Here is a 454,154-nt window from a genome sequence, read left to right as displayed (position 1 = left end):
CAAGGGCGCGTCCGAGACCCAGGTCACGGACGCCAAGCCGGTCGAGACCAAATCTTTCGAGACGAAGACCGCCAGCGCTGACGGCGCGCTTGAGCTGCGCTCCACCGTCGGACATGCCGTGATGTCGGATGTGACCACGGGCAATGCGGCGGTCCGCGGGGAAGCAGCCAAGAGCAATGACACAGCGACCACTGAGGTGAAGCCCGCAGACGTCGCGGAAGCTCCCGGGGCAGCCTCAAACGACAAGCCAGCTGACATGGTCAAGGCAGCGAAGCCGGAATCGACCGATGCTCCGAAAGCCGACGCACCGAAGACGGCCGCCGCTTCAGCGCCAGCCAAATCCGAACCGGTCAAGACTGACACGACGACCTCGACAAAACCCGACGCGGGTGTGACCGCAACTGCGCCGGCGCAAGCTGATTGGCCTGAGGCGAAGGAAGACCCGACCCGCGTCGCCGATCCCGCACCATCCGTGAAGCCGGACCTGCCGAAGCGGTCCGGCCAGATTGCGGTGTTCATCAGCCGCAAGGATTCCAAGCTCTATGTGCGGCAGAATTTTGCACCGCTGTTCGATGTGCCCGTGACGATCGCGGCGAGTGATCGGCCGCTCGGCACGCACGTTTTCACCGCCGAAGTCGACAAAACCGATTCCAATGCGCTGCACTGGTCGGTGGTGTCCCTGCCCGTTGCCGTCCGCGCCGCGGCCCGCGACGATGATGGCCATGTGGTGCGCCGCCTTCGCGGTGCCGCCGTAATCCCCGTTGCCGCAAAGCCGGTGATCACGCCGGACAGCCCCGCCGAGGCACTGGACCGCATTACGATCCCTGCCGATGCCATGGCGAAGATCAACGAAATGCTCACCACGGGCGGTTCGGTCATCGTCTCCGATCAAGGCATCAACCAGGGCGAGACGGGCGAAGGCACCGATTTCATCGTCCGCCTGTACTGAGCAACCGCCGCATCCGATAACGTGGTGTTGAGCGGGCCGCTCCGATCAGCGGAGTAAGCTCGCCCCCGGATCACATCCGGGGGACACCGCCATGCTGAACCGCAGAATCCTGCTCACTACAGCGCTCTTCGCAGCAGCCACATCGGCAACGCGCGCACGGGCCGATGGCGGGATGAGCCGGGTTTCCGCTTACGCCTTCTCCTTCCCTGCCTTGTCCGGCGACGACATTCGCCTCGCCGCGTTTACCGGCAAGCCGCTGCTGGTCGTGAACACGGCCTCGCTGTGCGGCTACACTCCCCAGTATGCCGGCCTGCAGGAACTCTGGAGCGAGTTTCGCGAACGCGGCCTCACCGTGATCGGCGTGCCCTCCAACGATTTCGGCGGCCAGGAACCGGGAGGCGCAAACGAGATCTCGGAGACCGCCCACCACCAATATGGTGTTACCTTCCCTGTTGCCGCCAAAGCCGTCGTGGTCGGAGCGAAGGCACATCCGTTCTACAAATGGGCCGCCGAGGCACGGCCAAAGGAGGTTCCGCGCTGGAACTTCCACAAATACCTGATCGGTCGCGATGGCTACATCGCCGACGTGTTTCCCTCCGCCGTCGAGCCGGCGGACACCCGGATCAAGACGGCAATTGCGAGAGCCTTGGCTGACGGCTGATGCGCCGCACGCGTACGACCGCATCAAATAGGCTTGGGCACAATTGAGGCGAAGCGTCAAACAGCCGTTGCAATAGCGATGGGCCACCATCTAGGCTAGGATGATCTGGGGCAGGATGGGTTTGGCCGCAGGCAAAAAGCCGCGGCGGAACAACGGGATCAATCTCGAGGATAACACCATGCGTGTGGCGGCAAGACTGATTTTGGCAAGCGCGGTATCTGTTGCGCTCACAGGCGCGGCATGGTCGCAGACCCCGGCCGCGAAACCCGTAGCCGCGACGCCAGCGGCAGCGACGGCCGCAGTTCCGGCTCCAGTAGCTGCAGCGCCCGCCGCTGCACAATCCGCGGCCTTCCCACCACCGCCACAACAGGCGCCGCAGCCGGCGCGCGCCGCCTGCACCAATCCGAACGCGCTGGGCGTTGCCCGCACCGTCGAGATCGACACCACGGGCGGTCCCGGCTTCGGCTTCGAGCATTTCAAGGAGCTCGACTTTCTGCGCGACCACGAAGTGGTGCTGACCTTCGACGACGGCCCCTGGTTGGGCAATACACCTGCGGTGCTCAAGGCACTCGCCGATGAATGCACCACTGGCATCTTCTTCTCGATCGGCAAGCACGCGACCTATTATCCGGAAATCCTCAAGGACGTGTACAAGGCCGGCCACACGATCGGTGCCCACACCTGGTCGCACGCCAATCTCAACAACAAGAAACTCACCGAGCAGCAGAAGAAGGATGAGATCGAGAAGGGATTCAGTGCGGTCAAATGGGCGCTCGGCGGCATCTCGCCGTCGCCGTTCTTCCGCTTCCCGGCGCTGCAGCACCCGCCGGAGATGGTCACCTATCTCGGCCAGCGCAACATCGCGATCTTCTCCTGCGATCTCGACTCCTTCGACTTCAAGGCGAAGAATGCCAAGCAAGTCATCGACGTCACCTTCAAGAAGCTCGACAAGCAGGGCAAGGGCATCATCCTGATGCATGACTTCCACAAGCATACTGCGGAAGCGCTGCCCGAGCTGCTGCATCGCCTGAAGACGGAGGGCTACAAGGTCGTCGCGATGCGCGCCAAGACTCCCGTGGCGACCCTGCCGGAATACGACCGGGAGATCCTCAAGGACGATATCAAGCTGCCGACGGTCAGCCAACGCCCGGTCAACAGCGTCGTGACAACGGTCTCCGAATAGCCGCCGCATTGTCTTTCCGGTTCGAAGGCTACGTCATCGTCTCGGCGGACGGCATGCTTGCCGACGCCGGTCACGTCATGCCCGACAGTCTGAAGTTCGAAGGCGACAAGCTGTTCTTCGAGCAGGCGCTTGATGGCGCCGCGCTGGTCGTGCACGGCCGCCACTCGCACGAGCAGCAGCCGAACTCGCCCAAACGCAAGCGGCTGATCCTGACCCGCAAGATCAAGGCCCTCACCGTCGATCCCGAGATGCCGAACGCGACCTTGTGGAATCCGGCGCATGCGAGCTTCGAGGAGGCCTGCGCCTTTGCCGATGTCGCCGCGGGGCGGATCGCGATCATCGGCGGCCCCGACGTGTTCGAGATGTTCATGGACCGCTACGACACGTTCTGGCTGTCGGAAGCCCCGCATGTCGCGTTGCCCGGCGGCGAAGGCTGCTTCGTCGAGGTACCCAAGCGGACGCCGCAGGAGGTGCTCAGATCGCATGGGATGAATCCGGGCACGCCTTACATGCTCGACGCGGCGAATGACGTGACCGTCACGCCGTGGCGGCGAGACTAGCGCTTACACGTCGCCATAGGCGGCCTCGGCCGGACGGGTGACGCGGCCATAGCCCATGATCATGAACAGCGCGCCGATGATCGAGAGATTCTTCAGCGCGTCGACCACGATCGCCGCGTTCTCAGGCGCCGTCTGATTCCAGAAATCGGAGAACAGGACGGTCGAGACCGCGATGTAGATAATCATCAGCATCGCGAAGAAGCGCGCGCCGAAATTCAGCGCGATCATCAGCCCCGCCAGAATCTGGAGCCCGCCGAGCGCGATCGCGAGCAACTGCGGCGTGGTCATCGCAGTCGCGGTCTCCACCTGCTTCGCATAGGGCGCGATCACCTCGGGTACCACGATCTTGCCGGCGATGAAGTCGGCCGTCGCCTGGAGCGGGAAGAACTTGGTCGCGCCCGTGTAGATGAACAGCACCGCGAACAGGATTCTCCCGAAAGTCACGAACGCTGGCATGGTCGGCCTCTTGGCAAAACGCTGAGCACGGGACGCCTGCGGATTATGAAGAGTCCGATTGCGGTTTTCAAACGGCGAAATGGAAAACTGAAAGTTATTTCAAAAGTGGTGCGGTTGATGCACCTTCTCCCCTTCTTGTGGGAGAAGGTGGCGCGAAGCGGCGGATGAGGAGTTGCATCCTCGCACACCAATCGGGAGATGGAATCGCAGAGAGAGACACCCCGCACCCATCTCGCCGCTGGCGCGGCGAGCCACCGTCTCCTACAGGGGGAGAGGGTGAGACGGCCCCTTATGTGAACAACGTCGGCTGCTGCCGCGCTGCACGCTCCTGCGCTTCGACGACGGCGACAGCCGTCATGTTGAGGATGCCGCGCGCGGTCACCGAGGGCGTCAAGATATGCGCGGGCAGCGCCGGGCCGATCAGGATCGGGCCGACGGGCAGCGCATCCGCCAGCGACTTGATCATCTGATAGGCGACGTTGGCGGTATCCAGGCTCGGCATGATCATGATGTTGGCCTCGCCCTCCAGCTTGGAGTGCGGCAGCACCATCTTTCGCGCCGCAGCGGAGAGCGCGGTGTCGCCCTGCATCTCGCCGTCAGCCTCGATCTCTGGATGCTTCTCCTTCAAGAGCTGGGTCGCTCGCCGCATCTTGCGCGAGGACTCGGTATCGTAGCTGCCGAAGTCCGAATGCGAGACGAAGGCGATCTTCGGCTTGATATTGAAGCGCTGCACGTGGACCGCCGCGAGCGAGGCGATCTCGGCAAGCTCTTCCGCGCTCGGATTGGGCCTCACCTGCGTGTCGGCGATGAAGAAGGCGCCTTTGCTGGTGATCAGCAAGGCCAGTGCGGCGTAGTCGCTGATGCCGGGCGAGAAGCCGACGATCTCGCGAACGTGGCGCAGATGACTCATGTAGCGGCCCTCGACGCCGCAGAGCATCGCATCCGCCTCCCCGCGCGTCACCGCGAGCGCGGCGATCACCGTGTTGTTGGTGCGCACCACCGTGCGCGCCGCATCCGGCGTCACACCGCGACGGCCGGCGACCTCGACGTACGACTGCACATAGGAGCGGTAGCGCGGATCGTCCTCGGGATTGACGAGGTCGAAATCCTTGCCCGCCTTGATCGACAGGCCGAAGCGCTTGATGCGCGCCTCGACCACCGAAGGACGGCCGACCAGGATCGGCCGCGCCAGATTCTCTTCCAGCACCACTTGGGTGGCGCGCAGCACGCGCTCGTCTTCGCCTTCGGCGTAGATCACGCGCACCGGCTGGGTCTTGGCCTTGGCGAACATCGGCTTCATGACGAGGCCGGAGCGGAAGGCGAAGCGCTCGAGCAGCGCGGTGTATTCGTCGAAATTGGTGATGGGGCGCGTCGCCACGCCTGATTCCATCGCGGCCTTGGCGACGGCCGGCGCGATGCGCAGGATCAGCCGGGGATCAAACGGGCTCGGGATCAGCGAGCCCGGACCGAAACCTTGCGTTTCGCCGGTGTCAAAGCCCTGCGCCACCGCATCCGACGGAGCTTCGCGCGCGAGCTGCGCGATGGCCTCGACGGCAGCGTGCTTCATCTCCTCGTTGATGGCGCTGGCACCGACATCGAGCGCACCGCGGAAGATGAAGGGGAAGCAGAGGACGTTGTTGACCTGGTTCGGGTAGTCGGAGCGGCCGGTGCAGATCATTGCATCGGGACGCACCTTGCGCGCCTCCTCCGGCATGATCTCCGGGGTCGGGTTGGCGAGCGCCATGATGAGCGGCTTGTCGCCCATCGCCTTTGCCATCTCGGGCTTGAGCACGCCCGGCGCCGAAAGCCCGATGAAGATGTCGGCGCCGCCGATGACGTCGCCGAGCGTGCGCTTGTCGGTCTTCTGTGCATAGACCGCCTTCCAGCGGTCCATCGAGGTGTTGCGGCCCTCATGCACGAGGCCATCGATGTCGCAGACCCAGATGTTCTTGCGCTGGGCGCCCATCGACACCAGCAGGTTCAATGTCGCCAGCGCGGCCGCCCCTGCCCCCGATGCCACAATCTTGACGTCGGACAGCTTCTTGCCGTTCAGCCTGAGACCATTGGTGATCGCGGCGGCCACGATGATCGCGGTGCCGTGCTGGTCGTCATGGAAGACCGGGATCTTCATGCGCTCCTTCAGCCGCAACTCGATCTCGAAGCACTCAGGTCCGCGGATATCTTCCAGATTGATGCCGCCGAAGGTCGGCTCCAGCGCCGCCACGGTCTCGACCACGCGATCGATGGTGTCGGCGGCGATCTCGATGTCGAACACGTCGATACCGGCGAATTTCTTGAACAGGACGGCCTTGCCTTCCATGACGGGCTTGGACGCGAGCGGGCCGATATTGCCAAGGCCCAAGACCGCGGTGCCGTTCGAGACCACCGCGACCAGATTGGCGCGGGTCGTCAGGGTCGCGGCTTCCGCCGGGTTCTTGGCGATCTCGGTGCAGGCGGCCGCGACACCCGGGGAATAGGCAAGCGCGAGGTCGCGCTGGTTGGCGAGCGGCTTGCTCGCCTGGATCTCGAGCTTTCCGGGGCGCGGCAGACGGTGATAGGCCAGCGCCGCCTGGTGGAGATCATCAGAATAGGACGACATGCGGTCTCTTGCCTCGCGTTACCGGCCTCAAAATGCATCATCCGGAACGGCCGCCCACGAGGCGGTATTTCCCGGGCCGTGGAAACGGGATGAAGCACGGCCGAAGGCCCGGTGGCAACATCCGATTGCGCCCCCATCAACAGGGCATGCCGTCAAATATCTGATAGCGCTAGCTTTCCCTGGACGAAGCGATGTTTCCCGAATATGGCAGGTTGCGCAGCGCGCAACGAACAACTGGAGCTTGGAATGAAGCGGATCCTGATTGGCCTGATCATGGCAGCCGTGCTCGCCGCAGGCGGATGGTTCGGCTCTAACCTCTACGCCAAGCATCGCGCCACTACCCAGATAGAGGCGGCCTTCGAGCAGATCCGTAAGCAGGGCGGCAAGGCGAGCCACGGCAAGATCGGGTTCGACCTTTCGAGCCGCACGCTGACGATCGAGGACATCGTCATCGATCCCGGCAAGGAGCCACAGGCGCAGATCAAGATCGCCGGCATCAGGGGCACGGGCGTTCGCCTGGCCGACGATGCCAGCTTTTCGGCCGACAGCATCGACATCACCGGCTTCGAGGTCGCGCTGGACCAGGTCGGCCCGGCAAAACTGAAGGCGTCCTACAAGATCCCGCAGCTCACGATGCGCGACTATGCTGGCCCTGTTCACGTTTGGACCGCGCCGGCGGACAATTCCCTGATCGAGATGTACCGCTACGCGCTCGATCGGTACGTCGCCATCAACGCGTCATCCCTCACGGCCCCGACACTGACAATCACCTTCGATTCCAACGGCACGGCCGGCGGGAGTGGTGAGGTCACCTATTCGGGACTTGCGATGCAGAACCTGACGCACGGCAAGATCGACGTGATGAAATTCGATCGCGCGATCCTTTCGATCGACGTGAAGCAGCCTGGCAAGCCTGACAAGCTGACGGGCGAGCTGTCGAACATCGTCGTCAATGATTTCGATGCGACCGCGCTCCGCGCCACGCTTGATCCGCAGTCGACCAGTGATGAGAGCTACCATCGCGTCTACCGCCAGGTCTCGGCAGGTCCCTATGTGCTCAAGTCGGCGAAAGGGGTGCGCGTCGATATCGACAGCTTCAGCATGAGCGACATCGCCGTGCAGCCGTCGAAATTCCGGCTGGCCGACCTGTTTGCGGCGCTGCCCCACGACAAATCAGCCCCTCCAACGCCGGCACAAGCGCATGAGATGATGGAGAAGGTTGCCGGCTTCTATGAAGGCCTCCGCATCGGCAAGATCGAGATCGGCAAGACCTCGATGGCAGCGCCGCAAGGCACAGGCAGCATCAATCTGGTCAGATACCAGGACGGCGAATTCGCCGTGGAAGGCGTCGACACGCCGTCCTCGCAGGGTCGGTTCAAGATGGAGCGGTTCGCGCTGAAGTCCTTCAGCGTCGCGAACCTGGTGCGCTGGGCAGCCGGTCTCACCACCCCCGGGCGGGCACCCGCGCCGGATCAGATGCTCGGGCTGTTCGGTGTGCTGGCAGGCGCGGAGATCAAGGGCGTGACGGCGCCTTTCAAGAACACGAAAAAGCTCGTCACGGTCGACACGCTGAGCCTGGACTGGGGTCAGCTGATCGGCTCGATCCCGAGCAAGGCGCATGTGGTGGCCAGATTTGTCACGCCTACCGATCCGTCCGATCCGAAGCAGCTTCCGTTGCTGGCGGCCGGCATCGACAAGCTCGCGATCGACCTCGATCTCGGCGCGGTCTGGACCGAGTCCTCCAACAGCTTTGCCCTGACGCCGGCGACCCTCGACATCGGCGGGATCGCGAGGGCACAATTGCACGTTGCACTCGACAACGTGCCGCGGGAGGTGTTTTCGTCAGATCCCGCCCAGCTCATGGGGCAGGCTGTCAGGATTGAGGCAGGCTCGCTCGAGTTCTCGCTGCGCGACAATGGCGCCGTCGAGGTCGCAGCGACACAATACGCACGCAGCAAAAATGTCAGCCGCGACGCCGCACGTCAGGCGCTCGCCGACGAGGTCAGAATGCATCGGGAGGAGATCGCCTCCGCTAACGCGGATGCAGGCGCTGCCGTGGATGCCATCGCAAGCTTCGTCGAGACGCCGGGCCAGACGCTCGTCCTCAAGCTCACGCCGCGCGCCAAGGTGCCGCTGATGCAGATGATGCAGCTGCTGCAAACCGATCCGCAAACCGCGCTGGCCCAATTCAAAATCGAGGCGTCGACGGGGCTGTAGGTCTCGTGTCCCGGACGCGCTGCAGCGTGAAACGCTGCTGCGCAGAGCCGGCACCCAGAATGCGACGCGGTACTCTGCGAGATATTGGCCCCTGCAGCTCACCGCTGAAGTAGCGCTGCGCTGCGTCCGAGGCACGAACCTCACTTCTGCGGCAGGTTGACCCGCACATGCAGCTCGCGGAGCTGCTTGGTGGTGGCTTCCGACGGCGCGCCCATCAGCAGGTCCATGGCCTGCTGATTCATCGGGAACAGCGAGATCTCGCGCAAATTCGTGGTGCCACAGAGCAGCATCACGATGCGGTCGACACCCGCGGCCATGCCGCCATGCGGCGGGGCACCGTACTGGAAGGCGCGGTACATGCCGCCGAAGCGATCGACCACTTCCTGTTCGCCGTATCCCGCGATCTCGAACGCCTTCACCATGGCTTCCGGCACGTGGTTGCGGATACCGCCCGAAGCGATCTCATAGCCGTTACAGGTGATATCGTACTGGAACGCCTTGATGGTCAGCGGGTCCTGCGACTTCAGCGCCTCCAGGCCGCCCTGAGGCATCGAGAACGGGTTGTGCGAGAAGTCGACCTTCTTGTCGTCCTCGTTGTACTCGTACATCGGGAAGTCGACGATCCAGGCGAGCTCGAACCGCTCCTTGTCGGTGAGGTTCAACTCCTCGCCGACCTTGTTGCGGGCGAGGCCCGAGAATTTCCAGAACTTGTCGGGATCGCCGGCGACGAAGAAGGCGGCATCGCCTTCCTTGACACCGAGCTGGGCGCGGATCGCAGCGGTGCGCTCGGGTCCGATGTTGTTCGCAAGCGGACCCGCACCCTCGCCGCCCTCGCGCCACATGATGTAGCCGAGGCCGGGCTGTCCCTCGCCCTGCGCCCACGAGTTCATGCGGTCACAGAAAGCGCGGCTGCCGCCGCCCGGCGCCGGAATCGCCCAGACCTGGTTCTTGGGATCCTCGAGCATGCGCGCGAACACCTTGAAGCCGGAGCCGCGGAAGTGCTCGGAGACGTCCTGCATCTCGATGGGGTTGCGCAGATCCGGCTTGTCGCTGCCGTATTTGCGCAGCGCTTCGGCGAACGGAATCCGCCGCCAGCCCTTCGTCACGGGCTTGCCCTTCGCGAATTCCTCGAACACGCCTGTTATCACCGGCTCCATCGCCGCGAACACGTCTTCCTGCGTGACAAAGCTCATCTCGACGTCGAGCTGGTAGAACTCGCCCGGCAGACGGTCGGCGCGCGGATCCTCGTCGCGGAAGCAGGGCGCGATCTGGAAATAACGGTCGAAGCCCGACATCATCAGCAGCTGCTTGTACTGCTGCGGGGCCTGCGGCAACGCGTAGAACTTGCCGGGATGGATGCGCGAAGGCACCAGGAAGTCGCGCGCGCCTTCCGGCGAGGACGCGGTCAGGATCGGCGTGTTGAACTCGAAGAAGCCCTGCCCCTCCATGCGCCGGCGCATCGACTTGATGATCTCGATGCGCGTCATGATGTTCTGGTGCAGCTTCTCGCGACGGAGGTCGAGGAAGCGGTACTTCAGGCGAATGTCTTCGGGATATTCCTGGTCACCGAACACCGGCAGCGGCAGATCGCCGGCCGGGCCCAGCACCTCGATGTCACTGACATAGACCTCGACCTTGCCGGTCGGCAGGTCATCATTGTCGGTGCCCTCGGGGCGGCGACGGACCTTGCCGTCCATCTTGACCACGAATTCCGAGCGCAGCTTTTCGGCGAGCGAGAAGGCCGGCGAGTCCGGATCGACCACGCACTGGGTCAGGCCGTAATGGTCGCGCAGATCGATGAACAGCACGCCGCCATGGTCGCGGACACGATGGACCCAGCCCGAGAGGCGGATGGTCTCGCCGATGTTGCTCTCGCGGAGCGCGCCGCATGTATGTGACCGGTAGCGATGCATGGTCGTCCCAAAATCAATGTCGGAGGATACGAATCGGACGGCCTGAAACGACCGGTCCGAAGTTGCGGCAGGGTTTACCCGACGAGGCCGGAGGCGGCAACCAAGGGAACGGCCTGATTTGCGGGTGGGGGCCGCCATTTTTGCCCAATCCGGGTCCTTCCCTTTGCCATCGGGCGTTCCCCGCCTATCTTGACGGTATGACAGTCCATTTCCCCTTCCAGAACTCCTATTCGGCCCTGCCGGACAGCTTCTTTGCCCGTGTCGCGCCGACCCCGGTGGCCGCGCCCCGGCTGATCAAGCTGAACCGGCCGCTGGCGGTCCTGCTCGGGCTCGATCCGGACCTGCTGGAGACCCCGGAAGGGGCCGAGATCCTGGCCGGCAAGACAGTTCCCGCCGGCGCCGATCCGATCGCGATGGCCTATGCCGGCCACCAGTTCGGGCATTTCGTGCCCCAGCTCGGCGACGGCCGCGCCATCCTGCTTGGCGAGGTCATCGACATCGATGGCGTCCGCCGCGATATCCAGCTCAAGGGAAGCGGCCCCACCCCGTTCTCCCGCCGCGGCGATGGCCGCGCGGCGCTCGGGCCGGTGCTGCGCGAATACATCGTCAGCGAAGCCATGTACGCGCTGGGGATTCCGACCACGCGCTCGCTCGCCGCGGTCGTCACCGGCGAGCACGTCATCCGCGAGGCCGCGCTGCCCGGCGCGGTGCTGACGCGCATCGCCTCGAGCCATATCCGGGTCGGCACCTTCCAGTTCTTCGCCGTCCGCCGCGATACCGATGCGATCCGCCGGCTCGCCGACCATGTGATCACCAGGCACTATCCGGACCTGCTCCACGCCGAAAGACCCTATCACGCGCTGCTCGCTGCCGTCGTCGCGCGCCAGGCGGAGCTCATCGCGCGCTGGCTGCTGGTCGGCTTCATCCACGGCGTGATGAACACCGACAATACGTCCATCTCCGGCGAGACCATCGACTACGGCCCCTGCGCCTTCATGGACGCCTACAACCCCGCGCAAGTGTTCTCCTCGATCGACGAGATGGGCCGCTACGCCTATGCCAACCAGCCGCGCATCGGCTTGTGGAATTTGACGCGGCTCGCCGAATGCCTGCTGCCGCTGTTCTCCGATGAGCAAGAGAAGGCGGTCGCGGAGGCGCAGGACATTCTCGGCGCCTTCTCAGACACGTTCAGCGCCGCCTATCAGGCCGGCCTGCGCAGGAAGATCGGCCTGTTCACCGAGCGCGATGGCGACGAGGCCCTGATCCAGGACCTGCTCGACGCCATGGCCAAGAACCAGGCCGACTTCACCCTCACCTTCCGCAAGCTCGGCGACGCCGCCGCTGATGAGGCAGCCGACGTGCGCGCACAGTTCATGGATCCCGCAGCCTTCGACGAGTGGGCCGGACGCTGGCGCGCGCGCATCGCGCTGGAGCCGCAGAACGCGACTGAACGGCAAGCCGCGATGCACGCCGTCAACCCGGTCTTCATCCCGCGCAACCACCGCGTCGAGGCCGTGATCCAGGCCGCGGTGAATGACGACAATTACGCGCCGTTCGAGGAGTTGGTGAAGGTGCTGGCCAAGCCCTACGAGGACCAGCCGGAGTACGCCGCCTACGCCGATCCGCCGCTGCCGGACCAGCGCGTGTTGCAGACGTTCTGCGGGACGTGATCAAAAATCGAGATCGGCACTCAGGACTGACCCGCTCGACGATTCCGTGATCATCAGCGTCTCGCCCGTCCGGCCCAGCGCGAGGTTCGTGCAGGTCGATCCGGCGCAGGACTTGATCCGCGCGATGCACTCACCATTCGGCGCCATGACAAACACGTGGCCGAGCGATGCGTGTGCGACGAACAATCGTTCCTGGCGGTCCATCGTCAACCCGTCCGGTCCGCTGGTGCCGAAGAACGAGCAGAACCGCCCGACCTTAGCGACGCCGCCGTCATGCATTAGCGGCACACGCCAGACGCTGTTGTCGCGCGTCATCGCCACGAACAGCACCGTCTCGTCCGGATTCAGTACCAGACCATTCGGGCTCGGCCCATTGGCGATCAGGCAGTCGAGACGTCCGTCGGCGCGCAGGCGGAACACCCGACCGCTCGGATCATGCAGTCCAGTCTGGCCCTGATCGGTGAAATAGACATCGCCGTTCGACGCGATGTGCAGGTCGTTGCAGCCTTTGAAGGACTCCGAGTTGCGATGCGCCAGGATTGGCCTGATCGTGCCGCGCCCGGGATCGAGCTCCATGATGCCGTTCATGTAATCGGCCACGAGAATGCGGCCGTCCGGCGCCATCTTCAGGCCGTTCGGCCATCCCCGATATTCCATGATCAGAGACCATGTCCCCTCAGGCGCGATCCGGAAGATGCGGCCGAACGGAATGTCGACGACGTACAGATTGCCATTCGCATCGTAGGCCGGCCCCTCGATGAAACTGTCGACGGGACGGCCGCCGCGGTTGGCATCGGCCCAGTCCGAGCGAACGCCGGTGCGACGAAATTCCGGCGGCATCGCCGAGAACACGCTGGTCTCAAGCCGCCGCGGCGGCGTGTCGAGATACATCATGGCCGTTCGCCGAGCGCGCGGTGCGGCTGGCCCTCATATTTGTAGGCGAACTGCTTCGGCATCGGCCCCTTGTTGCGGTCCTTACGCCCGGTCTGCTCCCAGGCATGCGCGAGAATGCCGACTGCGCGCGACAGGCAGAAGACGCCTCGCGCCAGCGGCGGCGCAAAGCCGAGCTCGCCATAGATGACCGCGGAGGCGCCGTCGATGTTCATCGGGATCAGCTTGCCCTTGCGCGCCTGCATCACGCGCTCGATCGCGCGCGCGGCTGCAGCATAGCGACCACCAATGCTGCCCTCATTCGCTGCCGCATCCACCAGTGCGAGCAACGGCGCGGCACGCGGGTCGACCGAGTGAAAGCGGTGGCCGAAGCCCGGCAGGTACTTGCTACGGGTCGCGGTGAAATGGTCAATGGCCGCGCCAGCCGCTGCATCGATCTCCTCAGTTTCGCTTCGCCGCAACACGTCGTCATAAAGCTCGACCGCCTGCTCGCCGGCGCCGCCATGGACGTCGTCGAGCGTGTTGATGGCGGAGGCCATCGCGCCATTGAGCGGCAGGCCGCAGCTCACCGCCATCTGGGCGATCGCAATCGACGGGGCATGCGGGCCATGGTCGACGGAGGCGACCAGCGCAGCTTGCAGCAGCCGCTCCTGCACCGCCGTTGGCAGCTCCCCGCGCAGCAGCAGCCAGATCATCGCCGGAAACGAAATCCGGCCGATCAGGTCCTGGATCGGATAGCCCCGATAGGCAATGCGCCCGGGGCCAATATCGCAGATCGACGTTCGCCACCATTGCGCGGCCGCATCCCGCAGTGCGGTTTCATCGCTCATGGTGCCCCCCAGTGGCTTGCTCTACCTTCTTTCCAGCAACCGCTCCGCTCGCCACGAGCTGGGCGATGGCCGCCGCGGAGTAGCCGAGTTGCGCCAGCCAGCGTTTGGTGTCGGCGCCGAGCTCGGGCGGCAACGTCGGCACCGGAAAGTCCTCGTCGAGCCGGAAGCCCGGCCGCGTGATCCGCAGCGGTTTTCCGTCGTCCCGCTCTGCCGGCAATGCTTCGACAAATCGACGCTCGAGCAACTGCGGCTGAGTAAGGATTTGCGGCACCGTCAGCACGCAGCCTGCCGGCACGCCGACCGCGTTAAGCTCGCGCTCCCAATCCTCCGCCGCCTTCGCGCCCAGCGCATCGTTCAGCGCTACGTTCAGGGCTGCGCGGTTGGCCTTACGCGTCTCGCGTCTGGCGAAGCGTGGATCGGTCGCGAGCTCGGGCCGGCCGACCAGATCGCACAAAGTCTGAAACTGCTTCTGCTCGTTGGCTGCGATGTTGAGCGGCCCCGTCGCGGTCCTGAACGTGCCGGAGGGCGCGGCGGTGAAATTCTCGTTGCCCATCGGCTCCGGTTCGACGTCGGCGTTGAGGTGGTTGGAAACAACCCAGCCCATCGCGGCAACGGTGGCCTCCAGCAGTGACACGTCGATGAAGTGGCCGCGGCCGGTTTGCCGCTGATCGACCAGCGCGGAACTGATGGCAAAGGCCGCGGTCAGTCCGGCGATGGTATCGGAGATCGGAAATCCCGTGCGCAGCGGGGCGGACTGCGCATCGCCCGTCAAGCTCATCGCACCCGACAGACCCTGCACGATCTGGTCATAGGCCGGCCGCTTCGCCCATGGCCCGGTCTGGCCGAAGCCCGAGATCGCGCAATAGACCAGCCGTGGATTGTGCCGGCTCAGCACTTCGTAACCGAGGCCGAGCCGCTCCATCACCTTGGGTCGAAAATTCTCCAGAACGACGTCTGCCTTGGCGACGAAGCGCAGGAACACCTCCCTCCCCGCCTCCGACTTCAGATCGAGCGCAACCGACTGCTTGCCGGCGTTGACGGCGACGAAGGACAGGCCCTGGAGCCGCTCCGCCTGCGTCGGATCGGCGCCGAGGCGTCGCGCCAGGTCGCCGCCATCAGGTTTCTCGATCTTGATCACCTCGGCGCCGAGGCGCGAGAGGTGGTAGCCGCAGAACGGACCCGCCAGCACGTTGGACAGGTCGAGGACGCGGATGCCGGTGAGCGGCAAGGACATTCCGTTGGCCCCTTACTTCAGTTGCTCGGCAGCGCGCTCGGCGAAGCGGTTGGTGAAGGTCTTGGTGAGGTCGATCTTGGCGGCCGCGATCTTGGGATCGTAGTCGCTCAGGACTGCGAGCGGGACCTTGGCGGCTTCGACGTCCATCTGGCCGGTCTGCGAGAACAGCGCCTTCGAGGCCTTCAGGATTTCGATGTTCACGTCGCGATTGTCGGTCTTGTAGCCGGCGGGGATCGCATCGACGAGCTGCTCGGTCGGGACCGAGTTGATCCAGCGGTGCGTCTTCAGAAGCGCGTTGACGAGACGCTGCACGGTCTCCGGATTCTTGTCGATGAACGACTGCTGGAGATAGAGGCAGGCTGTCGGATAGATGCCGCCGAAGGCCTGCTTTGAGCCCTCGATCGTGCGCGCGTCGAACAGCGGCGTCGCGGAGCCGTTGCGTGCCAAGAGCGTCGCGACCGGATCGAAATAGACGAGCGCGTCGATGTTCTTGGCTTCGAGCGCAACCATGCCCGGCGCGCCGCTGCCGACCGCGATAATGTTGACATCGCGCGGCCCGAGCCCGGCCTTCTTGATGTAGTAGCGCGCCATGGTGTCTGTCGACGAGCCGGGCGCGGTAATGCCGAGCTTGAGCCCCTTCAGGTCAGCTCCGGTCTTGACCTTGTCGGCGAGATCGTTGCGTACGCCAAGCAGGACGCCTGGAATGTCGTTGAGCAGGAATACGCAGGAGATCTCCTTGCCTTGCGCCCGCATCTGGATCGTGTGGTCGTAGAAGCCGACGGTGCCGTCGACGGAACCGCCAATCAGCGCCTGGAGTGCCTTCGAGCCGCCGGCCTGGAAATTCTCGACGGTGACATCGAGCCCCTCCTCCTTGAACATGCCGAGCTTCACGCCGAGTTCGAGTGGCATGTAGTTGAGGATCTGGGAGCCGACGGCGACCTTGAGCCTCGTCTTTTCGGGTTCGCCGGCCTGCGCAGACAGGACGGAAAGACAGATCGCCGATATGGCCAGGATCAGCCGGGTGAAGACGCGCATGCGAACCTCCATGATTATCTTGTTGTTCAATCAGACTTCGTGGGCCGGGGCCGGACGCCACACTAGCAGCCGTTTCTCGGCGCGATCGACCAGCGCATCGAGGGCGACGACGAAAGCGGACAGCACGATGATGCCCGCGAATACACCGGCGGCATCGAGCACGCCCTCGGCCTGGGCGATCAGGTGACCGAGCCCGGCGGACGAGCCGAGATACTCGGCGACCACCGCGCCCATCACGGCCATGCCCACGGAGACCCGCAAGCTCGACAAGATCCAGGTCGTGGCCGACGGCAGGTAGACATGGCGCAGCAAAGACCATTTGGATGCGCGCAGCAGGCGGGCATTGGCGAGCACCACCGGGTTAACCTCGCGCACGCCCTGGAACGTGTTGAAGAAGGCGACGAACAGCACCAGCGTGACGCCCAGCGCCACCTTCGAGGTCAGGCCGAGGCCGAACCAGATCACGAAGATTGGTCCAAGCAGAATGCGCGGGATGGCGTTGAACATCTTGATGAAGGGCTGCACGACCTCGGCCGCAAACGGGCTCAGGCCGAGCCATATCCCAAGCGTGGTGCCGATCGCGATCCCCGCCACGAAGGACAGGATCGTCTCCAGCAACGTGACGCCTACGTCGGACCAGAAATCTGCGGTCGACATCCATTCGCCGATCCGCGCCACCAGCGCCGATGGCGCCGGAAAGAAGAACGGGTCGATCAGTCCTGTCCGCACGCCGGCTTCCCAGGCCAGGAGCAAGCTCAGCACGATGGCGACCTGAACGAGAACGACCTTACCCTTGCGCGGCATAGCTCTTCTCCACTTCGGCGCCGAGCAGCGACCAGATTTGACGATAGAGTGCGACGAATTCATCGGTGGTCTGGAGCGCCGATACGTCGCGCGGGCGTGGCAGCGTAATCGGGACGTCGCCGACCATGCGGCTGCCCGGCCCAGCCGACATCACCACGACACGGTCAGCGAGCGTGATCGCCTCGTCGAGATCGTGGGTGATGAAGATCAGGGAGCGCCGCTCTGCCTGCCAGAGATCGAGCAGAATGCGGTGCATCAGCCGGCGGGTGTGCACGTCGAGCGCCGAGAACGGCTCGTCCATCAAAACGATCCTCGGCTCCATGATCAGGGTCTGGGCCATCGCCACACGCTTGCGCTGGCCGCCCGACAGCTGATGCGGATAGCGCTCCTCAAAACCCTTCAGGCCAACCTTGGCGAGCCAGGGCCGAGCCTGCGCCCGCGCCTCTTCGACTGGTTTGCCCTGAAACACGAGGCCGAGCCCGACATTGTCCTGCGCGGTCTTCCACGGCAGCAGGCCCTCCTGCTGGAGCATGTAGCCGGACTGGTCGTTCAGGCCTGTGAGCGGCTTGCCGAAGACGCTGACATCCCCGGCGGCTGGCTTCAGCAATCCTGTGACGGTGTTGAGAATGGTCGACTTGCCACAGCCGGTCGGCCCGACCACTGCGACGAACTCGGCCTCGCCGACCTGGAGGTTCATGCTTTTGACGGCGGTGAAATCGCCGAAGCGGATCATGACGTCGCGCAAATCGACGGCCAAGGCCGGCTGCCCTTCCATTGTTTCGCTCCGTAGAACCAGTTCTATTATTCAAAACTCGTAAACCGGACGCGCCATCCGAGTCAAATTAATTTCGTCAAACAGAACCTGCATATCAGCTATTTTATCGACCCATTGATACGCTCGTGATATTTGTTCTATCTGACAGAACAGGAGCTGAAAATGACCAAGACAGGCGTCGATGCGGTGGCGCGGGCGCTGGCGATCCTCAAGGCGTTTGGGCCGGAGCGCGGCGCCATGACGCTGACCGAGATTGCCGAGGCGACCGATCTCTATAAGAGCACGGTGCTTCGCCTCGCCGCGTCGCTGGAGAGCGACGGCTTTCTTGTCCGCGGCGCAGACCGGCTGTTCCGCCCCGGACCAGAACTCTGGCGCCTCGGTGCGCTCTATCAGCGCGGCCTTGATCTCGGCGACCTCGTGAGGCCGGCGCTGCATCGCCTGGTCGAAGCGACCGGCGAGACGGCCTCGTTCTACATTGCCGACGGCGAAGAGCGCATCTGCCTCTACCGGGTCAACTCCCCGCGCTCCGTACGGCATCATCTCGACGAGGGCCAGCGATTGCCGATCGATCGTGGCGCCGCCGGTCGGGTGCTCTCTGCCTATCGCGGTCCCGCTTCGACAGAAACCAGGAAAATCCGCGAGCGCGGCTTCTACGTGTCGATCGGCGAGCGCGATCCCGAGGTCGCCGCTGCCGCAGTCCCCGTGATCGATGCCCAGGGCAAGTTGCGCGGCGCTTTGTCAGTGTCCGCGATCCGGACCCGCTTCGACGCAGAGGCGCGCAAGGCCGCCATCGACGTTCTGACTTGCGAGGCCAAAGCCTTGAGCGGTCTGCTGCCTGCCGACGAGCGCTGACGCCGGAACGGTCAGTCTGCGCCGCCGGCGCCGCCTCCCTACGGATTTTCCGATGCTGGCAATATGCCCCTGTTTTGCCCGACGGGTCAACTCGCGTCGAGCGACCTGTAAGCCATTGTCGCGACAACGATTGGCTACTGTGCATGGGGTTGTTTTCAAGATTTTTTTTGCGGCGCATGCGGCCGCGCAGTCGCCCGCGCCCCCTCTGGAATTCGGAGCACGCGGAACCGTTGTCATCAAACTGAAACATACCCGCTCTAACGGCCTGTCAGCGCCGTCTTGCCGGAGGCGCCCATCCTCCAACCGTCCCGACACAGCGCGCCATGCCCTTCAAATTCATTCACATCACCGACACGCATCTGGCGAATCCCGGCTTGACGCTCTATGGGCTCGACCCGCGCGCCCGCCTCGATGCCGCCATCGCCGACATCAACCAGCACCAGGCGGATGCCGCCTTCGCGGTCGTGACGGGCGACCTCACTCATTGGGGCGAGCCGGAATCCTATGGCAATTTCGCCGAGGCGATGTCCGCGCTGAAAATGCCTTACATCGCCATGGTCGGCAATCACGACCGCCGCGTCGCCTGTCTTGACCGCCTGAAGGCCGCGCCGCGCGATCCCAACGGCTTCGTGCAGGGCACCCGCACCACCGAGCATGGCCTGTTCGTCTTCCTCGACACGCTGGACGAGACCAGCCATGCCGGCGAGATGTGCACCAGGCGCTTCGATTGGCTGGCCAAGACGCTTTCCGCCGCGCCAGCTGACATGCCCTTCGTCGTCTTTATGCACCATCCCCCTTTCCCGGTCGGCGTGCACGCGATGGACGAGATCGCGCTGAAGCAAAGCGGCGAATTCGCCGAGGTGATCGCACCCTACCGTTCGCGCATTCGCCATCTCTTCTTCGGCCATGTGCACCGGCCGATCTTCGGCAGCTACGGCAAGATCCCGTTCTCGACCTTACGCGGCACCAACCACCAGGTCTGGTTCGAGCTCAATCCCGCTGCCACCGATCATCTGGCGAGCCATGAGCCGCCGGCCTATGCCGTGGTGCTGATCGACGATCAGAACCTCGTCGTGCACAGCCACGACTTCCTCGACACCAGTCTGCGCTTCCCCTTCGATCCGCCTGAGGGAATGGACGGCCGCGACTATGCGCTCAACTTCGCGGCGCGGTGAGATGAGCCTCGCAGAACCCGCGGCTCTGCCGGTCGCGGCCTCAGCGCCGCGGCGCCTTCACATCGCGGGGCGGTTCACCGCCCGCTTCAAGGCGTCGCTGCCGGCCTATCTGCTGCTCCTGCCCTCGCTCGTCTTCCTCGCGCTGTTCACCTATGGCGCGATGGGACGCGTGATCATCGATGCGCTTTACCAGCGCGCCACGCCGAAGGCGCCGCTTCGCTTCGTCGGCCTGGACAACATCGCGGCGGTGCTGGCGGACTCCGCCTTCACCGGCGCTGTGATCAACAACCTCATCTACGCTGTCGGTACGGCGATCCCGAGCATCGGCCTCGCGCTGCTGTTCGCACTGGCGCTGGCCCGCACCAACGTCGTCACCAGTGCGCTACGCGCCGCGCTGTTCCTGCCGGTGCTGATTCCGATGGTCGCGGCCTCCGCGCTGTTCCTGTTCATCTTCCTGCCCAATGTCGGCCTGCTCGACTACTACATCGGCCGCCTGCTTCCGGTGCTGCCGAACTGGCTCGGCGACCCCGACATCGCGCTTTACGCGATCATGATCATCACGATCTGGAAGAACGCCGGCTATTACATGCTGTTCTTCCTTGCCGGCCTGCAGGCCGTGCCGGAGGACGTCATGGAAGCGGCGCATCTCGACGGCGCGGGCCCCTTCATGCGGCTGCGCTACATCATCCTGCCGGAGCTCAAGCCAACCTTCCTGTTCGTCATCGTGATCGCCACGCTGAATGCGGTGACGCAAGTCGACCACGTCTTTGTCCTGACCCAGGGCGGCCCGTCCAACGCGACCAATCTCGTGCTGTTCTACATCTATCAGCAGGCGGTCGAGCATTTCGACGTCGGCAAGGCTTCCGCGGCAACGCTGCTGACTCTCGCCGCCCTGATGGGCCTCACGGCGCTGTCGTTCCGGACCATGGCGAACCGAGAGGGCGGGCCATGAAGCTGATCGACAAGCTCCACCGGGATGCCCCGCTCGCCACCCGCAACGAGATCACGCCGAAGCTCGGCTTCCTGCTGACGATCCTGCTCGCGCTCGCCTGGCTCATTCCGTTTCTTTGGATGGGCGTCGCAACCCTGCGTCCCGCCTCCGACGGCATCAACCTGATGGCCGAGTTGATGCCGAGCCTGAAACCCACGCTCGACAACATCAGGGATGCCTGGGAGATCGGTGATTTTCCCCGCTACTTGCTCAACACCACCATTATCTGCACCGGCATTCTCCTGGTGCAGTTCGTGACGATCACGCTCGCGGGTTTTGCCTTCGCCCGTCTCGACTTCGCCGGCAAGACGCCGATTTTCTATCTGTTCCTGATGCAGCTGATGCTGGTGCCGGTGCTGCTGATCGTGCCGAACCTGAGCCTGGTGGTCCAGCTCGGCCTCTACGATACGCTCGCCGGCGTCATGATGCCGTTCTTTGCGTCGGCCTTCGGCACCTTCCTGATGCGCCAGGCCTTCGAGGCGATTCCGACCGAGCTCGAGGATGCCGCTCTGATTGACGGCGCCAGCCTGATCCAGCGCATCCGCCACATCTACGTGCCGCTGTCGCTGCCGAGCTTCTCGGCTTTCGCGATCATCTCGGTCACCAGTCACTGGAACGACTTCCTGTGGCCGCTGATGGTGATCAATTCACCGGACAAGCGGCCGCTCACGGTCGGGCTCTCGGTCTTCACCAAGACCGCCGAAGGCACGCAGGACTGGGGCGTCATCGCCGCCGGCACGCTGATGGTGATCGCACCACTGCTCATCACCTTCCTGATCTTTCAGAAGCGTTTCATCAGCTCTTTCGTCACCTCAGGCATCAAATAGGAGATTTTCCGATGCTGTTCTCCCGCAGGCTCATGCTGGGCCTTGCTATGGCAGGCTCTCTGGCAAGCGCCCTCACCTTCCCGGCTGTTGCCGGCGAGGGTCCGACCGAGATCGACCTGTTCTTCCCCGTCCCCGTCGACGGCAAGCTCGCCCGCGACATGGGCACCTTGATCAAGGAGTTCAACGACGGTCACCCCGACATCAAGGCGACCGCCGTCTACACCGGCTCCTATGACGACACGCTGATCAAGACGCGCGCCGCGATCAAGGCCGGCAAACCGCCGGCCGCCGTGATCATGTCGGCGAACTTCCTGCTCGACATGCAGATCGAGAACGAGCTCACCAACCTTGATCCGTTGATCAAGGCGGACGGTTCCACCAAAGAGCAATTTCTTGGCCAGTTTTTCCCGGCGCTTAGCGGCAATGCGGTGATCAATCGCTCGGTCTATGGCATCCCCTTCCAGAATTCGACGCCGCTGCTCTACATCAACGCGGACAAGGCCAAGGAAGCAGGTCTTGATCCGAGCAAGCCGCCGCAGACCTGGGCCGAGCTCACCGACTGGGCCAAGAAGCTCACCAAGCGCGACGGCGACAAGGTGACCCAATGGGGCATCGCCATCCCCTGCGCCTACGACTATTGCGGCTGGATGATGGAAACGCTCACCATGAGCAATGGCGGGCGCTACTACAACGAGGAGTTCGGCGGCGAGGTCTATTACGACACGCCCTCGATGCTCGGCGCGCTGACCTGGTGGAACGACCTCGTGAGCAAGCACAAGGTCCACCCGCCCGGCGCGACGCCTGGCCCTGCCGTCAGCACCTCCTTCATCTCAGGCAACGCCGCGATGATGATGTTGTCGACGGGCTCGCTGACTTACGTGCGCGAGAACGCCAAGTTCAACTACAAGGTCGCCTTCATCCCGCGCAACGTCCGCAACGCCGTGCCGATCGGCGGCGCCTCGCTGATCATTCCGGCGGGCGTTGAAGCCGACAAGCAGAAGGCTGCCTGGACGCTGATCAAGTGGATGACCTCGCCCGAGAAGAGCGCCTGGTGGAGCCGCGCCACCGGCTATTTCGCGCCCAACATGGCCGCCTACAAGACGCCTGACATGGTCGACTTCCTCAACAAGAACCCGGATGCGAAGATCGCCGTCGAGCAGCTCGACGTCGCAAAACCCTGGTTCGCGACCTACAAGACCGTCCCGGTGCGCAAGAATCTCGAGGACGAGGTGATGCTGGTCCTGAACGGCAAGAAGCAGCCGAAGGAGGCCCTCGTCGCCGCCCAGAAGGCTGCCGACGAGACCCTCAAGCCGTACAACGCGGAGACGTCGCTGAAGCTGCCGTAGGGCCAAGGACACCGGCCAACGAAAATCGGCGCTCCGCCCGCGGGGCGCCGAATTTTGTTCTAGTTTAGACGATCGCCCCCATTAACTCCTCGTCCACCATCCGGCCCGCCTCGCCGGCGGTAACCATCAGAATTAACAGACCCTCAACGCACGGCCGACAAATCTACCGATGTTTCTGGAGATTTCCGCCGTGGATCTGCTGGTTTTCGAGTTCCTGGGATTGGCCCTGGTTGGCATGTGCCTGGTGGTGGTGGCGCTACCCTGCGCCCGCAAATCCTCCCACCGGATCCGCTACGAATAGGAATTTTGACCGCTTCAAGCGATTCTGGCCCCAATGCAAGGCTCGAATTCGCGCCAAGCCCCTTGACATCACAGCGCTTTCGGCAGAACGGCTGATACCAAGTGTCATGGGCCGTTCATGGATTTGATTACCACCACCGCTGACCTCGCGGCTGCCTGCAGCCGGCTGGCCAAGCATCCCGTCATTACCGTCGATACCGAGTTCCTGCGCGAGACCACCTATTACCCGCTGCTGTGCGTGGTGCAGATGGCCAGCCCCGAGGAAGCGGTCGTCATCGACACCCTCGCCGACGGCATCGACCTCAAGCCGTTCTTCGAGCTGATGGCCAACGAGAGCGTGCTGAAGGTGTTTCACGCCGCCCGCCAGGACATCGAGATCATCTGGCACCAGGCCAACATCATCCCGCATCCGGTGTTCGACACCCAGGTTGCCGCCATGGTGCTCGGCTACGGCGACAGCATCGCCTATGACGCACTGGTCGAGAAGGTCACCGGTCACCGCCCGGACAAGACCCACCGCTTCACCGACTGGTCGCGCCGACCGCTGACCAAGGAGCAAATGCATTACGCGGTCTCCGACGTCACGCATCTGCGCGACGTGTTCGCCGCACTCGACGCCGACCTCAAGAAGCGCCGTCGCAACGAATGGGTCTCCATCGAGATGGAGATCCTGACCTCGCCCAAGACCTACGATTTCCACCCCGAGCGCGCTTGGGAGCGGCTGAAGACGCGGGTGCGCAAGCCGAAGGACCTCGCGGTGCTGATGGAGGTCGCCGCCTGGCGTGAGCAGGAGGCGCAGAGCCGCGACGTGCCGCGCGGCCGTGTGCTGCGCGACGAAGCCGTCACCGACATCGCCACCCATGCGCCGAATACGCTGGAGAAGCTCGCCCACCTGCGCTCGGTGCCGAAGGGTTTCGAGAAGTCCAAATGGGGCGCCGACATCGTCGCCGCGGTCGAGCGCGGCCTGGCGCGGGATTTCTCGATGCTGCCGAAGCTGGAGAAGCCGCGCAACAACTCCAACGGCGCGGCGACCGTCGAGTTGTTGAAGGTTCTGCTGCGCATGACCGCCGAGCGTCATGCGGTGGCAAGCAAGGTGATCGCGACCGTCGATGATCTCGAAGAAATTGCAGCCAGCGATGATGCCGACGTGCCGGCGCTGCGCGGCTGGCGTCGTGAGTTGTTCGGCGAAGCCGCACTGAAACTGAAGCGCGGCGAGCTGGCACTGGCGATCGAGAAGGGTCGTGTGATCGGGGTGCAGCGGGCGTAGGCAGCCCCGCTCTCTCCATCGTCATTGCGAGGAGCTCTTGCGACGAAGCAATCCAGACAGTTTCCGAGGAGGATTCTGGATTGCTTCGCTGCGCTCGCAATGACGGAATTTGACGCAGCAGCGTGCCTTACGCCTGCGGCAGCTTCGCCACTTCGCTCTTCATGTCATCGAGCACGCCCGTGATCGCCGCGACCAGCTCGTCGATCTGGGCCTTGGTGGTGATCAGCGGCGGGCAGATGGCGATCGCATCGAGCATGTTGCGCAAGATCACGCCGCGCTCCTGCAGCATGCGGCTGGCCATGCCGCCGACCGCGCCGGGCGTTGCAGCCGCGGTCTTGCGGCCCTTGTCGAGCACGAGCTCGAGCGCTGCGATCATGCCGACGCCGCGAACCTCGCCGACCAGCGGATGGCTAGTGAGCTCGCGCAAGCGGCCCTGCATATAGCCGCCGAGCTCGGCAGCATGCGCGACCAGGCCCCGCTCCTCGATGATCTTGAGGTTTTCGAGCGCCACCGCCGAACCGACCGGATGACCGCCGGCGGTGAAGCCGTGGCCGAGCACGCCGATCTTATTGCTCTCGTCGGCGATCGGCTCGAACATGCGGTCGTTCATGATGATCGCCGACAGCGGGAAATAGCTCGAGGTGATCTGCTTGGAAACCACCATCGCATCGGGCTTGATGCCATAGGTCTCGCTACCGAACATCTTGCCGGTGCGGCCGAAGCCGCAGATCACCTCGTCGGCAATCAGGAGGATGTCGTACTTTTTCAGGACTGCCTGGATCTTGTCCCAATAAGTTGCCGGCGGCACCACGACGCCGCCCGCTCCCATCACCGGCTCGCCGAAGAAGGCGGCAATCGTGTCGGGTCCTTCCTTCTGGATCAGCGCGTCGAGCTCCTCGGCCCGGCGCGTCGCAAACGCCTCCTCGCTCTCGCCGGGCGCGCCGTCCTTGTAGAAATGCGGCGAGCCCGTGTGCAGGATATTCGGCAGCGGCAGGTCGAACGAGCGGTGGTTGTTGGGAAGGCCCGTGAGGCTTGCCGACGCGACGGTGACGCCGTGATAAGCGCGCATGCGGCTGATGATTTTCTTTTTCTGCGGCTGGCCGAGCGAATTCGAACGATAGGCAATCAGCTTCAGGACGGTATCGTTCGCCTCCGAGCCGGAATTGGTGAAGAACACCTTGCTCATGGGCACAGGCGCGAGCGCCACCAGCTTCTCGGCGAGATCGATCGAGGGCCCGTGCGATTTGGCCGAGAAGGTGTGGTAGAACGGCAGCGCCTGCATTTGCTTGTAGGCGGCCTCGACCAGCCGCTCCTCATTGAAGCCGAGCCCGACGCTCCACAGGCCCGCCATCGCCTCGAAATAGCGCTTGCCTGACGCGTCGAACACGTAAGGCCCCTCGCCGCGTTCGATCACCAGGGGACCCGCCTGCTGATGGGCGCGCGCATTGGTGTAGGCATGGAGCTGGTAGGCCACATCCCGGGCTTCTTGCGAATTGGGCAGCATCGTCATCACGGGATTCCTTAACTGGTGCGTCATCCGACGTTGTGGCGCAGCCTCCATCCAGGAACGAGGCTTGTCCAAACAAAACGTCCATTCCTTGGCTATTGCGGCGCGCCACAACTTGCAACGCCATTTCGTTGCCGACGCCTGCACATGAGCGTTGCAGGAAGGCAGCGCTGCCGTTTTGGGCGTTTCGCCGCCTCGGCTAGTCCCGCCTGGCGAGGATGAAGGCGGCCATTGCGGCCACCAGCGCCGGAACCGCCGCCGCGGCAAACAGCGGCTGCGCCCCCATGTCGCGGGCCAGCATCGCCCCACCGACCAGCGGTCCCACGATCGAGCCGATGCGGCCGATGCCCAGCGCCCATCCGACGCCGGTCGATCTGATCGCTGTGGGATAGAACGTGGCCGTCAACGCGTTCGAGGCAATCTGTCCGCCGACGATGCAGAAGCCCGAAGCGAAGATCGCGATCGTCACCAGAACGATCGAATGGCTCACCATGCCGATGGCCGCAACGGCAGCTGCGGCGAAGAGATAGGTCAGCGACAGCGCGCGAAACGAGAAGCGGTCGATGAACCGGCCGAGTGTAAAGGTGCCGACAACGCCTCCGACCTGGAGCGTGGCGCCGATCGCGGCCGCAGCCGACACCGAGACACCGAGATCGTTCAGCACGGTGGGGAGCCAGTTCGACAGCAGATAGAGGTCGAGCAGGCTCATGAAGAACACGATCCAGAGCAGCAGCGTCACCGATCCGCGTCTTTCCGCAAACAGATGCGCGACTGGCAGACCCGGCAATTTCGGCTCCTGGACGACGAATTTCGCCCTGGCGGCGAAAGACACGCCCGGCGAGATCTTTTTCAGGATCTCAGCGACCTCATGGTCGCGCCGGCCGAGCATTGCCAGAAACCTGATCGATTCCGGCAGGGCGTTGAGCAGGAACGGCAGCAGCAGCAAGGGCACGAGGCCGCCGACCAGAAAGACCGAACGCCAACCGAAGGCAGGAATGAGCGCGGCTGCAACCAGCCCGCCCAGGGCGGCCCCGATCGAAAAGCCTGCGAACATCATCATGACAAGAGTGGCGCGACGGCGATGCGGACTGAATTCGGACGTCAGCGCGACGGCATTGGGCATGGCGCCGCCGAGACCGAGACCTGTCAGCACGCGCAATGCGATCAGCCAGGTCGTATCAGGCGCAAACATCGTGAGCAGCGTTCCGATGCCGAACACCAGCGTGCTCGCGAGGATGATACGGCGACGGCCAATCCTGTCCGCCATCGGGCCGAAGATCAGCGCGCCGATCATGAGGCCAAGGAGCCCGGCACTGAACACCGGCCCGAGGCTGCCGCGCGCGAGCTTCCACTCCTGCGCCACGGCGGGCGCGACATAGCCGATGGCCTGGGTGTCGAAGCCGTCGATGAACAGCACGGCGGCGCAGACCAGCAGCACCCGGATCTGGAAGGCGCCCACTGGCTGCCGGTCGACATAGGCGGGGACGTCGATCGTGTCCGATACGGCCTCGCCCGTTGCTGTGACAGCCATGCTCGCCTCCTCCCCCGGGTAGCCCCTGCACTATTTTTCCTTTATTAATCTCTTATAATGAGATTATTTTCTGCGCAAGCCGCCTGTATCCGACGTATAGCAGCCTCGGCACAGCCGGCTCACACGACTGAACGCGAAGCTGAATCAAACCGATATGGTCAAGGCAAACAGTCAGGATCGAGTCCTTGCCGTGCTCGATCTCTTCACCGAGGCGCGTCCGCAATGGTCGCCCGAGGAACTCATGAACGAGCTCGGCTATACCAGGCCGACCCTCTACCGCTACCTGAAGAGCCTGAAGGACAGCGGCTTCGTGATGTCGACGCGCGGCGGCCGGTTCGCACTCGGCCCGCGCGTGGTCGAGATGGATTATCTCAGTCGCCGCTCCGATCCGTTGATCGCAATCGCTACGCCGCACCTGGAACGCCTCACAGCCGCGTACCCCTGCACGGCGCTGATCGTGCGCTGGTATGGCGATAAAATACTGTGCGTAGCCTCGATCGCATCCACCGTGAATCCAGTCAGCAGCTATCCGCGCGGCAGACCGATGCCGATGGGGCGCGGCGCGATCGCGCGCTCGATCATGGCCTTTCTGCCCAAGCAGCGCCTCATGCCGCTGGTGACGCGTTATGCTGCCGATCTGCGCAGCGTCGGCGTCGGCGACGCTCCCGACGACATCCTTGCTGCGTTGAAGCGAGTGCGGCGCGTCGGCGTTGCCGTCGCCTTCGGCGAAGTGACGCCGGGCGCGGTCGGGATCGCCGCCCCGATCCTCGACGCTGGCTATCCGAGCGCAAGCCTCTGCATCACGATCGCCGGCCAGCATGCCAATGGCGAGTTGATTGATCGCATCAGTGCGGAGGTCCGCGAAGCGGCCAGGCAGATCTCCGCGGCCGCCGAAAGAGAGACAGCATAATCTCATACTACGAGATTTAGCTTGACCAGATGCGCACGACGCCCCATGAGGACCGACGATCGCGCCAGGCGCGGAACAGGCACGGGGAAACGATGTGAGGCAGGCTGAGGCGAACAACCACGCGCCGGTCGTCGTCGTTGGCGGCGGACCGGTCGGAATGGGCCTTGCGATCGGCCTGGGCCTGCGCGGCATCAAGACCATCGTGGTCGAACGCTACGAGCAGCCGCAGCCGATCCCGAAGGGACAGAACCTCACCCAACGGACAATGGAGCATTTCCATTTCTGGGGCTCGGAGGCGGCGCTGCGGGCGGCCCGCACCATTCCACCCGACTACGGCATCGGCGGAATGACGAGCTACGGCACGCTGCTCAGCGGCTATAACTACAACTGGCTGCAGCGCGAACTGGTTCGACCATTTTACTTCACCGACAATGAGCGCCTGCCGCAATATGCGACCGAAGCTGTGTTGCGGCAACGGGCAGCGCAGCTTCCCGCCATTGATCTGCGCTACGGATGGACCTGCCGGGACGTGCGGCCTGAAGCCGATGGCGTCGTCATCGAGATCGTCAACCGTGAGGGGACGAAACAGAGCCTGCACGCCGACTACGTCGTCGGGTGTGACGGCAGCCGGTCGGTCGTGCGCGAGCGCGCCGGCATAACGCAGACCCGTTCCGACCATGATCGACTGATGGTCTTGCTGGTGTTTCGCTCCACCGAATTGCACCGCTTGCTCAGCAAGTTTCCGGGTAAGTCCTTCTACAGCGTGCTGCATCCGGATCTCGACGGTTACTGGAAGTTCTTCGGCCGGGTCGATCTCGGCACCACATGGTTCTTCCACGCCCCTGTCCCCGCCGAGACCACGGCCGACAATTTCGATTTCAGGCGCCTGCTGCACGAAGCGGCGGGGGCGGAGTTCGATGTCGAATTCGAGCACATCGGCTTCTGGGATCTGCGTTTCACGCTCGCCGACAGCTATCGTGCCGGCCGCGTCTTCATTGCCGGCGATGCCGCGCACAGCCACCCGCCCTATGGCGGCTATGGCATCAACAGCGGCTTCGAGGATGCCGTCAATCTAACGTGGAAGCTCGCTGGGGCCCTGCAGGGCTGGGCGCCGGCGAGCCTGCTCGACAGCTACGACGCAGAACGTCGCCCCGTCTTCGCATCGACAGCACGCGACTTCATCGAAACATCGATCTTCCGCGACCGGGATTTTCTCTGGCAGCATGATCCGGCGCGGGATCGGGCCGATTTCGAGGCAGCCTGGCAATCGCGGCAGTCTGGCGCACGCGCGGAAGTCAACGCCTTCGAGCCGAACTACGAGGGATCGCCGATCGTTTTCGGACCCATTGGCGGCGTCAGCACCGCAATCGGCTCGCACGCCTATGCAGCGCGCGCTGGCCATCATCTGGCGCCGCAACCTCTGTCGTCAGGCAAGAACGTCTTCGAGGAGCTCGGCGACGGCTTCACGCTGATTGATCTGACGGATGGCGCCGCGGCAGCCGCTTTCGGGCAAGCCGCCGCACGGCTTGGCATTCCGCTGAAGGTGATTGAGGACACAGCGTCAGGCGGCCGCGAAAAATACGAGGCGGGGCTGATCCTGGTGCGGCCCGATCAGTTTGTTGCCTATGCGGCCAACAATGCTGATGACCCATCCGAGATCCTGAGACGTGCCGTCGGCCGCTTCTGACCGGATCGCTCCGCCCGGGCCTAGGCCACGCCGTCGTCACTCCCGTCGCCGTCCGCTGCGGCTTCCCTCACCTCGACCAGCGCCATCGAGAGCAAATAGACGGTCGTAGGCAGACCGACCCGGCGCGCCGCCTCGACGGCACGCGACAGATCGCTCATCAGCTGCTTGAGCTCGTCCTCCCGAGACAATGTCCTACCCCATCCATCCGCCGATCGCGGCAGCCTGGACCGCGACGGCGCCGCTGGCTCTGATCAGTTCGGCGCTGGGCTGGATTGTAGCAAAGTTGGCAATGACATTCACCACCGACCGTTTGTAGCCGGCCGCCCCACCGGTGCCCGACTGGCGGCAGGCAACAGCATCGGTGATCACCTGATAGCGGTGGCAGCGATGAAGGCTGAGGGCAACGGATGCTCAAACGTCATCTCGCCCGGGCGCAGCCCCGCCTCCGCCGTCCGATCGGTCAGCCTGGATGACGGATTGAACCATGTGTTTCAAATCCACACTGGCCATCGCATGATGGTGGCGCCGCCATCGAGAATGGCGTGGCGACGCCCGATCAGGAGCGGATCATCATGGAGACCAGCATTCTCTTGCGCAGAGCTGCACTCGTTTCAACGGCCGGCGAGCGCAAGGTCCCGCAGCGGCGAGGTCACCGCCCGCCCCGCCGAGGCATCGAGCACGCCGGGGCGGTCCCAGTCGCCCTCGGGGCGGATGATCACGTAGGGATCGCTATCCAGCGTGATGGCATCCGGCCCCGGCTCGATCTCCAGCAGCATCTCCGTGTAGGAGAAATCCGAGAAGGTGATCTTCCTGTTGTTGCCGAGCGGCTTGGCGCCGAAATGGGCCCAGAAATCGACCAGTCGATCCTGGGCCTGACCATAGATCTTGCGGAACCCCTTGCGCTTCACGAAGTCGATGCTCGCCTGCACCAACTTGAACGAGAGGCGCGAGCGCCGATATTGATGACGCACCGCGAGCCGCTCGACCTTGGCAAAATCACCGAAGAAGCGCACGCGCAGGCAGCCCGCAGGCTCGCTGCCGACATAGCCGATGAAATGCGCGGCCACCATGTCGTTACCGTCGAACTCCTCATCAAACGGGCAATCCTGCTCGGCGAGGTAGACCGCAGAGCGAATGGCGGTGACCAGCATGAGGTCGCTCGGATTGCGCGCCAGGCGGATCGTGATGGCGCGGGAGTCGGGCTTGGCGAGAGGAATCCTAGTGCCGTGCATCTGCAAAACTCCTTGCTTGAACGATTGCGCCCGGCGCCCGCATCGGATGCCGATGCCACGGGCGCTCGTAACACCAGAGGTCGGGCTGGAAGCTCGAAACGGGCTCGAAGCCGGTCGCCCTCATGATCTCGCGTCCGGCCACGGTTGACGGCTGGGCATAGCAATTCGCGCCGCGAAATCTTAACTGCCGCAGATGAGCCGCAGCCTTGCCAAGACCGGCGATACCACGGCCGGTCGCCGCGATCGCCCAGATGTAGATGGCTGCGACGTCATCATTCGCGGAAGCGAGATAGCGCGTCTGCGGCGCAGTCAGACAGATATCCTCGAGCAGCAATGCATCGTGCCCATGATCGTTGAGAAACAGGAAGGCCATGCCGCCGAGCAAACTGCCTTTCCGCGTGAACGTCAGGATGCTCTGGGGATCAAAGGCGAAATACTTCGCAAGCTCCACTGCCCCGATCTGCACGCCCGGAACCAGCCGTCGCGCCATCTCCGAGAGTGCCGCGATTTCGGAAAACTGCGCGCAACGGACATCAACCTCGGGGCTCAACGGCAAAGCATCGAAATCATGCCTTGCGGCACACGCGCCCCTTTCCATACTCATGTCGTCCCTCTATCGTTCGGCGGTTTTGTACGTCGCTATGGGGACGAGCTTAGCGGCTGGAGATCAGGAGTATGCAGCAAGTATTGCACCGGGGCGCTGCAATGATGCAGCACCATGAAGAACCGCTAAATGCGTCCTGGGACGATTTGAAGCTTTTTTTAGCCTGCGCAAAGTTTAAAAGTTTCCGAAATGCCGCCGAAGAGCTCGGGCTCACCTCTACCACGTTGATGCGCAGGGTCGACCGGCTCGAAGAGAGCATCGGCTGCAAGCTTTTCCTGCGCGACCAGAGCGGCCTCACGCTCAGCGACGAAGGCGCCGCGATGATCGCCGACGTCGCACATATGGAGCGTCACGCCTTCAACGTCTTCCGTCGCGCCTCGCGCTCATCCAACGACACGTCGGGCACGGTGCGCGTCGCGGTGACAGAAGGTCCCGGCAATTTCTGGATCCTGCCGCGGCTGATCGATTTCCAGAAGACCTATCGCAAGATCACCGTCGACCTGCGTTGTGCGATGGAGCAGGCCGATGTCGCGCGACTGGAGTCGGACATCGCGATCCAGCTCGAGCCGCCGACCAATTCCGACCTCATTGTCACCAAGCTCGGCCGGCTGCACATTTATCCGTTCGTCTCGGAGGATTATGCGAACCTCTACGGCGTGCCGTCAACGCTCGCCGAATTACCGAGCCACCGCATCATCAAGCAGAGCGCGCCGCAGGTCGACGACAGCGCCTATGCCCGCGTGCTCGGGTTGAAATCGCTGGAAGGCATCGTCGGGATCAAGACCAACTCCTCTGTTGGCGTGCTCTATGCGGTCGAGCGCGGCGCCGGAATCGGCTTCCTGCCGACGGTGGCGATCGCGCTCGGGGCGCCGCTCGTCGCGGTCGACCTCGGCGTCAGCCACCACGCCGATCTCTGGCTCACTTATCACAAAGAGTTCCGCGCCTCCGAGCGGCACAAGGTCGTAGTCGACTGGCTGAAGCAGATCTTCGATCCCAAGACCTATCCCTGCTTCCGCGACGAGTTCATCCATCCGAACGCGCTGGTGCCGATGATGACGTCCGTGCGCGAAGCCTTTGGATTGACGGGCTACGTCGCGCCGACTCCTGCTTAAGCACCGGCGAACGCTACGTCACCACCGATATTCGAAGCCGACCGTGCCCTGGTGCGACGTCAGCTCGTTGCGGAATTTGCCGTCGTAATTGACGTAGAGCCGCGCGGTGTTGGTCAGGCTGAGCGAGGCCGAGGCGCCGGCGTCCAGGCCATAACGGCTCTCGCCAATGCCGGGAACGATGATGTTCTGGGTCCCGAGGCTGACCTGCACCGATCCCAGGTCCTGATAGAAATTATCGACGAACTTGCCGTAGGCCGAGAGGTCCAGAACCTTCTTGTCGACGATGAAGTAGCGCCCGATCTCCGCCCCGATCATGGCGCGTGCGCGAGAGATCGCGCTCGAGCCGACGTTAAGAGGGTCAAGTCCGCCCGCCTCGTGGAACGCCGCGCCGGTCGCCCGCACATATTCAAGCGCGCCCTTGGGCACGATGCGCATCTGATCCTTGGTCCAGTAATAACTGATCTCGGTCAGCGCGCCGTCGACCGAAGCGCGATAGCCCGCCGTCGCGAGGCCGAAACCAGTGTCGCGGCTGGAATGAACCTTGCCGAATCCGTGCACCACTGCGAAGGCCCAGGTCCAGGGGCCCTTGTCGACCGAGCCGTTGAAGCCGACCTGCGTCAGATCGAGCGTCGCCGACTGGAGCGCGACCGGCACGTCGATGTCGGTATGGCTTTGGTCAACGGAAAAGCCGAGGTTGACGCCGGGCGCGATCCGCGCACCGAAGCCGGCAACACCGCCGATCGTCTTGCGCTTGTCGCCGACGAAATCGCCCTGGGCATCGGTCCGGACTGAGATCCCGTAACCCTCGAACCAGGTACGGTAGCGCGGGTCCTGCGCGCTCTCCGACGCGCCACCCCCCTCCGGATTGGTGCGCGAGGCGCGATTGATGCCGCCGGAGGCCTGGTTGCCGAGCCGCTCCAGGAAGTTTGAGCCGACATTGAGCGTGCTGTTGGCCGCCGACTGGTTGTAATTGGTCGATATCGATGTCGGGGTCGGCGTCGGGCTCGGTGTCGGTGTCGGTGTCGGCGACGGTGTAGGCGACGGTGTAGGCGTCGGAGATGCAGCCGGCGTCGGGGTCTGAGCCAAACCTGATGTCGCGGACGTCATCACGACGACCGAAAGGGCGACGGCAACCGCCCGCACGATTCCACGGAGACGATCCAATCCGATCGTCTGCCTTGTTCTGTTGGGCTGCCGATTGCAGCACATGACGAGTAATCCCGAAGCAAAATGGCGGCCGCAAAAAAACAACATGAACGGCGAGCAGGTGCGGCGATTTGTGCTGAACTGCCGCAAGGGGTCAACAGTTTGGCGAGCGATCGCTGGGGGGATTGCTCCGGATTGTGGTTCCGCAGCCACAGGTCCCAAATTGCTGCGGGAGATCTTCGGTGCGGTCTTGAAATTCGCGCGCGGCTTGCTAGCGCGCGGTTTTCGTGTTGGAATACCGCACACAATCGGAATTGGCCGCTCGGCTGTGCGTTTCGCGACAGACTCAAGACTCGAACAGACTTCCGGAAGCCCGTTTGTGACGTGGCACGCGAAAAGCGGCCGCGTCTTTTTAGTATCTAGCGGAGGAGACTAACGATGCCACAAAAGGGCACCGTCAAATGGTTCAACCCGACCAAGGGCTATGGGTTCATCAAGCCGAACGGCGGCGATAAGGACGTGTTCGTCCACATCTCCGCGGTCGAGCGCGCTGGCCTCTCGACCCTGAACGAGAACCAGGTGGTTGAATACGACCTCGTGGAGAACCGCGGCAAATCGTCCGCGGAGAACCTCAAGGTCTCCTGATTCCTCTCAAAGCCCAGCGCGAGAGATCATGACGTTGCCCCCGGCTCTGCCGGGGGATTTTGTTTGAGACGACGAAACGCAGGACGCGCCTCAATTCACCACAGGCGCAATCAGAAAATTCTCGGACGCCTCGCTTCCCGTCGTCTTGCAGACGTCGCCCTCGATCTTGACTTTGCCGCTCGCGAGCAGGCTCAGCGCCGCAGGATAGATGCGGTGCTCGACTTCGATGATGCGCTCCGACAGCGTCTCCGCGGTGTCGTGGTCGCTGACGGGCACGGCGCCCTGCATCACAATCGGGCCGGCATCAGTCTCAGGAATCACGAAGTGCACTGTCGCGCCAGACAACTTGACCCCGGCGCGCAAGGCTTGGCCATGCGGGTCGAGGCCGGGGAATGACGGCAGCAGCGAGGGATGGATGTTGAGCATCCGTCCGTACCAGGCCTTGGTGAATTCGGCGGTGAACAGGCGCATGAAGCCGCCGAGGCAAATCAGCTCGATGCCGTGCTGGTCCAGCGCTGCCTGCAGCACGGCCTCGAAACCAGCGCGGTCCTTGCCGAACGGCTTGCTCTCGATGACCTCGGTCTTCACGCCGGCCGCCTTGGCCCGTTCGAGCCCGAGCGCGTCGGCCTTGTTGGAGACCACCAGCGAAATCTCTGCCGGAAAATCCGGCGCACTTGCTGCCTTGATCAGCGCGGCCATGTTGGAACCGCGACCGGAGATCAGAATGGCGACGCGGCGCTTCATCACAGGGCCAGGTCGAGATGGCCGTTATAGACGACGCGTTCGCCCTCGGCCGGGATCACGGTGCCGAGCAGTGCCACGGTTTCGCCAGCATCGCTGAAGACCTGCGTGACCTGGTCGACCTTGTCGGGCTCGACGATGGCGATCATGCCGATGCCGCAGTTAAAGGTGCGCAGCATCTCCAGTTCGGCGATGCCGGCCTGCGCCGACAGCCATTTGAACACCGGCAGCACCGGCAGGCGCGCGAGGTCGATGCCGACGCCGAGGTGGCTCGGGAGCACGCGCGGGATGTTGTCGGTGAAACCGCCGCCGGTGATGTGGGCAAGCCCCTTCACCGCGCCGGTCTCGCGGATCGCACGCAGGCAGGATTTGACGTAGAGCCGGGTCGGCGTCAGCAGCGCACCGCCAAGGGTCATCACGGGCGCGAACGGCGCCGGCGCCTCGAAGCCGAGGCCGGACTGTTCCACGATCTTGCGCACCAGCGAGAAGCCATTGGAATGCACGCCCGAGGAAGCAAGGCCGATCACTGCATCGCCGGCGGCGATGTCCTTGCGGGGCAACAGCGTGCCACGTTCGGCGGCGCCCACGGCAAAGCCGCCGAGATCATAGTCGCCATCCCTGTAGAGGCCGGGCATTTCGGCAGTCTCGCCACCGATCAGGGCGCAGCCGGATTCGCGGCAGCCTTCGGCGACGCCGGCGACGATTGCGGCCGTGGCCTCGGGGTCGAGCTTGCCGCAGGCAAAATAGTCCAGGAAGAACAGCGGCTCGGCGCCCTGCACCACGAGGTCGTTGACGCTCATGGCGACGAGATCGATGCCGATTCCGCCGTGCAGGCCGGTCTCGATTGCGATCTTGACCTTGGTGCCGACGCCGTCCGTGGCCGCCACCAGGACGGGATCCCTAAAACCGGCCGCCTTGAGGTCGAACAGACCGCCGAATCCGCCGATCTCGGCGTCGGCGCCGGGCCGTGCGGTGGCGCGCACCATCGGCTTGATCAGATCGACCAGGCGGTTGCCCGCGTCGATATCGACGCCTGAATCGGCGTAAGTGAGGCCGTTTTTGCGGTCGGTCATGCCCGATTTCCAGTGGGTTTGCGGCTGGTTACGTCGAATTCCGGGGACGCGCAATGGCAAGCGTGGCGCCCCGCCCTATACTATGTAGAGATATCAACCGGTTCAGCCTCTTTAGAGGCGGGATTCAAAGTCAGGTCGGGTGCCGGGAAGCGCCGTGTGAGTATTCCGAACATCATTACCCTGGGCCGCATCATGCTGGTCCCCATCATCGTCTGGGCCATCGTATCGAGCCAAATGGAGGTGGCGTTCGCCGTCTTCCTCATCGCGGGTGTCAGCGACGCTGTGGACGGTTTCCTCGCCAAGCGATTCAATATGTCCAGTGAACTCGGTGCCCTGCTCGATCCGCTGGCTGACAAGGCCTTGCTGGTCTCAATCTACCTGTCGCTCGGGATCTGGGGAGATATTCCGCGCTGGATCGTGATTCTGGTGGTGTCGCGCGACATCATGATTGTCGCTGCGGTGATCGTATCCTGGCTGTTCGACAAGCCGGTCGAGATGAAGCCGTCGAAAGTGTCGAAGCTCAATACAGTAGCCCAGGTGGCCTATGCGGCATTGGTGCTGGCTGCCCTCGCTTTCGGCTTCAAAGCGGGCCCATATGATATAGTTCTGATGGGTCTGGTCACGGTGTTCACGCTGTCCTCCGTGTCGCTCTATCTCGTCGAGTGGCTGCGGCACATGAGCACGATCGAAGCCCGATGAACCGGGATGCGGCCCCGCAAAAGGCCAACTCCCCGTCGATCAAGTCGAACCTTATCAGGCAAGGCCGGTGCGCCGGCACGGAGCAAGAAGCGTGGCAGGCCGCGTTCACCCCCGACAATTGGCGTTTTCGCTTCCGCATGCGGAAAGCCTCAGCCGGGACAATTTTCTCGAGGGCCCCGCCAATGCTGCCGGTCTCGCTCTGATCGACAGCTGGCCGGAATGGCCGAGCCGGATCATGTGGCTCGCCGGCCCCGAAGGCTCTGGCAAGAGCCATCTGGCTGCGATCTGGGCCGAGGTATCAGGCGCCCGCTCGACCATGGCCAATGCGCTGACCCCAGCCAGCGTCCCCGGCGCGCTCGCGACCGGCGCGCTGGTGGTTGAGGATCTCAAGGCCAAAGACTTCGACGAGCGCGCCCTCTTCCATTTGATGAACCTTGCCCGTGAGGACGGCGCCTTTGTGCTTTTCACCGGGCGCGAGGCACCGGCGGCACTGGAGGTGGATCTCCGTGACCTGCGCTCCCGCCTGCGGACCATTCCGATGGTTTCGCTGGCGCCACCCGACGACCAGCTGTTCCGCGGTCTGATCGTCAAATTCTGCGCCGACCGCCAGCTCAGCGTGGACGAAACCGTGGTGAGCTATCTCGCGACCCGGCTGGAGCGCTCCTCGGCCGCCGCCCGGCGGGCCGTGGAACTGCTCGACAGCGAGGCGCTGCGCCTCAGCCGCCCTGTCACCCGGGCGCTCGCCGCCGAGCTGCTACGGGACGTCTGAATACCACGCTCCCTCAGGCCCGCTTGACGCAATGCCGCGGCGGAACATCAATGTCATCGAAACGTCATCGCACTAACACATGCTCCGGCCGGTTTTGCGCTTAAGTCGCAAAGAGGGGCAATTTTGATGGACCGACTTCTCATGGACTCCGCGCAAGCTATTGAAACAAAAGAGAAAGCCACGGAGACCGAGGGCCTGCCGGCGATCGCCTCGAGCCCGGAGCGCTTCATCAATCGCGAGCTGTCCTGGTTGCATTTCAACCGGCGCGTTTTGGAGGAATCGGTCAACCCCAGCCACCCCATGCTGGAGCGGGTGCGATTCCTGTCGATTTCGGCAAATAACCTCGACGAGTTCTTCATGGTTCGCGTGGCCGGCATCAAGGCCCAGGTGCGCGAGGGCATTGCCGAGCGGGCACCCGATGGCCTGACCCCGTCCGAGCAGCTCGCATTGATCAACCGCACTGTCTCCCAGCTCGCCTCCGATCAGCAGGCCATCTGGCGCGACCTGCGTGGCACGCTGGCCGAAGTCGGCATCGTGCTGGTCGACGGCAAGGACGTCAGCAAGGCGGAACGGACCTGGCTCGAGGACTATTTCCTCAACAACGTGTTCCCGCTGCTGACACCGCTGGCGATTGATCCGGCTCACCCCTTCCCGTTCATCCCGAGCCTCGGCTTCACCATCGCGCTCCAGCTCACGCGCGAGGCCGACGGCAAGCCGATGAACGCACTGATCCGCATGCCCGGCAAGATCGACCGCTTCATCCGCCTGCCGGCCGAAGGCAAGGTCCGCTTGATCTCGCTTGAGCAGGCCACCAGCCTGTTCATCAACCGCCTGTTCCCCGGCTACAGTCTCCACGGTCAGGGCGCCTTCCGCATCATCCGCGACTCCGAGCTCGAAATCGAAGAAGAGGCCGAAGACCTCGTCCGCCTGTTCGAGACCGCACTGAAGCGCCGCCGCCGCGGATCGGTGATCCGGCTCGAGATCGACGCCAAGATGCCGGAGGAGCTGCGCAGCTTCGTGCAGCACGCGCTGTCCGCGGCCGACGACGAGGCGTTTCTCGTCGACGGCGTGCTCGCCATGAACGAACTGTCACAGCTGACCCGGCTTGATCGGCCAGACCTCGAATTCACCCCTTACGTGCCGCGCCACCCGGAGCGCGTGCGCGAACATGGCGGCGACATTTTCGCCGCTATCAGGCAGAAGGACCTGATTGTCCATCATCCCTACGAATCCTTCGACGTCGTGGTGCAGTTCCTGCAACAGGCCGCGCGCGATCCCGACGTCGTCGCGATCAAGCAGACGCTCTACCGGACCTCGAACAACTCGCCGATCGTCCGCGCGCTGGCGGAAGCGGCAGAAGCCGGCAAGTCCGTCACCGCGCTGATCGAATTGAAGGCGCGCTTCGACGAAGAGGCCAACATCCGCTGGGCGCGCGATCTCGAACGCGCCGGCGTGCAGGTCGTCTACGGTTTCCTGGAATTGAAGACGCACGCGAAGCTCTCGATGGTGGTGCGCCGCGAGGGCGGCAGCCTCGCCACTTACGTCCATACCGGCACCGGCAATTACCACCCGGTGACCGCGCGCATTTACACCGACCTCTCCTACTTCACCTCGGAACCGACCATCGGCCGCGACGCCGCGCGCGTGTTCAACTTCATCACCGGCTACGCCGCGCCCAGCGATCTGGAAAAGATGGCCGTGTCGCCGCTGACCTTGCGCAAGCGCATCATCGAGCACATCCAGGGCGAGACCGAGCACGCGCGTCACGGCAAGCCCGGCGCGGTCTGGATGAAGATGAATGCGCTCGTTGACCCCGACATCATCGACGCGCTCTATGAGGCCTCGCAGGCCGGCGTTCAGGTCGAGCTCGTGGTGCGCGGTATCTGCTGCCTCAGGCCTGGTATTCCCGGCCTGTCGGAGAACATCCGCGTCAAGTCGATCATCGGGCGTTTCCTCGAACACGGCCGAATCTACTGCTTCGGCATGGGCCAGGGCCTGCCGAGCGCCAAAGCGGCTGTGTATATCTCGTCGGCCGATATGATGCCGCGCAACCTCGACCGCCGCGTCGAGGTGCTGTGTCCGTTGCAAAATCCCACGGTGCATCAGCAGGTTCTCGAACAAATCATGGTCGCGAATTTGAAGGATAATGAGCAGAGCTGGCAATTGTTGCCGGACGGGTCTTCAACGCGTATGAAAGCCGCGAAGGGCGAGGAGCCCTTCAACGTGCACAACTACTTCATGACAAATCCGAGTCTGTCTGGCCGTGGAAAGTCGCTCAAGGAATCCTCGCCGCGGCGCCTCACCCGCCGGAACGAACGCCATCAGTCCTGACCGGAGATTCTTGCCGTGAAACGGCCGCGCAAGCGTGGCGCTAGCGTCGCGGTCATCGACATCGGCTCCAACTCGGTTCGTCTCGTCGTCTACGAGGCGCTGGCGCGGAGCCTGATTCCGATCTTCAACGAGAAGACGCTGTGCGGCCTCGGGCGAGAGGTGCAGAGCACGGGCCTGCTTGCGCCCGACGCCGTCGACAAGGCGCTGACGTCGCTGAAGCGTTTCCGCGCCCTGTGCCGAGTGATGCAGGTCGGACGCGTGTTCGCGATCGCAACTGCCGCCTGCCGTGACGCCACCAATGGTCCCGACTTCATCGCGAAAGCCGAGCGCATCTGCGCCGTGAAAATCGAGATTCTGTCGGGGCCGCGCGAAGCAAGACTGTCGGCGCTCGGCGTCATCTCGGGCGTTCACAATCCCGACGGCGTCGTCGGCGATCTCGGCGGCGGCTCGCTCGAATTGATCGACGTGCGCAGGAACAGCGTGCGTAGCGGCGTGACGCTGCCGCTCGGCGGTCTCGCGCTTCAGGACCTCGCCCACAAGTCGCTCAAGCGCGCCGACCGCATCGTACGCGAGGCGCTCGACGAAGTGCCGCAGCTCACGGCCGGCCGCGGCCGCACCTTCTACGCCGTCGGCGGCACCTGGCGCGCGCTGGCGCGCATCCACATCATCCAGAGCGGATATCCACTCCAGGTGATGCACGGCTATTCGATTCCGGCAGCAGAGGCGCTGGATTTTGCCCGCCGGCTGCGGCGCCTCGCCGCCGCCGACATGCTCGCCGACATCGAGGTCGTCGCCGATGCGCGGCGCCCTCTCCTCACCTATGCAGCGCTCGTGCTCGAGCACATTATCCGCGTCGCCAAACCCAAGACCATCGTGTTCTCGACCTTCGGCGTGCGCGAGGGCCTGCTGCACGAGAAGCTGCCGGAGTCCGAGCGCAGCAAGGACGGCCTGATTTGCGCTGCCGAGGAGCTGAACCAGCTTCTGTCACGCTCGGCGCAGCACGCGCGCGAGCTGATCGCCTGGACCGATCGGCTGGCGCGCGTCGTGAAGCTGCGCGAGACCGACGAGGATCGGCGGCTGCGCCACACCGCCTGTCTGCTGTCCGATATCGGCTGGCGCGTCCACCCCGATCATCGCGGCGAGCAGACGCTGAGCCTCGTGGTCAACGCCAATTTCGGCGCGATCGATCACCGCGAACGCGCGTTCGTCGGACTGTCGGTGTTCTATCGCTATGCGGGCCTCAGCGAAGAGAACCAGCCGCCGCTGACCATGCAGGAATTGCTGACGCCGGCGCAACTCGAACGCACCCGCCTGTTAGGCGCGGCATTCCGCGTCGCGCACCTGATCTCGGCCGCGCGCCCGGGCGTGCTGCCGGCCACGCATTTCCGCAGCCAGAGCCGCAATCTGATGCTGGTGTTCGAGCACAGGCTCGGCGATCTCGTCGCCGACCGCGTCGGCAGCCGCTTCAAGCAGCTCGCCCGCCTGATCGGACGGTCGGGCTCGATCGTCAGACGCTGAGCAGCTGCATTCTGTCGCAGAACCGACGCCGGTTGATGCAGATCAACTCGACCGCGTCGTGCCGGACTAACGTGCCGCCACGTTGTTTCGGACCACTTCTGCCATGCAATTCCAACCTGGGCTTCGCTTCCCGATCCGCGGTCGGAAAATGGCTGCCTGCGTCCTGTTCGCGCTCGCCTTTGGCTTTTCGCCCGCGGCGTTTGGAGCGCAGGACGAGATCAAGCTGAGCCAGCCGCAGGCGCATAATCTTGGCGTACGCGTCGCTCATCCGATCCCGAGCAGGACCGACCTGACGCTGCCATACCCCGTCCAGGTCGTGATCCCCACGCCGCAATTGTGGGTCGTCAGCGCCCCTGTGGCCGGCATGGTCGCCAGCCTCCCGGTCGGCCGCGGCGATCGCGTCTCCGCGGGCCAGCCGCTGGTCATCCTCGAAAGCCCAAGCTTCGTCTCCCAGCAGCGCGACTACCTGCACGCGATTGCGCAGGAGCAGCTGGCAACACAGCAGCTCAAGCGCAACACGGACCTGTTCGACGGCAAGGCCGTGCCGCAACGCGTGCTCGAGGCGAGCCAGGCTGAGGCCCGCCAGGCCGCGCTGGTGGTCGCCGAACGCCGGCAGATGCTGCGCCTGAGCGGAATGTCCGACGAAGCAATTTCGCGGCTGGTCGAGGAAACCGCGATCAGCGCCACGCTGACGGTCAATGCGCCGCAGGCCGCATCCGTGGTCGACCTCGTGGTATCGCCGGGGCAGCGGCTCGAACAATCCGCACCGCTGGTCAAGCTGGCGCGGCTGTCACCGCTCTGGGCCGAAATCGCGGTTCCCGCGGCAAGCATTCGAGCGGTCCGCGTCGGCGCGAAAGTCGAGATCGAGGGCTATTCCAGACCCGGCAAGGTCGTGTTGGTCTCCGAGACGATCGATCCCGCCACCCAGACCGTCCTGGTCCGCGCGGAAGTCCCGAATGACGGCGAGCTGCATCCCGGGCAGACGGCCGCCGCTCGCATCGGCTTTCTCTCCGTCGGCGAAAGCGCCTGGGAGATTCCTTATGCCGGTCTCGTCCGTCGAGGTGAGCAGACGTCGGTCTTCGTTGCTTTCGACGGCGGCTTCCGGCTTGTTCCGGTCGCGCTCCTTGCCGAAGACCAGGATCATGTCGTGGTATCCGGCCCGATCACCGACCGCGACGAGATCGCGATCGGCGGCATCTCGGCGCTCCGCGGCATTCTCTCCGGGCTGGGGCAATAAATGCTCCGGCGCCTGGTCGCATTCGCGCTTTCGCAGCGGCTGTTCGTCGTGCTGAGCGTGCTGCTGTTGATCGGCGCCGGTGCCGTCCTGTTGCCCGGCCTGCCGATCGATGCGTTCCCCGACGTTTCGCCGGTGCAGGTCAAGATCATCATGAAGGCGCCGGGCCTCACCCCCGAAGAGGTCGAGCAGCGCATCACGGTGCCCGTCGAGCTCGAGTTGCTCGGACTGCCGAACAAGAAGATCCTGCGTTCGACCACGAAATACGCACTGGCCGATATCACCGTGGATTTCGAAGACGGCACCGACATCTATTGGGCGCGCAACCAGGTTTCGGAGCGGCTATCGAACATCTCGCGCGATTTCCCTGACGGGGTGAGCGGCGGTCTTGCCCCGATCACAAGCCCCCTCGGCGAAATGTTCATGTTCACGATCGACAGCGACGAGCTTTCGCTCGCGGAGCGTCGCACCCTGCTCGACTGGGTGATCCGACCGGCCCTGCGTACGGTCTCCGGCGTTGCGGACGTCAACGCGCTGGGCGGTTACGTGCGCGCCTTCGAGATCATTCCGCGCAACGACGCGCTGGCTGCCCGTGGCATATCCTCCGACCTGTTTCGCCGGGCGATCGAAGCCAACAGCCGCAACGACGGCGCCGGGCGGGTGAACCAGGGTGAAGACAGCGCCCTGGTGCGGATCGAAGGCAGCATCCGCTCGATCGACGATATCAAGGCCATCGTTGTGGACACGCGCGAGGGGGTGCCGATCCTCGTCAATGACGTGGCGAGCGTCAAAGTCGGGACGCTGACACGCTATGGCGCAGTCACGTCGAACGGGCGCGGCGAAACCGTCGAGGGGCTCGTGCTCGGTTTGCGCGGCGCCAATGCGGGGCAGCTGGTCCGCGATGTGCGGGCCCGCCTTGCGGAGCTGCAACCCTCGCTGCCGAAGAGCGTTTCGATCAACGTGTTCTACGACCGCAGCCGTCTGGTCGATCGCGCTGTTGGGACTGTCGTGCGAGCGCTCGGCGAGGCCACGGCGCTCGTCATCGTGCTCCTGCTGCTTTTCCTCGGCAACTGGCGGGCCTCGCTCGTAATCGCTCTCAGCCTGCCGCTCGCCATCGTCATTGCCCTGATCGTCATGCGGGTGGTGGGAATGTCGGCGAACCTGATGAGCCTGGGCGGACTTGCGATCGCGATCGGCATGTTGATCGACGCGCTGGTCGTCGTGGTCGAGAACATCGTCGGCAACCTCGGCAAGCACGAATCCGTCAAGTCGGCACCGCTGATCCACCTGATCTACCGCTCGGTTTGCGAAGTGCTGGAGCCGGTGGCCTCGGGCGTCCTCATCATCATCATCGTGTTCGTTCCCCTGCTGACCCTGCAGGGATTGGAGGGAAAGCTGTTCATCCCGGTTGCGCTGGCGATCATTTTCGCGCTCGCCGGCTCGCTGCTGCTGGCGCTCACGGTGATTCCGGTCGCGACGTCCTTCCTGCTCAAATCTGCCTCGCATCGCGATCCCCTGATCGTTCGTGTGGCCCAGCGCGTCTATGCGCCGGCGCTGAACTGGGCCTTGCGCAACGAGCGCAAGGTGATGGCTGCGGCGCTGATCGCTCTGCTCGCCGCAGGCTTTGCCTATGCAAAGCTCGGCAAAACCTTCATGCCGACGATGGACGAAGGCGACGTCATCGTCAGCGTGGAGACGCTTCCCTCGGTCAATCTCGACGAATCGCTTGCCATGAACAGGAGGCTGCAGGCCGCGCTGCTCGCAGTTCCTGACATTGCCGGGATCGTCGCACGGACCGGGTCCGACGAGCTGGGCCTCGATCCCATGGGGCCCAATCAGACTGACACGTTCCTCGTGCTGAAGCCGGCTGCCGAGAGACAGGCCGACGATCGAGAGGCCCTGCTGCAGAAACTACGCGAGGTTCTCTCCGGCTTTCCCGGCATCTCGCTCAGCTTCACCCAACCCATCGACATGCGCGTGCAGGAGATGATCAGCGGCGTGCGTGGCGATGTCGCAGTCAAGATCTTCGGTCCTGACATCGCCCGGCTGAACGAAGCCGCGGCAAAGCTGTCGGCCATCCTGTCCGGCATCGACGGTGCCGAGGACGTCTACACCACGCTCAACGAAGGCGCTCAATACTATACGGTTTCCGTCAATCGAATGGAGGCGGGCCGTCTCGGCCTGACGGTTGACGCCATCGCCAATTCGCTGCGCACTCAAATCGAGGGGCGAACGATCGGAACCGCACTCGAGGAAGGACGCCGCACTCCCATTCTCGTCCGGGGCGGCCAGACGACCAGAGAGGCGCCGTCGCTGCTCGCGAGCCTTCCGCTGACGCTCGCATCGGGGCAACATGTCGCGCTGTCGCAGGTTGCCCGAATTCAACGCGTGGACGGTCCGGTCAAGATTGATCGCGAAGATGGTGCTCGCATGAGCGTCGTCCGGGCCAACGTCCGCGGCCGTGACATGGTCGGCTTCGTCGAAGCGGCCCGCCAGAAGGTCACGGCGGAACTGCAGCTTCCGGACGGCTATCGGCTGACGTGGGGTGGACAGTTCGAGAACCAGCAACGTGCCTCTGCACGTCTTTCGGTCGTCGTCCCCGTCGCGATCGGCCTGATTTTCGTCCTGCTCTTCACCACGTTCGGCGCCATTCGCCAGGCCTTGCTCGTGCTCGTGAACATTCCCTTCGCCCTGATCGGCGGCGTCTTCGCCCTGGTCGTCACGGGCGAGTACCTGTCGGTGCCGGCCTCGGTCGGGTTCATCGCGCTGCTCGGGATTGCCGTCCTCAACGGCGTGGTCCTGGTCTCCTACTTCAATCAACTGCGTGCCCACGGCCTGAGCGAGCATCGTATCGTCGTCGAAGGCGCCATGCGCCGGCTGCGGCCGGTGCTGATGACCGCGAGCATCACGGCGCTTGGTCTGATCCCGCTGCTGTTTGCCTCGGGTCCGGGGTCCGAGGTGCAGCGTCCGCTTGCCGTCGTCGTGATCGGAGGGCTGTTGTCCTCCACGGTCTTGACCCTGATCCTCCTGCCGATCCTGTACCGCCGCTATGGCGGCACGTCGAAGGTGGCCAAATGACCGACCAGCAGGTCTGCCTCACGTTGATCGTGCCGCATCGGCTCCGTGAAGAGGTGTTCGACTATCTCGCCGAACAAAGCGACCTTGTCTCGGGCTTCACGGCGTCGCACGCCGCCGGCCACGGCGGCGAAGTCCGACTGCACACGGCCGCCGAGCGCGTCCAGGGCCACGCCGATCAAGCCATGGTCCAGGTCATACTGCTGCGGGATGATGCCACCCGCCTGCTCGGCCGGCTTCGGGTTTCGTTTGCTGGAACCAGGCTCGTCTATTGGGCGACGCCCGTGACGGAATTCGGCATCATCGACTGAACGATCAACCTTCAGCCGACGCCTTGGCGTGCTGTTCGGAGGCCTCGAGCGCAGCCGCGCTAAGGCTGCGTCGGCGCCAGATTGAGCCGACCAAGAGCACGATGACGACGCCGAGCGCGGCGCAGAGATATTCGCTCCCTGGTCCGCCATGGGCGAATTGCGCAGGGATGTGCAGGCTGCCGAGCATCTTGTCCAGCAAAGCGCCGAACGGTCCCTCGGCCAGCGAATGCAGTTTCGGCGCGATACCGGGATCGGTCGCGATCACCTCGCCCGCGATCCAGCCGAGCAGCGCCGCACCGGCCCAGACCAGGATCGGCAGCTTCGAGAGCAGCGCCATGATCAGCGCCGCGCCGGCGACGATCAGCGGCACGCTGATGGCAAGCCCGAGCACCAGAAGCGGCGCGCTGCCATTGGCGGCGGCTGCCACCGCAATGACGTTGTCCAGGCTCATGATGATGTCGGCGACGACGACGATCTGCACCGCCTGCCACAGTTGCGAGGCCGACTCGACGTCGTCCTCGTCCTCGTTTTCCGGCACCAGCAGCTTTGCCGCGATCACGATCAACGCAAGGCCGCCGACAAGCTTGAGGTACGGCAGCCCCATCAGACTCGCGACGATGCCTGTGAAGATGATCCGCAGCAGCACCGCGGCGCCGGCGCCGAACACCATACCCCACAGCCGGTGCCGCGGCTTCAGGCCGCGGCAGGCGAGCGCGATCACCAGCGCGTTGTCGCCGGACAGCAAGACGTTGATCCAGATGATCTTGCCGACCGCAATCCAGAAGGTCGGTTCGGCCATCTCACTGCGGAACTGGGCGAAGAATGCTCCGATCGTGGCGGGATCGAAGATCTGCCAGAGCCAGTTCACAATCAGTCCTTTCGCCCCGTCGATTCAATCTATCGGACTTTAGCCGACGATCTCGTTGCCCGAGAAGAACTGCGCGATCTCGATCGCGGCGGTCTCCGGAGCGTCAGAGCCATGCGCGGAGTTCTCGCCGATCGACTTGGCGTAGAGCTTGCGGATAGTGCCGTCAGCCGCCTTGGACGGATCGGTGGCACCCATGACGTCGCGATATTTGGCGACGGCGTTCTCGCCTTCCAGCACCTGGACCACGACCGGGCCGGAGGTCATGAACTCGACGAGCTCGCCGAAGAACGGACGCGCCTTGTGGACCGCGTAGAAGGTCTCGGCCTGCTCCTTGGTCATGCGGATGCGCTTCTGCGCCACGATGCGCAGGCCCGCCTTCTCAATCACGGCGTTCACGGCGCCGGTCAGGTTGCGCGCGGTCGCGTCGGGCTTGATGATCGAGAAAGTGCGTTCGATGGCCATGATCTTGTCCTTGAAGAGAAAAACAGGTGGTTCGGAGTTGCCGGGCTTATATCGGCGCCTTCGCGATCCGGCAAGCGAGCGCCGCAGCGGCCGCGCGGGCGCTTCGCCGCAGGCCAAGCCCCGACGAATTCCAACATGGATTACAACGATTTCACCCAGATGAACCCAATCTGAAGGCCGCGTCAGGGTTTGGTTCAGCCTCGCTGGCGTAACCTCAGGTCCATCGAAACCAAAGCCTCCCTCCCGAGGCGGATCGTTTCGGCGGCCTTTCCATCGACGCGACAACCCCGCGCCGGCAGTTTTGAGGAGATCACCATGTTGAGGAAACTTTCGCTCGCTGCAGTCGCCGCGGTCGCCCTGGGTGCCGCGCTGGCCCCCACCTCTGCCTCCGCTCACTGGCATGGTGGCTGGGGCTGGCACGGCGGTTGGGGCGGCTGGCATCATGGCTATGGCTACGGCTGGGGCGGTCCGCGCTTCTATGCTGCGCCCGTCGCTTACGGTTACGGCGGCTGCTATGTGCGCCGGCTGGTCCCGACCCCCTGGGGACCCCGCTGGCGCCTGATCAACCGCTGCTATTGAGTCGCCAAACATCTTCCTGAGGTGCTGTTCCCCCCTGCGGCACCTTCCAAGAGAGGCCCCGGCGATCCCCCCGCCGGGGCCTTGTATTTAGGCAAGAGCGACGAATTAATACAATTTTTACTAGAATGCCCGGCATTCCCCGCGGCGGCGAAACCATTTTGGGGGCCAATGACTTGGTACCGTGTCGTTACTCCTAGAGCACGGAACCCGCAAATGGCTGGCCATTTTGCCAATGACAGCGAACAGATTGACCGGCGCACCAGCCGCTCGATCTGCGATGCCGTAGGCGAGCGGCTGCAGCAGAGCCTCCGTCCCGAACCGCGCCTGCCGACGCATCTCGAGCAGCTCTTGAATGAATTGAAGAAGCGCGAGCGCGATACGCACTAGTTCAGTGCTCACGTAAAAACGGGTTGCGTTCGCCGCGCCTTGCGGTGACAAGGCCGCATGCTCACCATCACCGACCTCTCCGTACGCCTTGCCGGACGCCTTCTGATCGACAGCAGCTCCGTGCAGATCACGCCCGGCTCGCGCGTCGGCATGGTCGGGCGCAACGGCACCGGCAAATCGACGCTGTTCAAGGTGATCCGCGGCGAACTCGCGGCCGAGCACGGCTCGGTGACGCTGCCGCCGCGCTGGCGGATCGGCAGCCTGGCGCAGGAAGCCCCGAACGGGCCGGAAAGCCTGATCTCCGTCGTGCTCAAGGCCGATCTCGAGCGCGACGCGCTGCTTGCCGAATCCGAGAGCGCCACTGATCCGCACCGTATTGCCGAGATCCAGACCCGGCTCGTCGACATCGATGCGCATTCGGCCCCGAGCCGCGCCGCCGCGATCCTGTCCGGTCTCGGCTTTTCCGCCGCCGATCAGCTGCGTCCCTGCGCCGAATTCTCCGGCGGCTGGCGCATGCGCGTCGCGCTGGCCGCGACCCTGTTCGCAGCGCCCGACCTGCTATTGCTCGACGAGCCCACCAACTATCTCGACCTCGAAGGCACGCTGTGGCTCGAGGATCACCTCGCGCATTATCCGCGCACGGTGATCGTGATCAGCCACGACCGCGACCTGCTCGAGAGCTCGGTCGATCAGATCCTGCATCTGGAGCGCGGCAAGCTCACGCTCTACAAGGGAACCTACTCCTCCTTCGAGGAGCAGCGCGCCGCGCGCGAGCTGCTCGACGCCAAAGCCGTCAAGCGCCAGGAGGCCGAGCGTGCCCGTCTGCAGGCCTTCGTCGACCGCTTCAAGGCCAAGGCCTCGAAGGCGCGCCAGGCGCAGTCCCGCATCAAGATGCTGGAGCGGCTGAAGCCGATCACGGCGCTGGTGACGGAGGACGTGCGCGAGATCAGCTTTCCGGCGCCGGAAAAACTGTTGTCGCCGCCGATCATCGCGGTCGACAACGCCTCCGTAGGCTACGATCCGACTACGCCGGTGCTCAGCCGCGTGACGCTCCGCATCGACAACGACGATCGCATCGCGCTGCTCGGTGCCAACGGCAATGGCAAATCGACGCTGGTCAAGCTCCTCGCCGGACGCCTCGCGCCGTTCTCGGGCAAAGTGACGCGCGCCGACAAGCTGTCGATAGCCTATTTCGCGCAGCATCAGCTCGACGAGCTGAACGAGGATGCCTCGGCCTATGATCACGTCCGCAAGCTGATGGGCGATGCGCCTGAGGCCAAGGTGCGGGCGCGCGCCGGCGCGATCGGCTTCTCCGGCAAGGCGGCCGATACCAAGGCCGGCAAGCTCTCCGGCGGCGAGAAGGCACGGCTGCTGCTGGGGCTCGCCACCTTCTTCGGCCCCAACATGATCATCCTCGACGAGCCGACCAACCATCTCGACATCGACAGCCGCGCCACGCTGGCCGAAGCGATCAACGAGTTTCCCGGCGCTGTCATCATGGTCTCGCACGACCGCTACCTGATCGAGGCCTGCGCCGACCGGCTCTGGATCGTTGCCGACCGTACCGTGACCAGTTACGACGGCGATCTCGATGACTACCGCCGCATGGTGCTGTCCGCGCGCAACGAAGAAGCCCCTCCGCGCGAGCGCAGCGCGCCAGGCGAAAAGCCGCAGCGTCCGAAATCGGACAATCGCGGCTCGCTGAAGAAGCGCATCGCGGAAGCCGAGGCCGAGATCGCTCGCGTCACCGAGATCATCGCCAAGATCGACACGGCGCTTGCCCTGCCCGACATCTTCACGCGCGATCCCAAACAGGCCGCGCAATTGTCGAAGGCCCGCGCCAATGCGGCGGACGCGCTGGCGCGCGCGGAGGAACAGTGGCTGGAGGCGAGCGCGCAGTTCGACGAAGCGGCCGGTTGACCCTTCCGGGGCCGGGCGGTCACATCAAAAGCTCGAAAACAACCCCATGCACAGTACCGGTGTCATGACACCGCGCCCTTAGATGTTGTACCGAATGCCTTTTATGGAGCGCCGATACGCCGACGCCCCCGCAAATCACGTGAAAAAGGCGTCAAGCCTCTGCAGCAGAAGCTCCGGCGCTTCCTCCGGCAGGTAGTGTCCACAGGGCAGGCTTCCGCCTTGCACGCTGCTCGCTTTGGCGCGCCAGGTCTCGAGCACGTCATAAGTCGATCCGACCACGCCCTTTTCGCCCCAAAGCATCAGCAGCGGGCAACCGATCCTCTTCTCTGAATCCGCCGCGTCGTGGATCAGGTCGATGCCGGCGGCGGCGCGATAATCCTCGCACACGGCGTGCAAAGTTTCACGGGTGTAGCACCGGCGGTACTCTTCGAGCGCGACCGGGTCGATAGCTCCCGGCGTCTTGTTCTGCTTGTTGATATGGGTCTGAAGATAGAATTCGAGATTGTTGCCGATCAACGTTTCCGGGAGCGGCGCCGGCTGGATGAGGAAGAACCACCACATGTAGCGCGTGGCGAATTCCTTGTTGGTCGTGGCATACATCGTGGCGGTCGGCGCGATGTCGAGCATGACCGCCCTGGAGACGGCCTGCGGATGGTCGAGCAGCAGACGATGCAGAACGCGCCCGCCGCGATCATGGCCGACGGCCTGAAAATGGTCGAAGCCGAGCGCGCGCATCACCTCGACCTGATCCCGCGCCATCTCACGCTTGGAATAGGCAATGCTGTCCTTGCCGCCATCCGGCTTGCTCGAGTCGCCGTAGCCGCGCAGATCGGTCAGCACCACGGTGAAGCGTTCCGCCAGCTTCGGTGCGACCTTGTGCCAGCATGCGACTGTCTGCGGATGGCCGTGCAGCAGGAGCAGCGGCGGCCCCTCGCCTTTCACGAGTACGTTGATCTCGGCCCCACTGGTCTTGATGCGCCTCTGCTGAAATCCCGGCAGTAGATTCGGGAGCGCACTGGTATTCATCGCATGATTCTCCTCTGCGAAGGCGCCTTGCGCCGCGATCACCGAGCCGACGGCTCCCGTGGTCAGCACCAACGACACCAGATCACGGCGCGTCAGGCCCGGTGCCGATGGGCACGGCAGATCTTGTTCATTGTCGAGCATTGAAACCTCCCTGGAATATAATTCAATCAAGACAGCGACTTCATCAGCAGCGTCGCGATCACGATCATGATCGCGCCGCCGACGCGCGTTGCGATCTGGGCAAACGCCATCAGCCCCATGCGATCCGCCGCGCCGAGAATGGCGACATCGCCGGTGCCGCCGAGGCCCGAATGGCAGGCGGTCACCATCGCCGCCTCGACCGGATACATGTTCAGCCATTTGCCGACGTAGAACCCCGACGCGATCATCGCCAGAACGGCCGCCGTGCAGATCATGATGTAGCCGGGATTGAAGGAGGCAACGAGTTGCTGCCAGGAGACCAGCAACGTGCCCATCGCAACCAGGATGGCGAAGGTCAGGTTGGTCGACATGAACTTGTTGATCTGATAGGCGCCAAGCTCCATCTCGGCCGGCAGAATCTTCGTCAGCTTGAGAGCCACAGCCGCAATGATCATCATGATCGGACCCGGAATCCCCGTGAACGGCGCCAGGGTCATGCCGAGCACGAACAACACGCAGGACAGCACGATCCCTGCACCGAGCAATCCGAGATCGATCGGCTGGTCGGGTCGCGCTTCACCGAGAATGTCGTCGTCGCCGCTCTTGACCAGCATGCCCCGACCGTTGATGTCTCGGCGCGTATCGCCGAGGCGCGCGAGCAGGCCCGCGCAGACGATCGCGACGACATTGCCGAGCAGCGCCGCCGGCACCATCTGCGCGACGAGGTCGCCCTGCGGCCGCTGCAAGATCTCCGAATAGGCGATGGAGAGCGGCAGCACGCCCTCTGCAAGGCCGCCGCCGATGATGGGGATGATGATGAAGAAGAACGTGTCTTTGGGGCTGTGGCTGAACAGCAAACCGATGGCGATGCCGACCGACACGGCCGCGAGTGTCCCGACCAGAAGCGGAACGAACATGCGGATGAAGCCCTGAACCAGCACGCGATAGGGCATGCCGAGGATCGAGCCTGCAACGAGACAGGCGATGAAGAAATACTGGAAATTGGCGGTGCGGAACGTCGTGGTGATCGCTTTCAGGGCCGGCTCGGGCATCAAGCCGTGGCTCACGATTGCCGCCGGGACGAACAGGCAGAGAATCGCGGTTCCGCCGATCTGCTTCAGCACCGGAATGGTCTGCCCGAGCTTGCCGAGCAGGAGGCCGAGCAGCATCAGGAGCGAGAGACCGCCGATCACGTCATTGGGCAGCTTGCCTGAATAGACGGCGGCCGCACAGACTGCCGCAGCGGCGATGTAGACCCCGACGGGCAACGGACCGATCTTGATGGAAGCGAGCATTCCCGAAAGTCTGGTCGATGACGAGGCGACCGGCGGCGCGGCCGCGGTTCGGTATGTCGTGTCAGCCAAGGGTCCCTCCACTGTTTTGTTATGTTGATGACGCGATCCGGCGCGCGTCGACGCCTTCGACCCGGAGTTCAGAACATCCAGGGGCTCGCCGCGCGATGGCGCGCCTCGAATGCGCTGATGTCGTCGGCGTAAACCAGCGTGGAGGCGATGAAGTCGCGGCCCGTCAGAAATGCCTCCTTGCGCACCGGCTCGATCTCGAACGGCATCGTGCGGCGGCCGCGATCAAAGCGGATCGTCTGGGCCGCAAGGTCCACGGCGACGTCGTTGCGGGTGGGATCGGCGATCACCGAGGCAAGCTCGGCGACCCTCGCAGGAGCGAGCGAGATCGTGAGAAGGCCGTTATTGGCGCAATTGTCGTTGAAGATACCGGCGAAGCTGGTGCCGATCAGGGCGCGAATGCCGAGCTGCTGGAGCCCCCACACGGCATGCTCGCGGCTCGATCCGCAGCCGAAATTCGGGCCGACGACCAGAAAGCAGGCGTCGCGATAGCCATCCTGGTTCAGGATGAAATCCGGATTGGCCTTGCCGCCGCTGAAGCGCAGCAGGTTGAAAGCCCCCTCGCCGAGGCCACTGCGGTCGACGCCCCTGAGAAACATTTTCGGCATGATCACGTCGGTATCGACATTCGGCGCCATCATCGGTGCGGCGACCCCGGCGACTTGATGGAACGGCGTCATTGGCGTGATCCCCTGAGGAGTGCGCGTACGTCGGTGATGCGGCCCGTGACGGCCGCCGCCGCCACCATCGCCGGGCTCATCAGATGCGTCCGGGCACCCGGTCCCTGGCGCCCCTCGAAGTTGCGGTTGGTCGAGGACGCGCACCGCTCTTGCGGCCTCAGCATGTCGTCGTTCATCGCAAGACACATCGAGCAGCCGGACTGCCGCCATTCGACGCCGGCGTCGGTGAACACCTTGGCAAGGCCCTCAGCCTCCGCCTGGGCCCTGACCTGCGTCGAGCCCGGCACCACGATCGCCCGCACGCCCGCCGCGACGCGGCGGCCACGAAAGATCTCGGCCGCATCGCGCAAGTCTTCGATCCGCGCGTTGGTACAGGACCCGATGAAGGCGAAGTCGATCGGAACGGATTGAATGGACGTGCCGGGCCCCAAGCCCATATAGCTCAGCGCGCGCTGGGCCGCGGCCCTGCGATCGGGCCCGTCCTGTTGCGCGGGATCTGGCACATTGTCCGTCACCGCAATCGCCTGGTCGGGGCTGGTGCCCCATGTCACCAGCGGCGCGACCTCGGAGACGTCGAGCGTCACTTCGCGGTCGAATCTGGCCTCCGGATCGGAGGCCAGTGCCAGCCAGCTTGCCGCGGCGCGCTCCCACATCTCGCCCTTGGGCGAGCGGGGACGCCCCTTCAGATAGTCCAGCACCTTCTGATCCGGTGCGATCACCACGCCGCGCGCGCCCGCCTCGACGATCATGATCGACAGCACGATCCGGCCCTCGACGCTCATGTCGGAGACGGCGGGACCGCTGAACTCCACGGCATAGCCTGTCGCACCGTCGGCGCCGATCCGCCGGATCACCTCCATCACGATGTCCTTCGGCGTCACGCCGATCGGCGCGGATCCAGACAAGTGGATACGCATCGTCTTGAGCCGGCGGTAGCGCACCGTCGAGGTTGCGAGATAGTGCTCGATGTCGGACGTGCCGATGCCGTAGCCGAGGGCACCGAACGCCCCATAGGCCGTGCTGTGGCTGTCGCCGGCTGCGATGACCATGCCGGGCATGACGAGCCCCTGCTCGGGCGCGACGACATGCTCGATGCCCTGGCGAGGATCGAGAATGTCGAAATATTCGATGCCGAAATCCCTGGCGTTCTCGGCGAAATAGTCGACCTGCCGTGCCGCCGCATCATCGGGCATTGCACGCGTGCGCCGGGTCGTCGTGGGGTTGACGTGGTCCACCACCATCAGCGCCGCCCTGGGATTTCTGACCTTGCGTCCTGCCGCGCGCAGGCCGGCAAAGGCTTGCGGGCTGGTGTATTCGTTCAGAACGGTGCGATCGACGTAGAGTAGCACGAGGCCGGCATCGTCGAGATTGCGGACGACATGGTCGTCCACCAGCTTGTCGTACAGCGTGCGCGCGGCCATTGCGCTTTCCCCCGGAGAAAATCTCGCCGCACGGTGCCGCCCACGACACTGGAAATCCAATGTCGCGTTCTGATATCGTTATGCACATTGTGCATAAGCAATTCTTGTTCGTGTCGGGAGGGCCGTGAGATGGAGATCAACTGGCTGCACGATTTCATCGCGGTGGCGAGCACGCGCAGCTTTTCGCGGGCGGCCGAGCAACGCAACTGCTCGCAGCCCGCGCTGAGCCGCAGGATCCAGGCGCTCGAGGTCTGGACCGGCGCGCCGCTGCTGGATCGCACCACGCACAGCGTCAATCTGACGCCGGCCGGTGAAGGCTTTCGCGAGACGGCCGAAGACGTGCTGCGCCGGCTCGCGGCCGGCCGCCTGGATGCGCAGGAGCGGGCCCGCGGCGCATCCGACGTCTTGAAGTTCGCCTCGACCAATGCCTTGTCGCTAACCTTCTTTCCCGACTGGCTGCGCGGCATCGAGACCGAGCTGGCGTTCGTTCCCAACGTGCAACTCGTCGCCAATCATATGGAGGCCTGCGAACGCATCCTGCTGGCGGGGGACGCGCATTTCCTGCTGTGTCACTATCATCCGGCGGCGGCCACGGCGTTGGCGCCGTCGCATTTTCGCTCGCTGCGTGTCGGCGATGACAGACTCATTCCAGCTTCAGTGCCGGTTTCAAATCGGAGCCGCAGGCCTCGCTTCCGGCTTCCGGGAACGGACGATGCGCCGGTCCCGTTCCTGAGCTTCCGCCCGGAATCGGGCATGGGACGAATCCTCGAAGCGGTGCGCGCGACCTCGCCTTTGCACGCGAATTTACGCACGAGCTTTACATCTCACCTCGCAAAATTGCTGGTGACGATGGTCCAGGCCGGCCGCGGCATGGCGTGGCTGCCGGAAAGCCTGATCGCCGATCAGCTCGCCTCCGGCGAGATCGTCGCAGCGGGTGGCGAGGAATGGTATGTGCCGATCGAAATCCACGTCTTCCGGCCGAAGCTCCGCCTGGCGAAAGCCGCGGAGGCGTTCTGGCAGCATATTGCGAAAAGCGATCGTCAGGTCTGATGCCAGAGACTTGTTGTACTTTACGTACCCGCCTTCGGCAGCCACCATGAGTAGCGTCGGGGACAGATTTGCGCCGGCAGGGTTTGGAGCTCGTGCGCGGTACTGCTTAGCCTCATCCTGAGGAGACCGCTGAAATCGGTGATCTCGAAGACGAGACGAGACGCTCGCTCAGGCCTCGTCGAGCGGGGCTATCTCCGCGTGGGCTGCGAGACGTCGCTCATCACGCGACTTCGTGCTATAGTAAGTGCAGGCGATATTTTCACCGAAGCATATTGAGAACAGCCAAATTTGGGGGAGATCGAGCGATGTCGTCACCCGAACCGATCAAGTTCACCGACGGTGCGGCTTACGAGCGCTTCATGGCGCCGTGGAGCCGATCGGCCGGGACGCTGTTCCTCGACTGGCTGGCTATACGCCCTGGGCTGGCTTGGGCGGATATCGGTGCCGGGAACGGTGCGTTCACCGAGCTCGTTCTTGCGAAATCCGCCCCTTCGTCCGTCTGCGCGATCGATCCATCCGACGCGCAGATCGCAACGGCGCGGCAAAAGTTCGCCGCAAAGCAGGTCGAGCTATCTATTGGCGATGCGATGGCCGTTCCCTATGATGCCAATCGCTTTGACGTTGCGGTGATGGCACTGGTGCTGTTCTTCGTCCCCGACCCGCGCAAGGGCGCCGCGGAAATGGTTCGCGTCACCAAGCCCGGCGGCATGGTCGCGTCCTATACGTGGGATATTGTGCGGGGAGGCACACCGACGCAGCCGCTGTGGGAAGAGCTGGATGCCCTTGGCATCCCCGCAGCGCGTCCACCGAGTGCAGACATATCTCGTTTCGAGATGCTCAAGGCACTCTGGACGGAGCTTGGTCTGCGCGATGTTGAAACCCGCGAGCTGGTGGTCGAGCGGACATTCGCCGACTTCGACGATTACTGGCTGTCCATGGCCGTGAGCAGCCCGAGTGGAATCGTTGGCAAGCTATCGCAAGCCGACGGCGCGGAGCTCAAGCGCCGGCTCCAGGCGCGATTGCCGGCGAGCGCGAGTGGCGAGATCACCGTTCATGCCTCGGCGACTGCGATCAAGGGCCGCAAAGCTGTTTGACGCTCAAGCTGATCGCGCGCGGTTGATCGCGTCGACAGCCGAAGCTGGTCCTCGCAAAAGCGGAAAGCCGCCGACACGTTACGCCGCCTTCTTCTTCGCCTTCGCTTTCGGCTTCACCACCTTCGGCGCCGGCGGCGGCTCGGGATTGCCCTCAATGGCGGACAGGCGGCCCGACGTGAAGGTGTAGATGCCGGCGCGCGGGCCGGTGGTCCAGGTGACCACCGCCACACGGCGGCCTGCGGCATCGCTGGAAAGATTGACGTTCGAGGGCGCGCCAATGCCGCGCACCACGTCGCATTCGGTGTGACCGAGCGCGACCGTGCCGCCCACGGGCGCCGGCGCCGTGGTCGACGCATTAGCGTCGGCAGGTCCCGGCGGCGGTGCCATGCCCGGGCAAGCGCCGTCGGCGCTGACGAGATCCTCGGGGGCCACCGGCTTGTCGGGGGTCAGCGGCGGCGACTCGATCGAGATGTTCTTGATGAACAGGCGGCTCGGCTTGTTGAACCATTCGGCGTCCTTGGACAGCAGATCGGCGCCAGCCGAGCACCCCGCGATCAGCGGCGCAACAGCGGTCAGCGCAACTATGAGCGACTTTGGAAGCTTTTGATGTCGCACGATATACCAAATTCCCCGCATGAAGGAGCCGCCCTAAGCGATTGTCCCAACACCACTTTGCGGCACGAAGGTGGCCGAAACCAATCTGCCCGAGAAAGTCCAAATTATCATTAATTGCGAAAGGCGCTAATTCCGACGCTGCCACCGGCCCCGCTCGTCGGCCTGCCAATAGGTGACCTCAAATCCGCGCGTCCTGCAATCCGTCCAAGTGCTGCGGGCGGCCGCAAGCGCATCCGGATCGTCGCCGTTGAACAGCAGCACCATGCGCTCATAGGCCTCCGCGTCCTCCGGCAATGCAGCGTTGTCGACCAGGAAGCGGACATTGGCCCCGTTCGGATTGTTCGCCTCGATCGCCAGCACGATCGGCTGCTCGGCCACATCGTTCACGCGCCATGTGGCATGCGGCAAGAAGGAATCGTCACGGTAGGTCCACAGATGCGCGTCGAGCGCATCGGCGCGCTCCAGCGAGGTCGACTGCACCACGACGCGCCAGCCGCGCTCGAGCGATTTCTCGAGAAGCGGCGGCAAGACATTCTCTACCGTCATGTTTTGCAGATGGTAAAACAGCACTTCCGTCATTTGCGCTCGTAATGATCCGCCACCAGGCGATCCAGCAAACGAACGCCGTAGCCGGACCCCCAGCTCTGATTGATGTCGGTCTTGGGCGCGCCCATCGCGGTGCCGGCGATGTCGAGATGCGCCCAGGGCGTGCCATCGACGAAGCGCTGCAGGAACTGCGCGGCGGTGATCGAGCCGCCGTGCCGGCCACCCGTGTTTTTCATGTCGGCAAACTGGGAATCGATCAGCTTGTCGTATTCGGGGCCGAGCGGCATGCGCCAGACCTTCTCGCCGACCTCGATGCCGGCCGTCAGCAGGCGTTCGGCGAGTTCGTCATTGTTGGTGAACATGCCAGCATGTTCGGTGCCGAGCGCAACCATGATCGCGCCGGTCAGGGTCGCCAGATCCACCATGAATTTCGGCTTGATCTTCTTGGCGACGTACCAGAGCAGGTCGGCCAGCACCAGGCGGCCTTCCGCGTCGGTGTTGATGATTTCGATGGTCTGGCCCGACATCGAGGTGACGATGTCGCCCGGCCGCTGCGCGTTGCCGTCGGGCATGTTCTCGACCAGGCCGATGGCGCCGACCACGTTGGCCTTGGCCTTGCGGGCCGCGAGCGCGTGCATCAAGCCGACGACGCAGGCCGCACCGCCCATATCGCCCTTCATGTCCTCCATGCTGCCGGCCGGCTTGATCGAGATGCCGCCGGTGTCGAAGCACACGCCCTTGCCGACGAAGGCGACGGGCGCCTCGCCTTTCTTAGCGCCGTCCCAGCGCATGATCACGGTGCGGCTCGGCCGCGCCGAGCCCTGGCCGACGCCGAGCAGCGCGCCCATACCGAGCTTCTGCATCGCCTTGACGTCGAGCACCTCGATTCGAACGCCGAGCTTGCGCAGCAGGCCTGCGCGGCGGGCGAACTCCTCGGGGTACAGCACGTTCGGCGGCTCGTTGACGAGATTGCGGGCGATGATGACGCCATCGACGACCGCTGCTGCCGAAGAAAAGGCCTTCTTCGCCGCGGCCGCATCGCCGACCGCGAGCGAAACATCGGCGCGCAAGGCGCCCTCCTCGCCGTCCTTCTTCCTGGTCTTGTAGCGGTCGAACTTGTAGGCGCGCAGGCGCACACCCGAGGCAATCGCAACGGCCTGCTCGCTGCTCATGGCTCCGGTGGCGAGTTCGGCCACGATCGTCATGGTCGCGGCGCCGGCCTTGAGCTTGCTGGCCGCCAGGCCGCCGAATCTAAGGAAGTCGTTGCCCTTCAGGCTGGAGGACTTGCCGGTACCGATCACGATCAGGCGCTCGCTCTTCAGCCCCTCGGGGGCCAGAATATCCAGGACCGTGCCGCTCTTGCCTTTAAATGAGGCCGCAGCCGCCGCCCGCTTCACGAGTTCGCCTGCCCCGCCGAGCGCCTTGGCCGTCGCCGGGCCGACCTTCAGAGCCTCGTCACAGAACACGACCAGAATGCCACGGGCGGCAGAAGCCAACGGGACAAAGCCGACCTTGATGGCATCGGACATAGCTAACTCCTCAAAAACATGGGGCTTTTTGCCAAACAACGGATCCGGTCACAGACCGGAGCTGAACGGCGATTCAGTCTCTCTTCCCACTATGGGCCAGAGGTGCGGTCGATGCCAAGCACCGCCCGTGGCCGGGACGCCACATTGGGGGAAATATTAACCATATATTGAGGGTGCCATGGGTCAGCCATTTTGTTGATGGATCAAAGGGATGGTAGTTGGAAGGTAAGCCTCCGCAAGAGGTGATTGGCCGGCCTTGGGGATCCCTGTCAGGGATTGGCCGGCGAGTCCGAATTCCGGAGCGCATTGGGGTCTTGGTGGGATTCGTGCGGTAGTGCATGGGGTCGATCGACAGGTATATTTTCCGCACGACGCTGGCGTCGTTTGCGCTCGTCCTGGTCAGCCTCACCGGCGTGATCTGGATTACGCAGGCGTTGCGCGGCATCGACCTGATGACGAGCCAGGGTCAGACCATCATGACCTTCCTCGGCATCACCAGTCTCGTGATCCCGGCGCTGGTGCTGATCATCTCGCCGATCGCGCTGATGATCGCGATCTCGCACACGCTGAACAAGCTCGCGACCGATTCCGAGATCATCGTGATGAATGCGGCCGGCTTCTCGCCATTCCGGCTGTTCTATCCGTTCTTCTACGCCACCTGCGTCGTGGCGCTGCTGGTCGCCTTCATCGCGGCCTATCTCGCGCCCGACGGCATGCGGCGGATCAAGCAGTGGGACGCCGAAATCACCGCCGACGTGCTCACCAACATCCTGCAGCCGGGCCGCTTCGCCCAGCTCGACAAGAATCTCACGATCCGGATCCGCGAGCGGCTGCCCGGCGGCATTCTCGCCGGCATCTTCATCGACGACCGCCGCGACCCGAACGAGCGCGTCTCGATCGTCGCCGAGCACGGCGAGGTCGTGAAGAACGAGAACGGATCGTTCCTGGTACTCAAGGACGGCAATCTGCAGCGCTTCGAGGCCGGCAAGCGCGACCCTGCGCTGGTGGCGTTCGGCCGGTATGGCTTCGATATGTCGAAGTTCGGCAACCAGGGCCACGACGTCACCCTCGGCATTCGCGAGCGCTACCTCTGGGAGCTGTTGTCGCCATCCGAGGACGACCCGGTCTACAAGCAGATCCCCGGCCAGTTCCGCTCGGCGCTGCATGACAGCCTGCTGGCGCCGATTTATCCGTTTGCCTTTGCCGTGCTGACCTTCGCCTTCCTGGGCGCGCCGCGCACGACTCGCCAGAGCCGCAACTTCTCGATCGGCTCCTCGATCCTTGCGGTGTTCGGCCTGCGCATGGCCGGCTTCGCCTGCTCGGTCATGGCCGTGAAATCATCGGGCCCGGTGCTGGTCCAGTACGCGATGGTCTTCGGCGCCATCGCCGTTGGGCTATGGATGATCGTCGGCGGCATCGTGGTCGAGCCGCCGCCCGGTCTCATGGAGACCATCAATAGGTCGAACGCGCGTATCGCGCGGCTGTTCGGACGGCCGGCCACTGCATGAGCATGCTCACCAACACGCTCGGGCGCTATTTCGCCGGCCGCTTCGTGGTCGCCGCACTCGGCGTGTTCGCGAGCATTTTCCTCCTGCTGGTGCTGGTCGATTACATCGAGATGGTGCGCAAGACCTCAGGCCTCACATCCGCCTCCGCGATCATGGTGGCCGAGACCTCGCTATTCAGGGTACCGCAGCTTCTGGAGAAGCTGACGCCGTTCTGCATGCTGATCGGCGCCATGACCTGCTATCTCGCCCTCTCCCGTCGGCTCGAGCTGGTGGTCGCGCGCGCCGCCGGCATCTCGGCCTGGCAGTTCATCTCGCCGGCGCTCGGCAGCGCGCTCTTGATCGGGGTGATCGCCACCGTCGCCTACAATCCGATGTCGGCCAATTTGCGCGAGCTCTCCAAGCGCATGGAAGCCGAGCTGTTCGGCTCGGCGCCCGGCGGCGGCATCCAGGACGCCTCGGGCTTCTGGCTCAACCAGGTGACCAGCGATGGCCAGACCATCATCAACGCCGCGCGCAGCGAGCAGCAGGGCGTCCGGCTGACGGGGCTCACCCTGTTCCGCTTTGATACAGAGCAGCACTTCAAGGAGCGGATCGAGGCGCGCGAGGCGACGCTGGAGGCCGGCCATTGGCTGTTCAAGGGCGTCCGCCGCTTCACGCTCGACGCGCCCCCGGTCGACCAGGCGCGCCTGGAGATTCCGACGACGTTGACCGAGGCACAGGTTCGCAACAGCTTTTCCACACCCGAGACTGTGTCCTTTTGGCAACTACCGAGCTACATCCGCTCGTCCGAGAGCTCGGGGTTCGCGACAGCGGGATATCGACTCCAGTATCACAAGCTGCTGGCACAGCCGTTTTTGCTCGCCGCCATGGTGATGCTCGCGGCTTCCGTGTCGCTGCGCTTCTTCCGGATGGGCGGCGTACAGAAGATGGTTTTGAGTGGCGTGGGCGCAGGCTTTCTGCTCTACGTGCTGTCGAAAGTGACTGAAGACTTGAGCAAGGCTGAGTTGATGCATCCGATCGCTGCGGCGTGGTTGCCCGTAGTGGTGGGCGGCCTCACCGGCTTTTTGGCCTTGCTGTACCAGGAGGACGGTTAGTGACTGCCGTCCGTCGAGGACCCGTGTCTGGAGGGACGTCGCGCACTCGCGTGCGCGCGAACGGATGCGGTTTGTCTGTCCGCAAGATCCTGCTCGCGCTTGTCGCAACCGTATCGCTCGCCGGCATGATGGATCTTGCTGCGGTGGCGCCGGCCGCCGCCCAGAGCTTCACCTACAATCCGCGGCCGCCGCGTCCGGCGCCGCCGAGGGCCGCCAATGACGGGCAGATGCTCGTGCAGGCCACCGAAGTCGATTACGACTACAACAATTCGCGCGTGTCCGCGGTCGGCAACGTCCAGCTGTTCTACAACGGCACCAGCGTCGAGGCCGACCGGGTCATTTACGACCAGAAGACCAAGCGGCTGCATGCCGAAGGCAACATCCGCATGACGGATGCTGACGGCAAGATCACCTATGCCGAGATCCTGGATCTCTCCGACGACTACCGCGACGGCTTCGTCGATTCGCTGCGCGTGGACACTGCCGATCAAACCCGCATGGCCGCGACCCGCGCCGATCGCTCGAGCGGCAACTATACGGTGTTCGAAAATGGCGTCTACACGGCCTGCGCGCCGTGCAAAGACGATCCGAAGAAGCCGCCGCTCTGGCAGGTCAAGGGTGCCCGCATCATCCACGACCAGCAGGAGAAGATGCTGTATTTCGAGACGGCACAGCTCGAATTCTTCGGCGTGCCGATCGCCTACATGCCCTACTTCTCGACGCCCGATCCGACCGTGAAGCGCAAGACCGGCTTTCTGATGCCGGGCTTCACCTCGAACACGCCGTTCGGCTACGGCGTCGAAGTCCCGTTCTACTGGGCCATCGCGCCCGACATGGACGCGACCTTCAACCCGCGCATCACATCCAGGCAGGGCGTGCTGTTCCAGGCCGAATTCCGCCAACGCCTGATGGATGGCGCCTATCAGGTCCGCGTCTACGGCATCGACCAGCTCGACCCCGGCGCCCTCGCCGGCCAACCCGGCGACCGTCAGTTCCGCGGCGCCGTCGACACCAAGGGCCAGTTTGCGCTCAACGACAAGTGGGTCTGGGGTTGGGACGGCGTCCTGATGTCCGACTACTATTTCTTCTCGGACTACCGGTTGTCGCAGTACCGCGATCCCTTGGGCTCGTTCCTCTATCTGCCGACGGATGCGCTGTCGCAGCTCTATCTGACCGGCGTCGGCAATCGCAGCTTCTTCGACGCGCGCACGATGTACTGGACGAGCTTCTCGGGTAACCAGCAGCAGGTCCCGGTCGTCTATCCCGTGATCGACTACTCGAACGTGCTCAACTATCCGGTGTTCGGCGGCGAGTTCTCCTACAAGACGAATTTCGTCAACCTGACCCGCAACGACGCGGCATTCGACCCGATCACGACGACGGCCAATACCTCGGGCCTGTGTACGATCGCCTCGGCCGACCCGGCCGGACGCAGCATGCCAAATGGATGTCTGCTGCGCGGCTTCCCCGGCACCTACACCCGCCTGACAGCGGAGGCGCAGTGGCGCAAATCCTACACCGATCCGTTCGGCGAGATCTGGACGCCGTTCGCGATCCTGCGTGCTGATGCGATCAACTCCGACGTCTCCAACCAGCCGGGCGTCTCGAACTATTTGCCCGTCGGCGACACCCAGGCATTCCGCCTGATGCCGACCGTCGGCCTCGAATACCGCTATCCCTTCATCAACGTTCAGCCCTGGGGCTCGACCACGATCGAGCCGATTGCGCAGATCATCATCCGCCCGAACGAGACCTATGCCGGCAAGCTTCCGAACGAAGACGCGCAGAGCATGGTGTTCGACACCACGAACCTGTTCAGCGTCGACAAGTTCTCCGGCTACGACCGCGTCGAGGGCGGCGGCCGCGCCAATGTCGGCGTGCAGGCCACCACGCAGTTCGACAAGGGCGGCGCCGTCAAGGTACTGTTCGGGCAGTCCTACCAGCTGTTCGGCCTGAACTCCTACGCGGTGCAGGACACCATCAACACAGGCCTCGACTCCGGCCTTGACAAGCCCCGCTCCGACTACGTCGCGAGCGTCGCCTACTCGCCCAACAGCACCTACACGTTCAGCGTCCGCTCGCGCATGGACGAGCAGACCTGGAACGTCCAGCGCTTCGAGGCCGAAGGCCGTGCCAACTTCAATCGCTGGTCGATCAGCATGATGTATGGCAATTACGCGCCGCAGCCGGAGCTCGGTTATCTGACCCGCCGCGAGGGCATCCTGACCTCGGGCTCGATCAAGGTCGCGACCAACTGGGTGGTGACGGGCTCGGCGCGCTGGGACCTCGAGGCCAACAAGATCAACCAATATGTGCTCGGCGCCGGCTATGTCGACGATTGCTTCGTGCTGGCGGCGAACTACATAACTTCGTATAGCTATTCCGCGGGCACGACGCCGCCCGTGCTGAGCCACGCGTTCATGTTCCAGATCGGCCTGCGCACGCTGGCGACCTCGACCGGGGCCAGCAGTTCCGCCGGCCTCCAGTGAACCCGTTTGAAGTGCCGGCCGCCTGTACCCGATTGCAGGATCATCTCGGCTGACATGCGAGCGACAACAACCATGACGACCTCATTGCCTGTCTTCCGCCTCCTCCTTCTCCTCGGCACCGTGCTCATTCTGGCCGGCGCGCCGGCGCGGGCGCAGAACATCGTCGTCATGGTCAACGGCGAGCCCATCACCGATTTCGACATCGAGCAGCGCTCCAAGCTCGACCAGCTGACGACGCAGAAGACCCCGAGCCGGCAGGCGGTCATCAACGAGTTGATCGACGACAAGGTCAAGTTGAAGGAAGGCAAGAAATACGGCGTCGACCCAGGTGTCTCCGACATCAACCAGTCCTACGAGGGCATGGCGCAGCGCATGCGCATCTCGCCCGATCAGCTCACCAAATCGCTCGAAGTCAAGGGTGTGCGCCCCGAAACCCTCAAGAGCCGCATGAAGGCCGAGATGGTCTGGACCAGCCTCGTGCGCGGCCGCTACAAGGAAAAGCTGATGGTCGGCGAGAAGGACGTCGCCGATAAGGTGCGCGAAGGCGGCAACGAGAAGCTCCAGATCGAGGGCACCGAATACAAGATGCAGCCGATCGTGCTGATCGTGCCGCGCGGCTCGTCTTCGGCGTTCCAGGAGACGCGCATGAAGGAAGCCGAGAGCTATCGTCAGCGCGTCACGAGCTGCGAGGAAGCCAATTCGTTGTTTCGCTCGACGCCGAACGCCACCATCCGCGAGAGCGTCACCAAGACCACCGCGGACCTGCCAGAGCCGCTGCGCAAGGTGCTCGACGATACCCCGATCGGCCATCTCACCGCGCCGGAGGTGACCAAAGCAGGTATCGAGATGGTGGTGCTGTGCTCGCGCAAGCCGACCATGATCGACACGCCGAAAAAGCGCGAGATCCGCGAGAAGATGTATTCGGAGAAGTACGAGAAGACGCAGAAGGCCTATCTCGACGAGATCCGGAAGGCCGCGATGATCGAATATCGCAGCCACTGATGGCCACCGCTTCCGCAAAGCCCCTCGCGCTCACGCTCGGAGAGCCCGCCGGCATCGGACCCGACGTCACCATCGCAGCCTGGCTGAGGCGCCGCGAACTGGGCCTGCCGGCCTTCTATTTGCTCGGCGACGAAGCATTGATCGCACGGCGCGCCAGGCTGCTGGGCAAGGCGCTTGGCGCCGACGCCAGGGTCGCCGCGGTGAGTCCGGCTGAAGCTGAAGGCGCCTTTGCCGACGCCCTGCCCGTGGTTGCGACCGGCGAGCAGGCCACCGCCGCACCCGGCAAGCCGGACGCATCGAGCGCACCGGCCGCGCTCGCCTCGATCCGGCAGGCTGTCAGCGACGTGCGCGCTGGGCTCGCCAGCGCCGTCGTCACCAACCCGATCGCCAAGAGCGTACTCTACCGCGCCGGCTTCCGCCATCCGGGCCACACCGAATTCCTCGCCGAGCTCGCAAGCACGGACGGCCGTGTGCTGCAGCCGGTGATGATGTTGTGGTCGCCGCGGCTCGCCGTGGTGCCGGTGACGATCCACGTATCCCTGCGCGATGCTCTCGCCCAGCTGAGCAGCGATCTCATCGTCTCGACCGTGCGCATCGTTGCGAGCGAGCTCAATTCTCGCTTCGGCATTGCCCGGCCCCGCATCGCGATATCAGGGCTCAATCCGCACGCCGGCGAGGACGGCTCGCTCGGCCACGAGGAGCAGACCGTGATCGCGCCGGCGCTCAAGGTCCTGCGCAACGACGGCGTCGATGCCCGCGGTCCTCTGCCCGCCGACACCATGTTTCACGAAGCCGCGCGCAACACCTATGACTGCGCGGTCTGCATGTATCACGACCAGGCGCTGATCCCGATCAAGACGGTCGCGTTCGACGCCGCCGTCAACGTCACGCTCGGCCTGCCCTTTATCCGCACCTCGCCCGATCATGGCACTGCCTTCGATATCGCCGGCACTGGCAAGGCGAACCCTGCGAGCCTGATTGCCGCGCTCAAGCTTGCCAGCCGCATGGCGGCTTCGACAAGCTGATGAGCGCGATCGACGACCTCCCGCCGCTTCGCGAGGTCATCCGCCAACACGGCCTGTCGGCGCGCAAATCGCTCGGCCAAAATTTTCTCCTCGACCTCAACCTCACCGCCCGCATTGCGCGCGCGGCAGCGCCGCTCGAAGAGAGCACCATCGTCGAGATCGGCCCCGGTCCGGGCGGATTGACGCGCGCATTGCTCGCACTCGGTGCCAGACGCGTTATTGCGATCGAGCACGACGAGCGCGCGATTCCCGCCCTTCAAGACATTTCCGCGCGCTATCCTGGTCGGCTCGATATCGTGCATGGCGACGCCATGACCTTCGATCCGCGGCCACTGCTTGCGGGTGAGCGCGCCAAGATCGTTGCCAATCTGCCCTACAACATCGCGACCCAGCTCCTGATCAACTGGCTCACCATCGAGCCCTGGCCACCCTGGTACGACATGATGGTGCTGATGTTTCAGCGCGAGGTCGGCGAGCGCATCGTCGCGCACGAGGACGAGGAGGCTTATGGCCGGCTCGGCGTGCTCGCCAACTGGCGTTGCGAGACCAAGATCCTGTTCGACATCTCGCCGTCCGCCTTCGTGCCACCGCCGAAGGTCACCTCCTCCGTCGTACGCCTCAAGCCGCGCGCGGAGCCGCTGCCCTGCGATCGCAAGATGCTGGAGCAGGTCGCGGCCGCTGCCTTCGGCCAGCGCCGGAAAATGCTGCGCCAGAGCCTGAAATCACTGGGTGTCGATCCGGCACGACTTGCGGCCGCCGCAAGCGTCGATGCGACGCGGCGCGCCGAGACCATTTCCATCTCCAGCTTTGTTGCCATGGCGCGTGAATTGGCGGATATACGCAGCGAAGCCTGACAATTTATATTCCGGAGGAAAGAAAATGGCGTTGATGCGTCGGCAGTCTCTCGTCAAATTCGATGCGCCGCTGTGCGAGACCATCGTCGACACGCCGAAACCGCAGGGACGTGAGGTGCTGGTTCGCATCGAGCGCTGCGGCCTGTGTCATTCCGACCTGCACATCCAGGACGGCTATGCCGACCTCGGCGGCGGAAAGAAGCTCGACACCACGCGCGGCATGACGCTGCCCTTCACGCTCGGCCATGAGATTGCCGGCGTCGTCAACGAAGTCGGGCCCGACGTGCCGGCGGGCCTCGTCGGAGCCAAGAAGGCGGTGTTTCCCTGGATCGGCTGCGGCCAATGCCGCGATTGCAGGAACGGCGACGAGAATCTGTGCGCAAAGCAGCGCTTCCTCGGCGTCTCCATCGACGGCGGCTTCGCCACCCACGTGCTGGTGCCCGACGCAAAATATCTGCTCGACTACGATCCCCTGCCCGTCAACCAGGCCGCGACCTTGATGTGCTCGGGCGTCACCGCCTACGGCGCGCTCAAGCGCCTGGTCGACCGTCCGCGCCAGCGCAACCTGCTGCTGGTCGGCCTTGGCGGCGTCGGCATGATGGGTCTGTCGTTCGCGCAGGCGATGTTCAAGCAGCCGATCACTGTTGCCGATCTCAGCGGTGCCGCGCGGGAGACCGCGCTGAAGAACGGTGCGGCCAATGCTTACGATCCGTCCGAGCCCGACGTGATCAAGCGCATCCTGAAGGAGACCGACGGTGGCTTCGACGAGGTCGTCGATTTCGCCGGCAACGAAAAGTCGATGGCGTTTGCGGTCGCAGTTGCCGCGCGCGGCGGCAAGGTGGTGGTCTCCGGCCTGATGGGCGGCCAGTTCACGCTGCCGATGGTGCAATGGGTCTACAAGCGCCTCACCGTCGAAGGCTTCATGGTCGGCACACTCGCGGAGGCCCACGAGCTGATGGCGCTCGCCCGCGCCGGCAAGGTCAAGCCGACGCCGATGCGCGAGGAGCCAATGGGCGACGTCCAGAAATGGATCGACGAACTGCGTGCCGGCAAGGTCGTCGGCCGCATCGTGCTGAAGAACTGAACTTCGAGCGGCGGCGCGGTGTACGTCTCGCCGCCGCTCACGGAACGGCTGCCCCCGCACTGCGTTGGCAGCGCATGTCCATTCGTTGCACCGTCGAGAGCGCATTCTTCATTGCCTGGAGCTTCCTCGAGCGGGGCGGCGAGCTCGGTCCGCCCGACACGTCCGCGAACATCATTCTCGATGCGATCGAAGCGCAGCTCAAGCGCGGCGAACGTCGACCGCTGATGCTCGCCAACAAAGCGATCGACGCGCATCGGAACTTGAACAGGCAGTCGAGGACGCATGAAGCAAGCCTCGGGTAGCGGCGCCAGGCGATACCCTCGGACCCGCCGGCGCGGCGGCGTGACGTGGGGTTGAGGCCGACTTCCGTAGTTCTCCGGCCAGGAACGAAGTTCGGGGCGTGGCAAGGTGCAACGCGGGATCGTTTCCAGCCATACCCGCACCTGGATTGGCGATCGGCGCCAGAACCGCATCGCAGGAGTTCCGGAACGGCCCCCGCCTTCAGTGTCCAGACTTGCCGGATTCCGATAGCCGCCCCTCAAAACTTGCGTTCACCAAAAGCACAACTTGCATTGGCGCGCGAACGGCCGTTCAATGGCCACTTAAACGCAGCAGCACATTTCTTCACCTCTGGTTTTTCAATGCAGACCTTTCTCGTCATTCTCGGCATCTGGCTCCTGATCAACGTGCTTTTCGTCGTGATCATGATCCCGCCCCGCAAGCCGCGGAAGTCGAATGAGGCTCGCTCATCGAGCGGGCTCGCGCCCGTCCCGATCGGCCAGAACGCCTATGCCATGGATGAGGATGAGAAGGTCTCGCTGCGCCACACCATCATCGCCATTGCAATGGGGGCGCTGCTCTCCCTGGCGCCGCCTCTTTTGGAAGCCGTCGACGAGATCAAGGGGATGATTGCAAAGTACCGCAAGCCGCGGCCCGTCGCCGCTGGCGAAGGCGACGGACGATCTCGCAAGACTGATCTGCTCCGCGTCGGGGAGGGGGAGATGTCCTCAGCTGGATCACCATCCGGCCAGCAGGACGAATCGAAGCAATAGCGCTTCGCACCGTCACATTTACGTCAGACCCGAGCCTGGAACGCCCCGGGCGTTCAACGCGTTGGCTTTTCGTCCAGGCAACGACGGAGTCTGAATTGCATGACGAAGCCGCTGACAAAAACCGTGCGGCCGGTTCCCGACGAGAACCAGAGCCATAAGGGCGCGGGCAGCGTGCCGACAGTTCCGGTCGACACCACCAAAGGTCATCGCGACGACGAGAAGCAGAATATCCGTGAGCAGGCCGCGCACGGTAACCTCACCCAGAACACCAGCAACCGGCGCACGGGATAGGCGCAGAAACCAGGGGGATTAGGAGGAGATACGAACTTGGTTACTCCCGGCAAATGGTACGATCCGATCTCAGAACGCTGGATCGCGCCGCGCGAACATCTCTTCGAAGTCAGATCCTCCCACGCGACCGAAAACCACGTCGTCGAGCTTCAGAGGAATCTCGAAATCCAGCGCATCTGGCGCGCCCTGGTCGATTGCTGCGCAAGCAAGTGATGCATTTGTGCACGCGATGACGGTGAATCGCGCCGTCCGCCGCATGGCCCTCCCAGCATGACCGATCCCGCGTCCCCCAGGCCGGTCGCAATTGCGATCCACTATCTCGCGATCCTTGCCGGCTGCGCCTGCCTGCTGCTCGCCGCCATCTGCGTCATCATAGCGTGCGAGGTCTTCATCCAGACCGGTGTGTTCGCGCGATCCTACGCGATGGTGGGATTGATCAGCGGCGTGCTGGGGGGATTGGCGCTGAAGCTGGCGAGTGCATGGAAGTAATCCTTTGCCGTAGTCCGCGGTTGAGCTCCTGCGAAACTTGTCGCATCCTTACTAAGCTCTCCGACGAGCACGTCGATCGTGCACCGAGTTGCGGCGACGGCTACGGGTTAGGTGCGACCGAGCATCTTGCGCATCATCACGTGCAGTATGCCTGCATCATCGAATGGCGCCCCCTCCTCGACGTACCCAAGTCGCTGATAGAAGCCGCGCGCCGTAAGTTGCGCGCCGAGCACGATTTCGTCGGCACCATCGCGAAAGGCAATGGCCGCCGCGCGCTCCATCAATTCCCTTCCAACCCCTTGTTTCCGTGCTGAAGCCAAAATCGCCACTCTGCCGATCTTAGCCCTGCGTTCATGATGCACGATGCGCAGCGTCCCAATGACTTCGCCATCAGAAAGTGCAGCCAGATGGGTGGCGCCCCTGTCGTCCTCGTCGACTTCAAGATCTTCAGGGACCCCTTGTTCGACGACGAACACCCCGTTTCGCAAGGCATATACCGCAGACGTGAGTGGGTTTGAGGCGAGTATCTCCACGATCACACTCACTTCTGTCTTCTCTCGCTCGCCAAGCTTCTCACACAGTGTCGAACTTGCTCACCTTCAGCAAGGAGCGCTGGGGTCAGCTTCAGGCCCTGGGCGTGGGCGATTTGGCACGAGCGGTCGCCGCCTGTGCACGGCGGAACCGAGGCCATGACTCGTTCGGCAAAACACGAAACGCCCGTCCCCTCCCCCAAGAAGGAGAAGGGATGACCCCCACAGCTCACCGGCAACATGGAACCACGAACCGCCGTGGTGCCTTCGAAATGGCCCAATTCCCGATGGAACGAACGCCGCGCAGGCCCGATTCAGGCCACATCGTCTCCGGATTTGCGGCTCATTGCCACCTAAGTCTTTGGAGAGAAAGGGAAGGTAACGAGTTGCGTCATGCGTAACCGGGAGACCAGGATGGGCAACCGCACCGCAAAGTTCACGTCCGCGCTGATTGGCAGCATCATTGCCGGCGCACCCTTCGCCGCTGTGTCGCAGAACGCGCCGAGTGCGCCCAGCACGGCAAGCACGACGACGGCTGCCACGACCACGGCGGGCGCGACGAGTGCCGCAAGCGACTGCCTCACCTCGCCGAAGGGCGCCACACCGCAGGGGCAGCACTGGTTCTACCGGCTGGAGCGCGGGACCAAACGGCAGTGCTGGTATCTGCGCGCGGAAGGCAGCAAGGCCACGCAGAACACTCAGGCAACGGCCGACACCCCGAATGCGGCTCCGGGCGCGCCGCCGTCGGTGCAGAATGCGCGTGCCGAATATGTCGCGCCGCAGACCAACTCCGCAGCGAGCACACCAGTGCCGGCCACAACCTCGCCGCAGCAGGCGTTTGGCACGAGTACGGATGCCAACGCACCGCAGCCCGTAGTCGCCGCTCCCTGGCCTGATACCGCTCCGGCAACCGCTTCGCCTGGGCCGCAATCTGCACCCGCCTCCGCGCCTGCAACGGCCTCGCGCGCGCAACCGACCGCATCCCCTGCTCCGGTGACACTCGCTACGGCAGATAGCACGGCGGACAAGTCGACCGGGTCACTCCAGATGCTGCTGCTCGTCGTCGGCGGCGCATTGGCGCTCGCCGGCCTGCTCGCCAGCCTGATCTACCGCTTCGCCGGTGGACGCGCGCGCGTGCAGACCTCGGATCGCCGGGTGAACTGGGACCATCGGCAGGATCGCGACAACAGCCGTGCGCCGTGGCTCGATGCAGCACCGGCACCTGTGCCACCCGCGGCGCGGCCGCTTCCGGTGGACTTCGACGCCGTGCGTCCGCAAGCGTCGCAGATCGCCGCATTCAGTGATGCGATCGGCCGGATTGCAGCGCAAGGCCGCCCCATCGAGGCTGCGGCCGCAGAGCCTGACGAGACCGAGATCGACTATTTCGACGGCGAATTCGAGATCGAGACAGCGGCGCCACTGCTCGCGGCCGACAGCCATGACGAAGACAAGACCGACCTCGAGGCAATCGATCTCGATCTGGCTGATCATGACATGGCTGATCACGATTTGGCCGATCACGATCCGGATAAGCACCAAGAGGACGTACGCAACGCGGATAGGTACGAGGACCACGCGCGCGACGAAACTGCCGTCGACATCAACATCATCACGTCGATGCTGGAACGGCTGGCGGCGCAAGGGCCGCAGTTGTCGCAGCCTCGCCTCGAACCTAGCCTTGAAGCTGACCTTGCAGCGCTCGCACGAAGCTCACGAGGCCAGTCCGCCGCTCGCGCTTGAGGCGTTCGGCCTTGAGGATCGACTGCACCTCGGCGAAGGCGTCATCGACATTGTGGTTGATGACGATGTAGTCGTATTCGGCCCAGTGGCTCATCTCGTGGCTGGCGCGGCTCATGCGCTTGCGGATCACCTCGTCGGAATCCTGCGCACGCGACTGCAGCCGCTTCTCGAGGTCGGCCGCCGAGGGCGGCAGGATGAAGACGCGAACCACATCGACGCTTGCCTTCTGGTGCAGTTGCTGGGTGCCCTGCCAGTCGATGTCGAACAGCACGTCCTGTCCGGCCGACAGTGCTGCCTCCACCGGCTCACGCGGCGTCCCATAAAGATTATCAAACACGGTGGCCCATTCGAGCAGTTCGCCCTGCTCGACCATCGTCTCGAATCTGGGCTTGCAAACAAAGAAATAGTCACGCCCCTCGACTTCACCCGGCCGCATCTGGCGCGTGGTCGCCGACACTGACATCTTCAGGCCGGGCTCACGCTCGAGTAACATCCGCGACAGCGTCGTCTTGCCTGCGCCCGATGGCGAGGACAGCACGAACATCAAGCCGCGCCGTTCGACACCGTCAGTTCCGTGCCCCCCCGTTGTCATCGATCACTCCAGATTCTGGACCTGCTCGCGGAATTGCTCGACCACGTTCTTCATGGCGAGGCCGGTATTGGTCAGCTCGATATCGTTCGACTTCGAGCAGCAGGTGTTGACCTCGCGGTGAAACTCCTGCGCCAGGAAGTCGAGCTTGCGGCCGATCGGGCCGCCCTTGCCGATCAGTTCGCGCGCCTGCGCGATGTGAGAGGCTATGCGGTCGAGTTCCTCGCGGATGTCGGCCCTGGTCGCGATCAGGATCGCCTCCTGCATCAGGCGGTCTGAATCGAAACGGTCGGAGGTATCGAGCAGCGCAGCGATCTGTTCGGCGAGCTTCGCCTTGATCGCCTCCGGCTTGCGACTCGGCGCGGCCTCGGCCTTTTTCGCCAGTTGCTCGACCTCGTCGACCCGCTGGCTCAGTATCTGCCCGAGCGAAACTCCCTCCCGCTTGCGCATCGCGACGAGCTCGTCGAGCGCCTTGTCGAAGGCCTCGGCAGCGGCGACACGCGCCGCCTTGTCTTCCTCCTCGTCACCCTCGGGCTCGCCGACCTCGACCACGCCCTTGATGGCAAGCAGGCCGTCGATGCTCGGCGCCACCGCGTCAACCTTGCCGGAGATCAGCGCGGCCGCCTTCAGCACGGCGTTGAGCACGTCCTCGTTGATGCGGACGGAGGCGGCCGCGTTGGCGCGCTTGACGTTGAGATTGGCGTAGACGGTGCCGCGCGAGAGCAGCTCGCCCGCACGCTTCTTGGCGTGGGCCTCGAGCTCCTCGAACCCCTGCGGCAGCCGCACCCGCAAGTCAAAGCCCTTGGCGTTGACCGACTTCAATTCCCACTCGAACGTATACGGCCCGCTTGCGCCGTGGCTTCGGGCAAAGCCGGTCATGGACGACAGCGCCATCAGGTCAAATTCTCCGACATCATGGGATTCGCGAGGCCATCAGGCCACGCGAATCTTAAGACTATTTTGCAGGAAAGTGGAATCCGCAATGTTCGCAGGCCGGCCTGCGCGGATCAGGCCTAGCGCTGGATCACCTGCGGCGAAGGCTGCACCGCGCCCTGGCGGGCGGGCGCCGCCGGCCGGACCGGCGGCTTCCTCTGGGGCGGCTTGGGTGTGGTGGCGGTCGGCGCCGTATCTGCAGCCGCGGGTGCGGCAGCGGCCGGCGGCGGCTCCTCGGCCGGCTCGACCGTGTCGTTCTGGATCTGCTTCTCCATCGCGCGGAGTTTCGCGACGTTCTTCTGGTGCGCGTCGTAGGTCTCGGTGAAGGCATGCCCGCCCGAACCGTCGGCGACGAAATAGAGATCGCGGGTGCGGGCCGGGTTGGCGGCGGCCTCCAGCGAGGCGCGGCCGGGATTGGAGATGGGGCCCGGCGGCAGGCCCTCGATCACATAGGTATTGTAGGGCGAGGGCTGCGTGATCTCGCTGCGCTTGATCGGGCGTCCCAGCGTACCCTTGCCGCCGACGAGGCCGTAGATGATGGTCGGGTCGGACTGCAGCTTGATCTTCTGCTTGAGGCGGTTGACGAACACCGCGGCAACGCGGCTGCGCTCGTCGGGCTTGCCGGTCTCCTTCTCGACGATCGAGGCGAGCGTCACCAGTTGCTCCGGCGTCTTGACCGGAAGATCGGGGCTGCGGCGCTCCCAGATCTCGGCAAGCACGCGCTTGTGCGCCTGCTGCATGCGCTGGATCACCTGATCACGCGGGGTCCCGCGCGGGAACTTGTAGGTCTCGGGCAGCAGCGTGCCTTCGCGCGGCACTTCGCGCACGCTGCCGGTGAAGATGTCGTTATCGGAGAGCCGCGCCACGATCTGCTCGGAGGTCAGGCCCTCCGGAATCGTGACGGCGTGCTGCACCACCTTGCCCTCGACGATGGTGGCGATGACGTCGCGCAGCGACGCGTTCTTCTGGAACGAATATTCGCCCGGCTTGAGGTCCGAGCTCGCCTTCAGCGCGGCAACGGCGCCGATGAAGACCCAGGGATTGACGTCGGTCACGCCTTCCCGGTTCAGCGTCTCGGCAATGTCGCGCTTGCCCGCACGCTGGGGAATGTTGACGACCTTGTCTTCCTTCAATGGCCCGGGCGACTCGAGCACCTGCCGACCGTAGTAATAGGCCGCCCCCGCGCCGATCATGCCGATCAAAAGCAGGGTGATGATGGCGTTGCCGACCACGACCAGGGGACTGCGCGCCCGCTCCGAACGTTTCGGCGGCGGCGGGACCTGCTCGGGCTCGAGCGCTGCCCGCGGACTCCGGGGCGAAATGGGCGGCCTTTCACTCATCGAAGCAACCTGAATCCTGCCGGTTCAATCGCAGCCTGACAATCACTTGCCGAGCCAAATGCACGCGCCCACAGATATGACTATCGCCGAATACGGCAAAACGGTGGATTCGCCGCAAACACAAACTATTGGGCCAGACGCCGGACGATCACCGACGCATTGGTACCGCCGAAACCAAAAGAATTCGACAGCGCGACGTTGACCTCACGCTGCTTCGCCTTATGCGGCACGAGATCGATCGCAGTCTCCACCGACGGATTGTCCAAATTGATGGTCGGCGGGACGACATTATCGCGAATCGCGAGAACGGCGAAGATCGCCTCGATTGCGCCGGCCGCACCGAGGAGATGGCCGGTCGAGGACTTGGTCGAGGACATCGAAACCTTGGATGCTGCGTTGCCGAGCAGGCGCTCCACCGCGCCAAGCTCGATCTCGTCGCCGAGCGGCGTCGAGGTGCCGTGCGCGTTGATGTAATCGAGATCGGATGCCGTCAGACCGGCGCGCTTGAGCGCGGCCGACATGCTGCGGAAACCGCCATCGCCATCGGGCGACGGCGATGTAATATGATAGGCGTCACCCGACAGGCCGTAGCCGATCACCTCGGCATAGATCCTGGCGCCGCGGCGCTGGGCGTGCCCGAGCTCTTCCAGAACCAGGACACCGGCGCCCTCGCCCATCACGAAACCATCGCGGTCCTTGTCGTAAGGACGCGAGGCCTTCTCGGGAGTCTCGTTGAAGCCGGTCGACAGCGCGCGCGCGGCATTGAAGCCGGCAATGCCGATCCGGCTGATCGGCGACTCCGCACCGCCCGCGACCATCACGTCGGCATCGCCGAGCGCGATCAGACGGGCGGCATCGCCGACCGCATGGGCGCCGGTCGAGCAGGCCGTGACCACCGAATGGTTCGGTCCCTTCAGCCCATGGGCGATCGAGACGTAACCGGAAGCTAGATTGATCAGGCGGCCCGGAATGAAGAACGGCGACACCCGGCGCGGGCCGCGCTCCTTCAGGAGGATCGCGGTGTCGGCAATGCCGCTGAGGCCGCCGATGCCCGAGCCGATCATGGTGCCGGTCGCGCATTTGTCCTCTTCGGTCTCGGGATGCCAATTGGCATCGTCGAGCGCCTGGCCCGCGGCGGCCATGCCGAAAATGATGAAGTCGTCGACCTTGCGCTGGTCCTTCGGCTCCATCCACTTGTCGGGATTGAAGCTGCCGTTGCTGCCGTCGCCGCGCACGACGGTGCAGGCGATCTTGGTCTGCAGATCGGAGACATCGAAGCTCTCGATCCTGCGCGCACCGCTCTCGCCGTTGAGGATGCGTTTCCAGGTTGGCTCGACGCCGCAGCCGAGTGGCGACACCATGCCGAGACCAGTGACGACAACCCGCCTCATATCCGAAAACTCCGCATCGAAAGATTCACGGCCAATAACAAGAAACCGGCTGGCCGCTGGGAAGCGGCCCGTCCGGTTTCAATGTTGTCCCCGCGAAAATGAAGAGCCTTAGCTCTTCGCGTTCTTCTCGAGAAACTTGGTGGCGTCGCCGACGGTGAGAATCGTCTCAGCGGCATCGTCCGGAATCTCGCACCCGAATTCTTCTTCGAACGCCATCACCAGCTCGACGGTGTCCAGACTGTCGGCGCCGAGGTCGTCGATGAAGCTCGCAGCGTCGACAACCTTCTCGGGTTCAACACCAAGGTGTTCGACCACGATCTTCTTAACCCGCTCGCCAATGTCACTCATTGCATAACCTCGTGTTGTTCCCTGTAGACCCGACCCCCCGGGACGATACGAGCCGTCGTGGTCGTTGACTGCCTTCGCTTACGAACTTTGATTTGGTCCCATCTTAACCGATAGAGACCCCGCGAACGACGGCCAAGGCTCCGCATCGCCAATATACAGGGTTTCAAAAACCTGCAATGGCGTTCTTTGCCCATCCGTTGAGCGTCCGGTTATCATACTTCAAGTGCCTTGACTACACGCCTCATTTCGCTTCGGAAACGGCCGTTTGCCGCATCCCGCACCGCCCCTGTGGGCAGTGCGGGACGAGGCTGTCAGATCATGGCCATGCCGCCGTTGACGTGGATGGTTTGTCCGGTGACGTAGGATGCTTCGTTCGAGCTGAGATAGACGGCGGCCGCTGCAATGTCCTCGGGCGTTCCCAGACGGCCCGCCGGAACCTTGGTCAGAATCGCATCGCGCTGCTTGTCGTTGAGCACATCCGTCATCGGCGTCTTGATGAAACCGGGCGCGATGCAGTTCGCGGTGACGCCGCGCTTGGCGTATTCGGCGCCGAGCGTCTTGATCATGCCGATCAGGCCGGCCTTCGATGCGCTGTAATTGCCCTGCCCGGGATTGCCGGTGACGCCGACCACCGAGGTGATGGCGATGATGCGGCCGAAGCGCTTGCGCATCATCAATTTGGTGGCGGCGCGCGCCAGACGGAAAGTTGCGGTCAGGTTGACGTTGATGACCTCGTCCCAGTCCTCGTCGCGGAGTTGAACGAACAGGTTATCCCGCGTGATGCCGGCATTGGCGATGAGAATATCGACCTGCCCCATCGCAGCTTCAGCAGCCGGCACCAGCGCCTCGACCTCATCAGCCTTGGAGAGATTGCAGGTCAGCACATGGGTGCGCTCTCCGAGCTTGCCGGCAAGCTCGTCGAGCACGTCCTTGCGCGTCCCCGATATCGCGACGGTGGCGCCCTGCGCGTGCAGCGCCTGGGCGATCGCGCCGCCGATGCCGCCGGTCGCGCCGGTGACGAGCGCCTTCTTGCCTGTCAGATCGAACATCGCGTACTTACTCCTCTAGCCCTGCTTCGCAGCGGCCAATGCATCCCTGGCGGCAGCAATGTCGTTCGGACCACCGACCGCAACACCGACGGCGCCGTCAGCGATGCGCTTCACGAGTCCCGTCAGCACCTTGCCCGCGCCGATCTCGAAGAAACGGGTGACGCCCTGCCCCGCCATATAGGCAACCGACTCGCGCCAGCGCACCGTGCCGGTGACCTGCTCGACCAGCCGGCGGCGGATTTCGTCGGGATCGGTGATGGCGCTGGCCAGCACGTTCGACACCAGCGGCGCGGCTGGCGCCTTGATCGTGACCTTGGATAACGCCTCCGCCATCGCGTCGGCCGCAGGCTGCATCAGCTTGCAATGGAACGGCGCGGACACCGGCAGCAGCATCGCGCGCTTGGCGCCCTTGGTCTTGGCAATCTCGACAGCGCGATCGACCGCGGCCTTGTCGCCGGAGACGACCACCTGTCCGCCGCCATTGTCGTTGGCGGCCTGGCAGACCTGGCCCTGAGCCGCCTCCTTGGCGACCTCCATAGCCGCGTCATAATCAAGGCCAAGCAGCGCGGCCATCGCACCGGCGCCGACAGGCACGGCCTTTTGCATTGCGAGACCGCGAATGCGAAGCAGCCGCGCGGTGTCGGAAATGGTCAGGCTGCCGGCCGCCGCCAGCGCCGAATATTCGCCGAGCGAGTGGCCGGCCACGAAGGCCGCGTCCCGCCCCACGGAAAACCCTGCCTCGGCCTCGAGCACCCGCAGAGTGGCCACAGACACCGCCATCAGAGCCGGCTGGGCGTTTTCAGTGAGCTGAAGGGTTTCGGCCGGGCCATCCCAGATCGTCGCGGTCAGCTTCTCGCCGAGCGCGGCATCGACCTCGTCGAACACGGCGCGTGCTACCGGAAAGGCGTCGGCCAGGGCCTTGCCCATACCGACTGCCTGGGAACCCTGCCCAGGAAATGTGAATGCTGCCGTCATCGGCGCTCCCTGCTTGTCGGGCGTGATCCCTCTCGAGAACCGGCAGCCGATTACGCACGGCCTTAGGCCATGGTTCCGGATCATGCTCCAAAGGGGGCCGTAGACACTGTCCGGGGCCGGAATGTCAAGCCAAGATAGGAACTTCGACCAGCATTCATTTGGGATGCAGCCCTAGAACCCGCCACTGGTCTGGTTAGCGTCTACCACCGCCCCTGCCTGCGCACGGCGCGCGCTGTTCACGAGCTCGCCGGGGCGGTCATCCTGATCGGGCTTCGCGGTCGCAAGACGCAGCACTGCCGCATAGCCCGGCTGCACCTCCATCCGGCCGGCATGCCGGCTCTCGCTGAGCAGGCGATGCACCTTCGGGAGATTGTAGCAGGGCACGTAGAACAGAAGATGATGCTCGAGGTGATAGTTCACGTAATACGGCGCGATGAACAGACGCTCGAGGAAGTTTGCGTGCGTGGTCCGCGTGTTGCGCAAGGGATCGCTGCTATCGGGCACGACAGCATGCTCGGCGATGTTGCGGATGCGGGTGATGACCATCATCCAGGTGAGTAGCGGCACCAGCCACAACAAGGGATAGGCCCACCACACACCGGCCGCTGCGAGGCCGGCGAACATCGCGGCGTTGACGAGGCATTGCAGGCCGAGCTTCTCCCAGAAATGGGCGGCGCGCTGCCGCCACGGCCACTCCGTCGGCCCGAGCGCGTTGAGCAATTGCGCCTTGCGCTGCTGGTAGCCGGTCTGCCCGGTGATGTCGCGAATGAACTTGCGGCGATAGCTCAGCCTAGTGATCGGAAACGGCGCCGACAGCACCAGATCAGGATCGTCCTCCTGCTGGGTGCGAGCGTGGTGTTGAAGATGGTAGCGCCGGTAGCTGCGTGTCTCTGCAAAGAGCGGATAGGCGCAGAGCCATTGGCTCAGGGCCAGATTGATCTTCTCGTCGGCAGACAGGCAGCCATGGGCACCGTCATGCATGAGGATCGCAAGTCCAAGCTGGCGCGAGCCGATGATCGCGACCGCGAGGACATAGGTGATCGGATTGGGCCACCACGCGACCAGGGCGATTGCGCCAATGATCAGCGTCCAGGCGTGCGCGATCATCGCGACACCCTTCCAGGTCACGCGTTGTCGTACGTCAGCCAATTGATCGTCGGTAAGGAAATCGCGGGCCCGCATGCGAAGCGCCGTCATGACCTACCCCTCCTCGCTCTGATGGCTTGAGGCATCGTGCTCGTCGACGAGACGTAGCCGCGCAGTGTCGCCGGTGGATTTCGCCTGCTCCCCGAGCACGCGCAGCATCTCGGCGCAGAGCGCCTCTGGCGAACGACCCATGGCGCAGCCTTCGAGAATGATTCCGATGGCGACGGCCCAGAACCGCCGCGAGCTTTCGTCCGGCGCGCGCAGCGAGCGCCAGCCGTGTCGCGCCACCTGGCCCGCATAGGCGCGCGCGCCTTCAGAGTGCAGGCGCTCGATGGTGCGCTCGACCAGCGGGGCGAGATCCTGGCGTCGACGCGTCAGCGTCAGCGCCTCGGCGAAGAAGGCAATCGAATCGCTCGCCGTCACGGTCTCGGCCAACGCGCGGGTGTACTCGCGCGGCGTGCGCGCCTTCAGCGCCGCCTGCTCGGTGGCTTGCGCCAGATACAGCAGATCACGGCAGGCGCATTCGACGAACAGCGCCTCCTTGGTTCGGAAATAATAGGTGATCTGGCTCGGGAACGCGTTCGCAGCAGCTGCGATGTCGGTGATCGCGGTGCCCGAGAGCCCACGCTCCCGAAATAACGGGCTCGCTGCATCCAGCAGCAGGGAACGCATCTTGCGGCCAGCGGAGCGCGTCGCCCGCGCCGCATGCTTGGGGTCGCCAGCCGCCTCAAGCGCCTGTTGGGCCGACTTTTCTACCATCGGATCCTCTTGCTCGCTTATTTGTATGATATACAAACAAATAGATCAAGCCTGAAGTGGTATGGAGGGACCGGTTGCTAGCCCGCGGCGGGGTGATCCGGACCGAAAGCAAAGCGCTCAACCTTGCCAAGCCGGCCAAAATCCGTATAACGCGCGCATCCGCAGACCCCGGCCGGGAGCTGAACGGACGGTCTCAGCAAATCCTCCGTGATTTTGGTGTGGCAGGGCCAGTCGGCCCGTCGTCCCGTGTTTCCGCCTTCTGAGCTTAATCCCAGAGTCCTTTCCGAAGGTCTCTCAAGGGCTTGACGTCGGGCAATGCGCTAACATGAGGAAAGGACGACTATGGCTCTTTATGAGCATGTTTTTCTCGCGCGCCAGGACGCGAGCACGCAGCAGGTCGAAGAGCTGACTGCGCAGATGACCGGCATCGTCGAAGGTCTCGGCGGCAAGGTCACCAAGACCGAGAATTGGGGCGTGCGCTCCCTCACCTACCGCATGAACAAGAACCGCAAGGCGCACTTCGTGCTGCTCAACATCGACGCGCCGTCCGCGGCGATCGCCGAGATCGAGCGCCAGGAGCGCATCAGCGAAGACGTGATCCGCTATCTCAGCGTTCGCGTCGAGGAACTCGAGGAAGGTCCGTCTGCGATGATGCGCAAGGCCGACCGTGATCGCGAGCGTGACGACCGTGGCGGCGGTTTCCGCGGTGAGCGTGAAGGCGGCTTCCGTGGCGATCGCGACGGCGGCTTCCGCAGTGATCGTGGTCCGCGCCGCCCGCGCGACGAAGCTGAAACGGATGGGGAGTAAGAACAATGGCTGAAGCTGGTGCACGCCGCCCGTTTTTCCGTCGCCGCAAGAGCTGCCCGTTCACGGGAGCCAATGCGCCGAAGATCGACTACAAGGACTCCAAGCTGCTGATGCGCTACGTCTCGGAGCGTGGCAAGATCGTGCCGAGCCGCATCACCGCGGTGTCCGCCAAGAAGCAGCGTGAGCTCGCCCGCGCCATCAAGCGCGCGCGGTTCCTGGGCCTGTTGCCCTACGTCATTCGCTGACACGACCGCTTTCGACCGGCGACGATCACCGTCGCCGGTCATGATCTTCTGAACTCAACTTTCTGAACTCATAAGGCTTCCGGGTCGTCCGGTCGCCGATGGTTGGGGCAAAGCGCCTCTAACCGCTCGAGGGGAGCGGGACAGCTGATGATGGCATTTGGACTGATAGCCCTGATCGCCGGCGCTGCGTCGGCCCTGATGTTCGCCTCGATCGTGTCGGGTGCGCTGATCTCGCTCGTCCTGGTTTGCCTTGCTCCTTTGCCTTTGATGCTCGCCGCGATCGCCTGGGGGCCGCTCTGCGGCGCGCTTGGCGGTCTCGCCGCGACACTCGTGATCGGCGTCGCGCTCAGTCCGCCCCTCGCCCTCGGTTATGGTCTTGCGATCGCTTTGCCGGCCTGGTGGCTTGGCCATCTCGCCATGCTGGGACGGCCCTTGGCGGGCGGCCTGGCGGGCCCGGATGCAGCTTCGCTTCAGGTCGAATGGTATCCGCTCGGCCGTATCCTGCTCTGGATCGCGGTGCTGGCAACGCTTCTGACCGCGGGATCATTGTTTTCGCTGGGAAGCGATGCATCGACCATCAGCGACGCGATGCGCCGCGGCTTCGCCAGGGTACTCTCGCTGATGGGCGAGGCGAACGTCACCGAGAATGATCCCCGCGTCGGCCTGATGGTCGCGGTTACGCCGGTTCTGGTGGCAGCATCGCAAATGGCTACGCTGACCTTGAACCTCTGGCTCGCCGCCAAAGTCGCAGCTGTTTCGGGACGGTTGCATCGGCCCTGGCCCGACCTCAGCGGCACGAGCCTGCCCCCGATGACCCTCGTGGCCCTCTGCGTCGCGCTGGCCTTCAGCTTCTTCGGCGGAATGACCGGCATCCTCGCCGTCGTCGTCACGACCGTCCTGATAGTGGCCTATGCACTGATCGGCCTGGCCGTCCTGCACATCGTCACACGCGACCTCGCCAATCGCGCGTTCTGGCTCGCCGCCGCCTACGCCATCATCTTCATGTTCAGCGTGAGCCTTGTTCTGCTGACCGTCCTTGGGCTCGCTGACGCCGTCTTCGGCCTTCGCGAGCGCTTCCTGCGCAACCGGCAACCGCCGCCATTGCCGACATCTTGAGTTCAACCCGAAACTGAAAACCAGAGCACTTCAAAGGAGAACGAATATGGAAGTCATTTTGCTGGAACGCGTGAGCAAGCTCGGCCAGATGGGCGAAGTCGTGAAGGTTCGCGACGGCTACGCCCGCAATTTCCTGCTCAAGCGCGGCAAGGCACTGCGCGCCACCGCCGACAACCGCGCCAAGTACGACGGCATGAAGGCCGAGCTCGAAGCCCGCAACCTTGCCTCGAAGGGCGAGGCGGCCAAGGTCGCCGAGAAGATCGAGGGCAAGAACATCATCGTCATCCGCCAGGCTTCGGAAGCCGGCCAGCTGTTCGGCTCGGTCACCGTGCGCGACGTGGTTGCCGCCTTCGAGGCTGACGGCGTTACACTCGCGCGCCCGCAGGTGCAGCTCGACGCGCCGATCAAGACCATCGGCAAGCACTCGATCACTGTCGCCGTTCATCCGGAGGTCGAGGTCGAAGTCACCGTCACGGTTGCACGCAGCCAGGACGAGGCGGAGCGCATCAACCGTGGCGAGGACATCTCGACCCGCAACGAGGACCGCGACGCAGCCGCCGAGGCGATCGCCGCCGCCGGCGAGTTCTTCGATCCGGAAGCCCAGCACGACGAAGTGGCGCCGGCCCCGGCTGCGGAAGAGCAGTAAGCCTCGCGTTCATACGCGAAGCGAAGCCCGGCCGCCTCAGGCGGCCGGGCTTTTCGTTTTGGGCGCGACATCCTCACTCAGCATCGCGATCGAGGCGAGCGCCGTTGCCGTGTGCTTCTCGACGCCGTCGCTGACGCAGAACACGTCGGCCGCAACTACGGAGACCTGACGGCCCGGCTTGATCACCCGCGCCCGGCAGATCAGTTTTTCGCCGACCGCCGGGGACAGCAGATTGAGCTTGTATTCCGCCGTCAACGCCGGCTGACCGCGCGAGGTCGCCGCCGCAATGGTCGTGGCGTTGTCGACCAAAAAAGCAGTGACACCGCCATGGAAGAAGCCGTGCTGCTGCAACAGCTCCGGCCGGCGTTCCACCGCAATCGTGCAGGTGCCGCGCGACATCTCCGACAGTTCGGCGCCGACCAGGTTCATAAAACCCTGCCGGCCGACATTGGCGTGAATACGCTCGGCTACAGCTGCGAATTCAGGGTCGGATTGGGTTTGCATGAGATCTCCTCATTTCCTGTCAATGCGCTCGGGCGGCACCAGCGCCCGGATAGCGCAGGCGATCAGCGTGCCGGCTTCGGTGCGCGGATCCGCGCGATCGCGTCCCGAAAGAAAGGCGCGGCAAAAGATCTGTGCCGGCCCGATGAGCTGACTCACGAACATCACCGGCGCCATCGGCAGAAGCTCGCCGCTTGCGATCAACGGTGCGCGCCAGCGCTCGATGCCTTCAGCAAGCCGCGCATTCTGAGCGCGCTGGGCGTCGCGGACGTTCTCGCTCCATTGGTTGCGCGAGATCTCGAACAGATAACGCGCCTCGCGTCGACTCGACACGACCCAATCGAGGTGAGCGCGGATCAGACGATCGATCCCCTGCTTCGCATCGGGCGACGGATCGAGCGCGGCGAGCATCGCAGCATGATAGTGCCGCAACACCTCCAGCAGCAGTGCGCCGGCGAGCTCCTGCTTGGAGCCGAAGACATGAAAGAAGCTGCCGTTGGAAGCCCCGGCCTTGGCGCGGATCGCCGCCACCGTCGCACCTTCGAAGCCCGACCGGTCGAACACCGCGAGCCCTGCCGCCAAGAGATCCTCGCGCACACAGGATGACATCGGCGCCTCCTAGAGTATCACTCTAGAGTATTGCTCTAATCGCGGTCAAGACGACGCGAAGGCCGCGCTGGGCGCGGCCTCCGCAGATCTACGAGGCTCTTGGTTATCGCGAGATCGGCGGAGCCGGCGGACCGGAGGACTCAGCCGGCGCAGGCGACGCAGCCGCGGCGGGCGCAGACGGGGCCGGCTCCGCCGGCTTGGCTGCCGTCTCGGAGCTGGGCGCGGGCTCGGCAGGTTTGGACGCGGCAGCTTCCGCAGGCTTGGGAGCTGCCGGTTCAGGCGACTTGGCGACAGCGGCGGCCGGAGCCGGCGTGACCTGCGGGACCAGGTCGGGGCGCAGAACCGGCGCCTCGCTGCTGCTCGGCTCGGCCTTGGCGCTGTCCGGCTTGGACTCGGCGGGCTTCTCGGCACCATCGTTCTTCGGCTCGACCTTGGGGTCGACCTTGGGGTCGATTTTGGAACCGACCTGGGGCTCAGCCTTCGGTGCAGCGGCGTCTTCGCTCTCCGGCTTGCCGCGCTTGCTCATCCGCTTGCCCTTACGGCCCGCGGGCGGCTGTTCGGTGCTGGCCTCCGGCTTAACGCCCTCCTTGGCACCTTCCTCGCTGGGTCGCGCTGCGCGCTTCTGGCGCCCCTCGGACGCAGGGGGGGCACCCTCGCCCTCCGGCTTGCTGGCCTCTTGCGGCCGGTGGCGGCGACCCTGATGTTCGGGCGACTGCCCCGGATTTGTGTTGGCATCCTTCTCCTTGACGCCGTCCTTCTTGTCCCTGCCGTCCTTACCATCCTTGGCTTGGTAACGGGTGTCGGCGGCGCCATTGGAGACAAGGTAGGACGCCAGCACGCCGGCCATGTCCGGGCTGGTGGTGTAGTGCTGACGCAGGAAGCCCGGCAGCGAGTTCGGCGAGACCGTTTTCAAGAGCCCACGTGGGCTCTTGTGGCACGCGTTGCACGTTTGCGCGAAAAGCTGGGACGGCGCCTTGCCGGCCTCAAGGTTCGTCGCCTGCGCCAGAACGGCATCGGAAGCACCGAAGCCAACCAGAAACAGCACCGTGGCGAGGCTGAGCGCTCGGCTCGACATTCCCATCATCTCCATTGAAATCCGACAGACAAGACCGGCACCCGGTGCGGCGGCGGTCACCTTTTAGCCGATTGCGCTGCGAATGGAAGCGCACTGATCGAGCCTGTGAACACGCGATTTTCGAATATCGGCTTTGAACACAATGCAATAGCGGGGTGGGAATAGGCTGCTTAGATTTACATGCGAACGCATGGGAACCAATCAAACTTCCAAGCGTCGGTGTGACAGCCGGGTAGTCGCATCTTTTCGGGTTCGCTCGAGAGGGGTGATGTCTATGGACCGCTTGTTGCGTAGGTTCTTGTCTCAATTCATCCGCCGCGGGTCGCTGACGGTCACGACGGCGAGCGGATTGAAATTCAGTGTCGGGGACGGCTCCGGTGAGCCGGTCGAAGTGCGCTTCGTCACGGCCGACGCACAAAGGAGAGTCCTCATCAATCCCGAGCTCGGGCTTGGCGAGGCCTATATGGATGGCGAGTTCGTCGTCGAGCGCGGCAGCATAGCTGATGCCCTCGCGATCCTGCTCGATCAACCCGACCTGTTGCCGCACTGGGCAAAACCCTGGTGGCACCTTCGTTATCTCGTCAGGCACCTCAGGCAATTCAATCCGCGGGCACGCTCGCGTAGCAATGTCGCGCATCACTACGACCTCGATGCGAGGCTCTATTCACTTTTCCTCGACGCCGACAAGCAATACAGCTGCGCCTATTTCGAGACGCAAGACGCCACGCTCGACGACGCGCAGCTCGCCAAGAAGCGGCACGTCACCGCAAAGCTGCTGGTTCAGCGCGACCAGCGCGTGCTCGACATCGGCTCGGGTTGGGGCGGGCTCGGCCTCTATCTTGCGGAGACCGCCGGCGCCGACATTACCGGCGTGACGCTGTCGACGGAGCAGTTGCAGATTGCCAATGCGCGAGCCGCCGAAAAGGGGCTGACGCAACAGGCGCGCTTCTTGCTCCAGGACTATCGCGACATCAAGGGGACGTTCGACCGTATCGTCTCGGTCGGCATGTTCGAGCATGTCGGAGCGAGATTCTACGATACCTACTTCAAGCATTGCGCCGAACTTCTGAGCGAGGATGGGGTCATGCTGTTGCACTCGATCGGCCGCTCGCAAGGGCCGGATTCGACCAATCCCTGGATCGCCAAATACATCTTCCCGGGCGGCTACATCCCCTCGCTGTCGGAAGTGCTGCCCGCGATCGAAGACGCTGGCCTCCTGGTCTGCGACATCGAGATCCTGCGGCTGCATTATGCCGAGACGCTGAAGGCCTGGCGGGAACGGTTCATGGCGCGCCGTGAGGAAGCCGTACAACTCTATGACGAGCGCTTCGCGCTGATGTGGGAATTTTATCTCGCCGCCTGCGAGATGACGTTCCGCAAGCAGGGCATGATGAACTTCCAGATCCAGCTCACCAAACGCCAGGGCGTGGTGCCGATGACCCGCGACTATATCGCGCGTGAAGAAGCTCGGCTGCGGGCTCTTGAGGGTGGCGCCGAGCCGAAGTTGAAGCTCGCCGGCGAATGAGCCCTAGTGACGCAGGGCCGATATCCGGGAGGGGCGGTAAGACGCCGTTAAGATCAACTGCGCCCTCAGTTCCGCGATAACTTCGGGTGCGACCGGCTGACGCCGGATTTCGGGCCGCTCGGCATGCTGCATGGCGGCGATCAGCCCGGACAGCCAAAGCCGACTGCCTGTCTCGCTTCGCCAAATCTGGTGCTGCCGTTCTGGCCGCATCTCCTGCCTCGTTCCCATGCTGGCGGGTTGCGGGAGACAATCCTCAGCCCGCTCGCCCGTTCCCTTGTCCTACCCCCGAAAGAATCCGGGGAGATGTGATCTGGTTCACATTCCTCTCGGCGGCTCTGCCTTAGACCGACGCCATGAGCAAAGAGACCCAAACCCCGGTCGACGTGCAGGACGATCTCCGCACCGACTACGCCCTGATCGCCACCGGCGTCGGCGCGGCCCTGATTGCGCTGGTCTACCTCCTGCTGGTCTGAACCCGCGCGGGGCGCGCCAGCGCGCCCTTAAATGGGTCTGCATCTCAAATCATTAGGTTCACCGCATCCGGATTATTCCGTGACGGGATGGCGGCCACTTCCGGTCCGGCCAGAGTCCGCGAAAATCCGTCAAGCGCGGCGCATGCTGCGGCCGCTAATCATCCACCATTTTTAAGATCGGTTGATAGCGACCAGCTTTTGCTTCCGCTTTCGCCTTCGGCGGCGCTTTATCCCGGCCCCGCATCCGCCCAAGAAAATTGCTAAGCACGTCCGACCATGGCCCTGACTGATTCGAACGTTCTCAAACTCGCGCCCGACGCCGGAACTCCCGCGTACCGGAGCGCGCCGCATAATATCGAGGCAGAACAGAGCCTTCTGGGCGCGATCCTGGTCAACAACGATGCCTTCTACCGCGTCTCGGATTTCCTGGAGGCGAAGCACTTCTTCGAGCCGCTGCACCAGACCATCTTCGAGACCGCCGGCAGCCTGATCCGGATGGGCAAGATCGCAACGCCGGTCACGCTGAAGACCTTCCTGCCCGCCGACACCGATGTCGGCGGCATGACGATCGGGCAATATCTTGCGCGCCTCGCCGCCGAGGCGACCACCATCATCAACGCGCAGGACTACGGCCGCACCATCTACGACCTCTCGCTCAGGCGCGACCTGATCGGCATCGGCGAGGACATGGTGAACGTCGCCTATGACGCGCCGGTCGACTTCGCACCAAGAGCGCAGATCGAGGACGCCGAGCGCCGGCTCTACGAACTCGCCGAATCCGGCCGCTATGACGGCGGCTTCCAGAAGTTCTCGCAAGCGTTGACGGTCGCGGTCGATCTCGCGGCAAAGGCGTTCCAGCGCGACGGAAAGCTGTCCGGCATCTCGACCGGCCTGCGGGACCTCGACACCAAGATGGGCGGATTGCAGCACTCCGACCTCATCATCGTCGCCGGCCGTCCCGGCATGGGCAAAACGTCGCTGGCGACCAACATCGCCTACAACGTCGCGCAGGCCTATGTGCCGGAGCTTCAGGCCGACGGCACCATGAAGGCCGCCAATGGCGGCGTGATCGGCTTCTTCTCGTGCGAAATGTCGGCCGACCAGCTTGCCACGCGTATCGTGGCCGAGCGCACCGGCATCCCCTCCTCCCATATCCGTCGCGGCGGCATCTCCGAGGCCGATTTCGAGAAGATCCGGCAGGTCTCGATCGAGCTGCAATCTCTGCCGTTCTATGTCGACGCAACGGGCGGCCTGTCGATCGCCCAGCTGATGGCACGCGCGCGCCGGCTGAAGCGGCAGAAGGGCCTCGATCTGCTCGTGATCGACTATATCCAGCTGCTCTCCGGCTCGGGCAAGCGCGCCAGCGACAGCCGTGTGCAGGAAATCACCGAAATCACGACCAGCCTGAAGGCGCTGGCGAAGGAGCTCAACGTTCCCGTGATCGCGCTGTCGCAGCTGTCGCGTCAGGTGGAATCACGCGACGACAAGCGACCGCAGCTCTCGGACCTGCGTGAATCCGGCTCGATCGAGCAGGACGCCGACGTCGTGCTGTTCGTGTTCCGCGAGGAATACTATCTCGCCATGAAGGAGCCGCGTCCGGGCACCGAGGAACACGCGAAATGGCAGGCAGACATGGAACGCACCGTCGGCCGGGCCGAAGTCATCATCGGCAAGCAGCGCCATGGTCCGACCGGCACTGTCGAACTCCACTTCGACTCCTCGGTCACTCGCTTCGGCGACCTCGCCCATGACGGCCAGCTGCCGGATCGTGGTGGCGACTACTAGGTCATAGACCAGTTCCGTGGGTTGAACCCCGCGGGGCTCTTGCGTAAAACGGCGCCATGACAATGGCGTCCGCTCCGAACATGATCCAGCAATCCGGCCTTCTTTCCGCGGAGGCCAATCAGGCCGCCGCGCTCGCGCCGTACGGCGGCGTGCTGACCGTCGATCTCGACGCCATCATCGCCAACTGGCGCAAGCTCGAGAAGACGGCGGTGCCGGCCGAGTGCTCGGCGGTGATCAAGGCCGACGCCTATGGGTGCGGCACCGCGCAGGTCGCGCACGCGCTGAACAAGGCCGGCTGCAAGACCTTCTTCGTCGCCACCATCGAGGAGGCACGCACCGCCCGCGCGGCGGTGCCTGATGCCACGATCTATGTGCTTGGCGGCTATTTCCAGAACACCGGCCAGCACTACGCCAAGATCAACTGTCGTCCCGTGATCGGCGACCTCAACGAGCTCGCCGAATGGGACGTGTTCTGCCGCCGCACCGGCTGGTCGGGGGGGGCGGCGATCCATATCGACACCGGCATGAACCGGCTCGGCCTGACGCTCGCGGAGGCGCAGGCCATCATCCCCCGCATCAATGCCGGCGATCACGGCATCACGCTGGTGATGAGCCACCTGGTCTCGGCCGAGCAGCTCAACAGCCCCGTCAACGCCAGGCAGCTTGCAGCCTTCCGCGGCATTGCCAGCGAATTCTCCGGCGTGCCGGCGGCGCTTGCGAATTCCTCAGGCATTTTCCTTGGCGCGCCGTTCCAATTCGATCTGGTGCGACCGGGCGCCGCGCTCTACGGCGTCAATCCGACCCCGGAAGCCGACAACCCGATGCAGCCGGTCGTCGACTTGAAGGCACGCATCGTGCAGACCCGCAATGTCGAGCGCGGCGAGACGGTCGGCTATGGCGGCACCTGGACCGCGCGGCGGCAGACCAAGCTCGCGATCATCGCGGTGGGCTATGCCGACGGGTATTTCCGCGCCGCCAGCTCCAACGATGGCACCCGCGGCGCCGAGGTCATCGTCGCCGGCAAGCGCTGCCCGGTTGCGGGCCGCATCTCCATGGACCTGATCGCGATCGACATCACCGATCTGCCGCCGAACGCGGCACGGCGCGGCCATATGGTGACGCTGCTCGGTGAAGGCATCACCGTCGACGAACTCGCGCACCATTTTGGCACCATTGGCTACGAGGTGCTGACCAGTCTCGGCCACCGCTACGCCCGCGTCTACAAGGGCGGCAACGTGGTCGAGCCGCTGACGAAGCCGGAGCCCGAGCAGGCAGCCGACCAGCCGCCTTCCCCGCCGCCAATCGAGCAGCCGGCGGCCCCGCCGCCGCTGCCGGGCTGAGCGCCTCGCCCCTTACTTCTTCCGGCTGTCGAGCGCCGCCTTGCAGGTCGCGCTGAGCTGGTCACGCTTGGCGTTCAGGCAAGCGATAATCTTGCCGCCGCCGGGAGCGATGCCCGCGCAGAATTTGTCGTAGTCCGCCTTGCACGCACCGCGCGTATCGGACGATTGTGCCGAAGCGGCTCCGGAGAGCGCAACGACGAACGCAAGAACGGCAAAGCTCAACTTGGGCATTGTATCTCCGGTAAGGAAAGGCAGAGCCGGTAGCTCTACATGAAGATTGCGACATTCAACATCAACAACATCAACCGTCGCCTGCCCAATCTGCTCGCATGGATGCGCGCGGCGAAGCCCGATGTCGTCGCGCTTCAGGAATTGAAGGCAAGTGATGGCGAATTTCCGGCAGCTGCGATCGAAAAGGCCGGCTATGGCGCAGTCTGGCGTGGACAAAAGGCCTGGAACGGTGTCGCCATCCTCGCCCGTGGCACGGAGCCTATCCTCACGCGCGATCGGTTGCCCGGAAAGCCTGGGGATCTCGAAGCTCGTTACATCGAGGCCGCCGTGCGCGGGATCATCGTCACGAGCATCTACCTGCCCAACGGCAATCCGCAGCCGGGGCCGAAATTCGACTACAAGCTCGACTGGTTTGCGCGGCTGAAGCGTCACGCCGGGACCTTCATCAAGCAGGACCTGCCGGTGGTGCTCGCCGGCGATTACAACGTCGCCCCTGATGAGATCGACATCTATCCGACCCGCTCATGGGACAAGGACGCGCTCATTCAGCCGGCGAGCCGCGCGGCGTTCGCCTCGCTTGTCGAGCAAGGCTGGTGCGACGCGATCCGCAGGCTGAATCCCGAAAAGCGCATCTACACGTTCTGGGACTACAAGCGAAACCGCTGGCCGCGCGATGCGGGCTTGCGGCTCGATCATCTGCTGCTGAGCCCTGCCCTCGCCTCACGCCTGGCCAAAGCCGGTGTGGACCGGAAGGTGCGCGGCAAGGACGGCGCGAGCGATCACGCGCCGGCCTGGATCGCATTGCGGTGACGACCTCACCACAGGTTCTTGCCGTCGACCACGTTCACCGACACCGCATCGAGATCGAAATCGTCGAACAGCAGTGCGCCGTCCCAACAACATCATGAAAAACAACCCCATGCACAGTAGCCGATTCCTGCCAGATCAACGGATTACTGATATTCAGAAATACGGTTTGACTCGTCGGGCAAAACACTGGCAGGATGTCACCCATGGACGAACTCCCCGTCCGCTGCGAGCAGCGCCAAGCGGGAAACCGTCAATTCCCGGATGTCTGGAGCCCTTCCCCCTTGGCTTTCCTTTTCGTCCTTTCCGTCGGCCTTATCGCCGGCACCATTTCCGGCATCGTCGGCACGGGGTCGTCGATCATGCTGATGCCGGTGCTGGTCTACGCCTATGGCCCGAGGGAGGCCGTGCCGATCATGGCGGTCGCCTCCGTGATGGCGAATTTTTCGCGGATTCTCGCGTGGTGGCGCGAGGTCGACTGGCGAGCCTGCGCGGCCTATTCGGGCACGGGCATTCCAGCCGCGGCGCTGGGCGCACGGACGCTGCTCGCCCTGCCCCCGCATGCCGTCGATCTCGCCATCGGCATCTTCCTGATCGCGATGGTGCCGGTGCGGCATTGGCTGGCGCGGCACGACCTCAAGGCCAATCTCTGGCATCTGGCGATCGGCGGTGCGATCATCGGCTATCTCACCGGCATCGTGGTCTCGACCGGTCCGCTCAGCGTGCCGCTGTTCCTGTTCTATGGCTTGTCGAAGGGGGCTTTCCTCGCAACCGAGGCGGCCTCGTCGCTTGGGCTCTATTTCGCGAAGTCCGTGACCTTCGAACGCTTCGGCGCGCTCACCGGCGAGGTCTTCATCAAGGGCCTAATCGCGGGCTCCTCGCTGATGTCAGGCGCCTTCGTCGCCAAACGCTTCGTCCTGCACCTGAAACCGGAGAGGTTCCGCCTGGTGATGGATGCGATCATGCTCGCGGCCGGGCTCTCAATGTTCTGGAACGCGGCGCAGCCGTAGCGCTCAGGCGAATTCGGGCGCAATCGACGGGCTATCTGCCAGCACGCGATCATCGCCGCTCCCGCTTTCAGCAAGCCCGCGCAGCACCGCGTCGAGCGGTTGCGGCTTGTGGTACAGAAAACCCTGGCCGAGCCTCACGCCCATCTCGCGCATAGCCTGCGCCTGCTCGCCGCGTTCGATGCCTTCCGCGACCAGGGTGAGCCCGAGCGTGCCTGCGAGCGAGGCGATGACGCCGATGATCGCCTTGTCTTCGGCGCTCTCAGGAATTTCGCGGATGAACGCCTTGTCGATCTTGACCTTATCGAGCGGAAAGCGCCTGAGGTGGGCGAGCGAGCTGTAGCCCGTGCCGAAATCGTCGAGTGCAATGGTCGCGCCCAGGCGCCGCAGCCGGCGCAGCGTTTCGGACGCGCTGGCGATATTGTTGATCAGCGATCCCTCCGTGATCTCGAGCTCGATCAACGAGGCAGCGACACCGAAGCGCTCGCAGGTCTCGCGCAGCTCGGCCGCGAGCGAATGGTCGGCAAGCTCGGACGGCGGCAGATTGATCGCGATCCGGATGTACGGCTTGCCAGCAGCGGCCAGCTGCCGCAGCGCGCGGCAGGCGTCGGTCAGCACGTAGCGTGTCAGGCGCGCATTGTTGCCGCTGCGCTCAATCAGCGGCAGGAATTCACCGGGGCTGATCACGCCGTGCTCGGGATGGCGCCAACGAATGAGCGCCTCCAGGCCGATGACCTCCTGGGTCATCATGTCGACCTGGCTCTGATACCAGACTTCGAATTGCTGCTCGGCGAAGCCCGTGGGAATGGCGAGCTCCAGATCCCGGCGGCGCCGATAATGACGCTGGAGCGCTTCGTCCAGCACCGCCACGGTGCCTGGCGCCTTGCTCTTGGCGTGATAAAGCGCGATGTCGGCCAGCGCCGGCAAATGCGACAGCTCGGGGTCGCCGGCGCGGCGCACGGCAAGGCCGATGCTGGCGCGCGGCACGACCTGCTTGTCATGCAGCAGGACCGGCGCGGAAATCGCATCCAGCAATTGTCGCGCGAAGGCTTCTGCGGCCGCTTCATTGCTGACCTCAGGGCGAATGACCACGAACTCATCGCCGCCGAGCCGCGCGACCCAATCTTCCGGCTCGACCGTGCCGCGAAGCCGCTCGGAGATCTGGACCAGGAACTTGTCGCCGGCATCGTGACCGAAGGTGTCGTTGATGCCCTTGAAATCGTCGAGGTCGATGAAGCAGAAGGCGATCAGCGCGTCCGGCGAGCCGGCATCGCCGCTCAAGGTCACCAGCCGCTCGGACAGCGAGCGGCGGTTGGGCAGCCCCGTGAGCGGATCATGCTCGGCCATGTGGCCGAGCCGGTCGAGCGCGCCTGACGTCGTGTGCTGCATCGCGTTGAAGGCGTTCGCGAGCTGGCCGAATTCGTTCGACGATTTGACATCCGCCGGGTACGCACGGCCGTCCTGCTTGCTGCGCTGGATCGCCGACATCATCGCCGCCAGCGGCCTGCCAATGAAGATGTTGGCTGAGATGCGCATTGCGATCACGGTCGCAAGCGTCCCGAGCAGGCCGACCACGAGAAGCAGCCCCAGCCTGCTGCCGGCGTCCATGTAGAGCGTCGCATAGGAATAGGCGATCACGATGCGGCCGGCCTGAACCGCAATGTTGCCATTGCGATAGGCGATCGGACGCGAGACCTCAGAGAGAGCCTGCACCGTGGGCCGCGCCACCACCCGGGCGATCACCACACCGGTATCGTCGTAGATGGCGGCCGCTGCGATGGCCTCGTCGTGCATAATCTCGTTGAGCACACCCGTGACCTGGTCGTAGCGCATCTTCCAGAGCGGCTCGGCGATCAATTCAGCGCGGCTCTCGGCAACGCGGGCAATGCGGGCATCGAGCTGCTTGATCTGCGACCAGAAGCTCGAGACCTCGACGCCGGCAGACGCGAGCAGTTGCACCAGCAGCAGCACGGGCACGGTGGCCCAGATCATCGCGCGGACGACCGAGCGCGATGGCGCGGGCTTCACAGGGCCGTTCATCTCGTCAGCGTCCGGCATCATTCACCGGTGCTGCTGGGAGGCGACAGCGAAGAGATCAGCACGTCGACGGAGAAGTCATACTGGCCGCAGCGTCCCGGCTTTGCCCTGAATCGCGCAAAGTCGATCCGGTCGTAAGCCCGAGATTTGATCAGCGCAGCGACGGAGGCGAGATTGTCGCGCGTGATCGCCGAGGTCTTGACCTCGATATGCGGCGAGCTGGCTGCGAAGTCGCAGCCGTCGGCATAGTCGCGCAGCAGCACGATCGACCAGCCGCCGAGCAGGAAATGGCCGCCATCTGTCAGCAGCAAACGACCGGCCTTGATTTCACGCAGCGCATCCTCCGACCAGTTGAGGCCGACAATCTGGATATCCTGTCCCGGTGTGATGCCGGCGGCCACGACCGCCTTGAGCGCGCCCAGCGCCATCGGATCGTTGCCAGCCCAGATCCCTGCAGGGCGGATGCCCTTGCGTCGCGCCCAGCCCAGATAATTGGCCGCGACCTGCTCCGCTTCCGACTGCGTCCAGTTGGCGAACAGCATCCGGTCCACGACCACATCGGGCGCCGCCGCGACCGCGAGCTGGAGACCGGCATTGCGGGCGATCGAGGCCGGCGTAATCTCGTCACCGCCGATGCCGAGCAGATGGATCTTGCCGTCAGGGCTTTGCCATTTCTCGTTGCGCGCCGCGCCGATCAGCGCATTCGCCATCCGCGCGCCAGCGGTCGTCAGATCGGTCGTGATGTCGCCGAGCCAGTTCTTGAGCTTGGCTCGCGGCGGCCCGAGGCGCGCCGCGTCTTCGCCGATCAACGTGTTCGACAGCAGCAGCGTCTTGATGCCCGCCGCCTCGGCCGCCTCGAGGATCGGAACAGCGGCGGACTCCTCGTTCGATAGAATGAGGAAGTCGGGCTTGTCGGCACGTGCGACCACGCCGAGGCCAAGCTCCTGCATGATGCGGTAATTGCGCTCGCTGGTCAGCACCTCGACATGGGCGTCGAGCTTGCGGCCGGCGGCCTGCATGGTCTGCGAGACCATGTCCCAGTAGACCTCACCGGTCTTGCCGGGGTTCACGAAGACGATATTGAGCGGCTTTGCATCGGCCGCAACGACGCGGCCCGCCGGCACGAGAACGCCAAGCCCCATGCCCACCGCGAGCAGTATCCGAAAGAGGACCATCATTGGTTTTGCCACCCCACCCTGGTTCCGAAGCTGGACCCGCGTCCGCTAACATTTGGCAAAGTCCGGCGCGGCGGGACGGCGTAACGCTAACAAAGGGTGTATCGGCCGCACGAAATTGGGCTAATGGAAGCGCTCACGGACGCCCGCGCCGCCCACCGTTCCGTGCTATCAGCGCAATCGAAACCTCCGACTCACCATACCAATGGCCAAGAACACGCTTTCCTTCGTCTGTCAGAACTGCGGCGCGGCCTATAACCGCTGGCAGGGCAAGTGCGAGTCCTGCGGCGAGTGGAATACGCTGGCCGAGGAGGATACGAGCGGCAGCGTGCCGGTCTCGATCCGCTCCAAGCGCAAGGGGCGGACGTTTGCGCTGGAGAGTCTTGCCGGCAAGAGCCCGGATGCGCCGCGGATGTCGTCCGGGCTGACCGAGCTCGATCGTGTCACCGGGGGCGGCTTCGTCCGCGGCTCGGTGCTGCTGGTCGGCGGCGACCCCGGCATCGGCAAGTCGACGCTCTTGACGCAAGCGACCAGCATGATGGCGCGCGCCGGCCACCGCATCGTCTATATCTCGGGCGAAGAAGCCATTGCCCAGGTGCGGCTGCGCGCCGAGCGGCTCGGGCTGTCGGATGCGCCGGTGCAGCTCGCGGCCGAGACCTCGGTCGAGGACATCGTCTCGACGCTGTCGGAGGGCACCGTGCCCCGGCTGATCGTGATCGACTCGATCCAGACGATGTGGACCGACACGGTGGAATCGGCGCCAGGCACGGTCACGCAGGTGCGCGCCTCGGCACAGGCGCTCATTCGTTTCGCCAAGAAGACCGGCGCAGCCATCATCCTGGTCGGCCACGTCACCAAGGACGGCCAGATCGCCGGCCCCCGCGTCGTCGAGCACATGGTCGATGCCGTGATGTCGTTCGAGGGCGAAGGCTCGCAGCAATTCCGCATCCTCCGCGCGGTCAAGAACCGCTTCGGCCCGACCGACGAGATCGGCGTGTTCGAGATGACCGGGCTTGGCCTGCGCGAAGTCACCAACCCGTCCGAGCTATTCCTGTCCGAGCGCGATCTCGGCACGCCCGGCACCGCCGTCTTCGCGGGCATCGAAGGCACGCGGCCCGTTCTGGTCGAATTGCAGGCGCTGGTGGCGCCGACCTCGCTCGGTACCCCGCGACGGGCCGTGGTCGGTTGGGATCAGAGCCGGCTCTCGATGGTGCTGGCAGTGCTGGAGGCCCATTGCGGGGTCAAGCTGTCCGGCCACGACGTCTATCTGAACGTCGCAGGTGGCCTGCGCATTCACGAGCCGGCCGCCGACGTGGCCGCCGCGGCCGCTCTGGTTTCGTCCCTGGTTAACGCGCAGTTACCCACCGATGCGGTCTATTTTGGCGAGATTTCGCTCTCCGGCGTGATCCGCCCGGTGGCGCAGACCCCCGCGCGGCTCAAGGAAGCAGCAAAACTCGGCTTCAAGCGTGCCGTACTGCCCGAATCGGCCCGGGGTGGCGAGGCGAGCGGCGATGCCGGATTGTCCCTGAACGCGGTCAATAGTCTCACCACCCTGGTCGCTGAAATCGCCGCCCGTGGCTCGCGCCGGGGCGAGTCGAGCGCTCCAGCGGAGAAAAATGCCACACCGGCAAGATTCCGCCGTGGCGAGGGCTAGCTGGAGGTGACGCCAAGCGCCCGCGCCGCTATACAGCCGTCACAAAAGCAGCATGGGATTGCGTGGTTGCGGCCTTGCCGGAAGCGTCGTCTGGCCCTCTTTTAGGTCGGCGGCCAAACACCGATTCGCTGAGCACCCTTTGAGAGTACGAGCGGACCAGACCAGCCGATGCCAGTAACACTCCTCGACCTGATCCTGCTCGGTGTGATGCTGATCTCGGGCCTGCTCGCCATGGTTCGCGGCTTCATGCGCGAGATCCTCTCGATCGCGGCCTGGGGTACCGCGGCGATTGTGACGCTGTACTCATTCTCCAAGCTGCTGCCGACCGCCAAGACCTATTTCAACAACGACACGGTGGCGAGCGTGGTCGTGGTCGCAGGCGTGTTCGTCGGGACCCTGATCGTCGTCTCCGTGATCACGGTCCGAATCTCCGACATGATCCTGGATTCGCGCATTGGCGCGCTGGACCGCACCCTCGGGTTCCTGTTCGGGCTGGCTCGCGGGCTTTTGATCGTCGTGGTCGCCTTCCTGTTCTTCACCTGGCTGGTGCCGGACAAGCAGCGCCCGGACTGGGTCACCGGAGCCAAATCCCGCGTGGTGCTCCAGGGAACCGGGGATTGGCTGATGTCCCTCTTGCCGGATGACCCCGAGAACACCATCTTGAAGAGATTCAAGAAAAACAAACCAGATGATGATCAAGCTGACACCGAGCAGCAGCCTTCGGGCAGTGGCGACGGCTACAGCAAACCGGCTCGTGACAGCCTGAAGAAGCTGATCGAGAAACCTGCGGCGCGTTGATTTTAGCCCTAAAGAGAGGCGCGGACGAGATGCGACACCCTGATCAGGACGCCCACACTGAACTCGATCCCGGCTCCGCCGCGCTAGAGCTTCAGGACGACCTGGAGGGAGATACCGTCCGCGAGGAATGCGGCGTTTTCGGCATCTACGGTCATCCTGATGCCGCCGCCATCACGGCGCTCGGCCTCCACGCACTCCAGCATCGCGGCCAGGAAGCCGCCGGCATCGTCTCCTATGACGGCAGCCGCTTTCACTCCGAGCGCCGTCTCGGCCTCGTCGGCGACACCTTCTCGCGCCGCGAGGTGATCGACCGTCTGCCCGGCAACATGGCGGTCGGACATGTCCGCTACGCCACGACCGGCGCCACCATCCTGCGCAACGTGCAGCCGCTGTTCGCCGAGCTCAATGCCGGCGGCCTCGCAGTCGCCCACAACGGCAACCTCTCCAACGGCCTGACGCTGCGCCGCGAGCTCGTCAAGAGCGGCGCGATGATGCAGTCGACCTCGGACACCGAGGTGATCCTGCATCTGGTCGCGCGCTCCAGGCGCGCCCGCTTCATCGAGCGCTATATCGACGCGCTGCGCGAGATCGAAGGCGCCTATGCACTGGTCTCGCTCACCAACAAGAAGCTGGTGGGCGCGCGCGATCCGCGCGGCATCCGCCCGCTGGTGCTCGGCGAGCTCGACGGCTGCCCGATCCTGACGTCGGAGACCTGCGCGCTCGACATCATCGGCGCGCGCTTCGTCCGCGACATCGAGCCCGGCGAAGTCATCGTGTTCGACGAGAACGGCCAGGACATCCACAAGCCGTTCCCGCCGATGGCGCCGCGTCCCTGCATCTTCGAGTACATCTACTTCTCCCGTCCGGATTCCATCGTTCATGGCCGCTCGGTCTACGAGGTGCGCAAGGCCTTCGGTGCGCAGCTCGCGCGCGAGAGCCATGTGCCCGTTGATGTCGTGGTGCCGGTGCCGGATTCCGGCGTGCCCGCGGCGGTCGGCTACAGCCAGCATTCGGGCGTGCCGTTCGAGCTCGGCATCATCCGCAACCACTATGTCGGCCGCACCTTCATCCAGCCGACGCAGGCGATCCGCGAATCCGGCGTGCGCATGAAGCACTCGGCCAACCGCGCCGCGATCGAAGGCAAGCGCATCATCCTGATCGACGACTCGCTGGTGCGCGGCACCACCTCGAAGAAGATCGTACGCATGATGCGCGATGCCGGCGCCAAGGAAGTGCACTTCCGCCTCGCTTCGCCCCCGATCCTCTATCCCGACTATTATGGCATCGACCTGCCCGACCGCGGCGGTCTGTTGGCCGCGACGCATTCGCTGGAGGAGATGCGCGAGCTCATCGGCGCCGACTCGCTCGCCTTCCTGTCGATCGACGGCATGTACCGTGCGATGGGCGAGCCCGGCCGCGATCCCGCCAATCCGAAGTTTGCGGATCACTGCTTCACCGGCGATTATCCGACCCACCTCACCGACCAGACCCAGACCGAGCCGCAGCCGCGGCAGCTGTCGCTGCTGGCGGAGGCGAGCTGACGCCGAAGCGGCGCCGATGCAGACGATCATCGCCATTCTTTGCGGGGTGCTTTTGGTCGGCTTCATCGTCTTCGCGTTCGTCCAAGGCATGAAGGTTACGCCCAAAAGCTCGGAAAACGGCTCGAACGACGATAATAAGCAATTGACCCGCGACCGCTAAAGCGTGAAGGCAATAATTGCGCATACCGGGCTTGTCCCGGTAACCCATGTCTGTAAAACCCGTCGCGAAGACGTGGATACACGGACATGACAAAACCCCTCGCCGACCGCATCGCTCTCATCACCGGCGCCTCGCGCGGCATCGGCTTTGCTACGGCGCTCGCGCTGGCGAAGGCCGGCGCGCATATCGTTGCCACCGCGCGCACGCAAGGCGGGCTCGAGGAGCTCGACGACGAGATCCGGAAGATCGGCGGCAGCGCCACGCTGGTGCCGCTCAACCTCACCGATTCCGATGGCATCGCCCGGCTCGGTGCCGGCCTGCACGAGCGCTACGGCAAGCTCGACATCCTGATCGGCAATGCCGGCGTTCTCGGACCCTCCTCGCCGGTCGGCCATATCGAGCTGAAGACGTTCAACGATGTCATGGCCGTCAACGTCTCCGCGAACTTCCAGCTGATCCGTTGCATGGAGCCGCTGCTGAAACAGTCCGATGCGGGGCGCGCCGTGTTCATCACCTCGGGCGCTGCCAACAAGGCCACCGCCTATGTCAGCCCCTATGCCGCCTCCAAGGCCGCGCTGGAGACGCTCGCCCGCGCCTGGGCGCACGAGACCGCGAACACGAAGATCCGCGTCAACCTGTTCAATCCGGGCCCGGTCCGCACCCGCATGCGCGCGACCCTGATGCCGGGCGAAGATCCCGCGACGCTCGACACGCCCGAGCAGGTCGCCGAATTCATCGTGCCCATGTGCGCGCCCGGCTGGACCGAGACCGGCAAGTTCTACGATTACAAGACGCGCAGCCTGATGAGCTTTCGCGCGCCGGCATGACGGCCTCGGCTCAATAGTGCAGAAGCTCAAGCTGACTTCGGATGCGCTCAAATAGCGTCTCAACGCATCTTGCCCCAGAGTTAACCGACGGATGACGCGACGGCGCAGCGTCGTCCGGCTTTAGGCGCATTGCCGGGGCGTGCGGGACACGGTAGAGCCATCAGCCGGAACAAGGCTCCGCAAGAGAGCCGTCCGCATGTATGACAACGGAGGAAATCCTTTATGACAACGACGTTCGCGCGCCGCTCTGCGGCCCTTCTGGCCTGCGCCGCCTTCGGTTTTGCATCATCCGCCTTTGCCCAGGACAAGACCGTCAAGATCGGCGTGCTCAACGACATGTCGAGCCTCTATGCCGACATCGGCGGCCCCAACTCGGTCGTCGCGATCAAGATGGCGATCGAGGATTCCGGCCTGACCAAGAAGGGCTGGACGATCGACGTCATCAGCGGCGATCACCAGAACAAGCCCGACGTCGGCGTGAATCTCACCCGGCAATGGATCGACACCGAGAAGGTCGATGCAATCGCTGACACCCCGAACTCCGGTGTCGCGCTCGCGGTGAGCACCGTCGCCAAGGAAAAGAACGCCGTGCTGCTCAACTCCGGCGCCGCGACCGCCGCCTTGACCGGCGCGGCCTGCTCGCCGAACACCGTGTCCTTTACCTACGACACCTACATGCTCGCCACCGGCACCGGCAGGGCGCTGACCAAAGCGGGCGGCGATACCTGGTTCTTCCTGACTGCCGACTACGCCTTCGGCCAACAGCTCGAACGCGACACCACGGCGGTCGTCACCGCCAACGGCGGCAAGGTGCTGGGCGGCGTCAAGCATCCGCTCAACACCTCGGACTTCTCCTCCTTCCTGTTGCAGGCGCAATCCTCCAAAGCGAAAGTCATCGGGCTTGCGAATGCCGGCGGCGACACCAGCAATGCGATCAAGCAGGCCTCCGAGTTCGGCATCGTCCAGGGCGGCCAGAAGCTCGCGGCGCTCCTGCTCTTCATCAACGACGTGCACTCGCTCGGCTTGAAGACGGCGCAAGGCCTCACCTTCACCGAGTCCTTCTACTGGGACCTGAACGACCAGACCCGCGCCTGGTCCAAGCGCTTCTCCGCTCTGGCCAGCAAGAACCCGATGCCCTCGATGACCCAGGCCGGCAACTACGCGATGGTCCTGCACTATCTCAAGGCGATGGAAGCGCTCGGGGGCAATCCGCATGATGGCGCCAAGGTCGTCGCCAAGATGAAGGAGCTGCCGACCGACGATCCGCTGTTCGGCAAGGGTCCGCTGCGCGCCGACGGCCGGCGCCTTATCCCGGCTTACCTGTTCGAGGTGAAGAAGCCGGAAGAGTCGAAGGGCCCCTGGGACTATTACAAGCTGATCGCCAAGATCGATCCGGAAGACGCCGCAAAGCCGCTCGCCCAGAGCGACTGTCCGCTGGTAACGAAATAAGGCAAAGCTCGCGTGCGGGTGGGTTAGCTGAAGGCGTAACCCACCCCACCGCACCTCCTGGCCGGAGCGGCGGATGACGCTCCGCTGATCCGGCTACAGTTTCAGTGCCTCGACGCTCACGACAATCGCTTGCGCTTGTGCGCGAAGGGATTGGCCTTTTCGCGCAGCGTGATGCGCACCGGCGTGCCCGGCAGGTCGAAAGCCTCACGCATCGAATTGATGAGGTAGCGCAAGTATGACTGCGGCACGGCATCGGCGCGCGAGCAGAACAGCACAAAGCTCGGCGGGCGCGCTTTCGTCTGCGTGATGTAGTTCAGCTTCAGCCGGCGGCCGGACACGGCGGGTGGCGGATTGGCCTGGATCGCCTGCTCGAACCAGCGATTCAGGGCCGAGGTCGGCACGCGCCTGTTCCAGAGCGCATAGGCATCCTGGATCGCCTGCATCAGGCGATCGATGCCTTCGCCCATCAGGCCGGAGACGGCGACGATTGGCACGCCCTTGAGCTGCGGCAGCCAATGGTCGGCGTCGCGGCGCAGGCCCGAGATCGCGCCGCCGCCCTTGGTCTCCATCAGGTCCCATTTGTTGACGGCAAGCACCACCGCGCGGCCCTCGCGCTCGATCAGGTCCGCGATGCGCAGATCCTGCTCCTCGAAGCGGTTCTGCGAATCCATCATCAAGACGACGACCTCGGCAAAGCGCACGGCGCGCAGCGCATCGGCAACGGAGAGCTTCTCCAGCTTCTCCTCGATGCGCGAGCGACGGCGCAGGCCTGCGGTATCGAACACGCGGAAATCGCGGCCCTTCCAGGTGATCTCGACCGCGATGGAATCGCGCGTGGTGCCGGCCTCCGGGCTCGTCAGCAGGCGCTCCTCGCCGACCAGATGGTTGATCAGCGTCGACTTGCCGGCATTGGGCCGGCCGACGATCGCAACCCGGATCGGGCGCGTTGCGGCTTCCTCCTCGGAGAGTGGCTCGTCGTCCTCGGCCTCATCGTCCTCGACAGGCTCCGGCATCAGTTTGGCGAGCGCATCGTAGAGCTCGCCCATGCCCTCGCCATGTTCGGCCGAGATCTGGATGGGATCGCCGAGGCCAAGCGCGAAGGATTCCATCGCGCCGGCATCGCCGTGCTTGCCTTCGCTCTTGTTGGCGACCAACAGCACCGGCTTGTTGGCCTTGCGCGCGAAATCGGCGAAGGCGCGATCGGTCGGCGTGAGGCCGATGCGGGCGTCGATGACGAAGAACAGCGCATCGGCCTGCGCGATCGCGGCCTCGGTCTGCTCCTGCATGCGCGCGGTCAGCGATCCCTTGGCGCCCTCGTCGAGACCGGCGGTATCGATGATCGTGAATTCGAGATCGCCCAGTCTTGCCTCGCCCTCGCGGCGGTCGCGGGTGACGCCGGGCAGGTCATCGACCAGCGCGAGTTTCTGTCCGACCAGACGGTTGAACAGCGTCGACTTGCCGACATTGGGCCGGCCGATGATGGCGATCGTAAAGGACATCGGTCATTCGTGCGCTGCCGGGGCCGCGCCTGTCAATCAAATGGGAAAGCTAGCGCGAGAAGCTGCCGCTCGGCAGCGGCGCGGGGAAAGCGCCCTGTGTCTGCTGCGCCGGCTGTGGCTGGGTTGTCTGGGCCGACTGCGCCGGCTGCTGTGCGGGTTGCTGGTCCGGCGGCGGCGCGGTGGTGCGCTTGCGGACGATCTTGTGCTTCGGCGGCGGGGCGGCCGGCGCTGCCTCGGGCTGGGCCTCGCCGTCGACCTCCCCGGCCGGCGCTTCAGCCGGTGCGGCGGCGGTCGCAGCCGGATGCTTGGCCTTCTTGCCCTTGGCGGATTTTGTCGGCGTCGCGGGCTCGGCGGGCGGCGGCTCGGCCGGCACCGCCGCGACGGCGGGCGCGTTCGGATCCTGCTGCTGCGCGCCCTTGTACATCTCCTTGGGCACGCCCTGCTCGAGACCCGGCACGCCCTCGGGGAAGACCGGCTTGCGCTCCCCCGGCAGCTTCTTCTTGGTGTCGAGGAAGTCCAGGAGATCACTCGGATCGAAGCTGGAGCAACCGCTCAGGACACCCGTGAAGGCGATCAGGACGGCAGCTGCGATCAAACGTGGCGTGCGGCGCATCTTGTGTCTCGTTACGTCAGAGGGCCGTCGTCAGCTCTTGGCGACGGGCGGCAGCAGGGCCTGGAGCGCCTCGGCGCGCGAGCGCAGGCCGGGCGGCGTCTCGCCGTCCTCGGCAATCGCGTCGAGCCATTTGCGGGCCGCGGTCATGTCGTTGTTGCGCCAGGCCGACAGTGCCAGCAATTCGCGGGCGCTGTGGCGGAAGGTCGACTTGGGATCGGCGGAGGATTCCAGCCGCTGCTGGATGTCGGCGTAGCTCGCGCTGTCCACCAGCAAGCCAGCGGCGCGAATCTTCGCCAGGTCCTGCCACTCGCTGCCGATGCTGCGGTCGGCGGCGATATCGTCATACATCTTGGTCGCAGCCTTGGGATCGTGGGCCGACAGTTCGGCCGCAGCACGAAACCGCGACAGGGTGCGGTAGCCGAACGGCGCCTTGGCAGCGAGATCGGCAAAGGCGGTCTCGGCCTCCGCATGCTTGCCCTGCTCCGACAGCTCGGCGGCCTTCTCGAAGGCTGCACCGGCCTCGGCGGCCTTCTTGGCCTCCAGGTACTGGTAGCCGCGCCAGCCGCCCACGGCCGCCACGATCAGCACCATCAGGGCGATGAAGTAGAGCGAATATTTGTCCCACAGCTTCTTGAGCTGCTCGCGACGTACTTCCTCGTCGACTTCGTCAAATAATTCAGACACTTAAGCTAATCCCATGCCCGGCCGGGAGCGCGCGCCAGCTGTTGCGCGCCTAAAGCCCGTCCCCACGTCGCGGCGGCGATACCCTATCGATATGGCGGTGGCAAGGCAAAGCAAGCCCGATCAAGGCGTTAACGAGCGATCCGGGATATCCCGGTGCCCCACCCGGTGCGGTTCAGGCCCCGATCAGCAGCTCTCGCAGCTGCCGTTTCACCACCTTGCCATTGGCGTTGCGCGGCAGCGGCTCGGCGGTCACGGTCATCGTCTCCGGCACCTTGTAATCGGACAGCTGCGCGGCGCACCAGGACCGCAGGTCGTCGCTGCCGATCTGCACCCGCGTCACCACCACCGCATGAACGCGCTCGCCCAGCACCGGGCACGGTTTTGCAATGATCGCACTCTCGACCACGGCGGGATGGCCAGCCAGCACGGATTCGACCTCGGCCGAATAGATCTTCAGGCCGCCGCGGTTGATCATGTCCTTCTGCCGGTCGAACACGCGGACGAAGCCCTCGGCATCGACCGAGCCGAGATCGCCCGAATGCCAGAAGCCGGCGGTAAAGCTCTCGGCCGTGGCCTTCGGGTTTTTCCAGTAGCCCTTGATGACGGAGGCGCTTGCGATCCAGAGCTCGCCGATCTCGCCGGGCGGCAGCTCGCGCACGTCCGGCCCCATCGCGATGATCCGCGCCCCCGGGCACGCCAGACCGACGCTGTCGATATGGCTCGCCGTCAACGCGCCCGGCATGATCGTCGAAGGCGACGTCGTCTCGGTGGCACCATAGCAGTTCATCAGCTTCAGGCCGGGAATCGTCGCCTTGAGCTTCTCGATCGTCGCAACCGGCATCGGTGCGCCGCCGAAGCCGCCGATGCGCCAGCTCGAGAGATCGTAGCTGTCGAAATCCGGCTGGAGCAGGCAGAGATTGTACATCGCCGGCACCATCACCGTGTAGGTGACGCGTTCGCGCGCGGCGAGCTTGAGATAATCGGCCGCCTTGAATTCCGGCATGATGATCAGCGCACCGCCGCAGCGGATCATGGTCGTGATGTTGGCGACGACGCCGGTCACGTGCCCGAGCGGGACAGCCGCAATCGAGCGATCGGCGGCCGTCAATTGCAGGCAGGACACGAAGACCATGGAGGAATGCACGATGTTGCAATGGGCCAGCATCGCACCCTTCGGCTTGCCTGTGGTGCCGGAGGTGTAGAGGATCATTGCGGTGTCCTGTTCGCTCACCTCGACTGGTGCCGGCGCCGGCGCGTTGTCGGCGAGTTCGGCGAAACGCGACAGCGCTGGATTGTTGTCGACAGCGATGCGATGAACCAGATCGGGCGCATCCTGCCCATCGGGCAGCCGCTCGACGAGCGCTGCTTCGTGGATCAGGATCTTTGCACCGCAATCGGTCAGCACATAAGCAATCTCGGGTTTCTGCTGGCGCGTGCTGAGCAGCACGGTGACCAGCCCCTCATGCGCGGCGGCGAACAACAGCAGCGGAAACTCGATGCGGTTGCCGAGCAGGATCGCGACGCGATCACCGCGCTGCAGGCCAAGCTTGCGAAAGCCGGAAGCAATCCGTGCGGCCTGCTCCACCGCCTGCCGCCAGCTCAGCCTGATCTCGCCGCAGACGAGCGCTTCGCCGCCGCCGTTGCGCGCGGCGGCCTCGGCGATCATTGCCCAGAGACTTTCCGGACGCTCGGTGAAGGCCGGCACCACCCGATCGCCAAAACGCGCCTCGAACCGCATCGGCGGAATCTGAGATTGCGACCAGTCCATCGCAGGATCCTCGTCTTGTTGCTTTTGTCACCTTCCGCGCATGGCTACGGCGGTGCTGTCTTGCGCCGATCGGCTAGCCCATGACGGGAACACCGATCACGACGGGATGGAACGCAAACGCCAGCGCCAGATAGGCGACGATGCCGACGGCGACCGCGATCAGATCGTTGGTGATACCGCCCACCGGAATTGGCGGGCCGCCGGCGTCCTTGCGATGCTTCAGCGAAATGCGGTCATACACGCCCCAGCCCAGGAACGAGCCGAACAGGATGATGGAGCCGAGATCGCCGTTGGCGAGCAGATGCGCAAACGCCCACAGCTTGACGCCGGCAAGCATCGGATGCTTCAGCGTCGCGTAGATGCGGCCACGCAGATAGGAGGCGACCACCAGGATGACGGCAGGCAGCATCAGCGCGACCGTGATGTGCCTCATCGCCTTCGGCGGATACCAGACGTCGATCCAGCCGGAGCTGCGATAATGGCCAAAGCCCCAGACGATCAGCGCCAGCCCCGCGAGCGAGACGACCGAATAGAGGATCTTGTAGGTCCCCTCGCCGAGGCGCGCGATTGCCTGCGCGCGCGCGTCACGTTTTGTTGTAAAAACATGGGCGGCGAAAAACACCACCAGCCCCAGGATCATGACCAGCAGACCCACGACATCCTCCCCTTTGGTTAGCGCCCCCGCCTCTGAGGTATCATCGATTGGCCGGCGATCGCAACTGACGCGCTACTTGCCCAGGTCCCGGTTGTCGACATAGCGGATTGCGATTGGCCGCCCGGCCAGCGCGCCACCAAGGCCGGCTGTGAATTTCAATGGCAGGCAAGCATTGAGCGATGAGTTGATCGCGTTGAGATAGGTCGCCCTCGTATCGGCCGAGACGCCCGCGGTCGCGTAGGTGAGCCGCAGCGGGCCGATCAGGCCGCCGGTCCTGTTGAAGCTGAAACGCACGGACACTTGCATGCCCGCGCGCGCGTTGTCAGGCGGCGGCGACCAGCAGCTGCGCAGCTCGGCGAAGAGGTCACCGATCGTATCGAGATCGTGATCGGGCCTCCGGTACTTGGCGCGGTCGGCCTCTGACGGAACGGTCTGAATCGTGAGCTGGAGATTCTGGCCGTAAGGATAGTCGATCTCGGGGATGCAGGGTCCGGGCTCGAGCGGGCTGCAATAGGAGGGCGTGCACGGGCCATCATCGAGCACGCTGCACGGCTCGTGCGCGAACGGGATCGGATTGATCTGGCGCGGTCGCGCGTCTGTTGCGACTGACGAGATCATCAGCAAAAGAAGAATGAGGATGCGGCGCCACATCGTGCAAACTCACAGTGCCACTTCGAAATACGTGGAATTGCCAAATAACGCGTCAAGCTAGAGACTGTTCACATGCTCGCGTTCGAGCAAGGTGTCGTCGCCCGGCTCGACCGGGCGACCCAGTACTCCGAGACGGCAGTGATTGAGTCGATGGGCCGCGGCGTACTGGATGCCCCGGTCAAGCCGGGGCATGACAGCGGGGCCCGGGGTTGCGCGCGGCGGCCAAAGCAGCCGCCCTACCCCTTCTTCTTGACGTCCTTGACGTTGGTGAATTCGATGCCCTCGGCGCGCTCCTTGGTGTAGCCGAGATAGAACTCGTTTCGGGCCAGATAGACGGGGTCGCCGTCAACGTCGTCCGCAATGCTCGACGTATTGGCCGCGATGAAGGTGTCGAGCTTCTTGCGATCTTCCGATGAGACCCAGCGCGCGAGCTGGAACTCGCTGACCTCGAATTCAACCGGCAGCGAATATTCCGCTTCCAGCCGGGCCTTGAGCACGTCGAGCTGCAGCGCGCCGACCACGCCGACCAGCGCCGGCGCACCGTCGCGCGGACGGAACACCTGCACCACACCTTCTTCCGACATCTGCTGAAGCGCTTCCTTCAACTTCTTCGCCTTCATCGCGTCGGTAAGACGAACGCGGCGAACGATTTCCGGCGCGAAGCTCGGCACGCCGACGAAGTTGAAGTCCTCGCCCTCGGTCAGCGTATCGCCGATCCGCAACGTGCCGTGGTTGGGAATGCCGACGACATCGCCGGCGAAGGCCTCGTCCGCCACCGAGCGGTCCTGCGCGAAGAAGAATTGCGGGCTCGACAACGGCATGCTCTTGCCGGTGCGCACCAGCTTGGCCTTCATGCCGCGGCTGAGCTTGCCGGAGCAGAGGCGTGCGAACGCGATGCGGTCGCGATGGTTCGGATCCATGTTCGCCTGGATCTTGAACACGAACGCGCTCATGCGCGGATCGGTCGCCTCGACCTTGCGCTGGTCGCTGTCCTGCGCGCGCGGCTCGGGGGCGAACTTGCCGAGGCCTTCCAGGAGGTCGCCGACGCCGAAATTGCGCAGCGCGCTGCCGAAATAGACCGGAGTCAAATGACCTTCGCGGAACGCTTCGAGCTCGAAGGGCTTTGAGGCCTCGGTGACGAGCTCGAGCTCGTCCTTCACCGCTGTTACGTCGAGATTGGCGTTGAGCTTGGCCAGCTCCTCGATCTCGATCTGCTGCGCGGCTCCAGTCTTGGCCCCACCGCCTTCGAGCAGCCGCACGCCGCCATTGACGACGTCATAGGTGCCGAGGAAATCGCGGCCGCGGCCGACCGGCCAGGTCATGGGCGTGGTATCCAGCGCCAGCGTCTTCTCGATCTCGTCGAGCAGCTCGAACACGTCGCGGCTCTCGCGGTCCATCTTGTTGATGAAGGTGATGATCGGGATGTCGCGGAGACGACAGACCTCGAACAGCTTGCGGGTCCGCGCCTCGATGCCCTTGGCGGCGTCGATCACCATGACGGCAGAATCGACCGCCGTCAGCGTGCGATAGGTGTCTTCCGAAAAGTCTTCGTGGCCCGGCGTGTCCAGCAGGTTGAAGACGAGGCCCTCAAACTCGAAGGTCATCACCGAGGTCACGACGGAAATGCCGCGCTCGCGCTCGATCTTCATCCAGTCCGAGCGCGTGTTACGCCGCTCGCCCTTGGCTTTGACCTGGCCGGCCAGGTTGATGGCGCCGCCGAACAGCAGCAGCTTTTCGGTCAGCGTGGTCTTGCCGGCGTCGGGATGCGAAATGATGGCAAAGGTGCGCCGCCGCGCCACTTCGGCGGCAAGCGGGGAACGGGCCGGCGATTCGGCTGCGGGGGTGGCAATGTCGGACATGGCGGGAGCGTTTGGCAGGGAAAACGGGCCTGATCAAGCTTCATTTGGTGATTGCGGAGCCCTTCGGCCAGCCCCATATCGGCTCCGGGGAGAACGACCTTCCTGCTCGTCATCCTATCAGCCCGCGGGGACGACCCTGCCGTGAATGGAGGGTCGTCATGGCCTGGAGCGTCCTGTTCGTCGCCGGTCTACTCGAGATCACCTGGGCGATCGGCCTGAAATACACCGAGGGCTTTACCAGGCTTGTTCCCTCCGTGATCACGCTCGCGGCCATGGCCGGTAGCGTGATCTTGCTGGGACTCGCGCTCAAGTCTCTGCCCGTCGGAACCGCCTATGCGGTCTGGACTGGCATCGGGGCAGTCGGCACCGCAATACTCGGCATCTTCTTGTTCAATGAGCCGGCGACGGCGCTTCGCCTTGCCAGCATCGGGCTGATCGTGGCCGGTATCGTCGGGCTGAAGCTCGTTACTTGACGAAGATCTGAACCGCCCACCAGCTCAATGCTGCCACGATGGCCGCGGCCGGGATCGTGATCACCCAGGCATAGACGATCGAGCTCGCCACGTTCCAGCGCACCGCCGAGACGCGGCGGGCCGCGCCGACGCCGACAATGGCGCCGGTGATGGTGTGGGTTGTCGAGACGGGAACGCCGAGGAAGGTCGCCATGAACAGGGTCGCCGCGCCACCGGTCTCGGCGCAGAACCCCTGCATCGGAGTCAGCTTGGTGATACGCAGGCCCATGGTGCGGACGATGCGCCAGCCGCCCATCAGCGTGCCCAGCGCCATCGCGGCCTGACAGGACAGCACCACCCAGAACGGCACCGTGAATTCGTTGCCGAGTTGGCCCTGCGAGTAGAGCAGCACGGCGATGATGCCCATGGTCTTCTGCGCATCATTGCCGCCGTGGCCGAGCGAATAGAGCGAGGCGGAGGCGAATTGGAGGATGCGGAAGGCCCGGTCGACGGCGAACGGCGTCGAGCGCACCGAGAGCCAGGACACGATCGCGACCAGCATCATCGCAAGCAGGAAGCCGACCAGCGGCGACAATACGATCGCCAGCACGGCCTTGGTCAGTCCGCTCCAGACCGCCGCCGATATTCCGGCCTTGGCCATGCCGCCGCCGACGAGGCCGCCGATCAGCGCATGCGAGGACGAGGACGGAATGCCCAGCGCCCAGGTCACGAGATTCCAGACGATGGCGCCGACGAGCGCTGCGAAGATCACCTGGGCATCGACGATGGCGGGATCGATGATGCCCGTGCCGATGGTCTGGGCGACGTGCAGGCCGAACACCATGAAGGCAACGAAATTGAAGAACGCGGCCCAGATCACTGCGAATTGCGGCCGCAGCACCCGAGTCGAGACGATGGTAGCGATCGAATTGGCGGCGTCATGCAGGCCGTTCAGGAAGTCGAACAGCAGCGCGACGGCGATCAGTCCGACGAGGACGGGAAGACCCAACGCAGCATCCACGGCGCGGCCCCCACTCTAACGCTTGCGCATGATCTCCGCGCAAACGCGTTCCGCGTTTGTCGCGGGGGAAAACCGCTGCACACTTTGCCGGATCATGCGCTAGACCTGCTCGATGACGATGCTGTTGATCTCGTTCGCGACATCGTCGAACCGATCGGCCACTTTCTCCAGATGGTCATAGATCTCCACGCCGACGATGAAATCCATCGCGTTGCCGTTGCGGTGCTTGAGGAACAGCTCCTTCAGGCCGATGTCGTGGAGATCGTCGACGCGGCCCTCGAGCTTGGTCAGTTCCTCCGTGATCGCGGTCAGCATGGCGACGTTCTTGCCGATCTGCTGCATCAGGGGCAGTGCGCGTCCCACCAGATTGGCGCATTCGATCAGGAGGGCGCCGATCTCGCGCATCGGCGGCTCGAAGGTGCGGACCTCGAACAGCATCACGGCCTTGGCCGTCTGCTGCATCTGGTCGATGGCGTCGTCCAGCGAGGTGATGAGATTCTTGATGTCGCCGCGATCGAACGGCGTGATGAAGGTGCGCCGCACCGCTGTCAGCACCTCGCGGGTGACATTGTCGGCATCGTTCTCGAACTGGCTGACGCGCTGGCAGTAGACCGGCGTCTCCTCGCCGCCGTTCAGCACGCCCTGGAGCGCAATCGCGCCCTGGATCACGGTCTGGGCATGGCGGTCGAACAGGTCGAAAAACCGTTCTTCCTTGGGCAGGAAAGCGCGAAACCAACGCATCATGGGACAGGTCTACCGGTTGCAAATGGCGCGGCCCGAACGGACCGTCACGAAACCGTCATAGACCATTTTTTCTCTGCGCGCGTGTCATCTCACGCCCGCGGAGCCGGATCATCCACCGGATTCGCCCGCCGGTGAAACCCTCTGAATATCAGAGACTTACAGAGACCTCCGGAAGTAATGCGCGATTTCGCCGATGATGCCACGGCGGAAGGTGAGTACGCAGATCACGAAGATCGAGCCCTGGATGACCGTGACCCACTGGCCGAAACCCGCCAGGTATTGCTGCATGGCGATGATCACGAAGGCGCCGACCACGGGACCGAAGATGGTCCCGAGACCGCCGACCAGCGTCATCAGCACGACTTCGCCCGACATCGACCAGTGCACGTCGGTGAGCGAGGCGTTCTGCGCCACGAACACCTTCAGCGCGCCGGCAAAGCCCGCCAGCGTCCCCGACAGCACGAACGCCAGGAACTTGTACTGGTCGGTGCGGTAGCCGAGCGAGATGGCGCGCGGCTCGTTCTCACGGATCGACTTCAGGACTTCGCCGAAAGGCGAGTTGATGATGCGATAGATCAGCAGGAAGCCGGCGAGGAACCCGACCAGCACGACGTAATAGAGCACGGTCGGCTTCGACAGATCGAAGATGCCGAACATGTGCCCCTGCGGAATGCCCTGGATGCCGTCCTCGCCATGGGTGAAGGGAGCCTGGAGGTAGATGAAATACAGGAGCTGCGACAGCGCCAGCGTAATCATCGAGAAATAGATGCCCTGGCGACGGATCGAAATGTAGCCGGTGATGAGCGACAGCCCGAATGCTGCGGCAATGCCGACGAGAATGCCGAGTTCGGGTGGCAGTCCCCACACCTTCAGCGCGTGCCCGCTGCAATAGCCGGCGGTGCCCATGAACATCGCGTGGCCGAACGACAAAAGGCCGCCATAGCCGATCAGCAGGTTGAAGGCACAGGCGAGCAGAGCAAAGCACAGCGCCTGCATCACGAAGAACGGATAGACTCCCGTAAAGGGCACTGACGCCAGCAGCAGTGCCATCACCACGAAGAGGATCATCTCGTCCCGCATCGCGCGCGCGGTCACCGGCAGCGTGTCGTCCGTCAAGGCTGTCATGTCAGGCTGCCCTTCCCGTCAATCCCGTTGGCTTCACCAAGAGCACCAGCACCATCAGCACGAACACGACAGTGTTGGAGGCTTCGGGGTAGAAATATTTGGTCAGGCCCTCGATCACGCCGAGCGCGAAGCCGGTGATGATGGAGCCCATGATCGAGCCCATACCGCCGATCACCACCACCGCGAACACCACGATGATGAGGTCGGCGCCCATCAGCGGCCGGACCTGGTTGATCGGCGCCGAGAGCACCCCGGCGAGCGCGGCAAGGCCGACGCCGAGGCCGTAAGTGAGCGTGATCATGCGCGGCACGTTGATACCGAAGGCGCGCACCAGCGTCGGATTTTCGGTGGCGGCGCGCAAGTAGGCGCCGAGCCGGGTCTTCTCGATCAGGAACCAGGTCGCCAGACACACCACCAGCGAGAAGATGACGACCCAGCCGCGGTAGACGGGCAAGAACATGAAGCCGAGATTCATGCCGCCCCTGAGCTGGTCGGGAATGGCATAAGGCAGGCCGGAGGAGCCGAAATAGTTCTGGAACACGCCCTGCACGATCAGCGCGATGCCGAACGTCAGCAGCAGCCCGTAGAGATGATCGAGGCCGGTCAGCCATTGCAGCATGGTCCGCTCCAGGATCATGCCGAAGATACCGACGATGATCGGCGCCAGCAGCAGCGCCCACCAGTAATTGATGCCGCCGAGATTCAGCAGGAAATAGGCGCAGAACGCGCCCATCATGTAGAGCGCGCCATGGGCGAAATTGATGATGTTGAGCATGCCGAAGATCACGGCGAGCCCGAGACTGAGCAGCGCGTAGAACGAGCCGTTGATCAGTCCCACCAGTAGCTGTGCGTAGAGAGCCTGCATCGATCCAGCACCCAGTCCCAGTTATCCCATTCGGCTTGCCGCGAAGAGGCCGCCAGCGTCTCGCGACCGTCGACCGCCGCAGCCACGTTTACTTCTTCGCTAGCGGACAGGCACTTTCCGAGAGCGGCCTGAAGGCCTTGTCCGCGGGGGTCGTGCCGACCAGCTTGTAGTAGTCCCAGGGCCCTTTCGTTTCAGAAGGCGTCTTCACTTCAAAAAGGTATGCGGGATGCAGCGCACGGCCATTCGGCTCAATGCTGCCCTTGCCGAACAACGGATCGTCGGTCGGGATCTCCTTCATCTTCGCAACGACCTTGGCACCATCGTGCGGATTTCCACCGAGGGCCTCGAGCGCCTTGAAATAATGCAGCAGGCCGGAATAGACGCCTGCCTGCACCATGGTCGGCATCGCCTTGTTCTTCGTACGCTCGGCGAACCGCTTCGAAAATGCGCGGGTCTGATCGTTCATATCCCAGTAGAACGTCGAACTCAGGTTGAGGCCTTGCGCGACGTTGAGACCGAGCGAGTGGACGTCGGTAAGAAACAGCAGGAGACCCGCCAGCTTCTGCCCGCCCTTGACGATGCCGAATTCCGCAGCCTGCTTGATCGTATTGGTTGTGTCGCCGCCGGCATTGGCCATGCCGATGATCTTCGCCTTCGACGCCTGGGCCTGCAGAAGGAACGAGGAGAAGTCAGCGTTATTCAGTGGCGCCTTGACGTCTCCAAGAACCTTGCCGCCGGCTGCCTTGACGACTGCGGCGGTGTCACGCTCGAGCGCGTGACCAAAGGCATAGTCGGCCGTGATGAAGAACCAGGTATCGCCGCCGGCCTTCACCAATGCCTGCCCGGTGCTGTGTGCGAGCATGTAGGTATCGTAGGTCCAGTGCACGGTATTGGGTGTGCACTGCGCGTTGGTGAGATCGGACGTCGCCGCGCCCGAATTGATCATGACCGAGTTCTTTTCCTTCACGACGTTATTGACGGCCAGCGCCACCCCGGAGTTCAGCACGTCCATGAAGACGTCAACCTTCTCCACGTCGATCCATTGCCGCGCAATCGCGGTGCCAATGTCAGGCTTGTTCTGATGGTCGGCCGAGATCAGATCGACCTTCCAGCCCTTGGCAGCAAGCTTGGAATCCTCGATTGCCATCTGTGCGGCCACTGTCGAGCCCGGACCACCAAGGTCGGCATAGAGCCCGGAATTGTCGGTCAAGACACCGATCTTGACGGTCTTGTCCTGAGCAAGAGCGCTGCCAGTCTCGCTAAGCGCCAGTGCCGTGCCGAGCAAAAATGCGGCAATTGTCTTGGTGTGCATGCGGCTTCTCCTCAAAGTTTTTCGTTGGTCGAATTTTTTCGGCCGCCCTAGACACCCAGGTAGGTGTGGAGCTTGTCCATGTTGGCCGCAAGCTCTGCATTGGAAAATCCATCTATGATCTTGCCGTGCTCGACCACGTAGTAGCGGTCGGCAACCGTGGATGCGAAGCGGAAATTCTGCTCGACCAGAAGGATCGTGAAGCCCTCCTTCTTGAGCCGCGCTATGGTGTGTCCGATCTGCTGGATGATGACGGGTGCAAGGCCCTCAGTCGGCTCGTCGAGCATCAGGAAGCTCGCGCCCGTCCGCAGGATGCGCGCGATCGCGAGCATCTGCTGCTCGCCGCCGGACAGCTTGGTGCCCTGACTGCTCAGCCGTTCCTTCAGGTTCGGGAACAGGTCGAAGATCTGCTCGAGCGGCAATCCGCCTGCGCGCACCACCGGCGGCAGCAATAGATTCTCCCGCACGTCGAGGCTGGAGAAAATGCCGCGTTCCTCCGGACAGAACGCGATGCCCATGCGCGCGATCTTGTCGGAGGTCGCGCGGATGATCTCCTGGTTGTTGAACCTGATCGACCCGGCGCGCTTGCCGATGATGCCCATGATCGATTTCAGCGTGGTCGTCTTGCCGGCGCCGTTGCGCCCGAGCAGCGTGACGACCTCACCCGCATTCACATCGAAATTGATCCCGTGCAGGATATGGGACTCGCCGTACCAGGCCTCCAGGTTGCGGACCTGGAGGATGTTGCCGCCGATTGCAGCCTTCGCCCGAGCCTCGGCCATTGCAGTCTCAGGCATGACCGGCTCCCAGATAGGCTTCCTTGACGCGCTCGTCCTTGGTGAGCTCGGAATAATGGCCCTGCGCGAGCACCTGCCCGCGCGTCAGCACCGTGATGATGTCGGACAGATTGGCGACGACGCTCAGATTATGCTCGACCATCAGGATGGTATATTTGGCCGAGATGCGCTTGATCAGCGCCGCGATCTTGTCGATGTCCTCATGCCCCATGCCGGCCATTGGCTCGTCCAGCAGCATCATTTCCGGATCGAGCGCGAGCGTCGTTGCGATTTCGAGCGCGCGCTTGCGTCCATAGGCCATCTCGACCGCCGGCGTATTGGCAAACTCGCTGAGGCCGACGTCGTTCAACAGCTCGCGGGCACGGTCGTTGAAGCGGTTGAGCACGGACTTGGAGCGCCAGAAATCGAACGAGCTGCCGTGCTCGCGCTGGAGCGCGACTCGGACGTTTTCGAGCGCGGTGAGATGCGGAAACACGGCCGAGATCTGGAACGAACGGACCAGCCCCAAGCGCGCGACATCGGCCGGCGCCATCGCGGTGATGTCCTGCCCCTTGTACAGGATTTTCCCGGCAGACGGCTTGAGGAACTTGGTCAGAAGATTGAAGCACGTCGTCTTGCCGGCACCATTCGGGCCGATCAACGCGTGAATGCTGCCACGGCGAACCTTGAGCGCAACGTCGCGGACAGCGAAGAAGCCCGCGAACTCCTTGGTCAAGCCTTCCGTTTCGAGAATGAACTCATCGGCCAAACAGATTTCCCCCTGCCCGCGCGAACCGCGCGTGGCTCTCCTTGTTTCCTTCGGCTTTCCGGAGGCCTTGGAGCCCGTCCCGGAACGCCGCCTCCCGGCGCGGAATATGCCGGAGGTGACGGGGGTTAGGCAAGGCGGAAAGCTGAGCAGGTCAGGCCTTTGGCCGGGAGTCTTATGCTCCCTTAGTTGGAGGCTTTGTGATGTCGCCTGCCGGCTTCCCGGTCCGCAAGACACCGGTCATCAAGTCGTCGTTAACGGTCTTTGGTCCCGCGCGCCAGCCTTCATCAAAAATTTTCCCGCAAGGAAGATCATGCGCGCGTTTCGTCCGCCGGGAATATTGTCTTGGATTTCGCCAGCGCCGCTCCGTCCGTCGTCAAGTCGATCAGGCAGCGTGACCTCCTGAACACGTGGCTGCGCCTTTATGCGCGCCGGCGGATTGCGCCGGCGATCTGGGAGTATCAGCCCGCACGGCTCGAGGAAGAGCTGTCCGATCTCATCTACTACACGGTGGACAGTTCGATGCCGCCGCGCCTGATCATTCAGAGCGAGGGCACACGAATCGCGCGCGCCTATGGCCATACCGGCAAGGGAATTCTCCTGGACGACTATGTCGGACCGCGGCTCGCTCCCTTCGTGATACCGATCTACCATGAATGCGTGGCGCGCGGGCTCCCGGTGTACAGCGTTGCCGATGTCGACGACATCTACGGCCGCGTCGTCGCCTATGAACGGCTGCTGCTGCCGTTCCTCACCGACGACCGGGTCAGCCACATCATCGCATCGGTGAAGACCTTCTGCGAGGACGGCGGCTTCGAGATCAAGGACCTGCTGCGCGGAAATGACGCGCCGCCTCGGCCAAAACTGCGCACGGTGATCGACCGTGACCTGTTTCACCGCGCGCCCGGCCGCATCGCGGCCGCCGACATCATCGAATTCGCCGATCAGAGCGGCGGTTCTGATGTCACTGCCGAGATCATTGAGCTGAATTAGCGCTTGCGCGCGACGGCGCCGACTTCCTTGTCGTAGATGTCGGGCTTGAAGCCGACCAGGAGCTTGCCGCCGATCTCCAGTACCGGCCGCTTGATCATCGATGGTTGCGCTAGCATCAGCGCCAGCGCCTTCTTTTCCGTCAGCCCCTCCTTGTCGGCCTCCGGGAGCTTCTTGAAGGTGGTGCCAGCGCGATTGAGCAGCGTCTCCCAGCCGAGCTTGTCGCTCCATTGCTTCAGCTTGTCCTTCTCCACGCCGGCGGCCTTGTAATCGTGGAACTCGTAGGCAACGCCATGGCTATCGAGCCAGGTGCGCGCCTTCTTCATGGTGTCGCAGTTCTTGATGCCGTAGATGATGGTGGGCAAGACGGTCCTCGCGCGTGCGTGATGCCTGGGCTGCGGCGTTGTACGAAACTCCTGATCGCGCGACAATATTGCGAGCGACGCTTTCGAGCTCTTCCGAACGGACCCATCATGCACGTCACCCACGATCCCGCCGCATCCGCCTCGCCGACCATCGACTTCAACACGTTCCTCGCGGTCGATATCCGCGTCGGCACCATCGTCGATGCAAAACCGTTTCCCGAGGCGCGCAAGCCTGCCTGGCGGCTGTGGATCGACTTCGGCCCCGTGATCGGCGTGCGCAAGAGCTCGGCGCAGATCACCGAGAACCACCCGCTCGAGACGCTTGTCGGACAGCAGGTCGCGGCCGTCGTCAATTTCCCGCCGCGCCAGATCGGACCTGTCGTCTCGGAAGTGCTAACGCTCGGCTTTCCCGATGCCGCTGGCAAGGTTGTGCTGATGCAGCCGAGCACGCCAGTGCCGAACGGCGGGCGGCTGTTCTAGGCGGTAACGCCTTCGCAGGCCGCCCATCGCATCATTCTCTAGGCCCCGCCGCTCAGGCTTGACCCAGATCAGTTCTGCAAATATAAATGACTGACTAATCGTTTTTTATATGGACCGACCTGATTTTTGGCGGTCTCCCGCATTTCCTAAAACGATCGAGCTGTCAGTGATTTATGGACCGTATGGATGCCCAAGATCAGCGACAAGAAGCGCGAACACAGGCGACAGCAGATCCTGGAAGCGGCGCTCGCGTGCTTCTCCGAAGACGGATTTCACCAGACCGGCATGGCCGACATCGTGAGGCGGTCGGGCCTGAGCCACGGCGCGGTCTATCTCTATTTCCGGAGCAAGGACGAGCTGATCGAGGCGCTCGCCGACGACCGCCATCGCCGCGAGGCCGTGCTCAATTCGGTCGCGCAAGGCTCCGGCAATCCCATCGAGGGACTGCACGCGCTGGTCCGTGTGTACGCGCAATGGCTCACCGATCCCGCCGGTGAGGCACGGCGCCGCGTCGGCATCCACGGCTGGGCCGAGGCGCTGCGCAACCGCCGCGTCCGCGCCAGCGTGGTCGAAGGCATCGACATGCCACGCGCGCTGATCGTGGCGTTGGTCGAGCGGGGCCAGCACGACGGCCTGATCAGGCGCGACGTCGGTGCCGATGCGATCGCGCGCGTGCTGATCGCGATCTTCCAGGGCTTCGTGCTGCAAAAATGCTGGGGCGAGCAGCTCGATATCGCAGGCTGCATGGCCGCCGTCACGACTGTGATCGACGGCTTTCTCACGACGAAGTCTGACATCAAGCGACGAGCCAGGACGTAAGTGGTGTCCGGAATCCACGACCTCCTTGCCGGCACCGGCGTCGGCCTCGTCAGCGGACTGACGTCGGGCTTCATGGGAACGAGCCCCGGCGGCGGGCTCGTCATCTTCAGCGTGCTGCTGCTCGGCGCGGAGCAGCACATTGCCCAGGGCACTTCGCTGATCACGCAAGTCCCGCCGACCGGCCTTGCCGGTGTGCGCCGCTACTGGCAGAGCGGCAACCGCAGCCCGCTGCCATGGATCATGTGGATCGGCATCGGATTTCTCGTGGGCGGCGCGGGCGGCGGCTATGCCGCGGCGGCGGTGTCCGACGCAGTCCTGCAATGGACCTATGTTGCCTATCTCGTCGCGCTGATCGCTCTGCTGATCCTGCGTCGCGAGCGCAAGGACAGCGGCGTCGGCGCCGATAACCGCGACCAACCGCCCTGGCTGCCCCTGCTCCTCATCGGCGTGCTTGCAGGCTTCTCTTCCGGCTTCATGGGCATTGGCGGCGGGCTCGCGATCACGGTGGGCCTCGCCGCCGGCTTGCGTGTGCCGCAGCATCAGGCGCAGCTCATCAGCCTGATCTTCTCGGTCATCCCGACCAACATCCCGGCGGCCTGGATCTACTGGAGCAAGGGCCTGATCGTCGGCTGGCCCGCCATCATCGGCATCATTGCCGGCCTCTGGGTCGGCACCGACCTCGGCGCGCGCATGGCCAACGGCGTCGGCAGAGCGGTGCTGCGCCGGAGCATGATCGCCCTCGTCGCCCTGATGGCGCTCTACATGAGCTACAAGGCGCTGAGCTAGATTCACGGACGCTTGGGAATGTTGAGCCCGCGCTCCACGGCCGGACGCGCCAGGCCGCGCTCGAGCCAGGCAGCGACCGACTTGAACTGGCTGAACGCGACGAGATCGCCGGCGCCGTAGAAGCCGATGAGGTTGCGCACCCAGCCGAGCATGGAGATGTCGGCGATGGTGTAGTCGTCATCCATGAACCATTGCCGGCCGGAAAGATGCGCGTCCATCACGCCGAGCAGGCGCTTGGATTCGGCCACGTAACGCTCGAGCGGGCGCTTGTCCTCAAAATCCTTGCCGGCGAACTTGTGGAAGAAGCCGACCTGACCGAACATCGGCCCGATGCCGCCCATCTGGAAATGCACCCACTGGATGGTCTGGTAGCGCCGCGCCGCATCCTGCGGCAACAACTTGCCGGTCTTCTCCGCAAGGTATTGCAAAATCGCACCCGACTCGAACAGTGCCAGCGGCCTGCTACCGGGGCCGTTGGGATCGAGGATCGCTGGGATCTTGCCGTTCGGATTAAGCGAGAGGAATTCCGGCGTCTTCTGGTCATCCTTGCCGAAGTCGACGAGATGGACTTCGTAAGGCAGTCCGATCTCCTCCAGCATGATGGAGACCTTCACGCCGTTCGGCGTCGGCAACGAATAGAGCTGAAGCAGTTCGGGATGCTTGGCAGGCCAGCGCCTGGTGATGGGAAAGGCGGACAGATCAGACATCGGACCCCGGCTGCTTGCGTGAGATTCTGTCTAATCTAGGCGAGCCGGGACATGGCGCAAGGCCGGATCGTCGTCACACAAGGTCCCGCCGCGAATTCCGATCACAGCGGCCGCAGCGAATGGTTAGTGACGTAGGCCACATCGTGCTGGGCACGCTGCTCGATGAAGAGCTGCCCGGTGACGAGCAACGCTCCGGCAAAAATGAGCGTGAGCATAGCGGTCGCTAACTGACTGGCATCATACATCGCAGGACGAGCATCTTCCAATTTGGTGCGCATGGGGAACGCGGGCCGACCAGTGCAAGTTCCTGCAGGCTCGAAAAAATTGCCTGTTTTTCCCGAGCGCGAGCCCCGCCGCCCGACCGGCTCAGTAGTTGATTTCCATCCGCAGACCGCGCGGATCGATCTCATCCCCGCCGACACGCCGCGTGCTGTCGCGCGCTGCGACTGCACAAGCGCAGGCATCGATGAGATCGTCGCAGCCGATGCCCGTGCCATGACGCTGCGTCAGCCATTGCGGCAAACGCGTGAAGCCGCGTTGCGCCAGCAGCGCGATACGCTGCTCGCGACCTTCCGCCGAGGTCTTCTTTGCAAACCGGACTCGCCCTGCAAGATTCCAGAAGATCAATTCCGGATGCGCTTCGCCGATTGTCGCCTGGCGCTCCGGCGTCATGATTTCATCAAGCTCCTTGATCTTGTCCCTGATGTTCCAGAGCTGCGCCGAGACGCCCCTGCCCTTGCCTTCGCGCGCCCAGTAATGCCTGTTGGCCGCGGCCATATCGGCAAATCTCCAGAGGTCGCGGCGGGCCCCGAGAAATACCGCAGGGCCAATGAGTTCGCGCGCATGCAGGTCGCACGTGCGATAGCCGGCCGGCTTCAATCCGATCGGCATGTCGATCATCGCGCGTGCATGCGGCATCGCGAGCAGACGCACGAGACCCGGCGAATAGTCGAACCCATGCTGGCCACGCTCATCGATCCACGCGGCAACCCAGCCGAAGCGGAACCCGTCAAGACCGAGATAGTTCACGCGTCCGGTCCCGCCTCGAACCAAGCTCGCTCATCCCTTGCCCTCGTCAGGAGTTTGATAACAGGACACGGCTTACCTCGTCAGATATTCGCGCATCAGGGTGCGGGCGCGATGCAGACGCGCCGAGGCGGATTGCCTCGACCATTAGGAGGGCGCGATGGCGGAAAAGGATTCGCCGGGTTGTCCACTTTTTTCCCGATCAGCCTCCGACCACCTGGTAGGCGAGGCGCTTGAACTCGAAGAAGAAGGGATTCCAGAAGCCCAGATGGCGCTGGGCCATCAGGACCCCCGATGTATTGGCCTCAGGGCAGATCCACCAATGGGTGCCGGCGAGCCCGCCCCACTGGAATTCGCCGGTGGAGTTTGGCGGATCGAACGGCGTCGGAGCAAACGTGACGGCGCCGCCGAGGCCAAAGCCCTTGCCGGGCATTGGTCCCAGATTGGCGAAGCGGATAGTCTGCCCCGCCGGCAAATGGTTCGTCATCATCTGCCGCAGCGTCTCCGGCTTCAGCAGTGCATCCGGGCCGGGCAGCAGCGCCCGCACCAGAGCGAGCATGTCCGGCAAGGTCGAGACCAGACCACCGCCGCCCGACAGACGCGGGAACGGCCGTCGATAGGCCTGCGGATACGGCAGATCGTCGGCGCGCGTGAGACCCGGCTTCATCGGATCGAGCACGTCGGCGCCGGTGTAATGTGCAACCAGCCTGCCTTGCTGCGCTTCAGGCACAAAGAAGCCGGTATCGGTCATGCCGAGCGGATCGAAGATGCGTGCCTTGAGGAAAGCGTCGAGGGACTTGCCCGAGACCACCTCGACCACGCGGCCGAGCACGTCGATCGCGACCGAATATTCCCAGGATGTGCCGGGATGATAGGACAGCGGCAGATCGGCAAGCTTGTCGATCATGTTGGTCAGCGGCGTCAGCGGATTGAGCACGCCCGCCTCGTTGTAGCCTTTGAACAGCACTGTGCCGGGATCGAAGATGCCGTAGCTGAGACCGGACGTATGGGTCAGCAACTGCCGAATCGTGATCGGGCTCTGCGCCGGCTCGACATCGGCAAGGCTCGAAGCACCCTGCTTCAGCACCTTGCGATGGCCGAGTTGCGGCAGGAATTTCTCGACGGGATCATCGAGCCCGATGCGGCCCTCCTCGACCAGCAGCATGATCGCGGAGGTGACGAAGATCTTGGTGTTGGAGAACGCGCGGAAAATATGATCCGGCCGTAGCGCCGTCTTCGCCTCGCGATCGGCAAAGCCGACGCATTGCTGGTCGACCACCTCGCGCCCGCGCAGCACCGCCCAGGACACGCCTGATATGATCTCCTGATCGACGTAGCGCTGCATCGCCGTCCGTGCAGCGGAAAAATCTGGCGTTCTGGCGTCCATGCGTCCCCCCATTTTGGTGGGGATGGATATAGCGCGCTTTCGCCAGAAATGAAGGGCCGTCCCTAAGGACGCCTACTGCTGCTTCATGAACGCCGTGACGTGCAGGCGCCGGCGGAGACGCATGCCCTGGCGCTGATAGAGTGCAATGGCGGATCTGTTGTTCGAAAACACGTGCAGGAATGGAATTTCGCCGCGCGCCTCGATCCGGCGCGCGACGGCCGCGAGCAGCGCCTGCGCGTAGCCGCGTCCGCGATAGTCTGGATGAACGCAGACCGCCGTCATCTCGACGAACTTGCCAGGCTTCATCCGCTCGCCCGTCATCGCGACCAGTTCGCCGCCGGCGCGAATGCCGAGGAATGTGCCGAGCTCGTGCGTCCGCGCGGCGAACGGTCCTGGCTTGGTCAGCGTCGTCAATGCCGTCATCGCGGGAACGTCGGCCTGCCCCAGCGTCACGATCTCGGCATCACGCAGCGGACTGTCCGCAGGAGAGCCGATCATCTGGTCACCGCTCTCCGCCAGCACCACCTTGAAGCCGGCGGGAACATCGACCGGCTCGGGCGTGAACAGCGCGACGACTTGCGAGGGCGCCATGAGATCGCCCAGCGCGGCGAAACTCTGCGCGGACATGTCGATCATGTCGGCGAACGGCGTCATGTCCAGGGGATAACGCAGTGCTCGCGGGCCGCCCTCGGCCAGATGTTTGTGGCTCGTCGTCAGCGCGCTCCAGATCGGACGGTCCAATAACGCTTCATCGCTGTCGGACATCGGTTCAGTCCTTGTCGAAGCTGACGATGACAGCGGCGTTGGCGATGAGGATGGGATCGTTGGCCACTTCCGTAGCTGAGGGGATCTCAAGCCCGCCCTTGACCGCAGTGACGGTCACGGTGCCGTAAGGAAGCTCCTTGGCGACCGCCTCCTTGTCGACGGCCTCGGGGTTGGGCACGCCGATGGTGACGTCGACGAACATGTCGTTTGCGGTCTTGCCGATCATCCGGAAAAAACCAAGGCTCGAATGCCTGATGGCATCCGATACCGCACGCTTCGCCGCCTTGGTGGCGTCCCGGCCGTGCACGTCGACGCCCATGCCCATCTCGGTAACGCAGCGAACACGTGTCATGCTCATTCCTGTCAGTGCTGGAGTTCAGAGGGGCTGACCTTCCGCGATCCGCGCCTCCGGCACAAGCGCCTTTTCGCGCAGGAAATATGCGTTGCGGTCCTCCTCCTGCGCGTTCACGACTGCGCGAATTCGCAGCAAATCCTTGCGAGCGACCAAGCCGACCACGCGATGGCTGGCACGATCGACCACTGGCAGCCGTCCGAGATCGGAGGCGACCATGAGATCGGCGACCCGCCCCAGCACGTCATCCGGATATGCCGCGACGCTGGAGGTGTCCGACACGACGTCATCGAGCGTCGCCGCCTGATGATCGCCCTCGGTACGCCAGCGCAGCACATCGGCGCGGGTCACCATGCCGGTCAGCCGTCCATCGGCAGCGATCACGGGATAGGATTTGTGACGGCGCTGATCCGACGTGAAGAACGCAACAGCCGCGTCCACGGACATGTCGACCGGCAGCGTATCCACGTCGGTCACCATGACGTCGGCGGTGCGCATCAGCTCGAACGGATCGACCGCGTATTCGCGGGTGATATGCTGGCCGCGGCGGGCGATCTTCTCGGTCAGGATCGAGCGCTTGAGCAACAGCACGGTGACGGCATGCGCCGCGCCGGTCGCCGCCAGCAGCGGCAGCAGCATATCGATATTGCCGGTCAGCTCGATGGCAAACATCACACCGGTCAGCGGCGAGCGCATCGTGCCGCCCATCATCGCGGCCATGCCGACCAGCGCCCAGAATGATGTGCCGCCAGGCAAGATCTGCCCCTCCATCCAGCCGGCCGTGCCACCGAGAATCAGCAATGGCGCCAGCACGCCGCCCGACGTGCCCGAGCTCAGCGCAACCACCCAGATCACAGACTTCACCAGCAACAGCCGGATCGCCTCGTCGCGCACCATGTGACCGGACAACAGATCCGCAATGACGTCGTAGCCGACGCCAAGCGCGCGCGGATCGACCAGTCCGCCAAGACCGACGACGAGGCCGCCGAGCATCGGCCACCACATCCAGTGCACCGGCAGATGATCGAACAGGTCTTCGATCGCGTAGAGCAGCCGCGTCATCAACCCGGATTGCAGGCCGGCGATGATGCCGACGCCGATCGCAGCCGCAAGGCCCCACCAGGGCAGGTCCGGCCGCTCCGCGAACGGAAACAGCGGCCCGGTCCCGAACAGCAGCGGACGCCAGGCCGCCGAGATCACGGCCCCCGTCACCACGGGCAGGAAGCTACGCGGCTTCCATTCGAACAGCAGCAGCTCGACCGCGAGCAGCACCGCGGCAATCGGCGTGCCGAAGATCGCCGTCATGCCGGCGGCCGCGCCGGCAACCAGCAGCGTCTTGCGCTCGGCCGCGCTGAGATGGAAGCACTGGGCGAAGATCGATCCGATCGCGCCGCCCGTCATGATGATCGGGCCCTCGGCGCCGAACGGTCCGCCGCTCCCGATCGACACCGCCGAGGACAGCGGCTTCAGGATCGCGACCTTCGGCTGCATCCGGCTGCCGCCGATCAGGATCGCCTCGATCGCTTCGGGAATGCCGTGGCCGCGGATCTTCTCCGAGCCAAACCGCGCCATCAGCCCGATCACGAGACCGCCAAGCGCCGGTGCCAGCACCATCCGGATATCGGGATGGGCATTGGCCAGCGAGACGTTCTCAGTGCTGAAATGACCGAACCAGACCAGGTTGGTCACCAGCGCGATCAGCTTCAACAGCACCCAGGCGGCCCCGGCACTGATGCTGCCGACCAGCAGCGCCATCCCGATCAGGACCAGCACGCGGCGATCGGCGGTAAAATCTCCGGGTTTGCCGCGAGGACGCGGGAGGCCGCCGGTCATGTCGGGGGTCTGGCGCATGGATGTCTCTTGTCGGGAGGATTCTTCGCGCCTGCATTATATCGCAATACGATATATATCAAGGAATGGCAGGTATGATCCTCCCGGCAAGATGGTAAACCGGGCGCTACTTTTGCCGCGCCCGCAGCTCGTCCACGAGCACCCGCACGTTCTCCGAATAGTCGATCGGGATCGAGACCAGGTGCACGCCGCCCTCCTTGAAGGCCGCCTCCAGCGTCGGGCCGAATCTGTCGATGCTTTCGATGCGGTGCCCCTTGGCGCCATAGGCGTTGGCATAGAGCGCAAAGTCGGGGTTGCCGAAGGTCATGCCGTAGTCCGCAAAATGATCGACGGCCTGCTTCCAGCGGATCATGCCGTAGGCATTGTCCTCCAGCACCAGCACGACGAGATTGAGCTTGAGGCGGACCGCGGTCTCCATCTCCTGGCTGTTCATCATGAAGCCGCCGTCGCCGGCGACCGCGAGCACCCGGCGGTCAGGATAGAGCATCGCGGCCATCATCGCCGACGGCAGGCCGGCGCCCATCGTTGCCAGCGCATTGTCGAGCAGCAGCGTGTTGGCGACGCGGGTGCGGTAGTTGCGCGCGAACCAGATCTTGTACATGCCGTTGTCGAGCGCGACGATGCCGTTCTCCGGGATGACCTGGCGGATATCGTGCACGATGCGCTGCGGCGTCGGCGGCCAGCGCGTCTCGGTGGCACGGTCGGCGATGTGATTGAGGATCGCTTCCCGCAGCGGCAACAGCGCCGCCGCCTGTGGCAGCTTGCCTTCGAGCCGGTCGGCCAGGAGTTCCAGGCTCGGACCGACATCCCCGACGACCTCGGCATCAGGGAAATAGACCAGCTCGACACTGGCCGAAGTGTAGCTGACGTGAATGACCTTCGGCCCCGATGGTCCCATGATGAAGGGCGGCTTCTCGATCGGATCATGGCCGATCGCCACGATCAGGTCGGCGGCGTCAATGGCGTCATGGACGTAGTCGCGTTCGGACAACGCTGCGGTGCCCATGTAGAGATTGGTGCCGCCGGGCACGGTGCCCTTCCCCATCTGCGTCGTGAAGAATGGAATGCCGGTGCGTCGCACGAAGCTCGCGATGCCGTGGGTCGAGCGCGGCCGGCTGGTCGCGGCGCCCATCATCACCAGCGGACGCTTCGCGGCCAGGATCATCTCGGCGGCACGATCGAGCGCGGTGCGATGCGCGACGGGGATCTCGATCGGATGGGTCGGGATGACGGGAACGGCTGGCACTTCGTCCCCGGCGATGTCCTCGGGCAATTCGAGGTGCACCGGTCCCGGCCGCTCTTCCATCGCGACGCGGAAGGCATCGCGCACCACGGTCGGGATCGACGAGGCGCTGACGATCTGCCGCGACAGTTTTGTGAGCGGCTTCATGGTCGCAACCACGTCCACGATCTGGAAGCGGGCCTGCCGGCTGCTCATGATCGGCTTCTGGCCGGTGATGAGAATCATCGGCATCGCGCCGAGATGCGCATAGGCGGCGCCGGTCGACAGATTGAGCGCGCCGGGCCCGAGCGTGGAGAGACAAATGCCGGGCTTGCCGGTCAACCTGCCATGGGTCGCCGCCATGAAGGCTGCGGCCTGCTCATGGCGGGTCAGGACCAGCTCGATTTTCGACGTGCGGAGCGATTCGACGAGGTCCAGATTTTCTTCGCCTGGCACGCCAAAGATGCGATCGACGCCTTCGTTCTCCAGCGCCGCGACGAACAGGTCCGATCCTTTCACTTCATGGCCCTGCGCGCTCATGTTGCCTCCCGCTGCTGGTGGCTCCCGGTGCTTCGGGAGTAAGGGCATGGTAGCGGTCTGGGGCGCATGCACAACTCACAAAGAGGCGTGATCCATCTTGCGCCGTGCGTTCCTACACACTCCGCTGTCATGCCCCGGCTTGACCGGGGCATCCAGTAACCCGCGGCGTCTCGGTTCTAACCTCGCTGTCTCTGGAATACTGGATCGCCCGATCGAGGCCCATAGTTGCGTCACAATCGTCAACGCGGACACAGCTTCGCATCCTCGCAGCGCATCTCGCCCGAGCTTTGCTTTGTCATCTCGCCCTCACTTGAAAGAGGGCGCAGGGAAGGCCGGGTGCTGGCTGGCACCCGCGGTCCACTGTGCGAAGAGTTGCGCTACAAGAGGCTGCACAGCGGCATACAGGTGAAGCCGAAACATCCGGCCTTCCCTGCGCAGTGGTTTGACGGCTTATGTCGTGATCTCCCCGGGGAGCGCTGCACTATTGCCCCCGTCGCCCTGCAGATAGCTGATGCGAAGGTCCGGTTGGACCACACGCATCACCGCAAGACTTGGCGCACAGACTTCGGCCGCCAGGACCACACGATTTTGCCGTACGCAGGAATCACACCGGTCGTGTGCGCGACGCTTTCGCTCACGGTTGCCCGCCCTGCGAAAGCCTTCCGCGCCGATGTGACCCACGCCCACCGCCGCCCGGCCCGCGTTCGTGACGATCGCGATACGCCCCTCTTCCTTGGGCCGGGTTGCCGCAACATATACGCCATTTCCGAATTTCGGTAAAGCGGAATCTTTTTGGCGAAGGGAATTGCCCCACGGCTAGCGTGTTTTGCCCCGTCGGGCAACGCAAGGAATTGTGGCGCCGAAAAGCGACTAGAGTTTCGCCTCGCCGAAGATGCGACCGATCCAGTCGAGGAAGACGCGCAGTCGCAGCGTGAGCTGGCGGTTTTGCGGATAGAGCGCCGACAGGGGCGTCGGCGACGGCGGATGGTTCGGCAGCACCTCGACCAGCGCGCCGCTGGCGAGGTCGTCGGCAAAACGATAGCGTGGCGCCTGCACCAGGCCGAAGCCAAGCCGCGCCAGATCAGCCATCGTGTCGGAATTGTTCACCCTGATCCGGCTCGGCAGCACGATGTTGCGCAGGGCGCCGCCGATCGAAAACTCCAGCGGCAATACGTCGCCGGTCCGCGACGAGATGAAGCCGACCATCTGATGGCCGTCGAGCCCATCGGGCGACACGGGCGTGCCATGCGCGGCCAGATAGGCCGGACTTGCCACCGTGACCTCCGCGACCAGGCTGAGGCGGCGCTGGATCATGCCGCTGTCCTCGAGCTCGCCGGCGCGGATGACGCAGTCGACGCCCTCGCGCACGAGATCGACGAGGCGGTCGCCCTGCCCGATCTGCAATTCGATCAGCGGATGGCGCGCCAGGAATTCGGGCAGCTTCGGCAGAATGAACGTGCGCGTCAGCAGCGGATGCGCATCGAAGCGCAACAGCCCGCGCGGCCGGGCATCGCGCATCGCGCTATCCGCCTCCTCCACGTCTGCGAGGATGGCGACGCAGCGGCGATAATACTCTTCGCCATCGAGCGTCGGCGTGACATGCCGCGTGGTGCGTTCGAGCAGGCGCACACCGAGATGGGATTCGAGGCCGCGCAGGACCTCGCTCGCCGTCGAGCGCGGCAGGCCGAGATCGGCCGCAGCCGCAGTGAAGCTGCGTCTTTCCACGAGGCGGACGAACAGGCGCATGGTCTCGAAGCGATCCATGGCCAGATTGTTCAACATAGCCGACAGCTGATGGCAAGAGCTGCAGGATTATCGCCCGTATGCGATCGGCTAATCCCCGCACAGGTCGACACGGATGATCCGGCGTCGCATGTATGGAGACTGACCATGCCCTTTGCCAACATCAAGGTGCCGCAGGCCGCGCTGTCGCGCGCGCAAAAGGAGGAAATCGTGCATCGCGTGACCGCGATGTTCGTCGATTATTTCAGCGAGGCGGCGCGTCCGCATACCATGGTGCTGATCGAGGAAGTGCCTGATGGCGGCTATGGCCGCGCCGATGAAGTGTTCGTGATTCCTCCGGCCTACCGGGCGAAAGGCCGAGGTGATTGACGGCGAGTCGATATCTGACTAAAGTCAGAGAATGCTCGATCCGGTCTCCCGCGTCCGCCGCTTCAACCGCGCCGTGACCTCCGCCGTCGGTGCCCTCGATACATCGTTCCTCGGGCGCGGCCGTCCGCTTGGCGCGGCGCGCGTGCTCAATGCGATCGGACACGGGCGCTCCGACGTCGGCGAAATTCGCGACTATCTCGGCCTCGATTCCGGGCTGATGAGCCGGCTGTTGCGCAACCTTGAAGATGAAGGCCTGATCGAGACGCAGGCGCATGATGACGACGCGCGGCGCCGGGTGGCAAGCCTGACGCGCGCGGGCAAGCGCGAATTCGCGGCCTATGAAGCGCTGTCGAACACGCAGGCGGAAGGTTTTCTCGCCCGCAATGGGCAACGCGAGGCGCTGCTGGCGGCGATGGACCTGATCGCCTCGGCGCTGACGCGCGAGCGGATCGCGCTGACTGAGATGGATCCCCGCGGCGACGAGGCGCGCTATTGCCTCGGCGAATATTATGCCGAGCTCGGCCGCCGCTTCAAGCAGGGCTTTGACGTGTCGCTGTCGCGCGACCCCGATGCCAAGGACATGCGCCGGCCGCGCGGCAGCTTCATCGTGGCGATCTCGGACACGCTGCCGATCGGTTGCGTCGGGCTGAAGGGAACGGACCACGGCTACGCCGAGATCAAGCGTTTGTGGGTCGCGCCGGCCGCGCGCGGATTGGGGCTCGGCCGTCGGCTGATGGACACGGCCGAGGACGCTGCACGCTCGCTCGGCATCGCGCTGCTGCGGCTGGACACCAACAGTGCGCTCCCGGAAGCAGGCCAGCTCTACCGCACCACCGGCTGGCGCGAGATCCCGCGCTTCAATGACGACCCCTACCCGGACCTGTTCTTCGAAAAGGGGCTCTGACACGGCAGCAGACGGTCATGTCGTCCGCGTCGGGCGCACGACGATCTCATTGACGTCGACATCACCAGGCTGCTCGATCGCAAAGCGGACCGCCCGCGCGATCGCATTGGGCTGGAGCGCGATGGCGCGGTACGTCTTCATCGCCTCCGCAGCGACCGGATCGGTGATGGTATCGGCGAGCTCGCTCTCGACCACACCGGGATGGATGCAGGTGACGCGGAGATTGTCGTGCTCCTGACGCAGTCCGTCCGAAATTGCCCGCACCGCATATTTGGTGGCGCAATAGACCGCCGCCGTCGGCGACACGCTCAACGCACCGATCGAGGCGATGTTGATGACATGGCCCGAGCCGCGCGCGACCATCTCAGGCAGGACGGCTGCAATTCCGTAGAGCACGCCCTTGATATTGACGTCGACCATCCGGTCCCACTCCTCGACCTTGAGCGAAGCCATCAGTGACAGCGGCATCACGCCGGCATTGTTGACGATGACGTCGACAGCGCCCCAGACGCCACGCGCCGCGTCAGCAAATGCGGCAACGCTGGTGCGGTCGGTCACGTCGAGCGGATGGGCCAGCGCGGTCCCTCCCGCTGCGTTCAAATCAGACGCGAGATCTTTCAGCCGATCGACGCGGCGCGCTCCCAGCAGCACCTTGGCGCCGGCCGCAGCCAGCTCGCGCGCGATCCCGGCGCCGATGCCGCTGGAGGCACCGGTGATGAGAACGATTTTATCCATCGGCATGAAGGTCCTTCCTCGCATTCGCTGTGATGGCGCGGACCATGGACCCGGCTCGTTGTCGTGATAAGACGACGATTCCTGATCAACTTGGTAAGACGATCTAACCAATGGAACCGGATCTCAATGCCCTCGCCGTCTTTGCGCTGGTGGCCGAAGAACGGAGCTTTCGCGCCGCCGCCGACCGGCTCGGCGTGACCCGCTCGGCCGTGAGCCAGACCATCCAGCGGCTGGAGGAAGGTCTCGGCATCGCGCTGGTCCAGCGTACCACGCGCAGCGTCAGCCTGACCGAGGCCGGCGAACGGCTGCATGCTGAGATCGTGCCCGCCATTGCGGACATGCGCGCCGCGCTCGATGGAGTGCTGGCATTGCGCGGGCAGCCGCGTGGATTGCTGCGCCTCGCCGTCTCTTCAATCGCCGAGCATTTTCTCTCGGGGCCGTTGCTTGCGTCCTTCACCGAAGCGAATCCGGAGGTGCAACTCGACATCACCGTAACCGACGCGGAATTCGACATCGTCGCCGCAGGCTTTGATGCCGGCGTCCGCCTCGGCGAGGTCATCGAGCAAGACATGATCGCAGTGCCGATCGCCGGCGACGAGCGCCAGCTCGCGGTCTGCGCCCCGTCGTTTCGCGACCGCTTCGGCGCTCCCTCGCATCCGGCCGAGCTCGCGTCGTTTCGTTGCATCGGCTGGAGGCCGGCGCCGAAGCTGAGGCCCTATCGCTGGGAGTTCGCCGACGGCGGCAAGGAGTTCAGCGTCGCGGTCGCCCCCGAGATCACGACCAACGACATGGCGCTGATGATCAAGCTGGCGATTGCCGGCGCCGGTATCACGTTCGGCATGGAGGCGAGCTTTCGCCCTGCGATCGTACGCGGAGAGCTGGTGCCGATCCTCGAAGACTATTGCCCCGTCTTCGCCGGCTTCTATCTGTACTATCCGAGCCGGCGCAACGTTGCGCCGAAACTACGGGCGCTGGTCGAGCATTTGCGGCGGCGCGGATGAGTCGGAAGGAACATGCCATGGCGCGGGAGGAGCTCGCCGACATCTATCGCGACTACATCGCCTGCCTGAACCGGCAGGATTGGCCGGCGCTGGGGAAATTCGTGCATGACGAGGTCGTCCACAATTCGCAGTCGTTCGGGCTGAACGGCTATCGCGCGATGCTGGAGCGGGACTTTCGCCAGATACCGGATCTGCGCTTTGACATCGAATTGTTGATCGCCGAGCCGCCGCGGATTGCGGCGCGGCTGAAATTCACTTGCACGCCGGCCGGAACGTTCCTCGGGCTTGCCGTGAACGGCCGGCGCGTGTGCTTCTGCGAAAACGTGTTCTACGAATTCGACCACGGAAAGATCCGGCAGGTGTGGTCGATCATCGACAAGGCCGCGATCGAGGCGCAGCTCTGAGGCTGCGCCTCGCGCAGATCACGCCGCCATCGGCGCCGGCGCCGCCTCGCCTTGCGGCTTCGGGAACGGGCGGAACGTCATCGCCATCAGGAAGGCGCCGAGGCCCATCGCCCAGGAGCCGATATAGAGCCAGGCGTAGCTGGAGAACGCGTCGTAGATCAGGCCGCCGGCGAGCGGGCCGGTCGCCATGCCGAGGCTGCCGGCCATCGCGGTGCCGCCGATCACGGTGCCCATCATGCGCAGCGGAAAGTTCTCGCGGACGATCACCGCATAGAGCGGCATGGTGCCGGCATAGATGAAGCCGAACACCGCCGCGACCGCATAGAAGGTCGTGAGCTGATGGGCGAACGCATAAGCGAGCGCGCCGAAGGCTTGCGCGAGCAGGCCCGAGACCAGCACGCGCTTGGCGCCGAGACGATCGCCCATCAGGCCGAAGGCGATGCGGCCGCCGAGGCCGGCGAGACCCTCGACGCTGTAGATCGTCACCGCCGAGATCAGCGGGATGCCGCAGCTGACGGCGTAGCTGACGGTGTGGATGATCGGGCCGGAATGGGTGGCGCAGCAGAAGAAATTGGTGGCGAGCAGGATCAGGAATTGCGGCGAGCGCAGGGCTTCGCCCCGCGACATCTCGGCTGCCGCGCCGCCTCCGCCGATCGCCGCAGCGGGCGGATGCGCGAGCGCCGGCGGGCGGCGGACCAGCAGCGCGACCGGGATCATGATGACCGCAACCACCAGCGCCACGACCTGCATCGCGGTGCGCCAGTCATGATGCGAAACCAGCCAGGCCGCGAACGGCGCCATCGTCATCGGCGCCACCCCCATGCCGGCCGACACCAGCGAGACCGCAAGGCCACGATGGGTGTCGAACCAGCCGGTGACGGTCGCCATCATCGGCGCGAAGATCGCCGCGCAGGAGGCGCCGACCAGGAGGCCGAACACGATCTGGAACACGAGCAGCGAAGTCGCATGGCTCGCCGCGAACAGGCTCAGCGCCAGCACGCTCGATCCCGTCAGCACCACCGGCAGCGGCCCGAACTTGTCGGTCAGCGTGCCCCAGATCATGCTGCTGAAGGCCATCGCCAGAAAGCCGATCGTCATGGCGCTGGAGATGCCCGTCACCGACCAGCCGGTGTCCTTGGCGATCGGCTGCAGAAACACCGGCAGCGAAAACATGCCGCCGATGGCGACGCAACCGAGCAGGCCGCCGGCAGCGACGATCACCCAGCGATATCTGGAAGCAGGCATTTTTATCTCCCGTCAGGTCTGTCTCACGTGCAAGACGAATGGGAACAAGGCGGGCCGACAGCGTACCCCAATTTTTTGCAGCAGTTTTTTTAGGCCGCTCCGACAAGAAAGTCGAAAACAACCCCATGCACAGTAGCCGAGCGCAGCCGGATCAATGGGTTACGAGGAGAGCCGGAAGCATCCATCGCTCGCGGCGAGCTCAATCGCTGTCTTGACGCCGACGCCGCGCGCCCGATCGCACTTGGGATAGGCCCTCCGCAGCCGGGGCGACAAAGCGATTTCGCCCATGGGTCCCCGAGAGGGCGTTCATCGTGACGTCGATCAGGAACGCTTCAATCACGTCGGCTGGAAATCGCGAAGCTCTTTGGCCCCGGCGATAGCGTGACAGCGCGCGGACGATGCTTCAGGCATGGGGCTCGGCCTGAGATCATCGGCATCATCGTGCAACAATCGGAACGCCGTATTCGATGCTCTCGACGCTGAAGCCGCACGCAGGCAGCACAAATGCCGGGATTGCGGCCATCGGCGCTGGCAGTCTCCGCTCTGGCGACGATCATCTTGACGCGCACGGCAGAGGCGCTGTCGCCGTTGCGCATTGTCGTCTGGGCGCTCATGACGTTTGCCCTGTGGGCATTCTGTGACGAAATGGGGCTGCGCAAACCACTCGATCGGGCCGGCTTTGTGTGCTGGATGGATGGTCGATCCGAGGATGAGCATTGAGCGATCGCGCGTGCGGCTCTGATTGAAGCCGCCGCCGCGAAGAATGGGGTGCTTCACTCCCGCGAGAGTGCTAGGAGCCTCGAATGACCATTCGCCCCATCGTCCGCTACCCCGACCGCCGGCTTGCGGTGCCTGCCCGCCCCGTCGCCGTCTTCGACGACGGCTTGCGTGAGCTTGCCAGCGACCTGCTGGAGACGATGCGCGCCGCGCCCGGGATCGGCATCACGGCGCCGCATATCGGGGTGCCCCTGCGGCTCGTCGTGCTGGAGCTCGATCCCAAGGTGGGGCCGCAGACCTACGTCAATCCGCAAATCGAATGGGCTTCGCCCGAGATGATCCTGCACAAGGAAGGCAGCGTCTCGATGCCCGGCGTCAGCGACGAGGTGCAGCGCCATGCCCGGGTTCGGATCAACTATCAGGATCTCGATGGCATCACGCAGAGCGAGGAGTCCGACGGCTTGCGCGCCGTCTGCCATCAGCACGAGATCGACCAGCTCGACGGGATGTTCTGGCTTCAGCGGCTGTCGCGGCTCAAGCGTGAGCGGCTGGTGAAGAAGTTCGAGAAGATGGGGCGGAGTTGACGGGATCGGGATCGCGGGAAGGATCCCGGGCACGATCAGGCTCGCTTGCCGCCGCGCTTGGTGATTGGAGCGCGACTCCGGTCCCGCTTGCCGCGCGCAATCTCCGTCGCCAGCGCGTCCAGCTTCGGCTCCCAGAAATTCCTGAACTGGCTGATCCACGCATCTACCGCGCGGAGGCCGGCAATATCGACCGAATAGAGCCGCCTTTGCGCCTCGGCGCGGACCGTCGCAAAGCCGCTTTCGCGCAGCACCTTGAGGTGCTGCGACACGGCCGCCTGGGTGATGCCGAACTCGGCACCGATCGCCTCGACGACCTCGCCGGACGCCATTTCGCCTGACGCCAGCAATTCGAGAATACGGCGACGGACGGGATCGGCGAGGGCCTCGAAGACGTGCATCAGCTTCCCGTGCCCGGGTGGGCGATGTCAGGCGGCATCTCGCCGCGATAGAATGCGATGGTGCGATCGGAGCGTTGGCGAGGTCCCAGCCGATCCCCACCGCACTTGCCGCACGCTGTGGCAGCGGAGTCTCAGAGGCTTGCCTGACGCGACGTCGTGAGAGGCCGCGACTGCGCCTCGCGCAGCCGCGCCTTTCGCCATGCAGCGCACTATTTCAACGGCAGAAACAACTCCGCGACCGTCTCGTGCTCCGGCACGTCAGGGAAGAAATTCAGCCGCTGGCAATAGATCGGAAAATCGCGCGCTTCCTCACCACTGGCCGGAAGCCAGTCGCGGTAAAGAAACAGCGCGGCGGGCTCGAGATTGTCGGTGTAGCCGACGACGCGCAGCACGGCGCAGCGGCCGCCGGGAATCTCGCCGGGCCTGATATCTTCACCATTTGCCGCGATCGGGTGATCGGTGCCGACACAGAGATCGATGCTGTACTCGGCAGGCTGTGCAGGCCGCCGCTCGGAGCGCCAGACGGTGAAGGTTGGATGAGCGCTGGGATGCAGGCCGGCGGCCTTGCGCCAGGCGATGAAGCGCTGGATGGTGGCGGGAAGCGTCGCTGGGCTGCCCCGATGCTGCATGATCGCCACCTTCGTCGTGGGCACATCACGGATCGTCACGTCGTCGCTGGTAAAATTCGTCTGCATGAGCTTGCTCCTCGCATCTTCGAGAGGCCCGAAGGCCGCAAGCCACCGCTCCCAATCAGGAGATTTCCGGAACGACGACGGCGATTGCCCGAACCGTTGCCGAAAGACGCGGGCAAAGGCATCCGGCGCGTCGTAACCGGCATCCAGCGCGATCTCGGTGACGCCAAGGGCACCCTCATAGGCCAGCTGGCAGGACGCGCGCTTCATGCGGGCCAGCTGGACGTAACGATGCACTGACAACCCGAAGGTCGCGGTGAACTGCCGGTGGAAATGGAATTTCGAGAAGGCGGCAACGCCGCTCAAGCTGTCGAGGTCCAGATCCTCATCGAGATGCCGGTCGATGTGATCCAGCACCCGCCGCATCCGGGCCCGATAGTTTTGCAGAGCCGCCGTCATCGTCCCTCCTCCGTGGCGGATGCAGTTAGGCCGGGATGGCCGGTATGCGCTCGACCGATCTTGCGGTTCGGCGCACTGCCGTCGCCCGGCTCGACCGAACTTGCCCCCTCATCGCACGGCGACGACCATCTCCAGCTCGATGGGCGCGCCTCTCGGCAGCTCGGCGACCCCGATCGAGGTACGTGCGTGGCGCCCTCGCTCGCCGAGCCGCTCGATGAGCCGGTCAGAAGCGCCGTTCATGACCTGCGATTGTTGGATGAATCCTGGCGCCGAAGCGACATATCCGACGACCTTCAGGACCTGAACGATCTTGTCCCCGCCCCCCGCGGCATGGCTGATCGCGGACAGGCAGAGATCAACACAGAAAGCGGCGGCCTCCTGGGCGGCCTTAACGTCAACCTCTGCGCCGACCTTGCCGGTACAAAGGAGATCCTCTCCACGACGCGGCAACTGGCCGCTCACATAGGCCAATCCATTATGAATGACGACCGACACATAATTTCCTCCGGGCTTGTTCAGATCGGCAGCGTTGTTCGCAGACATTTCAAGTTAACCTTTTCCATTCAGCACGTGCGCAGGGTGTCAACCGCAGCAAGACCGGTCCTACAGACCGCCCTATCCGCCCTCCGTCAACTCTTTCGCCAGCGCCATATACGCCGGCAGCGTCGCGGGATCGTTGGTGGCGTTGCCCGCGACGGGGTGCGATGCGTAGCGCGCGATCACCATCTCGGCCTTGGGATCGATGTAGATGCCCTGGCCGTGAACGCCGCGCGCCATGTAGGCGCCGTGGGCATTGTGCGTGACCCACCATTGATTGCGATAGGACGCGCCAGGCAGCGTGGTGTAGCCGGCCGGCCTGAATTTATCAGGGTCGCCGCCGCGCGCGATGTCCTCGACCACCTCTGACGGCACGATCTGGCGTGCGTTGAAGCGGCCGTGATTACGGATGGTCTCGCCGAAGCGGGCGAGATCGCGCAAGCTCGTGGAGAGACCGCCGCCACCGCTCTCGGTGCCGATGCGATCGACGTGATAATGTGCGTCCTCTTCGGCGCCCATCGGCTGCCAGATCCGCTCGGACAGAAGATCGGACAGCGTCATGCCGCTGGCACGCCTGATGATCCAGGCCAGCACGTCGGAATTGACGGTCTTGTAGGAAAAGACCTTGCCGTGCTCGCCCTGCTTCTTCTGCGCGATGAGGAAATCGAAGATGGTGGTGGCGCCGTCGTAATCAGGCGGGATCGGCGCCATGCCGTTGGCGCGCCTAAGGCCCCAGACGTGCGAATTCTTGTCGGTGTAGACCTCGGTGTATTCGAGCCCCGTGGTCATATCCATGGCCTCGTGCACGCGCGCATCGCCGAACGCGCTTGTCTTCAGCTCCGGCACGTAATCGGTCACGGGCGCCTGCGGATCAATCCTGCCCTCGCTCACCAGCATGCCTGCGAGCACGCCAGTGAACGATTTCGTCACCGACATCGCGATATGCGGCTTGTGCGGCTTCAACGCGCCAAAATAGCGCTCGTAGATCAGCTTGCCCCGATGCAGCACCGCGATGCCGTCGGCATACGTCTCCTCCAGCATGGTCGCGAAGGTGATCGGCCGCCCGTCCATCGTGGTCACGGCAACCGCGCCGATATCCTGCTCCGCGCGCGGCAGCACCGACCCCGGCCCCGCCCCGCGCCAGACATTCACGGTGGGCACGAGCTGGCGGATGTTACTCCAGGCCCAGCGGAGCTCGGGGAAGTTGCGGAACGAGCCGTCCTGGAAGGTGATGGTGCGGTCGGGCGCGGGCGGGAAGCCGCGCATCCAGCCGAGAGTTTCAGGGTCGGTCTCGTTTGCTGTGGCGGGTGCTTGGTTTGCGGACATGAACACGGGCTCCGGAAGCGGCGATACGGAGGTCGTATCATGGGCGGGTATGACACACATCTGACACAAGCGCGGGGCACCCGCGCAACAATCAGGACAGCGGCAACTCCCGAAGAGATCGAGCACCTGCGCGCCGAGGGCGCACCAGTCAAAAAGGCAATTCGCTTCCTCATTTCCAAATACGTTACTATCTTTTGTCAAAACGCCGCCTGGCAACCGGGGCCCGTCGACATGAACAGCTTGAACAATCTGGAATGCGTGACCCTCTTCGTTGATGACCTCGCGCGCGCGAGGGCGTTCTACGAGGCCGTGTTCGACGCCAGACCAATCTATTCCGATGCCGTATGCAGCGTGATCGGGCTCGGTGGCGTCATGGTCAATCTGCTGCAGGAGATGGAGGCGCCGCAGCTCGTGCAGCCGGTTGTGCCGGCTGCTTCAAATGCCGGACCTCGCATACTCATGACCATTCGCGTCGCCGATGTCGATGAAGCCTGCGCGAGGCTCCGGCAAAGCGGCGTCGAGCTGGTGAACGGTCCCATCGATCGTCCCTGGGGCCGTCGCACCGCCGCCTTTGCCGACCCATCCGGTCATATCTGGGAGATCGCGCAGGAGATAGCTTCCTAGCAGGGGCCGGCTCCGACGATAAGGCCATCGATTTCGCCTGACCTATTGGTAATTTCATTCATCTGGCGGGCTTCCCTGGATTTGTCGCGCTAGAACCCGCGCGGACATAGTGTCACTCACCTATTGTCGATCTCGGCAAGCAATCGGGCGATGCGGTCGGGCACGCCGGGGATATGTCCGGCCATCGCCAACATTGTATTGCGGATTGAGCGCGCCGGAGATGTCTGAAGTGTTGCGGCGCGTGTCATTCGGTCGGTGACGCCAACAACTTTGCGCGCGATTTCATGGCGCCGTGCCGCCCAGTCATCGAGCGCGGCAGTGCCTTCGCCGCGCACCGCAGCCAGCAAAGGCCCCGCCAACGCCACGGCATCCTGAATGCCCGTATTCATCCCTTGCCCGCCTGCGGGGCTATGGACGTGCGCGGCATCGCCGCAGAGGAGGACACGTCCGACCCGAGGAGAGGTAACAACTCGGTGCTGAAGACGAAAGCGCGATCCCCAAACGATCTCCTGAATGGACCCGACGCCGTGAGCCGGCCCTCGGGTGTTCAAGATATGCTGCATGAATGACGGATCGGGCCGTTCCGGAGCGTCATTGGCCGTCGCGACAATACGGAATTGTCCTTGTGGCAGTGGGGCGACCACAACAAGCCCGGCAGGCGAAAAGAAAAGGCTCACCTCGTCGCGAGACAGCGGCCAATCCATCGTCACGTCGGCGAGGACGAAGCTTTCTTCGTAGGCTCCTCCCTCAAACTCGACGCCAATGGCTTCGCGCACGGTGCTGTGAGCGCCATCACAGCCGACGAGCCACTGGGTTTGGATCGCTTGGGTCCCGTCATCAGCGCGAGCCATTACATCGATTCTCTGCTTGCCAACGTCGATGGCCGAGACATCGACCGGCCGCTGAACATCGCCTCGGAATGCACGCAAGCGGCTAAGCAGGACCGCTTCAGTCTTCTGTTGCGGGCACATGATCGTGAAAGGATAGGACGTTAACCCGTCCAAGTTGGAGAAGTCGATCTCCAACAGGACCCTATCGCGATCTCTCACTCGGAAAATCGGCACCTTCACGCCTTGGGCGATCAACTCCGAAGTGGCGCCGACGGACTCCAGAACTTCTAAGGTACGAGCGTGGATCACAGCGGCACGTGAGGTGTTCGCGCTCTCCGCCTGTCGATCCAGCAGGAGCGGAGCGCCGTGCAGGCGACGCAACTCGGCACCGAGCGCGAGCCCCACCGGACCCGCACCAACGATTACGATTTCGTTATTGGCTGGAAGAGCCATCGTCACCTCGCCAAACAAACCGAATGTTCACATTCCCACTGGCCCTAATGGTGTTTGAGTCAAGTCTGGTAGAAGTGCGCAGTCTCTTCGTCAGCGTGGGACTTATCCTGTGGGCCATGACGTAGCCGTCCGGACGCATGCTCAAAAGGAAGGCGCCGGTTCTTTACAAAGCGCGGCTCGCCCCTGATCGACGGCTTCCTTTTAGAAAGCCAAACGCTATTGGCTGGCCAGTCGACCAATCTAACGTTGGCGGGAGATGGAAGTTTCCTCGCATCGCGCTAGGTCGCCGACGCGAATGCCTCCAAGACGCAATCGGATGGTGAGCAACCGCAATTTCGCCTTCGCGAATGCGACCTCGACCACGAGGCTTTTACGCGGCTCATTGCTCGCGAACCGGCGCTGCAAGCTTCGGCAGCCGGTCTCAGGAAAAGACCGTCAGAACCATCAGAATTCCTGACGGTCTTTCCTCGGTCGCGTCTTGCGACTTTTGTCAAACCGTCGGAAAAACCGTCAAATGGCTCAGCTTGTTCGTAAGCGCTCAGCCAATACCCTGGCTTCGGGGTTGGATTAGATGTGCGAAGAAGCCTCCGGCTTGAACGGAGGTTTGGGATGGGATTGGACGGCAAAAAAGACGCCCATTTGGACAGCTCATCAGTTGGGTCTGGAGCAGTCAGCCGGCTTGAGGTGCTTGAGGGACCGTCCGGGCGTCGCGTGCGTTCAGAGGCCGAGCGGGCTCGGATCGTCGCCGAAAGTCTGCTGCCCGGCGCTCAGGTGGCGGAGGTGGCGCGCAAGCACGGGGCGACGCGCTGGCAAATTTACGATTGGCGACGACGCTTCCGACAGCGCGGCGAATTGCCGTCGTGCGAGGCTCCGCAGCCGCCGTTCGCGCCGCTGGTCGTGGAGGGGCCGTTTGAGGAGCGTCACGTTCCGACAGTCAAGCTCGAGATTGCGATTGGCGACGTCGTCGTGCGGACGGACGCGGCGATAGATGGGGAGCAGCTGTCTCGAGTGATCCGCCCGGTGCGGGCGTCACGATGATTGTCCCCGGCGCCGAGCTGAAGATTTACATCGCGACGCGGCCCGTCGACTTCCGCTGTGGGCACGATGGGCTTGCTGCGAAGGTGCAGGAGATGCTTGGTCTCGATCCGTTCAGCGGTGCAGCCTTTGTGTTCCGGTCGAAACGGGCGGACCGGATCAAGATTTTGGTGTGGGATCGAACGGGCCTGGTGCTGGTGCACAAACGCCTCGAGGGTTGCAAGTTCGTGTGGCCAAAGATTGCGAACGGCGTGATGCGGATATCGCCGGCGATGTTCGCGGCATTGTTCGAAGGCTTGGACTGGCGGTTGGTCCGCCCGGAGGAAGCGCGGCGTCCACAAGTCGCTGGATAAGTGCGGCAGAATGACTCTGTACCGAGTTGGGCATGGCGCCGGCGGCGCAGATGTGCTCGACATGGCGCATGAGCACCGCGACGCTTCGCGACGAGAATGAACGCCTGAAGGCGCTTTTAGCGCAAACGCAGGCAGCATTGAGCGAACATCAAGCGGCGCTGGCAACGTCGGAAGAAGCGCGGCGCCGGTTGGAGGTCATTCTCGGGGAACTATGCCGAGAGAAGTTCGGAGCGAAGTCCGAGAAGCTGCGGCCAGATCAATACCATTTGCCGCTCGAAGACGTGGAGATCGCGCAAGGCGTCCTGGACGCGGCACAGGAGAAGGCTGCGGCGATCATCAGGGGCCGATCGCGCGCTGGATCGGATCAGGACCGTCATCGCAATCGGGGTTACTTGCCTGCCCATTTGCCGCGGGTGGAGCGGATCCTCGAGCCTGCGAGCACGTTCTGTCCGTGCGGCTGCGGCGCGATGACGAAGATCGGCGAGGACGTCAGCAAGCGCCTTGACGTGATCCCGGCACAATGGCGCGTGCTGGTCACGCGCCGCCCGAAATACATCTGCCGCCGCTGCTCCGGCCCTGTCGTGCAGGCGCACGCGCCGGAGCATGTCGTGCCTGGCGGACTACCGACCGAAGCGGCGATTGCGCAGGTGATCGTCTCCAAGTTTGGCGACCATACGCCGTTTTACCGTCAGGCCGAGATCTATGCGCGCCAGGGGATCCGGCTTGATCGGGCGACACTGGGCAATTGGTCAGGCCGCGCCTGCTTCCATCTGCAGCCCGTTGCCGACCACATGCGCCGTCATCTGGCAGCGGCGGATCGCCTGTTCATGGATGAAACCACGGCGCCGGTGCTCGATCCCGGGCGTGGTCAAACGAAGAAGGGCTACTTCTGGGCGATCGTCTCCGACGACCGCGGCCATAGCGGCCCAAGTCCGCCGATCGTGCTGTTCCGATATGCCCCCGGTCGCAGCGGCGCCTTCGCTGAGCAGTTCCTGGACGGCTTCAACGGACGCTTCCTGCAGTGCGATGCCTATGACGGTTATGATCGGCTGATCGAAGTCGCCCGACCGCAAGGGCCGTGGACGCTCGTACATTGCTGGAGCCATTTGCGCCGGCGCTTCGTCAAATTGGCCCGCAACAGTAAATCGCCGATCGCCGAGGCCGCCGTCCGGCAGATCGCACAGCTCTACGCCATCGAAGCCATGGTACGCGGTTCATCGCCGGATATCAGGCTGGCCGCGCGCAAGGAACACTCGCTGCCGCTCGTCGAGGCGTTGAAGCCGTGGTTCGAGAAACAGCTGTCGATGATCTCCAGCGGCTCGACGCTCGCTGATGACATCCGCTACGCGCTCAATCATTGGCAGGGGCTGACGCGCTTCCTCGATGACGGGCGTCTCGAGCTCGACACCAATCCGGTTGAAAACGCGATCCGGCCAATCTGCTTGACCAGAAAAAACGCGCTCTTCGCCGATCATGAGGTCGGAGCCGAAAACTGGGCCTTGCTCGCATCCATCGTGGCGACCTGTAAGCTCAACGACGTCAACCCGGTCGCCTACATCGCCGAAACGCTCACGGCGATCATTGCCGGCCATCCCCAAAGCGAAATCGACGACCTCATGCCATGGCGGTTCCGCAAAACGTCAAGCCAGCATCAATAGGGTTGCGGCTAAGCGCTTACGCTTGTTCCGTCCGCCGCGAATGCCGACTCCCATCAAATCAATGACTTGGACAAAACAACGGGGCGAATAATCAACCCTGCTTTGCAATACCGACAAGACTGCAGTTCCTTCGAAGTCGGGTTCTAGCTCGAAATCAGGACGATATCGAAGGATCGGAACGCTCGGCCATGGGCATTGCCGTACGAGCCACAGCAACTGCAACTCAGCTTCTCACTTTTAGAAGTGAGCGCGCGACCTCTGCAACAAAGCCCACCGCCAGATGAACTAGGGCGCGGACTCATAACGCGCGGCCAGCCATAGCCGGATAGATGCGAGTTGGATGAAGGCAAGGTAGTTTCCCGCAAGCCTGTCGTAGCGCGTCGCCACCCGACGGCATTGTTTGATCCTGTTGAAGAACCGTTCGACCTGGTTGCGAGCGCGATAGAGGTAGGGGCTAAAGCAGATCGGATCGCTTCGGTTGCTTTTCGGCGGGATGTTGGCCCACGCGCCTTTCTTCATGGCAAGCTCTCTGATCCAATCGGCGTCATAGCCACGGTCGGCAGGCAGCATTGATCCGGATTTGAGACGAGACAGCAGTTTTCCGGCAAGTCGAACGTCGTGCGCCTCGCCGGGGCTCAACGCAAGTTGTACCGGTAGACCATTGCTATCGACCACCGCGTGGATTTTTGCTCGTCAGACCGCCGCGTGACCTTCCCATCGATTGACGCCGGTTTCTTGTGATGCAGGCCCCATGTTGATGTACGCGAACAATGGAAGTGTCGATCATCTGCACGGCAGCATCATGGGCGCCGGCCAGTGCGCTCATGAGCTTCGCCCACACGCCGGCCCGTCGCCAGCGAACGAACCGATTGTAGCAAGTCGTGTACGGACCGAAGTTTTCTGGCAGGTCGCGCCATGGCGCTCCGGATCGCAAGACCCAGAAGATGCCGTTGAGGACACGACGGTCATTCACTCGTGGCACGCCGCGCGACTTATTCGGCAGCATCGGCTTAATGGCAAACCACTCATAGTCCGTCAGTTCGTAGCGCATGATTCGGCCTCTTCCGTTGGGTGGCTTGAATCATGGCTCGGCTGTCGGGCTCAACAGAGTCGCTATGCACCCGAAAGCGGACCTATTATGCTCACCTTGAGTTTTGTCGTTCATGACCCGGAGCCGACTTAAACCTTTCCTTTGGGCAGTGTTCGACCCAAAGCGGCGAACTCTGCTAATGAATGATCTGCTGAAGAAAGCCCTTTGCTCGCTCGGTGCGGGCGGCGCGAAAGAAGGTTTCGGGATCAGCTTCCTCGACGATGGTCCCGCGATCCATAAAGACCACGCGGTCGGCGACTTCGCGGGCAAAGCCCATTTCGTGGGTGACGCAGATCATCGTCATGCCGCCTCGGGCGAGTCCGATCATAGTGTCGAGCACCTCCTTGACCATCTCCGGATCGAGCGCCGAGGTTGGCTCATCAAACAGCATTATCTTAGGCTGCATGCACAAGGCACGCGCGATGGCGACGCGCTGCTGCTGTCCGCCGGAGAGCTGCCCGGGATACTTGCCGGCCTGATCGTGGATGCGCACCTGGCGAAGAACACCCATCGCGCGCTCATGCGCCTCTTCGCGGGACAGTCCGCGCACCTTCATCGGGGCGAGCATGCAGTTCTCGACAATTGAGAGATGAGGGAACAAATTGAAACTCTGGAACACCATCCCGACCTCGCGGCGAACGCTATTGATGTCGGTCATCCGGTCCGTCAGCTCGACGCCGGTAACCACGATCCGGCCGCCGTCATGCTTCTCGATGTGGTTGATGCAGCGGATCAGCGTCGATTTGCCCGAGCCCGATGGACCGCAAAGGACGATCTTCTCGCCGGCGGCGACGGTCAGGTTGATGTCATTAAGGGCCGTGAATTGGCCAAATCGCTTTACGAGATTTTCGACAGCGACAATTGCCGACGACCGGCTGGTCACGTTCACGGCAGTCTCCTGAAACATCTGCTTCTCCCAGGGCGGTGTTATCGATCGATCGTCTATCGGTGTGCACCGGCCATCGCATAGCGTTTGCGTAGCGACGCGACACATTGCGAGGCTGCCGAGCTGACGCCGAGATAGACCAGTGCAACGACGAGATACATCTCGACCAGGCGACCATTGAGCTGCGCGAGCTTGGAGGCCGCACCGAGCAGGTCGGTCAGGGACAGAACGTAGACCAGTGAGGTATCCTGGAACAGGATGATGGTCTGGCTCAGGATGATCGGGCTCGCCACACGGAGCACCTGAGGCAGGATCACGCAGCGGTAGGTATGGAAGGTGGAGAGCGCGAGCGCCTGGCAGGCCTCGAACTGTCCCCGGTTCACCGCGCGCAATCCGACGCGAATGATCTCGGAATAATAGGCCGCCTCGAACAGGCCGAAGGTGATGAAGGCGGTCCATGTGGCGCCGATCGGAACCGGACGGCCGTTGCCGCTGAGATGACCAAGCACGATGGGCACCAGAAAGAAGAACCAGAACAGGACGAGGATCAGCGGGATCGAGCGGATCAAGGCGATGTAGGCACGTACGAGTCTGCCGGCGACGGGCACCTCGAAGTGCTGAACGAGTGCGAACAGGGTGCCGAGGATCATGCCGATGACGAAAGCCGCAGCCGTCAGCGCGAGCGAGAACAGCAATCCCGACCACAGATAAGGCCAGGCTTGGGCGACGATGGAGAAATCGAGGCTGTTCATTTCGCCACCTCAATGGCATCGGGCAGGGAGCCGACTTGCTGGACCTCGTCCGCCAGGTTCGGCTCGATCGCATCCTTCGCCGGCGTGGTGCCCGGGATCCGCACGGCCTTGTCGATGGCGGCCATCACCTGGTAGGCGATCAGCGCGAGCGCGAGGTAGATAAGCGTCGCCGCGCCGAACGCGGTGAACGTCTGGAACGTCGCTTCGCTGATCTGGCGTGCCTGGGCGGTGAGTTCCATTACGCCGATCGTCAGGGCAACAGACGTATTCTTGTAGATGCCCATAACCTCGCTGGTCAGGCTCGGCACGATCAGGCGCAGCGCCTGCGGGACGATGATATAGCGGTAGGTCTGATATCCGGTGAGGCCAAGCGCGTTCGCCGCCTCGGTCTGCCCTTTCGGCAAAGCCTCGATTCCGGCGCGAACCTGCTCGGCGATGCGAGCGGCGGTGTAGAGACCAAGGCACACGAGCGCCGGAAAGAACGATCCCCAAGGCGGCGGTATCTGCTTGATGGCATTGCCGAACGAGGTGGGCAGGATCTCCGGCAGCACGAAGTACCAGAGAAACATCTGCACCAACACGGGGATGTTGCGGAAGATCTCCACATACAGCCGCGCTAGCACCGCGACGATCCGGTTCTGGACGGTCCGGCCGATGCCGACCATCAGGCCGACCGCGAACGCGATCCACCAGCCGAAAAACGCCAGCGCAAGCGTCCAACCGAGGCCGGACAGGAGCCAGTCGATGTAGCGCTGGCCATCCGCCGTCTGTTCAAATAGCACTCCGAACATCGCAAACCTCGGGCTTCAGCTGCGAGGGAGGATCAATGTACGAGAACGTCTCCGCTATCGCGGCCGATCAATCGACCGCGTCGCTGGGATGGGCAATCCGCTCCATCAACTCATCGGTGAGCGGGAACGCGAGATTCTCCCCCTTGGGCGGAATCGGCCTGGTGAACCATTTCGTATAGGTCTTCTCGAACTGGCCCGATGCCATCTGCTTGGACAGGACATCATCGACGAGCGCCTTGAAGCCAGCATCGCCCTTCGTGAACATCAGCCCATAGTAGACCTTGGCATAGCTTCCCGGAAGGAAGATCAACGTGTCCGGATTTGGCGCTGCGGCCTTGAGGCCTGCGAGAAGGATGTCGTCCTCCATGAAGGCGGCTGCGCGGCCGGTGTTCAGCATCAGGAAGGATTCCGCATGGTCCTTGGCCTGGACGATGTTGAGGCCGAGTTGCTCCTTCGTATTCGCGGTCTGCGCGAATCCGATTGCATTGGAGCCCTGGGTGACGACGATGGTCTTGCCCTTCAAATCGCTGGCGGTCTTCACGCCGCTGTCGGCCTTGACCAGCCAGCGCGGCTGGCTGACGAAGGTCGTGACGGAAAACGAAACCTGTTCCTGCCGCTTCTTGTCGTTCGCCGTGCCGCCACATTCGATATCGACGGTGCCGCTTTGAATGAGTGGAATCCGGTTGGACGAGTTCACCGGTGTATAGCTGACGGTGAGATTCGGCAGCTTGAGCTCCGTCTTGATGCGCTCGACGATTGCCGCGCAGAGATCCAGCGAGAAGCCGATCGGCTTTTGATCCGGACCGAGATACGAGAACGGAATGGAGGCTTCGCGGTAGCCGATGGTGATGGTGCCGCTTGACTTGATCTTGGAAAGCGTCGGGCTGTCGGCGGCGATCGACGACCCGGCAAAGGCGCCCGCCGCCACGAGGCCGGACAGGACGCCGAAGACACGTGCAAGCTTCGTCATGTGCAATCTCCCTCTGTTAAGCGGCCCTGTGCGACGGCTTTACGCCGCGACGGCGGATGACGTCGATCAGGCGGTCGACATCTGCGAACGTGTTGAACATGCCGAACGACACGCGAATGCCATCGCGCTCCGGCGAGACGCGGATATCGTTCTCTTCGAAATGGACGAGCCATTCGGCCGCGGGCAGCGCGATGACGTAGATATGCGGCGCGCGGTGCTGTCTCTCGCGCGGGCCGACTAGGCGAATGTCGAGCATGTCGAGCAGGGTAATCAGATGGTCACCGAGATCGAAGCAGTGGTTCTGGATGTTCTGAACGCCGATGGCGTTGATCATATCGAGCGAGGCGCCGAGCGCCTGAATGGCCGGGAGATTGAAATTGCCGAGCTCGAAACGGCGCGCGCTCGCGGCGGGTTCGAGCTTGTCCGGGCGGGCGATGAGATCCGACGGGATCGCGGCAAGACTCGCCGCGGCGAGATAGACGGGTTCGAGTTCGGTCCTGGCCTTGTCCCAGTAGAGCAGGCCGAGTCCCTGTGGCACCAGCAATCCCTTGTGGCTGCCCGACCCGATGAAGGTTGCAGCCATGGCCTTAGCATCGATCGGCACCACACCGATCGCCTGCATCACGTCGACTACGAAATAGAGATTCTTCTCACGGCAAAGGGCGCCAATGCTCTCGACATCGAAGCGGTGACCGGCGTGGAACGTCACGAGCGACATCGAGATGGCGCGCGTGTTCGCATCGATATGGGGGCGAATACTCTCGGCGTTGACGACGTCCGTCATCGGCACGAACTCGACCATCACGCCCCGCCGTTGCAGATTAAGGAACGCATAGGCATTGTTCGGGTGATCGCCATGTACCATCAGGACCTTGTCGCCGGCGCGCAGAGGCAGCGCATTCGCGGCGATGTTCATGCTCTCCGAGGTGTTCTTGGTGAAGGCGATCTCATCGGCGGACGCACCTAGAAACCTCGCGACCTTCGCGCGGGTTTCTTCGACGCGATCAAGCCACACGTTTTTCGGCCCGGCCGTCTCCAAGCCTTCGCGGAGGAAGAGGTCGATCGCCGCCTTGACGGGGCGGGCGAGCGGCGTCTGGAAGCCAGAGTCGAGATAGGTGATCCGCTCGGCGGCCGGGAATTCTTTCCGCACGGCGGCAACGTCGTAGTGACCTGACAATCCATCCTCCTGTTCAGCCGACCGACGAGCCCTTATGTGCGCTGCACAAAGCTTGTTCATTCGCCGGCAGCGCCAACAATATGAGCATCAGCCAGTGGTTGCCAGATATAATGTCAAATTCCGATAGATTTTATTCCGAAAAATGATAATAATATGATTTGAGATAGAAGGGCCGGTCATGATGGAAGCGAAAATCGCGTCGAGGAACGACGGACCACTCGATCGTGCCTTTGCGATCGTCGGATATGTCGCCGCGCAAACCAAAGCCGTCTCGGTGGCGGAGATCGCCAGCGCGCTTACGCTGCCGCTGCCGACCGCGCACCGGCTGGTCGGAAATCTCGAGGAACGCGGGCTTGTCCAGAAGGCGCTCGGTACCAAGCGCTATGTGGTCGGCAACCAGCTCGTCACGTTGTCTGCGAAAGTCATCGGCGCAGCCTTCCGCACCGCCCGCCGGCATGCCGTGCTGCGGGCGGTTGCCGCCGAGATCGGTGAGCAGTGCGAGATCGGCGTGGTGCGCGATAACACGGTGGCGTACGTCGACAGTGTGCGCGCGTCGCAACAGCAAGGTCTTCAGTTCAATCCAGGCGAGGCGGCGCCACTGCACTGCACGTCCACCGGCAAGATCTACATGAGCCGATTGCCGGAGCGAGCGCGTGAAAAGCTGTGCCGGGCACTCGCTCTGACGCGATATACCGAAACAACGATCGTGGACGTCGAGAGCCTGTTGAGGGTTCTCGATGAGACGCGCAAACGCGGCTGGGCCAAGACCAACGAGGAGTATGTGAGAGGTGTCGTTGGTTGCGCTGTCCCCATTCTCTCTCCGGATCGTGAACTGATCGCGTGTCTGGGCGTCTCCGTCCCGGTAGCGCGGGTGAGCTTCGCTGAGTTGGACGGATTCATAGGCCCACTACAGAAAGCCGCAGCGCTCTTGTCGGAAACGATCCTCCAGGCTGATGACGAGGGGGACGAACCGTAAACGTCGCCCTTCTCGGAAGTCCGACAACGTCCGCTTTCGCGCCGCTGTTGGAGGACAAGCGGACATCAGGTACGCCTACTCTCAGCGGCAGATTTTATGAGTACGCACCCTAGTAATTCGTGGCGGATTTCTCGTTTGGAATGCCATCGATCGGGCATTCTTCGGTGCCGACTGTCGGACGTGTCATCGCCTCGACCATGTCGCGCGTGCCTTCGGGATCGGCGATCCATTTCGAATAGAAGTCGTAGGGACAGGCCGCCAAGCCTTTCGCGCTTTCACCGGAATTGATCATGCCGGTATAGCCGCGATGCAGGAGCTTGAAGAGATGGTTCTGCGACTGGTTGTTGCGGCGGGCATCACGGATCAGGCTCTTCGACAGACCCGCGTACTGGATACCGTATTCCTCCTCGCCGGTCTCGCCCAGCGTGCGGCCGTCGAAGCCGACGATCGCGGAGTGGCCGAAATAAGAGTAGACGCCGTCGAACCCCGCGGCATTGGCCACGGCGACGTAGACGTTGTTGGCCCAGGCCATCGCCTTGGAGATCATCACCTGCTGCTCCTTGGCCGGATACATGTAGCCCTGGCAGCGCACGATCAGCTCCGCGCCCTTCATCGCGCAGTCGCGCCAGATCTCCGGGTAATTGCCGTCGTCGCAGATGATCAGGCTGACCTTCAGCCCCTTTGGGCCTTCGGAGACATAGGTGCATTTGCCGGGATACCAGCCTTCGATCGGCACCCAGGGCATGATCTTGCGATATTTCTGCACGATCTCGCCCTTGTCGTTCATCAGGATCAGCGTGTTGTAGGGCGCCTTGTGCGGGTGCTCCTCGTGGCGCTCGCCGGTCAGCGAGAACACGCCCCAGACCTTCGCCTTGCGGCAGGCCGCGGCAAAGATCGCGGTCTCCTCACCCGGCACCTGAGAGGCGGTCTCGTACATCTCCTTGGCGTCGTACATGATGCCGTGGGTGGAGTATTCGGGAAAGATGACGAGGTCCATGCCCGGCAGTCCGAGCTTCATGCCCACGACCATGTCGGCGATCTTGCGGGCGTTGTCGAGCACCTCGGCCCTGGTGTGCAGCCGCGGCATCTTGTAATTGACGACGGCAACGCCGACCACGTCGTTGCTGGAAGAGATGTCACCGTGAAGCATTTGAAACGCCCTTCTGTTCTGGTTCGAGTGTCTGCGGTCCGCAGCGTCAGTGGCTGATCATCCAGGGCCGTGCGGTCGGGAAGCCGACCGCGCCGCTCTTGCTCTTGGTCACGAGCCGACCAGGTTTCTTCTTCGTACCAGCCCCGCAGCAGCCGCAGCCCGGACCGTGCGCGGCCTTGTACTGGTCGAGCGTCTTCGGCGCGTGCCGGCTCTGCTCGTTGGTGGCGTGCGCTTTCCGCTTGTCCGCGGGCAGGCAGAAGAACGCCGGCGCGGTGAGGATCACACGCGGCGATTCCATCTCGCAGCGGGGGCAAGCCTGCGGCTCGTCGCATTGGGCCATCGGCCGCATGTCGGTGAACGGGCCGCAATCCTGGCAGAGATATTCATAGACGGGCATCGTCGCTCCCTTCGCAGTCGCGCGCCGGATGCGGGGCATAGCGCTCCGCATCCGCCTCGCATGGAGACTATTTGTCGGGCGAGATCGGCATCTGGATATCGCCCGTGATGTGCTTCACGGGACCTGCCGCCGACGGCATCACGTCGAAGTCGAAAATCTCGGTCGGCAGCCACAGCGTGGCGCAGGCGTTGGGCACGTCGACCACGCCGGAGATGTGGCCTTGGCATGGCGCAGTGCCGAGGATCGAATAGGCCTGGGCGCCGGAATAGCCGAACTTCTTCAGGTACTCGATCGCGTTCAGGCAGGCCTGGCGGTAGGCGATATGAACGTCGAGGTAATGCTGCTTGCCGGCCTCGTCGACCGAGATGCCCTCGAAGATCAGATAGTCCTTGTAATTCGGCGTGATCGGCGACGGCTTGAACACGGGGTTCTTGATGCCGTATTTCGCCACGCCGTCCTTGATGACGTCCACCTTGATGTGCAACCAGCCGGCCATCTCGATCGCGCCGCAGAACGTGATCTCGCCGTCGCCCTGGCTGAAATGCAGATCGCCCATCGAGAGGCCGCCGCCCGGCACGTAGACCGGGAAGTAGATCTTCGAGCCACGCGACAGATCCTTGATGTCGCAATTGCCGCCATGCTCGCGCGGCGGCACCGTGCGGGCGCCCTCGAGGCCGATCTTGGCCTTGACGTCGCCCTTGGCCCGCCCGGCGTGGGCGGTCGGCGCGAACGGCGGATTGGCAAGGCCCGGCACGCGACCCGGGTTGGTTGCGATCAGCTCGGCTTCGCGCGCGTTCCAGGCTGCGAGCATCTTGGCATCAGGCAGACAACCGATCAGGCCCGGATGAATCAAGCCGGCGAAGTTGACGCCGGGCACGTGGCGCGACGAGGTGTAGAGGCCCTTGATGTCCCAGATCGACTTCTGCGCCAGGGGGAAGTGATCGGTCAGGAAGCCGCCGCCGTTCTGCTTGGAGAAGAAGCCGTTGAAGCCCCACAGGCTCTCCTTGAGCGGACCAACGTCGAGCAGGTCGACGACCAGGAGATCGCCGGGCTCGGCACCCTTGACGCCGATCGGACCGGACAGGAAGTGCACGATCGACAGGTCGATATCGCGCACGTCGTCGGCCGAGTCGTTGTTCTTGATGAAGCCGCCGGTCCAATCGACGGTTTCGATGATGAAATCGTCGCCGGGGCTGACCCACTCGACGATCGGAACTTCCGGATGCCAGCGGTTGTGGATCTTGTCGTTTTCATAGGCCGATTTTGTGAGATCGACCTTGATCAGCGTGTCTGGCATCGAGATGCTCCCCTTGGGTTACTGGTTAGACGGACAGGAATTTCGAGATCTGCGCGGCATCGACGCTGTCGCGCGGATCGTCACGCACGATCTCGCCGTTCTCGATCACGAGCACGCGGTCGGCGATGTCGAGCGCGAAGCTCAGCACCTGCTCGGAGACGACGATCGACAGGCCCCGCTCGTCGCGAATCCGCTTCAAGGTGCGCGCCATCTCCTTGATGATCGAGGGCTGGATGCCTTCGGTCGGTTCATCCAGCAGCAGCACTTTCGGCTTGGTCGCCAGCGCCCGCGCGATCGCCAGCTGCTGCTGCTGGCCGCCCGAGAGATTCCCGCCGCGGCGTCCCTTCATCTCCAGCAGCACCGGAAACAGCTCGTAAATATCAGCAGGAACTTCCGAGCCGCCCGACACCACCAGGCCCGTCTCGATGTTCTCCTTGACCGTCATCGTGGAGAAGATCATCCGCCCCTGGGGGACATAGGCGAGCCCCTTGGCGACGCGGTCGTAGCTCGGCAGCGACCCGAGCTCGGTGCCGTCCATGATCACCGAGCCGCTCCTGGTCGGCACGATCCCCATCAACGACTTCATCAGCGTGGTCTTGCCCATGCCGTTGCGGCCCATGATCGCGACGATCTCGTTGGGCGCGACCGACACGTTGAGGCCATGCAGCACTTCGCTCTGGCCGTAGGCGACATGGAGATCATTGATTGCCAGCATGAACGTGCTCCTCAATGGCCGAGGTAAACTTCGATTACTTTCGGATCGCTCTTCACCTTCTCCATGGTGCCCTCGGAGAGGATCTGACCCTGGTGTAGCACCGTGACCTTGTGGGCGATGTCCTCGACGAATTTCATATCGTGCTCGATGACGAGCACCGAGCGGTCTTTGATGATGCGATTGAGCAGCTCGGCGGTCTTGGCGCGTTCGGAAACGCTCATTCCCGCCACGGGCTCGTCGAGCATCAGCAGGTCCGGGTCCTGGATCAGCAGCATGCCGATCTCGAGCCATTGCTTCTGGCCGTGGCTGAGCAGGGCCGCGCTCATGTCGAGACGGTCCTTGAGGAAGATCATCTCAGCGACCTCATGCACGCGGTCGCGCACGGCGGCATCGCGGGTAAAGGTCAGCGCACCGAACACGGTGCGGCCGCGGGGATAGGAGATCTCCAAATTCTCGAACACCGTGAGGTCGTCGTAGATCGACGGAGTCTGGAATTTGCGCCCGACGCCGGCCTTGACGATCTGATTCTCCTTCAGCTTGGTCAGGTCCTTGCCGCGGAATTCGATCAAACCCGAGGTGGCCTTGGTCTTTCCGCAGATCAGGTCGAGCACGGTGGTCTTGCCGGCGCCATTGGGGCCGATGATGACGCGAATCTCGTTCTCCTCGACATAGAAGGAGAGATCGTTGACCGCCTTGAAGCCGTCGAAGGAGACCGTGAGGCCTTCGACCGAGAGCAGGAAGGGCTTTGGCTGATGACCGACGAGCATGATCTATCTCCTCACTGTCAGCGTTGCATCGGCATCGTGATGACCGACGAGCATGATCTATCTCCTCACTCTGCCGGCGCGCCGTCGGCGACCGAGTTGTCGGTCCAGTCGGACTTCGGCTTGCGTGTGCCGATCAGCTTGCTGATCCGCGGCTGGACGTAATCGCCCCAGATGCCGGCCAGGCCATTCGGGAATGCCAGCACCACGGCGATGAACAAGCCGCCGAGGCCGAACAGCCAGAGCTCGGGAAACGACTCGGAAAGGCTGGTCTTGGCGAAGTTGACGAGGATCGTTCCGTAGACCGCACCCAGGATCGAGAGCCGGCCGCCAACCGCGGTGTAAATCACCATCTCGATCGAGGGCACGATGCCGACGAAGGACGGCGACATGAAGCCGACGTTGAGCGCGAACATGGCGCCGCCGATCGCGGCAAAGATGGCGGCGATGCAGAAGGCGAAGATCTTGAAATTGGCGACGCTGTAGCCGGAGAAGCGGACCCGGTCTTCCTGGTCGCGCATCGCCACCAGGATGCGGCCGAGCTTCGAATGGCGGACGAACTGCGCGATGAAGATGCAGGCGAACAATAGGCCGACCTCGAAGAAGTAGAGCACGACCTTGGCGTGGTCGGGACGGATATCCCATCCCTTCAGCGTGCGCAGGTCGGTCATGCCGTTGATGCCGCCGGTGTAGCCCTGCTGACCGACGATCAGGATGGTCAGGATCGCCGCGACCGCCTGCGTGATGATCGCGAAGTAGGTGCCGCCGACACGGCGCTTGAACATCGCAGCACCGATGATCAGGGCGAAAATGCCGGGCACCAGGATGACGGCGGCGATTGTGAAGGTCAGGCTGTGGAACGGCTTCCAGAAGAACGGCAGCGCCGTAATCTGATTCCAGTCCATGAAGTCGGGGATGCCCGGCGTCGACTGGATCTTGGTGTTCTCGACGCTGGAGGCCTCGAGCTTGAGGAACATCGCCATGCAGTAGCCGCCGAGGCCGAAGAAGACGCCCTGCCCCAGGCTCAGGATGCCGCCGTACCCCCAGCAGATCACCAGCCCCAGCGCCACGAAGGCATAGGTCAGATATTTGGCGACCAGGTTGAGGCGAAAGACGTCGAGACAGAGCGGCAGGATCACGACCAGAAGGACCGCGAGCACCAGGATGCCTATCAACTCCGAACGCGTGGCAAAACGACTGTCGTTCATGGGTCAGCCCCCTGCACTTTCGTTATTTACGGACCTTGAGGGCGAACAGGCCCTGGGGCCGCAGCATCAGAATTCCCACCACCGCAAGCAGCGTCAGCACCTTCGCCATCGAACCCGACATGAAGAACTCGAGCGTCGACTGGGTCTGCGAGATCGAGAAGGCGGAGGCGATGGTGCCGAGCAGACTGGCGGCGCCGCCGAACACGACGACCAGGAAGGTGTCGACGATGTAGAGCTGGCCCGAGGTCGGCCCGGTCGAGCCGATCATGGTGAAGGCCGAGCCGGCGACACCGGCGATTCCGCAGCCGAGGGCGAAGGTGTAGCGGTCGACCTTCGCGGTGTTGATGCCGACGGCGCCCGCCATGATGCGGTTCTGCACGACGGCGCGGACCTGGCGGCCCCAGCGCGAGCGGAACATGATGTAGGCGACGCCGATCGTGATCAGGACCGTCAGGCCCATCACGAAGACGCCGTTGATCGGCACCTCGATCGCGTCGGTGACATGCAGCGAGCCGAGCATCCATTGCGGCAGCTCCACGCCGACTTCGCGCGCGCCGAAGATCGAGCGATAGGCCTGCTGCAACATGAGGCTGAGGCCCCAGGTCGCCAGCAGCGTGTCGAGCGGGCGCTTGTAGAGGTGCCGGATCAGCATCCATTCGACCAGCATTCCGAGCGCGCCGGAGGCCAGGAAGGCCAAGACCATCGCGAGGAAGAAATATCCGCTGAACAGGCTCGGCAGATAGGACTGGAAGAAGTTCGACGTCATCCAGGTGACGTAGGCGCCGAGGATCATGAACTCGCCATGGGCCATGTTGATGACGCCCATCTGGCCGAAGATGATCGCGAGCCCCAGCGCCATCAGCACGTAGACGGAGAACAGGATCAACCCGGCAAAGCCCTGCATGACGAAGATCGAGCCGAGGTCGCCAATAGAATAGTCGCCGAACATCTGGTTTCTCCGTCGAGGACCGCGTCTCGCGTCCGAGGGCACAGGGTCCCGCGCCGCGATTGAAATCGCGGCGCGGGGTCGTGAGACGCGGATTGACGGTCCGCGCCAGGGAGCTCTCTGCTCTGGGGGTGGTCCCGAGGACTTACTGGTAGCCCTTCGGGAACGGATCGGGCTCGACGAGATCGGCGGTCTCGTAGATCAGCTCGAACTGGCCATCGAGCTTGGCGCGGCCCACACGGGTCTTCGACCAGAGGTGATGGTTCTCGTGGATGCGCACGTAACCTTCCGGCGCTCCCTTGAATTCGACCCCGGGCGAGGCCGCCGCGATCTTGTCGATGTCGAAGGAGCCGGCCTTCTCGACCGTCAACTTCCACAACCACGGGCCGAGATAAGCGGCCTGGGTCACGTCTCCGATCACGGTCTTCTCGCCCCACATCTTCTTGAACGCGGGCACGAAGGCCTTGTTGTTGGGATTGTCGAGCGACTGGAAATACTTCATGCAGGCATAGGCGCCCGCGATGTTCTCGCCGCCGATGCCGTCGATCTCGTCCTCGGTGACCGAGATCGTCAGCAGCGCCTGTTTGGCGAGATCGATGCCGGCCGCCTTGAGCTGCTTGTAGAAGGCGACGTTGGAGCCGCCGACGACGTCGGTGAAGATCACGTCGGGCTTGGTCAGCTTGATCTTGTTGATGACCGAATTGAACTGGGTGTTGCCGAGCGGATAGTACTCCTCGCCGACGACCTTGCCCTTCAGCACGTTCTCGACGTGCTTGCGCGCGATCTTGTTCGAGGTGCGCGGCCAGATGTAGTCGGAGCCGATGAAGAAGAAGGTCTTCGCGCCCTTCTCCTTGGCGATCCAGTTCAGGCCGGCGAGAATCTGCTGGGTCGCTTCCTGGCCGGTGTAGATCACGTTCTTGGACTGCTCGAGCCCTTCATAGAAGGTCGGGTAGTAGAGCATGCCGTTGTACTGCTCGACGACGGGCAGCACCGCCTTGCGCGAGGCCGAGGTCCAGCAGCCCATGATGGCCGCAACCTTGTCGTTCACGAGCAGCTTCTTCGCCTTTTCCGCGAAGGTCGGCCAGTCCGAGGCGCCGTCTTCCTGGATGAACTTGATCTTGCGCCCGAGCACGCCGCCGGCCGCGTTGATCTGCTCGATCGCGAGCTTCTCGGCCTCGATCGAGCCGGTCTCCGAGATCGCCATCGTGCCCGTGGCCGAGTGCAGAATGCCGACGGTCACCTCGGTGTCGGTGACCGCGAGACCCGTGGTATTGACCGCCGATGTCGCAGGGGCCTGCGCAAAAGATGCGCGCGGCAGCATCGTCATGGCCGGCACTGCGGCCATTCCCATCAATAGTTTGCGCCTGAGCGGCGACAACAGGCCCTTGTTGGCTTCGTCTGACATGAGCACCCCACTTTTGTTCGAGAACACGCGATTGGTGTCGTGAGGATGGCCCGGATTTGTGCAGCGCAAGCATACGCAAGATCGCGTATACTGCACCGCAAAATGCCGACGTAGGCTTTTTGGTACGGGATTTGCGAGGGCTCCGGGTCCGGATCGGGAGTGGGGAAAGAGTGGCAGGGCGGCAGCGAATAGACCGCGTCAGGCGCCAGTACAACCAATGGGTTGCTAACCAGACGCTGGAGGACTACGCGCTGCGCTTCACCGCCAAGAGCGCACGGCGCTGGTCTGCCGCCCGTGTCGCCAACACGGCGCTTGGCGCGATCTCGTTTCTGGCGCTGGAAGCCATCGGCGGCACCATCACGTTGAACTATGGCGCCGCCAACGCGACCGCAGCCATTCTGGTCGTCAGCGTCATCATCTTCCTGTGCGGCCTGCCGATTGCCTACTATGCCGCAAAATGCGGCACCGATATCGACCTGCTGACCCGCGGCGCCGGCTTCGGCTATATCGGCTCGACCATCACCTCGCTCATCTACGCGTCCTTCACCTTCATCTTCTTCGCGTTCGAGGCGGTCATTCTGGCGGCCGCTCTGGAAATGTGCTTCGGGATCCCCCGCCCGCTCGGCTATCTCATCAGCGCCATCGTCATTATTCCGCTGGTGACCTACGGCATTACCCTGATCAGCCGCTTCCAGCTGTGGACACAGCCGCTCTGGATTGTCCTGCATGTGCTGCCCTTCCTGGCGATCGCCTGGGCCAATCCGCATTCGTTCACGGAATGGCGGAAATTCGCCGGCGAGCATGGCGATCCGAATGGGCATCTCGATCTGTTGCTGTTCGGTACCGCGGCGTCGGTGGTGTTTTCGCTGGTGGCGCAGATCGGCGAGCAAGTCGACTTCCTGCGCTTTCTGCCGCGCGACCGCCGCACCTCGCGGACCTCCTGGTGGATCGCGCTGCTCAGCGCCGGTCCGGGCTGGATCATTTTCGGCGCGCTGAAACTGCTGGTCGGCTCTTTCCTGGCCTATTTCGCCCTGAGCCATGGCGTCGCGCTCGAACAGGCGGCCGAGCCTGCCAGCATGTATCTCGAAGCCTTTCGCTATGTGCTCTCGCAGCCGGATCTCGCGCTGGCGCTGACCGGCACTTTCGTGATCCTGTCGCAAGTCAAGATCAACGTCACCAACGCCTATGCCGGCTCGATCGCCTGGTCGAACTTCTTCTCGCGGTTGACGCACAGCCATCCCGGTCGCGTCGTCTGGCTGGTGTTCAACGTCGTGGTGGCGCTGCTCCTGATGGAAATCGGTGTCTACAAGGCGCTGGAGCAAACGCTGGCGCTCTACTCCAACGTCGCGATCGCATGGGTCGGCGCGCTGGTGGCCGATCTCGTGATCAACAAGCCACTCGGCCTCCGTCCGCCACAGATCGAGTTCAAGCGCGCCCATCTCTACGATATCAACCCGGTCGGCGTCGGCGCCATGTCGATCGCCACCATCGTCTCGATCTCGGCATTCTACGGCCTGTTCGGACCGACCGCGAAGGCGCTATCGGCCTTCGTCGCGCTCGCAGCGGCCTTCGTTTCTGCGCCGCTGATCGCGTGGGCCACCGACGGCAAGTACTATATCGCGCGGAAGCCGAAGCGGGGATGGCAGAACGTCGAGGCGATTCAGTGCTGCATCTGCGAGCACTCCTTCGAGCCGGAGGACATGGCTTCATGTCCGGCCTATGCCGGACCAATCTGCTCGCTGTGCTGCTCGCTCGACGCCCGCTGCCATGATCTCTGCAAGCCGCACGCCCGGGCCGGCGCGCAGGTCTCGGAGGCGCTCGGCAAGATGTTGCCCGAGGCGATCCATACCCGGATCAACTCGCAGTTCGGCCAGTATATCGGCGTGTTCGCGATCTCGGCCGGCCTGGTCGGCCTCGTGCTCGGACTGATCTACCTGCAGACCTCGGCGACCGTGCATGCCGATGCGCTGCTGGCTGACGTGTTGTGGAAGGTGTTCTTCGCGCTGATCATCATCATCGGCGTCGTCGCCTGGTTGTTCGTGCTTGCGCAGCAGAGCCGTCGCGCGGCGGAGGAAGAAACCCGGCGGCAGACCACACTCCTGATCCAAGAAATCGACGCGCACAAGCGCACCGACGCCGAATTGCAGCGCGCCAAGGAGGTCGCGGAATCCGCCAACCTCGCCAAGAGCCGGTATGTGGTTGGACTGAGCCACGAGCTCCGCTCTCCCCTGAACGCGATCTCCGGCTATGCGCAGTTGCTCGAGCAGGACAACAGTTTGCAGCCGCGGCCACGCGATCAGGTACGCGTGGTCCGCCGCAGCGCCGATCACCTGTCGGGATTGATCGACGGCATCCTCGACATCTCCAAGATCGAGGCTGGACGGCTCTATCTCTCCCGCGACGAGGTTCGCCTCAGCGATTTCCTCGATCAGCTCGTCGGCATGTTCCGCCTGCAAGCTGCCGCCAAGGGCATCGACTTCGTGTTCAAGCGGCCACCGGTGCTGCCGCTCGTGGTTTATGCGGACGAAAAGCGGCTGCGGCAGATCCTCATCAACCTGCTGTCGAATGCGATCAAGTTCACCCAGACCGGCAGCGTCAAATTCGTCGTGTATTATCGCAGCCCGGTCGCCGAGTTCGAAGTCGTCGATACCGGCCCCGGTATCCAGCCGGACGATCTCGAACGCATCTTCGCTCCCTTCGAGCGCGGCGCGCTTGGCGTCGCGCAGCCGCAGACCGGCACCGGCCTCGGCCTTACCATCAGCCGCCTGCTCGCGGGCGTGATGGGCGGGGACATCAAGGTGACGAGCGCGGTGGGCCATGGCGCGACCTTCCGCGTGAAACTCCTGCTCTCCGAGGTCACCAATCCCAGGCGTGATGCACCGGTGGAGGCGCCGATCTACGGCTATTGCGGCCCGCGCAAGACGATCCTGATCACCGATGACGATCCGACGCATCGCGACCTCCTGCGTGAGGTGCTGGCGCCGCTCGGGTTCATCCTGCTCAGCGCCCCGGATGGTCCCGGCTGCCTGGCGCTGGCGCAGCACTGCCGGCCCGACCTTTTCCTGCTCGACATCTCCATGGCGGGCATGGACGGCTGGACGGTGGCGGAGACGCTGCGCGCAAACGGCCATCACACCGCGCGCATCCTGATGGTATCGGCGAGCGCGCTCGAGGCGCATGGCGCGCCGCTGGCGCAGCCGTTTCACGACGGATATCTGATGAAGCCGATCGACATCCCGCGGCTGCTGGAAACCATCCGCCAGTTGCTCAAGCTCGAATGGCAATACGAGGCCGACCAGGCGCCGGTGCCGCCGTGGAAACCGGAGAGCGGCTCGCTGCCACCCGTGGAATATGTCGACGAGCTGATCGAGCTCGGCCGGCTCGGCTATATCAGGGCAATCCAGCTCAAGCTCGACGAAATCGGCACCGAGCTTCCGGAGCACGCCGACTTCGTCACCCACATGCGGGCACTGCTCGACCGTTTCGATCTCGACCAATACATGGCGACGCTGAAGACCCTGCACAGCTATGATCACTGATCCCAAGAAGCGCGACGTCGCCCTCGTCGTCGACGACTCTCCCGAGACGCTGCGGCTGTTGACCGACGCCCTCGACGGCGCGGGCATGACCGTCATGGTCGCGCTCGATGGCGTGTCCGCGATGCGGATCGTCGACCAGATCACGCCCGACATCGTGCTGCTCGATGCCGTGATGCCCGGCATGGATGGATTCGAGACCTGCAAGCGGCTCAAACGCGATGCCGGCCTCGACGGCGTTCCGATCATCTTCATGACGGGCCTTGCCGAGACCGAGCACATCGTGCGCGGACTGGAAGCCGGCGGCGTCGACTATGTCACGAAGCCGATCGCGATAGAGGAGATGCTGGCACGCATTCGCGTCCACCTTGCCAATGCGCGACTGACCCAGAGTGCCCGCGCAGCGCACGACGTCTCCGGCCGCTATCTCCTCGCGGTCGACGATGCCGGCAAGATCAAGTGGGCCACGCCGCAGGGGCAGAAGCTGCTCGCAGATATGCTCGCGGTCGATGCTGATCATGACCTGATGCTGCCTCACCCGATACCGCAATGGATCAACCAGGTGCTAAGCGGCAAAGCCGGCTCGAAGGCTGCTTCAATGTCCGCAGGCGACGAGCAGCTGCGACTGCAATATGTGGGCAAGCTCGGCCCGAACGAATTCCTGTTGCGGTTGGCAAAAGATGCGGGCGCGGACTCGCCAGCGGAATTCCCCCGCGAACTCGGGTTAACGGCGCGCGAGGGCGAAGTGCTGTCCTGGCTGGCGAAAGGCAAAACCAACCGCGACATCGCGCAGATCCTCGGGCTCTCGCCGCGAACCGTGGACAAGCATCTCGAACAGATCTATTCCAAGCTCGGCGTCGAAAATCGCACGGCGGCGGCGGCGATCGCGGTCAACGCAAACAGGCGCAATTCGTAGAGACGCTTTTTTTGCAGCATCGCTTCTGATTTGAGGGGTTGTCGTGGCCCGATCCCGCTGATGGCGGAGCCAAATGATGCGCCGATTTTGCGCCGCATCATTCCAAGTGCCATGGAAAACGCTCACTTTTTGAGCATGCAACGACGGCGGAGCTCGGGCTTAATCACGCCAACGTCGAATCGTGCCCACCAACAGGTGGGCACGATTACGAGAAGACAGGTCGTGGAGGATCGGATGCGACGGCTTGTGCGGATCGCTCTCTTGGGGTTCGTCTCTACGTTGACTGGCGCGGCGCTCGCCTTCGACCATGGACAATACGACAACGTCTCGCCCGACATCCGCGCATGGTTCAAGAGCGCGACGGCGCCGAACGGCGTGCCGTGCTGCGACATTTCCGATGGTCATCGTACCGACTATGATTATCGAGACGGCGCCTATTGGGTGCCGATTGAAGGACAGTGGATGGCTGTCCCCGAGCGCGCCATTATCCGCGATCACGGCAATCCGATCGGTCAGGCCGTGGTGTGGTACGCCCATCACCGCGGCAATATCATCATCAGCTGTTTTGTGCCCGCAGACGCCGTATAGATTGTCGAGCGGCCTCGGGATTATCAGGTCATCGTGCGAGATCGACCTCGTGTGTCCGTCGAGCGACGTCACGTAGGAACCGGCCAGGAAACGTGTCCCCGCAATGCAGGCTGACGTCCAGGTGAACCCTGCATTGTCTGACCGAATGGCTCGAACCATGACTGAGCCTAGATTCGGCGTGGCCGGTCGCGCATGCAGCCCAACTCGCGCGCAATCTCGCGCGGGCACACTCTTCAATATTGTCGCAGGCCTCGAAGAGCCCGACACGACGGATTCAACGTCATGCCGCCCTATTTCCACGAAGGCTTCGAGGACTTCGTCGAGCTTGTGGTGCCGGTCCTGCAGGAGCGCGGGCTGTTCCGCGCGGAGTATGAGGGCGCGACACTGCGCGATCATCTGGGCCTCGCGCGACCGGCCAATCCGTTCTTCGCCTCCAGCTGTGGGGCCCATCCGCACCGGCCTTCTCCAGTGCGTGCTTTGCTCGATCCCGACCGACCTCAGGGCTACGCAGATGATCGACGGCAAAGGATGTCCACCGGCATCCTGGCAAAATCTCGCATGCGCTGACCGCGTCCTCGCCAGACTCGACGCCGCGCCACTGCGCCTGGTCAGACGAGGCTCGATTTGCCCCGACTCAGCACCTCACCCGCGCCTTTGCCTCCGACGATCTTGCACTGTTCGTACACGACCCGGCCGCGGGCAATGGTGGTGACGGGCCAACCGGTGACCTCGAACCCTTCCCACGGCGTGTAGTCCGAGCCGTGATGCAGATCGGCTTGGCGGATCGGTTTCTTCAGATTGCGATCCCAGAGAACGATGTCGGCGTCGAAGCCAACGCCGATCGAGCCCTTCCGCGGATAGAGACCATAGATCCGTGCATGGTTGGTCGAGGTCAGCTCGACGAATTTCTGCAAGCTGATCCGACCCTTCGACACCCCCTCGGAGAACAGAATTGGCAGGCGCGTCTCGACGCCGGGAATGCCGTTTGGCACCCAGCGGAACGAGGTGCGCGCATTCGGCGTCAGCTTTCCCTTGGGATCGTCGTAGCGGAACGGGCAATGGTCCGAGGAGAAGGTCTGGAACACACCTGATGTGATCCCCTCCCAAATCGCCTGCTGGCTTTCGGCATCGCGCGGCGGCGGCGAGCAGACATATTTCGCGCCCGTGATGTCCATGTTCAGGCCCTTCATGTCGTCGGCCGTCAGCGTGATGTATTGCGGGCAGGTCTCGGCATGAACCGGCAGTCCGCACTGCTGGGCCCAGCGCACCTGCTCCATCGCCTCGCGCCCGGAGACGTGCACGATCATGATGGGGACCCCGACGATCTCGGCATGGCTGATGGCCCGGTGCGTCGCCTCGCGCTCGACAGCCTGCGGCCGCGACACGCCGTGAAAATAGGGTGCGATGTGGCCTTCGCGCTCGAGCTTGCTGGTGAGGAAGCGAATCGCGTCGTAACCCTCGCAATGGACCATCACCAGTGCTTCTTCGCGGCGCGCAACCTCGAACACCTCGAGTAGCTGGTTGTCGCTGAGCACGAGGTCGTCATAGGTCATGAACACCTTGAACGAGGTGTAGCCGTCCTTGACGAGGGCCGGCAACTCCTGACCGAGCACGACGGCCGTCGGATCCGAGATGATGAGATGAAAGGCGACGTCGATGTAGCACTCGCCTTCGGCGAGCTTGCGGTAGTTCTCGACGCAGGTGCGCAGCGAGGTGCCCTTCTCCTGGAGCGCAAAGGGCAGCACCATGGTATTGCCGCCGGCCGCCGCCGCGCGCGTCGCGGAGGCAAAGTCGTCGGCCATTACGACGTCGGGGCCGGAGGGCTGCGAGATATGAACGTGGCTGTCGATCCCGCCCGGCAGCGCGAGCAGCCCTGTCGCGTCGATCTCCCGCGCCGCGCCCTCGATGCGCTCGGCGATGCTGACGATGCGGCCGTTGCGAATGCCGATATCGGCGGGGAACTCGTCGCTGGCCGTCACGATGGTGCCGCCGCGAATGGCGAGATCGAGCTGCGTCACAAGGCTCTCCGTCACTTCATGTGAGCTGAGGTCTGGAAGATGCGGCCCCACCGGGCAAGCGCGCCGACGTCGCCGCCGGCGAGCGCGAGGGTGCGCCAGAGCGTCACCAGGACCGAATCGAGCACGACAATACTGAGCTCGGCCTCGAGCGGGGCGACGAGCGCGGCGCCGTCGAGATTGGTGCAGAGAATAACAACGGCGTCGGCGCCTTCGGCCGCAACCGCACGAATCATGTCGGCGATCACCGCCGGCACCACCTCGCCGAAGGAGAAGTTGTCGCGCAGCCCGAGATGCCGCTCCGCGTGAGGCTTGAGCCCCTCCTTCGTCCAGACCTCACCGATACGCCGCTGCACATCGTCCGTGTAAGGCGAAACCAGCGCGACCCGTTTGGCGCCGAGCGCCCGAGCAGACTCGATGCAGGCGAGTGTCGAGGTCGTCGCCGGAACGCCCGTGCGCGCGGTGATCCCCTCGCACAGGCTGCGATCGCGTCCGATCCCGAGCCAGCTCGCCGACGTGCCGTTCCAGGCGATGGCATCGACCTTGGCGTCGGCCAGCAGGTCCGCCGCCGGAAGCATCACGGACGGATCGAACTGGTCCAGTGCGGCTTCATCGAGCGCGATCTCGGTGACGCGGAAGCGCGAGAAATGCGCGGAGACGCCGGGCACGTCGTGCAGCATGGCGCTGGTGACGGGTTCCAGCACGGTGTTCGACGACGGCGTGATCATGCCGAGGCGTTTGCGCATGCGCCTACTCTACGACGCCTGCGCCAGCCGGGTCGACTCCTCGCGAATCAGAGCCAGGATGTGGCGCTTGGCGTCGTTGAATTCCGGACTGGTGATGTCGCGCGGGCGCGGCAGGTCGAAATTGACGGCCTCGCGGATCCGCCCTGGGCGTCTGGTCATCACGACGATCTTGTTGCCCAGCACCAGCGCCTCGTCGACACTATGGGTGACGAACACGATGGTGCAGCGGCGCCTCTGCCAGATCGCGACGAGCTCCTCCTGCATTTCGAGCTTGGTCTGGGCGTCAAGCGCTGCGAAGGGCTCGTCCATCAGGATCACGCTCGGGTTCATCAGCAGCGCGCGGGCAATGCCGACGCGCTGGTTCATGCCGCCGGACATCTCGGAGGGATGATGGCGCTCGAAGCCGCGCAGGCCGACGAGATCGATGAATTCCATGGCGCGGTGATGCCGCTCGGCTCTGGCCACGCCCCTGAGCTTGAGGTGGAAGGCGATGTTGTCGATCGCCGTCAGCCACGGCATCAGGGTCGGCTGCTGGAAGACGACGCCGCGGTCGGACCCCGGCCGCTCCACCTGCTGGCCGTCGACCAGCGTGCGGCCTGAGGTCGCCTGCTCGAAACCGGCAATAATGTTCAAAAGCGTCGACTTGCCGCAGCCGGACGGGCCGAGCAGGCAGACGAAATCATTGGCCTCAATGTCGAGACTGATGTTGTCCAGCGTCAGCAGGTCGCGACCGCGACGCTTGTCCGAAAACACCTTGACGATGTTGCGAAGCTCGATTGCCGCCATCAGCCCGCCCTGCCTTGCACGGTGGTTGCCTGCTGCCAGCGCAGCGTGCGCGCCATGATCGCCTTGAGACCGAGATCGGAGAGATAGCCGAGTAGCCCGATCGAGATCATCGCCGCGAGAACGATGTCGTAGCGCAGGAAGTAGTATGAATCCCACAGGACGTAGCCGAGGCCGCTCTTCACCGCGACCATCTCGGCCGTGACCGTCAGCATCCAGGCCGAGCCGACCGCGATGCGCAGGCCCGCAAAAATCGACGGCAACGCCGCCGGCAGCACGATGTCGGTCAGCATCTGCCGACCGCTCGCGCCCATCATCGCGCCGGCACGAACGAGATTGTGATCAACGGTCTTCACGCCATGAATGCTGTTCATCAGCACCGGAAAGAAGGCGCCGAGGAAGACGAGGAAGATCGCGGGCTTGTCGGCGATGCCGAACCAAATGATCGCGAGCGGAATCCAGGACACCGGCGGGATCGGCCGCAGCATCTGCAGCGTTGGCTCCAGCGTCTTCTCGAACAGGCGCGACCAGCCGATGGCGACGCCGGCGAGAATGCCGAGGGCGCTCGCCAGCGCAAAGCCACCGAACACGCGCAGCGCGCTAGCGAGCGCATCGCGCAACCAGTGGCCTGAATAGGTCTGCGTGGTCTCGTCGAAGCCGAACACCCAATCGCCGAGCGCATGCAGCACCGCGCTTGGCGCCGGCAGCAAGGCCGGCGGCAGCATGCCGCTGCGGGCGAAGGCCTCCCAGCCGACGATCAGCAGCGCGGGCACGATCAGGCGTTCGAGCCCCTGGAGCGTCCGCGTCAATCGAAACGCCGGTTTCGGCGGCGACACGTCAGTAACCGAGGTCATTCCTAGCCTTTCCGGTCGCCTTCTCCAGGAACGAATAGTCCATGTTCTTCTCCGCTTCCGCGGAGACGTCCTTCGAGATGTACTTGAGATCGCGCATCATCGCGGCGATCGCCAGCGTCTGCGAGCGGTGGATCGCCGGATCAGGCGAGGCGTTGTTCAGCGCTTCCGTCGCCACGTTCTTGTCGAGACCGGTAAGCTTGTTGATGACCTCGATCCACGGCCCCTTATCGGCGATCAGCTTGTTGTCGAGTTCAACCACGGCGCTGACGACACCCTGCACGCCGGCACGCTGGCTGGCGATCACGTCAGAACGGGTGACGATGAGGTTGGTCAGATTGCCTGCCGCCTGGTCATATGGCAGCACAAAGTGCCTGCCGGCCCCGGCGAGCCGGATCTGCGAAGCGAACGGCTCGACCGAACAGATCATGTCGACCTCGCCGCGCTGGAGTGCCGCGAGATGATCGGACGGATTGGGAATGTTGATGAACTGGATGTCCTTGTTGGGATCGACGCCCTGCTTGAGGAACGCACCGCGCATATGGATGTCCTGCGCATTGCCGCGAGACGCCGCGACCTTCAGCAGCTGGCCGTCGCTCTTCGCTTTCGCAACGGTCGCCTTGAACGCGACCCAATCCTCCGGCGGCAGGTTCAGCTTCGCCGACGACAGACATTCCGAGCCACCATTGATCTGACCGGAGACCGCGACGACGTCAAAGCCTTTGTCGAGCGCGGTGATGTAATGCAGGTAAGTGACCTGCGCGACGTCGATGCTCTTCGACACCAGGGCGGTGAGCACGTCGTTGCCAGAGTTGAAACCTGTGGCCTCGACCTCGACGCCCTTTGCCATGCCCGGGATCAGCGACATCGGCAGGCAGTGCGCGCATTTGGCGTAGCCGAGCTTGATCTTGGCGGTCTGCGCGGATGCAAGATCGCTTCCGTGAAGTATTGCCGCCACCGCCACGAGACCCAGTCGCCAACCCGTCCGCATCGCTCACTCCGTTTCGAAGGCGCGAAACCTCGCGCGTGTTGCGAGATCATCGGTCGGCCTTCGCGGCAGCGCAACGGGGATTCTGCATGCTGCATACAATTTGCGCGCTATGCCATTGTTTTCAGCTACATGCGTCATCATTTTAGGCAGGCCATAGAGCCGGAAACGGCTAGGATGAACTGAAGCAATGAGGCGCACGTGCAGCAGAAGTCGGAAAGCCCGAAGGGACGAAAGTCGCTCAAACTCAAGAGGATGGGCCTGCATGAACGCGCCGCTGCGCGAATGCGGACGATGATCATTCGCGGCGAGCTGCCGCCCGGGTCGCAGACCCAGGAGACAAAGCTGTCGAAGGAACTCGGCGTCTCGCGAACGCCGCTGCGCGAGGCCATGAAGGTGCTCGCAGCCGAAGGCTTGATCGAGCTCCGTCCCAACCGCAGCCCGCGCATCGCCGACATCGCGGTGGACGGCATCTCGGAATTGTTCGAGGCCCTCGCCGGCATCGAGCGGCTTGCCGCAGAGCTTGCCGCCGAGCGCGCGACCGAGCGCGATCTCGCCCGCCTGCGCACGCTGCAAACCCGGATGGAAGGCCATCACCGCAACGGCAAGCTCGACGAGTATTTTGCGATCAATGGCGAGATCCATAACACCATCGTCCGCATGGCCCGCAACACGCCGCTGCGGGAAGCGCACGAAACGCTGATCTCCCGTGCCGAACGCGCGCGTTATCTGGCGCTTGGCGCCGACAAGCGCTGGAGCAATTCGGTCGACGAGCATGCCAACATCCTTGCGGCCCTCGAGGCGCGCGACAGCGAAGCGGCGGGCCGCCTGCTCGGCGCCCATGTCCGCCAGACCGGCACCGCGCTGCTAGAGACTCTCGCGCCCAAGCCCAAGCTGACTGCGGCCTGATCATGAAGCTGCTGCTGCTCAACCCCAACACCAGCACCTCCGTCACCGAGCTGATGGTGAGTGTCGGACGGGGCGCGGCCTCATCAGGCACCGAGATCATCCCCTGCACCGCGACCCGCGGCGTGCCCTATATCTCGACGCGGACTGAGGCGCAGATCGGCGGCGCCATCGCGCTGGAGATGCTGGCCGAGCAGCACAAGAAGGTCGACGCAGCGATCATCGCGGCCTTCGGCGATCCTGGCCTGTTCGCCGCGCGCGAGACATTTGACATTCCCGTGGTCGGCATGGCCGAAGCCGCGATGCTGACCGCGTGCATGGCCGGCCGGCGCTTTGCCATCGTCACCTTCGCGCAGGCGCTGGGCCCCTGGTACGAAGAATGCGTCCGCGATCACGGCCTGCGTGAGCGCTGCGCCGGAATCCGCATGCTCGATGCGCCGTTCCAGGCGATCTCCGAGGTGGGCACCGAGAAGGAAGATCTTCTCGTCGAACTCGCCCAGCGTGCCATCGTCGATGACGAGGCCGACGTCCTGATCTTCGCAGGCGCGCCGCTCTCGGGTCTCGCCGAGCGCATTGCCGACCGGATCCCCGCTCCCGTCGTCGATCAGGTCGTCGCCGCCGTGAAGCAGGCGGAGGCGCTGGTCGCATTGCGCCTGCGCAAGGCAACAGCCGGCACGTTCCGCCGGCCCGCCGCCAAGCCCACCATAGGTCTTGCCGACGCGCTCGCCGCGAGGCTCGAGCATCGCGACAGCTGATCAGAGAGGCGGCCGGCGATGCGAAAAACCCAATTCATTTTCGATGGCACGGCCAAAGGCAAACAAGCGGGATTCGCAACCCGGCGGCGCGATGATCTGGATGCCGAAGGGCAGCTCGTTCTTCTCGCGCCGCGCCGGCAGGGTCAGGACCGGAAAGCCAACCAGCGAGACGATGAAGGTGACGGCGAGATAATCGATCGGCGTCTCCAGCGCCGTGCCGTCGATCGCCATGACGTCGCTGATCTGGTTCGGCCAGGGGAAAACGGACGCGGCAGGCGCGGCCACGAAATCGGCGCCCGTGAACAGCTCGCAAAAACTGCGATAGATCACGGTGCGACGACGCTCGGCGTTGAGGTAATCCTCGGCCGAGAGTTTTGCGCCGGCCTCGATATTCCAGATCACGGCGGGCGTGAGCTCGGCACGCCGCGTCCTCAGCAACTCGCCATGACTATTGAAAATGTGCGCGGCGCGGCCAGCGTGTCCCAGCCGAGCGGACGGCGCGGCAATGGGATACGCCCGGGCGTCGGCCGGATCGAGGCGACGTCGCAGAAGCTCGCGGGCGTGCGCACCGAGCCGCCGAAATCGGTGCCATGCGCGAGCGGCACCATGCCGGCTGCGACCGCAACGGCCGCACCGCCGGACGATCCGTCGGAGGTCAGCGCGGGCTCAAACGGATTTCGAGTCGGACCACATATCTTGTTGGTGCAGACCGCGCCGAAGCCGAATTCGGGTGTGTTGGTCTTTCCCAGCATGATCGCGCCGGCGCGCCGCAGCCGCGCCACCACCACATCATCTTCGGCCGGAACGTGATCGCGAAACAGCACCGACCCATAGGTGGTGGTCAGCCCCGCAGTATCGGTGAGGTCCTTGATGGCGACGGGCACGCCATGCAGCGGGCCGACCGGCGCAGGCATGGCGTCGCAGAGGTCCGCAGCACGGCGGGCGCCTTCCACATCGACCGTGATGAATGCCGCCAAGTGCCCATCACTGTGCGCAATCCGCGCGAGATGCGCCTCGACAACCTCGCGAGAGGACAGCTCGCCGCCCGCAATGGCGCGCGCAAGGGTTGTAGCCGTGAGGTCGCAAATCGGTTGATCGGATGTCATCGCTCCACCATGCCAAAGCTGGCGGCGAAAAGCGACCGGCTCGGGCACGAGACTTGCTTTCTCCTTGGGAGCAACGGGAGGCAACACCATGGTTGATGCGCCTAGCGGACGATCGCTCGTCGTCGATGCAGTGACCCACCGCTATCCGAGCGGCGCGCTCGCGGTCGAGAACATCAATCTCGACATCAAGGGCGGCGAGATCATTGCTCTGCTTGGCCCATCCGGTTGCGGCAAAACCACGCTGCTGCGCATCATCGCCGGCTTCATCGCGCAGACACAGGGGCGGATCATCATCGGTGACGGCATCGTCGATGCGCTGCCGCCGAACCGCCGCTCGGTCGGCATCGTGTTCCAGAACTACGCGCTGTTCCCGCACCTCTCCATCAGCGAGAACGTCTCCTATGGCCTCGCCGCCCGCGGCATCGACAAGGCCGACCGCCAGCGCGAGGCACAGCGGTTGCTGGAGCTGGTACAACTTCCGACTATGGCCGAACGGCTGCCGCGGCAGCTCTCCGGCGGCCAGCAGCAGCGCGTCGCGCTGGCCCGCGCGCTCGCGATCAGGCCATCGATCCTGCTGCTCGACGAGCCCTTTGCCGCGCTCGACAAGAATTTGCGGCTGGACATGCAGATCGAGGTCAAACGGCTGCAGCGCGTCTCCGGCATCACCACGCTGATCGTGACGCACGACCAGGAGGAGGCGCTGTCGATGGCCGATCGCGTCGCCGTGCTCAGCCATGGCAAGCTCGAGCAGTTCGGCACACCGTCCGACGTCTACGACCGGCCACAGACGCTGTTCGTGAATACGTTTGTCGGATCGACCAACCGCATGCCCGGCGTCGTGGTGTCGGCGGATCGCGCGGCTGCGAAGGTCCGCCTCGATGCCGGTGCGGAGATCATCGCGCGTCCTGCGGCAGGCGCCCTCACCGAGGGCGGCCGCGTCACCGTCTGCATCCGTCCGGAGCATCTGCAATTCGTCGGTGACGAGACCGGCTTTGCCGGCGTGGTGGGCATGTCGCTGCCGCTCGGGGCCACCGTCGTCCACGAGGTCACGACCGCCGACGGTTCCGGCGTGAAGGTCTCGCAGGCCCGTTTCGGCGAGACGCGCGCGCTGGAAAGCGGCGCGGCGGTCCGCCTTGCGCCGCTCGCCCCGTCGCTCGCCAACGCCTTTCCCGCCACGCTTTAGATCCAGTCCTTGTCTGAGAGGGAGTTCGACATGATTATAAACCGCCGAAGCCTGCTGACGACCGCGCTCACACTCGGCGCCATGAAGGCGTTTCCCGGACTGAGCTACGCCCAGGCCCGTCCGCTGGTGTTCGCGACGTTCACCGGAAGCTGGGAGGAGGCGCACAAGGCCGTGCTGGTGCCGGCGTTCCGCAAGGCCAACGCCGATGCGACGATCGTGCTCGACCCCATGCTGTCGGTCGACCAGATCGCCAAGGTCAATGCCGCCAAGGCTAACCCGCCGATCGACGTCATGCTGCACGATCCCGGTCCCGCCCTCGTCGCGATCGGTCAGGACCTGGTCGAGCCCTATCCGATCGAGAAGAGCGCCTGTTACAAAGACCTGATTGCCGAGGCGCAGGAGCCCATGGGCCCTGCCCCGTTCTTCCAGGTCGTCGGCCTCACCTACAATCCGGAAGCGGTCAAGACGCCGCCGACCTCGTGGGCCGACCTCTGGAAGCCCGAGTTCAAGGGCCGTGTCGGCATCACCAACCTCAATTCGACGCTCGGCACCGGCTGGCTGGTCGAGATCGCCAAGATGCGCGGCGGCTCTGAGGCCAACGTCGATCCCGGCTTCAAAGCGCTGGAGGAGCTGAAGCCAAATCTGGCCGCCGTTGCCGCCAATCCGGGCGCACTCGCGACGCTGTTCCAGCAGGGCCAGATCGACATCTCGCCCGGCAATTTCAACGCGATCCAGATCCTGAAAGCCCGCGGCGTGCCGGTCGAGTTCGTGGCGCCGAAGGAAGGCGCCATCGCCTTCAAGACCACGATCCACATCGTCAAGAACTCGGCGAACCGCGAGCTCGCCTTCAATCTGATCGAGGCGGCACTGACGCCGGAGGTGCAGGCCACGCTGATGAACCCGCCCTATCTGATCGTGCCGACCAATTCCAAGGTGACGATGGGCGGCGAGATCGCGCGCGTGCTGGCCAAGGACACCGCAGAGCTGAAGCAGAAATTCGTGTTCCAGGACTGGAAAAAGATCAACGAGCAGCGCTCGGCCTGGATCGAGCGCTTCAACCGCGAGATCAAGATCTAGGATCCCGCCATGGGCGCGGCGCCGGCTTCACGCGACGTGACGTCCTACGGTATGGGACTGGCAGTGCCGCTGGCGCTGTTCTTCCTGGTCTTCTTCGTCGCGCCGCTGCTGCAGCTGCTCTGGCTGTCCCTGCATAACGACACGGCCGGGCTCCATTGGGGGCTCAGCCAGTACCAGCACTTCCTCACCGATCCCTTCAGCCTCGGCGTGCTCGGCTCGACGCTGCTGCTGGGAGCCGAGGTAACCTTGGTCTGCCTCATGCTCGGCTTTCCCCTCGCCTGGCTCTACCAGCGGGTCGGGCCCAGGCTTCAGACCATTATCATCCTGATCGTGCTGCTGCCGCTTCTGACCAGCGTCGTGGTGCGCACCTTCGCCTGGATCGTCATTCTCGGTCGCCAGGGCATCATCAATGCGACGCTGCAATCGCTCGGCATCATCAATACGCCCTTGAAGCTGCTCTACACCCAGTTCGGCGTGGTGATTGCGCTCGCGCAGGTGCAGATGCCGCTGATGACGCTGCCGCTCATCACGGCGCTCGGGCGCATCGATCCCAATCTCGACGACGCCTCCTGCTCGCTCGGCGCCGGCAGCTGGCGCACCTTCTTCCGCATCGTGCTGCCGTTGTCGCTGCCCGGCGTGATCGCCGGATGCACGCTGACCTATGCCGCCGCGATCACCGCCTTCATCACCCAGTCGCTGGTCGGCGGCGGGCAGATGCTGTTCATGCCGATGTACCTCTATCAGCAGGCTTCAACGCTCCAGAACTGGCCGTTTGCAGCCGCGATCTCGATCATCTTCCTGCTCGCCGTACTCGCGGTCGTCTCAGTCTTCACCACGCTCGGCCGCCTGTCGCGCGGCTATGGAGGAACGTGATGAGCGGGCGCAAGCGCACGCTCGAAGCGATCAGCTTCGAACTGGTCATGACCGCAATGGCGGTGATCGCGCTGATCTTGATCATCGCACCGTCGCTCGTGGTGCTGATCGTCTCCTTCACCAGCGGCTTCTCGCTCAAATTCCCGCCGCCAGGCTATTCGTTGCGCTGGTACGCCGAGCTCTGGGACGCGTGGCAGCTGCATTTTGCCGCCCGCAACAGCCTTATCGTGGCGGTGTGGGCAACCGGCCTCTCGATCGTGCTCGGTGTTGCGGCCGCTCTTGCGATCTCGCGGTCGCGGGCGCTGTCGGCGCGGCTGCTCGATTCCCTCTTCATGTCGCCGCTGGTACTCCCCGCGCTCGCCTTCGGCCTCGCTGCCCTGATGCTGTTCTCGCTGGTCGGCCTGCCGGTCTCGCCGCTGACGCTGGTGATCGGCCACACCGTGGTCTGCGTGCCCTATGTCGTGCGCAACACGGTGGCCGCGCTCGCCCAGCTCGAACCGACCCTGCTCGAAAGCTCGGCGGTGCTCGGCGCAAGCCGCCTGTATACGTTCCGCCGCATCGTCCTGCCGTTGATCCGGCCGGGCATCATCGCGGGTGCCTTCATCGCCTTCATGTCGTCGTTCGACAATGTGCCGGTCTCGCTGTTCCTGCGTGACGCCGCCACCGACATGCTGCCGATCCGGATGTGGCAGGATCTCGAGGGAAAGCTCGATGTCACAATCGCCGCGCTGTCGGGCGTGCTGATCATTGCAACCGTGGCGCTGGTCGCGATCATGGAGCGCTTCACCGGCCTGTCGCGGCGGCTGACGAATTGATCAGGCCCCGCGGAACAGCGAATAGCCCCAGCGCGTGAATTTCAGCGGCAGATGAAAATGGTCGTCAACGTTCTTGATACGGAAGCGAAATGGCGCCACGGTCAGGAAGCCGTCGCGCTCGCCGAAGAACTCGCCGAGATGAAACAGCACCTCGTACTCGCCTGCCGTCACACCGGCACCCTGCGCCACGGAATGATCGAGCATGCCGTCGGCGCCGAGCCGCCCATCGGCGATGCGCAGCGAGTCCGGATCGATCCGCCAGATCTCGGCGCGCAGGCCCTGCGCGGGACGGCCGCTCGCCACATCGACTGCGTGAATGGAAATGCCGCCTGCCACCACGTTCCTCCCCTGAGTGCAGCAGCATGGTAGACGCAAACAATCCCATTCGGCCAGCACCCGCACTGCTGCCCGCCCTTGGGGCGATGACCTCGCTTCAGGCGCTGGTGGCGCTCGCGCTGTTCGCTCCGGGCGTGGTCGCGCCGCGCGCCCATATCGAGGTGTGGCAGCTCTCGATGTTCTCCTGCGCGGTATTCGCCGTCGGCATCCCTGCCTCGTTCTGGGGCGGCGGCTTCATCGCCCGGGTCGGCTCGCTGCGGATCGCGAGCCTATGCGCGGCGGCCATCGTCGTCGGCATGGCACTGGCTTCGCTCGGATCGAGCGCTGCCCTGCTGGCCGCGGGCTTCTGCCTCGGCCTCGCCATGGGGCCCGAGACGCCCGCAAGCGCGGCGCTGCTGGCACGGCTCGTCACCCCCGAGCGGCGCGCCTTCGTGTTTTCAGTGCGCCAGACCGGCAACCAGATCGGCGCGGTCTGCGGCTCGTTGGCCCTGCCCGCGATCGCCGTCGCATTCGGATCGGCCTGGTGCTATGCCGTCGTTGCGGCCCTGGCGCTGCTGGCCATCGCGCTGTTCGAACAGCTGCGGCCGGCCTATGCCGGAAAGGTCATTTCCGCCTCCCAACCTCGATCTCCGCGCTCGCCTGGCGCTGATGACGGCGGACCGGCGCATCGCGATGCTGGCGCTGGCCTGGATGCCGTTCAGCGCGATGCAGGTTTCGCTCAACACCGTCTTCGTCATGATCGGCACGCGCGAGCTCGGCCTCAGCCGTATCGAGGCCGGCATCCTGGACGCCGCGGTCAGCCTCGGCGCGGCCTTCGTCGCCTTAGCCTCCCTCGCGCTCTGCGGCACATTGGCATTGATCTGGGTAAGCCATGACAAGACCGGTCAATAGCGCGCGCGAGCTCGCGGTGGATGTGACGGCCGGACGGACCAGCGCAGTCGACACCGCCAAGGCCGCACTCGCCCGGATCGAGGCGGCCAAGGCGCTCAACGCGGTGGTGACCATCGATCCCGCGCGCACGCTGGCAGATGCTGCGGCGGTCGACGACCGCCTGCGCGCCGGCGAGACCATGCCGCTCGCCGGCGTGCCCATCGTCGTCAAGGACAACCTCTGGGCCGGCGGCTGGCGCGTGACTCAGGGCTCGCGCCTGCTCGCCGATTTTGTCGCGCCGCAGGATGCGATCGCGATCGGGCGACTGCGCAAGGCTGGCGCCGTCATCGTCGGCATCGGCGCGACGTCGGAATTTGCCTGCAAGGGCGTCACGACCTCTCAGCTGTACGGACCCACACGCCATCCGCGCGATCCCGCGCTGACGCCAGGCGGCTCGTCCGGCGGCCCCGCTGCGGCGGTCGCAGCCGGCCTTGTGCCGCTCGCGATCGGCACCGATGCCGGCGGCTCCAGCCGCAGACCGCCGGCCCATGTCGGCGTCGCCGGCTTCAAGCCGTCCTACGGCGCGATCCCCTATGGGCCTGGTTTCGCCGAACCATTCTTCGGTCTCTCGGTCATTGCACCGATCGCATCTGACGTGGCCGATATCGCGTTGGCGTTCGAGGCAATGGTCGGAGCCGATCCGCGCGACCCGGATTCCGCCGTCGTTGCATCCCAGGTCGAAAACATAGCCGGCTTGCGTATGGCATTCTCGCCGCGTCTTGGCCTCGACGTCGCGGTCGACGACATCGTCGCGAATGGAGTTGCCTCTGCTGTCGACCACCTTTCCGCCGCGAAATTACACATCATGCCGCGCGATCCGATCTGGCCGACAGGCGCGACCGAAGACGTCATAATGCCACTCCAACACGCGGGTCTCGCAGCGCTCTATGGGGGCGCGTTCCGCAAGGACCCGACCATATTCGATCCTGATGTCGCCAAGCAGATCGAACGCGGCCTTTCCTGGTCGGGCGCAGAAGTCGCTGGAGCTCTGGTCGCGAGCGGCGCGGTCGCCAATGCCTTCGCGGCCTTCTTCACCGACGTCGACCTGCTGCTGACCCCGACCGTCCCCTGCGTCGCTTGGCCGCTGACTCAACTGGGCCCTGACATGATCGGTGGAAAGCCTGCGAGCCCACGGGGGCACGCGGTGTTTACTGCCTTTGTCAATCATGCCCGTCTGCCGGCAATCTCGATTCCATGCGGAACGGATCCTCGCGGCCTTCCGTACGGCCTGCAGATCATCGCCAGGCGCGGACAGGACCGCACGCTCCTTGAAGCAGCGCAAGAGATCGAGGCCTTGTTGCGAACCTAGATCCTGCCGTTGAATGTCTCTTCCGAAGGCCTGCTCGCGCTGGCTGTCATGAGCCTTTTCCTCGAGCGCTATGCGTTCTATCCGGCGTTCTTTCGCCAGCGGCACACGGGCGGCATACTCTGCATCAAAGGCCTGGAAGCCCCTCCAGACCGAACTCCAGGTCAACTTGATCAGGCCGACTGGAGCGCTGGTCCTGCCAGCCTCATGCCCAGCACTCGTCCCGGGCATTCCCCGGCTGGAGCAGCTCCAGCTCTTCTGCACGCTATCGCTCGACGTGGTACTCCGTCGGCCAAAACCGGTGGAACACCGCGATCCTTCAACCAGCTCTCTCTCCTACGAAGGAGCTCACCACACCCAAAGCTACCTGCAAAATAGACCGTCAAGCGTCCAGGCTTTATGATACGTTGACGTATCGCTACGAGACGAATACGTTCTATAGGTATCAAACTGAGCAAGGAAGGACGAAACCATGGCGGCGTGTTTCCGCTACATCGTAAACGACGTGAAAGCCGCGATCGACTTCTACACCGGCCGTCTCGGCTTCAAGCTCGAGATGCACCCGGCGCCGGGCTTCGCCGAGATATCGCGCGGCGACATGCATCTCTATCTGACGCAGCCACAGGGCCGCGGCGTTGGCGGCGGTGCGCCGATGCCCTCAGGCGAGCAGCAGACGCCGGGCGGCTGGAACCGCATCCACCTTCTCGTCGACGATCTTGACGGGAGCATTGCGCAGCTCAAGGCCGCGGGCGCGCGCTTTCGCAACGAAATCGTTCAGGGCACCGGCGGCAAACAGATCTTACTGGAAGACCCATCCGGAAATCTCGTCGAGCTGTTTGAGGCTAATACAGCGGCCTATCGTGCCCCCGGCTCGGCTTCGAAAGGGGATAAAAACTGAGCAGCATGCAACGCGTTGCGCGTCGAAGGTCACCCCCCAAAGTGATTGAGTCCCGACCGAAGCCCGCGGTTGATCCAAGAATCGAGCGCTCCCGCCAGGTCATACTGCAGGCAGCACTCGATGAGCTTAGTGAGTCGGGTTATGGCTCGCTCACCATAGAATCCGTCGCGCGTCGTGCCGGCGTCGGCAAAGCCACGATCTACCGGCATTGGCCAGACAAGATCGCGCTGATCGCTGATGCGTTTAAGCTGCTTCAGCAACAGCGAGATCCGGAGCTTGTTACCGGCTCGCCGCGCGAAAAACTTGAGCGCGTTCTTCGCCATGTCGCCGATGTCGTTTCCGATTCACCCTTCTCGTCTTGTCTTCCGGCTCTCATCGAGGGGGCGGAGCGGGACCGCGCCGTGCGACGGTTTCATCACCATTTCCAGACCGAAGCGCGCAAACCGACCATCGCGTTGATCGCCGATGGAATTGCCACGGGAGATTTCCCGCCTCGCATCGATCCGGAGCTCGCGGCTTTCGCGCTGCTCGGCGCTATCTTCTTTTGTCGATTGATGACGAACGCACCATTTCCCGAGGAGCGCGTTCCCACCTTGATCGACACCGTCTTCAATTCGAGCGGCTGATAGGCACGGCCACCGCCGCTAATTCGGCTCTCCGCCAATTTCGACTCGCGGTCCGTATCGTAGGCCAACTACGACAATTCACGCGTTCTCAAGCACTCGGGACACGAGCTACCGGTCTCAGAAAAAGACCGTCAGAACGATCACAATTCCCGACGGTCTTTTCTCCGTCGCGTCTTGCGACTTTTGTCAAACCGTCGGAAGAACCGTCAAATCAATGACTTGGAGAAGGGGCCGACACGCCGAGGTTATGCAAGGCGAACGATCAATGAGCCATCCCCTAACCCTCTATTTTTCCTACGCTATTCCCCTCCAGCGCCCTCCACGGTATCCCACCCCCCTCATTCCCACTCGATCGTCCCAGGCGGCTTGCTGGTCACATCATAAACCACCCTATTTACGCCCTTCACCTCGTTGATGATGCGCGTCGCGGTCTCGCCCAGGAACTTCATGTCGAACTGGTAGAAGTCCGCGGTCATGCCGTCGGTGGAGGTGACGGCGCGGAGGCCTACGACGTAGTCGTAGGTGCGCCCGTCGCCCATGACGCCGACGGTCTTGACGGGGAGCAGCACGGCAAAGGCCTGCCAGATTTCGTCGTAGAGACCGTGTTTGCGGATCTGGTCGATATAGACGGCATCGGCCTTGCGCAGGATGTCGAGCTTGTCGCGGGTGATGTCGCCGGGGCAGCGGATGGCGAGGCCCGGGCCCGGGAACGGGTGGCGGCCGACGAAGATTTCGGGCAGGCCGAGCTCGCGGCCGAGCTTGCGGACTTCGTCCTTGAACAGCTCGCGCAAGGGCTCGACGAGCTTCATGTTCATGCGTTCAGGCAGGCCGCCGACATTGTGGTGCGACTTGATCGTGACCGAAGGTCCGCCGGTGAAGGAGACGCTCTCGATCACGTCGGGGTAGAGCGTGCCCTGCGCGAGGAAGTCGGCGCCGCCGATCTTCTTGGCTTCAGCTTCGAACACCTCGATGAAGAGGCGGCCGATGGTCTTGCGCTTCACTTCGGGGTCGGTGACGCCTTCGAGCTCGCCCAAAAACTGCTTTGACGCATCCACGTGCACCAGTGGAATGTTGTAGTGGTGGCGGAACAGGTCGACCACGGTCTTGGCCTCGTCCAGCCGCAAGAGGCCATGATCGACGAAGACGCAGGTGAGCTGGTCGCCGATGGCCTCGTGGATCAGCACGGCCGCGACCGCAGAATCGACGCCGCCGGAGAGACCGCAGATCACCTTGCCCTTGCCGACCTGCGCGCGGATCTTGGCGATCTCCTCCTCGCGGAAGGCGCGCATGGTCCAGTCGCCGGTGAGTCCGGCGATCTTGCGCACGAAGTTGCGGATCAGCTTGGCGCCGTCGGGCGTGTGCACCACTTCGGGGTGGAACATCAGGCCGTAATATTTGCGCTTCTCGTCCTGGATGATCGCGAAGGGCGCGTTCGGCGAGGTGCCAGCGACGGAGAAGCCCGGCGGCATCCTGGTGATGCGGTCGCCATGGCTCATCCAGACCTGGTTCTTGCTGCCTGACAACCAGACGTCCGCGAACAGCTGGCTCTCGGCCTTGACCTCGACATCGGCGCGGCCGAATTCGCGGTGATGGCCGCCCTCGACCGCGCCGCCGAGCTGGGCGGCCATGGTCATCTGGCCGTAGCAGATGCCCATCACGGGCACACCGGAATCGAAAATCAGCTGCGGGGCGCGGGGCGAGCCCGCCTCATGCACCGATTCAGGGCCGCCGGAGAGAATCACCGCTTTTGGCTTCATCTCCTTGAAGGCCTGTTCGGCCTTGTTGAACGGGACGATCTCGCAATAGACGCCGTCCTCCCGGACGCGACGCGCGATCAGCTGCGTCACCTGGCTGCCGAAGTCGACGATGAGAATCTTGTCATGCGCCGAGGCCACCGAGGGCGTCGACGCGGAGCGGTCGTTCTGTGCTGCTGTCATGGCAAGCCAATACGCGATGAGCCCCCTGCCCGCAACCGCGGCCGTGCGCGCGCCCACATGCTTCTTTGGGCCTGGACAAGCGCATATAGGTAAGTATTATTGACCTAATTTGCCCCACCCTCAAACCGGGGCCGATCAGGGAGAACGCGATGTCGAAGCTTCACCAGCCATCACAGCTTGCCAGGCTCGGCCGGACCTGGGTCGAGGCCTGGAACGCGCGCGACCTCGAGCGCGTGCTCACGCTCTATGACGAGGACGCCGTGATGACCTCGGACCGCATTCCAGTGATGGGGTTCGATGCCAGCGGAACGGTGCACGGCAAGGACGCGTTACGGGCCTATTGGGGCAAGGCGCTCGCCCTGCTGCCGGAGCTGCACTTCTCCCTCGTTGACGTGTTCGTCAGCCCTGACAGCGTCGTGGTGTTTTACCAGAACGAGCGGGGTAAGAAGATCTGCGAGTATCTGCGGGTGAATGATGCAGGGCTGATCGTGCAGGGGTCGGCGAACCATTTGCCGCATTGAGGGCTCTCTCCCGTCATTGCGATCCAGAATCTTTCCGCCGATGCAGTCCTGGATTGCCTCGCTGCGCAAGACCGTGGCGCGAACGTGCGCTAACAGAGCCACTGCCGGCCACTGAAACAGGAGTCCCATCATGAAACTCCCCACCTCGCCCTTCACCGTCACCGACTGGAGCAAGGTCGAAGCGACCAGGCACCCCGGTGAGACCGGTTTTGCGCTCTGGCGCACGCTGAATATCGGCGAGCTGCGCGTGCGGATGGTCGAGTATTCACCAGGCTATCTCGCCGATCACTGGTGCGATCGCGGTCACGTGCTTTATGTGCTCGCGGGCGAGCTCGACAGCGAGCTGCGCGACGGACGCAAGTTCAAGCTGACGCCGGGCATGAGCTACCAGGTCTCGGATTTCGGCGACGCTGCGCATCGCTCGTCGACGGCGGTGGGCGCGACGCTCTTCATCGTCGATTGAGGAACTATCCTTCAGGCAAGAATGTGCAGCGCAAAATAGCAAACCGGGCGCGGCTCGCTGTCAGCGCGCGCTGCCTTGAACTGGCCCCATTAGTTAGCTAGATTGTGAACATCGATCCTTGGCCGAACGACTGGGCCGCTCCGTCTCATTTCCAATGGGCGAGCACGTTTCAGGTATTTCTCCAAAATCGACCAATCGGGACGAAGGGCGTGAGCAATCGCGCGTTAGTCCCCCTGAGTGCATCGTCACAAAGAAGGAAATGACTATGGCAATGGGCACCGTGAAGTGGTTCAATAATCAAAAGGGCTTTGGCTTCATCCAGCCTGACAATGGCGACAAGGATGTCTTCGTTCACATCAGCGCCGTCGAGCGCGCAGGCCTCAGCACCCTCAATGAGGGTCAGAAGGTCTCGTTCGACATCGTCGCAGACCGCCGCAGCGGCAAGTCCTCGGCCGACAACCTCCGCGCCGGCTAGCCAGCCGCGCACGATCTGACCACGGACGTACCGGCAGATCGTTGAGCTCGAAAGACCCCGCGACCGGATCCGGTTCGCGGGGTTTTGTTTGCGCTGTCATTCCGGGGCTCGCGAGCGCGTGAGGTAGGGTGACAACGGCGTGAAGCGCCCTGCCCACCGCCTAAATCGCGATCGATTGGTGGGCACGCTTCGCTTTGCCTACCCTACGAGACCTTCCTCAGAACCGACACGAAGAACCCATCCGTTCCCGTGCGTCTCGGCGTCATCAGCCAGCCTTCAGGCGATTGCAGCGCGGCTTGCCCGAAATCGTCGGCCTTGTCCCAGAGCACGCTGGCGGTCTGCTCCGGCGGCAAGACCGAAAACTCCGGATGCTTCGCGACGAAGGCCCTCACCTGCTCGTTGTTCTCCTCCGACAGCACCGAGCAGGTGATGTAGGTGATGCGGCCGCCGGCCTTTACCAGCGGAACGGCACGCTCCAGCACCTCGACCTGGTCCTTCAGGCGAATCTCCAGCGCACCCGGCCGCATGCGCCATTTGGCGTCGGGATTGCGGCGCCAGGTGCCGGTTCCCGTGCAGGGCGCGTCGATCACGACGAGGTCGGCGGTGGCGCGGATATCGGCAAGCGGATCGGCCTCGCCCTTGGGGGTGCGGACATCGGCGTTGTGGACGCCGGCGCGCGAGAGGCGTTCGTGGATCGGCACCAGCTGCCGCTTGTCGCGATCGGTGGCAATGAGCCGGCCCTTGCCCTGCATCAGCGCAGCGAGCGCCAGGGTCTTGCCACCGGCCCCGGCGCAGAGATCGATCACCTGCTCGCCGGGTCTTGCCGCGGTGAAGAGGGCCGCAAGCTGCGATCCCTCATCCTGCACCTCGATGCCACCCTTGATGAAATCCTCTTCCGCCTGGATGCCGGGATTGCGCGCATCGGCCGAAAGCTCGATGCGCAGACCGTTTGGCGACCACGGCGTCGGTTTCGCATGAAGATGCGCAAGCGCCTTCAGGGCCTTGTCGCGATTGGATTTTAGCGTGTTAACGCGCAGGTCGAGCGGCGCCCGGCTCGCCATCGCGATCGCCTCGGCGATGCGCTCCGCGCCAAACACCTTTGCCAGATGCGGATCGAGCCATTCCGGATAGTCACCTGCGATCGCGGCCGGTGCATGCTTCAGCGAACGATGACTGAGCGCCGCCTGCTCGGCCTCCGTCAGCGGCTCCGGCGCAAACCGGCTGCCGTCGAAGAAAGCGGCCATGGTTGCCGTGTCCATGTTGCGCTCGAGCCGGAGCATGCCGATCAGGCGCGCACGGGCGGTATCGGAATCCATCAGATAGGCGCTGGAGGAAAAGCGGCGCAGCACGTCCCAGACCAGGCCTGCGATGGCGGCGCGGTCGCCGGAGCCGGCAAAGCGGTGCGCGGTGCCCCACTCCTTCAGCGCCTTGGCCGCGGGCACGCGGTCGCGTTCGATGGTGTCGATCAGTTCGATGGCTGCGGACAGCCGGGCAGCGGGAGTCATTTGAATCTTTCAGATGAAATCAGAAACGCAAGAGTCAGATCAGCAACAGGATTTTCAGTGCGAAGTAGATCCACATCACCAGCAGCACGAGCACGCCGGCGAGCCAGATCGAGGAGCGCTGGCCGAGGTCGTTCGAGGTGACGAACACGCCGGCGTGGGCAAAGCGAGTCACCACAAACACCCAGGACATGAGCACGATGAAGAGATCGGCGTGGCGCAACGGGAGTGCCAGCGCGATCAGGGCGTAGAACAACACCGGCAGCTCGAACTGGTTGCGGTAGCAATTGGCGGTTTGCGTGGCGCCCTTGGGCCAGTTCGGCTCGCCCAGGGCAATGTCGCGGATCTTGGTCTCGCCCGAGACCAGAGCCCGCCTCCGCCCGAACACCATGCCGACGAGCAGTGCGAAGGTGAGGCCGATCTGCACGAAGACAGGCAGCAAAATCATTTGAACGGACATCGCATTTTCCCAATCGGCGGACGCCGCCGCAGCGTCCATTAGCGGTCCACGCTGGTCCTGACAATCAACCAGTTGAACCGGCGTTCCCGCTTCGGCGACCAACTGCCGATCAATAAAGCGATTTTGGCCCCTGGGCCCGGCGAGACCGCCATGAATAGCCTGTCGAGTCTTTGGAGCGAAGCGGCCGACGGCCAGCTCGGCATCTGGATGTCGTCGCTGTCGGGCATCGCCGCGGCGCTGGCGGTGGCCCTCGCAATGACCGTCTACTTCCGCCTGTGTTACCGGCCTTGGCGCGAGGTCGTCAGACATGGGCTGGCGGCATTCACCGCGGTCGCCCTGCTGACCTTCGTCGCCTACGACATGCGCCATGCCGCGCTCGCCTATCTCGGCCTCAACCCGTCAAGGCCCGCGGTCGAGTTCGAGATGCTTTAAACTTTGTTTCATCGCGGATTTTGCGCGCGCGTCATCGTTCCGACGTTTCGCCGGACGATACTTTGCACATGTCCGAATTTCGCCTCACCCAGATTTCCGACACGCATCTCGGCCGGCGCTTTCCCGGCCTGATCGCCAACTTCCATCGCGTTAGCGAGCACATCGACGCAAGCAGGCCTGATCTCGTCGTGAACACCGGTGATGTGTCTTTCGACGGGCCGACCAGCCGCGACGATGTCGAATTCGCAAAAAGCCTGCACGCCACCCTGCCCGTTCCCTGCCGATACATCCCCGGCAATCACGACATCGGCGACAACCCGACCGCGCTCGGGCCGGCGCCGAAGCCACCTGTTACCGAAGGCCACCGCCAGCAATTCCGCGAGCTCATCGGCGAAGACCATTGGTCGTTCGAAGCTGCCGGCTGGCGCTTCATCGGCCTCAACTCGCTGGTGATGAATTCCGGGCTTGCATTCGAGGCCGAGCAGTTCGACTGGCTCGGCGCGGAGATCGCGCGCGTGAACGGCAAGCCGATCGCGCTGTTCATCCACAAGCCGCTGTTTCTCCACCTGCCCGACGATCCTGAACTCCCGGACACATCGATCCGCTACGTGCCACAGCCGGCGCGTGCGCGCCTGATCGGGATGTTCGGCAAGGTCGATCTTCGCCTCATTGCCAGCGGTCACGTGCATCAGCGCCGCGACTTCACGTCCCACCACATCAGGCACGTCTGGGCGCCTTCGGCCGGCTTCAAGATCAACGACGCACGCCAGGACCGGATCGCGATCAAGGAGACCGGTCTTGTCGAATATCGGTTTGCCCCCGACAGCTTTGAGGTCCGCCACGTTCGCGCGGCGGGCCAGCGCGATGTCGATATCGAAGAACTCTTCGCGCAGATGGGCGCCGAGCACTAAGCGCACACGCCACTCAGGCGACGCTCTTGAGATCGTGCTGGATCGCAGCCAGCAACGACTGCAACGCTTCGCTGGTCACGGGCGTCGGTGCGACATCATCAGCAGGCAACATTTTCGCCGGCTCGACCGCCTTGACCGGACGATTGGGAAAACGCGGCGGCGGCGTCGGCATGGCGGGGGCCGCGAACTCGGCCTCCTCCTCGCTGTGCACGAACTTGCCGTGGATGACGTCGTCGTGGCGGCCCATGACATACATGGCCACCCAGTAGCCGGCAGCCAAAACAATGACGCAGAAAATACCGATCTCTAACATCGCAGCACCTAAAATATGCGCGATGATTCAATGCCTTCGCCCGGACGTCAATCAACGCTCGTTCACACTCTGCCCTTTGCGGGCGAGTGTGGCCGATCGGTGACTCTTTGTTAACCACTGACGCCCGGGACGGGGGCGTCGGAGCAACTCGAAGGCGCCACAATCCTTCCGGAGACGCTCCAGACCTTGAAAGTTAAGCCTTGTCCGGCCCGACCCGGACCAGCTGCTTGCCGAAATTGGCCCCCTTCAGCAGCCCGATGAAGGCAGCCGGGGCGCTCTCCAGGCCCTCGGTGACGAACTCCTTGTACTTCACCTTGCCGTCGCGGACCCAAGTCGACATGTCGCGCAGGAAGTCACCATGGCGCGAGGCAAAGTCGGAGACGATGAAGCCGCGGAAGGTCAGCCGCTTGGTGAGGATGTTGCGCATCATCGCAGCGGCCCATTTCGGCGGCTTGGCCTCGGTGTCGTTGTAGTGGGCGATCAGGCCGCAGACCGGCACGCGCGCGAAGGGATTGAGCAGCGGGAAGACCGCCTCGAACACGGCGCCGCCGACATTCTCGAAATAGACGTCGATACCTTTCGGGCAGGCATCCTTCAGCTTCGCCGCAAGATCGGGATCGCGGTGATCGACGCAGGCATCGAAGCCGAGCTCCTTCACCACGTAGTCGCACTTGTCCTTGCCGCCGGCGATGCCAACCGCCCGTGCGCCCTTGATCTTCGCGATCTGGCCGACGGCCGAGCCGACCGCGCCGGAGGCGCCGGCGACGACCACGGTCTCGCCGGCTTGCGGCTTGCCGATGTCGAGCAGGCCCGTATACGCGGTCATGCCGGGCATGCCGAGCACACCGATCGAGGTCGAGATCGGCCCAAGCCTGGGATCGACCTTGATGAGGCCCTTGCCGTTCGAGATCGCGTGAGACTGCCAGCCGGTCCGCGCACGGACGATGTCGCCGACCACGAAATCGGGATTGTTCGAAGCCGCGACCTCGCTCACCGCCTCGCCTTCCATCACGCCGCCGACCGGCACCGGCGCGGCATAGGACGGCCCTTCGCTCATGCGCCCGCGCATATAGGGATCGAGCGACAGCCAGACCGTGCGCAGCAGGACTTCGCCCGCCCCGGGCGACGGTAGCGCGAAATCCTCCAGACGAAAATCGGACGGTTTGGGTTCGCCGACGGGACGTGCGGCGAGAACGATGCGTTTTGCTTGGGCCATGATGGTTCCTCCGGATTGGCTGTCGGGATGATTTAGGAGGAGCGGCGTCGCGAAGCAAACCCTGGGTCAATTAAGGCTTTGGTCGCGATTGCGAACTACCGTTGCGCGGAATTCCGATGAACGAAGAGTCCATTTCGTGCCAGAGCTTGCCCTGCCGTCTGAACCTTCCTCCAAGCCCGGCGCGAAGGGCGGCATCAGCCTGCGCTGGCGCGTCCTCGCAGGCAATCTGATCACGAGCCTTTTGGCCGTCGCCTTCGCCGGCGCGGTCGCCTGGGGCGGATGGGGCGACCTGCGCAAGCGGGAAGCGGCCGCGCGCTCGCTGACCGCCTTCGAGCTGGTGATGAAGGCCAACAGCCTCATTCCGGTCGAACGCACCGCCTGGTACGCGGTTGCGACCCCTGCCGATCCGGCCACGCCCGAGAAGCTGTCGGCCCTCGACAAGGCCATCGCCAACACGGACGCCGCTATCAACGCGGCCAAGGCGGCCATTCGCGCAGCAGAGCTGCCGACGCGATCGGTCGAAGCAGCCGAGCAGATGCTGCAAACGACCCGGAGCGCCGGACGCCAGGCCGCGGCCCTGCCCAAGACGCAACGCCCCGCCGACAGCCAGACGGCAATCGTTGACGGCCTTGCACGCTCCGTCGACGCCCTTACAGCAGCAACGAGCGAAGCCTTGATCAGCCTGTCGCGCACCGGCAGCGACATCGAGAACCTGCTGCCGTCGGCGACGCTGGCGCAGAGCGCGCAAAGCATGCGCACCATCAACGGCGCGCGTGCCGCCGTGCTCGGCCTTTTCGCCCGCAACCAGCCTTTGTCGGCAGCCCAGCGCGTCGAGGTGACCGAATTGACGGGTCAGGTCGCACTGATCTGGACCCAGATCGAGCAAGGTGTCCGCAACGCCGGCGATGCGCCGGCGCTCGCGAACGTCGCCAACCAGGTGCGCGCAAAGCTGATGACCGAAGGCGAGCCGCGCTTTCAGGAACTGGTCGCGGCGGCCCGCGAGGGGCGTCCCAGCCCGATCAGCGAGGCCGAATGGCCGCGCTGGCTCGCGCCCGTCCTGAACAGCGTGCTCGGTCTGCGCGACGCCGCCCTGACCTTTGCCCACGAGGCCAACGACACGGCGATCGCGCAGGCACAGACTCGGCTGATCTGGGCGCTGGCGGCCCTGCTGGTCGTGCTGATCGCCTCGGTCGCGGTCGTCATCGCCGTGATGCGCCAGGTGATCGGTCCGCTCGTGCGCTTGACCGGCGCGACGCTGCGGCTTGCCGACGGCGAGCTCGACGTTGCTATCCCCGATGGGCATCGCAAGGATGAGATCGGCACCATGGCTGGCGCGTTACAGATCTTCAAGGACGCGCTGGTCGCGAAAAAGCTTGCCGACGAGGATGCCGCCCGTAATGCCGAAGCGCAGATCGAGCGCGGCCGTCGCGTCAACGTCATCACGCGCGATTTCGAGACGGTGATCGGCGAGATCGTCAGCACGGTGTCGTCGGCCGCGACCGAGCTTGAAGGTTCGGCCGGCACCCTGAACACCACGGCGGACCGCTCGCAGACCCTGACAACGGCCGTCGCGGCGGCGTCCGAAGAGGCATCCGCCAATGTGCAATCAGTCGCCACCGCGACCGAAGAGCTCACATCGTCGGTCAACGAGATCAGCCGGCAAGTTCAGGAATCCGCGCGCGTGGCTGGCGACGCCGTCGAGCAGGCCCGCCGCACCAACGACCGCGTCGGCGAATTGTCACAGGCCGCAAGCCGGATCGGGGACGTCATCGAGCTCATCAATTCGATCGCAGGCCAGACCAACCTGCTGGCGCTGAACGCGACCATCGAGGCCGCGCGCGCCGGCGATGCCGGCCGCGGCTTCGCGGTGGTCGCCTCGGAGGTGAAGGCGCTGGCGCAGCAGACCGCGAAAGCGACCGAGGAAATCCAGCAGCAGATCGGAAGCGTGCAGGCGGCGACGCAGGAATCCGTCGGCGCCATCAAGGCGATCAGCGAGACGATCGAGCGACTGTCGGAAATCTCCTCGACGATTGCCGCGGCCGTGGAGGAACAGGGCGCAGCCACGCAGGAGATTGCACGAAACGTGCAGCAGGCCGCACACGGCACCCAGCAGGTCTCCGCCAACATCAACGACGTCCAGCAGGGCGCCAGCGAGACCGGCTCGGCCTCGTCGCAAGTGCTGACCGCCGCCCAGTTGCTCGCCACGGATTCGAGCCGCCTCAAGCTCGAGGTCGGGAAATTCCTCGAGGCCGTGCGCGCGGCCTGAAGCGGCGGGGTTAGCCCCCGCCCGGATAGTTCGGGCTCTCGCGGGTGATCGTGACGTCGTGGACGTGGCTTTCGCGCAGGCCTGCGCCGGTGATGCGGACAAACTGCGCCTTCTCGTGCAGCTCCTTCATGTCCTCGGCGCCGACATAACCCATCGCGGCGCGCAAGCCACCGGCGAGCTGGTGCATGACGTTGCCGACCGGTCCCTTATACGGCACCTGGCCTTCGATCCCTTCAGGCACGAGCTTGAGCGAATCCTTGATGTCCTGCTGGAAGTAGCGATCCGCAGATCCCCGCGCCATCGCTCCGACCGACCCCATGCCGCGATAGGCCTTGTAGGAACGCCCCTGCCACAGGAACACTTCACCCGGCGTCTCGTCGGTGCCGGCGAGCAGCGATCCGACCATCGCAATGTCCGCACCGGCGGCGAGCGCCTTGGCGAGATCGCCGGAGAATTTGATGCCGCCATCGGCGATGACGGGGATGTCCGACTTCTTGGCCGCCTCGACCGCGTCCATGATCGCCGTAAGCTGCGGCACGCCGACGCCGGCGACGATGCGCGTGGTGCAGATCGAGCCCGGGCCGATGCCGACCTTGATGCAGTCTGCACCGGCATCGATTAGCGCCTGCGCGCCATCTGACGTCGCGACGTTGCCGGCGACGACCTGCACCGAGTTGGACAGGCGCTTGATGCGGTTGACCGCGTGCAGCACGTGGCGGGAATGGCCGTGCGCGGTGTCGACGACGACAAGGTCGACGCCGGCATCGATCAAGCGCTCGGTGCGCTCGAAGCCGGTGTCGCCGACCGTGGTGGCGGCGGCGACGCGCAGGCGACCCTGCGCATCCTTGCAGGCGAGCGGATGGGCGACCGCCTTCTCCATGTCCTTGACGGTGATCAGGCCGACGCAGCGATACTGGTCGTCGACGACAAGCAGCTTCTCGATGCGGTGCTTGTGCAGCATCCGCCGCGCCTCGTCCTGGCTGACATTCTCGCGCACCGTGACGAGATTCTCGCGCGTCATCAGCTCGGAGACTTTTTGCCGGCGGTCCGTGGCGAAGCGGACGTCGCGGTTGGTGAGGATGCCGACCAGCTTGCCGGGCGTGTTCTTGCCGGCGCCGGTGACAACGGGAATGCCGGAAATGCCGTGGTCGCTCATCAGCTTGAGCGCGTCGTCGAGCGAGGCCTCGGGGCTGATGGTGAGCGGGTTCACCACCATGCCCGACTCGTAGCGCTTGACCTGCCGCACCTGGGCGGCCTGGCCTTCGGGATCGAAATTGCGGTGGATGACCCCGAGGCCGCCGGCCTGCGCCATGGCGATCGCCATGCGGGCCTCGGTGACGGTGTCCATGGCCGAGGCCATGATCGGGATGTTGAGCGGGATGGCGCGGGTGACGCGGGAACGGATGTCGACCTCGCCCGGCATGACGTCGGACAGGCCCGGCTTCAACAGCACGTCGTCGAACGTAAAGGCTTCGCGGATGCCCTGAAGTTGCACCGTGGCCATATGCCAACTCCTTCCTGCGGCCGTGCCGCAAATGACGATGGATGAGCGCCGCCCTCGACGTACCTTGCGGCATCGCCTTGAGAATCGGAGCCCATCGGTGGGGTTGACGCGGGTCGATAGCACGGCCGCGCGACGAATCAAAGCAAATCGCACCGCCGGCCAGCCATGCACAGGCCTTTTTAGGTAAATTCAGCGGGAAAAGGCCATCCACACGTCATTCCGGGGTGCGCCACCACGTGGCTCCGAATGACTAGGGGGCGCGATGGCGGCAGCGAGGGCTACCCAAAGCAGGGGCTCACGCCCTTGTTACGCGGGGGGCTATGCGTCGATCTGGAATGGTCCGGCGCCAGCGACGGTGATAAGCCGCAATCCTCGTCCTTTCTGCCCCATTTCATTACCACTCCGTCATGGTCGACAAGCAACGCATCATTCCGCTGATCGTGGCCACCGCGCTCTTCATGGAAAACATGGACTCGACGGTCATCGCCACCTCGCTGCCGGCGATCGCGGCCGACATCGGCACCAGCCCGTTGACCCTGAAGCTTGCAATCACCTCCTACCTCTTGTCGCTCGCGGTGTTCATCCCGGCAAGCGGCTGGACCGCCGATAGGTTCGGCGCGCGCATGGTTTTCGCAATCGCCGTCGGGGTGTTCATGATCGGATCGGTCGGCTGCGCGCTGTCGGGCTCGGTCACCGACTTCGTGTTCGCGCGCATCCTGCAAGGCATGGGCGGCGCCATGATGACCCCGGTCGGACGTCTCGTGCTGCTGCGCTCGGTCGACAAGAGCGCGCTGGTCAACGCCATGGCCTGGGTGACGGTCCCTGCCCTGATCGGTCCCGTGATCGGCCCGCCGCTCGGCGGCTTCATCACCACCTACGCGTCGTGGCACTGGATCTTCCTGATCAACATTCCGATCGGGCTGCTCGGCATCTTCATGGCGCTCCGTTTCATCGATCCGATCAAGAGCGAGACGCAGGAAAAGTTCGATCTCTACGGCATGATGCTCGCGGGGCTAGGACTTGCCGGCATCGCCTTCGGCCTCTCGGTCGCCGGCCTCAATCTCCTGCCCTGGAGCACGGTTGCGGCCCTCGTCATCGGCGGCGCGATTTCGATGACGCTCTACGTCCTGCACGCCCGCCGCACGGGCTCGCCGGTGCTGGACTTCTCGCTGCTGAAGCTTCCGACGCTGCGCGCGGCGGTGTTCGGCGGCTTCATGTTTCGGCTCGGCATCGGGGCGCTGCCTTTCCTGCTGCCGCTCCTGATGCAGATCGGCTTCGGGCTGTCGCCGTTCCATTCCGGCCTCGTCACCTTCGCGTCCTCGCTCGGGGCGATGGGCATGAAGACGCTGGCCGCGCGCCTGATCCGCGCCTTCGGTTTCCGCAATTTGATGACTGTGAACGCGATCGTCAGCGCATTCTTCCTCGGCGTCTGCGCGCTGTTCACGGTGACGACGCCGCTTCTGATTATCATGGTGATTCTGGTGGTCGGCGGCTTCTTCCGCTCGCTCGAGTTCACCGCGATCAACACGGTCGCCTATGCCGACGTCGAGAGTCCGCAGATGAGCCGCGCCACTACACTCGCCAGCGTCAACCAGCAGCTCGCGGTCTCCGCCGGCGTTGCGGTCGGCGCAGCTTGCGTCGAGACGACGATGTGGGTCAACCATGTCAGCGAGATCGACGCCACGGTGTTCGCGCCCGCCTTCGTCGTGGTGGCGCTGACCTCGGCGGCATCGAGCTGGTTCTTCTGGCAGATGCCCAGCGATGCCGGTCACGAGATCTCCGGCCGCAAGGCGGTGGAAATTGCCAGCCGCAAGGGCGCCGGCAAGGGCGCGGCCAATGCCGCCGTCAAGGCAGCGACTGAGGATACCCAGGACGTGCGAGACCAGCGGTTGGGGTAAGCCTTACTCAAACGGCGCGAGATACTCGGCGTCGTCGCGGCAAAAGCCGGGACGACAGCCGAGCTATTGCTCCCTCGCCTTGCCCCGGAATCCCGTCGCCAGCACGTAGCGCTCGGAGGAATCCTGCCGGCTTGCTGCCGGCTTGACGTGGCGCACGGTTGCAAAGTCGCGCTTGAGCTGGGCGAGCAGATCGGCATCGGCGCCGCTCTGGAATGTCTTGGCCAGGAACGTGCCGCCGGGCTTGAGCACGTCGCAGGCGAACGCCGCCGCCGTCTCGACCAAGCCGACGATGCGGAGTTGGTCGGTCTTGCGATGGCCCGTGGTGTTGGCGGCCATGTCGGACATGACCACGTCGGCGCCGCCGCCCAGCATCGCGGTGAGTTTTGAAGGCGCGCCATTGTCCATGAAATCGAGCTGCGCGAAATCGACACCTGGAATTTCCGGCATCTCCAAGAGATCGATCGCCACGACCTTGCCCTTGGCGTCGACCGAGCCAACGCGCTTGGCGGCGATCTGGCTCCAGCCGCCGGGCGCAGCGCCGAGATCAACCACCGCCATACCCGGCTTGAGCAGCCTAAACTTGTCGTCGATCTCCAGCAGCTTGAAGGCCGCGCGCGAGCGATAGCCGGCCGCCTTGGCCTTGGCGACATAGGGGTCGTTGAGCTGCCGCTCCAGCCACAGCTTCGATGACAGCTTGCGCTTGCCGCCGGTCTTGACCTGGACGTGCAAACGGCCGGTGGTGTCTTTCGCCATCTCACCAGCTCCTGAGTGCGCCGTCCTCGCGCATCATCTCGACCAGCATGCCCTCGCGCAGGCCGCGGTCGGCGACGCGCAGGCGCGGCAGCGGGAACGCGCGCCTGATCGCATCGAGGATGGCGCAACCGGCCAACACGAGATCGGCGCGCTCGATGCTGATGCAGCTGTTGTTCGCGCGCTCCTCATAGCTCATGCCGAGCAGCTTGTTGATGGTCGCGGCGATGTCGGCATCGTTCATCCAGATGCTGTCGATGCGGCGGCGGTCGTAGCGTGCCAGGTTGAGATGAATGCCGGCGAGCGTCGTCACGGTGCCAGATGTGCCGAGCAGATGCATGTCGGCGAGATCGCGACCATGCTGTTCCGCGAAGGGCGCGACATGATGTGCGACCTCGCGCTCCATCGCAGCATAGATCCCCGGCGTCACGTCGCGGCCGCCGAACTGCTCGGCCAGCGTGACCACACCGTACGGGATCGACATCCACGCCTTGATGCGCGGCTCCGGATTTTGCGCATCGCGCTCGATCCGCACCAGTTCGGTCGAGCCGCCGCCGATATCGAACAGGATGGCGCCGCGTCCCCTGGGATCGACCAACGGCGCGCAGCCGAGCACGGCGAGCGCGGCTTCCGTCTCGCGGTCGATGACCTCGAGCTCGATGCCGGTCTCTGCCGCGACGCGGCTGCGGAAGTCTTCCGCATTCGAGGCGGCGCGGCAGGCTTCGGTCGCGATCAGCCGCAGCCGCTTCGCCTTGCGAAGATTGATTTTGTCGCGGCAGATGCTGAGCGCCGCAATGGCGCGATCGATCGCGGCCTCGCTGATGTTCCCTGTGGCCGAGACGCCCTCGCCGAGCCGGATGATGCGCGAGAAAGAATCGACCACGCGGAAGCCCTCGTGGGTCGGACAGGCGATCAGCAGCCGGCAATTGTTGGTGCCGAGGTCGAGCGCCGCATAGACGCCGGTTCCCGACGCCTGCGCGGGGACGGCCGGATCAGTGGCCAACGCCACCGCCGCCATCGACCCCTCCAGCTCACCGTGCGGCCCATGGCCGTCGCGGAGCCGCGTGTGGTCATTCATACAAACTGTCTTTCCGAGGCCGCTGGGGCCGGTCAGGAATTGCTTTTTCGCCTGAAACATTAGCAGCGCGGCAGGCCTGCGCAACAACGCATCACATGGGACCATGCTCATTCGTGCGTTGTCGTGAACGGGTCCGTGGTCTATCTGAAAGGTGTCCGGCCGCTCCAGGCGCCCCGCGAAATCGCGCAATTGCCGGCTTTTCAGGTCGATTCCATGCAAGAACATACCAAATCGTCCACGCTCGAAAACGCTATTGCACTGCAAAAATATGGCGTCGGGCAACCGGTCCGCCGCAAGGAGGACGACACGCTGGTGCGCGGCAAGGGCCGCTACACCGACGATTTCAACCTGCCCGGCCAGGCCTATGCCGTGATCGTCCGCTCGACCCATGCCCACGGCATTATCCGCGGCATCGGTATCGCCGCAGCCGAGGCGATGCCGGGCGTGCTGGGGGTATGGACCGGCAAGGACCTCGATGCCGCCGGCCATGGCCCCTTCACCTGCGGCCTGCCGCTGAAGAGCCGCGACGGCTCACCCCTGCTCCAGACCAACCGTCAGCCGCTGGCGACCGACAAGGTCCGCTTCGTCGGCGATCCCGTCGCCTTCGTGGTCGCCGAGACGCTGGCCCAGGCGCGCGATGCAGCCGAGGCGGTCGAGCTCGACATCGATCCGCTGCCTGCCGTGACCGATCCGGAGGAAGCCGCCAAGCCCGGCGCGCCGCAGCTCTATGATCACATCCCGAACAATGTCGCGCTCGACTATCATTATGGCGACACGGACAAGGTCAACGCGGCCTTTGGCAGCGCCGCCCATGTCACCAAGATCGACATCGAGAACACCCGCGTTGCCGTGGTGTCGATGGAGCCGCGCGTCGGCCTTGCCTCGTATGACAAGAAGACCGAGCGCTACACCATCCAGATGCCGACGCAGGGCGTTGCGGGCAACCGCGCCAACCTTGCCAAGAACCTGAAGGTGCCGAACGAGAAGGTGCGCATTCTCACCGCCAATGTCGGCGGCTCCTTCGGCATGAAGAACGTCAACTACCCCGAATACATGTGCATCCTGTACGCGGCGAAGCAACTCGGCCGTCCCGTGAAATGGCTGGACGAGCGCTCGACCAGCTTCCTGTCCGACAGCCATGGTCGGGCGCAGAAGATCCATGCCGAGCTCGCGCTCGATGCGGAGGGGCATTTCCTCGCGGCTAGGCTGTCCGGCTACGGCAATCTCGGCGCCTATATCACCGGCGTTGCGCCGAGCCCGCTCTCGCTCAACACCGGCAAGAATTTCTCCAGCGTCTACCGCACGCCGCTGATGGCGATCGACATCAAGACGGTCTTGACCAACACCACGCTGATGGGGGCCTATCGTGGCGCTGGCCGGCCCGAGGCCAACTACTACATGGAGCGGCTGATCGACCGCGCCGCCGACGAGATGGGCATCAACCGCCTGACCTTGCGCAAGCGCAATTTCATCAAGCCGAACCAGATGCCGTTCGCGGCCTCTTCCGGCGTCACCTATGACAGCGGCGACTTCCAGTCCGTGTTCAACCAGGCGCTCAAGATCTCCGACCACGAGAATTTCGCCAAGCGCAAGAAGGAGAGCAAGAAGGCCGGCAAGCTGCGCGGCATCGCGGTCGGCTCGTATCTGGAGGTCACCGCGCCGCCAAGCCCCGAGCTCGGCAAGATCGTGTTCGACCCTGACGGCACCGTGCAGCTGATCACCGGCACGCTTGATTACGGCCAGGGCCACGCGACGCCGTTCGCGCAGGTGCTGTGCGCCCAGCTCGGCGTGCCGTTCGAGAAGGTCAAGCTCGTGCAGGGCGACAGCGACATCGTTCACGCCGGCAACGGCACCGGTGGCTCGCGCTCGATCACCGCGAGTGGCATGGCCATCGTTGAGGCGTCCAAGCTCGTCATCGAGAAGGGCAAGCGCGCCGCGGCGCACATGCTGGAGGCGTCAGAGGCCGACATCGAGTTCGAAGGCGGCAGCTTCACCATCGCCGGCACCGACCGCTGCATCGACATCATGGAGCTCGCGAAGAAACTGCACGAGGGCAAGGTTCCGGACGGCGTGCCCGACAGCCTCGACGTCGACCACACCAGCGAGCCGGTGCCATCGGCATTCCCGAACGGCTGCCACGTCGCCGAGGTGGAGATCGATCCTGACACCGGCCTCGTCGAGATCGTGCGCTACAGTGCGGTGAATGATTTCGGCACCGTGATCAATCCGATGCTGGTCGCCGGCCAACTCCATGGCGGCGTGGTCCAGGGCATCGGCCAGGCGCTGATGGAACACATCCGCTACGACGAGAGCGGCCAGCCGATCACGGGCTCGCTGATGGACTACGCCCTGCCGCGCGCAGGCGACGTGCCCAACATGACGGTCGGCGACCATCCGGTGCCGGCCACCACCAACCCGCTCGGCAGCAAGGGCTGCGGCGAAGCCGGCTGTGCCGGCAGCCTATCGACGGTGGTGAATGCGGTGCTCGATGCGCTCTCCGACTACGGCATCAAGCACATCGACATGCCGCTGACCCCGGAGCGCGTCTGGCGCGCGATCCAAGACGCGAAGGGCAAGGCGGCGTAAGGGGCGCGCTTTTGCCTTCGCGACAATGCTGTCATCGCCCGGCTTGACCGGGCGATCCAGTACTCCAGCATTGATTGACCGAGAGGCTGCGGCGCACTGGATGCCCCGCCCTCGCGAGGCATAACAGCGTCTTTGGAGCGGCGAGCTTGCCTCTCGGCGTGCCTACGCCGCCGCCTGCTCGCGCGGCTGGTAGATCGCGGTGTGCTGGCAGTGCGCAATTGGCGTCGTGCCGTTGGCAACGACCAGCGCGTCGAGCTCGACGAAGCGGTGGCCCTTTTTCTCGTAATTGGCGGTGACTTTCGCCCGCGCAATGATCTCGTCACCGGTACGCGCGGCGGAGAGCAACTGCATGCGGCTGCCGACGTGGATCCACGGGCCCAGAATGGTATTATCGACCAGCACGCGGTTCATCACGCGCTGAATCAGGCCGGGATGGCCGAGCCCTTCGCGCGCGAAAATCGGCTCGGTCTCCCTGACATCGGCGAGATAATCGTTCGCAGCCTGCCCGGCCCAGCGGCGCGGCGCCGTGCCAAGCCATTTGCCGACCTCGAAGATTTCTGGGCTGACCGGCTTGCGCGCGACCACCGCGGGCACAGCCACATAGTCGCTCAGCGCGACCGCCGGTGGGACCGCCGGCAGCGATGCAGTCCCGGTGGCGCACAGCTCGGTGCGACTGAACACCTCGAGCGTCAGCAGCCCGTTGTGCTCGGTCGCATCCACATCCGCCGTCTCGCCGTCATAGACCGGCTTGATGAAGCGGGCCTCGACCAGCCCGCGCTCCAGGAAATCTCGCCCCCAGCTGGCGATCGGCACGTGCATCATGTAGGCGAAGACATCGACGCCGGGGACCAGCCCACCTTCAAAACCGAAGCGGCGTGCCACCGTGTCGTCGTGCATCTTGTTTTCGGACTGTTTTGCGGTGTTGTAGGCCTCGACGCGCCAGGTTTCCAGCCGGTTCGGCATGAGGTCATCTTCCCTGTATTCTTGTTGTTTCGAGCCCGATCGTAGGCCCCGGGGAACACCGGTCAATCCCCTCGCCTTTGCGGCCCGAATGGGGTACCACGCGCCGAATGACTGACACCCCCACCCGCATCTATGTCGACGCCGACGCCTGCCCGGTGAAGGACGAGATCTACCGCGTCGCGCTCCGTCACAGCGTGCCCGTGCGCGTCGTCGCCGGCAATTTTATTCGCGTGCCGCAGGACCCGCTGATCGAGCGTATCGCGGCCGGCTCCGGCATGGATGCGGCCGACGACTGGATTGCCGGGCGGGCGAGGCCCGGCGACGTGGTCGTCACATCGGACATTCCGCTGGCAAGCCGCTGCGTCAAGGCGGGCGCCGAGGTGATCGCGCCGAATGGCAAGCCGTTCACGGAAGAATCGATCGGCATGACTCTGGCCGTGCGCAATCTGATGACCGATCTGCGCTCGGCCGGCGAAGTGACGGGCGGCCCCCGCTCGTTCTCACCGCGCGACCGCTCCGCCTTCCTCTCGGCGCTAGACCAGACGCTGCGCCGGATCCAGCGCCGCCGCGCCGACCAGGCCGCCACGAGCCAAGGCTAGTTATGGCACCGCCGCTGATCCAACTCAAAGATATCAAGCTCACCTTCGGCGGCACGCCGCTGTTGTCGGGCGTCGAGCTCAACGTCGCACCATCCGAGCGCGTCTGCCTGATCGGCCGCAACGGCTCCGGCAAGTCGACGCTGCTGAAGATCGCGGCAGGCCTGATCGAGCCGGACAGCGGCACGCGCTTCGTGCAACCTGGCGCCACCGTTCGTTACCTGCCGCAGGAGCCGGACTTCGGCGGGCACAAGACCACGCTGAGCTATGTCGAGTCCGGGCTCGCCCCCGGCGACGACCAGCACCAGGCACGTTACCTGCTTGAGCAACTCGGCCTCACCGGCGAGGAGAACCCGCACAACCTCTCCGGCGGCGAAGCACGGCGCACCGCGCTGGCCTATGTGCTGGCGCCCTCGCCCGACATTCTGCTGCTGGACGAGCCGACCAACCATCTCGATCTGGCTACTATCGAATGGCTGGAACAGGAGCTCGACTCCCGGCGCAGCGCGCTGGTGATCATCAGCCACGACCGTCGCTTCCTCACCAATCTCTCGCGTTCGACCGCCTGGCTCGACCGCGGCAAGATCAAGCAGATCGATCGCGGCTTTGCCTCGTTCGAGAGCTGGCGCGACGAGGTGCTTGCGGAGGAAGAGCGCGACCAGCACAAGCTGGACCGCAAGATCGTCGACGAGGAGCACTGGCTGCGCCACGGCGTCTCCGGACGGCGCAAGCGCAACGTCAAGCGTCTCGCCAACCTGCATGCGCTGCGCGACCAGCGCCGCAATTATCGGGGCACGGCCGGCACCGCCAGTCTCGCCGCCGCGGAAGCCGAGCAATCCGGCAAGCTGGTGATCGAGGCGAAGGGCATCACCAAAGCGTATGGCGACCGTGTGATCGTCGACAGTTTCTCCACCCGGATCCAGCGCGGCGACCGGCTCGGCATCATCGGCCCGAACGGCGCCGGCAAGACCACGCTGGTCAATCTGCTCACCGGCGCAACGCAGCCGGATTCCGGGACTGTGCGGCTAGGTGCCAATCTGGAGATGGCGACGCTCGACCAGCACCGCGAAAGTCTCGATCCCAAATCGACGCTGGCAGAAGCCCTGACCGGCGGCCGCGGCGATCACGTCATGGTCGGCGGCAAGCCGAAGCATGTCGTCGGCTACATGAAGGACTTTCTGTTCGCGCAGGAGCAGCGCGGCACGCCGTTGGAAGTGCTCTCCGGCGGCGAGCGCGGCCGCCTGATGCTGGCACGCGCGCTGGCAAAGCCTTCGAACCTGCTGGTACTGGACGAGCCGACCAACGATCTTGATCTCGAAACGCTCGACGTGCTCGAGGAGATGCTCGGCGACTACGAGGGCACAGTCATCCTGATCAGCCATGACCGCGACTTCCTCGACCGCGTCGTCACCTCCGTGATCGCTCCGGAGGGCAACGGCAGGTGGATCGAATATGCCGGCGGCTATAGTGACATGCTGGCGCAGCGCGGCGCGGACTTGAAGCGCGAGACGGCGAAGACGCAGCCAGCTGGAGAGAAGAAAGAAGAGCGCGCGGCTCCGCCCGCTTCGACGGCAAAGCGAAAGCTCAGCTTCAACGAGAAGCACGCGCTGGAAACACTGCCGAAGAAGATGGAAACGCTGCAGGCCGATATTGCCAAGCTGCAACGCGTGCTGGACGATCCCAACCTCTATGCCAGGGATCGCAGGAAATTCGACGACACGTCAGCTGCCATCGCCAAGGCGCATGAGGAACTGTCCGCCGCCGAAGAGCGCTGGCTCGAACTTGAAATGCTCCGCGAAGAGATAGAACAGGCATAACTTATGACAACAACTCTCGCCGCCAAGATCGCCCGTGAATACGGCACGCCCTGCGCTGTCATCGACATGGACCGCGTCGAGCGCAACATTGCGCGGATCCAGAAGGCCTGCGACGATGCCGGCATCGCCAACCGGCCGCACATCAAGACGCACAAGAACCCGACTATTGCAAAGTTGCAGGTCGCAGCCGGCGCCAAGGGCATCACCTGCCAGAAGATCGGCGAGGCCGAGATCATGGCCAATGCCGGCATCGATGACATCCTGATCAGCTATAATCTGCTCGGCGAGGAGAAGATGGCGCGCCTCGGCGCGCTGAATGCCAAGACCAGGATGACGGTCGCCGCCGACAATTCGACCGTCGTTGCCGGCCTGCCCAAGGCCGCCGCGGCGTCGGGCCGCCCGCTCTCGGTCGTGGTTGAATGCGATACGGGCCGCAAGCGCGCGGGCGTCGAGACGCCGGCCGAAGCGATCGCGCTGGCGCGCGAGATCGCCGGCTCCAAGGGGCTCGAATTCGCCGGCTTCATGCTGTATCCGACCGAGACCGGATGGGCCGACGCTCAGAAGTTTTTTGATGAGGCGCTGGCCGGCGTGCGCGCGCACGGGCTGGATGCGAAGATCGTCTCGACCGGCGGCACGCCGAATCTTGTCAACATCGGCAAGCTCAAGGGCGGCACCGAGCATCGCTTCGGCACCTACATCTACAACGACCGCATGCAGGTCGCGGCCGGCGTCGCCACCTGGGACGACTGCGCCCTGCACATCTATTCGACCGTGGTCAGCCGCGCCGCGCCCGAGCGCGGCATTCTCGATGCCGGCTCGAAGACGCTGACATCAGATACCGGCGGCCTCGACGGCCACGGCCTGATCCTGGAGCATCCCGAAGCCAAGATTGCGAAATTCGCCGAGGAGCACGGCTTCCTCGATCTCTCCCGCAGCAACACGCGGCCGAACGTCGGCGACGTCGTGCGGATCGTGCCCAACCATGTCTGCGTCGTCGTCAACATGATGGACGAGGTCCTGATGGTCCGCGGCGAAGAGATCATCGGCACGCTGCCGGTGGCAGCGCGCGGCAAGCTGCGCTAGACGCGAATGAGAGCCTGGAGCTCCCGATCCAGGCGTTCGCGGAACAGGTTGATCGGGCGGGCCAGTCGCCCGGCTGGCGGGCGATGCACCAACCATGCGCGCACGGCGGGATTGAAGTCCCGCGCAGCGACCGGCTTGAGCGAATCGCGAAACGCGCTGCGCTTCAATGCGAGCGGCGTCACCAGCCCGACTCCGAGGCCGCGTGCCACGAGCGACAGGCGAAGCTCGCTGTCGAGCGCCTCCACCGCGACCGTGAACGGCAGATGCTCGGCATCGAAGCGGCGCTTGAGCGTATCGCGAAATCCGCAGCCGTCCTGGTTGATGACCCATGAGAGCTGCGACAGGCGCTCGAGATCGACGGTGCGAGCGATCTTCGTGTCGCGCGCGACGACGAACACCACGGGCTGCGAACCGAGATCGTCAGCGACCAGATCAGCGGGCGGCGCGGCCCCGTCGGGCAGGCAGATTGCGGCGGCATCCAGCTCATTGCGGCTGACCCGCTCGACCTGGTTGGGCGACCAGCCCGAGACGATGCGCACGCTCAGCGCGGGAAATTCGGCACGCACAGCATCGAGCGGCGCGCTGAGCCCGGCCTCGGACAGAAACGGCGTGAGACCAAGTCTGAACTCGCCGCGAACGACTCCGTCATTGGCAACGCCGGCCTTGAGATCGTCAAGCAATCTCAGCAGACGGCGGCCCTGCTCATAGGCCTCGTGTCCCGCGGCCGTCGGTTTCAGCGGCTTCGACAGGCGATCCAACAACTGCGTGCCCAGCATCTCCTCCAGATTCTGGATGCGGCGCGTCACGCCAGGCTGGGTGAGGTTGAGACGCGTCGACGCCGCCACGATCGAGCCGGTCTCGACTACCGCGACGAAAGCGACGAGGTCATGGGTGTTCATGAGAAACTCGCATATTCTTTATAGGCTAAATTGAATTGTTGCATATTATGCGCGTCGCTTAAAGGGGATCACGCATCTCATCCGCGAGGTCCCATGACCATCTCCGAAACCTCCAAGCTCGCCTCTCCAAAGCAACTCGCCGAGCGATCCCTGATCCGGCTCGGCGCCGTCACCACAGGCATCGTCGTCACCAATTTATTCGCGCCGCAGATCCTGGTCGGCCTGATCGGCCGGTCGCTGGCCATGACCGCCTTCCAGGCTGGCCTCGTCAGCACGTTGACCCTGCTCGGCTATGCGCTGGGCCTGTTGTTGCTGGTGCCACTCGTCGACCTCGTCGAGAACCGGCGCCTGATCCTGCGCACACTCGGCTGCGCGATCCTCGCAGCTCTCGCGACGGCGTTCGCGCCCTCGCCTTCGCTCCTGTTGCTCGCCACGTTCGTTCTCGGAGCGTCCTGCGCGGCCATCCAGATGACAGTTCCACTGGTCGCATCCATCGTGGCGCAGGAACGTCGCGGCCAGGCCATCGGCGAAGTCATGAGCGGATTGATGATCGGCATCCTGTTGTCGCGGCCCGCGGCGAGCCTGATGGCCGATCTCTGGAGCTGGCGCGCCTATTATTTCGCCTCGGCGGTGCTCATGGCGTTGCTTGCCGCCGCACTCGGTCGCTATCTGCCGACGCTGCAGCCAGCGGCCCGCGTCGGCTACATCGACTTGCTCCGCTCGTTCCCAAGGCTGCTGCGGGAAGAGCCTGTGCTGCGCGTGCGCGCCTGGACCGCATCCCTGGTCATGGCGTCTTTCACGGCATTCTGGTCCGCGGTCGCGCTGCGCCTGCCGGATGCACCCTTTATGCTCGACGCCAAGGGCATCGCAGCCTTCGCGCTGATCGGCGTTGCGGGCGCCGCGGCGACGCCGCTCGCCGGCCGTTGGGGCGACAGGGGCTGGGCCCGGCCGATGTTCTTCGCCGCTCACCTGTGCATCATCGGCTCACTCGCCCTTTGCGCCTGCGCGGGCGTGATGGAGTCCCGCATCGCTGCGCTGCTGGTGTTGTGCCTCGGCACCATCCTGCTCGATGTCGGCATCACCGCCGACCAGACGCTCGGGCGCCGCGCCATCAATCTGCTGCGGCCCGAAGCCCGCGGCCGCATCAACGGCCTGTTCGTCGCGCTGTTCTTCGTCGGCGGAGGCGTCGGCTGCGCGGGGGCCTCGCTGGCCTGGAGCTATGCCGGCTGGACCGCAGTCTGCGCAGTCGCGGCGGGTTTCGGTATGCTCGGCCTCCTCACCGACGTTCTGACCAGGACCGGCACGTCATGATCAGAACGACCCCAGCCAACGCAGCACGCCCTCGCCCGCAGCAGCCCCCGTTGCGAACGAGGCCTGGAGGAGATAGCCGCCGGTCGGGGCTTCCCAGTCCAGCATCTCGCCGGCCGCGAACACGCCGGGCAGTTTGCGCAGCATGAAGTGCTCGTCGAGCTCCTCGAACCCGATCCCGCCCGCGGTCGAAATGGCCCGCTCGATCGGCGCGATGCCGGTGAGCTGAACCGGAACCGCATTCACCAGATCCGCCAGCTCCGCCGGCGAGAACGATGCCAGCGGCCGGCCGGATGCGATGGCCGTCTCCTGCATCAAGCCGATGCCGACGGGCGACAATTGCGCCGCCTTGCGCAGGAAATTCGCCAGCGATTGCTTGCCGCGCGTGCCGGACAACCGTGTCGTCAGCCCATCTGTGTCGAGGTCAGGCCGCAATGCGATCGTCAACGTCGCCTGCCCCAGACCCAACACCGCCTCGCGCAGCTCCGCTGACAGCGCGTAGATCGCACCGCCCTCGATGCCGCTGCGGGTGATCATGGCTTCGCCGCGCACGGTGTGCGCAGCAACCGTCAACGCGACGCCCTTGAGAGGCTGGCCTTCGAAACGGTCGCGAAACACCTCCGACCACGCAACCGTGAAGCCGGAATTCGCCGGCCGGAGCTTTGAGATGGCAATGCCTTTCGCGGCTAGCAAATCAACCCACGCGCCATCCGAGCCGAGCCGGGGCCAGCTCGCACCACCGAGTGCCAGCACGGTTGCGTTGGCAGCGATGGCTCGCGGGCCATCGGGTGTTTGAAATTGCAGGCGGCCGGTCTCGTCCCAGCCGGTCCACCGATGGCGCAACGCGAATTGCACGCCTGATGCGTCGAGGCGTCGCAGCCAGGCGCGCAGCAAGGGCGAGGCCTTGAACGTCTTTGGAAACACCCTGCCGCTGCTGCCGATGAAGGTTGGTTGCCCCAGCGCTGCACTCCAGTCGCGCAGCGCATCTGGCGGAAACGCCTCGACCGCGCGGCGTAAGCGCGGCGCCGCTTCGCGGTAGCGAGTGAGGAAATCCGCCAGCGGCTCGCTGTGGGTGAGATTGAGCCCGCCGCGGCCGGCCATCAGGAATTTGCGGCCTGCCGACGGCATAGCGTCATAGATTGTGACGTGGGCACCGCCCGATGCCAGCACCTCCGCCGCCATCAGCCCGGCGGGACCGGCCCCGATGACGGCGACGTCAGTCAGAGTTTAATCCCCGCCCGTGCCGCAGCCTGCGCGACGTATTTCTGCGTCTGCTCGAACGCGCCGGTGAGCGCCTTCGCCTTTGACATGTCGCTGATCTCGGCGAAATGCGCGGCAATCGCGTCCGGGGTCCATTCGGATTCCGGCAGGTTGATGCCTTCGCTCTCCAATATCTTGATCACGGCGAAGGAGCCGGCACCGGCGCCCATGATGGTGCGGGTCGGCGCGTCCTCGCTCAGCATGTACTCGACCGCCGGCGTGATCGCATTCGGCTTCATCAGCTGCAGCGCCTGCGGCGGCAAGAGTTCTTCCGTCATACGGGTCGCAGCCGTCGGCGAGATGATGTTGACGCGGATGTTGTTCTTGCGCCCCTCTTCCGCGAGCACGTTCATCAGGCCGACCATGCCCGATTTGGCCGCGCCGTAATTGGCCTGACCGAAATTGCCGTAGAGGCCGGAAGACGAGGTCGTCAGCACGATGCGGCCGTAATTGCGATCGCGCATGCCGGCCCAGACCGCTTTACAGCAATAGAACGTGCCGACGAGATGCACGTCGAGCACCTTCTGGAAATCGGCCGCCTCCATCTTGCCGAACGACTTGTCGCGCAGGATGCCAGCGTTGGCACACATGATGTCGACACTGCCCCAATCCTTGGTGGCACGCTCGACCATGGCAGTGACCTGTTCGAAATTCGACACGTCGGCGCCATCGGCCATCGCGGTGCCACCGGCTTTGCGGATCTCCTCGACCACGGCTTCAGCGGGCGACAGCGAGGCGCCGGTGCCGTCACGCGCGCCGCCAAAATCGTTCACGACAACCTTCGCGCCGCGGCTGGCCAGGCCCAGCGCATGCGCCTTTCCGAGACCATTGCCCGCGCCGGTGACGATGGCGACGCGTCCGTCGAACCTGATTGCCATGAGTGCGTTTCCTTTCTTCCTTCTCCCCTTGTGGGAGAAGGTGGCGCGCAAACGCCGGATGAGGGGTATCTCTCGGCAGCGGAGCTCGTGGAGAGATACCCCTCACCCGGCTTCGCGTTCCGCGAAGCCACCCTCTCCCACAGGGGGAGAGGGTAAGAGCGCTCCGGGAGAGATTTGGCAGCTTTTGAGCAGCGATGGGTCGCCGGGTCAAGCCCGGCAACGACGTCTCAGGTCAAGCGATATAGATCAGTCCGAGCCAGTCCGCGACCAGCGCGGGCTTGTCCTCGCCTTCGATCTCCACCGTCACGTTGGTGCGAGACTGCAATTCGCCTGCCTTTCGCAGCTTGGCTTCGGCCAGCACGAAACGCCCGCGGACGCGCCTGCCCGAGCGGACCGGCGAAATGAAGCGCAGCTTGTCGAAGCCGTAATTCACGCCCATCGTGGTGCCCGCAATCGCCGGCATCACTTCGTAGGACATCACCGACAACACCGACATGGTCAGGAAACCGTGTGCGATGGTGGTGCCGAACGCGATCTCCTTGGCCCGTTCGGGGTCGACATGGATGAACTGATGATCCTCGGTCACGTCTGCGAAGGCGTCGATACGGGGCTGGTCGATCAGATGCCAGGACGACACGCCGATCTCCTTGCCGACCAGGGCCTGATAGGCCTCCAGCGTGATCGGCGGCTTCTTCCAGATTTGGTTCACTTAAGTCTCACTCCGTGTTTTCGGCAGTTCCGGAAAATCCTCCTCACGGAATTCCCGGCCGCGCAGCGGATCGTTGCGATCATCGTCGCGTTCGAGCCGTCGTAGCTGCACACGGCGGATTTTGCCAGAGATCGTCTTCGGCAATTCGGTGACGATTTCGAGCCGGCGGATCCGCTTGAACGGCGCCAGCCGCCCGTGCAGGTGCTTGAAGATGGAGAGCGCCGTCTCCCGCGTGCGCTCCGCGCCCGACGTCAGCAGCACGAACGCCTTGGGGATCGCAAGCCTGATGGGATCGGGGCTCGGCACCACGGCGGCTTCCGCGACCAGCTCATGCTCGAGCAGCACGCTCTCCAGCTCGAACGGGCTGATGCGGTAGTCTGATGACTTGAACACGTCGTCGGAGCGGCCGACGAAGGTGAGATAGCCGTCCTCGTCTTCGAACACGACGTCACCGCTGCGATAAAGCTCGCCTTCCGCGCCGGACAGCTTGCCATCCTCACCCTGATAGCCCTGCATCAGGCCGGCGGGACGATCGGCGCCCAGCAGCAGCGCGATTTCGCCTTCCTTCGCCGGATGGCCGTCGGCATCGCTGACCTGCACGCGATAGCCCGGCAGCGGTCGGCCCATCGAGCCGACCTTGATCTTTTGCTCCGGCGAATTGCCGGCAAGCGCGGTGGTCTCGGTCTGGCCGTAACCGTCGCGGATGGTGAGACCCCAAGCGGCCTGCACCTGGTCGATCACTTCCGGGTTGAGCGGCTCGCCGGCGCCGCAGACTTCGCGCAAGGCAACTTTGAATGAAGCCAGGTTCTCCTGAATGAACAAGCGCCACACCGTCGGCGGCGCACATAACGTCGTGACACCGCAGCGTCCGATGGTGGCGAGCAGACCCTTGGCATCGAAGCGCGGCTGATTGACCACGAACACGGTGGCACCCGCATTCCACGGCGCGAAGAAACAACTCCAGGCGTGCTTGGCCCAGCCGGGCGAGGAAATATTGAGATGGACGTCTCCGGGCTTCAGCCCGATCCAGTACATGGTCGAGAGATGGCCAACCGGGTAGCTGCGCTGGCTGTGCCGTACCAGCTTTGGCTTTGCCGTGGTGCCCGAGGTGAAATAGAGCAGCATCGGGTCGTCGGCCTTGGTCGGACCGTCGGGCGTGAAGCTTTCCGGGGTCTTCGCCGCCTCATCATAGGACAACCAGCCGTCGGACGGTTCGCCGACAACGACGCGGACGATATTCTCGATACCAAGGCTTGCGAATTTCGCGACCTGATCCTGCGCGGCAACGACCGCCCTCGCCTTGCCGCGATCGAGCCGATCGCGCAGCTCGTCGGCGGTAAGCAGCGTGGTCGCGGGAATCACGACAACACCGAGCTTGATTGCCGCGAGCATCGTCTCCCACAGCGGTACCACATTGCCGAGCAGCAGCAGCAGATGATCGCCGCGCTTCAGGCCCTGCGCACGGAGAAAGTTCGCGACCTGATTGGAGCGCTTTGAGAGCGCAGCGAAGGACAATTTGGTTTGCTTGTCCTGGGCCGCATCGACAATCCAGAGCGCGGGCCGGTCCTTGCTCTCCGCATTCGTCGCCAGCCCCGCGTCGAACCAGTCGAGCGCCCAGTTGAAGGGGACTGGATCCGGCCAGCGGAAATCCCTGACCGCTGTCTCGTAATCGGTGCGGTGAGCGAGAAGAAACGCGCGCGCGTCCTGAAATGTCGTCATTAAGCTTTCCCGGCTAGCCCCCTAACGTGCTTGATAATTCCGGAAAAATCCACCCCGCCCTGGCCGGCTGCGTCGAAAGACTGATAGATCTCCTGCGCATGCTTGCCCAGCGGCGTCGCCGCGCCGGCGGCCTTGGCGGCATCCTGCGCCAGGGTCAGGTCTTTCACCATCAGCGCCGAGGCAAAGCCCGGCTTGTAGTCGTTGTTGGCCGGCGAGGTCGGCACCGGGCCCGGAACCGGGCAATAGGTCGTGAGCGACCAGCATTGGCCCGATGAGGTCGAGGCGACATCAAAGAGCGCCTGGTGCGAGAGGCCAAGCTTCTCGCCAAGCGCGAAGGCTTCGCTTACGGCGATCATGGAAATGCCGAGGATCATGTTGTTGCAGATCTTGGCCGCCTGCCCGGCGCCGGCGCCGCCGCAATGCACGATCTTCTTGCCCATGTTTTCCAGCACCGGCTTGGCCGCCGCGAATGCGTTCGCCTCGCCGCCGCACATGAAGGTGAGCGTGGCACCCTTGGCGCCGCCGGTCCCGCCGGAGACCGGCGCGTCAACCGAGAGCACGCCGTGCTTGGCCGCGAGCGCGTGGGCCTGCCGCGCACTCTCGACATCGATGGTGGAGCTGTCGATGATCAGCGCGCCTTTGGTCATGGCGGGAAGGACTTCATTCCACACGCCGAGCACGTGCTTGCCGGCCGGGAGCATGGTGACAACGACCTCGGCGCCCTTCGCAGCGCCCGCGGCGCTGTCCGCGATGCCGGCGCCGTCGGCCTTGGCCTGATTGCGGGAAGCCTCGACGAGATCGAATGCCACCACCTCGTGGCCGGCCTTGACGAGGTTGGCCGCCATCGGGCCGCCCATGTTGCCGAGACCGATGAATGCGATCGTGGCCATTGTCGTTTCTCCCCTTGTCGCGTTGGTCAGTTGAACTTGAGCTCGTCGGCGCCGATCTCGGCGAAATACGGCGCCAGCATTTGAGGCGTCACATCCTCGATCCGCGGCGGCGACCAGGTCGGATTGCGGTCCTTGTCGATCACGGCCGCGCGCACGCCTTCGCGGAAGTCGTCGCTCCGGAACACTTCCAGCGCGGCCCGATATTCCCGTACCAGGCATTCTTCCAGGCTCGAAGATGCGCGCGCGAGCCGCAAGAGCTTCAGCGTCACCACCATGCCGCGCGGGGATTTTTCGTTGAGCGTCTTCAGCGTGGCCAGCGCGAACTCGGAGCCATCGCGCTTGAGCGCAGCGAAGATGTCATCCATGCGATCGAAGCCGAACAGAGCGTCGATCACAGGCTCTCTTGCTGCGACCGGTCCTGCAATTCCGTCGCTCGCAAAACCGTTGATCAGTTTGGTGACCTCCCCCGCAGTCACGCCCTCACGGACCTTGGTCAGTGCCTCACGCAGTTCCGGCCATTTGACGGCCAGCACCACCGCATCCGCGAACTTCGCGTGGATCGCGTCCGGCCCGTTCATGGTCTGGCCGGTGAGCCCGAAATAAGTGCCGATTTCGCCCGGCGAATGGGACAGCAGATAGGTGCCGCCGACATCGGGGAAGAAGCCGAGGCCGACTTCCGGCATCGCGAGCTTGGTACGATCCGTGACGACACGATGGCTCGCATGCGCGGACAAGCCGACGCCGCCGCCCATCACGATGCCGTCCATGAAAGCGACATAGGGCTTTGGAAACTTCTTTATCCGGGCGTTGAGGATGTACTCCTCGCGCCACAGGATCTTGCCGAGATCGCCATTGACCTTGGAGCTTTCCCAGAGCGTGCGAATGTCACCGCCGGCGCACAAGCCGCGCTCGCCGGAGCCTTCCAGCAAGATCACGGCTACGGCGGGATCAGTCTCGAAGCGGTCGAGCGCCTTGTCGATGTCGCGAAACATCTCCAGCGTCACGGCATTGATCGCCTTGGGACGATTCAGCCTGATCACCCCGGCCGAACCCTCGACGCGAGCGATGAGATCGCCCTCTTCCGCTCCACTCATCTCGCGCCCTCGATCAACTTGCGCGCGACGATGAGCCGCATGATTTCATTGGTCCCTTCGAGGATCTGGTGCACGCGCAAGTCCCGCACGATCTTCTCGATGCCGTATTCGCTGAGGTATCCGTAGCCGCCGTGAAGCTGCAGCGCATGGTTCGCGACCTCGAACCCGACATCGGTGCCGAAGCGCTTTGCCATCGCGCACAGCATGGTCGCGTCGGGGTCCTTGCGGTCGAGCGCGGCGGCGGCGCGCCACAGGAACGTGCGCGCGGCCTCGAGCTCGATCGCCATGTCGGCAAGACGGAATTGCAGCGCCTGGAATTCATCGAGACGCTTTCCAAACGCCTTCCGCTCCTTCATGTAGGCGCGCGCCTTGTCGAGCGCGGTCTGCGCGCCGCCGACCGAGCACGCGGTGATGTTGAGGCGGCCGCCATCGAGGCCAGCCATCGCGATCTTGAAGCCAACGCCCTCTTCGCTCAGCCTGTTGGCAACCGGCACGCGGGCGTTCTCGAACATCACAGCGCGGGTTGGCTGCGCATTCCAGCCCATCTTGCGCTCATTGGCACCGAAGGAGACGCCCGGCGTCTTGCCGTCGATGACGAGGGTCGAGATGCCGCCGGAGCCATCGCCGCCGGTGCGGACCATCACGACCAGGAGATCAGTGCCGCCGGCGCCTGAGATGAACTGCTTCTGACCGTTGAGGATGTAGTGATCGCCGTCGCGCACGGCGCGGGTTCGCAGCGCAGCAGCATCGGAGCCGGCGCCGGGCTCGGTGAGGCAATAACTCGCGATCAGCTCCATCGAACAGAGCTTCGGCAGCCATTGATGGCGCTGGGTGTCGCTGCCGAAGGCATCAATCATCCAGCTTGCCATGTTGTGGATGGAGATGAAGGCCGAGACGGTCGGACAACCCGTCGCCAGCGCCTCGAAAATCAGAGCTGCGTCGAACCGCGACATCGCGGAGCCCCCGACATCGTCGCGGATGTAGATGCCACCCATCCCGAGGCTTGCTGCCTCGCGCATCACCTCGACGGGGAAGTGCTTCTCCTCGTCCCAGCGCAGCGCGTGCGGCGCGATCTTCTCCGCCGCAAACGCCAACGCCATGTCGCGAACCGCGACCTGATCCTCATTCAGAGCGAACTGCATGCCGGCTGCTCACTGTTCTCGCCATTGCGAGGAGCTCATGACAAAACTGCGGAGCAATTTTGCACTGAAGCGACGAAGCAATCCAGGATCTTTCCGCAGTGACAGTCTGGATTGCTTCGCTGCGCTCGCGATGACGGGCTGGGCTACAGCCTTACTTCATCGTCGGGATCGAGAACTCCGCACCTTCCTTGACGCCGGACGGCCAGCGCGAGGTCACAGTCTTGGTCTTGGTATAGAAGCGGACCGAATCCGGACCGTGCTGATTGAGATCGCCGAAGCCGGACTTCTTCCAGCCGCCGAAGGTGTAATAGGCGATCGGCACGGGGATCGGCACGTTGATGCCGACCATGCCGACGTTGACCTTGGCCGCGAAGTCGCGCGCGGCGTCGCCGTCGCGGGTGAAGATGGCAACGCCGTTGCCGTAGTCATGTTCGGACGGCAGCGCCAGCGCTTCCTTGTAGTCATGGGCGCGCACGACCGACAGCACGGGCCCGAAGATCTCTTCCTTGTAGATCCGCATGTCCTTGGTGACGTTGTCGAACAGCGAACCGCCGAGATAGAAGCCGTTCTCATAGCCCTGCATCTTGAAGCCGCGGCCGTCGACGGCAAGCGTTGCGCCTTCCTTGATGCCGATGTCAATGTAGCTCTTGACCTTCTCGACCGCCTCACGCGTCACCAGCGGACCATAATCGGCCGACGGATCGATCGAAGTGCCGATCTTGAGGCTTTCGACGCGCGGGATCAGCCTGTCCATCAGGCGGTCGGCGGTGGTCTTGCCCACGGGCACCGCAACGGAGACTGCCATGCAGCGCTCGCCAGCCGAGCCGTAGCCCGCGCCGATCAGCGCGTCGACGGCCTGGTCCATATCCGCGTCGGGCATGATGATGGCGTGGTTCTTGGCGCCACCGAAACACTGGCAACGCTTTCCAGTCTGGGCAGCGCGCTCATAGATATACTGCGCGATCGGCGTGGAGCCGACGAAGCCGATGGCCTTGATATCAGGGTCGTCGAGAATGGCGTCGACCGCTTCCTTGTCGCCGTTGACGACATTGAGGATGCCGGCCGGCAGGCCCGCCTCGATCATCAGCTCGGCGAGCTTCATCGGCACGCCGGGATCGCGCTCCGACGGCTTGAGGATGAAGGCGTTGCCGCAGGCGATCGCGGGCGCGAATTTCCACATCGGAATCATGGCCGGGAAGTTGAACGGCGTGATGCCGGCGACGACGCCAAGCGGCTGACGCATGGAATAAATGTCGATACCGGGGCCTGCGCCCTCGGTGTACTCGCCCTTCATCAGATGCGGGATGCCACAGGCAAACTCGGCGACCTCAAGGCCGCGCTGAATGTCGCCCTTGGCGTCAGGCACGGTCTTGCCGTGCTCACGCGCGAGCAGCTCGGCGAGCTTGTCGTAGTCGCGCTGCACCAGCTCGAGGAATTTCATCATGACGCGGGCGCGCCGCTGAGGGTTGGTCGCGGCCCATTCCGGCTGCGCGGCGCGGGCGTTCTCGACGGCGGCGCGGACTTCGGCCTTGGATGCGAGGGCGACCTTGGCCTGAACGTCACCGGTCATCGGCTCGAAGACGTCTGCCGTCCGGCCCGACGTACCCTTCACCTCCTTGCCACCGATGAAATGTCCGACTGAACGCATGGAATGATCTCCTTGAGGGCGAGCTGGAACGCTTTGACAAATCCTATCGACCTGCATTTATTGGGATTCAAGTCCGAGATATTGCACCATAGATGTGCGAAAATGCTGGATCAAGGCGCTATCGACTGGGACGACTTCCGCTTCGTGCTGGCCATCGTAAGGGGCGGCTCGGTGTCGGCCGCGGCAAAGCAGCTCGGCGTCGATCATGCCACCGTAATCCGCCGCGTCGACCGGCTGGAGAAGCATCTCTCGGCCAAGCTGTTTGACCGGCGCAAGACCGGCTATCTCCTCACCGAGGCCGGCCAGCGCGTCGCCGACAGCGCGGAGGCGATGGAATCCACCATCGTCGCCAACCAGGAGCAGGTCGGCGGCTCGGTGGCGCGGCTGACCGGCACGGTGCGGATCGGCGCGCCCGATGGATTCGGCACCGCTTTCCTGGCGCCGCGGCTGACGCCCTTCGCGGACCGGTATCCCGATCTCGACCTGCAACTTGTGGCTACCGCACGCCTGTTCAGTCTCTCCAAGCGCGAGGCCGACATCGCCATTAGCCTGACCATGCCGAAGGAAGGCCGCATCGTCGGTCGCAAACTGCTCGATTATCGGCTGGGGCTCTATGCCGCACCGGCCTATCTCGACCGATTTCCTGTGATCGCCTCGCGGCAGGACCTGCTGCAGCACCGTTTCGTCGGCTACATCGAGGAATTGCTGTTCACGCCGGAGCTCGACTATTTGCCGCAGGTCTCGCCGCGCATTTCTGCCCGCTTCCGCAGTGCCAATCTGATCGCGCAACTCAACGCGACGCTCTCCGGCTTCGGCATCGCGGTGCTGCCGCATTTCATGGCGAGCGATTATCCGCAGCTGGTCGCGGTGCTGCCCGCGGAGATTTCGATCACGCGGACGTTCTGGATGCTGATGCATGCCGACAGCAAGGACCTCGCGCGGATCCGGGCGGTGGCGGATTACATCGGCGAGATCGTGGAGCGCGAGCGGGCTCTGTTTGCGGGGCGGTAACGCCTCCTCGCCTAGCTCTGCTTTGCCTTCTTCGCCGCCGCAACCTTCGGCTGGCGTTTCGCCGGCTCCAATGCGCTGTCCCTGCCCGCCTTCAGCACCTCGTCCGACAGCTCGCTGGAGCCGGCGATACGCGCGAGCAGCATGGTGCCGGCCATAATTGCCAGCGTGGCGATCGCCTGCTTGCGCGCGGCCTTGCGGGGCATGTTCGGGATGAAATCGGTCAGCATCTCGATCATCTCGTCGAGCTTTCCGGCGAAGGCTTTTCGCGTCTTCGGGCTCTCGCGGGCGATCTCGGCGCCGAGCGCGGGGATCGAGCAGCCATGGCCGGGATTGTCGCGATGCAGCGCCGACAGGTAGGTCTCCACGATCTGTGCGAACTGCTTCTCGGGCGCGACCTGATCGGACTGCTTGCGCCAGTGTTCCATCGAGCGGTCCATGGCGTAGGCAAAGGCCTCGATTACCAGCGCCTCGCGCGAGTCAAAATGCGCATAGAAGCCACCATGGGTCAGTCCCGCCTCCTTCATGAGGTCCGCGACACCGATGCCATGGGCACCCTTTTCGCGCAGCCGCACGGACGCCTTCCTCACGATCCGGTCGTGGGTTTCCTGCTTGTGTTCCGGGGAATAGCGCATGCTGATCTCATTGGATGTCAGAAATCATCTCATAACACGGATGGCGCCGCCGCGGCGCATTAATTCCCGGTAAAGTCGCTGCCGATCATGGAAAAGGTTGCAGTTGCATGAACCGCGAGTGCCCCCTTACCGTCGCGAACGAAGCCTTCGGTGTAGCTGGTCTGGCGCCCGAGCTTGATCACCTTGCCTTCCGCCGAGATCAGCCCCGATCGGACCGAGAGCGGACGCAGGAAGGTCATCTTCAGGTCGAGCGTCACCGACGACTTCCCGCCGTCCAGCCGCGTCGAAATCGCGCAGCCCATGGCGGTGTCGAGGAGCGCGGCGGCAGTCGCACCATGCAGGAGGCCGATGGTGTTTTCGAGATCCTCGCGCGGCTCCAGTTCCATGACGATCCGGCCGGGCTCGACGACCGCCATGACGAATCCGATCAGCTTGGCGAAGGGCGGCGGCGGCAGCCGGCCATCGCGGATGCCAAGCATGGCGTCCATGCCTGACAACCCCATTGCCATTTTCGCAACGGGCACGGGCGCCTGCCACTCCACCACGCGCGCGCGCCTCTGCGCCGGTGCAAACAGGTCGAGTTGATCGGCTTCCGTCATCTGCCATCCCTTTGTATGATGTTAATCATACTATGCTGCGGACTTCGCGCTGGCAACTCCACCCGCCCGCTTGACAAGGGAGGCATTTCGGCCCGGAAGTGATGCCGACCGGCGCGTCTCGCGCCCGTCCACGAAATCTTTGAGATGCCCGATGGAAATGCTCAACAACCACTGTGGCGTCACGCGCGATGCGCGCGGCGTCGTCCATGTCGCGATCTGCAATGCCGGCCCGCTGAATATTCTGGGCTCGCCCGTGACCGAGGCGATACGCGACGGCCTGCGACAGCTCGCCGCCGACCGGAGCATCCGCGTCGTGGTGCTGCGCGGCCAGAGCGAGAAGAGCATGATCGGGGGCGCCGACATCAAGGAGATGGCCAAGCTTGACCAAAAGTCTGCCGAGGCCTTCATCAGCCGCCTGCGCGATCTCTGCGAAGCCGTGCGCCAATTCCCTGCCCCTCTGATTGCGCGCATGCCCGGCTGGTGCCTCGGCGGCGGGCTCGAGGTCGCGGCGGCCTGCGACTTCCGCGTCGCCGCACATGATGCGCATTTCGGCATGCCCGAGGTCCGCGTCGGCATTCCCTCGGTGATTCACGCTGCGCTGCTGCCGCGCCTGATCGGCTGGGCTCGCGCGCGCTGGCTGGTGATGACGGCGGAGAACATCGACGCGCCGACGGCGCTGGCCTGGGGCCTGGTCGACAAGGTCGCACCGGCTGGCAGCCTGGATGCCGCGATCGAGCACCTCGTGACGGCGCTGCTCGAATGCGGCCCCGAGGCGTTGCGCTCGCAAAAGGCGCTGCTGCGGCAATGGGAGGAGCTGCCGTTGACGGAATCGGTAAACCTCAGCGTCAAGGTGTTCGGCGAGTCGTTCCTGACGGACGAGCCGACGCGGCTGATGCAGGCCTTCGTGAACAGGAAGCGGTAGGGGCGTCCCAACTACGGTGTCATGCCCCGCGAAGGCGGGGCATCCAGTACGCCGCGGCTTCTCGGATCCAGCCGCGCCGCCTCTGGAATACTGGATCACCCGCTTTCGCGGGTGATGACAGCGCGCTGTAGGCACTTCCTCCTCCAATTGAATAACCATTTCTCATCCTGATCACGACATTTTCTCATGCCGGGCGCGGTTGCATTTTTTGCGGCGCATCATATGATGATTATCATCTCACTCATCCCACAGGGAGTTTCGTCATGGCCGAAGCCGCCGATCCCGTCGTCATCGTCTCCGCTGCCCGGACCCCGCTCGGTCGCTTCATGGGCGAGTTGTCGCCGTTTGCCGCACACAAGCTCGGATCGCACGTGATCAATGCGGCGCTGGAACGCGCCGGGCTTGCTCCCGAGAAGGTCGACGAGGTGTTCATGGGTTGCGTGCTGCCGGCAGGACAAGGCCAGGCGCCGGCGCGTCAGGCGGCACGTAGCGCCGGCCTGCCCGATGCCACCGGCGCCACCACCGTCAACAAGGTCTGCGGCTCCGGCATGAAGGCGACCATGCTGGCGCACGATATCATTCGCGCCGGCTCCGCCGAGATCGTCGTCTCCGGCGGCATGGAGAGCATGAGCAATGCGCCTTACCTGCTCGCGAAGGCACGCGGCGGTTATCGCGCCGGCCATGACCGCATCATCGACCACATGATGATGGACGGCCTCGAAGACGCCTACGAGACCGGGCGTTCCATGGGCGATTTCGGCGAAGCAACCGCGGAAGCCTATCAGTTCACCCGCAAGGATCAGGATGCCTATGCGATGGAGACCCTGAGCCGCGCGCGCAAGGCGGTCGACGGCGGCGCATTCAAGGCCGAGATCGCGCCGATCACGCTGACCGAGAAGGCCGGCTCGCGCGTCATCGCCAACGACGAGCATCCGCTGAAGGTCGATCCGGCAAAGATTCCAGGACTGAAGCCGGCGTTCCGCGCCAACGGCACCATCACGCCGGCCGCCTCCTCGGCCAACGCCGACGGCGCCGCCGCGCTGGTGCTGACAAAGCGTTCGCTCGCGAACCGCAACGGCCTGCCTGCCATCGCCGAGATCAAGGGCCACGCCACTCACAGTCAGGAGCCGCAATGGTTCACCACGGCGCCGATCCCGGCGATCCGCAAGCTGCTCGACAAAGTCGGCTGGGCTGCCTCCGATGTCGATCTGTTCGAGATCAACGAGGCATTCGCGGTGGTGGCGATGGCGGCGCAGCGCGATCTCGGCATTCCCCGCGACAAGCTCAACATCAATGGCGGTGCCTGCGCGCTCGGTCATCCCATCGGCGCCACCGGCGCGCGGCTGATCGTGACGCTGCTGCACGCGCTCGAGGCCAACAACCTCAAGCGCGGCGTCGCGGCGCTCTGCATCGGCGGCGGCGAGGCCACCGCGATCGCGGTCGAACGCCGCGCGCGCTAGCCGCCGCAACGTCCTAAAACGAGGGAAGTCTGTCATTTCAGACTTCCCGCTTCCGTGCCAGATTGCAACGATGACGCGGGACCTCCCGGAGCCCGCCAACCTGATTGAGGGGCAATGATCTCGAACTGGCTCTCGGCTGTGCTCGGCCGCCGCAATGTCCACTATGGCTGGGTCATGGTCGGCGTGACCTTCTTTGCCGCGCTGATCAGCGCCGGCACGGTCGGCGCGCCCGGCGTGTTCATCGTTCCGCTCCAGAAGGAGTTTGGCTGGAGCACGGCCGAAATCTCCTCCGCGCTCTCGATCCGGTTCATCCTGTTCGGGCTGATGGCGCCGTTCGCAGCCGCCCTTCTCAACCGCTATGGCCTGCGCAACGTCACGCTGACCGCGCAGCTCATCGTCGTCTCCGCCCTCGTGCTCTCGCTCGGCATGACGCAGGTCTGGCAGCTCGTGGCGCTCTGGGGCGTGGTGATCGGTATCGGCACCGGCATGACCGCGCTGGTGCTGGGCGCCACCATTGCGACGCGGTGGTTCGCGGCGCGGCGCGGCCTCGTCATCGGCATCATGACCGCGAGCGTCGCCACCGGCCAGCTCGTGTTCCTGCCGCTGCTGGCGAGCCTGACGGAACGCTTCGGCTGGCGCCTTGCGCTCGGCTTCGTCTGCATCATGCTCGGAGTCTCCGCAACAGCGGTCATGCTTATCATGCGCGATCGACCGAGCGATGTGGGGCTGCGCCCCTTCGGCGACGAAGGCACCGAGCCCCTGCCCACACCGCCCGTGAGCCATGGCTCGATCACCGCGGTTGCGCTCGGCACGCTGCGCGACGCCTCGAAGTCCAGCGCGTTCTGGATCCTGTTTGCGACCTTCTTCGTCTGCGGCGCCTCGACCAACGGCCTCGTGCAGGTGCACCTGATTCCGATGTGCCTCGATTTCGGCATTCCTCAGGTGCAGGCTGCAAGCCTGCTGGCGGCGATGGGGATCTTCGATTTCTTCGGCACCATCATGTCGGGCTGGCTGTCGGACCGTTATGACAATCGGTTCCTGCTGTTCTGGTACTACGGCCTGCGCGGGCTCTCGCTGATCTTCCTGCCGTTCAGCGATTTCTCCTTCTATGGCCTGTCGATCTTCGCGATGTTCTACGGGCTCGACTGGATCGCCACGGTGCCGCCGACAGTGCGCCTCACCGCGCAGAAGTTCGGACCCGAGCGCGCCAATCTGGTGTTCGGCTGGATCTTTGCCGGCCATCAACTCGGCGCCGGTACCGCCGCGTTCGGGGCAGGCCTGTCGCGGACGTTGCTGCAAAGCTACCTGCCTGCCTTCTTCGTCGCCGGCGCGCTCTGCGTGTTCGCCTCGCTCATCGTGCTGGCCCTGTCGCGGCAACCGAAGCCGCAAGCAAAGCCGGCGATGGCCTAGGAGCCATCGCTTGGCGCGCACTGACGGAGCAAGCTGCATCGCCGTGACCACGCCTTTCGCATTCGCATGCATGGCTGAAGGCATGCCTTCGCGCTCTCGCGGCTGATTTCGCCCGAGTTTTGCGCTCCCGTTCGCACCCTCCTGAACAAAGGGGTGCAGGGAAGGCCGGGCGCCGGCAGGCACCCGCGGTCCCGTGTGCAAAAACAACGCGCACGGGTTGGACTACAGGTGATGCCGGAACGCCCGGCCTTCCCTGCGCAATGGCTTTACGGCTTATGTCGCGCTCTCCCCGGGGAGCGATGCACTATTGCCCCCGTCGCCTTGCAGATGACTGATGCGTGCATCCGGTTGGACGGTTCACATCACCACAAGACTTGACGCCAGACTTCGGGCGTCAGGACCACACGATTTTGCCGTCCGCGCACATCCCCGCTCCTTACTCCGATGGCTGGCGTGCGCTCACCATCGGGGCCGAACGAGGACGCTGTCAGCGCCGTGTCGTGCCGCGCTCATGCTGCTCACGGGGTATCCCCGCCCTGCAGCCTGGAATGCGCGCCGACGCCGTCGCGGCCACCGCCTCCCTGCCCCGTCTCGTGACGATCGCGAAACGCCTCTGTGGCGGGCGGGATGAGCACAATATGCGCTATATCCGAATTTCGGTAAACAAGAATATTTTCGCGCGGTGGGATTGACAGGGGTGTTTTGCCCGACGCCTCGATGTGATGGCCCGGCTTCGGACCCGAGCTGGATCGATATCCGGGATGCGAACCCGGGCTTGCCGATAATCCCGTTAGACTTCTCGGGCCAAACGTGGACAATGCCTCGAGCGCTTCGCGCGCGCAGTGCACACCAAGATGCGCCAGAGGAAACAAGATGCCGACTGCCTTCCCGTCGCCCGTCCCCAGCATTCCGACTATTCCGTTGACCGCGCAGGTGCGCGACGCATTGCGTGCGATCGTAAGCGAGAAAGGTCTGATCGAGGACGATCACGGCATGCAGCCGTTCGTGACGGACTGGCGCGGCCTGCTGGTCGGCGGCGCCGGCGCTGTCGTTCGTCCTGGCAGCGCCGAAGAAGTCTCGAAAGTCGTGCAGCTCTGCCATCAGCATGGCGTCGCGATCGTGCCTCAGGGCGGCAACACGGGACTGATGGGCGGTGCCACGCCCTGGCCCGCGCACACCGGTATCGTGCTGTCGCTGGGGCGGATGAACCGCGTGCTGGACGTCGATCCCGTCGGCTACGCGATGACCGTCGAGGCGGGTTGCGTGCTGCAAACGCTTCAGGAGACCGCGGCGGCGCATGATAGATTTCTGCCGCTCAGCCTTGGCGCCCAGGGCTCCTGCATGATCGGCGGCAACCTCTCGACCAATGCCGGTGGCGTGCAGGTGCTGCGCTATGGCAATGCCCGCAATCTCGTCCTCGGATTAGAAGTCGTCCTGCCCAACGGCGACGTCTGGGACGGACTGCGCGCGTTAAAGAAGGACAACACCGGCTACGACCTCAAGCACCTCTTCATGGGCGCCGAAGGCACGCTCGGCATCATCACCAAGGCGGTCCTCAAGCTGTGGCCGGCGCCGAAAGACATCAGCACCGCCTGGCTGGCAGTGCGCGATCCGCGCGCGGCGCTGGAGATCCTGTCCGAAGCGCATGCGGCGTCCGAGGACAATGTCGGCTCCTGCGAGCTGATGAGCCGCGCCGCCATCGACATGGTGATGCGCCACATTCCCGGCGTCCAAGACCCGCTCAAGGCGGACACGCCATGGTTCCTGCTGCTGGAATGGTCGTCAGCGCGGACGCGCCGGGATGGCGCTGAAGGCATGGCCGAGAAGCTGGAGCAATTTCTCGCCGACCAACTCGAGGCCGGCCGCATGCTCGACGCGGCGATCGCGCATGCCGGGCATCAATCGCGCAACATGTGGCGCATCCGCGAAGCCGTCGCCGAGGCGTCGCGGGCGGAGGGACCGGGGATCAGCTACGACGTATCGGTGGCGATCTCCAGAATTCCAGACTTCATCGACAAGGGGCTCAAGGCCGTGCTGCAGATTCTCCCGAGCATCCGCCCCTATCCACTCGGGCATATCGGCGATGGCAATCTGCATTTCTCGTTCATGGGGCCCATCGGCATGGATCAGCAGACGCTGAACCAATACACGGCCGCGATCACGCGGGCCGTGAACGATCTCGTCACCTCCATGGGCGGCTCGATCTCGGCCGAGCACGGCATCGGTATCGACAAGCTCGACGAGCTCAGCCATTACCGCTCGAAGACCGAGCTCGACATCATGCGTACCATCAAGCGCGCGCTCGATCCGCAGAATATCATGAACCCCGGCAAGGTGCTGCGGGTGTGATGATGCCGGACACCCGCCCTCTTTGTCAGCCGCGCGGATTGACGACGGTGTAACCCCGCAGCGAACGCGCGTGCATGCGCGTCGCGTGGCCACCCGAATTGGCATCGTACGCCATCCACATGTCGCCGCCGAGCGGCTGCTCCAGCACGAAGACGTGCCCGTGGCGCGCTGCGACCATTCCCGGCGCCGGCGCCGTGCGCGGAAAGCGCAGCCAGTTGGATGCGAGATTCAATTCCGGCACGACATGACCGAACACGCGTATCGCCGCGCCGCAGCCACAGAACGACGACGGACAACCGGCCGGACGGCCGCCAATGATGCGATCACCACCGGACACGCTGATTGTCGTGGCAGTGTACCCCGCGTCGGCCACCCTCATTTGCGTTGCGCGATAGGCTTGCAGGGAATGCCTGGGAGCTCGCTCGCGTTGCGTTTGCGAATACGAGAAGTCGCAGGGCATGGTGACGTTGCACTCAGGCGCTTGAAGATTGCGATAGGGTCGCGCTTCGGTGGCAACTGAACTAATGGCAATAAGGAAACACGCAGAAATTACTGGCTTGATCATTGCAGGACTCCGGTTGGAGGACCCTGCCCCGGCGACGAGCTACCGATATCGGTTTGACCGAAATGGGCCTGAAGCGCGGCGAAAAATGGCTGGATTTGGGCGTCGTTGCTTCGGATTGTGTTCTCGCTCGCCCGCATTGCGACAACGCAATCCAGACGTGTCCACGGTGAGACGCTGAATGGCGGCGCTCCGCGGGCAATGACGGCCGGACGTTACGGCCGGATCGTCATGTTCTCCGGCGGCCCGGCTTTGCGCAGCGGCTCGGCCAGCCTTGCAAACTCGCACAGCAGGGAGCGCGTCTTTCTGGGATCGATGATCTCCTCGACCCAGAATTTTTCGGCCGAGCGGAACGGTGAGCGCAGCTGGTTGAGACGCGCCTCGATCTCCTTCAGCTTGGCCGCCTTGTCCTCGGCCGCGTCGATGTCGGCGCGGTAGGCGGCCTCGATGCCGCCTTCCAGCGGCAGCGAGCCCCAATAGGCCGACGGCCAAGCGTAGCGGATCGAGAAACGGTCGGCCGGTTGATGCACGACGCCAGCAACACCGAAGGCGTTGCGCAGGATCACCGTGCACCAGGGCACCGTGGTCTGGTTGACGGCGGCCATGGCGCGGACGCCGTGGCGGATTGTCGCTGCCCTCTCCGCGTCGAGGCCGATCATGAAGCCCGGGCAATCCATGAGATAGACGATCGGCAGATGGAAGGTTTCCGCGAAGTCGACCCAGCGAACCACTTTCTGGCAAGCATCCGCAGTCCAGGAGCCACCATAGTGAAAACTGTCGCTGGCGAGCAGCATCACCGCCCTGCCCTCCAGTCGCGCCAGGCCAACGATGATGGGCTTGCCAAAATTCCTTGCGACCTCGAAGAACGAGCCCTTGTCGACGACGGAGTCGATGATGGGCCGGATCTTGTAGACCTGCTTGCGGTTGCGCGGCACCGAATTGATCAGCGCCTCGTCGCTGCGTTCGGGACTGTCGGTGCAAGGCAAGGTCGGCGGCACCTCGTAAACCGAAGACGGCAGATAAGAGAGGAACCGCCGCGCGCAGGCAAACGCCTCCTCTTCCGTCTCGACGGCATGATCGATCGCGCCGGCGCGGGTCTGGATCTCCGCGCCGCCGAGTTCCTCCTTCGAGAGATCCTGGCCCAGCGCCTTCACCACGGGCGGTCCTGCGACGAACATCGCGGACTTCCTGGTCATGATGGAGTAGTGGCTGGCGGCGAGACGCGCGGCACCAAGCCCCGCGACCGAGCCGAGCCCGAGCGCCACCACCGGCACGCGCGACAGATTCTCTGTCGTGAAGCGGTACCAGCGGGTGCCGCCGATTCCGCCGGGCAGATTCGCCGCGCCCTTGGTCTCGATGGTCTTGACCGAGCCGCCGCCACCGGAGCCCTCGATGATGCGGATGATGGGCAGACGAAAGTCGTGCGCCATCTCCTCCGCCATCAAGGGCTTGGCCGAGATCGAGGCATCCGCGGAGCCGCCGCGCACCGTGAAGTCGTCGCCGACCACGACCACGGTGCGGCCGTCGACGCGCGCGCGGCCGAACACGCAGTTCGCCGGCGTCACCTTCTGCAATTCACCGCTGGAATCGTACTCACCGATGCCAGAGACGGCACCGATCTCGTGGAAGGTCCCCTTGTCGATCAGTCCGTCGATGCGTTCCCGAACAGTCAGCCGGCCCTGGTCATGCTGTCGCTTGACCTTGTCAACGCCGCCCATCTCCCGCGCGAAGGCTTCGCGCCGGGCGAGCTCGTCGAGTTCCGGCTTCCAGTTCATTCACTCCCTCCGAATGGATCGGCTTGTTATTGTTGTGCACTGATATTGCGACCGGTTTGCGCGAGATGCGGTTGTTGAAGACGTCGGCTTCGGCGCCTTCCACCAGGCTGCCGAGCGAGCGGCCGAGTTCGAGCATCAGCGGCGCCACTTCGTCATGCAGACGCTGCTCGTCATACATCGCCGACAAGAGACCGATGGTGATCACCACGAAGGTCTGGTATTGCGGCGCCCAGATCGGCACCGCGAGGCCGTTGATATGCGGACTCCAGAGACCGCAGGCCACGACATAGCCGCGCTCGCGCAGCGACTGCCTGTTGGCCTCGATACGAGGCTTGAGGATTCTTGCGGCCTCAGGCGCTTCGCGCTCCATCTCCGCAATGAAGGCATCACCGACTTCCGGCGACAACGCCGCGGTATAGGCCGCGCCCGCCGCGGTCGAGGCCATCGAGATGCGGCTGCCGGTGCCCTCGTGCAGGCCGAGCGCAGCGGCCGAGCGCGCGAATTGGAGATAGACGAGATGGAAGCGATCGGGCACGACGAAGCCGACCGTGCCGGGCAGCTGCTCGGCGACTTCCTGGAGCCGCTGGCGGATCATGCTGCGGAGCTGCGCGCCCTTCATCATCGAGGCGCTCATTGCCACCGCGCTCGGGCCGATCCGATATTTCTGATCGCGCGGCAGATAGACCAGCTGCCCCATGCGCGTCAGCGTGTGCGTGAGCCGCGACACCGTCGAGCGCGGCAGGCCGCAGCGATTTGAAATCTCGAGGTTGCCGAGCCGCGCCTCGTGGCCCTCGAAGCATCGCAACACGTCGAACGCGCGAGACACCACCTGGATCACATCACCCTCACCGGCATCGCCAGCGAGCGCACCTTGCCTACTTAACCGCTCTGAACGTCGTCCCATGATCCCTACCGCTTTGTTTCGCTCTGCGGAATTAAATTCCACTTGCAGGTGACGCTACCTCAGGCATTTTGCGACGACAACAAAAAGGCGATGGCATGCCAGAAATTAAGATCGTCCCGGAGGTCACCGGTCGGGTCTGCGCAACTCCCGTGCAAGTTGGAGGAACACTCGCGGATGGCGACGACGTTGTGGTCGTTGAAGCCATGAAGATGGAGATACCGGTGGCCTCGCCCGCATCAGGCACGCTGAAATCACTGCTCGTGAAGATCGACGACCTCGTCGCCGAGGGACAAGCGATCGCGATCGTCGCGAACTGAGCACGCGCCATCAATGGCTTCTCGGCCGCGACAATCTGAAACAGATGACATCAGGAGGGCGCGCAGCGTCTTGCGTTCGGGCGTTCCCACGAAGCCGGACGGCTTGCGCAGATGCTGATTGCGTTGCACAAGGAAGCGATGATAGCGCAACCGTCGCCTGCCTCTGCCTGGACCCGCTCGAAGCCGCCGCTGCTGCGGTTTCTCGATACTTGCCTCAACGAATTCTCCGCAGAGACGTCAGGCGCGGTCGCCGACTACATTCCCGAGCTGAGCAAGGCCGACCCTGCCTGTTTCGGCATCAGCCTCGCGACGCTCGACGGCCATGTCTACGAGGTCGGCGACTCCAGGGTGCCCTTCACCATCCAGTCGATGTCGAAGCCGTTCGTGTTCGCACTGGCGCTCGACCTGCTCGGTGCGAGCAAGGTCGAGAGCACGATCGGCGTCGAGCCGTCGGGCGATCCCTTCAACTCGATCCGGCTGAATGCCGAAAACCATCCGTTCAATCCGATGGTCAATGCCGGCGCGATCGCCTGCACCGGCCTGATCTACGACAGCAAGGGCGCGGAGGCCTTCGAGCAGATCCGGCTCGCGCTCGGCCGATTCGCGGGGCGCGATCTCGCGGTCGATGAAGCCGTCTACGCCTCGGAAAGCCAGACTGGCGATCGCAACCGCGCCATCGGCTATCTGCTCAAGACCAATGCGGTGATCTCCGACAATGTCGCAGGCGTGCTCGACGTCTACTTCCGACAATGCGCGGTGCTGGTCACCGCGCGCGACATCGCGGTGATGGCTGCGACACTCGCCAATCGTGGCATTAATCCTGTCACCGGCGAGCAGGTGCTGACGCCTTACGCGATCTCGCGCACGCTGTCGGTGATGACCTCATCGGGCATGTACGACTATGCCGGCGAATGGATCTACCGCATCGGCATCCCCGCCAAAAGCGGCGTCGGCGGCGGCATTTTGGCCGCGCTGCCCGCCCGTCTCGGGCTCGGCAGCTATTCGCCGAAGCTGGACAAGCACGGCAACAGCGTGCGCGGCATCAAGGTCTGCGAGGCATTGTCGTCGCATTACGATCTGCACATGCTCAACCGCAGCGACGACGCCCGCAACGCCGTGATTGCCGATTACGACATCGGCAAGAGCCCGTCACGCCGCGTCCGACGCCAGCAGGAGCGGGACATCCTTGCCGCGCACGAGCAGGCGGTTCGGGTCATCGAGCTGGTCGGCGTGCTGTCGTTGTCGGCCGTCGACTACGTCTCGCGCCGGCTTGCGGGACGATCACGCCCGCAAATCGTCGTGTTCGACCTGCACCGCGTCACGTCAACCACGCGCGCCGGCGCCCGGCTCATCGCCGAAGCCTTCGAGGAGCTCGCCGCGCTTGACGTGACCGTGGTACTGTCAGGCGTCCGCCGCGCCTCCAGGGAATGGGACAGCCTGCGGGAGTGGACCGCGGAGCTGAAGAACGTCCGCGACTTCTACCTGCTCGACACTGCGATCGAATGGGCGGAAGACCAGATCGTCTACCGCTATGGCGGCTCAATCGACTTCCACGAGACCACCGACCTGCGCGAGCAGCCGCTGCTCGACGGCCTTAGCGCCGAAGAGCTGACGGATCTCGCCTCGATCTGCACGATCAGGACCTATCAGTCCGGCGCAAAGATCATCACGACGGGCGATCCCGCCGATACCCTGTTCTTTCTGCGCAGCGGCGCAGTGCATGTCACCCTGCCCGACGGCGTGCGGCTCGCGACGCTCACCGCTGGCATGGCGTTCGGCGAGATGGCCCTGATCGAGACCACCCGCTCCGCCGACGTGTTCGCGGACATGGCGGCGACCGCTTTCGAAGTTCCGCTGAAAGATTTCGAGCGCTTCCGCAAGCAGCACCCGCGGGCGAGCGAGCGCATGATGCGCAATCTGGCGCAGCTATTGGCCGATCGCCTGATCGTCGCCAATACCAAGGTTGATATCTTGACGTCGATGTGAACCGTGCCTACCGGCTTGCCGCCTCGCTGATCCGCCGTTTGATCTTGGCGGCGCTCGCCTTGAGCAATTCGGACGGCTGTTGGCCGGTGGCGGCGCACAGGCAGGCCCAGTAGTAGATGACATCGCCGAGCTCCTCGACGAGACCAGCCTTGTCGAGCCAGTCGTCGCGCAGCAGCTTCTTGATGTGCTCGGCGACCTCGCCGGCTTCACCGGCAAGGCCAAGCCCGAGATAGGACAGACGTTCGTTCGAGGGATGCTCATCGACTTTCGCGATTGTAGCTGCCCAGGCCGCATATTCATCGATCGTCATGACCATCCCTCGCTAGCCAGGCTTTGGATCAGCCCACCACTTCGGTGACGGGCTGAAGATCGATCTCGAATGTCTCCAGAAACTTTGACGTCATGATGTAAAATCCGACCGAGAGCTGGAGCTCGACGAGTGCCGCGGGCGTCAGCTTGGCGGCGATCGCCTTGAAGGTCCCATCGGTCGGCTTCGTCAGCTTGACGATCTCGTCGGTGAAAGCCAGCGCAGCGCGCTGGATCTCGTCGAAGCAGGTCGCGGCCTGCCAGTTTTCCAGCGCCTCGTTCTGCGCGTCGGTGACGCCGACATTCTTACCGATGCGCCTGTGCGCGATGATTTCGTAGGGCGCCTCGCACAGAATGCCGGTGCGCGTGATCGCAAGCTCGCGCACGACAGGATCGAGCTCGCCCTTGTGGCGGATCGCGCCGCCGAGCCGGCAGTACTGCTCAAAATAGCTCGGCGAATGCGCCATCATGCGGAAGATGTTGGCGTTGCGGTTCTTGTCGAGGATTTCGCGGGTGCGGTCGGACGCCTTGGACGGGTCGCTATAGTCGATACGGGCCATGATTTGCCTTGAGTTTTTCCTGAGGCTTTTGATGCTTATTGTCGATGTCGCGCCAAGTTCCCTCAAACTCTAATTGCGGGCCGACGCAGGAGCAACATCATCGAGTCAAATTGCCGCCGCATTGCTGATCGACCCTGACACAGTCGATATTCGCCGCATGGGGACTTAATTGCGGTGAATACTCGAAGTGGGGTGTTCCGAGTAAAAACAATTGGCCGTCTTTGCGCTCACCACGCAACGATGAGTCACGCCCAAGTCTAGGGAGAAAACGGCATGAAGGAAGCCACCAAGGTGGCGGCCTCGGAAGCGCTCGCGCACATGCTGGCGGTGATGGCGATGCTCGTCATCGCCAGCATCCTGTTCTACGCGCGTTAGCTCGAGTTTTTGAGTTTTCGCCATTCCGGGGTGGCCCTCGCACAGGCCAGGCCCAGAATACCCGTTCCAGGCTCGGTCCCATGACCGCCCCCGAATGGCGAAATCCCGTTACGTCTCCTTGGTGAAGAACGGCACGAGCTTCCCGGCAAACGGCCTGAAGCTCGCGATCACCGGATCGCCGATGGCCAGGTCGTTCTCGCCATGGGCCATCATGCGAAAACCTTCGGCGCAATCGACCAGCAGGATGTTGTAGGGCACGTGCGCGCGCGTCTCCGGGGTGGCGGCGCGGCAGACCAGAGAGGTTGCGTAGACCGTGCCCTTGCCGCTGGCGCGCGCCTCGCGCGGACCTCCGGCTCCACAGGCGGCGCAGAAGGCGCGATGGAAATACTGGACGTGGCCGCATGCGGAGCAGGTCTGAAAGACGATCGCCTGCTCACCCTTGGCCCAATCAGCGATTCGTCCGCTCATCGCACCCTCTCCAGAAACATGCTGACATGGGACGACAGCACGCCGCCGTCGCCGTGCAGCAGCGCAATCGAGGCGTCACGCACCTGACGGGTAGCCGCCCGTCCCGTCATCTGCAAATGCGCCTCGACCAGATGCGCCATGGCGCCGCCAACGCCGCAATGGCCGTAGCTGAGCAGGCCGCCATGGGTGTTCAGCGGCATCGCACCGTCGCGGCTGAAATGACCCGCACGCACCCGTGCCGCCGCTTCGCCACGGCCGGCAAGGCCGAGGTCTTCCAGCAGCATCGCGAGCGTGATGGTAAAACTGTCGTAGATCGCGGCGTAGCGCACGTCGGAGATCGCAAGCCCCGCAGCCTCCTTGGCGCGGGCTATCGCAATTTCGGCGCCGAGTTCGTTTAAGCTTGGCGCCGCCGTGACGTGCTGATGGGTATGCGCCTGGGCACAGCCGCGAATACGCACGCCCGCGTCATCAGTCCGCTCGGGGCTGATGACGCAAGCCGCGCCGCCGTCGGACACCGGGCAGCAATCCAGCAGCTTGAGTGGCATCGCCACGGGCTTCGAGGCCATGACGTCGGCCACCGTGATCGGATCGTGGAATTGCGCGCCGGGATGGGTGCAGGCGTGCGCGCGCATCAGCACCGCGAATTCGGCGAGGTCCTGCTCGGTCACGCCGTATTCGTGCATGTATCTGGTGGCAACGAGGCCATAATAGGCAGGGATCGTGGGCCCGAGCGGCACCTCGTAGTCGGGATGACCGACCTGCGCCAGCGCCTGGATCGAGGCGTCGCGGCTTTGGCCGGTCAGGCGGTTCTCGCCGGCAACGACGAGCACGTTGCGGCAGATACTCGCTTCGACGAGATGATGGGCGAGCATGGTCATTGCGAGTCCGGTAGCACCGCCGACCTGCACGGCGTGGGCATAGGACGGGCGGATGCCGAAATGCTCGGCGAATACCGTCGCCAGCATAATGTGGGGCGAGACGGTGGAATAGCCGCAGAGGATGCCGTCGATCTCGGCGCGCTTCAGCCCGGCATCGTCGAGCGCGAGTTGGGCAGCCTTGCTCATCAGGTCAAGCGAGGATGAGCCCTCGTGCTTGCCGAAGGACGTGAGGCCGACGCCGGTGATGAAGCTCATGGCGTTCCCCCTACTCCGGCGCCGAGCGCGTGACGCCGTCGCGGACCATGGCGGCGATCTCGTCAGGAGCGTAGCCGATCTCGCGCAATATCTCCGCGCCGTGCTCGTTGAGCCGCGGCGCCAGGCGCACCGGCTCGGCCTCGGTGTCCGACCAGGTCGCCGTGACCTTCATGCTGCGGATCGGCCCTTCGGTCGGATGGTTCACGACCGGGAAGAAGCCGGTCGCCTCCAGATGCTCGTCGTGCAGGATCGAGGCAAGATCGTGCATCGGCATGACAGGCACGTCGGCCTTGGTCAGCAAGTCGATCCACTCGGCGGTCGTGCGCGTCTCGAAAATGCGGGCGAGCTCGGCATAGACGACGTCGATATTGGCAGCGCGGCCGGCGAAGGTTGCGAATTTGGGATCGACGCGCAGGTCGTCGCGTCCCGTCGCCCTGAAGAAATTCTGCCATTGCTTGTCATTGTAGACGATGACGCTGAGATAGCCGTCCGAGGTCTTGTAAGGCCTGCGGTCGCGCGAGAGGTGGCGAGCATAGCCCCCCTTGTCGAGCGGGGGCTCGAAGGTGAGCCCGCCCATGTGGTCGCCCATGACGAAGCCGGCCATGGTCTCGAACATCGGGATATCGACACGCTGGCCGCGCCCGGTGCGATCGCGATGCACGAGGCTGGCGCAGATCGCGCCGACGGCGGTGAGGCCGACGATGCGGTCGACCAGCGCATTTGGCACGTAACGCGGCACGCCGTCACCAGTCTGCGCCATCAGCGCAGGCAACGCGGTGGCGCCCTGAATCAAATCGTCATAGGCGGGTTTTGCCGCGTAGGGGCCGTCCTGTCCGAAGCCGAACACGCCGGCATAGACGAGGCGCGGGTTGATCGCGGAGACGACATCGTAGCCGAGCTGAAGCCGCGCCATCGCCTGCGGGCGGACGTTGTAGACGAGAACGTCGGCGTCCTTCAGCAGCCGCAGCACGGCTTCGCGTCCCGCCGGCTTCTTCAAATCGAGGCAGATCGAGCGCTTGCTGCGGTTGGTATTGAGGAACACCGGGCCCATGCCGGCGTGCCGCATCGGACCGATCAGGCGAGTGACGTCGCCGTCGAGGGATTCCACCTTGATGACTTCGGCACCGTAGTCGCCGAGCATCTGGGTCGCATAGGGCCCCATCAGCACGGTGGTCATGTCGACGACCTTGATGCCCTTCAGCGGCCCCATCCGTTCGCTCCCGATTGCGCGGGCTCAGGATACGGCTCCGCGATTCCGGTCAGCTAAGGGCAGCGACGCCGGACGCGCAAGGGCGGCCGGCGTATGGCCGTATGCGCGGGCCGTTGCGGCCGCTATTTCTTCTGGCGGGATTCGCGGATCTTCATGAGACGGTCGAGTTCGTCGTTCTGCTGGTTAATGCGGTCGGCGATGCGCGACTCGTTCTGCTCGCCGGACGCGGCAGCGGCCTGCTCGATGAGCTGGCGGATATTGTCCTCGAGGATCGCGATGCGGTCATTGAGGGCCTCCAGCGACAGTGAGTCTTCGTAGTCAGTGCTCATGATGCATTCCCTGCAAATCAATCAGGAGCATTAAGGCGAGCCGGAACCGGCCCACCATGATCTAGCGCAAGAAAAAGGTGGGCACGGCGCAAGCGCGCTTTGCCCACCCCACAAGACCTATTTCAGCGGCTCCAGCACGGAGACGTAGTTGGCGACCGCTGCGCCGCCCATGTTGAAGATGCCGCCGAGTTTTGCGTTCTTGAGCTGCATGCCCTCGGGCGCCTGTCCGGCGAGCTGCATCGCGGTCATCACGTGCATGGAGACGCCGGTGGCGCCGATCGGATGGCCCTTGGCCTTCAACCCGCCGGACGGATTCACCGGCAGCTTGCCATCCTTGAGCGTCCAGCCTTCCTTGATGGCGCGGGCGCCCTGCCCCTTCGGCGTCAAGCCCATGGCTTCGTACTCGATCAACTCGGCGACGGTGAAGCAGTCATGGGTCTCGACGAAGGAGAGATCGTTGAGTGTCACGCCGGCCTTTTCCAGCGCGCGCTGCCAGGCGACCGTGCAGCCCTCGAACTGGAGGATGTCGCGCTTGCTCATCGGCAAAAAGTCCTGGGCGTGCGCAGTGGCGCGGAAGCCGATCGACTTGCTCATGCCCTTGGCGGTCTCGGCATCGGCGAGCACCAGGGCGGCTGCGCCGTCGGAGACGAGCGAGCAATCGGTGCGTTTCAGGGGACCTGCGACATACGGATTCTTCTCGCTCTCGGCGCGGCAGAAGTCGAAACCGAAATCCTTGCGCATCTGGGCGAAGGGATTGGCGACGCCGTTCTTGTGGTTCTTGGCCGCAATCAGCGCCAGCGCATCGGACTGATCGCCGTATTTCTGGAAGTAGGAGCTGGCGATCTTGCCGAACACGCCGGCGAAGCCGCCGACCGTGTCGCCGTCCTCCGGCAGATAGGACGCCTTGAGCAGGTTCTTGCCGATCTCAGGTCCGGGCGTGCGGGTCATCTGCTCGACGCCGACGACCAGCACGATCTTGGCTGCCCCTGCGGCGATCGCCCGCAGACCCTGGTGCACGGCGGCCGAGCCGGTCGCGCAAGCGTTCTCGACCCGGGTCGCCGGCTTGAAGCGCAGCTTCGGGTCGGCCTGGAGCACCAGGGAGGCGGTAAAATCCTGCGCCGAGAAGCCGGCATTGAAATGACCGAGCACGATCTCATCGACGTCGGAGGCCGAAATGCCGGCGTCAGCCATCGCCTCATTGGCGACGCGGGTGACGAGGCTCTCGACGGTTTCGGTGTCGAACTTGCCGAATGGCGTGTGCGCCCATCCGACGATGCTGGCGGTCATGGTCTTTCTCCCTCGGGGTCTCTTGCCTGAGCTAAGTCTTAGCCCAGGGATGGCAAGACTTCACGCAGGTTTAAGGGCCTGGAGGGTGCGCTGGCAAATGGCAGTTATGCCGGCCCAGTTCCCGGCCCTGATCTCCGCCGTCGGGCATAGCCAGGAGCCGCCGACCGCCACCACGTTGGGCTCGGCAAGCCAGGTCGCCGCATTGGCTTCGCCCACCCCGCCGGTCGGGCAGAACCGCACGTTCGGGAACGGCCCACCGAGCGAGCGCAGCCCCTTGATGCCGCCGGCCTGCTCGGCCGGGAAGAACTTTGCGACGTCGAAGCCGTAGGACAGCGCCATCATCAGCTCGGACGCGGTGGCAATGCCCGGGGCAAACGGCAGCGAGCTGTCAGCGGCGGCTTTGAGCAAATCCGGGGTCAGGCCCGGGCTGATACCAAAGGCAACGCCGAGCTTCTCGACACGGGTGAAGTCGGCAGGGTTGAGGATCGTACCGATGCCGATGACAGCTTCGGGGACTTCGGCCATCATCGCCCGCGCCGCCTCGATCGCAACGGGGGTGCGCAGAGTCACCTCCAGCGTGCGGACGCCGCCCGCCACCAGCGCCCGCGCCAGCGGCACGGCATCCTGGATCCGCTCGATGGTGAGGACGGGAATGACGGTCGCGGCCTTGAACAGCGCGACGAGGTGGTTCTGTTGGGCAGCAGTGGTCATCTTTTCGATCTAACCTTCGATCTCGATCTTACTTGGTCGCCTGGCGCGTGATCGCCGGCCGGTGCCGCTTCTTCGGCGGCATGGCATAGCCCGGAATGATCGCGCCAGGATAGCAGATCACGAGGCTCGCGAGGCGGTGCCCAGCCTGGGCGGCCTCGACCGGATCGGAACCGCCGAGCCGGGCCGCGATATAGGCCGCGGCGAAGCTGTCGCCGGCCGCTGTGGTGTCAACGACCGGCTTGCTCATTGGTTCGGCGCGGACCTCGCCGGTACCGCCGGGGAAGCGCAGCAGGCTGACCGGCTCGGCGAGCCGGAACACCAGCTCGGGCGTCGGAATGCGCTCCATCAATTGCTCGTGGCTTTCGCCGGGATAGAGCGCGAGCAGATCCTCGGTCGAGGTCAGCACGATGTCGGCAGCCGCAAAGGCCGCCGCGAACACCTCGCGGGCGACATCGCGATCCGGCCAGCCGCGCGCGCGGAAATTGGTGTCGAACACGAAACGGGTGCCGAGCAGACGCGCGCGCTTGATCGCCGCGAACAGCCGCTCCCGCCCGGGCGCATCGTAGATCGAGAGCGTGATCGCGGAGAGATAGACGATGTCGTAGCTCATCAGCGAGTTGAGCAGCTCGTCCGTCTCCGGCAGGCTCATCAGCTGCCGCGCCGCCGCACTGTCGCGCCAGTGGAAGAACTGGCGCTCACCCTTGGCATCCGTCTGGATCATGTAGAGGCCGGGCAGCTTGCCCGGCAGCCGCACCACGCGCCGCGTACCGACCCCCTCGGCACTCCAGGCGGCGACCATCTCCTCGCTCAGGGCGTCATCGCCGAGCGCGGTGAGATAGTCGACCTTGACCTCGAGCCGCGCCAGGTACACGGCCGTGTTGAGGGTGTCGCCGCCGAAGCCACGCGAGTACAGGCCACCGCCTTGCCCGGCCTGCCCCCCTTGGGCCTGCCGAAGCTCGACCATGCATTCGCCGATGCAAGCCACGCTCGCCATCGTCATATCCACGCTGTTCATCTGACAACTCAGGCGACGAAATTGCCGCCGAGTTCGTCTTCGATGTGAATGCGGATGATATCGTCGAAGGATTTCTCTTCGGTGGTGAAGCCGAGCTCGCGCGCCCGCTTCGCCTCGAAATTGCGCGGCCAGCCGCCGACGATTCCGACGATGAAGGGATCGGGCTCGCGCTTGATGCGGGCCGCGACCTTCTCGCCCGCAACGCGCTTCAGGGCGGCGATCTGCTCGCCGACCGTCGCCGAGAGGCCCGGCATCGTCAGGTTACGGCGCGGGCCGACCGTGGCAAGGTCCATGGTGCCGGCGTGCAGCAGAAAGCCGACGGCCGAGCGCGGCGTTGCGTGCCAGTGGCGGACGTCCTCGGAAACCGGCAGGACCGCCTCCTTGCCGGCGAGGGGCTCGCGCAGGATGTTGGAAAAGAAGCCCGATGCTGCCTTGTTGGGCAGTCCAGGACGGATACAGATCGTCGGCAGGCGGATGCCGATGCCGTCAAGGAAGCCGCGGCGCGAATAGTCCGCGAGCAGCAGCTCGCCGATCGCCTTCTGGGTGCCGTAGCTCAAAAGCGGGGTGTGGAAGAACTCGTCGCCGATCGCGTCCGGGAACGGCGCCCCGAACACCGCGATCGAGGACGTGAACACCACGCGCGGCTTGTAGCCGCCGCCGACGAGCCTGATGGCATCGAGCAGCATCCGCGTGCCGTCGAGATTGATGCGGTAGCCCTTGTCGAAATCGAGCTCGGCTTCGCCCGAGACGATCGCTGCGAGATGGAAGATCACGTCGGGGCGACCGGCAATCAGCTTTTCGGCCGCGCCCGGCACGGCGAAATCGCCCGCGACCGTCTCGACGGCGAAACCGGCCTTCTCCGGCTTCTTGGGCTCGACCACGTCATGCATGGTCAGCTTGGTGATCTCGCTCTTGCCGAGCCGGCCGTCGCGCAACAGCCGTTCACACAATTTGCGGCCGACCATGCCGGCCGCGCCCAGAACCAAAATGTGCAAGAGCCTACTCCTTCTTGTTGGCCGGAACGCGCCGCTCTTGAAACGTGTTGGCGCGTTCTCAGGCAGGCCCCGCTGGTCACTCCTTCACGGCGCCGGTCATCGCCGACACATAGTACTCTACGAAGAAGGAATAAAGGATAACTACGGGGACCGAGCCGGTCAGGGCCGCCGCCATCAGCGCGCCCCAATGATAGACGTCGCCGTTGACGAGTTCGGTGATGGCGCCGACCGGAATCGTCTTGTTCTCCGACGAGGAGATGAAGGTCAGCGCGTAGATGAATTCGTTCCAGGACAGGGTAAAGGCGAAGATGCCAGCCGAGATCACTCCCGGGAGCGACAGCGGCAACGTGATCTTGACCAGGATCTGGAGCCGCGTCGCCCCGTCGATCAGCGCGCATTCCTCCAGTTCATAGGGAATGGTGCGGAAATAACCCATCAGCAGCCAGGTGCAGAACGGGATCAGGAAGGTCGGATAGGTCAGGATCAGCGCCAGGTTGCCGTCGAACAGGCCGAGCTGGAACACGATCGCCGCCAGAGGAATGAACAGGATCGAGGGTGGCACGAGATAGCCGAGGAAGATCGCAAGGCCGACATAGCGCGAGCCCTTGTAGCGCAGACGCTCGATCGCGTAGGCCGCGCAGACACTGGCGAACAGCGAGATGAAGGTCGAGGACACCGAGACGATGACGGTGTTCCACATCCACAGGGGATAGTCTGTTTCAAAGAACAGCTTCTTGATGTGCTCCAGCGTCGGATGCGCGATCAGGAACGGATTGTATTTCTCGTAGTCGTACATCTCCGCGTCGGGTTTGAACGTCGTCACCGCCATCCAGTAGAACGGAAACAGCAGGAAGAAGATGATCAGGCCGAGTGGGAGATAGACCCGGAGAAACTTCCGCGGGAAGCTTTCCAGATAGTCCATTCCGACGCTTTGGTCTTCTACGGTGGTCATGGTCAGTCCCTCCCGCCCTGCTGCCAGCGCGAGCGCTGAAGCCCGAAGAAGCTGAGCAGGATCGCAGCAACCAGGAACGGGATCATCGCATTCGAGATCGCCGCGCCCTCGCCGAGATTGCCGCCGGTGATGGCACGCTGGAAAGACAGCGTCGCCATAAGGTGCGTCGCGTTGATCGGCCCGCCGCGCGTGATGGTGTAGATCAGCTGGAAGTCGGTGAACGTCATCAGCACCGAGAACGTCATCACTACCGCGATGATCGGCGACAACATCGGCAGCGTGATGTGGCGGAAGCGCTGCATGTTGGTGGCACCGTCGAGATTTGCGGCCTCGTAAAGCGACGGCGAGATGGTCTGCAATCCCGCGAGCAGCGTAATGGCGACAAAGGGCACGCCGCGCCAGATATTGGCGATAACGACCGACCAGCGCGCATTCCAGGGATCGCCGAGGAAATCGATGTAGTTAGTCAAGAGGCCCGCTTTGATCAGCACCCAGGAGATGATCGAGAACTGGCTGTCATAGATCCACCAGAAGGCGATCGCCGACAGCACGGTCGGCACCACGAAAGGCAACAGCACGATGGCGCGCATCATCGACTTGAACGGCAGCCGCTCGTTGAGCAGCAGGGCCAGGTAGAGTCCGATCGCAAACTTCACGATGCTGGCGAACACCGTGTAGAAAAGGGTGTTGAACACCGACAGCCAGAACACCGAGTCCTTGGACAGCGAGACGAAGTTCTGGAAGCCGATGAAGCGGCCGACGCCGCCGATCTTGGTATCCGTCATGCCGAGCCAGAAGCCGAGCGCCAGCGGGTAAGCCAGAAACAGGATCAGGATGGCGATCGCCGGCACCATGAACATGGCGCCGAGAAAATTTCGGCTTTCGAACGCCCTGCTCCACAGGCTGCTGCGCTTGACCTGCGCCGCGACGGGCTCGGCAATAACGGCCATGTCGGACTCCCTCACAGAACGACGACGGCGGCGCCCAGCGAACTGGACGCCGCCGCGCTAGCGGATCAGACCTGGTAGTAGCGCTTGGCGCGCTCGGCGGCGCGCTTGGCAGCTTCCTGCGGCGTGGCCGAGCCGGAGGCGGCTTCGGCGAACATGTCGACCACGACGAAGTCGCCCATGACCGCTGCCGAGGCGTAGCCGAGATCGCCGGCATAACCATTGTCCAGGCAGCGCTTGAGGCAGTCGCGGTACGGCGTGATCTTGGGATCGGAGGTCCAGACCGGGTTGTCGTTGTAGGCCGGGAGCGGCGGCGAGACGTAGCCGTTGGAGGCGACCTCCCAGGCGTCGTAGTTCTCCTTGTCCATCATGAACTTGATGTATTCCTTGACCGCCTTCGGATACTTCGAGTGCTTGTAGCCGTAGTAGACCAGGACGTTCTGCTGCTCGGTCGGCTTGCCCACGGGGCCGATCGGCATGGGCGCATGGTCCATGTCCTTGGCGATCTCCTGCTGCTTGGGATCAGGAGAGTTCTTACCTACCGTCCAGATCGAGATGCCGTTCAGGGTGAGACTGATTTCGCCGTTGAGGAAGGCCTTGTTGTTATTCGAATCGTTCCATGACAGCACGCCCGGAATGAACGTCGCATAGAGCTGCTTGACGTATTCGAGGGCCGCGACCGTCTCGGGGGAATCGAGCACCACCTCGTTCTTCTCGTTGACGACCTTGCCGCCGAACGCCCACAGCGCCCATTGACACCAGCCGTTGGCATCGCCGGTGGCATGACCGAGCGCGAAGCCGGCCGGGGTGTTGTTCTTCTTCAACGCCTGGCAGAGCTTGAGGAAGCCGGCGGTGTCCTTCGGGAATTGCTCGAATCCCGCGGCCTTCATGTGGCTAGTGCGATAGTTCATGCAGCCGCCGGTCGCGCCTTGCGGAATCGCGATCCAGCCATTGCCCTTCTTGCCGTACTTTTCGGCGACCGGATACCAGCCGCCATATTGGGCCCCGAGATATTGGGCGATGTCGGTGACGTCGATCAGCTTCTCCGGGAATTTGTGGGGGTCATCGAGCGTGCCGATGATGAGATCGGGGCCGGCGCCGACATTGGCCGCGACCGCCGCCTTCGGACGGATGTCTTCCCAGCTCTCGGCCTCGAGCTTCACCTTGACGCCGGTCTTCTCGGAGAACTTCTTTGTCTGCTCGGCGAACTTGTCGAACTCGGCCTGGATGAACTGCTTCCAGCGCAGCACGCGGATGGAGGCGTTGGGCTCCGGCGTGTTGGTCCAAGTCGCCGCCCGGACGGGGACAATCCCCGGGCCGGCGAGCAAAGCCGCGCCGCCCAAGCCGGCTTTAAGCACACTGCGCCTGTCGAAATCGCTCATCATTCTCTCCCTGAATTTTATATTTGTGTTTGGCAGTCTTTGAGTCCCGAAGCGCCGCTACATGCGCTTACCCGTCGCCTCGTCGAACAGATGAACGACCGACGGGTCGGGCTTCAGCCGCACCTTGTCGCCCGGATTGAACTGGTGACGCTCGCGGAACACCGCGACGACCTGCTCACCGCCCACCTTGGCGAACACCTGCGTCTCCGAGCCGGTCGGCTCGACCACGACGATCTCGGCCTCGGCGCCGTCATCGGCGATGGTGAAATGCTCGGGCCGCACGCCGTAAACCGCCGGACGGCCGTCGGAGCCGGCCGGCGCGGACTTGAGCGGCAGCTTGACGCCGTTCGGCCCCTCGAAGGTCGCAACGCCATTCACCCGCACATGGCCTTTGAGGAAGTTCATCGCAGGCGAGCCGATGAAGCCGGCGACGAACTGATTCTCCGGCTTGTCGTACAGCTCGAGCGGCGTGCCCATCTGCTCGACAATGCCGTCATGCATCACGACGATCTTGTCGGCCATGGTCATGGCCTCGATCTGGTCGTGGGTGACGTAGACAGTCGTGGTCTTGAGCCGCTGATGCAGTTCCTTGATCTCGGTGCGCATGGCAACGCGCAGCTTGGCATCGAGGTTCGACAAGGGCTCATCGAACAGGAACACCTGGGGATCGCGCACGATGGCGCGGCCCATGGCGACGCGCTGGCGCTGGCCGCCGGAGAGCTGACGCGGATAGCGATCGAGCAGCGGCGACAGCGCGAGGATCTCGGCGGCGCGCTTGACGCGCTTGTTGATTTCGTCGGAGCCGGCATTCCGCAGCTTCAGCGAGAAGCCCATGTTCTCGGCGACCGTCATGTGCGGGTAGAGCGCGTAGTTCTGGAACACCATCGCAATGTCCCGCTCCTTCGGCTGGACATTGTTGACGACGCGGTCGCCGATCGAGATCGTGCCTGATGTGATGTTCTCGAGGCCCGCGAGCATGCGCAGAAGCGTCGACTTGCCGCAGCCGGAGGGACCAACCAGGACGACGAACTGGCCGTCCTCGATCGGGATCGACACGCCGTGCAGGACTTCAAAATTGCCGAACGATTTCCGCACGTCGCGGATTTGCACAGACGACATCTAGCTCCCTCCTCCGACTTAGACGGCGCAACTGTCGCGCCGCCACCGTCTTGTTTTTCTGAACTTCGCCGACCCGAAGCCCCCTTAACGGGCAACATTGTCGGCAGTTTGTGCGGGTTTGGCAATTTGGTCTTTGGTTAGTCTTTGCTGGTAGCGCTGTCAACGTTCCTTTGTTTGCGCGGGTGACTGTGTTAATAGCAACAAATGGGACGAAAGCGCACCAAGTCTGGCAAGATTCGGCTGGCAGAAGTTGCCGAGCTCGCCGGCGTCAGCCCGATTACGGCGTCCCGCTTCTTCCGCAATCCCGAGGCACTGTCGGTTGCCAAGCGGACGCGGGTCGAAAGCGCGGCCCGGGAGCTCGGCTATGTGCCCAACCTTGCGGCACGCGCGCTCGCCTCGCAGCGCACCGAGGTCATTGGTGTCTTGATTCCGTCACTGACCAACAACGTGTTCTCCGACGTGCTGCGGGGCATTTATGACGCCTCCGAAGGCAGCCGCTACTCGATCCAGCTGTCCAACACCCGCTACAGTATTCTCCAGGAAGAGAAGCTGCTCCGCCTGTTTCTGGCGCAGAAGCCCGCTGGACTGATCGTCACGGGGATCGACCAGACCGCGGAATCGCGCGCGATGCTGGAGGCGGCCGACTGCCCGATCGTCCAGATCATGGAGATTGGGCCCAAGCCGGTCGATATGATGATCGGCTTTTCCCATTATGATGCGGCCCGCGCGGCGATTGCGCATCTGTTCGACCAAGGGCGTCGCAGGATCGGCTTCGTCGGCGCACGCATGGACCCGCGGGTGCAGCGCCGGCTCGACGGCTATGTCGCGGCCATGAAGGAGGCGGGCCTTTACGACCCAAGATTGATCGTCACCACGGCGACCCCGACCTCGGTGACGCTCGGCGGCGCGCTGTTCGCCGATCTGATCGCGCGCGAGAGCGACATCGACGCAGTGTTCTGCGCCAATGACGACCTCGCGCTCGGCGTTCTCTTCGAGTGCCGGCGCCGGGAAATCGCCGTCCCCGAGCAGATCGCGATCGTCGGCTTTAACGACCTCGAATTCATGGCTTCCTCAGTGCCGACACTGACGAGCGTACGGACCAACCGCTACGAGATGGGCAGCACGGCTGCGACGATGCTGATCGAGGCGATCGAAGGGAGGCGCCCGGAACAGCCCGTGCTCGATCTCGGCTTCACCGTGATCGAGCGACAGAGCTCACAAACACCCCGGCCCGCAGCCGGCCCGCGCACGGACCAATGGTCGTCGGTCGCACAAAATGATAGCGTTACCAACGACCCATGAGTAGTATCGCAATTGTGAGGAAACGTTCGCCAGCAGGCGGGCTGTTGTTACCTGCTCGCGCTGCCGGGCAGCGCACCGATCGACATTCCCGACGTCGGCCCGTGCGTTTGCATTGAAGGAGAAACCAATGACAAAAACACCAACCAACGGGCATGCGCCCGCCGGCAACGGCCCCCGCCGCCACCTTCGCTCGCAGGACTGGTTCAACAACCCGCATAATCCGGGCATGACCGCGCTCTATATGGAGCGCTATCTGAATTTCGGCCTCACCCGCGCCGAACTACAGTCCGGCAAACCGATCATCGGCATCGCCCAGACCGGCAACGACCTCTCCCCCTGCAACCGCCATCACCTCGAACTGGCCCACCGCGTCCGCGAGGGCATCCGCGAGGCCGGCGGCATTGCGATGGAATTCCCCACCCACCCCATTCAGGAGACCGGCAAGCGCCCGACCGCGGCACTGGACCGCAACCTGGCTTATCTCGGCCTCGTCGAGGTGCTCTACGGCTATCCGCTCGACGGCGTGGTGCTGACCACCGGCTGCGACAAGACCACGCCGGCCTGCATGATGGCGGCCGCGACCGTCAATCTGCCCGCGATCGTGCTGTCGGGCGGCCCGATGCTCAACGGCTGGCACAACGGCGAGCGCACGGGCTCCGGCACCATCGTGTGGAAGTCGCGCGAGCGGCTCGCCGCCGGCGAGATCGACTATGAAGAATTCATGGAGATCGTGGCGTCTTCGGCGCCCTCGGTCGGCCATTGCAACACCATGGGCACGGCCTCGACCATGAACGGGCTCGCCGAAGCCCTCGGCTTTTCGCTGCCGGGCTGCGCGGCCATCCCCGCGCCCTACCGCGAACGCGGCCAGATCTCCTATGAGACGGGAAAACGCATCGTCGAGATGGTCTGGGAGGACCTCAAGCCGTCGGACATCCTGACCCGCAAGGCGTTCGAGAACTGCATCGTGATCAACTCGGCGATCGGCGGCTCGACCAACGCGCCGATTCACATCAATGCTCTCGCCCGCCATATCGGCGTGGAGCTGTCCATCGACGATTGGCAAAAATTCGGCCACGACGTGCCGCTTCTGGTCAACATGCAGCCGGCAGGCTTCTATCTCGGCGAGGAATTCCACCGCGCCGGCGGCGTGCCGGCCGTGGTACGCGAGTTGATGAAACACAAGCGCATCCATGAGGACGCAGTCACCGTGAACGGCAAGGGCATCGGCGAGAATTGCAAGAATGCACCCACGCCCGACAACGACGTGATCTGGGCTTACGACAAGCCGCTGGTGAAGGATGCCGGCTTCCTGGTGCTGAGGGGCAATCTGTTCGATTCCGCGATCATGAAGACCAGCGTGATCTCGAAGGAATTCCGCGACCGCTATTTGAGCAATCCGAAGGACCTGAACGCCTTCGAGGGCCGCGCCATCGTGTTCGAGGGTCCGGAGGACTATCACGCGCGGATCGACGATGCCTCGCTCGAGATCGACGAGCATTGCGTGCTGTTCATCCGCGGCACCGGGCCGATCGGCTACCCCGGCGGCGCCGAGGTCGTGAACATGCAGCCGCCCGCCGCCCTGATCAAGCGCGGTATCCTGTCCCTGCCCTGCATCGGCGACGGCCGTCAGTCCGGCACTTCGGGCTCGCCGTCGATCCTGAACGCCTCGCCGGAAGCTGCCGCCAACGGCGGGCTCGCGATCCTGAAGACCGGCGACAGGGTGCGCATCGACCTCAACCAGGGCAGCGCCAACATCCTCATCTCGGACGAGGAACTCAAGAAGCGCCACGCCGCGCTCAAGGCCGCCGGCGGCTTCAAGCATCCGCCGAACCAGACGCCCTGGCAGGAGATCTATCGCAACACCGTCGGCCAGCAATCGACCGGCGGATGCATAGAGCTCGCCACGCGCTACCAGAACGTCGCTTCCGCGTTCGGCGTGCCGCGGGACAATCACTAGCCGTCACAGCGTCATTGCGAGCGAAGCGAAGCAATCCAGAGATATCTCCGCGGAGAGAGTCCCGGATTGCTCCGGCGCTTCGCTCCTCGCAATGAGGCGTCCGATATACAGTTTCAGGTGAGGAGAAGAACAACATGGCAGACCGCCTCAAGGGCAAGCGCGCCGTCATCACGGCGGCAGCGGCGGGCATCGGGCGCGCATGCGCCATCGCATTCGCGCGCGAAGGCGCGACCGTCATCGCCACCGACATCAACGAGGCCGGCATCGCGGGCCTGACCAAGGAAGGCATTGCCGAAGTCGCAAAGCTCGACGTCCGCAACACCGCCGACGTCAACGCCTTTGCCAAGCGCGTCGGCAGGATCGACATCCTGCTCAACGCGGCCGGCTTCGTGCATCACGGCACCATCCTGGAGTGCTCGGAAGAGGATTTCGATTTCTCGTTCGACCTCAACGTCAAGTCGATGCACCGGACCATCAAGGCCTTCCTGCCCGACATGATCGCGGGCGGCGGCGGCAGCATCGTCAACATCTCGTCCTGCGCGGCACTGCGGCCGCCGGCCAACCGCTACGTCTACAGCTCTTCCAAGGCGGCGGTGTCGCTGCTGAGCCGCGCCGTAGCGCTCGACTTCATCACCAAGGGCATCCGCTGCAACTCGATCTGCCCCGGCACCGTCGAGACCCCCTCGATGCTCGACCGCGCCGCCGCGCAGGGACCGCAAGGCAAGGAGATGTTCATCTCCCGCCAGAAGATGGGCCGGCTCGGCACCGCGGATGAGATCGCGGCCATGGCGGTCTATCTCGGCAGCGACGAGAGCGCCTTCACCACCGGCGTCGACCTTGTCGTCGATGGCGGCTACATGCTCTGACGCCAAAGGCCCCAGCATGAACCAGATCGATCTCAACGGCCGCGTCGCTGTCGTCACCGGCGGCGCGCAGGGCTTTGGCCGTGCCATTGCCGAGCGCTTCGTCGCCTCCGGCGCCAAGGTGGCGATCTGGGATTTCGATGCCGCGCTGGCCGAGAAGACCGCAAAGGAGATCGGCGACAACACCAAAGTCTTCAAGGTCGACGTCACCGACAGCGCCGGCGTCGAAGAGGCGCGCGATGCGACCCTGGCCGCGTTCGGCAAGATCGACATCCTCGTCAACAATGCCGGCATTGCCGGCGTCAACAAGCCGGTCTGGGAAACCGATCTCGGGGAATGGCGCAAGGTGCTGCGCATCAACCTCGACGGCCCCTTCATCGTCTGCAAGGCGATCGTGCCGGTGATGCTCCAACAGAAATACGGGCGCATCGTCAACATCGCCTCGATCGCCGGCAAGGAAGGCAATCCGAACGCCGCGCACTATTCCGCCTCCAAGGCCGGCCTGATCGCGCTGACGAAGTCGCTCGGCAAGGAGCTCGCTGCCCACGACATTCTCGTGAATGCGGTGACTCCGGCAGCGGCGAAAACCGCGATCTTCGACCAGATGACGCAACAGCACATCGACTTCATGCTGTCGAAAATCCCCAAGGCGCGGTTCGTGCTGGTGGAAGAGCTGGCCGCGATGGTAGCCTGGCTTGCATCCGAAGACTGCGCGTTCTCGACAGGCGCCGTTTTCGACATCTCCGGCGGACGCGCAACCTATTGAGACAGACATGATCCGGGAAGGTGGATGCCTGTGCGGCGCGGTGCGGTTCAAGGCGGAGGGCGAGCCGCTGAATGTGCGCATCTGTCATTGCCGCATCTGCCAGAAGGCAATGGGCTCGCCCTACTTCGCCCGCGCCCAGTTCGATCAGAAGGCGCTGACCGTCGCGGGCGACACCGGGCGCTACGCGTCGTCCGACAACATCGACCGCGTGTTCTGCAAGACCTGCGGCACGCGGCTGTTCGCCTGGCGGCGCAACGGCACGCTCGCGGGCGTGGCGCTCGCGACCTTCGATGACCGCAACTCCTTCGCGCCGACCGAGCACATCTGGGTCTCGGAAAAGCTCGCCTGGGTGAAGCTCGACGACGGCCTGACGCAATACGAGACAACGATCCCGGCGTGAGGTCATGGCCGGCTCGAAGCCGGGATCCTGGTAGCCCGAACATGCAGTCCAGTCGTCGTGGCCAGCCAAATGCCTGCAAACACCGCGACGATGCCCACCCCTAGATTCCAGCGCAGCGGCTCGTGCAATAACCACGCGCCGACCAGCGATGCCGTGATCGGATTGACCGTCACCGAGATCGCCACGCGCGTCGGCGTCGTTCGCTCCAGTGCGAAGGCCCAGAGATAAAAGGTCAGCGCCGCCCCGAAGGCGCCGAGATAGAGCGCGGCCAGCCATTGCGGCGCGCCGAAGCCTGCGACGGGCGCAAAGCTGCCGCGGAAGCACGAGAGCAGGATGAGGCAGGCAGCGCCCGCCGCCATGCTCATCGTCGTGAAGGCGATGGGACTTGAGCGCCGGATCAGCGGCTTCGACCAGATGCCGTACAGCGCCATGCACAGCGCAGCCGCCATCATCAGGAGATCGCCGCGCCAGGCACCAGACGGCGCTGAGCTGAGGTCGGTGAGCAGCGCCACGGCAACGCCTGATGTCGCCACCACGACACCGATCGATTTGCGCCAGGTCAGCGCTTCGCTGCCGAGCGCAGCGCCAATCACCAGCGTCAGCAGCGGCAGCGTCGACAGCGCAAGCGCGCCGCGCGCGGCCGTCGTGAAGATCAGCGATGCGTTGAACAGGATCGGAAACAGCGCGAAGAACAGGATGCCGAGCCCGATCACGGCCGCCCAGTCGCCGCGCACCGGCCAGCGGTCCCCTCGCAGCCATGTGAGCGGCAGCAGCAGCAGGAAACCGACGCCGAACCGGAACGAGCCGATCGCGAGTGGATCGATGCTCGTCACGAGATAGCGCGTCGCGCCGATCGAACTGCCGCCCAGCGCGCTCGACAGCACCGCGGCCAGAACACCAAGAATCTCACCCACGATCCCTCCCCTCGAATGCGTGACGGACAGCATACGGGCCGTGCGGAAACTGGGAATGGAATTTCCGTCATGCTGGGATAACGTTCGGTCATGACCGCGCCCGACCTCGATCCCGATCTGCTCAAGGCTTTTCTCGCCGTCGCCGAGCATCGTTCGTTCACGCGCGCGGCCGATCAGCTCAACCGGACCCAGTCGGCGGTGAGCGTGCAGGTCCGACGCCTCGAACAGCGGCTTGGCACAACACTGTTTCAGCGCAATCGAACCGGCGTCGTGCCGACCGCGGCGGGTGACGAACTGTGCGCCTATGCGCAGCGTATCCTTGCTCTCCATGCCGAAGCCGTCGGCGCGTTGCGCGGACGCAAGCCGGAGGCCGTCGTCCGCCTCGGCGTTATGGACGATTACGGCACCCTCATCGTTCCGCCCTTGCTCGCGAGCTTCGCCAAAGATCATCCGGCGGTTCGGGTCGAGATCGAGACCGGGCTGACCGCGACCATGCCGGCTCGGCTCGGCGAGGCCTATGACCTCGTGATCGCCATGCATCCGCAGGGACGCGGCGACGGCGAACTGTTGCGGCAGGAGCAGGCCGTCTGGGCAGCGGCTGTATCTTACGGCGCGGCTAACGACGATCCCCTGCCCGTCGCGCTCTATCCGCCCGGCTGCCTGTTTCGGCAATGGGCCGCTGACGCGCTGGATCGCGCCGGCCGGTCGTGGCGGCTGGCCTTTGTCGGCCGGACGCTGGCGGGAGTGGGATCGATCGCGGCACAGGGCCTCGCTGTCACCGTGGTCAAGGCAGGAACCCTGCCGCCCCGCCTGCGCCAGCTCGGATCATGCGACGGTCTGCCGCCGCTGCCCATGGCTGACATCCGCCTGCACCGCGCGCGCGGCCTGTCACGTCCCGCGGCGCTGTTCGCCGATCATTTGCAGCGTGGCATTTCGGAACCAAGCACCCTATGTTGAGCTGAAGCGTTGCTGCACCGCCGGTTGGTCGTCTGCAAGGCGATAGGCAAACCGGGCGGGATGCGACGTGAACATTTCCTTTTATGACCTCTCGGTGTGGGTGCTGCCGCTGGTGCTCGCCATCACCTTTCACGAAGCCGCTCATGGCTTCGTCGCGCACCGGCTCGGCGACAACACCGCCTGGCAGCTTGGCCGCGTCAGCTTCAACCCGCTCCGCCATATCGACCCGTTCGGCACCCTGATCCTGCCGGCGATGCTGCTGTTTGCGCACTCGCCGTTCCTGTTCGGTTATGCCAAGCCGGTGCCGGTGAATTTTCGCAATCTCAACCACCCGAAGCTCGACATGGTCTGGGTCGCCCTGGCCGGTCCGATCACGAACATCCTGCTGGCGCTCGTCGCGGGCCTCGCCCTCCACGCTTTGCCGTGGGCGCCCGCCGGTTCGGCGCAATGGATCTTTGACAATCTCAAGAATGCGCTGCTGATCAATGCCGTGCTGGCCGTCTTCAACATGATGCCAATCCCGCCGCTCGACGGCGGGCGGGTCGCGGTCGGGCTGTTGCCACGGTCGCTCGCCCTGCCGCTATCGCGGCTCGAGCCGTTCGGCATGCTGATCCTGATTTCTCTGTTGATCCTGCTGCCGCTGGCGGGTTCCCAGTTCGGTCTAAATCTTGATGTTATTTCAGCAATACTACGGACGTTGACCGGTTATGTGATTCAAGCTGTTCTCTTGGTGACCGGCAATGCGTAGTTGAACGTCCCGACATCCTGCACTTTAGGATCCTGCACTTGAAGACAATGCCGAAGGGCTAGAGGCCAACTTGGTCAAAGCTGCCGATATGCTGATCGCGCGACGCGCCGACACCCGTGCCCGCGCCGATTTCGCCACCTGGAAGATGATGGCCAAGCTGAATGGGTTGTCGGCGCTGCCTCCGGACGCGCAAGGCTTCCTCGATGGCTACAAGAAGCTGTTGGAGCGGATGAGCGAGGGGGAGGCCTCCGAGGCCACCATCGCCGAGGTTTACAAGTCCTACTATCTGGAGATGGGCGGTGCCGGGAACCCACCCGACGTCCGCAGCCGGCCGGCCGAACCGAAGACGGACAATGTTACCGCGTTCCGCCGCCCGGCACCCAAGCCAAAGAAGACCGCCATGTTCGGGGCGACGATGTTTGGCGGACCGCAGAAACGTCCCCTGCCGGTGGCCCTGATCTTCGCCTGTCTGGTCGTGGTCTACGTCGGAATCAAATTCTACTGGGGTTGACGACCCGGCCGGTTATTTTGGCTTCTTGAAATTCACCGGCAGGCTGAACGCGAACTGATCGTCTTTGAGCTCGGCCGGAGGGGCCGGCACGGGATCCGAGCGGCGCACCATCGAGATCGCCTCATTGTCGAAGGCAGGATCGCCCGAGGACTGAGCCACGTCGACGGAAACGACATTGCCGCGGCGATTCAGGACCAGGCTGAGCTTGACCGTCGTCGTCTTGCTCTTGTCCTTGGGATAGCGCTTGTGCAGCTCGAAATAGGCGCTGATCCGCTTGCCCCATTCGGCCGTCAACTTGCGAATGTCCTTGCCGATGCCCTGGTGAGGAGCCGCCGCCTTCTCGTCCTCCCGCGCGTTCTCGTCCAACGCCTGACGCGCCGATTCCTGCGCATTCGGCGTTTCCTCCACCGCCTGGGTTTCGACCTTGGCGACCTTCGTGGTGTCCTCGACCGGCTTCTTGGAGTCGTTCTCGGTGACGAGGCGATCGGGGTCTTCGGCTTCCCGGGGTGTTTCCTTCGGCAGGTCGGTCTCTTTCACCTCGGCCTGCTGCTGCATCTGCTGCGGCTGGTACTGCGAGGCCTCGCTGTCGGGACCGGGCGGCAGATCCGTTTCCGGCAGCTTGGGCGAGGTCATTTCGACGGCGTATTCCGCCCCGTTGGCGCCAAGGCCGTCATCACCATCATCGGTGCGCAGGTTGGCGAGCGCGAGCGCAGCTCCGCCAAGATGCAAGCCGATTGCGGCAATCGCGGCCAGGATCCAGAGCCGTCGGGATGGTTTCGCGTCGATTATAGGGTCGGACATCGCGCTGCCGTCAGGGTTGAATTGCTCCTTGCGCCGGACCAGCCGCCGCAGGAGGTGCTTCGAGCGCCACCAACTTGATCCGAGAATAGCCGCCCGTCCGCAGGATTTCCATAACGCCCATCAACTCGCCGTAAGGCACCGCCTTGTCGGCGCGGAGGAATACGTACTTATCCTTGCTCATGTCGGCGACGGCGTCGAGCGAGCTGACGAGATCGGTCCGCTTGACCGCGTTTTCGCCGATCGCCAGCGTCAAGTCGGGCTTGATGCTGACATAGGTCGGCTTGTCCGGCTTCTTCTGCGGCGTCGCGCTCGATGTCGGCAAATCAATCGGCAGATCGACCGTCGACAGCGGGGCTGCGACCATGAAGATGATCAGCAGCACCAGGATGACATCGATGAACGGCGTGACGTTGATGTCATGCGTTTCAGAGAAATCGTCGTCGTCATCGACGTCCGTGAGCGAAACCGCCATGGTTTACTCCGCCGCGCGCGAATGCGCGCTGCCGTGGCTGCGATCGAGATCGCGCGACAACAGCCGCGCCGCAGCTCCCGAGGCGCGGCTGACGAGCTCGAGATAGCCCTTCGTCACGCGCGAGAAGTGGTTGTAGATGATGACCGCCGGAATGGCGGCGACGAGACCAATCGCGGTGGCGAGCAGCGCCTCGGCGATGCCTGGGGCGACGACGGCAAGGTTCGTCGTCTGCGACTTCGAGATGCCGATGAAGCTGTTCATGATGCCCCACACGGTACCGAACAGGCCGACGAAAGGCGAGGTCGAGCCGATGGTCGCGAGAAAGCCCATGCCGATGCGGATGCGGCGCTGCTCGGCCCGCACGATCTCGGCGAAGCTTGAGGCCGCACGCTCCTTGATGCCGCTGTCGCTGGAGAGGCCCGCCGACATCCGCGCCTCACGCAGCGCTGCGGTCAGGAAGGACGGCAGGATGCCCTCCTTGGTGCCGAGCGCCATCTGGGCTTCCGCGAGCGAGCGAACCTCCGCGATCTTCTTCAGCGCCGACCGAAGCTTGGCAGAAGCTAACGACAGCTCGATCGATTTCGCGATGAAGACCGTCCAGGTCACGAGCGAGGCGAAGGCGAGGCCGATCATCACCGCCTTGACGATGACGTCCGCCGACATGAACATCACCCAAGGCGACAGCTCCTTCATGGCTGGCGCGATGCCGGCCTTCGGGGCAGCGCTGCCCGCCTCGGATACCGGCGCCACGGCAGCCCCGGTCGCGGGCCTGCTCGGCGGCGTGGCCACGGGCGCAGCCGCTGCGGTGGCCGCAGTCGTCGGTGCAGGCGCTGCAATCGCAGCCGGCTGGGTGGCGAGGGCGGGAGCCGGCTGGCCCGGCACGGGTGCCGGTGCCGCAACAGGCCAAGCCGGCGCCGGCTGGGTTTGTGTCTGGGCCGAAACGGGAACCGCGAACCAGGTGGCCGTGAGCAGCACGAGGGCGGCGAGGCTTGCTTGGAAAGATCTGGTCTTCATACTTCGGCCCAGGTGCGAATGAGATTGTGATAGATACCCGTCAATTTGACCGTTTCGGGATCGTCACGCCCGAGACGTGCCACCAGCGCCTGAATGGCGGTGTCGAGGTCGAAGATCATGCTGCGGGCTTGATCGTCACGTATCATGCTCTGGAGCCAGAAGAAAGACGCAACCCGCGCCCCCCTTGTCACAGGCGTGACCAGATGCAGGCAGGTCGAGGGATAGAGCACGCAGTCCCCGGCTGGCAACTTGACTTCGTGCGAGCCGTAGGTGTCCTCGATCACAAGTTCGCCACCGTCGTAATCCTCGGGCTCGCTGAGGAACAGCGTGACCGACAGATCCGTACGGATCCGCAGGCCGGTCAGGCGGTCGCCGCGGATCGCATTGTCGACATGCAGGCCGAAATGGTGGCCGCCGCTTGCGGCGTAGCGGTTGAACAGCGGCGGGAAGACCTGGAGCGGAATCGCCGCCGACAAGAATCGCGGGTTCGCCGTCAGCGCCGAGATGATGCGGATGCCGAGCTTGCGTGCGACCTCGCTGTCCGGCGGCAACTGCTCGTTGCGCTTGACCATTGCCGACTGCGCGCCCGCGGTGGAACGACCGTCTTCCCATTCTGTCGCGTCCATGATGCGGCGGAACTCCGCCACATCATCCTTGCTCAGAACGCCTTCTATGCACGTCAGCATGGCACCTCGTCATCTCGCCATCAGTAGCGCGCGGACAGAACCAGATAGGCGGCGCGGCCCGGTGCTTCCAGCACGAAGGGCGCAGCGCTCTGGTACAGCGCGTCGTAGTAGCGCTTGTCGAAGATGTTGTTGACGAACAGCTTCAACTGCCAGTTCTTGTTGATCTTCGCTTCTGCGAACGCATCGAAGCGCCAGTAGCTCGGAATCGACGTGCCCTGGTTGGCCGCGAGCAAGGTGCCGCCGTAGATCTTCGAGCGGTACACCGCCTGCCCGCCCAGCTCCCACGTGTCGTTGACCTGGTATTTCGAGAGCAGGCTGAAGGACTGGTGTGCGATGTTGGCGAGCGGGAGGCCGACATTCGACCCATAGAGCGCGCGATTGGCCGGCGGCGCCAGTGACTTCGTCACCGCCGACTCCATCAGCACGAGGCCACCGAACACGCTCCATCTGTCGGTAATCTTGCCGCCGACGCCGAGATCGATACCGCGGACGCGGTAGGCGGCGCCCGCCGTGATGCAGGAGATGTTGCCAGTCGTGCCCGCGGGATAGCTGCACCCCGCAGGGATATTCGACGGCAACGTCGTGTTGCTGATGTTCTGCGACTCGCGCGCGTTTTCTTTGGTGGTCTGGAACAAGGCGGCCGTCAGCAACAAGTGGCGGTCGAACAACTCCCACTTGGTGCCGAGCTCGATCGCCTTGTTCCTTTCGGGCCCGAATATCTGGGTGTTGCCGCCGGCCAAGGTCGGATTGATGCCGCCATAGGCCGTGCTGGTGCCATCGAACTCCGAGCCAACCGGGTTGGCGGAGGTCGCATAGGCCACATAGACGCTGCCATTCGGCAACGGCTTCAGGGTAAGGCCGAGATTGAAATCAGGAATCAGGAAATTTGCGGATTGTTGGCCAAACATCCCGGCCGTCGTATAGCCCGATGTCTTGATGCTGTAGTCGTCGTAACGGAGGCCGCCGTTGAGGATGACGAGATCACGATAATTGGCGGTGTCCACCACATAGCCGCTGACGGTGTCGATCCCGATCTTGGTCGGTCTGCCCGTAAGCCCTCCTGGGATCGCGAACGGCGTATCAGTGTATTGCGGCGAGAAAATACTGACGCCCGAGCGCGATCCTGTGCCGGTGAAGCTTGACGGGCCCGTGGTAATTTCGGAGCCGAGGCCCGTGTAGCTGTCGATCGAGGAACGCTCGTTGTCGTATTCGATGCCTGCGAGCAATGTGTGCTTGAAGCCGGCATAGTCGTCGAACTTGAAGGTCGCTTCGGTCTGGTTGGCGAACACGTCCGTGGCCTGGTAGCGACTCTGCGGATTGGCCGTCAGCGTCCACAATGCCGGATTGTTGCTGGTGATCAGAGGCGACTCCGGCAATGTACCGATATAGCTCTGCGTCGAGTGCGATTCCCGGATCTTGTTGGTGAGCAGCAGATCAGGCGTGAGCTGAAGCTCTGCATTGATCGTGCCGATATCCTGCCCGGTCCTGTAGAAGTCGCGATTGACGAAGCCGTAGAAATTGTTGCGGTTAATGCCGAAATCCGGGAATGGCCCTCCGGCGGTGCTCGTCGCGCTCGGCCGATAATACGGCACGCCGAAATCGGGAATGCCCGTCAGCTCGGTGTGGATGTAGTTGCTGGTGACCTTGATCGCATCGGTTGGCTGCCAGGTGGTCGCGACAAAGGCGCCGTCGCGGTTGTCCCTGACCCGGTCTCGCCCCGCAACGTCGGCGTCCTGGAACAGGCCGCCGGCACGAATGGCCAACGTCGGCGAGATCACCTGGTTGACGTCGAGAGTCACCCGCTTGGTCTGGTCGCTGCCAAACGTGCTGTCCATATTGTAGAAGTTCTTCTCCATCATGGCCTGCTTGGTCACGATGTTGATCGCGCCACCTGCCGTGCCACGTCCGGAAAATGACGAGGCCGGGCCGCGCAGGATCTCGACCTGCTCGGTGAAGAAGTTCTCGCGGACGCTGACGCCGGCGTCGCGCACGCCGTCAATGAAAATATCGTTGCGCACATCGAAGCCGCGGATGAAAAAACGGTCACCAAAGGCATTGCCGCCCTCGCCCGAACCGAGCGTTACGCCGGCGGTGCTCAGGATCGCCTGCTTCAAAGACGTGGCGCCCTTGTCTTCCAGCACCTCTTTCGACAAGACCGTCACCGATCTTGGCGTATCGACCAGCTTCTCCGGAAATTTGCCACTGGCCTGGACGTGATCGACCTTGTAGGGCGCGGCGGGATCCGCATACGGATTTCGGTCGGCGGCGGGACCGTTCGCTGGCGCCTGCGCAGCCCGCTGCCGTTGCTGTGCGGCACGGCGCAGCGCGTTGCGGGCGCGGACCTGGTCGGGCGTCGGTTTTGCTACAGTGGAGCGCGGCCGTTCCTTCGGCGCGTCGACATTCACGGGGGGCAAGTTTGTCTGCTGGGCCTGCGCGCCGCTCGAGACGGACGCAACCGCAATCAAGCTTGCGACCGTGGAGACAGTCTTGCCGGCCGCAACATCGAAATTGCTGCTCAATGCTCGCCGTGCCGCGGCCGAACGCAACGACCGCGGAGCCCTCGCCATACCCATCCTACGCCCCATTCCGTTTCTGCAATGCGTCGCATTGTGACAGTGCGACGCATTGGTCGTATCGAGCGGGGCAAAGAGGGTCAACGCAGTCACGACAATAGCAATCTTGAATCGGTCCAGATCAAAGCGATTCTAAGTTTCGCGTTTGAAACGATTCCAAACTCGCGCGTCACATTGATGCAGTCAGACACGTCAGCGCTTGCTTTCGCACATCGTCTCGGGCAGCCGTCAGTCGCTGCTCGGCGGCTTCATCAGCGAGAACAATTCATCGACGGTACGCTGCGCTGTCGCGCGCACGCGATCGGTATTGTCCATGCCGGCGATGTTCACGCCATTGACGACGGCTTTGATCTCGTCGCGAAAGTCGGTGAGGAAGCGCAAGGGATCGCGCTGCTCGTTGGCGACGCGCGCGATCAGTCCCGTGATCAGAATTTGGCACGCGATCAGCTTGCCGTTCAACTCGTCCATTCCGCACTCCTGATGTGGCGGCGCCGATATGGACGAGGCTGATTTTGTTGACAACGCAAACGCCGCCTGGGCGGTTTAGAACCGTTCTGGCGAAGGCGAACCCGCCTGCCTCGCGGCAGCGAGCCGCTCGCTTGCGCGCAACTCGACCATGCCGCCCGCGCGCATTGCCTGACCAGGAAATGCAGCACTGCACACCGCCGCATCATCTGCGCGCCTACGGGGTGCAAAGCTTTCCAATTGTTTAGGATTCTCAACGGATAGTGCTGTTTACACTGGAACTTGGCGTGTATTATACAAGCCGTGCTGGAACCCTTTGGTAGCCCCACAATTCGTTGTTTTGGGCATACAAGCCGATACGCTCACATATGAAAAAGTCACGGCCGATCCTATGGATTGTCATCATCGCAGCCGTGGCCGGTGGCGGCTATTACGGCTGGCACCGATTCCAAGCCTCTGAGGCCGCGAGAACCCAGGCGGCGCAGAAGAGCGCGCCGCGGGTTGCGGCCGTGCCCGTCAGCATCTCGCCGGTCCAGAAGGCGGACTTCCCGGTCTATTTGACCGGCCTCGGCACCGTGCAGGGATTCAACACCGTGCAAGTCCGGACCCGGGTGGATGGCCAGATCGACAAGATCGCCTTCACCGAAGGCCAAATGGTCAAGCAAGGCGATCTCCTGGTCGAGATCGATCCGCGCCCGTTCCAGGCCGCCCTCGATCAAGCCAAGGCCAAGAAGGCGCAGGACGAGGCCAATCTGGCCAACGCCAATCTCGATCTTCAGCGCTACACCAAGCTTGGTGAATTCGCGACACGGCAGCAGACGGACACGCAGCGCTCCACCGTTGCCCAGCTCACCGCCCAGATCGCCGCCGACGAAGCCGCAATCGCCAACGCCCAGACCCAGCTCGACTACACGCAGGTCAAATCGCCGATTGCCGGCGTTGCCGGCCTGCGCCAGGTCGACATCGGCAACATCGTCAATGCCTCGAACCAAACGGGCATCGTCAGCATCGCGCAGGTCGAGCCGATCACGGTGATCTTCACCGCGCCGGAGGACCAGCTGCCCTATATCAGCGAGGGTCAGAAGTCGGGCGAACTGAAGGTGATCGCGTTCACCACCGACGGCAAGAAGACGCTGGCCGAAGGCAAGCTTGCCGTCATCAACAACCAGGTCGATACGACCAGCGGGACGATCAGGCTCAAGGCGGTGTTCGACAACCGAGAGCATACGCTGTGGCCCGGACAATCGGTGTCGACGCGCCTTCTGGTCCGGACACTGAAGGATGCAACCATCGTCCCCGACGATGCGGTCCAGCATTCGACCAACGGCCTCTACGCCTATACGGTCGGCCAGGACAGCAAGGCCGAGGTGCGCAAGATCAAGGTCAGCTATTCCATCGACGGCCGTTCGGTTGTCGAGGAAGGATTGAACCCCGGTCAGCAAGTCATCACCGGCGGCCAATACAAGGTGCAGCCCGGCAGTCTCGTTTCGACGACTGTCGCGAGTTCAGATCCGGCTCAGAAGAACAAGGTTCAGCAGGAATGACCGAAGGCGGGATTTCGGCACCTTTCATCCGTTATCCCATCGGCACATCGCTGCTGATGGCAGGCGTTCTCTTTGTCGGCCTCGTCGCCTACCCCCTGCTGCCGGTCGCGCCGCTGCCGCAGGTGGACTTCCCGACCATCCAGGTCACGGCCAATCTGCCGGGCGGCAGCCCCGAGACCATGGCCTCATCGGTGGCGCAGCCGCTGGAGCGGCAATTTGCGCAGATCCCCGGCATCGCCCAGATGACCTCGACGAGCTATCTGGGCACCGCGTCGGTCACCATCCAGTTCGATCTCAATCGCAGCATCGACGGCGCGGCCAACGACGTACAGGGCGCGATCAACGCCGCCAGCGGCCAGTTGCCCAAGAACCTGCCCTCGCCGCCGACCTATCGCAAGGTCAATCCGGCTGATTCTCCGATCCTGCTTCTGTCCGCCACCTCAGACACGCTGCCGCTGACCAGCGTCAGCGACGCGGTCGACGCGCAGCTTGCCCAGCAGATCAGCCAGATCTCTGGTGTCGCACAGGTCATTATCGGTGGTCAGCAGAAGCCGGCCATCCGGGTCCAGATCGACCCCGCCAAACTGGTCGCCAAGGGCCTGTCTCTGGAGGATGTGCGGAGCCAGATCGGGATCACGACGGTCGATAGCCCCAAGGGCAACATCGACGGCGCGAAGCGCGCCTATACGATCTACGCCAACGACCAGCTCACGCAGTCGAAGGACTGGAACGACGTCATCATCGCCTATCGCAACGGTGGTCCGCTGCGCATCCGCGACGTCGGCCAGGCTGTCACCGGTCCCGAGGACGCCAAACAGGCGGCGTGGGCGAATGGCAAACGCGGCGTCTTCCTGGTGGTGTTCAAGCAGCCCGGCGCGAACGTCATCGAAACCGTGGACAAGATCAAGGCGACGCTGCCCCGTCTCGTGGCGGCGATCCCGCCGGCGATCAAGATCGAGCTGATGAGCGACCGAACCCAGACCATTCGGGCCGCGGTCGAGGACGTCCAGTTCACGCTGCTGCTGACCATCTTCCTGGTGGTCATGGTCATCTTCATCTTCCTGCGCAGCTTCTGGGCGACGGTCATTCCGACGATCACGGTGCCTCTGGCGCTGCTCGGTGCCTGCTCGCTGATGTGGGTGTTCGGCTACACTCTGGATAACCTGTCCCTGATGGCGCTGACGATCGCGGTCGGCTTCGTGGTCGACGACGCCATCGTCATGCTCGAGAACATCTCCCGCTACGTCGAGGAAGGTGAAGCACCGATGTCCGCGGCCTTCAGAGGCGCGAAGGAAATCGGTTTTACCATCGTCTCGATCAGTATCTCGCTGGTCGCGGTGCTGATCCCGCTGCTGCTGATGGGCGGCATCATCGGCCGTCTGTTCCGCGAGTTTGCGGTCGTGCTGGCGATGACCATCTTCGTCTCAATGATCGTCTCGCTGACGCTCACCCCGATGATGGCGTCGCGCTTCCTGCGCGCCCATGGCGAGGTCCAGCACGGCCGCTTCTATCAGTGGAGCGAACGCGCCTTTGACGCGATGCTGCGCGGCTATGAGCATGTCCTCGACATCGCCCTGAGCTGGAAGCGCACGACGCTCCTCATTTTCTTCGCAACGCTCGCGCTGTCGGTCTACCTCTTCGTCTTGATCCCCAAAGGCTTCTTTCCGCAGCAGGACAACGGCCTGATCACCGCGACCTCGGAAGCTTCGCAGGACATCTCTTTCGCGGCCATGAAGGACCGGCAAGAGGCGCTCGCCAAGATCATACAGGCGGATCCTGCCGTCGCGAGCGTCGCCATGGCGATCGGCGGCAGCGGAAGGGCCGGCAACAACGGCAACCTGTTCATTACGTTGAAGCCCCGCAACCAGCGCGACGCTTCGGCGCAGCAGGTGATTGGACGCCTTCGTCCCCAGCTCGAGAAGGTCCCGGGCGCCCGGCTTTACATGCAGGCGGCCCAGGACGTCCGGCTCGGCGGCCGGCCGACCCGCACGCAGTTCGAGTTCACGCTGCAGGATGCCGATCTCTCTGAGCTCAACGAGTGGGCGCCGAAGATTCTCGCCAAGATGCAGACCTTGCCGGAACTGCGCGACGTCGCGACCGACCAGCAGACCCAGGGCACCACTGTCCAGCTCAAGATCAACCGCGACACCGCCTCGCGCTATGGCATCCAGCCGCAGCTGATCGACGACACGCTCTATGACGCCTTCGGCCAGCGGCAGGTGACGCAGTATTTCACTCAGCTCAACACCTATAAGGTGATCCTGGAAATCCTGCCGGAGATGCAAGGCAACCTGGATTCGCTGAACAAGCTCTATCTGAAATCGCCGCTGACCGGCGACCAGGTGCCGCTGTCGACCTTTGCGACCTGGACCACGGATCCGGTTCGCCCGCTCTCGATCAGCCATCAAGGCCAGTTCCCGGCGATCACGATCAGCTTCAACCTCGCCCAGGGCGTCGCGCTCGGCCAGGCGACGCAGGCGGTGCAGAAGGCGATGGCCGATCTCGGCGCGCCGGCGACGCTCAATTCGAGCTTCCAGGGCACCGCGCAGGCGTTCCAGCAATCGCTCGGCACCGTACCGCTCCTGATCCTCGCGGCACTGGTCGTCGTCTATCTGATCCTGGGCATCCTCTACGAGAGCTACATTCATCCGATCACGATTCTGTCGACCCTGCCCTCGGCCGGCGTCGGTGCGCTCGCGATCCTGATGGCGGCCGGCTTCGATTTCAGCTTGATCGCGCTGATCGGCATTATCCTGCTGATCGGCATCGTGAAGAAGAACGGCATCATGATGGTCGACTTCGCCATCGCCGCCGAACGCGACGAGCACAAGACGCCGGAGGAGTCGATCCGCCAGGCCGCGCTGCTCCGCTTCCGCCCGATCATGATGACGACGATGGCGGCCCTGCTCGGCGGCGTGCCGCTGATGCTCGGCCATGGCACCGGCGCCGAGATCCGCCAGCCGCTCGGTTACGCCATGGTTGGCGGCCTGATCGTCAGCCAGGCGCTGACGCTGTTCACGACCCCGGTCGTCTATCTCTATCTCGACAAGTTCTCGAACCTGTTCAAGAACCAGGCGGCCGCGGACGAGGCGCACGAAGCGCGCGGCACCGTCAAGGAAGCCGCCGAGTAAGCTTGCGCCGCGGCTTCCGCACCGCTACAGCGGAATCCTCGGTTCACGCCAACGCGGTCTCGCAATGCCCATGCAATCCAGACTTGTCGCTCTTGTCGCCGTAGCCCTGATGTCGACGGGCGGGGCCTATGCCCAGCAGGGCGCCAGGAAGAACGCAGCTCCTCCGGCCGCGCAGCCCGCGCCCGCACCGACCCAGCCGCAAGCCGAAGGCGCTCCCGGACAATCCGGCTGGATCGTCCGCTGCAGCAGCGTCAGCCGCGACGCACCGCTCGAATGCGCGATGGAGCAGAACGCGGTGCTGACCAAGACCGGTCAGACCGTCATCCTGATCAACATCCGCATCGCGCCCGACACCCGCACGCCGATCGCGCTGCTGCAGCTGCCGCTCGGCCTCAACTTGCCGGTCGGCGCCAAGCTCCAGGTCGACGAGGGCAAGACGGTCGATCTCCGGATCCAGACCTGCGAGAACCGCGGCTGCTACGCCTCGACACCGATCGCGCCGGACCTGCTTGCTGCCTTGCGCTCAGGCAGGCAGTTGAAAGTCTCGTTCCAGAACATGGCGAAGGAAACGATCGCGATCCCGATGCCGCTTGGCGATTTCGCGGCGGCCTACGACAAGATCAAGTAGCTCCGCAGGTGCCAATGCCTCGCAGCGGGATGGCTTTCCGAGCCGCGCGAGCTGATCTATTCTGCTGCTGGCGGGGGCCAGATATCGGCAGTGAAACATGACGCGCGAGAAGTCAGGTCTTAATCGGCTCGGCCTCCTGGTCACGATGTTTGGGACGATGGGCGCCGCCGCGAGCGCGCAGACGCAGTTGCAGCCACCGACTGCACCGACCGCGGAGCCCACCGTCCATGATGCGAGGGTGCGGCCCCGCAACGAGCAGACGGACGGCAACTTTACGCAGACGCCCTTTGCCGGCTCGCCGTCGCCCATGCCAGACGTGAAACGCATTCGCACGACGCACGAACGCATCACGGACGGCTCCGCTCCTCCCGCGGTCGCACCGCTGCAGCCGCCTCCACCCAAGCCATAGACAGGCCCGCGCCTCACGATTACTGCCGCGCCATCTGCGCGTTACCGACGGCCTCGCCGTCGAGTGACTGATCGTTGTGCATGGTGACGGTGACGCGAAGCAGCCGGCCCTCGAATTCGAACGGCGCCTCGTAATGCGACACAGGGCTGCCGCGATCACGGCCGATATCGAGGCCAGACCACGAGATCAGGGTGTGGAAGCCAAGCCGGGTCTGGAGCACGCCGGCCGGCCGGCCGTCGATCAGCAGCGTGTATTCGGTGACGCCGGTGCGCGCGCCCTTGGCCGGCGGCTCCTTGCGGATCAGGCGCTCGACATGAACGCCGAGCCGCCGTGCGTCCGAGGGCACCTTGCGGTCGGAGCGCACGATGTGGTGGCTGCCGCCAATGTTGAGGTCATGCACGAGGTGACCGTCCCTGACGTAGAGACTGTAGCCCGACGTCGCGTCGCCATGCGAAATCAGCACGCCGCTCGCACCTGCTTCGTCGATCTCGACATGCGCCTCGATCGTGTAGCTGCGGCTGCGCACGTCGGGCGCAACGTCGGTCGGCACGTGTCCCATGCCGGCATGAAAGACGAAGTGGTGGCGCGCACCGTGAAAGCGTGCGGCGTTCTCGGCAAAGCGAGGCCCGAAACGATCGTCGAGCGGCAATACGTTGTGCTTCTCGGCTTCGTCCCACCATGTCGCGATCATCTGCGCCAGCCGTTCCGGCTCCTTCGCGGCGAGATCGTCGGTCTCGGAGAAGTCCCGATCGAGATGGAACAGCTCCCATTTATCGTTCTCGAACGGCGTGCCCGGAGGATGATAAGCCACCGCCTTCCAGCCGCCCTGCCAGAGGCCGCGATGGCCGAACATTTCGAAATATTGCGGCGAGCTCTTTGCGGGCGCGGTCGCGTCCGTGATCGAGCGCGCGAAGCTCTCGCCTTCGAGCGGCATCTGCGGGCAGCCGGCGATCGTCGCGGGAGCCTCGATCCCGATCAATTCCAGCAGCGTCGGCGTCAGGTCGCTAGCGTGCACGAATTGGTGGCGCAGCTCGCCCTTGGCGGCAATGCGCTTCGGCCAAGTGATGACGAAGGGATCGCGGATGCCGCCGCCATGGGTGTTCTGCTTGTAGCGGCGCAGCGGCGTGTTGGAAGCCATGGCCCAGCCGTGCGGGAAATTGCTGTGGGTGTCGGGACCGCCGATGTCGTCGATGCGAGCGAGCTTCTCCGCGATCGGCTCCGGCTTGAAGTTGAACGGCCCCATCGCGTTGACGAAGCCGAGCGGTCCGCCCTCCTGGCTCGCGCCATTGTCGGACATCACCATGATGACGGTGTTGTCTCTGATATCAGCCGTCTCAAGGAACGCGACAAGACGTGCAAGATGTCGATCGGAATGGTCGAGCATGCCGGCGAAGGCCGCTTGCAGCCGGGTGAACACTCGCCGCTCGTCGGCCGAATGGTCTTCCCACGCCTTCACGCCGTCGTTGCGCGCCGGCATCCGGGTCTCCTGCGGCACCAGCCCCATCGTCTTCTGACGCGCCAGCCGTCGTTCACGCTCGACATCCCAGCCGTGAGCGAATTCCGCATCGTAGCTTCGGATGATGTCGGCCGGCGCTTGGTGGGGCGCATGGCAGGCGCCCAGCGCGACCCAGGTCAGCCAGGGAATATCGGGCCGATCGGCATGATGATCGCCGATGAAGCGGATGGCCTGGTCGATCAGATCCTCGGTCAGATGATAGCCGCCGGCATAGGTACCCGGAGGATCGATATGCGTGTTGTCAGACACGAGCTCGGGCGCATATTGGTCGGTCTCGGCGTCGAGGAAGCCGTAGAAGCGGTCGAAGCCGCGCCCGAGCGGCCAGCCGTCGAACGGGCCGGTGGCGCCGCTCTCGGTCAGCGGCGTGACATGCCATTTGCCGACCATGTAATTGCGATAGCCGTGCACCCGCAGCATTTCGGCGAGCGTCCCCGCCGCGCGCGCGATCTTGCCGCGATAGCCGGGGTAGCCGGAATCGAAATTGGCGAGGCACCCGACGCCGACCGAATGATGGTTGCGCCCGGTGAGCAAGGCGGCGCGCGTCGTCGAACACATCGCGGTGGTGTGGAAGCCGGAATAGCGCAAGCCTTCCGCGGCGAGCCGATCGATGGTCGGCGTCTTGATCGCAGACCCGTAGCAGCCAAAATCGGAGAAGCCGACGTCGTCGAACAGCACGATCAGAATGTTCGGCGCACCCGCGGGCGGCTTCACCGCCTCCGGCCACCAGGGTTTTGACTCCGCAACCGTTTTGCCGACGGTGCCGCGGAACGGCGTGCCGCTACCTGCCCTCATGTGATCCTCCCTGTCCCGCCGTCGCGGTTGACCCGCGGCTCATCGTACCCTAAATTATAATCAGAATTATGATTATGATTTAAGCCGGATGCAAGCCCGAACGCGACCATCGTCCGAGGAGCCCGGCGCTCGCGGGTTCGACCTGCCGGGCGTCGCCCCATCACGCCAGAAACGCAGCCGTGAGACGGCGCTGGCGCTGCTGCGGGCCGGCGCCGAGATGCTGCGCACGCGCAGCCTTGCCGAGCTTTCGATCGAGGCGCTCTGCGCGGAAGTCAGCGTCACCGTCGGCGCCTTCTACAGCCGCTTCGAAAGCAAGGAGGCCTACTTCAACGCGCTGATGGCGCTGGCGACACGCGACGGCGAGCAGCGGCTCGGCGAGATCACGCGTCCATCGCCCCACGCGGATCTCGACAAGCTCTGCCGTGTCGTCGTTGGCGGCATCATCGCCTGGATGCGCCACCACGAGGGCGTGCTGCGCGCGGCCCTCCAGCATGACGATACCCGTCCGGACAAATGGACGCCGTTCAAGGCCCTGGCCAAGACCACGACCGAACGTGCCACCCCTCTCCTGCTGCCGGCGATGGGCAAGGGTCATGCCTCCGCCAAGACCCGCGCGATCGCGTTCAGCCTGCAGGTCGTGCTGGGCACGCTGGTGAATGCGATCCTGAACGACCCCGGCCCGCTGTCGCTCGGATCGAAAGAGATGGAGACGCGTCTTGCGGGCTGCCTGCTGTTGCTGCTTCAGGCTGAAGTCGCTCATTCGTTCCCCCGATAGATCAGCTGAAACGGCATTCGACGGTGCGAGAGATCTGATTTCAGAAGACACGCGGGCTCATGGGGGCGCTCGTGAGATTTGAAACAATGCTTGAAGGTCGGACGCAGCGTCGCGATCTCGCAGCATGTTTTGCCCGAGCTTTGCGCGTCTCTTGACACCCTCTCCAATGAAGGGCGCAGGGAAGACCGGGCGCCGGCTGGCACCCGTTAAAACCCCCATGCGAGAATGATGCACGCGCAATGCACAGGGGAACCACAGGGCAACCGAAACTCGGCCTTCCCTGCGCGATGGTTGACGGCTTATGCGCGCTCTCCCCGGAGACGAATTCCCTTTGCCTCCGTCACCTTCCGAAATGCACCGCACCACGCCGGTTGACATGATGAGGCCTTCGCGAAGGCTTGGCCGTAGCAACGACGGCCAGGACCACGCGGTTTCGCCGTACGCGAACAATCCCGCTTCGCCCCGATGGGCTTCGCGGGACAAGGCGCCGTTCGTCCGACGCGGCTTGCCGTGGCTCACAGGGCTCGGCTCAATCCACTGCCCCGCCCTGCCACACGCATCCGCGACGACGCCGCCCGCGTCCACCGCTCCCCAGCCCGCGTTCGTGACGACGTACGACCGCCCCTTCGCTGGGCTGGGATGCGCAGATAAATACGACAAATCAGAATTTCGGTAAAGTGGAATATTTTCACGAGGTGGGATTGACGGTGTTCTTGGGTGTTTTGCCCGACGGCAGCACCAGGGATTGTGGCTTCGCGCCCCGTTCTGGCGCGGAGGGTTGGGGACCAAGCGCTTGGCCGCTCCAGCTCTGCGAGCGCTACAATCCCGGTGATCTCGCCGCCCAGGCCTTGGTGGCCTGGCAACTCTCCATCGCTCGCGCATAGGCAGGGCGTGCCGTCGTGCGAACGAGATACGCCCGCTCCGTCGGCCCGGGAACGTAGTTGCCGGTTCGCAGGCCGAGCAGCAGGGCATAGCTCACCGAGATATCGGCAGCGGTGAATCGGCCGCCGGCGAGATAGGGGCTGTCCGCAAGGCGGCGAAGGACCAAACCCAACCGGCTCAGGAAGGTCTCGGCCGCCCAGCGGGTCACGCGGGCCCCTCGCTCGGCTTCGGGCGCGAGTTGGCGGCCCACCAGGACGGCGTTCATCGGCCCGGCAAGCCCGGCCTCGCCCAAGTGGAGGAATTGCAGATAGGCTGCGAAAGCGGGATCCTCCGGGGCGACGCTAAGCGAACCTGAGCCGTAGCGCGCGAGCAGGTACTCGAGAATGGCGATCGACTCGACCATGATCGTGTCGCCATCCTGCAGCGCGGGAATGAATCCGGCGGAGTTGATCGCGAGGAAGTCGCGGTCATTTTCCACTGTGAGCAGATCGACCTGTCGCAGCCGATAAGCCAATCCCAGCTCCTCGAGCAGCCAAACAACACGGAAGCCACGACCTTCGCCATAGACAGTGAGCATAATTTGCGTTCCTCGACTGAACTGGATGTACCAGCTCGCAGAGGCGAGCCGGTCACGCAGACGGACTGTCACCGTCCAAAGCGTGCTCAGCGGGCCATCTCATCTGCCCGCAGCAGAGTGGTGAAGCCGCCATAGATCATGCGCTTGCCGTCGAACGGCATGTCGGAGCCCTTGAGCCTGGCATCGGCCATCACCTTAGAGTTGACGGCATCGCGGCTCGCCCGGTCGCGGTAGACGATCCAGGAAAACACTATGACCTCGTCTTCCGCGGCCATCACCGCGCGCGGGAAGGATGTGAGCTGGCCATAGGGGACGTCATCGCCGATGCACTCGACATAATCGAGCGCGCCATGCTCCATCCACACCGCACACGCCGTTCGCGCCAGGGCCTTGTAGGCCTCGATCTTGTCTTTCGGCACGGCGAGCACGAAACCATCGACGTAGGGCATTTTGGATCTCCTGGGGCTGAACGACCCAAGGACGACCTGAGGCATGCCGATCCGACGCGTGATGGATGAGGCAAACCGTCGCGAGGACCGGCCAGTCAAACCGCCGGAGTGCCTACGGCGGCAATCATGCCCGGGAAATGCCTGGTAGTCTGGAGAGCGCCTGGAACTGGCTGGGGAACCTGGATTCGAACCAAGACAAACAGAGTCAGAGTCTGTTGTGCTACCGTTACACCATTCCCCAACGGAATAGTCGAACAAATTCAATATCTTACTGAATTGTCCAACTGTGGCCGGAAGCGCTGATAGCGCAAATCACGGCTCAGGCGTGCAGCCTTCTACCTGCTCGCCCCCGGACTGGCAAGCACTGCGGTGGATGGGATCACAGCCTGGTCCATTTTGATATCCGTGGCTTTTGGTTTGCCGCGCGCGGGGCGCGGAGCCGGCTAGAACGCGGCCTCGTACATCTCAAGGATCGCATCCCGGCTCAGATCGCGCGGGTTGTTGTCGAGCAGCCGCCTGATAGCGTGAGCCTCGTCGGCCATGCCGCCGAGATCGTTCTTTGGCACGCCGAGCGCCGACAGCCGCATCTCGACGCCGAGGTTCTTGCAGAAGGCGTAGGTTGCGTCGAACGCATGCTTCGGATCGTTCTGCTGGGGCAGACCGAGCGCTCCGAGCACCGCCATCGTCTTCGCCTCGACCGCAGGCATGTTGAACGCCAGCGTGTGCGGGAAGATCATCGCGCAGGCAAGGCCATGGGCGATGTGATGACGCGTGCCGAGCGGATAGGCCACGGCATGGCCGGCGGTCGTGTTCACCGGCCCGAGGCAGTAGCCGCCATAGAGCGAGGCGAGCGAAAGACCGGCGCGGGCCTCGCGATCGCCGCCGTCGGCCACCGCGCGCTTGAGATATTTCCCGACCAGCCGCGCGCCTTCGAGCGCATAAAGGTCGATCGTCGGGTGCGCCTTGCGGCTGGTATAGGCCTCGACGCAATGCGCCAGTGCATCGACGCCGGTAGCGGCCGTGATCTCCTTCGGCACGGTCATCGTCAGATCAGGGTCGACGATGGCGATATCGGCCAGCATGAAACGGCTCTGCACCGCCTGCTTGTTCTGGCTGACGGGATCGGTGACGAGCGCACGGGTGCCGGCCTCGCTGCCGGTGCCCGAGGTGGTCGGGATCTGCATCAGCGCCACGCTGCGGCCGGCCACCTTCTCCGGCCCGACGATGTTGGCGAAGGGCACGTCATTCGTGCACATCACCGCGACGAGCTTGGCCAGATCCATCGCACTGCCGCCGCCGAAGCCGACGACGAGATCGGGCTTGGCCTCCTTCGCCATCGCCACCGCCTTCTCGAGGTTGGGCAGATCCGGCTCGGGCTTGACCTCGCCGAACACCTTGACGACGCCCGGCAGCGCCAGCGTATCGACACGGCGCGCATTGAAGGGGTCGGAAATCACCAGCGGCCGCTTGGCGCCGATCCGCTCGGCGAAGCGCGCGGCAGCCGTGATCGTGCCGTTGCCGAACTCCAGGATGGTGGGGCGGAGGATTTCGATGGGCGTGAAGGCGTTGGTCATCGTGGGCTCGATCTCGTTACTTGGAGGCGCCGGCGGCCAGCCGCTCGGCATAGTCGATGGCCTCGATCAGGCTGTGCTCGTTGGCGATCCCCTTGCCGGCGATGTCGAAGGCAGTGCCGTGATCGACGGAGGTACGGATGATCGGCAGGCCCAGCGTGATGTTGACGCCGGAGAGCTCCTGCCAGCGGCCGGTGGCTGGATCGACCTGGAAGCCGAGCAGCTTGACCGGGATATGTCCCTGGTCGTGATACATTGCGACCGCCGCATCGAACTGGCCGGCGCGCAGCTTGACGAAAATGGTGTCGCCCGGCACGGGGCCGACCACATCGAGGCCGTCGGCGACCGCCTTGGCAATCGTCGGCGCCGAGACGTCGATATCCTGCCGACCGAACAGGCCGCCCTCACCGGCATGCGGGTTCAGCGCGGCGATTGCTATTTTCGGCCTGGCAATGCCGAGCCGGCGCAGCGCATCATTGGTGAGATCAATCACCATGCGCAGCCGCTCCGGCGTCAAACGCTTCGGCACATCCTCCAGCGCCACATGGGTCGAGACATGGCTGACGCGCATGTTGCCATGGGCGAGCAGCATCACCGAGCCGCGCACGCCGGTGAGATGCGCCAGCATCTCGGTGTGACCGGGGAAATGATAGCCGGCCTTGTTGAGCGCCTCCTTGTTGAGCGGCGCCGTGACGATCGCCGCGGTGCGGCCCGCCTGCGTCAGCCGCACGCCCTGCTCGATCGCCTTATAGGCAAAGCGGCCGCCATCGGCGCTGAGCACGCCGGGCTTGATCGGGTCGCCCTCCGCGTCAGCCTGAAGGTAGCAGAGATTGGGCCAATCGCGATCATCGACGGTGACTTGCGGGATCGCAATGTCGGCGCCGAGCGCCGTCTTCGCGCCGTCCAGCGCCGCGCCGCTGCCGATAATCAGCAAGCGCAGATCACCGCTCGCGATCCGATCCTTCAGCCCGATACAGGCCTTGACGATGATCTCCGGCCCGATGCCGGCGGGATCGCCCATGGTGATGGCAAGGTGACGAGAGATCATGTCGGACTCTCCATGTTGAGCAGATGATTGTCCCGGAGCAGATCGCGCCACAGCTCGCGCGCGCCGAACGCTCCGGATTTCGAGATGAGGTCGACACCGGCCCAGCGGCCGCCTTGCAGCGTCGAACGCGGCAATCCGGGCACGATGCGTCCCGTGACCTGAAGCGCATGCGCGCCGACGGCGAGGCATACGGCCCTCAGCGTCTCTCCGCCAGCAACGATCAAGGTTCCGGGCGCGTCGAGCGCTGCGATCAGCGCTGTCAGCTCGCGCGCGATCCGTTGCGCCGCCTCGCCGCGCGACAAACCATCCGGAAGCGCGAATTTCACCAAGGCCACGCCGTCGTCTGTGAGCTTTCGCCGAACACCGGCACCGCCCTCGCCTTCCGCCAACGCGATGGTAGCTTCACCGCAAGCCGCGAGCTGGGATGTGGTTGCCGCCTGGTCGGAACCGAACAAGCCCAGCACCGGTCGCCTCAGCACCGACCGCGCCGCGGCGCCATGATTGCGGGCGAGCGCGCCGGCCAATCCGCCGCTGCCGCACCAGAGCACTGGCCCCGGCATCCGCCGGGCCATCTCGACGACGCGATCGAGATCGAGGTCGCTCTCGGCATCGAACACCTGAACGCCGCCTTGCGACAACGTGCCGGCATTTCCCCGCTGTGCCGCGATGCCTTCATGTCGCAACTGATCCAGCAGATTGTCGCCGACGCGACGCCAGTCGCCATTCACGGTGCGCGCATATTGCTGGCTTTCGATGGTGCGCCGCCCTTGATATTCGAACGCGGGGGCGACGACGCAGGATGCCCAATCTCCTGTGCTCAGGCAGGCGCCGAGCTCGGCGGCCCAGGCGCCACGGAGCAGGCTATCGATCTTCTTGTAGGCGATCTCCGCGTCGCGAAGCAGCGGCGCCAGCCGGGCGACGATCTCGACACTCTCGGTCCTTGAACGCTCCCTTGTGCCGCTGTCGAACGCAAGGCTCGACGAGGCTGAGGCCGCGGTCGCATCCGCCCAGATGACGTCGAACGGCCCGCACAGGCCGACGAACTCCGCCGCGGTGTCGAGTGCGCCGGTGAGATCGTCGGCAAGCAGGCGAACGCGTGTCATCGTCATGCCGCTCCCGCGTCAACCTTAAGCGGCCGTTGCAAATGCCGTGGCGTTCGCGAGCAGCTCTCTCAGTTGAGCCGCCGGCAAAGTCTCAAGTGGCGGCCGCAGACGCTGCCAGCCGGCATGACCGGTGCGCTCGGCCATCAACGCCTTCAGGGACGGCATCTGCGCGAAGCGCGAGACCAGCTCCCGCGCCTGGACGATCCGCGCCTGCGCTGCCTTCAGCGCCGCGTCGTCGTCACTGTCGCGGAAATGCCTGAAGACATAAGCGAGATCGCGCGCGACGAGGTTCGAGGTCGCGGTGATGCAGCCGGCACCGCCCTTGCGCAGCAGCGGCAGCAGCAGCGGATCGGCGCCTGCAAGCACCGAGAAGCCGGGGAACTTGTCGACCATCGCGGTCATGTTGGCGAAATCGCCTGAAGAATCCTTGATGCCGACGATGGTGGACGGATAGGCCTTGCGCAGCCGCTCGATCAACGCATGCGAGATCGGCTGCATCGACATCTGCGGGATGTGATAGAGTACGATCTTGAGACGCGCATCTCCGATGCGCTGGATGATCTCGTTGTAGGCGGCATAGACGCCGTCGTCGCTGACATTCTTGTAGTAGAATGGCGGCAGCATCACCACGGTCTCGACCCCGACCGACAGGGCATGGCGTGTCAATGCGACGGTCTCGGTGAACGCGACGACGCCGGTGCCCGGCAGAAGCTGGTTCGGCCTGATGCCGCCGGCGATCACGGCTTCGAGCAGCGCCGTTCGCTCGGCGACCGAGAAGGAGTTCGCCTCCCCGGTGGTGCCGAGCATCGCGATGCCGTCGCAGCCTTCGTCCAGCAGGGTGCGGCAATGCGCGACGAAGCGCGCGTGATCGGGGCTGAGCTCGGCGTCGAGCGGCGTCAGCGCGGCGCAGAACACGCCATGTGGGTGCAAGGACTGCTGGTGCGGCGCGGATATCGACAAAGCTTCCTCCGATCGTCAGATCGATGTTGTTCGGAATGCGAACATTTGTTATAATCTGCCCCGTTGGTAAGAGCTGGCTGCCGCCCCGTCAAGGGCCGCAGCTGTCATGGCAGGGCATTCAGGCATGGCCAAGGTCGAAAAGAAGGCGGCAAAGCGCGCATCGGAAATGCCACCGAAAAGTCCTGGAGATAAAAACCCCAAGAACTACGTCGCCTCCGTCGGCAAGGCCTTTGCCGTGCTCAAGAGCTTCACCAGCGAAGCGTTCGAGCTGACGCTGAGTGAAGTTGCCGCACGCGCCGATCTCGATCGCGGCACCGCGTTCCGATTGATCCAGACCCTGATCGAACTCGGCTATCTCCAAGTCGTGCCGCAGAGCCGCCGGTTCCGCCTCGGCGTCGCCTGCCTCGACCTCGGCTACACCGTACTGTCGCACGGGTCGCTGCGCACGATCGTCGAGCCGCTGTTGCGCGACCTCGTGCCTGAGGTCGGCGATGCGGCCTCGCTCGGCATCCTCGATGGTGGCGATGTAATCTATCTCGCGCGCATCAGTGCGGGCCTCGATCGCTACAAGATGGACCGCCGGCCGGGCACGCGCATCCCCGCGTATAGCGCCGCGCTCGGTCACGCCATGCTGGCGCATCTGGTCCGCGATGAGCAGATCGAGCGACTGGAGTCACGGCCCCGCGTCAAATTGTCGGAGCGCACGCTGACCGATCTCGATGCTTTGCTCGCCCGGCTGGACCAGGTGAAGAAGAAGGGTTACGCCGTCTCCGACGGCGAGAACGCCTATGGCCTGCGCACGCTGGCGACGCCGATCCTCGACGCCCAGGGTGTTGTGATCGCCGGATTGAGCGTCACCGTGGATGCGATACGCATGGATATGCCGACCTTTCGAGACCAGGCGTTGCCAAGGCTGATGCAGCTGACGCGCACGGTGCAGGAGCTCGCGATCAAATCGGGCCTGTCGAGCTGAGCGCGGCTTCCGCCGAAGCGCTGCTTCTATTCCGGGACGAGCGTTGCAAGCCCGGCTTCGATAATGGTGATTTCCTCGTTGACTTGCGAAATGGCCTGCTGCGGGTCGACACCGGTAACGACCACGAGCTGCCGCAACAGGTCCTGCCGATGGGCCAGAATATCTTCCAACGCATCGCGGTCGTTCAGCTTCACATAGCCTTGAACGATCAATTCAACGGAGCGAGACATGATACTCTCAATACAAGACTGACTTTTGATCTTGCGAAAATATCGCGCCGGCGCGCGGCTGCGGGAATGAAATCTCGTCAACCTTGACAGGTAAGATTAACGGCGATGCAACACGCCGCCTAAACAGCGATACGATCGAAGTCGGCGGCGATCCGGACGTTCGGGAAGATCTTTGCCGCCTCAGCCTGGATCTCGTCGTTCTCGTAGCGGCCCGACAAATGCGTCAGCATGAGCTGCTGGACGTTGGTCACGGCCGCGAACCGGGCCGCCTCAGCCGCGGTGAGATGGCCGTAATCCCGCGCCATTGAGGCATCGCGATCCAGGAAGGTCGCCTCGATCACCAGTAGATCGGCGCCTGCGATGTGCTTGGAGAGTCCCTCGGTGGTCTCGGTGTCGCCGATCACGACCAGTTTCTTGCCGCCGCTCGGCGGACCCAGCACATCCTCCGGATGGATCGTCCGCCCGTCTTCAATGGTGATGGCGCGCCCGGCGGCCAGCTCGCCGCGCAAGGGTCCGTCAGGCACGCCGAGCGCGGACAGGCGGTCAGGCAAGAGATGGCGCCGCGCTGGACTCTGGAACGAAAATCCAAAACTGTCAGTGTCGCGGTGGCGGACCGGAAAGCAGTCGATGGCGAAGTCGCCGGCATCGACGACCTGTCCCTCAGACAGCGGCGCGAACTGCACGGAGATCGGTGCCCGTCCCGCGCCCCACAGGCCGGCCAGCATGTTTATGACGAGATCAAGCGTCTTAGGTCCGCCATGGATGGTCATCGCGTCGGAAGTCTGCCGCAGCCCCAATGTCGAGAACAGGCCGGGTATGCCCAGCACGTGATCGAGATGCCCATGCGTCAGCAGGATGCGATCAAGCCGGCGAAAGCCGGCGCCGCTCCGCAATAGCTGGCGCTGCGTGCCCTCGCCGCAATCGATCAGCATGCGCTGGCCGGCGGCCTCCAGAAGCAACGCCGGATGATTGCGCTCCGCGGATGGAACGCTGGCCGAGGTTCCGAGAAATGTCAGGGCGAACATTGCCTACTCTGATGCGAGGTCGCAGGACTGATCCGCTTGGGAGCCTTACCCGCCCGCCGACTGCGCCTCGACCGCCTGCACGGCCACGCTCGCCACTTGCCGCAACGCTTCGCGATCAGCGCTCGACGAGGCCATCACGCCCATGCCAACGGCGACGGCCGAGACATAGCGCGCGAGCGCGACGGGATCTGACGTCTGGATGAGATCACCTTCGGCCTTGGCGCGAACAAAGCGATCGCGGAGCTGGTCTTCGTTTTGGGCGCGGCGGGCGGCGAGCTCGAAGGGTACGTTTTCGGAGCCGGTGCCGCAGGCGATGCCGCCTTGCACGAGCAGGCAGCCGGGCGGATTGGCGGGATCGGTCTGCTTGTCGGCGATGCCCATCAGCATGCGTTCGGCGACATCACGGGCGGTCGGCGCGGCCACCACTTCGTCCATCCAGACACCACGCAGCTTGGTGTAGCGGTCGAGGGCGGCCCTGAGCAGGCCTTCCTTGTTGCCGAAACAGGCATAAAGGCTCGGCGGGTTGATGCCCATCGCCTCGGTGAGTTGGGCAATCGTGGCGCCCTCATAACCATGGCGCCAAAATACTTCCATCGCCTGGTCCAACGCCGTCTCGGCGTCGAATTCGCGGGGGCGTCCCATGGCCATGTGCCTGTCTCCTCGAGAATCGGCGTCGTTTCCTATCGTAACGCCTGACCCTATCTGCTTGTTCTATCTTTCTTTTCTCTTCCGCCTTCCAATTCTTGCGGTATGCCGCTACAATTTTCTTAGCGAATGGTACATAAGTATCTTGCGCTGCGGTATCCAGCTCCACATTTGTAGTGAACACTACATATCTGGAGCGCGCAAATGCACCCCTCCCAAGAAACTTCCTCTGCCGGCCGTTTCCGCCGCCTGCTTGGCGGCGTTGCCATCGTTGGCGCCCTTGCCGTGGCCGGCTCGATTGCGACCGGCCACTACTTCCATGCAGCCCAGGCGACCGCAACCGGCGCGGCAGCCGAGCAAGCCGTCCCCGTCACCGTCGCGCTGATCGAACCAAAGCAGACCGTGCTGTGGGACGATTTCTCCGGCCGGCTCGAGGCCATCCAACGCGTCGAGCTTCGCCCGCGCGTCGCTGGCGCGATCCTATCCACCAACTTCACCGAAGGCGCGCTGGTGAAGGCCGGTGACGTCCTTTTCAAGATAGATCCCGCTCCTTACGAGGCCGAAGTCGACAAGGCGGCCGCGCAGCTCGAGGCCGCGAAAGCGCGCGTGGTCTTCACCCAGAGCGAGCTGGAGCGCGGCGCACAGCTGGTCGGCAACGCCGTCGTCACCCGCCGCGACTACGACCAGCGCGACAATGCCAATCGCGAAGCCATTGCCAACGTCAAAGCGGCCGAGGCGACGCTCCACACCGCGAAGCTCAATCTTGACTACACCGAAGTGCGGGCGCCGGTGGACGGCCGCGTCGGCAAGATCGAGGTCACGGTCGGCAATCTCGTCGCAGCCGGCACCGCCTCCCCGGTGCTGACGTCGCTCGTCTCGGTCAATCCGATCTACGCGTCCTTCGACGCGGACGAAGAGGTCGTGCTGCGCGCGCTGAACTCGATCGCAGACAGCACCGGCAAACGCGGCAATCTCGATCAGATCCCGGTCGAGATGACCACGTCAGGCGGCATCTCGGCCAAGGGTCACATCCAGCTCATCGACAACCAGGTCAACGGCTCGAGCGGCACCATCCGCGTCCGCGCGGTGTTTCAGAACGCGGACGGACGTCTCATCCCCGGCCAGTTCGCCCGCGTACGCATGGGCCAGCCAAAGCAGCAGACTCTGGTGATGATCGACGAGCGGGCAATCGGCACCGACCAGGACAAGAAGTTCGTGATGGCGGTCGGCGACGACAGCCGCGCAGTCTATCGGCCGATCACCCTTGGCGGCGCGGTCGATGGCCTGCGCATCGTCACCGCGGGGCTCAAGCCCGGCGACCGCATCGTGGTCAACGGTCTCCAGCGCGTACGTCCCGGCGCCCTTCTCAAGACCGAAATCGCGGCGATGGGCGCGCGCAGCCAGCAGGCCTCCAACCACAGCAACCAGGACGTGGTGCAACGCTAGTCACATCATTCCGGGCGGGACGGCGTCGCGAACCATGATGCGCAATCGCGCATCTGAGAATCTCAACGTCCTAAAACGACCAAGACATAACTTCTGGATTCCGGGTTCGCGGGCTGTGCCCCCGCCCCGGAATGACGGGAGAGTTGTCTCTGATGCAGGGGCAAAGCCATGAATCTCTCAAAATTCTTCATTGATCGTCCGATTTTCGCCGGCGTGCTGTCGGTCCTGATTTTCCTCGCAGGGCTGATCTCGCTGTTCGCGATGCCGATCTCGGAATACCCCGATGTGGTGCCACCCTCGGTGCTGGTGCGCGCAACCTATCCCGGCGCCAATCCCAAGGTGATCGCGGAGACGGTGGCGACGCCGATCGAGGAGCAGATCAACGGCGTCGAAGGCATGCTCTACATGTCGAGCCAGGCGACTACGGACGGCGCGATGACGCTGACGGTGACGTTCCGCCTCGGCACCGACCCGGACAAGGCGACGCAGCTGGTGCAGAACCGGGTGCAGCAGGCCGAGCCGCGCCTGCCGGCCGTGGTGCGTCAGCTCGGCATCATCACCAAGAAGTCCTCGCCCGACCTCACCATGGTCGTGCATCTGCTGTCGCCGAACAACCGCTACGACATGACGTATTTGCGCAACTACGCCGTGCTCAACGTCAAGGACCGGCTGGCGCGGATCGACGGAGTCGGCGACGTTCAGCTCTACGGTGCCGGCGACTATTCGATGCGGGTCTGGGTCGATCCGCAGAAGGCGGCCGAGCATGGCCTGACCGCAAGCGACATCGTCAAGGCGATCCAGGCGCAGAACGTCGAGGCCGCCGCAGGCGTCGTCGGCTCCTCCCCGAACGTCAAGGGCATCGACCTGCAACTGTCGGTCAATGCCGAGGGACGTCTCGCCAACGAGGAACAGTTCGGCGATATCGTGGTCAAGACCGGCACGCGAGGCGAAGTCGTGCGGCTGCGCGACGTCGCCCGCATCGAGCTTGGCGCATCCGAATACGGATTGCGCTCGCTGCTCGACAACAAGCAGGCGGTGGCGATCCCGATCTTCCAGGCGCCCGGCTCCAACGCGCTCGAGATTTCCGATCACGTCCGCGCCACTATGGCCGAGATCAAGAAGAACATGCCGGAAGGCGTGTCCTACCAGATCGTCTACGACCCCACTCAGTTCGTGCGCTCCTCGATCGAGGCCGTCATCCACACATTGCTGGAGGCGATCGCGCTGGTGGTGCTGGTGGTGATCCTGTTCCTGCAGACCTGGCGCGCCTCGATCATTCCGCTCTTGGCAGTGCCGGTCTCGATCGTCGGCACGTTCGCGATCATGCACGTATTCGGCTTCTCCATCAACGCGCTCAGCCTGTTCGGCCTCGTGCTCGCCATCGGTATCGTCGTTGACGACGCCATCGTCGTGGTCGAGAACGTCGAGCGCAATATCGAGGGCGGCTTGTCGCCGCGCGATGCCACCTATCAGGCCATGCGCGAGGTGTCGGGGCCGATCATCGCGATCGCGATGGTGCTGATCGCGGTGTTCGTTCCGCTCGCCTTCATCTCCGGCCTCACCGGACAGTTCTACAAGCAGTTCGCGCTGACCATCGCGATCTCGACGGTGATCTCGGCTGTGAACTCGCTGACACTGTCGCCCGCCCTGTCGGCCCTGCTGCTCAAAGGGCATAACGAGCCGAAGGACCGGCTGACGCTGATCATGGAAAGTGGCCTCGGCTGGTTCTTCCGCCACTTCAACCGTGCCTTCACCTACTCCTCGAACAGCTACAGCGGCACCGTCACCAAGGTCATCTCGGGCAAGGCCGCCGTGATGGGTCTCTACGTGGTGCTGGTCGGCCTCACCGCCTTCCTGTTCCAGCAGGTGCCGGGCGGCTTCGTGCCGGGCCAGGACAAGCAGTACCTGGTCGGCTTCGCCCGCCTGCCCGATGGCGCGACACTCGATCGTACCGAGGAGGTGATCCGCAAGATGAGCGATATCGCGCTGACCCAGCCCGGCGTCGAGAGCTCCGTGGCTTTCCCCGGCCTGTCGATCTCCGGCTTCACCAATTCCTCCAACGCCGGCATCGTGTTCTCGACGCTGAAACCGTTCGACGAACGCAAGGACCCGTCGCTCAGCGGCGCCGCGATCGCGGCCGAGCTGAACAAGAAATATGCGGGGATCCAGGAAGCCTTCATCGCCATGTTCCCTCCGCCGCCGGTCAACGGCCTCGGCACCATCGGCGGCTTCAAGCTCCAGATCGAGGACCGCGCCGGTCTCGGCTATGAGGCGCTGAACGAGGCGACCAAGGCGTTCATGGCGGCGATGCAGAAGGCGCCGGAGATCGCCGGCGTGTTCTCGAGCTTCCAGGTCAACGTGCCGCAGCTGTTCGCCGACATCGACCGCACCAAGGCGCTGCAACTTGGCGTGCCCGTGACGGAGGTGTTCAACACCCTGCAAATCTATCTGGGCTCATACTACGTCAACGACTTCAACAAGTTTGGCCGCACCTATTCAGTCTATGTCCAGGCCGATGCTCCGTTCCGCGCGCGTGCGGACGACATCAGGCAGTTGAAGGTGCGCTCGTCCTCCGGCGACATGGTGCCGTTGTCGGCGCTACTCAAGATCCGCCAGAGCGCGGGACCTGAGCGAGCGATCCGCTACAACGGCTTTCTGTCCTCCGACATCAATGCGGCGGCAGCGCCCGGCTTCTCGTCGGGCCAGGCACAGGAGGCGGCGACCCGGATCGCGGCGGAAGTGCTGCCGCCCGGCTTCGCATTCGAATGGACCGACTTGACCTATCAGGAGTTCATCGCCGGCAATTCCGGCCTGTGGGTGTTCCCGCTGGCGATCCTGCTGGTGTTCCTCGTGCTGGCGGCGCTCTACGAGAGCCTCACCCTTCCGCTGTCGATCGTCATGATCGTGCCGATGGGCTTGCTGGCGGCGATGTTCGGCGTCTGGCTCTCGAAGGGCGACAACAACGTCTTTACCCAGATCGGCCTGATCGTGCTCGTCGGCCTCTCCGCCAAAAACGCGATCCTGATCGTCGAATTCGCGCGCGAGCTCGAATTCGCAGGCCGCACGCCGATCCGCGCCGCGATCGAGGCGAGCCGGCTGCGCTTGCGCCCGATCCTGATGACGTCGATGGCGTTCATCATGGGCGTGCTGCCGCTGGTGCTCTCCACCGGCGCCGGCTCGGAGATGCGCCGCGCGATGGGCGTTGCCGTATTCTCCGGCATGATCGGCGTCACCGTGTTCGGCCTGTTCCTGACGCCGGTGTTCTATGTGCTGCTGCGGACCATCACCGGCATGAAGCCGCTGGTGCATCACGGCAGCGACATCAGCGCAGCTCCGGTCCAGGGCTCCATCGCCAATCCCGGGCACTAGATCAGGGAGCTTCCTGGCGCCAGCAACAGAACGAGCGCGGTCTTGCGAAAGACAGTCTCATTGCCCCCCGCGGAAACGCGATAACGGAACGGCGGATGGCGAGAACGTCTAGACGCGTCGCGGGACGATCGCGATCGGCGTGAAGGTGTAAACCTCCTCGCCGTTCTGATTGAACATCGTCCATTTCACCAGTGCGATGCCCTGCGGCTTTGACTTCGATGGCGTCAGGCTCATGACCTCGCCGACCAGATGCAGTCGGTCATTCGGCCTCACCGGAATGGTCCAGCGCAGCCCGTCGACGCCGGCGCCAATCAGCGGGTGCGGCCCGAATGGACGGGTCTTGATCGCAAGGTTCATGGCGATCGCCGCGGTGTGCCAGCCCGATGCGGCCAAGCCCTTGAACAAGGTTTCCTTGGCTGCTTCGTGATCCAGATGCATCGGTTGGGGGTCGAACTCTGCGGCAAACCGCTTGATGTCGGCTTCGGAGATTTCGACTTCGGGGGATCTGAAACGCATGCCGACGGTGAGATCGTCGAACCAGGCAACCTGGGCCATGATTTTGCCTCGAAATGGGACTCGCCACACGCCATCGCTTGCGGCCGACGTGGATTGGCATGGGATTTAGCGGTTTGGCCGCCCGCAGGCTAGGCCCAGGGTTCCCCGCGAAACCCCTTTCCCAGATCGACGAAACACGCCTGAAACAGTTAGCCGGTTATCTGGTTGTCAAAACCAAACAGGGACGTGCGTCATGCAATTCATCCTCGACCTGATCTATGACTATGCCTGCTGCCAGCACCTCGTCCCCCAGCCGCTTGGGGAGGACGAGACATGATCGCGCTGATCTCAGCCCTCCTCGCGCTTTGCAGCATCGGTGTCTTTGCCGCGCATGCACTGGACGCCTATCGTACAACGCACTCCTGATCGGCGCCCGCGAGGCTAGAACGGCCTGCGGTAAAAATGTTCTGAGTGCGTTGCCGGCGGAAACCGGTTTGCGAGTGCCAACGCTCCTTTCTCGTCTGTCTCGAGCGCAATCTTCTGCGCCAGCATGACGTCGCCGGGCACCAGGAAGCCTGAGGGGACGAAGCACCACCCCATCGTTGCATTGCCGGCCTCGTCGATCTCGTGGACATTGGCGGCAGTGCCGTAATGAATGCGATAGCGCTTGCCGGTGTCGCAGCCGATGACGTCAAAATGCCGGTGCTGCTCGAACTGTGCGCGCTGCTCTGCCGATAGCCATTCAGACAACAGCCGGCGCCCGCGCGCCTCGGGCGTATTCTCGCCGAAGAAGCGCCGATAGAGCTCGCGGAGCGCATGCAGACGCGCCCGCGCGGGCGCGCGAAACCTGAAGACCGCGATCATTGGCCGTTCAGATCAACCGCCGACCAGGCGGGGGTAGAACAGCGTTTCCTGCGCGGTCGGATCGAACGATTTGATACGCGTGACTTCGCCGGGTCCGGTCCGGTATGCGGCGGTAAAGCCCGCGCCGGTCAACTCCCGAAAGCGTTGTTCGGCCTGCGCCAACGCCTCGGCATTCTGGGGATCAAACTCGTGGCGTGTATCGCCGGTCTGGTCCATCACGATCTGGGTAGCCATGTTGAGTCTCCTCATGCCCAGCCCCGAACTCGATCAAAGCAAACCTCGTGCCGTCAGTTCCCGAAAGCAACAACTTTCTCGGATAGGCGCGGTCACGCCTTGCGGAGCGCCTCAGCGTACCGCCGCCGCCCCACCGCCCCCATCGATCTGCCGGCCCATCAGCGCGATGGCCTTCTGGTAGACGCCTGCCGCATTCCAGGCCTGGATGGCGGCGAAATTCGGCTCGCCCGGCTGGTAACCGGCTCCCGCACGCCAGCCATTGGCTTTCAGGAAGTTCGCGGTCGAGCTCAGCGCGTTGGCCGCGACATCGAGATTGCCGGTGCCGTAGGCCAGGATGTTCTTAGGCATGAACTGGGTCTGGCCGACCTCGCCATGCATGGAGCCGCGGGTCGATCCCGACAGCACGCCGCGGTCGACCAGCTTCAATGCCGCATAAAGCTGCTCGGTGAAGAACTCCGGGCGGCGGCAGTCATAGGCCAGCGTCGCGATCGACGAGAGCATGTTCTGATTGCCACGCTGGCTGCCGAAACCGGTCTCCATGCCCCAGATTGCGATCAATGGCCCCGGCGGCACGCCGTAGCGCTGCTCGATCGAGGCGAACATGGTCGCCTGCGACTGTTTCAGAGATCGGCCGCGCGCCACAATGGTGGTGGCGCCACGCTTGGCGAGGAACTGCTCGAGGGACAGCGAAAAGCTATGCTGACTGCGATCAGCATTGATGGTGGCGCTGGCGTAATTGGTCTGCATCAGGGCCGAGATCGCGGCTTGGCCGATGCCCTTGCCCTGCGCCTCCGCGCTGAACTCGCGCTTCCAGGCCTCAAAGCCGCCGGGCCCATTGCCGCACTGCGCGGCATGAGCGGCGGGGGTGAGGGACAACAGTAGCGCGGCCGCGCCGATCATCGCCGTCGCAACGGTCTTGCCCTCGGTCATTCCTGCGTTCCCTTCTCTCCATCGCGCGACCGGCTCGCGCGCCGGCATGATCCTACGTCAGCGCTGCACGCTCAGGCCAGTGCAATCAATGCAGGCAATGCGCTTGACATCATTCGAAGGCCTATCGTCCGCCGTCGGTCCCGAGCAGGAAATCCACCATGATGCTCTGGTGCTGCCGGTACATGTCGGTGCCGGTCGCGGTGACGCAACCGAGCTTGCGGGCTTCCGCGATGAACGGCGGAATTTCCGGCTTGGTGATGACGCAGCCGCAATACGCCGACGGCGCCAGCCGCGTGACGTCGACGGGCAGCGGATCGCCGTCCACCATCCCGGCGGGTGTGGCATTGGCGACGAAATCGAAACCTGCGGGGTCGATCGTGCCGGCGCGCACGGGCACCTTGCCGAGCCCGTTGAGGCGGTCGATCAGCGCGTCGCGGCGCTCGGACGCGCTGTCGTGAATCGCGAGTTCATTCACACCGGCCTCGACCAAGGCAAGCCCGATCGCCGAACCCGCGCCACCGGCACCAATCAGCAGCGCTCGCATGCCGCGGGGATCGATCCCCTTCTCGCGCGCCGCTCCGACGAAGCCGAGGCCGTCCACCATGTCGCCATGCCACGAACCGTCAGCCCGCCGGCGCATCAGATTAACGGTGCGCAGGAGGTGCGCCCGATCGGTCGCGCTGGCACAGGCCTGATAGCAGACGAATTTGTGCGGGATGGTCACGACGATCCCGTCGAGATTCTTCAGCCGCGCCGCCACAGAAAGGAAATTGGGCAGATCGGCGGTCGCAACCTGAACCGGAACGAGGATCCCGTCATGGCCGCGCGCAGCGAACTCCGTGGAAACGCCGGCGGGCGAACGCACTTGCGCGATTGGATCGCCGACGATGACATAGAGCCGCGACGCACCTGATGGAGCCGGGATCGTATCGCTCATGCCGGAACCGGGGAACCGTCGGCCACGTCCCGCACGTAGGTCAATTCCAAACCATCCAAGCCGCCCTCCTTTCGCCATTTAGCGAGCAATCGCAGGAACGCCATTGGTCCGCGCCAATACTGGCTGTTGCGTGCCGCGATCGGATCGAACACGCCTTCATTGTTGTAGTAGCCGGGCGTGCATTCGGCGAGATAGGCCTGGCGTCCGACCGCGGCCTTGACGACCTCGTCGACCCAGGCGTTCTCGGCAGCGAGCGTCGGCTCCAATGTTCTGACGCCTCGCTTGCGCGCCTCTGCGATCACATAGGCGATGTGCTGCGACTGCTCGTCGATGATGTGCGGAAAATTGGCGCTCTGGCCGGCCTGCACCGTTACGATCAGGAAGCAGTTCGGGAAGCCGCGGCTGTAGAAGCCGTGCATGGTCTTGACGCCATCGCGCCAGCGCCCGGACAGGCTCATGCCGTCGCGGCCGTAGATCTCAAAGCCCATACGGCGCGCATAATCGGTGCCAACCTCGAAACCGCTGGCATAGATCAGGCAATCGAGCTCGTAAGCCTTGCCGTCGACGACGACCGCATTCTCCGTGATGCGCTCGACGCCCCTGCCCCTGGTATCGACCAGATGCACATTGGGACGATTGAAGGTGTCGAGATATTCGTCGTGGAAGCAAGGCCGCTTGCAGAACGCCTTGTACCAGGGCTTTAACGCCGCTGCCGTCGCCTCATTCTTGACCACGGCGTCGACGCGGGCCCGGATCTCCTCCATCTTGCGATAGTCGGCCTGCTCGATCACCTTCAGCGCCTCCTCCATCGAGGCCACCGGCTGGGGCTGACGGCGCGGCGCCAGCAGGATTTCGCCGAGCAGACCGGTCCAGCCGTCCTGCACCAGATCCTCCTCGAACGGCTCGCCCGAGATCACCGCGGTGAAATTGTCCATGCGCTCGCGCTGCCAGCCAGGCTTCAGACTCTCTGCCCAGACGTGGTCCGTCGGCCGGTCGTCGCGCACACCGATCGCCGAGGGCGTCCGCTGAAACACGTAGAGCTCTTTCGCTGACCGGCCAAGATATGGCACGCATTGCACGGCGGTCGCGCCCGTGCCGATGATGCCGACGCGCTTGTCGGCAAGGCCGTCGAGACCGCCCTCCGCGCTGCCGCCGGTGTAGGCGTAGTCCCAGCGGCTGGTATGGAAGCTGTGGCCTTTGAACGTCGCGATGCCGGGAATGCCTGGAAGCTTCGGCCGGCTGAGCGGTCCGCCGGCGAGAATGACGAAGCGCGCGCGGATGCAATCGCCCCGATCGGTCTCGACCAGCCAGCGCCCCTCCTGCTCTTGCCACGCCATGCGCGAGACGACGGTTTGAAACAGCGCACGCTCGTAAAGGCCGAAATGACGGCCGATGCGGCGCGAGTGCTCGTAGATCTCCGGCGCACGCGCATATTTGCGCACCGGCATGTAGCCGGTCTCTTCCAGCAGCGGCAAATAGATGTAGCTCTCGGTATCGCAGGCCGCACCAGGGTAGCGATTCCAGTACCACGTCCCACCGAAATCCGCGGCCTTCTCCACGATCCGAAATTCGCTGATGCCGGCCGCGCGCAGACGCGCGCCACACAGCAGCCCGCCGAAACCGCCGCCAACGACGACGACCTCGGTCTCTTCACTGACGGGATCGCGCGCAAATCCCGCATCGGCCCAGGGATCGTCGAGATAGCGGGCAAATCCACCGGCCACCTCGACATACTGCGCCTTTCCTTCGGCGCGCAGCCGCATGTCGCGCTCGTCACGATAGCGCGCACGCAAGGCCGCGATGTCGATGTTAGGCGCGCCGGCTGCACCGGTCTTGTGTCTTTCCGCTGACATCGATCTCCTCCACCGCGGCCGTTCTTCAGCGGCAACCTCTGCCAGTTAGCCCTGAAAATGCAGCGCGCGCAATCGTATCAGGCGCTTTTTGCGTGGACGTCGCGCGGCGTTTCGCTACCCTGCACGCAAGCGCGAATGCGTCATGCGACGATATGATGTTAACACGCACGGCTTTTCGGAGGGGACGATGCAAGGATTGATGATGGACATGCCGCTCTTGATCAGCGGCCTGATCCAGTATGCCGCCGACTATCACGGCGAAGCGGAGATCGTCGCACGTGAGATCGAAGGCGACATCCATCGCTACACCTATGCCGAAGCCCATCCACGCATCAAGCGCATGGCGCTGGCGCTCCAGCGGCTCGGCATGACCGAAGGCGACCGCGTCGGCACGCTGGCCTGGAATACGCACCGCCATTTCGAGATGTTCTGCGCGGCGCCGGGCATGGGTTATGTGCTGCACACCGTCAATCCACGGCTGTTCCCCGAGCAACTCGTCTACATCATCAACCACGCCGAAGACCGCATCCTCTTCATCGACCGTGCCACTCTGCCGATCGTCGAGGCGATCGCGCCGCAACTGAAGACGGTCGAGGCGTACGTGATCATGTCGTCGCGCGAACGCATGCCGGAGACGAAGCTTGCGAACGTGCTTTGCTACGAGGAACTCCTGGAGGAGGAGTGTGACGCCGGTTTCGCCTGGCCGTCGTTCGACGAAAAATCCGCCTCCACCATCTGCTACACGTCGGGCACGACCGGCAACCCGAAGGGCGTGATCTATTCGCACCGCGCCGCAATCCTCCAGGCCATGACATCCTGCAGCGCCGACTTCATCCCCGGGCATCTCGAAGGGGTGCGTGAGGTGATGATGCCGATGGCACCGCTGTTTCACGGCAATGGCTGGAACATGCCGTTCACCGCGCCCTATACCGGCTCCAAACTGGTGCTGCCCGGCCGCAACTACGAACCGGACAAGCTCTACGAACTGCTGGAGGGCGAGAAGGTGACGCTATCGGCGGGCGTCCCGAGCTTCTGGTTGATCCTGCTCGACTGGCTCGGCCGCACCGGCAATAGATTTTCGACGCTGCGCGCAACGCTGTCGTCGGGCTCCGCACCGCCGCGCGCGATGGTCGAGAAGCTCAAGCGCGAGTACAACATCGACTACATCCAGGCCTGGGGGATGACGGAGGCGCTGGCTTGCTCGATGCCGGGGTTGCGGCCAGGCTCCGAGCATCTCAGCGAAACGGAAAAATTCGACCGGCGTCAGGTCTCCGGCCGCGCCTGCTTCGGCACGGCCTTGCGCATCGTTGACGACAGCGGCAACGAGTTGCCACGCGACGGCAAGACCGTCGGGCATCTGCGCGCCCGCGGTCCCTGGGTGGCCTCCGGCTACATGAAGCTGGACGAAGGTCTCGACCGCGACGGCTGGCTGATCACGGGCGACATGGCCGTGATCGACCAGCATGGTCACGTGACGCTCAACGACCGCTCCAAGGACGTGATCAAGTCGGGCGGTGAATGGATATCCTCGATCCAACTCGAGGACATCGCGCTGTCCCATCCCGACGTGCTGCAAGCCGCCGTGGTCGCCATCGCGCACGAGAAGTGGCAGGAACGCCCTCTCCTTCTCGTCGTCCGCAAGAAGGGCGCGACCGTCGACGGCAAGACTTTGCTCGACCATATGCGTCCCAAGATCGCGAGTTGGTGGATGCCGGATGCGGTCGAATTCCTCGACGAATTCCCGATGACCGGCACCGGAAAGGTGCTCAAATCGGCCCTGCGCGAGAAGTTCAGGTCGTATCGCGTCGGATGACGTCGGCCCACGACCTTCAAACCTTCGCGCGGCTCATCGATCAAGGAGACGCTTACTGAGCTACCGGCGAAGCCGAGTCAGGCAAATTCAAGAACGCATCGCGTCAATCGCATGGGCGATCAGAACGACTGCGCTCGCGGCAATGAGAAACACAAACAACCAGCTCACGTCCGCCTCCGATCCCGGAAGTGAACGCGTTCATCCATGCACAGTCAAAAACCATCGGTCTGGGACCGCTATTCGGCAGCTCGCTGATGCTTCGCAGCAACAAGTGCATCTGCTGTCGGTCCTAACGGCAGAACGCCAAGAGGAGCAAAGCGCCGACGATGCAGGCTGCTAGGACTAAAAACCAAACGCCCATGGAGTCCCCCGACTCATACACATCAGTCAGGATTAGCCTTACGATTTGGCATTGAAACGTTTGTTGCCGGTTTTCCCCAAGCCAAGCGTGATCATCTGCTCGCTGCGTTAGTCCAATACCTCCACGGTGGCCGAGCGCCCCGCAACCAGCGACATTCCCTCCGGCACCCTATCGAGTGCGATGCGCACGGGCACGCGTTGGGCCAGCCGCACCCAGCTGAAGGTCGGGTTGACGTTGGCGAGCAGGCTCGCGCCCTCGGCACGGTCGCGGTCCTCGATGCCGGCGGCGATGCTCTCGACGTGGCCTGTCAGCGTGCCCTTCTCACCCATCAGGCGGACCTGCGCCTTGTCGCCGGTGCGGATGCGCGCGAGCTTGGTCTCCTCGAAATAGCCTTCCACATGCAGCGTGTCGCTGTCGACCAGCGCCATCACACCTTTCCCGGCGGTGACGTAAGCGCCGGGCCGTAGATCCATATTGGTGATCACGCCGTTCACGGAGGCGCGAACCTCGCTGCGATCGAGATTGAGCTGCGCGAGCGCGCGGTCGGCAACGGCCTGATCGAAGGCAGCCTTGGCCTGAAGCTGGGCCGCGAGCACCTGCTCCTGCTTCTGTTGCGACACCGCATCCGTCGTCAGCGCGCTGTAGCGCTTCAGATCGGCATTGGCCTGATCGAGTGTGGCCTGGTGCCCTGCGACCGAAGCATCGGCCTGCCGGAGCGCCAGCGCGAACCGCTCGCGGTCGATCTTGAACAGCACGTCGCCGCGGCGGACCTTCTGATTGTCCCTGACCAGCACGTCGGTGACGAAGCCCGAGACGTCGGGCGCAACCTGCACCACGTCGGCGCGCACGCGGCCGTCGCGCGTCCAGGGCGATTCCATGTAATAGACCCAGAGCTCACGGCCGACGGCGAGCGCCGCAACGACGGCAATGATGGTCACCGCAAGCCGGCCGAGCCAGGCGAAATTCCCTTTCATGAGAGATACTCCGAGAGATAGACGACGCCGCCGAGAAGGCAGACGAAAATCGCGAAATCGAACAGCGCGCGGTGCCAGACCAGGCGGTAGAGATCGAAGCGCTGCATGAAGCGGCGGAGAAGCGCGCTCAGGGCATAGGCGACAATGATCCAGAGCAGGAGCGCCGGCACGAGCACGCCGTAGATATCGATCACATATCTCATGCCGCCGCACTCTCACCTGTGCGCGGCCGGTAGGCCGGCGCGTCGGGGAACAGGCCTCGCCTGATGCCGACAAGGCCGATCAAAGCGTCTTCGCGCGCGCTGTCATCGGTATCCTTCACGGCCTGCGCCAGCGCCCGGTCGACGCTGGTCAGAAGCTCGCGCGGCATTCCACCGCCCGCATAGTTGCGGCAGGCGATGGCAAGCTGGTCGAGCATATCGTCGATGACGGAGATGGTCGAGACCGCAAGCCGATAGCGCGCGCGGCGCAAATCGATGATGTTGATACCGATGCGGAGCTGCACGAGGCTGTCGGCGTCGCGCCGATCGCTGTCCGAGAGGAAGGCGATGCGCTGAACCAGAAGCCCGAGCCGGTGCAGCATGAGGCCCGCGAACTCCGCGCGGTCGCGCTTGCCGCGCCGCTCGGCGGCAACCGCGATCGTGATCCAGCCCGACAGGACCAGACGATTGGCGATCCACTCGGCCCCTACTCCGCGCGCGATCCGCGTCACCAGTTCGGCGATGACGACGCCGACGAAGAAGGCGACGGCAGAATTGGCGTAGGAGGCGAAATCCGCGCTGTAGGTGGATTGCAGCGCCAGCAGCGTTGCCGTGTTGGCCGCGAGTGCCATGCCGGTGCCCGCGGTCGCGGGCCGCGCGATCAGGAAGCCATAGAGCAGGAAAGTCGGCGCCAGCGCGAGGGCGAGCACTTCCAGATGCGAGATCGCAGGCACCAGCGCGAACAGATAGACCGCGACAACCACGATGGCGACCAGCGACCACAGGCCGAAACTGCGGATGAAGCGCGCAGGCTCGTCCTGCGCGGCAAAGAAGGAGCAGGCCACCGCCGCCATCATCGGCGCCGAGGCGCCGTCCGGCCAACCCGTTCCGATCCAGAACCCGCAGCAGATCAGGATGGCCGTTGCCGCGCCGGCAGCCGACCACAATGCGAGGCCGCGGTCCCGGTGACGCACGGGCGCGGCGCCAGCCTCGGAATGGAAGGCCAGGTCGAGGGTCGATACGCTGCGATTCTCGGCAATCGCCTCGGTCAGTTCGCGGCAATCGCGCGAAAGATCGACGAGTTCGCGCAATCGCAACAACAGGCTCGTCATGATGATCCGCTCCCAGGACGCGTTGTCGTCGAGTACGGCTTGCCGCTCGGCGATCATGGCGCGAACTCGTTCGGCCGGCTGCCGCGCGCTGACCTCGCTGACGATCCATTGCGCCAGATCTTCCAGCAGCCGCCTCAGCTCTGGCGGCTGCCGCAGCGCCTCCTCACCAAGGGTAGCGAGCCGGTCCTCGAGCGAGGCGATCACGGGCAGCAACATCAGCATGCGCAGCCTGACTTCGCCGAGACCGGTCACCGCGTTGCGATCGGTCAGGCGATCGTAGGCCAGGTGGGTTGAGAGCGTGTCGATCTCGACGATATCGGTCGCAAGCTTGAGCCACTTGCCGCGGCGCGTCGCCGCGCTGCCTTCGCGCAGCAGGACGAGTTGACTGAGGCGGCGTGCATCGGAAAGCCAGTTATCGACTCGAGACGCGACGGCCGGCGCAACGCTCCGCGGAAGCACGATGGTCGAGACCAGGCTGGCGCAGATGATCCCGAGCGAAATCTCCTCGAGTCTTGCCACCGCCGTGTCGAAGATCGCGCCGGGCTCGGACACAGATGGAAAGCCGATCAGCGCCACCGTGTAACCAGCCAGCATGAAGACATAGCTGCGGGGCGTGCCGTCGAGCAGCGACAGATAAAGGCAGAGCCCGACCCAGAGCGCGATGGCAAGACACAACAGCTCCGGCGCATTGATCAGATTCGGCACCAGCGCCACCGTCATGATCGCGCCGACCAGGGTACCCATGACGCGGAAAAACGCCTTCGAGCTGGTTGCGCCGGCGAGCGGCTGCGAGGTGATGTAGACGGTCGCCATCGCCCAATAGGGCCGCGGCAGGTCCATCGCGAGCGCGATGACGAGTGCCAGCATCGACGCGGCAAACGTCTTCAAAGCAAAAATCAGGTCCGCTTGGCGGACCAGGAATGGCTCATCTGCGCGCATGGTTACTTCGCCTCCGGCCCGGCCTTGGCGTCCTGTAACCGGCTGGCCCGCTGTTCGACGCGCTGAAGGGTCGCGAACGTTATCGCAAGTTCCTCGGGCGCGATATCTTTGAGCAAGCTTGCCCGCACCCGCCGCAGCACGCGGTTGGTCTCCTCGACCTTGGCTTCGCCCGCTTTGGTCAGATGGAGCGTTTTGGCGCGGCGATCCTTCGGGTCTTCACGCCGCTCCACCAGGCCTTCGGCCTGAAGCAGGTCGATCAGCCGGACCAGCGACGGTCCCTCTATGCCGAGTTCGTCGGCGAGCACGCCCTGGCGCACACTCTCGCCCTGGCGCGACAGCACGAGAAGTGGAATTGCAGTCGCGTAGGACAGGCTGTGGTCGAACAGCGCCTGATCCGACGCGCGCCGCCAAAGGCGGGCGAGGCGCGCGATGAGTCGGCCGATTTCGCCGTGGATATGAGTCTGCGAGGGGACCACGTCAACTAGATAGGAGCCTAACTATTAGCTCACAATCCTAACCCCGATCACGAAATGGCGACCAGCTCGCGGCAATCTGAGTTCCTCCGTGGCGCCTGGCGGCCGGACGACACGCCGTGCTGCTGGCCGACCCCTCGCCTCACTTCACCAAGTAAACGTCGGGATCCGCGCTCGAGCTCGGGTTCTTGAACGCGTTGCGCAAGGCTGCCGAGATTGGAACATTGTAGTTGAGACCGTTCGGCGGCGTCGGCGATTCCAGCCACTTCCTGTAGAGCACCTCGATCTCCGGGCTTGCATAGAGCTCGGCCGTGGCGCGGTCGGCCAGCGCCTTGAACGGCGCGTCGTCCCGGCGCAGCATGATCCCGTAGGGCTCGGGCTTGGAGAAGGTCTCCTCGCTGATCATGAACTGGGCCGGCTCCTTAGAGCGCGCAATGGCGACCGCGAGCTGCACGTCGTCGAGCGCATAGGCCTGCGCGCGGTCGGTCTCCAGCAACAGGAACGCTTCAGCCTGATCCACGGCCGGCATGATCTTGATGCCGAGATTGCGTTCGGAATTGACCTTGGCGAGCTGATTGAGGTTAACCGAGCCTCCCACCGCCGTGACGGCCTTGCCCTTGAGATCGTCGATGGTGTTGATTTTGGCGGCCTTCTTGGCGGCAAATCGCGTCGCGCTGAGGAAGTGCGTGTTGGTGAAGGCAACCTGCTTCTGGCGGTCGGCGTTGTTGGTGGTCGCCGAGCAATGCAAATCGAGCGTGCCGTTCACCATCAGCGGGATGCGGTTCGACGAGGTCACGGCGACGTAGTCGACGGCAATGTCGGGCATGGCGAGCTGCTTCTTCACGGCATCCACGATCTTGAGGCAGATATCCATGGCAAAGCCGATCGGCTTCTGGTTGCCGTCGAGATAGCTGAACGGCACGGAGGCTTCCTGATAGCCCAGCGTGATCTTCCTGGTCTCCTTGATCTTCAAAAGCGTGCCCGTGAGATCTTCGGCTGAAGCCGTACCAGCAAGACATGTGACGGCCAGAAGAACGGCGGATAGACGCATCGGGGGCTCCTGAAAGGGGCTGCGCCTCCATCTCGGGCGCAATCGAGATTTTGATAGCCCAGGCGCGCGCCAATCACCAGATCAGCCCGCGTCTATCAGCTATCATCGCCTTTGATAGGTGCGAGGAGATCCAGGAGAACGCATATATTTTGATCATATCCCGCGCTACATTGCTGCAGGCCTGCCATCTCCCCGATTGCTATAAGTTCTCTCTCAAGATTCCCCGCCATGATCGCCCAGACAGCCTTTGACCTGATCTTCCGCAATGCCCTGATGCGATCGTCCTCGACGCTCGTCGATATCGGCGTGAAGGGTGGACATATCGCCGCGATCGAACCACGGCTGGCGTGCGAGGCCCTCGAGGTCGATGTCGGGGGACGGCTGGCCCTGCCCGGCTTCGTCGACACCCACATCCATCTCGACAAGGCTTGCCTCCTCGAGCGCTGCGACCACATTCACGGCACGCTCGGCGAGGCGATCCGGGCCGTCTCGGCGATGAAGCGTGATTTCACCACCGACGACGTCTATGCGCGCGGCGCCAAAGTGCTCGAGCGCGCCATCGTGCACGGCACGACGCGCATGCGCACCCATGTCGAGATTGACCCGCGCATAGGCCTGCGCAGCTTTGAGGCGATCAAGGCGCTCAAGCGCGATTATGCCTGGGCCATCGATCTTGGCCTCTGCGTCTTCCCGCAAGAAGGCCTGACCAACGATCCCGGAGCCGAGGAGCTGCTGGTTAAGGCATTGCGCGACGGTGCCGATGCGATCGGCGGCTGCCCTTATACCGACACCGACCCGAACGCGCATCTCGCACGCATTTTCGATCTCGCCCAAGAGTTCGACCTCGACGTCGATCTCCATCTCGATTTCGATCTCGATCCGTCCTGGTCGCATCTCGGCGAGGTCCTCAGGCAGACCGAGCGGCGCAACTATGGGGGCCGCGTCGCGATCGGGCATGCCACAAAACTTTCCGCCATGCCGCCGGAACGGCTGAAGGCTGCCACCGCGCAACTGGCGAAGGCCGGCGTTGCCGTCACCGTGCTGCCGGCGACCGATCTCTATTTGATGGGACGCGAGGCCACCCACAACGCGCCGCGCGGGTTGACGCTCGCGCACAAGCTCGCGGGCGACGGTATCGTGTGCTCGGTCGCCACCAACAACGTGCTCAATCCCTTCACGCCGTTCGGCGATGCCTCCCTGCTGCGGATGGCGAACTTTTACGCCAACGTCGCCCACGCCACCGTCGGTGACTTCGACACCTGTCTGGATCTCGTCACCGAGCTGCCCGCGCGACTGATGAATCTCAGCGACTACGGAATCGCAGTCGGCAAGCCCGCCGATCTCGTCGTGCTCGACATCAAGGACAGCCGCTTCGCCGTCGCGGAGCTGCCGGATATCCTGATGGGCTTCAAGACTGGCCGGCAGACCTTTGAGCGGTCGCCAGCCAAGCTGCTTCGCCCGCGAAACTGAGCGCGCACGCAACATCAATCGACCAACGGAGCAACCGGATGGCCTTCGACAAGATCTTCCTGAACGCCCGCTTCGACGGCGGGACGCGGCACCATATTGCGGTCAAGCACGGCCGCATCGCCGCGCTCCTGCCGACCGATGCGCCGACAGGCATCGAGACGGTCGACCTCGCCGATGCCCTGGTCGTTCCCGGCTTCGTCGAGGGCCACATCCATCTCGACACCAGCTTCTACGGCGACGCCTGGCGTCCACACAAGCCGTGCACCAACGGGTTCAACGTGCACGAACGCGTCGCCTTCCAGGCCCAGAACATGGCCGAAGCTGCACCGATGGACGTGCGGGCGCGCAACCAGCTCGATCTCTGCATAGGCCACGGCACCACGCAAATGCGCAGCCACGTCATGGTGGACGGCTCGGTCGGCCTGAAGTCGCTGGAGACGATCTTGCGCGTGCGCGAGGACTATCGCGGCCTGATCGACATTCAGCTCGTCGCCTTCCCCCAGAGCGGCATCTTGACGAGCCCCGGCACACCGCAATTACTCGATGAGGCCATCGGCCTCGGCGCGGACCTCGTCGGCGGGCTCGATCCCGCCAGTTTCGATCGCGATGTCGAGAAACACCTCGACGTCGTGTTTGGCGTCGCCAACAAGCACGGCGTCGATGTCGATATCCATCTGCACGACATGGGCACGCTGGGCGCATTCGAGATCGAACAGATCGCGGCGCGCACCCGCGCGCTCGGCATGGAGGGCCATGTCGCCATCAGTCACGCTTACGGACTTGGCGATATCACGATGGAGCAGCTCAAAACTGTCGCCGACACCCTCGCCCGCTCCGGCGTCGCAATCATGACGAATGCACCGGGCGCCCGGCCCTTCCCGCCGATCCTGGTCCTGCGCAACGCCGGCGTCACCGTGTTCAGCGGCAATGACAACATCCGCGATTCCTGGTGGCCCTATGGTGACGGCGACATGCTGCGCCGGGCGACGACCCTAGGCTATCGCTCCGGCTTCAATATCGACGAAGAGTTGCGGGTTGCATTCGACATCGTCACCGCGTCAGGCGCCAAGGCCCTGCGACTCGAAGGCTATGGCCTGCGCGTCGGCGCCAAGGCCGATTTCGTGACGCTGGACGCGGAGCATGTGCCGGAGGCCGTGGTTGCGGTGCCACAGGGCCGCGCTGTCTACAAGGCAGGTATGCTCGTCGCGTCTAACGGTACGATTGTCGGGAGACATCGCTGATCACCGGTTTTTTTCGGCCCGATTTCCCGACAAATCGTCGTCGAATCCGAGTCCGGTAGTATCCCGGACCGTAGCCCAACGCATTGCGAGAAAGGTAGCACTAACCATAATAGCACGCGCGCCCTGACCGTCTGCGTTCTCCGGGGAAGTTATGGATCTGTTCAGCGCATTCAGCAGCATCGATTACGAATCTATTCGGGCCAACACGCCGGCCGAAATGGCCGTCAAGCGATTGAATGGCATCGGCGAAGCGCTCTCTAGCCTCGATATCTCCGCGATCCATTCGCGCGACGACATGGCCCGCGCGCTGTGGACGCTCGATACCGCCGACAAATGCATTCGCATGATCCTGACCGAGTTCAGGAGCGAGCGCACCAAGGATGTTATCAGCCAAGCCAAGAGCCTGATCGACTTGATCGAGGTAGCCCGCGACGAAGTCTCGACCTATCGTGGCATAGTCCTGAGCTGAACGTGGCGCGCGGCCTCAACGTTTGATTTTCGCCAGGATCCGATCCGCCTCGGTGCGCCAGTCCGCGCTGCGGGCAAACTCCTTCGTTCCCCTAGGCCCGAACACCCCCTCGTCGGCGAGATCGGCCACCCAGGCTTGACGCTCGGCCGTGCCTTGCGCCGACCACGGCGTCAGCCCCGCCTCGCGCACAGTCTCGGCGACCTCGCGCACTTCCTCGGCACGGCGACGACCGTGCTCGATCACGCGCTGGAAGAAATAGGCGCCCTGCTTCTCCCAATTGATCGCCGGAAACGTTTCCGCGAGCGAGGCCAGTACGGCATCCTCGACGCCATAAGCGCGCGCAGTGGTGAAGCTTTCGATCACCATGGCCTCAAGGCCCTTGATCATGATGCTGCGGCACATCTTGACGGCCGAGGACACGCCGAGCTTGTCGCTTGCGACCTTGGCCGCAAAGCCGATCGCATTCAGCAGCGGCTCCAGTTCCTTCGCGCCGGGACCGCCGAGCAGCAGCGGCACCTTGATGCGATAAGGCGGCACCGAGGTCATCACCGCGCCCTCGACATAACGTCCCGCTGCACCATCGATCAGCGCTGCTGCTCTTTGCTTGGCGCCGGGAGAAGCCGAGTTGAAATCGAGGAACCACGTGCCCTGGTTGATCGCGGCCGCGCAGGCTTTTGCCACCGGCACCGCCTGACTGGCCGTCACCGCTGAGATGATGAAATCGGATTTCGCGGTCAGTTCGGCGTGAGAAGCCGCGAGCGTCACGCCGAATCTCCTCGCATGCTCCCCGAGCGGCGCATCCTGCTCGCCACTGAGCTTGATGTCGTAGGCCGCGACCTTGATGTCCTGCTGGCGCAAATCCTCGGCCAGGATCCGGCCAACCTCGCCATAGCCAACCAGCCCGATCCGCCACCGCTTCGGATCCGCCATCAGTTCAATCCTCGTGTCGTTTCGTCGAACAGCTCCTCGACCGCATAGCGGCGCGGAATCAGCGCCTGCTGGAATGCGTAGTCGACGATCAGCTCCAACGGCTTTCTGTTCGCCTCGACCCCAAACGGAACGAGATCGGGCACTGCAGCAGGTCCCGCCTGCGCCTTGCTCCACTTGAGCAGATCATAGACTCCCGCTACGACATCAGGCCGTGATTTCGCCAGCTGCTCGGTCACGACCACGAGATGATTGACCGGGACGACGCCGCGGCGAGCGTACCATTTCGTGGCTTCCGTGGCCGGGTCGGGAAAAAGCGGCTTCAGTTTGGGATTATCAGAGGTCTCGCCAAGGACTGCGTCGAGCTCGCCGTCGAGCAGCATCTGCAAAATCTTCTTGTCCTTCGGCGCGCGTTCGGTGGTGTCGACATACTCGGCGACGTGCGGATCCTCGAACGTCACCCATTTGATGGTATTGAGATTGACGCCATAGTCGTTGGCGAGGATACCCCTGATCCAGGCGCCCGTCGTCGTCGTGAACGAGCGGATGCCGACGCGCTTGCCCTCGAGATCGGATGGCCCGAGCATCCTCTGCGCGGGATTGTAGAGCGCATAGGCATGCTGGAAGCGGCCGAGCATGGTCGCCGGCAGCAGCACCAGCGGCTTGCCGTGGGCTTTCGCCATCAGATACGTGACGATCGCCATCTCGCAGACATCGAAGGCCTGCTCGCGCACCATCGGCTTGAACGCCGTATTGGTCGGCGTGTACTCGATGAAGTCGAGGTCGAACAGGTCGGAGCGGAGCTCGCCGCTCTTCACCGCCTTCACGTGAGGGTGACTGCCGAGCACGGCCTTCAACTTGAGACGATCCATCCGCGCGCTCCGACGTCAGACATCCTCGGGATTGTCGACATAGACGAGCCCGGCCTCCGCCAGCGCCTCGCGCATGCCGTACATGTCGAGGCCAAGCTCGCCCGAAGCAAGACGCGTGCGCTTGCCGTCCTCGTCCGCATTGCGCTTCCTCGCCTTCTCGGCAACCTCCGCGGCGTAACGCTTCGGCACTACGACGACGCCGTCGCCATCGGCGACGATGATGTCACCAGGATCGACGTTCACGCCAGCACAAACCACGGGGATGTTGACCGAGCCGAGCGTGGCCTTGACCGTGCCCTTGGCCGAGACCGCGCGCGACCAGACTGGAAACTTCATCTCGTGTAGCGCTTTGACGTCGCGGCAGCCGGCGTCGATGATCAACCCCTGCACGCCGCGCGCCTGCAGCGAGGTCGCCAGCAGCTCGCCGAACATGCCGTCGGTATTGTCGGTGGTGCAGCCGACGACGAGGATGTCACCCTGCCTGCACTGCTCGACCGCTACGTGGATCATCCAGTTGTCGCCGGGCTGCGCGAGCACGGTGACGGCGGGACCGGCGATCGACGCACCGGCCCAGACCGGTCGCAAATACGGCTTCATCAGGCCGAGGCGGCCATAGGCTTCGTGCACCGTCGAGACGCCGTATTCCGCCATCCCCGCGGGATCGGCGCGCTTGATATTGCGGACAACGACCGGCTTCATGCGAGCTCCTCCGCAACGGTGGGGAACAGGCGCTGATAGGCCTCCCCATAGGTCATGGGCACGCCGGTGTTACGGCTGCCCTGGATGCCGCGGTTGAGCGCGACGCGCTCGTAATAACCCCAGAGGTGCTTTTGCGCCGCCAGGATCTGGAATGCCTCGTACTTCCCCTTCCAGACCTCGTCGATCTTGAGGATCAGGTCCGGCTTGTAATTGCACTGCTCGGGCTGGTGCGGCTCGAACAGGAACACCGGCGGCGCCGAATATTTGTACTGCGCACCGGGCTTATGCCCCATGGCCTGGGCGACGACCCGGGTCTCCTGGGCGAAGTGCGCCGCATTGGGATGGTCGAAATTGTAGGGATCTTCCAGCGCGTGCGTCAGCACGAAGCTCGGGCTGAGCTCGCGGTAGATGTCGACCATGCGGTCGAAATGCGCTTCCGTCAGCTTGAGCGGATAGTCGCCGCAATCGAAGAACTCGATCTCGGCCCCGAGCAGCTTTGCCGCGCGCTCGGCCTCGTCCTTGCGGCCGGCCTTGACCGATTCCAGCGTCGCCCCCTTTTCCTTCCAGGCGAACTGACTCTCGCCGCGCTCGCCAAAGGACAGGCAGACGATCTTCATGCGATAGCCCTTCTTCGCATGCAGCGCGATGGCGCCGCCGGCGCGCCACACGAAATCGCCGGGATGGGCGGTGATCACGAGACCTGTTTTCATGGGAGAACTCCCCTCTTGCTTCTTCAACATCAGGCTGCCTGCGTCATGGCGACAGCATTTTCACGAGGCCGCGTCAGCCACGGGTTCCTCACCGTCGAGCGCGCCCTCCCATTTGGCAATCGCGATCGTCGCAACCGCGTTCCCGATCAGATTGGTCGGCGTCAGCCCCTGTGACATCAGGCGATGGATGCCGAGCACCAGCGCCACACTCGCTACCGGAATCGGGCCGGTTGCGGACAGCGTTGCCGCCAGCACCACGAAGGCGGCTCCCGCGATGCCGGCCGCCATGGCAATGAGCACCTGGATCCAGAGCTCTTTCCACCAGGCTCGCCCCCGCGGCTTGTCGATCGCCATCGCGGTCATCGTTCGAACCCAAACAGGCGCGCGGGATTGTCGACCAGGATCTTGTGCTGAAATTCCGGCTCCGGTGCGAACAGCGGGATCAGATCGACAAGATCGCCGTCATTCGGCATCGCCTTGACGTTGGGATGCGGCCAGTCGGTGCCCCAGATGACACGGTCCGGCGCGGTCTCGACGATTTTTCGCGCGAACGGCACTGCGTCTATGAACGGCGGGCCGGCCGAGGAGACCCGTTCGGAGCCGCAGATCTTGACCCAGCACTTCTCGTCCCGCTGCATCAGCTCGATCAGGATCTTGAACGGAAGCTGGTCGAGCCCCTCGGAGGCCTTGACCCGGCCCATATGGTCGATCGTGTAGCTCAGCGGCAGCTTTGTCAGCATGTCGGCATATTCAGGCAGGTCGATCGCATCGAAATGCAGATCGATGTGCCAGCCGAGCGGCGCGACCATGGCGATGATGCGGTTGAACACGCCCCTGTCGGGAAGGCCGCCAAGATGACGGACGAAATTAAAGCGGCAGCCGCGGAAACCGCCTTCATGCAGCGCGCGAAGTTCGCGCTCGGTGATGGTGTCGTCTATGTTGGCGACCGCGCGATAGGCGCCATTGCTCTGGGCAATGGCATCGAGGGCTACCGTATTGTCGGTACCGTGCACGCTGGCATTCACAATGACGGCGCGTTCCACGCCGAGCTTGGCATGCAGGACTTTGAAGTCTTCGAGCGGCGCGTCCGGCGGCGTGTAGGATCGATCAGGCGCGTACGGGTACTTCGCCCCGGGGCCGAAGACGTGGCAATGGGCATCGCAGGACAGCTTTGGCAGCTTGAACTTCGGCGTCCGCGTGTTCGGATCGGGCGGCGGGATGGTCGGCGTGTAGGTCATCGTCATCACTTCAACCGCCGAGCGAGACGGCCTCTCTCACGTCTTGCTGCTGACGACTGTTCGCCGCCGCGCCGGCGCAGCCTGGTCGAGCGCAGGGGCCTGAAACGCGGCCACGGTGGCCTGCACCAATTGTTCGATGGCGCTAGCCGAATCGCTGCCGTCGGCCTCGCCGCGCGAGAGGCGCGAGACGCGATCCGGCGTCACCAGCGAGTAATAGAGCGCGCCGAGCAGGAAGTGACAGCGCCAGACGATGTCGGTGCGCGGAATGTGCGGCAGGCTCTCGTGGATCGCATCGATGAAGGCATGACTGGTGTCGTCGAAGGTCTGCGCGATGATTTTTCGCGCGACCTCGTTTCCTTCCGCCGACATCACGGCGCGCAGACGCGTAAAGCGCGCGCCGCCGCCGGCGAGATCGCTGCCCGAGGTGAAGGCCGGCACCACATAGGCGCGCACGATCGCTTCCAGCCGGTCCTGAAGATCGCGCACGCGCCTGGCGGCGCCGAGCAGCTCTGAGCGCCGCAGGTTCATCGGCCCGCAATGGCGCCGGTAGATCTCCAGCAGCAGGCCGTCTTTGGTCTTGAAATGATAGGTGACACTGCCGGGATTGGCCCCGGCGGCCTGCGCGATGTCGCGCACCGAGACGGCGTTGAAGCCGTTGGTGGCAAACAGCTCCTCGGCCGCGGCGAGGATTGCCTCGCGCATGTTCGGCTTGCGGGCCGTATCCTTGCTGGTGGGCTTGCGTACCATACTATTTGTACTATCGTACAACAGATCAGGTCTCGTCAACAAAAACGATGGCGGCCCGCCAGGCCGACGCCGCCGTGATCGGCGGCAACTCATCTCATTGATTCAATTGTGTGCGCTCGCCCGCATCTTCTCCGAAGCGGCGCGCCGTGGAAAGTCATCGTCATCGCCGCCGGATGGGATCAGGATCGCGCGTTCGCGCGGCAGGGCTTCGGGCATCTCATCGCGGATAAAGGCGATCAACTTCTCCCTGATCTCGCAGCGCAGATCCCAGGATTGTGGCGCGTTGCGGGCGCTGACCAGCGCGCGCAGCTCGATGGTGCGGGAATCCGCGTCGATTACCTGGAGATTGACCACCGCGCCATCCCACAGCTTGGACTCCTTCACCGCGCCCTCCAGCCAGCGCCGGATGCGCGGCACGTCGGCGCGGTAGTCAACATGGAGCGCAATCACGCCGATCAGGGACGCCGTATCGCGGGTCCAGTTCTGGAACGGCTTTTCGATGAAATACGACAGCGGCACCACCATGCGGCGCCAGTCCCACAGCCGAATCACCACATAAGTCGCGGCGATATCCTCGACCCATCCCCACTCGTTCTCGATGATGACGGCGTCCTCGATCCGGATCGGTTGGGTGATCGCGATCTGCAAACCCGCGATCAGGTTGCTGAGCAGCGGCCGGGAGGCAAGACCGACGATGATACCGGCGGCACCAGCTGAAGCGAACAGACTGACACCATATTGCCGCACCGAATCGAACGTCATCAGCGCAGCGGATACCGTGATGATGACGATGATGGTATCGATGACGCGCTTGAACACGCGGATCTGCGTGACGTGCTTGCGCGCGATGAAGTTCTCGGTGACGTCGCGGAAATTCTGCAAGTAGCGCGCAGCGCTCATGTCGACGATGCGGGTCGATATCCAGCCGATCAACGCGATGAAAGCGACCACAAACAGGCGCGTCAGCGGCGTGCGGAACGCATCATCCAAAGGCGCGAGGGGAAGGACCAAAGCGACAGCGGCCAGACACAGCGCCAGCTGCGCCGGCCCGGAGGTGCGCTCGATGAACACGCTGAGCAGCGGACGCCGGGTTCCGAAGGCACGGTTGAGCAGCCAGACCGCAAACCGATAGAAGGACAACGCGACCATGATCGCCCCGACAACCAGGCCGAGACCGATGAACCATGATGGTATCCATCCGAACATCTTGTCGACGTCGGCCATGACGACCTGCCAATTCATTCACGTGCCCGAAAATTGCATTCGCTGCTGCGCCAACGCGTTCCAGCGCGCTTCGCTCCCCCGCGCAGTGCAACGCAGCATTCCTCTGGTGCAACCGTGCCGAATTGCGCTAATTTGGAGCAGCCATGACCAGACGCACCGGCAGCGCCGATCTTCCTCTTCATAGCGGACGAGTTCCGCCGTGGCTGGCCAGCCGCATGGCCTCGCTGGGCGCGATCGTCACGCAGGCGATCGTGCATCATTACGGCCGCGACGCCTTCATGCAGCGGCTATCGCATCCATTCTGGTTCCAGTCGTTCGGCGCCGTGATGGGAATGGACTGGCATTCCTCGGGCATCACGACCTCCGTGATCGGTGCGCTGAAGCGCGGGCTCGGGCCCCTCCAGGACGAGCTCGGCATTTATGTCTGCGGCGGCCGCGGCCAGCATTCGCGCAAGACGCCGGACGAGCTGTCGCAACTCGGTGATCGTGTCGGCTTCGACGGTGCAAAGCTCACGCGCGCCAGCCGGCTCGTGGCGAAGGTCGACAGCGCCGCCGTGCAGGACGGCTTTGATCTCTATCTGCACGGCTTCTTCGTCACCGCCGACGGCAAGTGGACGGTGGTGCAACAGGGCATGAACGGCGACAAGCGCCAGGCCCGACGCTATCATTGGCATTCGGAGGCACTGAAGAGCTTTGTCGATACGCCGCACAGCGCGATCGACGGCCCGCAGCAAGGCGAGATCGTCAATCTCACTGACCATCGCGCCGATCTCTCGCGCACCGCGCAGCTCGATCTGCTCGGCGAGCTCGGCCCCGATCGCATCCTCGCGGAATTCGAGCGGCTCGCCGGCACGGTGGCCGTACCGGCGCAGGCCATGCTGCCGCACCTGATCATGCCTGATCATCACGACGTCAGGCCGAACGATGTGTTCGCGCGCCGCCTGCACGGCACGCTCGCGGCGGCTGCCGAACGCGGGCCGGTCGATTTCCCCGAGTTGCTGCTGACGCCCGGCGTCGGCGCGCGCACCGTGCGCTCGCTCGCCATGGTCGCCGAGGTCGTCCACGGTGCGCCCTATCGCTTCCGGGACCCCGCGCGCTTCTCGCTCGCCCATGGCGGCAAGGACCGGCATCCCTACCCCGTTCCGATCAAGGTCTATGACGAGACCATCCGCGTCCTGAAAGGCGCGATCCAGAGCGCAAAACTCGGGCGCGAGGAGGAAATGCAGGCGATCAAGCGCCTCGACGATCAGGCGCGCCGCCTTGAGCGCACAGCGGATGGGCCGTCGGTGGAATCGTTCATTGCAGGTGAACGTGCCGCATCACCGGACCTCGACGGGCGCTCCGTGTTCGGCTGGGAACGCGATCTGGTCTCCGCAAAAAGCGGACCGGCTGAACACCGGTCCGCAGCTTCTCGGTCGAGGGAGGATACGACCGGCGTCTTCGGTTCTCAGCTCTTAGTCATCGTCATGTCCCAGCCGGTTGGCGGAATGGTCCTGATACTGCTCGGTCTGGATCGATTTTCCGTCCATGCCGCGGATGTCGGAATGTTGAGCCTTGTCCCGGTTGGACAGCACCATGTTGTCGCCGATCTTCTCTTTTGAGACCTCGGCAAAAGCGCCGGTGCCGTTGCCTTTGCCATGCATGCCCGATCTGAAGTGGGTCTTGCTGCCATTCCCAGCTGGCATTCGGTTTCTCCTCTTGCAGTTGTCCGCTCGTCATTCCTGCGATGGGCGACCGTCCTTCCCGGTCGGAGCACCGACGCGACGCGGCGTATCCTCCTCGGGGCGCAAAGCCTGATCCAGCTCTCGCGCGTCGGGGAAATCCGGCTTGCGCTCGAGGATTCGCCGCTGTTGTTCGTGCGTCTTCTTGCCCTGCATCATGGCCTCCGTCCTCTGCGAGGGGCCCCACTATGTGCCACGTCCTTGTCGATGCCGCCGGCAAAGGTCACATCGTTCTCCAGATCGCCTTCGATCGTATTCTCGCCGAGCGCATCCTCGACATCGTCGGGCGATGCGGCCGCCATGTTCGCGCCTCGGGACCCGCCGATCAACGGGTTCTGACGAAGATCCTTGCTTGTCGGTGCGCCTAGTTTTGCGTGCTTGCTGCTCATGATTGATCAGCCTCCGCTCTTGTCTGCGGGATCGTGCCTGTGATGAGAATCACGTTCGCCTCCGCCGCCGGATACGCGGCTGCGTCGGCGCTGAGGATCGTCAGGCGGTGGCTTCTTGACTTCGAGCGGCGCCTTCGCGTTCTCGTGCGAGGCGCCGGGGCCGCCCTGACGAATGCTGTTCGGTGTCTTGGTGGATGTCGACATGAAAGTCGCCCTCCTCAGCGATCCTGCTGATAACCTTGATTGGTCGTATTCTGCTTGATGTTGCCCTGCTGGCCCTGCTCGCTCGGGTTCTCCACGCGTTGCCGGCCGCGAGGTGCCTGATTGGCCGACATTTGCTTGTCGTCGCCAGTTCCCTTTCGGCTTTGATTGTCCGGCGGAACAGGTGGCATTTTGCTGGTCATGATGCTGCCTCCTGAAATGTAAGAACTGCGGGTGCAGGTGGCGCGGAACTGGTGCCCACCATCGCCGCGAGGTCTCAGTGACAACTGATGTCACCGAGCCCCGTTCCTGGCAGGTCGCATACCGTAATCTTTTCGCTGGGGCGCGTCAGTTCACCTGAGCAAGGGAACGATCGACCGTCGCGAACGGCGCAGCCGCGTCGCCTGTTCCGCCTGTCTCTGCCGTTACAGGGAGTTTCGCAATCGCGCGAAGGCCCGGCCGCTTGCGCCAGTGAATCTGCGATGGATCGACGGCAAGACCGAGACGCGGCCAGCGCGTGAACAGCGCCTTGAGCGCACACGCGCCTTCGATCCGCGCAAGTTGATGACCCAGGCAGAAATGGATTCCCGTGCCGAAGGAGATATGACGGTTCGGCTTGCGCGCAAGATCGAGCTGCTCGGGCCGGTCGTGCACCGCCGGGTCCATGTTGGCGGCGGCAAGCATGACCATGACGCGATCGCCCTTCTTCAGTTGCACCCCGTCGAGCTCGACATCCCGCCGCACATAGCGCGGCTTTGAAAATTGCACCGGCGAGACGAAACGCAGAAACTCCTCGACGGCGATCCCCACGCGGTTCCAGTTCTCTTCCAGCCAGTCACGCAGACCCGGATTCCTGAGCAGCTCGTAAACGGAGCCGCTGATGAGATGCGTCGTGGTCTCGGAGCCCGCCGCAAGCAGCAGGAACACCATCGAGACCATTTCGTCCGGCGTGATCTTGCCACCCTCGCGTTCGACCTGAACCAACTCGGCGATCAGACCTTCGCCACCCTGCTCGCGCGCGACCTGCAGCTGCTCGGCGAGATAACTCCGCATCCTGCGGAACGCGAACAGCAGGCGAAAGAAGCTGACGATGCTGGTCAGCGAAGACATCGCATTGGCCCACGCGATGAAGCGCGGGCGATCGGCCATCGGCAGGCCGAGCAGCTCCGAAATCACCGACAGCGGCAGGATGCGCGCATAGCGCTCGACGAGATCGGCCGGGCTTCCGTTCGCAAACAACCCCGCAGCAAGGTCATCGGCAATAGCCTGGATGCGCGGCTCCATTGCAACGATGGCGCGGCGACGGAAGGCTTCGTCCACGATGCTGCGCAGCCTGGTATGGTCAGGCTCGTCCATTGTCAGCATGTTGTTGGCGATGGTCCTGACCAGCCCCGGCATCCACCAGCGCAGGCCGGCTACGTCGCCGTCTTCCTTCCGCAGCGTAAAGATCGTGCTGTCCTTCAGCACCTGCGCGGTCGTGTCGTGGGTCGTGGTGATCCAGACATCGCCGACGAGGGGAAAGCGTGTCGCGACCACAGGGCCGGACGCCCGCAGGGTCGCAATGGCCTTGGGCGGATCGCGAAAGAAGGTCTCGCTGGTGAAATCGAGGCGCGGTGCCATGGGATCACCGGGATGGTTGACGCCTCAACCAGATGGTGAGCGACGCCGCTGATGCAAGGACCGGAACCAGCGTTCGCGCGGAGCCGACTTAACTCCGTCCCGGCGAGCGCGGACCGGCCTTGCGTTGCTGCTGATTGGTGTAGGCGTCCCAGTGGCTCCAGCTGCCGTTGCTCAGGCTTTGCAGATCGGTGCCGAGTGGTCGACGCGTGCGCTTGTCGTGATCGGCGATGGCGCGCTCGGACTGCGCGATCTTGCGCTTCAGTTCCGCGATCGCCTTCTGGGTCTGGCCGTTGCGCTTCGAGGACGCGATCTCGCCCATCGTGAAGCGTGCGGTCTCCAGCGCCTTCAACTCGACGCGGTTCTTCTTCAACTGAACCCGGTGCCAGGCGATGTTGCTGTCACTGTCCGCAACCATGTGGGAACTCCGCTGATTCGGTCCCACAGTGTATCAAGCGCCGAATCGGCGCCGCAACGCCCGCAGGGCGGCGAAAATGCGGTGTTATTGTGCGGGTCTTGCCGGCTCAGCGCTCGGCAAAGGCCTTTTCGACCACGAATTGGGCCGGCTCGCCATGATTTCCCTCGGCGAAGCCGCGCTCGCCCAGCAGCACGCGGGTGTCCGCCACCAGCGCCGGGCTGCCGCAAATCATCACGCGGTCGTGGGCAGCCTCGAGCACCGGCAGGCCGATATCGGCGAACAGCTTGCCTGACGTGATGAGGTCGGTGATGCGGCCGCGGTTGCGGAAGGGATCGCGCGTCACGGTCGGATAGTAGATCAACTGGTTCTGGATGTACTCGCCGAGCAGTTCGTCCTTCGGCAGGTGCTCGGTGATCATCTCGCCATAGGCGAGCTCCTTGACGTGGCGGCAGCCGTGCAACAGCACCACCTTCTCGAACCGCTCATAGGTCTCGGGGTCCTTGATCACGCTCAGGAATGGAGCAAGGCCCGTACCGGTGCCGATGAGGTAGAGGTTGCGACCCTCCTCCAGATTGTCGATGACGAGCGTACCGGTAGCCTTGCGGCTGACGATGATCTCGTCGCCCTCTTTCAGATGCTGGAGCCGCGAGGTCAGCGGTCCGTCCGGCACCTTGATCGAGAAGAACTCGAGCGTGTCCTCGTAATTGGCGCTGGCGACGCTGTAGGCCCGCAGCAAGGGCTTCTCGCCGACCTTGAGCCCGATCATGGTGAACTCGCCATTGCGGAAGCGGAAGGTCGGGCTGCGGGTGGTCTTGAAGGAGAACAGCGTGTCGGTCCAGTGGTGGACGCTCAAAACGCTTTCCTGATTGAAATTGCTCATCTCACCTATCCGTGTCGCATCTATGCGTTTTCGAGGCGGGCAGCTATGCGTCGTTTGTACACGATCATTCGTATACTAATGAATAATCCTGCTTGATCCCGCGGTCAAGGCTGCCCAAGATCGAAAGCGTTGCAGTTAGGAATAAGGAGCCCCTTCCATGGCGCATGACGCACCCCAGGCCGCCGGACCCTCGAAGCTCGTGATCCGCAATATCGGCCTGATCCTGTCCGGCGCGCTGGAAAAGCCGATCCTGGACGGCGACACCATCGTCGCCGAGAACGGCAAGATCACCGCGATCGGCCGCTTCAAGGACTGCAACGTCGAAGGCGCCACCACGATCGTCGATGCCAACGGCACCACGGTGGCACCGGGCCTGATCGACAGCCACGTCCACCCCGTCGCGGGCGACTGGACGCCCCGGCAGAACCAGATCAACTGGATCGACAGCTATCTCCATGGCGGCGTCACCACCATGATCTCCGCCGGCGAAGTGCACATGCCCGGCCGGCCCCGCGATGTCGTCGGCCTCAAGGCGATGGCGGTGTTCGCCCAGCGCGCGTTCTGGACCTTGCGCCCGGGCGGGGTGAAGGTTCACGCCGGCGCGCCCGTCATCGAATGCGAGATGGTCGAGGAAGACTTCAAGGAGATGGCCGCGAACGGCGTCAAGCTGCTCGGCGAGGTCGGCCTCGGCGGCGTCAAGGATGGTCCCACCGCACGCAAGATGGTCGGCTGGGCGCGCAAATACGGCATCCAGAGCACGATCCACACCGGCGGCCCCTCGATTCCCGGCTCCGGCCTGATTGACAAGGACGTGGTGCTGGAGGCCGATACCGACGTGGTCGGCCACATCAATGGCGGCCACACTGCGCTTCCCGACGACCAGATCCGTTGCATCTGCGAGGGCTGCAAACGCGGCCTCGAGCTCGTGCACAACGGCAATGAGCGTTCGGCTCTCTTCACGCTGCGCACCGCGCGCGAGATGGGCGACCTGCACCGCGTCATCCTCGGCACCGACGCCCCTGCCGGATCCGGCGTACAGCCGCTCGGCATCCTGCGCATGGTCTCGATGCTGTCCTCGCTTGGCGAGCTGCCGGCCGAGATCGCGTTTTGTCTCGCCACCGGCAACACTGCACGGATGCGCGAACTCGATTGCGGCCTCATCGAAGTTGGCCGCTCCGCCGATTTCGTCATCATGGACAAGGCCCAGCACTCGCCGGGCAAGAACATCCTGGAGAGCGTCCAGCTCGGCGATCTCCCCGGCATCGGCATGACCATCATCGACGGCATCGTGCGGACGCAACGCAGCCGCAACACGCCGCCGGCCGGCAAAGTGCCGGAGGTGGTGGCGAAGTGACGGCTCTTGCCGTCATTCGGGGCGCGCGTCAGCGCGATCCTGGAATCTCGCGCAACAACCTCTGGATTCCGGGTTCACGCGCGATGCGCGTGCCCCGGAATGACGCGACAATCACCTCAGCTTGTTCAACAGCACCATCAACGTCTCACGCTCTTTCGCATCGAGCGGCGCCAGCGTCTCCCGGGTGATCGCGATCGCGTTCGGCGCGAGCTTTTCCGCAAGCTGCTGACCGGCGCGCGTCAGGCTCACCAGGAGCCGCCGCCCGTCCTCGGGATCCTGGCTGGTCTCGGTGAGGCCGCGCGCCGTCAGGCGGTCGATCACGCCCTTGATGGTGGCGACATCCATCGCCGTCAGCCGCCCGAGCTGATTCTGCGAGCACGGCCCGGTCTCGGCGAGCTTCGATAATGCCGCCCACTGGGTCGGCGTCAGATTGGTGCCGATGTCCCGGGAGAAGATCGAGCTGTGGCGCTGCCAGACCTGGCGCAGGATGAAGCCGACCTGCTCGTCGAGCACGTAAGGCGGTTTTGCCGGTTTGACGTTCTTCTTCGCCGTGACGCTTCTCGCCATCCGTCCCCCGCCCTTACAACGACAGATGCGCGTCGCGGATATCCGGACGCGCGTCGAGCTCGGCCATGGTGCCGCCGAAGCAGATGCGGCCGCGCTCGATGATATAGGCGCGATCGGAGATCAACCGCGCAAAGTGCAGATTCTGCTCGGAGACCACGATGCTGACGCCCTCCTTCTTCATGGTCAGGATGGCATCGACCATCTGCTCCACGATTTTTGGCGACAGGCCTTCGGACGGCTCGTCCAACAGCACCAGCGACGGATTGCCCATCAGCGTGCGCGCGATGGTGAGCATCTGCTGCTCGCCGCCGCTCATCCGCCCACCCGGGCGGTTCTTCATCTCGCCGAGATTCGGAAACAGCGTGAACAGCTTCTCGCGCGTCCAATGTGGAGCGTTCGGACGCTTCGGCTGGCGGCCGACTTCCAGGTTCTCTTCCACCGTGAGATCGGTGAAGATGCGGCGCTCTTCCGGCACGTAGCCGAGGCCCTCGCGCACGATCTCGTGCGTCGGCTTTGCCGAGACGTCCTTGCCCTCGAACGTGATCCGGCCGGTTCGCTGCGCGACGAGACCGACGATCGAGCGGAACGTGGTCGACTTGCCGGCGCCGTTGCGGCCGAGCAGCGCCACCACTTCGCCGTCGCCGACCTCGAAGCCGATGTCGAACAGGATGTGCGCGGGGCCATAGTGGCTGTTGAGATCCTGCACCGTGAGCTTCATGCCGAAGCTCCCTCGTGATGCCCGCCCTCATAGAGCAGACCCTCGCCGAGATAGATCGCCTGCACTTGCGGATTGCCGCGCACTTCGGCCGGCGAGCCCTCCGCGATCAGGGTGCCACGGTTCAGCACGATGATGCGGTCGGCATGCTCGAACACCACGTCCATATCATGCTCGGTGAAGAGCACGCCGATCGACTTTTCCTTCGCGATTTGAGCCGTGAGCCGCATCAGCTCGACGCGCTCGCGCGGCGCCATGCCGGCGGTGGGCTCGTCCATCAGCAAGAGCTTTGGCTGGTTCGCGAGCGCGATCGCAAGTTCGAGCCGCTTGAGGTCGCCGTAGGCGAGCTCGCCGCAGGGGCGGTCCGCGTAGCCGCCCATACCGACGAGCTCGAGCAACCGGCCTGCCTCGGCACAATCGACATTCGGTGCGGAGCCCCAGAGATTGTAGAGTTGTTTCCCGTGCGAGATCAGCGCGACCTGGACATTCTCGCGCACCGTCATGGTGGCGAAGGTCGCGGTGATCTGGAATGTGCGTCCCACGCCCATGCGCCAGATGTCGCGCGGCTTCTTGCCGGTGGTTTCCTCGCCCAGCAGGCAGACGCGGCCGGTATCCGGCTGGTTCTGGCCATTGAGCATGTCGAAGCAGGTGCTCTTGCCCGCGCCATTCGGGCCGATCAGCGCCAGGATCTCGCCTGACCTCAGCGAGAACGAGACGCCGCGCACGGCATGAATACCGCCGTAGGATTTGGTCAGGCCTTCGACCGCGAGAAGTGGGGGTGCAACGCTCATTCGGCGGACTCGATCGGCTTGGCAAGCAAAGATGATCCCGGCGGCGAGGACTTCCGACGCCGTTGCGCCAAAATCTCCAACATGCCGACGATGCCCTTGGGGAAGACGACGACGATCAGCACGATGAAGCCGCCGAGCACGAGTTTTGACAGGTCGGTCTGGCTCACCAGCCAGATGTTCAGAGCCTTGTAGACGATCGCGCCGACCACCCCGCCCGAGACCGTCTCGACGCCGCCCAGCAGCACCATGACCAATGCATCGACCGAGAGCGAGATGCCGAGATTGTCTGGGAAGACGCTGCCCTTCAAATACGCAAACAGTGCGCCGCCGATGCCGGCCGTGGTGCCGGCAATCACGAAGGCCGTCCACTGGATGCGCTTGGCATTGATGCCGACCGCCTCGCTGCGCAGCACCGAGTCACGCGTGGCGCGGAGCGCATAGCCGAATGGCGAGAACACCGCGATCCGGAGCGCAATCGTGACCAGCGCAGCGACGCCGAGCGCCAGCCAATAAAAGTGCGACGGGCTCGCCGCCCAGCTCGCGGGCCACACGCCCAGAATGCCGTTGTCGCCGCCAGTGACGCTCACCCACTGGAACGCGATCGACCAGACGATTTGCGCGAAGGCGAGCGTCAGCATCGCAAAATAGACACCGGAGAGCTGCACTGCGAAGAAGCCGAACACCGCCGCGCCCATGCAGCCGAGCAGCGGACCGAGCAAGAGGCAGACGATCATCGGCAGCCCCGCCATCTTGGCAAGGAAGGCAACGCCGTAAGCACCAAGCCCGAAATAGGCCGCGTGGCCGAACGAGGCGAGCCCGCCGACCGACATCAGGAAGTGCAGGGAGATCGCGAATATCACGAAGATCGCGATTTCCGAGCCGACGGTCAGCGCATAATTGCCGGCGAACAGCGGCAGCATGGCCGCGATGACGAGCGCTGCGAGAGAGCCGAGCCGCTCGTTCGACGTCAACGGCCGCCAGGGATTGACTGACAGCCCCGGCGTCTTGCGCGCGGCGGCCTCCGGCTTGCCGAACAGCCCCCAGGGCCGGACGATCAGCACCACCGCCATCACGAGGAACACCAGGATGATGGAGATTTTTGGAAAGATCAGGATGCCGAAGGCGTTGAGCTCGGAGACCAGCACGGCTGCGACAAAGGCGCCGACGATGCTGCCGAGCCCTCCGATCACGACGACGACGAAGACCTCGACGATGATGCGCAGGTCCATGGCATGATGCACGGCATCGCGCGGGATCTGGAGGGCGCCACCGAGGGCAGCGAGGAAAACGCCGACGGCAAACACCGATGTGAACAACCATTTCTGGTTGACGCCGAGTGCCGCGACCATGTCACGGTCCTGCGTCGCCGCGCGCACCAGCACGCCCCAGCGCGTGCGCTGGAACAGCAGCCAGAGAATGCCAAGGACGACGGGGCCGAGCACGATCAGGAACAGATCGTAGCTCGGGATGTTCTGGCCGAAGAAATCGACGGCGCCCTTGAAGCCAGGGGCGCGGCGGCCGACGAGATCGTCGGGGCCCCAGATCAGCACAACGAGATCCTCGACTATCAAGGTGAGGCCAAATGTGCCGAGCAACTGGAACAGTTCGGGGGCGTGATAGATGCGCCGCAGCAGCACCATCTCGACCAGAACGCCGATCAGCGCCACGGCCAGCGCCGCCGCGACGACACCGCCCCAGAAGCCGAACGCGCCCGAGAAGCGCTCGGTCAGCGTGAAAGCGATGTAGGCGCCGATCATGTAGAAGGCGCCATGCGCGAAATTCACGATCCGCGTCACGCCGAAGATGATCGACAGACCCGAGGCCACCAGAAACAGCGACGCTGCGCTGGCAAGACCGGTCAGAAACTGTACGACGTAAAAGGCCATCGGCGGTCCGGGTTAGGTTTGAAGTCGTAGGGTGGGTTAGCCCTGCAGATGCGCAGAGCGCATCTGCTCGGCGTAACCCACCACCTTCTCGCGTGTGGCACCGAAAGTGGTGGGTTACGCCTTCGGCTAACCCACCCTACGGCAGCGAATTTCGAAGCGGCTCTTTAATCCTTCGGCCGCAGCTTCGCCACTTCGGCATCGCTCGGCAGGTAGTCCGCGCCCTTCTTGTAGCTCGCGTCCACCATCACGCCCTTGCCGTCCTTCTGCGCGGTCTTGCCGACGAAGGCACCGAGGGTCGACTGGTGATCGATTTTGCGGAAGGTGATCTCACCGAATGGGGACGGCATGGAAATGCCTTCAGCCGCCGCGATCATCTTGTCGGTATCGGTCGAGCCGGCCTTGGCGATGATCGCCGCGGCCGCCTTGATGGTCTGGTAGCCGACGATCGAGCCGAGGCGCGGATAGTCGTTGTACTTGGCCTGGTAGGCCTTCAGGAACGCATCATGCTCAGGCGTCTTGATCGAGTACCAGGGATAGCCGGTGACGATCCAGCCCTCGGGCGTCTCGTCCTTGAGCGGGTCGAGATATTCGGGCTCGCCGGTCAGGAAGGACACGACCTCGCGTCCCTTGAACAGGCCGCGGGTGTTGCCTTCGCGGACGAGCTTGACGAGGTCAGGACCGAAGGTAACGTTGAGGATCGCTTCCGGATTGGCTTGCGCCACCGCCTGCACCACCGGCCCCGCGTCGATCTTGCCCTGCGGCGGCCACTGCTCGTCGACCCACTGGATGTCAGGGCGCTTCTCCGCCATCAGCTTCTTGAACACCGCGACGGCCGACTGGCCGTACTCGTAGTTCGGCGCAATCGTCGCCCAGCGCTTGGCCGGCAGCTTGCTGGCGGCTTCCACCAGCATCGCGGCCTGCATGTAGTTGGAGGGACGCAGGCGGAAGGTGTATTTGTTGCCCTTCGACCAGGTCACGGCGTCCGTGAGCGGTTCGGCCGCTAGGAAGAACACCTTCTTCTGGTTGGCGAAGTCGCTGACCGCGAGGCCAATGTTCGACAGGAACGTGCCCGTCAGCATGGCGACGCCCTCGCTGGAGACGAGCTCGTTGGCCGCGGTCTGCGCGTCCGCCGGCTTGCCGCCGTCGTCCTTGGAGATGACGACGAGCTTCTTGCCGTTGATGCCGCCGCTTGCGTTGATTTCCCCGACCGCAAGCTGCCAGCCCTTCCGGTAAGGCTCGGTGAAGGACGGCAGCAGCGAGTAGCTGTTGATCTCGCCGATCTTGATATCCTGCGCCAGGGCCGAATGGCCGATGCCTGCCGCCAGAAGCGCGAAGGCCGCGCCGACAAAATAGTTTCTTGCTCGCATCCCAACCTCCAGTTTTGAATTTGCCACGTCGTCTATCTCAAACCGTCTTCGCCCTTGATCTCGGCAACGGTCAGCCCGCCGACGCGCGGCAGCGGACGACCGCTGTCGGTGACGGCGACCGCGACCATGATCTCGTAGGCACGCGGCGCGTCGTTGATCTGCACTTCCATGCCGTCGAAATGGCTGCGCACGAAGGCCGCATCCTTGTGACCGAGCGGAATGTCGAGCGTCGTGCCCGGTCCGCTACGCTTCTTCGACGACGGGATCAGCGCGGCGCCCTTGCTCAGCACTTTTCGCACCGGCGCGCCCATCTTGGGATGGAGGATCGCGGCCGCGTGTTCCAGCTCGCCGTTCTCGCCGACGGCTGCGGCCTTGCCGTAGCTCTGCACCTTCGCGCCGTCGATGCCGAGCGCAGCCACCGCGCGCTTCGCCAGGAGCTCGCCGAGCTCCTCGCCGATCGCGATCAATGGCGAAAGGTCCTCGACATATTTTCCGGCGAAGGGATTTTCGATCACGGCGATTGCAGCAGCGCGCCGGGTCGGCGGCGAGACCTGGCGCCCCATCTCCATCTGCGTCTCTTCGACGACGGTGACGATCTTGCGGATGATCGCGCTCATGCTTCGCTTCCCTGCTCAGGCATCGACCGCGTTCTCCAGTGCAAGCGGGCGCGATCGTTGCTCACTTATATCCTTAGTTCCGACGACAAGCATATCACCACAAAGCCTGAGCACGGCACCCTCGATCCATCCGCGATCGAATAATTGCCGTGCACATTCCGCGCCAGATTCCAGCGCGGCGGCGATGTCCTTCTGTGACAATTGACTGACATTGCGCGTGACGAGACGCGCACCGAGATCGCTGTCGGGCTGAAGCTCGTTGGCGGGTTGCCTGATAATGCCGGAATGCCCCGGCAGATCGACCGCGTTGGCGATGATCGTCGCCGCCGCATCGGCCTGCGACGCGGTCGCGGCCAGTACCGTCACCGCATCGGCAATGCCCAGGGAAAAGCTGCGGCCATGGCGTCCGCTGGTCGCGATGCCGCGAATTGGGTCGTTCGCATCGACCCTCAGGGTGCGGATCACGCCGTCGCCGTCAGGCCGGTCCATCAGGCCGACCGAAAAATGCTCGCCCCGCCCGAGATGCAGCGCGATGTCGCCGCCGTTGTTGACGTAGACACGGTCGAGCGACGCGGCGTCCAGCATCGCGCCGAGAACCTCTTCGGCCACGCTTCCGGCCACCGCGGCCATCGGCGTGATGAAGCAATCGGGCACATAAGGTGCGACGGCCGCATGCATCCGGCGCGCGACCACGCCTTTCAAAGCAGTCTGTTTCCCGGCGCCCGCCCGCAGTTCCGGCAACTCCGCGCAGAGCTCGTCGAGCAGGCCGGCGAAGCGGCGCGCCGCGGCCTCATAAGCCGCCTGCACCGCGTGCGCGGGTCCCCTCGCCTCGATGATCAGATCAATCGGTCCATCCTGCAAATGCAGCCGCCGGCCATCAGACAGCATTGCGATTTGCGGCAGCCTTGTCATGGCCGCGGTCCCGGGATCGGATTCTGCCAGGGCAACTGGCGGATATCCTCACCATTCTGCACTTCCGACAGCGGCTTGACGTAGTCCATGTGCCCGCCGAGCGCGGCGTAGTCCGACAGCTTCATCGTGAATTCGATCGGCGCGACCAGCGCGGGCGTGGGCACATAGCCGAACGCGCCTGACGGCATCTGCGTCACGTCGACCATGTAGGTGATGCCGCCGCCCGGCCAGACGTAAACAGGCGCGCCGCCGCTGGTGACGCGCGTCAGCGCATCCTTCACCGAGCGCGTCAGCCGCACCGGATTGTCGGTGACGCCAGCCCGCAACGAGCCGCCGGCGCCGGCCATGAACAGCACGGTGCACAGCGCCGGCTCGCAATTTTCCTGGATGCGCTCGACCGAAAACTTCAGATCGGCCGGCATCTCGGTCTCGACCGGCTTCAAGGCCCCGTCGAGCACATAGTAAGACGAATGCTCGCCGGTCGTGGAAACCATCAGCATGGTGAGGCCCGGCTTGGCCTCCTTGGCATCGAACGGTCCGAGGATCGACAGCGGATCGGAGATATTGGTGCCGCCCCAGCCGGTGCCAGGATCGGCGACCTGGAAATAGCGGCCGGGCGTCGAGCGCCGCCCCTTCATCTTGATGCCGCTATCGGCGATGTCGAGCAGCTTGCCCGCCTGGTGCTCCGACAGTACCCCGGTGATGTGGTCGTCGACCACGACGACCTCGTCGACCTTGCCGTGCCATTGCTTGGCGAACATGCCGATCGTCGCCGAGCCGCAGCCGACGCGCATGCGCTCTTCTTTCACGCCGTTCACAATCGGCGGCTGGCCGGCCTGCACCACCACGGTGGCACCGCCGTCGATCGTCAGTTCCACCGCCTTGCAATTGGCGAGGTCCATCAGCGTGTCGCAGGTGACACGCCCCTCCTTCTTGGAGCCGCCGGTGAGATGATGCACGCCGCCGAGCGACAGCATCTGCGAACCGTATTCGCTGGTGGTGACGTGACCGACCGCCTCGCCCTGCGCGCGCACGGTCGCCGTCTCCGGCCCGAGATAGCGGTCGGTGTCGATCTTCACCTTGACGCCGCAATAGGAGAAGATGCCCTCGGTGACGACGGTCACCATGTCGACGCCGTCGACTTCCGCGGAGACGATGAACGGCGCCGGCTTGTAGTCGGGATAGGTCGTGCCCGCGCCGATCGCCGTCACGAAGGTCGAGGGTTCGTGGACGATCTTGCCGTCCCAGTCTTCCGTGCGGCTGAACGGCACGAGCTTGCCGCCATGCGAGACGGTCCGCTCCAGGATGACATGGGGATCGACGCGGACGAGCTTGCCGTCGTGATTGGCATAGCGGTCGCAGGCGCCTGCTGCGCCCGGCTTGATGTAGCACATCACCGGACAGGCATCGCAGCGGATCTTGTCGGTGGCAGCGCTTGTTGTTTCCATCACCATGAGAGAGCCGACTGACACTGCGGTTATCATTCGTATACGAACGATGTTGCGCGCGGTCCTGATAGCTGTCAAGCGGCGCCGCGCACGAAAAGATGCGCCTGCTGCATAAAGCTGCATTTGCCTCCCGCCCTTGTCCACAAAGCGGGCAGTTGCGCTGCACTGCGGGATGGACGCTTGCACGTTTGTGTACAAACGGTATCGTCGCGACGTACAGATTTTGCGACCGCAGGGTTTGGGAATGACGCAGACACCGATCCGCCTCACCGTGAACGGCAGGATCCACGACGTCATGGCAGAGCGCCAGACGCCGCTGCTCTACGTGTTGCGCAATGATCTCGGTCTCAACGGGCCGAAATACGGTTGCGGCCTGGGTGAATGCGGCACCTGCACTGTCCTGATCGATGGCGCGGCCGCACGCTCTTGCGTCGTTCCCATCAGCGGCTGCGCCGGGCGCGACATCGTGACGCTCGAAGGCCTCGGCTCGCGCGACAAGCCCGATGCGGTGCAGCATGCCTTCATCGACGAGCAGGCCGCGCAATGCGGCTACTGCCTCAACGGCATGATCATGACCACCAAGGCGCTGCTCGCGATCAACCCGCAGCCATCGGAGCAGGAGGCCCTGGCAGCGCTGCGTTACAATCTCTGCCGCTGCGGCACGCATGTCGAAATCCTGCGCGCTGTGATGCGTGCGTCGGGCCAGCTCGCCGAGGCCAGTGATTGATGGCCTCTCCTCTCTCGAACGGAGCTGAGCGGGGCTCGCTGGTCGTCGTCCGCACCGTGGACGAGGTCACGTCCGAGACCTTCGTGCGGATCACGGCCGACGGCTCGGTGACCGCCTATAACGGCCACGTCGATCTCGGCACCGGCATCCGCACCGCGCTCGGGCAGATCGTCGCCGAAGAGCTGGACGTGTCCTTTGCTCGTGTCGTGGTCGTGCTCGGCGACACTGCAGACGTGCCGAACCAGGGCGCGACGATTGCGAGCGAAACCATCCAGATCACCGCGGTGCCGCTGCGCAAGGCTGCGGCGCAAGCGCGGCACTTCCTGATCGCGCGCGCGGCCGAGCGGCTCGAGCTGCCGCCATCGGATCTCAAGATCGAAGACGGCCTGGTCCGAGGCCACAATCGCAGCGTCAGCTACGGCGAATTGATCGGCAGCGAGGTCATTCGCCTCGAGCTGGCCGATGATGTGCAGGTCAAGGCCGTCAGCGATTACGCCATTGTCGGCCAGTCGATGCCGCGCGTCGATCTTCCTGCCAAGGCCACGGGCGAGCTGACCTTCGTGCACGACGTCCGCGTACCCGGCATGCTGCACGGCCGCGTGGTGCGCCCGCCCTATGCCGGCGTCGATGCCGGCCCGTTCGTCGGCACCAGCCTGATCGCGGTGGACGAATCTTCCGTGCGCGACGTGCCCGGTCTCGTCGCCGTCGTACGCATCGGCGATTTCGTCGGCGTCGTCGCCGAGCGCGAAGAGAACGCGATCCGCGCCGCCGAGCAGCTTAAGGTGAGCTGGAGACCCACCCCGGCATTGACCGATCTCGCCGACGTCGAGAACGCGCTGCGCGCCAACCCATCGACGCCGCGCACGCTGATCGACAAGGGCGATGTCGATGCGGCGATATCAGGCGCCGCCAAGCCGATGCAGCGCACATACGTCTGGCCGTACCAGATGCACGCCTCGATCGGCCCGTCCTGCGCCGTCGCCGACTTCCAGGACGGCGATATCCGCGTCTGGTCCGGCACGCAGAACCCGCACGTGCTGCGCAGTGATCTTGCGCTGCTGATCGAGCGTCCGGAGAGCGAGGTCGAGGTGATCCGTCTCGAAGCCGCCGGCTGCTATGGCCGCAACTGCGCCGATGACGTCAGCGCGGACGCCCTGCTGCTCTCGCGCGCGGTCGGCCGACCCGTGCGGGTACAGTTGACGCGCGAGCAGGAGCACACCTGGGAACCCAAGGGCACCGCGCAGCTCGTCGACGTCAACGGCGGGCTCGATGCCGACGGCGGTATCGCCGCTTACGATCTCGCCACGCGCTATCCTTCGAACGCCGCTCCGACGCTGGCGCTGCTGCTCACGGGACGCATCTCGCCCGAGCCCGCCGTGCTCCAGATGGGCGATCGCACCGCGATCCCGCCTTACGATTACGACCACATGCGCGTAGTCGCGCACGACATGCCCCCGATCGTGCGCGCCTCCTGGTTTCGCGGCGTCTCGGCGCTGCCGAACACCTTTGCGCATGAATCCTACATCGACGAGGCCGCGACGGAAGCCGGCGTCGATCCCGTCGAATACCGCCTGCGCTATCTGAAAGACCCGCGCGCCGTCGATCTCGTCAATGCGGTCGCCGAACGCGCCGGCTGGACGCCGCGGCCGGTGCGCGAGGAGAAGGACGGCGAAATCGTGCACGGGCGCGGCTTTGCCTATGCGCTCTACGTCCACAGCAAGTTTCCCGGCTATGGCGCAGCGTGGTCGGCCTGGGTCGCCGACGTCTCCGTCAACAAGACCACCGGCGCTGTCAGCGTCACGCGGGTGGTCGCCGGGCAAGATTCCGGCCTGATGATCAATCCGGACGGCGTGCGCCACCAGATCCAGGGCAACGTCATCCAGTCCACCAGCCGTGCGCTGATGGAGGAGGTCTCGTTCGAGCGCGGCGCGGTGGCGGCGCGCGAATGGGGCGCCTATCCAATCATCCCCTTCCCCGACGTGCCCAAGATCGACGTCTTGATGCTGCCGCGGCAAGACCTGCCACCGCTCGGCGTCGGCGAGTCCGCCTCGGTGCCATCGGCGGCGGCGATTGCGAACGCGATCTTCGATGCGACCGGTGTGCGCTTTCGCGAGCCGCCGTTCACGCCGGAGCGCATTCTGAAGGGATTGCACGGCGAAGCATCGCCCGCGCCACAGGCCCTGCCTGCGCCAGCCGCGCCGCAGCTATCGCGGATCTGGGAAAATCCATTCGCAAAGCGCACGGGCATTTTCGCTGCGATCGCGGCCGTCTGCACCGCCGCGATCGGCCTCGGCGCTGCGCTGCTGCCGGGACGCGCGATTGCACCAATCGCACGGCCCGATGCAGCGGTCTATTCCGCCGCGACGATCGCACGCGGCCAGCAGCTTGCGGCGCTCGGAAACTGCGCGGAGTGCCACACCACGATCAATGGCAAGGTCAACGCCGGCGGCCGCGCCCTGCAGACGCCGTTCGGCACGATCTACTCCAGCAACATCACGCCCGATGTCGAGACCGGAATCGGCGCCTGGTCCTATCCCGCCTTCGAGCGCGCGATGCGCGAAGGCCTGCATCGCGACGGACGGCAGCTCTATCCCGCCTTCCCCTACACGCACTTTGCTAGGACCAGCAACGCCGACATGCAGGCGCTCTACGCCTATCTGATATCGCAGCCTGCGGTGCGCGCGACAGCACCTGCGAACGAACTTGCCTTCCCGTTCAATCTGCGCCCGTTGCTTGCGGGCTGGAATGCGCTGTTCCACGACACGAAGGAATTCAAACCCGATCCCGCAAAGTCCGAGGCTTGGAATCGCGGCGCCTATCTCGTCGAAAGCCTCGGCCATTGCAGCGCCTGTCATTCGCCGCGCAGTGCGCTCGGCGCCGAGCAGCGCAACGCCTATCTCGCCGGCGGCTTTGCCGAGGGCTGGGAAGCGCCGCCCCTGACCTCGCTGTCGCAGGCGCCGATCGCGTGGAGCGAGGACGAGTTGTTCGCCTATTTGCGCAGCGGCCAATCGCGTTATCACGGCGTCGCCGCCGGCCCGATGGCGCCTGTTGTCCGGGACCTCAAGGCCCTTCCCGATCAGGATATCCGGGCGATGGCGGTCTATCTCGGCTCGTTCACCGAGGCCGCAACGGATGCGCCCGCATTGGCCGCAAAACTCGAGAACGCAACGAAAGTCACCATCGCCGCGTCCACCGGCGCGCGGCTTTACCACGGCGCCTGCGCCGTCTGTCACGAAGTCGGTGGCCTGCCGCTGTTCGGCAGCCGGCCCTCGCTCGCGCTCAACAGCAATCTGCACAGCGCGACACCGGATAATCTCGTGCAGGTGATCCTGCACGGCATCACCGAGCCCGTCTCGAGCGACCTCGGCTACATGCCCGCGTTCAGCAACAGCATGAGCGATGCGCAGGTCGAGGAGCTCGTGACCTTCCTGCGCCAGCAGTTTGCGCCGGACAAGGCGGCGTGGACCGGCGTCCGCGAGACGATCGCGCGGGTACGATCGTCCACGCATTAGGGGAAGCGCACAATCACCCGTGCGTCTTCATCTCCACAGGCGGCGTGCCGTGGGTATGGAAGGATTCGATCGTCTTCAGGCCCCAGGCCTGGCCCTTCTTGCGTTCCTCTTCCGTCCACACGATCGGCTTCCAGTCCGGCGCGAGGATGAGGCGCGCGCCGGCGTTGGCGACTTCGACGCGGTTGCCGCCGGGCTCATAGACATAGAGGAAGAAGGTCTGCTGGATCGCGTGCTTGTGCGGGCCGGTCTCGATATGCACCCCGTTCTCCAGGAAGATATCGGCGGCGCGCAGGATCTCCTCGCGGCTGTCGAGCGCGTAGGTGACGTGATGGAAGCGGCCGGGCGTGCCCGAGTGGTCGAGCGAATAGGCAAAATCGTAGCTCTTGTTCGACATGGTCAGCCACATCGCAGCCTCCCGGCCGTCGTTGAGCACGATCTGCTCGGTGAGGCGGCAACCGAGGTAATTCTCGAAGAACTCGCGGTTGGCCTTGATGTCGACGGCAAGGCAGTTGAGATGGTCGAGCCGGCGGACATTGACGCCGCGCGCGGGAAAACGCTGCGCCTGGTTCTTCAGCGCCGGCTTCAGCTCCGGCGGCGCCTGATACCATTCGGTCTCGTAATAGAGCTCCACGATGTGTCCGTCGGGGTCGCGGCAGCGGAAGGTCGGCCCCTGCCCCATGTCGCCGTCAATCCAGCCGATGTCGAAGCCCGAGCCCTTCAGCGCGGCAACGCGGCGCTCCAGCGCCTGCTGGCTGCGCGTGCGCAGCGCCATGTGCTCCATGCCTGAGGTCTTCGAGGCCGTCAGCTTGAGCGAATAGCGCTCGTAATCGTCCCAGCCGCGCAAGTATACCGACTCGCCCTTCTGCCCGCTCACGGTCATGCCCATGACGTCGACGAAGAATTTCAGGCTCTCGTCGGGCTTCGGCGTCAGCAGTTCCATGTGACCGAGATGAGCGAGATCGAGGATCGGTTCGGGCTGCATGGTTTCCTCCTGGGGCGTAACGATCGGGAACGCATGATCCGGCGCGGAGCGCATTGTTCATCGGCATGCGCGGACGGCATTCGGGCTCATTTGTACTAATGTACAAATAATTAGGTCCCGTCAACAAATCACCTGATTCGGTCCGCGGCCGGCGATGCGCCGCCGAGCGAGGTTTGCCGTCCTCCAAACAGCCGGCGGACTGCCCGAATGGTCAAATCTTCCTTAATTCGATTTGGTGCTAACAGCCCTCAAAAAGCGGCATTTCCCGCATGATTCTACCGGCAAGCATACATTGGGAACAAACCTCGGCGCTGAATTGTCGCGGATTTAACGAAGCGCCCGCGCCAGCCGTTTAACCGTTTGTGCAGCGACCGCCGCGCATAGTTCGGAGCAAATCCCTTCGCTCTTACCAGGTTCATCCATCGTGACATCCTTTGGACGCGTGATTTCGGTACGTGGGTCGCTCGCCCGGGTCGGACTTCTGGCGGAAAGCCAGATGCCGATCTCGGAGGTGCGGGCGACCGTCGGCCGTTTCGTCAGCATCCGCTGCGCCAGCTCGGTCATCGTCGCCATGATCACGGAGGTGTCCTGCGAGAATTTGTCGAGCAGCGACAATTACATCGCGATCGCCTCGGTGGACCTGCTCGGCGAGATTCTCAACGCCGCCGACAAGGCCAAATTCCAGCGCGGCGTCACCAATTACCCGACCATCGGCGATGCCGTGGACCTGATCACCAGCCAGGAGCTGCGCACGATCTACGCGCCGACCGGGTCGGACCAGATCAATGTCGGCTTCCTCCAGCAGGACCGCTCCGTCGTCGCCTATGTCGACGTCGAGGAAATGCTGTCCAAGCATTTCGCCGTGCTCGGATCGACCGGCGTCGGCAAATCGACCGGCGTGTCGTTGCTGCTCAACGAGATCCTGAAGGCGCGGCCGAACCTGCGCATCTTCCTGCTCGACGTGCACAACGAATATGGCCGCTGCTTCGGCGACCGCGCGCTGGTGCTCAACCCGCGAAACCTGAAGCTGCCGTTCTGGCTGTTCAACTTCGAGGAAATCGTCGACGTGCTGTTCGGCGGCCGTGCGGGCGTGCCCGAGGAGCTCGACATCCTCGCGGAGGTCATCCCGCTCGCCAAGGGCGTCTACACCCAGTACCAGAACGCCGACCGCATTGGTCTGAAGCGCATCGATCCCAAGCAGATCGGCTACACCGTCGACACCCCGGTGCCTTATCGCCTCGTCGACTTGATGTCGCTGATCGACGAGCGCATGGGCAAGCTGGAAAACCGCTCCTCGCGCATCATCTATCACAAGCTGATCTCGCGCATCGAAGCCGTGCGCAACGATCCGCGCTACGCCTTCATGTTCGACAACGCCAATGTCGGCGGCGACACCATGGCCGAGGTGATCAGCCATCTGTTCCGCCTGCCCGCCAACGGCAAGCCGATGACGGTGATGCAGCTCGCCGGCTTCCCGGCCGAGGTCATCGATTCCGTCGTGTCCGTGCTCTGCCGCATGGCCTTCGATTTCGGACTGTGGAGCGATGGCGTCTCGCCCCTGCTGTTCGTCTGCGAAGAGGCGCACCGCTACGCCTCCGCCGACCGCAATGTCGGCTTCGGCCCGACCCGCAAGGCGGTCTCGCGCATTGCCAAGGAAGGGCGTAAATACGGCGTCTATCTCGGCCTGATCACCCAGCGCCCGGCCGAGCTCGACGCCACCATCATCTCCCAGTGCAACACGCTGTTCACGATGCGTCTTGCCAACGACCGCGACCAGGCGCTGCTGCGCGCCGCGGTGTCGGATGCGGCCGCGAACTTGCTGTCCTTCGTGCCTTCGCTCGGCACCCGCGAGGTGCTGGCGTTCGGCGAAGGCGTCGCCCTGCCGACACGCCTGCGCTTCAAGGAGGTGCCGCCGCATCAATTGCCGCGGGGCGAAGCCACGATCTCGAGCGTGCCGTCGGTCAGCGCCGGTCACGACATGCATTTCGTCAGCGCCGTCCTCGAGCGCTGGCGCGGCGCCACCTCGCAGCGCGACGTGCCGAACGACCCGGTGTTCACCGCGCCTCCGGCGAAGACGCTCGCTCCGGCCGAGACGCCAATGCTGCAGCCCTCGATGGGACTCGATCCCGACCGTTTCTCGCTGCTGAAAAAGCCCCTGCGGTAGGCCGCGCTCCGTCCACATCGTCACTGCCAATGACCAGGATGGAGCGGTCGTTCTCAACTCGCCCTTTCGCCGCGGCTGTTTCGGCCCATACACATTGAGACGCCGTGCCGCATCGACTATGGTTGCCGGCCCCAAGCCGGAGTCCACGCCCCATGACAAAACCCGCGCAACGTTTCCAGGCCCCTGCAATCAACAGCCTGCCTGACGACATCCGCACGCGCCTCCTGGCCGTGCAGGAGAAGAGCGGCTTCGTGCCCAACGTATTCCTGACGCTGGCCTATCGGCCGGACGAGTTCCGCGCCTTCTTCGCCTATCACGACGCGCTGATGGAGAAGGACAGCGGGCTGACAAAGGCCGAGCGCGAGATGATCGTGGTCGCGACCTCGGCGGCGAACCAGTGCCAGTATTGCGTGATCGCCCATGGCGCGATCCTGCGCATCCGCGCCAAGAACCCTTTGATCGCCGACCAGATCGCGACCAACTATCGCAAGGCCGACATCACGCCGCGGCAGAAGGCCATGCTCGATTTCGCGATGAAGATCTCGGCGGACGCGCAGCGGAGTTCGGAGGAGGATTTCGCAGCCCTCAGCCCCCATGGCTTCAGCGATGACGACATCTGGGATATCGCCGCGATCTCGGCCTTCTTCGGACTCTCGAACCGGCTGGCGAATTTCACCGGCATGCGGCCGAATGACGAATTCTATCTGATGGGACGACTGCCGAAAGCATGATGGATCTCGACTGGACCGAGACCCTGATCCGCCTCGGCATTGCGACCCTTGTCGGCGGCGCTATCGGTCTCAATCGCGACCTCCACGGCAAGCCGATCGGGCTCAAGACGCTCGGCATCGTCGGCCTCTCCACCGCAACAGTGGTGCTGCTGGCGCTGCAACTCGGCGAGCCCGGCAAAGTCGGCGATGCGGCGAGCCGGGTGATCCAGGGCATCCTGACCGGCATTGGCTTCCTCGGCGCCGGCGTCATCGTCCACGAGAGCGAGCGGTTTCGTGTCCGCGGACTGACCAGCGCCGCCTGTACTTTTCTCGCCGCCTGCCTCGGCGTCGTCTGCGGCGCCGGACAATGGAAGATCGTTGCGGTCGCGATTGCGCTCGCCTTCGCGTTGCTTACGATCGGACATCGGCTCGAGCGCCGGCTGCACCGCGCGCTTGGTGGCACGGAGGAGCCGCACGAGGAGAATCCAACCTAGCGGCCTTTGCTCAATCTTCCGCTCGATTGTTCGCCTGAAGCACCGACAATTGCCCCGAAACTTCTCGGCTGTCGTCAAGCCGATGACCGTTTGTACCTGAGAGACATGATGGACAGCAGCACTCAAGCCCCCGGCGACGTGACGTTCGATTTCCGCGAATTGTCCGCGCGCGACAAATATAAGCTGTTGATCGGCACGATCGTGCCGCGGCCAATCGCGCTGGTGACGACGGTCGATCCCGAGGGACGGATCAACGCTGCGCCGTTCAGCTTCTTCAATTGCCTCTCGGCTGATCCGCCAATCCTGGCGCTCGGGGTCGAGAACCATCCGGACATGCGATTCAAGGACACCGGCCTCAACATCCGCCTGACCGAAGTCTTCACCGTCAACATCGTCTCGCATGCGATTGCCGAAGCCATGCATGTCTGCGCCGTGCCGTTCGCGCCGGAGCGCGATGAACTCAAGGCCGCAGGCCTGACCGCCATGCCGGGCAAGACCGTGGCGTCACCCTGGATCAAGGAAGCGCCGGCCGCATTCGAATGCCGCCGCCATGTCACGCTTGAACTCGGCAAGTCGCGCCAGATCATCCTGGGCGAGATTTTATTCGCGCATTACCATGCGGACGTCGTCGATGCCGAGCGCCTGCACGTCGACCCGGCGAAACTCGATGCCATCGCCAGGCTGGGCGGCAGCACCTGCTCGACCATTCGCGACCGCTTCGACATGGAAACGCCGACGCTGGACGACTATTGAGGGACGGTCGTAGACGCAGGCCCAGGCTTCAGCCACTCAGGACGTATGCCCGTCGAAATCGCCCTCGGCGGGGGTTTTCTTGGCGCGCTGCGGTGTCATTCTGGCCGCGTCCGGCCGACCAGGAACACCGCGCGGCCCGAGCTGCTCGCGCTGCAGATCGTCTTCGGAAAACGGCGGCTCAACCCCATTCGGTTCCGTCCGCCGCGTCGCGTGAATATCGTCTCGTCTGCTCATTGTGACCTCCTGTCGTGACGCCTGTCGCACTGTCCCCGTCCTTGCAAACAGGCGTGGTCGGCCGCCGCGTTCGAAGCAGAGCCGAGGCCAATCCAATCGGCCCCGAACGCGGGCGTTCCAAGCCAAGGCAACCGTCTCAGCCCTGGCTTGCGCGTATCAATATCTGGAAGACGCGCGCGCCGTCTTCCATCTGCATCTCCAGCCGCCACTCATCATCCGGCCGCAAGTCGCCATCGAGGTCGCGCAAACTGTCGGCGGCGTAGCGCGTAGCGATTTCCCGTGCCGCGTTCCCGATCCGGAAGCTCCTGGCCAAGATCGTCGCGATCATTCGAACGATTGCCGTTGCTGACGTTGAAATAGAACCTGGGCATCATCAATCTCGTCCCGGACCTCTGACGGATGAAGTAACCCATGTTAATTCCTAACGGTCCCGCGAGTTTCGCCCGATCGCGCGGCACGCGGACGGTCCCGGCCTTGACACGCACGCGCCGGGACCGCCGCTGAAGGTGCGGCCGGCAGCCGGGTAGGAAGCCGGTCGCACACGATCGACGCCAGGGCAGTATCTACGTTCCTATTTTTTCGCCGACGCGTTGGCGTTCATCATCGTTCGTCGTCGCCAGAACGCGCGTCCAACCAGATGGACGACTATTTGGCGGCAAGGCCACGGACGCTCGGCCGCAATTCGATGGTCACCACGACCCGACTTGCGGGCGCATGCGCGAGCTCCAGCCATTTGATCGCTTCATCGATCCAATAGTCGTGATTGAGGGGATCGGCCACGGCCTGTTCGCGGCAGACGGCGGCCTGCAGCAGGCACGCCGCTTTGCGATCCATGCTGGTTTCCCGATTGTCCACTTGGCCCTTCATTTCGGGATGGGTTGACCGGGCGTGGCCAACCATTAATTGAAGCCTTGCCGTTGGTCTTCAAGGGACAAGGTCTGCCTGCGATAGTTGCGCTTCCCTGTCATGGAAGGCCTCCTTGCTTCAGCCAGGCTGCGCTTCGAGGGCGAGGGTGTCGCTAACGTAGGTTATCCCAGGACAGCAAAAAACTTTGCGATTGATAGGAACAATCGCGCCACGTCTGCGTCTGGCGCGGTGAAATCGTTCCGCCGATCATCCGCCGATTTTCTCGACCTCGAGCCTGATCGAGATCTTCAGGCAGGGCTCATGTTCGTCCTCGCGCACGTCCACGACGACATGATCGGCGCTGCCGGCCACGAAAGCCTCGCGGGCGATGGACGCACCGGTCAGCATTGCTTCCTTGCGAGCTCCCTCCACATTCGCAAAGTTCTGCCCATCCTCGTCGGTGATGAGGCGGCTGTCCTCGTGGATATCGAAATGGAATCGTGGCATCTGACGCCTCAAAGGGTTGGCGACTGATGCAGGTAACGGCCGTCGAAATCCGCTAGTTCCTGAAATTTCCGCTCGTCGAGCGCTGTGACGCGGCCGCGATTGAACTCGACGATACCTTCCTGCCGCACCTGCTTGATCACGCGATTGGCGTGCACCGCAGTGATCTCCAGGGCTTCGCCGATCTGCTCCTGAGTCAAGAGCATGTCGAAGCTGTCGCCGTCCACGCGGCCGATGAGCCTGAGGCGTTCGCGATCCTCGCCGGAGCTGCACGATCCAAAGTGATCTGCCTGACCGGCGGTTGTGAAGCGCGATATCGCTAGTGCTTGACCATCAGCGGAAGCGCTGGAGCAAAGCGCTCGGCAAATGTCAGAGTCCTCGCCTTTTGGACTGCGGCAAACGAGGCCGAGATTCCTACTGAAGCGACCGCGAGCAAGGCAACCACGAAAACCAGACGGCGCATGTGAGCCTCCTGTATGAGCTCGACTACCACGATTAAGTGGGGTGGCTCTGTTTCAGGACGGTTTCATCGGCGCACAAAATGACTTCGCTCAAGCGCCTGTGATGAGCGCGCGTCGAAACCAACGCGCACTGGTCGTCGCTACGCCCGGCGCATTTACCCCCGCGCCAAGGTCTTCCAGTGCGACTGGGCACGCGCGGGCGTGCTTCAATCGTCCGACGCCGGGCCGCACCAGCCGGGCAGATAGATCGCATCCTTGCTCTTGGCCGCGGCCAGCGCCTTCTCCAGAGCCTTGTCGAAATTGACGTCTACTGCCTTGCGCGTGAGCTTGCGGCGCAGAAAATCAGCCCACAGAAATTCGGAGAACGGCGTGGTGTCCTTGGCGAAGCCGCCCATGCGGCGAAGCTCGCCGGCGAGACTGCGGAACGGATCGTCCCTGAGGTCGGCGACGGATTTCGGCAGATCGCGGAACGGACGGCGCTCGCCCTTGCTATCGTAAGGATAGACCCAGCGCTTGTTGTCCATCACACCCCAGAACGCCTCTTTCTCGACCATGCGCAGATCGCCGACCACGGTGACGAGCACCTCCTTGATGCCCTCGTCGTGCAGCGCACGGCCGAGATGGTGATGGTCGATGACGTAATAGCGATCGTCGGGACCGGCGACGACGGGGATCATGTGGGTGCCGAGCAGGTCGGACTGCTTCTTCTTGCCATGCTCGCGCCAGCGCTTGCGCTTCTCCTTGACCTCGCGCATGCCGACCGTCATCTGCGTCGGCCGGAGCGACAGGATCGGGATCGGATGCACTCTCGGCTCGCGCGCGTTGGTGGTCATGATCGACTGGCCTTTCCTCTGGTGGCGGTTTGGGTCCGGGTTCCCGATTATGCCATGGGCCTTGTGGCGGCAACATCGGGCCGGGTTGGGAGTGCCTTGTCGGGCCGGTGTTGCAGCGCAATCTGCGCGCCCCTGGCGTCGGGATGACAACCCGTTCCCGGAAAGCTGTCGCCGAATCCAGGAGCGATTATGCGGACGCACAAGGAGAAGATTTTCTGCAACCGGTGTGGCGCTTATGCTATCTAAAAATCGCTGCTTCGGAGTAATCCCCGTACCATGAAATCCCAGCGGCCCATAACCTCGGACGACGAGCACCGGGTGCTCCAGTTCAGGCCGCGAACGACGCCCTCCCCTGGGATCCACCGGGGTGGCGGTATCGTGCAGAAGCTGCACGCAACAGCGCCCGAACCGCTCGATTTGTCGCGCTATGAACAGCCCCGCGATGAGCCGGACGATTTCCGCCATCGCATGCTCGCCAATATCGCCGCGCTCGCCTTCACCATCGCGCTGACCGCGATCGGGATCTGGCTCGCGGTCAGCATCGCCGATTTGCGCCGAACCCAGGATTGCGTGCTGATGGGCCGGCGGGACTGCGTCAAGATCACGACCCCGCACCTCTAGACCGAGTGTCCCGCCGAGGCGTCCCTGCGGGACTGCCGCTGCCTGGAGCCCTGGGCGGCATCCCCAACCCCGTCCCTGGGTGTGTCCGGCTCCATTGAACTCAGGGCGGCGCTCCGATATACGGGCTTCCGACCCGTCCAGAGGGGGTTTGAGGGCGTCATCCGGGGCGCGACGCCCACCCACCGTGCCACTCCTGGATACCTGACAAATACCTGCAATATATCAAAGGCTTAGTGATGTCCTCCACATTCGATCAGGTCGCTACGATCATCGCTGAAACCTGCGACATTCCGCGCGACACGATCACGCCGGATAGCCATGCCATCGACGACCTCGGCATCGACAGCCTCGATTTTCTGGACATCGCCTTCGCGATCGACAAGCAGTTCGGTATCAAGCTGCCGCTGGAAAAGTGGACCCAGGAAGTCAACGACGGCAAGGCAACCACCGAACAATATTTCGTCCTGAAGAACCTGTGCGCGCGCATCGACGAACTGGTTGCCGCCAAGGGCGCGAGCGCCTAATCGGGCGGTCATGCAACTCGAATACTTCCACATGATCGATCGCATCGTCGACCTCAACGTCGACGAGAAGAAGATCGTTGTCGAGGCCCAGGTCCCCAAGGAGAGCACGATCTTCGAGGGGCACTTCCCGGGCTATCCCTTGATGCCCGGCGTGCTGCTGATCGAATCGATGGCGCAGGCCTCGGGCTGGCTGCAGCTCGGCGTGCTCAAGTTCGAGCGCATGCCGATCCTGGCGGCCGTCAAGGAGGCCAAGGTCCGCGGCTCGGTGTACCCCGGCGATCTCATGAGCATCGAGGCGACGCTGGCCCATGAGGGCTCGGGCTATGCCATCACCGAGGCCAAGATCCGGGTCGACGGCAAGCTGCGCGCGAACTCGACGCTCACCTTCACGCAGATTCCCTTCCCCAATGCGGATATGCGCGGCTACATGGATTCGTTCGCCAAGCGCATCGGCTTTCCGCAACAGGCCGTCTCGTCATGACTGACACTGCTTCAAAGCCCGGCCAGACGGAAGTCTGGATCACCGGCATTGGTCTTGCCACCTCGCTCGGCGAAGGTCTCGACGCCAACTGGGCCGCGCTTTCCGAGAAGCGCGTCAATGTCGACGAGAAGGGCTTTGCGCCCTTCATCGTGCACCCGCTGCTGCCGGTTACTTTCGACAGCCAGATCCCGAAGAAGGGCGACCAGCGCCAGATGGAAGCCTGGCAGCGCATCGGCACCTACGCCGCGGGTCTCGCGCTCGACTCGGCCGGCATCAAGGGCAACAAGGACATCCTGTCGAAGATCGACATGGTCGTAGCCGCCGGTGGCGGCGAGCGCGACCTCAACGTCGACACCGGCGTGCTCACCGCCGAAGCCAAGGGGGCCAACGCGCCCGGCTTCCTCAACGAGCGGCTGATGAGCGATCTGCGGCCCACCCTGTTCCTCGCCCAGCTCTCCAATCTGCTCGCCGGCAACATCGCCATCGTGCACGGCCTCGGCGGCACCTCGCGCACCTTCATGGGCGAAGAGGTCGCGGGTGCGGACGCGGCCCGCATCGCGCTTGCGCGCATCGCTTCGGGCGAGAGCGACATTGCGCTGGTCGGCGGCTCGCACAATGGCGAGCGCAAGGACCTCATGGTTCTCTACGAATTCGGTGACTTCAACCTCAAGGACAAGTTCGCGCCCGTCTGGGCGCGCAAGGACCATTCCGGCTTCGCGCTCGGCTCGGCCGGCGCGTTCCTGGTGCTGGAATCGAAGGCGCACGCACAGGCGCGCGGCGCCAAGCCCTTTGCAAAGCTGTCGAGCGTGGTCGCCGACCTCGCCCGCCGCAAGCAGCCCGGTGAGATGGCTGCGACACTCGAGAAGCTCTGGGCCAAGCTGCCGAGGGGCGAAGGCAAGGGCGCGATCATCACGGGCGCCACCGGTGCCGAGCCCGCAACGAGCGAAGAGCGCGGCTTCCTGAAAGGCCACGCCGACTTCCCGGTACGCGCAACCGGTACGATGTTCGGGCACACCATGGAAACGCAATTCCCGCTCGGGATTGCGCTCGCCGCATTGGCAATCTCGCGCGGCGCACTGTTCCCGCCGAACGATTCCACGGGGACCGAGATTGAAATGCAGGGCGCGCCCACCCAGATCGTGGTGGTGGGGGCCGGACACTGGCGCGGCGAAGGCATGGCGCTGGTTGAGGCCGTAAGCTAGCTCAAGCGGGGGATCGACATGACTGCACCACGCGACAAATTCGGGCGCCCCGTCGTCGTCGTCACCGGCATGGGCATCATGACCTCGCTCGGTGCCGGCAAGGCCGACAATTGGGCGAAGCTCGTTGCGGGCGAATCCGGCATCCGCACCATCACGCGTTTTCCGGTCGACGGCCTGAAGACCACGATGGCCGGCACGGTCGATTTCGTCAGCGTCGATCCGTTCTCCTCCACCGGCCTGTCCGAACGCATGGCCGAGCTGGTCACACAGGAAGCGCTGGAGCAGGCCGGCATCGGCGCCAAGGCCGATTTCCCGGGCCCGCTCTTCCTCGCAGTGGCGCCGGTCGAAGTCGAATGGCCGCAGCGCCGTGAGCTCGGCCGAGCCGTCGGCAAGCCCGACTTCACTTACGACGATCTCCTGCGCATCTCCGGCGGCGGCAAGTACAGCGCCTATCACCACCGCTTCATGTTCGGCTCGGTCGCAGCCCATCTTGCCGAGACCTTCGGCACCAAGGGCTCGCCGATCTCGCTGTCGACGGCGTGTGCGTCCGGCGCGACCTCGATCCAGCTCGGCGTCGAAGCGATCCGCCGGGGCGAAACCGATGCGGCGCTGTGCGTTGCGACCGACGGCACCGTGAACCCGGAAGCCTTGGTGCGCTTCTCGCTACTCTCGGCTCTGTCGACCCAGAACGATCCGCCGCAGGCAGCCTCCCGTCCCTTCTCCAAGAACCGCGACGGCTTCGTCATGGCCGAAGGCGCCGGCGCGCTGGTGCTGGAAAGCTATGAGGCGGCGACCGCGCGCGGCGCCAAGATCCTGGGCGTGATCGCAGGCTGTGGCGAGCTCACCGATTCCTTCCATCGCACCCGCTCCTCGCCCGACGGCAAGCCGATCATCGGCTGCATGAACAAGACGCTGGCCGATGCCGGCATGACGCCGGACCAGATCGACCACATCAACGCGCACGGCACCGCGACGCCCGAGAACGACAAGATGGAGTTCAACACGACATCGGCCGTGTTCGGCGATCTCGCGCAGAAGATTCCGGTGACGTCCAACAAGTCGATGGTCGGACACACCATCTCGGCCGCCGGCGCGGTCGAAGCCATCTTCTCGCTGCTGACGCTCGAGCATCAGCGTATCCCGCCGACTATCAACTACGAGACGCCGGATCCCACGATCCTGTTCAACGTGGTCGGCAACAAGGCGCGCGACGCTCGTGTCACCGCCGTGATGTCGAACTCGTTCGGCTTTGGCGGCCAGAATGCCTCGCTGATCCTGACGCGCGAACCGGCCTGACCGCACGCAGCATGGCGCTGATTCCCATCAGCACGAAGATTCGTGCGCGGAATGCAGCCAAGGAGGCTGCAAAGTCGATCAGCGGAGGCCTGATTGGCGCTGCCACCGTCGGCATGCTGCGCAGCACGCGCTATTTCGATCCGGTCAAGACTTCGGACTTTTTCGCGCGCGTCACCAAGACGATCGGCCCGCGCCTGCGTGAGCACCGCATTGGCCGTGCCAATCTCACCGCCGCATTTCCCGAGAAATCGCCGGAGGAGATCGAAGAGATCCTGATGGGCGTGTGGGACAATCTCGGTCGCGTCGGCGCCGAGTTCGCCCACATGGACCATGTCTGGGATTACGACCGCGCGCATCCGGAACGCAGCCGGATCGAACTGCCCAAAAGCAGCATCGAACTGTTCGACCGGATCCGGGACGACGGCAAGCCGGCGCTGATCTTTGCCGCTCATCTCGCTAATTGGGAGTTGCCCGCGCTCGCCGCCGTCGCGCACGGGCTCGACGCCGCGATCCTCTATCGCCGCCCAAACATCGCTTCTGCCGACCGCATCGTCCAGGAGATGCGCCAAGTCAACATGGGCACGCTGATCCCCGCGGGACGCGATGCGCCCTTGCGGCTCGCGCAGGCGCTGAAGGACGGCAAGCACGTCGCCATGCTGATCGACCAGTATCTGACCGGCGGCGTCGAGGTCACCTTCTTCGGCCGCAAGACCCGCGCCAATCCGATGCTGGCGCGCCTCTTGCGCCAGATCGAATGCCCGATCCACGGCGTCCGCATCATCCGCCTGCCCGGCTTTCGCTTCCGCGCCGAGCTGACCGAAGAAATCCCGCCGGTCCGTGATGCCGACGGCAAGATCGACATCCAGGGCACGACGCAGGCCGTCACCAATGTGGTGGAGGCCTGGGTGCGCGAATATCCCGAGCAGTGGCTGTGGCTGCACCGGAGATGGCGGTAGGGAGCACAGCTTTCTCCATCATGGCGGCTTGCCCGGCCATCCACGCGCCTCCACGCATGAGATTGAGGACGTGGATGCCCGGGACAAGCCCCCGCATGACGAGCGCGCGACGCGCAACGCTCCCTCACTGCTCCGGCAATCCCGCATCCACTTCGGCCTGCACGACGTGCTCCCAGGCTGCGATACGAATCGGACTTACGGGCACGGTGCGGTATGAGTGGTAGGCGGCGCCCTGCTCTCGCGACGCTTCGGATTAAGCGCGGTGTCTGGACCTGGTGGCGACGATGCCATTCTGCCGGTGTTTTGCCCGACGCGTCAAATGATCGGGGCCTGACCGGCTGCGGTTCTACTGTGCATGGGGTTGTTTTACGAAATTCGCGCTGCCGGATCGACCGCGGCGCCTCAGCGCCCCGTCTTCACCTTGGTCCAGAGCCGGTTGATGATGCGCTGGGTAGCGGGATCACGGGCCGTGATGACGAACAGCTTTGAGAGCGTCGCCTCATCAGGATAGATGTTCTTGTCGTTCAGAATCTTCGGATCGACCAGCTTCTGACTGGCGAGGTTGCCGTTGGCGTAGGACAGGAAGTCCGAGTTCTTGGCGGCAACATCCGGCCGGTAGAGATAGTTGATCAGCTCGTAGGCTTCGCTGACGTTCCTGGCATCGGCGGGGATCGCGAGATTGTCGAAGAACATCTGCGCGCCCTCCTTCGGAATGGCGTAGCCGATCTCGATGCCAGACTTGGCTTCCGCGGAACGTGCGCGGGCCTGCATGATGTCGCCGGACCAGCCGACCACGAGGCAGATCTCGCCGGTCGCGAGCGCGCTTAAATATTCGGACGAGTGGAACTTGCGCACGAAGGGGCGCACCTTCGCGACAACGTCGGCGGCCTTCTCGAGGTCGGCCTGCTTGGTCGAGTTCGGATCGAGCCCGAGATAGTTCAGCGCCGCCGGGAAGATGTCGTCGGCGGAGTCGAGCATGTGCACGCCGCAATCCCTGAATTTGGCGAGGTTCTCCGGCTTGAAGACGATATCCCAGCTGTCGATCTTGGCGTCTGGGCCGAGGATCTGCTTCACCTTGGCGACGCTGTAGCCGATCCCCGTCGTGCCCCACATGTAGTTCGCGGCATAGACGTTGCCGGGATCGTAGGTGGCCAGATTCTTGGTCACCATCGGCCAGGCATTTGCCAAGTTCGGCAGTTTCGACTTGTCGAGCTTCTGGAAGATGTTCGCCTTGATCTGGCGCTGCAGGAAATAGGCAGTCGGCACCACGACGTCGTAGCCGGACTTGCCGGCCATCAGCCGCGTCTCCAGCGTCTCGTTGGCGTCGAACGTGTCGTAGACCACCTTGATGCCGGTTTCCTTGGTGAAGGCCTCGAGGACATCGGGCGCCATGTAGTTCGACCAGTTGTAGAAGTTGACGACGCGCTCCTCGGCGCCGGCGGGGACGATGAGCAACGTCAGCGCGGCAGCAACAAGATGGAGGCCAAACCCCGAGCGGCCGACGATCGTCATCCCTGTCTACCTCTTGCGTCCACGTACCGCGTCAGACAGCCGCTCCAGCGCGGTGTCGAGCGTCTCGTCCTTCTTGGCGAAGCAGAAGCGCACCACCGAGGTCACCGGGTCCTGCTCGTAGAACGCCGACACCGGGATTGCCGCCACCTTGTAGTCCTTGACGATGCGCCAGCAGAACTCGGTGTCGCTCTCGTTGAGCCCGAGCGGCGACAGGTCGACGGTGAGGAAGTAGGTTCCTTGCGACTTCAGCACGGGGAAGCCGAGGCTCTCCAGCCCCCTGGTCAGGCGGTCCCGGCTCCGCGTCAAATCCTTGCGCATCGACAGGAAGTAGTCGTCGGACTTGCCGAGGCCGTAAGCGACGGCGGCCTGGAGGTTCGGAGCGGTGGTGAAGGTCAGGAACTGGTGCACCTTGGCGGCGACGCGGAGCAGCGGCGGCGCGGCGCAGACGAAGCCGATCTTCCAGCCGGTCAACGAGAAGATCTTGCCGGCCGAGCCGACCTTGATGGTGCGCTCGCGCATGCCCGGAATGGTGATCAGCGGGATGTGCTTGTGCTCGTCGAAGGTGACGTGCTCCCAGACCTCGTCGCAGATCGCGATGACGTCGAACTCCTGGCAGTAGCGCGCCAGCAGCTCGAGGTCCTCGCGTGGATAAACCACCGCGGACGGATTCAGAGGATTGTTGAACAGCACCGCCTTGGTCTTTGAATTGAAGACGCTTTTCAGCATGTCCTCATTCAGCCGCCAGTGCGGCGGCTCAAGCCGGACGAGGCGCGGCATGCCGCCGGCCTGGCGAATGATCGGCAAGTAAGAATCATAGACCGGCTGGAAGCAGACCACCTCGTCGCCCGGCTGCACCACCGCCAGGATCGCCGAGGTCAGCGCCTCGGTGCCGCCTGAGGTCACCATCACCTCGGTCATCGGATCGAGCTTCAGGCCATGCCAGTGGCCGTAATGGGTCGCGATCGCCTGACGCAGTTCCGGCAGGCCCATCATCGAGGGGTACTGGTTGTAACCGTTCAGCGAGGCCTCTGCCGCGGCGCGGCGGATGTCCTCGGGGCCGGGATCGTCGGGGAAGCCCTGGCCGAGATTGATGGCGGCATTGTCGCGCGCGGCCTGCGACATCGCCTCGAAGATGGTGACAGGAAGGTCGGCGAAGACCTTGTTCAGGGACGAGCTTTTGGACATCGGGCCGATCAGCCGCCGACCTTGCTGGGAAGCCCCGCCGCCTTCCAGCCGAGCATGCCGCCGGCCAGATGCTTGTCGTAGGGCAGGCCCGCGGCCTGGGCGGCAAGCGAGGCGGTCACCGAGCGCTTGCCGGAGCGGCAGGCGAATACGACCTCTTTGCCCTGGGGATCGGGGATCGCCTTGGGATCGAAGGTCGAGAGCGGCACGACGACGCCGTAAGGGTAAGCCTCGGCCTCGACCTCGTTCGGCTCACGGACGTCGACCAGCAGATAGCGCCCTTCCGCGACACCTTTGGAGACCTCGTCCGGGGTCAGATCCTGTACTTGATTCGCCACATCATCCTCCAACGTCGCAGGTCGCTCCCGGGGCGATCCCGGCGGCCGGCAACCTCGCCTCTCGGCATGCGAAAATCAAGCGCTACAAAGGCTTGAGCTGCCTTGCGCAAGTTAAAGCTAAATCGCAGCCACTTGAAGTGCGGCTTTGAATCCTGACCCTAGATCGTCACCTGCGTACCGACCTCGACCACGCGGCCGGAGGGGATCTGGAAGTAGTCGGTGGCATCGTTTGCGGAACGGCTGAGCGAGATGAACAGCCGATCCTGCCAGCGCGGCATGCCGGAATGGGCGGCCGGCTTGAGCGCCCTGCGCGACAGGAAGAACGAGGTCGACATGATGTCGAACTGCCAGCCGAGCTTGCGAGCGATGGCGAGCGCCTTCGGCACGTTGGGCGATTCCATGAAGCCGAACTTCAGCGTCACCTTGGAGAAGGTCGGGCTGACTTGTTCCAGCTTGACGCGCTCCGCCGGATCGATCCGCGGGGTCTGCGCGGTCTCGATGGTGAGGATGACATTCTTCTCGTGAAGCACCTTGTAGTGTTTCAGGCTGTGCATCAGCGCGGTCGGCGCGCTGAGCGGATCCGAGGTCAGGAACACCGCCGTGCCGGGCACGCGTTGCGGCGGCCGCTTCTCCAGCATCGCCACGAGGTCGGCGAGCGGGAATTCGAGCTTGCGCGACTTCTCGAACAGAAGCCGGCTGCCGCGCCGCCACGTGTACATCAGGATGATCATGAGCGCCCCGAGCGCCAGCGGCACCCAGCCGCCCTCGAACACCTTCAGTAGGTTGGCGGCCAGGAAGGTCAGGTCGAGGAACAGGAATGGCGCAATCAGGGCGGCCGCAGCGATGGGCGACCATCGCCAGACCTTCCAGATCACGACAAAGCCCATCATGGCCGTGACCACCATGGTGCCGGTGACGGAGATGCCGTAAGCGGAGGCCAGCGCGCTGGAGGAGCGGAACAAAAGCACCAACAGCACCACCGCGACCAGCAGCAGCTGGTTGATGCGCGGCATGAAGATCTGGCCGGAATGGGCTTCAGATGTATGGCGAATTTCAAAGCGCGGCAAAAGCCCTAGCTGAATCGCTTGGCGCGTCAGCGAATAGGCGCCGGTGATGACGGCCTGGCTCGCGATGACGGTGGCGATTGTTGCGAGAAGGACCATTCCGCCCCGGATCCATCCTTGGGGGTACAACTGAAAGAAGGGACTCTCGATCGCCTTGGGGTCGGCAATCACAAGCGCTGCCTGTCCGATGTAGTTGAGCGCCAGAGACGGCAGCACGATGAACAGCCAAGCGGCCTGGATCGGCCGCTTGCCGAAATGGCCGAGGTCAGCATAGAGCGCCTCGGCGCCGGTGACGGCCAGAAAGACAGCGCCGAGCGTCACAAAGCCGATGATGCCGTGGTGGAGCATGAAGGACACGGCATAGAGCGGGTTCAGCGCGAGCAGTACGTGCGGCTGGTTCAGGATCGGGCCGATCGCCGCCACTGCAATGGCCGCAAACCAGATGCACGTGATTGGGCCGAAGAAGGCCGCAACGCGCGCCGTGCCGCGCGATTGCGCGGCAAACAGCGCAACCAGGATTAGGATTGTCAGCGGCACGATATACGGCTCGAAGCTCTCGGTGAGGTCCTTGGTACCTTCCACGGCTGACAGCACCGACAGCGCAGGCGTGATGACCGCATCGCCGTAGAACAGCGCACCCGAGATGATGCCGAGAAGGACAATCGCGCCCCCCTTCCCGACCGCGCGCTGGGCCAGCGCCATCAAGGCCAGCGTGCCGCCCTCACCATTGTTATCGGCACGAAGCAGGATCACCACATATTTCAGCGTCACCACAACAATGAGCGCCCATAGGATCAGCGAGAGCACACCCAGCACGGCGGCCGTCGTCGGCACATTGCCTGCGCCCGAGGCGGCGACCACGGCCTCGCGCAGGGCATACAGCGGGCTAGTGCCGATATCGCCGTAGACGACGCCGATGCTGCCGAGCGTCAGCGCGCCGAAACCGGCGGTGGTGTGGGCGTCGCCATGCCCATTGGCCGCCGCCGTTTCCGGGGCGGGACCTACTACGTCACTTGTCATGGGAGAGCCCAGTGGCCTCTAAAATGCTTCGCTGCACAACGGCGGAAGAGCGCGGGGCTTATAGGCCTGCGCTGCTGACATAGCCTAGCCCGATTTCGGGTCCTTGGCATGCAAATTTGCATAGTTCCGCCTGTCAAATGGTGACTTGTGTGCCGACTTCAACCACCCGCCCGGTCGGAATCTGGAAATAGTCGGTGGCGTCGTTGGCCGAGCGGCTGAGCGCGATGAACAGATGGTCCTGCCAAAGCGGCATGCCGGACTGCGCCGACGCCTTCAGCGCGCGCCGGGATACGAAGAATGACGTCGACATGATGTCGAACTGCCAGCCTTGCTTGCGCGCGATGGCGAGCGCCTTGGGCACGTTCGGCTGCTCCATGAAGCCGAAGCGCAGGCGAACCTTGGAAAACTTGTCGGTGATCTTCTCCATGCGGAAACGCTCGGACAGGTCGACCCGCGGCGTATGCGCGGTCTCGATGGTCAGGATAACGTTATGCTCGTGCAGCACCTTGTTGTGCTTGAGATTGTGCAGGAGCGCGGTTGGCACAAAGGCCGGATCGCTGGTCAAGAACACCGCCGTTCCCTTGACGATGTGCGGCGGCCGCTTTTCCAGGCTGCGGATCAGATCGTCCAGCGGCACCTCGATCCGGCGCGTCTTCTGGATCAGGATTCCCGAGCCGCGCCGCCAGGTCCAGATCGTCGCCGCCATGGTCGCGCCGAACAGCAGCGGCACCCAGGCGCCCTCAAGCAGTTTGAGCAGATTGGCGCTGAAGAAGGTCATGTCGACCATGACGAAGGGCAGGATGACGACCGCCGCGGTGGCGGCGCGCCAATTCCACAATTTCCAGATCACCACGAAGCCCATGATCCCGTCAGCGACCATGGTGGTGGAGACCGCGATGCCGTAGGCCGAAGCCAGGTTGCTGGGCGTATGGAACAACAGCACCAACAGCATCACACCGATCAGCAACAAGCGATTGACACGCGGCAGGTAGATCTGGCCGGCGTGGGCCTCGGAGGTGTAGCGCACCTCGAAGCGCGGCAAGAGGCCGAGTTGCACGGCCTGATAGACCAGCGAATAGGCACCGGTGATCACGGCCTGGCTCGCGATCACCGTCGCGGCAGTCGCAAGCCCGACCAGCGGCAGCACCAGATGCTCGGGCACCATGCGATAGAACGAATGCTCGATCGCGCCCGGATCGGACAGCACCAGCGCCCCTTGCCCGAAATAGTTGATCAGCAGCGCGGGCAACACGAAGAACATCCAGGCCGACTGAATCGGTTTGCGGCCGAAATGGCCGAGATCGGCGTAGAGCGCCTCGCCGCCGGTGACAGCAAGGAAGACGGCGCCGAGCGTCACCAGGCCGATCGTGCCGTGCGACAGCAGGAATTGCAGCGCGTAATAGGGATTGATCGCGGCCAGCACCGACGGGTCGTCGGCGATGTGAATGACACCCAGCACGGCCAGACAGGCGAACCAGATCACCATCACCGGTCCGAAGGCCGAAGCCACCAGCGCCGTCCCCTTGCTCTGGACCGCAAACAGCAACACCAGGATCAGCACCGTGAGCGGCACGACATAGTGCTCGAACGCGGGCGTCGCGAGCTTGAGGCCGTCGACCGCCGACAACACCGAGATCGCCGGCGTGATCATGGAATCGCCGATGAACATGGAGGCGCCGACCACGCCGAGCGCGAGCAGAAACCAGCTCCGTCGCCCCAGCGCGCGCTGGCCGAGCGCCATCAGAGAGAGCGTACCACCCTCCCCGTTATTGTCGGCGCGCAACAGCAGCAGGACGTATTTGGCGGTGACGACGATCAGCAGCGCCCACAGGATCAGCGACAGCACGCCGAGCACCATGATCCGAGTCACCGGCTCGCCGTGCGCTGCGCCTCTGACCGCCTCGTGGAATGCGTAAAGTGGCGAGGTGCCGATGTCGCCGAATACGACGCCGATGCTCCCAAGCGTAAGGGACCAAAATCCCGAGGTGACCGGCCCCTCCAGGGTCTCGGCCTGTGTGATGCTCGCCGTCATGAGGGTGGAAAACGCTTCGTCCCTGGAATTGATCCGGCGCCTTTTGACGCTTCCGCCACGCCTGTCAATCAGCCACCACCATAGCAGGCGCAGCAGCGGATGGTGTGACGGCCGGGCCACGTTCGTCGCCCTCGCGACTGATGGCCTCAGGTAAAATGGTAGCGCAAGAGATTTAGGGCTTCAAGTTCGGCGGCAGCGGCGGATCTTCGCGCATCAGGGTGATGGTGACGCGGCGGTTCGCGGCGAGCGACGGATCGTCGGGGAACAAAGGCTGGGTGTCTGCCTTGCCGGAAATGGCAAAAATGTGTGACGGCGGCAAGCCCTCGCGCTCGAGGATCTGGCGTACGGCGTTGGCACGGTCGGCCGAGAGATCAAAGGCACCGTAGTCGCTGCGGGTCGGCACGAAGCCAGCCGCGGTGTGGCCGGTGATGGAGACGCGCAAGGGGGTCGCCTTGAGCGGGACCGCGAGCTTCTCAATCAGGCGGCGGGTGCGGTCGTAAGGCACCTTGGAGCCATCCGCGAACATCGAGCGGCCGTCCTGATCGACGATCTCGAGGTTGAGGCCCTGCTTGGTCTCCTCGAACATGATGTGCTTGGACATTTCGGTCAGTTCCGGCATGTCCTGCAGCGCCTGTCGCAGCGAGGCCGCAGCGAGCGCAAAATTGCGATCGATCTTCATCTTCGCGCCCGAGGTCCGGTCGCGATCTTCCTGGTCCGGCGTCGGCGTGTTCGAGGCGTCCTCGGGCTCGATGTGATCGACGTTCTTCAGCCGCGGCCGGGTCGGCAGGCCGTCCGACTCGACGATGCCGGCATATCGCGCTTCGCTCTGCACGCCGAAGGCATCGCGCATGGAGCCGGCGACGACCTTCAGCTTGTTGGCATCCTGGGTCGAGAACGCGACGAGCATCACGAAGAAGCTCATCATCAGCCCCATCAGGTCGGCGAAGGTCACGAACCAGCCGTGACCACCCCCATGTGCATCGCCGCGCTTCTTCTTGGCCATGACCTAGACCCCGGCGTCCGGCCTCAAGCCGGCACCGGCTCGCCTTCGGCGTGACGATGCTTCTCCGGCAGATAGGCCAGCAGCATCTCACGCACGAGCGTCGGGCTCTTGGAGTCGCGGATCATCAGGATGCCGTCGATGATCAGCGTGCGGTTCGTCTCTTCATCGAGCAGCTTGCCGTGCAGCTTGTCGGCGATCGGCAGACAGAACAGGTTCGCAACGAGCGCGCCATAGAGCGTGGCGAGCAGCGCGGTCGCCATGAACGGCCCGAGCTTGGAGGGGTCGGTCATGTTGGCGAACATCTGCACCATGCCGATCAGCGTGCCGATCATGCCGAAGGCCGGGGCGCAGTCGCCGATGGCGCGGTAGATCTTGCTGCCCTCGTCGAGATGCATCAGGAAGTTGTCGCGGTCGCGCTCGAGATTGTCACGGATGAAGTCGAGGTCGTAGCCGTCGGCGACGTAGCGGATGCCCTTGGCGAGGAATGGTTCGTCGGTCTCGACCTTTTCGAGACCCACCGGACCCTGCTTGCGGGCGATCTCGGCGATCCGGGCGAGTTCGTCGACGAGGTCGTGGGCCGACAGACGGCTCATGGTGAAAGCGAATTTGGCGCCGAGCGGCAGTCCATGCAGGAGAGCACTCAAGGGAAAGCGGATCATGGTGGCCGAGATCGAGCCGCCGAAGATGATAATCACAGCATGTTCGGAGACGAACATGTGCAGGTCGCCGCCCATGAGGACCATCGTCACGATGACGATGGTGCCCGCCGTGAGACCGACGCCCGTCATGATATCCATGGGAGACTCCAACGCGAACACAACAACGGCCGTCCTGGCCGCTGGCGCGGCCCAACCCCGAACCGCATCGGAAACCCTAGAGCGCCGCCCTTAAAGCCGCGTAAAGGTTAAGTTCAGCGGGTGCGACGGAGCGGCGCGGTGCATCGAAAGGGCGGCAGGCTTGCCGTTCCGCGACACGAATCTCAACACTTTGCTAACCATAAGCGAGCCGTCAGGACGAAAGTCCTGTCAGCTCCAGGCTGAGCGCGCGCAGGCGCCTGCGCGCATCGGCGTCATAGGCCTGCGGATTCGCGCGCGCCTCATTCATGCCGTTGAAGAACAGGCCGCTTCTTCCCGCGACGTCGTCGCCTTCAACAAGATGCAGGATCGCCGCGCCGCCCTGCTCGACGGTCGACATCGGCGCGACGCCGCCGGCGCGGACCATCGTGGTGTTCATGTAGGTCGCCGGATGCAGCGCGTTCACGGTGATGCCGGCGCCTTTCAATTGTTCCGCAAGATCGATCGTGAACATGATCTGCGACAGCTTGCTCTGCGCATAGGCGCGAGACCCGCTATAGCCCCGCGTGATCATGACATCGTCGAAATCGATCGGATGCTGGCCGAGAGAAGCGACGTTGACGATGCGTGAGGGCGCGGCCGCCTTCAGCAGGGGCAACAGCAGATGGGCGAGCAGGAAGCCGGAGAGATAATTCACCGCAAAGCGCAACTCGTAACCGTCGCGGCTCTCTTGCCGTTGCGGTCCGTCATTCTGCGAGCCGATGCCGGCGTTGCTGACGAAGACATCGAGACGTGGGTGATCCTGCGTCACGGCTGCCGCAAGCTCGCGCGCACCCGCCATCGACGACAGATCGGCTTGATAGAAGGTCGGCGCTCGGTGACCGACCTCCACGATGTTGTCGATCAGCGCTTTCGCCCGCACCGCGTCACGGCCGTGGATCAGGACGTGAGCGCCTTCGGCGGCAAGGCGGCTCGCGACATAGCGCCCGACGCCATCGGTCGAGCCCGTGATCAACACCGTCTTGCCGCGCATGTCCATGCGCTCTTACTCCACGTTCAATGAATCTCCGCCGAGCGCTTCAGCGCAGCCTTGAGTTTCTCCAGAGAGAAATCGGGGCTGCGGGCGATTTCGAGGATCGGCGTCTCGCGGCGGCCGCAGAGCTCGGCTGCCTCGGGGAGTTTTGCTGCGAGATCGAGCGGGATTACGATGGCGCCGTGCCGGTCGGCGTGGATCAGATCGTCGGAATTCACCGTCATGCCGGCGACACGAACCTGACCGCCAAAGCTTTCCGCATGCACCCACGCATGCGACGGGCCGATCGAGCCAGCCAGCGCCTGGAAACCCGGCGCCCATTGCGGGACGTCACGGATCGAGCCATCGGTGACGACGCCGAGGCAGCCGAGCGCCTTGTGGACATTGCTCTGCACCTCGCCCCAGAATGCGCCGTAACCGATGTCGGGACCGTCGACGTCCTGGATCACCGAAATACGCGGGCCGTGGCCGGTGCCGACATATTCGTAATAGTCGATGCGGCGCTTGGCCTGCTCCGCGGCAGACAGCGGAGACTTCTGCACCGCGCGGATCGTGACGGTACGGGCATAGCCGACCATCGGCGGCAGCTCGGGGAACGGACAAACCAGCTGCTTGGTGGTGAAGCCGATCAACCGCCGCTCCGGTGCGATGACTTCCATCGCGTTGCAGATCGTCGGCGTGTCATAGCGGCCCAGCGCATCAAGGACGGCAGCGGGCAGCGGCCCGGTCGCGGAATTGGTCACGGCATTCTCTCCCAGATTGGCGGCCGCTGTTGGCGCGGTGCCGCCGGCACGGGGCGATATAGCCGAGATTGGGCTTGAGCCCAACTCAAGCCCTCTCATGGCAGATATCCGCGCGTAATCGCTCAGTGCAGCCGTCCGGGCCGGTCGTCGTCGTGAGGCGGCTCAGACAGGCTCGCCATTGTGGGCGCCGATGGCGGCGACGAGATCTCGCCACCCGCAGGCGCGGCGGCGGTCGCTCGCGCCTGGTCGCGGTACGATTTGTAGCCGAGCGGCAAGGCAAGAAGATACAGCACCGTGCCGATCGACAGCACGTACCAGGGATAGCTGATCAGCAGCGCAATGAAGAAGATCACCGCGACGAACGCCGGCAACACCAGCTCGGGCGGCACCCGCATCCGCATGCTCTTGCCGGAGAACACCGGCAGGCGCGAGACCATCAGGAAGGCAATCAGCAGCGTGTAGGCGGCCGTCAGCGCTGCAGGCCAGCGGCCAAGATCGAGGAATGCCGCATAGATCGGCAACATCACGGTGATAGCGCCGGCCGGTGCCGGCACACCGGTGAAGAAATTGGCGGCGAAAGCCGGCTTGTTTGGATCGTCCAGCGTGGCGTTGAAACGCGCGAGCCGCAGGCACATGGAGATCGCAAACACCATCGCGGCGATCCAGCCGGCATTGCCGAGCTCGTGCAGTTGCCAGAAATACAGCATCAGGCCTGGCGCGACGCCGAAATTGACGAAGTCGGCGAGGCTGTCGAGCTCGGCGCCGAATTTCGACTGGCCCTTGATCAGGCGCGCAACGCGGCCGTCGATGCCGTCGAGCGCGGCCGCGAACACGATGGCATAGACGGCGAGCGCCATACGTCCCTCGATCGAGAGCCGGATCGCGGTCAGGCCGGCGCAGATCGCCAGCAGTGTGATGACGTTGGGAACCAGCATCCGCACCGGGATCGGGCGGAACCGGCGGCGGCGAATGTCTGGATCTCTGTAGTCGTAGGGCGTCATTGGCTCGTCCTCACCTCTAGGCGAGATATAGCAAGCCGCCGTCCCCTTCGCCATTGCGGCGGAAGGACCCTCGACACGGGCTTTTGGTTAATTGGCGCGATAGGCGCGGCCGGGGTCGTCGCCGGTGAGATCAGCCAGAATGGTCTCGCCCGCGATCGCGGTCTGCCCTTCCGACACCAGCGCTTTGGTGCCGACGGGCAGATAGACGTCGAGCCGCGAGCCGAAGCGGATCAGGCCGAACCGCTCGCCGACGCCGACCGCCTGCCCTTCCTTCACGAAGCAGACGATGCGCTTGGCGACGAGGCCGGCGATCTGGATCACGCCGATGCGGCCCTGCGGCGTCGAGATAACAAGCGAATTGCGCTCATTGTCCTCGCTCGCCTTGTCGAGCTCGGCATTGATGAACAGGCCGGGCCGATAGGCGATGCGATCCACCCTGCCCGCGACCGGCGCGCGGTTCACATGGCAGTTGAACACGCTCATGAACACCGAGACGCGCGGCAGCGGCTGGTCGCCGAGGCCGAGCTCGGCCGGCGGCAGCGCCATGGTGATCATGGAGACGCGACCGTCGGCGGGCGATACCACGAGCCCGTCGCGCACCGGCGTCACGCGCACGGGGTCGCGGAAGAAGAGCGCGCACCACACGGTCAGGATGGTGCCGATCCATCCGAGCGGCGACCACAGCCAGAACAGGAGTAGGCTTGCCAGCGCAAAGCCGCCAATGAAGGGATAACCTTCCTTGTGGATCGGCGGGATCTGACGCTGAATCGAATCGAGAATGGACATCGCTATCTGCCGCTCAGGGGTTGATGGCGCGGGTGGTCTCGCGCACCGGGATTGTTTAGGCCAGACTTGGGACCGGAGACAAGCTCACTCCGCAGCGGCCTGCGCCGTCAGGACATCCCGGACAGGCGGCGGCTCGCGATTGGGCGCTTCGCGCGAATCAGCCATTTGGGCCAGCTTCTCGCGTGCGGCCTCGGCCTCGCGCTGCCTGTTCCACATGCTGGCGTAGAGGCCGTCCTGCGCGAGCAGGCCGGCATGGGTGCCGCGTTCGGCGATACGGCCCTGGTCGAGCACGATGATCTCGTCTGCGCCGACGATCGTCGAGAGCCGGTGCGCAATGACCAGCGACGTGCGGTTCTTCGCGACACGATCGAGCGCGCCCTGGATCTCGTGCTCGGTGTGAGTGTCGAGCGCCGAGGTCGCCTCGTCCAGGACGAGGATCGGCGGCGCTTTCAACACCGTGCGCGCGATGGCGACGCGCTGCTTCTCGCCGCCCGACAGTTTCAGGCCGCGCTCTCCGACCTGCGTCTCGTAGCCCGCTGGCGCCATGCGGATGAAATGATCGATCTGCGCCAGCCGCGCCGCTTCCTCCACTTCGGCGTCGCTGGCGTCCCACCGGCCGTAGCGAATGTTGTAGCGGATCGTATCGTTGAACAGCACCGTGTCCTGCGGCACCATGCCGATCGAGGCGCGCAAACTGGCCTGTGTGACCTCGCGGATGTCCTGGCCGTCAATCAAAATCCTGCCGCCGGAAACATCGTAGAGACGAAACAGCAGCCGCGAGATGGTCGACTTGCCGGCGCCGGAGGGGCCGACGATCGCGACCGTCTTGCCGGCCGGCACTTCGAAACTGATGCCCTTCAGGATCGGGCGCGTCGGCTCATAGGCAAAGCGTACGTCTTCGAACCGCACCGTGCCGGCAGAGACGGCCAGCGGCGCAGCATTGGGAGCATCCTTGATCTCGGCCTCACGGCCGATCACGGCAAACATCTTCTCGATGTCGATGATCGCCTGCTTGATCTCGCGATAGACCATGCCCATGAAATTCAGCGGCTGGTAGAGCTGGATCATCATGGCGTTGACCAGCACGAAGTCGCCGACCGTGTTGGTGCCGTTGCGCACGCCGATCGCGCACATCAGCATGGTCGCAGTCAACCCCAGCGTGAAGATCACGGCCTGGCCGGTGTTGAGCACGGCAAGCGAGGTGTAGGTGTGGATGCTCGCCTCCTCGTAGCGCGCGACCGATTTGTCGTAGCGCTGCGCTTCGCGGGCCTCGGCGCTGAAATATTTGACGGTCTCGTAGTTGAGCAGCGAGTCGATCGCCTTGGTGTTCGCCTCGGTGTCGGAATCGTTCATCTTGCGGCGGATGCCGATCCGCCACTCGGTCGCGATGTAGGTGTAATACATGTAGAGCGTGACGGTGATCAGGGTCGCGACCACGTAGCGCCAGTCGAACTGCCAGAGCAGCACGGCCATCAGCAGCGAGACCTCGACGATGGTCGGGATCAGCTGCAGGATCACCATGCGCACGATGACCTCGATGCCCTCGCGGCCGCGCTCGAGAACCCGCGTCAGGCCGCCGGTCTTGCGCTCCAGGTGAAAGCGCAGCGACAGTTCGTGCATGTGAACGAAGGTGATGGTGGCGAGCTTGCGCACCGCATGCATGGCGACGCGGGCAAAGATGCCGTCGCGCCATTGCGTCAGCACCGCCATCAGGATGCGCGTCACGCCATAGCTGGCGGTTAGAAGCAGCGGCGAAGCGAGCACCCAGAGATGCCAATTGTCGGCAGCTACCGGCGCGGTGTTCGCACCGGTCAGCGCATCCGTCGCCCATTTGAAGCTGAACGGCACCGACAGTGTGATCAGCTTGGCGGCAAGCAGCAGCACCATCGACCAGACCACCCGCATCTTCAGATCGAAGCGGTCGCTCGGCCAGATATAGGGCCACAGATGCGCCAGCGTACCCATCAGGGTGGCCCGCTCCAGCGGTCCAGCCGCAGGCTCGGGCACGTCGGGAACGCTTGGCGAATGAGGTGGGCTCATCAGGATACCAGAAAGGCCCGCCGATGCGGGCGCGGTGCGATCTACGATTTTCGTTCGTCATATAGAAGCTTCCGCGCCGATGCGCACCCCGCCAGATGGCGAATCTTCGATTGTTTGTCGCCATTTACCGGTAGATTTCCGGGTGATCCGAATCACCTGAGGGGCTTGACGCCCCCTCGCTGCGATGCATCATGACACCAATGAGCACCATTAAAACCGTTTGTGTCTATTGCGGCTCCGGCCCTGGAACCAATCCCCGCTTCACCGAAGGCGCCAAGGCGTTCGGCAAGGCACTCGCCGAAAACAACATTCGTCTGGTCTATGGCGGCGGCTCGCTTGGCCTGATGGGCTCGGTCGCGACCTCCGTGCTCGATCACGGCGGCAGCGTCACCGGCATCATTCCTGAATTCCTGCGCAAGCGCGAGAATGCATTGACCCGTGTGCAGGAGATGATCGTCACTCCCGACATGCACGAGCGCAAGCGGTTGATGTTCGAGCGCTCCGACGCCTTCGTAGCGCTGCCGGGCGGCGTCGGCACGCTGGAGGAGTTGGTCGAGCAGTTGACCTGGAAGCAGCTCGGCCGGCACGCCAAGCCCGTGCTGCTCGCCAACATCGACGATTTCTGGGAGCCGCTGTTCTCGCTGTTGTCGCACATGCGCCAGACCGAGTTCATCCGCGCCGGCCTTTCGGTCGATATCCTCAAGGCTGAACGCGTCGAGGACATATTGCCGAAGCTGAGGTCGGCGGCGGCGCAGATCGCCGAGGCGGAAAAGCAGATGGCCCCGGACGTCGCGCGAAAGCTGTAATCACGCCTGCGGAAACGTCACCGCCTCGATCCGGTTACCATCGGGGTCGAGGACGAAGGCCGCATAGTAGCGCACCCGATCGTGCGGGCGGATGCCCGGCGCGCCGTCGGATGCGCCGCCGGTCGCGAGCGCAGCGGCATGAAACGCATCGACCTCGCCGGTCGTCTTCGCACGCAGGCAAATGTGCACGCCGCTTTCGGGCGCGACGCGCGGCATGGCCTCGCGCAAATTGATCCAGAATTCCGGATAGGCCTTGCCGAAGCCAATCGTGCGCGGCCGCGTGACGAGCCGCGTGAGTCCGAGCGCGGCGAGCGTGGCCTCGTAGAATTTTGCGGAGCGTTCGAGCTCGCTGACGCCGACGGAGATGTGGTCGATCATGCCCTTGCCTCTCCTCCTCGTCATTGCGAGGAGCGAAGCGACGAAGCAATCCAGAGTGCCACCGAGGATAGATTCTGGATTGCTTCGCTTCGCTCGCAATGACGGCGCTTGTGGCGCAGCCTGCCCTTACGTCATCGTCTTACGCCGGCGCGCCCGACTTCACGAGCTTGTAGATCACTGAATCCATCAGCGCCTGGAAGGAGGCGTCGATGATGTTCGGGGACACGCCGACCGTCGTCCAGCGGTCGCCGTTCTCGTCCTCGCTCTCGATCAGGACGCGCGTGACTGCGCCGGTGCCGCCATTGAGGATACGAACGCGGTAGTCGATCAGCGTCAGTCCCTCGATGTACTTCTGATACTTGCCGAGATCCTTGCGTAGCGCGACGTCGAGCGCGTTGACGGGGCCGTTGCCTTCGGCCGCCGAGATCAGGTACTCGCCGGCAACGTCGACCTTGACCACGGCGAGTGCAACGGTAACCCGTTCGCCGAGCGCGTTGTAGCGCTGCTCGACGTTGACGTCGAATTGCTCGACCTCGAAATAATGCGGCACCTTGCCGAGCGTCCGGCGCGCCAGGAGATCGAACGAGGCGTTGGCGGATTCATAGGCATAGCCTTGCGCCTCCCGCGCCTTCAACTCCTCGACCAGCCGGGTCAGCTTGGGATCGCTCTTGTCGTAGGCAATGCCGGCACGGTCGAGCTCGGCGATGACGTTGGAGCGGCCGGCCTGGTCGGACACCAAGACCTTGCGGTGATTGCCGACCAGCTCCGGCAACACGTGCTCATAGGTCTGCGGATCCTTCATCACCGCGGAGGCGTGAATCCCCGTCTTGGTGACGAAGGCGCTCTCGCCGACGTAAGCCGCATGCCGGTTCGGCACGCGGTTGAGCATGTCGTCCAGCGTGCGCGAGACTTTGACCAGCGTCGCCAGCTTCTCCGGTGTGACGGATATCTCGAAGGCGTCCGAAAATTCCTTCTTCAATTTCAGCGTCGGGATCAGCGAACAGAGATTGGCGTTGCCGCAGCGTTCGCCGAGGCCGTTCAGCGTGCCCTGGATCTGCCGCGCGCCGGCGCGCACCGCGGCGAGCGAATTCGCCACCGCCTGCTCGGTGTCGTTATGAGCGTGGATGCCGACGTGATCGCCAGGGATGTGTTTTGTCACCTCGGCGATGATGGTCTCGATCTCATCAGGCATGGTGCCGCCATTGGTGTCGCACAGGACCACCCAGCGCGCGCCCGCCTCATAAGCGGCCTTGGCGCAGGCGAGCGCAAAGCTGGCGTCCTCCTTGTAGCCGTCGAAAAAGTGCTCGCAGTCGAGCATGACCTCGCGGCCGGCGGCCTTCGCGGCTGCGACGCTGTCGCGGATCGAAGCCAGGTTCTCTTCCTTCGTCGTCTCCAGCGCGACGCGTACCTGATAGGCCGAGGATTTCGCCACGAAGCAGATCGCGTCGGCCTTGGCTTCCAGCAGCCCGGCGACACCGGGATCATTGGAGACCGAGCGCCCTGCCCGCCGCGTCATGCCGAAGGCGGTGAAGCGCGCGTGATTGAGCTTCGGCTTGCTGCCGAAAAATTCTGTATCGAGCGGATTTGCGCCGGGATAGCCGCCCTCGACATAATCGATGCCGAGCTCGTCGAGCATGCCGGCAATGATCTGCTTGTCGGCCAGCGTGAAATCGACGCCGTTGGTCTGCGCGCCGTCGCGCAGCGTGGTGTCGAACAGATAGAGGCGCTCCTTGCTCATTGCGCAGCTCCGAGCGTCTTCTTCATGGTGGTGTTGGCGAGCCATTCGTCATTCATCGTGACGCTGTTGCGCTGCTGGGCCGTGTAGCCGCGCTTGGCAAAGAAGCTTTGGGCGGTATCGCTGGCATCGACCGTGAGAGCCGTCGCACCGCGACCGCCGGCAAGCTTCTCCAGCGCATCCACCAGCATGGTCGCGATGCCCCGCCGGCCGACGGCCGGATGCACATAGAGCATGCGGATGTGATCGGTGCCGCGCAGTGAGGCAAAACCAACGGGCGAGCCGTCCAGCGTGGCGATCAGCGTCAGGTCGGAGGCCAGCCGTTTGCCGAACTCCTCGGTCTCGGCCGCCGCCATCCAGGCGTCCTGCTGTGCCTCGCTATAGTCGTCGCCGGTCAGCTCCTGGATGCTGGCGGCGAAGATCGCGGCCAGGATCGGAACGTCGGCGGGCAGGAACGGCCGAAGTGCAGGCTTGGGGTGCGCTTGTGCCATCGTCTTCACCACATCCCATAGAGTTTCAGCACGATCGCCACGGCGGCGCCGAGCAGCAGGATCTTCAGCGCGATGTAATAGAGCCAGTGCCGCGGAAACGGCGTGTCGGGCCGGGTCATCGCGTAACCTCCCAGGTCGTTCCGTCCTTGGAGTCCTTGATCGCGACCCCCATCGTGGCGAGCTGATCGCGGATGCGGTCGGACTCGGCGAAGTCCTTGCGTGCCCGCGCAGCCGTCCGCTCCGCAATCAGGCTCTCGACTTGCTTGGTGTCGATACCGCTCGCCTGCTGCTTGCGCCCTTCCCATTGCGCAGCGCTCTCGGAGAGGAAGCCGAGCAGCCGCAACGAGCCCGCGAGGGCGGGCACGTCGCTGCCGCGCAGGCCGTGCAGCGCCGCGATGGCCTGCGGCGCGTTGAGGTCGTCGAGCAGCGCTTCGACCACGGACGCGGCCGGTTTGGCGGGTTCGATGTCAGCGGCGATCCGATACCAGTCGTCGAGCGTCCTTGCGCTCTCCTCCAGCGACTTCATGGTCCAGTCGATCGGCGAGGTGTAGTGCGTCTTCAGCATGTTGAGACGCAGCGCCTCACCCGGCCAGTCCTTGAGCAGCTCTCGGATCGTGATGAAGTTGCCGAGGCTCTTCGACATCTTCTCGCTCTCGACCTGCAGGAAGCCGTTGTGCATCCAATAATTCGCCATGCGCTGCTGGTGGAAGGCGCAGCAGGTCTGCGCCACCTCGTTCTCGTGATGCGGAAACACGAGATCGATGCCGCCACCATGGATGTCGAACTGCTCGCCGAGATGCTTCCAGGCCATGGCGGAGCACTCGATGTGCCAGCCCGGACGGCCCTCGACCTTGATGCCTGATGGCGACGGCCAGGACGGCTCGCCCGGCTTGGACGGTTTCCACAGCACGAAGTCGGTCGAGTCTTTCTTGTAGGGCGCGACGTCGACGCGGGCGCCGGCGATCATCTCGTCCAGCGACCGCTTCGACAGTGCGCCATAGCGCGGCAGCCCGTCATTGGCCGCGTTCATCGCCTGCGGCGAGAACAGGACGTGGTCCTCGGCGACATAGGCAAAGCCGCCCTTGACCAGCCGTTCGATGATCTCTCGCATCTCGCCGATATGCTCGGTCGCACGCGGCTCGACGCTCGGCCGCAAGCAGCGAAGCGCGTCGACATCGGCGTGAAACTGCCTGCCGGTCTCTTCGGTGACATTGCGGATCGCCTCGTTCAGCGGCAGGCCGGGAAAGTCCCGCGCGGCGCGGTCGTTGATCTTGTCGTCGACGTCGGTGATGTTGCGGACATATTTGACGTGTGCCTCGCCATAGAGATGGCGCAGCAGCCGAAACAGCACGTCGAACACGATCACCGGCCGGGCATTGCCGATGTGGGCGAAGTCATAGACCGTCGGTCCGCAGACATACATGCGGACGCTCTTCGCATCGAGCGGCACGAAGGTGCGCTTCTCCCGGCTCAGCGTATCGTAAAGACGCAATTCCATATGGACACCTGTCGGCTGTTGGCCGGGCGTCCAGTGCTCTCAATGTGTTTTGAGAAAAGACGGCTCCAGCCAGCGAATCGCTAGCTCGTAATCTCGCGGCAAATAATGCAGATGGCGAGGAGACCGTTCATTTGGCGACATATGGGCTATGAGGCCGCCTTCCGTCAAGTGAGCCGCGAAATTGCCGTTTTGTGTCCGCAAAGCGCTGGTCCTGACGCGCCGGTTCCATTCTCCTTAACCTTTTGAGTTTATTAATGGGCCGGCGGTCTCCAGCCCCCCGGTGTACCCATGCGACTCCTGTCAGCGCTCGTCTCCTGTGCCTCCATTCTCGCGGCATCCAGCGCTTTCGCCGAGACCCGCGTCTTCATCATCGCCAACCAGGCCGGCGGTTATGGCGTCGACCAATGCCTGGCCAGGGGCGAGAAATGCGGCGCGCAGATCGCCCGCACCTATTGCCAGTCACGAGAGTTTGCGCAGGCATCAAGCTACCGCCGGGTCGATCCCGACGAAATTACCGGCTCTGTCCCCAAATCCGGCGCAAACTGCTCCCATGGCCATTGCGACGACTATGTCGCAATCACCTGCCAGCGCTGAATTCGCTCGGAACTGGCGGACCTTAGGACCCATCTTCGGCCCCTGAAACGACGTGACGATGCCGCAGGAAGCGGCTATTGGAGGGCGCGCTTCGGCCCCCAATCACGCTCGAAAGTCACTTGGGGCCGTGACCTCGCTAGAATGGCGGATATGCCTGAATTTTTGTCTCTGTCCCGTCCCCGCTCGCTCCTTGCCTGCACCGTGCTTCTCAGCATCGTGCTCGCCACCGACGCCTTTGCTCAGGCCGGACCGCCTATGCCCGCCCAGGGCGGGCTCGGACCGAACCCGATGTGTGTGCGGCTGGAAGGCCAACTCGCTGCGCTCGACCGTGGCGGGAGCAGCGATCCCGCGCGCGAAGACCAGATCCGCCGCTACCAGGATTCCCAGAGCCGCCAGCAGGCCGAGCTCGACCGCGTCACCATGCAGGCCAAGCGCATGGGCTGCGATTCCACCGGCTTCTTCTCGCTGTTCAACGGCCAGTCGGCGCAATGCGGTCCGGTCAACACCCAGATCCAGCAGATGCGCGCCAATCTCGACCAGATCACCAGTAATCTTGAGCGCCTGCGGGGCGGCGGTCCCGGCGGCGGCAGCCCCGAACGCGACAGCCAGCGCCGCTCGGTGCTGATGGCGCTCGCGCAGAACAATTGCGGCCCGCAATACGCCAATGCCGTGCAGTCGCAGGGCGGCAACTTCCTGAGCAACCTGTTCGGCGGCGGGGGCAACAACCCGAACAATCCGCCGGCTGCGCCACCTGCCGATTTCGGTGGCCCGCAATCAGGCACCTATCGCACCGTGTGCGTGCGCACCTGCGACGGCGCCTATTTCCCGATCTCGTTTGCGACCGTGCCTGCGCGCTTCCCCGATGACGAGAGGACCTGCAAGGCGCTGTGCCCGGCCGCCGAAACTGTGCTCTACGCCCACCGCAATCCCGGCGAGGACATGAACTCCGCGGTCTCGATCAGCGGCCAGCCCTACACAGCACTGCCGACCGCGTTCAAATTCCGCAGCGAGTTCAACCCGTCCTGCTCCTGCAAGGCGGCGGGCCAGAGCTGGGCCGACGCGCTGAAATCGGCCGACGATAAGGCCGCCGTCGAGCAGCAGGGTGACATCATCGTCACCGAGGAGAGTGCCAGGAAGATGCAGCAGCGGCAGCTCACCAAGGGCACGCCGGCGAATGGAAAGAAGGGCGCAGCTCCTGCCCCGGCAACCGCCGCCGCACCGGCGCCGCCGCCTGCCGATGCGAGCCCAACCACCACCTCCGAGAACAAGCCGATCCGCTCGGTCGGCCCGACCTTCCTGCCGCAGCAGCAGAAGTAAGCTCCTCAACTGTCATGCCCCGCGAAGGCGAAGGCGGGGCATCCAGTACTCCGCGGCGGAAATCGGTTCTGGCAATCTCCGCCGCGGAGTACTGGATCATCCGCTTTCGCGGATGATGACAGCGCGTTGTGTGGCAGCAGCGTCCGCCTCAGAAGCCCTGCCCTACCCCTCGAACGCGTCGATCGACGCCTTGCTGCCGCGCGAGACCAGCGTCTCGTCGGGCGCGGGCAACGTCTCCCCGCGATCGCGGAAGCGGTTGGTGATGGGATAACGCCTATCGCGGCCAAAATTTTTCGGCGTCACCTTCACGCCGGGCGCAGCTTGGCGGCGCTTGTATTCGGCCACATTGAGCAGATGGTCGATGCGGGTCACCGTCTCGCGGTCGAAGCCGCCGGCAATGATCTGGTCAAGCGGTTCCTCGCGCTCGACCAGACGTTCCAGGATCGCATCGAGCACGTCGTAAGGCGGCAATGAATCCTGATCGGTCTGGTTCTCGCGCAATTCGGCCGACGGCGGACGCGTGATGATGTCGGGCGGGATCACTTCGCCCGCGGGTCCGAGCGCGCCCTCGGGCTTCCAGCTGTTGCGCAGCGCCGCCAGCCGGAACACTTGCGTTTTGTAAACGTCCTTGATCGGATTGAAGCCTCCGTTCATGTCGCCATAGAGCGTGGCGTAACCGACCGACATTTCCGACTTGTTGGCAGTCGTCACCACCATCAGCCCGGTCTTGTTCGAGATTGCCATCAGCAGCGTGCCGCGCGTGCGGGCCTGAAGGTTCTCCTCGGTGATATCGGGCGGCAGATTCTTGAAGAGGCCGGACAGGATGGTCTCGAAGCCGAGCACGGCTTCCGCAATCGGTAGCACCTCGTAGCGGATGCCGAGATGGCCGGCGAGTTCGCCGGCATCGGCAATGGAATGCGCCGCGGTGTAGCGGTAAGGCAGCATGACGCCGTGCACCTGATCGGCGCCAAGCGCGTCGACCGCAATCGCCGCACAGAGTGCTGAGTCGATACCGCCCGAGATGCCGAGCAGCACGCCGGGAAAGCCGTTCTTGCCGACATAGTCGCGCAAGCCCAGCACGCAGGCGGCGTAGTCGGCCTTGTCGCCCTCGGGTTGCTCCGCGATGGGACCGGTGCAGCGCCAGTCGTCGCCGTTGCGCGTGAAGCGCAGCGTGGTGATGCTCTCCTCGAACGCCGGCAACTGCGCCGCGAGCGAGAGATCGCCGTTGAGCACGAAAGACGCGCCGTCGAACACGAGCTCATCCTGGCCGCAGACCTGGTTGAGATAGACAAGCGGCAAGCCGCTTTCAGTGACCCGCGCGACCGCCACCGACAGACGCACATCGTTCTTGTCGCGGGCATAGGGCGAGCCGTTCGGCACCAGAATGATCTCGGCGCCGGTCTCGGCCAGCGTCTCGACCACGTTCTCGTAGTCTTCGGATTCTTCCAGCCAGATGTCCTCGCAAATCGGCACGCCGATCCGCACGCCGCGCACGGTGACGGGACCCGCCGCGAGCCCACGCGAGAACAGCCGCTTCTCGTCGAACACGCCGTAGTTCGGCAGATTGCATTTGAAGCGAAGCGCGGCGATGCGCCCGCCGTCGAGCAGGGCGCAGGCATTGTAGAGCTTGCCGTCCTCGACCCAGGGCGCGCCGACCAGCATGGCCGGCCCGCCGTCGGCAGTCTCGCGCGCGAGTGCTTCCATGGCCGAGCGGCAAGCGGCCTGGAAGGCCGGCTTCTGCACCAGATCCTCCGGCGGATAGCCGGCGATGAACAATTCCGGGAACAGCACGAGATCGGCGCCATCGGCTGCCGCCTGCACACGCGCGGCCCGCACCTTGGCGGCATTGCCCTCGATGTCGCCCACGGTCGGATTGAGCTGGGCGAGCGTGACCGCGAATGCGTTGAGACGTTCGGTCATGGCCGCCGTCCTCGCTTTAGAGAAATCCCAATCGCTCGATGATGGCGATGATCCAGAATGCGCCGGCCATCAGCAGCGCAACGCCAACCGCGGCCGAGCCCATGTCCTTGACCCGGCCGATCTGCTTGTCGTGATCCATGGTCAGGCGGTCGGCGAGCTTCTCGATCGCGGTGTTGAGCAGCTCGACCACCAGCACGAAGGCGACCGCGCAGACCAGCTCGACTGCGCGCATCGCAGTCGCTGCGACGAGCCACGCCACCGGCAGTGACAGGATTAGTGCAAAGATCTCCTCGCGGACAGCCTGCTCCGAGCGGAACGCAAAGGCCAGACCGTTGCGGGAATTGATCGTGGCCTTCCAAATGCGCAGCAAGGTCCTAGAGCCCCGCTGCGGTCGGCATCGGCCGGACCTTGCCGGCGCGTTCCTGCTTCAGCAACTCGGCAATCAGGAAAGCCATGTCGATGGATTGCTCGGCGTTGAGGCGGGGATCGCAGACCGTGTGGTAGCGGTCGTTGAGATCCTCGTCCGTGATGGCGCGGGCGCCGCCGATGCACTCGGTGACGTCCTGGCCGGTCATCTCCAGATGCACGCCGCCGGCGTAGGTCCCTTCCGCCGCATGGATCGTGAAGAACGACTTCACCTCGGAGAGCACGCGATCGAATGGCCGCGTCTTGTAGCCCGTTGTCGAGGTGATGGTGTTGCCGTGCATCGGATCGCACGACCAGACCACCACCCTGCCCTCGCGCTTCACAGCGCGGATCAGGCCCGGCAGATGATCGGCAACCTTGTCGGAGCCGAAGCGGTTGATCAGCGTCAGCCGGCCCGGCTCGTTGTCGGGGTTGAGCACGTCGATCAGTTTCAACAGCTCGTCGGGCTTGAGCGACGGTCCGCACTTCAGGCCGATCGGGTTCTTGATGCCGCGGAAATATTCGACATGACCATGATCGAGCTGGCGGGTGCGGTCGCCGATCCAGATCATGTGGCCCGAGGTCGCATACCAGTCGCCGGTCGTGGAATCGACGCGGGTCAAGGCCTGCTCGTAGCCGAGCAGCAGCGCCTCATGGCTGGTGTAGAAATCGGTGGCGCGCAACTCGGGATGGCTCTCCAGATCGAGGCCGCAGGCGCGCATGAAATTGAGCGCGTCCGAGATGCGGTCAGCCAATTCCTTGTAGCGGCGGGACTGCGGACTATCCTTCAGGAAGCCGAGCATCCACTGATGCACGCTGCCGAGATTGGCAAAACCGCCGGTTGCGAACGCGCGCAAGAGGTTCAGCGTCGCGGCCGACTGGCGATAGGCCATCAGCTGGCGCTGCGGATCCGGCACGCGCGCTTCCTTGGTGAAGGCAATGTCGTTGACGATGTCGCCGCGATAGCTCGGCAGCTCGACCCCATTGACCTTCTCGGTCGGCGACGACCGCGGCTTTGCGAACTGGCCGGCGATGCGGCCGACCTTCACCACCGGCACGGCGCCGGCATAGGTCAGCACCACCGCCATCTGCAGCAGCACGCGGAAGAAGTCGCGGATGTTGTTGGCGCCGTGCTCGGCAAAGCTCTCGGCACAATCGCCGCCCTGGAGCAGGAAGGCCTCACCGGCCGCAGCACGGGCCAGCGCCTTCTTCAGATTGCGTGCCTCGCCGGCAAATACCAGCGGCGGAAAGGTTGCCAGCTGCGCCTCAACGTCGGCCAAAGCCTTGGCGTCGGGATATTCGGGCACCTGTAGCACCGGCTTGCTGCGCCAGGACTCGGGCGTCCACCGCTCGGACATCGCAATCTCTCCGTGAAGCAAAAAAGCGCAACCTGATCTGTGGGTTGCGAGGGCCGCCTTATACACAGGCTGGCACGACACCGCCAGTTGTAAATCCGTTTCGCATTGCAAACCCTTGCGAGCAAAGCCGAATTCGCATTTGCTAGGGGGCGGTTGAGGAAACCGGCAAGACAGCTTCCATCCATGGATGCGCCACTGGACGACGTTTTCATCGACGAGATCAGCTTCCCGGCGACCGACGGGTATGCGCTGGCCGGCACCCTATTCCTGCCGCGCGGCGCCAAACGGCATGCCGTCCTGATCAATTCGGCGACCGCCGTCCCGCGAAAGATCTATCGGGGCTTCGCCTCCTACCTCGCCCATCGCGGCTGCGCGGTGCTCACTTACGATTATCGCGGCATCGGCGGCTCCCGGCGGCCGGCCATAGTCGGCTACAACCGGCCGAAATCGCTGGTCGGCTTCAAGGCTTCGATGGCGGACTGGGCCGCGCAGGACGTCACCGCCGCAGTGCGCTGGATGCGCGAGCGCTACGGCACCCTGCCCCTTGCCTATGTCGGCCACTCCTACGGCGGTCAGGCGCTCGGGCTGATCGAAAACAACAGCGAGATTTCGCGCGCCGCATTCATCGCATCGCAGGCACTGGCGTCTGATGACGTCGCCGGAAAAATATCGCGTCTTCGCCTTCATGAGCCTCATTGGCGTTCCGCTCACGCACGCGCTTGGTTACGCACCGGGCTGGGCCGGCATCGGCGAGGACCTGCCCAAAGGCGTGTTCCTGCAATGGGCGGACTGGGTCTCGAGCCCGCGCTATCTGTTCGATTCAAAACTGCCGGCGCTGGAGAATTTTGCAAAGTTCAAGGGCGAGCTGCGCGCCCTCTGCTTCTCCGACGATCCCTGGGCGACGCGGCCGGCAGTCGAGCTGCTGACATCAGGCTTCACCGCGATCAAGCCCGAGGTGCTCGACGTCAAGCCATCCGACGTCGGCGCCAAGGCGATCGGCCATTTCGGCTTCTTTCGTCCCGAGCACCGGGACACGCTGTGGCGCGGCGTCGCGGAATGGATCCAGGGGGAGTGACGGTCAGGCAGAGGCGGCAGGCAATTTGACCAGGACCCGCAGTCCGGATCGTCCGGGTTCGGCAATGTTCACCGCCTCGATGGATCCGCCGAGCCGATCGACGATCCGCTTGACGATCGAGAGGCCAAGCCCGACGCCATCGCCTTCCGGATGCTGGCCGCGGAAGAACGGCTCGAAGATCCGGTTGATCTCCTCGGGCGCAACCCCGCTCCCGCTATCCTCGATCCGGAGGATCGCCGCGTCCCCGTCCCGATAAACCCACGCATCGATCCGTCCGCCCTGAGGCGTGAAACGGAGTGCGTTATCAAGCAGATTGCGGACCAGGGCGGCGAGCACCACGGCTTCGGCGCGAACCATGGCCGGCTCGAGCCGCGCAAAACCGAGATCGGTGCCGCGACCAACCCCTCCGGCCATGGCATCGGCAACAATCTCTTTTGCGACCTCATCCAACGCAACGACCGGGATTGTCGCTCTGTCTGGCGATCCGATGTCCTGTCTCGCGAGCGCCAGCAATTGTTCCAGAAGATGTCTGGTCCGGCTGATCCCCTGCCGGAGCGCCGCCACGCGGTCACGCGCACTGACGGGCAGATCGACGGAAGCAAGATTCTCCGCTTGCAGGCTCAACGCCGTGATCGGCGTGCGCAGCTCATGCGCAGCGTCGGCCACGAAGCGGCGCTGCTGGTCCATCAGGAGACGCATTCGCTGCAGCAATCCGTTGATCGACGCGATGAAGGGATGCAATTCGCTCGGCATCTGCGCCGCCGGCAGCGGCGTCATGTCATCGGCAGGTCGGTCGTCGAGATCGCCGGCAAGACGCACCATCGGCCGCAGCGAGCTCGCGATGACGATGGCGGTGATCAGTAGCAGACAGGGAATGAGTGCTGCTATCGGCAGCACGGTACGGAACGCCATGTCGCCGGCGATCTCGTCGCGCACGGAGGTGCGCTGTGCGACTGCGAACCGTGTGCCGTCTGGCCGCGTTCGCAGCAGCACGCGGATCGGCTGCCCCTTTCGTGTCGCCAGCGCGAGACCGTCCTTGAGGCTCCAAAGCTTGGCGTCGTCCTCCGAAGCCTGATCGATCAACCAGACCTCGGCATCCTCATCCACACCGCGCAGCTCCCGGCCACCGGCGAGACTGCCTGACAGCACGAGGCCGGCGATCTGGATCAGGACGGAATCCTGCATCTCGATGGCCTCATCGAACGCCCAGCGATGGGCGAGCAGGCCGCCAACGATTCCCGTCAGCAGGATGATCACAGTAAGACCGGCGAACAGACGGCCCCGCAAGGACCTGATCATGGCCGATCCACCATCCAGCCAACTCCGCGCACATTTCGGATCGCATCCGTGCCGAGCTTCTTGCGCACCGCATGGATCAGAAACTCGATCGCGTTGCTCGCGACCTCCTCGTTCCAGCCGTACAGCTGCCGCTCCAGCTCACTGCGTGACAGGATCGTGCCGGGCCGTGCCAGCAGCGCCTGAAGCAGCGCGAATTCGCGCGCGGTGAGCACCGCAGATTTCGTGAAAAAGGACGCCTCGCGGCTCGCGGGATCCAGCCGCAGGGCTCCGTTGCCGAGCAGCGGCGGCGAGCCGCTGGCCTCGCGCCGAGTCACCGCGCGCATCCGCGCCAGCAACTCGCGGATCTCGAACGGCTTGACGAGGTAGTCGTCCGCACCGAGATCGAGCCCCTCGATCTTGTCGTCAATCGCGTCACGTGCCGTCACGATGATGACGGGAAGCGTGCGACCATCCGCACGCAGCCGCCGAAGGATGTCACGACCATCGGCATTCGGCAGACCCAGATCGAGCAGCAGCACCTCGTAGGATTCGCTTTTCGCGGCAAGCAGCGCGGTCTCCCCGTCCCTGACCCAGTCGACGGCATACGCGGCATCTTTCAGCGCCTGCTCGACGGCGGCGCCCACCATCTTGTCGTCCTCGATCAGCAGTACTCGCAAAAATCGATCCTCAAGGTCTGCCGGACCATCCGGCCGTCACATGCTGCCCACCACGACTTAGCGCAGAGTTAGGAGATGCCAGCCGGCCCAAATTGCGGCGAAGGCGGCCCCATCAGGAAATATCTCGTCCTAAGTCGGGCCTAAGTCCCCCGCACGACGATGGCGTATCGCTTCGGCTTTGGGAGATTTGGGCGTGTCGCAATATTCAGGCTTCGGCGCAAGACGGATGTTGAACAAGGTTCCGGAGGTCACCGCGATCTTCTGGGTCATCAAGATCCTCTCGACCACGGTCGGCGAGACCGGCGCCGACTATCTCGCGGTGCATGTCGGGCTCGGCGCCAGCCTGACCGCGATCTGCATGACCGGCTTGCTGGCGGCCGCCCTCCTGCTTCAATTCAGCCGCCGCGCCTACGTGCCGTGGATCTACTGGCTGACCGTCGTGCTCGTCAGCATCGTCGGCACGCAGCTCACCGACCTTCTCACCGACAAGCTCGAGATCAGCCTCTATGTCAGCACCGCCGCCTTCGCCGCTGCGCTCGCCGCGACCTTTGTCATCTGGTACGCTGTCGAGCGAACGCTGTCGATCTGCAGCATCGTCACCACACGGCGCGAGCTGTTTTACTGGACCGCGATCCTGTTCACCTTCGCGCTCGGCACCGCGGCCGGCGATCTCGCCACGGAAGCGCTCGGGCTCGGCTTCCAGCTCGGCGTCGTTGTCTTCGGCACCCTGATCGTCGCGGTCGTCGTCTTTTACACTATCGGTGCCAGCCCCGTTCTCACCTTCTGGCTTGCCTACATTCTCACCCGGCCGCTCGGCGCTTCGCTCGGCGATCTGCTGTCGCAGTCGCGCGACTATGGCGGCATCGGCCTCGGCACGATTCAGACCAGTATCACCTTCCTCACCGTGATCGTCGGCCTCGTTGTCTGGGTGACATTCGAAGGCGAAGGCGTGCGCCGCGCAGATCCCGCGCAGTAACCCAGTTGCAGCTTCAACCGATCCTGCACGAACGCAGGACCCACGCCAGGAGAGACCGATGAAACTGACTCCGGCCCTTGCCGTTTGTCTGGTGACGATCTTTGCCGGCGAGCCGAACATGTCCCCCAGCGAGCATTTCAACTTCGCGCCGCTCGCGGAGGCCGCAACTGCCAAGCTCGGCGAGCTCACACGATTCCGCAGCATCGTTGTCGATGTCTCAGCGCTGATCGACAAGGGCGACCTGACCGGCGCCAAGACGAGGATCAAGGATCTCGAGACCCAATGGGACGAGGCCGAAGCCGGATTGAAGCCGCGCGCTGCGGCCGATTGGCACTCCGTAGACAAGGCGATCGACCGCGCACTGGAAGCGCTCCGGGCGAGTTCGCTGGACGCGGCGAAATGCAAGCAGGCGATCACCGATCTGCTCTCCGTGATGGACAGTGTCGCCAGGGCTTGAGGATTCCACACAATGCGCAGCAATGAGAACGCCATGGAAGGTTTTATGAAGGACAGGCCCCTCAGCGAAAGCAAGGTCCCCGAAGTCACCCTCGGCTTCTGGATCATTAAGATTGCCGCCACGACGCTGGGCGAGACCGGCGGCGACACGGTCACGATGACGCTGAACTGGGGCTATCTTGCGGGCACATGCCTGTTCCTGACGACGATGATTGTCCTCGTCGCCGCGCAAATCCGCGCAAGCAAATTCCACCCGGCGCTGTACTGGGCGACCATCGTGGCCTCGACCACCTTCGGAACCACGATGGCCGATTTCGCCGACCGATCGCTCGGCATCGGTTACACCGGCGGATCGTCGCTGCTGCTCGCCTGCCTCGTGCTGGTGCTTGGCCTCTGGTATCGCGCTGAGGGAACCATCTCCGTCAACAGCGTCAGCACACCGCGGGTCGAAGCCTTCTATTGGGGCGCCATCACCTTCTCTCAGACGCTAGGCACCGCACTCGGCGACTGGATCGCCGACACCGGCGACATGGGTTATCGCGGCGGCGCGCTGATCTTCGCGACGGGGCTTGCGGTCATCGCAGCGCTGTATTTCTGGACCCGCGTCTCGCGCGTGACGCTGTTCTGGGCTGCGTTCATTCTGACGCGCCCGCTGGGTGCCACCGTCGGCGACTTCCTCGACAAGCCGCTCGATCAAGGCGGGCTGGCCTTGAGCCGGCCGCTGGCTTCCGCCGTGATCGCCGCGTTCATGATGGTCTGCCTGCTCCTGATCCCGCAGCGCGCGAGACAGCATCCAGGTGATCACGCCGCCGAGCGCGCTTAGCGGATGATCGTCGCCAGCGACGAATAGCGCTTGTTCGGCTTGGCCTCAGTCGCCGAGAACTGCGCGAAGGCGTCGCTGACGCGGGTCGCCGGCGGCGTGTCGCTGGCGAAGCGGAATTCCTGCGGCTTCGGCGCGTAGAAGCTGGCGCTGTAATAGGAATCGTCGAAGCGCGCCTCGCCGACCCCGAACAATGCGTCGCAAACGAACAGGAGCGCATAGACTCCCGCGACCGCTGCGATAACCTCCTTGAGAACTGACATGACGATGCCCTGCCCTTTTGCGCACAGGATGCAGGTCGGTTCCAAAGCTCTGGTTTAAGGCGCCCTGTTTCTTGTTTCGCACGGTTTGCCGGGCTTAAGCGGATTGCAGACAATCTTATCGATCTCGCAAAGGTGCGCATCCTCGCCGAGGATTGTTTCTTCGTCTGCAAGCGCGCCCTCCTCGAGACGAGCCGATGCGGCGCATCCTCGACATCATCCGCCGGATGCTGCGTTCACCTTGTTGGCGAAGGGCGAGAATGGCAATTTCAGTCTGGAGCCATTCGGGAGAGCCCGTCATGTCGCGCGCGAGCGCCAAATCGCTGCCCCAGCTCAGCCTTCGCATCGACCTCGACGGAGACGACCGGATCGGGCCCGGCAAGATCGAGCTTCTGGAGCAGATCCGCGAGCAAGGCTCGATCTCCGGTGCCGGCCGCGCCATGGACATGTCGTACAAGCGCGCCTGGGATCTTGTCGACGAGATCAACCGCATCTGCGGACAGGTGGCGGTCGAGCCGCAGGCCGGCGGCAAGAACGGCGGCGGCGCAATGCTGACTGCGTTCGGCGAAAAACTCGTCGCGCGCTACCGCAAGATCGAGCGCGACGCCGCCCGCGCCGTGCAGAAGGATCTGGAAGCGCTCAGGAGCGACATCGTCCGCTCCCGCAAGTCGTGACGATCAGTTCGGACGCACGATCATCTCCGGCGTCGGCTGGGTTAGCGCTTCGCCTAGCAGGCTCTGCTCGTCCTTCGGGATTGAGAACCGAACCTTGAAAGCGTCCTCGGCGCCTTCCTTGGAATTGATCGGGCCAGCCGCCATCGCCGGTCGAACCGATGCGTGACATCCATCCGGCAGCCCGCGAGATCCTGAAATAACCTGCGCGTCCGGTCAGTAGACCGGCTCATCCTTCAGCGCCGCAATCACCTGCTGGCCCGACACGGTGAGGCGATAGGTCACCAGCGGACGGCTCGATGGCGGCTTGCGGTCGATCTCGACGATGTAGCCGCGCACCATCAGCGCTTCGAAGCTGCCATAGTAGCCGTACATGCTGATTTCGTTCTGCTTGAGCAGCTTGAATTCGCGCAGCAGCCGGATCTCGTTGCCCGACAGCAGCGAGCGGCGGACGCGCTGCACGAAGCTCGCGCGCTGCTCGAACCAGGACGCATCGGGCAGCTCTCGCGCAGCAGGCACGGCGTCGCGGTCGCACGGACGCGCCTCGACATCCGCGCCCACTGCCGGGGGCGGCGGCATGCTGCCGCCGACCGCGTCCCTGGCGTCGTCAAGCAACGCAATCGGCCAGCGCCGCTTGTTATCGACCATGACCGGCGGCGGCACGACATTGTCGCGCACCAGTTGCTCGAAACGGCCGGCGGTCACGCCGACATAAGCGGCCGCGCGGCGGCGGTCGACGAGACGGGTATCCTGCCCGTGCTCCGGCTCGCATACGATCGTCTCGTTCACCCCAAATCCCCTGCCGCATGGTTGCGGGCGCGTCGTCGTGCGGGCCTGAGGGCCCGTCGGCACATGACACTAGGATGAAGTAAGCGTTCTCAAAAGGCAGAGAAATTCGTACATGTTGCTGCCGTTTCGGCAACGGCTATAATGCCATCCGGGGGACCCATGCGCTTTCACTCACCCGCCATCCAGTACTTCCACGCCGTCCGCCGTACCGGCTCGATCCGAGCCGCCGCTCGCCTCCTCAACGTCGCTTCGTCCGCCGTCAGTCGTCAGATTCTCAAGCTTGAACAAGAGGTTGGATCACCCTTGTTCGAACGGACCGCGCGCGGCCTGACATTGACGACGGTAGGCGAGATGCTGGCCCGCCATGTCATGAACGTGCTCCAGGACCTCGACCGTTTCCGCTCGGATGTCGCATCCCTCTCCGGCGCCTGGCACGGCGCTATCAGCATCGCCTGCATCGAGTCCCTCACGGAATCGGTGTTGCCGGATTTGATCGCCGCTCACCGCAGCCGGGCCCGGCGCGTCAGCTTCACCACCATGGTGATGGGATCGTCCGACGTGCTCGAAGCGCTGCGGCGGGGTGAAGCCGATATCGGCATCGCCATCGCGCTCAGGCATCCACCTGATCTGCGGCAGGTCGCGCTGAAACGGTTTCGCCTCGGCGCGCTGGTGGCGCGCGAGCATCCGCTGGCGCGCCGCAAGACGGTGACGCTGGAGCAATGCCTCGCGTTCCCGGTCATTCAGGCGCTGCCGGAGCTGTCGATCTACCATCTGCTGCAGCCGCTGATCGCGCAGCTCTCCGAGACGCCGGAGCCTGCGATCCAGGCCGACTCGATCGACCTGATGCGCGAGCTCGCCGCGCGCGGCGTCGGCGTCGCCTTCCAGACCCAGCTCGGCATTATCAGGCTATCGCGCGTCGCACAGCTCGTCTTCCTGCCGCTCGACAATGCCGGCAGCCCGGTATGGTCGGATCTCGGCATCTACGTCCGCGCCGAGCGCACCCTGCCTGCCTTCACCGACTCATTTCTCCAGGAGCTGGTCCGCGAACTGGGCGAGCGCGAGCGGCGGGAGAATGCAGCATATCCGCACATCGCGTGATCTGCTGATCTGGCAGTAGTTTCCCGGAATATGGCTGATGGTCAGGCGTTGATATCCCTTGCGGCTTCCGCCAGCGCCCTTCGCGCCCTCTAGGATTCAAACATGCCGGTCGATCGGCTGAAGCCATCGCGAGTCCTGAATATCGAGCGCTTCTCGGATTTCAGCGAGTTTCGCGCCAACGAGGTGCTCGGTCTCGGCACCAGCACGCCGCTTCGTCCGCGCGAATTCTCCCTGGCACGCGCAATCCTGCCGCTTCAGAGCGGGCTCTTCGTACTGCAACGCGCCTTCGCGCGGCGCTTTGAAGCCGAGATGGGAACGGATACCGGCATCGGCCTCGTTGTCCCGCTCACCTTTCACTCCATCACCAATGGCGTCGAAATCGACAGTTCGACGATCGGCGTCGTGCGCGGCAAGGCGCCCGTCGTGTCGATCGAGCACCAGCCCAATACCTACCTGATGCTGCGCTTCAACTCGGACATGCGGCACCGCGGATGGGCGGATTTCAATACCGGGCTCGCGTCTGTCCGTGTGCAGGACGATCCGATGGCCCGCCTGCGCGCCGTTTTTCTCGAGATGTTCTCGCTGGCCTCGGCATGCGAAGATGCCCGGGAGTTCGAAACGCTCAACCGCCCGATCCAGGAAACGGTACTTGCCGGCCTCGACGCGGCCCTTGTCCCGGCAGAAGCGCGTGCTCCCCGCCCCGGCTCGTTCGAGAGGCATCGCAAACTGATTGCCCGGCTCGACGAGGTCGTCGAGCTGTTCGGCAGCCAACCGCTCTACAGCGATGACCTCGCCATGGCGCTCGGCGTCTCCGTGCGTACGCTCCAGACCGCGACGCAAGTGGTGCATGGCGTCAGCCTGCATCACTATTTGCGTCTCAAGCGGTTGTGGGCCGTTCGCGTCCTCCTCATGGCCGGAGGCGGCGGTCTGACCGTGAAGGCCGCGGCACTCGCCAACGGCTTTTGGCATCTCGGCGACTTCTCGATCGGCTACAAGCGCGCCTTCGGCGAAATGCCGTCCGAGACATTGGCGCGCGGACGGCGTTCGCATTATCGCAGCTGAGGCGCGGATCGCGACTCAGCCGTGGCCGTTCTCCTTGCGGTGCGCGGCGTCGCCGAGGCGATCGACCCAGGCGATACCGATCGCCGAGACGATGAAGGTCAGGTGGATCAGCACCTGCCACATCACGCCGGTCTCGGTGAAATTGCTGCGCGTGGTGCCGAGATTGCCGGCCTCGATGAAGGTCCTGAGCAGCGAGATCGAGGAGATGCCGACGATCGCCATCGCAAGCTTGATCTTGAGCACGCTGGCATTGACGTGACTCAGCCATTCCGGTTCGTCGGGATGGCCGCGCAGGTTCAGGCGCGAGACGAAGGTCTCGTAGCCGCCGACGATCACCATCACAAGCAGGTTCGAGATCATGACGACGTCGATCAGGCCGAGCACGACCAGCATGATCTGCTGCTCGCTGGCGTCGAACGAATGCGCGACCAGGTGCCACAGCTCTTTCAGGAACAGCAGCACATAGACCGCCTGCGCGACGATGAGGCCGACATAGAGCGGCAGTTGCAGCCACCGCGAGCCGAAGATCAGCCGCGGAAACAAGCCGACCGGCGGACCGGCCAAAGCTGTTTTGGGTTCAGACGACATCAATCACTCCAGGAAGACGAAGGCAGGGCTTAGAGACTTGCGATGACCGGCGCCAACTCGAGCGAGCCGCGATAGATCATCTCGAAGGCGACGTAGACGATGATGGCGAGGCCGACATAGGCAATCCAGCGCTGCTTCTGCAGCACGCGGCCGAGCAGATCGGCGGCGACACCCATCAGTCCGACCGATAGCAGGAGGCCGAAGGCCAGGACGTAGGGATGCTCACGCGCCGCACCTGCAACGGCGAGCACGTTGTCGAGCGACATCGAGACGTCGGCGGCGACGATCTGCAACGCCGCCTGCCTGAACGTCTTGCGCGACGCCGGTGCGGCGCGTGCCCCGCCGCCGTGGCTGAACGCGAGCTCGCTGGAATGCGCGGACTGCTCCCGCAGCTCGCGCCACATCTTCCAGCACACCCACAGCAGCAGGATGCCGCCGGCAAGCAGTAGCCCGATCACCTGCAGAAGCTGGGTCGCGACGCCGGCAAAGACGATGCGCAAGCCGGTGGCCGCGATGATGCCGACGACGATGGCGCGGCGGCGCTGCCCGGCCGGAAGGCCCGCCGCGGCAAGACCGATGACGACGGCATTGTCGCCGGCGAGCACAAGATCGATCAGGACGACCTGGAGCAGCGCGGTCAGCGCCTCGGCCGTGATGAACTCAGTCATGTCGCATCATTTTTTCGAAACGGACGGATCCAGCCAGTGCGGCTTGCGGCGCTCGATCCAGTCGAAGACCTTCGAGCGCGACGCTCGCAGCGCCGGCACGTCCTCGGCGAGTAGTGCAAGGCCGAGTGGCAGCATCCAGATGCCGAGCACCGGCAGGAAGGACAGCACGCCACCGACGACAAGCAGCGCGCCCGAGGGAATCCGGACCCAGCGGCTGGCGGGTTGCAGGAGATAGTCGACGCTGCCGGCAAGGCGCGGCGGCAGCCGTTGAACGAGTGCGTCAAGCCGCGCGTCGCCGCCGGCGCCCTCGGATCTCCTCGTTTGCTCGTCCGAAGCTGCGCTCATGCTCAAGCCTTCGCGGTCGAGTTCATCACGACCGGCCCGACCGGCTTCGCGCGCGGCAGCACCAGCGTCAGCAGACGCAACAGCTTGATTGCCTGCACTTCATGTGGATGCACGTCCTCATCGGCAGCCGCAACGCGCTCCGACAGCTCGATGAGATGGGACGAGAGCGGCAGGTCCGAGACCGGCCGCAGCGTATCGATCACCACATTGGCGAAATCAGGCTCCTCGAGCCGTTCGGCCAGTTCGTCGAACATCTCGAACAGGCGGTCATCGCCGATATGCGGCGCCAATTCGCGCTCCCTGATGAAGCGGATCACCTCGTCGCGCTCGACCGGCGACACGCGCCGGTCGGCCACGGCGACCAGCGCGCCTGATATCACCAGCGCCGCGGCAGCCTGCTCGTTGAAGCTGCGCGGCTCGGTGATCTCAATCTCGGTCGGGGTGGAAGTGTTGGCGTCAGGCATCGTTGCTCCTCAATCTTGCGAAATGGCCGCACGGAGCTGCGATGGGGACGATTGATCGGAGGGAACTTGAGAAGGCCGGACAATCGGCCGATCCATCGCATTCGCGCGGGACAGGTCATCCGACATCACGAGGTTTGCCGACCTTGGTCGGCGTCCTCGCCAGAGGGGCCCGGATTCTTGTTCTCCCCGGAGATAAAGCCGGGCGAGCCGGAATCAAGCCGACATGACTGCGACCAGCCGCCGCATCAGTGATCGTCGTGCACGCGCTGCCGGGAGGCGTATTCCGCGCCCCAGCCGAGGCCGAGCGTCACCGAGATGAGCGAGCCGAGCAGCACGCCGAACTTCGCGGCGTCCAGCAATCGCTCATCGGTGAATGCTAGCATGGCGATGAAGATCGACATGGTGAAGCCGATGCCGGCCAGCAGCCCGATCAGGCAGACGCCGGCCCATGTCACGTCCGGCGCCAGTCGGCATCGGCCGACACGCACGGCAAGCCAGGTCGCCGCGATCACGCCGATCGGCTTTCCCGCGCAGAGCGCAAGTCCGATGCCGAGCGTCACGAATTCGGCGCCGCCGCTGAGCTCGGCATTCCGGAGATCGACACCGGCATTGGCCAGCGCGAACAGCGGCATGATGATGTAAGCGACCCAGGGATGCAGCGCCGCCTCGACGCGGATCACGGGCGGCACGATTTTGGGCTGCGCCGAGCGGACCGGCGTGATCAAGCCGAGCACGACGCCCGCGAGCGTCGGATGGACGCCAGCCATGAGGAAGCCCACCCAGACAATGAGAGCCGGCGGGATATAGGCAAACGCGGAGTTCAGGCCGAGCCGCTGCAGCCCGAACGCCAGCAGCACGCCGAGGAATCCGACGAGGAAGCCGTTGAGATCGAGCCCGCTGCTGTAGAACAGTGCGATGATGAGAACAGCAATGATGTCGTCGATGATGGCGAGAGCCAGCAGGAAGATGCGGATATTGGCGGGGATCGATCGTCCGAGCAGGGCGAGCACGCCGACGGCAAAGGCGATATCGGTCGCCGTCGGAATCGCCCAGCCCTGGCTGCGGCCTGCGACGTTGTTGAAGCCCAGATAGATCAGCGCGGGCACGATCACGCCGCCGACGGCCGCCAGCACCGGCAGGATCGCCTGGTCGAACCGGCTCAGTGCGCCCTCGTGGATTTCGCGACGGACTTCCATGCCGACGACCAGAAAGAAGACCGTCATTAATCCGTCGTTGATCCAGAAGTGCAGGGATCGCGTAAATGCGAATTCGCCTGACCGAAGCGGGATCGGCAGGTTCCAGACATCATGATAGGAATGGGCAACGGGTGAGTTGGCCCACAGCAATGCTGCGGCTGCAGCCACGAGCAGCACGCCACCGCTGACGGCCTCGATGTGCAGGAACTGCTGGAGCGCGACGAGCGCGCGTTCGACGAGGGGAAGGGGTTTCGGCAATTGCCTGCCGGGCAGCTGGTCGTTCATGGCACACGCATCCTGCGTGGCGGCCCGACCATCGCTCGACCTGTCGCTGCCACGTGCAGCGAGCACCCAGGGCGTCTTCTACACCGCGAGGAGATTAACGCAACCCGTTTCGAACTCAGGGAACTCCAGAGCGGGCAGATCGTTGGTGCAACTCACGCGCACTCATCGCGCGACAGGAAGCCGCATGGGCCGCTGGATCGCGGCACCGACGATTTCAGGCACGAGCGCACCCATCAGACGCAATGCTCAAGCGCGTTCATAGCGCTCGCGCAAGCTTCGCCAACGACAACGTCATCCCTGAAATTGCTACGCAGTCGAGGAATGCATGACTGATATCACCTGCTGCGCCGGTTGCGGCCACAGCCTGGTCCCGATCCTGTCCGAGAACGGCCGCACGCGGCCGAACTGCTTCTGGTGCGAGAGCCTCGACGCGCGAACCATGGAGATGGCGAAGTGGGCAGACAGCCCGGCCGGCAAGCCGGGTCGGGCCGCGCCTCACGCCTTGGATTGAGTCACTCTCACCGTCAAACCCGCGCCACAAGGCGCGGACGGAACACAGACTCGACGGCCGTCGCAGGTGCAGCAGCGAGCTTACGCGCCGACCGCCGCCGCGGGATGAAGAAGCTGCTCACGACGATCGGCTCGAAATCGCCCAGTGCGGTGCGCTCCTTCGCAAGCAGGCTCATGACCGAGCGCATCTTGATGATTTCCTGCGCCACGAAGCTGCAATCCTCATCGCGATTGATCTGCTCATGCATGATCGCCTCAGCCTCGCGCATGCTGACGCGGAGCGCTCTGATGGTTCTTCTGATGTCGTTGATGCGGTTGTCCATGGCGGCCTCCATCTCGGTGGCAGCATAAGAACAAAACATGAACATTTTGTCAATCAAGCCCTACCCAGCCGCGGCATCTTTGCGCTGGCAGCGCGCCGATTGGCCGTCCGGCGCCGCTGCACGCGCTCTGGCGAACTTGCTGACAAATTAGACAAATCGCTTCGTTGCTCCGGAAGCGCTGGGCCGCCGCGCGACATCGGACGACATAAGCCGCTGCGCGACCTAACGTCCCGTGCAACCACTAGATTCTTCCCTGAACGGATCTCCCCACGCCGCAGCGCGGGCTCGCTTGCAGCTTCGCGAACGAACTGGCCCAAAATTCGCAACGATGCTTGCCAAGCGAAGCAACGGCGCAGAGCGGAGAACGTCATGAACGTGCATGCTGCGGGCGATCTCAGGACGACTGGCCTCACCCACCCGAACGGCGCGCCGCTCCGCCTCAACATCAAGGACTTCGTCGCGATCGACCGCCACAGGAATGCGAAGTTCGAAGCGACCTATCGCCCGCAAGCGCTCTACAACCGGGCCAACGATGGCTTTCACGCCAACAACGAGACCTTCCTGCTCCACGAGGTCGCGACCAACCTACCGATCTATCGCCCGGACACCGGCCCCACCGATTTCCATCTGCATCTGCCGCCAGGCGGCTTTCAGCTCGTGCTGGTCACCTCGGGCGCGTTCACGTTCGACTATGACGGGCGCTTCTACAATGTCGGCCCCGGCGCGGTGATGCTGCAAAGCGCGATCGTGCATCGCCAGCTGTTCTACACATGGTCGGGTCTTTCGACCGAAGAAAACCTGAAGACGCCGCAGACGGTGGTGCCTGATCCGATCTCGATGGGCTATTCCGGCAAATTCCTCGAAGCCTTCATCACCGACCCTACCACCTTTCCGAATCCGACGATCGTCGGACCTGGCGAGATCGACGAAGCCGAGACGCCGCGCGTGGCCTGGAGCCACGAGCTGCATGATCGCCCGGCCAATGCTGGCTTCTGGCTTCAGGATCCCTTGGCGCTGGATGCGCTGTTCAAGCCGCTCTGTGACGGCTCCGTCAAATCGGCGCAACCGGTTTACGTGCGCGATATCGGGATCGAAGCGCCGAGCGGGCAGCTCGTCACCGGCCATATCATCGCGACCGATCCGCGCGGCCAGTCGCTGCTGCCGAAGAGCACATCGGCTTCAGCAGACGCCACCTGCTTCGTGAAGGGCGAGGTCGTGATCTATCGCGTCATTCGCGGCACGGCCGAGTTCAAGAACAAGGCGGGCGAGATCTTCGGGCTCGGCGCCGGCGACGTCGTGACCGCGGGCAAGAATGCGATCAGCCTGATCGCGGTCGGCGAGAACACCCAGGTGCTCCGGCTCGGCCTTCTCAAGGGGATCGAGAACCTTCGCAGCTGGACACCGACGCAGCGCGACGAGATCGACGGTCTCGCCGGCCAGATCATCACGCAGAGGGACCTTCGTCCCTTGCGCACCGAAGGCAAGCCGGTCGGATATCTGTACGCGTAGGCGCGCGCGGGAACGCAAGCCGCAGGTCTTGCTCGTCCGCGAATGGTGCTGCTAGTCCCTAGGCGATCGAGATGCGCCTGGAGCACCGGTTTCGCCCGTGAGCCGCAACGTCACCAGAACCTGCGGAAGCTGCACGGCCTGCTGCGACGGCTGGCTGCAGATCGAAGTGCGCGGACACAAGGTGCGCAAGGGACAACCGTGCCCGTTCAGCGTCGCGCACCGATGCTCGATCTATCCCGAACGCCCACAACACCCCTGCCGAGAATTCGTCTGCGGCTGGCTGGTCGCTTCGAGCCCGCTGCCGGACTGGATGCGCCCCGATCAATCCAGCATGATCATGCTGGCCGCCAATTTTGTCTGGCGCGGCCTGCCGGTCGACGTCGTGGTGCCTGTCGGTGAGCAGCCGAAGAAGAAAGCGCTGGATTGGCTGACGCGATTTTGCGCCGAGAACAGGCGGCTGCTCGTCTATCAGATCGGCGATGAGTGGTTCGCGTTCGGGCCGCCTATGTTTCAGGCCGACATCACCGAACGCCTTGGGCGCGGCGAAGCGCCATGGGGCCATTGAAGCAAGTCCCGGAATTCGTTCGCTTTTGAGGCTTGATCGCTCGGCGCCGCCGCAATGCGGCAGATCGCCGCGCGACACACTTTGTCAGGAATAGTTGCTCAGCAGACACAGCTGGATGGAAAGTGAGTAGCATCACACCAATCCATTTGTATATGGTATCTGGCATACATTAACTTCCGCTTTATCCCGGGCCCATCAGGAGTCCGCGGCGATAAAGGGGAAACGAGATGAGGAAGGCCTTTCTGCTCGGCACGGGGGTTGCGGCCCTTTGTGCAACCACAATGAGTCATCCCTTGCGAGCTGCAACCCTCGACGATGTTGTTGCCCGCCTCGATGCGCTCGAGCGCAGCAACGCCAAGCTCGCAAGAGAGAACGCGCAGCTTCGCGACCGCGTCAATCACATGGGCACGCCCAGAGCCGCGGCGACGGCCGTCGCCCCGGCTTCGCCCAAGGGCAATCCGGTTCTGCACGCGGCGGTCGCACCGTCCCCTGCACCTGCGCCCGAGCACACCGTCGTCAGCATCGGCGGCGCTCCGCTCTACAGCAAGGCGCCTGGAAGCAATCCGTTCATCGACAACACCACCGTGACGCTCTACGGCCACGTCGATCTCTCCGGCGACATCTTCAACGCCGGTGTCTACGATCAGGGCACGAAGTTCGGCGTCTCCAGCAATCTCACCTATTTCGGCGTTCGCGCGCGGCACAATCTGGATCCCTATGGCTATCCCGGATGGGCGGCCATCGCGCAATTCGAATCCCTCGTGGAGGTCGCAGCCGTTCCGACCGAACGCGCGGCGTTCGGCACCCGCGACAGCTTCCTCGGCATGGAAAGCCCGTGGGGCACGATCAAGGCCGGCAAGGCCGACACGCCGTACAAGAGAGCGACCTCGAAGTTCGATCCGTTCGCGGCCACGCTCGGGGACTACAATTCGATCATGGGCAACACCGGCGGCGACTTGCGCGCCGAGTTCGATTGGCGCGCGTCGCACGCGATCTGGTACGAATCGCCGATCTGGAACGGCTTCCAGGCCGCGGCAATGATCTCGCCAGGTCAGAACATGGCGCGCGACAACAGCGACTTTGCCCTCGGCGATTTCAACTGTCCCGGCACGTCATCGCGCGGCAGCGGCTCCGGTTTCCCCGGGCCTACGCCGCCAAACGGCTGTACCGACGGCTCATACGGCAATCTGTACAGCGCGTCCCTCACCTACAATCGGGGTGGGTTCACGGGAATTGCCGCTTACGAGCTGCATGAAAATACCAACCGGACCGGCGACGAGGGCGCGGTTGTACTGACCAACGGCGCGACATTTACCGTGCCGGCTGGTGCAGTTGGAATTGCCAACGAATGGGCCGCCAAGGTAGGCGCGGGCTACAAGTTCAACGACATGATCGGCACCCTGCAGCTCTACGGCATCTACGAGATGCTGCGCCGCGAGCATACGGTCGCCGCCTTCAACGAGCGCGCGCGCGACGGCTACTTCCTGAGCGCAACCCAGAAGGTCGACAAATGGGACATCAGCGCGTCATGGGCCCACGCCAATGCCTCGCCCGGCTCGCCCGGCACCGGCACTTTCAACACCTACACCGTGGCGGCGCCCGCACCCGCCGGCACGGCGGACTTCGCGCTCAACACCGTCGATTCCAGCGCTGACATGTACGCGCTCGGGGTGAAGTATCACTTCAGCCCGTTCGTGAGTTGGTACCTGGTCGGCAGCTATCTGCGCAACGGACCGGGCGCGCATTACTGCCTCGGCGTCAGCGGACACGGCTACGGTGTGTGCGGACGCGATGCCAACAACAACGTCGTTGCGGGCAACAAGGCCGAAGCCGTCACCACTGGCATGACGTTCGACTTCTGACGCAGGAGAGAATGGCGGGGAGCCTCGTAGCTCCCCGTCCTTTGACGCCCTACTCCGCCGCCTGGCGCACGTGGCGCGCCGTCGGCGTGCGCATCGTCACCAGCTCTTCGGCCGCGGTCGGATGCAGCGCGATGGTCGCGTCAAAATCGGCTTTGGTCGCCTTCATCTTCACCGCGATGGCGACGGCTTGCGTGATCTCGGCGGCGGCATCACCGACGATATGGCAGCCGAGCACGCGGTCGGTCGCCCCGTCGACAACGAGCTTCATCAGCACACGAGTGTCACGGCCGGACATGGTCGCCTTGATGGGACGGAACGTGGTCTTGTAGATGTCGACGTGGCTGAACTGCGCGCGCGCTTCGGTTTCGGTCAGACCGACCGTGCCGACCTCCGGCTGCGAGAATACGGCGGTCGGTATGTTCGCATGATCGACCTGGACCTCTCGCTTGCCGAACACGGTGTCGGCGAAAGCATGGCCTTCGCGGATCGCGACCGGTGTCAGGTTGAAGCGATGGGTGACGTCGCCGATCGCATAGATGCTGTCGACCGAGCTCCTGGAGAAATGATCGACGGCAATGCCGCCGTTCTTCGGATTGATGGCGACGCCGGCCTTTTCCAGGCCGAGATTGGCAACGTTCGGGTGACGGCCGATTGCGAACATCACCTGGTCGGAGGCGAGGCTCGAACCGTTCGACAGATGCGTGGTGAACTCCTCGCCGTGGCGATCGACCTTCGTCACCGTGCAGCCGGTGAGGATGGTGATCCCCTGTTTCTCCATCTCGGCTCGGACGTGGCTGCGCACATCCTCATCGAAACCGCGCAAGATGTTGTCGCCGCGATAGATCACGGTGACATCGGAGCCGAAGCCGGCGAAGATGCCCGCGAACTCCAGCGCGATATAACCGCCGCCCTGGATCACGATCCGCTTCGGCAGCTTCTTGAGGTGAAACGCCTCGTTGGAGGAGATCACGTGCTCGATGCCGGGGATCGCGGCGCCATGATTGGGCGCGCCACCAGTAGCGATCAGGATGAATTTGGCAGTGAGCTTCCTGTCGTTCTCGAGCAGGCGGACGGTGTGCTTGTCCTCGATCACCGCGCGGCTCTTGACGACCTGCGCGCCTGATTTCTCGACATTGGCCGTATAGGCCGCCTCCAGCCGCGCGATCTCCTTGTCCTTGTTGGCGATCAGCGTCGGCCAGTCGAAGGTCGCGGGCGGAACGGTCCAGCCGAAGCCGGCGGCGTCTTCGAGTTCGTGACGGACATGCGAGCCGATCACGAACAGCTTCTTCGGCACGCAGCCGCGGATCACGCAGGTGCCGCCCATGCGGTATTCTTCCGCGATCATCACGCGGGCGCCGTAACCGGCCGCGATGCGGGCGGCACGCACGCCGCCCGAGCCGCCACCGATGACAAAGAGGTCGACGTCGAATTCAGCCATTGTCCACTCCGACCTCGTTCAAGGATGATCCAGACAGATAGGGACTGTCAGATTTCCTTGCCACGCTTGCGCATCTCGGCGCGGAAGGCCCCCATCACGGTCTCGGAGAAGTTGTGCGCCCAGGAATTCATGAAGGCCATGCTGAGACCGATCGCGCGCGGCTCCGAGGTGATCAGCTTCTGTCCGAGCGGCGACTTGTAGAAGGTGACGAGATCCTTGAGCTCCTGCTCGGTGAACTCGCTGGCGTAGATCTGCGCCATGCCCTCACCGATCTCGTCCTGCCGGCCCTGGAGCTCTTTGGCGACGATTGGCGCGACCTCGTTGAGATCCTTTTGATAGTTCAGGTTCTGCTGGATCAGCGCGACCTTGGTTTTCTCGACGAGGCCCGGCACGGCGCCGGCATACATCGCGCTGGCGTTCTTGATCTGGAGGATTTCCTTGGCGGCCGCAATCGCCGCCGGCGAAGCCTTCGGCGGGGCTGCTTGCTGCTGCGCCACAGCCGGGACGGCGGCAAGCGCCAGTCCCACAGCGAGGGTCGCGGCCGGCAAGAATTTCAAAACGCTCTTCATTCCTAGTCTCCTTTCGGCTTTCGCCGTTCAATCACGCGAATTCCCTCGCCACCCGCCAAAACAGCCGAGCTGGCCAAGCCGATGAACAACCCATGCTCGACCACGCCGGGGATTGTGCTCAACGCCCTGGCGAGGCCGGGCGGATCCACGATACGTTCGAGCTGGGCATCGACGATCCAGTGGCCGCCATCGGTGACGAAAACGTGGCCATCTTTGGCCTTGCGGACGGCCATTTGCCCGGAAACGCCGCATTCCGCAAATGCCTTCTCAATGGCGCGACGGGTCGCTCCGAGCCCGAACGGGATGACCTCGACTGGCAGCGGAAACCGGCCGAGCGTTGGCACCCATTTGCTGTCGTCGGCAATCACGATCATGCGATCCGAGGCCGCCGCCACGATCTTCTCGCGCAGCAATGCGCCGCCACCGCCCTTGATCAGATTGAGCTCGGGGTCGATCTCGTCGGCCCCGTCGACGGTGATGTCGAGATGGTCGATCTCGTCCAGCGTGGTGAGCGGCACCCCGCAGCGCATCGCGTCAGTGCGGGTTGCCTCCGAGGTCGGGACACCGATCACCTTGAGGCCGGCGCGCACGCGCTCACCCAGCAATTCGACGAAATGCCTGGCAGTCGAGCCCGTGCCAAGGCCGAGCTGCATGCCGTCACGCACCTCTTCCAGCGCGCGCGCCGCCGCCTGCCGCTTCAACTGGTCCATGTCCACGTTTGCGCCCGCTTTGGAAGTCAGGAATGCCGCCGGTCGTGTCGCTCGCGGCGGCCTATGTAGCCTCGTTTTCATCAGGAGAACAGGGTCTGGGACTACGTCTATAAGGTGATCTTATGGGGCCGCCCCTTGCGCCGGCCCGGCCGGACCGATAGCGCTTTGGCATGACTTCCCCTTACACCCTCGTTTTCGATCTCGACGGCACGCTCGTGGATACGGCGCCCGACCTGATCACCGCCCTGAACTACGTGCTCGACCGCGAAGGCCTGCCGCCGGTGCCGATGGCCTCGGCCCGCAACATGATCGGAGCCGGCGCCCGCAAGCTGATCGAGCGGGGCCTGGAGGCCGAGGGGCGCACCGTGACGCCCGCCGACATGGACCGGATGACGGCGGATTTCATCGCCTATTACGCCGACCATATTGCCGTCGAATCGCGCCCCTTCGAGGGTCTCCTGGACGCGCTCGATCTGTTCGCGGCGCAGGGCCATCGGCTGGCGGTCTGCACCAACAAGCTGGAATGGCTGTCAAAGCGGCTGTTGGATCAGCTCGACTTGAGCCGGCGGTTCGGGGCGATCTGCGGCGCCGACACGTTCGGGGTTCAGAAGCCCGATCCGGCCATCTTCCGCGAGACCGTGGCGCGGGCCGGCGGAGAGGTCAAAGCCAGCATCATGGTCGGCGACGCCGGAACCGATGTCGGCGTCGCCCGGCGCGCCGGAGTGCCCGTGATCGGGGTCAGTTTCGGCTATACGGACGTGCCGATTGCCGAGCTGAAACCGGACCGTCTGATCCATCACATGCGTGACCTGCCGGCTGCCGCGCACAGCCTGATGATGGCTTAGGCGCCGGACAAGCCACTGATAATACTTCGTTATTTTCCTGGAAGCCGCATTAACCATCTATTTACTATGCGTGCCCGGCCGGTTGCTTGCCGGGAACGACGCCCCTAAGGTCCGGCCGGGGTCATGTGGCGGTTCGTCGCGGTAGAAGTGGATGGGTCATGCGTCGTGTCATGGTAGTTGCGCTGGTGGGGGCGAGCTTGGGCGGCTGCTCCTCATTGAACATGTTCAAATCGGCCCCGCCGACCGTTCAGGTCCGGCTCGAATCCAACCCTCCGGGGGCTGACGCCACCACGTCGCTCGGACCGGGCTGCAAGACGCCCTGCTCCGTTTCGGTTCCTGCCCCTGACGCCCCGTTCACGGTCGCCTTCGCGCTGCCCAAATTCCAGCCGGCAAGCGTGTCGGTGAATGTGATCAAGACTCCGGGCGATTTCACCACTCCGGCCTCGGTCACATCAGATCCGAACCCGGTGTTCGCCGAGCTTCAGCCGGCAGTGCCGCCGAAGCCCGTGAGGAAGAAGCCGCACCGGCCAAAGAAGCCGAGACCGGCTGCAGCCGCGCCCGCGGCCGCGCCGGAGGATGCTGCACCGCCCGCCGCCGCCTCGCCGTTCCCGGATCCGAACGCGGGCAAGCGCTGACTTACGTATACCACCCGATTGTCTGAGCCGCGTCCGATGCTTAGATTGCGTGCCAGGCGCCGTTGAAGCAAAGGTGCCCCCGTCGCCGTAAGTGACAAGGCATTTTGTATGAACGGATCCACTGCGAGCCCCCGCACTGCGCTGTCGAGCGCGATGACCGATCCGTTCGGGCGGACGATCTCCTATTTGCGCGTCTCCGTCACTGATCGCTGCGACCTGCGCTGCTTCTACTGCATGTCGGAAGACATGACATTCCTGCCAAAGGCCGACCTGCTGACGCTGGAGGAACTCGACCGGCTCTGCTCGGCCTTCATCGCCAAGGGCGTGAAGAAGCTGCGGCTCACCGGCGGCGAGCCGCTGGTCCGCCGCAACGTCATGACACTGGTGCGCTCGCTGTCGCGGCACCTGTCGAGCGGCGCTTTGAACGAGCTGACGCTGACCACCAACGGCACGCAGCTCGCAAAGCACGCCAGGGAGCTGGCCGATTGCGGCGTCCGCCGCATCAACGTCTCGCTCGACACGCTCGATCCCAAGAAGTTTCGCGAGATCACCCGCTGGGGCGAGATCGACAAGGTGCTGGAAGGCATCGAGGCCGCACGCGCCGCTGGGCTCGCCGTGAAGATCAACGCGGTGGCACTGAAGAATCTCAACGAGGACGAGCTCCCTGACCTGATGCGCTGGGCCCACGGCAAGGATATGGGCCTCACCCTGATCGAGGTGATGCCGATGGGCGAGATCGGCGCGGGCCGCATCGACCAATACCTGCCGCTGTCCTTGGTGCGCGCGCGGCTCGCCCAGCAATTCACATTGACGGATCTCGCGGAGAGCACCGGCGGCCCCGCCCGCTATGTCAGCGTCGCCGAGACCGGCGGCAAGCTCGGCTTCATCACGCCGATGACCCACAATTTCTGCGAATCCTGCAATCGGGTGCGCATCACCTGCACGGGCACGCTGCACACCTGCCTCGGTCACGAGGATGCCTCGGACCTGCGCAAACCTCTGCGTGCATCCGATGACAATGTGCTGCTTGCGGATGCGATCGACCGCGCCATCGGACTGAAGCCCAAGGGCCACGATTTCATCATCGACCGCCGTCACGACCGCCCGAGCGTCTCGAGGCATATGAGCGTCACCGGCGGCTGAGGAATGGGGCGGCTGCGGCCCTATTCCCCTTAGATATCAACAAACTTCCGATTGACTGCCGGCACGCCCGCTGGTTTGGTGCGCCAGCCTCATGCCTGCGCGGCGAGACAAGCCACGCGCCTGTTCGGCGCAGTCAAGACGGCCGGGGCACCATCGGGGGAGGACCAATCTTTGCAAGCGCTCCTTAAGTTGAGCCGTGGGATCGACGCGTTCACGCGCTGGACGGGCAAGCGTCTGGCCTGGATGATCGTCGTGGCCGTCGTCGTCTCGGCGGTCAATGCGGTCGTTCGGAAGGTCTTCGACACGTCCTCCAATTCCTGGCTCGAGCTGCAATGGGTGCTGTTCAGCATCGTGTTCCTGCTCTGCTCGCCCTGGACGCTGCTCGATAACGAACACATCCGCATCGACATCGTGAACAACACCTTGCCGAAGAAAGTACGCAACGTGATCGACGTGATCGGTCACCTGTTCTTCCTCATTCCGCTGTGCCTCGTCATGATCGTCACCGGGGTACCGTTCTTCGAGCGGTCGTTCCAGATCAACGAGCAGTCGGGCAACGCCGGCGGCCTGCCGCAATGGCCCGCCAAATCCCTGATCATGATCGGCTTCGCGTTCCTGCTTGCTCAGGCCGTCTCCGAGTTAATCAAGCGGATCGCGATCATGCGCGGATTGATTCCGGATCCTCACGACTCCCAGGTCTCGGCGCTCGAGGCGGAAGTCGAGCATCTCGTCGAAGCGCTCGAGAAGAAATAGCCGTTGGCGACGGTTCAGGGGGAATCATGACTGCATTCATCATCGCCAATCTGGCACCCATCATGTTCGCGACGCTCGTCGTCGTGCTGCTGCTCGGCTATCCCGCGGCATTTTCGCTCGGCGCCGTCGGCCTTTTCTACGCCGTGATCGGCATCGAGCTCGGCGAATTCCGTCCCGACTTCCTAAACGCGCTTCCCGAGCGCGTTTACGGCGTGATGAACAACGATACGCTGCTCGCCATTCCCTTCTTCACCTTCATGGGGCTGGTGCTGGAGCGGTCGGGCATGGCCGAGGACCTGCTCGACACCATCGGACAGCTGTTCGGAACCGTCCGCGGCGGTCTCGCCTACGCCGTCGTGTTCGTCGGCGCCCTGCTCGCGGCAACGACCGGCGTGGTCGCCGCTTCCGTGATCTCGATGGGATTGATCTCGCTGCCCATCATGCTGCGCTACGGTTACGACCGGCGCATGGCGACCGGCATCATCGCTGCCTCAGGGACGCTCGCGCAGATCATTCCGCCCTCGCTCGTGCTGATCGTGATGGCCGACCAGCTCGGCAAATCCGTCGGCGACATGTACGAAGGCGCCTTCATTCCGGGCCTGGTGCTCGCCGGCATCTACGCGGGCTATGCCTTCCTCGTCAGCATGATCTTCCCGAAGGCCGCGCCCGGCCTGCCGAAGGAGGCAATCGGCTTCCGCGAAGAGAATGGCAGCCGCGGCCTCGGCTCCCTCGGCGCGCTCTTCATCGCGAGCTGCGTGTTCGGCTGGTTCATGATGCGCAACTCCGAGACGCATGGTGCCGACTTCGTCGTGCTCAGCATGTTCAACGGCATCATCTTCGCCTTCGTCGTCGCGGTGGTGAACTGGATCGTGGATAAGCTCACCGGCTTCCGTTTCCTTTCGAAGATGGCCCAGCAGACCACCTTCGTCATGGTGCCGCCGCTGTTCCTGATCTTCCTGGTGCTCGGCACCATCTTCATCGGCCTCGCGACGCCGACGGAAGGTGGCGCGATGGGCGCTGCCGGCGCCCTCATCCTCGGCGCGGCGAAACGGCGGCTGAGCTGGGACCTGATCCGGCAGGCGACGGAATCGACCGCCAAGCTGTCGGCCTTCGTGGTGTTCATCCTGGTCGGCGCCCGCGTGTTCTCGCTCACCTTCTACGGCGTCAGCGGGCACGTCTGGGTCGAGCATCTGCTCACCTCCCTGCCCGGCGGCCAGGTCGGCTTCCTGATCTTCGTCAACGCCTTCGTGTTCGTGCTGGCCTTCTTCCTCGACTTCTTCGAGCTGGCCTTCATCGTGATCCCGCTGCTGGGGCCTGCCGCCGAGCACCTGGGCATCGACCTGATCTGGTTCGGCGTCATCCTCGGCGTCAACATGCAGACCTCGTTCATGCATCCGCCCTTTGGCTTCGCGCTGTTCTATCTCCGATCAGTCGCGCCCAAGGAGCGATACACCGATCGCGTCACCGGCAAGAGGATGGACCCGGTCACCACGGGGCAGATCTACTGGGGCGCAGTGCCGTTCGTCGTCATCCAGATCATCATGGTCGCTCTGGTGATCGCGTTCCCGTCGATGGTCATGCACTACAAGGGCGCCCAGTCGACCATCGACCCGAACTCCGTCAAGATCGAGGTGCCGCAGATCGAGCTGCCGCCGCTCGATTTCGGTCCGCCGCAGAAGTAGCCATCCTGGCCCTCGCGCGTCGTGCTCCGCTTCGGCGGAGCATGACACGCGTGACACGCGCGGCGAACACGGGCATACCGGGCGTTCCTCCAATCCCGGGAATGCCGCGCATGCTCCGATCGTCCCCCGCCCCCTCGCTCGCCGGTTCGTTGATCGCCTCGCTCTGGCTCGCCTGTGCCGCGACCATGGCGCATGCCGAGCCCAACGCGAATGTCGTGGCCGACGTCCAGGCGCTGGCGCAGAAGGAGCAGCAGCCGCTGCTCGACACGCTGCGCGACCTCGTCAACATCGAAACCGGCAGCAGGGACGTCGAGGGCCTGAACGTGATCGCCGGGCGAGTGGCCGACCAGCTGAAGCAGCTCGGCGGCACGGTGGAGATCCTGCAGCCCTCCGACGTCTATCGCCTCGACGATACGCCCGAGAAGATCGGCCCGGCCGTGCATGCCGTCTTCAAGGGCACCGGCACCACGAAGATCATGCTGATCGCCCACATGGATACGGTCTACCTGAAGGGCATGCTGAAGGACCAGCCGTTCCGCATCGACGGCGACAGGGCCTATGGACTCGGCATTGCCGACGACAAGCAGGGCGTCGCGCTCATTCTCCACACCGTGGCGATGCTGCAGAAACTGAGCTTCAGGGACTACGGCACCCTCACGGTGCTGACCAATGGCGACGAGGAGATCTCCTCGCCCGGCTGGCGCAGCACCATCACCAAATTCGCCGCAGACCAGGACGCTGTGTTCTCATTCGAAGGCGGCGGGACCGACGGCACGCTGCGCCTTGCGACCAGCGGCATCGGCTCGGCCTACCTCAGGGTGATCGGCCGATCCTCGCATGCGGGCGCAAGGCCCGAGGGCGGCATCAATGCGCTCTACGAGCTCTCCCACCAGGTGCTGCAGATGAAGGATCTGTCCAAGCCCGAGCAGGGCCTGAAGCTGAACTGGACGGTGTCGAAGGCCGGCACCAATCGCAACGTCATTCCCGCCGAAGCCACGGCCCAGGCCGATGCGCGCGCCCTGAAAGTGTCGGATTTCGACGAGCTGGAGAAGGTGCTCCAGGAGAAGATCAAGAATCACCTGCTGCCGGATTCCAAGGTCGAGCTGAAATTCGAGGTGCGCCGTCCTCCGCTCGAGGCCAACGACGCCTCGCGCCGTGTCGCCGCCTACGGCAAGACGATCTATCAGGAGATCGGAATGTCCATGAAGGTTGCCGAGAAGGCGACCGGCGGCGGCACCGACGCCGCTTTTGCCGCCCTCAAGACCAAGGGCGCCGTGGTCGAGGGCATGGGCCTGTCGGGCTTCGGCGCCCATTCCAACGATGCCGAATATGTCCAAATCAACAGCATCGTGCCGCGTCTCTACCTGACCACGCGCATGATCATGGACCTGTCGACCGGCAAGCTGAAATAGCGATGCTGTCTTCCGCCCTTCTCCCCTTGTGGGAGAAGGTGGCGCGAAGCGCCGGATGAGGGGTTCTCTCCGCAAATTCAATTGTCAGAGGTGTGTGCGGAGAGCACCCCTTGCCCATCTCGCCGCTAACGCGGCGAGCCACCCTCTCCCGCAAGGGGAGAGGGAAAGCCCCCCTCCGCCAGCCTGAACCGCAGCGTGAACTCGGCGCCGCCGCTGGGGAGGTTGTCCACCGCAACCGTTGCGGCATGATCATCGGCGACCCCGCGCACGATCGAAAGGCCAAGGCCCGCACCATCGCTGCGCTGGCGATCCCTGCGCCAGAAGCGCTGGAAGATCAGCTCGCATTCGGCCTCGTCAACGCCGGGACCGCAATCGCGCACCCGCACCGAGCCGTCGTCGCCGACCTCGACGTCGACCGAGGTGTCCCTCGCGGTGAACTTGATAGCGTTTTCGGCGAGATTGAACACCGCGCGCTGAAGCATCTCCGAGTTGCCGTGGATCATCACCGGGGCCTCGGCGCCCTTGAGTGCGATGTCCTTGTGCTGGGCGATCGCGAGCGGCGCGATCGACCCGACCACCTCGGCACAGACGGCGCGCAAGTCGGCGGTCTCGTCTGGATCGAGCACCAGTGTGTCGAGCTCGGCGATCTCCAGGAGCTGGGCGACGATCCGGCTCATGCCTTCGACATCGTCATGCAGGGCCTGCCGCGCAGCAGCATCGCCAAGCGTTTCGATGCGCGTGCGCAGGATCGCGAGTGGCGTGCGCAATTGATGGGCGGCGTCGGCCGTGAACTGGCGTTGCACGCGAAAGCCGTCCTGGAGGCGATCCAGCGCCTGATTGACGGCCGTCACGAGCGGCACGATCTCGCGCGGGATCTGCTCCGTCGGCAGGCGAATGTCGGTGCGAGCAGGGCCAATGGCGCTCGCCTTCTCCGAGGCCTTCCAGAGCGGTGCGATCGCGCGGCGGAAGATGATGATATCGGTGGCGAGTAGGACCAGAAGAATGGGAATGGTGATCCACCCGACCCGACGGAAGAAGTTGGACACGATGTCGTCGGTGATGACGTCGCGATGGGACAGGTCTTCCGCCACGTGAATGCGAACAGAGGTGTCGCCGATCGTCTGGGTCACGTCGGCACCGGAAATCGAATCGGACTCGACGCTCCCGGTCTTCTTGTGGGACGAGAACAGCAGGCGGCCGTCGGCATCGCGGATGTCGTACTGGTAGCGGCCATAGGCTTCCGAATAGAGACCGCGAAGGCTGTCGGGCAGATTGAACGTCACCTCGCCGTCCGGCCGGACGGCGATGCGCTCGGCCAGCGTCTCGGCCTGGGCTCGCATCGCGGCGCGATGCAGCTGGTCGATCTCGGAGTTCAAAAGCCAGAACAGGACCAGCGGCAGGAAGATCGCAACCACCGCCACCGCGATGATGTGCAGGAACACGATGCGCGAGATCAGCGATTTGAACGATGGCGACCTCACTCTTGGCCGCCGCTGGGGCTCGTTCTCAGATCCGGCCCTCGCCACGCTATTTCTCCTCGGCCATCATGTAGCCGACGCCACGGATCGTGTGGATCACGACCTTGGCGCCATGTTCGGCGAGCTGCTTGCGCAATCGGGAGACGTAGACCTCGACCGCATTGGAGGCGACCTCGCCCTCGAGCCCGAAGATGTGATCTTCGACGTTCTTCTTCGACACCACACGCCCCTGCCGGCGCAGCAGGATTTCCAGCACCGAGGTCTCGCGCGATGAGATGATCCGCGGCTTGTCGTCGACGAACATCTGGCGGCTCTCGGTGTCGTAGACGAGATTGGCGAGCCGCAGCGATCGGCCGAGCAACTGGCCGGGACGGCGCAGGATCGCCTCCAGCCGCGCCACCAGCTCCTCCATCGCGAACGGCTTTGCGAGGTAGTCGTCGGCGCCGCTGCGCAGGCCGTTGACGCGGTCCTGCAGCCCGCCGCGCGCGGTCAACACCAGCACCGGCAGCGGGTCCATCTGCCGCCGCAGCTCACGTAGCACCGACAGGCCGTCGCCGTCGGGCAGGCCGAGATCGAGGATCATCGCGGCATAGCCGACGCTGCTCACCGCCTCACGCGCCTCGGCCGCCGTGCCGACGACATCGCTCTCGTAGCCTGCCGCGACCAGCCCGGCGGCGACCAGCCGCGCCAGCTCCGCATTGTCCTCGACGATCAGAAGGCGCATCGCATTCCCGGCCGGATGGCTCCGGTGTCAGCATACGGCTTGCGCCGCGTCTTCGCTGTCTTCCACCATTCGGGGCGGTTCGGCCAGCGAAAAAGCGCTCGACCGACGATCGCCCGCCGTCGTCAGGTTCATGTAAGTCGCGCAGGCTGGGCCCATCATTGTCCCGCTGACCGGTTCGCCACCGCGGCATGGAGATGCCGCAAGCAGCCAAGTCGGGCGTTACGCGGGCGGCGTCTCTAGCTCCGCCCCTCGAAGTACGTGCAAAGCAGGGTCGCGTCTTTTGGAGCCAACGATTTCCGAAACAACCGGCACTTGAAATGATGGTCCTTCCCCTCTCCGCTCTCGACCAGGAACATGCATCGGCTGCAAATGTCGGCACGGTGACGGCGCTTGGCAACATCGAGCCCGGTCAGGACGCGACCAAGCATATCGTGCAGCTGGGATCGCTCCCCGGCCTCGAGCGCCTCGACTTGATCCCGCAGGACGTTGATCGGATCGCGCTCGAGTAACTTCTCGCCTTCACCCGTGATACAAAGCACGATCGAGCGCTTGTCCTCCGCGGATGGCTTGCGGACCACCAGCCCCTTGTTCTGGAGTGCGGCGGCAATCTGCGACGCGGCGCTACGCGTCGCGCCCAGGAAGCTGGCGAGAGCAGTCGGCGTTCGCGAAAATCGGTTTGCGCGAGCCAGAAAGCGCAACGCCATCCATTCCCGATCGCTCAGGCCCGAAAGGTTGCCTTCAAACAGCCAGGTATCGGCCGATTGCACCAGCAGTTGTAAAATCTCGATCGCCATTCTTACACGGAGTCCCCGCGGGAAACGGCGCGCTGGCAACTCGATCGCTGATCGAGAACCGCCGTATTCGGTGAAAGCTGAATTCCCGTCGGGACTGGTTGAGTCCGGTATACCGTACCGTGAAGCCGGAGCGGCGATGACACGCCGCGACTTCAGCCCGATTTGCCGAATTTCGATAACCCGATCGTTCCGCAAAAGGAACACCGAAGAAATACTGACAAGTTCTGCGGCTTCTCCTGTCGCCGGCCGCCTTGAAGCAAGCGTCCATGATCGGCGGCGAGAATGCGTGCAGTTCAGTCCGGCCCGCGCGCGGCTTCTTCAGCGCCATCAGCCTCGCAAGCCGTCCCATGGCGACGACACCTTGCATTTGCGTCCGCCTCATGCCGCGGAACCGAAGCGACAAATTCAAAAGAGGATCGGAAAGCGCCCTCGCATTCGCTCCTGAAATTTGGGACAGGAACATTCCTGCAATTACCAGGTTTTCCCGATGCCCTTCCCCAAAGGGCGACCCCGAGTGGCCCCAGCTCAATGCCCCCCAATATCCCCGCGAGCTGGGGCCTTTTTCTTTGCCAATGGTCACCTGTCTCCATTTTTGTACCTTACCGGGAACGATACCTCGGCTGCGGAGTCGGGCCATGGGGCCGTAGGCGTTGGATTTAGATCGTGCCGCGCTTTCATTTCTTCGCTCGCGAGGCTGCAGCGACTTTGCTGCGCATGGCAAAGACAACAAAAGACCCAGCAGTTGCCGCGGGTGTGGTGCGACGTGCAGCCGATCTCAAGGACCGCACCGGAGAGCTCCCGCCGGTTGACGTTGATGCGGTGGCCGCAGAACCGCCCAAGCCCCCGACCGAGAATTAGAGCCGTCAGAAGCGGCGGTCTGTTTCAAGACGCGAATGCGAGACCGCTTCGCAATGGAGTAACGGGAACATCATCTCGCTGTCGGGAATTAACCCTGCGAGGCCGTCGCCCGCTGTCGTTGCCGGCAGCGCGCGTTGCGGGATAGCCAAAGGTCGTTGACACAACAGACTCGCTTCGAAGAGAAGCGCCCGCGCAGATAGCCAAAGGCAACGGTCTCCGCTTCTCCTGAGAATGGAGACGGCTGGTTCATTTTCACTTCATCGGCGCGTGAGGCGGAAAATGCCTAGCATCAACATTGGGCGGGTGCATAGTCTTGCAATCGTACGCGAAATAGGCGAGCGGCTGGCTCCGATGTTGCCGGAGGAGAAGGATCTACCGCTTAATCTCCAGCGCCAGCTACAGCGGCTGGCTGCGCTGGAGGATGCGCCGCCTCTCGCTCCGGAGCGAGACGAACTGCTACGAGGGGAAAAGCAGGAAGCCCTTGGCGAACCCGCGTCGCGATTTGCCTCGTGGTTCCGGCGGAAGCGCTGATCAGATCATCCCCAAAGCGATGAACAATCCGATCTCCATCAAGAGAGCCACGCCGGCAAGCGCCGAAGTGACAACAAGATCGCTCAAGCTCATGACTTAGCTCGTTTGGCCCCGAGCTCCGACAGGAAACACGCTCAAGCGGTCAAAGTTTCGGTTCCGTGAATGAAACAGAACCAAGAGCCCGCGCCTCGACCGGCAACGACGGGCCGGAACGTTGCGGGCACATCATCGTTCCTCATTTCAGGTTAGCGGGCGCGAAGCTAGGCGAAAACTATGAAATGGATGCTCGTGGTCCTGGTAGGTGGCGTCTCGCCAGTCAATACCGATCTCGTGTTCGACAAATTCAGTGACTGTCTTGCCACCGAGGAGCAAATGCGACAGCATTACTCCGATGCGTTCGATGCTTGGGATCGCCTGGCCGCGGCAAGAATTTACCGGAACCGGGACTACAAGAGAGCTCGCGATCTTCAAGCCAAAAGACTGTTGAGTAACGTGGGAACTTGTGTGCCACACGGCGGCGGAGATCCAATTGTTACGCCGCCGGAACAGCAGAAGCCGCCCCCAGCATCGTCGCAACCCGCAACACCGTCGCAGCAACCTGCTACACCGTCGCAGCCGACGCCGCGAAACTAGCGGCAGCCGTAGCTTTATGGATCATGAGCTGATGTCGGTGGCGGCGATATCGCGATGTCGTATACGCTTCGCTATCCCCCCGATGTCCTAACCTGTTGGTCTGGGCACCGCCATGCCTCCCCCCATCGCCTGCTGGTTTGTCACGCGGCTTTACAGTGCGTTGCACGCCCCCCCACGACAAAGGCCCCGGAGCTTGTGCTCCGGGGCCCGTATCGCGAGACCGCCGCCCTCAGCTCTGCGCGTGACGCGCCATGAAGCTGTCGTAGGCGAGCTCGGCCACCTGGAACCACGAGTAATCGTTGTTCGAGAAGTTCGTCAGCGACTCGTAGACCTTCTTGAAGTTCGCGTTGGTGCTCGCAATCTCGCTGTGCAGCTCCTTCGCCGCCTTGAAGGAAGCCTCCATGACCTCGTGTGGGAATGCGTGCAGCTTGGTACCGCCCGCGAGTAGGCGGCGTAGCGCCTGCGGATTGGCCTGATCGTATTTCGCCATCATCCAGTTGTTGGAATAATGGCCGGCCTGCTCGAGAACGGATTGGTAGTATTTCGGCAGCGCGTTCCACTTGTCGAGATTGACGAAGCTGAGCAGTATCGGTCCGCCCTCCCACCATCCCGGATAGTAGTAATGCGGCGCGACCTTGTAGAAGCCGAGCTTCTCGTCGTCGTAGGGTCCGACCCACTCCGCGGCGTCGATCGTGCCTTTTTCCAGTGCAGGATAGATGTCGCCGCCCGCGATCTGCTGTGGCACGGCGCCGAGCTTGGCCATCACCTTCCCGGCGAAGCCACCGATGCGGAATTTCAGTCCGTTGAGATCTGCGACGGTCTTGATCTCCTTGCGGAACCAGCCGCCCATCTGACAGCCCGTGTTACCGGCCAGCAGCGAGGTGACGTTGTAGCTCTTGTAGAACTCGTTGAGGACTTCCTTGCCGCCACCCAGCATGTACCAGGCTTGGTTGATGCGCATGTTGGGGCCAAAAGGCACCGACGAACCGAAGGTAAAGGTCGGGTCCTTGCCGAAATAGTAGTACGAGGCGGTGTGGCCGATCTCGCAGGTGCCGTTCTGCACGGCATCGAGCACCTGCAGACCCGGCACGATTTCGCCACCGGCGAAGGTCTGGATCTGGAATTTGTTGTCGGTCGCCTCGGCCACTGCCTTGGCCATCACCTCGGCGCCGCCGTAGAGGGTGTCGAGCGATTTCGGCCAGCTCGTCGGCATGCGCCATTTGATTTCCGGCATCGATTGCGCGATCGCCGGAGCCGCGAGCGTGGCGGCACCGGCGGCGCCAAGTCCCGTGACCTTGATGAAGTCTCTTCTCTTCATGATGTCCTGCCCTGATGGGTTGTGATTGTGAGCCTTCTTGCCGAGGCTTGGAGGACAGCATGACGCAAGGAACTCGGGATTTCCACCCTGATCGCACTGCGACAAAGAAAAAGGATCGCCTCGCGAGAGGGGCTGTGCCATTTCGTCTTACGACTTAAGCCGTACACGGTGCGCCGAAGCTCGTCGCTTGGTCAAATGAAGCCGCCCGCAAATTTCGGATTAATCGATTATAAATTGATGCCACTGTTTTGCCCGACGTGTCAACCGAGCCTTGGCGAGCCCGTCCCCATCCCCACGTCATCGCCTCTACTGTGCATGGGGTTGTTTTGCGGATTTTGGGATGCCCCGTCACATCGCCAATGAAAAGCCCGGCCTCGCGAACGAGGCCGGGCGGTTCAGTCCGACAGCGTGAGCCGGAGATCAGCCGCGGGTGCGCGAACGGATCATGAAGCTGTCGTAGGTGTATTCGGCGACCTGCCACCACAGATATTCGTCGGAGCGGTAGGCCTGCATGGCGTCGATCGACTTCTTGAAGTCGGCGTTCTTGGCCGAGATCTCCGCCCACAGCTCGTTGGTGGCCTTGAGGCAGGCTTCCAGCACCTCGTTGGTGAAGGGACGAAGCTGGGTGCCGCCGGCGACCAGACGCTTCAGCGCCGCCGGGTTCTGCATGTCGTAGCGCGCGGCCATCCAGCTGTTGGCGTTGGCCGCCGCGTTGGTGAGGATGGCCTGGTAGTTCTTCGGCAGCGAATTCCACTTCTCCAGATTGGCGAAGGCGTGGACCATCGGGCCACCTTCCCAGAAGCCCGGATAGTAGTAGTACTTCGCAACCTTGGCGAAGCCGAGCTTCTCGTCATCGTAGGGGCCGACCCACTCGGCTGCGTCGATGGTGCCCTTTTCCAGCGCCGGATAGATGTCGCCGCCGCCGAGCTGCTGCGGCACCACGCCGACCTTCTGAAGCACCTGACCGGCGATGCCGCCGATTCGGAATTTCAGGCCGGACAGATCCGCAACGGTCTTGATCTCCTTGCGGAACCAGCCGCCCATCTGGGTGCCGGTGTTGCCGCAGGCGAATCCGATCACGTTCGACTTCTTGAAGAACTCGTTGCCGAGCTCCTGGCCGCCGCCCTGATACCACCAGGAGTTCTGCTGCCGCGCATTGAGGCCGAACGGCACCGAGGCGTAGATCGCGAAGGTGGGGTCCTTGCCGACATAGTAGTACGAGACGGTGTGGCACATCTCGACGGTGCCGTTCGAGGTCGCATCGAGCGCCTGCAGCGGCGGAACGATTTCACCGCCGGCGAACACCTGGATCTGGAACTTGTTGTCGGTCATCTCGGCGACGTACTTTGCCAATTGCTCGCCGCCGCCATAGATGGTGTCGAGCGACTTCGGGAAGCTCGACGTCATGCGCCACTTGATCTCGGGCGAGGACTGCGCAATCGCCGGCGAGGCCACTGCGGCTGTGGCCGCTGCGCCCGCGGCCGACACTTTCAGGAAATCACGACGCTTCATCTTCAGGTCTCTCCTTGCTGGGGTATTTCCCCTACTTCCTCTCGACGGCCGCTCGTTCCGGTGACGCGATGCTCATGCGTCCAACCGAAGGGGCTTCGCTGCCGTGGGCGTTTAACACGGAAGCCACGCTCGCGGAACGCGACAATGGCATGACGGGGGGCGACGAAAGTCGCATGTCCCCAGCCATCAGGCTTCAAGCGGCTGCGATCACGCCCTTGAGCTGGTCCCGCACCTGTCCCGCTATGGCGCGATAGATCGCCGCATGCGGCCCATCAGGCTCGCTGTCGACGACGGGATTGCCGGCGTCCGAGGTGGCGCGAATCGCCATGTGCAGCGGAATTTCGCCCAGGAACGGTACTCCAAGCTTTTCGGCCTCGTGGCGCGCCCCGCCATGGCCGAAGATGTCCGATTTCGTGCCGCAATGCGGGCACTGGAAGTAGCTCATGTTCTCGACGATGCCGAGCACGGGCACGTTGACCTTCCTGAACATGGCGAGCCCGCGCCGGGCGTCGATCAGGGACAGGTCCTGCGGAGTCGAGACGATGACGGCGCCCTTCAACGGCACGTTCTGCGCCAGCGTGAGCTGGGCATCGCCCGTGCCCGGCGGCATGTCGACGACGAGCACGTCGAGCGTGCCCCACGCAACGTCGCGCAGCATCTGCGTCACCGCCGACATCACCATCGGGCCGCGCCAGATCATTGCGGTCTCTTCCTCGACCAGGAAGCCGATCGACATGATGGCGAGGCCAAAACGCCGGAGCGGAATCATTTTTCGTTCGCCGTCCAGCTTCGGCTTCTCGTGCAGGCCGGTCAGCCGCGGCACCGAGGGGCCGTAGATGTCGGCATCGAGCAAGCCGACTTTGAGGCCAAGGTCACGCAGGCCCAATGCCAGATTGAGCGCGGTGGTCGACTTGCCGACCCCGCCCTTGCCCGAAGCCACCGCGATCACGGCGGCGACACCCGGAATTTCGGACTGCCGCGCCATCGGCGACCCGCCACCCTGCGGCGGCTTGTGGGCATGGGCCGGCTGCACGCCTGGTGTGCCACGGCTCGGCTGCGGGGGTGGCGGCGCGGAGCCCGGCTTGCGCTCGGCGGTCAGGGCAACCATCGCCGTGGTGACGCCAGGAATGGCGCGCACGGCGTCTTCAGCCTCGGCCCGCACGGATTCCCAAGCCCGCGCCTCGGCGGCATCGACGTTGATCGAGAAGAAGACCTTGCCGTCGGCGGCGCTGATCGCACTCAGCACATTGGCATTGGTGAGCGCGACCCCGCGGGGCGACTTGATCTTGGCGAGGCTGTCGAGAACCTGTTGCTGCGTCACGCTCAAAGCGCATCTCCTGGAGTAGAGCATGATCCGGAAAAGTGTGGTGCGGTTTTCCGGTCAGATCATGCTCAAGGCTTGAGGATGCCCCATTAGAGCGGAAACGGCCAAAAGGCTACTGCCTGCCGATATCGTCAGCCATCTCCGCGGGCGCCGCTCCCTGCTCCTTCGCCGCCTCGTAATTGAGCTCGATCATGACCCCGTTGGGGTCGTGGACGAAGATCTGCCAGAGGTCGCCGCCAGGCACCTGGCGAGCGTCGAATGTCATGCCCTTGGATGCCAGCCGCTGCTTCATGCCTTCGAAACCGCGGCTTGCGAAGGCGACGTGGTGGACAACGCCGGAATCCGGCTTTTGTGGCTCGGAGGTCGGAGAAATATCGACGAGGTGGACCACCGGCCTGCCCTCGCTGTACATCCAGGCCCCCGGGAAGGCGAAATTCGGCCGGGCGCCTATTTCCAGACCCAGCACGTCCTCGTAGAAGCGGACCGTCTCAGCCAGATTCCGGGTCCGGATGTTGAAATGATCGAGTACGCCGACGCTCACACCGCCCAAACCGACACCCATGCCTCGCTCCCTTGTTTTGAAGTCGTTGAGGTCCGCCATCCTAGCACAGAGGGCTGCCAAACGAAGCCGTTGCCCTCCGCCCTCAAGGGTTTATGGTGCGCCCGGTCCGCTCAGGCGGAACCCCAAGGATCCCGGCTGGGCGCCCCTCGCCCGGCTGCAACCGTAAAACTCAAGCTACGGACACACACATGGCTAAAGTCGCTTTCCTCGGTCTCGGCGTCATGGGCTTCCCCATGGCCGGACACCTCGTGAAAAAAGGGGGCCATGAGGTCACCGTCTACAACCGCACCGCGGCCAAGGCGAAGGAATGGGCGGACAAGTTCGGCGGCAAGACCGCGGCAACGCCGAAGGCCGCCGCCGAAGGCCAGGATTTCGTGATGTGCTGCGTTGGCAACGACAACGATCTGCGCGCGGTCACGATCGGCCCCGACGGCGCCTTTGCCGGCATGAAGAAGGGCGCGACCTTCGTCGACCACACCACCGCCTCGGCCGAAGTCGCACGCGAGCTTGATGCGGCCGCGACCAAGGCCGGCTTCAAGTTCGTCGACGCCCCCGTCTCCGGCGGCCAGGCCGGCGCCGAGAACGGCGCGCTGACGGTGATGTGCGGCGGAGCTCAGGACGCCTATGCCGGCGCCGAGCCGATCATCACCGGCGCCTATGCGCGGATGTGCAAATTGCTGGGGCCCGCCGGAAGCGGCCAGCTGACCAAGATGGTCAATCAAATCTGCATCGCCGGCCTCGTGCAGGGCCTCTCCGAAGGTATCCACTTCGCTCAGAAGAGCGGCCTCGACGTCGCCGCCGTGATCGAAACCATCTCCAAGGGCGCTGCGCAGTCGTGGCAGATGGAGAATCGCTACAAGACCATGAACGAGGGCAAGTACGATTTCGGCTTCGCCGTCGAATGGATGCGCAAGGACCTCTCGATCTCGCTGGCCGAGGCGCGCCGCAACGGCGCCAACCTGCCGGTGACCGCGCTGGTCGATCAGTTCTATTCCGAGGTCGAGAAGATGGGCGGCAAGCGCTGGGATACGTCCAGCCTGCTCGCGCGTCTGTCGCGCTGACGCCTGACCAAGCCGTTGCTGCCGTGCTGATCGCGATCGCCGCAATCTTCGTCCTCGCCTACGCGGCGATCGCGCTCGAGCACCCCATCGGGGTCAACAAGAGCGCCTCCGCGCTGCTCGCTGCAGGCCTGCTCTGGAGCGTGTATGCGATCGCAACCGGCGACCATGCTCTCGTCGGGCGCCAGCTCGACGAATCGGTCGGCGGCACCGCGCAGATCGTGTTCTTCCTGATCGGGGCGATGACCATCGTCGAGGTGATCGACGCCCATGACGGTTTCGAGGTCATCACCTCGCTGATCCGCACCACGAGCCAGGTGGTGCTGATCTGGCTGATCGGCTTCGTGACGTTCTTCCTGAGCTCGATCCTGGACAATCTGACGACCACCATCGTCATGGTCGCACTAATCCAGAAGCTGATCGTCCGTCGCGAGGACCGGCTGCTGTTCGCCTCCCTCATCGTGATCGCCGCCAATGCAGGCGGCGCATGGACCGTGATCGGCGACGTCACCACGACCATGCTCTGGATCGGTGGAAATCTATCCCCGCTTAAGATCATGGGCGCGGTGTTCCTGCCCTCGCTCCTCAATCTGCTCGTTCCGCTCGTCTTCGTCAGCTTCTCGCTCAAGGGCAAGACCATCGCAGCGCCACCGAAGGACGATGGGCTGCTGGCCGTCGACCGGTTCGAGCGCAATTTGATGTTCTATCTCGGGCTCGGCACGCTGATCGCTGTGCCCGCGTTCAAGGCGGTGACGCATCTGGCGCCCTTCATGGGCATCCTGTTCGGACTCGGCGTGCTGTGGCTGGTCGGCGAGATCGTGCATCGCGGTAAGGACGAGCATGTACGCCAGCCGCTCACCCTGGTGCACGCGCTGACGCGGATCGACATGGGTTCGGTGGTGTTCTTCGTCGGCATCCTGCTCGCGGTCGCCTGCCTTGAACATGCCGGCCTGCTGTCGATGCTGGCGCGCTGGCTGGACGCCGCGATTGGCCGGCAGGACGTCATCGTCGTCGTGCTCGGCCTGCTCAGCGCCGTCATCGACAACGTGCCGCTGGTCGCCGCAACCATGGGCATGTACGACCTCGGGCACTATCCGCCAGACAGCTTCATCTGGGAATTCATCGCTTATTGCGCCGGCACCGGCGGCTCGATCCTGATCATCGGATCGGCCGCAGGCGTCGCCGCCATGGGGCTCGAGCGCATCGACTTCCTCTGGTACGCCCGTCGCATCGCGGTGCCGGCACTCGCGGGGTACCTCGCGGGAGCCGTGGTCTACGTCGCGCAGCATGCGTGGCTGCACTGAGCACCCGCTTGCGGGCCGCCGGATTAACGCCCGGTTAACGTAATTTTTTAGCTCCTTAAGTCACCTCTTAAGGATTTCTTGCCAGAGATAGACAATGCAGAAGGTCCACGTCCGACGTGGGCAGGAATCGTTGTTGCTTGATGAGTAACCCCGCTGAAAAGCCTGAGGTAGTGCAGCTTCCGGCCGAGCCGGTCAGCGCTCCATCAGCGAGCAGCCGACGGGCTGCGGCGCAGCGGGTGCGCGAGGCGCGCGATAGGTTAACCTCGACCAGCGGAACCCGGCCGGCTTTCGATGCCGAGCTGTTGCGCCAATATGCGCAGACGCGGCTCTCCGCCTCCTATGTCGTGATGCTGCTGGTGGTCGCCACCGGCGTGTTGTTCGGGTTGTGGATGCAGCCGATCCCGGCCGCACTCTGGACCACCGGAATGCTCTGCATCCACGTCGCCATGACCCGCAGCTGCCGCCGCTTCCTTGCCGAGCCTGCTTCGCCCATTGCGACGCGCACCTGGCGAACGCGCTTCGTCGTGCTCGACCTGCTCTACGGGCTGTGCTGGATGGCGATCCTGATTCATCCCGTGCTCGATATGGTCACGGAAACGCTGATGATGTTCCTGATGCTGCTGGTCATCGCGGTATCGAGCATGCTCGCGGCCAACCTGCCGATCGCAGCTCTCGCCGCGACGGCGCCAGTCGCTGTCGCGATGGCGCTGAGCTTTGCGATGACCGGCTCGCTGGACAACTACATTCTGGCGGCGCTCGCGCTCGCCGCCGAAGGCTATTTCGTGCTGCTGGCGCATCGCCTGCACTCTTCGACTTTCGCCACGTTGGAAGCGCGCGCCGAGAAGGATGCGCTGATCGGCGAGCTCGAACAGGCCAAGGCGATCTCGGACGAAGCGCGCCACCGGGCAGAATCCGCCAACGTCGCCAAATCGCGTTTCCTGGCGCAGATGAGCCACGAGCTGCGCACGCCGCTCAACGCCATCCTGGGCTTCTCGGAGGTGATGAAGAGCGAGATTTTCGGCGCGCACGCGGTGCCGGTCTACAAGGAATACTCCGCAGACATCCATAATTCCGGCGTGCATCTCCTCAACCTCATCAACGAGATCCTCGATCTGTCGCGGATCGAGGCTGGCCGCTACGAATTGAATGAGGAGGCGGTGTCGCTGGTCGGCATCGTCGCCGACTGCCACCATCTGATGAAGCTGCGCGCCTCGAGCCGCGGCATCACTATCCACGAAGTATTCGAGCAGGCTATGCCGCGGCTCTGGGCCGACGAGCGCGCGATCCGCCAGGTCGTGCTTAACCTGCTCTCCAACGCGATCAAGTTCACCCCGCAAGGCGGCGAGATCTGGCTCAAGGCCGGCTGGACCGCCTCGGGCGGCCAATACCTCTCGGTGAAGGATACCGGCTCGGGTATCCCGGAGGACGAGATCCCTGTCGTGCTCGCCTCCTTCGGCCAAGGCTCCAACTCGATCAAATCGGCTGAACAGGGTGCCGGATTGGGCTTGCCCATCGCCAAGAACCTAATCGACCTGCATGGCGGCACGTTCACGCTGAAATCGAAGCTGCGCATCGGCACCGAGGTGATCGTTACGTTCCCGCCCGAGCGTGTGATGAGCGCGCTGGCGCCGCTGTCTGATGATGCGCCGCCGTTGCAGCCGGAGAGTTCCATGGTGCCCGACGAGAAGCGCAGGCCGCGCCACAAGCCGATCATGAGCGCGGGGACCGGCTCTTAACGAGATGCTTGCAGATATGCCCGACGATCCCTCACTATGTCCGTATGAGCAAAGAAACGCCGTGCGTCGCCGTCTGCATGATCGACCCCAAAACCAGGCTGTGCTTCGGCTGCGGCCGCACCTTGCCGGAGATCGCGCGCTGGCACGCCATGGAGAGCGCGGAACGGCTCTCCGTCATGGCGCAGCTCGCTGCGCGCATGGGGGATGCAGGCTTGCAGCCCATCGCGGGATCGCCGAAACGCCTCTGACCGCCCGGCATGCCATCGGAGGCGCACGATGATGCGCTTCTTGCTCGTGCTTCTCATGCTTGCCGGCACGGCCGGGGCCGTGGTCGCCTATGGCGATCCCGCCCAGATCGCGCGCGCCAGCCACAAGGTCTCGCACATGCTGCGTGGACCGGGCACATCATCAGCGCCGCCTCCTGCCGTGCAGATCCAGCGCGGCCAGGGTGGTGAGTTCGCGCTGCGTGCCAAGATCAACGGCGTCACGGCGCCCATGGTGATCGACACGGGCGCCACCTCCGTCGTACTGACGTGGGAGACCGCGAAAGCGATCGGGCTGCCGCTCGAGATGCTGGAATACGACGTCGACCTCGAAACCGCCGGGGGCCACACCAAGGCGGCGCGGCTCACACTCGATCGTCTCGCCGTCGGCCATCTCGTCGAGAAATCGGTGCCGGCGCTCGTCGTCCAGCGCGGGCAGATGAAGACCAACCTGCTCGGCATGAGCTTCCTGGACCGCCTGGAGAGCTGGGGCGTACGCAGCGACAAGCTGATGCTCACCGGCTATCCAGAGCTCCAGAGCAGTCACCGCCGCTCGCACACGGCGCTCGATTAGCGGCGGCCCACAGCGCCCTCCGCCCGCGCGCAATCAACCGCATCAATTGCGATCGAACTTGCTTCTCCGACAAGATCTCGATGGGCGCGCGTTCATTCCCCGCCCGATCGGTCAAGATCCGCAACAGGGTATCGCCTTCCCCGATACCTTGTCGAACAGGTGTGTTCGCTCCAGATCGAGCGCGACGTCGATGAAATGATCCGGCGCCGCGGTCACACCCACCGGCATCTGCGCCGTGAACGGAAATGCACCGACGGTGCCGATCACGAGCGTGTGCGGCCCGAGCGGCTCCACGTCTTTCACCATGACGCGGATGGACGAGCCCGCCGGGGCATCCTGCCGCAGCACGTGGTCCGGCCTCGCGCCGAGCACAACAGGCTTGCCGACGCTGCCGGCATAGGCCGCCTCGCGCGACTTGGGCAGTTTCAACGCGGTCCCCGATGGCCCGGTAAAGAGCAGCGCACCGTCGCGAGCGACGATCTCACCATGGATGAAATTCATGCTGGGTGCGCCCATGAAGCCCGCGACGAAGAGGTTGCTGGGCTTCTCGTAGATCGTGATCGGATCGGCCGCCTGCTCGATCCGGCCGCGATTCATCACCACGACGCGATCGGCCATGGTCATGGCTTCGACCTGATCGTGCGTGACATAAACGATCGTCTTGGCGAGACGACGGTGCAAGGCCTTGATCTCGGTCCGCATCTCGATGCGGAGCTTGGCGTCGAGGTTCGACAACGGCTCATCGAACAGAAACACGTCCGGGCTGCGCACGATGGCACGGCCGATCGCCACGCGCTGGCGCTGTCCGCCGGAGAGCTGCTTGGGACGGCGATCCAGGTATTGTTCGAGGTCGAGAACCCGTGCGACGTCCTGGACTGCCTTTCCGATGCCGGCGCGAGATTCGCCCCGCACCTTCATGCCGTAGCCGATGTTCTCTCCGACCGTCATGTGCGGATAGAGCGCGTAGTTCTGGAACACCATCGCGCAGTTGCGCAGGCCCGGACGCAGCTGCGTGACGTCGCGCTCGCCGATGCGGATGGTTCCGCCGGTGACCGTCTCCAGTCCCGCGATCATGCGCAACGTGGTGGTCTTGCCGCAGCCGGACGGGCCGACGAGCACGACGAATTCCTCGTCGGCCACGCTCAGATCGAGCCCCTCGATGATCTTGTAGGGCCCGTATGCCTTGCTGACGTTCTCGATCTCGACGCGCGCCATGGAATCCTTTTTCCGTCCCCGATGTCGACGGCTAACGAAGCCCGGATGATGCTGGCGCATCATCCGGGGAAGTCTAGCGGAGGTCAGTTCTTGTTAGTTCTTGGGCGGCAGGCCCATCGCCGCACGATAGGCAGCGAGTTGCTTCGCGCGACCGAACTCGTCGGTCAGGCGATTCCATTCCTTTGCGACCGTATCCAGCGCGGCCTGCGGCGTGGTCTGGCCCGCCAGCGCCTTGCCGAGCTCGATCTCCACAACCTCGGTGTAGGAGAAATAGCCGGGCAGACGCATGTCGAGCGCAACGTTCTTCGCATTGATCGAGTCAGCCTGAGCGCCAAGATACTCCTTGGCCTCCTCCGGCGAGAAGTTCTTACTCCACAGTTGCAGATTGGCGGTGTGGGATTTGCGATAAGGATTGACGCCGCTGCCGCCGGTGATCGCCGCCTGCCCCGACACTTCGGGGCTCGTGAGCGTCTTGACGAAGTCCCACGCAGCCTTCTGGTTCTTGCCGGCCTTCGGCACCGCGATCTGCCATCCACCGAATGCCATGAAGGGCGTCGGCAATATCTTTTCGAACTTGTCCCACTTCTTGGTCTTGGCGTTCCAGATCTCATCGGATCCCGGCAGGATCGCCGAGCCGACCTTGCCTGAGATCTTCGACTGCTTGGGATCGGCTGCGATGACGCCGGTATCGCCCCAACCGATCGATTCCGCCACCTGGCCGCCGGCGACCGCCGCATTGACTTCGCCGAACGAGAAGTTCAGCGCGTTGGGCGGCCCGAGCTTGGAAGCGCGAATGTATTCCTCAAGCCCCTTCACCCAGCCGGGGTTGTTGATCTGGGCGTCCATCGTTTCAGGGTCGAAGAACATCGCGCCCGGATAGTTCGGGTTGTTGGTATAGGCGGCGGCGTGGCTGAAGAAGAACCAGAACTGCTGGCCGCCGCGGCGGAAGGCTTCCGCCGTGCCCCAAAGTCCCTTGTCGGGACGCTGGAAGAACTCCGCGATGTCGAGATACTGCTTCCAGGTCTTTGGAGGCACCAGGTCGTAGCCGTATTTGGCCTTGAAGGCGTCCTTTTCCTTGGGGTCGCTGAACAGGTCGGTGCGATAGGTGTAGGTGTGAACGTCGCCATCCATCGATTGGGAGTAGATTTTGCCTTCCCACACCATCAGGCGTTCGCGATAGGCCGGCTCGATATCGTCCCAATCCTTGCCGGACTGCATCTCCTTCGGCATCTCGGAGAGATAGGGGACGAAGTCGGGGAGCCAGGCCGGGGCAAAGCTGACCAGATCGAACGTCGCGTCAGACGCGGTGAGCGACGTGGCGATCTTCGGGTAGAGCTCCGACCACGGAAACTCGACGACATTGACCTTGCCGCAGGTTTTCTTGCTCCATTCGTCCGCGCCGAGCTTGAGCGCGGATGCGATGTACGGTCCGGTCTGCGAGGCCACCGTCAAGGTGACGCCGGAGTAGTCCGGACTACAGGCCGCATTCGCCTGGCTCGCGGCGCAAGCCATCGCGAGCGAGGTGGTCAGCATCAAAAACGTTCGTCGTAACATCGTCTAGTCCTCCCCAGATGAGTTATTGCTATTTGATTGCCCCGAGCAGCAGACCCGACCGCATCATGCGACTGAGCAGGCCCGCCATGATCATCATCGGAACGATGGCGACCAGCGCCGCGGCCGAGATCGCCCACCATTCGTCGCCGCGCTGGCTGTTTTGCCCCGCCACCAGGATCGGCAGCGTCTGCCATTTGGAATTGGTCAGGAACAGCGCGAACAGGAACTCGTTCCAGACAAAGGCCAGCGTGATCATGAAGGTCGCCAGCAACCCGTTCATCGACATCGGCACCACGATGCCGAGGAAGATGCGCCAGCTCGGCACGTTGTCGACCATCGCAGCTTCTTCGACTTCGATCGGAATCGCCTCGAAGAAGTCGCGCATCAGCCAGACGACGATCGGCAGCGAGAATGCGACGTAGCACAGGGTCAGGCCGACATAGCTGTCGATGAGCTGGAAGCCGAGCCGGCCAATTTCGCTGTAGAGCAGATAGAGCGCAAAGGCCGTGACGATCGGCGGAAACATGCGCTGGCTGACGAACCAGAACAGGATGTCCTCATTGCCGAGGATCGGCCCCGGCAGCGGCAGGCGATTGGCAATGATGGCGACGACCAGCGCGATCGGGAACGCAAGCAGCAGTGCCTGCGCCCGGGTGACTCCGAAATTGTTGTTGAAGAGCAGATAGAAGCCAAGTGCGAGCAGGAAGAAGATCAGGCCGGCGCCAAACCGGACCTTGAACTCGAACCGCACCAGCGCATAGGCCGCCATCGCACCGATTGCAGTCGCGATCGCCGCCGCTGATAGGCCGACGATGGTCGAGTTCAGGAACGTCCGGAAGAACTCGCCCCGAATCCCCTGATAGAGATCGATGAAGGGCTGCAAGGTCGGCGTGAAATCGACGAACGGAATATAGGTCGGGCCGCCGACCACGCCCGGCGGGGTCTTGAACGCCGTCACCACCACCCAATAGAGCGGAAACGCCGTGATCAGGCACCAAGCGAGCACGCCGACCGCAACCAGGCGGCGGCTCCAGCTCGATAATCCGGTGAGGGCCCGCTCGGTCATCGACGCTTCTCCAGATGCGGACGCAGCAGCGCGAGATAAGTGACGCCGATGATCGTGATGGCGATGAGGAACAGGAAGCTCAGCGCCGAGGTGTAGCCGAGATTGAACTTCTTGAAGCCTTCCTGATAAGCGAACAAGGTCAGGGTCTCGGTGTCGACGCCCGGTCCACCGCCCGTCATCACGAACACGGTGTCCATGATCTTGTAGCTCTCGATCAGGCGGATGAAGACAACGGCTGCGGAGATCGGCAGCATCATCGGGAATGTGATGCCCCAGAATTGCTGCCACGCGCTGGCGTTCTCCAGCTCAGCCGCCTCGTAGACATCTTCCGGGAGCGTTTGCAGACCGGCCAGCATCATCAGGATGACGAACGGCGTCCACTGCCAGATCTCGACCGCGATGATGCAGCCGAGCGCCCAATGACCATTGGTGAGGAACGGCAGGTTCGCGAGGCCAAACATGGAGAGGAACTGGTTGAGCGGCCCCATGGTCGGATTGAAGATCATGCGGGCCACCAGCGCGACGGCGACCGGAGCCAGCAGCATCGGAAGCAGCAAGGCGACGCGAAACAGCCGTTCGCCCGGCACGCGCGCGTTCAGCGCCAGCGCAACGCCGAAGCCGATCATATATTGCAGCCCGACTGCAATGAAGGCGATCAGCGTCGTCGTGAGGATCGCGTTCCAGAAGCGCGGCTCCTGCAACAGCGTCGTGTAATTGCCGAACCACACCACGCGAGGCGGGATCGGCGGAATCAGGCGATAGCTGAGGAAGCTCGTGGTGAACGAGTAGATCAGCGGAAAGATCGAGATCGCCAGCACGACGAGCACCGCCGGCCAGATGAAGACATGCTTGATCGGATCGTTCCGCATCATCTGCAGGTCATCCCATCAATAGGGTTTCGATCTCGGCCCGCCGCGGCATGGCAGGCGCAGTGCCGGCGCGCGTCACGGAGATCCCTGCCGTCGCCGAGCCGAAGCGCGCCGCCTCCAGCGGATCGGCGCCGCCCGCGAGCGCTGCCGCGAAGCCACCGACGAAAGCATCGCCGGCGCCAGCGGTTTCGACCACGTTGCCAGCGGCGAAGGGCGGCACGTGGAGCGAGCGATTAGGCGCGTGAAACAGCGCCCCGCGTTCACCAAGCGTGATCAGGGCGGTGCCGGCGCCCTTGGCCAGCAGCGCATCTCCGGCCCGGCGGGCGCCGGCAAGATCGCCCACCGCAATCCCCGTTAATGCTTCGGCCTCGGTCTCGTTGGGAACGACGTAGTCGCACAAGGCGAACAGGCCATCATCGAATGTGGCTGCCGGAGCCGGATTGAACACGGTGAGGCTGCCGGCCGCGCGCGCGATCTCGAGCCCGCGCTGCGCAGCGGCGACCGGCTGCTCGAGCTGGGTCACGAAGACGCGGCTGGAACGGATCGCCTCCGCCGCCGCATCGACGTCATCAGGGCTAAGGCCGTCGGCCGCGCCGCTCACCACGATGATGGCGTTATCGCCGCGCGTCTCGTGGACATAGATGAAAGCAGCGCCCGTCGGCGCGTCCGCAGTCCTGGCCACGCGCGGCTTGATGCCCTCGGTTTCCCAGGTCTTGATCGCAAGATCACCGAAGGCATCACGGCCGATCCGGGAGATGAAGGTCACGTCCGCGCCGGCGCGCGCGGCGGCCACGGCCTGGTTCGATCCCTTGCCGCCCGGTCCCATGGCGAATCCGGAGCCTGCGATGGTTTCGCCGATCGCAGGCATGTTGCCGGCCCGGAAGGCCAGATCGACGACGAAGATGCCGAGGACTGCAACGCCCGTCTTGCTCATGGTCATCACTCTCCGTCCGGCGCGATGACGCCCTTGGTGAACAGGAAACAGCCATAGAAGCGGCGCTCGCCCGTGGCGATCACGCAATAGGCGGTCTTGGCCTTCTCATAGAAGGCATGGCGCTCGACCCCGACCAGCGGCCAGGAGTGCCCCTCGGCGCGGTCGATCGCGGCCTGCACCTCGCACTGCACCGGCGGCACCTCCTGGGGCTGGCCGACGATCTCCATGCGGATCGCGGCATCGTCGACGAACGTGTCGAGCGGCATCACCGAGAGAATCGCGTCGATCGCCTTGGCGGCGCTGACATTGTCGATGCGAAGCAGCTCGCCGAATGCGGTCTGACGGGCGATCGAGTCAGCCGGGAAATTCGTATCGCACACGACAAGACGATCCCCATGCCCCATCGCTCGCAAGGCATAGAGCACGTCGGCATTGAGCAGTGGATTGATGCCCTTGAGCATGTTGTGTCCCTCCCTCGTCCTCGAAATCGTCCGGACTCTGATGGCCCGGATGCAAACCAGTATCACCGCAAGGTGACGTCTTTAGTCTCCGTAAGGAATCCAGATGTTCTTCACCTGCACTGCATGACGGAGCAGGATCGGTCCCTCGCTCGCCGCCCTGTCGTACCAATCGAACGCCAGCCCATGGTCGACCAGCGTGCGCTTGAGGTTACCGACCGACAGCCGCTCCGCCATTGTCGAGGCCTCCTGGGAGCCAAATACCCAGAGCGCGTCGACGTCATCGTGCTCGGCAAGAACCTTGGCAAGTGCATCCCGCTCGCCCGTCACGATGTTGACGACGCCCGCCGGCACGTCAGACGTTTCCAGTACCTGGTAGAAGTCCGTCGCTGCCAGCGGATGCCGCTCGCTCGGCACAGCGACGACGCGGTTGCCCATCGCCATCAACGGCGCCACCAGGCTGATGAAGCCGAGCAACGGCGCTTCGTCCGGACAGGCCACCCCGACCACACCGATCGGCTCGTGCATCGCAAGGGCAAGCCCGCGCATCGGCGGCGCGTGGATCGCCCCCTCGTATTTGTCGGCCCAGGCCCCATAGCTGAACAGCCGCTCGATACTCGCCTCGACCTCCGCGTGCGCCTTCGCAGACGATGCGCCGGTCATATCACCAATACGCCGGGCGAAATCGTCGCCGCGCGCGGACAGATTTTCGGCAAGGTAGTAGAGGATTTGGGCGCGATTATGCGCCGTCGCCCGCGCCCAACCTTCGGCCGAACGTGCAGCAGCCACCGCATTGCGGATATCCTTGCGATTGCCCTCGCCGACCTCGCCGAGGTGTTTTCCCTTCGGCGACAGCACCACGCGCGAATAATTTCCATCGGGCCGCACCTGCTTGCCGCCAACGAACAGCTTGGCAGTTCGGTCGATCGACGGCGCGCCGAAGCCAGCGCCCTCGGTCGCGGCTTCAAGGAGTGGCGGCAGCTCGGCTCGTGCTTTGCGGCCAGCCCATGCCTTCGGCTTGAGATATTCGTAAAACCCTTCCCGGCCGCCCTCGCGGCCGAAGCCGGACTCGCGGTAACCGCCGAAGCCGACGCAGGCGTCGAACAAATTGGTTGCATTGACCCAGACCACGCCGGCCTGAAGTTTTGGCGCGATATCGAGCGCGAGGCCAATGGTCTCGCTCCACACGCTGGCGGCAAGCCCATAGCGCGTGTTGTTGGCGAGCATCACGGCCTCATCAGGCGTGCGGAACGTCATCGCGACCAGCACGGGCCCGAAGATCTCCTCGATCGCGACGGTCGAGGACGGATGCACATTCCAGAGCAAGGTCGGAGGATAGAAGCAGCCCTCCGCAGGAAGCGCCCCGAACGCCTGATACTTCTCGGCGCCCTCCTTCACTCCTGTCTCCACCAGCGCCTTGATCCGCTCGAGCTGAACGGGAGCGACCACAGCGCCCATGTCGATCGACTTGTCGAGCGGCGATCCGACGCGCAGCGTCTCCATGCGGCGGATCAGGCGCTTGCGGAAAGTCTCCGCGATGCCCTCCTGCAACAACAGCCGCGATCCGGCGCAACAGACCTGGCCCTGGTTGAACCAGATTGCATCGACCACGCCTTCGACGGCGCCATCGAGATCAGCGTCTTCGAACACGATGAACGGGGATTTGCCACCAAGCTCAAGCGTCAGCGACTTGCCGCTGCCTGCGGTCGACTGACGGATCAAACGGCCGACCTCGGTCGATCCGGTGAAGGCGATCTTGTCGACCCCGGGATTCTCAACGAGCAGCGCGCCGGCGGCGCCATCACCCGTCACCACGTTCAACACGCCTGATGGCAGGCCCGCTTCCGCTGCCAGCTCCGCGAACAGCAGCGCGGTGAGCGAGGTGAATTCCGCCGGCTTCAGCACCACCGTGTTGCCGGCTGCCAGCGCGGGCGCGATTTTCCAGGCCAGCATCAGCAGCGGAAAATTCCAGGGGATGATCTGGCCGATCACACCGACCGGGACTTGGTCGGCGAATTCACGCTCCTGCAATTGCGCCCAGCCGGCGTGATACAGGAAGTGGCGCGCGGCCAGCGGCACGTCGAGATCGCGGGTTTCGCGGATCGGCTTGCCGTTGTCAATCGCTTCCAGCACCGCGAACAGTCGCGCGTGACGCTGCAGCATGCGCGCCAGCGCATAGAGATGGCGGGCACGACCGTGACCACCGAGCTTTGCCCACGGCGCTTGCGCCGAGCGTGCAGCGGCGACCGCAGCATCGACATCGGCAGCGATACCTTGCGCGATCTTGGCCAGCGGCTTGCCGGTGGCCGGCTCGATCGTCGCCAGGTGCCTGCCCGAAGCCGGGCTTACGAACTTGCCGGAAATGAAATGCCCGAAAGTCGCGTCGTGCCGCTTCAGCCAGGCCCGCGCCTCGCCGTCCGCCTCGGGAGCGGGACCATACTCCATGGTCTCGTAGTAATGTGCGACGCTCATGCTCAGCCCACGGGATGACGGTTGAAGGCCGAGTAGCGGCCGGTGACGTGATGCTCGAGCTGGCGCTCGATGTCGGCGAGGAGGCTCGAGGCTCCGATGCGGAACAGCTCCGGCTCGAGCCACTCGCGTCCCAACTCCTCCTTCATCAGGAACTGGTAGTTGAGCACATCCTTCGCCGTCGAGATTCCGCCGGCCGGCTTGAAACCGATCTTGAAGCCGGTGCGCTCCTCATAGAGCCTGATCATGCGCAGCATCGCCAGCGTCACTGGCAGCGTGGCATTGACGCCCTCCTTGCCGGTGGAGGTCTTGATGAAGTCGGCGCCGGCCATCATGCAGACCATCGAGGCCTTGGCCACGTTGCGCAGCGTCTTGAGGTCACCAGTGGCCAGGATCGTCTTGAGATGCGCTTCGCCACAGGCGGCGCGGAAATCCCGGACCTCGGCGTAGAGCGCGCGCCAATCTCCGGTCAGCACATGCTCGCGCGTGATGACGATGTCGATCTCCTGGGCGCCGTCCCTGACGGACGCCTCGATCTCCCTGAGCTTGAGGTCGTGCGGTATGAGGCCCGCGGGAAATCCGGTCGAGACCGCAGCGACCGGAATGTCGGATCCGTCGAGCGCTTCGACCGCGGTCCTGACGAAGCGGTGATAGACGCAGATCGCACCCGTGTGCAGCCCACGCCCGGCAAAGCCGAGGGCCTCGAGCAGATCGCGTCGCAGCGGCGCCCGCGCCTTGGCGCAGAGGCGCTTCACACGCTCGGTCGTATCGTCGCCGTTGAGCGTCGTCAGGTCGATACAGGTGATCGCCTTGAGCAGCCACGCCGCCTGCGCGTCCTTCTTGACGGTGCGGCGACCGGGCAGGCTCGCAACGCGGCGCTCGGCGGCCGACAGATTGATCCTGATCCCGTCAACCCAGTCCATCTCGAGCGCGCGGCCGGTGTTGCGCGCGATGGCATGCGTGTGATTGTGATCCCGTGCATGTGGCTGCACCGGCACCGCGGATGGAGTTGGCACTAGGACGCCCTGCGTCATCGGTACGCCGTGCGGTGCTAGCGAATCGGCTGACGCGCCAGATAGACTGAATGTCCCGATTGCAACATACGATCCTCCCATCCCTTGCCCATTGGAGCCCCGCTGGCCCGCCATCGCTGGCAGGAACGGGGCCCTCGGACTAGATGTTATTATTTTAACAAGCTGACGTTGCTAAACTCACATCATTGTAAGATCATTGTCAACCGGATAAGCAAGCTCGGTGACGAAAATGGCTGAAACACCGACCCCACGCTCCAGCGAGTCCCGCGTTCAGCGGCTCCAGCGGCTGCGCCGCGCCGTCGAGACCGGCGGCGCACTGCATCTGAAGGACGCCGCCGACTTGCTGAAGGTGTCGGAGATGACTGTCAGGCGCGACCTTGCCGGTCCGGAAGGTACGCTTGCCCTGCTCGGCGGTTACGTCGTCAACGCGGCGTCGCCGACCGGGATCAAATACACGTTCGAGCAGGAAATCGACCAGCACACCCAGGACAAGCGCCTCGCCTGCCGAGCGGCAGCCGCCTCGATCAGGGAAGGCGACACCATCTTCATCGACTGCGGCACCACGATGCAGTCGCTGGCGGATTGCCTCCCTGAGGACATGCCGCTCTCGGTGATCTGCTATTCGCTGAACGTCGCCTCGATCGTCACGCACCGGCCGTCGACGCAGGTGATGCTGATGGGCGGGCTCTACCATCCGTCTTCTCAATCGTTCTCGTCGGATGACGGCCTGTCCTATCTGCGGCGGCTCGGGGTCAACAAGGCTTTCATCTCGGCCGGCGGCCTGCACTGGACCCGGGGCGCGAGCTGCTCGAATTTTCACGAAGTCGCCATCAAGCAGGCCGTGATCGCCACTGCGATGGAGAGCATCCTTGTGGTCGACGCCAGCAAGCTCGGCAGCCTCAAGCCGGCATTCTTCTCCGACGTCGGCTCGTTCTCGCGGATCATCGTGGGTGGCTCGGTGCCATCGGAGACGCGCAAACACTTCCGCAGCCTTCCGGTCGAATACGTCACCAGCGCGGCCTGATCCGGGCGGGGGCTGGTTCGCCCGGATCAGATTTGCTGAACGACGCGCGATCCCTTCGGACCGCGCACCGATCCTGCGCGCTCAGTTGCAAGCCGGCTTTGCCTTGTTGCAGGCATCCGCGAGCTCGGCCGGCGGGTCTTTCTTGAACACGGTCTTGTAGGACTCCAGCACGTTCGACTGCGTCACCGGCAACGACTGCACACCGATCCAGCCAGGCGTTTCCTTGCCCAGCAGCGCATTCATCATCGCCATCGCCTCGGCGACACCCTGGTCATAGGGACGCTGCGAGCCGGTGGCCTTCAGCGGTCCTCCCTTGGCAATCTCGATCGCCGATTGCAGGCCGAGGTCGACCGTGGTCATGGGGATATCGATGCCCTGGGCGCGCATCGAGCTCAGCGTATCCAGCGCCGGCTGATCCCACACCGCGAACAATCCCTTGATGTCGGGATTGCCGGTCAGGAAGTCGCCCGCAATCTGCGAGACCTTCGGCGGATCGGTGAAATCGACCTGCTTCATCTTGATGTCGGGCCGGTTCGCCTTCATCCATCCCCGCACGCCCTTGGTGCGCTCGTTGGTGCTGAAATAGTCGACGCCGAAATTGACGAGACCGATGGTTGCGCCCTGCGGAACACAGGACGCCAGGATCTGCGCCGCGATCTGACCATTGCCCTGGCTATCGGCCGAGACCATCGTGGCGTATTCCTCGGGGTGCTTCAGGCCGGTCGGGATGCTGTCCATCAACACGAGCTTGATGCCGGCCTTGGCGATCTTCTTGTAGGTCGGCGCGGTCGCGGTGAAATCGACCGGGATCGAAATGATGCCATCCGGGTGCTGCTGGATGGTGTTCTCGATGTCGGCGATCTGCTTGTCCACCTGGTATTCGGCGGAGGCGACGCCGGTCACCGTCACACCGTATTTCTTCAGCGTATCGGTGATGCCCTGGATCTGGAGCTGCGACCAGTCGAGGTTGACCGTCTGCATGGAGATGCCGACCTTGAAGTGCTTCTCCTTGATCTTCGCGACATCGGCCTCGGACAACGCAAGCACCTCGGGCGAAGCCGCCTTCTCGCCGTGGGGTCCCTGCCCGACGATCGATTTCGGCCCAAGCTTAGCGAGATCGACGCCCTTAACGCAGGTCGCGGGCACTTCGGCGCGAGCCGAGGGCACAATCGAGACGGCCGCAGCGGCGGCCATCAACATGGTCAAAGGCAAGGTTTGTCGCAAGGTTGGCTTCATTGTTTCCTCCTTTTTTGGTCGCCGATTACCGGAGGGCCAGCGACCTCGCCCTACCCACGCCGCGCAATGAACTCGTGGCTCATGCGCCGCGCCTGACTTCGACTAGCGTTTCGTGAAGGCAACCGCGGCAACGATGATCGCGCCCTTGATCACGAGTTGCATCGGCGAGCTCACACCGAGAAGAACGAGGCCGTTGTTGAGCGTGCCGATGATCAGGCTGCCGAACAGGGTCCCCAGGATGTAGCCGCGCCCGCCGAATAGGCTGCAGCCGCCGAGGATCACCGCGGCGATGACGTCGAGCTCCATGCCCTGCACGACATCGGGCCGTGCGGCGTGTGAGCGCGCAGACAGCACCAGCGCTGCTAACCCCGCCAGCGCGCCAGTCAGGACGAAGGCCGTCGTCGTGATCAGTTTGGTATTGATGCCGGAATAGAGCGCCGCAGTCGGGTTGCCGCCGACCGCATAGATGCGGCGGCCGAACACGTTGTAGTGCAGCAGCAGGATGCCGACGATCATCGCCGCCAATGTCCAGGCGATCGGAACCGGTATGCCGAGGAACGAGCCTTCGCCGAAGATCGCGAAATAGGTCTCGTTGGTGATGATGACAGGCTTGGTATTGGTCACCATCATCGCCAGTCCCCGCGCCATGCTCAGCGAGCCCAAGGTCACCAGGAAGGACGGGATCGAGAGCTGCGTCGTCAGGATGCCGTTGATCAGCCCGACCAGCGCGCCGGTGCCGAGCCCGGCCACGGCGCCGACGATCCAGCTGTTGTCGATCTGGCTCATCGCCAGAGCGGCCGCCATGCCCGACAGCGCCAGGGTCGACGCGACGGACAGGTCGATCTGGCGCGCGATGATGATGAAGGTCATGCCGACCGCGATGATCGACACCAGCGTGGTCTGGCGTCCAATGTTCAGGAAGTTGTCGATCGAGAGGAACCAGGGCGAGGACAGGCTGAACACGACCAGGAGGATCACGAAGGCGATGTACAGCATATAGGGCCGCTCGCCCCGCAGCAGCTTCTGGACAAGCTTGCGGCGTCGATCGGATCGGGTCGACGAGGCGACGACGTTGGGAGCAATCAGTTCGGTCATGCGGAAAGCTCTTGCAAGGGGCCGGGCCCGGCGGCCTGGTACATCTGGAGGAGATGATGCAACTCTTCGGCGTCATCGATCTCGCCGCGCGCCAGCGTGCGAGCGACATGGCCGTTGACGATGACGGAGATGCGATCACAGAGTTCGATCAGTTCGACGAGGTCGGATGAGACGACCAGAACCCCGCTTCCGTCCCGGGCGGCGTTCCGGATCACGGCATAGATTTCCTCGCGTGCACCGACATCGACACCGACAGTCGGTTCGTCCAGCAGCAGCACGCGTGGTCGCGGATCATTCCATTTTCCGAACACAACTTTTTGCTGGTTGCCGCCGGAGAGCGTCCTGACCAGGCTGGAGGCGCCCTGCGCCTTGACCGCGAGCCTTGCAACCGCCGCTTCCGCACGCCGGGCCGCGGCGCGTTGCTGCATCCAGCCCCAGCGCGAGAAATGCGGAATCCGCGGCAGCGTGACGTTTCGTTCGATCGAATGGTCGAGGACCAGCCCCTGCATGTGCCTGTCTTCCGGCACCAGCGCGACGCCCTGCTCGATCGCATCGGCAGGCCCGCTCGGCAGCCATCGCCGGCCTTCGAGCTCAACCGCGCCGCTCTCGAGCGGGCGGAGCCCGAACACCGTCTCCAGAATTTCCGTGCGTCCGCTGCCGATTAATCCGGCGAGGCCGTGAATCTCGCCCTTCACCACGGACAAATCGACCGCGCGAAGCCGGTCGTTGGAGACGTCCGACAGCGACAAAACCGGTGATCGATCCAATTCACGCTTCGGCGCACGCTCGTTGCGCGAGACAATCGACGCCGATCGATCGGTCCCGACGATGGCGTTCACCAGCCGCTTCATGTCGGTCTCGGCGGTGACGAACGTGCCGGCGTTGGCGCCATCGCGCAGCACCGTCACGCGCTGCGAGATCTCGAAGACCTCGTTGAGACGATGGGTCACGTAGATCACGCCGACGCCGCGGCGCGTCGCCTTCCCGATCGCATCGAACAGGATCCGGACTTCATCCGATGTCAGCGAGGAGGTCGGCTCGTCGAGGATCAAGAGCCGGACCTCGCCCATCAGCGCCTTGGCGATCTCCGTCATCTGGCGGTAGGCGAACGGCAGCGAGCCGACGGTCGCCCTCGTATCCAGGGGAATGCCGAGCTCTTTCAGGAAGGCCTCGGCCCGCGCCAGGAGCGCACGTTGCCGGACAAAGCCGAAAGGCCCGCGCGGCTCGCGGCCGAGCAACAAATTGTCCGCAACGCTTAAGGATTCAACGAGGCTGAGGTCCTGATAGACGACGGCGATCCCCGCTTCGCGCGACTTCGCCGGGCTGTCGAATTCCACCGGCTTGCCGGCGATCTCGATGGTGCCGCTGTCGAGAGCATGAACGCCGCTGAGAATCTTGATCAGAGTGGATTTTCCGGCGCCGTTCTCGCCGAGCAGCGCGTGCACCTCACCGGCCCGAACCTCGAGGTTGACGTCGCGCAGCGCCCGCACGCCGCCAAAGCGCTTGTTGATGGCACGGACCATCGCAAGCGAAGCCGACGGCCGGGTTTCTGCTGCAACCGAACCGGACAATTCCAAGCTTTCCTCCCGCCGCCCCGCGCAATGCTGGTACGATGGTCACATATTGTTATTTTTGCAACTTATATTGTTATAATTCTATCACCTTGGGCAACCTGTCAATGGCAGATCGCGTCGGAGCGCCAGAATGACGACCGGCTGCCGCACATGCGTGCGGTCGCAAACGTCGGTGCGGAGCGCCGCCGTGACGCGCCCGAGCGCAGGAAGTCGCGGGATGAAGATGCCTCTGGGTGGCTTAAGGCGACGGGGCCCGATCAGGCAGCCGTGGCAATCGCTTATCCCGCCGGCAGCGCATCGAGGTGGCAGGCCACCCATTGCTCGCCGTCGGTCGAGCGAAGCTCCGGTTCTTCCTTTCGGCAGCGGTCGAACACGAACGGGCAGCGGGAGTGGAAGCGGCATCCGCTCGGCGGATTGATCGGGCTCGGCACGTCGCCGCCGAGAATGATGGGATCGCGCTTGGCCCCCGGCTCCGGCAGCGGGACCGCCGAGAGCAGCGCCTTGGTGTAGGGATGTCGCGGCGCGGCAAAGATCTCCCGGCGCGGCGCGACCTCGACGATCTTGCCGAGATACATCACCGCGACACGGTGGGTCATATGCTCGACGATCGCGAGATCATGGCTGATGAACAGCAATGCCAGGCCGAACTCGCGCTGAAGATCCTGCAGCAGGTTCACGATCTGGGCCTTGACCGAGACGTCGAGCGCCGAGACTGCCTCGTCGCAAACGATCAGCTCGGGCTCGGCCGCAAGCGCCCGTGCGATCCCGATGCGCTGACGCTGCCCGCCGGAGAATTCGTGCGGCCTGCGGTTCAGCGCCTCGCGCGGCAGGCGCACGGTGTCCATCAGTGCCGTCACACGCGTCTCGAGATCCGTCGCTGACTTGGCAAGGCCGAAATTGCGGATCGGCTCGGCCAGGATGTCGCGCACGCGCATGCGCGGATTGAGGCTCGAGAACGGATCCTGGAACACCACCTGGACGCGGCGGCGCATCTGGCGCATCGTGCTCGGAGGCGCATCGTCGATGCGCTGGCCGTCCAGGATCACCTGGCCGGACGTGACGTCGAACAGCCGCAGGATCGCGCGACCGACCGTCGACTTGCCGCAACCGGACTCGCCAACCAATGACAGCGTCTCGCCACGCGCGATCTCGAACGACACGCCGTCGACGGCGTAGACCCACTCGGACTTGCCGCCGAACAAGCCGCTCTTGACCGGAAAATGCTTCTTGAGGTCATTGACCTGGAGCAGCGGGGTACTCATGCCGCGACGGCTCCCTTGGCGGCGTAGTGGCAGGCAGCGATGTGACGCGGCCCCTTTTCTTCCAGACCAGGGGCATGTTGCCGGCAGAGATCAGTCGCGATCGCGCAGCGGCCGGCGAACACGCAACCGGTGATCGGCTTGCGCAGATCGGGCACTTGCCCAGGAATTTCAGCGAGCCGCGTCGCGGTGCCTGATAGCGACGAGCCCAGCTTCGGCACCGCACCGAGCAGCCCTTGCGTATAGGGATGACGCGGGAAACGGAACAGTTCGGCCACCGGCGCCTCCTCGACCTTGCGGCCGGCATACATCACCATGACGCGCTCGGCGATCTCGGCGACCACGCCGAGATCGTGCGTGATCAGGATGATCGCGGCCCCGACGCGGCGCTTGAGATCGAGCATCAGCTTCAGGATCTGCGCCTGGATGGTGACGTCGAGGGCGGTGGTCGGCTCGTCCGCGATCAGGAGTTTGGGATTGCAGGCGAGTGCCATCGCGATCATGACGCGCTGGCGCATGCCGCCGGAGAGCTGGTGCGGATATTCGCGCACGCGCCGCTTCGGCTCGGGAATGCCAACAAGTGTCAGCATCTCGACCGCCCGCGCTTCGGCCGCCGGCTTGTCGAGGCCCTGATGCAACATCAGCGTCTCGCGGATCTGGCGGCCGACCGTCAGGACCGGGTTGAGACTCGTCATCGGCTCCTGAAAGATCATCGAGATGTCGTTGCCGCGGATGTCGCGCATCCCACGGTCGGACAGTTGCAGGAGGTCCCTGCCTGCAAAGCGGATGGCGCCTGCGATCCTGCCCGGCGGCTCCGGGATCAGCCGCATCAGCGACATCGAGGTCACCGATTTGCCGCAGCCGGATTCGCCGACAATGGCGAGCGTCTCGCCCTCATTGACGTGGAAGGACACCCCGTCCACCGCCCGGTTGATGCCCCCAGGGGTGCGGAAGTGGGTCTGGAGATTTTCGACTTCGAGCAACGCCATCGCAATCAGCCTCGGCTCGTCAAAGACGCTTGGCCATGCGCGGATCGAGCGCATCGCGAAGTCCGTCGCCGAGCAGGTTCACGGCGAGCACGGTGACGGAGAGGAATGCTGCCGGGAAGAACACGATGTAGGGCTTGACCTGCCACAGCGCGCGGCCCTCGGCCATGATATTGCCCCAGGACGGAATAGTCGGCGGCGTGCCGGCGCCGATGAAGGACAGGATCGCCTCGGTGATCATGGCACTGGCGCAAATGTAGGTCGCCTGCACCAGCATCGGCGCGACGGTGTTGGGCAGGATGTGGCGCAGGATGATCATCGGCGTGCGCGTGCCGCAGGCGACTGCCGCATCGACATAGGGCTGCTCGCGCAGCGACAGCACTACGCTGCGCACGAGGCGCGAGACGCGCGGGATTTCGGCGACGGTGATGGCCAGGATGACATTGCCGACACTGCCGCGCGTCAGGGCCATCAGGGCGATCGCGAGCAGGATCGGCGGGATCGACATCAGCCCGTCCATGAAGCGCATCAAGATGCCGTCGGCCCAGCGGACGAAGCCCGAGACGAGGCCGATGGCAAGACCTGCGGCGGATGCGAGCATCGCAACCGAGAGCCCGACCGTGAGTGAGACCCGCGCGCCGAACAGCACGCGTGAGTAGATGTCGCGGCCGAGCACGTCGGTGCCGAACCAGAATGCCGCCGACGGCGCTCTCGTGCGCTTGGCCGGCGCCAGGGCCGTCGGATCGACCGTCCAGAGATACGGCGCAAAGATCGCGATCAAGACCAGCGCCAGCAGCAGCGCGCCGCCGATCGCAACGGTGGGATGGCTGCGCAGGAAGCCAATGAAACCGCGCCGGATCGTGACGGGCCGGAGGACATCCGGCAGCTGCGGCGCCAGCACGAGGCCGGCGGGGAGCGCCTGCGGATTGACGGTCGTGTCGGTCAATAGCGGATCCTCGGGTCAACGAGCGTATAAGTGACGTCGATCATCAGATTGACGAGGACGTAGACGAAGCTGAACAGCAGCACGATGCCCTGGATGACGGGATAGTCGCGGCGCAGGATTGCATCGATCGTGAGACGGCCGAGACCGGGAATCGCGAACACGCTCTCCGTCACGACCGCGCCGCCGATCAGAAGCGCGATGCCGATCCCGATCACGGTCACGATCGGCACCGCCGCGTTCTTCAGCGCATGAATGAACAGGATTCCGCCCTGCCCCAGACCCTTCGCCTTTGCGGTGCGAATGTAGTCCTGCTGCAACACTTCGAGCATGGCCGCGCGGGTGATGCGCGCGACCAGCGCGATATAGACGCAGCCGAGCGCGATCGCCGGCAGGATCAAATTCTCCAGCCAGGGCCAGAAGCCCTCCGTGAGCGGCGTATAGCCCTGCACCGGGAGCCATTCGAGCTCGAGCGCGAAGACATAGGCAAGCATGTAGCCGACGACGAAGACCGGCAGTGAGAAGCCGAACACCGCAAAGCCCATGATGACCCGATCGATGAAGCTGCCGGCCTTCCACGCCGCCAGAACGCCGAGCGGCACCGCGACCACGATCGTCAGCAGCAGCGTGACCATCATCAGCGACAGCGTCGGCCCGAGACGCTGCCCGATCATCGCCGAGACCGGCAGGTTCGTGAAGATCGAGGTGCCGAGATCGCCGTGCAGGATGCGCCAGACCCAGCTTCCGAACTGGATCAGGAACGGACGGTCGAGGCCGAGGCTCTGGCGGATGCGCTCCACATCCTCCGGGCTCGCCTGGTCACCCGCGATCACCACGGCGGGATCGCCCGGCGCGATGTAGAGCAGGCTGAACACAAACAGTGCAACAATCGCCATCACCGGCAAGGTGGCGAGGATGCGCCGGAGGATATAGGAGAGCATCTGGCCTCAGATCATGCGGTCTTCGATACGCCCCAGAAGAACGGCAGCGGTCCCTTGGTGATGCCCGAGACGTTCTTGCGCCAGGCGGTGTAGGTCAGGAAGAAGCCGGTCGGCGCGTAGACGACATCATCAAGCGCCGCCTTGTTGAGCCGGCCGACCGCAGCCTTCTCCTCGTCCAGGTTCTTGGCGTCGAACCAGGCCGTGACCTCCTTCTCGGTATTGGGACTGTTGGGCCAACCGAACCAGGCCTTGTCGCCATTGGCGCGAATGGCGGTATAGGGCGCGGGATTGATGCAGTCCGCGCCCGCATGCCAGGTGTGGAACATGTTCCAGCCGCCCTGTCCCGGCGGCGTCTTCTGCGCGCGGCGGGAGCCGACCGTGCCCCAATCGGTGGCGACGAAGTCGACATTCATGCCGAGCTTCTTGAGAAGATCGGCAGTGACATCGCCTTGCGCCTTGGTGATCGGCTGGTCCTGCGCAACGAGGCAGGTCACCGGCTGGCCGGAATAGCCGCTCTCGGCGAGCAGCTTCTTGGCCGCGCCGAGATCGCGCTTGCCCTTGAGGATCTCGCCGCCCATCTCGCTATAGAGCGACGTACCGGGCGTGAAGAAGCCGGGCAGCGGCTTCCAGAGTGCATCGTCGTCGCCGACGATGGCGCGCATATAGTCCTCCTGGCTGAGCGCCATCAGCACCGCGCGCCGTGCCCGCACGTCGTTGAACGGCGCGAACAGATGGTTCATGCGGAACGAGCCGATATTGCCGAGGGGATCGCCGATATCGACGCTGATGTTCTTGTTGCTCTTCAACACAGGCACCAGATCGGCGATCGGGTTCTCCCACCAGTCGACCTCGCCGTTCTGCAAGGCCGCGGCCGCCGTCGCCGGATCCGGCATCACCAGCCACTCGACCCGATCGACCAGGATCTGCTTGCCGCCGGCAAGCCACGACGCCTTCTCCTGCCGCGGTACGTAATCGGCGAACTTCTCGAACACCGATTTGGCGCCGGGCACCCATTCGCTCTTGGCGAACTTCATCGGCCCGGAGCCGACATAATCGGAGATCTGCTTGAACGGATCGGTCTTGGCGATGCGTTCGGGCATGATGAAGGCACAGGGCGAATTGTTCTTCGCCAACGCATAGAGCATTTTCGGGAAGGGCTGCTTCAGGACCCACTTGAAAGTGCGGTCGTCGACGGCAGTCAATTCCTGCTGGATCGCAAGGATCATCAGCCCCATCGGATCGCGCGCGGCCCAGCGGGAAAGGCTCGCGACGACGTCCTTGCTCAACACCGGCTCGCCATCGTGGAATTTGAGCCCCGGACGCAGCTTGAACGTCCAGGTCTTACCGTCGTCGGTGGTCTCCTCGGACTCGACCATCTGGCGCAGCGGCTGGAGCTTGGCATCGACGCCGTACAGCGTGTCCCAGACCAGGGCCGCGGCATTGCGCACGACATATTGGGTGCCCCAGATGGGATCGAAATTGGCGAGATTGGCCTGCGGCACGAAACGCAGGGTGCGCGCCGCTGTCCCCTGGGCAATCGCCGGGGCCGATAGGCCGGTCAATGCCAGACCGCCCGCGCCGGCCAATCCCTTCAATACGGTCCTGCGATCCATGAAATCCTCCCAGTAGTGCCGTGATGCCGGCCGTTCATTGGCCAAGGGCAGGTGAAACCGAGCCCATTTGCGTGCAAATGGTATGCCAGCCACCGGACCTTCGCCGGCGGGTTCTCATCGGCTGTTGGCCGTCGTTGCGCAGCAGCATTGGCCCGACCGCAGCCAGAGAGCACTCAAGGGTTTAGCCCGCTCGCAGAGCTCCCATGGGTGACGATCTTCATCGCGCCCCCTCCGCGGTCACAGCAGTTTTGCTCCGAAATTCCGCTCAGGATCCATGTCTGCCACGAGGCGGCCGGTCGGCGTCGCCGCCCCGCCGCCGCTGCGCGCCAGGAATTTTCCGCTTCCGGCGCTCGCGAGACATTTATCTCCGTCGATGATCAACCGGCCGCGCGACAGCACCGACACCGGCCAACCCTTCAGCTTGCGGCCCGCGAACGGCGTGTAGCCCGCAAGATCGTGCATCATCTCGTCAGCGATCGTGGTTTCGCGATGGGGATCCCAGATCGCGATGTCGGCATCGGCGCCGACCGCGATCGAGCCCTTGCGCGGATGCAGATTGTAGATTTTCGCGGGCGCCGTCGCGGTCAGCTCCACGAATTTCTCGAGACCCAGCCGCCCCTTCGCCACCATCGCATCGAACAGCAGCGGCAGCCGCAACTCCAGTCCCGGCAGGCCGTTCGCGACCTGCTTGAAATTCGGGTTCGGCCCCGCCCTCAGCTTGCCGGTCTCGTCATAGCGATATGGCGCGTGGTCCGACGAGATGGTCTGGAGATCACCGAGCGACAGCGCCTGCCACAGCGCTTCCTGGTCGGCATGCGTGCGCGGCGGCGGGCTGCACATCCACTTGGCGCCTTCGACACCGGGCTTGTCGAGATCACCAGCCGTGAGGAACAGATATTGCGGACAGGTTTCGGCGAAGACCTTGAGCCCCTGCCCGCGCGCGTCACGGATCACCTTGGCGCCTTCGGCCGTCGAGACATGGAAGATCATGATCGGCTGGTCGATCAGCGCGGCCATGCCGATCAGGCGGGTGAAGGCCTCTGCTTCCGACACGCGGGCGTGACTGACAGCGTGGTATTTCGGCATCGTGTAACCGCGCGCGAGCAGACGCTTCACCATCCAGGCGATGATGCCGTGATTTTCGGCATGGGCGCACAACATCGCGCCGGACTGGCGAGCAGCCAGGAGAATGTCGAGCAGCGGCTCGTCGTCCACCTTGAGCCGGTCATAGGTCATGAAGATCTTGATCGAGGCGTGCCCCTGCTTGACAAGCGCCGGAATGTGCTCCTCGACCGTCTCTTTCGTCGCGTCCGCGACGATCATGTGAAAGGCGTAGTCGATGACCGAGCCTTTCCTGGCCAGCGCGTGATAGTCCTCCACCACCTGCGGCAACTTCATGCCGACATGCTGGGCCGCGAACGGGATCACCGTTGTCGTGCCGCCGAAAGCGGCGGAGACCGTCGCGCTCTCGAAGGTATCCGCATTCATGATGCCGGCCGCCGACAGCTGCTCGATATGCGCATGACTGTCGACACCGCCGGGCAGCACGAACTTGCCGCGCGCATCGATCTCGCGCCTGCCCGGCGGAAGGCCGCGACCAATGGCCGCGATGGTCTCGCCGGAGACCGCAACATCGGCTTCGAACACATCCGTCGTGGTCGCGACGCGTCCACCGCGGATGATCAGGTCGTAGGTGGGTTCAGTCATGAGGCACTCCATGATAGGCTCGAGCGAGATGATCGCCAGTTTGCAGGAAGGCCATCGGCGTCACTTCTCCGGCGGCGGCACCGCGCCGGTACGGCTGGTGATCAGTCCGTAATGCTCGATGCGGCGATGCGCGGCAAAGTTGAAGATCGTGGTCTTGCCGAAGGTCGTGGCGTCGAGATCGCAAGCGTGGACCAGAAGCTCGTCGTCCTCTGTCCTGGCTTCAGCGACGATCTCGCCATTGGGATCGACGATCAGGCTGCCGCCGGACAGCGGATGGCCATCCTCGATGCCGGCCTTGGCGACGGCGACCGCCCAAGTCGCATTTTGATAGGCACCGGCCTGCACCGAGAGACGGTTGTGAAACAGGCGCTTCTCGACGCCCTCTTCGCTTCGTTCCGCATTCACCGACGGCGTGTTGTAGCCGATCAACACCATCTCGACGCCTTGCAGACCCATGACACGATAGGTCTCCGGCCAGCGGCGGTCGTTGCAGATGGCCATGCCGATGATGCCGCCAAGCTCACGCCAGACATTGAAGCCGAGATCACCCGGCTCGAAATACCGCTTCTCCAGATGCTGGTGCGAGCACTTGCTGTCATAGTCCGCATGGCCCGGCAGGTGGACCTTGCGATATTTGCCGACGATGTTGCCTGATTTATTGGTCAGGATCGCGGTGTTGAAATGGTGGCCGTCAGGCGTCAGCTCGGCATAGCCGAAATTCATCGCGATTCTGTGCTGTGCCGCGCGCTCGAACAGCGGCCTGGTCGCGGCGTTCGGCATCTCGCGCTCGAACCAGATGTCGAATTCGGCCCGGTCCTCAACGTACCAGCGCGGGAAGAACGTCGTCAGCGTCAGTTCCGGATAGACGATCAGGTCGGCGCCTTTTGCTTTCGCTTGGTCCATCAGCGCGATCATGCGCTTGACCACGGCCTCGCGACTGTCGGCCTTCTGGATCGGCCCCATCTGGGCGGCGGCCACATTGACGATACGCATCAGCGGGTTCCTGATTTTGGCAGCTTTTCTGGCGAGGCTTGAGGATTTCAACTTCAGGGGCGTGTCGGCGCACGCAGCATAACGCAGCCTCGCGCCGGTATTCCAGCCAAGCAGCTTTCATGCCGCGCATCCCCCTTCGGCGTCCCACAAAAGCCGAACGGCTATGCAGGATCGTCAGAAACGGGATGAAGAGGAAATACTGCTTCGCTGTGCACTCGCAACGACAGCGCGACGAACGACATCATCATGATACAAATCGTCAACTCACGGCTTCGCCGAGACTCTGGCGTTCGCTTCCGGTTGATGATTTAGATCCCACCCCTGCCTGCGATCGCGCGCTGCATCCCCCTTCCGGAGTTTCATCGATGACCTCAGCCGACCGGCCGGCGACGCGGCTGGCCACGCGTCTCTCGTTCCTGGTCGCCGGCTTCGGCATCGCCTGCTGGGCGCCGCTGGTGCCGTTCGCCAAGGAGCGGCTCGCGGTCGATGATGCGGTCCTTGGCTTGCTGCTGCTCAGCCTCGGCATCGGATCGGTCGTCGCGATGCTCGCGACGGGCATTTTGAGCGCACGCCATGGCAGCAGGCCGATCATCATCGTGGGTGGAATTGGTCTTGCGCTGATCTTGCCCCTGCTGGTCCTCGCCGGCACGCCCGTGACATTGGCGCTGACACTTCTGGCATTCGGCGCCGCGCTCGGCTCCATCGACGTCGCGATGAACATCCACGCCGTCGAGGTTGAACGCGCGGCGGGAAAACCGCTGATGTCGGGCTTCCACGCGCTCTTCAGCATCGGCGGTTTCGCCGGGTCCGCGATCATGACGGGGCTGCTGTCGTTTCATCTTGGACCGCTCGCGAGCGCTCTGATCTGCTCCCTGCTGATGCTGATTGCGATGGCGCTCGCTTGGCCGCGCCTGCTGCGGTCGGCGCAGGTTCAGGAGGGGCCGCTGTTCGTGCTGCCACACGGCATCGTGCTGTTGCTCGCGCTGCTGGCGGCCATCACCTTCCTGATCGAAGGCGCCGTGCTCGACTGGGGCGCGCTCCTCGTTATCGGCAAGGGCCTCGTCAGCGAGGCGCGCGGCGGGCTCGGCTACATCGTGTTCTCGATCGCGATGACCGCCGGTCGGCTCGGCGGCGACGTCGTGGTCGCACGTGTCGGCGACCGCGCAACGCTGGTCGGGGGAAGCCTGCTTGCCGTCGCGGGACTTGCAGTTCTGTTGCTCGCCCCGAGCGCGGCCATTGCCATCGCCGGTTTCCTGCTGATCGGCCTCGGCGCGTCGAACCTCGTGCCGGTGTTGTTCCGCGGCGCCGCCAGGCAGACCGCGATGCCCACGGGGCTTGCGGTGGCGTCGATCACCACCGCCGGCTATGCCGGTGTTCTGGTTGGCCCCGCGGGCATCGGTTTTGTCTCCCATGCCGCCGGGTTGCCTGCGGCATTCTGGATGCTCGCCGCACTGATGTGCCTCGTCACGCTATCCGCGGGTGCTGTCACTGCAAAATAGAAGAGCGCGCCACGGCATGCCGTGACGCGCCCTGCAATGAGTCGCGCGCGTTTTACGCGCTCGCCTGGGTCACGAATTTGGTGTTGAGATAGCCCTCGATCGCTTCGAGGCCACCTTCGGAGCCGTAGCCGGAATCCTTGATCCCACCGAACGGCACTTCCGGCAGCGCGAGGCCGTGATGATTGATCGACACCATGCCGCTCTCGATGTCGGCGCCGATCGCCTGCATCATCTTGGTCGAGGTGGTGTAAGCATAGGCCGCAAGGCCGTAAGGCAGGCGATTCGCCTCGGCCACCACTTCGTCATAGCTGCGGAAGGAGGTGATCGGCGCCAGAGGGCCGAACGGCTCCTCGTTCATGATGCGGGCCTCGCGCGGCACGTCGGTGATGACGGTCGGCTCAAAGAAGAAGCCCTCATTGCCGATACGCTTGCCGCCGGCCTGGACCTTGGCGCCGCGCTGGACCGCGTCGGAGACAAGACCTTCCATCGCGTCGACACGGCGCGGGTTGGCCAGCGGGCCCATGCGGGTGTCCTTGTCGAGGCCGTTGCCGACCTTGAGGCTCTTCGCCGCCGCGACGAACTTGTCGACGAAGGGCTGGTAGACGCTTTCGTGCACCAGGAACCGAGTCGGCGAGACGCAGACCTGACCGGCATTGCGGAACTTGTTGGCCGACAAAATCTTCGCGGCGTTGTCGAGATCGGCATCCGCGAACACGATCGCCGGCGCGTGGCCGCCGAGTTCCATGGTGACGCGCTTCATGTGCAGGCCGGCGAGCGCGGCCAGATGCTTGCCGACGGCGGTCGAGCCGGTGAAGCTGATCTTGCGGATGATCGGGTGCGGAATGAGATATTCGGACACTTCCGACGGGACACCGAACACCAGCTGGACCACACCGGGCGGAATGCCGGCGTCGGCATAGGCGCGCACCAGCTCCATGCAGCTCGCTGGGGTCTCTTCCGGCCCCTTGACAATGATCGAGCAGCCGGCCGCGAGCGCGGCCGAGATCTTGCGGACTGCCTGGTTGATCGGGAAATTCCAGGGCGTGAACGCGGCAACCGGGCCGACCGGCTCCTTGGTCACGAGCTGAGAGACGTTGCCCATCCGCGGCGGCACGATGCGGCCATAGGCGCGGCGGGCTTCCTCGGAGAACCAGTCGATGAGGTCGCCGGCCAGCATGGTCTCGCCCTGGGCTTCCACCACCGGCTTGCCCTGCTCCATGGTCATGACAGGGGCGATCTCGGCGGCGCGCGAGCGGATGATGTCGGCCGCTTTGCGCATCAGCTTGTAGCGGTCGAACGGCGAGGTCTTGCGCCAGACTTCGAAGCCCGCCTTGGCAGCTTCCAGCGCACGGTCGAGATCCGCCTTCGAGGCGTGCGGGGTCTTGCCGATCGGCTGGCCGGTGGCGGGATTGAGGATGTCCTCCGACTTGCCGGAGGTGCCGTCGGTCCACTCGCCGGCGATGAACATCTGAACTTTCGGATACATCCTGATTGCCTCCTTACATGATTTCGGCGGCCCGACTTTCGGCCGCCGCTTAGGTGGGCGCAGAGCTACACCGAAAGACGGGCGGCGGAAAGGGATCTATCGTCATCGTCGCAGCGGGAACGGGTCGGATTCACCGCTTGCAGTTGCGGGGGCAGTTGCGGCATTGGGGACAAATTGCCCGCACCGCATTCCCTTTTCATCCCCTTTCGGGGAAACCGTCATCGCCATCTAGGATGACGGCAAAGACGGAGTCAAAGTGCCAGACGCGACGATAAGCCACGGCGGCCAACTTCCCTGGGAGATTTGCATGGAAGGCGAGACCTTCCTCTGGCTGATACGGCATGCCCCCGTCGACGGCATTGCGGGCACCATCCATGCGGCTGAAGCGCCGGCCGACCTCGGCGATCGCGCGCAACTGGAGGCGCTGCGTCGGTGCTTGCCGCGCGATGCCGCGAGCTATGCGAGCCCGGCGCGACGCACCGTCGAAACAGCCCGAGCGCTCGGGCTCGAACCCGAGTTGGTGGGCGAATTCGGCGAGCAGAATTTTGGCGACTGGACCGGCCGTCGGCACGACGAGCTCGCCGCAACCGGTGGCGAGACCTATGCGCAATTCTGGACAGATCCGGCGCGCGGCCGGCCGCCCGGTGGGGAGAGCTTTGAAGATCAGGTCGCGCGCGTCAGGCTCGGCCTCGCACGGATCGGCGCGGGTCCGGCAACGCTGCTTGTGCATTCCGGCACGATCCGCGCGGCGCTCTGCATCGCGCTCGATCTGACGCCACAAGCGGCCTTACGCTTCGTGATCAATCCGTTGTCGCTGACCCGGATCGACCGGCTCACGACCGGCTGGCGTGTCGCCTCGGTCAATCAGCGCGTGACCTGATCAGGCCGGCCGATCCGGCACATTGGCCTGTGCAAAGGTCGCCATGTCGTTGTGGAGCCCGCAGGCCGATCGCACCAGCGGCAGCGCGATCGCAGCACCCGACCCCTCGCCGAGCCTGAGATCGAGGCTGATCAGCGGCTGCACGTTCAATGCGCGCAGCACCAGCCGATGCCCCTGCTCCGCCGATTGGTGTGACGGCAGCAGGAACGGGCGGCACGATGGGTTCAGCCGCGCCGCCGCTAGCGCCGCAACCGACACGATGAACCCGTCGATCAGCACGGGGATGCGCGCCTGCGCAGCCGCAATGATCGCGCCTGATATCGCCGCGACCTCGAGACCGCCGACGGCGCACAGGATCTCTTCGGGCGAAGCACCCGCCAAGCCGTGACGCGCAATCGCGGCCTCCACCACACGCGCCTTGTGTGCACGGCCCGCCACATCGACGCCGGTGCCGCTGCCCGCGATCTCCTCAGCGCTGACGCCGAGCAGGCTCGCTGCGATCGCGGCCGAGGTCGTGGTGTTGCCGATCCCCATCTCGCCGAAGATCAGCAGATCGGGCTGATTGGCCTCTGCACGCGCGACAGCGCGTCGTCCGGTTTCAAAAGCAAAAGCCAGCTCGGCGGGCCTCAGCGCAGCCTCAATGCTGAAATCGCGCGTGCCGTGACGCGGCTTGTCGGTGACAACGCCCGGCATCTCTTCCTGCGCCAGCGTTCCGGCATCGACGACCTCGAGCGTCGAACCAAGCTGGCGCGCCAGCACCGAGATCGCAGCGCCGCCGGCGGCAAAATTCGCCATCATCGCGATGGTGACGCCTTGCGGATAGGCCGACACACCCTGCGCAACAATGCCGTGATCGCCGGCGAAGACGATGATCGGCACGCGTGCGGCGCGAGGGCGTTCGGTCGCCTGCAAGCCGGCAAGCTCGATCGCGAGCTGCTCGAGCCGGCCGAGCGCACCCGTCGGCTTTGTCAGTTGTCCCTGCCGCGCGATCGCCGCCTCGCGATGAGCGGCAGAGATCTCGGGGCATTTCTGGGTGACCCATTCAGGGAGCATGCTGCCTCGCTTATGGCCTGCGCTTGAGAATGTAACTGTCCATGATCCAGCCGTGACGCACGCGGGCGGCCTGCCGCGCAGCGACGATACGCGGGCCCACCTCCGCCAGCGCGCCGGACAGGATGACCTGATCTGGCATGCCGAGATAGGCGCCCCACCAGATCTGAATTCTGTCAGGATCGAGCGACTGGAACGCCGTGCCGCCGTCGAGCATCACCACCACGGTGTCGACGCCCTCAGGCCAGCCGCCCTCACGCAGGCGGCGCCCTGTCGTCACAAGGAAAGGCTCCCCGATGTCGTTGAGCGGCAGCGCATGCGCCGCGCACAGTGCCTGGATCGAGGTGATGCCGGGCACGACCTCGATTTTGGGTAACGGATTGAGCCGCCGCACGATGCGCAGCGACGAATCGTAGAGCGAGGGATCGCCCCAGATCAGCAGCGCGACCCTGCCCTCGTCGCCGAGATGGCTTGCGATCGTCCGCGACCAGGCCGCGGCAACGGCGTCGTGCCAATCGTCCACGCCCTTGCGATAATCCGCTTCGCCCGCGTCGCGCACGGGAAGATCGAATTCGGCGATGCGCGTCGTGGCGTTGGTAAGCACATCGGCGCAGATCGTGCGCCTGAGATCGGCGAGATCGGATTTTGCCGTCCCCTTGCGCGGGATCAGGACGAGATCGGCGCCGTTGATGGCTTCGACCGCGGCGCGCGTGAGCTGCTCCGGATCGCCGCAACCGATGCCGATCAGAGAGAGCGTCATCATGACGATCCGCCCTCCGCCAGCGCGCCGAACATGATGACGGCGGCCGTGGATGCGGCACCGCCCCTCGCGAGCTGCGCGGCGAGCTCGGCAATCGTCGTGCGGACCAGCCGCTCATCGGCGCGGCCGAGCGATTCGGCGAACAGCGCCGGAGTGTCCGGTGAAAGGCCGTGCTCGATCAGTCTTGCGACGAGCGCCGGAAAGGTGCGCCGGCCCATATAAACCACCGTCGTCGCATCAGGATCGGCCAGCGCTGCCCAGTTTAGATTTGGCGGCAGCTCGCCCGTCACATCAGCCCCGGTGACAAATTGCACCCGGCGTGAGGTGTGGCGACGCGTCAGCGGGATGCCGGCCTGCGCGGCGGCGACGCAGGCCGAGGTCACGCCGGGAATGATCTCATAGCCGATGCCGGCGTCGCGCAGCGTCTCGAGCTCTTCCTCGAGCCGGCCAAAGATGCCCGCATCGCCCGACTTCAGCCGCACCACGCGCGCGCCCGTCGCAGCGTAATCGACCAGGAGACGGTTGACGTGGTGCTGCTTTGTCGAGGGACGCCCTGCCCGTTTCCCGACCGCGACGAGATTGGCGCCGGGCCGCGCGAGATCGAGGATCGCACCCGAGGCGAGATCGTCATAGAGCACGACATCGGCCTCGCGCAACCGCGCAGCGCCTTTGAGCGTGAGCAGCTCGGGATCGCCGGGGCCGGCGGAGACGAAAGAGACAAAACCGCTCACCGGTCCTCCGCGATCAGGTGGAAGAACGTGCCGGTGGCCTGCCCGCGCCGCGAGCCGGTCTCGGCGATGACCGCGCCGGTCGCGTCTTGCACGACCGCCAGCGGCGTATCGGGCTGGGCAAGGATCGTCGAATAGTGAAACTCGTGGCCGCGCAGGCGCGCGCCGACCTGATGTCCCGGCATGGGTGCAGCCAGCGCGGCCAGACGATAGCCCAGATGCATGCGGCGTTTGGCAAAGCTGGTCTCAAGGCCAAGCAGGCCAGTCATCTCGTGCCTGATACCGTCCGCGTCGGTCAAAGCGGTCCCCAGTACCATATAGCCTCCACATTCACCGTGCACGGGCCTTGTCTCGGCGAAGGCGCACAGGCCGCTGCGGAAGCGCGCATTGGCGGCGATCCTGCCGGCATGAAGCTCCGGATAGCCGCCGGGCAGCCAGCAGACATCGGCGCTCGCATCAGGCGTCTCATCGGCGAGCGGCGAGAATGTCGAGATCTCGGCGCCGGCCACGCGCCAGGCTTCCAGCATATGCGGGTAGACGAACGAAAACGCGGCATCACGGGCGAGCGCGATGCGCTGGCCGGGCGGCGTCACGTTCAGGCCGTTCACCGCCTGTTGCGGCGACCAGCTTGTCGCCGAGCGCAGCACGGCATCGAGATCGACATGCTCGGCAACGAAGTGCGCGGCCTCGTCGATCAGCTTGCCGATCTCGGCCTGCTCCTCGGCCTGCACCAGGCCGAGATGCCGTTTCGGCAGGCTGATCTCGGCATGGCGCGGCAGCGCGCCGAACACCTCAATGCCAGCGTCGTTGAGCGCACGCCGCACGAGATCCTCGTGACGCGGGCTGGCGACGCGGTTGAGCACGACGCCTGCAAGGCGCACGCCAGCGCGATAATCGCGCAGGCCTGCGCCAATCGCCGCGGCCGTCTGCGCCTGCCCGGAGGGATCCATCACCAGAACCACCGGCCAGCCGAGCATTTCCGCAACATCAGCAGTAGCGCCGGTGCCGCAGACACCGCGCGTAGCGACGCCGTCGTACAGGCCCATCGAGCCCTCGGCGAGCGCGACATCGGCGTCCGCGCCACGGCTGACCAGGTGCGCGATCGTGGCGCGATTCATCGCCCAGCTATCGACATTCACGGACGCGCGTCCCGTGGCGGCGGCATGGAAGGCGGGATCGATGTAGTCCGGGCCGCTCTTGAAACACTGTACCTTCAAGCCACGATTGCGCCAGGCGCGCGCAAGCGCCAGCGTCAGCGTGGTCTTGCCGACGCCGGAGGCCGGTGCGGAGATGACGAGGCCTGCCGCCATCACGACACCTCCGGAAAGCGCGGCTCGGCACCAACCGGCCGGTAGCGGCGATCGTAGTCGGCGGCGTAAAGACGGCTCTCGTCGAAATCCGCTGCTCCAAGCGTATTGCCGACCACGATCAGCGCGGTGCGCTCCATCTCGCTGCCCACCATCGCATTGAGAGTGCCGAGCGTCGCGCGAATGATGCGCTGGTCCGGCCAGCTCGCGCGCCAGACGATCGCGACCGGGCAGTCCGCGCCGTAATGCGGCGTCAGCTCGGCGATGACCTTGTCGAGCAGATGGATCGACAAATGGATGGCGAGCACCGCGCCTGTCGCGCCGAAGGCGGCGAGCTTCTCGCCTTCGGGCATCGCACTGGCGCGGCCCGGCGTGCGCGTCAGCACGACTGTTTGCGCAAGTCCGGGCAGTGTCAGCTCAGCTTCCAGAGCAGCAGCTGCAGCCGAAAACGAGGGAACGCCTGGCGTCACCGTGAAGGGAATGCCGAGCGCACGCAGGCGGCGAAGCTGCTCGCCCATCGCCGACCAGATCGAGAGATCGCCGGAATGCAGCCGCGCAACGTCCTTGCCCAGGGCATGCGCGGCGGCAATCTCCGTGATGATCTCATCGAGCGACAGCGGCGCGGTGTTGACGATACGCGCGTCCGGCGGGCAATGGGCCAACACGCCTTCAGGCACCAACGAACCGGCATAGAGACAGACCGGACAGGCGGCGATCAAATCGCGACCTCGCAGGGTCAGCAAGTCGGGAGCGCCGGGCCCGGCACCGATGAAGTGCACCGTCATGGGCCATCTCCTTCGGCGATCGCCGCGGTCGCGGTGCGGTCCTGCGAAATCGCGCGGGTGGCGAGGAGCCGCGCGCGAGCGCCGGCTGCAGCGAGCGCCGCCGCTTCGGCAACGGAGCCGGTGCCGAACTTTTCGACGACGAGCTCCGACCGCGTGGGCGTGTCGATGCGCGCAAGGACATCGGCCGGCACGGCTTTGATCGGCACGCCGCACTCGCGCGCGAGCTGCTTCAATGCCTCTGCATCGGCCTTGTCGCTCACGGTAGCCATTGCTGCGAGGCCATTGGCACCGCCGGCTGCTGCAAGCGCCTCGCGCAGCGAGGCGAGCGTCACGTCCTTTTTGAATCCGAGCCCGGCGACCTTCATCGCACCACACTCCACTGAACCACCGGCCGCGCCGCCTCCCACGAGCGGTAGCGGCCGAGCGGAGCGGCATGCGCAATCTCGACCCGCATCAACTCGCCGCCGTGTTGCTGATGCAACTCGCCGAACAGCGCTTCAGTTTCCAGTGTCACCGAATGTGCGACCAGCCGCGCGCCCGGCGAGAGACGCGACCAGATCGCATCGAACATTGCGCGATCGAGACCACCGCCGATGAAGATGGCATCCGGCGTATCGAGCCCTGCGAGCGCTTCCGGCGCCCGTCCAGTGACCACCGTGATCCGATGCGCCAGCCCGAATGCCGCTGCATTGCTGTGCACGTTCGCGGCGCGATCCTCGCGCGCCTCGATCGCCGTCGCGGCTCCCCCACACAGCGCCCATTCCACCGAGATCGAGCCCGAGCCTGCGCCGATGTCCCATAGCCGCTCGCCAGCACGCGGCGCCAGCGCCGAGAGCGCGAGCGCACGCACCGGCCGCTTGGTGATCTGGCTGTCATGGACGAAGAGATCATCCGCAAGGCCAGAGCTGCGAGGAATGCCTTGGCCTCCCCGCGCCTGCACGGCCAGCGCAACCAGCTTGCCGGCAAAGTCCTCAGCAAAAAGATCGGCGCGGTGCTGACCGATGTGTTCGCGCGGGCCGCCAAGCGCCTCGAGAGTCCACACGAGCGAGGCACCCCATCCGCGTCGTGTCAGCCATTTCGCGAGATCACCGGCAGCCTTGGCGTCGCGCACGAGACAAATGATCCGCGCATCTTGCGCCAGATGGGGGACAAGACGCTCGAACGGCGCGGCATGGAGACCGAGGCAGGCGGTGGCTTCAAGGCGCCAGCCCAGCCGCGCGGCAGCGAGCGAGAAGGTCGATGGCGCCGGATGGGCGATCCACTCGCTCGCCTCGAGTTTTTCGGCGAGGCTCGCACCGGCGCCGTGCCAGAACGGATCGCCGGACGCCAACACCGCCGTCGGCCGGCCTCGGCAGCTCAGCACGATAGTTGCGTCGAACGGCACGGGCCACGCGCGACCACGGCTTCCGACGCCTGCAAGCGCGAGATGGCGTTCGCCGCCGAAGACGGTTTCCGCGTTGGCGAGCGCCTTTCGACTTGCTTCGGACAGCCCGGCAAGGCCATCTTCGCCGATACCGATGATGGTCAGCCAGGGATCAGACATGATGCGCGCCCTCATTCTGGGCGGAACTGCCGATGCGAACCTGCTCGCCGCGGAGATCGCGCGCGCTGGCATCGATGCCGTCTATTCCTATGGCGGTCGCACCCGCGCGCCGGCGGATCAGCCGCTGCCGACGCGCATCGGCGGCTTTGGCGGCGTGAGCGGGCTTGCCGAGACCATCAGGCGCGAAGGCATCACGCATGTGATCGACGCGACGCATCCGTTCGCTGCCGAGATGAGTCGTCACGCGATCGAAGCCTGCGCGGAAACTGGCACGCCGCTGATTGCGCTGGAACGCGCACCCTGGAGCAGGGCGCCCGGTGATACCTGGATCGACGTGGCTGACGTCGACGCAGCGGTCGCCGCGTTGCCCGAAGCGCCGGCAAACGTGTTCCTCGGAATCGGCCGTCAGCACATCGCGCCGTTCGCGAGCAAGCCGCAACACGCCTACACGCTGCGGTTCGTCGACCCTCCTGAAGCGCCCCTGCCCTTCGCGGCCGACGTGATCGTGTCGCGCGGACCCTTCACCCTCGACGGCGAGTTGCAGATGATGCGCGAGCGAGACACCAATTGGATCGTCGCTCGCAATTCCGGCGGCGACGGCGCCCGCGCCAAGATCGATGCCGCGCACCTGCTCGGCCTGCCCGTGATCATGATCTCCCGGCCGCAATTGCCCGAAAGACCGCGCGTGGAGAGCGTCGCTGAGGTGATGCAGTGGCTCGGTCATCGAACCTGCCTCGGTGCATAGACCCAGCGGCCGACGCGGCGCGTCTGCGAATTGCCGACGATCACCAGCGTGCGCATGTCGGCCATCTCGGGCGCGGCCTCGTCCAGCGACACGGTGACGATCTTCTCGTCTGACGCGCTGATCGCGCGCGCGAAGATCACCAGGCGCTCACCGCAGCCGGCCTCCTTCAACACCGCCAGCGCGCGACCAAATCCTTCCGGCCGGCTTGCGGAGCGCGGATTGTACATCGCGATCGAAAAATCAGCTTCGGCCGCGAGCCGCAGGCGTTTCTCGATCACCGCCCACGGCTTGAGATTATCGGACAGGTTGATCGCACAGAAGTCATGGCCCAGCGGCGCGCCGACGCGCGCGGCGGCGGCCAGCATCGCGGTGATACCCGGGAGCACGCGGATCGGCACGTCCTGATATTGCGGTGCCTGTTCGAGCGCCTCGAACACCGCCGAGGCCATTGCAAACACGCCGGGATCACCGGAAGATACGATCACAACCTGCCCGCCTTCGGCGGCAAGGCGCAATGCCTCACGCGCGCGCTGCAACTCCTCGCGGTTGTCGGACGGATGCAGCATCAGTCCCGGCCGCGGCGCGACGCGTGCGACATAGGGCGCATAGCCCAAGATATCGGAGGCAGTGGCGAGCGCAGCGGAAACCTCCGGCGTTACCAGCGCCTCACTGCCCGGGCCGAGGCCCGCGATGGTCAGCGTGCCCGTCATTCGGCTGCGTCCGACAGCCGGCCCCTGCCGTGCACGAGCACGATCGCAAAGTATGGACAGTCGGCTGCGTCGATCTCGCCGAGCTGGACAACACGCTCGCCCGGCATGGTGCCGCGCTCGACCAGCCAGGCATCGTCCAGCCGGCCGGCGGACGCGAGCGCGCGTCGGACTTTTGCAAGATTGCGGCCGGTCTTCATGATCACGAGCGCATCGGAATCGCGCATGCGGCGTTCGAGCTCGGCTTCGGGAAGCGTGCCCATCAGCACCGTCGTCACGTCATCGCCGAGCGCGATCGGCTGGCCGACGCCGTTCCAGCAGCCGACCATGCCGGGAATGCCGGCAATCACCTCGATCTCGACCCGGCCTTGCAGGCGCGTGTGCAGATGCATGAAGGAGCCGTAGAAGTATGGATCGCCCTCGCAGAGCACGACGACGTCGACGGCGCGCGCAAGCCGCGCCAGGCGCTCGGCCCATTCGTCGTAGAAGCCGGCGAGCAGCTGGACGTATTCAGGGCTATCGAAGGCGAGCTCGGTCGTGACCGGATACTCCATGGGATATTCGGTGACGTCGGCCGCCAGCATGCCCTCCACGATGCGCCGCGCCTGGCCGGGACGGCCCGTCTTGCGGAAATAGGCGACATGCCTGGCGCCGCGCACCGTGCGATCGGCGCGTACGCTCATCAGGTCTGGATCGCCGGGGCCGAGACCACAGCAGATGATGCGTCCCATTGCTATTCGCTCCGGCTTGCGAGCGCGTTCACGGCGGCCACCGTGATTGCGGAGCCGCCGAGGCGGCCTTCGACGGTCAGCGCCGGCACCGGCGGATTGGCCATCAAAGCCGCCTTGGATTCAGCCGCGCCGACGAATCCGACCGGGCAGCCGATAATGGCCGCCGGCCGCGGACATTCCTGGTCCTCCAGCATGTTGAGCAGGTGAAACAGCGCGGTCGGCGCATTGCCGATCGCGACGATCGCGCCATCGAGATGCGGGCGCCACAGCTCCAATGCCGCAGCCGATCGCGTGTTGTGCATGGATCGCGCCAGCGCCGGAACGGTCTCGTCGCCGAGTGTGCAGATGACGGCGTTGGCCGCGGGCAATCTCGCGCGCGTAATTCCTTCAGAGACCATGCGCGCGTCGCAGAGAATCGGCGCGCCCTTTTGCAAGGCGGCGCGTGCGGCGGTCGCCATATTGGGCGTGAAGCGGATATGCGCCTCCAGGCCCACCATGCCCGCGGCATGGATCATCCGCACCACGACCTGCTCCTCATCCGGCGTGAAGCGCGCAAGATCAGCCTCGGCGCGGATGATCGCGAAGGATTGCCGGTAGATCGCTGCGCCATCGGTCTCGTATGTGTGCGGCATCAGTGCCCTCCCATCAGCAAGGAGGGATCGCGAACGATATCGTCGCGATCGAGCCCGCGCAGGACAGGTTCGTCCCGCGTCGAGCCGCCGCGCACGAGATCGAACCCGGTAGCCGTCGCGACCAGGGTGATGGCGGCCGCGCCGGAAAGGGCGCAGCCCTTGGCGCAGCCGGAGACGTGAAGCTGCGCAGCCGCGCCGATGTGGTGGGCCAGCTCCGCGGCGAGCCCGCGGGTGTCGGCATGCGCCGCTCGGCAGCGCGGCGCACCGCTACACGCAATGACGCGCAGTGCCGGATCGAAGGCGTCGGTGATCAGGCCGGACGCGGAGGGCATCGTCCGTTTGCCCTCGCTCAAGACCATCCGCCAAGGCGTCATCCGCAGCGCATGCCCGCAACCGGAGAGTTGATTGAGCGTCGCATGCGACAACTGCCCGAAGGCAATGCCGACCATGGCGCCTTGCGGATAGAGACCGGGACGCACGGCGGCCATGATGGGCGCAGGCTCCGTTTCGCCGCGCAGCGCATCAGGCAATTCTCCCCCGGCCGCGAGATGCGTTGCCATCCGCCCTTGTCCATCCCTGACGCCGGAGGCGACGAACCAGCGTGCCACAGCAAGCGCAGTCGTCACAGCTTCGCCGCGCGCGACGCGGCGGCCGAGCCTGGCGCCATCGGCGCGCACGAGGAGATCGCCGGCAGAATCACGCTCGATCCGCACATCGGCGGAATTGCCGGCAAGCACACGCGACTTGCCGTCGTCGATGGCGAAGCCGAATTTCACAGGCAGCCCCAACATGCTGTCCGCCAGCGCCTCTTCGAGCTCGGCGGCGAGCGCCTGGGTCTCGTCGCCGTCGCGCCAGAACGGCGTGACCAGGATGTTGCGCCGGGATTCGGTTCCGGCATCCGGATCGAGCAGGGTCAGTTGCGCAAGACCGTCGAGCAGCAGCCGATGGCTGTTGTCGCTGACGCCCCTGATCTGGAGATTGGCGCGGCTGGTCACGTCAATCAGCCCGTTGCCATGACGTTCGGCGAGATGCGCAAGTCCGGCAGCCTGCGTCGCGTCGAGCCTCCCGCCGAACGGGCGGACGCGGACCACGAGCCCGTCGCCCGATGGCATCGGCCGTAGCGCGCCGGGGCACCAACCCTTGACCGAAGCCGCGCTCATGACGCCTCCTTCAGCGCGGCCGCGATCGAATTCCGCCGCGTTCGCCAGAGCGAGGCCTCATGCAGGCGGGTGAAGCAAGTTTCCATCGCGGCGAGCGCTGTCGGATTTTCCCGGGCCATGAAGGCGCGGACATCATCGTTGCCGAGCGTCGCGTCGTAATAGAGATCGAACAGATGCGGCGGCACGGCGCCAGCGAGATGCGCAAAGGCGGCCATGTGCTCGAGGGTGGCCGTGATCTCGGCCGCGCCACGGAACCCATGGCGCATCATGCCGGCGATCCAGGCCGGATTGGCTGCGCGAACGCGGACGACGCGGGAGATTTCCTCCATCAGCGTGCGCGCATGCGGTGCGTCGGGTCGCGTCGTGTCGAGATGATAGAGCGATGGCCCTGATACGCCGAGATGCGCTGCCGCAGCCGCGACGCCGGCTTCGTGCGCAGCATAGTCGGCGGCGAGCAGCAGATCGGTTTCCGGCAAGTCCTGGGCGTGAACGAATGCATCGGCGGATGCGAGCCGCTGCTCGATGCCGGCGCGATCGGGCTTGATCGCGCCATCGGCAGAGAACGCCCAGGACGAGGCCGACAGCCAGGCTTCGCCGGCGGCCTCGCGCATCTCCGGCGTAAAGGCATCGGGGATCGCCGAGAGGCCGACGCCATATTGCCCGGGCCGCGGCGCGAATACGCGCGAGGCGCGGTGGCGATAGGGATTCTCGTCGCTCTCTTCTTCGCGTGATGCCAGCGCTTCAGTCGCCGCTTCGAACAGTTGTGCGAGGCCTGCGAAGACATCGCGGAACAGGCCGGATACGCGCAGCGTCACGTCGATGCGGGGCCGGCCGAGCTCTGCCGGCGCGATGATGTCGTAGCCGGTGACGCGGCCGGAGGCGTGGTCCCAGTGCGGCGCAAGACCGGCCAGATGCAGCGCCATCGCAAACTCCTCGCCGGCGGTGCGCATGGTAGCGGAGCCCCAGAGATCGACGACGAGGCCCTTCGGCCAGTCGCCATGATCCTGAAGATGGCGGCGCAGCAGCTCTTCCGCGAGTTTTATCCCTTGCGCATGCGCCGACGGCGTCGGCACCGCGCGGGGATCGACGGCAAAGAGATTGCGCCCCGTCGGCAGCACGTCCTGCCTCCCGCGATAGGGCGAGCCCGACGGGCCCGGTGCAACGCGCCGGCCCGCGAGTGCCGCTCGAAGCGCGTCAAGCTCGGCGTCGCCGCAGGCGCCGCGGCCGAACACGTGCAGGCCGTCGCCGAACTGGCTCTCCTTGAGATCGCAGACGAAGCGATCGATGCGCGGAATGGCTTCAGCCGGTGCGGCCGAAGCATCGAGCCCGAGATCGTCTTCCAGGCCTGCTGCCCGCGCTTCGTCGCGGATTGCAGTAATCAGCCGCCGTCGGCGGGCGGGATCGAGACCGTCGGCGGTGGAATATTCGTCGAGCAGACGTTCGAGCCGGCGCATGCCCTCCGGCACCGCAGCTGTTTCCAGCGGCGGCGGCAGATGGCCGATGGTGACGGCCCCTAAGCGTCGCTTGGCCTGCGCGGCTTCGCCGGGATCGTTGACGATGAAGGGATAGATCACGGGGAGATCGCCGATCAGCGCCTCAGGCCAGCAGCTTGAGGATAGCGCCACGGATTTTCCGGGCAGCCATTCCAGCGTGCCATGCGCGCCCATGTGCGCGACGGCATCGATCCCTTGCTTGCGGAGCCAGAGATAGAACGCGACATAAGCGTGGCGTGGCGTGCGGGCGAGATCGTGATAGTCGCCATCGCGCGCGGTCGCTTCGCCGCGCTCGGGCTGGACGGCAATGAACGATCGCCCGCAAGGGATCGCGGCGAAGTGGAAGGCGCCGCCGCGGCAGCTCGGATCATTCTCCGGCGCGCCCCAGGCTTGCGCGAGATCGTCCTGCAGGGATTGCGGAAGGCGCGAGAGTGCCGCGCGGTAGTCAGCGACACGCCACGTCAATGTCTGCGCCAGCAATCTCTCGCCAAGTCCTCGCACGGGCGCGACGTCATAACCGGTCCCTGCGAGATCGGACACCAATGCTTCGACCGAAGCCAACGCATCGAGACCAACGGCGTGTGCGATCTGGTGCGGACGGCCCGGGTAATTCGAGAGCACGATGGCCAGCCGCTTCTCGCCGGCCGGCTTTTCCGAGAGGCGATGCCACGCCGCAACCCGGGCGGCGATGGCCTGTACACGCTCGTCATCCGGCCGATGAGCCAGATGCGAAAATTGCAGATCGGGATCGCGCATCCCGGCCGATTTGAAGCTCACGACGCCGGTGAACAGGCGGCCGTCGACCTCAGGCAGCACCACATGCATCGCGAGGTCGCCGGGCGACAGGCCGCGGAGCGACTCTGCCCAATCCTCACGCCGCGCCGACGAGAGCGCGATCTGGAACACCGGACACGATGCCGCATCGAACGGCGTCGTGCCGTCCTCGCCCGCGGCCGAGAACGCTGTCGCATTGACGATCGCAGCCGGAGGATTTTTGGCAAGATGGGCGCGCAGCCAATCCGCGACGCCCGCGGCCTTCAGCGAGGCCGCGAACACGCCATGTGCGTCAAAGCCCTTCTCGCGCAGTGCTCCGATCAGTGCATCGACGGGACCGGTGTCTGCCGCAGTGAGATAGGAGCGGTAGAACGTCACCAGCGCGCGTGGTCTACCCTCGCCGTCCGGCGCAGCAATGACACCACGCGCCGGATCGTAAAACCCCATCTCCGGCACGGCCATCTCGCCGACGACCGGACCTGCATAGAGGCCCGAGGCCAGCGCAAGCTGCGCGATCGCGGCCTGTGCCGCGATGGGACCGCCGGTATCGCACAGCACCTTGAGCCGGCGCAGCGTCGAGACCGGCAAGGTCGAATAGGCATCCAGCCGCAAATCGTCGCGGCCATCGGCCGGCAGCACGGCCAGCACGATGTTGCGGCCTCTTGCCAGCTGCTGAAGCGCGGCAAGACCGTATGGCCAATAGGACTCGCCGCCGATCAGGCGCACCAGAATGCCGCGCGCCTGCGACAGCGTGCGCTCGATATAGGTGTCGACCGACAGCGGATGATGCAGCTCCGCGAGATTGGCCAGCCGCAGCGACGGCAGGCTGTCGCGACCGCGCCGCCAGCCGGCCGCGAATGCGGCAAGATCGGAATCCGAGAACGAGAGCACCACGAGATCGGCCGGGTCCTGGCCGATGTCTCTTGGCGTCGCGGTCTCCTCCAGACCGCGGCTCTCGCGGAAGACGACGTGCATCAGACCGCCAATCCCGCCCTTATCGCGACCTCGTCGATATCTCCGTGCTCGCCGATCACGACGAGCTTCGACTGCCTGAGACCTGCGCCCCAGGGCTTGTCGAACTGATGGCGCACACGCTCGCCGACCGCCTGCAACAGCAGCCGCATCGGCTTGCCCGCGACCGCGATATAGCCCTTGGCACGCAGCACGTTCTGCTCGCGCGCCAATTTCTGCACCGAGGCGACCAGCGCATCGACGTCGGCAACTTCAGGGAGATCGATCACGACGGAGGCAAAATCGTCATGCTCGTGGTCCTCCTCGCCGTCGTGATGCGAGGGACGCGCGGCGAGATCGTTCTCCGCGGCAGCGCCGAGGCCGAGGATGACGCGCGCATCGATGGCGCCATCCGTGACCGGCAACATCGGCACGCGGCGCGGCATCTCGGCGGTGATCGCCGCCTTGGCGGCTTCGATGCCGGCAGCGCCCGCAAGATCGGCCTTGGTCAGGAGCACGATGTCGGCGCAAGCGATCTGATCCTCAAATACCTCCGACAGCGGCGTCTCGTGATCCAGATTCTCGTCCGCCGCGCGCTGCGCCTCGACCGCTTCCGGATCGGGCGCGAACCGGCCCGCGGCCACGGCCTCGGCGTCGGCCAGCGCGATCACGCCATCGACCGTGATGCGCGAGCGGATCTCGGGCCAGTCGAATGCCTTGAGCAGCGGCTTGGGCAGCGCCAGGCCCGAGGTCTCGATCAGGATGTGATCTGGCCGCACCGGGCGCGCCAGCAATTGCTCCATGGTCGGAATGAAATCGTCGGCGACGGTGCAGCAGATGCAGCCATTGGCGAGCTCGACGATGTTCTCCTCCGGGCAGTTCGCGTCCGCACAGGACTTCAGGATTTCTCCATCGACGCCTTCGCTGCCGAACTCGTTGACGAGCACGGCGAGCTTCTTGCCGCCTGCAGTGCTGAGGAGGTGCTGGATCAGCGTGGTCTTGCCGGAGCCGAGGAAACCCGTGACCACCGTCACCGGGACTTTTGCGAGCGAGTTCATTCGGCGGCCTCCGGCAACACGGGGATGGGGGGAATGCGGGCAAGCGACTGCTTGCGGAAGATTTCAGGCCGGCTGCGCCAGGGCACGATTCCATCGGACGCGGCGGCATAGGCGGCGGCGCCGGCGACAACATCCTGCGCGTTCGCATCCGACAGACGGCCATAGACGTAGGACCAGCGGCCGGGCGCGCTGAGCGCGACCGAGCAGCCTTGGCTGCATGCAGAGAGGCATTCGACGGGAACAACGCTGACGCCGTCGGGCACGCCGGCTTTCAGGATCGCACTGTGGAGGCGCTTGCCGGGCGTCGTCTCGCCTTCTGCCAGCGTCTGGCCGGCGCGGCAGGTGATGCAGACGTGAAGTGTGACGGTCATCGCCTCTTCCAGATTATTCAGCGGGAGGCGAAGAGGCGCACGGACCCTGACTCGCCGGGCCGTTTCCCCGTCGCGGAACACCCCGTCCGCCGGTCCAAAACTCGTCCGCGCTGGCAGGTCTCCCGGCTTGCGGAGCAGGGTCTTGCCCTTCGATCCCCGCCTTCCCGATCCCAAGGGGAACAGTGGCTTCGGGTATCTCTCCGGTCACGGTCGCGGGGGCGGCTGCATTTTGGACCCAAATCTTGCCGATTCGGACCCTATCGCATTCCCTCTTCGCCTGTCATAGGACAGGAACCAACGCGGGGCCACCATTTGCCGGTGGCCGCCTCTTGTCAAGCCGAAGGACTGGGTACGATGACGCCTGAACCGGACACCCAAACGCCCGGCGAAGCCGACGCCAAGCACGCCGCCAAAATGGCGAAGATCAAGGTCGCCCGCGACAAGATCATGGCGACCAAGAGCGGCGAAAAGGGCCTCATCATCGTCCATACCGGCGCCGGCAAGGGCAAATCCTCCTCGGCGTTCGGCATGATCCTGCGCTGCGTCGCTCATGGCCTCCCCTGCGCGGTCGTGCAGTTCATCAAGGGCGCCTGGGATACCGGCGAGCGGCGCCTGCTCACGGGCCATTTCGGCGAGCTCTGCCAGTTCCACGCCATGGGCGAAGGCTTTACCTGGGAAACGCAGGACCGCACCCGCGACATCGCGGCTGCGCGCGCTGGATGGGAGAAGGCCAAGGAGCTGATTCTCGATTCCAATTTGCGCATGGTCGTTCTCGACGAGATCAACATTGCGCTGCGCTACGACTATCTCGACGTCGCCGAGGTCGTCGACTTCCTTAAGACCTCGAAGCCGCCGATGACGCATGTCGTGCTCACGGGCCGCAACGCCAAGGACGAACTGATCGAGATCGCCGATCTCGTCACCGAGATGACGCTGGTCAAGCATCCGTTCCGCTCCGGCATCAAGGCGCAGGCCGGCGTCGAGTTCTGAATTCGATGGCACGCGCGCTGATGATCCAGGGGGCCGGCTCGGACGTGGGCAAGTCGCTCATCGTCGCCGGCCTTGCGCGCGCCTTCACGCGGCGGGGCTTACGCGTGCTCCCGTTCAAGCCGCAGAACATGTCGAACAATGCCGCAGTCACGGTCGATGGCGGCGAGATCGGTCGCGCGCAGGCGCTGCAGGCACTTGCGGCGGGCGTCGAGCCGCACACCGACATGAACCCGGTGCTGCTCAAGCCGGAGACGGATGTCGGGGCTCAGGTGATCGTGCAGGGCAAACGCATCGCGACCGCGCGTGCGCGCGACTATGCGGCGATGAAGCCGTTGTTGATGGACGCCGTGCTGGAAAGTTTTGAGCGGCTGAAGGCGCGCGCTGATCTGGTTCTGGTGGAAGGCGCCGGCAGCCCGGCCGAGGTGAATTTGCGCAAGGCCGACATTGCCAACATGGGATTTGCGCGCAAGGCCCACGTCCCGGTCGTGCTGATCGGCGACATCGACCGCGGCGGTGTCATCGCCCAGCTCGTCGGCATCAAGACGGTGATCGATCCTGACGATGCGGCGATGATCCAGGGCTTTGTCATCAACAAGTTCCGGGGCGATCCCACGCTGTTCGACGACGGTTACAGACTGATCGAACAGAATACCGCGTGGCGCGGCCTTGGCGTGCTGCCCTGGTTTCCCCGCGCCGGCGAGCTGCCGGCCGAGGACGCGCTGGGCCTGAGCGACGCGCGCAAGCCTGGCCAATGCAAGATCGCCTGTCTCGCGCTGTCGCGCATCGCCAATTTCGACGATCTCGATCCGCTCAAGCTCGAGCCTTCAGTCGATCTCGTGATGGTGCGCCCGGGTGAAGCGATTCCGGGCGACGTGCGGCTCGTCATCATCCCCGGCTCGAAATCAACCCGCGGCGATCTCGCGTTCCTGCGCGCGCAAGGCTGGGATATCGATCTGCTGGCCCATCACCGCAGGGGCGGCCATGTGCTCGGTCTCTGCGGCGGCTATCAAATGCTCGGGCGCAGCGTCGCCGACCCCGATGGCATCGAGGGCCCTGCAGGCGACACACCGGGCCTCGGCCTGCTGGATGTCACGACGGTGATGAGCCCCCAGAAGACGCTGACGCGCGTCGCCGCCGTACATGCGGCGACGGAGCAGCCGATCCAGGCTTATGAAATCCACATCGGCCGTACCGATGGGCCCGATCGCGCGCGCCCGTTCGCGAGACTGGCCGGCGAACCGGAAGGTGCGATCTCGCGCGATGGACGCGTGCAGGGCAGTTATCTGCACGGCCTGTTCACCTCGGATGATTTCCGCAACGCGTATCTGGCGAAGCTCGATATCCCCGCGGGCGAGGAGCCCTATCGGGCCAGGGTCGAAAGCGCGCTCGACGCCCTCGCCGATGACATCGAACAGCATCTCGATGTCGACGGCCTGCTGGCGCTAGCGCGCTAGGACCTCGGCGAAACGCTCCCATTCAGTCTCGGCCCCGGGAAGCCCGAGGCGCAACCATGTTGGATGCTCGGCAAAGACACGCGACCAGATGTGGCCGCATGCGAGCTTGTCCTGCACGGCGCGCGCATCGGGCATCTCATAGAGACGAAACAGCGGTGCGCCCCCGACCAGTCGCCAGCCTTGCGACTGGGCGAGGTCATCGAGACGGGCGCAATCTCGCACAAGCCGCGCTGACGTCGCCTTGGCCCACGCCTCGTCCCGCAAGGCGCTGCAGCCGATCGAGATCGCCGCGCCCGACACCGGCCATGGACCCGATGCCGCCGCCAGCTTGGCGATGTCGGCCGCATGACCGATCGCGAAGCCGAGCCGCAGGCCGGCGAGGCCATAAAACTTGCCAAACGAGCGCAGGATCAGCAGCCGCGGCTGGCCCGCTTCCGCCGCGAGCGAGAGCTCGGGCACGGCATCGGCAAAACTCTCGTCGACGACGAGGCGACCGAGGCGCGGCAGCAGCGCGAGCAGGTCCTTCGGGGCATGACGGCGGCCGTCGGGATTGTTGGGATTGACCACGATCGCAAGGTCTGCTCCCACCAGCGCATCGAACTCCCCGACCTCCTCGACCTGCCATCCCGCGGCCGACAGAACGGCCGCATATTCATTGTAGGTCGGAGCGAGGATACGCGCCCTTCCCGGCGGCGCGAGTTGCGGCAGCAACTGAATGGCAGCCTGCGCACCGCCGGTCGCGATAACAGGCGCGGTTGTGCGATAGGCCCGGTGGGCCGCCTGTTGCAGGGCGTCGATCCCGGATGGCGACGGCAGCGCCTGCCAATGATGCGCGGCGATCTCGCCGACGGGATAAGGCAGCCGGTTGATCCCGGTCGACAGATCAATCCAGTCCTCCGCGCGCCCGCCGAAACGCTGCCGGGCCAGATCGAGATTTCCACCGTGCTCGCGCATGCCCTGTTGTTTCACGCGACGGCCAGGATCGCAAGCAGGCCTGCAAACAGCAGCATGGCGCGGCGGTAGATCGCCAATCCCTCGACGATGTCGGCGGGATGCGGATCGCGCGCGCCCTCGTTCAGCCAGGGCTCGTTCGTGATGCTGCCGTGATAGATGCGGGGGCCGCTGAGCCGCACGCGAAGCGCGCCGGCCATGGCGGCTTCCGGCCAGCCGGCATTGGGGGAGCGATGGCGGCGCGCATCGCGCATCATGCACGACAACGCCTCCGATCGGCTTGGCGCCAGCAGCACGAACAGGAATCCGGTCAGCCGCGCCGGAATGAAATTCGCGACATCGTCGATGCGCGCGGCCGCCCAGCCGAAGGCTTCGTGGCGCTCGTTGCGATGGCCGATCATGGAGTCCAGCGTGTTGACCGCCTTGTAACCAAGGATGCCGGGCAGACCGAGCAGCGCGCCCCAGAACACCGGTGCGACGATGCCGTCGGAGGCGTTCTCCGCAAGGCTCTCGATCGCCGCACGCGCGATGCCGGCCTCATCGAGCGCGGCGGGATCGCGGCCGACGATGCGCGACACCGCTGCGCGTGCGCCGGCGATGTCGCCGGCCAGCAGAGGCTTGGCGACGTCAGCGACATGATCATGCAGCGAGCGGAGCGCGACGAGCGGCCACGAAAGGATGCCGACCAGCACGATCTGGATCCAGCCCGCGGGAAGCATGGACTGAAGCACCCAACTGAGCGCAACCGCGAGAGCAATCAGGAGGAGCGCGCCGGCGAGGCCAGCCGCACGGCGCAGCGCCGGCGGGTCGGATTCTCGATTCCAGCCGGCGTCGATCGCGGCGATCAACCGGCCCAGCCAGGTCACGGGATGGCCGATCCGGTCGAACAGCTGGGACGGCCACCCCAACAGGGCATCCACCGCCATCGCCACCACCATCGCGCCCGCAAAGCCCACGCCTGTCTCCTGTGCCCGCTCCTGTTGCGCAAAGCGAGGGCGGAGCGCAAGCCCCCGGCGACCTGATTTCGGCTTTGTCTTTGGCCGCGATTGGTGATTAGTCAGGTCCACAGGAGACCTTCATGGCCGTCATCTTGATCACGGGCGGAGCGCGATCGGGCAAAAGCAAGCGCGCGGAAACGCGCACGCGAGCCTTTCCCGGGCAACCCGTCTATGTCGCGACGGCCGAGGCGCTGGACGCCGAAATGGAGGCGCGCATCGCCAGGCATCGCACGCGGCGCGGAACTGAGTGGATCGAGCGCGAGGTGCCGCTCGATCTTTTGGCTGCGCTGGCCGCAACCGACGGCGGCGGCGCGCGGCTCGTCGATTGCCTGACGCTGTGGCTATCCAATTTGATGCTTGCCGGGCGCGACTGGGAACGCGAGGTGAGCGAGCTTGCCGCTGCCCTGCCCGGCCTCAACGGCCCCGTCGTCTTCGTCACCAACGAAGTTGGACTTGGCATCGTGCCCGACAACGCGCTGGCGCGCAGCTTTCGCGATGCCGCCGGGATCATGAATCAAACCATGGCGGCCGCTGCCGACGAAGTCGAGTTCGTCGTCGCCGGCCTGCCGATGAGACTGAAATGATGCCGCGCGCCGAACTCATCAAAGACATCATCGCCGATCTCAGGATCGCGACGTCCTTCGTCACGATCGTGCCGGTGGCCTCGGCGAAGCCGGCCGGCGATGGCGCGATCGCACGCGCGACCTGGGCACTGCCGGCCGCGGGATTGCTGGTGGGCATTGCCGGCGCGGCATCCTATTCCCTCGCGAGCAAACTGGGACTGGCACCAGGCGTGGCCGCCCTGCTCGCACTCGCCACCACCACCCTCGTCACCGGCGCGCTGCACGAGGACGGGCTTGCCGACACCGCCGACGGGTTCGGCGGCGGGCGGACGCGCGAGCGCAAGCTCGAGATCATGCGCGACAGCCGGATCGGCGCTTACGGCGTCTGCGCGTTGATCCTCTCGTTCGGTCTGCGCTGGAGCGCGCTCGCGGCGATCGGCAGGCCCTCCGCCGTCACACTGGCGTTGATCGCTGCGCATGCCGCGGCGCGCGCGGGCGTGCCGGCTTTCATGTCGCTGGTCGCCCCGGCGCGACCGGACGGACTGTCGGCGAGTGCCGGAGCGCCGCCGGGCCGCAGCGTGGCCGCCTCCTTCGCGCTTGGAACGCTCGCTCTCACGCTGGCACTCGGACCGGGCAAGGCCCTCGCAGGACTGATCCTGCTGTCGCTCGCAGGGCTCGTCCTGGCGCGGCTCGCCATCCGTCAGATCGGCGGACAGACCGGCGACATCCTCGGCGCGTTCGAGCAGGCATGCGAGATCCTGATCCTGCTGGTCGCCGCAAGCTTCGTTCACGCGGGAGGATGAATCATGGTCGCGTTCGACGACATCTTCCGCCGGCAATTGCGCGAGCTGTTCGTGTGGCGCCGCGACGTGCGCCACTTTCGCACCACAGCGCTGCCCGACGGTGCCGTGGAGCGGCTGATCGCGACGGCCTGCCTGTCGCCCTCGGTCGGCCTCAGTCAGCCGTGGCGCTTCGTCATCGTCGACGATGCCGCGCGGCGCCGTGCCGTGATCGACGACTTCAAAGCCTGCAACGCCGACGCACTGAATTGCTATTCCGGCGAGCGCGCCGGCCGCTATGCCGCACTCAAGCTCTCGGGTCTCGAACAGGCACCAGCGCATCTCGCAGTCTTTGCCGACAAGGCCAGCGACATCGGCCACGGTCTCGGCCGCACCACCATGCCGGAGACAACAGAATATTCCGTGGTCGCGGCGATCACCGCGATGTGGCTCGCCGCGCGCGCCGAGGGCATCGGCCTCGGTTGGGTCTCGATCCTCAATCCGGAGCGCATCCACGAGGTGCTCGACGTGCCCACCTCCTGGAAGTTCATCGCCTATCTCTGCATCGGCTATCCCGAGGCGGAATGCGACCAGCCCGAGCTGGAGAAGGAGAAATGGGAACATCGGCGGAGTGCGCAGGAGTTCACGCTAAAGCGATAATGAGAACACCGCCGACTAACTCGGCGGCTGCCGCTGGACAACCTGCTGCCATTCCTGGTTTCGTCTTCAAAGCTAGGGCAATTCTATTGTATTCTGCTGAGCCGCGATCTTCAGCAGGCGCCCTCCGTCCTGCCGCCACATGTTACGTTGCGGGGCGCGCCAACCGATGACAGGCATACTGCATGACGTTGGGTATTGACCGTCGCCATCTGCTCGCTGGATTGCTCGCCGCGCCGGTGGCAAGCAGGCTGCGAGCGGCTGAGGCAGATAAGCGATATCGCGTAGCCGTCGTCGCGACGAACTCGCCAGTCTCGGAAATCTCGGAAACTTCGACGATCCCCGCCTTCCCGGCATTCCTGACAGGGCTCCGCCGCCTCGGTTACGTGGAAGGCAAAAATCTAACTGTCCTGCGCTTTTCGGCAGCGGGCAATCCAGATCGCTACGAGACCGTGATCAGCCAAGCTGTCGCCGAAGCGCCCGACTTGATATTGTCTCCAGGCCTTCGCTTCGCACTTGGCTTCAAGACAGCAACGAAGACAATACCCATTATCGCTGTCGTCAGCGATCCACTCACCTCGGGTGTGGTGTCGAATGTCGCCCGGCCGGGCGGCAACATCACCGGCATTAGTCTGGATGCTGGTCTCGAAATTTGGGGCAAGAGGATCGCTTTCCTGCGGGAGATTGCGCCGACCGCATCGCGCGTTGCAGTCGTCGCGACAGAAGCCTTATGGCAGGGCTCGGTGGGCGAGGCCATCAGGGAAGGGCTCCGCCAGAATTCAATGACACATGTTGGCTCCCTGTTGCGCGGACCTTTCGAGCCGTCCGAGTACGAAGCAGTATTTGGAACCTTCGAGCAAGCACAAGCCATCCTGGTGGACAGCAGTCCAGAAAACTTTGTCCAACGAAAATTGATCGTTGATCTGATCGCAAAGCGTCGGTCGCCAGCCATTTACGGCTTTCGCGATTTTGTCGACGTGGGTGGTCTGATGTCCTATGGAGTCGATTTTGCGGAGCTCTATCGACACGCGGCAGACTACGCCAACCTCATTCTAAACGGCACGCCCGCCGGAGACATTCCGATATTTCAGGGAACGAAATTCCACCTCGTCGTCAATCTGAGGACGGCGAAGGCGTCAGGAGTCACTTTGCCGGCGACCATCTTGGCTCAAGCGGATGACGTAGTCGAATGACAGTTCGTAGGATGGGTTGAGCCATTGCGAAACCCATCATACCTCGTCACAGGCGGAGGGATTGATGGGTTTCGCTGGCGCTCTACCCATCCTGCGAGCTGGCCCTTAGCCCTCCTCCTCCCGCCCAAACCGATCGACCAGAAAATCGATGAACAGCCGCACCTTCACCGATAGATGCCGCGTCGGCGGATAGACCGCGTAGAGCGCGAGCGGCGGGGCGGAATAGTCTTCCAGCACGGTCCGCAGCTCGCCTTTGCGCAGGGCATCCGCGGCGATGAAGTCGGGCAGCAGCGCGAGTCCCCTGCCCTTGATTGCGGCATCGCGCAGCACCTCGGCGTTGTTGACGCATAGCGACCAGGCCGGCTGGATCCAGTGATCGCCATCGCGGCCGGTCAGCTTCCACTGATTGCCCGTCAACAGGAAGCCGTAGGTCAACGACGCGTGCTCGCGTAAATCCTGCGGATGACCAGGCGTACCGTGATGCGCGAGATAATCGGGCGAGGCGCAGATCATGCGTTTCACCGGCATGATTTTCCGCGCGATCAAACTCGAAGATTCCAGATCTGCGATCCGCAAGGTTACGTCAAAGCCGTCCTGGACGGGATCGAGCAGATCGTCGCTGAGCACGATCTGGAGCTGAAGCTCCGGGTACGCTGCCATGAAGTCCGCGAGCACAGGCCCGAGCCGCATCGTGCCGAACGACATCGGCGCGTTGACGCGCAACAGGCCGCGTGGCGCCGACTGGGCCTGCGTCACCGCCTGATCCGCTGCTTCGATCTCCGAGAGGATGACAACCGCCCGCTCGAAATAGCGCTGGCCATTCTCGGTCGGACTGGCGTGGCGGGTGGTGCGGTTCAGGAGCTGGACGCCGAGGCTCTCCTCGAGGTCGGCGATGTACTTGCTGATCGCCGAGCGCGACAGCCGCAGCTGGCGGCCGGCTTCGGCAAAACTGCCGCTTCCGACCACTTTGACGAACGCCCGGAGGCTGGCGACCTTATCCAAGCGACCGCACCGATGATTGTTTCCAAATCGTAGACATAGCCGTCATATTTGCATGGATTGTCTCCAATCCAAAGCAGAACAATATTTCCGCCCAGAGCAAGACCGCTCCCGATTTCAGGAGGACGACAATGTCTGGACTGCACCATGTCACCGCGATTGCCGGCGATCCCATCCGCAATTTCGGCTTCTACACCCGGGACCTTGGCCTGCGCTTCGTCAAGAAGACGGTCAATTTCGACGATCCCGGCACCTATCATTTCTATTATGGCGACGAGACCGGGCGCCCCGGCACCATCCTGACTTTCTTTCCCTGGGCCGGCGTGTCGCCCGGCCGCCGCGGCGTCGGCGAGACCCATCAGACCGCCTTTCGCGTGCCGCAGCGTTCGCTCGGCTACTGGACCCAGCGCTTCACCGAGAAGGGCATTGCTTACGAGGCGCTTGAAAAGCGCTTCGGCGAATCCGTGCTGCCGTTCACCGATCCTGACGGCATGGCGCTCGCGCTCGTCGGCGTCCCCGGCGCCGAGAACGAGCCGGGCTGGAGCAATGGCGACGTGCCGGCCGAGCACGCGATCCGCGGCTTCCATGGCGTGACCCTGTTGCTCGACAGCGCGGCCAAGACGGCCGCCATCCTCACCGACGTGCTCGGCTTCAAGGAGACGGGACGCGAAGGCTCGGTGATCCGCTTCAAGGCATCAGGCGATGCCGAAGGCAGCGTCGTCGATATCTACGAGGCCAAGGGCTTTCTGCGGGGACATCAGGGCGGCGGCTCTGTGCACCACATCGCCTTCCGCGCGGCCGACGACGCCGAGCAGGGCAAGATGGCCGAGAAGCTCGTGAGCAATCACGGCCTGCATCCGACCGAGCAGCGGGATCGCAACTACTTCCGCTCGATCTATTTCCGCGAGCCCGGCGGTGTGCTGTTCGAGATCGCGACCGATATCCCCGGCTTTGCCGTGGACGAACCCGTCGCAACGCTCGGACGTGACCTGAAGCTGCCTGCTTTCCTCGAACAGCATCGCAAGCAGATCGAAGGCGTGCTGCCGAGCCTGGAAGCGACCGCGTCATGACCGAGTTCATCCATCGCTTCGAGCCCGCGACCAGCGCGGGCTCCCCTCCGCTCCTGCTGCTGCACGGCACCGGCGGTGACGAGAACGATCTGCTCGGGCTCGGCAAGATGATCTCGCCGGGCTCCGCCCTGCTCTCGCCGCGCGGCCGCGTGCTCGAGCACGGCATGCCGCGCTTCTTCCGTCGCCTTGCGGAAGGGGTATTCGACGAGGACGACGTCCGTCGGCGTGCGCTCGAGCTGGGCGATTTCGTCGCGGAGGCGCGCAAGCGTTACGGCATCGCCGCGCCTGTCGCGGTCGGCTTCTCCAACGGCGCCAACATCGCGGCCGCGCTGTTGCTGCTGAGGCCCGACATGCTCGCCGGTGCGGTGCTGCTGCGCGCGATGGTGCCGCTGTCGGATCCACCCAAGGCGGAGCTTGGCGGCAAGCCGGTGCTGCTGCTGTCCGGGCAAAGCGACCCGATCGTGCCGGCTGGCGATTCGGCCAGGCTCGCGGGGCTATTGTCGGAAGCAGGTGCGCGAGTGGATCACAAGGTCCTGCCGGCAGGCCATCAATTGTCGCAAGCCGACGTAACGCTCGCCCGCAACTGGATCGGCAACGCCAGTGCGAAAGCGGCATGATCAAACCAGGGCGCATCGTTCCCGAACGGTGCGCCGCTTCGTATCTGCAAGGCAGCGTATCAGGAGCGGACCTGTCGGCCTCAGGCGTGCTGCGGGTGTGCAAGCATGGCGACCGGGTCGGGATGCAACTGGATCTGGGTGCCTCCCTGACCATCGCCGTACGTCACGAAGCTGCTGGCAACATACTGGCCGAGCAAGGAGATCTCGGCCGCGTGGGTGCCATCGCTGAGGCTCAAGGTGCCTCCCGTATTCGCCGCGTTGGCGGTGTAGCCGAGCTTTGTGCTGCAGCCGAAGCTGATGTCCCTGAGATCGAGCGTGTCGGTCCCGGCCATGCCGGCCACGGTGCCGCTGAAATCGGCGGCATCGTCGAGCTGCAGCGTGCCACTCGAGCCTGCAAAGATCGCATGACCGGCATAGGCGTGGGCGAGCTCGAGCGTGGCGCCCTCGTCGATCGTGATGGGATCGACCACCGTGAACTGCTGCCAGCCGGTGGTGGTGCCGTTGTTGAGCAGAAGCTGCGCCCACAGCGTGTCAGTGTTGCCGGTGGTGCCTTCGTTGAACACCACGTTGGCGACATTGGCCGGTGACACGTCGATCTCATGGCCGCCGGTCTGGGCCGACCCGTTGACCACGAACTGTCCGGTCGCCGCAGTGCCGAACGAATCCCACAGCTCCAGCATCCGGTAGCCGGCATTGCCGGGATCGGCGATCGTCACCAGGCTGGAGAGCGCGATGGTCTGGCCGGGAGTTGCTGTCCCAAAGTTGTGCACGGCCAGTGTCGGGTTCGGTACCGTCACTGTGAACGGCTGCCAGCCGCTGGCCGCACCATTGTCCTGGATCAGCTGGGCCCACATCGTGTCGGTCCCGGCCGAGGTGCCGGCAGCGTAGACCACGTTGGCACCCGACGGGACATTGATGGTATGGCCACCGGTCTGAGCCACGCCGTTGATCAAAAACTCCCCGCCCGCCGGCGTGCCGTCGGAGTCCCACAATTGTAGCTTCTGGTACCCGGCGTTGCCGGGGTCGGCAATACTCATGAGGCTCGACAGGCCGATCGTCTGGCCAGCGGTGGCGTTGCCGATGCTGGCGACGCTCAGCGTGGGTGTCGGCACGGCAACCGAGAACTGCTGCCAGCCGGTCACGCTCCCGTCGTTCCGCACCAGCTGCGCCCACAGCGTGTCGGTGCCGCCGGACGACCCAGCGAGGAATACGGCGGTGGACACGTTTGCCGGGCTGACGTCGATCTCGTGGCCTCCGGTCTGGACTACGCCGTTGATCTTGAACTGCCCGCCGGATGCCGTGCCGTTACTGTCCCACAGCTCCAGCTTCTGATAGCCGGCGCTGCCGAGATCGGCGATCGTCACCAGGTTCGACAGGTTGATGATCTGGCCCGCCATCGCGCTGCCCACGCTCGATACGCTCAGGGTCGGTACCGGCACGCTGATCGTGAACTGCTGCCAGCCGGTCACGCTTCCGTCGTTCTGCAACAGCTGCGCCCACAGCGTGTCGGTGCCGCCGGCCGTGCCTACATCAAACACCGTGGTTCCAACGTTGGCCGGCGTGACGTCGATCTCATGGCCGCCGGTCTGGGGCGCACCGTTGACCACGAACTGACCGCTCGCTGCCGTGCCGTTACTGTCC

At 64.2% G+C, this 454,154-nt stretch carries 440 protein-coding genes, 1 tRNA gene, 7 pseudogenes and 2 riboswitches (1 of these 450 running past the window's edge); of the genes and pseudogenes, 177 read left to right on the top strand and 271 right to left on the bottom strand.

Features of this window, described 5'->3' with window-relative positions; translation table 11 throughout:
* From XH88_RS04400 to XH88_RS04385, 4 genes are all read left to right on the top strand, one after another.
* On the top strand, positions 1-949 hold the 3' portion of the coding sequence (locus tag XH88_RS04400; protein ID WP_271614176.1) for a L,D-transpeptidase family protein. It extends 713 nt beyond the left edge of the window; 949 of the gene's 1,662 nt are visible here — the last part of the coding sequence; its start codon lies off the left edge, out of view; it ends in the stop codon at positions 947-949.
* Positions 950-1,040: 91 nt separating this feature from the next.
* Complete coding sequence (locus XH88_RS04395; protein ID WP_271614175.1) at positions 1,041-1,610, top strand: glutathione peroxidase; 570 nt, start codon at positions 1,041-1,043, stop codon at positions 1,608-1,610.
* A gap of 178 nt (positions 1,611-1,788) precedes the next feature.
* Positions 1,789-2,793, top strand: coding sequence for a polysaccharide deacetylase family protein (locus XH88_RS04390; RefSeq protein WP_271614174.1), 1,005 nt, complete (start codon positions 1,789-1,791; stop codon positions 2,791-2,793).
* Between the two features lie 8 nt (positions 2,794-2,801).
* Positions 2,802-3,353: a dihydrofolate reductase gene (locus tag XH88_RS04385; protein ID WP_271614173.1), complete on the top strand. Its 552-nt coding sequence runs from the start codon at positions 2,802-2,804 to the stop codon at positions 3,351-3,353.
* Positions 3,354-3,356: 3 nt separating this feature from the next.
* Here the strand turns inward: XH88_RS04385 and XH88_RS04380 are convergent, their stop codons facing one another.
* Positions 3,357-3,809: a DoxX family protein gene (locus tag XH88_RS04380; RefSeq protein ID WP_271614172.1), complete on the bottom strand. Its 453-nt coding sequence runs from the start codon at positions 3,807-3,809 to the stop codon at positions 3,357-3,359.
* Positions 3,810-4,098: 289 nt separating this feature from the next.
* On the bottom strand, positions 4,099-6,408 hold the full coding sequence (locus XH88_RS04375) for an NADP-dependent malic enzyme (RefSeq protein WP_271614171.1): 2,310 nt from the start codon (positions 6,406-6,408) through the stop codon (positions 4,099-4,101).
* Between the two features lie 246 nt (positions 6,409-6,654).
* On the opposite strand from XH88_RS04375, the gene XH88_RS04370 reads away from it, so the two are divergent.
* Positions 6,655-8,625: a hypothetical protein gene (locus XH88_RS04370; RefSeq protein WP_271614170.1), complete on the top strand. Its 1,971-nt coding sequence runs from the start codon at positions 6,655-6,657 to the stop codon at positions 8,623-8,625.
* A gap of 140 nt (positions 8,626-8,765) precedes the next feature.
* Here XH88_RS04370 and aspS read toward each other — a convergent pair whose 3' ends face one another.
* Complete coding sequence (gene aspS, locus XH88_RS04365) at positions 8,766-10,538, bottom strand: aspartate--tRNA ligase (RefSeq protein ID WP_271614169.1); 1,773 nt, start codon at positions 10,536-10,538, stop codon at positions 8,766-8,768.
* 197 nt (positions 10,539-10,735) lie between these two features.
* Here aspS and XH88_RS04360 point away from each other — a divergent pair, with 197 nt between their 5' ends.
* Entirely contained in the window at positions 10,736-12,208 is a 1,473-nt protein-coding gene (locus XH88_RS04360) for a protein adenylyltransferase SelO (protein WP_271614168.1), read from the top strand.
* Here the strand turns inward: XH88_RS04360 and XH88_RS04355 are convergent, their stop codons facing one another.
* The 6 genes from XH88_RS04355 to XH88_RS04330 are packed head-to-tail and all read right to left on the bottom strand — an operon-like array spanning position 12,209 to position 17,777.
* Complete coding sequence (locus XH88_RS04355; protein ID WP_442868408.1) at positions 12,209-13,102, bottom strand: SMP-30/gluconolactonase/LRE family protein; 894 nt, start codon at positions 13,100-13,102, stop codon at positions 12,209-12,211.
* Positions 13,099-13,929, bottom strand: coding sequence for a citryl-CoA lyase (locus tag XH88_RS04350; RefSeq protein ID WP_271614167.1), 831 nt, complete (start codon positions 13,927-13,929; stop codon positions 13,099-13,101). Before XH88_RS04350 ends, XH88_RS04355 begins: the two co-directional genes overlap by 4 nt.
* Positions 13,919-15,163 (bottom strand): CaiB/BaiF CoA transferase family protein, encoded by a 1,245-nt coding sequence (locus tag XH88_RS04345; RefSeq protein WP_271614166.1) that lies wholly within the window; start codon positions 15,161-15,163, stop codon positions 13,919-13,921. The genes XH88_RS04350 and XH88_RS04345 overlap by 11 nt, the downstream gene beginning before the upstream one ends.
* Before the next feature lie 12 nt (positions 15,164-15,175).
* A complete protein-coding gene (locus XH88_RS04340) occupies positions 15,176-16,198 on the bottom strand; it encodes an ABC transporter substrate-binding protein (RefSeq protein ID WP_271614165.1) in 1,023 nt (340 codons plus the stop codon).
* Positions 16,199-16,228: 30 nt separating this feature from the next.
* A complete protein-coding gene (locus tag XH88_RS04335) occupies positions 16,229-17,002 on the bottom strand; it encodes an ABC transporter permease (protein WP_271614164.1) in 774 nt (257 codons plus the stop codon).
* Positions 16,986-17,777: an ABC transporter ATP-binding protein gene (locus tag XH88_RS04330; RefSeq protein ID WP_271614163.1), complete on the bottom strand. Its 792-nt coding sequence runs from the start codon at positions 17,775-17,777 to the stop codon at positions 16,986-16,988. Before XH88_RS04330 ends, XH88_RS04335 begins: the two co-directional genes overlap by 17 nt.
* Positions 17,778-17,939: 162 nt before the next feature.
* On the opposite strand from XH88_RS04330, the gene XH88_RS04325 reads away from it, so the two are divergent.
* The 6 genes from XH88_RS04325 (at position 17,940) to rnd (ending at position 24,535) form a co-directional block, all read left to right on the top strand.
* Positions 17,940-18,629 (top strand): IclR family transcriptional regulator, encoded by a 690-nt coding sequence (locus XH88_RS04325; protein WP_271614162.1) that lies wholly within the window; start codon positions 17,940-17,942, stop codon positions 18,627-18,629.
* 323 nt (positions 18,630-18,952) lie between these two features.
* Positions 18,953-19,804 (top strand): phosphodiesterase, encoded by an 852-nt coding sequence (locus XH88_RS04320; protein WP_271614161.1) that lies wholly within the window; start codon positions 18,953-18,955, stop codon positions 19,802-19,804.
* A gap of 1 nt (position 19,805) precedes the next feature.
* On the top strand, positions 19,806-20,756 hold the full coding sequence (locus XH88_RS04315; protein WP_271614160.1) for a carbohydrate ABC transporter permease: 951 nt from the start codon (positions 19,806-19,808) through the stop codon (positions 20,754-20,756).
* Positions 20,753-21,622: a carbohydrate ABC transporter permease gene (locus tag XH88_RS04310; protein WP_271614159.1), complete on the top strand. Its 870-nt coding sequence runs from the start codon at positions 20,753-20,755 to the stop codon at positions 21,620-21,622. Before XH88_RS04315 ends, XH88_RS04310 begins: the two co-directional genes overlap by 4 nt.
* A gap of 11 nt (positions 21,623-21,633) precedes the next feature.
* Positions 21,634-22,968 (top strand): ABC transporter substrate-binding protein, encoded by a 1,335-nt coding sequence (locus XH88_RS04305; RefSeq protein WP_271614158.1) that lies wholly within the window; start codon positions 21,634-21,636, stop codon positions 22,966-22,968.
* Positions 22,969-23,386: 418 nt separating this feature from the next.
* A complete protein-coding gene (gene rnd / locus XH88_RS04300) occupies positions 23,387-24,535 on the top strand; it encodes a ribonuclease D (protein WP_271614157.1) in 1,149 nt (382 codons plus the stop codon).
* A 127-nt stretch (positions 24,536-24,662) separates the two neighbouring features.
* Here the strand turns inward: rnd and XH88_RS04295 are convergent, their stop codons facing one another.
* Positions 24,663-26,045 (bottom strand): aspartate aminotransferase family protein, encoded by a 1,383-nt coding sequence (locus XH88_RS04295; protein WP_271614156.1) that lies wholly within the window; start codon positions 26,043-26,045, stop codon positions 24,663-24,665.
* Positions 26,046-26,241: 196 nt separating this feature from the next.
* Positions 26,242-27,573, bottom strand: a complete 1,332-nt coding sequence (locus XH88_RS04290; RefSeq protein WP_271614155.1) for an MFS transporter — start codon at positions 27,571-27,573, stop codon at positions 26,242-26,244.
* A 154-nt stretch (positions 27,574-27,727) separates the two neighbouring features.
* On the opposite strand from XH88_RS04290, the gene XH88_RS04285 reads away from it, so the two are divergent.
* Together XH88_RS04285 and XH88_RS04280 are read left to right on the top strand one after the other, a co-directional pair.
* Positions 27,728-28,483 carry an IclR family transcriptional regulator gene (locus XH88_RS04285; protein ID WP_271614154.1) on the top strand — a complete coding sequence of 252 codons (756 nt, stop codon included), beginning with the start codon at positions 27,728-27,730 and terminating at the stop codon, positions 28,481-28,483.
* Between the two features lie 94 nt (positions 28,484-28,577).
* Positions 28,578-30,170 (top strand): FAD-dependent monooxygenase, encoded by a 1,593-nt coding sequence (locus tag XH88_RS04280; protein ID WP_271614153.1) that lies wholly within the window; start codon positions 28,578-28,580, stop codon positions 30,168-30,170.
* A gap of 20 nt (positions 30,171-30,190) precedes the next feature.
* Here the strand turns inward: XH88_RS04280 and XH88_RS04275 are convergent, their stop codons facing one another.
* From XH88_RS04275 to XH88_RS04265, 3 genes are all read right to left on the bottom strand, one after another.
* Positions 30,191-30,358 (bottom strand): hypothetical protein, encoded by a 168-nt coding sequence (locus tag XH88_RS04275; protein WP_271614152.1) that lies wholly within the window; start codon positions 30,356-30,358, stop codon positions 30,191-30,193.
* A 423-nt stretch (positions 30,359-30,781) separates the two neighbouring features.
* Entirely contained in the window at positions 30,782-31,402 is a 621-nt protein-coding gene (locus XH88_RS04270) for a GNAT family N-acetyltransferase (protein WP_271614151.1), read from the bottom strand.
* Complete coding sequence (locus tag XH88_RS04265) at positions 31,389-32,006, bottom strand: hypothetical protein (RefSeq protein ID WP_271614150.1); 618 nt, start codon at positions 32,004-32,006, stop codon at positions 31,389-31,391. Before XH88_RS04265 ends, XH88_RS04270 begins: the two co-directional genes overlap by 14 nt.
* Before the next feature lie 71 nt (positions 32,007-32,077).
* Between XH88_RS04265 and XH88_RS04260 the strand changes: the two genes are divergently transcribed.
* Positions 32,078-33,118 (top strand): LysR family transcriptional regulator, encoded by a 1,041-nt coding sequence (locus XH88_RS04260; RefSeq protein WP_271614149.1) that lies wholly within the window; start codon positions 32,078-32,080, stop codon positions 33,116-33,118.
* An 18-nt stretch (positions 33,119-33,136) separates the two neighbouring features.
* Here the strand turns inward: XH88_RS04260 and XH88_RS04255 are convergent, their stop codons facing one another.
* A complete protein-coding gene (locus XH88_RS04255) occupies positions 33,137-34,327 on the bottom strand; it encodes an autotransporter outer membrane beta-barrel domain-containing protein (RefSeq protein WP_271614148.1) in 1,191 nt (396 codons plus the stop codon).
* Positions 34,328-34,702: 375 nt separating this feature from the next.
* On the opposite strand from XH88_RS04255, the gene XH88_RS04250 reads away from it, so the two are divergent.
* Positions 34,703-34,909 carry a cold-shock protein gene (locus tag XH88_RS04250; protein WP_008551638.1) on the top strand — a complete coding sequence of 69 codons (207 nt, stop codon included), beginning with the start codon at positions 34,703-34,705 and terminating at the stop codon, positions 34,907-34,909.
* 90 nt (positions 34,910-34,999) lie between these two features.
* On the opposite strand, the gene purN is transcribed toward XH88_RS04250, so the two are convergent.
* A complete protein-coding gene (gene purN, locus XH88_RS04245; protein WP_271614147.1) occupies positions 35,000-35,653 on the bottom strand; it encodes a phosphoribosylglycinamide formyltransferase in 654 nt (217 codons plus the stop codon).
* The gene (purM, locus tag XH88_RS04240) at positions 35,653-36,723 is read right to left on the bottom strand and encodes a phosphoribosylformylglycinamidine cyclo-ligase (protein WP_271614146.1); all 1,071 of its coding nucleotides are present in this window, start codon (positions 36,721-36,723) and stop codon (positions 35,653-35,655) included. Before purM ends, purN begins: the two co-directional genes overlap by 1 nt.
* 156 nt (positions 36,724-36,879) lie before the next feature.
* Here purM and XH88_RS04235 point away from each other — a divergent pair, with 156 nt between their 5' ends.
* From XH88_RS04235 to XH88_RS04205, 7 genes are all read left to right on the top strand, one after another.
* Positions 36,880-37,422, top strand: a complete 543-nt coding sequence (locus XH88_RS04235; protein ID WP_271614145.1) for a CDP-alcohol phosphatidyltransferase family protein — start codon at positions 36,880-36,882, stop codon at positions 37,420-37,422.
* A 91-nt stretch (positions 37,423-37,513) separates the two neighbouring features.
* Positions 37,514-38,191, top strand: a complete 678-nt coding sequence (locus tag XH88_RS04230; RefSeq protein ID WP_271614144.1) for a DnaA ATPase domain-containing protein — start codon at positions 37,514-37,516, stop codon at positions 38,189-38,191.
* Between the two features lie 141 nt (positions 38,192-38,332).
* The gene (locus XH88_RS04225) at positions 38,333-40,522 is read left to right on the top strand and encodes an RNA degradosome polyphosphate kinase (RefSeq protein WP_271614361.1); all 2,190 of its coding nucleotides are present in this window, start codon (positions 38,333-38,335) and stop codon (positions 40,520-40,522) included.
* A 15-nt stretch (positions 40,523-40,537) separates the two neighbouring features.
* Positions 40,538-42,040, top strand: coding sequence for an exopolyphosphatase (ppx, locus tag XH88_RS04220; protein WP_271614143.1), 1,503 nt, complete (start codon positions 40,538-40,540; stop codon positions 42,038-42,040).
* A 148-nt stretch (positions 42,041-42,188) separates the two neighbouring features.
* On the top strand, positions 42,189-43,277 hold the full coding sequence (locus XH88_RS04215) for an efflux RND transporter periplasmic adaptor subunit (protein WP_271614142.1): 1,089 nt from the start codon (positions 42,189-42,191) through the stop codon (positions 43,275-43,277).
* Complete coding sequence (locus tag XH88_RS04210; protein WP_271614141.1) at positions 43,278-46,352, top strand: efflux RND transporter permease subunit; 3,075 nt, start codon at positions 43,278-43,280, stop codon at positions 46,350-46,352.
* A complete protein-coding gene (locus XH88_RS04205; protein ID WP_271614140.1) occupies positions 46,349-46,660 on the top strand; it encodes a DUF3240 family protein in 312 nt (103 codons plus the stop codon). The genes XH88_RS04210 and XH88_RS04205 overlap by 4 nt, the downstream gene beginning before the upstream one ends.
* A gap of 4 nt (positions 46,661-46,664) precedes the next feature.
* Here the strand turns inward: XH88_RS04205 and XH88_RS04200 are convergent, their stop codons facing one another.
* Positions 46,665-47,528, bottom strand: coding sequence for a TerC family protein (locus XH88_RS04200; protein WP_271614139.1), 864 nt, complete (start codon positions 47,526-47,528; stop codon positions 46,665-46,667).
* Between the two features lie 39 nt (positions 47,529-47,567).
* Positions 47,568-47,990: a nucleoside-diphosphate kinase gene (gene ndk / locus XH88_RS04195; RefSeq protein ID WP_092294601.1), complete on the bottom strand. Its 423-nt coding sequence runs from the start codon at positions 47,988-47,990 to the stop codon at positions 47,568-47,570.
* A gap of 315 nt (positions 47,991-48,305) precedes the next feature.
* On the opposite strand from ndk, the gene XH88_RS04190 reads away from it, so the two are divergent.
* The 3 genes from XH88_RS04190 to XH88_RS04180 all read left to right on the top strand — a co-directional run bounded on the left by XH88_RS04190 (position 48,306) and on the right by XH88_RS04180 (position 50,876).
* Positions 48,306-48,569, top strand: a complete 264-nt coding sequence (locus tag XH88_RS04190) for a sulfur globule protein precursor (protein ID WP_128965854.1) — start codon at positions 48,306-48,308, stop codon at positions 48,567-48,569.
* 213 nt (positions 48,570-48,782) lie between these two features.
* A complete protein-coding gene (locus tag XH88_RS04185; protein WP_271614138.1) occupies positions 48,783-48,956 on the top strand; it encodes a hypothetical protein in 174 nt (57 codons plus the stop codon).
* Between the two features lie 57 nt (positions 48,957-49,013).
* Positions 49,014-50,876 (top strand): ABC-F family ATP-binding cassette domain-containing protein, encoded by a 1,863-nt coding sequence (locus XH88_RS04180; RefSeq protein ID WP_271614137.1) that lies wholly within the window; start codon positions 49,014-49,016, stop codon positions 50,874-50,876.
* A 135-nt stretch (positions 50,877-51,011) separates the two neighbouring features.
* On the opposite strand, the gene XH88_RS04175 is transcribed toward XH88_RS04180, so the two are convergent.
* From XH88_RS04175 to leuC, 4 genes are all read right to left on the bottom strand, one after another.
* Complete coding sequence (locus XH88_RS04175; RefSeq protein ID WP_271614360.1) at positions 51,012-51,902, bottom strand: alpha/beta fold hydrolase; 891 nt, start codon at positions 51,900-51,902, stop codon at positions 51,012-51,014.
* 167 nt (positions 51,903-52,069) lie between these two features.
* Positions 52,070-53,407, bottom strand: coding sequence for a 2-hydroxycarboxylate transporter family protein (locus tag XH88_RS04170; protein ID WP_271614136.1), 1,338 nt, complete (start codon positions 53,405-53,407; stop codon positions 52,070-52,072).
* A gap of 68 nt (positions 53,408-53,475) precedes the next feature.
* Complete coding sequence (leuD, locus tag XH88_RS04165) at positions 53,476-54,084, bottom strand: 3-isopropylmalate dehydratase small subunit (protein WP_271614135.1); 609 nt, start codon at positions 54,082-54,084, stop codon at positions 53,476-53,478.
* Positions 54,081-55,505 carry a 3-isopropylmalate dehydratase large subunit gene (leuC, locus tag XH88_RS04160; RefSeq protein WP_271614134.1) on the bottom strand — a complete coding sequence of 475 codons (1,425 nt, stop codon included), beginning with the start codon at positions 55,503-55,505 and terminating at the stop codon, positions 54,081-54,083. Before leuC ends, leuD begins: the two co-directional genes overlap by 4 nt.
* Before the next feature lie 129 nt (positions 55,506-55,634).
* Here leuC and XH88_RS04155 point away from each other — a divergent pair, with 129 nt between their 5' ends.
* Positions 55,635-56,555 carry a LysR family transcriptional regulator gene (locus XH88_RS04155; protein WP_271614133.1) on the top strand — a complete coding sequence of 307 codons (921 nt, stop codon included), beginning with the start codon at positions 55,635-55,637 and terminating at the stop codon, positions 56,553-56,555.
* Positions 56,556-56,860: 305 nt separating this feature from the next.
* Positions 56,861-57,649 carry a class I SAM-dependent methyltransferase gene (locus tag XH88_RS04150; protein WP_271614132.1) on the top strand — a complete coding sequence of 263 codons (789 nt, stop codon included), beginning with the start codon at positions 56,861-56,863 and terminating at the stop codon, positions 57,647-57,649.
* Positions 57,650-57,727: 78 nt separating this feature from the next.
* Here XH88_RS04150 and XH88_RS04145 read toward each other — a convergent pair whose 3' ends face one another.
* From XH88_RS04145 to XH88_RS04135, 3 genes are all read right to left on the bottom strand, one after another.
* The gene (locus XH88_RS04145; RefSeq protein ID WP_271614359.1) at positions 57,728-58,225 is read right to left on the bottom strand and encodes a hypothetical protein; all 498 of its coding nucleotides are present in this window, start codon (positions 58,223-58,225) and stop codon (positions 57,728-57,730) included.
* A 165-nt stretch (positions 58,226-58,390) separates the two neighbouring features.
* Entirely contained in the window at positions 58,391-58,843 is a 453-nt protein-coding gene (locus XH88_RS04140) for a DNA polymerase III subunit chi (protein ID WP_271614131.1), read from the bottom strand.
* A complete protein-coding gene (locus XH88_RS04135) occupies positions 58,840-60,339 on the bottom strand; it encodes a leucyl aminopeptidase (protein WP_271614130.1) in 1,500 nt (499 codons plus the stop codon). The genes XH88_RS04140 and XH88_RS04135 overlap by 4 nt, the downstream gene beginning before the upstream one ends.
* 338 nt (positions 60,340-60,677) lie before the next feature.
* On the opposite strand from XH88_RS04135, the gene lptF reads away from it, so the two are divergent.
* The 10 genes from lptF (at position 60,678) to XH88_RS04085 (ending at position 70,738) form a co-directional block, all read left to right on the top strand.
* Entirely contained in the window at positions 60,678-61,847 is a 1,170-nt protein-coding gene (gene lptF, locus XH88_RS04130; protein ID WP_271614129.1) for an LPS export ABC transporter permease LptF, read from the top strand.
* Complete coding sequence (gene lptG / locus XH88_RS04125) at positions 61,844-62,941, top strand: LPS export ABC transporter permease LptG (RefSeq protein WP_271614128.1); 1,098 nt, start codon at positions 61,844-61,846, stop codon at positions 62,939-62,941. The genes lptF and lptG overlap by 4 nt, the downstream gene beginning before the upstream one ends.
* Positions 62,941-65,430: an LPS-assembly protein LptD gene (locus XH88_RS04120; protein WP_271614127.1), complete on the top strand. Its 2,490-nt coding sequence runs from the start codon at positions 62,941-62,943 to the stop codon at positions 65,428-65,430. The genes lptG and XH88_RS04120 overlap by 1 nt, the downstream gene beginning before the upstream one ends.
* A 72-nt stretch (positions 65,431-65,502) precedes the next feature.
* Complete coding sequence (locus XH88_RS04115; protein WP_271614126.1) at positions 65,503-66,432, top strand: SurA N-terminal domain-containing protein; 930 nt, start codon at positions 65,503-65,505, stop codon at positions 66,430-66,432.
* Complete coding sequence (gene pdxA, locus XH88_RS04110) at positions 66,432-67,457, top strand: 4-hydroxythreonine-4-phosphate dehydrogenase PdxA (RefSeq protein ID WP_271614125.1); 1,026 nt, start codon at positions 66,432-66,434, stop codon at positions 67,455-67,457. Before XH88_RS04115 ends, pdxA (XH88_RS04110) begins: the two co-directional genes overlap by 1 nt.
* Positions 67,457-68,311 (top strand): 16S rRNA (adenine(1518)-N(6)/adenine(1519)-N(6))-dimethyltransferase RsmA, encoded by an 855-nt coding sequence (gene rsmA / locus XH88_RS04105; RefSeq protein WP_271614124.1) that lies wholly within the window; start codon positions 67,457-67,459, stop codon positions 68,309-68,311. The genes pdxA (XH88_RS04110) and rsmA overlap by 1 nt, the downstream gene beginning before the upstream one ends.
* A gap of 25 nt (positions 68,312-68,336) precedes the next feature.
* Entirely contained in the window at positions 68,337-69,395 is a 1,059-nt protein-coding gene (locus XH88_RS04100; protein ID WP_271614123.1) for an alcohol dehydrogenase, read from the top strand.
* Between the two features lie 74 nt (positions 69,396-69,469).
* Complete coding sequence (locus XH88_RS04095; RefSeq protein ID WP_271614122.1) at positions 69,470-69,697, top strand: hypothetical protein; 228 nt, start codon at positions 69,470-69,472, stop codon at positions 69,695-69,697.
* A 270-nt stretch (positions 69,698-69,967) separates the two neighbouring features.
* Positions 69,968-70,447: a phosphonate metabolism protein PhnM gene (locus tag XH88_RS04090; protein ID WP_271614121.1), complete on the top strand. Its 480-nt coding sequence runs from the start codon at positions 69,968-69,970 to the stop codon at positions 70,445-70,447.
* A gap of 99 nt (positions 70,448-70,546) precedes the next feature.
* Positions 70,547-70,738 carry a hypothetical protein gene (locus tag XH88_RS04085; RefSeq protein ID WP_271614120.1) on the top strand — a complete coding sequence of 64 codons (192 nt, stop codon included), beginning with the start codon at positions 70,547-70,549 and terminating at the stop codon, positions 70,736-70,738.
* A gap of 69 nt (positions 70,739-70,807) precedes the next feature.
* Here XH88_RS04085 and XH88_RS04080 read toward each other — a convergent pair whose 3' ends face one another.
* A complete protein-coding gene (locus tag XH88_RS04080) occupies positions 70,808-70,996 on the bottom strand; it encodes a hypothetical protein (RefSeq protein WP_271614119.1) in 189 nt (62 codons plus the stop codon).
* A gap of 12 nt (positions 70,997-71,008) precedes the next feature.
* Here XH88_RS04080 and XH88_RS04075 point away from each other — a divergent pair, with 12 nt between their 5' ends.
* Positions 71,009-71,227 (top strand): hypothetical protein, encoded by a 219-nt coding sequence (locus tag XH88_RS04075; protein WP_271614118.1) that lies wholly within the window; start codon positions 71,009-71,011, stop codon positions 71,225-71,227.
* A 107-nt stretch (positions 71,228-71,334) separates the two neighbouring features.
* Here XH88_RS04075 and XH88_RS04070 read toward each other — a convergent pair whose 3' ends face one another.
* Positions 71,335-71,772, bottom strand: a complete 438-nt coding sequence (locus XH88_RS04070; RefSeq protein ID WP_271614117.1) for a GNAT family N-acetyltransferase — start codon at positions 71,770-71,772, stop codon at positions 71,335-71,337.
* A 399-nt stretch (positions 71,773-72,171) separates the two neighbouring features.
* Here XH88_RS04070 and XH88_RS04065 point away from each other — a divergent pair, with 399 nt between their 5' ends.
* Positions 72,172-73,497 (top strand): hypothetical protein, encoded by a 1,326-nt coding sequence (locus tag XH88_RS04065; protein WP_271614116.1) that lies wholly within the window; start codon positions 72,172-72,174, stop codon positions 73,495-73,497.
* On the opposite strand, the gene gmk is transcribed toward XH88_RS04065, so the two are convergent.
* The 9 genes from gmk to XH88_RS04020 all read right to left on the bottom strand — a co-directional run bounded on the left by gmk (position 73,430) and on the right by XH88_RS04020 (position 82,027).
* Positions 73,430-74,089: a guanylate kinase gene (gmk, locus tag XH88_RS04060; RefSeq protein WP_271614115.1), complete on the bottom strand. Its 660-nt coding sequence runs from the start codon at positions 74,087-74,089 to the stop codon at positions 73,430-73,432. The genes XH88_RS04065 and gmk overlap by 68 nt on opposite strands.
* Positions 74,090-74,092: 3 nt before the next feature.
* Entirely contained in the window at positions 74,093-74,980 is an 888-nt protein-coding gene (locus XH88_RS04055) for a YicC/YloC family endoribonuclease (protein ID WP_271614114.1), read from the bottom strand.
* Positions 74,981-75,099: 119 nt separating this feature from the next.
* Positions 75,100-76,359 (bottom strand): endolytic transglycosylase MltG, encoded by a 1,260-nt coding sequence (gene mltG / locus XH88_RS04050; RefSeq protein WP_271614113.1) that lies wholly within the window; start codon positions 76,357-76,359, stop codon positions 75,100-75,102.
* 125 nt (positions 76,360-76,484) lie between these two features.
* On the bottom strand, positions 76,485-77,750 hold the full coding sequence (gene fabF / locus XH88_RS04045) for a beta-ketoacyl-ACP synthase II (RefSeq protein ID WP_271614112.1): 1,266 nt from the start codon (positions 77,748-77,750) through the stop codon (positions 76,485-76,487).
* 108 nt (positions 77,751-77,858) lie between these two features.
* Entirely contained in the window at positions 77,859-78,098 is a 240-nt protein-coding gene (locus XH88_RS04040) for an acyl carrier protein (protein WP_008130699.1), read from the bottom strand.
* 311 nt (positions 78,099-78,409) lie between these two features.
* Positions 78,410-79,147: a 3-oxoacyl-[acyl-carrier-protein] reductase gene (gene fabG, locus XH88_RS04035; RefSeq protein ID WP_271614111.1), complete on the bottom strand. Its 738-nt coding sequence runs from the start codon at positions 79,145-79,147 to the stop codon at positions 78,410-78,412.
* Between the two features lie 15 nt (positions 79,148-79,162).
* A complete protein-coding gene (gene fabD, locus XH88_RS04030) occupies positions 79,163-80,122 on the bottom strand; it encodes an ACP S-malonyltransferase (protein ID WP_271614110.1) in 960 nt (319 codons plus the stop codon).
* A gap of 171 nt (positions 80,123-80,293) precedes the next feature.
* Positions 80,294-81,319: a fatty acid desaturase family protein gene (locus XH88_RS04025; RefSeq protein WP_271614109.1), complete on the bottom strand. Its 1,026-nt coding sequence runs from the start codon at positions 81,317-81,319 to the stop codon at positions 80,294-80,296.
* A gap of 3 nt (positions 81,320-81,322) precedes the next feature.
* Complete coding sequence (locus XH88_RS04020; RefSeq protein ID WP_271614108.1) at positions 81,323-82,027, bottom strand: TetR/AcrR family transcriptional regulator C-terminal domain-containing protein; 705 nt, start codon at positions 82,025-82,027, stop codon at positions 81,323-81,325.
* 342 nt (positions 82,028-82,369) lie between these two features.
* Here XH88_RS04020 and rpsF point away from each other — a divergent pair, with 342 nt between their 5' ends.
* From rpsF to rplI, 4 genes are all read left to right on the top strand, one after another.
* A complete protein-coding gene (gene rpsF, locus XH88_RS04015) occupies positions 82,370-82,834 on the top strand; it encodes a 30S ribosomal protein S6 (protein ID WP_271614107.1) in 465 nt (154 codons plus the stop codon).
* Positions 82,835-82,839: 5 nt separating this feature from the next.
* A complete protein-coding gene (rpsR, locus tag XH88_RS04010; RefSeq protein WP_007592020.1) occupies positions 82,840-83,079 on the top strand; it encodes a 30S ribosomal protein S18 in 240 nt (79 codons plus the stop codon).
* 147 nt (positions 83,080-83,226) lie between these two features.
* Complete coding sequence (locus XH88_RS04005; protein ID WP_271614106.1) at positions 83,227-84,195, top strand: DUF2232 domain-containing protein; 969 nt, start codon at positions 83,227-83,229, stop codon at positions 84,193-84,195.
* Positions 84,196-84,241: 46 nt separating this feature from the next.
* Entirely contained in the window at positions 84,242-84,841 is a 600-nt protein-coding gene (gene rplI / locus XH88_RS04000) for a 50S ribosomal protein L9 (protein WP_271614105.1), read from the top strand.
* Between the two features lie 36 nt (positions 84,842-84,877).
* Here the strand turns inward: rplI and XH88_RS03995 are convergent, their stop codons facing one another.
* The 3 genes from XH88_RS03995 to XH88_RS03985 all read right to left on the bottom strand — a co-directional run bounded on the left by XH88_RS03995 (position 84,878) and on the right by XH88_RS03985 (position 87,026).
* Positions 84,878-85,345 carry a PaaI family thioesterase gene (locus tag XH88_RS03995; RefSeq protein WP_271614104.1) on the bottom strand — a complete coding sequence of 156 codons (468 nt, stop codon included), beginning with the start codon at positions 85,343-85,345 and terminating at the stop codon, positions 84,878-84,880.
* 9 nt (positions 85,346-85,354) lie between these two features.
* Positions 85,355-85,951, bottom strand: coding sequence for a TetR/AcrR family transcriptional regulator (locus tag XH88_RS03990; protein ID WP_271614103.1), 597 nt, complete (start codon positions 85,949-85,951; stop codon positions 85,355-85,357).
* 103 nt (positions 85,952-86,054) lie between these two features.
* Positions 86,055-87,026, bottom strand: a complete 972-nt coding sequence (locus XH88_RS03985; RefSeq protein ID WP_271614102.1) for a hypothetical protein — start codon at positions 87,024-87,026, stop codon at positions 86,055-86,057.
* A 274-nt stretch (positions 87,027-87,300) separates the two neighbouring features.
* Here XH88_RS03985 and XH88_RS03980 point away from each other — a divergent pair, with 274 nt between their 5' ends.
* The 3 genes from XH88_RS03980 to alr all read left to right on the top strand — a co-directional run bounded on the left by XH88_RS03980 (position 87,301) and on the right by alr (position 92,149).
* The gene (locus XH88_RS03980; RefSeq protein WP_271614358.1) at positions 87,301-88,551 is read left to right on the top strand and encodes an SAM-dependent methyltransferase; all 1,251 of its coding nucleotides are present in this window, start codon (positions 87,301-87,303) and stop codon (positions 88,549-88,551) included.
* Between the two features lie 749 nt (positions 88,552-89,300).
* On the top strand, positions 89,301-90,809 hold the full coding sequence (locus XH88_RS03975) for a replicative DNA helicase (RefSeq protein WP_271614101.1): 1,509 nt from the start codon (positions 89,301-89,303) through the stop codon (positions 90,807-90,809).
* 62 nt (positions 90,810-90,871) lie between these two features.
* Positions 90,872-92,149, top strand: a complete 1,278-nt coding sequence (gene alr / locus XH88_RS03970; protein ID WP_271614100.1) for an alanine racemase — start codon at positions 90,872-90,874, stop codon at positions 92,147-92,149.
* Between the two features lie 12 nt (positions 92,150-92,161).
* Here alr and XH88_RS03965 read toward each other — a convergent pair whose 3' ends face one another.
* Positions 92,162-92,380, bottom strand: a complete 219-nt coding sequence (locus XH88_RS03965) for a cysteine rich repeat-containing protein (protein WP_271614099.1) — start codon at positions 92,378-92,380, stop codon at positions 92,162-92,164.
* A 39-nt stretch (positions 92,381-92,419) separates the two neighbouring features.
* On the opposite strand from XH88_RS03965, the gene XH88_RS03960 reads away from it, so the two are divergent.
* Both XH88_RS03960 and XH88_RS03955 read left to right on the top strand, forming a co-directional pair.
* The gene (locus tag XH88_RS03960; protein WP_271614098.1) at positions 92,420-93,190 is read left to right on the top strand and encodes an exodeoxyribonuclease III; all 771 of its coding nucleotides are present in this window, start codon (positions 92,420-92,422) and stop codon (positions 93,188-93,190) included.
* A gap of 281 nt (positions 93,191-93,471) precedes the next feature.
* Positions 93,472-94,197, top strand: a complete 726-nt coding sequence (locus tag XH88_RS03955) for a sulfite exporter TauE/SafE family protein (RefSeq protein ID WP_271614097.1) — start codon at positions 93,472-93,474, stop codon at positions 94,195-94,197.
* Positions 94,198-94,200: 3 nt separating this feature from the next.
* Here the strand turns inward: XH88_RS03955 and XH88_RS03950 are convergent, their stop codons facing one another.
* On the bottom strand, positions 94,201-96,255 hold the full coding sequence (locus XH88_RS03950; RefSeq protein WP_271614096.1) for a putative bifunctional diguanylate cyclase/phosphodiesterase: 2,055 nt from the start codon (positions 96,253-96,255) through the stop codon (positions 94,201-94,203).
* Positions 96,252-97,409 (bottom strand): ABC transporter substrate-binding protein, encoded by a 1,158-nt coding sequence (locus tag XH88_RS03945; protein WP_271614095.1) that lies wholly within the window; start codon positions 97,407-97,409, stop codon positions 96,252-96,254. The genes XH88_RS03950 and XH88_RS03945 overlap by 4 nt, the downstream gene beginning before the upstream one ends.
* A 202-nt stretch (positions 97,410-97,611) precedes the next feature.
* Here XH88_RS03945 and radA point away from each other — a divergent pair, with 202 nt between their 5' ends.
* The 6 genes from radA (at position 97,612) to XH88_RS03915 (ending at position 103,835) form a co-directional block, all read left to right on the top strand.
* The gene (radA, locus tag XH88_RS03940) at positions 97,612-99,060 is read left to right on the top strand and encodes a DNA repair protein RadA (RefSeq protein WP_271614094.1); all 1,449 of its coding nucleotides are present in this window, start codon (positions 97,612-97,614) and stop codon (positions 99,058-99,060) included.
* Between the two features lie 168 nt (positions 99,061-99,228).
* Entirely contained in the window at positions 99,229-99,858 is a 630-nt protein-coding gene (locus XH88_RS03935; RefSeq protein ID WP_092294521.1) for a CvpA family protein, read from the top strand.
* A 29-nt stretch (positions 99,859-99,887) separates the two neighbouring features.
* A complete protein-coding gene (gene purF, locus XH88_RS03930; RefSeq protein ID WP_271614093.1) occupies positions 99,888-101,399 on the top strand; it encodes an amidophosphoribosyltransferase in 1,512 nt (503 codons plus the stop codon).
* A gap of 16 nt (positions 101,400-101,415) precedes the next feature.
* Entirely contained in the window at positions 101,416-101,559 is a 144-nt protein-coding gene (locus XH88_RS03925) for a hypothetical protein (protein ID WP_271614092.1), read from the top strand.
* Between the two features lie 86 nt (positions 101,560-101,645).
* A complete protein-coding gene (locus XH88_RS03920; protein ID WP_271614091.1) occupies positions 101,646-102,386 on the top strand; it encodes an SDR family NAD(P)-dependent oxidoreductase in 741 nt (246 codons plus the stop codon).
* A gap of 222 nt (positions 102,387-102,608) precedes the next feature.
* Positions 102,609-103,835 carry an ABC transporter substrate-binding protein gene (locus XH88_RS03915; RefSeq protein ID WP_271614090.1) on the top strand — a complete coding sequence of 409 codons (1,227 nt, stop codon included), beginning with the start codon at positions 102,609-102,611 and terminating at the stop codon, positions 103,833-103,835.
* Between the two features lie 116 nt (positions 103,836-103,951).
* On the opposite strand, the gene der is transcribed toward XH88_RS03915, so the two are convergent.
* The 7 genes from der to XH88_RS03880 all read right to left on the bottom strand — a co-directional run bounded on the left by der (position 103,952) and on the right by XH88_RS03880 (position 111,564).
* A complete protein-coding gene (gene der / locus XH88_RS03910) occupies positions 103,952-105,334 on the bottom strand; it encodes a ribosome biogenesis GTPase Der (protein WP_271614089.1) in 1,383 nt (460 codons plus the stop codon).
* Positions 105,335-105,383: 49 nt separating this feature from the next.
* A complete protein-coding gene (locus XH88_RS03905; RefSeq protein ID WP_271614088.1) occupies positions 105,384-105,947 on the bottom strand; it encodes a hypothetical protein in 564 nt (187 codons plus the stop codon).
* A gap of 30 nt (positions 105,948-105,977) precedes the next feature.
* The gene (locus XH88_RS03900) at positions 105,978-106,631 is read right to left on the bottom strand and encodes a tetratricopeptide repeat protein (RefSeq protein WP_271614087.1); all 654 of its coding nucleotides are present in this window, start codon (positions 106,629-106,631) and stop codon (positions 105,978-105,980) included.
* A gap of 172 nt (positions 106,632-106,803) precedes the next feature.
* Complete coding sequence (locus XH88_RS03895; RefSeq protein ID WP_271614086.1) at positions 106,804-108,399, bottom strand: class I adenylate-forming enzyme family protein; 1,596 nt, start codon at positions 108,397-108,399, stop codon at positions 106,804-106,806.
* 73 nt (positions 108,400-108,472) lie between these two features.
* Positions 108,473-109,054 (bottom strand): NnrU family protein, encoded by a 582-nt coding sequence (locus XH88_RS03890; RefSeq protein WP_271614085.1) that lies wholly within the window; start codon positions 109,052-109,054, stop codon positions 108,473-108,475.
* A gap of 72 nt (positions 109,055-109,126) precedes the next feature.
* On the bottom strand, positions 109,127-109,705 hold the full coding sequence (locus tag XH88_RS03885; RefSeq protein ID WP_271614084.1) for a hypothetical protein: 579 nt from the start codon (positions 109,703-109,705) through the stop codon (positions 109,127-109,129).
* 236 nt (positions 109,706-109,941) lie between these two features.
* Entirely contained in the window at positions 109,942-111,564 is a 1,623-nt protein-coding gene (locus XH88_RS03880; protein ID WP_271614083.1) for a peptide chain release factor 3, read from the bottom strand.
* A gap of 158 nt (positions 111,565-111,722) precedes the next feature.
* On the opposite strand from XH88_RS03880, the gene sugE reads away from it, so the two are divergent.
* Entirely contained in the window at positions 111,723-112,037 is a 315-nt protein-coding gene (gene sugE / locus XH88_RS03875; RefSeq protein WP_271614082.1) for a quaternary ammonium compound efflux SMR transporter SugE, read from the top strand.
* Here sugE and XH88_RS03870 read toward each other — a convergent pair.
* The 7 genes from XH88_RS03870 to XH88_RS03840 form a co-directional block, all read right to left on the bottom strand.
* Entirely contained in the window at positions 112,030-113,037 is a 1,008-nt protein-coding gene (locus tag XH88_RS03870; RefSeq protein ID WP_271614081.1) for an inorganic phosphate transporter, read from the bottom strand. The genes sugE and XH88_RS03870 overlap by 8 nt on opposite strands.
* A gap of 99 nt (positions 113,038-113,136) precedes the next feature.
* Complete coding sequence (locus XH88_RS03865; RefSeq protein ID WP_271614080.1) at positions 113,137-113,781, bottom strand: DUF47 domain-containing protein; 645 nt, start codon at positions 113,779-113,781, stop codon at positions 113,137-113,139.
* Between the two features lie 156 nt (positions 113,782-113,937).
* Positions 113,938-114,906, bottom strand: coding sequence for a branched-chain amino acid ABC transporter permease (locus XH88_RS03860; RefSeq protein ID WP_271614079.1), 969 nt, complete (start codon positions 114,904-114,906; stop codon positions 113,938-113,940).
* Between the two features lies 1 nt (position 114,907).
* Positions 114,908-115,771: a branched-chain amino acid ABC transporter permease gene (locus XH88_RS03855; protein WP_271614078.1), complete on the bottom strand. Its 864-nt coding sequence runs from the start codon at positions 115,769-115,771 to the stop codon at positions 114,908-114,910.
* A gap of 88 nt (positions 115,772-115,859) precedes the next feature.
* Positions 115,860-117,083, bottom strand: a complete 1,224-nt coding sequence (locus XH88_RS03850) for an ABC transporter substrate-binding protein (protein ID WP_271614077.1) — start codon at positions 117,081-117,083, stop codon at positions 115,860-115,862.
* A 47-nt stretch (positions 117,084-117,130) separates the two neighbouring features.
* Positions 117,131-117,877 (bottom strand): ABC transporter ATP-binding protein, encoded by a 747-nt coding sequence (locus tag XH88_RS03845; protein WP_271614076.1) that lies wholly within the window; start codon positions 117,875-117,877, stop codon positions 117,131-117,133.
* Complete coding sequence (locus tag XH88_RS03840) at positions 117,870-118,625, bottom strand: ABC transporter ATP-binding protein (protein WP_271614075.1); 756 nt, start codon at positions 118,623-118,625, stop codon at positions 117,870-117,872. The genes XH88_RS03845 and XH88_RS03840 overlap by 8 nt, the downstream gene beginning before the upstream one ends.
* Before the next feature lie 342 nt (positions 118,626-118,967).
* Between XH88_RS03840 and XH88_RS03835 the strand changes: the two genes are divergently transcribed.
* Complete coding sequence (locus XH88_RS03835) at positions 118,968-119,615, top strand: hypothetical protein (RefSeq protein ID WP_271614074.1); 648 nt, start codon at positions 118,968-118,970, stop codon at positions 119,613-119,615.
* Here XH88_RS03835 and XH88_RS03830 read toward each other — a convergent pair.
* Positions 119,612-119,977 carry an ArsC family reductase gene (locus tag XH88_RS03830; RefSeq protein WP_271614073.1) on the bottom strand — a complete coding sequence of 122 codons (366 nt, stop codon included), beginning with the start codon at positions 119,975-119,977 and terminating at the stop codon, positions 119,612-119,614. The genes XH88_RS03835 and XH88_RS03830 overlap by 4 nt on opposite strands.
* A 108-nt stretch (positions 119,978-120,085) precedes the next feature.
* Between XH88_RS03830 and XH88_RS03825 the strand changes: the two genes are divergently transcribed.
* The 3 genes from XH88_RS03825 (at position 120,086) to XH88_RS03815 (ending at position 122,062) form a co-directional block, all read left to right on the top strand.
* Positions 120,086-120,457, top strand: a complete 372-nt coding sequence (locus XH88_RS03825; protein ID WP_271614072.1) for a tRNA-binding protein — start codon at positions 120,086-120,088, stop codon at positions 120,455-120,457.
* Positions 120,458-120,643: 186 nt separating this feature from the next.
* Complete coding sequence (locus XH88_RS03820) at positions 120,644-121,276, top strand: TetR/AcrR family transcriptional regulator (protein ID WP_271614071.1); 633 nt, start codon at positions 120,644-120,646, stop codon at positions 121,274-121,276.
* Positions 121,277-121,279: 3 nt separating this feature from the next.
* On the top strand, positions 121,280-122,062 hold the full coding sequence (locus XH88_RS03815; protein WP_271614070.1) for a sulfite exporter TauE/SafE family protein: 783 nt from the start codon (positions 121,280-121,282) through the stop codon (positions 122,060-122,062).
* Positions 122,063-122,064: 2 nt separating this feature from the next.
* On the opposite strand, the gene XH88_RS03810 is transcribed toward XH88_RS03815, so the two are convergent.
* The 8 genes from XH88_RS03810 to XH88_RS03775 all read right to left on the bottom strand — a co-directional run bounded on the left by XH88_RS03810 (position 122,065) and on the right by XH88_RS03775 (position 129,912).
* Positions 122,065-122,769: a glutathione S-transferase family protein gene (locus XH88_RS03810; protein WP_271614069.1), complete on the bottom strand. Its 705-nt coding sequence runs from the start codon at positions 122,767-122,769 to the stop codon at positions 122,065-122,067.
* A 101-nt stretch (positions 122,770-122,870) separates the two neighbouring features.
* Entirely contained in the window at positions 122,871-123,047 is a 177-nt protein-coding gene (locus XH88_RS03805; protein ID WP_271614068.1) for a hypothetical protein, read from the bottom strand.
* Positions 123,048-123,135: 88 nt separating this feature from the next.
* Entirely contained in the window at positions 123,136-123,798 is a 663-nt protein-coding gene (locus XH88_RS03800) for a DUF429 domain-containing protein (RefSeq protein ID WP_271614067.1), read from the bottom strand.
* A gap of 199 nt (positions 123,799-123,997) precedes the next feature.
* Entirely contained in the window at positions 123,998-125,182 is a 1,185-nt protein-coding gene (locus XH88_RS03795; RefSeq protein ID WP_271614066.1) for a serine hydrolase domain-containing protein, read from the bottom strand.
* Positions 125,183-125,254: 72 nt separating this feature from the next.
* Positions 125,255-125,947, bottom strand: coding sequence for a GNAT family N-acetyltransferase (locus tag XH88_RS03790; protein ID WP_271614065.1), 693 nt, complete (start codon positions 125,945-125,947; stop codon positions 125,255-125,257).
* Positions 125,948-125,951: 4 nt separating this feature from the next.
* Entirely contained in the window at positions 125,952-126,299 is a 348-nt protein-coding gene (locus XH88_RS03785; protein WP_018646107.1) for a Lin0512 family protein, read from the bottom strand.
* Positions 126,300-126,323: 24 nt separating this feature from the next.
* Positions 126,324-128,150, bottom strand: coding sequence for a chloride channel protein (locus tag XH88_RS03780; RefSeq protein ID WP_271614064.1), 1,827 nt, complete (start codon positions 128,148-128,150; stop codon positions 126,324-126,326).
* A 106-nt stretch (positions 128,151-128,256) separates the two neighbouring features.
* Positions 128,257-129,912, bottom strand: a complete 1,656-nt coding sequence (locus tag XH88_RS03775; protein WP_271614063.1) for an acetolactate synthase large subunit — start codon at positions 129,910-129,912, stop codon at positions 128,257-128,259.
* Positions 129,913-130,137: 225 nt separating this feature from the next.
* Between XH88_RS03775 and XH88_RS03770 the strand changes: the two genes are divergently transcribed.
* Positions 130,138-130,692, top strand: coding sequence for a hypothetical protein (locus XH88_RS03770; protein ID WP_271614062.1), 555 nt, complete (start codon positions 130,138-130,140; stop codon positions 130,690-130,692).
* A gap of 90 nt (positions 130,693-130,782) precedes the next feature.
* Here XH88_RS03770 and XH88_RS03765 read toward each other — a convergent pair whose 3' ends face one another.
* Positions 130,783-131,676, bottom strand: coding sequence for a LysR family transcriptional regulator (locus XH88_RS03765; protein WP_271614357.1), 894 nt, complete (start codon positions 131,674-131,676; stop codon positions 130,783-130,785).
* A 126-nt stretch (positions 131,677-131,802) separates the two neighbouring features.
* Between XH88_RS03765 and XH88_RS03760 the strand changes: the two genes are divergently transcribed.
* Both XH88_RS03760 and XH88_RS03755 read left to right on the top strand, forming a co-directional pair.
* A complete protein-coding gene (locus XH88_RS03760) occupies positions 131,803-132,024 on the top strand; it encodes a tautomerase family protein (RefSeq protein ID WP_271614061.1) in 222 nt (73 codons plus the stop codon).
* Positions 132,025-132,055: 31 nt separating this feature from the next.
* Positions 132,056-132,928, top strand: a complete 873-nt coding sequence (locus tag XH88_RS03755) for a bifunctional helix-turn-helix transcriptional regulator/GNAT family N-acetyltransferase (protein ID WP_271614060.1) — start codon at positions 132,056-132,058, stop codon at positions 132,926-132,928.
* A 15-nt stretch (positions 132,929-132,943) separates the two neighbouring features.
* On the opposite strand, the gene XH88_RS03750 is transcribed toward XH88_RS03755, so the two are convergent.
* Complete coding sequence (locus XH88_RS03750) at positions 132,944-133,669, bottom strand: SDR family oxidoreductase (protein WP_271614059.1); 726 nt, start codon at positions 133,667-133,669, stop codon at positions 132,944-132,946.
* Positions 133,670-133,773: 104 nt separating this feature from the next.
* On the opposite strand from XH88_RS03750, the gene XH88_RS03745 reads away from it, so the two are divergent.
* Entirely contained in the window at positions 133,774-134,664 is an 891-nt protein-coding gene (locus XH88_RS03745) for a LysR family transcriptional regulator (protein ID WP_271614058.1), read from the top strand.
* Positions 134,665-134,681: 17 nt separating this feature from the next.
* Positions 134,682-135,068, top strand: coding sequence for an ester cyclase (locus XH88_RS03740; protein ID WP_271614356.1), 387 nt, complete (start codon positions 134,682-134,684; stop codon positions 135,066-135,068).
* A gap of 18 nt (positions 135,069-135,086) precedes the next feature.
* On the opposite strand, the gene XH88_RS03735 is transcribed toward XH88_RS03740, so the two are convergent.
* Positions 135,087-136,313, bottom strand: a complete 1,227-nt coding sequence (locus XH88_RS03735; RefSeq protein WP_271614057.1) for an MFS transporter — start codon at positions 136,311-136,313, stop codon at positions 135,087-135,089.
* 504 nt (positions 136,314-136,817) lie between these two features.
* Between XH88_RS03735 and XH88_RS03730 the strand changes: the two genes are divergently transcribed.
* Positions 136,818-137,033, top strand: a complete 216-nt coding sequence (locus XH88_RS03730) for a hypothetical protein (RefSeq protein WP_271614056.1) — start codon at positions 136,818-136,820, stop codon at positions 137,031-137,033.
* An 83-nt stretch (positions 137,034-137,116) separates the two neighbouring features.
* On the top strand, positions 137,117-137,614 hold the full coding sequence (locus tag XH88_RS03725; RefSeq protein WP_271614055.1) for a peptide deformylase: 498 nt from the start codon (positions 137,117-137,119) through the stop codon (positions 137,612-137,614).
* A 35-nt stretch (positions 137,615-137,649) separates the two neighbouring features.
* On the opposite strand, the gene XH88_RS03720 is transcribed toward XH88_RS03725, so the two are convergent.
* The 4 genes from XH88_RS03720 to XH88_RS03705 form a co-directional block, all read right to left on the bottom strand.
* Positions 137,650-138,012 carry an ArsR/SmtB family transcription factor gene (locus XH88_RS03720; protein WP_271614054.1) on the bottom strand — a complete coding sequence of 121 codons (363 nt, stop codon included), beginning with the start codon at positions 138,010-138,012 and terminating at the stop codon, positions 137,650-137,652.
* Positions 138,013-138,221: 209 nt separating this feature from the next.
* Entirely contained in the window at positions 138,222-139,103 is an 882-nt protein-coding gene (locus XH88_RS03715; RefSeq protein WP_271614053.1) for an AraC family transcriptional regulator, read from the bottom strand.
* Between the two features lie 108 nt (positions 139,104-139,211).
* Positions 139,212-139,646: a RidA family protein gene (locus XH88_RS03710; protein ID WP_271614052.1), complete on the bottom strand. Its 435-nt coding sequence runs from the start codon at positions 139,644-139,646 to the stop codon at positions 139,212-139,214.
* Positions 139,647-139,718: 72 nt separating this feature from the next.
* Positions 139,719-140,966 (bottom strand): serine hydrolase domain-containing protein, encoded by a 1,248-nt coding sequence (locus XH88_RS03705; RefSeq protein WP_271614051.1) that lies wholly within the window; start codon positions 140,964-140,966, stop codon positions 139,719-139,721.
* 231 nt (positions 140,967-141,197) lie between these two features.
* On the opposite strand from XH88_RS03705, the gene XH88_RS03700 reads away from it, so the two are divergent.
* Positions 141,198-141,590, top strand: a complete 393-nt coding sequence (locus tag XH88_RS03700) for a VOC family protein (RefSeq protein ID WP_271614355.1) — start codon at positions 141,198-141,200, stop codon at positions 141,588-141,590.
* A gap of 116 nt (positions 141,591-141,706) precedes the next feature.
* On the opposite strand, the gene XH88_RS03695 is transcribed toward XH88_RS03700, so the two are convergent.
* Positions 141,707-142,873 (bottom strand): FAD-dependent oxidoreductase, encoded by a 1,167-nt coding sequence (locus XH88_RS03695; RefSeq protein WP_271614050.1) that lies wholly within the window; start codon positions 142,871-142,873, stop codon positions 141,707-141,709.
* Positions 142,874-143,482: 609 nt separating this feature from the next.
* Here XH88_RS03695 and tnpA point away from each other — a divergent pair.
* From tnpA to tnpC, 3 genes are read left to right on the top strand one after another with little or no spacing between them, the layout of a single operon-like run.
* A complete protein-coding gene (tnpA, locus tag XH88_RS03690; protein ID WP_271614049.1) occupies positions 143,483-143,911 on the top strand; it encodes an IS66-like element accessory protein TnpA in 429 nt (142 codons plus the stop codon).
* Entirely contained in the window at positions 143,908-144,261 is a 354-nt protein-coding gene (gene tnpB, locus XH88_RS03685; protein ID WP_271614048.1) for an IS66 family insertion sequence element accessory protein TnpB, read from the top strand. The genes tnpA and tnpB overlap by 4 nt, the downstream gene beginning before the upstream one ends.
* Before the next feature lie 32 nt (positions 144,262-144,293).
* Positions 144,294-145,919, top strand: a complete 1,626-nt coding sequence (gene tnpC, locus XH88_RS03680; protein ID WP_442868407.1) for an IS66 family transposase — start codon at positions 144,294-144,296, stop codon at positions 145,917-145,919.
* Positions 145,920-146,204: 285 nt separating this feature from the next.
* Here tnpC and XH88_RS03675 read toward each other — a convergent pair.
* From XH88_RS03675 to XH88_RS03650, 6 genes are all read right to left on the bottom strand, one after another.
* Positions 146,205-146,970, bottom strand: a protein-coding gene (locus XH88_RS03675) for an IS5 family transposase (RefSeq protein WP_271614046.1) whose coding sequence is annotated in 2 segments (ribosomal slippage) — positions 146,205-146,606 and positions 146,608-146,970 — 765 coding nt in all. Because the reading frame shifts where the segments join, the coding sequence is not laid out codon by codon here.
* 175 nt (positions 146,971-147,145) lie between these two features.
* Positions 147,146-147,916, bottom strand: coding sequence for an amino acid ABC transporter ATP-binding protein (locus XH88_RS03670; protein WP_271614045.1), 771 nt, complete (start codon positions 147,914-147,916; stop codon positions 147,146-147,148).
* 35 nt (positions 147,917-147,951) lie between these two features.
* Complete coding sequence (locus XH88_RS03665) at positions 147,952-148,647, bottom strand: amino acid ABC transporter permease (protein WP_271614044.1); 696 nt, start codon at positions 148,645-148,647, stop codon at positions 147,952-147,954.
* Complete coding sequence (locus tag XH88_RS03660; RefSeq protein ID WP_271614043.1) at positions 148,644-149,438, bottom strand: amino acid ABC transporter permease; 795 nt, start codon at positions 149,436-149,438, stop codon at positions 148,644-148,646. Before XH88_RS03660 ends, XH88_RS03665 begins: the two co-directional genes overlap by 4 nt.
* Positions 149,439-149,505: 67 nt before the next feature.
* A complete protein-coding gene (locus tag XH88_RS03655; RefSeq protein WP_271614042.1) occupies positions 149,506-150,408 on the bottom strand; it encodes an amino acid ABC transporter substrate-binding protein in 903 nt (300 codons plus the stop codon).
* A 16-nt stretch (positions 150,409-150,424) separates the two neighbouring features.
* A complete protein-coding gene (locus XH88_RS03650; protein WP_271614041.1) occupies positions 150,425-151,585 on the bottom strand; it encodes an aminotransferase class V-fold PLP-dependent enzyme in 1,161 nt (386 codons plus the stop codon).
* A gap of 181 nt (positions 151,586-151,766) precedes the next feature.
* Here XH88_RS03650 and XH88_RS03645 point away from each other — a divergent pair, with 181 nt between their 5' ends.
* Positions 151,767-152,561, top strand: a complete 795-nt coding sequence (locus XH88_RS03645; protein WP_271614354.1) for an IclR family transcriptional regulator — start codon at positions 151,767-151,769, stop codon at positions 152,559-152,561.
* A 109-nt stretch (positions 152,562-152,670) separates the two neighbouring features.
* Here XH88_RS03645 and XH88_RS03640 read toward each other — a convergent pair whose 3' ends face one another.
* The 8 genes from XH88_RS03640 to urtA form a co-directional block, all read right to left on the bottom strand.
* Entirely contained in the window at positions 152,671-153,711 is a 1,041-nt protein-coding gene (locus tag XH88_RS03640; protein ID WP_271614040.1) for an aliphatic amidase, read from the bottom strand.
* Positions 153,712-153,757: 46 nt separating this feature from the next.
* Entirely contained in the window at positions 153,758-154,108 is a 351-nt protein-coding gene (locus XH88_RS03635) for an FmdB family zinc ribbon protein (RefSeq protein WP_271614039.1), read from the bottom strand.
* Between the two features lie 67 nt (positions 154,109-154,175).
* Complete coding sequence (gene fmdA / locus XH88_RS03630; protein ID WP_271614038.1) at positions 154,176-155,405, bottom strand: formamidase; 1,230 nt, start codon at positions 155,403-155,405, stop codon at positions 154,176-154,178.
* Between the two features lie 25 nt (positions 155,406-155,430).
* Complete coding sequence (gene urtE, locus XH88_RS03625; protein WP_271614037.1) at positions 155,431-156,120, bottom strand: urea ABC transporter ATP-binding subunit UrtE; 690 nt, start codon at positions 156,118-156,120, stop codon at positions 155,431-155,433.
* An 11-nt stretch (positions 156,121-156,131) separates the two neighbouring features.
* A complete protein-coding gene (urtD, locus tag XH88_RS03620) occupies positions 156,132-156,887 on the bottom strand; it encodes an urea ABC transporter ATP-binding protein UrtD (protein WP_271614036.1) in 756 nt (251 codons plus the stop codon).
* A gap of 65 nt (positions 156,888-156,952) precedes the next feature.
* Positions 156,953-158,092 carry an urea ABC transporter permease subunit UrtC gene (urtC, locus tag XH88_RS03615; RefSeq protein WP_271614035.1) on the bottom strand — a complete coding sequence of 380 codons (1,140 nt, stop codon included), beginning with the start codon at positions 158,090-158,092 and terminating at the stop codon, positions 156,953-156,955.
* 22 nt (positions 158,093-158,114) lie between these two features.
* Positions 158,115-159,041 (bottom strand): urea ABC transporter permease subunit UrtB, encoded by a 927-nt coding sequence (gene urtB, locus XH88_RS03610; protein ID WP_271614034.1) that lies wholly within the window; start codon positions 159,039-159,041, stop codon positions 158,115-158,117.
* A gap of 142 nt (positions 159,042-159,183) precedes the next feature.
* Complete coding sequence (urtA, locus tag XH88_RS03605; protein WP_128965755.1) at positions 159,184-160,443, bottom strand: urea ABC transporter substrate-binding protein; 1,260 nt, start codon at positions 160,441-160,443, stop codon at positions 159,184-159,186.
* Between the two features lie 170 nt (positions 160,444-160,613).
* Here urtA and XH88_RS03600 point away from each other — a divergent pair, with 170 nt between their 5' ends.
* The 4 genes and pseudogenes from XH88_RS03600 to XH88_RS03585 form a co-directional block, all read left to right on the top strand.
* Positions 160,614-163,982, top strand: coding sequence for a hybrid sensor histidine kinase/response regulator (locus tag XH88_RS03600; protein ID WP_271614033.1), 3,369 nt, complete (start codon positions 160,614-160,616; stop codon positions 163,980-163,982).
* Positions 163,972-164,895: a response regulator transcription factor gene (locus tag XH88_RS03595; protein ID WP_271614032.1), complete on the top strand. Its 924-nt coding sequence runs from the start codon at positions 163,972-163,974 to the stop codon at positions 164,893-164,895. Before XH88_RS03600 ends, XH88_RS03595 begins: the two co-directional genes overlap by 11 nt.
* Before the next feature lie 234 nt (positions 164,896-165,129).
* The gene (locus XH88_RS03590; protein ID WP_271614353.1) at positions 165,130-165,483 is read left to right on the top strand and encodes a hypothetical protein; all 354 of its coding nucleotides are present in this window, start codon (positions 165,130-165,132) and stop codon (positions 165,481-165,483) included.
* 267 nt (positions 165,484-165,750) lie between these two features.
* Positions 165,751-165,900, top strand: a pseudogene (locus tag XH88_RS03585) (nitrilotriacetate monooxygenase); the annotation flags it as partial.
* A gap of 191 nt (positions 165,901-166,091) precedes the next feature.
* Here XH88_RS03585 and hydA (XH88_RS03580) read toward each other — a convergent pair.
* From hydA (XH88_RS03580) to XH88_RS03560, 5 genes are read right to left on the bottom strand one after another with little or no spacing between them, the layout of a single operon-like run.
* Positions 166,092-167,501 (bottom strand): dihydropyrimidinase, encoded by a 1,410-nt coding sequence (gene hydA / locus XH88_RS03580; protein WP_271614031.1) that lies wholly within the window; start codon positions 167,499-167,501, stop codon positions 166,092-166,094.
* An 11-nt stretch (positions 167,502-167,512) separates the two neighbouring features.
* A complete protein-coding gene (locus XH88_RS03575; protein WP_271614030.1) occupies positions 167,513-168,244 on the bottom strand; it encodes a maleate cis-trans isomerase family protein in 732 nt (243 codons plus the stop codon).
* 9 nt (positions 168,245-168,253) lie between these two features.
* Positions 168,254-169,030: an ABC transporter ATP-binding protein gene (locus tag XH88_RS03570; RefSeq protein WP_271614029.1), complete on the bottom strand. Its 777-nt coding sequence runs from the start codon at positions 169,028-169,030 to the stop codon at positions 168,254-168,256.
* A complete protein-coding gene (locus XH88_RS03565) occupies positions 169,030-169,881 on the bottom strand; it encodes an ABC transporter permease (RefSeq protein ID WP_271614028.1) in 852 nt (283 codons plus the stop codon). Before XH88_RS03565 ends, XH88_RS03570 begins: the two co-directional genes overlap by 1 nt.
* On the bottom strand, positions 169,865-170,869 hold the full coding sequence (locus tag XH88_RS03560) for an ABC transporter substrate-binding protein (RefSeq protein WP_271614027.1): 1,005 nt from the start codon (positions 170,867-170,869) through the stop codon (positions 169,865-169,867). The genes XH88_RS03565 and XH88_RS03560 overlap by 17 nt, the downstream gene beginning before the upstream one ends.
* A 198-nt stretch (positions 170,870-171,067) precedes the next feature.
* Between XH88_RS03560 and XH88_RS03555 the strand changes: the two genes are divergently transcribed.
* The gene (locus XH88_RS03555; protein WP_271614026.1) at positions 171,068-171,775 is read left to right on the top strand and encodes a GntR family transcriptional regulator; all 708 of its coding nucleotides are present in this window, start codon (positions 171,068-171,070) and stop codon (positions 171,773-171,775) included.
* Between the two features lie 2 nt (positions 171,776-171,777).
* Positions 171,778-172,527: an aspartate/glutamate racemase family protein gene (locus XH88_RS03550; protein ID WP_271614025.1), complete on the top strand. Its 750-nt coding sequence runs from the start codon at positions 171,778-171,780 to the stop codon at positions 172,525-172,527.
* On the opposite strand, the gene XH88_RS03545 is transcribed toward XH88_RS03550, so the two are convergent.
* Both XH88_RS03545 and XH88_RS03540 read right to left on the bottom strand, forming a co-directional pair.
* Entirely contained in the window at positions 172,528-173,013 is a 486-nt protein-coding gene (locus tag XH88_RS03545; RefSeq protein ID WP_442868411.1) for an amidase family protein, read from the bottom strand.
* Entirely contained in the window at positions 172,959-173,633 is a 675-nt protein-coding gene (locus tag XH88_RS03540; RefSeq protein WP_271614023.1) for an amidase, read from the bottom strand. The genes XH88_RS03545 and XH88_RS03540 overlap by 55 nt, the downstream gene beginning before the upstream one ends.
* A gap of 88 nt (positions 173,634-173,721) precedes the next feature.
* On the opposite strand from XH88_RS03540, the gene XH88_RS03535 reads away from it, so the two are divergent.
* From XH88_RS03535 to XH88_RS03520, 4 genes are read left to right on the top strand one after another with little or no spacing between them, the layout of a single operon-like run.
* Complete coding sequence (locus XH88_RS03535) at positions 173,722-174,816, top strand: ABC transporter ATP-binding protein (protein WP_271614022.1); 1,095 nt, start codon at positions 173,722-173,724, stop codon at positions 174,814-174,816.
* 30 nt (positions 174,817-174,846) lie between these two features.
* A complete protein-coding gene (locus XH88_RS03530) occupies positions 174,847-175,893 on the top strand; it encodes an ABC transporter substrate-binding protein (RefSeq protein ID WP_271614021.1) in 1,047 nt (348 codons plus the stop codon).
* Between the two features lie 9 nt (positions 175,894-175,902).
* Positions 175,903-176,766 (top strand): ABC transporter permease, encoded by an 864-nt coding sequence (locus tag XH88_RS03525; RefSeq protein WP_271614020.1) that lies wholly within the window; start codon positions 175,903-175,905, stop codon positions 176,764-176,766.
* Positions 176,766-177,581 carry an ABC transporter permease gene (locus XH88_RS03520; RefSeq protein WP_271614019.1) on the top strand — a complete coding sequence of 272 codons (816 nt, stop codon included), beginning with the start codon at positions 176,766-176,768 and terminating at the stop codon, positions 177,579-177,581. Before XH88_RS03525 ends, XH88_RS03520 begins: the two co-directional genes overlap by 1 nt.
* Here the strand turns inward: XH88_RS03520 and XH88_RS03515 are convergent, their stop codons facing one another.
* The gene (locus XH88_RS03515) at positions 177,582-177,917 is read right to left on the bottom strand and encodes a hydroxyisourate hydrolase (protein ID WP_271614018.1); all 336 of its coding nucleotides are present in this window, start codon (positions 177,915-177,917) and stop codon (positions 177,582-177,584) included. It lies immediately after the preceding gene.
* Between the two features lie 26 nt (positions 177,918-177,943).
* Here XH88_RS03515 and XH88_RS03510 point away from each other — a divergent pair.
* The 4 genes and pseudogenes from XH88_RS03510 to XH88_RS03495 form a co-directional block, all read left to right on the top strand.
* Positions 177,944-178,724: pseudogene (locus XH88_RS03510) on the top strand (MFS transporter); the annotation flags it as partial.
* Between the two features lie 64 nt (positions 178,725-178,788).
* A complete protein-coding gene (locus tag XH88_RS03505; RefSeq protein WP_271614016.1) occupies positions 178,789-180,156 on the top strand; it encodes an amidase in 1,368 nt (455 codons plus the stop codon).
* Between the two features lie 469 nt (positions 180,157-180,625).
* Entirely contained in the window at positions 180,626-181,051 is a 426-nt protein-coding gene (locus tag XH88_RS03500) for a VOC family protein (RefSeq protein WP_271614015.1), read from the top strand.
* A 5-nt stretch (positions 181,052-181,056) separates the two neighbouring features.
* A complete protein-coding gene (locus tag XH88_RS03495; protein WP_271614014.1) occupies positions 181,057-181,677 on the top strand; it encodes a TetR/AcrR family transcriptional regulator in 621 nt (206 codons plus the stop codon).
* 338 nt (positions 181,678-182,015) lie between these two features.
* Here XH88_RS03495 and guaA read toward each other — a convergent pair whose 3' ends face one another.
* The gene (gene guaA / locus XH88_RS03490) at positions 182,016-183,614 is read right to left on the bottom strand and encodes a glutamine-hydrolyzing GMP synthase (RefSeq protein ID WP_271614013.1); all 1,599 of its coding nucleotides are present in this window, start codon (positions 183,612-183,614) and stop codon (positions 182,016-182,018) included.
* Positions 183,615-183,763: 149 nt separating this feature from the next.
* Between guaA and XH88_RS03485 the strand changes: the two genes are divergently transcribed.
* From XH88_RS03485 to XH88_RS03475, 3 genes are all read left to right on the top strand, one after another.
* Positions 183,764-184,135 carry a nuclear transport factor 2 family protein gene (locus XH88_RS03485; protein WP_271614012.1) on the top strand — a complete coding sequence of 124 codons (372 nt, stop codon included), beginning with the start codon at positions 183,764-183,766 and terminating at the stop codon, positions 184,133-184,135.
* Positions 184,136-184,265: 130 nt separating this feature from the next.
* Positions 184,266-184,598 carry a DHCW motif cupin fold protein gene (locus tag XH88_RS03480; RefSeq protein WP_271614011.1) on the top strand — a complete coding sequence of 111 codons (333 nt, stop codon included), beginning with the start codon at positions 184,266-184,268 and terminating at the stop codon, positions 184,596-184,598.
* Positions 184,599-184,863: 265 nt separating this feature from the next.
* On the top strand, positions 184,864-185,073 hold the full coding sequence (locus XH88_RS03475; RefSeq protein WP_045000506.1) for a cold-shock protein: 210 nt from the start codon (positions 184,864-184,866) through the stop codon (positions 185,071-185,073).
* Positions 185,074-185,276: 203 nt separating this feature from the next.
* On the opposite strand, the gene XH88_RS03470 is transcribed toward XH88_RS03475, so the two are convergent.
* Positions 185,277-186,578: an RsmB/NOP family class I SAM-dependent RNA methyltransferase gene (locus XH88_RS03470; RefSeq protein WP_271614010.1), complete on the bottom strand. Its 1,302-nt coding sequence runs from the start codon at positions 186,576-186,578 to the stop codon at positions 185,277-185,279.
* Between the two features lie 34 nt (positions 186,579-186,612).
* Entirely contained in the window at positions 186,613-187,035 is a 423-nt protein-coding gene (locus XH88_RS03465; protein ID WP_271614009.1) for an MAPEG family protein, read from the bottom strand.
* Between the two features lie 150 nt (positions 187,036-187,185).
* Between XH88_RS03465 and XH88_RS03460 the strand changes: the two are divergent.
* Both XH88_RS03460 and XH88_RS03455 read left to right on the top strand, forming a co-directional pair.
* Positions 187,186-187,461: pseudogene (locus XH88_RS03460) on the top strand (acriflavin resistance protein); the annotation flags it as partial.
* Between the two features lie 74 nt (positions 187,462-187,535).
* Positions 187,536-188,378 carry a metallophosphoesterase family protein gene (locus XH88_RS03455; protein WP_271614007.1) on the top strand — a complete coding sequence of 281 codons (843 nt, stop codon included), beginning with the start codon at positions 187,536-187,538 and terminating at the stop codon, positions 188,376-188,378.
* Between the two features lie 13 nt (positions 188,379-188,391).
* Here XH88_RS03455 and XH88_RS03450 read toward each other — a convergent pair whose 3' ends face one another.
* Together XH88_RS03450 and XH88_RS03445 are read right to left on the bottom strand one after the other, a co-directional pair.
* A complete protein-coding gene (locus XH88_RS03450) occupies positions 188,392-188,691 on the bottom strand; it encodes a hypothetical protein (RefSeq protein ID WP_271614006.1) in 300 nt (99 codons plus the stop codon).
* Positions 188,692-188,884: 193 nt separating this feature from the next.
* A complete protein-coding gene (locus tag XH88_RS03445; protein ID WP_271614005.1) occupies positions 188,885-189,907 on the bottom strand; it encodes an NADP-dependent oxidoreductase in 1,023 nt (340 codons plus the stop codon).
* 136 nt (positions 189,908-190,043) lie between these two features.
* On the opposite strand from XH88_RS03445, the gene XH88_RS03440 reads away from it, so the two are divergent.
* Positions 190,044-192,173: a methyl-accepting chemotaxis protein gene (locus XH88_RS03440; RefSeq protein WP_271614004.1), complete on the top strand. Its 2,130-nt coding sequence runs from the start codon at positions 190,044-190,046 to the stop codon at positions 192,171-192,173.
* A 10-nt stretch (positions 192,174-192,183) separates the two neighbouring features.
* Here XH88_RS03440 and guaB read toward each other — a convergent pair whose 3' ends face one another.
* Positions 192,184-193,677: an IMP dehydrogenase gene (gene guaB, locus XH88_RS03435; RefSeq protein WP_271614003.1), complete on the bottom strand. Its 1,494-nt coding sequence runs from the start codon at positions 193,675-193,677 to the stop codon at positions 192,184-192,186.
* 407 nt (positions 193,678-194,084) lie between these two features.
* Here guaB and XH88_RS03430 point away from each other — a divergent pair, with 407 nt between their 5' ends.
* Complete coding sequence (locus tag XH88_RS03430; protein WP_271614002.1) at positions 194,085-195,575, top strand: MFS transporter; 1,491 nt, start codon at positions 194,085-194,087, stop codon at positions 195,573-195,575.
* Between the two features lie 63 nt (positions 195,576-195,638).
* Here XH88_RS03430 and XH88_RS03425 read toward each other — a convergent pair whose 3' ends face one another.
* Positions 195,639-196,328 carry an RlmE family RNA methyltransferase gene (locus XH88_RS03425; RefSeq protein WP_271614001.1) on the bottom strand — a complete coding sequence of 230 codons (690 nt, stop codon included), beginning with the start codon at positions 196,326-196,328 and terminating at the stop codon, positions 195,639-195,641.
* A 1-nt stretch (position 196,329) separates the two neighbouring features.
* Positions 196,330-197,403, bottom strand: coding sequence for a Ppx/GppA phosphatase family protein (locus XH88_RS03420; RefSeq protein ID WP_271614000.1), 1,074 nt, complete (start codon positions 197,401-197,403; stop codon positions 196,330-196,332).
* A gap of 213 nt (positions 197,404-197,616) precedes the next feature.
* Here XH88_RS03420 and XH88_RS03415 point away from each other — a divergent pair, with 213 nt between their 5' ends.
* On the top strand, positions 197,617-199,989 hold the full coding sequence (locus XH88_RS03415; protein ID WP_271614352.1) for a xanthine dehydrogenase family protein molybdopterin-binding subunit: 2,373 nt from the start codon (positions 197,617-197,619) through the stop codon (positions 199,987-199,989).
* A gap of 162 nt (positions 199,990-200,151) precedes the next feature.
* Here the strand turns inward: XH88_RS03415 and XH88_RS03410 are convergent, their stop codons facing one another.
* Complete coding sequence (locus tag XH88_RS03410; RefSeq protein WP_271613999.1) at positions 200,152-200,952, bottom strand: hypothetical protein; 801 nt, start codon at positions 200,950-200,952, stop codon at positions 200,152-200,154.
* Between the two features lie 107 nt (positions 200,953-201,059).
* Here XH88_RS03410 and XH88_RS03405 point away from each other — a divergent pair, with 107 nt between their 5' ends.
* Genes XH88_RS03405 through XH88_RS03395 form a run of 3 tightly spaced genes read left to right on the top strand, consistent with a single transcriptional unit; the run spans position 201,060 to position 204,448 of the window.
* A complete protein-coding gene (locus XH88_RS03405) occupies positions 201,060-201,551 on the top strand; it encodes a YaiI/YqxD family protein (protein ID WP_271613998.1) in 492 nt (163 codons plus the stop codon).
* Between the two features lie 2 nt (positions 201,552-201,553).
* Positions 201,554-203,365, top strand: coding sequence for an ABC-F family ATP-binding cassette domain-containing protein (locus XH88_RS03400; protein ID WP_271613997.1), 1,812 nt, complete (start codon positions 201,554-201,556; stop codon positions 203,363-203,365).
* A 3-nt stretch (positions 203,366-203,368) separates the two neighbouring features.
* A complete protein-coding gene (locus XH88_RS03395) occupies positions 203,369-204,448 on the top strand; it encodes a D-TA family PLP-dependent enzyme (protein WP_271613996.1) in 1,080 nt (359 codons plus the stop codon).
* On the opposite strand, the gene XH88_RS03390 is transcribed toward XH88_RS03395, so the two are convergent.
* Positions 204,445-205,347: a LysR family transcriptional regulator gene (locus tag XH88_RS03390; protein ID WP_271613995.1), complete on the bottom strand. Its 903-nt coding sequence runs from the start codon at positions 205,345-205,347 to the stop codon at positions 204,445-204,447. The genes XH88_RS03395 and XH88_RS03390 overlap by 4 nt on opposite strands.
* A gap of 93 nt (positions 205,348-205,440) precedes the next feature.
* Here XH88_RS03390 and XH88_RS03385 point away from each other — a divergent pair, with 93 nt between their 5' ends.
* A complete protein-coding gene (locus XH88_RS03385) occupies positions 205,441-206,658 on the top strand; it encodes an MFS transporter (protein WP_271613994.1) in 1,218 nt (405 codons plus the stop codon).
* Here XH88_RS03385 and XH88_RS03380 read toward each other — a convergent pair whose 3' ends face one another.
* From XH88_RS03380 to XH88_RS03345, 8 genes are all read right to left on the bottom strand, one after another.
* Complete coding sequence (locus XH88_RS03380) at positions 206,659-207,879, bottom strand: NAD(P)/FAD-dependent oxidoreductase (protein WP_271614351.1); 1,221 nt, start codon at positions 207,877-207,879, stop codon at positions 206,659-206,661. It abuts the gene before it with no gap.
* Entirely contained in the window at positions 207,876-208,793 is a 918-nt protein-coding gene (locus tag XH88_RS03375) for an SDR family NAD(P)-dependent oxidoreductase (protein ID WP_271613993.1), read from the bottom strand. Before XH88_RS03375 ends, XH88_RS03380 begins: the two co-directional genes overlap by 4 nt.
* Positions 208,794-209,025: 232 nt before the next feature.
* Positions 209,026-209,502, bottom strand: coding sequence for a MaoC family dehydratase (locus XH88_RS03370; RefSeq protein WP_271613992.1), 477 nt, complete (start codon positions 209,500-209,502; stop codon positions 209,026-209,028).
* Entirely contained in the window at positions 209,503-211,221 is a 1,719-nt protein-coding gene (locus XH88_RS03365) for an AMP-binding protein (protein ID WP_271613991.1), read from the bottom strand.
* Positions 211,221-212,111 carry a 3-hydroxyisobutyrate dehydrogenase gene (gene mmsB, locus XH88_RS03360; protein ID WP_271613990.1) on the bottom strand — a complete coding sequence of 297 codons (891 nt, stop codon included), beginning with the start codon at positions 212,109-212,111 and terminating at the stop codon, positions 211,221-211,223. Before mmsB ends, XH88_RS03365 begins: the two co-directional genes overlap by 1 nt.
* A 26-nt stretch (positions 212,112-212,137) precedes the next feature.
* A complete protein-coding gene (locus XH88_RS03355) occupies positions 212,138-213,205 on the bottom strand; it encodes an enoyl-CoA hydratase/isomerase family protein (RefSeq protein ID WP_271613989.1) in 1,068 nt (355 codons plus the stop codon).
* On the bottom strand, positions 213,202-214,347 hold the full coding sequence (locus XH88_RS03350) for an isobutyryl-CoA dehydrogenase (protein ID WP_271613988.1): 1,146 nt from the start codon (positions 214,345-214,347) through the stop codon (positions 213,202-213,204). The genes XH88_RS03355 and XH88_RS03350 overlap by 4 nt, the downstream gene beginning before the upstream one ends.
* A gap of 151 nt (positions 214,348-214,498) precedes the next feature.
* A complete protein-coding gene (locus tag XH88_RS03345) occupies positions 214,499-215,995 on the bottom strand; it encodes a CoA-acylating methylmalonate-semialdehyde dehydrogenase (RefSeq protein ID WP_271613987.1) in 1,497 nt (498 codons plus the stop codon).
* 102 nt (positions 215,996-216,097) lie between these two features.
* Here XH88_RS03345 and XH88_RS03340 point away from each other — a divergent pair, with 102 nt between their 5' ends.
* The gene (locus XH88_RS03340) at positions 216,098-217,006 is read left to right on the top strand and encodes a LysR family transcriptional regulator (RefSeq protein WP_271613986.1); all 909 of its coding nucleotides are present in this window, start codon (positions 216,098-216,100) and stop codon (positions 217,004-217,006) included.
* Between the two features lie 11 nt (positions 217,007-217,017).
* Here the strand turns inward: XH88_RS03340 and XH88_RS03335 are convergent, their stop codons facing one another.
* Positions 217,018-217,638 carry a TetR/AcrR family transcriptional regulator gene (locus XH88_RS03335; RefSeq protein WP_271613985.1) on the bottom strand — a complete coding sequence of 207 codons (621 nt, stop codon included), beginning with the start codon at positions 217,636-217,638 and terminating at the stop codon, positions 217,018-217,020.
* A 59-nt stretch (positions 217,639-217,697) separates the two neighbouring features.
* Positions 217,698-218,237 (bottom strand): PaaI family thioesterase, encoded by a 540-nt coding sequence (locus XH88_RS03330; protein WP_271613984.1) that lies wholly within the window; start codon positions 218,235-218,237, stop codon positions 217,698-217,700.
* Positions 218,238-218,388: 151 nt separating this feature from the next.
* Here XH88_RS03330 and XH88_RS03325 point away from each other — a divergent pair, with 151 nt between their 5' ends.
* From XH88_RS03325 to XH88_RS03310, 4 genes are all read left to right on the top strand, one after another.
* Positions 218,389-219,159: an enoyl-CoA hydratase gene (locus XH88_RS03325; RefSeq protein WP_271613983.1), complete on the top strand. Its 771-nt coding sequence runs from the start codon at positions 218,389-218,391 to the stop codon at positions 219,157-219,159.
* 263 nt (positions 219,160-219,422) lie between these two features.
* The gene (locus tag XH88_RS03320; protein WP_271613982.1) at positions 219,423-220,619 is read left to right on the top strand and encodes an acetyl-CoA C-acyltransferase; all 1,197 of its coding nucleotides are present in this window, start codon (positions 219,423-219,425) and stop codon (positions 220,617-220,619) included.
* A 114-nt stretch (positions 220,620-220,733) separates the two neighbouring features.
* Positions 220,734-222,029, top strand: a complete 1,296-nt coding sequence (locus XH88_RS03315) for an MFS transporter (protein WP_271613981.1) — start codon at positions 220,734-220,736, stop codon at positions 222,027-222,029.
* A gap of 873 nt (positions 222,030-222,902) precedes the next feature.
* Positions 222,903-224,378, top strand: coding sequence for an FAD-binding oxidoreductase (locus XH88_RS03310; protein WP_271613980.1), 1,476 nt, complete (start codon positions 222,903-222,905; stop codon positions 224,376-224,378).
* 25 nt (positions 224,379-224,403) lie between these two features.
* Here the strand turns inward: XH88_RS03310 and XH88_RS03305 are convergent, their stop codons facing one another.
* The 3 genes from XH88_RS03305 to XH88_RS03295 form a co-directional block, all read right to left on the bottom strand.
* Positions 224,404-224,943 carry a hypothetical protein gene (locus XH88_RS03305; protein ID WP_271613979.1) on the bottom strand — a complete coding sequence of 180 codons (540 nt, stop codon included), beginning with the start codon at positions 224,941-224,943 and terminating at the stop codon, positions 224,404-224,406.
* Positions 224,944-225,155: 212 nt separating this feature from the next.
* The gene (locus tag XH88_RS03300; protein ID WP_271613978.1) at positions 225,156-226,715 is read right to left on the bottom strand and encodes an acyl-CoA carboxylase subunit beta; all 1,560 of its coding nucleotides are present in this window, start codon (positions 226,713-226,715) and stop codon (positions 225,156-225,158) included.
* The gene (locus tag XH88_RS03295) at positions 226,645-227,619 is read right to left on the bottom strand and encodes an IclR family transcriptional regulator (protein ID WP_271613977.1); all 975 of its coding nucleotides are present in this window, start codon (positions 227,617-227,619) and stop codon (positions 226,645-226,647) included. The genes XH88_RS03300 and XH88_RS03295 overlap by 71 nt, the downstream gene beginning before the upstream one ends.
* 95 nt (positions 227,620-227,714) lie before the next feature.
* Here XH88_RS03295 and XH88_RS03290 point away from each other — a divergent pair, with 95 nt between their 5' ends.
* The gene (locus XH88_RS03290) at positions 227,715-227,936 is read left to right on the top strand and encodes an acetyl-CoA carboxylase biotin carboxyl carrier protein subunit (RefSeq protein WP_271613976.1); all 222 of its coding nucleotides are present in this window, start codon (positions 227,715-227,717) and stop codon (positions 227,934-227,936) included.
* A gap of 138 nt (positions 227,937-228,074) precedes the next feature.
* A complete protein-coding gene (gene glsA, locus XH88_RS03285) occupies positions 228,075-229,922 on the top strand; it encodes a glutaminase A (RefSeq protein WP_442868410.1) in 1,848 nt (615 codons plus the stop codon).
* Positions 229,923-229,929: 7 nt separating this feature from the next.
* On the opposite strand, the gene XH88_RS03280 is transcribed toward glsA, so the two are convergent.
* The 14 genes from XH88_RS03280 to XH88_RS03215 all read right to left on the bottom strand — a co-directional run bounded on the left by XH88_RS03280 (position 229,930) and on the right by XH88_RS03215 (position 242,711).
* Entirely contained in the window at positions 229,930-230,232 is a 303-nt protein-coding gene (locus tag XH88_RS03280; protein WP_057759035.1) for a nucleoside triphosphate pyrophosphohydrolase family protein, read from the bottom strand.
* A 28-nt stretch (positions 230,233-230,260) separates the two neighbouring features.
* Complete coding sequence (locus XH88_RS03275) at positions 230,261-230,788, bottom strand: carboxymuconolactone decarboxylase family protein (RefSeq protein ID WP_271613974.1); 528 nt, start codon at positions 230,786-230,788, stop codon at positions 230,261-230,263.
* Positions 230,789-231,271: 483 nt separating this feature from the next.
* On the bottom strand, positions 231,272-231,631 hold the full coding sequence (locus XH88_RS03270; RefSeq protein ID WP_271613973.1) for a Zn-ribbon domain-containing OB-fold protein: 360 nt from the start codon (positions 231,629-231,631) through the stop codon (positions 231,272-231,274).
* Complete coding sequence (locus XH88_RS03265; RefSeq protein ID WP_271613972.1) at positions 231,628-232,764, bottom strand: thiolase family protein; 1,137 nt, start codon at positions 232,762-232,764, stop codon at positions 231,628-231,630. Before XH88_RS03265 ends, XH88_RS03270 begins: the two co-directional genes overlap by 4 nt.
* A 10-nt stretch (positions 232,765-232,774) precedes the next feature.
* A complete protein-coding gene (locus tag XH88_RS03260) occupies positions 232,775-233,974 on the bottom strand; it encodes a CaiB/BaiF CoA transferase family protein (protein ID WP_271613971.1) in 1,200 nt (399 codons plus the stop codon).
* A gap of 122 nt (positions 233,975-234,096) precedes the next feature.
* On the bottom strand, positions 234,097-234,303 hold the full coding sequence (locus XH88_RS03255) for a hypothetical protein (RefSeq protein ID WP_128966978.1): 207 nt from the start codon (positions 234,301-234,303) through the stop codon (positions 234,097-234,099).
* Positions 234,304-234,420: 117 nt separating this feature from the next.
* On the bottom strand, positions 234,421-235,590 hold the full coding sequence (locus XH88_RS03250; protein ID WP_212443779.1) for an acetyl-CoA acetyltransferase: 1,170 nt from the start codon (positions 235,588-235,590) through the stop codon (positions 234,421-234,423).
* 60 nt (positions 235,591-235,650) lie between these two features.
* On the bottom strand, positions 235,651-236,301 hold the full coding sequence (eda, locus tag XH88_RS03245; RefSeq protein WP_271613970.1) for a bifunctional 4-hydroxy-2-oxoglutarate aldolase/2-dehydro-3-deoxy-phosphogluconate aldolase: 651 nt from the start codon (positions 236,299-236,301) through the stop codon (positions 235,651-235,653).
* A gap of 28 nt (positions 236,302-236,329) precedes the next feature.
* Positions 236,330-237,295 (bottom strand): sugar kinase, encoded by a 966-nt coding sequence (locus XH88_RS03240; RefSeq protein ID WP_271614350.1) that lies wholly within the window; start codon positions 237,293-237,295, stop codon positions 236,330-236,332.
* 29 nt (positions 237,296-237,324) lie between these two features.
* Entirely contained in the window at positions 237,325-238,311 is a 987-nt protein-coding gene (denD, locus tag XH88_RS03235) for a D-erythronate dehydrogenase (RefSeq protein WP_271613969.1), read from the bottom strand.
* 76 nt (positions 238,312-238,387) lie between these two features.
* Complete coding sequence (locus XH88_RS03230; RefSeq protein WP_271613968.1) at positions 238,388-239,263, bottom strand: carbohydrate ABC transporter permease; 876 nt, start codon at positions 239,261-239,263, stop codon at positions 238,388-238,390.
* A 2-nt stretch (positions 239,264-239,265) separates the two neighbouring features.
* Complete coding sequence (locus XH88_RS03225) at positions 239,266-240,213, bottom strand: carbohydrate ABC transporter permease (RefSeq protein WP_271613967.1); 948 nt, start codon at positions 240,211-240,213, stop codon at positions 239,266-239,268.
* A gap of 65 nt (positions 240,214-240,278) precedes the next feature.
* The gene (locus XH88_RS03220) at positions 240,279-241,592 is read right to left on the bottom strand and encodes an ABC transporter substrate-binding protein (RefSeq protein ID WP_271613966.1); all 1,314 of its coding nucleotides are present in this window, start codon (positions 241,590-241,592) and stop codon (positions 240,279-240,281) included.
* A 57-nt stretch (positions 241,593-241,649) separates the two neighbouring features.
* Positions 241,650-242,711 (bottom strand): ABC transporter ATP-binding protein, encoded by a 1,062-nt coding sequence (locus XH88_RS03215; protein WP_092291459.1) that lies wholly within the window; start codon positions 242,709-242,711, stop codon positions 241,650-241,652.
* Between the two features lie 204 nt (positions 242,712-242,915).
* Between XH88_RS03215 and XH88_RS03210 the strand changes: the two genes are divergently transcribed.
* From XH88_RS03210 to XH88_RS03190, 5 genes are all read left to right on the top strand, one after another.
* Positions 242,916-244,013: a LacI family DNA-binding transcriptional regulator gene (locus XH88_RS03210; protein ID WP_271613965.1), complete on the top strand. Its 1,098-nt coding sequence runs from the start codon at positions 242,916-242,918 to the stop codon at positions 244,011-244,013.
* A gap of 127 nt (positions 244,014-244,140) precedes the next feature.
* On the top strand, positions 244,141-245,970 hold the full coding sequence (locus XH88_RS03205) for an IlvD/Edd family dehydratase (protein WP_271613964.1): 1,830 nt from the start codon (positions 244,141-244,143) through the stop codon (positions 245,968-245,970).
* Between the two features lie 134 nt (positions 245,971-246,104).
* Positions 246,105-246,836 carry an SDR family oxidoreductase gene (locus tag XH88_RS03200; protein WP_271613963.1) on the top strand — a complete coding sequence of 244 codons (732 nt, stop codon included), beginning with the start codon at positions 246,105-246,107 and terminating at the stop codon, positions 246,834-246,836.
* Between the two features lie 16 nt (positions 246,837-246,852).
* Positions 246,853-247,599 (top strand): SDR family NAD(P)-dependent oxidoreductase, encoded by a 747-nt coding sequence (locus XH88_RS03195; protein WP_271613962.1) that lies wholly within the window; start codon positions 246,853-246,855, stop codon positions 247,597-247,599.
* 7 nt (positions 247,600-247,606) lie between these two features.
* Positions 247,607-247,999, top strand: a complete 393-nt coding sequence (locus XH88_RS03190; RefSeq protein WP_271613961.1) for a GFA family protein — start codon at positions 247,607-247,609, stop codon at positions 247,997-247,999.
* A 2-nt stretch (positions 248,000-248,001) separates the two neighbouring features.
* On the opposite strand, the gene XH88_RS03185 is transcribed toward XH88_RS03190, so the two are convergent.
* Positions 248,002-248,913, bottom strand: coding sequence for a DMT family transporter (locus tag XH88_RS03185; RefSeq protein WP_271613960.1), 912 nt, complete (start codon positions 248,911-248,913; stop codon positions 248,002-248,004).
* 90 nt (positions 248,914-249,003) lie between these two features.
* Between XH88_RS03185 and XH88_RS03180 the strand changes: the two genes are divergently transcribed.
* The 3 genes from XH88_RS03180 (at position 249,004) to XH88_RS03170 (ending at position 251,129) form a co-directional block, all read left to right on the top strand.
* Positions 249,004-249,870 (top strand): LysR family transcriptional regulator, encoded by an 867-nt coding sequence (locus tag XH88_RS03180; protein ID WP_271613959.1) that lies wholly within the window; start codon positions 249,004-249,006, stop codon positions 249,868-249,870.
* 67 nt (positions 249,871-249,937) lie between these two features.
* The gene (locus XH88_RS03175; RefSeq protein WP_271613958.1) at positions 249,938-250,618 is read left to right on the top strand and encodes a site-2 protease family protein; all 681 of its coding nucleotides are present in this window, start codon (positions 249,938-249,940) and stop codon (positions 250,616-250,618) included.
* A gap of 88 nt (positions 250,619-250,706) precedes the next feature.
* On the top strand, positions 250,707-251,129 hold the full coding sequence (locus XH88_RS03170; RefSeq protein WP_271614349.1) for a hypothetical protein: 423 nt from the start codon (positions 250,707-250,709) through the stop codon (positions 251,127-251,129).
* 12 nt (positions 251,130-251,141) lie between these two features.
* Here the strand turns inward: XH88_RS03170 and XH88_RS03165 are convergent, their stop codons facing one another.
* The 6 genes from XH88_RS03165 to XH88_RS03140 form a co-directional block, all read right to left on the bottom strand.
* Positions 251,142-251,930, bottom strand: coding sequence for a TonB family protein (locus XH88_RS03165; RefSeq protein WP_271613957.1), 789 nt, complete (start codon positions 251,928-251,930; stop codon positions 251,142-251,144).
* 10 nt (positions 251,931-251,940) lie between these two features.
* Entirely contained in the window at positions 251,941-252,402 is a 462-nt protein-coding gene (gene exbD / locus XH88_RS03160; RefSeq protein ID WP_271613956.1) for a TonB system transport protein ExbD, read from the bottom strand.
* A 3-nt stretch (positions 252,403-252,405) separates the two neighbouring features.
* Positions 252,406-253,416 carry a tonB-system energizer ExbB gene (exbB, locus tag XH88_RS03155; RefSeq protein ID WP_271613955.1) on the bottom strand — a complete coding sequence of 337 codons (1,011 nt, stop codon included), beginning with the start codon at positions 253,414-253,416 and terminating at the stop codon, positions 252,406-252,408.
* The gene (locus XH88_RS03150) at positions 253,413-254,102 is read right to left on the bottom strand and encodes a Fe2+-dependent dioxygenase (protein WP_271613954.1); all 690 of its coding nucleotides are present in this window, start codon (positions 254,100-254,102) and stop codon (positions 253,413-253,415) included. Before XH88_RS03150 ends, exbB begins: the two co-directional genes overlap by 4 nt.
* A gap of 20 nt (positions 254,103-254,122) precedes the next feature.
* Complete coding sequence (locus XH88_RS03145; protein ID WP_271613953.1) at positions 254,123-256,675, bottom strand: TonB-dependent receptor; 2,553 nt, start codon at positions 256,673-256,675, stop codon at positions 254,123-254,125.
* A 228-nt stretch (positions 256,676-256,903) separates the two neighbouring features.
* The gene (locus XH88_RS03140) at positions 256,904-257,143 is read right to left on the bottom strand and encodes a hypothetical protein (RefSeq protein ID WP_188101395.1); all 240 of its coding nucleotides are present in this window, start codon (positions 257,141-257,143) and stop codon (positions 256,904-256,906) included.
* A gap of 365 nt (positions 257,144-257,508) precedes the next feature.
* Between XH88_RS03140 and XH88_RS03135 the strand changes: the two genes are divergently transcribed.
* The 4 genes from XH88_RS03135 to XH88_RS03120 all read left to right on the top strand — a co-directional run bounded on the left by XH88_RS03135 (position 257,509) and on the right by XH88_RS03120 (position 262,852).
* A complete protein-coding gene (locus XH88_RS03135; protein WP_271613952.1) occupies positions 257,509-258,684 on the top strand; it encodes an efflux RND transporter periplasmic adaptor subunit in 1,176 nt (391 codons plus the stop codon).
* Positions 258,681-261,815 (top strand): multidrug efflux RND transporter permease subunit, encoded by a 3,135-nt coding sequence (locus XH88_RS03130; protein WP_271613951.1) that lies wholly within the window; start codon positions 258,681-258,683, stop codon positions 261,813-261,815. The genes XH88_RS03135 and XH88_RS03130 overlap by 4 nt, the downstream gene beginning before the upstream one ends.
* 64 nt (positions 261,816-261,879) lie before the next feature.
* A complete protein-coding gene (locus XH88_RS03125) occupies positions 261,880-262,443 on the top strand; it encodes an invasion associated locus B family protein (RefSeq protein ID WP_271613950.1) in 564 nt (187 codons plus the stop codon).
* 97 nt (positions 262,444-262,540) lie between these two features.
* Entirely contained in the window at positions 262,541-262,852 is a 312-nt protein-coding gene (locus XH88_RS03120) for a hypothetical protein (protein WP_271613949.1), read from the top strand.
* A gap of 19 nt (positions 262,853-262,871) precedes the next feature.
* Here the strand turns inward: XH88_RS03120 and XH88_RS03115 are convergent, their stop codons facing one another.
* Positions 262,872-265,160: an arylsulfatase gene (locus XH88_RS03115; RefSeq protein WP_271613948.1), complete on the bottom strand. Its 2,289-nt coding sequence runs from the start codon at positions 265,158-265,160 to the stop codon at positions 262,872-262,874.
* An 88-nt stretch (positions 265,161-265,248) separates the two neighbouring features.
* On the opposite strand from XH88_RS03115, the gene XH88_RS03110 reads away from it, so the two are divergent.
* Entirely contained in the window at positions 265,249-265,935 is a 687-nt protein-coding gene (locus tag XH88_RS03110) for a TetR/AcrR family transcriptional regulator (protein WP_271613947.1), read from the top strand.
* 817 nt (positions 265,936-266,752) lie between these two features.
* Here XH88_RS03110 and XH88_RS03105 read toward each other — a convergent pair.
* From XH88_RS03105 to XH88_RS03075, 7 genes are all read right to left on the bottom strand, one after another.
* Positions 266,753-267,394, bottom strand: a complete 642-nt coding sequence (locus XH88_RS03105; RefSeq protein WP_271613946.1) for a glutathione S-transferase family protein — start codon at positions 267,392-267,394, stop codon at positions 266,753-266,755.
* A gap of 86 nt (positions 267,395-267,480) precedes the next feature.
* Complete coding sequence (locus XH88_RS03100; protein ID WP_271613945.1) at positions 267,481-267,843, bottom strand: DUF1428 domain-containing protein; 363 nt, start codon at positions 267,841-267,843, stop codon at positions 267,481-267,483.
* A gap of 167 nt (positions 267,844-268,010) precedes the next feature.
* Positions 268,011-268,084: transfer RNA gene (locus XH88_RS03095), tRNA-Gln, on the bottom strand.
* 202 nt (positions 268,085-268,286) lie between these two features.
* The gene (locus tag XH88_RS03090) at positions 268,287-269,417 is read right to left on the bottom strand and encodes an iron-containing alcohol dehydrogenase (protein ID WP_271613944.1); all 1,131 of its coding nucleotides are present in this window, start codon (positions 269,415-269,417) and stop codon (positions 268,287-268,289) included.
* A gap of 16 nt (positions 269,418-269,433) precedes the next feature.
* The gene (gene pdxA, locus XH88_RS03085) at positions 269,434-270,462 is read right to left on the bottom strand and encodes a 4-hydroxythreonine-4-phosphate dehydrogenase PdxA (RefSeq protein ID WP_271613943.1); all 1,029 of its coding nucleotides are present in this window, start codon (positions 270,460-270,462) and stop codon (positions 269,434-269,436) included.
* Entirely contained in the window at positions 270,459-271,565 is a 1,107-nt protein-coding gene (locus XH88_RS03080; RefSeq protein ID WP_271614348.1) for a four-carbon acid sugar kinase family protein, read from the bottom strand. The genes pdxA (XH88_RS03085) and XH88_RS03080 overlap by 4 nt, the downstream gene beginning before the upstream one ends.
* Positions 271,566-271,589: 24 nt before the next feature.
* Positions 271,590-272,480, bottom strand: a complete 891-nt coding sequence (locus XH88_RS03075; protein ID WP_271614347.1) for a dihydrodipicolinate synthase family protein — start codon at positions 272,478-272,480, stop codon at positions 271,590-271,592.
* 169 nt (positions 272,481-272,649) lie between these two features.
* Here XH88_RS03075 and XH88_RS03070 point away from each other — a divergent pair, with 169 nt between their 5' ends.
* Entirely contained in the window at positions 272,650-273,498 is an 849-nt protein-coding gene (locus XH88_RS03070; RefSeq protein WP_271613942.1) for an IclR family transcriptional regulator, read from the top strand.
* Between the two features lie 26 nt (positions 273,499-273,524).
* Here the strand turns inward: XH88_RS03070 and XH88_RS03065 are convergent, their stop codons facing one another.
* The 3 genes from XH88_RS03065 to XH88_RS03055 all read right to left on the bottom strand — a co-directional run bounded on the left by XH88_RS03065 (position 273,525) and on the right by XH88_RS03055 (position 275,401).
* Complete coding sequence (locus XH88_RS03065) at positions 273,525-273,728, bottom strand: hypothetical protein (RefSeq protein ID WP_271613941.1); 204 nt, start codon at positions 273,726-273,728, stop codon at positions 273,525-273,527.
* A gap of 119 nt (positions 273,729-273,847) precedes the next feature.
* Complete coding sequence (gene rnz, locus XH88_RS03060) at positions 273,848-274,753, bottom strand: ribonuclease Z (protein ID WP_271613940.1); 906 nt, start codon at positions 274,751-274,753, stop codon at positions 273,848-273,850.
* 45 nt (positions 274,754-274,798) lie between these two features.
* Positions 274,799-275,401, bottom strand: a complete 603-nt coding sequence (locus XH88_RS03055; protein ID WP_271613939.1) for a TetR/AcrR family transcriptional regulator — start codon at positions 275,399-275,401, stop codon at positions 274,799-274,801.
* 201 nt (positions 275,402-275,602) lie between these two features.
* Here XH88_RS03055 and XH88_RS03050 point away from each other — a divergent pair, with 201 nt between their 5' ends.
* Both XH88_RS03050 and XH88_RS03045 read left to right on the top strand, forming a co-directional pair.
* The gene (locus XH88_RS03050) at positions 275,603-276,844 is read left to right on the top strand and encodes an efflux RND transporter periplasmic adaptor subunit (RefSeq protein ID WP_271613938.1); all 1,242 of its coding nucleotides are present in this window, start codon (positions 275,603-275,605) and stop codon (positions 276,842-276,844) included.
* Positions 276,845-277,012: 168 nt separating this feature from the next.
* The gene (locus tag XH88_RS03045) at positions 277,013-280,213 is read left to right on the top strand and encodes an efflux RND transporter permease subunit (RefSeq protein ID WP_271613937.1); all 3,201 of its coding nucleotides are present in this window, start codon (positions 277,013-277,015) and stop codon (positions 280,211-280,213) included.
* Between the two features lie 108 nt (positions 280,214-280,321).
* Here the strand turns inward: XH88_RS03045 and XH88_RS03040 are convergent, their stop codons facing one another.
* The 6 genes from XH88_RS03040 to XH88_RS03015 all read right to left on the bottom strand — a co-directional run bounded on the left by XH88_RS03040 (position 280,322) and on the right by XH88_RS03015 (position 285,526).
* Positions 280,322-280,768, bottom strand: coding sequence for a MaoC family dehydratase (locus XH88_RS03040; RefSeq protein ID WP_271613936.1), 447 nt, complete (start codon positions 280,766-280,768; stop codon positions 280,322-280,324).
* A 381-nt stretch (positions 280,769-281,149) separates the two neighbouring features.
* Positions 281,150-281,572, bottom strand: a complete 423-nt coding sequence (locus XH88_RS03035) for a hypothetical protein (RefSeq protein WP_271613935.1) — start codon at positions 281,570-281,572, stop codon at positions 281,150-281,152.
* Between the two features lie 12 nt (positions 281,573-281,584).
* Positions 281,585-281,806, bottom strand: coding sequence for a hypothetical protein (locus XH88_RS03030; RefSeq protein WP_271613934.1), 222 nt, complete (start codon positions 281,804-281,806; stop codon positions 281,585-281,587).
* 111 nt (positions 281,807-281,917) lie between these two features.
* On the bottom strand, positions 281,918-282,736 hold the full coding sequence (locus XH88_RS03025) for a lytic murein transglycosylase (protein ID WP_271613933.1): 819 nt from the start codon (positions 282,734-282,736) through the stop codon (positions 281,918-281,920).
* 121 nt (positions 282,737-282,857) lie between these two features.
* Positions 282,858-283,673, bottom strand: coding sequence for a shikimate dehydrogenase family protein (locus XH88_RS03020; protein WP_271613932.1), 816 nt, complete (start codon positions 283,671-283,673; stop codon positions 282,858-282,860).
* Positions 283,670-285,526, bottom strand: a complete 1,857-nt coding sequence (locus XH88_RS03015; protein ID WP_271613931.1) for a flavin-containing monooxygenase — start codon at positions 285,524-285,526, stop codon at positions 283,670-283,672. Before XH88_RS03015 ends, XH88_RS03020 begins: the two co-directional genes overlap by 4 nt.
* A 187-nt stretch (positions 285,527-285,713) precedes the next feature.
* Here XH88_RS03015 and XH88_RS03010 point away from each other — a divergent pair, with 187 nt between their 5' ends.
* The gene (locus tag XH88_RS03010) at positions 285,714-287,339 is read left to right on the top strand and encodes a long-chain fatty acid--CoA ligase (RefSeq protein ID WP_271613930.1); all 1,626 of its coding nucleotides are present in this window, start codon (positions 285,714-285,716) and stop codon (positions 287,337-287,339) included.
* Positions 287,340-287,807: 468 nt separating this feature from the next.
* Here the strand turns inward: XH88_RS03010 and XH88_RS03005 are convergent, their stop codons facing one another.
* From XH88_RS03005 to XH88_RS02985, 5 genes are all read right to left on the bottom strand, one after another.
* Positions 287,808-288,674, bottom strand: a complete 867-nt coding sequence (locus tag XH88_RS03005) for an efflux RND transporter periplasmic adaptor subunit (protein ID WP_271613929.1) — start codon at positions 288,672-288,674, stop codon at positions 287,808-287,810.
* A complete protein-coding gene (locus XH88_RS03000) occupies positions 288,671-288,877 on the bottom strand; it encodes a DUF1656 domain-containing protein (protein ID WP_271613928.1) in 207 nt (68 codons plus the stop codon). Before XH88_RS03000 ends, XH88_RS03005 begins: the two co-directional genes overlap by 4 nt.
* Entirely contained in the window at positions 288,874-290,925 is a 2,052-nt protein-coding gene (locus tag XH88_RS02995; RefSeq protein ID WP_271613927.1) for an FUSC family protein, read from the bottom strand. The genes XH88_RS03000 and XH88_RS02995 overlap by 4 nt, the downstream gene beginning before the upstream one ends.
* Before the next feature lie 2 nt (positions 290,926-290,927).
* Positions 290,928-291,401 (bottom strand): MarR family winged helix-turn-helix transcriptional regulator, encoded by a 474-nt coding sequence (locus XH88_RS02990; RefSeq protein WP_271613926.1) that lies wholly within the window; start codon positions 291,399-291,401, stop codon positions 290,928-290,930.
* Between the two features lie 139 nt (positions 291,402-291,540).
* Positions 291,541-292,449, bottom strand: coding sequence for an amino acid ABC transporter substrate-binding protein (locus XH88_RS02985; protein WP_271613925.1), 909 nt, complete (start codon positions 292,447-292,449; stop codon positions 291,541-291,543).
* A gap of 228 nt (positions 292,450-292,677) precedes the next feature.
* Here XH88_RS02985 and XH88_RS02980 point away from each other — a divergent pair, with 228 nt between their 5' ends.
* The 3 genes from XH88_RS02980 (at position 292,678) to XH88_RS02970 (ending at position 295,629) form a co-directional block, all read left to right on the top strand.
* The gene (locus XH88_RS02980; protein ID WP_271613924.1) at positions 292,678-293,919 is read left to right on the top strand and encodes an amidohydrolase family protein; all 1,242 of its coding nucleotides are present in this window, start codon (positions 292,678-292,680) and stop codon (positions 293,917-293,919) included.
* A gap of 38 nt (positions 293,920-293,957) precedes the next feature.
* Positions 293,958-295,160 (top strand): amidohydrolase family protein, encoded by a 1,203-nt coding sequence (locus XH88_RS02975; RefSeq protein WP_271613923.1) that lies wholly within the window; start codon positions 293,958-293,960, stop codon positions 295,158-295,160.
* A gap of 157 nt (positions 295,161-295,317) precedes the next feature.
* Positions 295,318-295,629, top strand: a complete 312-nt coding sequence (locus XH88_RS02970; RefSeq protein WP_271614346.1) for a hypothetical protein — start codon at positions 295,318-295,320, stop codon at positions 295,627-295,629.
* 15 nt (positions 295,630-295,644) lie between these two features.
* On the opposite strand, the gene XH88_RS02965 is transcribed toward XH88_RS02970, so the two are convergent.
* The 8 genes and pseudogenes from XH88_RS02965 to XH88_RS02930 all read right to left on the bottom strand — a co-directional run bounded on the left by XH88_RS02965 (position 295,645) and on the right by XH88_RS02930 (position 302,064).
* Positions 295,645-296,562 (bottom strand): DUF1932 domain-containing protein, encoded by a 918-nt coding sequence (locus tag XH88_RS02965; RefSeq protein ID WP_271614345.1) that lies wholly within the window; start codon positions 296,560-296,562, stop codon positions 295,645-295,647.
* Positions 296,559-297,428 carry a hypothetical protein gene (locus XH88_RS02960; protein WP_271613922.1) on the bottom strand — a complete coding sequence of 290 codons (870 nt, stop codon included), beginning with the start codon at positions 297,426-297,428 and terminating at the stop codon, positions 296,559-296,561. Before XH88_RS02960 ends, XH88_RS02965 begins: the two co-directional genes overlap by 4 nt.
* Positions 297,429-297,443: 15 nt before the next feature.
* Entirely contained in the window at positions 297,444-298,127 is a 684-nt protein-coding gene (locus tag XH88_RS02955) for a 4-carboxy-4-hydroxy-2-oxoadipate aldolase/oxaloacetate decarboxylase (RefSeq protein WP_271613921.1), read from the bottom strand.
* Positions 298,124-298,837 carry a PIG-L deacetylase family protein gene (locus tag XH88_RS02950; protein ID WP_271613920.1) on the bottom strand — a complete coding sequence of 238 codons (714 nt, stop codon included), beginning with the start codon at positions 298,835-298,837 and terminating at the stop codon, positions 298,124-298,126. The genes XH88_RS02955 and XH88_RS02950 overlap by 4 nt, the downstream gene beginning before the upstream one ends.
* A gap of 60 nt (positions 298,838-298,897) precedes the next feature.
* A pseudogene (locus tag XH88_RS02945) lies at positions 298,898-299,194 on the bottom strand (cation:dicarboxylate symporter family transporter); the annotation flags it as partial.
* Positions 299,195-299,196: 2 nt separating this feature from the next.
* A complete protein-coding gene (locus XH88_RS02940) occupies positions 299,197-300,081 on the bottom strand; it encodes an amidohydrolase family protein (RefSeq protein ID WP_271613919.1) in 885 nt (294 codons plus the stop codon).
* Between the two features lie 30 nt (positions 300,082-300,111).
* Entirely contained in the window at positions 300,112-300,822 is a 711-nt protein-coding gene (locus XH88_RS02935) for a TetR/AcrR family transcriptional regulator (protein ID WP_271613918.1), read from the bottom strand.
* 102 nt (positions 300,823-300,924) lie between these two features.
* Positions 300,925-302,064 carry a mechanosensitive ion channel family protein gene (locus XH88_RS02930; RefSeq protein ID WP_271613917.1) on the bottom strand — a complete coding sequence of 380 codons (1,140 nt, stop codon included), beginning with the start codon at positions 302,062-302,064 and terminating at the stop codon, positions 300,925-300,927.
* Positions 302,065-302,189: 125 nt separating this feature from the next.
* Between XH88_RS02930 and XH88_RS02925 the strand changes: the two are divergent.
* Positions 302,190-303,425: pseudogene (locus tag XH88_RS02925) on the top strand (DUF763 domain-containing protein); the annotation flags it as partial.
* Positions 303,426-303,500: 75 nt separating this feature from the next.
* Here the strand turns inward: XH88_RS02925 and XH88_RS02920 are convergent.
* The 8 genes from XH88_RS02920 to XH88_RS02885 all read right to left on the bottom strand — a co-directional run bounded on the left by XH88_RS02920 (position 303,501) and on the right by XH88_RS02885 (position 307,272).
* The gene (locus tag XH88_RS02920) at positions 303,501-303,731 is read right to left on the bottom strand and encodes a hypothetical protein (protein WP_271613916.1); all 231 of its coding nucleotides are present in this window, start codon (positions 303,729-303,731) and stop codon (positions 303,501-303,503) included.
* Positions 303,732-303,761: 30 nt separating this feature from the next.
* Positions 303,762-303,926, bottom strand: coding sequence for a hypothetical protein (locus XH88_RS02915; protein WP_271613915.1), 165 nt, complete (start codon positions 303,924-303,926; stop codon positions 303,762-303,764).
* Entirely contained in the window at positions 303,923-304,069 is a 147-nt protein-coding gene (locus XH88_RS02910) for a hypothetical protein (protein WP_271613914.1), read from the bottom strand. The genes XH88_RS02915 and XH88_RS02910 overlap by 4 nt, the downstream gene beginning before the upstream one ends.
* 93 nt (positions 304,070-304,162) lie before the next feature.
* Positions 304,163-304,360 carry a hypothetical protein gene (locus XH88_RS02905; RefSeq protein ID WP_271613913.1) on the bottom strand — a complete coding sequence of 66 codons (198 nt, stop codon included), beginning with the start codon at positions 304,358-304,360 and terminating at the stop codon, positions 304,163-304,165.
* A 14-nt stretch (positions 304,361-304,374) separates the two neighbouring features.
* Entirely contained in the window at positions 304,375-304,560 is a 186-nt protein-coding gene (locus XH88_RS02900; RefSeq protein ID WP_271613912.1) for a hypothetical protein, read from the bottom strand.
* A 145-nt stretch (positions 304,561-304,705) separates the two neighbouring features.
* A complete protein-coding gene (locus tag XH88_RS02895; RefSeq protein WP_271613911.1) occupies positions 304,706-305,977 on the bottom strand; it encodes a cytochrome P450 family protein in 1,272 nt (423 codons plus the stop codon).
* An 88-nt stretch (positions 305,978-306,065) separates the two neighbouring features.
* Positions 306,066-306,392, bottom strand: coding sequence for a hypothetical protein (locus tag XH88_RS02890; RefSeq protein ID WP_271613910.1), 327 nt, complete (start codon positions 306,390-306,392; stop codon positions 306,066-306,068).
* 106 nt (positions 306,393-306,498) lie between these two features.
* On the bottom strand, positions 306,499-307,272 hold the full coding sequence (locus XH88_RS02885) for a ferredoxin--NADP reductase (protein WP_271613909.1): 774 nt from the start codon (positions 307,270-307,272) through the stop codon (positions 306,499-306,501).
* Positions 307,273-307,429: 157 nt separating this feature from the next.
* Here XH88_RS02885 and XH88_RS02880 point away from each other — a divergent pair, with 157 nt between their 5' ends.
* Positions 307,430-308,626: an amidohydrolase family protein gene (locus tag XH88_RS02880; RefSeq protein ID WP_271613908.1), complete on the top strand. Its 1,197-nt coding sequence runs from the start codon at positions 307,430-307,432 to the stop codon at positions 308,624-308,626.
* A 111-nt stretch (positions 308,627-308,737) separates the two neighbouring features.
* On the opposite strand, the gene XH88_RS02875 is transcribed toward XH88_RS02880, so the two are convergent.
* The 8 genes from XH88_RS02875 to XH88_RS02840 all read right to left on the bottom strand — a co-directional run bounded on the left by XH88_RS02875 (position 308,738) and on the right by XH88_RS02840 (position 316,935).
* Positions 308,738-309,193 (bottom strand): MarR family winged helix-turn-helix transcriptional regulator, encoded by a 456-nt coding sequence (locus XH88_RS02875; protein WP_271613907.1) that lies wholly within the window; start codon positions 309,191-309,193, stop codon positions 308,738-308,740.
* A 13-nt stretch (positions 309,194-309,206) separates the two neighbouring features.
* The gene (locus XH88_RS02870; RefSeq protein ID WP_271613906.1) at positions 309,207-309,911 is read right to left on the bottom strand and encodes an ABC transporter ATP-binding protein; all 705 of its coding nucleotides are present in this window, start codon (positions 309,909-309,911) and stop codon (positions 309,207-309,209) included.
* Positions 309,908-310,699 carry an ABC transporter ATP-binding protein gene (locus tag XH88_RS02865; RefSeq protein ID WP_271613905.1) on the bottom strand — a complete coding sequence of 264 codons (792 nt, stop codon included), beginning with the start codon at positions 310,697-310,699 and terminating at the stop codon, positions 309,908-309,910. The genes XH88_RS02870 and XH88_RS02865 overlap by 4 nt, the downstream gene beginning before the upstream one ends.
* Positions 310,696-312,585, bottom strand: coding sequence for an ABC transporter permease (locus XH88_RS02860; protein ID WP_271613904.1), 1,890 nt, complete (start codon positions 312,583-312,585; stop codon positions 310,696-310,698). The genes XH88_RS02865 and XH88_RS02860 overlap by 4 nt, the downstream gene beginning before the upstream one ends.
* A 164-nt stretch (positions 312,586-312,749) precedes the next feature.
* Positions 312,750-313,952, bottom strand: coding sequence for an ABC transporter substrate-binding protein (locus XH88_RS02855; protein WP_271613903.1), 1,203 nt, complete (start codon positions 313,950-313,952; stop codon positions 312,750-312,752).
* Positions 313,953-313,984: 32 nt separating this feature from the next.
* Positions 313,985-314,569 (bottom strand): amino acid synthesis family protein, encoded by a 585-nt coding sequence (locus XH88_RS02850; protein ID WP_271613902.1) that lies wholly within the window; start codon positions 314,567-314,569, stop codon positions 313,985-313,987.
* 15 nt (positions 314,570-314,584) lie between these two features.
* Entirely contained in the window at positions 314,585-315,481 is an 897-nt protein-coding gene (locus XH88_RS02845; protein WP_271613901.1) for a UPF0280 family protein, read from the bottom strand.
* Positions 315,478-316,935, bottom strand: coding sequence for a 6-hydroxynicotinate reductase (locus XH88_RS02840; RefSeq protein WP_271614344.1), 1,458 nt, complete (start codon positions 316,933-316,935; stop codon positions 315,478-315,480). The genes XH88_RS02845 and XH88_RS02840 overlap by 4 nt, the downstream gene beginning before the upstream one ends.
* Positions 316,936-317,173: 238 nt before the next feature.
* Between XH88_RS02840 and XH88_RS02835 the strand changes: the two genes are divergently transcribed.
* Together XH88_RS02835 and XH88_RS02830 are read left to right on the top strand one after the other, a co-directional pair.
* The gene (locus XH88_RS02835; protein ID WP_271613900.1) at positions 317,174-317,656 is read left to right on the top strand and encodes a (2Fe-2S)-binding protein; all 483 of its coding nucleotides are present in this window, start codon (positions 317,174-317,176) and stop codon (positions 317,654-317,656) included.
* Complete coding sequence (locus XH88_RS02830; protein WP_271613899.1) at positions 317,656-321,168, top strand: molybdopterin cofactor-binding domain-containing protein; 3,513 nt, start codon at positions 317,656-317,658, stop codon at positions 321,166-321,168. Before XH88_RS02835 ends, XH88_RS02830 begins: the two co-directional genes overlap by 1 nt.
* Before the next feature lie 13 nt (positions 321,169-321,181).
* Here the strand turns inward: XH88_RS02830 and XH88_RS02825 are convergent, their stop codons facing one another.
* Positions 321,182-322,150 (bottom strand): catechol 2,3-dioxygenase, encoded by a 969-nt coding sequence (locus XH88_RS02825; protein WP_271613898.1) that lies wholly within the window; start codon positions 322,148-322,150, stop codon positions 321,182-321,184.
* A gap of 424 nt (positions 322,151-322,574) precedes the next feature.
* Here XH88_RS02825 and XH88_RS02820 point away from each other — a divergent pair, with 424 nt between their 5' ends.
* The 4 genes from XH88_RS02820 to XH88_RS02805 all read left to right on the top strand — a co-directional run bounded on the left by XH88_RS02820 (position 322,575) and on the right by XH88_RS02805 (position 326,271).
* Positions 322,575-324,314, top strand: coding sequence for an ATP-binding protein (locus tag XH88_RS02820; RefSeq protein ID WP_271613897.1), 1,740 nt, complete (start codon positions 322,575-322,577; stop codon positions 324,312-324,314).
* A gap of 152 nt (positions 324,315-324,466) precedes the next feature.
* Positions 324,467-325,045 carry a peroxidase-related enzyme gene (locus XH88_RS02815; RefSeq protein WP_271613896.1) on the top strand — a complete coding sequence of 193 codons (579 nt, stop codon included), beginning with the start codon at positions 324,467-324,469 and terminating at the stop codon, positions 325,043-325,045.
* Entirely contained in the window at positions 325,042-325,518 is a 477-nt protein-coding gene (locus XH88_RS02810; protein ID WP_271613895.1) for an MgtC/SapB family protein, read from the top strand. Before XH88_RS02815 ends, XH88_RS02810 begins: the two co-directional genes overlap by 4 nt.
* Positions 325,519-325,626: 108 nt before the next feature.
* Positions 325,627-326,271, top strand: a complete 645-nt coding sequence (locus XH88_RS02805; protein ID WP_271613894.1) for a flavin reductase family protein — start codon at positions 325,627-325,629, stop codon at positions 326,269-326,271.
* A 36-nt stretch (positions 326,272-326,307) separates the two neighbouring features.
* Here the strand turns inward: XH88_RS02805 and XH88_RS02800 are convergent, their stop codons facing one another.
* From XH88_RS02800 to XH88_RS02770, 7 genes are all read right to left on the bottom strand, one after another.
* Positions 326,308-326,505, bottom strand: coding sequence for a hypothetical protein (locus tag XH88_RS02800; protein WP_271613893.1), 198 nt, complete (start codon positions 326,503-326,505; stop codon positions 326,308-326,310).
* A gap of 136 nt (positions 326,506-326,641) precedes the next feature.
* Entirely contained in the window at positions 326,642-326,833 is a 192-nt protein-coding gene (locus XH88_RS02795) for a DUF6894 family protein (protein ID WP_271613892.1), read from the bottom strand.
* A gap of 317 nt (positions 326,834-327,150) precedes the next feature.
* Complete coding sequence (locus XH88_RS02790; protein ID WP_271613891.1) at positions 327,151-327,339, bottom strand: hypothetical protein; 189 nt, start codon at positions 327,337-327,339, stop codon at positions 327,151-327,153.
* Between the two features lie 279 nt (positions 327,340-327,618).
* A complete protein-coding gene (locus tag XH88_RS02785; protein ID WP_271613890.1) occupies positions 327,619-327,858 on the bottom strand; it encodes a DUF6894 family protein in 240 nt (79 codons plus the stop codon).
* 8 nt (positions 327,859-327,866) lie between these two features.
* Positions 327,867-328,082 (bottom strand): helix-turn-helix domain-containing protein, encoded by a 216-nt coding sequence (locus XH88_RS02780; RefSeq protein WP_271613889.1) that lies wholly within the window; start codon positions 328,080-328,082, stop codon positions 327,867-327,869.
* A gap of 92 nt (positions 328,083-328,174) precedes the next feature.
* Positions 328,175-328,318 (bottom strand): hypothetical protein, encoded by a 144-nt coding sequence (locus XH88_RS02775; RefSeq protein ID WP_271613888.1) that lies wholly within the window; start codon positions 328,316-328,318, stop codon positions 328,175-328,177.
* A 204-nt stretch (positions 328,319-328,522) separates the two neighbouring features.
* Positions 328,523-329,149, bottom strand: a complete 627-nt coding sequence (locus tag XH88_RS02770; RefSeq protein WP_271613887.1) for a ParB-like protein — start codon at positions 329,147-329,149, stop codon at positions 328,523-328,525.
* Positions 329,150-329,425: 276 nt separating this feature from the next.
* Here XH88_RS02770 and XH88_RS02765 point away from each other — a divergent pair, with 276 nt between their 5' ends.
* From XH88_RS02765 to XH88_RS02740, 6 genes are all read left to right on the top strand, one after another.
* Positions 329,426-329,770, top strand: coding sequence for a hypothetical protein (locus tag XH88_RS02765; RefSeq protein ID WP_271613886.1), 345 nt, complete (start codon positions 329,426-329,428; stop codon positions 329,768-329,770).
* Between the two features lie 236 nt (positions 329,771-330,006).
* Positions 330,007-330,294: an acyl carrier protein gene (locus tag XH88_RS02760; protein ID WP_007592476.1), complete on the top strand. Its 288-nt coding sequence runs from the start codon at positions 330,007-330,009 to the stop codon at positions 330,292-330,294.
* 10 nt (positions 330,295-330,304) lie between these two features.
* Entirely contained in the window at positions 330,305-330,775 is a 471-nt protein-coding gene (locus tag XH88_RS02755; protein WP_271613885.1) for a 3-hydroxyacyl-ACP dehydratase FabZ family protein, read from the top strand.
* Positions 330,772-331,977 (top strand): beta-ketoacyl-ACP synthase, encoded by a 1,206-nt coding sequence (locus XH88_RS02750; protein ID WP_271613884.1) that lies wholly within the window; start codon positions 330,772-330,774, stop codon positions 331,975-331,977. Before XH88_RS02755 ends, XH88_RS02750 begins: the two co-directional genes overlap by 4 nt.
* Positions 331,978-331,995: 18 nt before the next feature.
* Positions 331,996-333,273, top strand: coding sequence for a beta-ketoacyl-ACP synthase (locus XH88_RS02745; RefSeq protein WP_271613883.1), 1,278 nt, complete (start codon positions 331,996-331,998; stop codon positions 333,271-333,273).
* Positions 333,274-333,284: 11 nt separating this feature from the next.
* Complete coding sequence (locus XH88_RS02740; protein WP_271613882.1) at positions 333,285-334,229, top strand: lipid A biosynthesis lauroyl acyltransferase; 945 nt, start codon at positions 333,285-333,287, stop codon at positions 334,227-334,229.
* A gap of 402 nt (positions 334,230-334,631) precedes the next feature.
* On the opposite strand, the gene XH88_RS02735 is transcribed toward XH88_RS02740, so the two are convergent.
* The 12 genes and pseudogenes from XH88_RS02735 to XH88_RS02680 all read right to left on the bottom strand — a co-directional run bounded on the left by XH88_RS02735 (position 334,632) and on the right by XH88_RS02680 (position 348,777).
* Positions 334,632-335,741, bottom strand: a complete 1,110-nt coding sequence (locus XH88_RS02735) for a polyamine ABC transporter substrate-binding protein (protein ID WP_271613881.1) — start codon at positions 335,739-335,741, stop codon at positions 334,632-334,634.
* Between the two features lie 6 nt (positions 335,742-335,747).
* Positions 335,748-336,926 (bottom strand): aminotransferase, encoded by a 1,179-nt coding sequence (locus XH88_RS02730; protein ID WP_271613880.1) that lies wholly within the window; start codon positions 336,924-336,926, stop codon positions 335,748-335,750.
* Between the two features lie 8 nt (positions 336,927-336,934).
* Positions 336,935-337,261 (bottom strand): rhodanese-like domain-containing protein, encoded by a 327-nt coding sequence (locus tag XH88_RS02725; protein ID WP_008139644.1) that lies wholly within the window; start codon positions 337,259-337,261, stop codon positions 336,935-336,937.
* A gap of 158 nt (positions 337,262-337,419) precedes the next feature.
* Positions 337,420-339,345, bottom strand: coding sequence for a potassium transporter Kup (locus XH88_RS02720; RefSeq protein ID WP_271613879.1), 1,926 nt, complete (start codon positions 339,343-339,345; stop codon positions 337,420-337,422).
* A gap of 133 nt (positions 339,346-339,478) precedes the next feature.
* Entirely contained in the window at positions 339,479-341,377 is a 1,899-nt protein-coding gene (locus XH88_RS02715) for a potassium transporter Kup (protein ID WP_271614343.1), read from the bottom strand.
* A 172-nt stretch (positions 341,378-341,549) separates the two neighbouring features.
* The gene (locus XH88_RS02710; RefSeq protein WP_271613878.1) at positions 341,550-342,380 is read right to left on the bottom strand and encodes an OmpA/MotB family protein; all 831 of its coding nucleotides are present in this window, start codon (positions 342,378-342,380) and stop codon (positions 341,550-341,552) included.
* A 23-nt stretch (positions 342,381-342,403) separates the two neighbouring features.
* On the bottom strand, positions 342,404-343,177 hold the full coding sequence (locus XH88_RS02705) for a motility protein A (RefSeq protein ID WP_209965648.1): 774 nt from the start codon (positions 343,175-343,177) through the stop codon (positions 342,404-342,406).
* A 211-nt stretch (positions 343,178-343,388) separates the two neighbouring features.
* Positions 343,389-344,213, bottom strand: coding sequence for an SDR family NAD(P)-dependent oxidoreductase (locus tag XH88_RS02700; RefSeq protein ID WP_271613877.1), 825 nt, complete (start codon positions 344,211-344,213; stop codon positions 343,389-343,391).
* Positions 344,214-344,230: 17 nt separating this feature from the next.
* Entirely contained in the window at positions 344,231-344,950 is a 720-nt protein-coding gene (locus XH88_RS02695) for an RraA family protein (protein WP_271613876.1), read from the bottom strand.
* Between the two features lie 122 nt (positions 344,951-345,072).
* Positions 345,073-345,951 carry a CDP-alcohol phosphatidyltransferase family protein gene (locus XH88_RS02690; protein WP_271613875.1) on the bottom strand — a complete coding sequence of 293 codons (879 nt, stop codon included), beginning with the start codon at positions 345,949-345,951 and terminating at the stop codon, positions 345,073-345,075.
* A gap of 87 nt (positions 345,952-346,038) precedes the next feature.
* Positions 346,039-346,746: pseudogene (locus tag XH88_RS02685) on the bottom strand (phosphatidylserine decarboxylase); the annotation flags it as partial.
* 75 nt (positions 346,747-346,821) lie between these two features.
* Positions 346,822-348,777, bottom strand: a complete 1,956-nt coding sequence (locus XH88_RS02680; protein ID WP_271613874.1) for an ABCB family ABC transporter ATP-binding protein/permease — start codon at positions 348,775-348,777, stop codon at positions 346,822-346,824.
* A 200-nt stretch (positions 348,778-348,977) separates the two neighbouring features.
* Here XH88_RS02680 and XH88_RS02675 point away from each other — a divergent pair, with 200 nt between their 5' ends.
* A complete protein-coding gene (locus XH88_RS02675; protein ID WP_271613873.1) occupies positions 348,978-349,583 on the top strand; it encodes a TIGR00730 family Rossman fold protein in 606 nt (201 codons plus the stop codon).
* Here the strand turns inward: XH88_RS02675 and XH88_RS02670 are convergent, their stop codons facing one another.
* From XH88_RS02670 to cysS, 4 genes are all read right to left on the bottom strand, one after another.
* Positions 349,584-349,961, bottom strand: a complete 378-nt coding sequence (locus XH88_RS02670; protein ID WP_271613872.1) for a VOC family protein — start codon at positions 349,959-349,961, stop codon at positions 349,584-349,586.
* Between the two features lie 139 nt (positions 349,962-350,100).
* Positions 350,101-351,699, bottom strand: a complete 1,599-nt coding sequence (gene cimA, locus XH88_RS02665) for a citramalate synthase (protein ID WP_271613871.1) — start codon at positions 351,697-351,699, stop codon at positions 350,101-350,103.
* Complete coding sequence (locus tag XH88_RS02660) at positions 351,696-352,187, bottom strand: GNAT family N-acetyltransferase (RefSeq protein ID WP_271613870.1); 492 nt, start codon at positions 352,185-352,187, stop codon at positions 351,696-351,698. The genes cimA and XH88_RS02660 overlap by 4 nt, the downstream gene beginning before the upstream one ends.
* Positions 352,188-352,302: 115 nt before the next feature.
* On the bottom strand, positions 352,303-353,685 hold the full coding sequence (cysS, locus tag XH88_RS02655) for a cysteine--tRNA ligase (RefSeq protein ID WP_271613869.1): 1,383 nt from the start codon (positions 353,683-353,685) through the stop codon (positions 352,303-352,305).
* Between the two features lie 288 nt (positions 353,686-353,973).
* Between cysS and XH88_RS02650 the strand changes: the two genes are divergently transcribed.
* Together XH88_RS02650 and XH88_RS02645 are read left to right on the top strand one after the other, a co-directional pair.
* Positions 353,974-354,279, top strand: coding sequence for a hypothetical protein (locus tag XH88_RS02650; protein ID WP_271613868.1), 306 nt, complete (start codon positions 353,974-353,976; stop codon positions 354,277-354,279).
* A gap of 141 nt (positions 354,280-354,420) precedes the next feature.
* On the top strand, positions 354,421-355,596 hold the full coding sequence (locus tag XH88_RS02645; RefSeq protein WP_271613867.1) for a DUF2865 domain-containing protein: 1,176 nt from the start codon (positions 354,421-354,423) through the stop codon (positions 355,594-355,596).
* A 162-nt stretch (positions 355,597-355,758) separates the two neighbouring features.
* On the opposite strand, the gene XH88_RS02640 is transcribed toward XH88_RS02645, so the two are convergent.
* The 3 genes from XH88_RS02640 to XH88_RS02630 are packed head-to-tail and all read right to left on the bottom strand — an operon-like array spanning position 355,759 to position 359,279.
* Positions 355,759-357,516, bottom strand: coding sequence for an NAD+ synthase (locus XH88_RS02640; RefSeq protein WP_271613866.1), 1,758 nt, complete (start codon positions 357,514-357,516; stop codon positions 355,759-355,761).
* A gap of 16 nt (positions 357,517-357,532) precedes the next feature.
* On the bottom strand, positions 357,533-357,886 hold the full coding sequence (locus XH88_RS02635; protein WP_271613865.1) for a diacylglycerol kinase: 354 nt from the start codon (positions 357,884-357,886) through the stop codon (positions 357,533-357,535).
* 4 nt (positions 357,887-357,890) lie between these two features.
* Positions 357,891-359,279 carry a class II 3-deoxy-7-phosphoheptulonate synthase gene (locus XH88_RS02630; RefSeq protein ID WP_271613864.1) on the bottom strand — a complete coding sequence of 463 codons (1,389 nt, stop codon included), beginning with the start codon at positions 359,277-359,279 and terminating at the stop codon, positions 357,891-357,893.
* A gap of 183 nt (positions 359,280-359,462) precedes the next feature.
* Here XH88_RS02630 and XH88_RS02625 point away from each other — a divergent pair, with 183 nt between their 5' ends.
* Entirely contained in the window at positions 359,463-360,383 is a 921-nt protein-coding gene (locus XH88_RS02625) for an alpha/beta fold hydrolase (protein WP_442868406.1), read from the top strand.
* Here XH88_RS02625 and XH88_RS02620 read toward each other — a convergent pair.
* Both XH88_RS02620 and XH88_RS02615 read right to left on the bottom strand, forming a co-directional pair.
* Positions 360,358-361,653, bottom strand: coding sequence for an ATP-binding protein (locus tag XH88_RS02620; protein WP_271613863.1), 1,296 nt, complete (start codon positions 361,651-361,653; stop codon positions 360,358-360,360). The genes XH88_RS02625 and XH88_RS02620 overlap by 26 nt on opposite strands.
* Positions 361,650-362,309 (bottom strand): response regulator, encoded by a 660-nt coding sequence (locus XH88_RS02615; protein ID WP_271613862.1) that lies wholly within the window; start codon positions 362,307-362,309, stop codon positions 361,650-361,652. Before XH88_RS02615 ends, XH88_RS02620 begins: the two co-directional genes overlap by 4 nt.
* A 226-nt stretch (positions 362,310-362,535) precedes the next feature.
* On the opposite strand from XH88_RS02615, the gene XH88_RS02610 reads away from it, so the two are divergent.
* The 3 genes from XH88_RS02610 to XH88_RS02600 all read left to right on the top strand — a co-directional run bounded on the left by XH88_RS02610 (position 362,536) and on the right by XH88_RS02600 (position 364,564).
* Positions 362,536-363,285 carry a COG4705 family protein gene (locus XH88_RS02610; protein WP_271614342.1) on the top strand — a complete coding sequence of 250 codons (750 nt, stop codon included), beginning with the start codon at positions 362,536-362,538 and terminating at the stop codon, positions 363,283-363,285.
* 118 nt (positions 363,286-363,403) lie between these two features.
* Positions 363,404-363,742, top strand: coding sequence for a hypothetical protein (locus XH88_RS02605; protein ID WP_271614341.1), 339 nt, complete (start codon positions 363,404-363,406; stop codon positions 363,740-363,742).
* 45 nt (positions 363,743-363,787) lie between these two features.
* Positions 363,788-364,564: a COG4705 family protein gene (locus XH88_RS02600; protein ID WP_271613861.1), complete on the top strand. Its 777-nt coding sequence runs from the start codon at positions 363,788-363,790 to the stop codon at positions 364,562-364,564.
* Here the strand turns inward: XH88_RS02600 and XH88_RS02595 are convergent.
* Entirely contained in the window at positions 364,561-364,824 is a 264-nt protein-coding gene (locus tag XH88_RS02595) for a hypothetical protein (protein ID WP_271613860.1), read from the bottom strand. The two genes, XH88_RS02600 and XH88_RS02595, sit on opposite strands and share 4 nt — an antisense overlap.
* Before the next feature lie 296 nt (positions 364,825-365,120).
* Here XH88_RS02595 and XH88_RS02590 point away from each other — a divergent pair, with 296 nt between their 5' ends.
* A complete protein-coding gene (locus tag XH88_RS02590) occupies positions 365,121-365,495 on the top strand; it encodes a winged helix-turn-helix domain-containing protein (protein ID WP_271613859.1) in 375 nt (124 codons plus the stop codon).
* A 3-nt stretch (positions 365,496-365,498) separates the two neighbouring features.
* Here the strand turns inward: XH88_RS02590 and XH88_RS02585 are convergent, their stop codons facing one another.
* Together XH88_RS02585 and XH88_RS02580 are read right to left on the bottom strand one after the other, a co-directional pair.
* A complete protein-coding gene (locus tag XH88_RS02585; protein WP_271613858.1) occupies positions 365,499-365,639 on the bottom strand; it encodes a hypothetical protein in 141 nt (46 codons plus the stop codon).
* A 69-nt stretch (positions 365,640-365,708) separates the two neighbouring features.
* Positions 365,709-366,281, bottom strand: coding sequence for a hypothetical protein (locus XH88_RS02580; protein ID WP_271613857.1), 573 nt, complete (start codon positions 366,279-366,281; stop codon positions 365,709-365,711).
* 159 nt (positions 366,282-366,440) lie between these two features.
* Between XH88_RS02580 and XH88_RS02575 the strand changes: the two genes are divergently transcribed.
* Positions 366,441-367,379, top strand: a complete 939-nt coding sequence (locus tag XH88_RS02575) for a LysR family transcriptional regulator (RefSeq protein ID WP_271613856.1) — start codon at positions 366,441-366,443, stop codon at positions 367,377-367,379.
* A 102-nt stretch (positions 367,380-367,481) separates the two neighbouring features.
* Positions 367,482-368,441 (top strand): helix-turn-helix domain-containing protein, encoded by a 960-nt coding sequence (locus XH88_RS02570; protein ID WP_271613855.1) that lies wholly within the window; start codon positions 367,482-367,484, stop codon positions 368,439-368,441.
* A gap of 15 nt (positions 368,442-368,456) precedes the next feature.
* Here XH88_RS02570 and XH88_RS02565 read toward each other — a convergent pair whose 3' ends face one another.
* The 5 genes from XH88_RS02565 to nhaA form a co-directional block, all read right to left on the bottom strand.
* Positions 368,457-369,029 carry a TIGR00645 family protein gene (locus XH88_RS02565; RefSeq protein ID WP_271613854.1) on the bottom strand — a complete coding sequence of 191 codons (573 nt, stop codon included), beginning with the start codon at positions 369,027-369,029 and terminating at the stop codon, positions 368,457-368,459.
* 29 nt (positions 369,030-369,058) lie between these two features.
* A complete protein-coding gene (locus XH88_RS02560) occupies positions 369,059-369,697 on the bottom strand; it encodes a TerC family protein (RefSeq protein ID WP_271613853.1) in 639 nt (212 codons plus the stop codon).
* A gap of 6 nt (positions 369,698-369,703) precedes the next feature.
* Entirely contained in the window at positions 369,704-370,042 is a 339-nt protein-coding gene (locus XH88_RS02555; protein WP_271613852.1) for a hypothetical protein, read from the bottom strand.
* A gap of 2 nt (positions 370,043-370,044) precedes the next feature.
* The gene (locus XH88_RS02550) at positions 370,045-370,506 is read right to left on the bottom strand and encodes a tellurite resistance TerB family protein (protein ID WP_271613851.1); all 462 of its coding nucleotides are present in this window, start codon (positions 370,504-370,506) and stop codon (positions 370,045-370,047) included.
* Positions 370,507-370,751: 245 nt separating this feature from the next.
* Positions 370,752-371,987, bottom strand: a complete 1,236-nt coding sequence (gene nhaA / locus XH88_RS02545) for a Na+/H+ antiporter NhaA (RefSeq protein ID WP_271613850.1) — start codon at positions 371,985-371,987, stop codon at positions 370,752-370,754.
* Positions 371,988-372,312: 325 nt separating this feature from the next.
* Here nhaA and XH88_RS02540 point away from each other — a divergent pair, with 325 nt between their 5' ends.
* A complete protein-coding gene (locus XH88_RS02540; protein WP_271613849.1) occupies positions 372,313-372,498 on the top strand; it encodes a hypothetical protein in 186 nt (61 codons plus the stop codon).
* A gap of 13 nt (positions 372,499-372,511) precedes the next feature.
* Here the strand turns inward: XH88_RS02540 and XH88_RS02535 are convergent, their stop codons facing one another.
* Positions 372,512-372,820, bottom strand: a complete 309-nt coding sequence (locus XH88_RS02535; protein ID WP_271613848.1) for a hypothetical protein — start codon at positions 372,818-372,820, stop codon at positions 372,512-372,514.
* Between the two features lie 369 nt (positions 372,821-373,189).
* Between XH88_RS02535 and XH88_RS02530 the strand changes: the two genes are divergently transcribed.
* The 3 genes from XH88_RS02530 (at position 373,190) to XH88_RS02520 (ending at position 376,756) form a co-directional block, all read left to right on the top strand.
* The gene (locus tag XH88_RS02530; RefSeq protein ID WP_271613847.1) at positions 373,190-374,329 is read left to right on the top strand and encodes a hypothetical protein; all 1,140 of its coding nucleotides are present in this window, start codon (positions 373,190-373,192) and stop codon (positions 374,327-374,329) included.
* 97 nt (positions 374,330-374,426) lie between these two features.
* A complete protein-coding gene (locus tag XH88_RS02525; RefSeq protein WP_271613846.1) occupies positions 374,427-374,894 on the top strand; it encodes a hypothetical protein in 468 nt (155 codons plus the stop codon).
* Positions 374,895-375,121: 227 nt separating this feature from the next.
* Positions 375,122-376,756, top strand: a complete 1,635-nt coding sequence (locus tag XH88_RS02520; protein WP_271613845.1) for a porin — start codon at positions 375,122-375,124, stop codon at positions 376,754-376,756.
* 49 nt (positions 376,757-376,805) lie between these two features.
* Here XH88_RS02520 and gor read toward each other — a convergent pair whose 3' ends face one another.
* The 3 genes from gor to rpiA are packed head-to-tail and all read right to left on the bottom strand — an operon-like array spanning position 376,806 to position 379,479.
* Positions 376,806-378,194 (bottom strand): glutathione-disulfide reductase, encoded by a 1,389-nt coding sequence (gene gor / locus XH88_RS02515; RefSeq protein WP_271613844.1) that lies wholly within the window; start codon positions 378,192-378,194, stop codon positions 376,806-376,808.
* A gap of 47 nt (positions 378,195-378,241) precedes the next feature.
* On the bottom strand, positions 378,242-378,763 hold the full coding sequence (locus tag XH88_RS02510) for a DUF2059 domain-containing protein (protein ID WP_271613843.1): 522 nt from the start codon (positions 378,761-378,763) through the stop codon (positions 378,242-378,244).
* 2 nt (positions 378,764-378,765) lie between these two features.
* Positions 378,766-379,479 carry a ribose-5-phosphate isomerase RpiA gene (gene rpiA, locus XH88_RS02505; RefSeq protein WP_271613842.1) on the bottom strand — a complete coding sequence of 238 codons (714 nt, stop codon included), beginning with the start codon at positions 379,477-379,479 and terminating at the stop codon, positions 378,766-378,768.
* Between the two features lie 164 nt (positions 379,480-379,643).
* Here rpiA and XH88_RS02500 point away from each other — a divergent pair, with 164 nt between their 5' ends.
* From XH88_RS02500 to XH88_RS02475, 6 genes are all read left to right on the top strand, one after another.
* Positions 379,644-380,318, top strand: coding sequence for an HAD-IA family hydrolase (locus tag XH88_RS02500; protein ID WP_271613841.1), 675 nt, complete (start codon positions 379,644-379,646; stop codon positions 380,316-380,318).
* Between the two features lie 158 nt (positions 380,319-380,476).
* Complete coding sequence (locus XH88_RS02495; protein ID WP_271613840.1) at positions 380,477-380,953, top strand: hypothetical protein; 477 nt, start codon at positions 380,477-380,479, stop codon at positions 380,951-380,953.
* 108 nt (positions 380,954-381,061) lie between these two features.
* On the top strand, positions 381,062-382,096 hold the full coding sequence (gene moaA, locus XH88_RS02490; protein WP_271613839.1) for a GTP 3',8-cyclase MoaA: 1,035 nt from the start codon (positions 381,062-381,064) through the stop codon (positions 382,094-382,096).
* A 171-nt stretch (positions 382,097-382,267) separates the two neighbouring features.
* A complete protein-coding gene (locus XH88_RS02485; protein WP_271613838.1) occupies positions 382,268-382,849 on the top strand; it encodes a TRAP transporter small permease subunit in 582 nt (193 codons plus the stop codon).
* A gap of 26 nt (positions 382,850-382,875) precedes the next feature.
* On the top strand, positions 382,876-384,531 hold the full coding sequence (locus XH88_RS02480; RefSeq protein ID WP_271613837.1) for a TRAP transporter large permease: 1,656 nt from the start codon (positions 382,876-382,878) through the stop codon (positions 384,529-384,531).
* 110 nt (positions 384,532-384,641) lie between these two features.
* Positions 384,642-385,943 carry a M20/M25/M40 family metallo-hydrolase gene (locus XH88_RS02475; RefSeq protein WP_271613836.1) on the top strand — a complete coding sequence of 434 codons (1,302 nt, stop codon included), beginning with the start codon at positions 384,642-384,644 and terminating at the stop codon, positions 385,941-385,943.
* A gap of 125 nt (positions 385,944-386,068) precedes the next feature.
* Here the strand turns inward: XH88_RS02475 and XH88_RS02470 are convergent, their stop codons facing one another.
* From XH88_RS02470 to XH88_RS02460, 3 genes are all read right to left on the bottom strand, one after another.
* The gene (locus tag XH88_RS02470) at positions 386,069-387,424 is read right to left on the bottom strand and encodes a sensor histidine kinase (RefSeq protein WP_271613835.1); all 1,356 of its coding nucleotides are present in this window, start codon (positions 387,422-387,424) and stop codon (positions 386,069-386,071) included.
* Positions 387,425-387,470: 46 nt separating this feature from the next.
* Entirely contained in the window at positions 387,471-388,145 is a 675-nt protein-coding gene (locus XH88_RS02465; RefSeq protein WP_271613834.1) for a response regulator transcription factor, read from the bottom strand.
* A gap of 236 nt (positions 388,146-388,381) precedes the next feature.
* Positions 388,382-388,939, bottom strand: coding sequence for a MarR family winged helix-turn-helix transcriptional regulator (locus XH88_RS02460; protein WP_271613833.1), 558 nt, complete (start codon positions 388,937-388,939; stop codon positions 388,382-388,384).
* Between the two features lie 1,662 nt (positions 388,940-390,601).
* On the opposite strand from XH88_RS02460, the gene XH88_RS02455 reads away from it, so the two are divergent.
* A complete protein-coding gene (locus tag XH88_RS02455; RefSeq protein ID WP_271613832.1) occupies positions 390,602-390,961 on the top strand; it encodes a hypothetical protein in 360 nt (119 codons plus the stop codon).
* Between the two features lie 229 nt (positions 390,962-391,190).
* Here XH88_RS02455 and XH88_RS02450 read toward each other — a convergent pair whose 3' ends face one another.
* The 4 genes from XH88_RS02450 to XH88_RS02435 all read right to left on the bottom strand — a co-directional run bounded on the left by XH88_RS02450 (position 391,191) and on the right by XH88_RS02435 (position 395,677).
* Positions 391,191-392,279: a TRAP transporter substrate-binding protein gene (locus tag XH88_RS02450; protein WP_271613831.1), complete on the bottom strand. Its 1,089-nt coding sequence runs from the start codon at positions 392,277-392,279 to the stop codon at positions 391,191-391,193.
* Positions 392,280-392,699: 420 nt separating this feature from the next.
* The gene (locus XH88_RS02445; RefSeq protein ID WP_271613830.1) at positions 392,700-393,791 is read right to left on the bottom strand and encodes a TRAP transporter substrate-binding protein; all 1,092 of its coding nucleotides are present in this window, start codon (positions 393,789-393,791) and stop codon (positions 392,700-392,702) included.
* A gap of 193 nt (positions 393,792-393,984) precedes the next feature.
* Positions 393,985-395,118, bottom strand: coding sequence for an Mrp/NBP35 family ATP-binding protein (locus XH88_RS02440; protein ID WP_271613829.1), 1,134 nt, complete (start codon positions 395,116-395,118; stop codon positions 393,985-393,987).
* Positions 395,119-395,227: 109 nt separating this feature from the next.
* Entirely contained in the window at positions 395,228-395,677 is a 450-nt protein-coding gene (locus XH88_RS02435; RefSeq protein ID WP_271613828.1) for a VOC family protein, read from the bottom strand.
* Between the two features lie 128 nt (positions 395,678-395,805).
* Between XH88_RS02435 and XH88_RS02430 the strand changes: the two genes are divergently transcribed.
* The 5 genes from XH88_RS02430 to XH88_RS02410 all read left to right on the top strand — a co-directional run bounded on the left by XH88_RS02430 (position 395,806) and on the right by XH88_RS02410 (position 400,612).
* Complete coding sequence (locus XH88_RS02430; RefSeq protein WP_271614340.1) at positions 395,806-396,738, top strand: NAD(P)-dependent oxidoreductase; 933 nt, start codon at positions 395,806-395,808, stop codon at positions 396,736-396,738.
* Positions 396,739-396,761: 23 nt separating this feature from the next.
* Positions 396,762-398,039 carry a sodium:proton antiporter NhaD gene (nhaD, locus tag XH88_RS02425; protein ID WP_271613827.1) on the top strand — a complete coding sequence of 426 codons (1,278 nt, stop codon included), beginning with the start codon at positions 396,762-396,764 and terminating at the stop codon, positions 398,037-398,039.
* Positions 398,040-398,179: 140 nt separating this feature from the next.
* Positions 398,180-399,775: a sensor histidine kinase gene (locus tag XH88_RS02420; RefSeq protein ID WP_271613826.1), complete on the top strand. Its 1,596-nt coding sequence runs from the start codon at positions 398,180-398,182 to the stop codon at positions 399,773-399,775.
* A 44-nt stretch (positions 399,776-399,819) separates the two neighbouring features.
* A complete protein-coding gene (locus tag XH88_RS02415; protein WP_271613825.1) occupies positions 399,820-400,023 on the top strand; it encodes a DUF1289 domain-containing protein in 204 nt (67 codons plus the stop codon).
* Between the two features lie 28 nt (positions 400,024-400,051).
* Complete coding sequence (locus XH88_RS02410) at positions 400,052-400,612, top strand: TIGR02281 family clan AA aspartic protease (RefSeq protein ID WP_271613824.1); 561 nt, start codon at positions 400,052-400,054, stop codon at positions 400,610-400,612.
* A 111-nt stretch (positions 400,613-400,723) separates the two neighbouring features.
* On the opposite strand, the gene XH88_RS02405 is transcribed toward XH88_RS02410, so the two are convergent.
* The 8 genes from XH88_RS02405 to deoC all read right to left on the bottom strand — a co-directional run bounded on the left by XH88_RS02405 (position 400,724) and on the right by deoC (position 410,211).
* Positions 400,724-401,827, bottom strand: a complete 1,104-nt coding sequence (locus XH88_RS02405) for an ABC transporter ATP-binding protein (protein ID WP_271613823.1) — start codon at positions 401,825-401,827, stop codon at positions 400,724-400,726.
* 93 nt (positions 401,828-401,920) lie between these two features.
* A complete protein-coding gene (locus XH88_RS02400; protein ID WP_333909231.1) occupies positions 401,921-403,360 on the bottom strand; it encodes an extracellular solute-binding protein in 1,440 nt (479 codons plus the stop codon).
* Between the two features lie 49 nt (positions 403,361-403,409).
* Positions 403,410-404,447, bottom strand: a complete 1,038-nt coding sequence (locus XH88_RS02395; RefSeq protein ID WP_271613821.1) for a carbohydrate ABC transporter permease — start codon at positions 404,445-404,447, stop codon at positions 403,410-403,412.
* A complete protein-coding gene (locus tag XH88_RS02390; RefSeq protein WP_271613820.1) occupies positions 404,444-405,319 on the bottom strand; it encodes a carbohydrate ABC transporter permease in 876 nt (291 codons plus the stop codon). The genes XH88_RS02395 and XH88_RS02390 overlap by 4 nt, the downstream gene beginning before the upstream one ends.
* A gap of 7 nt (positions 405,320-405,326) precedes the next feature.
* The gene (rbsK, locus tag XH88_RS02385) at positions 405,327-406,250 is read right to left on the bottom strand and encodes a ribokinase (protein ID WP_271613819.1); all 924 of its coding nucleotides are present in this window, start codon (positions 406,248-406,250) and stop codon (positions 405,327-405,329) included.
* 5 nt (positions 406,251-406,255) lie between these two features.
* Complete coding sequence (locus XH88_RS02380; RefSeq protein WP_271613818.1) at positions 406,256-406,711, bottom strand: RbsD/FucU family protein; 456 nt, start codon at positions 406,709-406,711, stop codon at positions 406,256-406,258.
* A gap of 81 nt (positions 406,712-406,792) precedes the next feature.
* The gene (locus XH88_RS02375; protein WP_271613817.1) at positions 406,793-409,180 is read right to left on the bottom strand and encodes an aldehyde dehydrogenase family protein; all 2,388 of its coding nucleotides are present in this window, start codon (positions 409,178-409,180) and stop codon (positions 406,793-406,795) included.
* A 2-nt stretch (positions 409,181-409,182) separates the two neighbouring features.
* On the bottom strand, positions 409,183-410,211 hold the full coding sequence (gene deoC, locus XH88_RS02370) for a deoxyribose-phosphate aldolase (protein WP_442868405.1): 1,029 nt from the start codon (positions 410,209-410,211) through the stop codon (positions 409,183-409,185).
* Between the two features lie 229 nt (positions 410,212-410,440).
* On the opposite strand from deoC, the gene XH88_RS02365 reads away from it, so the two are divergent.
* Complete coding sequence (locus tag XH88_RS02365; RefSeq protein WP_271613816.1) at positions 410,441-411,235, top strand: DeoR/GlpR family DNA-binding transcription regulator; 795 nt, start codon at positions 410,441-410,443, stop codon at positions 411,233-411,235.
* Between the two features lie 81 nt (positions 411,236-411,316).
* Here XH88_RS02365 and XH88_RS02360 read toward each other — a convergent pair whose 3' ends face one another.
* The 10 genes from XH88_RS02360 to XH88_RS02315 form a co-directional block, all read right to left on the bottom strand.
* Complete coding sequence (locus tag XH88_RS02360; protein WP_271613815.1) at positions 411,317-412,471, bottom strand: substrate-binding domain-containing protein; 1,155 nt, start codon at positions 412,469-412,471, stop codon at positions 411,317-411,319.
* Between the two features lie 102 nt (positions 412,472-412,573).
* Entirely contained in the window at positions 412,574-413,566 is a 993-nt protein-coding gene (locus XH88_RS02355; RefSeq protein WP_271613814.1) for an ABC transporter permease, read from the bottom strand.
* A complete protein-coding gene (locus XH88_RS02350) occupies positions 413,563-415,143 on the bottom strand; it encodes a sugar ABC transporter ATP-binding protein (protein WP_271613813.1) in 1,581 nt (526 codons plus the stop codon). Before XH88_RS02350 ends, XH88_RS02355 begins: the two co-directional genes overlap by 4 nt.
* A gap of 275 nt (positions 415,144-415,418) precedes the next feature.
* Entirely contained in the window at positions 415,419-416,402 is a 984-nt protein-coding gene (locus tag XH88_RS02345; RefSeq protein ID WP_271613812.1) for an ABC transporter ATP-binding protein, read from the bottom strand.
* Positions 416,399-417,388: an ABC transporter ATP-binding protein gene (locus XH88_RS02340; protein ID WP_271613811.1), complete on the bottom strand. Its 990-nt coding sequence runs from the start codon at positions 417,386-417,388 to the stop codon at positions 416,399-416,401. The genes XH88_RS02345 and XH88_RS02340 overlap by 4 nt, the downstream gene beginning before the upstream one ends.
* A gap of 19 nt (positions 417,389-417,407) precedes the next feature.
* The gene (locus tag XH88_RS02335) at positions 417,408-418,331 is read right to left on the bottom strand and encodes an ABC transporter permease (RefSeq protein WP_271613810.1); all 924 of its coding nucleotides are present in this window, start codon (positions 418,329-418,331) and stop codon (positions 417,408-417,410) included.
* Complete coding sequence (locus XH88_RS02330; RefSeq protein ID WP_271613809.1) at positions 418,328-419,269, bottom strand: ABC transporter permease; 942 nt, start codon at positions 419,267-419,269, stop codon at positions 418,328-418,330. The genes XH88_RS02335 and XH88_RS02330 overlap by 4 nt, the downstream gene beginning before the upstream one ends.
* An 11-nt stretch (positions 419,270-419,280) precedes the next feature.
* Positions 419,281-420,882 (bottom strand): ABC transporter substrate-binding protein, encoded by a 1,602-nt coding sequence (locus XH88_RS02325; RefSeq protein WP_271613808.1) that lies wholly within the window; start codon positions 420,880-420,882, stop codon positions 419,281-419,283.
* 237 nt (positions 420,883-421,119) lie between these two features.
* A complete protein-coding gene (gene hydA / locus XH88_RS02320) occupies positions 421,120-422,589 on the bottom strand; it encodes a dihydropyrimidinase (protein ID WP_271613807.1) in 1,470 nt (489 codons plus the stop codon).
* 60 nt (positions 422,590-422,649) lie between these two features.
* Positions 422,650-423,582: an N-carbamoyl-D-amino-acid hydrolase gene (locus tag XH88_RS02315; protein ID WP_271613806.1), complete on the bottom strand. Its 933-nt coding sequence runs from the start codon at positions 423,580-423,582 to the stop codon at positions 422,650-422,652.
* A gap of 365 nt (positions 423,583-423,947) precedes the next feature.
* On the opposite strand from XH88_RS02315, the gene XH88_RS02310 reads away from it, so the two are divergent.
* Positions 423,948-425,081, top strand: coding sequence for an MFS transporter (locus XH88_RS02310; RefSeq protein WP_271613805.1), 1,134 nt, complete (start codon positions 423,948-423,950; stop codon positions 425,079-425,081).
* A 52-nt stretch (positions 425,082-425,133) separates the two neighbouring features.
* Here XH88_RS02310 and XH88_RS02305 read toward each other — a convergent pair whose 3' ends face one another.
* Positions 425,134-426,567: an NAD-dependent succinate-semialdehyde dehydrogenase gene (locus XH88_RS02305; RefSeq protein ID WP_271613804.1), complete on the bottom strand. Its 1,434-nt coding sequence runs from the start codon at positions 426,565-426,567 to the stop codon at positions 425,134-425,136.
* A gap of 8 nt (positions 426,568-426,575) precedes the next feature.
* Positions 426,576-426,802, bottom strand: a riboswitch (cobalamin riboswitch).
* Positions 426,803-426,874: 72 nt separating this feature from the next.
* On the opposite strand from XH88_RS02305, the gene XH88_RS02300 reads away from it, so the two are divergent.
* Entirely contained in the window at positions 426,875-427,447 is a 573-nt protein-coding gene (locus XH88_RS02300) for a histidine phosphatase family protein (protein ID WP_271613803.1), read from the top strand.
* Here the strand turns inward: XH88_RS02300 and cobT are convergent, their stop codons facing one another.
* The 7 genes from cobT to cbiE are packed head-to-tail and all read right to left on the bottom strand — an operon-like array spanning position 427,448 to position 433,620.
* Positions 427,448-428,500: a nicotinate-nucleotide--dimethylbenzimidazole phosphoribosyltransferase gene (gene cobT, locus XH88_RS02295; RefSeq protein WP_271613802.1), complete on the bottom strand. Its 1,053-nt coding sequence runs from the start codon at positions 428,498-428,500 to the stop codon at positions 427,448-427,450.
* A 10-nt stretch (positions 428,501-428,510) separates the two neighbouring features.
* Complete coding sequence (cobF, locus tag XH88_RS02290; RefSeq protein WP_271613801.1) at positions 428,511-429,260, bottom strand: precorrin-6A synthase (deacetylating); 750 nt, start codon at positions 429,258-429,260, stop codon at positions 428,511-428,513.
* Positions 429,257-429,988 carry a uroporphyrinogen-III C-methyltransferase gene (cobA, locus tag XH88_RS02285; protein ID WP_271613800.1) on the bottom strand — a complete coding sequence of 244 codons (732 nt, stop codon included), beginning with the start codon at positions 429,986-429,988 and terminating at the stop codon, positions 429,257-429,259. The genes cobF and cobA overlap by 4 nt, the downstream gene beginning before the upstream one ends.
* Positions 429,985-431,295 (bottom strand): cobyrinate a,c-diamide synthase, encoded by a 1,311-nt coding sequence (locus XH88_RS02280; RefSeq protein WP_271613799.1) that lies wholly within the window; start codon positions 431,293-431,295, stop codon positions 429,985-429,987. Before XH88_RS02280 ends, cobA begins: the two co-directional genes overlap by 4 nt.
* Complete coding sequence (gene cobM, locus XH88_RS02275; RefSeq protein ID WP_271613798.1) at positions 431,295-432,077, bottom strand: precorrin-4 C(11)-methyltransferase; 783 nt, start codon at positions 432,075-432,077, stop codon at positions 431,295-431,297. Before cobM ends, XH88_RS02280 begins: the two co-directional genes overlap by 1 nt.
* Complete coding sequence (locus XH88_RS02270; protein WP_271613797.1) at positions 432,074-432,442, bottom strand: cobalamin biosynthesis protein; 369 nt, start codon at positions 432,440-432,442, stop codon at positions 432,074-432,076. Before XH88_RS02270 ends, cobM begins: the two co-directional genes overlap by 4 nt.
* On the bottom strand, positions 432,439-433,620 hold the full coding sequence (cbiE, locus tag XH88_RS02265) for a precorrin-6y C5,15-methyltransferase (decarboxylating) subunit CbiE (protein WP_271613796.1): 1,182 nt from the start codon (positions 433,618-433,620) through the stop codon (positions 432,439-432,441). The genes XH88_RS02270 and cbiE overlap by 4 nt, the downstream gene beginning before the upstream one ends.
* Between cbiE and XH88_RS02260 the strand changes: the two genes are divergently transcribed.
* The gene (locus XH88_RS02260) at positions 433,619-434,365 is read left to right on the top strand and encodes a cobalt-precorrin-6A reductase (RefSeq protein WP_271613795.1); all 747 of its coding nucleotides are present in this window, start codon (positions 433,619-433,621) and stop codon (positions 434,363-434,365) included. The two genes, cbiE and XH88_RS02260, sit on opposite strands and share 2 nt — an antisense overlap.
* Here the strand turns inward: XH88_RS02260 and cobJ are convergent.
* From cobJ to XH88_RS02225, 7 genes are read right to left on the bottom strand one after another with little or no spacing between them, the layout of a single operon-like run.
* Positions 434,341-435,075 carry a precorrin-3B C(17)-methyltransferase gene (cobJ, locus tag XH88_RS02255; protein WP_271613794.1) on the bottom strand — a complete coding sequence of 245 codons (735 nt, stop codon included), beginning with the start codon at positions 435,073-435,075 and terminating at the stop codon, positions 434,341-434,343. The genes XH88_RS02260 and cobJ overlap by 25 nt on opposite strands.
* Positions 435,072-435,803: a precorrin-2 C(20)-methyltransferase gene (locus XH88_RS02250; protein WP_271613793.1), complete on the bottom strand. Its 732-nt coding sequence runs from the start codon at positions 435,801-435,803 to the stop codon at positions 435,072-435,074. The genes cobJ and XH88_RS02250 overlap by 4 nt, the downstream gene beginning before the upstream one ends.
* Before the next feature lie 2 nt (positions 435,804-435,805).
* The gene (locus XH88_RS02245; protein WP_271613792.1) at positions 435,806-436,435 is read right to left on the bottom strand and encodes a precorrin-8X methylmutase; all 630 of its coding nucleotides are present in this window, start codon (positions 436,433-436,435) and stop codon (positions 435,806-435,808) included.
* The gene (gene cobG, locus XH88_RS02240; RefSeq protein ID WP_271613791.1) at positions 436,435-437,595 is read right to left on the bottom strand and encodes a precorrin-3B synthase; all 1,161 of its coding nucleotides are present in this window, start codon (positions 437,593-437,595) and stop codon (positions 436,435-436,437) included. The genes XH88_RS02245 and cobG overlap by 1 nt, the downstream gene beginning before the upstream one ends.
* Entirely contained in the window at positions 437,592-440,837 is a 3,246-nt protein-coding gene (cobN, locus tag XH88_RS02235) for a cobaltochelatase subunit CobN (protein WP_271613790.1), read from the bottom strand. The genes cobG and cobN overlap by 4 nt, the downstream gene beginning before the upstream one ends.
* Positions 440,837-441,871 (bottom strand): cobalamin biosynthesis protein CobW, encoded by a 1,035-nt coding sequence (gene cobW / locus XH88_RS02230; protein WP_271613789.1) that lies wholly within the window; start codon positions 441,869-441,871, stop codon positions 440,837-440,839. The genes cobN and cobW overlap by 1 nt, the downstream gene beginning before the upstream one ends.
* Complete coding sequence (locus XH88_RS02225) at positions 441,868-442,242, bottom strand: DUF1636 domain-containing protein (protein ID WP_271613788.1); 375 nt, start codon at positions 442,240-442,242, stop codon at positions 441,868-441,870. The genes cobW and XH88_RS02225 overlap by 4 nt, the downstream gene beginning before the upstream one ends.
* 95 nt (positions 442,243-442,337) lie before the next feature.
* A riboswitch (cobalamin riboswitch) is annotated at positions 442,338-442,556 on the bottom strand.
* Between the two features lie 40 nt (positions 442,557-442,596).
* On the opposite strand from XH88_RS02225, the gene cobO reads away from it, so the two are divergent.
* Both cobO and XH88_RS02215 read left to right on the top strand, forming a co-directional pair.
* Positions 442,597-443,232, top strand: coding sequence for a cob(I)yrinic acid a,c-diamide adenosyltransferase (gene cobO / locus XH88_RS02220; protein WP_271613787.1), 636 nt, complete (start codon positions 442,597-442,599; stop codon positions 443,230-443,232).
* Between the two features lie 5 nt (positions 443,233-443,237).
* Positions 443,238-444,686 (top strand): cobyric acid synthase, encoded by a 1,449-nt coding sequence (locus tag XH88_RS02215; protein WP_271613786.1) that lies wholly within the window; start codon positions 443,238-443,240, stop codon positions 444,684-444,686.
* Here XH88_RS02215 and cobD read toward each other — a convergent pair.
* Together cobD and cbiB are read right to left on the bottom strand one after the other, a co-directional pair.
* A complete protein-coding gene (gene cobD / locus XH88_RS02210; RefSeq protein WP_271614338.1) occupies positions 444,675-445,640 on the bottom strand; it encodes a threonine-phosphate decarboxylase CobD in 966 nt (321 codons plus the stop codon). The genes XH88_RS02215 and cobD overlap by 12 nt on opposite strands.
* Before the next feature lie 11 nt (positions 445,641-445,651).
* On the bottom strand, positions 445,652-446,593 hold the full coding sequence (gene cbiB / locus XH88_RS02205; protein ID WP_271613785.1) for an adenosylcobinamide-phosphate synthase CbiB: 942 nt from the start codon (positions 446,591-446,593) through the stop codon (positions 445,652-445,654).
* A gap of 122 nt (positions 446,594-446,715) precedes the next feature.
* Between cbiB and cobU the strand changes: the two genes are divergently transcribed.
* The 4 genes from cobU (at position 446,716) to XH88_RS02185 (ending at position 449,827) form a co-directional block, all read left to right on the top strand.
* Complete coding sequence (cobU, locus tag XH88_RS02200) at positions 446,716-447,219, top strand: bifunctional adenosylcobinamide kinase/adenosylcobinamide-phosphate guanylyltransferase (protein WP_271613784.1); 504 nt, start codon at positions 446,716-446,718, stop codon at positions 447,217-447,219.
* The gene (gene cobS, locus XH88_RS02195; protein WP_271613783.1) at positions 447,216-448,001 is read left to right on the top strand and encodes an adenosylcobinamide-GDP ribazoletransferase; all 786 of its coding nucleotides are present in this window, start codon (positions 447,216-447,218) and stop codon (positions 447,999-448,001) included. The genes cobU and cobS overlap by 4 nt, the downstream gene beginning before the upstream one ends.
* A gap of 3 nt (positions 448,002-448,004) precedes the next feature.
* The gene (bluB, locus tag XH88_RS02190) at positions 448,005-448,637 is read left to right on the top strand and encodes a 5,6-dimethylbenzimidazole synthase (RefSeq protein ID WP_271613782.1); all 633 of its coding nucleotides are present in this window, start codon (positions 448,005-448,007) and stop codon (positions 448,635-448,637) included.
* 182 nt (positions 448,638-448,819) lie between these two features.
* Positions 448,820-449,827: an ABC transporter substrate-binding protein gene (locus XH88_RS02185; RefSeq protein ID WP_271613781.1), complete on the top strand. Its 1,008-nt coding sequence runs from the start codon at positions 448,820-448,822 to the stop codon at positions 449,825-449,827.
* Between the two features lie 105 nt (positions 449,828-449,932).
* Here XH88_RS02185 and XH88_RS02180 read toward each other — a convergent pair whose 3' ends face one another.
* Positions 449,933-450,829, bottom strand: a complete 897-nt coding sequence (locus XH88_RS02180) for a LysR family transcriptional regulator (RefSeq protein WP_271613780.1) — start codon at positions 450,827-450,829, stop codon at positions 449,933-449,935.
* Positions 450,830-450,957: 128 nt separating this feature from the next.
* Here XH88_RS02180 and XH88_RS02175 point away from each other — a divergent pair, with 128 nt between their 5' ends.
* Together XH88_RS02175 and XH88_RS02170 are read left to right on the top strand one after the other, a co-directional pair.
* The gene (locus XH88_RS02175; RefSeq protein ID WP_271613779.1) at positions 450,958-451,896 is read left to right on the top strand and encodes a ring-cleaving dioxygenase; all 939 of its coding nucleotides are present in this window, start codon (positions 450,958-450,960) and stop codon (positions 451,894-451,896) included.
* Positions 451,893-452,513: an alpha/beta hydrolase gene (locus tag XH88_RS02170; protein ID WP_271613778.1), complete on the top strand. Its 621-nt coding sequence runs from the start codon at positions 451,893-451,895 to the stop codon at positions 452,511-452,513. Before XH88_RS02175 ends, XH88_RS02170 begins: the two co-directional genes overlap by 4 nt.
* A gap of 80 nt (positions 452,514-452,593) precedes the next feature.
* On the opposite strand, the pseudogene XH88_RS02165 reads toward XH88_RS02170, so the two are convergent.
* Positions 452,594-454,154, bottom strand: a pseudogene (locus XH88_RS02165) (hypothetical protein); the annotation flags it as partial.

The organism is Bradyrhizobium sp. CCBAU 51627 (genome assembly GCF_028128765.1).
Taxonomy (GTDB): Bacteria; Pseudomonadota; Alphaproteobacteria; order Rhizobiales; family Xanthobacteraceae; genus Bradyrhizobium.
Note: the sequence above shows the minus strand (reverse complement) of the source record. Positions and strands in the feature narration are given on the sequence as shown.

Bases quoted from the DNA above. Each gene is read 5' to 3' on its own strand.
- XH88_RS03635 (WP_271614039.1), bottom strand. From the start codon at position 154,108: ATGCCCGTCTATGAATATCTCTGCCAGGATTGCGGCCCGTTCACCGAC.
- XH88_RS03965 (WP_271614099.1), bottom strand. From the start codon at position 92,380: ATGCCCAAGTTGAGCTTTGCCGTTCTTGCGTTCGTCGTTGCGCTCTCC.
- XH88_RS03410 (WP_271613999.1), bottom strand. From the start codon at position 200,952: ATGCCGAACCGGCTGGAAACCTGGCGCGTCGAGGCCTACAACACCGCA.
- cobW (WP_271613789.1), bottom strand. From the start codon at position 441,871: ATGAACTCGCTCGCAAAAGTCCCGGTGACGGTGGTCACGGGTTTCCTC.
- XH88_RS04295 (WP_271614156.1), bottom strand. From the start codon at position 26,045: ATGACGATGCTGCCCAATTCGCAAGAAGCCCGGGATGTGGCCTACCAG.
- XH88_RS03985 (WP_271614102.1), bottom strand. From the start codon at position 87,026: ATGTCGAGCCGAGCGCTCAGCCTCGCCACGGTGCTGTTTCTGGTTGGC.
- XH88_RS03415 (WP_271614352.1), top strand. From the start codon at position 197,617: ATGCAAGAACATACCAAATCGTCCACGCTCGAAAACGCTATTGCACTG.
- XH88_RS02830 (WP_271613899.1), top strand. From the start codon at position 317,656: ATGGCCTCTCCTCTCTCGAACGGAGCTGAGCGGGGCTCGCTGGTCGTC.
- XH88_RS02585 (WP_271613858.1), bottom strand. From the start codon at position 365,639: ATGGCGGCTGGCCCGATCAATTCCAAGGAAGGCGCCGAGGACGCTTTC.
- mmsB (WP_271613990.1), bottom strand. From the start codon at position 212,111: ATGGCCACGATCGCATTCATCGGTCTCGGCAACATGGGCGGCCCGATG.
- XH88_RS03795 (WP_271614066.1), bottom strand. From the start codon at position 125,182: ATGGACGCCAGAACGCCAGATTTTTCCGCTGCACGGACGGCGATGCAG.
- XH88_RS03340 (WP_271613986.1), top strand. From the start codon at position 216,098: ATGCTGGATCAAGGCGCTATCGACTGGGACGACTTCCGCTTCGTGCTG.
- sugE (WP_271614082.1), top strand. From the start codon at position 111,723: ATGGCCTGGAGCGTCCTGTTCGTCGCCGGTCTACTCGAGATCACCTGG.
- XH88_RS04265 (WP_271614150.1), bottom strand. From the start codon at position 32,006: ATGAGTATGGAAAGGGGCGCGTGTGCCGCAAGGCATGATTTCGATGCT.
- XH88_RS02475 (WP_271613836.1), top strand. From the start codon at position 384,642: ATGCTCCGATCGTCCCCCGCCCCCTCGCTCGCCGGTTCGTTGATCGCC.
- XH88_RS03350 (WP_271613988.1), bottom strand. From the start codon at position 214,347: ATGCAGTTCGCTCTGAATGAGGATCAGGTCGCGGTTCGCGACATGGCG.
- XH88_RS04080 (WP_271614119.1), bottom strand. From the start codon at position 70,996: ATGCGGCGGACGGCGCGATTCACCGTCATCGCGTGCACAAATGCATCA.
- XH88_RS03715 (WP_271614053.1), bottom strand. From the start codon at position 139,103: ATGACGGCGGCTCTGCAAAACTATCGGGCCCGGATGCGGCGGGTGCTG.
- XH88_RS03760 (WP_271614061.1), top strand. From the start codon at position 131,803: ATGCCCTTTGCCAACATCAAGGTGCCGCAGGCCGCGCTGTCGCGCGCG.
- XH88_RS03595 (WP_271614032.1), top strand. From the start codon at position 163,972: ATGATCACTGATCCCAAGAAGCGCGACGTCGCCCTCGTCGTCGACGAC.
- XH88_RS03475 (WP_045000506.1), top strand. From the start codon at position 184,864: ATGGCAATGGGCACCGTGAAGTGGTTCAATAATCAAAAGGGCTTTGGC.
- XH88_RS02215 (WP_271613786.1), top strand. From the start codon at position 443,238: ATGGCACGCGCGCTGATGATCCAGGGGGCCGGCTCGGACGTGGGCAAG.
- XH88_RS03345 (WP_271613987.1), bottom strand. From the start codon at position 215,995: ATGCGTTCAGTCGGACATTTCATCGGTGGCAAGGAGGTGAAGGGTACG.
- XH88_RS04215 (WP_271614142.1), top strand. From the start codon at position 42,189: ATGGCTGCCTGCGTCCTGTTCGCGCTCGCCTTTGGCTTTTCGCCCGCG.
- purM (WP_271614146.1), bottom strand. From the start codon at position 36,723: ATGACCGACCGCAAAAACGGCCTCACTTACGCCGATTCAGGCGTCGAT.
- XH88_RS03445 (WP_271614005.1), bottom strand. From the start codon at position 189,907: ATGGCCCAAGCAAAACGCATCGTTCTCGCCGCACGTCCCGTCGGCGAA.
- XH88_RS02770 (WP_271613887.1), bottom strand. From the start codon at position 329,149: ATGACCACCAACGCGCGCGAGCCGAGAGTGCATCCGATCCCGATCCTG.
- XH88_RS04360 (WP_271614168.1), top strand. From the start codon at position 10,736: ATGACAGTCCATTTCCCCTTCCAGAACTCCTATTCGGCCCTGCCGGAC.
- XH88_RS02650 (WP_271613868.1), top strand. From the start codon at position 353,974: ATGCGACTCCTGTCAGCGCTCGTCTCCTGTGCCTCCATTCTCGCGGCA.
- XH88_RS03120 (WP_271613949.1), top strand. From the start codon at position 262,541: ATGACGCGCGAGAAGTCAGGTCTTAATCGGCTCGGCCTCCTGGTCACG.
- lptG (WP_271614128.1), top strand. From the start codon at position 61,844: ATGAGCATGCTCACCAACACGCTCGGGCGCTATTTCGCCGGCCGCTTC.
- XH88_RS02740 (WP_271613882.1), top strand. From the start codon at position 333,285: ATGGCGCTGATTCCCATCAGCACGAAGATTCGTGCGCGGAATGCAGCC.
- XH88_RS02735 (WP_271613881.1), bottom strand. From the start codon at position 335,741: ATGACGATCGTCGGCCGCTCGGGGTTTGGCCTCCATCTTGTTGCTGCC.
- XH88_RS03505 (WP_271614016.1), top strand. From the start codon at position 178,789: ATGACAAGACCGGTCAATAGCGCGCGCGAGCTCGCGGTGGATGTGACG.
- XH88_RS03805 (WP_271614068.1), bottom strand. From the start codon at position 123,047: ATGCGCACCAAATTGGAAGATGCTCGTCCTGCGATGTATGATGCCAGT.
- deoC (WP_442868405.1), bottom strand. From the start codon at position 410,211: ATGACGCAGGGCGTCCTAGTGCCAACTCCATCCGCGGTGCCGGTGCAG.
- XH88_RS02550 (WP_271613851.1), bottom strand. From the start codon at position 370,506: ATGCCTGACGCCAACACTTCCACCCCGACCGAGATTGAGATCACCGAG.
- XH88_RS04150 (WP_271614132.1), top strand. From the start codon at position 56,861: ATGTCGTCACCCGAACCGATCAAGTTCACCGACGGTGCGGCTTACGAG.
- XH88_RS02590 (WP_271613859.1), top strand. From the start codon at position 365,121: ATGTCGCGCGCGAGCGCCAAATCGCTGCCCCAGCTCAGCCTTCGCATC.
- XH88_RS03500 (WP_271614015.1), top strand. From the start codon at position 180,626: ATGGCGGCGTGTTTCCGCTACATCGTAAACGACGTGAAAGCCGCGATC.
- XH88_RS02750 (WP_271613884.1), top strand. From the start codon at position 330,772: ATGACTGACACTGCTTCAAAGCCCGGCCAGACGGAAGTCTGGATCACC.
- XH88_RS02630 (WP_271613864.1), bottom strand. From the start codon at position 359,279: ATGTCCGAGCGGTGGACGCCCGAGTCCTGGCGCAGCAAGCCGGTGCTA.
- XH88_RS02905 (WP_271613913.1), bottom strand. From the start codon at position 304,360: ATGTCGACATCCACCAAGACACCGAACAGCATTCGTCAGGGCGGCCCC.
- XH88_RS03920 (WP_271614091.1), top strand. From the start codon at position 101,646: ATGACAAAACCCCTCGCCGACCGCATCGCTCTCATCACCGGCGCCTCG.
- XH88_RS03520 (WP_271614019.1), top strand. From the start codon at position 176,766: ATGAGCGGGCGCAAGCGCACGCTCGAAGCGATCAGCTTCGAACTGGTC.
- XH88_RS02365 (WP_271613816.1), top strand. From the start codon at position 410,441: ATGGCTGAAACACCGACCCCACGCTCCAGCGAGTCCCGCGTTCAGCGG.
- tnpB (WP_271614048.1), top strand. From the start codon at position 143,908: ATGATTGTCCCCGGCGCCGAGCTGAAGATTTACATCGCGACGCGGCCC.
- XH88_RS03565 (WP_271614028.1), bottom strand. From the start codon at position 169,881: ATGACCTCGGTTACTGACGTGTCGCCGCCGAAACCGGCGTTTCGATTG.
- XH88_RS03480 (WP_271614011.1), top strand. From the start codon at position 184,266: ATGAAACTCCCCACCTCGCCCTTCACCGTCACCGACTGGAGCAAGGTC.
- XH88_RS03710 (WP_271614052.1), bottom strand. From the start codon at position 139,646: ATGTCTGCGAACAACGCTGCCGATCTGAACAAGCCCGGAGGAAATTAT.
- XH88_RS03655 (WP_271614042.1), bottom strand. From the start codon at position 150,408: ATGACGAAGCTTGCACGTGTCTTCGGCGTCCTGTCCGGCCTCGTGGCG.
- XH88_RS03670 (WP_271614045.1), bottom strand. From the start codon at position 147,916: ATGTTTCAGGAGACTGCCGTGAACGTGACCAGCCGGTCGTCGGCAATT.
- XH88_RS02560 (WP_271613853.1), bottom strand. From the start codon at position 369,697: ATGACTGAGTTCATCACGGCCGAGGCGCTGACCGCGCTGCTCCAGGTC.
- XH88_RS03665 (WP_271614044.1), bottom strand. From the start codon at position 148,647: ATGAACAGCCTCGATTTCTCCATCGTCGCCCAAGCCTGGCCTTATCTG.
- XH88_RS02360 (WP_271613815.1), bottom strand. From the start codon at position 412,471: ATGAAGCCAACCTTGCGACAAACCTTGCCTTTGACCATGTTGATGGCC.
- XH88_RS03640 (WP_271614040.1), bottom strand. From the start codon at position 153,711: ATGCTTCACGGTGACATCTCTTCCAGCAACGACGTGGTCGGCGTTGCC.
- XH88_RS02855 (WP_271613903.1), bottom strand. From the start codon at position 313,952: ATGCGAGCAAGAAACTATTTTGTCGGCGCGGCCTTCGCGCTTCTGGCG.
- XH88_RS04100 (WP_271614123.1), top strand. From the start codon at position 68,337: ATGGCGTTGATGCGTCGGCAGTCTCTCGTCAAATTCGATGCGCCGCTG.
- rnd (WP_271614157.1), top strand. From the start codon at position 23,387: ATGGATTTGATTACCACCACCGCTGACCTCGCGGCTGCCTGCAGCCGG.
- fabG (WP_271614111.1), bottom strand. From the start codon at position 79,147: ATGTTCGATCTGACAGGCAAGAAGGCGCTCGTCACCGGCGCGACCGGC.
- XH88_RS02450 (WP_271613831.1), bottom strand. From the start codon at position 392,279: ATGAAGAGAAGAGACTTCATCAAGGTCACGGGACTTGGCGCCGCCGGT.
- XH88_RS02305 (WP_271613804.1), bottom strand. From the start codon at position 426,567: ATGTATCCGAAAGTTCAGATGTTCATCGCCGGCGAGTGGACCGACGGC.
- XH88_RS02175 (WP_271613779.1), top strand. From the start codon at position 450,958: ATGTCTGGACTGCACCATGTCACCGCGATTGCCGGCGATCCCATCCGC.
- XH88_RS02805 (WP_271613894.1), top strand. From the start codon at position 325,627: ATGGACAGCAGCACTCAAGCCCCCGGCGACGTGACGTTCGATTTCCGC.
- XH88_RS02960 (WP_271613922.1), bottom strand. From the start codon at position 297,428: ATGGATCGTCTCAAGTTGAAGGCCGTGCTCGGCAGTCACCCTCACGTG.
- XH88_RS03730 (WP_271614056.1), top strand. From the start codon at position 136,818: ATGCCGGGATTGCGGCCATCGGCGCTGGCAGTCTCCGCTCTGGCGACG.
- XH88_RS03765 (WP_271614357.1), bottom strand. From the start codon at position 131,676: ATGGATCGCTTCGAGACCATGCGCCTGTTCGTCCGCCTCGTGGAAAGA.
- XH88_RS04330 (WP_271614163.1), bottom strand. From the start codon at position 17,777: ATGGAAGGGCAGCCGGCCTTGGCCGTCGATTTGCGCGACGTCATGATC.
- XH88_RS04075 (WP_271614118.1), top strand. From the start codon at position 71,009: ATGACCGATCCCGCGTCCCCCAGGCCGGTCGCAATTGCGATCCACTAT.
- guaA (WP_271614013.1), bottom strand. From the start codon at position 183,614: ATGACAGCAGCACAGAACGACCGCTCCGCGTCGACGCCCTCGGTGGCC.
- XH88_RS02465 (WP_271613834.1), bottom strand. From the start codon at position 388,145: ATGCGCCTTCTGATCGTCGAGGACAATGCGGAGCTGGCGCGGCTGGTC.
- XH88_RS03700 (WP_271614355.1), top strand. From the start codon at position 141,198: ATGAACAGCTTGAACAATCTGGAATGCGTGACCCTCTTCGTTGATGAC.
- XH88_RS03035 (WP_271613935.1), bottom strand. From the start codon at position 281,572: ATGATCGCGGTCTTCAGGTTTCGCGCGCCCGCGCGGGCGCGTCTGCAT.
- XH88_RS04155 (WP_271614133.1), top strand. From the start codon at position 55,635: ATGGAGATCAACTGGCTGCACGATTTCATCGCGGTGGCGAGCACGCGC.
- radA (WP_271614094.1), top strand. From the start codon at position 97,612: ATGGCCAAGAACACGCTTTCCTTCGTCTGTCAGAACTGCGGCGCGGCC.
- XH88_RS03390 (WP_271613995.1), bottom strand. From the start codon at position 205,347: ATGAACACCCATGACCTCGTCGCTTTCGTCGCGGTAGTCGAGACCGGC.
- leuD (WP_271614135.1), bottom strand. From the start codon at position 54,084: ATGACGCCGTTCCATCAAGTCGCCGGGGTCGCCGCACCGATGATGGCG.
- XH88_RS02390 (WP_271613820.1), bottom strand. From the start codon at position 405,319: ATGATGCGGAACGATCCGATCAAGCATGTCTTCATCTGGCCGGCGGTG.
- XH88_RS04025 (WP_271614109.1), bottom strand. From the start codon at position 81,319: ATGACGGCGCTTCGCATGCGGGCCCGCGATTTCCTTACCGACGATCAA.
- XH88_RS03860 (WP_271614079.1), bottom strand. From the start codon at position 114,906: ATGACAGCCTTGACGGACGACACGCTGCCGGTGACCGCGCGCGCGATG.
- XH88_RS02675 (WP_271613873.1), top strand. From the start codon at position 348,978: ATGAGCACCATTAAAACCGTTTGTGTCTATTGCGGCTCCGGCCCTGGA.
- gor (WP_271613844.1), bottom strand. From the start codon at position 378,194: ATGGCTGAATTCGACGTCGACCTCTTTGTCATCGGTGGCGGCTCGGGC.
- XH88_RS04305 (WP_271614158.1), top strand. From the start codon at position 21,634: ATGCTGTTCTCCCGCAGGCTCATGCTGGGCCTTGCTATGGCAGGCTCT.
- XH88_RS02555 (WP_271613852.1), bottom strand. From the start codon at position 370,042: ATGAGCGCAGCTTCGGACGAGCAAACGAGGAGATCCGAGGGCGCCGGC.
- XH88_RS03080 (WP_271614348.1), bottom strand. From the start codon at position 271,565: ATGACACGCGTTCGCCTGCTTGCCGACGATCTCACCGGCGCACTCGAC.
- XH88_RS03000 (WP_271613928.1), bottom strand. From the start codon at position 288,877: ATGAGATATGTGATCGATATCTACGGCGTGCTCGTGCCGGCGCTCCTG.
- XH88_RS03105 (WP_271613946.1), bottom strand. From the start codon at position 267,394: ATGCTCACTGTCTATGGCGAAGGTCGTGGCTTCCGTGTTGTTTGGCTG.
- XH88_RS03300 (WP_271613978.1), bottom strand. From the start codon at position 226,715: ATGAACTGGAAGCCGGAACTCGACGAGCTCGCCCGGCGCGAAGCCTTC.
- ndk (WP_092294601.1), bottom strand. From the start codon at position 47,990: ATGGCCATCGAACGCACTTTCTCGATCATCAAGCCCGACGCGACCGCG.
- XH88_RS03125 (WP_271613950.1), top strand. From the start codon at position 261,880: ATGCCCATGCAATCCAGACTTGTCGCTCTTGTCGCCGTAGCCCTGATG.
- XH88_RS03135 (WP_271613952.1), top strand. From the start codon at position 257,509: ATGAAAAAGTCACGGCCGATCCTATGGATTGTCATCATCGCAGCCGTG.
- XH88_RS02595 (WP_271613860.1), bottom strand. From the start codon at position 364,824: ATGTCAGTTCTCAAGGAGGTTATCGCAGCGGTCGCGGGAGTCTATGCG.
- XH88_RS03210 (WP_271613965.1), top strand. From the start codon at position 242,916: ATGGGACGAAAGCGCACCAAGTCTGGCAAGATTCGGCTGGCAGAAGTT.
- XH88_RS02800 (WP_271613893.1), bottom strand. From the start codon at position 326,505: ATGAGCAGACGAGACGATATTCACGCGACGCGGCGGACGGAACCGAAT.
- XH88_RS03995 (WP_271614104.1), bottom strand. From the start codon at position 85,345: ATGCAAACCCAATCCGACCCTGAATTCGCAGCTGTAGCCGAGCGTATT.
- urtD (WP_271614036.1), bottom strand. From the start codon at position 156,887: ATGCTCGTCGGTCATCAGCCAAAGCCCTTCCTGCTCTCGGTCGAAGGC.
- tnpC (WP_442868407.1), top strand. From the start codon at position 144,294: ATGGCGCCGGCGGCGCAGATGTGCTCGACATGGCGCATGAGCACCGCG.
- XH88_RS02315 (WP_271613806.1), bottom strand. From the start codon at position 423,582: ATGCGTATCGTCAATGTGGCCGCCGCCCAGATGGGGCCGATCCAGAAG.
- XH88_RS04375 (WP_271614171.1), bottom strand. From the start codon at position 6,408: ATGTCGTCCTATTCTGATGATCTCCACCAGGCGGCGCTGGCCTATCAC.
- XH88_RS03220 (WP_271613966.1), bottom strand. From the start codon at position 241,592: ATGAGCGATTTCGACAGGCGCAGTGTGCTTAAAGCCGGCTTGGGCGGC.
- XH88_RS02610 (WP_271614342.1), top strand. From the start codon at position 362,536: ATGTTGAACAAGGTTCCGGAGGTCACCGCGATCTTCTGGGTCATCAAG.
- XH88_RS02395 (WP_271613821.1), bottom strand. From the start codon at position 404,447: ATGACCGAGCGGGCCCTCACCGGATTATCGAGCTGGAGCCGCCGCCTG.
- gmk (WP_271614115.1), bottom strand. From the start codon at position 74,089: ATGACAACGGGGGGGCACGGAACTGACGGTGTCGAACGGCGCGGCTTG.
- XH88_RS02410 (WP_271613824.1), top strand. From the start codon at position 400,052: ATGATGCGCTTCTTGCTCGTGCTTCTCATGCTTGCCGGCACGGCCGGG.
- leuC (WP_271614134.1), bottom strand. From the start codon at position 55,505: ATGGCCGCGCGCACGCTGTACGACAAGCTGGTGGACGACCATGTCGTC.
- XH88_RS03450 (WP_271614006.1), bottom strand. From the start codon at position 188,691: ATGTTAGAGATCGGTATTTTCTGCGTCATTGTTTTGGCTGCCGGCTAC.
- XH88_RS02930 (WP_271613917.1), bottom strand. From the start codon at position 302,064: ATGAATTGGCAGGTCGTCATGGCCGACGTCGACAAGATGTTCGGATGG.
- cobT (WP_271613802.1), bottom strand. From the start codon at position 428,500: ATGCTCCCTGAATGGGTCACCCAGAAATGCCCCGAGATCTCTGCCGCT.
- XH88_RS04095 (WP_271614122.1), top strand. From the start codon at position 69,470: ATGTCCATTCGTTGCACCGTCGAGAGCGCATTCTTCATTGCCTGGAGC.
- guaB (WP_271614003.1), bottom strand. From the start codon at position 193,677: ATGGCCACGGTGCAACTTCAGGGCATCCGCGAAGCCTTTACGTTCGAC.
- XH88_RS04040 (WP_008130699.1), bottom strand. From the start codon at position 78,098: ATGAGTGACATTGGCGAGCGGGTTAAGAAGATCGTGGTCGAACACCTT.
- XH88_RS02435 (WP_271613828.1), bottom strand. From the start codon at position 395,677: ATGGGTGTCGGTTTGGGCGGTGTGAGCGTCGGCGTACTCGATCATTTC.
- XH88_RS04055 (WP_271614114.1), bottom strand. From the start codon at position 74,980: ATGGCGCTGTCGTCCATGACCGGCTTTGCCCGAAGCCACGGCGCAAGC.
- XH88_RS04005 (WP_271614106.1), top strand. From the start codon at position 83,227: ATGATGGCATTTGGACTGATAGCCCTGATCGCCGGCGCTGCGTCGGCC.
- XH88_RS03020 (WP_271613932.1), bottom strand. From the start codon at position 283,673: ATGAGCGATACGATCCCGGCTCCATCAGGTGCGTCGCGGCTCTATGTC.
- XH88_RS03975 (WP_271614101.1), top strand. From the start codon at position 89,301: ATGGCCCTGACTGATTCGAACGTTCTCAAACTCGCGCCCGACGCCGGA.
- XH88_RS02850 (WP_271613902.1), bottom strand. From the start codon at position 314,569: ATGAGCGCGATCATCCGCAAGATCGTCACCGTCGTCGAAGAGACGCAG.
- XH88_RS03355 (WP_271613989.1), bottom strand. From the start codon at position 213,205: ATGAGTGGAGCGGAAGAGGGCGATCTCATCGCTCGCGTCGAGGGTTCG.
- cobG (WP_271613791.1), bottom strand. From the start codon at position 437,595: ATGAGCGCGGCTTCGGTCAAGGGTTGGTGCCCCGGCGCGCTACGGCCG.
- tnpA (WP_271614049.1), top strand. From the start codon at position 143,483: ATGGGATTGGACGGCAAAAAAGACGCCCATTTGGACAGCTCATCAGTT.
- XH88_RS03150 (WP_271613954.1), bottom strand. From the start codon at position 254,102: ATGCTGACGTGCATAGAAGGCGTTCTGAGCAAGGATGATGTGGCGGAG.
- pdxA (WP_271613943.1), bottom strand. From the start codon at position 270,462: ATGATCTCTCGTCACCTTGCCATCACCATGGGCGATCCCGCCGGCATC.
- XH88_RS02300 (WP_271613803.1), top strand. From the start codon at position 426,875: ATGGAAGGCGAGACCTTCCTCTGGCTGATACGGCATGCCCCCGTCGAC.
- XH88_RS02910 (WP_271613914.1), bottom strand. From the start codon at position 304,069: ATGGCGGCCGCATCGCCCGACGATGTCGAGGATGCGCTCGGCGAGAAT.
- XH88_RS02950 (WP_271613920.1), bottom strand. From the start codon at position 298,837: ATGAAAACAGGTCTCGTGATCACCGCCCATCCCGGCGATTTCGTGTGG.
- cbiE (WP_271613796.1), bottom strand. From the start codon at position 433,620: ATGTCTGATCCCTGGCTGACCATCATCGGTATCGGCGAAGATGGCCTT.
- XH88_RS02980 (WP_271613924.1), top strand. From the start codon at position 292,678: ATGATCGCCCAGACAGCCTTTGACCTGATCTTCCGCAATGCCCTGATG.
- XH88_RS03820 (WP_271614071.1), top strand. From the start codon at position 120,644: ATGCCCAAGATCAGCGACAAGAAGCGCGAACACAGGCGACAGCAGATC.
- XH88_RS03255 (WP_128966978.1), bottom strand. From the start codon at position 234,303: ATGAGCACTGACTACGAAGACTCACTGTCGCTGGAGGCCCTCAATGAC.
- XH88_RS03385 (WP_271613994.1), top strand. From the start codon at position 205,441: ATGACCATCTCCGAAACCTCCAAGCTCGCCTCTCCAAAGCAACTCGCC.
- XH88_RS03705 (WP_271614051.1), bottom strand. From the start codon at position 140,966: ATGTCCGCAAACCAAGCACCCGCCACAGCAAACGAGACCGACCCTGAA.
- XH88_RS03525 (WP_271614020.1), top strand. From the start codon at position 175,903: ATGGGCGCGGCGCCGGCTTCACGCGACGTGACGTCCTACGGTATGGGA.
- XH88_RS02975 (WP_271613923.1), top strand. From the start codon at position 293,958: ATGGCCTTCGACAAGATCTTCCTGAACGCCCGCTTCGACGGCGGGACG.
- XH88_RS03575 (WP_271614030.1), bottom strand. From the start codon at position 168,244: ATGCGCAAACGCCTCGGCATGATCACGCCGTCGTCGAACACCGTGCTG.
- XH88_RS02865 (WP_271613905.1), bottom strand. From the start codon at position 310,699: ATGAGCGTTGCACCCCCACTTCTCGCGGTCGAAGGCCTGACCAAATCC.
- XH88_RS04315 (WP_271614160.1), top strand. From the start codon at position 19,806: ATGAGCCTCGCAGAACCCGCGGCTCTGCCGGTCGCGGCCTCAGCGCCG.
- XH88_RS03750 (WP_271614059.1), bottom strand. From the start codon at position 133,669: ATGCCGATGGATAAAATCGTTCTCATCACCGGTGCCTCCAGCGGCATC.
- cobO (WP_271613787.1), top strand. From the start codon at position 442,597: ATGACGCCTGAACCGGACACCCAAACGCCCGGCGAAGCCGACGCCAAG.
- XH88_RS02995 (WP_271613927.1), bottom strand. From the start codon at position 290,925: ATGCGCGCAGATGAGCCATTCCTGGTCCGCCAAGCGGACCTGATTTTT.
- XH88_RS03720 (WP_271614054.1), bottom strand. From the start codon at position 138,012: ATGCACGTCTTCGAGGCCCTCGCCGATCCCGTCCGTCGCCGTATTCTC.
- XH88_RS02415 (WP_271613825.1), top strand. From the start codon at position 399,820: ATGAGCAAAGAAACGCCGTGCGTCGCCGTCTGCATGATCGACCCCAAA.
- XH88_RS03780 (WP_271614064.1), bottom strand. From the start codon at position 128,150: ATGCGCCAGACCCCCGACATGACCGGCGGCCTCCCGCGTCCTCGCGGC.
- cobN (WP_271613790.1), bottom strand. From the start codon at position 440,837: ATGCACGTCGTCTTCCGCGAGAGCCGCGGTCTGGAGGAGACCGCGACG.
- XH88_RS02345 (WP_271613812.1), bottom strand. From the start codon at position 416,402: ATGAGTACCCCGCTGCTCCAGGTCAATGACCTCAAGAAGCATTTTCCG.
- XH88_RS02480 (WP_271613837.1), top strand. From the start codon at position 382,876: ATGACTGCATTCATCATCGCCAATCTGGCACCCATCATGTTCGCGACG.
- XH88_RS03540 (WP_271614023.1), bottom strand. From the start codon at position 173,633: ATGACATCCGATCAACCGATTTGCGACCTCACGGCTACAACCCTTGCG.
- nhaA (WP_271613850.1), bottom strand. From the start codon at position 371,987: ATGAACGACCAGCTGCCCGGCAGGCAATTGCCGAAACCCCTTCCCCTC.
- XH88_RS03215 (WP_092291459.1), bottom strand. From the start codon at position 242,711: ATGTCGTCTGTGCAAATCCGCGACGTGCGGAAATCGTTCGGCAATTTT.
- XH88_RS03825 (WP_271614072.1), top strand. From the start codon at position 120,086: ATGCACGTCACCCACGATCCCGCCGCATCCGCCTCGCCGACCATCGAC.
- XH88_RS03090 (WP_271613944.1), bottom strand. From the start codon at position 269,417: ATGACCAACGCCTTCACGCCCATCGAAATCCTCCGCCCCACCATCCTG.
- fabF (WP_271614112.1), bottom strand. From the start codon at position 77,750: ATGAGGCGGGTTGTCGTCACTGGTCTCGGCATGGTGTCGCCACTCGGC.
- XH88_RS02710 (WP_271613878.1), bottom strand. From the start codon at position 342,380: ATGGCCAAGAAGAAGCGCGGCGATGCACATGGGGGTGGTCACGGCTGG.
- XH88_RS02840 (WP_271614344.1), bottom strand. From the start codon at position 316,935: ATGGTGATGGAAACAACAAGCGCTGCCACCGACAAGATCCGCTGCGAT.
- XH88_RS04310 (WP_271614159.1), top strand. From the start codon at position 20,753: ATGAAGCTGATCGACAAGCTCCACCGGGATGCCCCGCTCGCCACCCGC.
- XH88_RS03140 (WP_188101395.1), bottom strand. From the start codon at position 257,143: ATGGACGAGTTGAACGGCAAGCTGATCGCGTGCCAAATTCTGATCACG.
- XH88_RS02330 (WP_271613809.1), bottom strand. From the start codon at position 419,269: ATGCTCTCCTATATCCTCCGGCGCATCCTCGCCACCTTGCCGGTGATG.
- rsmA (WP_271614124.1), top strand. From the start codon at position 67,457: ATGAGCGCGATCGACGACCTCCCGCCGCTTCGCGAGGTCATCCGCCAA.
- XH88_RS04390 (WP_271614174.1), top strand. From the start codon at position 1,789: ATGCGTGTGGCGGCAAGACTGATTTTGGCAAGCGCGGTATCTGTTGCG.
- XH88_RS04175 (WP_271614360.1), bottom strand. From the start codon at position 51,902: ATGAATACCAGTGCGCTCCCGAATCTACTGCCGGGATTTCAGCAGAGG.
- urtC (WP_271614035.1), bottom strand. From the start codon at position 158,092: ATGAACGACAGTCGTTTTGCCACGCGTTCGGAGTTGATAGGCATCCTG.
- XH88_RS03725 (WP_271614055.1), top strand. From the start codon at position 137,117: ATGACCATTCGCCCCATCGTCCGCTACCCCGACCGCCGGCTTGCGGTG.
- XH88_RS02645 (WP_271613867.1), top strand. From the start codon at position 354,421: ATGGCGGATATGCCTGAATTTTTGTCTCTGTCCCGTCCCCGCTCGCTC.
- cobD (WP_271614338.1), bottom strand. From the start codon at position 445,640: ATGCGCGAGCACGGTGGAAATCTCGATCTGGCCCGGCAGCGTTTCGGC.
- XH88_RS02690 (WP_271613875.1), bottom strand. From the start codon at position 345,951: ATGACGCCCTACGACTACAGAGATCCAGACATTCGCCGCCGCCGGTTC.
- XH88_RS02375 (WP_271613817.1), bottom strand. From the start codon at position 409,180: ATGAGCGTCGCACATTACTACGAGACCATGGAGTATGGTCCCGCTCCC.
- XH88_RS04190 (WP_128965854.1), top strand. From the start codon at position 48,306: ATGTTGAGGAAACTTTCGCTCGCTGCAGTCGCCGCGGTCGCCCTGGGT.
- urtB (WP_271614034.1), bottom strand. From the start codon at position 159,041: ATGTTCGGCGACTATTCTATTGGCGACCTCGGCTCGATCTTCGTCATG.
- XH88_RS02745 (WP_271613883.1), top strand. From the start codon at position 331,996: ATGACTGCACCACGCGACAAATTCGGGCGCCCCGTCGTCGTCGTCACC.
- XH88_RS03885 (WP_271614084.1), bottom strand. From the start codon at position 109,705: ATGTGGCGCCGCATCCTCATTCTTCTTTTGCTGATGATCTCGTCAGTC.
- XH88_RS02445 (WP_271613830.1), bottom strand. From the start codon at position 393,791: ATGAAGCGTCGTGATTTCCTGAAAGTGTCGGCCGCGGGCGCAGCGGCC.
- XH88_RS04250 (WP_008551638.1), top strand. From the start codon at position 34,703: ATGCCACAAAAGGGCACCGTCAAATGGTTCAACCCGACCAAGGGCTAT.
- XH88_RS02170 (WP_271613778.1), top strand. From the start codon at position 451,893: ATGACCGAGTTCATCCATCGCTTCGAGCCCGCGACCAGCGCGGGCTCC.
- XH88_RS02575 (WP_271613856.1), top strand. From the start codon at position 366,441: ATGCGCTTTCACTCACCCGCCATCCAGTACTTCCACGCCGTCCGCCGT.
- XH88_RS02955 (WP_271613921.1), bottom strand. From the start codon at position 298,127: ATGAAGCCGGTCGTTGTCCGCAATATCAAGCGCGCCGATCCCGCGGGG.
- XH88_RS03305 (WP_271613979.1), bottom strand. From the start codon at position 224,943: ATGATCAAGCCAGTAATTTCTGCGTGTTTCCTTATTGCCATTAGTTCA.
- XH88_RS03745 (WP_271614058.1), top strand. From the start codon at position 133,774: ATGGAACCGGATCTCAATGCCCTCGCCGTCTTTGCGCTGGTGGCCGAA.
- XH88_RS03925 (WP_271614092.1), top strand. From the start codon at position 101,416: ATGCAGACGATCATCGCCATTCTTTGCGGGGTGCTTTTGGTCGGCTTC.
- lptF (WP_271614129.1), top strand. From the start codon at position 60,678: ATGGGGTCGATCGACAGGTATATTTTCCGCACGACGCTGGCGTCGTTT.
- XH88_RS03275 (WP_271613974.1), bottom strand. From the start codon at position 230,788: ATGGCCCGTATCGACTATAGCGACCCGTCCAAGGCGTCCGACCGCACC.
- cobF (WP_271613801.1), bottom strand. From the start codon at position 429,260: ATGATGACGCTCTCTCTGATCGGCATCGGTTGCGGCGATCCGGAGCAG.
- cobS (WP_271613783.1), top strand. From the start codon at position 447,216: ATGATGCCGCGCGCCGAACTCATCAAAGACATCATCGCCGATCTCAGG.
- XH88_RS03165 (WP_271613957.1), bottom strand. From the start codon at position 251,930: ATGTCCGACCCTATAATCGACGCGAAACCATCCCGACGGCTCTGGATC.
- XH88_RS02870 (WP_271613906.1), bottom strand. From the start codon at position 309,911: ATGAAGCTCACGGTGCAGGATCTCAACAGCCACTATGGCCCCGCGCAC.
- XH88_RS02785 (WP_271613890.1), bottom strand. From the start codon at position 327,858: ATGCCACGATTCCATTTCGATATCCACGAGGACAGCCGCCTCATCACC.
- XH88_RS04020 (WP_271614108.1), bottom strand. From the start codon at position 82,027: ATGGTAGAAAAGTCGGCCCAACAGGCGCTTGAGGCGGCTGGCGACCCC.
- XH88_RS03200 (WP_271613963.1), top strand. From the start codon at position 246,105: ATGGCAGACCGCCTCAAGGGCAAGCGCGCCGTCATCACGGCGGCAGCG.
- XH88_RS03110 (WP_271613947.1), top strand. From the start codon at position 265,249: ATGCAAGCCCGAACGCGACCATCGTCCGAGGAGCCCGGCGCTCGCGGG.
- XH88_RS02530 (WP_271613847.1), top strand. From the start codon at position 373,190: ATGAACGTGCATGCTGCGGGCGATCTCAGGACGACTGGCCTCACCCAC.
- XH88_RS03330 (WP_271613984.1), bottom strand. From the start codon at position 218,237: ATGACGGAAGCCGATCAACTCGACCTGTTTGCACCGGCGCAGAGGCGC.
- XH88_RS03935 (WP_092294521.1), top strand. From the start codon at position 99,229: ATGCCAGTAACACTCCTCGACCTGATCCTGCTCGGTGTGATGCTGATC.
- XH88_RS03645 (WP_271614354.1), top strand. From the start codon at position 151,767: ATGGAAGCGAAAATCGCGTCGAGGAACGACGGACCACTCGATCGTGCC.
- XH88_RS04290 (WP_271614155.1), bottom strand. From the start codon at position 27,573: ATGGCTGTCACAGCAACGGGCGAGGCCGTATCGGACACGATCGACGTC.
- XH88_RS04140 (WP_271614131.1), bottom strand. From the start codon at position 58,843: ATGACGGAAGTGCTGTTTTACCATCTGCAAAACATGACGGTAGAGAAT.
- XH88_RS02400 (WP_333909231.1), bottom strand. From the start codon at position 403,360: ATGCTGACCACCTCGCTCGCGATGGCTTGCGCCGCGAGCCAGGCGAAT.
- XH88_RS03265 (WP_271613972.1), bottom strand. From the start codon at position 232,764: ATGAGCTTCATCACCGGCGTCGGCCTCACGTCCTTCGGCAAGCACGAG.
- XH88_RS03945 (WP_271614095.1), bottom strand. From the start codon at position 97,409: ATGATGGTCCTCTTTCGGATACTGCTCGCGGTGGGCATGGGGCTTGGC.
- XH88_RS03590 (WP_271614353.1), top strand. From the start codon at position 165,130: ATGCGACGGCTTGTGCGGATCGCTCTCTTGGGGTTCGTCTCTACGTTG.
- XH88_RS03260 (WP_271613971.1), bottom strand. From the start codon at position 233,974: ATGGGGCCGCTGAAGGGCATCAAGGTCGTCGACATGACCACCGTGCTG.
- exbB (WP_271613955.1), bottom strand. From the start codon at position 253,416: ATGAAGACCAGATCTTTCCAAGCAAGCCTCGCCGCCCTCGTGCTGCTC.
- XH88_RS02940 (WP_271613919.1), bottom strand. From the start codon at position 300,081: ATGACGATGACCTACACGCCGACCATCCCGCCGCCCGATCCGAACACG.
- XH88_RS04370 (WP_271614170.1), top strand. From the start codon at position 6,655: ATGAAGCGGATCCTGATTGGCCTGATCATGGCAGCCGTGCTCGCCGCA.
- XH88_RS02765 (WP_271613886.1), top strand. From the start codon at position 329,426: ATGAAATCCCAGCGGCCCATAACCTCGGACGACGAGCACCGGGTGCTC.
- XH88_RS02460 (WP_271613833.1), bottom strand. From the start codon at position 388,939: ATGGCGATCGAGATTTTACAACTGCTGGTGCAATCGGCCGATACCTGG.
- XH88_RS04210 (WP_271614141.1), top strand. From the start codon at position 43,278: ATGCTCCGGCGCCTGGTCGCATTCGCGCTTTCGCAGCGGCTGTTCGTC.
- XH88_RS04335 (WP_271614164.1), bottom strand. From the start codon at position 17,002: ATGCCGCGCAAGGGTAAGGTCGTTCTCGTTCAGGTCGCCATCGTGCTG.
- XH88_RS02810 (WP_271613895.1), top strand. From the start codon at position 325,042: ATGATGGATCTCGACTGGACCGAGACCCTGATCCGCCTCGGCATTGCG.
- XH88_RS02845 (WP_271613901.1), bottom strand. From the start codon at position 315,481: ATGACAAGGCTGCCGCAAATCGCAATGCTGTCTGATGGCCGGCGGCTG.
- XH88_RS04205 (WP_271614140.1), top strand. From the start codon at position 46,349: ATGACCGACCAGCAGGTCTGCCTCACGTTGATCGTGCCGCATCGGCTC.
- XH88_RS02535 (WP_271613848.1), bottom strand. From the start codon at position 372,820: ATGGACAACCGCATCAACGACATCAGAAGAACCATCAGAGCGCTCCGC.
- XH88_RS02325 (WP_271613808.1), bottom strand. From the start codon at position 420,882: ATGGATCGCAGGACCGTATTGAAGGGATTGGCCGGCGCGGGCGGTCTG.
- XH88_RS03905 (WP_271614088.1), bottom strand. From the start codon at position 105,947: ATGCGCCGCACGCCACGTTTGATCGCAGCTGCCGTCCTGATCGCCTTC.
- XH88_RS02670 (WP_271613872.1), bottom strand. From the start codon at position 349,961: ATGATCGACCACATCTCCGTCGGCGTCAGCGAGCTCGAACGCTCCGCA.
- purF (WP_271614093.1), top strand. From the start codon at position 99,888: ATGCGACACCCTGATCAGGACGCCCACACTGAACTCGATCCCGGCTCC.
- bluB (WP_271613782.1), top strand. From the start codon at position 448,005: ATGGTCGCGTTCGACGACATCTTCCGCCGGCAATTGCGCGAGCTGTTC.
- XH88_RS03010 (WP_271613930.1), top strand. From the start codon at position 285,714: ATGCAAGGATTGATGATGGACATGCCGCTCTTGATCAGCGGCCTGATC.
- XH88_RS03740 (WP_271614356.1), top strand. From the start codon at position 134,682: ATGGCGCGGGAGGAGCTCGCCGACATCTATCGCGACTACATCGCCTGC.
- XH88_RS02890 (WP_271613910.1), bottom strand. From the start codon at position 306,392: ATGGTTGCGGACAGTGACAGCAACATCGCCTGGCACCGGGTTCAGTTG.
- XH88_RS02700 (WP_271613877.1), bottom strand. From the start codon at position 344,213: ATGGACATGCGCGGCAAGACGGTGTTGATCACGGGCTCGACCGATGGC.
- XH88_RS02790 (WP_271613891.1), bottom strand. From the start codon at position 327,339: ATGGATCGCAAAGCGGCGTGCCTGCTGCAGGCCGCCGTCTGCCGCGAA.
- XH88_RS03455 (WP_271614007.1), top strand. From the start codon at position 187,536: ATGTCCGAATTTCGCCTCACCCAGATTTCCGACACGCATCTCGGCCGG.
- XH88_RS03420 (WP_271614000.1), bottom strand. From the start codon at position 197,403: ATGAATGACCACACGCGGCTCCGCGACGGCCATGGGCCGCACGGTGAG.
- XH88_RS03040 (WP_271613936.1), bottom strand. From the start codon at position 280,768: ATGGCCCAGGTTGCCTGGTTCGACGATCTCACCGTCGGCATGCGTTTC.
- XH88_RS04340 (WP_271614165.1), bottom strand. From the start codon at position 16,198: ATGCGCGTCTTCACCCGGCTGATCCTGGCCATATCGGCGATCTGTCTT.
- mltG (WP_271614113.1), bottom strand. From the start codon at position 76,359: ATGAGTGAAAGGCCGCCCATTTCGCCCCGGAGTCCGCGGGCAGCGCTC.
- cobM (WP_271613798.1), bottom strand. From the start codon at position 432,077: ATGACGGTGCACTTCATCGGTGCCGGGCCCGGCGCTCCCGACTTGCTG.
- XH88_RS03735 (WP_271614057.1), bottom strand. From the start codon at position 136,313: ATGCCTGCTTCCAGATATCGCTGGGTGATCGTCGCTGCCGGCGGCCTG.
- XH88_RS03855 (WP_271614078.1), bottom strand. From the start codon at position 115,771: ATGCAGGCTCTCTACGCACAGCTACTGGTGGGACTGATCAACGGCTCG.
- XH88_RS03695 (WP_271614050.1), bottom strand. From the start codon at position 142,873: ATGGCTCTTCCAGCCAATAACGAAATCGTAATCGTTGGTGCGGGTCCG.
- cobU (WP_271613784.1), top strand. From the start codon at position 446,716: ATGGCCGTCATCTTGATCACGGGCGGAGCGCGATCGGGCAAAAGCAAG.
- XH88_RS03070 (WP_271613942.1), top strand. From the start codon at position 272,650: ATGGCCAAGGTCGAAAAGAAGGCGGCAAAGCGCGCATCGGAAATGCCA.
- moaA (WP_271613839.1), top strand. From the start codon at position 381,062: ATGAACGGATCCACTGCGAGCCCCCGCACTGCGCTGTCGAGCGCGATG.
- XH88_RS02500 (WP_271613841.1), top strand. From the start codon at position 379,644: ATGACTTCCCCTTACACCCTCGTTTTCGATCTCGACGGCACGCTCGTG.
- XH88_RS03170 (WP_271614349.1), top strand. From the start codon at position 250,707: ATGCTGATCGCGCGACGCGCCGACACCCGTGCCCGCGCCGATTTCGCC.
- glsA (WP_442868410.1), top strand. From the start codon at position 228,075: ATGATAGCGCAACCGTCGCCTGCCTCTGCCTGGACCCGCTCGAAGCCG.
- XH88_RS02900 (WP_271613912.1), bottom strand. From the start codon at position 304,560: ATGACCAGCAAAATGCCACCTGTTCCGCCGGACAATCAAAGCCGAAAG.
- XH88_RS02915 (WP_271613915.1), bottom strand. From the start codon at position 303,926: ATGATGCAGGGCAAGAAGACGCACGAACAACAGCGGCGAATCCTCGAG.
- XH88_RS03470 (WP_271614010.1), bottom strand. From the start codon at position 186,578: ATGACTCCCGCTGCCCGGCTGTCCGCAGCCATCGAACTGATCGACACC.
- XH88_RS02380 (WP_271613818.1), bottom strand. From the start codon at position 406,711: ATGCTCAAGGGCATCAATCCACTGCTCAATGCCGACGTGCTCTATGCC.
- XH88_RS03365 (WP_271613991.1), bottom strand. From the start codon at position 211,221: ATGACGACATTTCAGGACGCGCGCGCGTTTCTTCTCGCTCACCGCACC.
- XH88_RS04380 (WP_271614172.1), bottom strand. From the start codon at position 3,809: ATGCCAGCGTTCGTGACTTTCGGGAGAATCCTGTTCGCGGTGCTGTTC.
- alr (WP_271614100.1), top strand. From the start codon at position 90,872: ATGGCGTCCGCTCCGAACATGATCCAGCAATCCGGCCTTCTTTCCGCG.
- XH88_RS02795 (WP_271613892.1), bottom strand. From the start codon at position 326,833: ATGATCGCGACGATCTTGGCCAGGAGCTTCCGGATCGGGAACGCGGCA.
- XH88_RS03315 (WP_271613981.1), top strand. From the start codon at position 220,734: ATGATCTCGAACTGGCTCTCGGCTGTGCTCGGCCGCCGCAATGTCCAC.
- XH88_RS03660 (WP_271614043.1), bottom strand. From the start codon at position 149,438: ATGTTCGGAGTGCTATTTGAACAGACGGCGGATGGCCAGCGCTACATC.
- XH88_RS02310 (WP_271613805.1), top strand. From the start codon at position 423,948: ATGACCTCAGCCGACCGGCCGGCGACGCGGCTGGCCACGCGTCTCTCG.
- XH88_RS02625 (WP_442868406.1), top strand. From the start codon at position 359,463: ATGGATGCGCCACTGGACGACGTTTTCATCGACGAGATCAGCTTCCCG.
- aspS (WP_271614169.1), bottom strand. From the start codon at position 10,538: ATGCATCGCTACCGGTCACATACATGCGGCGCGCTCCGCGAGAGCAAC.
- XH88_RS04135 (WP_271614130.1), bottom strand. From the start codon at position 60,339: ATGTCCGATGCCATCAAGGTCGGCTTTGTCCCGTTGGCTTCTGCCGCC.
- XH88_RS03535 (WP_271614022.1), top strand. From the start codon at position 173,722: ATGGTTGATGCGCCTAGCGGACGATCGCTCGTCGTCGATGCAGTGACC.
- XH88_RS03950 (WP_271614096.1), bottom strand. From the start codon at position 96,255: ATGATGCCGGACGCTGACGAGATGAACGGCCCTGTGAAGCCCGCGCCA.
- XH88_RS03785 (WP_018646107.1), bottom strand. From the start codon at position 126,299: ATGACACGTGTTCGCTGCGTTACCGAGATGGGCATGGGCGTCGACGTG.
- XH88_RS02875 (WP_271613907.1), bottom strand. From the start codon at position 309,193: ATGGCGAGAAGCGTCACGGCGAAGAAGAACGTCAAACCGGCAAAACCG.
- XH88_RS03845 (WP_271614076.1), bottom strand. From the start codon at position 117,877: ATGCCTGAGACTGCAATGGCCGAGGCTCGGGCGAAGGCTGCAATCGGC.
- XH88_RS03055 (WP_271613939.1), bottom strand. From the start codon at position 275,401: ATGGCCATGGGACGCCCCCGCGAATTCGACGCCGAGACGGCGTTGGAC.
- rbsK (WP_271613819.1), bottom strand. From the start codon at position 406,250: ATGAGCAAGACGGGCGTTGCAGTCCTCGGCATCTTCGTCGTCGATCTG.
- XH88_RS02895 (WP_271613911.1), bottom strand. From the start codon at position 305,977: ATGGCACCGCGCCTCGATTTCACCAGCGAGACCTTCTTTCGCGATCCG.
- XH88_RS03065 (WP_271613941.1), bottom strand. From the start codon at position 273,728: ATGTCTCGCTCCGTTGAATTGATCGTTCAAGGCTATGTGAAGCTGAAC.
- XH88_RS03790 (WP_271614065.1), bottom strand. From the start codon at position 125,947: ATGTCCGACAGCGATGAAGCGTTATTGGACCGTCCGATCTGGAGCGCG.
- XH88_RS04320 (WP_271614161.1), top strand. From the start codon at position 18,953: ATGCCCTTCAAATTCATTCACATCACCGACACGCATCTGGCGAATCCC.
- fabD (WP_271614110.1), bottom strand. From the start codon at position 80,122: ATGACGGCAGCATTCACATTTCCTGGGCAGGGTTCCCAGGCAGTCGGT.
- XH88_RS02775 (WP_271613888.1), bottom strand. From the start codon at position 328,318: ATGCGCCGTCTGGTTTTCGTGGTTGCCTTGCTCGCGGTCGCTTCAGTA.
- XH88_RS02270 (WP_271613797.1), bottom strand. From the start codon at position 432,442: ATGAAGGTCGCCGGGCTCGGATTCAAAAAGGACGTGACGCTCGCCTCG.
- XH88_RS04355 (WP_442868408.1), bottom strand. From the start codon at position 13,102: ATGATGTATCTCGACACGCCGCCGCGGCGGCTTGAGACCAGCGTGTTC.
- rnz (WP_271613940.1), bottom strand. From the start codon at position 274,753: ATGTTCGCCCTGACATTTCTCGGAACCTCGGCCAGCGTTCCATCCGCG.
- XH88_RS03025 (WP_271613933.1), bottom strand. From the start codon at position 282,736: ATGACCGAGGGCAAGACCGTTGCGACGGCGATGATCGGCGCGGCCGCG.
- XH88_RS02570 (WP_271613855.1), top strand. From the start codon at position 367,482: ATGCCGGTCGATCGGCTGAAGCCATCGCGAGTCCTGAATATCGAGCGC.
- XH88_RS02660 (WP_271613870.1), bottom strand. From the start codon at position 352,187: ATGGCACAAGCGCACCCCAAGCCTGCACTTCGGCCGTTCCTGCCCGCC.
- XH88_RS04395 (WP_271614175.1), top strand. From the start codon at position 1,041: ATGCTGAACCGCAGAATCCTGCTCACTACAGCGCTCTTCGCAGCAGCC.
- XH88_RS03395 (WP_271613996.1), top strand. From the start codon at position 203,369: ATGACAACAACTCTCGCCGCCAAGATCGCCCGTGAATACGGCACGCCC.
- XH88_RS02720 (WP_271613879.1), bottom strand. From the start codon at position 339,345: ATGACAAGTGACGTAGTAGGTCCCGCCCCGGAAACGGCGGCGGCCAAT.
- XH88_RS04225 (WP_271614361.1), top strand. From the start codon at position 38,333: ATGGACTCCGCGCAAGCTATTGAAACAAAAGAGAAAGCCACGGAGACC.
- XH88_RS02225 (WP_271613788.1), bottom strand. From the start codon at position 442,242: ATGACCGTCACACTTCACGTCTGCATCACCTGCCGCGCCGGCCAGACG.
- XH88_RS02250 (WP_271613793.1), bottom strand. From the start codon at position 435,803: ATGGGACGCATCATCTGCTGTGGTCTCGGCCCCGGCGATCCAGACCTG.
- XH88_RS03280 (WP_057759035.1), bottom strand. From the start codon at position 230,232: ATGACGATCGATGAATATGCGGCCTGGGCAGCTACAATCGCGAAAGTC.
- XH88_RS03015 (WP_271613931.1), bottom strand. From the start codon at position 285,526: ATGTCAGCGGAAAGACACAAGACCGGTGCAGCCGGCGCGCCTAACATC.
- XH88_RS03225 (WP_271613967.1), bottom strand. From the start codon at position 240,213: ATGGCCGTTATTGCCGAGCCCGTCGCGGCGCAGGTCAAGCGCAGCAGC.
- eda (WP_271613970.1), bottom strand. From the start codon at position 236,301: ATGACCACTGCTGCCCAACAGAACCACCTCGTCGCGCTGTTCAAGGCC.
- XH88_RS02640 (WP_271613866.1), bottom strand. From the start codon at position 357,516: ATGACCGAACGTCTCAACGCATTCGCGGTCACGCTCGCCCAGCTCAAT.
- XH88_RS02825 (WP_271613898.1), bottom strand. From the start codon at position 322,150: ATGCAGCCCGAACCGATCCTCGATCTCGCTCATCTCGGTCACATGGAA.
- urtA (WP_128965755.1), bottom strand. From the start codon at position 160,443: ATGTCAGACGAAGCCAACAAGGGCCTGTTGTCGCCGCTCAGGCGCAAA.
- XH88_RS03430 (WP_271614002.1), top strand. From the start codon at position 194,085: ATGGTCGACAAGCAACGCATCATTCCGCTGATCGTGGCCACCGCGCTC.
- XH88_RS03485 (WP_271614012.1), top strand. From the start codon at position 183,764: ATGTCGAAGCTTCACCAGCCATCACAGCTTGCCAGGCTCGGCCGGACC.
- XH88_RS03195 (WP_271613962.1), top strand. From the start codon at position 246,853: ATGAACCAGATCGATCTCAACGGCCGCGTCGCTGTCGTCACCGGCGGC.
- XH88_RS04285 (WP_271614154.1), top strand. From the start codon at position 27,728: ATGGTCAAGGCAAACAGTCAGGATCGAGTCCTTGCCGTGCTCGATCTC.
- XH88_RS04350 (WP_271614167.1), bottom strand. From the start codon at position 13,929: ATGAGCGATGAAACCGCACTGCGGGATGCGGCCGCGCAATGGTGGCGA.
- XH88_RS03400 (WP_271613997.1), top strand. From the start codon at position 201,554: ATGGCACCGCCGCTGATCCAACTCAAAGATATCAAGCTCACCTTCGGC.
- XH88_RS02510 (WP_271613843.1), bottom strand. From the start codon at position 378,763: ATGAAGAGCGTTTTGAAATTCTTGCCGGCCGCGACCCTCGCTGTGGGA.
- XH88_RS03180 (WP_271613959.1), top strand. From the start codon at position 249,004: ATGACCGCGCCCGACCTCGATCCCGATCTGCTCAAGGCTTTTCTCGCC.
- XH88_RS03880 (WP_271614083.1), bottom strand. From the start codon at position 111,564: ATGTCCGACATTGCCACCCCCGCAGCCGAATCGCCGGCCCGTTCCCCG.
- cimA (WP_271613871.1), bottom strand. From the start codon at position 351,699: ATGAGCAAGGAGCGCCTCTATCTGTTCGACACCACGCTGCGCGACGGC.
- XH88_RS03005 (WP_271613929.1), bottom strand. From the start codon at position 288,674: ATGAAAGGGAATTTCGCCTGGCTCGGCCGGCTTGCGGTGACCATCATT.
- XH88_RS03755 (WP_271614060.1), top strand. From the start codon at position 132,056: ATGCTCGATCCGGTCTCCCGCGTCCGCCGCTTCAACCGCGCCGTGACC.
- XH88_RS02920 (WP_271613916.1), bottom strand. From the start codon at position 303,731: ATGCCAGCTGGGAATGGCAGCAAGACCCACTTCAGATCGGGCATGCAT.
- XH88_RS02835 (WP_271613900.1), top strand. From the start codon at position 317,174: ATGACGCAGACACCGATCCGCCTCACCGTGAACGGCAGGATCCACGAC.
- XH88_RS03130 (WP_271613951.1), top strand. From the start codon at position 258,681: ATGACCGAAGGCGGGATTTCGGCACCTTTCATCCGTTATCCCATCGGC.
- XH88_RS03425 (WP_271614001.1), bottom strand. From the start codon at position 196,328: ATGGCGAAAGACACCACCGGCCGTTTGCACGTCCAGGTCAAGACCGGC.
- XH88_RS02565 (WP_271613854.1), bottom strand. From the start codon at position 369,029: ATGTCGTCTGAACCCAAAACAGCTTTGGCCGGTCCGCCGGTCGGCTTG.
- XH88_RS03045 (WP_271613937.1), top strand. From the start codon at position 277,013: ATGAATCTCTCAAAATTCTTCATTGATCGTCCGATTTTCGCCGGCGTG.
- XH88_RS03290 (WP_271613976.1), top strand. From the start codon at position 227,715: ATGCCAGAAATTAAGATCGTCCCGGAGGTCACCGGTCGGGTCTGCGCA.
- XH88_RS04065 (WP_271614116.1), top strand. From the start codon at position 72,172: ATGGGCAACCGCACCGCAAAGTTCACGTCCGCGCTGATTGGCAGCATC.
- XH88_RS02355 (WP_271613814.1), bottom strand. From the start codon at position 413,566: ATGACCGAACTGATTGCTCCCAACGTCGTCGCCTCGTCGACCCGATCC.
- XH88_RS03250 (WP_212443779.1), bottom strand. From the start codon at position 235,590: ATGACCGCCAGCATCGTCGGATGGGCGCACACGCCATTCGGCAAGTTC.
- XH88_RS03980 (WP_271614358.1), top strand. From the start codon at position 87,301: ATGGACCGCTTGTTGCGTAGGTTCTTGTCTCAATTCATCCGCCGCGGG.
- XH88_RS03325 (WP_271613983.1), top strand. From the start codon at position 218,389: ATGGAAATGCTCAACAACCACTGTGGCGTCACGCGCGATGCGCGCGGC.
- XH88_RS04270 (WP_271614151.1), bottom strand. From the start codon at position 31,402: ATGCACGGCACTAGGATTCCTCTCGCCAAGCCCGACTCCCGCGCCATC.
- cysS (WP_271613869.1), bottom strand. From the start codon at position 353,685: ATGGAATTGCGTCTTTACGATACGCTGAGCCGGGAGAAGCGCACCTTC.
- XH88_RS04085 (WP_271614120.1), top strand. From the start codon at position 70,547: ATGACGAAGCCGCTGACAAAAACCGTGCGGCCGGTTCCCGACGAGAAC.
- XH88_RS02885 (WP_271613909.1), bottom strand. From the start codon at position 307,272: ATGAGCAATTTCAATCAGGAAAGCGTTTTGAGCGTCCACCACTGGACC.
- XH88_RS02935 (WP_271613918.1), bottom strand. From the start codon at position 300,822: ATGGTACGCAAGCCCACCAGCAAGGATACGGCCCGCAAGCCGAACATG.
- XH88_RS03295 (WP_271613977.1), bottom strand. From the start codon at position 227,619: ATGGGACGACGTTCAGAGCGGTTAAGTAGGCAAGGTGCGCTCGCTGGC.
- XH88_RS02260 (WP_271613795.1), top strand. From the start codon at position 433,619: ATGATGCGCGCCCTCATTCTGGGCGGAACTGCCGATGCGAACCTGCTC.
- purN (WP_271614147.1), bottom strand. From the start codon at position 35,653: ATGAAGCGCCGCGTCGCCATTCTGATCTCCGGTCGCGGTTCCAACATG.
- XH88_RS02860 (WP_271613904.1), bottom strand. From the start codon at position 312,585: ATGGCCTTTTACGTCGTACAGTTTCTGACCGGTCTTGCCAGCGCAGCG.
- pdxA (WP_271614125.1), top strand. From the start codon at position 66,432: ATGGCCACCGCTTCCGCAAAGCCCCTCGCGCTCACGCTCGGAGAGCCC.
- XH88_RS03810 (WP_271614069.1), bottom strand. From the start codon at position 122,769: ATGTCTGATCTGTCCGCCTTTCCCATCACCAGGCGCTGGCCTGCCAAG.
- XH88_RS03915 (WP_271614090.1), top strand. From the start codon at position 102,609: ATGACAACGACGTTCGCGCGCCGCTCTGCGGCCCTTCTGGCCTGCGCC.
- urtE (WP_271614037.1), bottom strand. From the start codon at position 156,120: ATGCTGGCAATCAATGATCTCCATGTCGCCTACGGCCAGAGCGAAGTG.
- XH88_RS03850 (WP_271614077.1), bottom strand. From the start codon at position 117,083: ATGCACACCAAGACAATTGCCGCATTTTTGCTCGGCACGGCACTGGCG.
- XH88_RS03375 (WP_271613993.1), bottom strand. From the start codon at position 208,793: ATGGCAATCAGGTTCGACGGACGCGTCGCCATCGTCACCGGCGCGGGC.
- XH88_RS03550 (WP_271614025.1), top strand. From the start codon at position 171,778: ATGAAGCTGCTGCTGCTCAACCCCAACACCAGCACCTCCGTCACCGAG.
- XH88_RS03335 (WP_271613985.1), bottom strand. From the start codon at position 217,638: ATGCGCTATTCCCCGGAACACAAGCAGGAAACCCACGACCGGATCGTG.
- XH88_RS03230 (WP_271613968.1), bottom strand. From the start codon at position 239,263: ATGACCACCGTAGAAGACCAAAGCGTCGGAATGGACTATCTGGAAAGC.
- XH88_RS04255 (WP_271614148.1), bottom strand. From the start codon at position 34,327: ATGTGCTGCAATCGGCAGCCCAACAGAACAAGGCAGACGATCGGATTG.
- XH88_RS02405 (WP_271613823.1), bottom strand. From the start codon at position 401,827: ATGGCGCGCGTCGAGATCGAGAACGTCAGCAAGGCATACGGGCCCTAC.
- XH88_RS02985 (WP_271613925.1), bottom strand. From the start codon at position 292,449: ATGCGTCTATCCGCCGTTCTTCTGGCCGTCACATGTCTTGCTGGTACG.
- XH88_RS03570 (WP_271614029.1), bottom strand. From the start codon at position 169,030: ATGGCGGCAATCGAGCTTCGCAACATCGTCAAGGTGTTTTCGGACAAG.
- rpsF (WP_271614107.1), top strand. From the start codon at position 82,370: ATGGCTCTTTATGAGCATGTTTTTCTCGCGCGCCAGGACGCGAGCACG.
- XH88_RS04180 (WP_271614137.1), top strand. From the start codon at position 49,014: ATGCTCACCATCACCGACCTCTCCGTACGCCTTGCCGGACGCCTTCTG.
- cobJ (WP_271613794.1), bottom strand. From the start codon at position 435,075: ATGACGGGCACGCTGACCATCGCGGGCCTCGGCCCGGGCAGTGAGGCG.
- XH88_RS02680 (WP_271613874.1), bottom strand. From the start codon at position 348,777: ATGAGCCCACCTCATTCGCCAAGCGTTCCCGACGTGCCCGAGCCTGCG.
- XH88_RS03465 (WP_271614009.1), bottom strand. From the start codon at position 187,035: ATGTCCGTTCAAATGATTTTGCTGCCTGTCTTCGTGCAGATCGGCCTC.
- XH88_RS03990 (WP_271614103.1), bottom strand. From the start codon at position 85,951: ATGTCATCCTGTGTGCGCGAGGATCTCTTGGCGGCAGGGCTCGCGGTG.
- XH88_RS04345 (WP_271614166.1), bottom strand. From the start codon at position 15,163: ATGTCCTTGCCGCTCACCGGCATCCGCGTCCTCGACCTGTCCAACGTG.
- exbD (WP_271613956.1), bottom strand. From the start codon at position 252,402: ATGGCGGTTTCGCTCACGGACGTCGATGACGACGACGATTTCTCTGAA.
- XH88_RS03030 (WP_271613934.1), bottom strand. From the start codon at position 281,806: ATGGCTACCCAGATCGTGATGGACCAGACCGGCGATACACGCCACGAG.
- der (WP_271614089.1), bottom strand. From the start codon at position 105,334: ATGTCCTTTACGATCGCCATCATCGGCCGGCCCAATGTCGGCAAGTCG.
- XH88_RS02620 (WP_271613863.1), bottom strand. From the start codon at position 361,653: ATGATCAGGTCCTTGCGGGGCCGTCTGTTCGCCGGTCTTACTGTGATC.
- rpsR (WP_007592020.1), top strand. From the start codon at position 82,840: ATGGCTGAAGCTGGTGCACGCCGCCCGTTTTTCCGTCGCCGCAAGAGC.
- rplI (WP_271614105.1), top strand. From the start codon at position 84,242: ATGGAAGTCATTTTGCTGGAACGCGTGAGCAAGCTCGGCCAGATGGGC.
- fmdA (WP_271614038.1), bottom strand. From the start codon at position 155,405: ATGCCAGACACGCTGATCAAGGTCGATCTCACAAAATCGGCCTATGAA.
- XH88_RS02185 (WP_271613781.1), top strand. From the start codon at position 448,820: ATGACGTTGGGTATTGACCGTCGCCATCTGCTCGCTGGATTGCTCGCC.
- XH88_RS04185 (WP_271614138.1), top strand. From the start codon at position 48,783: ATGGCTGGCCATTTTGCCAATGACAGCGAACAGATTGACCGGCGCACC.
- XH88_RS02880 (WP_271613908.1), top strand. From the start codon at position 307,430: ATGGCGCATGACGCACCCCAGGCCGCCGGACCCTCGAAGCTCGTGATC.
- XH88_RS03895 (WP_271614086.1), bottom strand. From the start codon at position 108,399: ATGGACTGGTCGCAATCTCAGATTCCGCCGATGCGGTTCGAGGCGCGT.
- XH88_RS02540 (WP_271613849.1), top strand. From the start codon at position 372,313: ATGACTGATATCACCTGCTGCGCCGGTTGCGGCCACAGCCTGGTCCCG.
- XH88_RS03530 (WP_271614021.1), top strand. From the start codon at position 174,847: ATGATTATAAACCGCCGAAGCCTGCTGACGACCGCGCTCACACTCGGC.
- XH88_RS02245 (WP_271613792.1), bottom strand. From the start codon at position 436,435: ATGCCGCACACATACGAGACCGATGGCGCAGCGATCTACCGGCAATCC.
- XH88_RS02815 (WP_271613896.1), top strand. From the start codon at position 324,467: ATGACAAAACCCGCGCAACGTTTCCAGGCCCCTGCAATCAACAGCCTG.
- XH88_RS02520 (WP_271613845.1), top strand. From the start codon at position 375,122: ATGAGGAAGGCCTTTCTGCTCGGCACGGGGGTTGCGGCCCTTTGTGCA.
- XH88_RS02605 (WP_271614341.1), top strand. From the start codon at position 363,404: ATGTCCCCCAGCGAGCATTTCAACTTCGCGCCGCTCGCGGAGGCCGCA.
- XH88_RS02600 (WP_271613861.1), top strand. From the start codon at position 363,788: ATGAAGGACAGGCCCCTCAGCGAAAGCAAGGTCCCCGAAGTCACCCTC.
- XH88_RS03775 (WP_271614063.1), bottom strand. From the start codon at position 129,912: ATGAGCGCGCAGGGCCATGAAGTGAAAGGATCGGACCTGTTCGTCGCG.
- XH88_RS03960 (WP_271614098.1), top strand. From the start codon at position 92,420: ATGAAGATTGCGACATTCAACATCAACAACATCAACCGTCGCCTGCCC.
- XH88_RS03495 (WP_271614014.1), top strand. From the start codon at position 181,057: ATGCAACGCGTTGCGCGTCGAAGGTCACCCCCCAAAGTGATTGAGTCC.
- XH88_RS03405 (WP_271613998.1), top strand. From the start codon at position 201,060: ATGACTGACACCCCCACCCGCATCTATGTCGACGCCGACGCCTGCCCG.
- XH88_RS02760 (WP_007592476.1), top strand. From the start codon at position 330,007: ATGTCCTCCACATTCGATCAGGTCGCTACGATCATCGCTGAAACCTGC.
- XH88_RS03865 (WP_271614080.1), bottom strand. From the start codon at position 113,781: ATGATGCGTTGGTTTCGCGCTTTCCTGCCCAAGGAAGAACGGTTTTTC.
- XH88_RS03205 (WP_271613964.1), top strand. From the start codon at position 244,141: ATGACAAAAACACCAACCAACGGGCATGCGCCCGCCGGCAACGGCCCC.
- XH88_RS02715 (WP_271614343.1), bottom strand. From the start codon at position 341,377: ATGACGGCGAGCATCACACAGGCCGAGACCCTGGAGGGGCCGGTCACC.
- XH88_RS02420 (WP_271613826.1), top strand. From the start codon at position 398,180: ATGAGTAACCCCGCTGAAAAGCCTGAGGTAGTGCAGCTTCCGGCCGAG.
- XH88_RS03560 (WP_271614027.1), bottom strand. From the start codon at position 170,869: ATGCGGACGGGTTGGCGACTGGGTCTCGTGGCGGTGGCGGCAATACTT.
- XH88_RS02495 (WP_271613840.1), top strand. From the start codon at position 380,477: ATGCGTCGTGTCATGGTAGTTGCGCTGGTGGGGGCGAGCTTGGGCGGC.
- XH88_RS04260 (WP_271614149.1), top strand. From the start codon at position 32,078: ATGCAGCAAGTATTGCACCGGGGCGCTGCAATGATGCAGCACCATGAA.
- XH88_RS03115 (WP_271613948.1), bottom strand. From the start codon at position 265,160: ATGAGGGCAGGTAGCGGCACGCCGTTCCGCGGCACCGTCGGCAAAACG.
- XH88_RS03270 (WP_271613973.1), bottom strand. From the start codon at position 231,631: ATGAGCGGACGAATCGCTGATTGGGCCAAGGGTGAGCAGGCGATCGTC.
- XH88_RS02340 (WP_271613811.1), bottom strand. From the start codon at position 417,388: ATGGCGTTGCTCGAAGTCGAAAATCTCCAGACCCACTTCCGCACCCCT.
- XH88_RS02730 (WP_271613880.1), bottom strand. From the start codon at position 336,926: ATGTCCAAAAGCTCGTCCCTGAACAAGGTCTTCGCCGACCTTCCTGTC.
- XH88_RS02455 (WP_271613832.1), top strand. From the start codon at position 390,602: ATGAAATGGATGCTCGTGGTCCTGGTAGGTGGCGTCTCGCCAGTCAAT.
- XH88_RS02755 (WP_271613885.1), top strand. From the start codon at position 330,305: ATGCAACTCGAATACTTCCACATGATCGATCGCATCGTCGACCTCAAC.
- XH88_RS03050 (WP_271613938.1), top strand. From the start codon at position 275,603: ATGCACCCCTCCCAAGAAACTTCCTCTGCCGGCCGTTTCCGCCGCCTG.
- XH88_RS04115 (WP_271614126.1), top strand. From the start codon at position 65,503: ATGACGACCTCATTGCCTGTCTTCCGCCTCCTCCTTCTCCTCGGCACC.
- XH88_RS02280 (WP_271613799.1), bottom strand. From the start codon at position 431,295: ATGGCGGCAGGCCTCGTCATCTCCGCACCGGCCTCCGGCGTCGGCAAG.
- XH88_RS03320 (WP_271613982.1), top strand. From the start codon at position 219,423: ATGGCCGAAGCCGCCGATCCCGTCGTCATCGTCTCCGCTGCCCGGACC.
- XH88_RS04325 (WP_271614162.1), top strand. From the start codon at position 17,940: ATGACCAAGACAGGCGTCGATGCGGTGGCGCGGGCGCTGGCGATCCTC.
- XH88_RS02705 (WP_209965648.1), bottom strand. From the start codon at position 343,177: ATGGATATCATGACGGGCGTCGGTCTCACGGCGGGCACCATCGTCATC.
- hydA (WP_271613807.1), bottom strand. From the start codon at position 422,589: ATGACTGAACCCACCTACGACCTGATCATCCGCGGTGGACGCGTCGCG.
- XH88_RS03100 (WP_271613945.1), bottom strand. From the start codon at position 267,843: ATGCCCTACGTCGATGGTTTCGTGCTCGCCGTGCCGAAAGACAAGATC.
- XH88_RS03145 (WP_271613953.1), bottom strand. From the start codon at position 256,675: ATGGGTATGGCGAGGGCTCCGCGGTCGTTGCGTTCGGCCGCGGCACGG.
- XH88_RS03240 (WP_271614350.1), bottom strand. From the start codon at position 237,295: ATGGCGAGCGTGGCTTGCATCGGCGAATGCATGGTCGAGCTTCGGCAG.
- XH88_RS03310 (WP_271613980.1), top strand. From the start codon at position 222,903: ATGCCGACTGCCTTCCCGTCGCCCGTCCCCAGCATTCCGACTATTCCG.
- XH88_RS03190 (WP_271613961.1), top strand. From the start codon at position 247,607: ATGATCCGGGAAGGTGGATGCCTGTGCGGCGCGGTGCGGTTCAAGGCG.